This is a genomic window from Nocardia sp. NPDC023733, from assembly GCF_040639775.1.
Taxonomy (GTDB): Bacteria; Actinomycetota; Actinomycetes; order Mycobacteriales; family Mycobacteriaceae; genus Nocardia; species Nocardia rosealba.
Genome location: NZ_JBFAAN010000001.1, coordinates 229535 through 690907, shown reverse-complemented (window position 1 = coordinate 690907; position 461373 = coordinate 229535). Strand labels below are relative to the sequence as shown.

The 461373-nt window shown below is 68.9% G+C and carries 419 protein-coding genes, 4 tRNA genes and 5 pseudogenes (2 of these 428 only partly in view); 159 read left to right on the top strand and 269 right to left on the bottom strand.

The genetic code is table 11. The annotated features are described in order from the left end of the window. The 6 genes in view from carB to pyrR are tightly spaced (at most 12 nt apart) and all read right to left on the bottom strand, a layout consistent with a single transcriptional unit that may run on beyond the window. Positions 1 to 631, bottom strand: partial view of a carbamoyl-phosphate synthase large subunit gene (carB, locus tag AB0F86_RS03130; RefSeq protein WP_356984218.1) — the 5' portion only. 2732 nt of this gene lie to the left of the window's left edge; 631 of the gene's 3363 nt are visible here — the first part of the coding sequence; its start codon is at positions 629 to 631; its stop codon lies beyond the left edge, outside the window. Further along, a complete protein-coding gene (gene carA / locus AB0F86_RS03125; RefSeq protein WP_356984216.1) occupies positions 631 to 1746 on the bottom strand; it encodes a glutamine-hydrolyzing carbamoyl-phosphate synthase small subunit in 1116 nt (371 codons plus the stop codon). Before carA ends, carB begins: the two co-directional genes overlap by 1 nt. After that, positions 1743 to 2249: a transporter gene (locus tag AB0F86_RS03120; protein ID WP_225280652.1), complete on the bottom strand. Its 507-nt coding sequence runs from the start codon at positions 2247 to 2249 to the stop codon at positions 1743 to 1745. The genes carA and AB0F86_RS03120 overlap by 4 nt, the downstream gene beginning before the upstream one ends. A 12-nt stretch (positions 2250 to 2261) precedes the next feature. Next, complete coding sequence (locus AB0F86_RS03115; protein WP_225280651.1) at positions 2262 to 3560, bottom strand: dihydroorotase; 1299 nt, start codon at positions 3558 to 3560, stop codon at positions 2262 to 2264. After that, positions 3557 to 4510: an aspartate carbamoyltransferase catalytic subunit gene (locus tag AB0F86_RS03110; protein ID WP_356984214.1), complete on the bottom strand. Its 954-nt coding sequence runs from the start codon at positions 4508 to 4510 to the stop codon at positions 3557 to 3559. Before AB0F86_RS03110 ends, AB0F86_RS03115 begins: the two co-directional genes overlap by 4 nt. Next, positions 4507 to 5136, bottom strand: a complete 630-nt coding sequence (pyrR, locus tag AB0F86_RS03105) for a bifunctional pyr operon transcriptional regulator/uracil phosphoribosyltransferase PyrR (RefSeq protein WP_356984212.1) — start codon at positions 5134 to 5136, stop codon at positions 4507 to 4509. Before pyrR ends, AB0F86_RS03110 begins: the two co-directional genes overlap by 4 nt. A gap of 455 nt (positions 5137 to 5591) precedes the next feature. On the opposite strand from pyrR, the gene AB0F86_RS03100 reads away from it, so the two are divergent. The 3 genes from AB0F86_RS03100 to AB0F86_RS03090 all read left to right on the top strand — a co-directional run bounded on the left by AB0F86_RS03100 (position 5592) and on the right by AB0F86_RS03090 (position 7089). Beyond that, positions 5592 to 5882: a hypothetical protein gene (locus tag AB0F86_RS03100; RefSeq protein WP_225280648.1), complete on the top strand. Its 291-nt coding sequence runs from the start codon at positions 5592 to 5594 to the stop codon at positions 5880 to 5882. Between the two features lie 132 nt (positions 5883 to 6014). Next, the gene (locus tag AB0F86_RS03095) at positions 6015 to 6578 is read left to right on the top strand and encodes a GNAT family N-acetyltransferase (protein WP_356984211.1); all 564 of its coding nucleotides are present in this window, start codon (positions 6015 to 6017) and stop codon (positions 6576 to 6578) included. A 133-nt stretch (positions 6579 to 6711) separates the two neighbouring features. Next, positions 6712 to 7089, top strand: a complete 378-nt coding sequence (locus AB0F86_RS03090) for a hypothetical protein (RefSeq protein WP_225280646.1) — start codon at positions 6712 to 6714, stop codon at positions 7087 to 7089. Positions 7090 to 7119: 30 nt separating this feature from the next. Here the strand turns inward: AB0F86_RS03090 and AB0F86_RS03085 are convergent, their stop codons facing one another. Then, positions 7120 to 7911 (bottom strand): MerR family transcriptional regulator, encoded by a 792-nt coding sequence (locus AB0F86_RS03085; RefSeq protein ID WP_356984209.1) that lies wholly within the window; start codon positions 7909 to 7911, stop codon positions 7120 to 7122. Positions 7912 to 7927: 16 nt separating this feature from the next. Continuing rightward, positions 7928 to 8422: a VOC family protein gene (locus AB0F86_RS03080; RefSeq protein WP_356984207.1), complete on the bottom strand. Its 495-nt coding sequence runs from the start codon at positions 8420 to 8422 to the stop codon at positions 7928 to 7930. 160 nt (positions 8423 to 8582) lie between these two features. On the opposite strand from AB0F86_RS03080, the gene AB0F86_RS03075 reads away from it, so the two are divergent. Beyond that, positions 8583 to 9386: an LLM class flavin-dependent oxidoreductase gene (locus AB0F86_RS03075; protein WP_357171623.1), complete on the top strand. Its 804-nt coding sequence runs from the start codon at positions 8583 to 8585 to the stop codon at positions 9384 to 9386. A 19-nt stretch (positions 9387 to 9405) separates the two neighbouring features. Here the strand turns inward: AB0F86_RS03075 and AB0F86_RS03070 are convergent, their stop codons facing one another. Genes AB0F86_RS03070 through AB0F86_RS03060 form a run of 3 tightly spaced genes read right to left on the bottom strand, consistent with a single transcriptional unit; the run spans position 9406 to position 11451 of the window. After that, on the bottom strand, positions 9406 to 10005 hold the full coding sequence (locus AB0F86_RS03070) for a TetR/AcrR family transcriptional regulator (RefSeq protein WP_356984205.1): 600 nt from the start codon (positions 10003 to 10005) through the stop codon (positions 9406 to 9408). Continuing rightward, positions 10002 to 11030, bottom strand: a complete 1029-nt coding sequence (locus AB0F86_RS03065; protein WP_356984203.1) for an alpha-L-fucosidase — start codon at positions 11028 to 11030, stop codon at positions 10002 to 10004. Before AB0F86_RS03065 ends, AB0F86_RS03070 begins: the two co-directional genes overlap by 4 nt. After that, entirely contained in the window at positions 10984 to 11451 is a 468-nt protein-coding gene (locus AB0F86_RS03060; protein WP_356984201.1) for an alpha-L-fucosidase, read from the bottom strand. The genes AB0F86_RS03065 and AB0F86_RS03060 overlap by 47 nt, the downstream gene beginning before the upstream one ends. Before the next feature lie 104 nt (positions 11452 to 11555). On the opposite strand from AB0F86_RS03060, the gene AB0F86_RS03055 reads away from it, so the two are divergent. After that, the gene (locus AB0F86_RS03055; protein WP_356984199.1) at positions 11556 to 12179 is read left to right on the top strand and encodes an alpha-ketoglutarate-dependent dioxygenase AlkB; all 624 of its coding nucleotides are present in this window, start codon (positions 11556 to 11558) and stop codon (positions 12177 to 12179) included. Between the two features lie 18 nt (positions 12180 to 12197). Here the strand turns inward: AB0F86_RS03055 and AB0F86_RS03050 are convergent, their stop codons facing one another. Further along, positions 12198 to 12776, bottom strand: a complete 579-nt coding sequence (locus AB0F86_RS03050; RefSeq protein ID WP_356984197.1) for a helix-turn-helix domain-containing protein — start codon at positions 12774 to 12776, stop codon at positions 12198 to 12200. A gap of 106 nt (positions 12777 to 12882) precedes the next feature. Here AB0F86_RS03050 and AB0F86_RS03045 point away from each other — a divergent pair, with 106 nt between their 5' ends. From AB0F86_RS03045 to AB0F86_RS03030, 4 genes are all read left to right on the top strand, one after another. Then, the gene (locus tag AB0F86_RS03045) at positions 12883 to 13848 is read left to right on the top strand and encodes a zinc-binding dehydrogenase (RefSeq protein WP_356984196.1); all 966 of its coding nucleotides are present in this window, start codon (positions 12883 to 12885) and stop codon (positions 13846 to 13848) included. Between the two features lie 131 nt (positions 13849 to 13979). Then, a complete protein-coding gene (locus tag AB0F86_RS03040; RefSeq protein ID WP_356984194.1) occupies positions 13980 to 15953 on the top strand; it encodes a UvrD-helicase domain-containing protein in 1974 nt (657 codons plus the stop codon). Positions 15954 to 16014: 61 nt separating this feature from the next. After that, positions 16015 to 17199: a serpin family protein gene (locus AB0F86_RS03035; RefSeq protein WP_356984192.1), complete on the top strand. Its 1185-nt coding sequence runs from the start codon at positions 16015 to 16017 to the stop codon at positions 17197 to 17199. Between the two features lie 108 nt (positions 17200 to 17307). Next, on the top strand, positions 17308 to 19389 hold the full coding sequence (locus AB0F86_RS03030; RefSeq protein WP_356984191.1) for an NERD domain-containing protein: 2082 nt from the start codon (positions 17308 to 17310) through the stop codon (positions 19387 to 19389). A gap of 193 nt (positions 19390 to 19582) precedes the next feature. Here the strand turns inward: AB0F86_RS03030 and AB0F86_RS03025 are convergent, their stop codons facing one another. Next, positions 19583 to 20143: a TetR family transcriptional regulator gene (locus AB0F86_RS03025; RefSeq protein WP_225280636.1), complete on the bottom strand. Its 561-nt coding sequence runs from the start codon at positions 20141 to 20143 to the stop codon at positions 19583 to 19585. A 74-nt stretch (positions 20144 to 20217) separates the two neighbouring features. On the opposite strand from AB0F86_RS03025, the gene AB0F86_RS03020 reads away from it, so the two are divergent. Continuing rightward, complete coding sequence (locus AB0F86_RS03020) at positions 20218 to 21891, top strand: FAD-dependent oxidoreductase (RefSeq protein ID WP_356984189.1); 1674 nt, start codon at positions 20218 to 20220, stop codon at positions 21889 to 21891. Here AB0F86_RS03020 and AB0F86_RS03015 read toward each other — a convergent pair. From AB0F86_RS03015 to AB0F86_RS03000, 4 genes are read right to left on the bottom strand one after another with little or no spacing between them, the layout of a single operon-like run. Beyond that, on the bottom strand, positions 21875 to 22138 hold the full coding sequence (locus tag AB0F86_RS03015) for a YciI family protein (protein WP_356984187.1): 264 nt from the start codon (positions 22136 to 22138) through the stop codon (positions 21875 to 21877). The genes AB0F86_RS03020 and AB0F86_RS03015 overlap by 17 nt on opposite strands. Before the next feature lie 2 nt (positions 22139 to 22140). Then, positions 22141 to 22650, bottom strand: coding sequence for a transcription antitermination factor NusB (nusB, locus tag AB0F86_RS03010; protein WP_067636094.1), 510 nt, complete (start codon positions 22648 to 22650; stop codon positions 22141 to 22143). A 2-nt stretch (positions 22651 to 22652) separates the two neighbouring features. Beyond that, entirely contained in the window at positions 22653 to 23216 is a 564-nt protein-coding gene (gene efp / locus AB0F86_RS03005) for an elongation factor P (RefSeq protein WP_067493585.1), read from the bottom strand. A gap of 50 nt (positions 23217 to 23266) precedes the next feature. After that, positions 23267 to 24388 (bottom strand): aminopeptidase P family protein, encoded by a 1122-nt coding sequence (locus AB0F86_RS03000; RefSeq protein WP_356984186.1) that lies wholly within the window; start codon positions 24386 to 24388, stop codon positions 23267 to 23269. A gap of 209 nt (positions 24389 to 24597) precedes the next feature. Between AB0F86_RS03000 and AB0F86_RS02995 the strand changes: the two genes are divergently transcribed. The 4 genes and pseudogenes from AB0F86_RS02995 (at position 24598) to aroB (ending at position 29171) form a co-directional block, all read left to right on the top strand. Beyond that, complete coding sequence (locus tag AB0F86_RS02995) at positions 24598 to 25071, top strand: A24 family peptidase (protein ID WP_356984185.1); 474 nt, start codon at positions 24598 to 24600, stop codon at positions 25069 to 25071. A 151-nt stretch (positions 25072 to 25222) separates the two neighbouring features. Then, the gene (aroC, locus tag AB0F86_RS02990) at positions 25223 to 26431 is read left to right on the top strand and encodes a chorismate synthase (protein ID WP_356984404.1); all 1209 of its coding nucleotides are present in this window, start codon (positions 25223 to 25225) and stop codon (positions 26429 to 26431) included. Between the two features lie 329 nt (positions 26432 to 26760). Next, a pseudogene (locus tag AB0F86_RS02985) lies at positions 26761 to 27402 on the top strand (shikimate kinase); the annotation flags it as partial. Between the two features lie 653 nt (positions 27403 to 28055). Then, a complete protein-coding gene (gene aroB / locus AB0F86_RS02980) occupies positions 28056 to 29171 on the top strand; it encodes a 3-dehydroquinate synthase (protein WP_067493579.1) in 1116 nt (371 codons plus the stop codon). 167 nt (positions 29172 to 29338) lie between these two features. Here the strand turns inward: aroB and AB0F86_RS02975 are convergent, their stop codons facing one another. From AB0F86_RS02975 to alaS, 5 genes are all read right to left on the bottom strand, one after another. Further along, a complete protein-coding gene (locus AB0F86_RS02975; RefSeq protein ID WP_356984183.1) occupies positions 29339 to 29791 on the bottom strand; it encodes a B-4DMT family transporter in 453 nt (150 codons plus the stop codon). Positions 29792 to 29859: 68 nt separating this feature from the next. Further along, positions 29860 to 30669, bottom strand: coding sequence for a shikimate dehydrogenase (locus AB0F86_RS02970; protein WP_225280630.1), 810 nt, complete (start codon positions 30667 to 30669; stop codon positions 29860 to 29862). Continuing rightward, on the bottom strand, positions 30662 to 32137 hold the full coding sequence (gene mltG, locus AB0F86_RS02965; RefSeq protein WP_356984182.1) for an endolytic transglycosylase MltG: 1476 nt from the start codon (positions 32135 to 32137) through the stop codon (positions 30662 to 30664). The genes AB0F86_RS02970 and mltG overlap by 8 nt, the downstream gene beginning before the upstream one ends. Continuing rightward, positions 32134 to 32676, bottom strand: coding sequence for a Holliday junction resolvase RuvX (gene ruvX, locus AB0F86_RS02960; protein WP_225280628.1), 543 nt, complete (start codon positions 32674 to 32676; stop codon positions 32134 to 32136). Before ruvX ends, mltG begins: the two co-directional genes overlap by 4 nt. Further along, a complete protein-coding gene (gene alaS / locus AB0F86_RS02955; protein WP_356984180.1) occupies positions 32676 to 35342 on the bottom strand; it encodes an alanine--tRNA ligase in 2667 nt (888 codons plus the stop codon). Before alaS ends, ruvX begins: the two co-directional genes overlap by 1 nt. A gap of 71 nt (positions 35343 to 35413) precedes the next feature. On the opposite strand from alaS, the gene AB0F86_RS02950 reads away from it, so the two are divergent. Together AB0F86_RS02950 and AB0F86_RS02945 are read left to right on the top strand one after the other, a co-directional pair. Continuing rightward, a complete protein-coding gene (locus AB0F86_RS02950) occupies positions 35414 to 36136 on the top strand; it encodes a WYL domain-containing protein (RefSeq protein ID WP_356984178.1) in 723 nt (240 codons plus the stop codon). A gap of 53 nt (positions 36137 to 36189) precedes the next feature. Further along, positions 36190 to 36588 carry a nuclear transport factor 2 family protein gene (locus AB0F86_RS02945; protein WP_356984176.1) on the top strand — a complete coding sequence of 133 codons (399 nt, stop codon included), beginning with the start codon at positions 36190 to 36192 and terminating at the stop codon, positions 36586 to 36588. 31 nt (positions 36589 to 36619) lie between these two features. Here the strand turns inward: AB0F86_RS02945 and AB0F86_RS02940 are convergent, their stop codons facing one another. Further along, complete coding sequence (locus AB0F86_RS02940; protein ID WP_356984174.1) at positions 36620 to 37966, bottom strand: replication-associated recombination protein A; 1347 nt, start codon at positions 37964 to 37966, stop codon at positions 36620 to 36622. 116 nt (positions 37967 to 38082) lie between these two features. On the opposite strand from AB0F86_RS02940, the gene AB0F86_RS02935 reads away from it, so the two are divergent. From AB0F86_RS02935 to AB0F86_RS02925, 3 genes are all read left to right on the top strand, one after another. Beyond that, a complete protein-coding gene (locus AB0F86_RS02935; protein WP_356984172.1) occupies positions 38083 to 39753 on the top strand; it encodes an alkaline phosphatase D family protein in 1671 nt (556 codons plus the stop codon). A 191-nt stretch (positions 39754 to 39944) separates the two neighbouring features. Further along, positions 39945 to 40298 carry a YciI family protein gene (locus tag AB0F86_RS02930; RefSeq protein ID WP_225280622.1) on the top strand — a complete coding sequence of 118 codons (354 nt, stop codon included), beginning with the start codon at positions 39945 to 39947 and terminating at the stop codon, positions 40296 to 40298. Then, entirely contained in the window at positions 40295 to 41539 is a 1245-nt protein-coding gene (locus AB0F86_RS02925; protein WP_356984170.1) for a sigma-70 family RNA polymerase sigma factor, read from the top strand. Before AB0F86_RS02930 ends, AB0F86_RS02925 begins: the two co-directional genes overlap by 4 nt. Before the next feature lie 148 nt (positions 41540 to 41687). Here AB0F86_RS02925 and AB0F86_RS02920 read toward each other — a convergent pair whose 3' ends face one another. Together AB0F86_RS02920 and AB0F86_RS02915 are read right to left on the bottom strand one after the other, a co-directional pair. Then, complete coding sequence (locus AB0F86_RS02920) at positions 41688 to 42512, bottom strand: siderophore-interacting protein (RefSeq protein ID WP_356984168.1); 825 nt, start codon at positions 42510 to 42512, stop codon at positions 41688 to 41690. A 69-nt stretch (positions 42513 to 42581) separates the two neighbouring features. Beyond that, positions 42582 to 43751 (bottom strand): kinase, encoded by a 1170-nt coding sequence (locus AB0F86_RS02915; RefSeq protein ID WP_067636114.1) that lies wholly within the window; start codon positions 43749 to 43751, stop codon positions 42582 to 42584. A gap of 193 nt (positions 43752 to 43944) precedes the next feature. Between AB0F86_RS02915 and AB0F86_RS02910 the strand changes: the two genes are divergently transcribed. Further along, positions 43945 to 44964: a hypothetical protein gene (locus AB0F86_RS02910; RefSeq protein WP_356984166.1), complete on the top strand. Its 1020-nt coding sequence runs from the start codon at positions 43945 to 43947 to the stop codon at positions 44962 to 44964. Here AB0F86_RS02910 and AB0F86_RS02905 read toward each other — a convergent pair. Both AB0F86_RS02905 and aspS read right to left on the bottom strand, forming a co-directional pair. Beyond that, on the bottom strand, positions 44961 to 45929 hold the full coding sequence (locus AB0F86_RS02905; protein WP_356984402.1) for a DUF389 domain-containing protein: 969 nt from the start codon (positions 45927 to 45929) through the stop codon (positions 44961 to 44963). The genes AB0F86_RS02910 and AB0F86_RS02905 overlap by 4 nt on opposite strands. Positions 45930 to 45997: 68 nt before the next feature. Continuing rightward, entirely contained in the window at positions 45998 to 47800 is a 1803-nt protein-coding gene (aspS, locus tag AB0F86_RS02900) for an aspartate--tRNA ligase (protein WP_356984165.1), read from the bottom strand. 196 nt (positions 47801 to 47996) lie between these two features. Between aspS and AB0F86_RS02895 the strand changes: the two genes are divergently transcribed. Together AB0F86_RS02895 and AB0F86_RS02890 are read left to right on the top strand one after the other, a co-directional pair. Next, complete coding sequence (locus tag AB0F86_RS02895; RefSeq protein ID WP_356984164.1) at positions 47997 to 48923, top strand: neutral zinc metallopeptidase; 927 nt, start codon at positions 47997 to 47999, stop codon at positions 48921 to 48923. A gap of 45 nt (positions 48924 to 48968) precedes the next feature. Then, positions 48969 to 49463 (top strand): hypothetical protein, encoded by a 495-nt coding sequence (locus AB0F86_RS02890; protein ID WP_356984163.1) that lies wholly within the window; start codon positions 48969 to 48971, stop codon positions 49461 to 49463. Positions 49464 to 49505: 42 nt separating this feature from the next. On the opposite strand, the gene AB0F86_RS02885 is transcribed toward AB0F86_RS02890, so the two are convergent. Both AB0F86_RS02885 and AB0F86_RS02880 read right to left on the bottom strand, forming a co-directional pair. After that, positions 49506 to 51137, bottom strand: coding sequence for a hypothetical protein (locus AB0F86_RS02885; RefSeq protein ID WP_225280613.1), 1632 nt, complete (start codon positions 51135 to 51137; stop codon positions 49506 to 49508). Next, positions 51134 to 51463, bottom strand: a complete 330-nt coding sequence (locus AB0F86_RS02880) for a type VII secretion target (protein ID WP_067493548.1) — start codon at positions 51461 to 51463, stop codon at positions 51134 to 51136. Before AB0F86_RS02880 ends, AB0F86_RS02885 begins: the two co-directional genes overlap by 4 nt. A 191-nt stretch (positions 51464 to 51654) precedes the next feature. Between AB0F86_RS02880 and AB0F86_RS02875 the strand changes: the two genes are divergently transcribed. Both AB0F86_RS02875 and AB0F86_RS02870 read left to right on the top strand, forming a co-directional pair. Then, a complete protein-coding gene (locus tag AB0F86_RS02875; RefSeq protein WP_356984162.1) occupies positions 51655 to 52629 on the top strand; it encodes an NAD-dependent epimerase/dehydratase family protein in 975 nt (324 codons plus the stop codon). Between the two features lie 31 nt (positions 52630 to 52660). After that, the gene (locus AB0F86_RS02870) at positions 52661 to 53674 is read left to right on the top strand and encodes an Rv2578c family radical SAM protein (RefSeq protein WP_225280611.1); all 1014 of its coding nucleotides are present in this window, start codon (positions 52661 to 52663) and stop codon (positions 53672 to 53674) included. A 14-nt stretch (positions 53675 to 53688) separates the two neighbouring features. On the opposite strand, the gene AB0F86_RS02865 is transcribed toward AB0F86_RS02870, so the two are convergent. The 4 genes from AB0F86_RS02865 to AB0F86_RS02850 are packed head-to-tail and all read right to left on the bottom strand — an operon-like array spanning position 53689 to position 63678. Then, complete coding sequence (locus tag AB0F86_RS02865) at positions 53689 to 55137, bottom strand: MFS transporter (RefSeq protein WP_356984161.1); 1449 nt, start codon at positions 55135 to 55137, stop codon at positions 53689 to 53691. After that, the gene (locus AB0F86_RS02860) at positions 55134 to 55850 is read right to left on the bottom strand and encodes a hypothetical protein (protein ID WP_356984159.1); all 717 of its coding nucleotides are present in this window, start codon (positions 55848 to 55850) and stop codon (positions 55134 to 55136) included. The genes AB0F86_RS02865 and AB0F86_RS02860 overlap by 4 nt, the downstream gene beginning before the upstream one ends. Further along, the gene (locus AB0F86_RS02855) at positions 55847 to 57253 is read right to left on the bottom strand and encodes a condensation domain-containing protein (protein ID WP_356984158.1); all 1407 of its coding nucleotides are present in this window, start codon (positions 57251 to 57253) and stop codon (positions 55847 to 55849) included. Before AB0F86_RS02855 ends, AB0F86_RS02860 begins: the two co-directional genes overlap by 4 nt. Continuing rightward, positions 57253 to 63678 carry a type I polyketide synthase gene (locus AB0F86_RS02850; RefSeq protein WP_356984157.1) on the bottom strand — a complete coding sequence of 2142 codons (6426 nt, stop codon included), beginning with the start codon at positions 63676 to 63678 and terminating at the stop codon, positions 57253 to 57255. The genes AB0F86_RS02855 and AB0F86_RS02850 overlap by 1 nt, the downstream gene beginning before the upstream one ends. Positions 63679 to 63953: 275 nt before the next feature. Here AB0F86_RS02850 and AB0F86_RS02845 point away from each other — a divergent pair, with 275 nt between their 5' ends. Genes AB0F86_RS02845 through AB0F86_RS02835 form a run of 3 tightly spaced genes read left to right on the top strand, consistent with a single transcriptional unit; the run spans position 63954 to position 68783 of the window. After that, positions 63954 to 66143 (top strand): MMPL family transporter, encoded by a 2190-nt coding sequence (locus AB0F86_RS02845; protein WP_356984156.1) that lies wholly within the window; start codon positions 63954 to 63956, stop codon positions 66141 to 66143. A 1-nt stretch (position 66144) separates the two neighbouring features. Further along, positions 66145 to 67707 carry a glycosyltransferase family 39 protein gene (locus tag AB0F86_RS02840; RefSeq protein ID WP_356984154.1) on the top strand — a complete coding sequence of 521 codons (1563 nt, stop codon included), beginning with the start codon at positions 66145 to 66147 and terminating at the stop codon, positions 67705 to 67707. Between the two features lie 8 nt (positions 67708 to 67715). Further along, positions 67716 to 68783, top strand: a complete 1068-nt coding sequence (locus tag AB0F86_RS02835) for an alpha/beta hydrolase family protein (protein WP_356984152.1) — start codon at positions 67716 to 67718, stop codon at positions 68781 to 68783. 3 nt (positions 68784 to 68786) lie between these two features. Here the strand turns inward: AB0F86_RS02835 and AB0F86_RS02830 are convergent, their stop codons facing one another. Together AB0F86_RS02830 and hisS are read right to left on the bottom strand one after the other, a co-directional pair. Next, positions 68787 to 69431: a hypothetical protein gene (locus AB0F86_RS02830; protein WP_356984150.1), complete on the bottom strand. Its 645-nt coding sequence runs from the start codon at positions 69429 to 69431 to the stop codon at positions 68787 to 68789. Positions 69432 to 69513: 82 nt separating this feature from the next. Then, positions 69514 to 70788 carry a histidine--tRNA ligase gene (gene hisS / locus AB0F86_RS02825; RefSeq protein WP_356984148.1) on the bottom strand — a complete coding sequence of 425 codons (1275 nt, stop codon included), beginning with the start codon at positions 70786 to 70788 and terminating at the stop codon, positions 69514 to 69516. Positions 70789 to 70873: 85 nt separating this feature from the next. Here hisS and AB0F86_RS02820 point away from each other — a divergent pair, with 85 nt between their 5' ends. Both AB0F86_RS02820 and AB0F86_RS02815 read left to right on the top strand, forming a co-directional pair. Then, positions 70874 to 71761, top strand: a complete 888-nt coding sequence (locus tag AB0F86_RS02820; protein WP_356984146.1) for a peptidylprolyl isomerase — start codon at positions 70874 to 70876, stop codon at positions 71759 to 71761. A 107-nt stretch (positions 71762 to 71868) separates the two neighbouring features. Then, complete coding sequence (locus tag AB0F86_RS02815) at positions 71869 to 72426, top strand: hypothetical protein (RefSeq protein ID WP_356984144.1); 558 nt, start codon at positions 71869 to 71871, stop codon at positions 72424 to 72426. Positions 72427 to 72462: 36 nt separating this feature from the next. Here the strand turns inward: AB0F86_RS02815 and AB0F86_RS02810 are convergent, their stop codons facing one another. The 17 genes from AB0F86_RS02810 to AB0F86_RS02730 all read right to left on the bottom strand — a co-directional run bounded on the left by AB0F86_RS02810 (position 72463) and on the right by AB0F86_RS02730 (position 91954). Then, positions 72463 to 72882: a DUF4913 domain-containing protein gene (locus AB0F86_RS02810; RefSeq protein WP_225280601.1), complete on the bottom strand. Its 420-nt coding sequence runs from the start codon at positions 72880 to 72882 to the stop codon at positions 72463 to 72465. Continuing rightward, the gene (locus tag AB0F86_RS02805) at positions 72879 to 74717 is read right to left on the bottom strand and encodes a TraM recognition domain-containing protein (RefSeq protein ID WP_356984142.1); all 1839 of its coding nucleotides are present in this window, start codon (positions 74715 to 74717) and stop codon (positions 72879 to 72881) included. Before AB0F86_RS02805 ends, AB0F86_RS02810 begins: the two co-directional genes overlap by 4 nt. Before the next feature lie 35 nt (positions 74718 to 74752). Continuing rightward, positions 74753 to 75298: a hypothetical protein gene (locus tag AB0F86_RS02800; RefSeq protein ID WP_356984141.1), complete on the bottom strand. Its 546-nt coding sequence runs from the start codon at positions 75296 to 75298 to the stop codon at positions 74753 to 74755. A 32-nt stretch (positions 75299 to 75330) separates the two neighbouring features. Then, positions 75331 to 76980 (bottom strand): peptidoglycan DD-metalloendopeptidase family protein, encoded by a 1650-nt coding sequence (locus tag AB0F86_RS02795; RefSeq protein ID WP_356984139.1) that lies wholly within the window; start codon positions 76978 to 76980, stop codon positions 75331 to 75333. Positions 76981 to 77041: 61 nt separating this feature from the next. Next, complete coding sequence (locus AB0F86_RS02790) at positions 77042 to 77350, bottom strand: transposase (protein ID WP_225280598.1); 309 nt, start codon at positions 77348 to 77350, stop codon at positions 77042 to 77044. After that, positions 77347 to 79773 carry a hypothetical protein gene (locus tag AB0F86_RS02785; protein WP_356984137.1) on the bottom strand — a complete coding sequence of 809 codons (2427 nt, stop codon included), beginning with the start codon at positions 79771 to 79773 and terminating at the stop codon, positions 77347 to 77349. Before AB0F86_RS02785 ends, AB0F86_RS02790 begins: the two co-directional genes overlap by 4 nt. 7 nt (positions 79774 to 79780) lie before the next feature. Beyond that, positions 79781 to 81277, bottom strand: a complete 1497-nt coding sequence (locus AB0F86_RS02780; protein WP_225280596.1) for an SCO6880 family protein — start codon at positions 81275 to 81277, stop codon at positions 79781 to 79783. Then, positions 81274 to 82677, bottom strand: coding sequence for a hypothetical protein (locus AB0F86_RS02775; RefSeq protein ID WP_225280595.1), 1404 nt, complete (start codon positions 82675 to 82677; stop codon positions 81274 to 81276). Before AB0F86_RS02775 ends, AB0F86_RS02780 begins: the two co-directional genes overlap by 4 nt. 53 nt (positions 82678 to 82730) lie before the next feature. Then, complete coding sequence (locus AB0F86_RS02770) at positions 82731 to 83546, bottom strand: hypothetical protein (RefSeq protein ID WP_225280594.1); 816 nt, start codon at positions 83544 to 83546, stop codon at positions 82731 to 82733. Continuing rightward, positions 83543 to 84148 (bottom strand): hypothetical protein, encoded by a 606-nt coding sequence (locus AB0F86_RS02765; protein WP_356984135.1) that lies wholly within the window; start codon positions 84146 to 84148, stop codon positions 83543 to 83545. The genes AB0F86_RS02770 and AB0F86_RS02765 overlap by 4 nt, the downstream gene beginning before the upstream one ends. A 25-nt stretch (positions 84149 to 84173) precedes the next feature. Next, positions 84174 to 84428 carry a hypothetical protein gene (locus AB0F86_RS02760; protein WP_067493516.1) on the bottom strand — a complete coding sequence of 85 codons (255 nt, stop codon included), beginning with the start codon at positions 84426 to 84428 and terminating at the stop codon, positions 84174 to 84176. After that, entirely contained in the window at positions 84428 to 84721 is a 294-nt protein-coding gene (locus tag AB0F86_RS02755) for a hypothetical protein (protein WP_067493819.1), read from the bottom strand. The genes AB0F86_RS02760 and AB0F86_RS02755 overlap by 1 nt, the downstream gene beginning before the upstream one ends. Positions 84722 to 84815: 94 nt before the next feature. Next, on the bottom strand, positions 84816 to 85466 hold the full coding sequence (locus tag AB0F86_RS02750) for a hypothetical protein (protein ID WP_225280592.1): 651 nt from the start codon (positions 85464 to 85466) through the stop codon (positions 84816 to 84818). Further along, positions 85463 to 86317 carry a hypothetical protein gene (locus AB0F86_RS02745; protein WP_356984133.1) on the bottom strand — a complete coding sequence of 285 codons (855 nt, stop codon included), beginning with the start codon at positions 86315 to 86317 and terminating at the stop codon, positions 85463 to 85465. The genes AB0F86_RS02750 and AB0F86_RS02745 overlap by 4 nt, the downstream gene beginning before the upstream one ends. 11 nt (positions 86318 to 86328) lie before the next feature. Then, positions 86329 to 87675 (bottom strand): hypothetical protein, encoded by a 1347-nt coding sequence (locus tag AB0F86_RS02740; protein WP_356984131.1) that lies wholly within the window; start codon positions 87673 to 87675, stop codon positions 86329 to 86331. 54 nt (positions 87676 to 87729) lie between these two features. Continuing rightward, complete coding sequence (locus AB0F86_RS02735) at positions 87730 to 89328, bottom strand: cutinase family protein (RefSeq protein ID WP_356984400.1); 1599 nt, start codon at positions 89326 to 89328, stop codon at positions 87730 to 87732. A gap of 256 nt (positions 89329 to 89584) precedes the next feature. Then, entirely contained in the window at positions 89585 to 91954 is a 2370-nt protein-coding gene (locus AB0F86_RS02730; protein ID WP_067636147.1) for a RelA/SpoT family protein, read from the bottom strand. Between the two features lie 227 nt (positions 91955 to 92181). Between AB0F86_RS02730 and AB0F86_RS02725 the strand changes: the two genes are divergently transcribed. After that, positions 92182 to 92928: a metallophosphoesterase gene (locus AB0F86_RS02725; RefSeq protein ID WP_356984129.1), complete on the top strand. Its 747-nt coding sequence runs from the start codon at positions 92182 to 92184 to the stop codon at positions 92926 to 92928. Between the two features lie 157 nt (positions 92929 to 93085). Here the strand turns inward: AB0F86_RS02725 and AB0F86_RS02720 are convergent, their stop codons facing one another. Both AB0F86_RS02720 and AB0F86_RS02715 read right to left on the bottom strand, forming a co-directional pair. Beyond that, positions 93086 to 93706, bottom strand: a complete 621-nt coding sequence (locus AB0F86_RS02720; RefSeq protein WP_356984127.1) for an NUDIX hydrolase — start codon at positions 93704 to 93706, stop codon at positions 93086 to 93088. Between the two features lie 69 nt (positions 93707 to 93775). Further along, positions 93776 to 95353, bottom strand: coding sequence for an ATP-binding cassette domain-containing protein (locus AB0F86_RS02715; protein ID WP_225280587.1), 1578 nt, complete (start codon positions 95351 to 95353; stop codon positions 93776 to 93778). Positions 95354 to 95593: 240 nt separating this feature from the next. Between AB0F86_RS02715 and AB0F86_RS02710 the strand changes: the two genes are divergently transcribed. Together AB0F86_RS02710 and AB0F86_RS02705 are read left to right on the top strand one after the other, a co-directional pair. After that, positions 95594 to 96700 (top strand): FAD-dependent oxidoreductase, encoded by a 1107-nt coding sequence (locus AB0F86_RS02710; protein ID WP_356984125.1) that lies wholly within the window; start codon positions 95594 to 95596, stop codon positions 96698 to 96700. A gap of 61 nt (positions 96701 to 96761) precedes the next feature. After that, positions 96762 to 97367 carry a GNAT family N-acetyltransferase gene (locus tag AB0F86_RS02705; protein WP_225280585.1) on the top strand — a complete coding sequence of 202 codons (606 nt, stop codon included), beginning with the start codon at positions 96762 to 96764 and terminating at the stop codon, positions 97365 to 97367. On the opposite strand, the gene AB0F86_RS02700 is transcribed toward AB0F86_RS02705, so the two are convergent. From AB0F86_RS02700 to AB0F86_RS02675, 6 genes are all read right to left on the bottom strand, one after another. Continuing rightward, positions 97357 to 97929, bottom strand: a complete 573-nt coding sequence (locus AB0F86_RS02700) for an adenine phosphoribosyltransferase (RefSeq protein ID WP_356984122.1) — start codon at positions 97927 to 97929, stop codon at positions 97357 to 97359. The two genes, AB0F86_RS02705 and AB0F86_RS02700, sit on opposite strands and share 11 nt — an antisense overlap. A 26-nt stretch (positions 97930 to 97955) precedes the next feature. After that, entirely contained in the window at positions 97956 to 99668 is a 1713-nt protein-coding gene (locus AB0F86_RS02695; protein ID WP_225280583.1) for an ABC transporter substrate-binding protein, read from the bottom strand. A gap of 22 nt (positions 99669 to 99690) precedes the next feature. Continuing rightward, a complete protein-coding gene (secF, locus tag AB0F86_RS02690; RefSeq protein ID WP_356984121.1) occupies positions 99691 to 100869 on the bottom strand; it encodes a protein translocase subunit SecF in 1179 nt (392 codons plus the stop codon). After that, positions 100866 to 102584: a protein translocase subunit SecD gene (gene secD, locus AB0F86_RS02685; protein WP_356984119.1), complete on the bottom strand. Its 1719-nt coding sequence runs from the start codon at positions 102582 to 102584 to the stop codon at positions 100866 to 100868. The genes secF and secD overlap by 4 nt, the downstream gene beginning before the upstream one ends. A gap of 100 nt (positions 102585 to 102684) precedes the next feature. Beyond that, entirely contained in the window at positions 102685 to 103029 is a 345-nt protein-coding gene (gene yajC, locus AB0F86_RS02680) for a preprotein translocase subunit YajC (protein ID WP_225280580.1), read from the bottom strand. 110 nt (positions 103030 to 103139) lie between these two features. Then, complete coding sequence (locus tag AB0F86_RS02675; RefSeq protein ID WP_225280579.1) at positions 103140 to 104630, bottom strand: NAD(P)/FAD-dependent oxidoreductase; 1491 nt, start codon at positions 104628 to 104630, stop codon at positions 103140 to 103142. Between the two features lie 137 nt (positions 104631 to 104767). Between AB0F86_RS02675 and AB0F86_RS02670 the strand changes: the two genes are divergently transcribed. Then, complete coding sequence (locus AB0F86_RS02670) at positions 104768 to 105346, top strand: DivIVA domain-containing protein (protein ID WP_356984116.1); 579 nt, start codon at positions 104768 to 104770, stop codon at positions 105344 to 105346. On the opposite strand, the gene AB0F86_RS02665 is transcribed toward AB0F86_RS02670, so the two are convergent. From AB0F86_RS02665 to AB0F86_RS02640, 6 genes are all read right to left on the bottom strand, one after another. After that, the gene (locus AB0F86_RS02665; protein ID WP_356984115.1) at positions 105343 to 105855 is read right to left on the bottom strand and encodes a GtrA family protein; all 513 of its coding nucleotides are present in this window, start codon (positions 105853 to 105855) and stop codon (positions 105343 to 105345) included. The genes AB0F86_RS02670 and AB0F86_RS02665 overlap by 4 nt on opposite strands. Positions 105856 to 105906: 51 nt before the next feature. After that, entirely contained in the window at positions 105907 to 106992 is a 1086-nt protein-coding gene (gene ruvB / locus AB0F86_RS02660) for a Holliday junction branch migration DNA helicase RuvB (protein WP_225280578.1), read from the bottom strand. A gap of 3 nt (positions 106993 to 106995) precedes the next feature. Then, a complete protein-coding gene (gene ruvA / locus AB0F86_RS02655; RefSeq protein WP_356984113.1) occupies positions 106996 to 107595 on the bottom strand; it encodes a Holliday junction branch migration protein RuvA in 600 nt (199 codons plus the stop codon). After that, positions 107592 to 108161, bottom strand: coding sequence for a crossover junction endodeoxyribonuclease RuvC (gene ruvC / locus AB0F86_RS02650; protein WP_356984398.1), 570 nt, complete (start codon positions 108159 to 108161; stop codon positions 107592 to 107594). The genes ruvA and ruvC overlap by 4 nt, the downstream gene beginning before the upstream one ends. 91 nt (positions 108162 to 108252) lie before the next feature. After that, on the bottom strand, positions 108253 to 108687 hold the full coding sequence (locus AB0F86_RS02645) for an acyl-CoA thioesterase (protein WP_225280576.1): 435 nt from the start codon (positions 108685 to 108687) through the stop codon (positions 108253 to 108255). Between the two features lie 202 nt (positions 108688 to 108889). Next, the gene (locus AB0F86_RS02640) at positions 108890 to 109405 is read right to left on the bottom strand and encodes an O-acetyl-ADP-ribose deacetylase (protein WP_356984111.1); all 516 of its coding nucleotides are present in this window, start codon (positions 109403 to 109405) and stop codon (positions 108890 to 108892) included. Between the two features lie 107 nt (positions 109406 to 109512). Between AB0F86_RS02640 and AB0F86_RS02635 the strand changes: the two genes are divergently transcribed. Then, positions 109513 to 110004, top strand: coding sequence for an SRPBCC domain-containing protein (locus tag AB0F86_RS02635; protein WP_225280574.1), 492 nt, complete (start codon positions 109513 to 109515; stop codon positions 110002 to 110004). A gap of 55 nt (positions 110005 to 110059) precedes the next feature. On the opposite strand, the gene AB0F86_RS02630 is transcribed toward AB0F86_RS02635, so the two are convergent. The 3 genes from AB0F86_RS02630 to AB0F86_RS02620 form a co-directional block, all read right to left on the bottom strand. Continuing rightward, positions 110060 to 110815 (bottom strand): YebC/PmpR family DNA-binding transcriptional regulator, encoded by a 756-nt coding sequence (locus AB0F86_RS02630; RefSeq protein ID WP_356984110.1) that lies wholly within the window; start codon positions 110813 to 110815, stop codon positions 110060 to 110062. Between the two features lie 92 nt (positions 110816 to 110907). After that, on the bottom strand, positions 110908 to 111519 hold the full coding sequence (pdxT, locus tag AB0F86_RS02625; protein WP_356984109.1) for a pyridoxal 5'-phosphate synthase glutaminase subunit PdxT: 612 nt from the start codon (positions 111517 to 111519) through the stop codon (positions 110908 to 110910). A 38-nt stretch (positions 111520 to 111557) separates the two neighbouring features. Further along, positions 111558 to 112379: an acyl-CoA thioesterase II gene (locus AB0F86_RS02620; RefSeq protein WP_356984107.1), complete on the bottom strand. Its 822-nt coding sequence runs from the start codon at positions 112377 to 112379 to the stop codon at positions 111558 to 111560. Between the two features lie 80 nt (positions 112380 to 112459). Between AB0F86_RS02620 and AB0F86_RS02615 the strand changes: the two genes are divergently transcribed. Continuing rightward, positions 112460 to 113071, top strand: a complete 612-nt coding sequence (locus AB0F86_RS02615) for a hypothetical protein (protein WP_356984106.1) — start codon at positions 112460 to 112462, stop codon at positions 113069 to 113071. A 51-nt stretch (positions 113072 to 113122) separates the two neighbouring features. Here AB0F86_RS02615 and AB0F86_RS02610 read toward each other — a convergent pair whose 3' ends face one another. From AB0F86_RS02610 to AB0F86_RS02530, 17 genes are all read right to left on the bottom strand, one after another. Next, positions 113123 to 113623 carry a hypothetical protein gene (locus AB0F86_RS02610; protein ID WP_067636177.1) on the bottom strand — a complete coding sequence of 167 codons (501 nt, stop codon included), beginning with the start codon at positions 113621 to 113623 and terminating at the stop codon, positions 113123 to 113125. Between the two features lie 162 nt (positions 113624 to 113785). Further along, the gene (locus AB0F86_RS02605) at positions 113786 to 114562 is read right to left on the bottom strand and encodes an inositol monophosphatase family protein (RefSeq protein ID WP_356984104.1); all 777 of its coding nucleotides are present in this window, start codon (positions 114560 to 114562) and stop codon (positions 113786 to 113788) included. Positions 114563 to 114602: 40 nt separating this feature from the next. After that, complete coding sequence (locus AB0F86_RS02600) at positions 114603 to 115337, bottom strand: sulfite exporter TauE/SafE family protein (protein WP_225280568.1); 735 nt, start codon at positions 115335 to 115337, stop codon at positions 114603 to 114605. 50 nt (positions 115338 to 115387) lie between these two features. Further along, the gene (locus AB0F86_RS02595) at positions 115388 to 115801 is read right to left on the bottom strand and encodes a DUF5360 family protein (protein ID WP_356984102.1); all 414 of its coding nucleotides are present in this window, start codon (positions 115799 to 115801) and stop codon (positions 115388 to 115390) included. A gap of 193 nt (positions 115802 to 115994) precedes the next feature. Then, positions 115995 to 116915: a pyridoxal 5'-phosphate synthase lyase subunit PdxS gene (gene pdxS / locus AB0F86_RS02590; RefSeq protein ID WP_174550208.1), complete on the bottom strand. Its 921-nt coding sequence runs from the start codon at positions 116913 to 116915 to the stop codon at positions 115995 to 115997. Positions 116916 to 117088: 173 nt separating this feature from the next. Then, positions 117089 to 118135, bottom strand: a complete 1047-nt coding sequence (locus AB0F86_RS02585) for an NUDIX domain-containing protein (RefSeq protein WP_356984396.1) — start codon at positions 118133 to 118135, stop codon at positions 117089 to 117091. After that, complete coding sequence (locus AB0F86_RS02580) at positions 118135 to 119259, bottom strand: glycosyltransferase family 4 protein (protein WP_225280565.1); 1125 nt, start codon at positions 119257 to 119259, stop codon at positions 118135 to 118137. Before AB0F86_RS02580 ends, AB0F86_RS02585 begins: the two co-directional genes overlap by 1 nt. Next, the gene (locus AB0F86_RS02575) at positions 119256 to 120179 is read right to left on the bottom strand and encodes a phosphatidylinositol mannoside acyltransferase (RefSeq protein WP_356984100.1); all 924 of its coding nucleotides are present in this window, start codon (positions 120177 to 120179) and stop codon (positions 119256 to 119258) included. Before AB0F86_RS02575 ends, AB0F86_RS02580 begins: the two co-directional genes overlap by 4 nt. Beyond that, a complete protein-coding gene (pgsA, locus tag AB0F86_RS02570) occupies positions 120176 to 120850 on the bottom strand; it encodes a phosphatidylinositol phosphate synthase (RefSeq protein WP_067636187.1) in 675 nt (224 codons plus the stop codon). Before pgsA (AB0F86_RS02570) ends, AB0F86_RS02575 begins: the two co-directional genes overlap by 4 nt. A gap of 6 nt (positions 120851 to 120856) precedes the next feature. Further along, complete coding sequence (locus tag AB0F86_RS02565) at positions 120857 to 121411, bottom strand: HIT domain-containing protein (protein WP_225280563.1); 555 nt, start codon at positions 121409 to 121411, stop codon at positions 120857 to 120859. Further along, a complete protein-coding gene (thrS, locus tag AB0F86_RS02560; RefSeq protein WP_356984097.1) occupies positions 121408 to 123465 on the bottom strand; it encodes a threonine--tRNA ligase in 2058 nt (685 codons plus the stop codon). Before thrS ends, AB0F86_RS02565 begins: the two co-directional genes overlap by 4 nt. Positions 123466 to 123571: 106 nt before the next feature. Next, positions 123572 to 124219 carry a (2Fe-2S)-binding protein gene (locus AB0F86_RS02555; protein WP_356984095.1) on the bottom strand — a complete coding sequence of 216 codons (648 nt, stop codon included), beginning with the start codon at positions 124217 to 124219 and terminating at the stop codon, positions 123572 to 123574. Further along, positions 124216 to 124695: a TIGR02611 family protein gene (locus AB0F86_RS02550; protein WP_084456439.1), complete on the bottom strand. Its 480-nt coding sequence runs from the start codon at positions 124693 to 124695 to the stop codon at positions 124216 to 124218. Before AB0F86_RS02550 ends, AB0F86_RS02555 begins: the two co-directional genes overlap by 4 nt. Before the next feature lie 32 nt (positions 124696 to 124727). Then, a complete protein-coding gene (locus AB0F86_RS02545; protein ID WP_356984093.1) occupies positions 124728 to 126950 on the bottom strand; it encodes a SulP family inorganic anion transporter in 2223 nt (740 codons plus the stop codon). Between the two features lie 489 nt (positions 126951 to 127439). Then, positions 127440 to 128648 carry a VWA-like domain-containing protein gene (locus AB0F86_RS02540; RefSeq protein ID WP_356984091.1) on the bottom strand — a complete coding sequence of 403 codons (1209 nt, stop codon included), beginning with the start codon at positions 128646 to 128648 and terminating at the stop codon, positions 127440 to 127442. Then, entirely contained in the window at positions 128645 to 129904 is a 1260-nt protein-coding gene (locus AB0F86_RS02535) for an AAA family ATPase (RefSeq protein WP_356984394.1), read from the bottom strand. The genes AB0F86_RS02540 and AB0F86_RS02535 overlap by 4 nt, the downstream gene beginning before the upstream one ends. A 127-nt stretch (positions 129905 to 130031) precedes the next feature. Continuing rightward, positions 130032 to 131504, bottom strand: a complete 1473-nt coding sequence (locus tag AB0F86_RS02530; RefSeq protein ID WP_356984393.1) for a hypothetical protein — start codon at positions 131502 to 131504, stop codon at positions 130032 to 130034. A 291-nt stretch (positions 131505 to 131795) separates the two neighbouring features. Here AB0F86_RS02530 and AB0F86_RS02525 point away from each other — a divergent pair, with 291 nt between their 5' ends. The 3 genes from AB0F86_RS02525 to AB0F86_RS02515 all read left to right on the top strand — a co-directional run bounded on the left by AB0F86_RS02525 (position 131796) and on the right by AB0F86_RS02515 (position 134509). Continuing rightward, on the top strand, positions 131796 to 133061 hold the full coding sequence (locus AB0F86_RS02525) for an FAD-dependent oxidoreductase (RefSeq protein WP_356984089.1): 1266 nt from the start codon (positions 131796 to 131798) through the stop codon (positions 133059 to 133061). Between the two features lie 63 nt (positions 133062 to 133124). Beyond that, entirely contained in the window at positions 133125 to 133964 is an 840-nt protein-coding gene (locus AB0F86_RS02520; RefSeq protein WP_356984087.1) for an alpha/beta fold hydrolase, read from the top strand. Further along, positions 133961 to 134509 carry a TetR/AcrR family transcriptional regulator gene (locus AB0F86_RS02515; protein WP_356984086.1) on the top strand — a complete coding sequence of 183 codons (549 nt, stop codon included), beginning with the start codon at positions 133961 to 133963 and terminating at the stop codon, positions 134507 to 134509. Before AB0F86_RS02520 ends, AB0F86_RS02515 begins: the two co-directional genes overlap by 4 nt. A gap of 33 nt (positions 134510 to 134542) precedes the next feature. Here AB0F86_RS02515 and AB0F86_RS02510 read toward each other — a convergent pair whose 3' ends face one another. Together AB0F86_RS02510 and AB0F86_RS02505 are read right to left on the bottom strand one after the other, a co-directional pair. Then, the gene (locus tag AB0F86_RS02510; protein ID WP_225280552.1) at positions 134543 to 135331 is read right to left on the bottom strand and encodes an alpha/beta hydrolase; all 789 of its coding nucleotides are present in this window, start codon (positions 135329 to 135331) and stop codon (positions 134543 to 134545) included. An 80-nt stretch (positions 135332 to 135411) separates the two neighbouring features. Continuing rightward, a complete protein-coding gene (locus tag AB0F86_RS02505; RefSeq protein ID WP_356984084.1) occupies positions 135412 to 136236 on the bottom strand; it encodes an alpha/beta hydrolase in 825 nt (274 codons plus the stop codon). Between the two features lie 162 nt (positions 136237 to 136398). On the opposite strand from AB0F86_RS02505, the gene AB0F86_RS02500 reads away from it, so the two are divergent. Both AB0F86_RS02500 and AB0F86_RS02495 read left to right on the top strand, forming a co-directional pair. Beyond that, on the top strand, positions 136399 to 139137 hold the full coding sequence (locus AB0F86_RS02500) for an AAA family ATPase (protein WP_356984083.1): 2739 nt from the start codon (positions 136399 to 136401) through the stop codon (positions 139135 to 139137). Between the two features lie 224 nt (positions 139138 to 139361). Beyond that, complete coding sequence (locus AB0F86_RS02495; protein WP_356984081.1) at positions 139362 to 140735, top strand: cutinase family protein; 1374 nt, start codon at positions 139362 to 139364, stop codon at positions 140733 to 140735. A gap of 65 nt (positions 140736 to 140800) precedes the next feature. Here AB0F86_RS02495 and AB0F86_RS02490 read toward each other — a convergent pair whose 3' ends face one another. From AB0F86_RS02490 to AB0F86_RS02470, 5 genes are all read right to left on the bottom strand, one after another. Further along, on the bottom strand, positions 140801 to 141013 hold the full coding sequence (locus AB0F86_RS02490) for a helix-turn-helix transcriptional regulator (protein ID WP_225280548.1): 213 nt from the start codon (positions 141011 to 141013) through the stop codon (positions 140801 to 140803). Positions 141014 to 141211: 198 nt separating this feature from the next. Next, complete coding sequence (locus tag AB0F86_RS02485) at positions 141212 to 142186, bottom strand: helix-turn-helix domain-containing protein (protein WP_225280547.1); 975 nt, start codon at positions 142184 to 142186, stop codon at positions 141212 to 141214. Positions 142187 to 142361: 175 nt separating this feature from the next. Next, positions 142362 to 142994 carry a GNAT family protein gene (locus tag AB0F86_RS02480; RefSeq protein WP_225280546.1) on the bottom strand — a complete coding sequence of 211 codons (633 nt, stop codon included), beginning with the start codon at positions 142992 to 142994 and terminating at the stop codon, positions 142362 to 142364. Then, positions 142991 to 144169, bottom strand: coding sequence for a ThiF family adenylyltransferase (locus tag AB0F86_RS02475; protein ID WP_356984079.1), 1179 nt, complete (start codon positions 144167 to 144169; stop codon positions 142991 to 142993). Before AB0F86_RS02475 ends, AB0F86_RS02480 begins: the two co-directional genes overlap by 4 nt. Positions 144170 to 144525: 356 nt before the next feature. Continuing rightward, a complete protein-coding gene (locus tag AB0F86_RS02470) occupies positions 144526 to 145110 on the bottom strand; it encodes an NAD(P)H-dependent oxidoreductase (RefSeq protein WP_356984077.1) in 585 nt (194 codons plus the stop codon). Between the two features lie 75 nt (positions 145111 to 145185). Between AB0F86_RS02470 and AB0F86_RS02465 the strand changes: the two genes are divergently transcribed. Next, the gene (locus AB0F86_RS02465; protein ID WP_356984075.1) at positions 145186 to 146106 is read left to right on the top strand and encodes a LysR family transcriptional regulator; all 921 of its coding nucleotides are present in this window, start codon (positions 145186 to 145188) and stop codon (positions 146104 to 146106) included. A gap of 68 nt (positions 146107 to 146174) precedes the next feature. On the opposite strand, the gene AB0F86_RS02460 is transcribed toward AB0F86_RS02465, so the two are convergent. Continuing rightward, positions 146175 to 146246, bottom strand: a tRNA-Val gene (locus tag AB0F86_RS02460). A 319-nt stretch (positions 146247 to 146565) separates the two neighbouring features. On the opposite strand from AB0F86_RS02460, the gene AB0F86_RS02455 reads away from it, so the two are divergent. The 3 genes from AB0F86_RS02455 (at position 146566) to AB0F86_RS02445 (ending at position 146829) form a co-directional block, all read left to right on the top strand. Further along, positions 146566 to 146637 (top strand) — tRNA-Gly (locus AB0F86_RS02455). 45 nt (positions 146638 to 146682) lie between these two features. Further along, positions 146683 to 146753, top strand: a tRNA-Cys gene (locus AB0F86_RS02450). Position 146754: 1 nt separating this feature from the next. Continuing rightward, positions 146755 to 146829: transfer RNA gene (locus AB0F86_RS02445), tRNA-Val, on the top strand. A gap of 51 nt (positions 146830 to 146880) precedes the next feature. Here AB0F86_RS02445 and AB0F86_RS02440 read toward each other — a convergent pair. Further along, complete coding sequence (locus AB0F86_RS02440; protein ID WP_356984073.1) at positions 146881 to 147810, bottom strand: zinc-binding dehydrogenase; 930 nt, start codon at positions 147808 to 147810, stop codon at positions 146881 to 146883. A 114-nt stretch (positions 147811 to 147924) separates the two neighbouring features. Here AB0F86_RS02440 and AB0F86_RS02435 point away from each other — a divergent pair, with 114 nt between their 5' ends. The 3 genes from AB0F86_RS02435 to AB0F86_RS02425 all read left to right on the top strand — a co-directional run bounded on the left by AB0F86_RS02435 (position 147925) and on the right by AB0F86_RS02425 (position 150986). Further along, entirely contained in the window at positions 147925 to 148566 is a 642-nt protein-coding gene (locus tag AB0F86_RS02435) for a TetR family transcriptional regulator (RefSeq protein ID WP_356984071.1), read from the top strand. 101 nt (positions 148567 to 148667) lie between these two features. After that, positions 148668 to 149741: a phospho-N-acetylmuramoyl-pentapeptide-transferase gene (gene mraY, locus AB0F86_RS02430; protein WP_225280540.1), complete on the top strand. Its 1074-nt coding sequence runs from the start codon at positions 148668 to 148670 to the stop codon at positions 149739 to 149741. A 39-nt stretch (positions 149742 to 149780) separates the two neighbouring features. Next, entirely contained in the window at positions 149781 to 150986 is a 1206-nt protein-coding gene (locus tag AB0F86_RS02425) for a hypothetical protein (protein WP_356984070.1), read from the top strand. Here AB0F86_RS02425 and AB0F86_RS02420 read toward each other — a convergent pair. After that, positions 150925 to 151878, bottom strand: a complete 954-nt coding sequence (locus tag AB0F86_RS02420) for a hypothetical protein (protein ID WP_356984068.1) — start codon at positions 151876 to 151878, stop codon at positions 150925 to 150927. The two genes, AB0F86_RS02425 and AB0F86_RS02420, sit on opposite strands and share 62 nt — an antisense overlap. Before the next feature lie 383 nt (positions 151879 to 152261). Here AB0F86_RS02420 and AB0F86_RS02415 point away from each other — a divergent pair, with 383 nt between their 5' ends. Further along, complete coding sequence (locus tag AB0F86_RS02415) at positions 152262 to 154481, top strand: hypothetical protein (protein WP_356984066.1); 2220 nt, start codon at positions 152262 to 152264, stop codon at positions 154479 to 154481. On the opposite strand, the gene AB0F86_RS02410 is transcribed toward AB0F86_RS02415, so the two are convergent. Beyond that, entirely contained in the window at positions 154478 to 155413 is a 936-nt protein-coding gene (locus tag AB0F86_RS02410) for a LysR family transcriptional regulator (RefSeq protein ID WP_356984064.1), read from the bottom strand. The genes AB0F86_RS02415 and AB0F86_RS02410 overlap by 4 nt on opposite strands. Before the next feature lie 55 nt (positions 155414 to 155468). Continuing rightward, the gene (locus tag AB0F86_RS02405) at positions 155469 to 156971 is read right to left on the bottom strand and encodes an NAD(P)/FAD-dependent oxidoreductase (protein ID WP_356984062.1); all 1503 of its coding nucleotides are present in this window, start codon (positions 156969 to 156971) and stop codon (positions 155469 to 155471) included. A 94-nt stretch (positions 156972 to 157065) separates the two neighbouring features. Between AB0F86_RS02405 and AB0F86_RS02400 the strand changes: the two genes are divergently transcribed. Beyond that, positions 157066 to 157605: a GNAT family N-acetyltransferase gene (locus tag AB0F86_RS02400; RefSeq protein ID WP_225280534.1), complete on the top strand. Its 540-nt coding sequence runs from the start codon at positions 157066 to 157068 to the stop codon at positions 157603 to 157605. A gap of 3 nt (positions 157606 to 157608) precedes the next feature. On the opposite strand, the gene zapE is transcribed toward AB0F86_RS02400, so the two are convergent. Further along, positions 157609 to 158628: a cell division protein ZapE gene (zapE, locus tag AB0F86_RS02395; RefSeq protein ID WP_356984059.1), complete on the bottom strand. Its 1020-nt coding sequence runs from the start codon at positions 158626 to 158628 to the stop codon at positions 157609 to 157611. Positions 158629 to 158663: 35 nt separating this feature from the next. Here zapE and AB0F86_RS02390 point away from each other — a divergent pair, with 35 nt between their 5' ends. The 4 genes from AB0F86_RS02390 (at position 158664) to msrB (ending at position 162877) form a co-directional block, all read left to right on the top strand. Further along, complete coding sequence (locus tag AB0F86_RS02390) at positions 158664 to 159425, top strand: pyrimidine reductase family protein (RefSeq protein WP_225280532.1); 762 nt, start codon at positions 158664 to 158666, stop codon at positions 159423 to 159425. 31 nt (positions 159426 to 159456) lie between these two features. Beyond that, positions 159457 to 161010 carry an alpha/beta hydrolase gene (locus tag AB0F86_RS02385; protein WP_356984056.1) on the top strand — a complete coding sequence of 518 codons (1554 nt, stop codon included), beginning with the start codon at positions 159457 to 159459 and terminating at the stop codon, positions 161008 to 161010. Between the two features lie 81 nt (positions 161011 to 161091). Next, positions 161092 to 162411, top strand: coding sequence for a glycosyltransferase family 87 protein (locus AB0F86_RS02380; RefSeq protein ID WP_225280530.1), 1320 nt, complete (start codon positions 161092 to 161094; stop codon positions 162409 to 162411). 40 nt (positions 162412 to 162451) lie between these two features. Then, entirely contained in the window at positions 162452 to 162877 is a 426-nt protein-coding gene (gene msrB / locus AB0F86_RS02375; protein ID WP_225280529.1) for a peptide-methionine (R)-S-oxide reductase MsrB, read from the top strand. 3 nt (positions 162878 to 162880) lie between these two features. Here the strand turns inward: msrB and hemQ are convergent, their stop codons facing one another. Both hemQ and AB0F86_RS02365 read right to left on the bottom strand, forming a co-directional pair. Further along, positions 162881 to 163576 (bottom strand): hydrogen peroxide-dependent heme synthase, encoded by a 696-nt coding sequence (hemQ, locus tag AB0F86_RS02370; RefSeq protein WP_356984054.1) that lies wholly within the window; start codon positions 163574 to 163576, stop codon positions 162881 to 162883. 43 nt (positions 163577 to 163619) lie between these two features. Next, entirely contained in the window at positions 163620 to 163769 is a 150-nt protein-coding gene (locus AB0F86_RS02365) for a hypothetical protein (RefSeq protein WP_356984052.1), read from the bottom strand. A gap of 239 nt (positions 163770 to 164008) precedes the next feature. On the opposite strand from AB0F86_RS02365, the gene AB0F86_RS02360 reads away from it, so the two are divergent. Further along, entirely contained in the window at positions 164009 to 164359 is a 351-nt protein-coding gene (locus tag AB0F86_RS02360; RefSeq protein WP_356984051.1) for a VOC family protein, read from the top strand. Positions 164360 to 164540: 181 nt separating this feature from the next. Here the strand turns inward: AB0F86_RS02360 and AB0F86_RS02355 are convergent, their stop codons facing one another. Continuing rightward, a complete protein-coding gene (locus tag AB0F86_RS02355) occupies positions 164541 to 165890 on the bottom strand; it encodes a protoporphyrinogen oxidase (protein WP_356984049.1) in 1350 nt (449 codons plus the stop codon). Between the two features lie 205 nt (positions 165891 to 166095). Beyond that, positions 166096 to 167160 carry a uroporphyrinogen decarboxylase gene (hemE, locus tag AB0F86_RS02350; RefSeq protein ID WP_225280818.1) on the bottom strand — a complete coding sequence of 355 codons (1065 nt, stop codon included), beginning with the start codon at positions 167158 to 167160 and terminating at the stop codon, positions 166096 to 166098. A 261-nt stretch (positions 167161 to 167421) separates the two neighbouring features. Between hemE and AB0F86_RS02345 the strand changes: the two genes are divergently transcribed. From AB0F86_RS02345 to AB0F86_RS02335, 3 genes are all read left to right on the top strand, one after another. Continuing rightward, the gene (locus tag AB0F86_RS02345) at positions 167422 to 168060 is read left to right on the top strand and encodes a DUF3000 domain-containing protein (protein WP_225280524.1); all 639 of its coding nucleotides are present in this window, start codon (positions 167422 to 167424) and stop codon (positions 168058 to 168060) included. Between the two features lie 22 nt (positions 168061 to 168082). After that, complete coding sequence (locus AB0F86_RS02340; RefSeq protein WP_356984047.1) at positions 168083 to 169333, top strand: ribonuclease D; 1251 nt, start codon at positions 168083 to 168085, stop codon at positions 169331 to 169333. A gap of 135 nt (positions 169334 to 169468) precedes the next feature. Then, a complete protein-coding gene (locus tag AB0F86_RS02335; RefSeq protein ID WP_356984045.1) occupies positions 169469 to 170422 on the top strand; it encodes a class I SAM-dependent methyltransferase in 954 nt (317 codons plus the stop codon). On the opposite strand, the gene dxs is transcribed toward AB0F86_RS02335, so the two are convergent. Next, positions 170419 to 172314 (bottom strand): 1-deoxy-D-xylulose-5-phosphate synthase, encoded by a 1896-nt coding sequence (gene dxs / locus AB0F86_RS02330; protein ID WP_356984043.1) that lies wholly within the window; start codon positions 172312 to 172314, stop codon positions 170419 to 170421. The two genes, AB0F86_RS02335 and dxs, sit on opposite strands and share 4 nt — an antisense overlap. A gap of 216 nt (positions 172315 to 172530) precedes the next feature. Between dxs and glsA the strand changes: the two genes are divergently transcribed. Together glsA and AB0F86_RS02320 are read left to right on the top strand one after the other, a co-directional pair. After that, positions 172531 to 174363: a glutaminase A gene (glsA, locus tag AB0F86_RS02325; protein WP_356984042.1), complete on the top strand. Its 1833-nt coding sequence runs from the start codon at positions 172531 to 172533 to the stop codon at positions 174361 to 174363. 70 nt (positions 174364 to 174433) lie between these two features. Next, on the top strand, positions 174434 to 175099 hold the full coding sequence (locus AB0F86_RS02320) for an SIMPL domain-containing protein (protein WP_356984041.1): 666 nt from the start codon (positions 174434 to 174436) through the stop codon (positions 175097 to 175099). A 27-nt stretch (positions 175100 to 175126) separates the two neighbouring features. Here AB0F86_RS02320 and AB0F86_RS02315 read toward each other — a convergent pair whose 3' ends face one another. After that, positions 175127 to 176479, bottom strand: coding sequence for a TRAM domain-containing protein (locus AB0F86_RS02315; protein WP_356984390.1), 1353 nt, complete (start codon positions 176477 to 176479; stop codon positions 175127 to 175129). A 34-nt stretch (positions 176480 to 176513) separates the two neighbouring features. After that, positions 176514 to 178511 (bottom strand): APC family permease, encoded by a 1998-nt coding sequence (locus AB0F86_RS02310; protein ID WP_067493039.1) that lies wholly within the window; start codon positions 178509 to 178511, stop codon positions 176514 to 176516. 173 nt (positions 178512 to 178684) lie between these two features. Here AB0F86_RS02310 and AB0F86_RS02305 point away from each other — a divergent pair, with 173 nt between their 5' ends. After that, complete coding sequence (locus AB0F86_RS02305) at positions 178685 to 179350, top strand: TrkA family potassium uptake protein (RefSeq protein ID WP_181697004.1); 666 nt, start codon at positions 178685 to 178687, stop codon at positions 179348 to 179350. Between the two features lie 2 nt (positions 179351 to 179352). Continuing rightward, positions 179353 to 180024, top strand: a complete 672-nt coding sequence (locus AB0F86_RS02300) for a TrkA family potassium uptake protein (protein WP_067492857.1) — start codon at positions 179353 to 179355, stop codon at positions 180022 to 180024. A gap of 7 nt (positions 180025 to 180031) precedes the next feature. On the opposite strand, the gene AB0F86_RS02295 is transcribed toward AB0F86_RS02300, so the two are convergent. The 3 genes from AB0F86_RS02295 to AB0F86_RS02285 form a co-directional block, all read right to left on the bottom strand. Further along, the gene (locus AB0F86_RS02295) at positions 180032 to 180649 is read right to left on the bottom strand and encodes a sigma-70 family RNA polymerase sigma factor (RefSeq protein ID WP_356984389.1); all 618 of its coding nucleotides are present in this window, start codon (positions 180647 to 180649) and stop codon (positions 180032 to 180034) included. A 128-nt stretch (positions 180650 to 180777) separates the two neighbouring features. After that, a complete protein-coding gene (locus AB0F86_RS02290) occupies positions 180778 to 181515 on the bottom strand; it encodes a DUF3159 domain-containing protein (protein WP_181697003.1) in 738 nt (245 codons plus the stop codon). Between the two features lie 3 nt (positions 181516 to 181518). Further along, on the bottom strand, positions 181519 to 181926 hold the full coding sequence (locus AB0F86_RS02285) for an OB-fold nucleic acid binding domain-containing protein (RefSeq protein ID WP_067492853.1): 408 nt from the start codon (positions 181924 to 181926) through the stop codon (positions 181519 to 181521). Between the two features lie 73 nt (positions 181927 to 181999). Between AB0F86_RS02285 and AB0F86_RS02280 the strand changes: the two genes are divergently transcribed. Then, positions 182000 to 182728 (top strand): alpha/beta hydrolase, encoded by a 729-nt coding sequence (locus AB0F86_RS02280; RefSeq protein ID WP_225280517.1) that lies wholly within the window; start codon positions 182000 to 182002, stop codon positions 182726 to 182728. Here AB0F86_RS02280 and AB0F86_RS02275 read toward each other — a convergent pair. Both AB0F86_RS02275 and dut read right to left on the bottom strand, forming a co-directional pair. Further along, positions 182725 to 183630 (bottom strand): DUF3710 domain-containing protein, encoded by a 906-nt coding sequence (locus tag AB0F86_RS02275; protein WP_356984038.1) that lies wholly within the window; start codon positions 183628 to 183630, stop codon positions 182725 to 182727. The genes AB0F86_RS02280 and AB0F86_RS02275 overlap by 4 nt on opposite strands. Next, a complete protein-coding gene (gene dut / locus AB0F86_RS02270) occupies positions 183630 to 184100 on the bottom strand; it encodes a dUTP diphosphatase (RefSeq protein WP_067492849.1) in 471 nt (156 codons plus the stop codon). Before dut ends, AB0F86_RS02275 begins: the two co-directional genes overlap by 1 nt. 144 nt (positions 184101 to 184244) lie before the next feature. Here dut and AB0F86_RS02265 point away from each other — a divergent pair, with 144 nt between their 5' ends. After that, a complete protein-coding gene (locus AB0F86_RS02265) occupies positions 184245 to 184709 on the top strand; it encodes a DUF3093 domain-containing protein (RefSeq protein WP_225280816.1) in 465 nt (154 codons plus the stop codon). A gap of 25 nt (positions 184710 to 184734) precedes the next feature. On the opposite strand, the gene AB0F86_RS02260 is transcribed toward AB0F86_RS02265, so the two are convergent. After that, complete coding sequence (locus AB0F86_RS02260; RefSeq protein ID WP_067492847.1) at positions 184735 to 185037, bottom strand: DUF4193 domain-containing protein; 303 nt, start codon at positions 185035 to 185037, stop codon at positions 184735 to 184737. A 374-nt stretch (positions 185038 to 185411) separates the two neighbouring features. On the opposite strand from AB0F86_RS02260, the gene cei reads away from it, so the two are divergent. Beyond that, positions 185412 to 186095, top strand: coding sequence for an envelope integrity protein Cei (cei, locus tag AB0F86_RS02255; RefSeq protein WP_181696999.1), 684 nt, complete (start codon positions 185412 to 185414; stop codon positions 186093 to 186095). Between the two features lie 164 nt (positions 186096 to 186259). On the opposite strand, the gene AB0F86_RS02250 is transcribed toward cei, so the two are convergent. Continuing rightward, positions 186260 to 187150 (bottom strand): inositol monophosphatase family protein, encoded by an 891-nt coding sequence (locus tag AB0F86_RS02250; protein WP_356984036.1) that lies wholly within the window; start codon positions 187148 to 187150, stop codon positions 186260 to 186262. Positions 187151 to 187241: 91 nt separating this feature from the next. On the opposite strand from AB0F86_RS02250, the gene ppgK reads away from it, so the two are divergent. The 3 genes from ppgK (at position 187242) to AB0F86_RS02235 (ending at position 190749) form a co-directional block, all read left to right on the top strand. Next, a complete protein-coding gene (ppgK, locus tag AB0F86_RS02245; protein WP_181696998.1) occupies positions 187242 to 188000 on the top strand; it encodes a polyphosphate--glucose phosphotransferase in 759 nt (252 codons plus the stop codon). Between the two features lie 244 nt (positions 188001 to 188244). Further along, positions 188245 to 189615 carry an RNA polymerase sigma factor gene (locus AB0F86_RS02240; RefSeq protein WP_067492841.1) on the top strand — a complete coding sequence of 457 codons (1371 nt, stop codon included), beginning with the start codon at positions 188245 to 188247 and terminating at the stop codon, positions 189613 to 189615. Positions 189616 to 189858: 243 nt separating this feature from the next. After that, a complete protein-coding gene (locus AB0F86_RS02235; protein WP_181696997.1) occupies positions 189859 to 190749 on the top strand; it encodes an MHYT domain-containing protein in 891 nt (296 codons plus the stop codon). Here the strand turns inward: AB0F86_RS02235 and AB0F86_RS02230 are convergent, their stop codons facing one another. The 3 genes from AB0F86_RS02230 to AB0F86_RS02220 are packed head-to-tail and all read right to left on the bottom strand — an operon-like array spanning position 190750 to position 192821. Continuing rightward, on the bottom strand, positions 190750 to 191925 hold the full coding sequence (locus AB0F86_RS02230; RefSeq protein ID WP_356984032.1) for a cation:proton antiporter: 1176 nt from the start codon (positions 191923 to 191925) through the stop codon (positions 190750 to 190752). Positions 191926 to 191930: 5 nt separating this feature from the next. Further along, complete coding sequence (locus tag AB0F86_RS02225) at positions 191931 to 192413, bottom strand: TrkA C-terminal domain-containing protein (RefSeq protein ID WP_067492837.1); 483 nt, start codon at positions 192411 to 192413, stop codon at positions 191931 to 191933. An 18-nt stretch (positions 192414 to 192431) separates the two neighbouring features. After that, on the bottom strand, positions 192432 to 192821 hold the full coding sequence (locus AB0F86_RS02220) for a DUF952 domain-containing protein (protein ID WP_225280515.1): 390 nt from the start codon (positions 192819 to 192821) through the stop codon (positions 192432 to 192434). 126 nt (positions 192822 to 192947) lie between these two features. On the opposite strand from AB0F86_RS02220, the gene AB0F86_RS02215 reads away from it, so the two are divergent. Next, complete coding sequence (locus tag AB0F86_RS02215) at positions 192948 to 193121, top strand: hypothetical protein (RefSeq protein ID WP_157104669.1); 174 nt, start codon at positions 192948 to 192950, stop codon at positions 193119 to 193121. Positions 193122 to 193226: 105 nt separating this feature from the next. Further along, complete coding sequence (locus tag AB0F86_RS02210; RefSeq protein WP_029903635.1) at positions 193227 to 193421, top strand: hypothetical protein; 195 nt, start codon at positions 193227 to 193229, stop codon at positions 193419 to 193421. Positions 193422 to 193518: 97 nt separating this feature from the next. On the opposite strand, the gene AB0F86_RS02205 is transcribed toward AB0F86_RS02210, so the two are convergent. Next, complete coding sequence (locus AB0F86_RS02205) at positions 193519 to 194271, bottom strand: TetR/AcrR family transcriptional regulator (protein WP_181696994.1); 753 nt, start codon at positions 194269 to 194271, stop codon at positions 193519 to 193521. A gap of 200 nt (positions 194272 to 194471) precedes the next feature. Here AB0F86_RS02205 and AB0F86_RS02200 point away from each other — a divergent pair, with 200 nt between their 5' ends. Further along, a complete protein-coding gene (locus tag AB0F86_RS02200; RefSeq protein ID WP_356984031.1) occupies positions 194472 to 196280 on the top strand; it encodes a DEAD/DEAH box helicase in 1809 nt (602 codons plus the stop codon). Continuing rightward, entirely contained in the window at positions 196280 to 196828 is a 549-nt protein-coding gene (locus AB0F86_RS02195) for a hypothetical protein (protein WP_356984029.1), read from the top strand. The genes AB0F86_RS02200 and AB0F86_RS02195 overlap by 1 nt, the downstream gene beginning before the upstream one ends. A gap of 361 nt (positions 196829 to 197189) precedes the next feature. On the opposite strand, the gene AB0F86_RS02190 is transcribed toward AB0F86_RS02195, so the two are convergent. Then, positions 197190 to 197927 carry an SDR family oxidoreductase gene (locus tag AB0F86_RS02190; protein ID WP_356984027.1) on the bottom strand — a complete coding sequence of 246 codons (738 nt, stop codon included), beginning with the start codon at positions 197925 to 197927 and terminating at the stop codon, positions 197190 to 197192. 149 nt (positions 197928 to 198076) lie between these two features. On the opposite strand from AB0F86_RS02190, the gene AB0F86_RS02185 reads away from it, so the two are divergent. Continuing rightward, positions 198077 to 198682, top strand: coding sequence for a TetR/AcrR family transcriptional regulator (locus tag AB0F86_RS02185; protein ID WP_181696991.1), 606 nt, complete (start codon positions 198077 to 198079; stop codon positions 198680 to 198682). A gap of 230 nt (positions 198683 to 198912) precedes the next feature. Here the strand turns inward: AB0F86_RS02185 and AB0F86_RS02180 are convergent, their stop codons facing one another. Further along, on the bottom strand, positions 198913 to 200589 hold the full coding sequence (locus tag AB0F86_RS02180) for a DEAD/DEAH box helicase (RefSeq protein WP_067493026.1): 1677 nt from the start codon (positions 200587 to 200589) through the stop codon (positions 198913 to 198915). Positions 200590 to 200840: 251 nt separating this feature from the next. On the opposite strand from AB0F86_RS02180, the gene AB0F86_RS02175 reads away from it, so the two are divergent. Further along, positions 200841 to 201980, top strand: coding sequence for a YihY/virulence factor BrkB family protein (locus AB0F86_RS02175; RefSeq protein ID WP_356984025.1), 1140 nt, complete (start codon positions 200841 to 200843; stop codon positions 201978 to 201980). On the opposite strand, the gene AB0F86_RS02170 is transcribed toward AB0F86_RS02175, so the two are convergent. Then, on the bottom strand, positions 201950 to 202189 hold the full coding sequence (locus AB0F86_RS02170) for a DUF3039 domain-containing protein (RefSeq protein WP_067493022.1): 240 nt from the start codon (positions 202187 to 202189) through the stop codon (positions 201950 to 201952). The two genes, AB0F86_RS02175 and AB0F86_RS02170, sit on opposite strands and share 31 nt — an antisense overlap. An 84-nt stretch (positions 202190 to 202273) precedes the next feature. On the opposite strand from AB0F86_RS02170, the gene AB0F86_RS02165 reads away from it, so the two are divergent. Then, positions 202274 to 202684 (top strand): DUF3099 domain-containing protein, encoded by a 411-nt coding sequence (locus AB0F86_RS02165; protein WP_356984023.1) that lies wholly within the window; start codon positions 202274 to 202276, stop codon positions 202682 to 202684. Here AB0F86_RS02165 and AB0F86_RS02160 read toward each other — a convergent pair. Continuing rightward, a complete protein-coding gene (locus AB0F86_RS02160) occupies positions 202664 to 204022 on the bottom strand; it encodes an MFS transporter (RefSeq protein ID WP_356984022.1) in 1359 nt (452 codons plus the stop codon). The two genes, AB0F86_RS02165 and AB0F86_RS02160, sit on opposite strands and share 21 nt — an antisense overlap. Positions 204023 to 204268: 246 nt before the next feature. Between AB0F86_RS02160 and AB0F86_RS02155 the strand changes: the two genes are divergently transcribed. The 3 genes from AB0F86_RS02155 (at position 204269) to AB0F86_RS02145 (ending at position 207691) form a co-directional block, all read left to right on the top strand. Then, positions 204269 to 204994, top strand: coding sequence for a VOC family protein (locus AB0F86_RS02155; protein WP_356984020.1), 726 nt, complete (start codon positions 204269 to 204271; stop codon positions 204992 to 204994). Between the two features lie 42 nt (positions 204995 to 205036). Continuing rightward, on the top strand, positions 205037 to 206554 hold the full coding sequence (locus AB0F86_RS02150; RefSeq protein ID WP_356984019.1) for a methyltransferase: 1518 nt from the start codon (positions 205037 to 205039) through the stop codon (positions 206552 to 206554). A gap of 168 nt (positions 206555 to 206722) precedes the next feature. Continuing rightward, the gene (locus AB0F86_RS02145) at positions 206723 to 207691 is read left to right on the top strand and encodes a sigma-70 family RNA polymerase sigma factor (protein WP_067492821.1); all 969 of its coding nucleotides are present in this window, start codon (positions 206723 to 206725) and stop codon (positions 207689 to 207691) included. Positions 207692 to 207914: 223 nt separating this feature from the next. Here AB0F86_RS02145 and AB0F86_RS02140 read toward each other — a convergent pair whose 3' ends face one another. Then, the gene (locus AB0F86_RS02140; RefSeq protein WP_356984387.1) at positions 207915 to 210668 is read right to left on the bottom strand and encodes a GNAT family N-acetyltransferase; all 2754 of its coding nucleotides are present in this window, start codon (positions 210666 to 210668) and stop codon (positions 207915 to 207917) included. A gap of 7 nt (positions 210669 to 210675) precedes the next feature. Continuing rightward, on the bottom strand, positions 210676 to 211917 hold the full coding sequence (locus AB0F86_RS02135) for an acetoin utilization protein AcuC (protein ID WP_356984017.1): 1242 nt from the start codon (positions 211915 to 211917) through the stop codon (positions 210676 to 210678). Positions 211918 to 212046: 129 nt separating this feature from the next. Between AB0F86_RS02135 and AB0F86_RS02130 the strand changes: the two genes are divergently transcribed. Together AB0F86_RS02130 and galE are read left to right on the top strand one after the other, a co-directional pair. Continuing rightward, on the top strand, positions 212047 to 212733 hold the full coding sequence (locus tag AB0F86_RS02130) for a metal-dependent transcriptional regulator (RefSeq protein ID WP_067636271.1): 687 nt from the start codon (positions 212047 to 212049) through the stop codon (positions 212731 to 212733). 3 nt (positions 212734 to 212736) lie between these two features. Continuing rightward, complete coding sequence (galE, locus tag AB0F86_RS02125) at positions 212737 to 213717, top strand: UDP-glucose 4-epimerase GalE (RefSeq protein WP_067492813.1); 981 nt, start codon at positions 212737 to 212739, stop codon at positions 213715 to 213717. A 23-nt stretch (positions 213718 to 213740) separates the two neighbouring features. Here galE and AB0F86_RS02120 read toward each other — a convergent pair whose 3' ends face one another. Together AB0F86_RS02120 and AB0F86_RS02115 are read right to left on the bottom strand one after the other, a co-directional pair. Beyond that, on the bottom strand, positions 213741 to 214898 hold the full coding sequence (locus AB0F86_RS02120) for a DUF4192 domain-containing protein (RefSeq protein WP_356984015.1): 1158 nt from the start codon (positions 214896 to 214898) through the stop codon (positions 213741 to 213743). Positions 214899 to 215046: 148 nt separating this feature from the next. After that, entirely contained in the window at positions 215047 to 215775 is a 729-nt protein-coding gene (locus AB0F86_RS02115; RefSeq protein WP_356984013.1) for a sensor domain-containing protein, read from the bottom strand. A 193-nt stretch (positions 215776 to 215968) separates the two neighbouring features. Here AB0F86_RS02115 and AB0F86_RS02110 point away from each other — a divergent pair, with 193 nt between their 5' ends. The 5 genes from AB0F86_RS02110 (at position 215969) to AB0F86_RS02090 (ending at position 222557) form a co-directional block, all read left to right on the top strand. Then, complete coding sequence (locus AB0F86_RS02110; RefSeq protein ID WP_181696983.1) at positions 215969 to 216904, top strand: PAC2 family protein; 936 nt, start codon at positions 215969 to 215971, stop codon at positions 216902 to 216904. A gap of 39 nt (positions 216905 to 216943) precedes the next feature. After that, positions 216944 to 219442 (top strand): DEAD/DEAH box helicase, encoded by a 2499-nt coding sequence (locus AB0F86_RS02105; protein WP_181696982.1) that lies wholly within the window; start codon positions 216944 to 216946, stop codon positions 219440 to 219442. A gap of 103 nt (positions 219443 to 219545) precedes the next feature. Then, the gene (locus tag AB0F86_RS02100; RefSeq protein ID WP_356984011.1) at positions 219546 to 220661 is read left to right on the top strand and encodes a type III PLP-dependent enzyme; all 1116 of its coding nucleotides are present in this window, start codon (positions 219546 to 219548) and stop codon (positions 220659 to 220661) included. Positions 220662 to 220669: 8 nt separating this feature from the next. Next, the gene (speD, locus tag AB0F86_RS02095) at positions 220670 to 221872 is read left to right on the top strand and encodes an adenosylmethionine decarboxylase (RefSeq protein WP_181697035.1); all 1203 of its coding nucleotides are present in this window, start codon (positions 220670 to 220672) and stop codon (positions 221870 to 221872) included. 127 nt (positions 221873 to 221999) lie between these two features. Then, a complete protein-coding gene (locus AB0F86_RS02090) occupies positions 222000 to 222557 on the top strand; it encodes a hypothetical protein (protein ID WP_181696980.1) in 558 nt (185 codons plus the stop codon). 12 nt (positions 222558 to 222569) lie between these two features. Here AB0F86_RS02090 and AB0F86_RS02085 read toward each other — a convergent pair whose 3' ends face one another. The 7 genes from AB0F86_RS02085 to AB0F86_RS02055 form a co-directional block, all read right to left on the bottom strand. Continuing rightward, positions 222570 to 222782, bottom strand: coding sequence for a 4-oxalocrotonate tautomerase family protein (locus AB0F86_RS02085; protein ID WP_181696979.1), 213 nt, complete (start codon positions 222780 to 222782; stop codon positions 222570 to 222572). Between the two features lie 14 nt (positions 222783 to 222796). Next, positions 222797 to 223537: an SDR family oxidoreductase gene (locus tag AB0F86_RS02080; protein ID WP_181696978.1), complete on the bottom strand. Its 741-nt coding sequence runs from the start codon at positions 223535 to 223537 to the stop codon at positions 222797 to 222799. A 74-nt stretch (positions 223538 to 223611) separates the two neighbouring features. Then, positions 223612 to 224202, bottom strand: a complete 591-nt coding sequence (locus AB0F86_RS02075; RefSeq protein WP_181696977.1) for a TetR/AcrR family transcriptional regulator — start codon at positions 224200 to 224202, stop codon at positions 223612 to 223614. Positions 224203 to 224248: 46 nt separating this feature from the next. Continuing rightward, complete coding sequence (locus AB0F86_RS02070) at positions 224249 to 224848, bottom strand: energy-coupling factor transporter transmembrane protein EcfT (RefSeq protein ID WP_181696976.1); 600 nt, start codon at positions 224846 to 224848, stop codon at positions 224249 to 224251. Next, positions 224845 to 225525, bottom strand: a complete 681-nt coding sequence (locus AB0F86_RS02065) for an ABC transporter ATP-binding protein (RefSeq protein ID WP_356984009.1) — start codon at positions 225523 to 225525, stop codon at positions 224845 to 224847. The genes AB0F86_RS02070 and AB0F86_RS02065 overlap by 4 nt, the downstream gene beginning before the upstream one ends. Before the next feature lie 4 nt (positions 225526 to 225529). Next, entirely contained in the window at positions 225530 to 226114 is a 585-nt protein-coding gene (locus AB0F86_RS02060; protein ID WP_356984007.1) for a biotin transporter BioY, read from the bottom strand. 80 nt (positions 226115 to 226194) lie between these two features. After that, on the bottom strand, positions 226195 to 227103 hold the full coding sequence (locus AB0F86_RS02055; RefSeq protein ID WP_181696973.1) for a hydrogen peroxide-inducible genes activator: 909 nt from the start codon (positions 227101 to 227103) through the stop codon (positions 226195 to 226197). 109 nt (positions 227104 to 227212) lie between these two features. On the opposite strand from AB0F86_RS02055, the gene AB0F86_RS02050 reads away from it, so the two are divergent. The 3 genes from AB0F86_RS02050 to AB0F86_RS02040 all read left to right on the top strand — a co-directional run bounded on the left by AB0F86_RS02050 (position 227213) and on the right by AB0F86_RS02040 (position 229207). After that, positions 227213 to 227800 (top strand): peroxiredoxin, encoded by a 588-nt coding sequence (locus AB0F86_RS02050; RefSeq protein WP_067981263.1) that lies wholly within the window; start codon positions 227213 to 227215, stop codon positions 227798 to 227800. Positions 227801 to 227844: 44 nt separating this feature from the next. Continuing rightward, positions 227845 to 228384 carry a carboxymuconolactone decarboxylase family protein gene (locus AB0F86_RS02045; protein WP_181696972.1) on the top strand — a complete coding sequence of 180 codons (540 nt, stop codon included), beginning with the start codon at positions 227845 to 227847 and terminating at the stop codon, positions 228382 to 228384. A gap of 121 nt (positions 228385 to 228505) precedes the next feature. After that, positions 228506 to 229207, top strand: coding sequence for a PhzF family phenazine biosynthesis protein (locus AB0F86_RS02040; protein WP_356984005.1), 702 nt, complete (start codon positions 228506 to 228508; stop codon positions 229205 to 229207). A 13-nt stretch (positions 229208 to 229220) separates the two neighbouring features. Here AB0F86_RS02040 and AB0F86_RS02035 read toward each other — a convergent pair whose 3' ends face one another. Continuing rightward, complete coding sequence (locus tag AB0F86_RS02035) at positions 229221 to 229973, bottom strand: hypothetical protein (RefSeq protein ID WP_225280497.1); 753 nt, start codon at positions 229971 to 229973, stop codon at positions 229221 to 229223. 42 nt (positions 229974 to 230015) lie between these two features. On the opposite strand from AB0F86_RS02035, the gene AB0F86_RS02030 reads away from it, so the two are divergent. Together AB0F86_RS02030 and AB0F86_RS02025 are read left to right on the top strand one after the other, a co-directional pair. Further along, positions 230016 to 230309 (top strand): hypothetical protein, encoded by a 294-nt coding sequence (locus AB0F86_RS02030; protein WP_356984003.1) that lies wholly within the window; start codon positions 230016 to 230018, stop codon positions 230307 to 230309. A gap of 84 nt (positions 230310 to 230393) precedes the next feature. Next, on the top strand, positions 230394 to 230702 hold the full coding sequence (locus AB0F86_RS02025) for a hypothetical protein (protein ID WP_356984002.1): 309 nt from the start codon (positions 230394 to 230396) through the stop codon (positions 230700 to 230702). Between the two features lie 226 nt (positions 230703 to 230928). Here AB0F86_RS02025 and AB0F86_RS02020 read toward each other — a convergent pair whose 3' ends face one another. Further along, positions 230929 to 231507, bottom strand: a complete 579-nt coding sequence (locus AB0F86_RS02020) for a DUF5134 domain-containing protein (RefSeq protein ID WP_356984001.1) — start codon at positions 231505 to 231507, stop codon at positions 230929 to 230931. 102 nt (positions 231508 to 231609) lie between these two features. Between AB0F86_RS02020 and AB0F86_RS02015 the strand changes: the two genes are divergently transcribed. Beyond that, a complete protein-coding gene (locus AB0F86_RS02015; protein WP_181696967.1) occupies positions 231610 to 232107 on the top strand; it encodes a GNAT family N-acetyltransferase in 498 nt (165 codons plus the stop codon). Here the strand turns inward: AB0F86_RS02015 and AB0F86_RS02010 are convergent. The 4 genes from AB0F86_RS02010 to AB0F86_RS01995 form a co-directional block, all read right to left on the bottom strand. Next, positions 232094 to 233905 carry a hypothetical protein gene (locus AB0F86_RS02010; RefSeq protein ID WP_356983998.1) on the bottom strand — a complete coding sequence of 604 codons (1812 nt, stop codon included), beginning with the start codon at positions 233903 to 233905 and terminating at the stop codon, positions 232094 to 232096. The genes AB0F86_RS02015 and AB0F86_RS02010 overlap by 14 nt on opposite strands. A 2-nt stretch (positions 233906 to 233907) precedes the next feature. After that, a complete protein-coding gene (locus tag AB0F86_RS02005) occupies positions 233908 to 234966 on the bottom strand; it encodes a MoxR family ATPase (protein WP_356983996.1) in 1059 nt (352 codons plus the stop codon). Between the two features lie 94 nt (positions 234967 to 235060). Continuing rightward, positions 235061 to 236284: an aminotransferase class III-fold pyridoxal phosphate-dependent enzyme gene (locus AB0F86_RS02000; RefSeq protein ID WP_356983995.1), complete on the bottom strand. Its 1224-nt coding sequence runs from the start codon at positions 236282 to 236284 to the stop codon at positions 235061 to 235063. A gap of 10 nt (positions 236285 to 236294) precedes the next feature. Further along, the gene (locus tag AB0F86_RS01995; protein WP_225280812.1) at positions 236295 to 236948 is read right to left on the bottom strand and encodes a Pr6Pr family membrane protein; all 654 of its coding nucleotides are present in this window, start codon (positions 236946 to 236948) and stop codon (positions 236295 to 236297) included. A gap of 235 nt (positions 236949 to 237183) precedes the next feature. On the opposite strand from AB0F86_RS01995, the gene hrpA reads away from it, so the two are divergent. Further along, a complete protein-coding gene (hrpA, locus tag AB0F86_RS01990; protein ID WP_356983993.1) occupies positions 237184 to 241284 on the top strand; it encodes an ATP-dependent RNA helicase HrpA in 4101 nt (1366 codons plus the stop codon). A gap of 66 nt (positions 241285 to 241350) precedes the next feature. Here the strand turns inward: hrpA and nrdR are convergent, their stop codons facing one another. The 3 genes from nrdR to AB0F86_RS01975 form a co-directional block, all read right to left on the bottom strand. After that, the gene (nrdR, locus tag AB0F86_RS01985; RefSeq protein ID WP_067492770.1) at positions 241351 to 241818 is read right to left on the bottom strand and encodes a transcriptional regulator NrdR; all 468 of its coding nucleotides are present in this window, start codon (positions 241816 to 241818) and stop codon (positions 241351 to 241353) included. A gap of 65 nt (positions 241819 to 241883) precedes the next feature. Then, positions 241884 to 243101: a hypothetical protein gene (locus tag AB0F86_RS01980; protein ID WP_356983991.1), complete on the bottom strand. Its 1218-nt coding sequence runs from the start codon at positions 243099 to 243101 to the stop codon at positions 241884 to 241886. A 66-nt stretch (positions 243102 to 243167) separates the two neighbouring features. Then, entirely contained in the window at positions 243168 to 243875 is a 708-nt protein-coding gene (locus AB0F86_RS01975; protein ID WP_356983990.1) for a hypothetical protein, read from the bottom strand. Between the two features lie 227 nt (positions 243876 to 244102). On the opposite strand from AB0F86_RS01975, the gene lexA reads away from it, so the two are divergent. Continuing rightward, complete coding sequence (lexA, locus tag AB0F86_RS01970) at positions 244103 to 244822, top strand: transcriptional repressor LexA (protein WP_181696961.1); 720 nt, start codon at positions 244103 to 244105, stop codon at positions 244820 to 244822. A gap of 2 nt (positions 244823 to 244824) precedes the next feature. Here the strand turns inward: lexA and AB0F86_RS01965 are convergent, their stop codons facing one another. From AB0F86_RS01965 to AB0F86_RS01935, 7 genes are all read right to left on the bottom strand, one after another. Beyond that, entirely contained in the window at positions 244825 to 245565 is a 741-nt protein-coding gene (locus AB0F86_RS01965) for a pirin family protein (protein ID WP_356983989.1), read from the bottom strand. Between the two features lie 94 nt (positions 245566 to 245659). Beyond that, positions 245660 to 246532, bottom strand: a complete 873-nt coding sequence (locus AB0F86_RS01960; protein ID WP_181696959.1) for a lysophospholipid acyltransferase family protein — start codon at positions 246530 to 246532, stop codon at positions 245660 to 245662. An 89-nt stretch (positions 246533 to 246621) separates the two neighbouring features. After that, positions 246622 to 248052, bottom strand: coding sequence for a GTPase HflX (hflX, locus tag AB0F86_RS01955; protein WP_225280811.1), 1431 nt, complete (start codon positions 248050 to 248052; stop codon positions 246622 to 246624). Between the two features lie 163 nt (positions 248053 to 248215). Beyond that, the gene (gene dapF, locus AB0F86_RS01950) at positions 248216 to 249106 is read right to left on the bottom strand and encodes a diaminopimelate epimerase (RefSeq protein ID WP_356984384.1); all 891 of its coding nucleotides are present in this window, start codon (positions 249104 to 249106) and stop codon (positions 248216 to 248218) included. Positions 249107 to 249150: 44 nt separating this feature from the next. Then, positions 249151 to 249987 carry a TrmH family RNA methyltransferase gene (locus tag AB0F86_RS01945; RefSeq protein WP_225280485.1) on the bottom strand — a complete coding sequence of 279 codons (837 nt, stop codon included), beginning with the start codon at positions 249985 to 249987 and terminating at the stop codon, positions 249151 to 249153. Further along, complete coding sequence (gene miaA / locus AB0F86_RS01940) at positions 249984 to 250910, bottom strand: tRNA (adenosine(37)-N6)-dimethylallyltransferase MiaA (protein ID WP_356983987.1); 927 nt, start codon at positions 250908 to 250910, stop codon at positions 249984 to 249986. The genes AB0F86_RS01945 and miaA overlap by 4 nt, the downstream gene beginning before the upstream one ends. Then, a complete protein-coding gene (locus AB0F86_RS01935) occupies positions 250907 to 251662 on the bottom strand; it encodes a hypothetical protein (protein ID WP_356983986.1) in 756 nt (251 codons plus the stop codon). The genes miaA and AB0F86_RS01935 overlap by 4 nt, the downstream gene beginning before the upstream one ends. Positions 251663 to 251925: 263 nt before the next feature. Between AB0F86_RS01935 and AB0F86_RS01930 the strand changes: the two genes are divergently transcribed. Then, the gene (locus AB0F86_RS01930; RefSeq protein ID WP_356983984.1) at positions 251926 to 253305 is read left to right on the top strand and encodes a DUF349 domain-containing protein; all 1380 of its coding nucleotides are present in this window, start codon (positions 251926 to 251928) and stop codon (positions 253303 to 253305) included. A 214-nt stretch (positions 253306 to 253519) separates the two neighbouring features. Here the strand turns inward: AB0F86_RS01930 and AB0F86_RS01925 are convergent, their stop codons facing one another. Continuing rightward, entirely contained in the window at positions 253520 to 254098 is a 579-nt protein-coding gene (locus tag AB0F86_RS01925) for a hypothetical protein (protein WP_225280482.1), read from the bottom strand. A gap of 119 nt (positions 254099 to 254217) precedes the next feature. After that, a complete protein-coding gene (gene miaB / locus AB0F86_RS01920) occupies positions 254218 to 255762 on the bottom strand; it encodes a tRNA (N6-isopentenyl adenosine(37)-C2)-methylthiotransferase MiaB (RefSeq protein WP_356983982.1) in 1545 nt (514 codons plus the stop codon). A 233-nt stretch (positions 255763 to 255995) separates the two neighbouring features. Here miaB and AB0F86_RS01915 point away from each other — a divergent pair, with 233 nt between their 5' ends. The 4 genes from AB0F86_RS01915 (at position 255996) to AB0F86_RS01900 (ending at position 259247) form a co-directional block, all read left to right on the top strand. After that, complete coding sequence (locus AB0F86_RS01915) at positions 255996 to 256724, top strand: amino acid ABC transporter ATP-binding protein (protein ID WP_181697032.1); 729 nt, start codon at positions 255996 to 255998, stop codon at positions 256722 to 256724. Between the two features lie 36 nt (positions 256725 to 256760). Then, entirely contained in the window at positions 256761 to 257597 is an 837-nt protein-coding gene (locus AB0F86_RS01910; protein WP_181696951.1) for a glutamate ABC transporter substrate-binding protein, read from the top strand. Between the two features lie 85 nt (positions 257598 to 257682). Next, the gene (locus tag AB0F86_RS01905; RefSeq protein WP_181696950.1) at positions 257683 to 258354 is read left to right on the top strand and encodes an amino acid ABC transporter permease; all 672 of its coding nucleotides are present in this window, start codon (positions 257683 to 257685) and stop codon (positions 258352 to 258354) included. Next, entirely contained in the window at positions 258351 to 259247 is an 897-nt protein-coding gene (locus tag AB0F86_RS01900) for an amino acid ABC transporter permease (RefSeq protein ID WP_181696949.1), read from the top strand. The genes AB0F86_RS01905 and AB0F86_RS01900 overlap by 4 nt, the downstream gene beginning before the upstream one ends. A 50-nt stretch (positions 259248 to 259297) precedes the next feature. On the opposite strand, the gene AB0F86_RS01895 is transcribed toward AB0F86_RS01900, so the two are convergent. The 10 genes and pseudogenes from AB0F86_RS01895 to AB0F86_RS01850 form a co-directional block, all read right to left on the bottom strand. After that, positions 259298 to 260158 (bottom strand): 3-hydroxyacyl-CoA dehydrogenase, encoded by an 861-nt coding sequence (locus AB0F86_RS01895; protein ID WP_356983981.1) that lies wholly within the window; start codon positions 260156 to 260158, stop codon positions 259298 to 259300. 107 nt (positions 260159 to 260265) lie between these two features. Further along, on the bottom strand, positions 260266 to 261243 hold the full coding sequence (locus AB0F86_RS01890; protein WP_084476549.1) for a glycine betaine ABC transporter substrate-binding protein: 978 nt from the start codon (positions 261241 to 261243) through the stop codon (positions 260266 to 260268). Continuing rightward, positions 261240 to 262043, bottom strand: a complete 804-nt coding sequence (locus AB0F86_RS01885) for an ABC transporter permease subunit (RefSeq protein WP_356983980.1) — start codon at positions 262041 to 262043, stop codon at positions 261240 to 261242. Before AB0F86_RS01885 ends, AB0F86_RS01890 begins: the two co-directional genes overlap by 4 nt. 70 nt (positions 262044 to 262113) lie before the next feature. Beyond that, entirely contained in the window at positions 262114 to 263283 is a 1170-nt protein-coding gene (locus tag AB0F86_RS01880; RefSeq protein ID WP_356983979.1) for an ATP-binding cassette domain-containing protein, read from the bottom strand. Then, complete coding sequence (locus tag AB0F86_RS01875; protein WP_067636695.1) at positions 263276 to 263926, bottom strand: ABC transporter permease; 651 nt, start codon at positions 263924 to 263926, stop codon at positions 263276 to 263278. Before AB0F86_RS01875 ends, AB0F86_RS01880 begins: the two co-directional genes overlap by 8 nt. A gap of 685 nt (positions 263927 to 264611) precedes the next feature. Continuing rightward, a pseudogene (locus tag AB0F86_RS01870) lies at positions 264612 to 265061 on the bottom strand (regulatory protein RecX); the annotation flags it as partial. A gap of 505 nt (positions 265062 to 265566) precedes the next feature. Next, the gene (gene recA, locus AB0F86_RS01865; RefSeq protein ID WP_181696944.1) at positions 265567 to 266604 is read right to left on the bottom strand and encodes a recombinase RecA; all 1038 of its coding nucleotides are present in this window, start codon (positions 266602 to 266604) and stop codon (positions 265567 to 265569) included. Between the two features lie 140 nt (positions 266605 to 266744). Beyond that, the gene (locus AB0F86_RS01860) at positions 266745 to 267209 is read right to left on the bottom strand and encodes a nuclear transport factor 2 family protein (RefSeq protein ID WP_181696943.1); all 465 of its coding nucleotides are present in this window, start codon (positions 267207 to 267209) and stop codon (positions 266745 to 266747) included. After that, the gene (locus AB0F86_RS01855; protein ID WP_356983977.1) at positions 267206 to 268084 is read right to left on the bottom strand and encodes a pyridoxamine 5'-phosphate oxidase family protein; all 879 of its coding nucleotides are present in this window, start codon (positions 268082 to 268084) and stop codon (positions 267206 to 267208) included. Before AB0F86_RS01855 ends, AB0F86_RS01860 begins: the two co-directional genes overlap by 4 nt. 9 nt (positions 268085 to 268093) lie before the next feature. After that, positions 268094 to 268555 carry a VOC family protein gene (locus AB0F86_RS01850; protein ID WP_225280475.1) on the bottom strand — a complete coding sequence of 154 codons (462 nt, stop codon included), beginning with the start codon at positions 268553 to 268555 and terminating at the stop codon, positions 268094 to 268096. Between the two features lie 126 nt (positions 268556 to 268681). On the opposite strand from AB0F86_RS01850, the gene AB0F86_RS01845 reads away from it, so the two are divergent. Then, on the top strand, positions 268682 to 269197 hold the full coding sequence (locus AB0F86_RS01845) for a CGNR zinc finger domain-containing protein (protein WP_181696940.1): 516 nt from the start codon (positions 268682 to 268684) through the stop codon (positions 269195 to 269197). Between the two features lie 4 nt (positions 269198 to 269201). Here AB0F86_RS01845 and AB0F86_RS01840 read toward each other — a convergent pair whose 3' ends face one another. The 5 genes from AB0F86_RS01840 to AB0F86_RS01820 all read right to left on the bottom strand — a co-directional run bounded on the left by AB0F86_RS01840 (position 269202) and on the right by AB0F86_RS01820 (position 272915). After that, entirely contained in the window at positions 269202 to 270428 is a 1227-nt protein-coding gene (locus AB0F86_RS01840) for a phosphotransferase (protein ID WP_356983975.1), read from the bottom strand. 7 nt (positions 270429 to 270435) lie between these two features. Continuing rightward, positions 270436 to 270627: a DUF3046 domain-containing protein gene (locus AB0F86_RS01835; RefSeq protein ID WP_181696938.1), complete on the bottom strand. Its 192-nt coding sequence runs from the start codon at positions 270625 to 270627 to the stop codon at positions 270436 to 270438. A 98-nt stretch (positions 270628 to 270725) separates the two neighbouring features. After that, positions 270726 to 271880: a nucleotide disphospho-sugar-binding domain-containing protein gene (locus AB0F86_RS01830; RefSeq protein WP_356983974.1), complete on the bottom strand. Its 1155-nt coding sequence runs from the start codon at positions 271878 to 271880 to the stop codon at positions 270726 to 270728. 131 nt (positions 271881 to 272011) lie between these two features. Next, positions 272012 to 272722 carry a PIG-L deacetylase family protein gene (locus tag AB0F86_RS01825; RefSeq protein ID WP_181696936.1) on the bottom strand — a complete coding sequence of 237 codons (711 nt, stop codon included), beginning with the start codon at positions 272720 to 272722 and terminating at the stop codon, positions 272012 to 272014. 16 nt (positions 272723 to 272738) lie between these two features. Then, the gene (locus AB0F86_RS01820; RefSeq protein WP_166655713.1) at positions 272739 to 272915 is read right to left on the bottom strand and encodes a hypothetical protein; all 177 of its coding nucleotides are present in this window, start codon (positions 272913 to 272915) and stop codon (positions 272739 to 272741) included. Between the two features lie 154 nt (positions 272916 to 273069). On the opposite strand from AB0F86_RS01820, the gene AB0F86_RS01815 reads away from it, so the two are divergent. After that, the gene (locus tag AB0F86_RS01815; protein ID WP_356983971.1) at positions 273070 to 273765 is read left to right on the top strand and encodes a maleylpyruvate isomerase family mycothiol-dependent enzyme; all 696 of its coding nucleotides are present in this window, start codon (positions 273070 to 273072) and stop codon (positions 273763 to 273765) included. A 56-nt stretch (positions 273766 to 273821) separates the two neighbouring features. Further along, entirely contained in the window at positions 273822 to 275312 is a 1491-nt protein-coding gene (locus AB0F86_RS01810) for a carboxylesterase family protein (RefSeq protein WP_356983969.1), read from the top strand. A gap of 88 nt (positions 275313 to 275400) precedes the next feature. Here the strand turns inward: AB0F86_RS01810 and AB0F86_RS01805 are convergent, their stop codons facing one another. The 5 genes and pseudogenes from AB0F86_RS01805 to pgsA (AB0F86_RS01785) all read right to left on the bottom strand — a co-directional run bounded on the left by AB0F86_RS01805 (position 275401) and on the right by pgsA (AB0F86_RS01785) (position 279080). Then, positions 275401 to 276267 (bottom strand): hypothetical protein, encoded by an 867-nt coding sequence (locus AB0F86_RS01805; protein ID WP_356983967.1) that lies wholly within the window; start codon positions 276265 to 276267, stop codon positions 275401 to 275403. A 232-nt stretch (positions 276268 to 276499) separates the two neighbouring features. Then, positions 276500 to 277234 (bottom strand): annotated as a pseudogene (locus AB0F86_RS01800) (PspA/IM30 family protein); the annotation flags it as partial. Between the two features lie 183 nt (positions 277235 to 277417). Continuing rightward, the gene (locus AB0F86_RS01795; protein ID WP_067492978.1) at positions 277418 to 277843 is read right to left on the bottom strand and encodes a helix-turn-helix transcriptional regulator; all 426 of its coding nucleotides are present in this window, start codon (positions 277841 to 277843) and stop codon (positions 277418 to 277420) included. Between the two features lie 92 nt (positions 277844 to 277935). After that, a complete protein-coding gene (locus AB0F86_RS01790; RefSeq protein ID WP_356983966.1) occupies positions 277936 to 278445 on the bottom strand; it encodes a CinA family protein in 510 nt (169 codons plus the stop codon). After that, positions 278442 to 279080, bottom strand: a complete 639-nt coding sequence (gene pgsA / locus AB0F86_RS01785) for a CDP-diacylglycerol--glycerol-3-phosphate 3-phosphatidyltransferase (RefSeq protein WP_181696932.1) — start codon at positions 279078 to 279080, stop codon at positions 278442 to 278444. The genes AB0F86_RS01790 and pgsA (AB0F86_RS01785) overlap by 4 nt, the downstream gene beginning before the upstream one ends. 257 nt (positions 279081 to 279337) lie before the next feature. Between pgsA (AB0F86_RS01785) and AB0F86_RS01780 the strand changes: the two genes are divergently transcribed. Further along, positions 279338 to 279904: an amino-acid N-acetyltransferase gene (locus AB0F86_RS01780; protein WP_084456481.1), complete on the top strand. Its 567-nt coding sequence runs from the start codon at positions 279338 to 279340 to the stop codon at positions 279902 to 279904. A gap of 27 nt (positions 279905 to 279931) precedes the next feature. Then, a complete protein-coding gene (locus AB0F86_RS01775; protein ID WP_181696931.1) occupies positions 279932 to 280216 on the top strand; it encodes a YciI family protein in 285 nt (94 codons plus the stop codon). Positions 280217 to 280270: 54 nt separating this feature from the next. Here AB0F86_RS01775 and AB0F86_RS01770 read toward each other — a convergent pair whose 3' ends face one another. Together AB0F86_RS01770 and AB0F86_RS01765 are read right to left on the bottom strand one after the other, a co-directional pair. Then, positions 280271 to 281248 (bottom strand): TerC family protein, encoded by a 978-nt coding sequence (locus tag AB0F86_RS01770; RefSeq protein ID WP_225280465.1) that lies wholly within the window; start codon positions 281246 to 281248, stop codon positions 280271 to 280273. 415 nt (positions 281249 to 281663) lie between these two features. After that, positions 281664 to 284201 carry a DNA translocase FtsK gene (locus tag AB0F86_RS01765; RefSeq protein WP_356983963.1) on the bottom strand — a complete coding sequence of 846 codons (2538 nt, stop codon included), beginning with the start codon at positions 284199 to 284201 and terminating at the stop codon, positions 281664 to 281666. 293 nt (positions 284202 to 284494) lie between these two features. Here AB0F86_RS01765 and AB0F86_RS01760 point away from each other — a divergent pair, with 293 nt between their 5' ends. Both AB0F86_RS01760 and AB0F86_RS01755 read left to right on the top strand, forming a co-directional pair. Continuing rightward, positions 284495 to 284878, top strand: a complete 384-nt coding sequence (locus AB0F86_RS01760) for a DUF4189 domain-containing protein (RefSeq protein WP_225280807.1) — start codon at positions 284495 to 284497, stop codon at positions 284876 to 284878. A gap of 34 nt (positions 284879 to 284912) precedes the next feature. Further along, a complete protein-coding gene (locus tag AB0F86_RS01755; protein WP_067636350.1) occupies positions 284913 to 285461 on the top strand; it encodes a hypothetical protein in 549 nt (182 codons plus the stop codon). Positions 285462 to 285518: 57 nt separating this feature from the next. On the opposite strand, the gene AB0F86_RS01750 is transcribed toward AB0F86_RS01755, so the two are convergent. Together AB0F86_RS01750 and dapA are read right to left on the bottom strand one after the other, a co-directional pair. Beyond that, positions 285519 to 287594, bottom strand: coding sequence for a ribonuclease J (locus tag AB0F86_RS01750; RefSeq protein WP_356983962.1), 2076 nt, complete (start codon positions 287592 to 287594; stop codon positions 285519 to 285521). Next, entirely contained in the window at positions 287591 to 288499 is a 909-nt protein-coding gene (gene dapA / locus AB0F86_RS01745) for a 4-hydroxy-tetrahydrodipicolinate synthase (protein ID WP_067492706.1), read from the bottom strand. The genes AB0F86_RS01750 and dapA overlap by 4 nt, the downstream gene beginning before the upstream one ends. A gap of 114 nt (positions 288500 to 288613) precedes the next feature. On the opposite strand from dapA, the gene AB0F86_RS01740 reads away from it, so the two are divergent. Further along, complete coding sequence (locus tag AB0F86_RS01740) at positions 288614 to 289051, top strand: hypothetical protein (RefSeq protein WP_067492704.1); 438 nt, start codon at positions 288614 to 288616, stop codon at positions 289049 to 289051. 11 nt (positions 289052 to 289062) lie between these two features. Here the strand turns inward: AB0F86_RS01740 and AB0F86_RS01735 are convergent, their stop codons facing one another. The 8 genes from AB0F86_RS01735 to AB0F86_RS01700 form a co-directional block, all read right to left on the bottom strand. Further along, on the bottom strand, positions 289063 to 290262 hold the full coding sequence (locus AB0F86_RS01735) for a crosslink repair DNA glycosylase YcaQ family protein (RefSeq protein WP_225280462.1): 1200 nt from the start codon (positions 290260 to 290262) through the stop codon (positions 289063 to 289065). A gap of 36 nt (positions 290263 to 290298) precedes the next feature. After that, a complete protein-coding gene (locus tag AB0F86_RS01730) occupies positions 290299 to 291324 on the bottom strand; it encodes a hypothetical protein (protein ID WP_181696926.1) in 1026 nt (341 codons plus the stop codon). Beyond that, positions 291317 to 292531 (bottom strand): ATP-binding protein, encoded by a 1215-nt coding sequence (locus tag AB0F86_RS01725; RefSeq protein WP_181696925.1) that lies wholly within the window; start codon positions 292529 to 292531, stop codon positions 291317 to 291319. The genes AB0F86_RS01730 and AB0F86_RS01725 overlap by 8 nt, the downstream gene beginning before the upstream one ends. Next, positions 292528 to 293220, bottom strand: a complete 693-nt coding sequence (locus tag AB0F86_RS01720; RefSeq protein WP_067492691.1) for a response regulator transcription factor — start codon at positions 293218 to 293220, stop codon at positions 292528 to 292530. Before AB0F86_RS01720 ends, AB0F86_RS01725 begins: the two co-directional genes overlap by 4 nt. Positions 293221 to 293307: 87 nt before the next feature. Beyond that, positions 293308 to 293760, bottom strand: coding sequence for a flavodoxin family protein (locus tag AB0F86_RS01715; RefSeq protein ID WP_225280461.1), 453 nt, complete (start codon positions 293758 to 293760; stop codon positions 293308 to 293310). 3 nt (positions 293761 to 293763) lie between these two features. Beyond that, a complete protein-coding gene (locus tag AB0F86_RS01710; RefSeq protein WP_225280460.1) occupies positions 293764 to 294264 on the bottom strand; it encodes a hypothetical protein in 501 nt (166 codons plus the stop codon). Next, positions 294261 to 295007, bottom strand: a complete 747-nt coding sequence (gene dapB, locus AB0F86_RS01705) for a 4-hydroxy-tetrahydrodipicolinate reductase (protein WP_181696923.1) — start codon at positions 295005 to 295007, stop codon at positions 294261 to 294263. The genes AB0F86_RS01710 and dapB overlap by 4 nt, the downstream gene beginning before the upstream one ends. 70 nt (positions 295008 to 295077) lie before the next feature. Further along, the gene (locus tag AB0F86_RS01700) at positions 295078 to 296184 is read right to left on the bottom strand and encodes a zinc-binding dehydrogenase (RefSeq protein WP_356983957.1); all 1107 of its coding nucleotides are present in this window, start codon (positions 296182 to 296184) and stop codon (positions 295078 to 295080) included. Positions 296185 to 296319: 135 nt separating this feature from the next. Between AB0F86_RS01700 and AB0F86_RS01695 the strand changes: the two genes are divergently transcribed. After that, the gene (locus AB0F86_RS01695; protein WP_067492972.1) at positions 296320 to 296715 is read left to right on the top strand and encodes a VOC family protein; all 396 of its coding nucleotides are present in this window, start codon (positions 296320 to 296322) and stop codon (positions 296713 to 296715) included. A gap of 48 nt (positions 296716 to 296763) precedes the next feature. On the opposite strand, the gene AB0F86_RS01690 is transcribed toward AB0F86_RS01695, so the two are convergent. Next, entirely contained in the window at positions 296764 to 297963 is a 1200-nt protein-coding gene (locus AB0F86_RS01690) for an MFS transporter (RefSeq protein WP_356983956.1), read from the bottom strand. Positions 297964 to 298055: 92 nt separating this feature from the next. On the opposite strand from AB0F86_RS01690, the gene AB0F86_RS01685 reads away from it, so the two are divergent. Further along, positions 298056 to 298388 (top strand): helix-turn-helix domain-containing protein, encoded by a 333-nt coding sequence (locus AB0F86_RS01685; protein WP_067492681.1) that lies wholly within the window; start codon positions 298056 to 298058, stop codon positions 298386 to 298388. 271 nt (positions 298389 to 298659) lie between these two features. Here the strand turns inward: AB0F86_RS01685 and AB0F86_RS01680 are convergent, their stop codons facing one another. The 3 genes from AB0F86_RS01680 to AB0F86_RS01670 all read right to left on the bottom strand — a co-directional run bounded on the left by AB0F86_RS01680 (position 298660) and on the right by AB0F86_RS01670 (position 302791). Continuing rightward, positions 298660 to 300165, bottom strand: a complete 1506-nt coding sequence (locus tag AB0F86_RS01680) for a tetratricopeptide repeat protein (protein WP_356983954.1) — start codon at positions 300163 to 300165, stop codon at positions 298660 to 298662. A 122-nt stretch (positions 300166 to 300287) separates the two neighbouring features. Continuing rightward, positions 300288 to 301460: a hypothetical protein gene (locus AB0F86_RS01675; protein WP_356983952.1), complete on the bottom strand. Its 1173-nt coding sequence runs from the start codon at positions 301458 to 301460 to the stop codon at positions 300288 to 300290. A gap of 560 nt (positions 301461 to 302020) precedes the next feature. Next, entirely contained in the window at positions 302021 to 302791 is a 771-nt protein-coding gene (locus AB0F86_RS01670) for a response regulator transcription factor (protein WP_356983950.1), read from the bottom strand. 103 nt (positions 302792 to 302894) lie between these two features. On the opposite strand from AB0F86_RS01670, the gene AB0F86_RS01665 reads away from it, so the two are divergent. From AB0F86_RS01665 to AB0F86_RS01650, 4 genes are all read left to right on the top strand, one after another. After that, complete coding sequence (locus tag AB0F86_RS01665; protein WP_225280454.1) at positions 302895 to 303803, top strand: ATP-binding cassette domain-containing protein; 909 nt, start codon at positions 302895 to 302897, stop codon at positions 303801 to 303803. Then, positions 303800 to 304606, top strand: a complete 807-nt coding sequence (locus tag AB0F86_RS01660; RefSeq protein WP_356983948.1) for a hypothetical protein — start codon at positions 303800 to 303802, stop codon at positions 304604 to 304606. The genes AB0F86_RS01665 and AB0F86_RS01660 overlap by 4 nt, the downstream gene beginning before the upstream one ends. A gap of 1 nt (position 304607) precedes the next feature. Then, positions 304608 to 305600, top strand: coding sequence for an LLM class F420-dependent oxidoreductase (locus AB0F86_RS01655; RefSeq protein WP_181696916.1), 993 nt, complete (start codon positions 304608 to 304610; stop codon positions 305598 to 305600). A 170-nt stretch (positions 305601 to 305770) separates the two neighbouring features. Beyond that, positions 305771 to 306394: a PadR family transcriptional regulator gene (locus AB0F86_RS01650; RefSeq protein ID WP_225280451.1), complete on the top strand. Its 624-nt coding sequence runs from the start codon at positions 305771 to 305773 to the stop codon at positions 306392 to 306394. Here AB0F86_RS01650 and fabD read toward each other — a convergent pair. Further along, positions 306313 to 307287, bottom strand: coding sequence for an ACP S-malonyltransferase (gene fabD, locus AB0F86_RS01645; protein WP_356983946.1), 975 nt, complete (start codon positions 307285 to 307287; stop codon positions 306313 to 306315). The two genes, AB0F86_RS01650 and fabD, sit on opposite strands and share 82 nt — an antisense overlap. Before the next feature lie 492 nt (positions 307288 to 307779). On the opposite strand from fabD, the gene AB0F86_RS01640 reads away from it, so the two are divergent. The 16 genes from AB0F86_RS01640 (at position 307780) to AB0F86_RS01565 (ending at position 324503) form a co-directional block, all read left to right on the top strand. Further along, a complete protein-coding gene (locus AB0F86_RS01640; protein WP_356983944.1) occupies positions 307780 to 308574 on the top strand; it encodes an SDR family NAD(P)-dependent oxidoreductase in 795 nt (264 codons plus the stop codon). A gap of 52 nt (positions 308575 to 308626) precedes the next feature. Next, positions 308627 to 309025, top strand: coding sequence for an acyl carrier protein (locus tag AB0F86_RS01635; RefSeq protein ID WP_157104761.1), 399 nt, complete (start codon positions 308627 to 308629; stop codon positions 309023 to 309025). A gap of 3 nt (positions 309026 to 309028) precedes the next feature. Then, positions 309029 to 309475, top strand: coding sequence for a hypothetical protein (locus tag AB0F86_RS01630; RefSeq protein WP_356983942.1), 447 nt, complete (start codon positions 309029 to 309031; stop codon positions 309473 to 309475). After that, on the top strand, positions 309472 to 310725 hold the full coding sequence (locus AB0F86_RS01625) for a beta-ketoacyl-[acyl-carrier-protein] synthase family protein (protein ID WP_356983941.1): 1254 nt from the start codon (positions 309472 to 309474) through the stop codon (positions 310723 to 310725). The genes AB0F86_RS01630 and AB0F86_RS01625 overlap by 4 nt, the downstream gene beginning before the upstream one ends. Then, the gene (locus AB0F86_RS01620) at positions 310722 to 311195 is read left to right on the top strand and encodes a hypothetical protein (RefSeq protein ID WP_225280446.1); all 474 of its coding nucleotides are present in this window, start codon (positions 310722 to 310724) and stop codon (positions 311193 to 311195) included. Before AB0F86_RS01625 ends, AB0F86_RS01620 begins: the two co-directional genes overlap by 4 nt. After that, on the top strand, positions 311192 to 312460 hold the full coding sequence (locus AB0F86_RS01615) for a beta-ketoacyl-[acyl-carrier-protein] synthase family protein (RefSeq protein WP_225280445.1): 1269 nt from the start codon (positions 311192 to 311194) through the stop codon (positions 312458 to 312460). The genes AB0F86_RS01620 and AB0F86_RS01615 overlap by 4 nt, the downstream gene beginning before the upstream one ends. Positions 312461 to 312491: 31 nt before the next feature. Beyond that, positions 312492 to 314819 (top strand): beta-ketoacyl-[acyl-carrier-protein] synthase family protein, encoded by a 2328-nt coding sequence (locus AB0F86_RS01610; protein WP_356983940.1) that lies wholly within the window; start codon positions 312492 to 312494, stop codon positions 314817 to 314819. Between the two features lie 29 nt (positions 314820 to 314848). Further along, on the top strand, positions 314849 to 315940 hold the full coding sequence (locus AB0F86_RS01605) for a 3-oxoacyl-[acyl-carrier-protein] synthase III C-terminal domain-containing protein (protein ID WP_356983939.1): 1092 nt from the start codon (positions 314849 to 314851) through the stop codon (positions 315938 to 315940). A 15-nt stretch (positions 315941 to 315955) separates the two neighbouring features. Continuing rightward, positions 315956 to 316732, top strand: coding sequence for an alpha/beta hydrolase (locus tag AB0F86_RS01600; RefSeq protein ID WP_067636393.1), 777 nt, complete (start codon positions 315956 to 315958; stop codon positions 316730 to 316732). Beyond that, positions 316729 to 318399, top strand: a complete 1671-nt coding sequence (locus AB0F86_RS01595) for an acetyl-CoA carboxylase carboxyltransferase subunit alpha (RefSeq protein WP_225280443.1) — start codon at positions 316729 to 316731, stop codon at positions 318397 to 318399. The genes AB0F86_RS01600 and AB0F86_RS01595 overlap by 4 nt, the downstream gene beginning before the upstream one ends. A 20-nt stretch (positions 318400 to 318419) precedes the next feature. Further along, entirely contained in the window at positions 318420 to 318890 is a 471-nt protein-coding gene (locus tag AB0F86_RS01590) for a biotin/lipoyl-containing protein (protein WP_356983938.1), read from the top strand. Beyond that, the gene (accC, locus tag AB0F86_RS01585; RefSeq protein WP_356983936.1) at positions 318887 to 320278 is read left to right on the top strand and encodes an acetyl-CoA carboxylase biotin carboxylase subunit; all 1392 of its coding nucleotides are present in this window, start codon (positions 318887 to 318889) and stop codon (positions 320276 to 320278) included. The genes AB0F86_RS01590 and accC overlap by 4 nt, the downstream gene beginning before the upstream one ends. Further along, on the top strand, positions 320275 to 321474 hold the full coding sequence (locus tag AB0F86_RS01580; protein ID WP_225280440.1) for an FAD-dependent monooxygenase: 1200 nt from the start codon (positions 320275 to 320277) through the stop codon (positions 321472 to 321474). The genes accC and AB0F86_RS01580 overlap by 4 nt, the downstream gene beginning before the upstream one ends. Before the next feature lie 79 nt (positions 321475 to 321553). Beyond that, on the top strand, positions 321554 to 322447 hold the full coding sequence (locus AB0F86_RS01575; RefSeq protein WP_181696903.1) for an ABC transporter ATP-binding protein: 894 nt from the start codon (positions 321554 to 321556) through the stop codon (positions 322445 to 322447). Further along, entirely contained in the window at positions 322444 to 323283 is an 840-nt protein-coding gene (locus AB0F86_RS01570) for an ABC transporter permease (RefSeq protein WP_356983933.1), read from the top strand. Before AB0F86_RS01575 ends, AB0F86_RS01570 begins: the two co-directional genes overlap by 4 nt. A 35-nt stretch (positions 323284 to 323318) precedes the next feature. Next, positions 323319 to 324503: a histidine kinase gene (locus AB0F86_RS01565; RefSeq protein WP_356983931.1), complete on the top strand. Its 1185-nt coding sequence runs from the start codon at positions 323319 to 323321 to the stop codon at positions 324501 to 324503. Positions 324504 to 324587: 84 nt separating this feature from the next. On the opposite strand, the gene AB0F86_RS01560 is transcribed toward AB0F86_RS01565, so the two are convergent. The 5 genes from AB0F86_RS01560 to AB0F86_RS01540 form a co-directional block, all read right to left on the bottom strand. Then, positions 324588 to 325919 carry a pitrilysin family protein gene (locus tag AB0F86_RS01560; protein WP_356983929.1) on the bottom strand — a complete coding sequence of 444 codons (1332 nt, stop codon included), beginning with the start codon at positions 325917 to 325919 and terminating at the stop codon, positions 324588 to 324590. A gap of 136 nt (positions 325920 to 326055) precedes the next feature. Continuing rightward, positions 326056 to 349953: a non-ribosomal peptide synthase/polyketide synthase gene (locus AB0F86_RS01555; RefSeq protein ID WP_356983927.1), complete on the bottom strand. Its 23898-nt coding sequence runs from the start codon at positions 349951 to 349953 to the stop codon at positions 326056 to 326058. A gap of 580 nt (positions 349954 to 350533) precedes the next feature. After that, positions 350534 to 352807, bottom strand: a complete 2274-nt coding sequence (locus AB0F86_RS01550) for a polyribonucleotide nucleotidyltransferase (protein ID WP_181696899.1) — start codon at positions 352805 to 352807, stop codon at positions 350534 to 350536. 391 nt (positions 352808 to 353198) lie between these two features. Next, the gene (rpsO, locus tag AB0F86_RS01545; RefSeq protein WP_067492627.1) at positions 353199 to 353468 is read right to left on the bottom strand and encodes a 30S ribosomal protein S15; all 270 of its coding nucleotides are present in this window, start codon (positions 353466 to 353468) and stop codon (positions 353199 to 353201) included. A 126-nt stretch (positions 353469 to 353594) separates the two neighbouring features. Next, positions 353595 to 354563: a bifunctional riboflavin kinase/FAD synthetase gene (locus tag AB0F86_RS01540; RefSeq protein ID WP_181696898.1), complete on the bottom strand. Its 969-nt coding sequence runs from the start codon at positions 354561 to 354563 to the stop codon at positions 353595 to 353597. An 89-nt stretch (positions 354564 to 354652) separates the two neighbouring features. Here AB0F86_RS01540 and AB0F86_RS01535 point away from each other — a divergent pair, with 89 nt between their 5' ends. Next, a complete protein-coding gene (locus tag AB0F86_RS01535; RefSeq protein WP_225280434.1) occupies positions 354653 to 355381 on the top strand; it encodes a metal-dependent transcriptional regulator in 729 nt (242 codons plus the stop codon). On the opposite strand, the gene AB0F86_RS01530 is transcribed toward AB0F86_RS01535, so the two are convergent. Then, on the bottom strand, positions 355382 to 356176 hold the full coding sequence (locus tag AB0F86_RS01530; RefSeq protein WP_356983924.1) for a hypothetical protein: 795 nt from the start codon (positions 356174 to 356176) through the stop codon (positions 355382 to 355384). 173 nt (positions 356177 to 356349) lie between these two features. Then, positions 356350 to 356940, bottom strand: coding sequence for a TetR/AcrR family transcriptional regulator (locus AB0F86_RS01525; RefSeq protein ID WP_225280432.1), 591 nt, complete (start codon positions 356938 to 356940; stop codon positions 356350 to 356352). Between the two features lie 82 nt (positions 356941 to 357022). On the opposite strand from AB0F86_RS01525, the gene AB0F86_RS01520 reads away from it, so the two are divergent. Next, the gene (locus tag AB0F86_RS01520; protein ID WP_356983922.1) at positions 357023 to 357445 is read left to right on the top strand and encodes a nitroreductase/quinone reductase family protein; all 423 of its coding nucleotides are present in this window, start codon (positions 357023 to 357025) and stop codon (positions 357443 to 357445) included. A gap of 16 nt (positions 357446 to 357461) precedes the next feature. On the opposite strand, the gene truB is transcribed toward AB0F86_RS01520, so the two are convergent. The 3 genes from truB to AB0F86_RS01505 all read right to left on the bottom strand — a co-directional run bounded on the left by truB (position 357462) and on the right by AB0F86_RS01505 (position 360174). Then, entirely contained in the window at positions 357462 to 358388 is a 927-nt protein-coding gene (gene truB / locus AB0F86_RS01515; protein ID WP_225280430.1) for a tRNA pseudouridine(55) synthase TruB, read from the bottom strand. Beyond that, the gene (gene npt, locus AB0F86_RS01510; protein ID WP_181696893.1) at positions 358388 to 359059 is read right to left on the bottom strand and encodes a 4'-phosphopantetheinyl transferase Npt; all 672 of its coding nucleotides are present in this window, start codon (positions 359057 to 359059) and stop codon (positions 358388 to 358390) included. Before npt ends, truB begins: the two co-directional genes overlap by 1 nt. Before the next feature lie 158 nt (positions 359060 to 359217). Continuing rightward, the gene (locus tag AB0F86_RS01505; RefSeq protein WP_356983921.1) at positions 359218 to 360174 is read right to left on the bottom strand and encodes a metallophosphoesterase; all 957 of its coding nucleotides are present in this window, start codon (positions 360172 to 360174) and stop codon (positions 359218 to 359220) included. 151 nt (positions 360175 to 360325) lie between these two features. Here AB0F86_RS01505 and AB0F86_RS01500 point away from each other — a divergent pair, with 151 nt between their 5' ends. Next, positions 360326 to 361216, top strand: a complete 891-nt coding sequence (locus AB0F86_RS01500; RefSeq protein ID WP_356983920.1) for a TerD family protein — start codon at positions 360326 to 360328, stop codon at positions 361214 to 361216. A 35-nt stretch (positions 361217 to 361251) separates the two neighbouring features. On the opposite strand, the gene AB0F86_RS01495 is transcribed toward AB0F86_RS01500, so the two are convergent. The 9 genes from AB0F86_RS01495 to rimP form a co-directional block, all read right to left on the bottom strand. Further along, positions 361252 to 362406, bottom strand: coding sequence for a lipase family protein (locus AB0F86_RS01495; protein WP_356983918.1), 1155 nt, complete (start codon positions 362404 to 362406; stop codon positions 361252 to 361254). Positions 362407 to 362527: 121 nt separating this feature from the next. After that, positions 362528 to 363856 carry an MATE family efflux transporter gene (locus tag AB0F86_RS01490; protein WP_356984381.1) on the bottom strand — a complete coding sequence of 443 codons (1329 nt, stop codon included), beginning with the start codon at positions 363854 to 363856 and terminating at the stop codon, positions 362528 to 362530. Between the two features lie 310 nt (positions 363857 to 364166). Beyond that, entirely contained in the window at positions 364167 to 365165 is a 999-nt protein-coding gene (locus tag AB0F86_RS01485) for a bifunctional oligoribonuclease/PAP phosphatase NrnA (protein WP_356983917.1), read from the bottom strand. A gap of 9 nt (positions 365166 to 365174) precedes the next feature. Further along, positions 365175 to 365621: a 30S ribosome-binding factor RbfA gene (gene rbfA, locus AB0F86_RS01480; protein ID WP_181696888.1), complete on the bottom strand. Its 447-nt coding sequence runs from the start codon at positions 365619 to 365621 to the stop codon at positions 365175 to 365177. Positions 365622 to 365675: 54 nt separating this feature from the next. Beyond that, positions 365676 to 365969 carry a DUF503 domain-containing protein gene (locus AB0F86_RS01475; RefSeq protein WP_071929201.1) on the bottom strand — a complete coding sequence of 98 codons (294 nt, stop codon included), beginning with the start codon at positions 365967 to 365969 and terminating at the stop codon, positions 365676 to 365678. Between the two features lie 89 nt (positions 365970 to 366058). After that, on the bottom strand, positions 366059 to 369034 hold the full coding sequence (infB, locus tag AB0F86_RS01470) for a translation initiation factor IF-2 (RefSeq protein WP_356983915.1): 2976 nt from the start codon (positions 369032 to 369034) through the stop codon (positions 366059 to 366061). A gap of 108 nt (positions 369035 to 369142) precedes the next feature. Continuing rightward, positions 369143 to 369475 carry a YlxR family protein gene (locus AB0F86_RS01465; protein WP_084456574.1) on the bottom strand — a complete coding sequence of 111 codons (333 nt, stop codon included), beginning with the start codon at positions 369473 to 369475 and terminating at the stop codon, positions 369143 to 369145. Between the two features lie 70 nt (positions 369476 to 369545). Beyond that, positions 369546 to 370574: a transcription termination factor NusA gene (gene nusA, locus AB0F86_RS01460; protein ID WP_181696886.1), complete on the bottom strand. Its 1029-nt coding sequence runs from the start codon at positions 370572 to 370574 to the stop codon at positions 369546 to 369548. Then, on the bottom strand, positions 370571 to 371200 hold the full coding sequence (gene rimP, locus AB0F86_RS01455; RefSeq protein ID WP_225280425.1) for a ribosome maturation factor RimP: 630 nt from the start codon (positions 371198 to 371200) through the stop codon (positions 370571 to 370573). Before rimP ends, nusA begins: the two co-directional genes overlap by 4 nt. Positions 371201 to 371372: 172 nt before the next feature. On the opposite strand from rimP, the gene AB0F86_RS01450 reads away from it, so the two are divergent. Further along, positions 371373 to 372275, top strand: a complete 903-nt coding sequence (locus tag AB0F86_RS01450) for a hypothetical protein (RefSeq protein WP_356983913.1) — start codon at positions 371373 to 371375, stop codon at positions 372273 to 372275. Next, positions 372272 to 372703: a ferritin-like domain-containing protein gene (locus AB0F86_RS01445; protein ID WP_356983911.1), complete on the top strand. Its 432-nt coding sequence runs from the start codon at positions 372272 to 372274 to the stop codon at positions 372701 to 372703. The genes AB0F86_RS01450 and AB0F86_RS01445 overlap by 4 nt, the downstream gene beginning before the upstream one ends. A gap of 216 nt (positions 372704 to 372919) precedes the next feature. Here the strand turns inward: AB0F86_RS01445 and AB0F86_RS01440 are convergent, their stop codons facing one another. Both AB0F86_RS01440 and AB0F86_RS01435 read right to left on the bottom strand, forming a co-directional pair. Continuing rightward, positions 372920 to 374671: an acyl-CoA dehydrogenase family protein gene (locus AB0F86_RS01440; RefSeq protein ID WP_356983910.1), complete on the bottom strand. Its 1752-nt coding sequence runs from the start codon at positions 374669 to 374671 to the stop codon at positions 372920 to 372922. Positions 374672 to 374808: 137 nt separating this feature from the next. Beyond that, complete coding sequence (locus AB0F86_RS01435; RefSeq protein ID WP_356983908.1) at positions 374809 to 376557, bottom strand: proline--tRNA ligase; 1749 nt, start codon at positions 376555 to 376557, stop codon at positions 374809 to 374811. A gap of 270 nt (positions 376558 to 376827) precedes the next feature. Between AB0F86_RS01435 and ehuB the strand changes: the two genes are divergently transcribed. From ehuB to AB0F86_RS01405, 6 genes are all read left to right on the top strand, one after another. Next, the gene (ehuB, locus tag AB0F86_RS01430; RefSeq protein WP_356983906.1) at positions 376828 to 377715 is read left to right on the top strand and encodes an ectoine/hydroxyectoine ABC transporter substrate-binding protein EhuB; all 888 of its coding nucleotides are present in this window, start codon (positions 376828 to 376830) and stop codon (positions 377713 to 377715) included. 7 nt (positions 377716 to 377722) lie between these two features. Next, positions 377723 to 378439 (top strand): ectoine/hydroxyectoine ABC transporter permease subunit EhuC, encoded by a 717-nt coding sequence (gene ehuC / locus AB0F86_RS01425; RefSeq protein WP_181696880.1) that lies wholly within the window; start codon positions 377723 to 377725, stop codon positions 378437 to 378439. Then, entirely contained in the window at positions 378436 to 379083 is a 648-nt protein-coding gene (gene ehuD / locus AB0F86_RS01420; RefSeq protein ID WP_181696879.1) for an ectoine/hydroxyectoine ABC transporter permease subunit EhuD, read from the top strand. Before ehuC ends, ehuD begins: the two co-directional genes overlap by 4 nt. A 4-nt stretch (positions 379084 to 379087) precedes the next feature. Beyond that, positions 379088 to 379843: an ectoine/hydroxyectoine ABC transporter ATP-binding protein EhuA gene (ehuA, locus tag AB0F86_RS01415; RefSeq protein ID WP_356983905.1), complete on the top strand. Its 756-nt coding sequence runs from the start codon at positions 379088 to 379090 to the stop codon at positions 379841 to 379843. 111 nt (positions 379844 to 379954) lie between these two features. After that, positions 379955 to 380698 (top strand): peroxide stress protein YaaA, encoded by a 744-nt coding sequence (gene yaaA, locus AB0F86_RS01410; protein WP_356983903.1) that lies wholly within the window; start codon positions 379955 to 379957, stop codon positions 380696 to 380698. 87 nt (positions 380699 to 380785) lie between these two features. Next, positions 380786 to 382039 (top strand): hypothetical protein, encoded by a 1254-nt coding sequence (locus tag AB0F86_RS01405; RefSeq protein WP_356983901.1) that lies wholly within the window; start codon positions 380786 to 380788, stop codon positions 382037 to 382039. Here the strand turns inward: AB0F86_RS01405 and AB0F86_RS01400 are convergent. From AB0F86_RS01400 to AB0F86_RS01390, 3 genes are all read right to left on the bottom strand, one after another. Continuing rightward, positions 382036 to 382710: an NAD(P)-binding domain-containing protein gene (locus AB0F86_RS01400; protein ID WP_356983899.1), complete on the bottom strand. Its 675-nt coding sequence runs from the start codon at positions 382708 to 382710 to the stop codon at positions 382036 to 382038. The genes AB0F86_RS01405 and AB0F86_RS01400 overlap by 4 nt on opposite strands. A 62-nt stretch (positions 382711 to 382772) precedes the next feature. After that, the gene (locus AB0F86_RS01395) at positions 382773 to 383165 is read right to left on the bottom strand and encodes a VOC family protein (RefSeq protein WP_067496485.1); all 393 of its coding nucleotides are present in this window, start codon (positions 383163 to 383165) and stop codon (positions 382773 to 382775) included. Next, positions 383165 to 383455, bottom strand: coding sequence for a helix-turn-helix domain-containing protein (locus tag AB0F86_RS01390; RefSeq protein ID WP_356983898.1), 291 nt, complete (start codon positions 383453 to 383455; stop codon positions 383165 to 383167). Before AB0F86_RS01390 ends, AB0F86_RS01395 begins: the two co-directional genes overlap by 1 nt. 167 nt (positions 383456 to 383622) lie before the next feature. Between AB0F86_RS01390 and AB0F86_RS01385 the strand changes: the two genes are divergently transcribed. After that, on the top strand, positions 383623 to 384459 hold the full coding sequence (locus AB0F86_RS01385) for an SGNH/GDSL hydrolase family protein (RefSeq protein WP_356983896.1): 837 nt from the start codon (positions 383623 to 383625) through the stop codon (positions 384457 to 384459). 25 nt (positions 384460 to 384484) lie between these two features. Next, on the top strand, positions 384485 to 385129 hold the full coding sequence (locus tag AB0F86_RS01380) for a LysE family translocator (RefSeq protein WP_356983894.1): 645 nt from the start codon (positions 384485 to 384487) through the stop codon (positions 385127 to 385129). Here AB0F86_RS01380 and AB0F86_RS01375 read toward each other — a convergent pair. Further along, complete coding sequence (locus tag AB0F86_RS01375; RefSeq protein ID WP_225280414.1) at positions 385126 to 385749, bottom strand: metal-dependent phosphohydrolase; 624 nt, start codon at positions 385747 to 385749, stop codon at positions 385126 to 385128. The genes AB0F86_RS01380 and AB0F86_RS01375 overlap by 4 nt on opposite strands. A gap of 118 nt (positions 385750 to 385867) precedes the next feature. On the opposite strand from AB0F86_RS01375, the gene AB0F86_RS01370 reads away from it, so the two are divergent. Then, positions 385868 to 386281: a PPOX class F420-dependent oxidoreductase gene (locus AB0F86_RS01370; protein WP_356983892.1), complete on the top strand. Its 414-nt coding sequence runs from the start codon at positions 385868 to 385870 to the stop codon at positions 386279 to 386281. A 2-nt stretch (positions 386282 to 386283) separates the two neighbouring features. Here AB0F86_RS01370 and AB0F86_RS01365 read toward each other — a convergent pair whose 3' ends face one another. The 3 genes from AB0F86_RS01365 to AB0F86_RS01355 form a co-directional block, all read right to left on the bottom strand. Beyond that, the gene (locus AB0F86_RS01365) at positions 386284 to 387771 is read right to left on the bottom strand and encodes an MFS transporter (RefSeq protein ID WP_357171619.1); all 1488 of its coding nucleotides are present in this window, start codon (positions 387769 to 387771) and stop codon (positions 386284 to 386286) included. Between the two features lie 49 nt (positions 387772 to 387820). Further along, positions 387821 to 389068: a uroporphyrinogen-III C-methyltransferase gene (cobA, locus tag AB0F86_RS01360; RefSeq protein ID WP_225280411.1), complete on the bottom strand. Its 1248-nt coding sequence runs from the start codon at positions 389066 to 389068 to the stop codon at positions 387821 to 387823. Positions 389069 to 389198: 130 nt separating this feature from the next. Beyond that, a complete protein-coding gene (locus AB0F86_RS01355; RefSeq protein ID WP_356983889.1) occupies positions 389199 to 390548 on the bottom strand; it encodes a DoxX family protein in 1350 nt (449 codons plus the stop codon). Positions 390549 to 390741: 193 nt separating this feature from the next. Here AB0F86_RS01355 and AB0F86_RS01350 point away from each other — a divergent pair, with 193 nt between their 5' ends. Further along, a complete protein-coding gene (locus AB0F86_RS01350) occupies positions 390742 to 391872 on the top strand; it encodes a phosphotransferase family protein (RefSeq protein WP_356983887.1) in 1131 nt (376 codons plus the stop codon). 2 nt (positions 391873 to 391874) lie between these two features. Next, complete coding sequence (locus tag AB0F86_RS01345) at positions 391875 to 392978, top strand: hypothetical protein (protein WP_356983885.1); 1104 nt, start codon at positions 391875 to 391877, stop codon at positions 392976 to 392978. Positions 392979 to 393062: 84 nt separating this feature from the next. On the opposite strand, the gene AB0F86_RS01340 is transcribed toward AB0F86_RS01345, so the two are convergent. The 7 genes from AB0F86_RS01340 to mqo all read right to left on the bottom strand — a co-directional run bounded on the left by AB0F86_RS01340 (position 393063) and on the right by mqo (position 402581). Then, the gene (locus tag AB0F86_RS01340; protein WP_356983884.1) at positions 393063 to 394661 is read right to left on the bottom strand and encodes a TROVE domain-containing protein; all 1599 of its coding nucleotides are present in this window, start codon (positions 394659 to 394661) and stop codon (positions 393063 to 393065) included. Positions 394662 to 395042: 381 nt separating this feature from the next. Beyond that, on the bottom strand, positions 395043 to 395456 hold the full coding sequence (locus AB0F86_RS01335) for a cobalamin biosynthesis protein (RefSeq protein WP_356983882.1): 414 nt from the start codon (positions 395454 to 395456) through the stop codon (positions 395043 to 395045). A gap of 202 nt (positions 395457 to 395658) precedes the next feature. Beyond that, positions 395659 to 397353, bottom strand: coding sequence for a cobyrinate a,c-diamide synthase (locus tag AB0F86_RS01330; protein ID WP_356983880.1), 1695 nt, complete (start codon positions 397351 to 397353; stop codon positions 395659 to 395661). Between the two features lie 220 nt (positions 397354 to 397573). Then, positions 397574 to 398188, bottom strand: coding sequence for a cob(I)yrinic acid a,c-diamide adenosyltransferase (gene cobO / locus AB0F86_RS01325; RefSeq protein ID WP_181696864.1), 615 nt, complete (start codon positions 398186 to 398188; stop codon positions 397574 to 397576). A gap of 33 nt (positions 398189 to 398221) precedes the next feature. Further along, complete coding sequence (locus AB0F86_RS01320; RefSeq protein WP_356984379.1) at positions 398222 to 400378, bottom strand: VWA domain-containing protein; 2157 nt, start codon at positions 400376 to 400378, stop codon at positions 398222 to 398224. Between the two features lie 232 nt (positions 400379 to 400610). Continuing rightward, positions 400611 to 401042: a GNAT family N-acetyltransferase gene (locus AB0F86_RS01315; protein ID WP_356983878.1), complete on the bottom strand. Its 432-nt coding sequence runs from the start codon at positions 401040 to 401042 to the stop codon at positions 400611 to 400613. A 6-nt stretch (positions 401043 to 401048) separates the two neighbouring features. Then, positions 401049 to 402581 (bottom strand): malate dehydrogenase (quinone), encoded by a 1533-nt coding sequence (gene mqo / locus AB0F86_RS01310; protein WP_181696862.1) that lies wholly within the window; start codon positions 402579 to 402581, stop codon positions 401049 to 401051. Positions 402582 to 402813: 232 nt separating this feature from the next. Between mqo and AB0F86_RS01305 the strand changes: the two genes are divergently transcribed. Further along, entirely contained in the window at positions 402814 to 403845 is a 1032-nt protein-coding gene (locus AB0F86_RS01305) for an alpha/beta hydrolase (RefSeq protein ID WP_356983877.1), read from the top strand. A gap of 7 nt (positions 403846 to 403852) precedes the next feature. On the opposite strand, the gene AB0F86_RS01300 is transcribed toward AB0F86_RS01305, so the two are convergent. Further along, positions 403853 to 404416 carry an alpha/beta hydrolase gene (locus AB0F86_RS01300; protein WP_181696860.1) on the bottom strand — a complete coding sequence of 188 codons (564 nt, stop codon included), beginning with the start codon at positions 404414 to 404416 and terminating at the stop codon, positions 403853 to 403855. A 248-nt stretch (positions 404417 to 404664) separates the two neighbouring features. Here AB0F86_RS01300 and AB0F86_RS01295 point away from each other — a divergent pair, with 248 nt between their 5' ends. Next, positions 404665 to 405108, top strand: coding sequence for a hypothetical protein (locus AB0F86_RS01295; protein WP_356983875.1), 444 nt, complete (start codon positions 404665 to 404667; stop codon positions 405106 to 405108). Between the two features lie 6 nt (positions 405109 to 405114). Here the strand turns inward: AB0F86_RS01295 and AB0F86_RS01290 are convergent, their stop codons facing one another. From AB0F86_RS01290 to AB0F86_RS01280, 3 genes are read right to left on the bottom strand one after another with little or no spacing between them, the layout of a single operon-like run. Further along, the gene (locus tag AB0F86_RS01290) at positions 405115 to 406842 is read right to left on the bottom strand and encodes a cobyric acid synthase (protein ID WP_356983873.1); all 1728 of its coding nucleotides are present in this window, start codon (positions 406840 to 406842) and stop codon (positions 405115 to 405117) included. After that, positions 406839 to 407702, bottom strand: coding sequence for a type I methionyl aminopeptidase (map, locus tag AB0F86_RS01285; RefSeq protein WP_181696858.1), 864 nt, complete (start codon positions 407700 to 407702; stop codon positions 406839 to 406841). The genes AB0F86_RS01290 and map overlap by 4 nt, the downstream gene beginning before the upstream one ends. A gap of 13 nt (positions 407703 to 407715) precedes the next feature. Beyond that, complete coding sequence (locus AB0F86_RS01280) at positions 407716 to 410001, bottom strand: FdhF/YdeP family oxidoreductase (protein ID WP_356983871.1); 2286 nt, start codon at positions 409999 to 410001, stop codon at positions 407716 to 407718. Positions 410002 to 410083: 82 nt separating this feature from the next. Here AB0F86_RS01280 and AB0F86_RS01275 point away from each other — a divergent pair, with 82 nt between their 5' ends. Next, a complete protein-coding gene (locus tag AB0F86_RS01275; RefSeq protein ID WP_356983870.1) occupies positions 410084 to 411094 on the top strand; it encodes an LLM class flavin-dependent oxidoreductase in 1011 nt (336 codons plus the stop codon). A gap of 1 nt (position 411095) precedes the next feature. On the opposite strand, the gene AB0F86_RS01270 is transcribed toward AB0F86_RS01275, so the two are convergent. Further along, entirely contained in the window at positions 411096 to 411695 is a 600-nt protein-coding gene (locus AB0F86_RS01270; RefSeq protein ID WP_181696855.1) for a DUF4126 domain-containing protein, read from the bottom strand. A gap of 90 nt (positions 411696 to 411785) precedes the next feature. Continuing rightward, positions 411786 to 412166, bottom strand: coding sequence for a helix-turn-helix domain-containing protein (locus AB0F86_RS01265; RefSeq protein WP_225280397.1), 381 nt, complete (start codon positions 412164 to 412166; stop codon positions 411786 to 411788). A 78-nt stretch (positions 412167 to 412244) separates the two neighbouring features. Between AB0F86_RS01265 and AB0F86_RS01260 the strand changes: the two genes are divergently transcribed. The 3 genes from AB0F86_RS01260 to AB0F86_RS01250 all read left to right on the top strand — a co-directional run bounded on the left by AB0F86_RS01260 (position 412245) and on the right by AB0F86_RS01250 (position 414479). Next, complete coding sequence (locus AB0F86_RS01260; RefSeq protein WP_356983869.1) at positions 412245 to 412655, top strand: Rid family hydrolase; 411 nt, start codon at positions 412245 to 412247, stop codon at positions 412653 to 412655. A 106-nt stretch (positions 412656 to 412761) separates the two neighbouring features. Next, positions 412762 to 413607, top strand: coding sequence for a helix-turn-helix transcriptional regulator (locus tag AB0F86_RS01255; RefSeq protein WP_356983867.1), 846 nt, complete (start codon positions 412762 to 412764; stop codon positions 413605 to 413607). A 107-nt stretch (positions 413608 to 413714) separates the two neighbouring features. Beyond that, a complete protein-coding gene (locus tag AB0F86_RS01250; protein WP_356983866.1) occupies positions 413715 to 414479 on the top strand; it encodes a glucose 1-dehydrogenase in 765 nt (254 codons plus the stop codon). 37 nt (positions 414480 to 414516) lie between these two features. Here AB0F86_RS01250 and AB0F86_RS01245 read toward each other — a convergent pair whose 3' ends face one another. From AB0F86_RS01245 to AB0F86_RS01220, 6 genes are all read right to left on the bottom strand, one after another. After that, positions 414517 to 415314: an ABC transporter permease subunit gene (locus AB0F86_RS01245; RefSeq protein ID WP_356983864.1), complete on the bottom strand. Its 798-nt coding sequence runs from the start codon at positions 415312 to 415314 to the stop codon at positions 414517 to 414519. A 2-nt stretch (positions 415315 to 415316) separates the two neighbouring features. Further along, a complete protein-coding gene (locus AB0F86_RS01240) occupies positions 415317 to 416210 on the bottom strand; it encodes a 2-aminoethylphosphonate ABC transporter permease subunit (RefSeq protein WP_356983862.1) in 894 nt (297 codons plus the stop codon). 67 nt (positions 416211 to 416277) lie between these two features. Continuing rightward, positions 416278 to 417465, bottom strand: coding sequence for an ABC transporter ATP-binding protein (locus AB0F86_RS01235; protein WP_181696848.1), 1188 nt, complete (start codon positions 417463 to 417465; stop codon positions 416278 to 416280). A 24-nt stretch (positions 417466 to 417489) separates the two neighbouring features. Then, entirely contained in the window at positions 417490 to 418536 is a 1047-nt protein-coding gene (locus AB0F86_RS01230) for a 2-aminoethylphosphonate ABC transporter substrate-binding protein (protein ID WP_356983860.1), read from the bottom strand. Between the two features lie 61 nt (positions 418537 to 418597). Next, a complete protein-coding gene (locus AB0F86_RS01225) occupies positions 418598 to 419284 on the bottom strand; it encodes a phosphonatase-like hydrolase (protein ID WP_356983858.1) in 687 nt (228 codons plus the stop codon). Positions 419285 to 419286: 2 nt separating this feature from the next. Next, the gene (locus AB0F86_RS01220; RefSeq protein WP_356983857.1) at positions 419287 to 420414 is read right to left on the bottom strand and encodes a TIGR03364 family FAD-dependent oxidoreductase; all 1128 of its coding nucleotides are present in this window, start codon (positions 420412 to 420414) and stop codon (positions 419287 to 419289) included. Positions 420415 to 420511: 97 nt separating this feature from the next. On the opposite strand from AB0F86_RS01220, the gene AB0F86_RS01215 reads away from it, so the two are divergent. After that, on the top strand, positions 420512 to 421234 hold the full coding sequence (locus AB0F86_RS01215; protein ID WP_356983855.1) for a GntR family transcriptional regulator: 723 nt from the start codon (positions 420512 to 420514) through the stop codon (positions 421232 to 421234). A gap of 3 nt (positions 421235 to 421237) precedes the next feature. Here the strand turns inward: AB0F86_RS01215 and AB0F86_RS01210 are convergent, their stop codons facing one another. Next, complete coding sequence (locus AB0F86_RS01210; RefSeq protein WP_067496462.1) at positions 421238 to 421597, bottom strand: DUF4254 domain-containing protein; 360 nt, start codon at positions 421595 to 421597, stop codon at positions 421238 to 421240. Positions 421598 to 421985: 388 nt separating this feature from the next. On the opposite strand from AB0F86_RS01210, the gene AB0F86_RS01205 reads away from it, so the two are divergent. Beyond that, complete coding sequence (locus AB0F86_RS01205) at positions 421986 to 422867, top strand: helix-turn-helix transcriptional regulator (protein ID WP_181696843.1); 882 nt, start codon at positions 421986 to 421988, stop codon at positions 422865 to 422867. 6 nt (positions 422868 to 422873) lie between these two features. Here the strand turns inward: AB0F86_RS01205 and AB0F86_RS01200 are convergent, their stop codons facing one another. From AB0F86_RS01200 to AB0F86_RS01190, 3 genes are all read right to left on the bottom strand, one after another. Next, positions 422874 to 423695 carry a thioesterase domain-containing protein gene (locus tag AB0F86_RS01200; protein ID WP_356983853.1) on the bottom strand — a complete coding sequence of 274 codons (822 nt, stop codon included), beginning with the start codon at positions 423693 to 423695 and terminating at the stop codon, positions 422874 to 422876. 56 nt (positions 423696 to 423751) lie between these two features. Next, positions 423752 to 424216, bottom strand: coding sequence for a DUF4254 domain-containing protein (locus tag AB0F86_RS01195; RefSeq protein WP_181696841.1), 465 nt, complete (start codon positions 424214 to 424216; stop codon positions 423752 to 423754). A 129-nt stretch (positions 424217 to 424345) separates the two neighbouring features. Next, positions 424346 to 425692: a TIGR03118 family protein gene (locus tag AB0F86_RS01190; protein WP_356983851.1), complete on the bottom strand. Its 1347-nt coding sequence runs from the start codon at positions 425690 to 425692 to the stop codon at positions 424346 to 424348. 114 nt (positions 425693 to 425806) lie between these two features. On the opposite strand from AB0F86_RS01190, the gene AB0F86_RS01185 reads away from it, so the two are divergent. Further along, the gene (locus AB0F86_RS01185; RefSeq protein ID WP_225280383.1) at positions 425807 to 426304 is read left to right on the top strand and encodes a peroxynitrite isomerase; all 498 of its coding nucleotides are present in this window, start codon (positions 425807 to 425809) and stop codon (positions 426302 to 426304) included. Positions 426305 to 426514: 210 nt separating this feature from the next. Next, entirely contained in the window at positions 426515 to 426706 is a 192-nt protein-coding gene (locus AB0F86_RS01180) for a hypothetical protein (protein ID WP_067496292.1), read from the top strand. Here AB0F86_RS01180 and AB0F86_RS01175 read toward each other — a convergent pair. The 5 genes from AB0F86_RS01175 to dxr all read right to left on the bottom strand — a co-directional run bounded on the left by AB0F86_RS01175 (position 426700) and on the right by dxr (position 433240). Continuing rightward, positions 426700 to 428490 (bottom strand): penicillin-binding transpeptidase domain-containing protein, encoded by a 1791-nt coding sequence (locus AB0F86_RS01175; RefSeq protein WP_356983849.1) that lies wholly within the window; start codon positions 428488 to 428490, stop codon positions 426700 to 426702. The two genes, AB0F86_RS01180 and AB0F86_RS01175, sit on opposite strands and share 7 nt — an antisense overlap. Positions 428491 to 428555: 65 nt before the next feature. Next, positions 428556 to 429419: a GNAT family N-acetyltransferase gene (locus tag AB0F86_RS01170; RefSeq protein WP_356983848.1), complete on the bottom strand. Its 864-nt coding sequence runs from the start codon at positions 429417 to 429419 to the stop codon at positions 428556 to 428558. 71 nt (positions 429420 to 429490) lie between these two features. After that, positions 429491 to 430645: a flavodoxin-dependent (E)-4-hydroxy-3-methylbut-2-enyl-diphosphate synthase gene (gene ispG / locus AB0F86_RS01165; protein ID WP_181696838.1), complete on the bottom strand. Its 1155-nt coding sequence runs from the start codon at positions 430643 to 430645 to the stop codon at positions 429491 to 429493. A 116-nt stretch (positions 430646 to 430761) separates the two neighbouring features. After that, the gene (locus AB0F86_RS01160) at positions 430762 to 431958 is read right to left on the bottom strand and encodes a M50 family metallopeptidase (protein WP_225280380.1); all 1197 of its coding nucleotides are present in this window, start codon (positions 431956 to 431958) and stop codon (positions 430762 to 430764) included. 88 nt (positions 431959 to 432046) lie between these two features. Then, on the bottom strand, positions 432047 to 433240 hold the full coding sequence (gene dxr / locus AB0F86_RS01155) for a 1-deoxy-D-xylulose-5-phosphate reductoisomerase (RefSeq protein WP_356983847.1): 1194 nt from the start codon (positions 433238 to 433240) through the stop codon (positions 432047 to 432049). Between the two features lie 95 nt (positions 433241 to 433335). On the opposite strand from dxr, the gene AB0F86_RS01150 reads away from it, so the two are divergent. Further along, positions 433336 to 433605 (top strand): DUF2631 domain-containing protein, encoded by a 270-nt coding sequence (locus AB0F86_RS01150; protein ID WP_181696836.1) that lies wholly within the window; start codon positions 433336 to 433338, stop codon positions 433603 to 433605. Positions 433606 to 433660: 55 nt separating this feature from the next. Here the strand turns inward: AB0F86_RS01150 and AB0F86_RS01145 are convergent, their stop codons facing one another. The 5 genes and pseudogenes from AB0F86_RS01145 to AB0F86_RS01125 all read right to left on the bottom strand — a co-directional run. Then, the gene (locus tag AB0F86_RS01145; protein ID WP_356983846.1) at positions 433661 to 434611 is read right to left on the bottom strand and encodes a LysR substrate-binding domain-containing protein; all 951 of its coding nucleotides are present in this window, start codon (positions 434609 to 434611) and stop codon (positions 433661 to 433663) included. Positions 434612 to 434963: 352 nt separating this feature from the next. Then, positions 434964 to 435782 (bottom strand): annotated as a pseudogene (locus AB0F86_RS01140) (serine/threonine-protein kinase); the annotation flags it as partial. Between the two features lie 77 nt (positions 435783 to 435859). Beyond that, positions 435860 to 437476 carry a serine/threonine-protein kinase gene (locus AB0F86_RS01135; protein ID WP_356983845.1) on the bottom strand — a complete coding sequence of 539 codons (1617 nt, stop codon included), beginning with the start codon at positions 437474 to 437476 and terminating at the stop codon, positions 435860 to 435862. A gap of 73 nt (positions 437477 to 437549) precedes the next feature. Further along, positions 437550 to 437972, bottom strand: a complete 423-nt coding sequence (locus tag AB0F86_RS01130; protein ID WP_225280376.1) for an uL11 family ribosomal protein — start codon at positions 437970 to 437972, stop codon at positions 437550 to 437552. Between the two features lie 72 nt (positions 437973 to 438044). Continuing rightward, positions 438045 to 438176: pseudogene (locus tag AB0F86_RS01125) on the bottom strand (23S rRNA (adenine(2503)-C(2))-methyltransferase RlmN); the annotation flags it as partial. A gap of 158 nt (positions 438177 to 438334) precedes the next feature. Between AB0F86_RS01125 and AB0F86_RS01120 the strand changes: the two are divergent. Then, positions 438335 to 438868, top strand: coding sequence for a hypothetical protein (locus AB0F86_RS01120; RefSeq protein ID WP_356983844.1), 534 nt, complete (start codon positions 438335 to 438337; stop codon positions 438866 to 438868). 109 nt (positions 438869 to 438977) lie between these two features. Here AB0F86_RS01120 and rlmN read toward each other — a convergent pair whose 3' ends face one another. Next, the gene (gene rlmN, locus AB0F86_RS01115) at positions 438978 to 440087 is read right to left on the bottom strand and encodes a 23S rRNA (adenine(2503)-C(2))-methyltransferase RlmN (protein ID WP_356983842.1); all 1110 of its coding nucleotides are present in this window, start codon (positions 440085 to 440087) and stop codon (positions 438978 to 438980) included. Between the two features lie 101 nt (positions 440088 to 440188). Here rlmN and AB0F86_RS01110 point away from each other — a divergent pair, with 101 nt between their 5' ends. Next, entirely contained in the window at positions 440189 to 440557 is a 369-nt protein-coding gene (locus AB0F86_RS01110; RefSeq protein WP_181696825.1) for a lipopolysaccharide assembly protein LapA domain-containing protein, read from the top strand. Between the two features lie 5 nt (positions 440558 to 440562). On the opposite strand, the gene AB0F86_RS01105 is transcribed toward AB0F86_RS01110, so the two are convergent. The 5 genes from AB0F86_RS01105 to rpsB form a co-directional block, all read right to left on the bottom strand. Continuing rightward, on the bottom strand, positions 440563 to 441408 hold the full coding sequence (locus AB0F86_RS01105; RefSeq protein ID WP_225280801.1) for a phosphatidate cytidylyltransferase: 846 nt from the start codon (positions 441406 to 441408) through the stop codon (positions 440563 to 440565). A gap of 176 nt (positions 441409 to 441584) precedes the next feature. Next, positions 441585 to 442142 (bottom strand): ribosome recycling factor, encoded by a 558-nt coding sequence (frr, locus tag AB0F86_RS01100; RefSeq protein ID WP_181696824.1) that lies wholly within the window; start codon positions 442140 to 442142, stop codon positions 441585 to 441587. A gap of 49 nt (positions 442143 to 442191) precedes the next feature. Next, on the bottom strand, positions 442192 to 442920 hold the full coding sequence (pyrH, locus tag AB0F86_RS01095) for a UMP kinase (protein ID WP_067636525.1): 729 nt from the start codon (positions 442918 to 442920) through the stop codon (positions 442192 to 442194). 219 nt (positions 442921 to 443139) lie between these two features. Next, a complete protein-coding gene (tsf, locus tag AB0F86_RS01090; RefSeq protein ID WP_181696823.1) occupies positions 443140 to 443964 on the bottom strand; it encodes a translation elongation factor Ts in 825 nt (274 codons plus the stop codon). A 253-nt stretch (positions 443965 to 444217) separates the two neighbouring features. After that, positions 444218 to 445099, bottom strand: a complete 882-nt coding sequence (gene rpsB, locus AB0F86_RS01085; RefSeq protein WP_067496258.1) for a 30S ribosomal protein S2 — start codon at positions 445097 to 445099, stop codon at positions 444218 to 444220. Between the two features lie 848 nt (positions 445100 to 445947). Between rpsB and AB0F86_RS01080 the strand changes: the two genes are divergently transcribed. From AB0F86_RS01080 to AB0F86_RS01070, 3 genes are read left to right on the top strand one after another with little or no spacing between them, the layout of a single operon-like run. Further along, the gene (locus tag AB0F86_RS01080) at positions 445948 to 446187 is read left to right on the top strand and encodes a hypothetical protein (RefSeq protein ID WP_356983840.1); all 240 of its coding nucleotides are present in this window, start codon (positions 445948 to 445950) and stop codon (positions 446185 to 446187) included. A gap of 11 nt (positions 446188 to 446198) precedes the next feature. Beyond that, positions 446199 to 446735, top strand: coding sequence for a M23 family metallopeptidase (locus tag AB0F86_RS01075; RefSeq protein ID WP_225280373.1), 537 nt, complete (start codon positions 446199 to 446201; stop codon positions 446733 to 446735). Positions 446736 to 446786: 51 nt separating this feature from the next. Continuing rightward, positions 446787 to 447308: a DUF1990 domain-containing protein gene (locus AB0F86_RS01070; protein WP_356983838.1), complete on the top strand. Its 522-nt coding sequence runs from the start codon at positions 446787 to 446789 to the stop codon at positions 447306 to 447308. A gap of 18 nt (positions 447309 to 447326) precedes the next feature. Here AB0F86_RS01070 and AB0F86_RS01065 read toward each other — a convergent pair whose 3' ends face one another. The 15 genes from AB0F86_RS01065 to AB0F86_RS00995 form a co-directional block, all read right to left on the bottom strand. Then, the gene (locus tag AB0F86_RS01065) at positions 447327 to 447695 is read right to left on the bottom strand and encodes a hypothetical protein (RefSeq protein ID WP_356983836.1); all 369 of its coding nucleotides are present in this window, start codon (positions 447693 to 447695) and stop codon (positions 447327 to 447329) included. A gap of 77 nt (positions 447696 to 447772) precedes the next feature. Further along, on the bottom strand, positions 447773 to 448084 hold the full coding sequence (locus AB0F86_RS01060) for a DUF202 domain-containing protein (RefSeq protein WP_181696819.1): 312 nt from the start codon (positions 448082 to 448084) through the stop codon (positions 447773 to 447775). Further along, positions 448081 to 448446 carry a DUF202 domain-containing protein gene (locus tag AB0F86_RS01055; protein WP_356983835.1) on the bottom strand — a complete coding sequence of 122 codons (366 nt, stop codon included), beginning with the start codon at positions 448444 to 448446 and terminating at the stop codon, positions 448081 to 448083. Before AB0F86_RS01055 ends, AB0F86_RS01060 begins: the two co-directional genes overlap by 4 nt. A gap of 262 nt (positions 448447 to 448708) precedes the next feature. Then, the gene (locus AB0F86_RS01050) at positions 448709 to 449632 is read right to left on the bottom strand and encodes a tyrosine recombinase XerC (RefSeq protein WP_181696818.1); all 924 of its coding nucleotides are present in this window, start codon (positions 449630 to 449632) and stop codon (positions 448709 to 448711) included. 440 nt (positions 449633 to 450072) lie between these two features. After that, the gene (gene dprA, locus AB0F86_RS01045) at positions 450073 to 451239 is read right to left on the bottom strand and encodes a DNA-processing protein DprA (RefSeq protein ID WP_356983833.1); all 1167 of its coding nucleotides are present in this window, start codon (positions 451237 to 451239) and stop codon (positions 450073 to 450075) included. Then, positions 451236 to 452744: a YifB family Mg chelatase-like AAA ATPase gene (locus AB0F86_RS01040; protein WP_181696817.1), complete on the bottom strand. Its 1509-nt coding sequence runs from the start codon at positions 452742 to 452744 to the stop codon at positions 451236 to 451238. The genes dprA and AB0F86_RS01040 overlap by 4 nt, the downstream gene beginning before the upstream one ends. After that, complete coding sequence (locus AB0F86_RS01035) at positions 452744 to 453100, bottom strand: YraN family protein (protein ID WP_067496228.1); 357 nt, start codon at positions 453098 to 453100, stop codon at positions 452744 to 452746. Before AB0F86_RS01035 ends, AB0F86_RS01040 begins: the two co-directional genes overlap by 1 nt. A gap of 97 nt (positions 453101 to 453197) precedes the next feature. Further along, a complete protein-coding gene (locus tag AB0F86_RS01030) occupies positions 453198 to 453503 on the bottom strand; it encodes a DUF2469 domain-containing protein (protein ID WP_011210678.1) in 306 nt (101 codons plus the stop codon). A 46-nt stretch (positions 453504 to 453549) separates the two neighbouring features. After that, positions 453550 to 454254 carry a ribonuclease HII gene (locus AB0F86_RS01025; protein WP_225280365.1) on the bottom strand — a complete coding sequence of 235 codons (705 nt, stop codon included), beginning with the start codon at positions 454252 to 454254 and terminating at the stop codon, positions 453550 to 453552. 19 nt (positions 454255 to 454273) lie between these two features. After that, positions 454274 to 455017, bottom strand: a complete 744-nt coding sequence (lepB, locus tag AB0F86_RS01020; RefSeq protein ID WP_067496225.1) for a signal peptidase I — start codon at positions 455015 to 455017, stop codon at positions 454274 to 454276. A 108-nt stretch (positions 455018 to 455125) separates the two neighbouring features. Further along, entirely contained in the window at positions 455126 to 455467 is a 342-nt protein-coding gene (gene rplS, locus AB0F86_RS01015; RefSeq protein WP_019048201.1) for a 50S ribosomal protein L19, read from the bottom strand. Between the two features lie 160 nt (positions 455468 to 455627). Next, positions 455628 to 456518 carry a hypothetical protein gene (locus AB0F86_RS01010; RefSeq protein ID WP_181696815.1) on the bottom strand — a complete coding sequence of 297 codons (891 nt, stop codon included), beginning with the start codon at positions 456516 to 456518 and terminating at the stop codon, positions 455628 to 455630. Between the two features lie 21 nt (positions 456519 to 456539). Then, positions 456540 to 458942 (bottom strand): Tex family protein, encoded by a 2403-nt coding sequence (locus AB0F86_RS01005; RefSeq protein WP_356983830.1) that lies wholly within the window; start codon positions 458940 to 458942, stop codon positions 456540 to 456542. A 47-nt stretch (positions 458943 to 458989) separates the two neighbouring features. Next, positions 458990 to 460132: a hypothetical protein gene (locus AB0F86_RS01000; RefSeq protein ID WP_356983828.1), complete on the bottom strand. Its 1143-nt coding sequence runs from the start codon at positions 460130 to 460132 to the stop codon at positions 458990 to 458992. 112 nt (positions 460133 to 460244) lie between these two features. Continuing rightward, positions 460245 to 461373, bottom strand: the 3' portion of a protein-coding gene (locus AB0F86_RS00995; protein ID WP_356983827.1) for an AMP-binding protein. 485 nt of this gene lie beyond the right edge of the window; 1129 of the gene's 1614 nt are visible here — the last part of the coding sequence; its start codon lies beyond the right edge, outside the window — the gene reads right to left on this strand; the stop codon is at positions 460245 to 460247.

Sequence of the window (461373 nt, the reverse complement as noted above, 5' to 3'; positions counted from 1 at the left end):
GGATGGACTCCTCGATCAGGACGTTCGCGGTGGGCGAGGCCGACAGGCCGCCACCGGCGATGCGGTCGAGATCTTCCTCGTTGTAGGCCATGCCCGAGCCGAGGCCACCCATGGTGAAGGAGGGGCGGACGACCACCGGGTAGCCGAGTTCGGCGACGGTGTCGCGCACCTCGTCCATCGTGTAACAGACGGCGCTGCGGGCACTCTCACCGCCGACCTTGGCGACGATGTCCTTGAACTTCTGCCGGTCCTCGCCGCGCTGGATGGCGTCGAAGTCAGCGCCGATCAGCTCGACGTTGTACTTGGCGAGCACCCCGTTCTCGTGCAGCGCGACCGCGGTGTTGAGCGCGGTCTGCCCGCCGAGGGTGGCCAGGATCGCGTCGGGGCGCTCCTTCTCGATGACCTTCTCGACGAACTCCGGGGTGATCGGCTCCACGTAGGTGGAGTCGGCGAACTCGGGGTCGGTCATGATGGTCGCCGGGTTGGAGTTCACCAGCGACACGCGCAGTCCCTCGGACCGCAGCACTCGGCACGCCTGGGTACCGGAGTAGTCGAATTCGCACGCCTGGCCGATCACGATCGGGCCAGAGCCGATCACCAGGATGTGCTTCAGATCCTCGCGGCGAGGCATCAGGCTCCTTCCATGAGACCGGCGAAACGGTCGAACAGATATGCGGCGTCGTGCGGGCCTGCGGCGGCCTCGGGGTGGTACTGCACCGAGAAGGCGCGACCGTCGATCAGTCGCACACCCTCGACGGTGCCGTCGTTGGCGCAGACGTGGGAGACCTCGGCCTTGCCGAAGGGCGTGTCGAACTTCTCGCCCTTCTCGCCCTCCAGGGCGAAGCCGTGGTTCTGCGCGGTGATGGAGATGCGGCCGGTGCCCTCTTCGATGACCGGGATGTTGATGCCCCGGTGGCCGAACTTCATCTTGTAGGTCTCGCGACCCAGTGCCCGGCCGAGGATCTGATTGCCGAAGCAGATACCGAACAGCGGGATCCCGCGCTCGAGCACACCCTGGGTGAGCGCGATCGCGCCGGTCTGGGTGGCCGGGTCGCCGGGGCCGTTCGAGAGGAACACTCCGTTCGGGTTCAGCGCGAGGATGTCGTCGAGGGAGGTGTTCGACGGCACCACGTGGGTACGCACACCGCGTTCGGCGAACATGCGCGGGGTGTTGGTCTTGATGCCGAGGTCGACCGCGACGACGGTGAAGCGGTGGTCACCCACCGGCTCGATCGTGTACATGCCGTCGGTGCTGACCTCTTCGGCCAGGTCCGCGCCGAGCATGGACGGCTGACCGTTCACGCGGGCGAGCAGTTCCTCGTCACCGGCGAGGGCGGCGCCGGAGAAGATGCCCGCCTTCATCGAGCCGCGGGTGCGCAGGTGGCGCACGACCGCGCGGGTGTCGATGCCGGCGATGCCGACCACGTTCTGCTTGTCGAGCTGATCCTGCAGGGTGCCGGTGGCGCGCCAGTTCGAGGAGATCGTCGACGGGTCGCGCACGGCGTAGCCGGCGACCCAGATCTTGCCGGACTCGTCGTCCTCGTCGTTCCAGCCGGTGTTGCCGATCTGCGGGGCGGTGGCCACCACGATCTGGCGGTCGTAGCTGGGGTCGGTCAGGGTCTCCTGGTATCCGGTCATCGCGGTGCAGAACACCGCCTCACCCAGGGTCTGTCCCTCGGCGCCGAAGGCCGTACCGCGGAACACGCGGCCGTCCTCCAGCACAAGGGCTGCTTTGGTCTTCGTCATTCATCGTCTCCCGTCGTCACCCTGGTCGCATCCGCGGTCCATGCCGGGTACACCGTCTTGTCGTCGCCCCGGAATCCGGTATCGATCTCGGTTCCGGTCGGCAGTGTCCAGCGAATTACCAGCACACCATTGTCCGTCATCACTTTGCCCGCGTGTCCGCGCTCGGTGCGCACGGCCGTCACGGATTCCTGGGGAATCCAGATCGGCGTCGCCCCGTCGCGTTCGAGCAGGATCCCGCGTTCGAACCGCGTCAGTTCGGCGGTCGCGCGGAACCCCAGGTCACCGACCGCGATCCGGTTCTGCCAGCTGGGCGCGAAGGTGCTGCCCAGGTACAGGCCGGTGGTCGGCTCCAGCAGTTGCGCACCCAGTTCGGCGGGCACGGTCGGCAGGTCACCGATCCGCGACTGCTGGCTCGCGGCTTTCTTCTGCCAGGCCCGGTACATCAGCCACAGGCACAGTACGAATACCGCCAGCAGCCCGACTACCCACAGCGTTCTCTCCACGTCCTGGCCTCCCTAGATCCCGACCGCCTTGCCCTCGCGGGCAGTTACCCGGCCGCGCAGCACGGTGGCTGTGACCTCGGCCGGGAACGTCATGTCCTCGAACGGTGTGTTGTTCGAGATGCTCGCCAGTTCGGCGCCGCGCACCGTCCACTCGGCGTCGGGGTCGACGAGGGTCAGGTTGGCGGGTTCGCCGACGGCGATCGGGCGGCCGTGGTCGTCGAGTCCGACGATCGCGGCGGGCTTCTCGCTCATCACCTTCGCGACACCGCGCCAGTCGAGCAGACCCGGCTGCACCATCGTCTGCACGATGATCGACAGGGCTGTCTCGAGGCCGAGCATGCCGGGGCGGGCCACCGCGAACTCGCAGCACTTGTCCTGCTCGGCGTGCGGTGCGTGGTCGGTGGCGACACAGTCGATGATTCCGTCGGCCAGGGCCTGACGCAGCGCGGCGGCGTCGGAGGCCTCGCGCAGCGGCGGGTTCACCTTGTTGACCGCGTCGTAGGTCTCGAGGCGCGAGTCGTCGAGCAGCAGGTGGTGCGGGGTGACCTCGGCGGTGATCGAAATCCCCTGGGACTTGGCCCATTTCACCAGCTCGACAGTGCCGGCGGTGGAGGCGTGGCAGATGTGCACGCGGGCACCGGCGTCGCGGGCGAGCAGGGCGTCACGCGCGACGATCGACTCCTCGGCCGCGCGCGGCCAGCCGGCCAGCCCGAGCCGGGCGGCGTTCGGACCCTCGTGCGCGACGGCGCCCTTGGTCAGGCGCGGCTCCTCGGCGTGCTGGGCGATCAGGACACCGAGCGAGTTCGCGTACTCGAGCGCGCGCCGCATGATGAGCGGGTCGTAGACGCAGTGCCCGTCGTCGGAGAACATCCGGACCTGGCCGACACCGGCGGCCATGGTGCCCATCTCCGCGAGCTGCTTGCCTTCCAGACCCACCGTCACCGCGCCGACGGGGAACACGTCGACCAGGCCGACCTCCTGGCCGCGCCGCCACACGTGATCGGTGATGACGTGCGAATCCGCGACCGGACTGGTGTTGGCCATGGCGAACACGGCGGTGTACCCGCCGAGAGCGGCTGCGGCGGAACCGGTTTCGATGGTCTCGGTGTCTTCGCGGCCGGGTTCGCGCAGGTGGGTGTGCAGGTCGACGAAGCCGGGCAGCAGGATCTGGCCGTTGCCCTCGATCACCTCGGCGTCGTCGGCGGCCGTGAGACCGGAACCGATCTCGGCGATGACGGTGCCGCGCACGAGCACGTCGACCGGCTCGCCCTCACCATAGGGCTTGACGTTCTTGATGAGCAGCTCAGTCATACCGTTTCCTCCTGACCGACGAGCAGCCGGAACAGCACGGCCATCCGCATGTGCACACCGTTGGAAACCTGCTGCAGCACAGCGGCTTTCGGTGAGTCCGCGACGGCCGAGGCGATTTCCATGCCGCGCAGCATCGGACCGGGGTGCAGCACCACCGCGTCGTCGTCGAGCAGCGCGAGCCTGCGCTCGGACAATCCGTAGTTGATCGAGTATTCGCGGGCCGACGGGAAGAACCCGCCGTTCATCCGCTCCGCCTGCACGCGCAGCATCATCACCGCGTCGGCGCCGGGCAGTTCGGCATCGAGGGAGGTCGCGACCCGGCAGGGCCAGGCGTCGACCCCGACCGGCAGCAGTGTGCGCGGCGCGACCAGCACCACTTCCGCACCGAGGGTGTTCAGCAACACGACGTTGGAGCGGGCGACCCGGCTGTGCAGGATATCGCCGACCAGCACCACCCGCTTGCCCTCGATGTCACCGAGGCGCTGACGCAGGGTCAGCGCGTCGAGCAGCGCCTGGGTGGGGTGCTGGTGGGTGCCGTCGCCGGCGTTGATGATCGACGGCGCCTGGCGGTTCTCCTCCTTGGCCCACTGCTCCATCCAGCGCGCGATCTGGTGCGCCGCGCCCGAGGCGGGGTGGCGCACGATCAGCGCGTCGGCGCCCGCGGCGTGCAGGGTGAGCGCGGTGTCGCGCAGCGATTCGCCCTTGGAGACCGACGAACTCGACGCGCTCACATTGATCACATCGGCGCTCATCCACTTACCGGCGACCTCGAAGGACACTCGGGTGCGGGTGGAGTTCTCGTAGAACACCGTCATCACGGTGCGCCCGCGCAGGGTCGGCAGCTTCTTCACTTCGCGACCGAGCAGGGCCTGTTCGAAGCGTTCGGCTTCGTCGAGCAGTTCGGTGGCGGCGGCGCGATCCAGGTCGGCGACGGTCAGCAGGTGCTTCATTTCGCCTCCTGGTGCAGGTAGACGCCGTCGCGGCCGTCGTGTTCGGTGAGCAGCACCGAGATGTCCTCGGCGCGCGAGGTCGGCACGTTCTTGCCCACGTAGTCGGCGCGGATCGGCAGTTCGCGGTGGCCTCGGTCGATGAGGACCGCCAGCTGCACGGCGCGGGGGCGGCCGAGGTCGCGCAGGCCGTCGAGGGCGCTGCGAACGGTGCGCCCGGAGAACAGCACGTCGTCGACCAGGACGACAAGAGAGTTCTCGATGCCGCCGTCGGGCACCGAAGTGCGTTCCAGCGGGCGGTGCGGACGGCTGCGCAGGTCGTCGCGGTAGAGGGTGATGTCGAGCGAGCCGAGCGCGGGCCGCACGCCGGAGAACTCCTCGATCTTGTCCGCCAGCCGGTTGGCCAGGGTGGTGCCGCGCGTGGGGATTCCCATGAGAACCACCCGTGGCGCGTCGGCGTCGCCGGAATCCAGGGCGGTCTTCTCGATGATCTGGTGCGCGATGCGCGCTACCGTGCGTTGCACATCCGACGGCGACAACAGCTCCCGCCCAGCCGCCACCCATTCCGGGGTGTGCCGCTGCGATGTTTCGCCCGCGCCGGTTTTGGCCGCCCGTTCGGGCACAGCCATGCCGACCTCCTTCCCCGCCTCACCGGACGGTCCGTTAAAGGATGTCTAACTCGCGCTCCACCTTATCAGCGTCGGAACCCGCCTTTGACCAGGTCGTCCCGCCTGTGAGCACGGCCACGGGCCGCGGGTGGCGACCGTGGGTGCGGTGACGATCACAGCCCGATCGAAAGCCCTGCGAGCGCGGTGATTTCCAGCCGCAGGGCGACAGTGCGCTGTCTTGTCGGTCACCGGAGCGCCGACTACACTGTGATGCGCACCACATACGGTAGCGCGGAGGTGGTGTCGCCGTTCAGCGCAGCGTGGTCCGATCGGAGTGCCGGGCCATGGTGATCTTCGCGACCCCCTCTCGATGAGCCGGGCCTGTAGTCGCTCCCTCCTGCTCGACCGCTGGACTTTGCGCCGCGGGCGGGCTGTTTCGCGGGATCTTCCGCACCTTCCGACAAGGAGATGACGTTATGGCTGTTGCCGTCGAACTCGATTTCCCCGGCGCGACGATGGAGCAATATGACCAGGTCATAAAGAAGATGGGGTTCGAGCACGGAGGGCCCGGCGGTCCCGGGATGATCTTTCATCTGGTCAGGAAGACCGATGACGGCTTTCATGTCACCGATGTGTGGGAGTCCGCAGGCCAGTTCCAGGAGTTCGCCCAGACCACCATCGGGCCGCTGAGCCAAGAGGCCGGGATCACCACCCAGCCCACCGTCACCATCCACGAGATCTACAACTATCTGACCCAGGGAAGCTGAGCCACCCGCCGACCGTGGAACTCTCACGGTCGGCGGCCCAGGCCAGGTCGGTGCCGCGCGCACGCGTGTGTCGCCCTGACCGCTCGGTGAAAACGCTTTGACGCGGCGTTCCCGGTGCGGCGACCATCGACTATGGAAATCGACATCGCGGCGACGCCGCCGGCGCGTATCGACCTGGGTGATCTGGTCGTGCGCCGGTGGCGACTGGACGACGTGGACAGCCGGTTGGGCGCGCTCATCGATTCGCACGAGCACCTGCACCAGTGGATGGCGTGGGCGGCCGAACCACCCACGCGCGAGGATCAGCGGCTTTCCATCGAGATATCGAGCACGCGGTGGCCGACTCCTGGCGGCGGGTATCTGTACGGAATCTTCACTGCGGCAGGCGAAGTCGTCGGTGGGATCGGGCTGCACGACCGTGTGGCGGCCGGAGCACTGGAAATCGGGTATTGGTGTCACGTCGCCCATACCGGTCGCGGCGTGGTCACCCGGGCGGCGCGTGCGCTCACCGCCGCCGCCCTCGCACTCCCCCACATCGAGCGCGTCGAAATCCGTTGCGACGCGGCCAATGTCCGCAGCGCGGCAGTGCCTCGCAGGCTCGGTTACCGCCTGGTCGAGACCGGTGTGCGCGCGGCCGAGGCTCCGTGCGATTCCGGTCGCTATCAGGTCTGGGCGACCACCGCACATGGCTCGTGACGCGCGTTCTCGAGGAAACCGCGTGCCGCCGCCGAAGGCGTCCGCCGGGATACGACACGTTTACGGAAGTGGACGGCGACCCGGACCGGACATGCTTGCACGACTTCAGGTAGGCGAATCGGAGGAGCGCAAGGTGGGAGCAGGCATTGTCGCGACGCTGCTGGTAGGCGTCGGAATTCTGCACATCGTGCCCGGTGTGGTCGCGTTGTCGCCGCGACGGGCGAGCACCGCCTATGGCACCGTCGTCACGGACCGGGATCTGGAGCTTCTCCTGCGTCATCGCGCGGTGTTGCTCGCGATGGTGGGGTTCGGGTTGGTCGTCGGTGCTGTTGTGCCGGCCGCCAGGGCTTTGACGATCACGGCCGGAATCGTCAGCACCGCTACGTTTCTCGTACTCACCGCGGTGATCGGGCCGGGGAGGCTCAACGCGCGAACCCTTCGGGTGGCCCGTGCCGACGTGATCGCACTGGTGGCACTGGTCGGCGCCGGTCTGGTCGCCCTCGCGAATTGAAACGCCGCCCTCACCTTGTGAGGACCGTAGTCAACTCCAGGTCGCGGTCGCGGGGTCGATGCCGTTGGCTCGGGCGTTGGCATCGATGACGGCGCACAGCCAGTCGGTCAGGCCGGGGGCGAGGGAGTCGTAGAAGTCGGTGTAGCCGGGATCGGTGCGGTAGGTGCGGGCCAGGCAGACGTGCATGGCGTGGGTGCAGTCGAAATAGACCGCGAGGGAGGCGCGGTGCCGTTCGGCGAGGGTGTCGGCTTCCTGGCTGCCCGGTGTGACACCGTGGCGCAGTGCCGCAGCGAGGTCGGTGTGCAGGGCGGACAGGTCGTCGGTGATCTTGCGCCAGTCCTCGGGGGCGCGGTCGGCCACGCGTTCGGCGTACTGCGCCCACTGCGGGGTCTCGCCCCAGCGCTCGCGGGCCTGCTCCACCCACGTCGGTTCCCATCCCTCGCCGAAGATCGCGACCTGATCCTCGGCGGGGAGCAGGATCCCCGACTCGCGTGCTTCGATCAGCCGATCCACCGCGTCGGCCATCCCGCGTAGCCGATGGATGCGGGCCTCGAGTTCGGCACGCTGCTCACGCAGGGTGGTGAGGGCATCGGCGGTCGGTGCGTCCAGCAGGCCCGCGATGTCGTCGAGGGGTACGCCGAGTTCGCGGTAGACCAGCACACGGTGGGCGCGCGCCACCTCGGCCGCGCTGTAGAGCCGGTACCCGCCGGGGCTGCGCTCCGACGGGCAGACCAGCCCGATCGCGTCCCAGTGGTGCAGGGTGCGGGTGGTGACACCGAGCAGCCGCGCCGTGGCGCCGACGGTGCGTGGCGAGGTGGTCACGACCACCATTGTGCCGTCAGGGCCCTTCGATACCCATCGACCGCAGGTGCTCGGCCGCCGGGCTGTCCGGGTCGTACGGGCGGGCCGCGGTCATCACCACACGCGTGTGCTCCGGTGTCACCACCTCGAGTTCCATCGAATTCCACGGCATCACCCGTGGTCCGACCGTGCATCCCGGCACCGCCCGCTCGCACGCTTCGGCGATGCCGTCGATCTCGTCGAGCACGCAGGAGAAACTCACCGTGAGCCCACCCGGTCCGTCCGCCGGTGCCCCCGGCACGAGAAGCACATCCTGAAACGCCCACCGCCGCAGATGCGTCACCTGCTCCGGCGCGGTGAAGAACTCGAAGAACCCGAGCCCCTCCACCCAGAATTCCACCGACTTCGCGATATCGGTACACGGCATGATCACGAACATCGGCATCCCGTAGATACCCCGGAACGGTTGCGGTGCAACGGCGTCGGGACCGGGAACGGGCACTGGGCTCATCTCGAAAGCTGGAAAGTTCATACGAGTGATCGTCGACCCTGACGTTACGTAAGGGTCAAGTCTGCCGCGTCGCACGCACCGAAGTCCCCGGTCGGACAGTCGCACGAGCGAGTCGGCGATGAATTTCGAGCCGGGTTGTCGTCGGAACATGCGTCAGACGTCGACGGAGAGGTGTTCGCAGATGGTCAGGAAGTTTCGGTTCGGGGTTGTCGCGCCACTCAGGAGTGAGGCGCAGGTGTGGCGGGAGCGGGTTCGGCGGATCGCCGGGCTCGGGTATTCGACTCTGTTGGTCGCTGATTTTCCGCTCACGCAACCAGCGCCGGGGCCCATGCTCGCCACCGCTGCCGCATTGACAGATCTGCGCGTGGGGACCTGGGTGTACGCCTCTCCCCTGCGCGCGCCATGGCTGACGGCCTGGGAAGCGCATTCGCTGTCGCTCCTGACGGACGGCCGGTTCGAGATGGGAATCGGCACCGGACGCGGTGGCATCGAGGACGAGTTGCGAGACAAGGGTCTGCCGATCGTTGCGCCGAGCGAACGGCTGGCCCACATCCGGGAGACCGTCGACCGCCTGCGCGAACTCGACGGCCCGGACCGGCGCACCCCGGTGGCGATGGCGGTGTACGGCCCGAAGGCACGCGCCCTGGCGGCCGAGATCGCCGAAACGGTCACCTTCCCGCTCGGCGATAAGCCCCGAAACCAGGTCGAGCGGCTGACCCGCGAATTCCGCACCGACAACGGCCCCGAACTGGCCCTGGCCGTCCCGGTGATCGGCGACACCGTCGCCCCGCACATGGCCCACCCCGCGACAGATCCCGCCGCACTCCGCGCCGCCGACGCCCTGACCGTCCTCCCGGACGACCCCGCCGCCGCCATCGACGAAATCCAGCGCCGTCGTGAGGAAGCCGGCTTCTCCTACATCGTTGTCGGTGCCGACTTCGCCGAACGGTTCGCCCCGGTGGTCGCCGAGCTCGCCTGGACATAGGGCATCGCGGGAATGCCGATCACCCGCACGACTTCGAGCGTGGTCCGACTGTCGCGAGCCGGATGGTCGTGCGGAGTTCGGCGGCGCAGGCGGACAGGTCGAAGGTGGGTTCGGCGGCGGCGCGGAGGATGACGCCGTTGCGCAGCGACAGGACGAATCCGGCCATCAGGTCGGGATCGAACTCACGGAAATCACCTGCGGCCTGCCCCTCGGTGAACAGTTCGGCCAGCTTCGCACGATCCGAATCAGCTTGTCGCGACCGTGATTCCGGGTCCGGTGCGGCGGCTTGCAGGCACAGCATCGTCACCAGGTGATTGCGGTGGTCGCGAACGAACTCGCAGTTGGCGGTGACGAACGCGGCGAGCCGTTCAGCCGGGCCGCCGTGGTCGCTGCGGGCGGAGACGAACGCGGTGAAGTCGGCGAGGATCGTGCGCATCACCTCGTCCATCAGGTTCTGTTTGCGGGCGAAGTGGTAGGAGATGAGGCCGGTACTGCTCAGACCGGCCGCTTCCGCGATGGCGCTGAAAGATGCACCCGCATAGCCTGTTTCGGCGATGGCGTCGATCGCGGCGCGCACGATCTGGGCGCGACGGGCGCGCTCGATGGCCGTGCCCTTCACCGGACCGCCAAGACGTAGGCGTGCTGTTGCGTGTCGGCGGGCAGGTCGACGACCAGATCGCCGTCGCGCTCGCACCAGCGCAGTTCGGCGGTTCCGCCCACCAGCCCGATCGTGGACGACGGCGGTATCCGCAGATCACGCAGGGTGACTTCGCCGGTGGGCTGGTCGGCGAGCACGATCGCGAAGAGCGTTCCCTCCTTACCGGTGAAGCGGACCTGATCGTCGCGTGTCGTGGTCGTCGCCGGTCGCTGCGCGGGTGCGGTGTCGTAGATCGCGTCCCCATTGCGCGCGAGCCAGGTGCCGAGCGCACGCAACGGGCGCGACTGCAGGTCCGGAATTCGGCCCGCACCGTCGGGCCCGACGTTGAGCAGCAGATTCCCGCCCTTGGCGACGACATCAGCGAACAGGTAGATCAGCTCGCCGCCGCCGAGAGTGTCCGCACTCGTTTCCTCGGCGTTGTACCCGAACGACCGGCCCAGGCAGCGCGTGAGTTCCCATGCGCCGGACGGAGGGGTGGCCGGAGTCGCGTACTCGCGGGTCTCCACGTCGTAGTGGAAGTTCTTCGCTGGCTCGGGAATCCCGTTGCCCCACTTGGACATCGCCTTCGTCACGCCACCGATGAAGCTCAGGTAGGCGGCACGCACCACACGGTTGCGTGGAAGGGTTGTCCGCATCCAGCGATCGTTGACCACGCCGTCGGCGACGGTGTCGTAGTAATGGGCCATGAGCTCGTGCGGATCGGTCTCGGCGGGCCAGCCCATGTCGTTCCACAGGATCGACGGCCGATAGGTATCGATCAGTTCCCGCCACTGCGCCGCCGCATAGCGGGCGTACTCCGGGCCGAGCGCTTGATGGCGGAGCAGGTCGGCCATGGTCCTGAGCGGCTGTTCACGGAACGTCCAATCCATTCCGCCGCAGTAGTACAGCCCCATCCGCATGCCCTCGGCCCGCACAGCCGCGGTGAGATCGCCGACCAGATCACGCCCAGAGCGGTAGTCGACGGGAAGGTGCGGGTCGGGCGACACCCGTGGGCCACAACGGATATCCGTCGAGGTGACGGGTGACCAGCACGACGTACCGCGCGCCGACTTCGGCGAAAAGGCTTGCCCACTCGGTGAAGTCGACCGACTCCGCCGCCGCGTCGAACCGTCTCCGGAACTCGGAATAGGGGTAGCCGCCCCCGTAGGTCGTCTGGTGATGGACTGCCGTCGGCGAGCCGGGAACCCGCATCGAGTTCAGGTACCACTCGGCGTACGGGATCCGGTCGGCGGTGGTCTCCCCCGCCGTCAGTTCCCGCATGAACCGGGGGTAATCCGTCTCGGTGCGCTCGGCGAAGGCCGGCACCGAGTACAGGCCCCAGTGGACGAAGATGCCGAGCTTGGCCTTGCGAAACCACTCGGGAAGCGGTCGCTGTCCGAGCGATTCCCGGTCCGGGGCGTATGCCACGACCACTTCCTCCCGATTTTTGCTTGTCCGAGCAAAAATAGCACGACTGAGCAAACTGGAGCCGAATGCGAACATACGTTCGAATGCGCGTTAGAATGGCGGTCATGTCGATGCCCCTGCAAGGTTCACTGTTCGACGGTGAGGCGATTGCGCTGGGTTCGCTGGACGCTCTCCGGCGGACCCAGCTCGACGCCACCGCCTGGGTCGATGTCGCGCCCGGATGGTTGAGCGGGGCGAGCGAGGTGTTCGATCGGCTCGCCGAGCGGGTGCCGTGGCACGCCGAACGCAGGCCGATGTACGACCGGGTGGTCGACGTGCCGCGCCTGATCTCCTTCTTCGGCGAACACGATCCCCTGCCGGATCGGATGCTGGTCGAGGCGCGCGATGCCCTCACCGAGCACTATCTGCCCGAACTGGGCGAACCCTTCCGGACCGCGGGGCTGTGCTTCTACCGCGACGGTCGCGACAGTGTCGCCTGGCACGGCGACACCATCGGCCGTGGCGCCACCCACGACACCATGGTGGCGATCGTCTCCGTCGGCGCCCCCCGCGCCCTGCTCCTACGCCCGCGAGGTGGCGGCGCCAGCGTCCGCTTCACCGCAGGTCACGGTGATCTGCTCGTCATGGGCGGCGCGTGTCAGCGCACCTGGGAACACGCCGTCCCCAAAACCACGCGCCCGGTCGGCCCACGCATCAGCATCCAGTTCCGCCCTCGCGGCGTCCGCTGAACTGCTGCCCCCGGCTCGTCACCGGGGAATGTTCAGCACCGAGCGGACCATGTCCTGAACGGCCGCCCGTAGCCGCGCGACCTCCCCAGCCCTGGCCATCTGCTGGGCGAGGTCGCCACCGATCGACGCAAGCAGCAGCGCACCAACGGTTTCGGCATCGAGATCCGGCCTGACCTCCTGGAGGAGCGTGCTGATGTGCTCGGCCCAGAACGCGTGGAACTCCTCGGTGCGCGGATGCGGCGGCATCGCGCGATAGGCAGCGATGAGCTCGACATGGTCGGTGACCAGACAGGTCATCGCATCGAAGAACGCGAGCAACCGGTCACCGGCGGGCGCGCCGGGACCCAGCGGCGGCGGACCGTCGAGCACTCGCGTCATGAGCTCGGTCGCCCCCTCCGCGATGAGTTCGTAGAGCAGGCCGGAGCGGCTACCGAAACGATGGAAGATGGTGCCCTTCCCGACCCCCGCCGCCGCCGCGACCCGGTCCATGGTCACTCCGGCGGCGCCGTGTTCGTCGAGCAGCGCCATGGTCGCCTCGAGAATTGCCCGCCGGTTGCGCGCGGCATCGGCTCGTTCGACCCGACGGCCCTCGCCCATCGCACTCATTTCCTCGGCACATGCCGATCCGTTGACAAAGTTGACCGACGGTCCATATCGTCTCCCACCGAGAGAACTGGACCGTCAGTCAACTTATGGAGTTCCGTTGCAAGCAATCGTAATGACCACCGTCGGCGCACCCGAAGTCCTGGTCGTCGCGGAAGTCGACGCCCCACGACCAGCGGCGGGTGAGGTACTCGTCCGGATCGAGGCCATCCCGGTGCTCTACCCGGAGACCCTGATGCGGTCGGGAGCCTTCCCGTTTCCCGCGCGACTTCCCGCGGTGTTCGGGTTCCAAGCAGCGGGCACCGTGGTCGAGGTCGGTGCCGACATAGATTCAGGGCTCGTCGGTTCACGGGTCGTCGTGTCCACGCCCGGATACGGGTCGTATGCCGAATATGTCGCGGTGGCGGCGGATTCGGTCACTGCCGTCCCGGCCGGTCTCGAACTGGATGCCGCCGCGGCGATCCTGATGGCCGGGTCGGTGGCGACCGCACTGTTCGACACCGCGGCGCCGAGCGCAGGTGAGACGGTGCTCGTCGAGGCGGCGGCGACCGGAGTCGGTGCGAGCCTCACCCGATTGTGCGCGGCGGCGGGACTGCGCGTGATCGCCACCGCGGGCGGTCCCGCGAAAGCCGAACTGGCCCGCGCCAACGGTGCGCACGAGGTCGTCGACCACCACGCACCGGACTGGGCGCGGCAACTACCGGCACTGCTCGGCGACGACACCCTCGGCGTCGTCTTCGATTCGATCGGCGGCGACTCGTTGACACCCGTGCTCGACCTCGTCACCCCGCTGCGGGGTCGAATCCTCAGCTACGGGTGGCTCGCGGGAGCCCCCACACAGGTCGCGGCGGCGGATCTGATCCTGCGGGGGCTCACGCTCACCGGGTGCGCGGGTCCGGCCTGGTCGGCCACGGTGGCCGCACACGGTGCGGCGGCGTTGGAAGCCGCGGCGCAGGGGCGACTGGTTCCCGTGGTGGACGCGGTACTCCCGATGGCCGACGCCGCGAAGGCGCATCGGATGCTCGAGGATCGTGTCGCGATGGGCAGCGTGTTGTTGCGACCGTGAATCAGCGGTCGGCAATCCGACCGGTCGGGTGTGGGTCCGCGGTCACCTCTTGGTCCGAAATGCGTTCTGTTGCTTGGGTATCGGATGATACTGGAGGGGCGTTGGAGTGCGCGGAACAGTGGGGTGGCGTGATGGTTTCCAGTAATGATCATGAGGTTCTGCGGGTACGGGCCGAGGAGGCGCTGGCCGAGACCGTCGAGGAAATGCCGGGGCGGTCGCGTGGGGTCTACACGTCGGTACTCCTGGCCGGGCGACAGCGCTGGCGGCTGCTGTTGCATCGTCGGCAGCCCGCGCCCGCGGGACGGTGTGATGCGGTGATCGTCGGGCCCGGTGGCGTTTTCGCGGTCAACGTGGTGGACGAACTGCCCGGTGAGGCGCAGATCCGACGGTTGCGGGCACAGGCCGAACAGATGTTCACCGGCGTGAAGATCGGGCCGAACGGCAACGAATTCGTGCGCGAGACCGTCGAATTGGTGTTCGTGCTGCCACCGGGCCGTCACACCGGCGCGGACGGACGGTTCGTGGTGTGCACCGATGCCACGGTTCGGTCGTTGCTGAGTCGCAAGCCCGTGACGCCCGCCCGGCTGGCCGGTGCGCTCGCCGAACACACCGCGCGACGCAACTCCGACTACCGGGCGGTGCCCCGCGTGGAACCGGAACAGGCACCCACCGAGGCCGACGGTCTGCTCGATGTGGAGTCGCTGCGCACCGACAATCTGACCGGTGCGCTGCGCAAACCGTTCCCGACCTGGCTGTCGTTCCTCGATCCCGACCAGCTCGCCCTGGTGACCCGTAATCACAACGGGCCGGCCCGCATCGTCGGCCCGGCCGGATCGGGCAAAACCGTGCTGGCGCTGCACCGGATGGCGCACCGGGCGCGCCGCAGCACGGGACCGCTGCTGTTCACCACACTGGTGAAGAACCTGCCGCCGTGCCAGGAATCCGCGTTCGCCCGCCTGCTGCCGACGGTGGGTCGCGCGGAATTCACCAACCTGCACTCCTGGGCGCAGGACTTCCTCGCCGAACGCGGTATCCACCGCAAGATGGAGCTGCGCCGCACCGAGACGGCGTTCAATCGCGCGTGGGCCAAGGTCGGCCGCTCGAGCCCGCTCACGCACGCCGCCCCCGATCCCCGCTACTGGCGCGAGGAGATCGATCGGGTGATCAAAGGCCGAGGCCTACCACCCACCGAGGCGGGTTTCGCCGCCTACGACGGGCTGGACCGCCGGGGCAGGCGCGTCGCATTGCGCACCAGCCAGCGCGTACACGTGTGGAATCTGTACGTGGAATACGAGCGGATCCGCACCGAACGCCAGTGCTACGACGGCAACGACGTCATCACCGCCGCGCTCGACGAACTGCGCACCAACCCGTTGCCGCGGCCGTACGCGATGGTGGTCGTCGACGAAATGCAGGACATGACCCTGCAGGGAGTGCGCCTGGTGCACGCGCTCACCGGCGACGAATCGAATTCGCTGCTGTTCGTCGGGGACCGCCAGCAGCAGATCTACGCGGGCGGTTGGCGTTTCATCGATGCCGACATCAATATCGTCGGTCGCAGCGAGAAGCTCACCAAGAACTACCGCAATCGGCACGCGATCCTGAAACTGGCCGCGAGCCTGGACGGCGCCTGCCCGGTCGACGATGTCGACACCCCGGACCGGCACAGCCTCGACCTCACCGATGCCGTCCTGCCCGACGGCTACGCCGAACAGATCACCTGCACCAGCGCCGAACTGCCCGACCATCTTCGGCGCCAGCTCGAACGCATTGTCGCCGAGGGGATCTCGCTGTCGGACACCGCCGTCATCACGATCACCAACGCCGAGGCCGACGCCGTCCTGCGCACGCTGCGCGAATGGGGCATCGCGGCACAGGAGCTCGTCGACTACCGCTGCGCCGACACCGACAGCGGCGTCAAGGTCGGCACCGTGTACCGGGCGAAGGGGCTGGACTTCCAGGCGGTGATCCACCCGTTCACCCAACCCACGCCACCGCCGCGCACCGATGCCGAGCAGGAACGCTACGACCTGCTGATGCGTCAGCAATTCGTCGCGGTGACCCGGGCCAGGGACTATGTCTGGCTGGGGATCGTTCGCGACTGATCGGCTGCGCCGCCGTGGGAAGACGACGAGTTGTCGGTGGTTGGTCGTAAGATCGGCGCCCATGGGGAGTTTGCTGATGCCACACGTCCGCTCGGCCAACGAGCTCACGGCGCGGTGGTGCACCACCTTCGGGGGCGCGAACACGGCGGTGTCGGCGGCCGGGCTGTGGCCGTTGCTCGCCGTACTCGCGGATGCGGCGGAGGGACCGGCCAGGACCGAATTGGCCGCTGCCCTGGGGATTCCGGCCGACGAGGCGCATGCGGCCGGGCTGGCGATGCTGAAATCCCTCGACGATTCCCGGGAGGTGTCCACGGCGATCGGCGCATGGGCGAAGGCTGGTCTGCCTGTGCGCCCGGAATGGATCGCCGGTATGCCGACCGGAACCGTCGGCGAACTGGGTGATCCTGCGGCACTTGATGCTTGGGCGCGGGAGCAGACCGGCGGGTTGATCGGCAAATTCCCGGTGCCGATCTCGCCTTCGACCGTATTCGCGCTGGCCACAGCCCTGTTGGCGCGGACCAAGTGGGTCACGCCGTTCGACGAGATTCTGTGGATGCCCGCAACCGGTCCCTGGCAGGGGCATCGCGGCACCGGGCTGTACCGGAGCAGCTATCCCGATGGCAGTGTGTCCGTTCTCGGTTCGGACGTCACCAGGGTGATCGTCGCCGGTCGTGGGGAGCTGGATGTTCATCTCCTGATCGGTGCCGACCCTCGCCATGCCGTGGAGGCGGGTATCGCGGCACTCGACGGGTCCCTGCCCGCCACCTCTGACCTCCCACTGGGAACGACTGCCCCCTGTCTGACCGTCGAGCGACGTGAGACCGCCGACGGCGACTCTGTTGTCCTCACGCTTCCGCCCTTCGACATCGCCGCACACCACAATCTTCTCGACCACGCCGCGCTGTTCGGCCTCTCCGCCGCCCGTGATTCTTCGCGAGGGCATTTTCCGGGCATCAGCTCGTTCCCGCTCGCCGTCGAGGCCGCGGCGCAGAATGTGATCGCACGGTTCGACGCCGCGGGTTTCGAGGCGGCCGCGGTGACCGCTGCCGCCGTGACCCTGGGCTGGATGCCGCAGATGGAGTGGGCCACCATCACCTCGGTGAATATCGATCGGCCCTTCGGATTCCTCGCCGTCGACCGGCCGACCGGGCTGGTGCTCGTCGCGGGCCAGGTCACCACACCCCCACTCACCTGGGAACGTCCGGCGGGCGAGGACCCACGGCCGCCCGGAAGCGCGCCGTGGTGAGATGGGTAATCATTCTTACCGAACACGTTGCTCGGCAACAGGATTCGGAACGGCACGGGGAGGCCGTATTCTGGTAGGGGTCCGCAGTCGGGTGCTCAGGGGGTCGTGGTGATCGTCGTTGTCGCGGACGAGACCGAACTCGAAGGCGCGGAACAGATCGTCGGTGCGGCGATCCGCGACGAGGCATTCCGGGCCGGTGGCGTCGCGGTCTTCCGTTGCCATGTGCCGGAGAACCGGGGCGGGTCGGTCGAGGTCGACGCGCTGGTGTGCACCCCGCAGACCGTGACCATCCTGGAGGTCAAGGGTTTCACCACCCGCCAGGAAGGCACCCTCGCCACCCCACCGAACGGACCCTGGACCATCGACGGCGCCCCGGCGGCGCTGTATCACGCCGCGCGCGTGCCGAACCCGTTCGTGCAGGTACGCAGGCAGGTGTTCGCGGCGAAAAGCCTGCTGCAGCAGTCCGGGATCTTCGGCTGGGTGAACGCGGTCATCGCACTGGTCCCCCAGCCGGGCGCCCAGATCACCATCGAGGAAACACGCATCGCCGACGGGTACCGTGCGGTGATCGTCGACCGCGACGACTTCACCGCGTTGCACGACTACTTCGAAGCCGAGATCGGGCGAACCGTTCGGCTCAGCGTCGAGGACGTCGCGCGGGTTTTCACGGCCCTCAATCTCGGGCACCTGCTCCCCTCGACCGACGAACTGACGGCGCAGGGGTTCCCGGACGAACTCGAAGCGGCAGCCACCAGCCGGCCCGCGGCGCCCGCGTCACCGGCGGAGCTCGGTTCACTGTCCGGCTCGGCGGCAACACATTCCGAGGACGAGAAAGCCGAGGCGACTCGTCATGATCCGGTGGGGACGGGTCAGTCGCCGACGCCCGCGTTCTTGGCGGCGATCGACCGGCTGGCGAACCGGCCGCATCGGTCCGCGCCTGCGCCGACCTCCGCCGCGACAGCGACTACCCCTGCCGAACAGGAATCGGCACCTGTTGGTGCGGGACCACCCGACGATGTGGTGACGAGCGGTCAGGTACCGAATTCGACCGACATATCGGCTGATTCGGCATCCCCGGAGCGCGCCGCATCACCCGGGAGCGGCGAGGCCGTTGCACAACACTCCAGTGCACCGCCGCTGCGCGGCGAAACCGAGGAGCCGGTTGACGGGCGGCGGGATGACGATGTCCACGATCGCGATTCCGACCACGTCATCTCGCTGAGCAAGAGCGGCCGAGGCGAACCGGAACGCCTTCCCCCCACGCCGACGCACGATTCGAGCACGGCGGTGGAACCTGATGAGCGGCACGATGCTTCCCGCCCCGCTGACACCAACCAGCCGCGCGGCGAAAGCTGGTCGTCCGGTGCGGCCGCCGCTTCCTGGAGCACCCCGTCGAGCACCGATACACACTCGTCGAATTCGGGTAACTGGACCGATTGGGTCGGCCACGAGCAACCCGCGCGGCGCCCGTCGCTGCGCCGTCGCTGGCGCGACTTCCGGCGCACGGGATCGCTCCGGCGCACCGGGCCGAGCGGACCATCACTGCGTGAACGCTGGCAGAACCGCCCCGTTCGCGAGCGTGCGGAGCGCGGCAGGAGTCTGCCGAAGATCGGTGCTGGGCTCGGCTTGATCCTGTTCATCTTCTTGTTCGGGGCCGGGTTCTTCGCCATCACGGCGGTGCAGGCGAGCCGATTCGAGATGTCGGACTACGACCGCATGTGCGGGCCGGACAAGAAGCCGTTCCCGAACGCCGCCCCCTACCAGCGCGGCGATGTGGCGCCGATCTATCTCTCGGGCCATCTCACGAGCATGGTGCGGCCGGAGGATTCGAGCGCGTGGCGCCCGACCGACCCGTCATCGGTGCAGCTCATCGCTTGCATGAAGCAGCTGGAACTGCGCGACCTCGTCCAGACCTGCCAGTACGCACCCTCGCCCGGCACACCGGTGGGCCGCACGGTCAACCTGTTCCGCGCCACCTACGAGGTGATCGTCTACGAGCTGCGCACCGGACGCGAAGTCGCCAAGGCGACCATGCTCGGCGAGCGCTACTCCAACGACCCGGCCAACACCGACCCCGACCGCTGCCGGGCCGCCGGCGACGCACCGGACTATCTGGGCAGGCGCCTCGGTCAACCGTCGGGTGCACAGATCGAAAGCTTCCTCGCCCCCCTCGTCCACGCCCGCCGCTGACCCTCTTGACCTCGAGCCCACTCGAGGTTGCAGGATCATCGGGTGCACACGCACACCCGACACCGCGCTACCCGGCGCGGCCGCGCCTCCGCCGGTTTCCTCGTACACCCACCGGCGGAGGCCGTCGGACCCACCGGCCCGTCCTGCCGATGTCCGGGTTGCAGGCAGCACGGCAGAGCAGGGTCGTCGTCGCTTACTCGAAGTACCCCTGTAAGACAGCGCGGACGATGGCGGCGGTGTCGGTGTCGGGCACGCCGAGAGCGATACGGTCGAAGGCGACTCCGGTGAGGAGGGAAACCACGGCGTCGACTTGCTCGTCGGTGGCATGCGGGTACGCGGTACGGATCTGGGCGGCGCGGGTGCGGACGGTGACAGCGCGCAATTCCCGCATGAGGGCGGCCAACTCTGGATTGCGAGCCGCTTCGGTCGACAGCTCGAACCGGGCCAGATGCCGGTTGCGGGCGGGGCCGGCTCCTGCGTCGACGGCGTCGGCGAGAAGTTCGGCGACTTGCCCGGGGCTGGCGGATGTACCTGCGGGGAACCGGCTTTCGGCAGCGGACTGTTGATCGAGGATACGGCGGGCGATGGCCGCGTACAGCGCGGCTCGCGTCGGGAAGTAGTTGGAGGTCGTGCCGGGAGGGACATCGGCCGCTTTATCGACGGCGCGGTGGGTTACCTGGGACAGCCCGATCTCGTCTATCAGGCGGAGAGCGGCATCCGCCAATCGTTCCCGTCGATCGGTCTTCTTCGGCACGCCCTTGATTCTACTACATCGTAGTATTACTTTGATCTACTACATCGTAGTAGATCAAAGTAGGGGTGGTTCCGATGAGGCAAGGCAACAATGTTCACGACACCGACGTTCTCGTGGTGGGTGCGGGCCCGACCGGTCTGACCCTCGCGTTCGAGTTGGCGCGGCGCGGTGTCAGCCACCGGATAATCGACCGCAACGACGGTCCCGCCACCGGCTCGCGCGGAAAAGGGTTGCAGCCGCGCAGTTTGGAAGTGCTCGCCGACCTCGGTGTGATCGACCAGATCCTCGCTGCCGGTGAGACCGGGCTGCCGCTGCGCCTGCACCAGGGCGAGAAGTTCACCGTCGAACTCGCGACCAGCGCCGGAACTGGTCCACGGCCAGGCATTCCGTATCCCGACCTCGTGCTGTTGCCGCAATGGCGTGTGGAGCAGGCGCTGCGAGACCGCCTGGAAGCACTCGGCGGAGAAGTCGCGTTCGATTCCGCGTTGGCGTCGATCGAACAGGGTGCCGACGGTGTCGTCGCGGTATTGGAGAACGGCGATACCGTGCGGGCCCGGTATCTGGTCGGCTCCGACGGCGGGCACAGCACGGTTCGGCACCTACTGGGCGCGACGATGACCGGTCGCACCCACGACGACCAGTACTTCCTGGTCGGCGATGTGCGCATCGCCGGACTCGCTTCGGATGCCGCGTACGCCTGGTTCACCGAAGACAGTGGTTATCTCGCTGTTTCGCCGCTACCGCATGCCGACGGGGCGTGGCAGTTCCAGGCGAATGTGCGGCCCGCTCAGGATGGATCAGTACCCGAGCCGACCCTCGAGACCTTCCGTGAGCTGTTCGCGACCCGCTCGGGCCGGCGCGATGTCACGCTCTCCGAGCCGACCTGGTTGTCGCGCTACCGTTTCAACGCTCGCATGGTCGACCGCTACCGGTACGGCCGGGTTTTCCTGGCCGGCGACGCCGCGCACGTGCACTCCCCGGCGGGCGGGCAAGGCATGAACACCGGCATCCAGGATTCCTACAATTTGGGCTGGAAACTGTCCGCGGTACTCGCCGGCGCAGACGACGCGCTGCTCGACAGCTATGGGCTGGAGCGGATCCCGGTCGCAGCCAAGGTGCTCGCGGGCAGTTCACGTGGGTTCGAGTCCGTGTTCGGGCTGCGCGGCGTGCGCCGTTTCCTCCGCGATCATGTGATCTTCCCGCTGGTGAAGCGCCCCGCGGTGATGGTCAAACTGCTGGCGAAGACCGATCAGCTCGCTGTCGCCTACCCGGACTCACCCCTCACCCTCACCGACCCCTCACGCCGGCGCGGCCCACGCCCGGGTGACCGCGCTCCCGATGCCCGAGGCACAACGATCGACGGAACACGAGCTCGGCTGTTCGACATCACTCGTGGAACCCACTGGACCATCTTGGGATTCGGGGCTCGGACTGCCGCGAAACTGCGCGAGTTCGCCGACGAGAAAGATGTCCTGACCTGCCTCGTCGTGGACTCCGCAACCTGCACCGACACCGTATCCGTGTTTGTCAGCGTCGAGGCGCGGCGGTTGCTGCACGCGAAACCCGGCACGCTGATCCTGATACGACCCGACGGCTACATCGCTGCTCGCAGTACCGACAGCCGTGTCCTCGCCGACTACCTGGTCCGCACGCTGTCGACGACCCTGCCACCTTCAGGAAAAGCGAACAGCCGCACGCTCGGTCGAGCGCGCGGCTGTCGGCGGAACGGGATCACGCGGAGACGGTGATCGTCCATTCGTGAATGGTCAGTTCCGAAGCACCCATGGTGTGCAGCGGATCGGAGTGCACGATTGTCGTTGCGGCGTCGAGGTTTTCGGCCAGCACCACATAGGCGCCGCCGGTGCCGTCGCTGAATCCACCGCTCTCCTGCAGCTTCCCTTTCGCGAGCAGGTCGCGCAGGAATTCGCGGTGCGGTTCGATGACCGAGGCGTCGAACCCGGGCGTGCGCCGGGCCATCACCAGGTACTTGGCCACGCTCAGGCCTCAGGTTCCTGCCGAGGGGCCCGTGTCGCGGCCGCAGCGGCCCGCACCTGCGGCGCCACCTGCACGACCTGGCCGAGCACACCGTTCACGAACGACGGGGAATCGTCGGTGGACAGCTCCTTGGCCAGCTCCACGGCCTCGTCGACCGCGACGACCGGCGGCACATCGGTGGCGTGGAACAGCTCCCACACCGCGATCCGCAGGATGGCCCGGTCCACGGCGGGCAGCCGGGTGAGGGTCCAGTCCTGCAGGTAGGACTCGATGGTGCCGTCCACCCGGTCGAGGTCGTCGGCGACGCCCTCGACCAGGGTGTTGGTGTACGGGTGCACAGGGGCCACGCTCTGATCGCGGGTCGCGAGCTCGGCCCGCTCGGCCAGCAGATCGGAGACGTCGACGTCACGCGCCTCCGCCTCGAACAGCATGTCCACGGCACGGCGACGCGCCTTGTGGCGCGCACCGAGCTTCTTGTACGAGCCCTTCTTGTCTGCCGGGGAGTCCGCCACGATCAGGCGTTGACGCGGCCGAGGTAGCTGCCGTCGCGCGAGTCGATTTTCAGCTTGTCACCGGTGTTGATGAACAGCGGGACCTGCACCTCGGCGCCGGTTTCCAGGGTGGCGGGCTTGGTGCCGCCGGTGGAGCGGTCGCCCTGCAGACCGATGTCGGTGTGCTGCACCAGCAACTCGATGGTCACCGGGAGCTCGACGAACAGCGGCGCGTCCTCGTGCACGGCGACCTGCACGCCCATGTTCTCCAGCAGGAAGCGCGCACCCTGACCGATGGTGGCCTCCGGGATGGAGATCTGGTCGTAGGTCTCGCCGTCCATGAAGATGTAGTCGGAGCCGTCGTGGTACAGGTAGGTCATATCGCGACGGTCGACCGTGGCGGTCTCGACCTTGACACCCGCGTTGAAGGTCTTGTCGACGACCTTGCCGGACACGACGTTCTTCAGCTTGGTCCGCACGAAGGCGGGGCCCTTACCCGGCTTCACGTGCTGGAATTCGACGATCTGCTGAAGCTGACCGTCGATCTTCAGCACAAGGCCGTTCTTGAAGTCGCTGGTGTCCGCCACTGTCTTCGGATCTCCTCGTTCGTTACTGCGTGTCTCTGGGGGCGCCGTCGTCACTCGACGACGGTCAGGTTCTTGCTGGTGAGGGTGAGCAGTTCCGGGCCCCCTTCGCGCACCACGAGCGTGTCCTCGATCCGGACCCCGCCGCGGCCGGGAAGGTACACACCTGGTTCGACGGTCACCGCCACGCCTGCCAGAAGTGTACCGGTACTCGTTTTGGCCACTCCGGGCGCTTCGTGGATCTGCAGCCCGACGCCGTGTCCGAGGCCGTGCACGAACTGCGCGCCGTAGCCCGCGCCCTCGATGACCACGCGGGCGGCGGCGTCGACCTCCGCGGTCTTGGCACCTGGTTTCAGCGCTTCGCGCCCCGCCTGCTGGGAGCGGGCGACCAGTTCGTAGATCTCGCGCTGCCAGCCGGCTGGTTCACCGAGGACGAGCGTGCGCGTCATATCGGAGTGATAGCCGTCGACGACCGCGCCGAAGTCGAGTTTCACGAAGTCGCCCTCGGCGAGGACCGCACCGGTGGGCCGGTGGTGCGGCACGGCCGAATTGACGCCCGCGGCCACGATCGTCTCGAACGAGACGGCCTCGGCGCCGTGCTCGAACATCGCCCATTCGAGATCTCTCGCCACCTGACGCTCGGTGCGCCCGGGCCGCAGCAGGCCACGCTCGAGCAGGGACGCCAGCCCGGCGTCGGCGGCGGCGCACGCGGCCCGCAACTGCTCGACCTCGTAGTCGTCCTTGACCATCCGCAGCTGCTCGACCAGGCCGGAGGTCGGCACGAGCTGCAGCCCGGTGCGCAGTTCCCCGTACGACTCGTGCTCGGCGACCGTCACCACGTGGCTTTCGAAGCCGACGCGGCCGAGTTGCCACTCGCCGGCCAGCTCGAGGATGCGCCGGGCGGTGGCGCGCGAGATCTCGGCACGGAGATCCGGGGTCTGCTCGGTCACCTGGGCGGCGTAGCGGCCGTCGGTGCCGATGACGGTGCGGTCCTCGGCGCCACGCATGTCCCACGAGTGCACGAGCAGGACGGCGTTGGAGCCGGTGAAGCCGGTGAGATAGCGGATATTGACCAGATCGGTCACGAGCAGCGCGTCGACGCCGTTCTCCACCAGCAGGCTCCGCAGGGCGCCACGCCGTGCCGCGTGGTCGGGACCCGTGTAGTCAGCACACATGAGACAACGCTACCGCCGAACCACGGACACGTGGGCATCGAGTGCGCCATGTTCGGTTCCGGGCGTGGCACCGGCTTTTCCTGCGCCGACCTCGGCGGAGTCCGTGTGCGACAGCAGTTCTGGAGACCAGGCTGTCCACATGTGCGGAAGTTGTCCACATTCGGCAGAGAGGCCTCGATCGCCGCCGCTCGGACCAGCACGATCGACACATGACTACTGCCGCGTTCTGCCTGCTCATCGCCTGGTGTCTGCTCCTCGGCGTGATCGATGTCCATGCTCGTCGCCTGCCCAACGCGCTCACCGGCGCGGGTGCGGTCGCCGTCTTCGGATTCGCCTGGTACACCGGGCAATTGACCACGGCGCTGATCGGTGCCGCCCTGCTGACCATGCCCTACCTGGTCACCCATCTGATCGCGCCCGCCGCGCTCGGCGCCGGTGATGTGAAGCTGGCGATCGCGCTGGGCGCGGCGGCCGCGCTGGCCGGCCCACCCGCGTGGACGTGGGCGGCCGTCGCGGCGCCACTGCTCACGGCAGTGGCGGCGGCTGTGGTGCTGGGTAGGCACTGGTTGCGTTCGGTATCGGGCGGCGCCGTCGAGGGCGCGCGGCAGGTGACCTCACGCCGGGTGGTGCCCCACGGTCCGGCGATGTGTCTGGCCACGGTGACGGCGATGGCGCTGGCGTGACAGCGACGCCGACGCGCCGAATCGCGACACCGTCCGCACAGCACCGGCGTGACGGTCTGCTGGGCGTGCGAGCAGGCACACCACCGACGTGCCGCTCGTCACTGCGGACCACGTGCCCGACCACGGGCGCCGACATGGGAAGATGGTCGGCGTGTTGCGCTGGATAACTGCCGGAGAATCCCATGGTCCCGCTCTCGTCGCCCTCCTGGAAGGGATGGTCGCCGGAGTCGAGGTGACATCGGACGATGTCTCCGCACAGCTCGCGCGCCGCCGGCTCGGCTACGGGCGCGGCGCCCGGATGAAGTTCGAGGCCGACAAGGTCACCCTGGTCGGTGGCGTGCGCCACGGGCGGACCATGGGCGGTCCGGTCGCGATCGAGGTCGCCAATTCCGAGTGGCCCAAGTGGACCGAGGTGATGTCGGCCGATCCCGTCGACGCGGCAGCGCTGGAAGGCATGGCGCGCAACGCCCCCCTCACCCGTCCGCGCCCCGGACACGCCGACTACTCCGGCATGCTCAAGTACGGCTTCGACGACGCACGCCCGGTGCTCGAGCGGGCCAGCGCCCGGGAGACCGCCGCTCGCGTGGCGGCGGGCACCGTTGCCCGTAACTTCCTGCGCCAGGCCTTCGGCGTCGAGGTGATCTCGCACGTCGTGTCGATCGGTACCGCCGCGAACACCACCGGCGTCGTGCCTGGTCGCCAGGATCTCGATGCCGTCGACGCCAGCCCGGTGCGCGCGTTCGACGCCGAGGCCGAAGCGGCGATGATCGCCGAGATCGAGGCCGCCAAGAAAGACGGCGACACCCTCGGTGGGGTCGTCGAGGTGATCATCGACGGGCTGCCCATCGGACTCGGCTCGTTCACCAGTGGTGAGCAGCGACTCGACTCGCGACTCGCCGCCGCGCTCATGGGTATTCAGGCGATCAAGGGTGTCGAGGTCGGCGACGGTTTCGAGACCGCGCGCCGCCGCGGCAGCCAGGCCCACGACGAGATGCGTCCCGGTCCCGACGGTGTGCTGCGCTCGACCAACCGCGCGGGCGGTCTGGAGGGCGGCATGACCAACGGCGAGGCGCTGCGGGTGCGTGCGGCGATGAAGCCGATCTCGACGGTGCCGCGTGCGCTGTCGACCGTCGACATGTCCACCGGCGAGGAAGCTGTCGCCATCCACCAGCGCTCCGATGTGTGCGCGGTGCCCGCCGCCGCCGTCGTCGCCGAATCGATGGTGGCGCTGGTCGTGGCGCAGGCCGCGCTGGAGAAGTTCGGTGGCGATTCGCTGGCCGAGACTGTCGACAACATCAGCAGCTACATCAAGCGGATCAGCAGCCGTCCCCACGTGCCCGCGGACAGCCGCACGTCGTGACCACGCCGGGCCAGGAGGGGACCGCGCGCCACACCGACGCGGGCCCCTCACCGACGACCGCACCCGGCACAGCGACCAGCGGCGACAACCCGAGCACGGCATCCGACCACAGTGCGAGGACGGGGGGCGCCGACTCGACCACGGCACCCGGTCCGGAGGCCGGGGACGACGCCTCGGCCACGGCCCTCAGCGCGGAGGTCGGGGGGAACATTGCGCACACTGCTCCGAGTGCAGACTCCGGTGGCGAGAACGCGCCCGCAGCAGGTGCGGACATGGCTGACGACAACGCGCCCACGTCACCGGGCGCCGATTCCGGTGGCGAGGACGGGATCGTCGCGCGTGCTCGGGTGGTGTTGGTCGGGCCGCCCGGTTCTGGGAAGTCGACGATCGGGCGCAAGCTGGCCAGGGAACTGGGTGTCGAGCTGTTCGATACCGATGCGGGGATCGAGGCGGAGACCGGGCGGAGCATTCCCGAGATCTTCGCCGAAGACGGTGAGCCGGAGTTTCGCCGTATCGAGGAGCAGGTAGTGCGGCGGGCCGTGCTCGAGCACGAGGGCGTGGTGTCGCTCGGCGGTGGGTCGGTGCTGTCGGCGCGCACGCGCGAGGTGCTGCGCGGTGCCACCGTGGTGTACCTGGAAATCAGTGTGGGCGAAGGACTTCGGCGCACCGGTTCGAGCAATGCCCGTCCCCTGCTGAACGGCGCCGACCCCGCCGCGAAGTACCGCGAGCTGATGAAGCAGCGGCGCCCCCTCTACAAAGAGGTCGCTACCGTGCGCGTGCGCACCGACGGTCGCAGTCCGGGCCGGGTGGTGCGGATGATCCTGGCACGATTGGGACTCGAATCGGTGCGCACCGACATCGTGCGTACCGCCGAAACCACGAAGCCCACTCCCCCTTCACCTTCCACACCGGGCTCCGGCAGCAACCGCTCCAAAGCGCGCAGACGATCCCGTGCCAGGGCAGCAGCCGCCAGGCGCGGCGAGACCCTTGCCGCACCCGCGGCCCAGACCGAGAACGACGGAACCGCTTCCGCCGCAGCACGATCCGCGCCGGGACGATCCGCCTCCGGTGAAACACCGCCGGCCGGTGAGGGCAGGCGCTCGCGCCGCAACCGCTCGCGCCGACGCGGCAGCCGGTCCCGTGCCGTCGGCAGCGCGACCGACTCCACCCGCACCGGCGAGCCGACCGCCGACACGGCCGCACCTACCGACGAGGCACCCGCCGAAAACCCGGCCGCCGAAAACCCCAAGACCACCCGCACGAACCGGCGCGGCCGCAAGTCCCAGCCGAATACGCGTTCCGCCACCGCCCAGGGCTCCCCTGCCGGCACCGACGACTCCCCGACGGTCACCGGTCGCAGATCCGGCGGCAAGGAATCATCCGGCAACCGCAGACGTGGCGCACGCGGTCGGCGTGGTGGTGGTGCAAATCAAGCAGGTGGACGCCGGAGTTCGGCGACCGATCCCGGCACCGAAGCACCCGCAGGCCCGACCGACCAGCGTGGGGGTCAGCCACCTGCTGATCGAGGGCCCGGGGAACCGGCGCCGGGTTCCTGGCGGGCGCGGCCGCGACGGCGAGCGACAAGACGTATGACCAACGACCCGAGAGAATCGGAGCAGCGCACGTGACAGAGCCGACCACCATCCAGGTCCGTACCGCCGATCCCTACCCGGTGATCATCGGTCGCGGGTTGCTCGGCGACCTCGTCGAGGCGGTGACCGCGGGCAATGCGGTGCGGACCGTGGCGATCTTCCATCAGCCGCCGCTGGCCGAGACCGCCGAGGCGGTGCGAAAGGCGCTGGCCGACACCGGGATCGACGCACACCGCATCGAGATCCCCGACGCCGAGGACGGCAAGGACCTGGCCGTGGCCGGGTTCTGCTGGGAGGTGCTCGGCCGCATCGGGCTCACCCGCAACGACGCCGTAGTGAGCCTCGGCGGTGGCGCGGCCACCGACCTCGCGGGCTTCGTGGCGGCCACCTGGATGCGCGGGGTGCGCATCGTGCACGTGCCGACCACGCTGCTGGCCATGGTCGACGCCGCGGTCGGTGGAAAGACCGGCATCAACACCGAGGCGGGCAAGAACCTCGTCGGCAGCTTCCACGAGCCGAGCGCCGTCCTCGTCGACCTGGTGACCCTGGAAACGGTGCCGCGCAACGAGATCGTCGCGGGCATGGCCGAGATCATCAAGGCCGGTTTCATCGCCGATCCGGTGATCCTCGACCTCATCGAGGCCGATCCGGAGGCCGCGCTCGACCCCACCGGCGAGGTGCTGCCCGAACTGGTCCGCCGCGCCATCCAGGTGAAGGCCGACGTGGTCGCCGCCGACCTCAAGGAATCGAGCCTGCGCGAGATCCTCAACTACGGTCACACCCTCGGCCACGCGGTGGAGCGGCGCGAGCGCTACCGCTGGCGTCACGGCGCGGCCGTGTCGGTCGGCCTGGTGTTCGCCGCCGAACTGGGCCGCCTCGCCGGCCGCCTGGACGACGCGACCGCCGACCGGCACCGCACCATCCTGGAAAGCGTCGGCCTGCCGGTGAGCTACGACGCCGACGCGTTGCCGCAGCTGATGGACGCGATGCAGACCGACAAGAAGACCCGCTCCGGCGTGCTCCGGTTCGTGGTGCTCGACGGCTTGGCCAAGCCCGGCCGCCTCGAGGGCCCGGACCCGAGCCTGCTCGCCGCGGCCTACTCGGCCATCGCCCGCGAGACCCCGACGAGCGGCGCGATCCTGCTCTGAGCTCGGGCCGCACCTCCACCACGCGTGGACGAGCAACGCGCTCGGAGACGCCGCCTGCCTACCCCGCGTAGGCAGGCGGCACGCCCTGCGGCGAGTTCGACGCAGCCGCCCACAGCGCACAGGCGGCGTCGACCGCTGGACCACACCTCCAGCGGTACGCCGTCCGCCTATCCCGCGTAAGCGGGGACCGGCTCCGGGGCGGCTTGGGGCTTCGCGGCTGATCTGCGCGCCCGGGCACGGCCGTAACCGTAACCCACGCCGATCATCGCGGGCAGGAACACCAGCAGCATGATGAACGACGCTGCGGAGGTGAGTTCGAACAGGGCGCCCGCGTCGCCGAGTTCGACCGACGGGATCTGGTCGAGAATCCAGCACACCGCGCCGCTGCCCAGTCCGGCGACCATGCCTGCCAGTAGCCAGCGGACGGTGAGGTCGGTGCCGTCGGCGGAGCGGGCGTCGCGCGCGCCCCAGGCGATGGCGGCGCCGACGATCACGATCAGGCAGGCAGCCCGCCAGAGGATGCCGTAGGTCGGCAGGGCCGCCATGGCGAATCCGAGCAGAACCCGCAGGGCGACCACTGTCGCCCCGAGTGCGATGGCACGCAACAGCCAAGTGGTCATGGGCATCACCCTAATCGGACAAAACTAGAACCGGTACCAATTCGCGGATCGGCGCGGCAACGGATCGATCAGAGGTCGAGCGCCGCCGCCATCGCCGCGCGGGGCGCGGGCTGTCCGGTGAACAGCTCGACCTGACCGTAGGCCTGGTTCAGCAGCATCCGCAGCCCGCTGACCACCGTGTGCCCGGCCGCGCCGACGGCTGTCGCCAGCGGTGTCGGCCACGGGTTGTAGATCGCGTCGAGCACCACCGGCGCCGTCGCCACCGATTCCGCGACCGCGCCCGCCGCCTCCGCGGGCACCGTGCTCACCACCGCGGAGGCCCGCGCGCAGATCGCGGCGAGGGAATCGGCATCGAAGGCCGCGGTGGCAGCCGACATCCCGAGCCGCTCGGCCAGGTCGAGCGCACCACGCGCCCGCCCCGCATCGCGGACGACGATCGTCACCGATCGAGCGCCGAGCTGCGACAGCGCGAGCAGAGCGGGCCGCGCGGTGCCGCCTGCGCCGAGCACCACCGCCTCCTCGACCCGTTCGACACCGCCGTCACGCAGCGCGCCGAATACGCCGTCGACATCGGTGCAGTCGGCCAGCCAGCCGTCGCCGGTGCGGAGCAGGGTGTTGGCCGAGCCGACCAGTTCCGCCCGGTCGGTGCGCCGGTCCGCGTACGCGAGCGCCGCTTCCTTGCCCGGCATCGTCACCGACAGTCCCACCCACTCGGGGCCGAGTCCGTCGACCAGACCGGGCAGTTGCTCGGCGGAGCATTCGATGCGTTCGTAGGTCCAGGGCAGACCGAGCGCGCGGTAGGCGGCCGTGTGCAGTTGCGGCGATCGTGAATGCCCGATCGGCTGCCCGAGCACCGCCGCCTTCCGCGGTTCAGCCACCGGTCCGCGAGCTGTCGAGAATGCCGCTGCGCTGTGCCTGGGTGACCAGCCGCAGGTGCTCCTGGTAGGAGTCGGTGAACTTGGTCGTGCCCTGCTTGTCGACGGTGACGAAGTACAGCCACGGTCCCGGCTCGGGCTTCTCCATCGCCTGCAACGCGGCCACCGACGGTGCGGCGATCGGCGTCTTGGGCAGGCCCTCCATCGCGTAGGTGTTCCAGGCGGTCACCGCGGCGCGGTCGGCGTCGGTCGTGGCGACCTCGGTGGTGTCGAGGGTGTAGTTCACCGTGGAGTCGAACTGCAGCATCTGGCCGACCTGCAGCCGGTTCACGATCACCCGTGCCACCTTGCCCATGTCTTCGGGCTTGGCCTCACGTTCCACCAGGGACGCGGCGATCAGCGTCTCGTACGGCGACAGCTTCGTGTCGGCCCCGGACTGCAGCAGTCCGGTGGCCTCATAGGCCTGCACACTCGCGGTGATCAGTTGCTTCAGAATCTGCTGCGGTGTGCCGCTCGGATCGAAATCCCAGGTGCCCGCCGCGATGAGCCCTTCGAGCTGCCTGGCCCGGTCGGGGCAGTCCTTGACCGCCTGCATGGCCCACTGCGGCACGCCGAGGGCGGCCAAGTCGAGACTGGCGCCTGCCGCGTCCAGCTGCTCGTAGGTCACACACTTGCGCTCGGGACCGACGCAGCTGGCGTCGGCGATCTTGCGGTAGATGCCGTCGTAGCGGCCACCGGTGCTCACGTCGTGTTTGTCGTGCAGCAGCCTGCCCTCGGACACGACCACATTGCCCACGCGGGACTTGCCACCGACCAGTGCGGCGACGGCGTCGGCGGCGGGACTGCGCTCACCGATGGCGTAGAAGCCGGGCTGCACGCTGTTCATCCCGGCGTTCTGCACGGCCGCCTCGTAGAAGGCCTCGGAACTGGCGACGATCCCACGTTCGTGCATCGCGTCGGCGATCTGGGTGGCGGTGTCGCCCGGATGTACCTGGACGACAACGGGTTTGCCTGCCGGCCCCGCGAAATCCTCGGCGGGAGCGAGGCTTCCCATCAGTTTGTAGCCCGCGAAGCCTGCCGCCGAGACGAACAGCAGCGCGAAGACGGCGGCCACCACCCACATGTTGCGGCGGCGGCGCTTGCGTTCGGCCGCCTTGCGGGAAGCGATCCGCGACCGTTTGCCGCGCCCCGCACCGGATCTGCCACGCCCGCGTCCGGCGGGTGTGGCGCGCGGTGGGCGCTGACCCACCCGGCGCGGCGGTTCGGGTTCCGGCTCGGGTTCCGGTTCGGGGAACTCGTCCTCGTAGCGCGGGATGACGTTCGTATCGTCGTCGAAGTCGTCCCATTCGGGGACCTCGGGCTCCTCGCGCGACGCACGGGGGTCCAGGCCCCAGTCGTCGCGGCGCGGGTAACGCCGGTCCGCCTCACGCGCCCGGTACCGCTCCTCGGCCCTGGCCCATCGGTCGGTCATGCATCATCTCCGACCGCTGTGTCTGCTGCGTCCTTCACCATCGAACTCCGCTCGTCCAACCATCCTTGCAGAATCGACACTGCTGCCGCCTGGTCGATCATCTGCCGCTGGCCACGTGCGCGAACTCCACTCTCGCGCAACGCACGTGCAGCAGACACCGTAGTCAAACGTTCGTCGGAAAGGCGCACCGGAATCGGGTCGATCACCCGGCGCAACTGCTTGGCAAACTTGCGGGCGATGCCCGCGGCGGTGCCGTTTTCGCCGCGCAGCGTTCGGGGCAGGCCGACGATCACCTCGACGGCCTCGTACTCCCGCACAATCTCGGCAATTCTTGCGATGTCGGCGGGTGGACCGCCCTGACGGCTGGATTTGGCGCGCGCGACGGTCTCCACCGGCGTGGCGAGCACCCCGTCGGGGTCACACGACGCCACGCCGATGCGGACGCTGCCGACATCGACCGCGATCCGGCGGCCGCGACCGGGGTCGGTCGCCGGATCGGGTCGGTCGGCCGGGGCCTCGTCCGAGGCAGGGGTGCTCATCAGCCGGCGAGTTCGGCCACCCGGGCGCGGACCGAGGTCAAACCGTTCGGGATACCCGACGGGTCCGAGCCGGAGCCCTGCGCCATCTCCGGCTTGCCGCCGCCGCGTCCGGCGATGCTCGGACCGAAGCTGGCGACGAGATCGCCCGCCTTGAAGCCGAGGTCCTGGGCGGCCTTGTTGACGGTCACCACGAACGGCGCCTTGCCGTCGACGTTGCCGAGCAGCACGACGATCGCCGGATCGCTGCCGAGGCGGCCACGGATATCGGTGGCCAGGGTGCGCAGGTCACCGGCCGAGGCGCCCTCGGGCGCGGCGGCGGCGACCAGGCGCACGGAACCGACGCGCTCGGCCTGCTCGGCGAACGTGCCCGCCGAGGCCAGCACGGCGGCGATCTTGGTGCGCTCGAGTTCCTTCTCGGCCACCTTGAGCCGCTCCACGAGCTGCTCGACGCGACCGGGCACCTCTTCCGACGGCACCTTCAGCGACGACGCGACACCGGCGAGCAGCGCACGTTCCTTGGCCAGGTACTTGTAGGAGTCCAGGCCCACGAACGCCTCGACGCGGCGCACACCGGAACCGACCGACGACTCACCGAGGACGGTGATCGGGCCGATCTGCGAGGAGTGCTCCACGTGGGTGCCACCGCACAGCTCCATCGAGAACGGGCCGCCGATCTCGACGACACGCACCTCGTCGCCGTAGTTCTCGCCGAACAGCGCCATCGCGCCCATGGCCTTGGCCTTGGGCAGATCGGTGACGAAGGTGTTCACCGGGAAGTCGGCGCCGACCGCGTCGTTGGACACGGCCTCGATATCGGCTTTCTGCTGATCGGACAGCGCGCCCTGCCAGTTGAAGTCGAAGCGCAGGTAGCCGGGCTTGTTCAGCGAACCGGCCTGCACGGCGTTGGGGCCGAGCACCTGACGCAGCGCGGCGTGCACCATGTGCGTGCCGGAGTGGCCCTGGGTGGCGCCGCGACGCCAGGACGGGTCCGCCTGGGCGAGAACGACATCGCCCTCGGTGATCTGACCCTGTTCCACGGTGGCCTTGTGCACCCACAGCTTCTTGGCGATCTTCTGCACGTCGTTGACGCGCAGCTTCAGGCCCGAGGCGGTGATCGCGCCGCGGTCGGCGATCTGACCACCCGACTCGGCGTACATCGGGCTGCGGTCCAGGATGACCTCGACGTCCGCACCGGCCTGGGCGGCGGGCACCCGCACACCACCGGAGATCAGCGCGAGCACGTTGGCCTCGGAGGTGAGTTCGTCGAAACCGGTGAACTCGGTGGCGCCGCGGTCGACCAGTTCCTTGTAGACGGTCAGGTCGGCGTGGGCGTGCTTGCGGGCCTGGGCGTCGTCCTTGGCGCGCTGACGCTGCTCGGCCATCAGCGAACGGAAACCCGCCTCGTCCACGGAAAGGCCCGCCTCGGCGGCCATTTCGAGGGTGAGGTCGATCGGGAAACCGTAGGTGTCGTGCAGGGCGAAGGCGTCCGAACCCGCGATCTGCTTGCCGCCCTTGGACTTCACCGCCGACGCGGCGTTCTCGAAGAGGGTCTCGCCGGTGTTCAGGGTCTTCAGGAAGGCCGTTTCCTCGCCGACCGCGACGGTCTCGATGCGGGAGAAGTCGGTGGCCAGCTCGGGGTAGGACGGCGACATCAGGTCGGAGACGACCTTCATCAGCTCGGCCATCACCGGCTTCTCGGCGCCGAGCAGGCGGGCCGAGCGCACGATGCGGCGCAGCAGGCGGCGCAGCACGTAGCCGCGGCCGTCGTTGCCGGGGTTCACGCCGTCGGCGATGAGCATGGCCGAGCTGCGCACGTGATCGGCGATCACGCGGAAGCGCACGTCGTCGGCGTGCTCGACGCCGTAGGAGCGGCCGGTGAGCTGCTCGGCCTTGTCGATGATGGGGCGCAGCAGGTCGGTCTCGTAGACGTTCTCCACGCCTTGGAGCAGCATGGCGACGCGCTCGACGCCCATACCGGTGTCGATGTTCTTGCGCGGCAGCGATCCGACCGGCGGGAAGCCCAGCTTCGGGCTGTCCTCACCACGGATGTCCTGCATGAACACCAGGTTCCAGATCTCGAGGTAGCGGTCCTCGTCGGCGACCGGGCCGCCTTCCTTGCCGTAGGCGGGACCGCGGTCGTAGTAGATCTCCGAGCAGGGGCCGCCCGGGCCGGGCACGCCCATGTCCCAGTAGTTGTCCTTGCCGTCGCGGAACTGGATGCGCTCGTAGGGGATTCCGGCGACGCGGTGCCAGATCTCGGCGGCTTCCGGGTCGGACTCGTAGGCGGTGACCCAGATGCGTTCGGGGTCGAAACCGAAACCGCCCTCTTCCTGGGACTTGGAGATGAGCTCCCAGGCCAGGGTGATGGCGCCTTCCTTGAAGTAGTCGCCGAAGGAGAAGTTGCCCGCCATCTGGAAGAAGGTGTTGTGGCGGGTGGTGACGCCGACCTCCTCGATGTCACCGGTGCGCACGCACTTCTGCACGCTGGTGGCGCGCGCGTACGGCGCCGCTTCCTGACCCAGGAAATACGGCTTGAACTGGACCATGCCCGCATTGACGAACAGCAGGTTGGGGTCGGCCAGGATCAGCGAGGCACTGGGTACCTCGGTGTGTCCGGCACGGACGAAATGGTCCAGGAAACGCCGTCTAATCTCGTGGGTCTGCACAGCTGACCAGCCTACCGTCTGCGATCCACCGGTTTTCCGCCGGAGTCGGTGGTCTCGGCGACAATCCGGACGTGACGAAAACCGAGCGGCTCTACGCCCTCGCCGAAGAACTGCGCGCTTACAGTCCGCGCCCGCGCACCGCACGTCAGCTGGCCGCCCGCTTCGAGGTGTCGACCCGCACGATCGAGCGTGACCTCGCCGCGTTGCAGCAGGCCGGGTTGCCGATCCGGTCCGTGCCGGGGCGTGCGGGCGGGTATGCGATCGATCGGCACCGCACTCTGGCGCCGGTGAGTCTGACGGCCGCCGAGGCGACCGCGCTCGCTGTGGCACTGCCCCGGCTGGCCGGGACACCGTTCGCGGAGGCCGCGCTGTCGGCGGTGCACAAGGTGGTGGCGGTCCTTCCCGAACAGGATCGGCAGCGTGCGACGGCACTGGTCGACCGGGTGCGGTTCTTCCCGACACCACGCGCACCAGCCATCTCCCCCGCGATCCTGGACGCAGTCATCAGCCGGCGCGTGCTGCGGCTCGACTACCTCGATCGCAACGACGTGCCCAGCGGGCGCGCGGTCGAGCCCCTCGCGTTCGTGGCGGGCAGCGAGCACTGGTTCCTCTACGCCTGGTGCCGAATGCGCGGGGGACTGCGCGGGTTCCGGCTCGACCGCGTGGTACGTGCGGAAGTCCTCGACGAGGTGGCGGTGGATCGCGGCATCGACTTGTCGACGATCCCGACCGGCGACGGACGGCTGATCGATGTGACGTCGATCACCGACACACCGTTGTCGCGCACGGACTGAACGCTGGACTCCGGAGGCGCCACCCAGGCGTCCCGAATTCCGAGGAGTAGTTCATGAGCATCGCCGCCCCGATCACCGCCGACCACCTCGCCGCCCGCTGGACCGAACTCTGGAACACCGAACCCGCCCTTGCCGGTGAGCTGCTCACCGACGATTTCGAACTCCGTTTCGCTTCGCCGACACGCGAACTCACCGACGGGCTGCGCGGCCCGGCCGACATCAGTGGCTTCGTCGCCGGATTCCGGCGGCAGCGACCACAGGTCCGGTTCGTCGTCGACTCGGGGGCGGCCGGGCAGCTCGATGCCGACGGGTCGGGAACCTTCGCGGTCCGGTGGCATTCGGAGGCCTCCGGCAGGCCCGAACACGGCGGCATCGACATGTTCGAAGCCGTCGGCGGGAAGTTGCGGCGGATCTGGTCGGTCGGCGGATCGGCGCCGTTCACGCAGGACTGAGCGGAGCGAGACAGCTGCCGCGAGGACCTCCTCAGCTGCCCCGGATGATGCGGCGCAGTTTGCTCACGCGGGAACCGACCTCGCGTTCGAAGCCGTGGTCGGTGGGTTCGTAGTAGTCGGTGCCGACGATCTCGTCGGGCGGGTACTGCTGGGCGACCACACCGCCGCGGTGGTTGTGCGGGAATTTGTAGCCCTTGGCATTGCCGAGGGCTTTCGCACCGGCGTAGTGCCCGTCGCGTAGGTGCGGTGGCACCGCGCCCGCTTTGCCCGCGGTGATGTCGGACATGGCCGCGGCCAGCGCCGACGTGACCGCGCCCGATTTCGGCGCGGTGGCCAGGTGGATGGTCGCCTGCGCCAGCGCCAGTTTCGCTTCGGGCAGGCCGACGAGCTGCACGACCTGGGCGGCGGCGGTCGCGGTCTGCAATGCCATCGGGTCGGCCATGCCGACGTCCTCGCTGGCGTGGATCATCAGGCGCCGGGCGATGAAGCGTGGGTCCTCGCCCGCGGTGAGCATGCGGGCCAGGTAGTGCAGGGCCGCGTCCACATCGGAGCCACGAATGGATTTGATGAAGGCGCTGATGACGTCGTAGTGCTGGTCACCCGCGCGGTCGTAGCGCACGGCGGCCTTGTCGACGCTCGCCTCGACAAGCTCGAGGTCGACGGTGCCGTCCAGGGACGACTCCGCCGAGGCCTCCAGCGCGGTGAGCGCCCGGCGCGCGTCCCCACCGGCGACCCGCACGATGTGGTCCAGGGCCTCCTCGGTGACCGTGTAGTCCCCCGCCAGCCCCCGCCCGTCGGTGATCGCGCGGTCGAGTACCGCCCGGATGTCGTCGGTGGTGAGCGACTGCAACTGCAGCACCAGCGACCGCGACAGCAGCGGCGACACCACCGAGAACGACGGGTTCTCGGTGGTCGCGCCGACGAGCAGCACGATCCGGTTCTCCACCGCCGCGAGCAGCGCGTCCTGCTGGGTCTTGGAGAAGCGGTGCACCTCGTCGATGAACAGCACGGTCTGCTCGCCCATCGTGAGGCGTTTGCGGGCGAGGTCGATGACCGCGCGCACCTCCTTCACTCCCGCCGACAGTGCCGACAACGCTTCGAACCGGCGCCCGGTGGCCTGCGACAACAACGATGCGAGCGTGGTCTTCCCGGTGCCGGGCGGGCCGTAGAGCAGCACCGATGCGGCGCCGGACCCCTCGACGAGTCTGCGCAGCGGCGAACCGGGACCGAGCAGATGCTGCTGACCGATCACTTCGTCCAGCGAGCGCGGCCGCATCCGGACCGCCAGCGGCGCCCCGGGATCACGCCGCACCACCGCGTCGAGTCCACGCTCGGGCTCGGCGGGTTCGCCCGGCACGTCGAACAGCTGATCACTCACGTCGTGCAGGGTACCGAGACCCTCGGACACATCCGGTCGATCGCCCGGTACGGGCAACGAACCTGAACAGATGACCAAATTCTGTGTGTCCGACTTGCGCGACGGGCCGCGCTGGGATGAGATCGCTGATCGTGGTCGAAAACAGCGAGGTCGTGCCCGCAGGGCTGTTCGCCCGCCGCACCCTGTTCAAAGGCAGCACGGCGGCCGCGGCGGCGGTGCTGATCGGTTCGGCGCACGCAGGCGCGACCGGGCCGGTGTTCCGGCACGGCGTGGCATCCGGCGATCCGCTGCCCGACGCGGTGATCCTGTGGACACGCGTGAGCGTCGACGACGACGCGACCCCCGGCTCCGGCATCGGCGACGCGACCCCCGTGCGCTGGGAGATCGCCACCGATGAGAACTTCGCGAAGGTGGCCGCTTCCGGCACCGTGACCGCGAGCGCCGACACCGACCACACCGTCAAGATCGACGCGAAGGGCCTGGCGGCGGGCACCGACTACTGCTACCGCTTCCACGCGCTCGGCCAGACCTCCCCGATCGGGCGCACCAGCACCGCACCCGCCGCCGACAGCTCCGTGGACCGGCTGCGCCTGGGCCTGGTGTCGTGCTCGAACTGGGAAGCGGGCTGGTTCGGCGCCTATCGGCACCTGGCCGCACGCGGCGACCTCGACGCCATCGTGCACCTCGGCGACTACATCTACGAGTACGGGCGCGGGGAGTACGTGGGCCGCAACGGTGCCGTGCGCGCACACGATCCGGCGAACGAGATCGTCACCCTCGCCGACTACCGAATCCGCCACGGCCAGTACAAGACCGACCCGGACCTGATGGCGCTGCACGCCGCGCTGCCGTTCATCTGCACCTGGGACGACCACGAGTCGGCCGACAATTCCTGGCGCGAAGGTTCCGAGGACCACGACCCCGCCACCCAGGGCGACTGGGCCGACCGCCGGGCGGCCTCGGCCACGGCCTACCTCGAATGGATGCCCGTCCGCGCCACCCGCGGCGACGGTGCGGTGCAGATCTACCGGCGGTTGCGGTTCGGCACGCTGGCCGAACTGTCGATGCTCGACCTGCGCAGCTACCGCGACGAGGAGGCGGGTCCGGTCGCGGGCTGGCGCAACGCCGACGACCCGGCCCGCACCATCACCGGTCGCGCCCAGATGGATTGGCTCACAGCGGGATTGGTGTCCTCCCCGACCCGGTGGAAACTGGTCGGCAACTCGGTGATGATCGCACCGCTGGTGTTCCCGCCGCTGGAATCGGCGACCACCGAGGCCATCACCGCCGCGCTCGGCATCCCGCAGGGCGGCATCACCGTCAACGGCGATCAGTGGGACGGCTACACCGCCGACCGGCGCACCCTGTTCGACACCATCGCCGACAACCAGGTCGGTGACGTCGTGTTCCTCACCGGCGACATCCACACCTCCTGGGCCTCCGATCTGCCGCTCAACGCCGCGAACTATCCCGCCGGGCCGACGGTGGGCGCGGAGTTCGTCATCCCGTCGGTGACCTCGGCCAGCGTCGGCGACCTGACCAAGACCCCGCCGCGCACCACGTCGATCGCGGCGGAGGAGGCCATCAAGGCGGCCAATCACCACCTGCGGTATGTGGAGCTGGATTCGCACGGTTTCGGCGTCCTCGACGTCACCCCGGAGGCGACCCAGATGGACTGGTTCTACGCGTTCGACGTCACCGACCCCGCCACCGGAATCCGCCACGGCACGTCCTTCGCCGTGCGCTCCGGCGGTCGCCTGGAGCCGCGGCCCGCGCCGGTGCTCTGATCCGCTCTGCCGCGGCTGGTGCCACTCCGCTGTGTCGACGGCGCTTCCGTGCTCTGACAGCACTTCGGTGCGGTGCCGCGAAATTCGGCGCAGAATTCTTCGGACCGGCTGTCGATCGCGACGGTTGTCGTTCGTCGGGTGAGTACGGCCACCCGACGAACGGGCGACCACGACCCCGAAGGAACCTCACCATGAGCCAATACCTGGTCCTGATCTACGGCGACGAACCGACCTACGCCGCCATGTCCCCCGCCGAACGCGCCGACATGCTCGCCGCCCATCGCACCTTCCAGCAGATCGCCGGTGCGGCCAACCTCGGCGGCCACGCCCTACAGCCCACCGCCACCGCCACCTCGATCCGGCACGACGCCACCGGCGAGGTGGTGGTGACCGACGGCCCCTTCGCCGAGGCCAAGGAGGCACTCGGCGGCTACTACCTGCTGGAGGCCCCCGACCTGGATGCCGCGATCGCGCTCGCCGCGCAGGTGCCCACTCCGACCGGTGGGGTCGAGGTGCGCCCGATCCAGGTTTTCGAGCCGGCGTGACCACGGCGGCCGAGGCCGTCGAGCTGGCGCACCGTCGCGAGTGGGCTTTCGTGCTCGCCGCGACGGTGCGGCTGGTCCGCGATTTCGACCTGGCCGAGGAATGTGTGCAGGACGCCTACGCGACCGCGCTGACCGTGTGGGCGGCCGAGGGCGTTCCGGCCCGGCCGGGTGCGTGGCTGACGACCGTCGCCCGCCGACGGGGCCTGGACTTGTTACGCCGCGACACCACCTTCCATCGCACCCTGCCCCGGCTGGTGGTCGACGAACCGGTGCCCGACACCGCCGACCTGGCCCTGGCCGCACTCGACGACTCCGCGATCCCCGACGACCGGCTGCGCCTCATCAGCACCTGCTGCCATCCGGCACTGTCCCCGGAGGCGCAGGTGGCGCTGACCTTGCGGCTGGTCTGCGGGGTGACGACCGCCGAGGTGGCGCGGGCGTTCCTGGTGAGCGAGCCGACGATGGCGGCCAGGATCACCCGGGCGAAGAAGAAGATCGCGGTGGCGGGCATCCCGTACCGGGTGCCGTCGACGCGGGAGCTGCCGCAACGGCTCGATGCGATCTGCGCGGTGATCCACCTGCTGTTCACCACCGGCCACACCGCCCCCGCCGGCGAGGACCTGGTGCGCACGGATCTGGTCGATCGTGCACTGCAACTGGCCAGGATGATGCACGCGCTGGTGCCTGACGACCCGTCGGTGACCGGCCTGCTCGCACTCGTCGTGCTCACCGACGCCCGCCGCGCCGCCCGCGTGGACGCGGCGGGCGAGCTGTGCACCCTCGAACACCAGGACCGGTCCCGCTGGGACCACGACGCCATCGCCGAAGGCATCGCCCTGGTGAAACAGGCGCTGCCCCATGTGGATCGGTACACGGTGCAGGCGGCGATCGCGGCGGTCCACGACGAGGCGCCCAGCTGGGCCGACACCGATTGGACCGAGATCATCGGGCTGTACCGGTTGTTGCTGCGGGTGTGGCCGTCACCGGTCGCCCGGCTCAATCACGCCGTCGCGGTCGGTTTGGCGCGTGATCCGGCGCGGGCGCTGGAATTGCTCGGTCCGCTCGGCGCCGAACCGGCGCTGGCCACCTACGGCTATCTGCACGCCGCCCGGGCGGCCTTTCTCGCCGAGCTGGGTCGGGTCGAGGAGGCGGTCGCCGCCTACGAGGCCGCGCTGCTGCTCACCGACAACGCGGTGGAACGAGCGCATCTCCGCGGCAAGCTGACGGCCTTGTCCGAATGACGGACCAGTCGGTCAGGCGGCGACCGGGATAGCTGTTCCGGCCAGCGCAGTCACGCTGGTCCGGCCAACACAGTCACGCTGATCGGGCCGGCGCAGTCGTGCTGGTCCGGCCGGCCCGCTCGGGCTGGTCCAGCCGGCCCGCTCGCGCTCAGGCGTTCTCGGCGGCGAGCTCGCGCTTCCATTCGCGGAAGCCCTCCTCGGTGCGGCCGCGGCGCCAATAGCCTGAAACAGACAGCCATTTCGGTGCGACCCCGCGGTCCTTACGCAGGTAGGGACGGAGGCTGCGCATGACGGCCTCCGCCTCGCCGTGCACGAAGGCCTGGACCTGGCCGGGGAGCCAGTCGGCCGCGCGCACTACGGCGACCAGCGGCGCGTTCGCGCCGGCGAGGTCGTCGGGAACAGCGTCCGAGGACACGCCGCGGTGCACCCAGTGCACCTTGACGTCGGCGGGTGAGTTGAGCGGGATCTCGTCCTCGGCGCCGCCGACCTCGATGAACACCTGGGCCGGTGCGCCCGCGGGCAATGCTTCGACAGCGGCGGCGATGGCGGGCAGCGCCGATTCGTCGCCGGCCAGGAGGTACCAGTCGGCGGCCGGGTCGGGAGCGAAGGCACCGCCGGGGCCGAACAGGCGGAATTCTTCGCCCGGTTCGACTGCGGCCGCCCAGGGGCCCGCGATGCCCTCGTCGCCGTGGACGACGAAGTCGATGCTGATCTCGCGGCGTGACGGGTCGTAGGAGCGCACGGTGTAGGTGCGCAGTACGGGCTGGCTCGCGGCGTCCATCGTTTCGCGCACCGTGTCCAGATCGAACGGCTCCGGGTAGTCGACGCCGGGTACGGGGAAGATCAATTTCACGTAGGCGTCGGTGAAGGCGTTCGGGGTGAACGCACCGTCGGCGACAGTGCCGACGACGCGCACCAGGTGCGGTGTCAGCCACTGCTTGCCGACGACGGTGACGGTGATCGACTGCGGCACGTCTGCTCCCAACTCTCGGATCCCCGCCGACGCTACTCCGCGTCGGGGACCATGTGGGGAGCTACGTTCTCACTCCGACCAGCGTTCCTCGAGCATCGCCGACACCTGTTCGGCGAAGTCGCCGACCGCGTCGTCGCCGGTGACCCGCGCGTCCTCGGCCAGCGCCGACCAGCGGTTGATCAGTGCTTCCGATCGCGGCACGGACAGGCCGTGCTCGCGGGCCGTGGCGATGCGGGTGTGGTCGGCGGGCAGGAACCAGTAGGTCGACAGCCACACCCAGATCAGGCGGGCCTCGAGGATCCGTTCGGCCAGCACCCTGTCGTCGGCCAGCGAGGGCCACACGCCGACCACGGCCGAACGCCACGCCTCGACCATCTCCCTGGCCCGGCCGCGCGACAGTTCGAAGTCACACAGGCACCCGGGGAACGAGACAAGCGCGTACGCGATGTCGAGGGTCGCGTCGCGGAAACCGCCCCACTCGTAGTCGAGGAACCGGGCGCCCTCGTCGTTCATGATGACGTTGTCCGGGCACAGATCCGAGGGGCTGAACGCGCGGTAGCGGCCCGCGGTGAACAACCGGTTGCCGTGCACGATGCGTTCGGCGATCTCACCGGGCACCTCGATGCCGAGTTCCGCCTCGAGCAGACCCGGCACCTCGGCGATCGCGGCCTGCGCCTGCTGGGCGATGCCGTCCACGCGGTGTGCCGAGTCGACCCGGCGCATCAGCGCGATGAAGTCCGGTTCGCGGCCGACGGTCGCGGCGTGCATGCGGCCGAGGGCCTGCGCGAACGCCATCAGCGCGTTGCGGGTGCCCGGTTCGGCGCGCGCGGCGAGCACCGAGGTGAGCAGCGCGTTGTCGCCGAGGTCGGACAGCACGAGGATGCGGTCGGGCACGCTGTGCGCGATGAGGTAGGCGCCGGGGCGATGTTCGCGGCTCAGGGCGGTGGTGAACTGGTAGGACACCGCCTCGCGCAGGAATGCCGCGTCGATGCTGGCGACACCCGGTGCCATGCCACCGGTGACGCGGTCCTGCGCGGAGCCACGCACCTGCTTCACGATCAGCGTGCGCGGGAGCGAGAAAGCGTTCTCCGCGACACGCACCCGCAGGACAGTGGTCCTGCCACTACCACTGAGCTCCACTGGATCACTCAGCTTCACCGCAGCACCCATTCGCTTTGTGAGCAACTGTTGTGCTGCGGACACGACGTCGGCGGCGCGTTCGGCCAATAGTGCGGTCATCGCCTCTCAAGCTACTCGTACCTGGTCACTTCTAGCGAGCGGTTACGCAACCTTTCCGCGTCGCCCGGCGTGTTGGCACCGCGGTTGCGCGAGTGTGCCTGTTCGCTTGACACATCTGTCGCTCGTCGGGTTTTCTCGACGTCAACTGCAGTGCGCCACACCGCAAACCGGTTGAGTCGAAAGGTCTACCACAGTGACCGACACACCGTCCGCCGCATCGAGCGATTCACCGGGTGGGTCGCCTGCGCCCGGCGGTAGCGGGCAATTCGCCCACGGCACCGGACGCTACGAAGGACCCGGTGGGCCACCCGGCCCGAGCTCCGGAACGGGCAGGCACGGAATGGCCGGTGGCGCAGGCTATCCGCAGTTCGAAGGACCGGGCGCCGCCCAGTACGGCAGCGAACCGGTCGAACCCCCGCCGTCGGTTGCCGGATCGGGAATGGGCGCACCGCACTACGGTCAGCCGGGCACCGGCCCGGGTTATGCGGTGCCACAGGAGAAACCGGAAACCTCGGGTTTCGCCACGACCCCCGCCGGTGGCGTGTCGCCGGGACAGTCCGGGCAGCCGTCGGGTTACCTCCATTCGGGAGCACAGGCGCTCGATATCGGGCAGTCCCTGAGCTACGGCGTGGAACGATTCCGCACGAACCCGGGACCGTGGCTCGGCATCATCGGTGTGGGCGTGCTCATCTATCTCGGCGCGCTCGCGATCGTCCAGATCGTGAACCCCACCTCGCCGTTGAGCGTGCTGTTCCTGTTCCTGGTCGTGCTGGTTGCGCTGTGGTTGCTACAGGCGGCGATGGTGCGTGGCGCGCTGTACGAAACAGACGGATACCCACCGGCTTTCGGGTCGTTCTTCCGTTTCGTGAACGCGGGCAACGTGTTGCTCACGGCACTGCTGGCGTTCACCGCGACCCTGCTCGCGTCCGCGCTGTGCCTCGCGCCGGGGGTGATCGTCGGGTTCCTGTGCATGTTCTCGCTGCACTTCGTGATCGATCAGGACTACGGTCCGGTCGAGGCGATCAAGGCGAGCGGCATGCTGGTGCTTGCCAACCTGTGGGCCTGCGTACTGCTGTTCCTCACCATCATGCTCGTCACCTTCGTCGGTGTACTCGCCTGCGGGATCGGCTTGTTCGTCGCCGGGCCGGTGTGCGCGATCGCGGTCACCTACGCCTACCGGATGCTCACCGCGGGACCGGTCGCCCGCGTCTAGTGCTCGAGCGGGGTGCGCATGCCGATCGCCCGTTTGAAGCGGCCGATCGGGCCTGATTCGTCGCCCGCGCGTGGCCGCAGTTCCAGCACGAGCACGCCGGCCACCACGATGCCGATCAGGTTCACCGCGAGCTGACCCGCCGACTCGAACGCCCGGTGCCACTGACCGAGCGTCGCGGCCACCACCGCGTAGCCGGCCGCGGGCACGGTGGTCACCGAGATGAACACCCCGATCAGGGCCGCCGATTTCGCGGTGACCAGTGACAGCATGCCTGCCGCCCCGGCCAGCAGGGCCACGACCAGGGAGAACGGCCCGACCTGGTAGATGAAGTCGACATTGTGCGCGTCCATCACGCCTTCGACGGTGATCCAGCCCATCCGCTCCCACAGCATGGTGGCGAACAAGGTGATCACCATCGCGACCGGGAACGCCACGGCCAGCGCGATCATCGACCGGCGGGCCAATCGCCAATTGCGGCGCACCAGCGCGACCGACAGCGCGGCCAGTGGCCCGAACTCCGGGCCGACCACCATCGCGCCGACGATGGTGACTGGCGAATTCGTCGCCACGCCGATCGAGGCGAGCAGGCAGGCGATGGTCAAGAACGCGAGGAAGGTGGAGTTGAGCGAGGACTCCTCGTGTGTCTCCACGAGCAACTGCTCCCAGACCACGGCGTCGCTCGGGTCGCCGGGCGCCGCCCGTACCGCGCGGTCGGCGGCGTCGGACAGCACGGCTTCCACCGGTCCCAGCGTGATACCACCGGTGTGGACCAGTCCGAGCGACTTCACGTCGTCGAGGATCTTGTTGGCCGCCTCGCGGGCGATGTCGGCCTGGACGAGGTCGCCGCCGGGGTCGACCGCGATGCCGGGCGCCACCGTCAGATGGGTGACACCCGCATCGGCTTCGAGGATGCGGACCAGCTCAGCGGTCTGCTCGGGTGGACTGATAATGCGTAGATGCAGCACCGCTAGCCTCCTGGTCACCGGTCCCCCACGGGACCACACCAGAAGCTACCGGTGCTGCTATCCGGTCGCTACTTCTGCGCGGCAACAGCTTTCGGCGCGTCGCCGCCCTTGACCTCGGGCTTGGCGTCGATGCCCGCTTCCTTGCGCTGCTGGGCGGTGATCGGCGCGGGCGCGTCGGTGAGCGGGTCGACGCCGCCACCGGTCTTCGGGAACGCGATCACCTCGCGGATCGAGTCCTCCCCGGCGAGCAGGGCGGTGATGCGGTCCCAGCCGAAGGCGATACCGCCCATGGGCGGGGCGCCGTAGGAGAAGGCGTCGAGCAGGAAGCCGAACTTCTCCTGGGCCTCGTCGTGATCGATGCCCATCACCGCGAACACCCGTTCCTGCACGTCACGGCGGTGGATACGGATGGAACCGCCACCGATCTCGTTGCCGTTGCAGACGATGTCGTAGGCGTAGGCCAGCGCCGAACCCGGGTCGGTGTCGAAGGTGTCCATCGACTCCGGCTTGGGCGAGGTGAAGGCGTGGTGCACCGCGGTCCAGGACGAATGGCCCAGGGCCACATCGCCGCTCGCGGTGGCCTCGGCGGCCGGTTCGAACATCGGTGCGTCGACGATCCAGACGAAAGCCCAGGCGTTCGGGTCGATGAGGTCGCACTTGCGGGCGATCTCGCCACGCGCGGCACCGAGCAGGGCACGGCTCGACTTGGTCGCGCCCGCGGCGAAGAACACGCAGTCGCCCGGCTCGGCACCGACCTGCTTGGCCAGGCCCTCGCGCTCGGCGTCCGACAGGTTCTTGGCGACCGGGCCGCCGAGGGTGCCGTCCTCGTTGATCAGGATGTACGCCAGACCCTTGGCGCCGCGCTGCTTGGCCCACTCCTGCCAGGCGTCGAGCTGACGACGCGGCTGGCTCGCGCCACCGGGCATCACGACCGCACCGACGTACTCGGACTGGAACACCCGGAACGGGGTGTCCTTGAAGTAGTCGGTGAGCTCGGTGATCTCCACGCCGAAGCGCAGGTCGGGCTTGTCGGAACCGAAGCGGCGCATCGCCTCCGCGTAGGTCATGTGCGGGATCGGGGTGACGATGTCGTGGCCGACCAGTTTCCACAGCGCGGTGAGGATGTCCTCGGCCAGCAGGATCACGTCCTCCTGGCGCACGAAGCTCATCTCGATGTCGAGCTGGGTGAACTCCGGCTGACGGTCGGCGCGGAAGTCCTCGTCGCGGTAGCAGCGCGCGATCTGGTAGTAGCGCTCGATGCCGCCGACCATCAGCAGCTGCTTGAACAGCTGCGGGCTCTGCGGCAGCGCGTAGAAGCTGCCCGGCTGCAGGCGCGCGGGGACCAGGAAGTCGCGGGCGCCTTCGGGGGTGGACCGGGTGAGCGTCGGGGTCTCGACCTCGATGAACTCGTGGGCGCCGAGCACCTCACGGGCGGCGGCGTTGACCTTGGACCGCAGGCGGATGGCGTGGCCGGGCCCCTCGCGGCGCAGGTCGAGGTAGCGGTACTTGAGGCGGGCCTCGTCGCCGGGGGTCTCGTCGAGCTGGAACGGCAGCGGCGCGCTCTCGTTGAGCACGACCAGTTCGCGCACGTCGACCTCGATCTGGCCGGTCGGCAGTTCGGGGTTCTCGTTGCCGTCGGGACGCTGCTCCACCACACCGGTGATCTGCACGCAGTACTCCGCGCGCAGCTTGTGGGCCTGTTCGGCCGCCTCGCCTTCGCGGAACACCGCCTGCGCGACTCCCGAGGCGTCACGCAGATCGATGAAGATCACGCCACCGTGGTCACGCCGCCGGGCCACCCAGCCGGTGAGGGTGACGGTCTGACCGGCGTGCTCGCTTCGCAGCGAACCAGCCAAGTGGGTGCGCAGCACGGTATTCCTTTCGACGATTTTTCGCACCGTGGAGAAGACCCGGTGCACGCCCATCGTAGTGAGACACGATGGGCGAGGGAAAACCGATATCTTCCGCGCCGTGTCAAGCTTGTCGCGCGCCCTGCGCGACGGCTGCGCGCGCGGTGGCCAATGGTGCTGCAGGGCAGTGGACAACCGAGCGAAGGCGAGTACCGCGATGACCTTCAACGAGGGTATGCAGATCGATCCGGGCCGGGCATCCTCGGGCGGCGGACCGGGGATGGGCGGCAAGCTGGCCGTCGGTGGCGGCGCGGGTGGGCTGATCCTGCTGGTGGTCGGCCTGCTGTTCGGCGTCGACCTCACCGGTACCGGTTCGGGCACGGGGGTGTCCGGCGGGCAGTACCAGGGCGGGGACGTCACCGCGGGCACCCCCGAACACTGCAAGACCGGGGCCGATGCGAACAAGTACGTCGACTGCCGGGTGGTGCTCACCGCGCAGAGCCTGGACGCGGTGTGGGGTGCGGAGCTGCCGAAGCAGACCGGTCAGCGGTATGTGCGGCCCGAACTCGTCCTGTTCACGGGGGCGGTGAACACCGGGTGCGGTAACGCGACCAGCGATGTGGGCCCGTTCTACTGCCCCGCCGATCGCACCGCCTACTTCGACACCAGCTTCTTCCAGGAACTCGTCGACCGGTTCGGGGCGAGTGCCGGGCCACTGGCCCAGGAGTACGTGGTCGCTCACGAGGTGGGCCATCACATCCAGAACCAACTCGGCGATATCGGCCGCGCACAACAGGATCCGCGCGGACCCGAATCCGGTGCGGTGCGCACCGAACTGCAGGCCGACTGCTATGCGGGCATGTGGGCGCATTTCGCCGACAAGCAGAACGCGCCGGGCAGCACGCAGCCGTTCCTGAAGCCGTTGTCGGACAATGACATCCGCGACGCGCTGTCGGCCGCCAACGCCGTGGGCGACGACCGCATCCAGCGTGCGGCGGGTCGTGGCGTGAATCCGGAATCGTGGACACACGGGTCCTCGGATCAGCGCCAGAAGTGGTTCCTCGCCGGCTACCGCAGCGGTTCGGTGCAGTCCTGCGATACCTATTCCGCCGCCGACCTGAACAATCCCCCCGGGTTACGCTGACCCTCGAACCCGATCCGACACAGCGTTTTTCATCGAGGGGAAATCATGCGCCTGCCCATCATCGGTCTGCTCGTCTGCGCGCTCGCTCTGCCCGGTGCGGGCGCGCTCGCCCATGCCGAACCGGCGCCGCTACCCCTGATCAGCGTCACCACCATCCCCGCCGGGTGGTCGACGCGCACCGACCTGCGGCCGGTGCTGCAGGTGTTCGACGACGGCACGGCCGTGTACCGGCCCGACGCGGTGAGCAAGGACCGCAAGGCCGAGACCGCGCCGAAGGAGGAACGGGGAAAGGTCGCCGCCGACGTGATCTCGGCCGCGCGCGAGGAGATCGAGGCGCTGCAGGACATCGACTTCGGCATCCCCGCCGGTGAGGGCAAGGGCGCCCAGATCGTCGACCTGCTGACCGAGGATCCGGCCGAGGACGCCCACCTGGTGGTCTACTCCCCCGACGCGGCCGACGGCCTCGACCCCGAGCAGCAGGCCGCGCGTAAGCGTTTCACCGACCTCACCAAGAAGCTGGTCGACGCCTTCGAGAAGTGAGTCGAAGGTCGCCCGCGGCACCCGACCGCGGGCGACCTTCGATCAGAACCGGTCTTCGTCGGCGGTGCGTTCGTCCTCGTGGACGGCACCGATGACCTCGGGCGTGGCTTCGCCCAGGAGACCGGTGAGGTCTTCGTTACCGGTGCGGCTCTGGTAGGGCTGCACCGTGCGGCCGTGTTCCTCGTCGTTGCCGCGCTGGCCCGCGCCCGCGGCACCCGGGCTGCCGCCCATGAATCCGGAACCCGCGCCTGCGGGCGTGGTGCTCGCACCACCCATGCCGGTGCCGAGACCCGTCGCCATCACGCGACCGGCGGCGGGCATCGCGGAGCCGGGCAGTGCCGTCGACTTCGGCGAGCCGGTGCTCGGAGTGCCACTCGAGCTGCCGCCACCGCCTCCGCCACCGCCGCCACCGCGCGCGGTACCGAGAGCGCCGAGCGCGGCACTCGAGCCACCGCCGCCGCCCGTGCCACCGGTGCCCGCCGGGCTGGTGCCCGCCGGGGACGTGGTGGTTCCGCCGGTGCCGCCGGTGCTGGCCGCACTGGTCTCGGTGGCGCTGCTCAGCGCGTCCTCGGCCTGGGTGAGCAGCGGTTCGCCGATGTTCTCCGACGCGGCCGAGAGCACCTCTTCCGGCGAGGGCAGCCCGCTCTGGCTCGCGAGCTGGCCGACCACACCGCTGAGTTCACCGGTGTACCCGGCCAATTGGCCGCGGGTGGCGTTGACGACCGTGACCGCCTCGCCCAGGTGGGTCGTCGCCAGGCCGATCAGCGTGGCCTGGGTGGGCGGCAGCATGATGGTCGGGGCGAGCGCCGTCGCCTGCGCGGCGAAGGTGGTGGCGATGGAGGTGAGCTGGGCGTTGCCCGTCTGCACGACCGCGGCCGCCTGCTGGGTGAGCGCGGAGATATCGATGCCGCGCTGACTGGTCTCCTGTCCCTGGGCCTGCGCCTGCTGGCTGGCGGTGGTCGCGGCGTCGGCGGCCTGGCCCTCCCACAGTTGCTGCACCGTTTTCACACCGCCCTGGGCCAGGGTCATGGCCTGTTCGATGACGGCCGAGGAATTGCTCAGGATGGAGGTGGGGTCGAGCGAGCCGAACACGCCGGTGCCGAAGCTGCTGAGCAGGTCGAGGAACGGCTGGAACAGCGTCTCGATGCCGGGCAGCGCGGGCAGCGACAGGCCGTTCATCAGTGCCGCGACCGGGTCTTCGGTGAGGCTGGTCGCGGCGGCCGAGTTGCCACCGGCCCCGGTGTTCGAGGCACCGCCCGCGCCGCCCGTCGCGCCGGTGACGGCGCTCTTGGCCTGGTTCATCAGGGTCTCGGCGGTGCCGAACGGGTCGATCGTGGCCTGGCTCAGCGCGCCCTGCACGTCGGTGAGCGCCGAGGACGCGTCGTCCGAGATACCGGTCAGGATGTCCTGGGCGTCCGTCCCGGTGCCGAGCCCGGACAGGCCGGGCAGCCCGGTCGGCATGCCGACCTGCTGGGTTTCCTCGGTGATCTTCTGCGCGAGAGTGAAGACCGGTTCCTCGACGTCCTCGGGCAGCTGCACCAGCGGCACGTCGAGAATGGCCTGGCCCGCCAGCTCCTGCGGCACGGCGCCGAGCGCGGACTGTGTCTCGGTCTCGGCGGTGGCCAGCGACGCTTCCGGGCTGATCACGCCCGTGTCCGCGCTCAGCGGCTTCATGCCGCGCCCCCGATCCCGGCGGCCTGGCGCGCGATCTGCGCCGCGTTGTCGATGTCGGTGGCGTCGAAGGTCACCGACGAGCGGAACGCCGCGTCCGACAGCGACCCGAACTTGGCGGACAGCTCATTGATGTCCTTGGCCTGCAACACCTGCGCGGCCGCGAACATCGCCAGGTAGTCGGCGCCGATGAGCCCGAACACGGGTGTCATCGCGGAGACATTGGCGACCAGGTCGAAATTGCCCGCCGCCGCGATCTGCCCCGCCACCCCGGCATTGGTCGTCGCGAACGCGTTGACACCTTCGGTTTGCACCGAGAGATCGGTCATGCGAATCCCCCACTCGTCGTGAAAAGTCGGTCTGGAGACCACGATCGGGTAGCCGCGCAACTCCCGACGCGACCGCCCGATTGCGCAGTGCGCCAAATATAGCCGAATACCCCGACCGGTTTCGACTCGCGACGGACCCGATCTGCGACATTCGATGGCAAAACTAGAACATGTTCTATATCCTCGGCCTCATGAAGGTCGCAGTGACCGGCGCAGCCGGCTACCTCGGATCCAACCTGATCCCTCAGCTCGTGGAGCGCGGACACGAGGTGGTTGCCATCGACCGCGTCGCCCCCGCCACCACCGACCCGGCCGTCACCTGGGTCGAGGGTGACGTGCTCGACGCGGCGTCGATGCGCACGGCGCTGGACGGCGCCGAGGTGGTGTACCACCTGGTCGCCCTCATCACGCTGGCCAAGAACAACGATCTGGCCTGGCGGGTGAACACCGAGGGCGTGCGGGTCACGGCCGAGGCCGCGCTCGAGGTGGGCGCGCGCCGGTTCGTGCACACCAGTTCCATCCACGCCTTCGACCAGTACCGCGCGGGTGGGCACATCGACGAGACCTCCCAGCGTTCCGACAATCCCGAACTGCCCGTGTACGACCGTTCCAAATGGACCGGCGAGCTCTCGCTGCGACCTGCCATCGAACGGGGTCTCGACGCGGTGATCGTCAACCCGACCGGCGTCTTCGGCCCGATCGACAACCTGAGCCGGCTCTCCCGTGTCAACCGCACCACGGTGGACTGCGCACGTGGGCGCGTCCCGGTGATGATCGGCGGCGGCTTCGACATGGTCGATGTCCGCGATGTGGCGCACGGCCTGATCCTGGCCGGCGAGAAGGGCCGCACCGGCGAGAACTACCTGCTGGGCGGGCACATGATCACCCTGCTCGAGCTGTGCCGGATCGCCGCCCGGCACGCGGGTGCCACCGGCCCGCGTTTCGCCATCCCGGCGGGTCTCATCGGCGCGCTCATGCCGGTACTCGAACCGATCGGCAAGCGACTCGGTTCGGACGTGCTCTCCAAAGCCGCTCTCGGCGCGATCATCTCGGCCCCCGTCGTCGACCACGGCAAAGCCGAACGTGAACTGGGCTACCGCCCGCGCCCGATCCAGGAGAGCATCCACGACCTCGTCGACTTCGCGCTCGCCCCGCAGCACGCTTGACACCTGATCGAACGCATGTTCGACTCGAGGGGTGCGGTGGCAGACCCAGACCCTCGATGCCGATGACGGTGCCCTGCCCGGTTTGAGCCGGGCGGGGCTCGTTCGTACCGTCCGCACGCCCGAGTTCGACGGCATCACCTTTCACGAGGTGTTGTGCAAGAGCGCGCTGAACAAGATGCCCGAGAGCAGCGCGTTGCCGTTCCGGTGGACCATCAATCCGATGCGCGGGTGTTCGCATGCGTGCCGGTACTGTTTCGCGCGCGGCAGTCACGAATATCTCGGGCTGGACGCCGGGCGTGATTTCGATTCCGAGATCGTGGTGAAAACCAATGTGGCGGCGGTGTTGCGGCGGGAACTGGGGCGCCGGTCGTGGCAGCGCGAGGCGGTGGCGCTCGGTACCAATACCGATCCGTATCAGCGGGCCGAGGGGCGATACCGGTTGATGCCGGGGATCATTCGCGCGCTCACCGATTCCGGGACGCCGTTCTCGATTCTCACCAAGGGTCCGCTGCTGCGCCGGGATCTGCCGCTGCTCACCGAGGCGGCACGGCGGGTGGAGGTGAGTGTGGCGGTGTCGATCGCGATTCTCGACCCCGACCTGCATCACAGCCTCGAACCGGGCACACCCGAACCCCGCGCCCGCCTGGACCTGGTGCGCGCTCTCGCCGACGCGGGCTTCTCCGTGCATGTGATGGCGGCCCCGATCATTCCGTGCCTCACCGACAGCCGCGCCCACCTCGACGCCCTGTTCGCCGCGATCGCCGACGCGGGCGCCGCCAGCGCCATGGCCTTCCCGATGCACCTGCGTGGCCCCACCCGCGACTGGTTCCTGGCCTGGCTCGATACCGAACACCCCGCTCTCATGCGCCGCTACCGTCAGCTCTACAACCGGGGTGCCAATGTCACCCCCACTTACCGCGACTGGTTGCGCGACCGGGTGAATCCCCTGCTCACCGCTCATGGTCTCCGCCGCGAGCAGGGTCCTACGACTCCGCCGACCGCCGTACCCGCGCCGACGAACCCGCAACTCACCTTGTTCGGCTGAGCGCCCGGCGTGAGTCAGGCGCCGTCGAGCACCTCCTCGCGGGAAGCGCTGGCAGCGGCGGCCTCGCGCTGCTCTCGTGCGGGCATCGCCAATGTCAGCACGGCGAGAAGAAGGGCGACACCGCAGATGGCACCCATCATCATGACGGCGCCGCCGAGGCTGTGCGAGCTGAAGAACACCGTGGTCAACACCGCCAGTCCGACCGCGTTGCCGACCTGTTCGATCGTCGGCAGCACCCCGGATGCTTCGGCCATCCGGTCGGCGTCCAATCCCGACAGCATCATCGGTTGCAACTGCACGCCGAACACCCCGACACCGAAGCCGGCCGCGAACACCGGTCCCGCGCACAGCAGCGCGCTGGCCACGCCGTCGACCAGGTACAGGTAGACCCCGCCCGCGCCGATGCACCCGCCGAACAGCGCTATCCCACCCGCCAGCGCCCAGATGTCGAAGCGCGGCACCAGGATCAGCGAACCGATCGCGCCCGCACCGGCGCCGAGGGCGAACAGGGTCATCACCATGCCGGTGAGCAGCGGCGAGTAACCGAGCACGTCCTGCATCGTGATCGATGCGGCGAACACGAACGCCGTGAACAGCCCGAAGAAGGCGCCGACCAGCACCGAGCCGACCCGGAAACCGTTGTTGCCGAACAGCTCCAGGTGCACGAGCGGTGACGCACCGCGCGCGGTCCGTCGACGTTGCTGGGCGAGGAACACCGCCGTGAGCGCCAGGCCGGCACCGACGACCGCGACGAGGTCGAGACGCCAGCCGTGCTGCTGGATCTGGGCCATGCCCGCGATCAGGGCGAACAGCCCGAGCCCGGACAATCCGGCACCGACCAGGTCGAGGCGGTGTCGCCCTTCGGGTCTGTTGCGGTCCAGGAACTTCCAGGCGAGCGCGAACGCGAACAACCCGATCGGCAGGTTGATCAGGAACACCGACCGCCACCCCCAGCCACCGATGTCGAGGGTGAGCAGGACACCGCCGACGATGGGTCCGAGCATCCCGGCGAACCCCGCCACGCCCCCGTACAACGCGAACACCAGCGGGTGACGTTCACGCGGGAATCCGGCGGTGAGGATCGCGATGGTCTGCGCGGCCATCCCCGCCCCGGCCGCGCCCTGCACCACGCGTGCGATCACCAATTCCATTGCACCGTCGGCCGACCCGCACCAGACCGATGCCGCGGTGAAGGCCGCGACCGACACCAGGAACATCGTGCGCCGCCCGACCATCGCCCCGATCCGGGCGGCGGTGAGCAGGGTGCAGGCGAAGGCCAGGGCGTATCCGGAGATCACCAGCAGCTGCGCCGAGCGCGACGCACCGAGGTCGGCGGTCAGGTTCGGCAGGGCCGTGTTCACGATCGTCACATCGATCATCTGCATGAACACCGCGATCAGGCAGGCGCCGAACGCCAGCCAGGCACCGAGTTCGGGCGTTCGCGATTGTTCGGTGGCGGTCACGACACCAGCTCCATCGTCGCGCGCGGAGCCGACATCGACATCTGCGTCGGGAAACTCAGCTGCACCAGCCGGTGCGGTGCCGCCACCTCGAAATAGGCGAGGAACGGCGGCACCACGGACCCGACCATCTTGTCGAGCATCCCGTTCACGTGCTCGAAGCCGGGCCGCAACCGGACCTGCCAGCAGGAGAACACCCCGGCCGGCCCGGTGAGCACGACCTGTTTCTCCACCCGCACGAGCAGTGGCCAGTGCACCGAGAACGCCAGCCACACATCGACGGTCTCCATCAGCCCCTCGGCGAATTCCAGGCCGCGTAGCAGGGTGAGCCCGGCGGCGATCGGCATCACGTTCGCCGGGTAGGGCGCGGGCAGGCCACCGGGTTGCAGATGCACGGTGTCGACGAAGTTCGCCTCCTCCCGCGACACCAGCGTCGATCCCGAGAAGGTCTGCGCGCGATAGGTTTCCGCGTGCAGGAACCCATCGATGCGGCCGATGCGCTGCTCGATCGTCATGACCGGCTCGCGCCCGTCCCGATGCCGCTGAGCGGGGCCGACCTCGAGAGTCGTGTGATAGCCGCCCCGAGTGTGCACGACCACCTGGGACACCTCCATCCCGCCGGGCTGTCCGGTGATACCGACGTGATAGGTCGACTTCTCGCCGTCGGGGATGAACGGGTCACGGAAGATGGAGGGAACGAATTCTTCTCGGATCACGGGATCTCCGCGGCGCTGTCGATGATGGCTCCGAAGACGGACTTCATGGTGTCGAGGTAGCGGCTCACGTTCTCCTGAGCGATCGCGGTGTCGGGGAAGATGACGCTCAGCGAGGTCTGTCCGGGCAACCGGTTGATCCAGATCAGCGCCTCCTCGGACGCGGCGCGGTTGGCGAACACACCGGCGTGCAGGCTGTCGAACAGCTCGTTGCCGAGGAAGTCCCTGGCGTCGATGAAGGAGATCATCGGGGTCACCCAGCCCGGTTCGGCCTTGATCTCCGAATCGGCGGGCAGCAGTTCGAGGACCCGATGAAACGACGTCGGCGCCAGTAGGAGTCCGCTGTCGTAGGCGCGCTGGGCGGTCCTGATCGCGCGTCCGATCGTCAGCCGTTCCGGCAGCGGGAACGCGACCGGAACCAGCGTCACATACCAGCCGACCGAATTGTTCTCCGCCGCGGAGGTTCTGGTGCTCACCGGGGTCATGCCGAAGTAGTAGTCCGACCCGACCAGTTCGCGTTCGGCCAGCGCGGCAGCGGCGAACACCCCGCCGGCGAAATCGGCGCTGTTGGCCCGGCAGACCTCCTCGAAGCGCTCACCCTGTTCCTCGTCGAGCAGCACGATGCTGCGGTGGGCGCTGCGGTGATATCCGTCGGTCTTCTCGCCGAGGTCGAGCGGGAAGCTGGGCAGCCGGTTGTCGTTGCCGCGCAGCAATGCCAGCCACTTCTTCACCCCGGCCGAGGCCAGTGTCTGCTGATCGCTGAGGAACCGTTCGTTGCGGCAGTAGTCCAGATAGCTCGCCGCGGGGGCGAGCGGCTCGGCGTCGGGCCACAGTTCGGCGGCGTAGAGCTGGGCGAAGTCGGCGGCCGAGAGGTACTGGCCGAGGCCGTCGGTGTGCAGGTGGTCCACGGCCAGGTAGACGGTGGTCGAGTCCTCGTGCTCGATGGCGCCGAAGGTGAAGCAATCCCATTGGAACGGACCGGGTGTGGTCTTCTCGACGTGGCGGCAGATCGCCTCGGGGTCGTCGATGTAGCCGTAGTCGACCGGGAGGAACTCCACATCGGCCTCGGGCACGAGGTGGCGGCGCACCGTGCCACCCGGTTCGACGGTGAACCAGGTGCGGAACGTGTCGTGGCGCAGCAGGAACTTGTGGATCGCCCGGGTGATGGCCTCACGATCCAGTTCGGTGGTGGGAATTCGCGCGGTCACCAGGCACAGGCCCGAGAAGCGGAAGTCCGCGCCCGCGTGCCGGGCGGCCAGGCGCAGATACTGTTCCTGTTGCAGCGACGGCGACGCCGGGTGGGCCGGGGCCCGCGCCGCGCGCGTGACCGAGTCCGCCGAGGCGAACCAGGTCACGAGTCGTCCCGGCGCGGGCCGCCACTCATCGATCAGACCGAACTCGACCATCAGTGCGATCCCGCCATCGAGACCTCGGAGGCGCGGTCGACGGTCCACTGCTCCGGCACCTCGGTCGGCGCGGTGTCCTCCCCTGGTACCGGCACGATGTCCGGAAGTGGCGGTGTGGCAGCGGGTTCCGAGGCGAGGATCAACTCGGCGACCTTCGGTCCGGCCTGTTCCAGGCTGAACGAGCGGCCCATCTGCATCGACATCAGGTCGATGCCGAGCGTCTTGGTGACGCGTGCGCCAAGCTCGACCGCCATCAGCGAATCCAGCCCGAGTTCGGGCACCGGCACCGTCATGTCGATCGACTCCACGGGCACGCCCATGACGACCGCGAGTTCCTCGGCCATCTTCCTGGCGATCGCGGGCCCACGCTTGGCCTCCTCCATCGCGGCCAATTCGGTTCGGAGCCTGGCCAATTCGGAGGTGTCCTTGGCGGAGGACTTCGCGAGTCCGGCGGTACGGCCGGTGCGGATCAGCTGGGGGAAGGTGCCGGTCAGCTTCACCCAGTCGGTGGGAATGATCGCGGCGTTGGACGCGCCGAGACGCAGGGTCTGTTCGAGGTAGGCGGTGGCGTCGGCCATGTCGATCGGGCCGAAACCGACCAGGTCCAGGTACTTTTCGGCGGTCTCGTCCGACGCCATGCCACCCGATGCGCCGGACAGGTGGCCCCAGCCGATGCACAGGGCCCGCTCCCCTGCCGCCGACCAGCGCCGGGCCAGGGTTTCCACCGCCACATTGGCGGCGCAGTAGTTGTACTGGCCGTAGATGCCGTACATCGAGCCGCCCGAGGAGCACAGCACGAACATGTCGAGGGTGATGCCCGCGTCCGCGACCGCCTGGTGGATCACCTGCGCGCCATGGACCTTGGGGCGGTAGACGCGGTCGAGTTCGGCCAGTTCCATCTTGGCCAGCCGGTTGTCGGCCACCGCGCCCGCCGCGTGGAATACCCCGCGCAACGGGTGCTCGCCGCTGTGCGCGCGGGCGATGATCGCCGCGACGGCGGCCGCGTCGGTGACGTCGGCGAGTTCCTCGACCACCTCGATGCCGATCGAGCGCCACACCTCGAGCTGACGCTCGGCCGTGTCGGTGCTCGCACCACTGCGCCCGACCAACACCAGGCGGCGCGCACCGCGCATGGCCAGCCACCGGCCGATCGCCATCCCGAACCCACCGAACCCGCCGGTGATGAGATAGCTTGCTTCCCCGTCGATTTCGAGGGGCGGCAGGTACGGGCGCACGGGTGGTTGCGGGTCGTCCATGCGCAGCGCGACGCGACCCACCCGCGAGGATCGCAGCGTCTCCTCGAAGGCCTGGCTCACCTCGTGCGTCTCGAACAGCTGATACGGCAGTGGGGTGTACACGCCCTCGGTGACCTTCTCGAACACCCGCTGCAGCAGCCGCGACAGGCGTTGCGGGCGCACCGCGACCAGGCGGTCCAGGTCCATCGAGTAGTAGGCGAGGTTCTTGTCGAAGTTGGCCAATTCCAGCAGCCCGCCGGTGTAGATGTCGGCCTTGCCGACCTCGACGATGCGGCCGAACTCGGCGGCGGCGTTGAAGTTCTGGCGCAGGATCTCGCCGGGGGCACTGCTGATGATCACGTCGGCGCCCGCACCGCCGGTCAAGGCGAGCACGTCGTCGACGAAGTTGAGCGAGCGCGAGTTCACCGCGAAGTCCGCGCCCATCGCCAACACGTGCTCGCGGCGCTCGGGCGAACTCGCCGTGCCGATGATGCGGGCGCCGATCGACTTGGCCACCTGGATGGCTGCGGTGCCGACACCGCCGGCGGCGCCGTGGATCAGCACCGTCTCCCCCGGCTCCAGCCTGGCCAGGTCGTGCAGGGCGTATTCGGCCGTGCCGAAGGCGATGGTGCTGGTGCAGTAGGCGGGATCGGTATCGGGGGGAACCACCACCGCCAGTTCCCGGTCGACCGTGGCGAACCGGCGCATCATGCCCTTGGAAGCCACCGCGACCTTGTCACCCACCATCACATCGGTGACGCCCGCACCGACGCGCACAACGGTGCCCATGCCCTCCATACCGGGCACGGTGCCGAAATAGGTCGGGGCGAGCTCACGCTCACCGAGCAGACCGATGATCTTGAGCGGGTCCTTGTAGTTCAACCCGATCACCGCCATCGCGACCTCGATCTCCCCGGTGCCCGGCGCCACGCGTGGGCACTGCCGCCAGGCCACTTGCGACAGCAGGCGGGTGCGCGGCATGTCCAGTTCGAAGTTGGCCTCCGGGTCGGTGAGCGGGTGCGCTGTCTCGAGTTCCTCGATGCGCTCGGGCAGCGGTTTGGTCACCACCGGTGCGAGACGGACTCCGCCGCGCAGCAGCACCTCGTCGCTGTTGTCGAGTGAGAATGCCCCCGGCACGCCGAGTTCGGTGACCAGATCGGCGATCGGCGTGCCCGGTTCGGTGTCGATCAGGCGCCAGCGCAGCGGGGTCTGCTCATTGAGCAACACGCGTCGGGCACCGGCGAACGCGGCCTGTCTCGGGTCGGGCGCGATGTCGCTGTCGGGCGTGGCGAAGGCGGATTCGGTGATCAGGGTGGCGTGGACGGTGCCGTCGCCGAAGTGGATCTGCGGTGCGGCGCCTTCGACGGTGGGGGTGACGTATTCGGAGATCGCGACCGCGATGCGCTTGAGCGTCCACAGGTCGGCGACATCGTCGGTGCCCGCCCCGGCCACGACGCAGACGTGCACACGCTGCTTGTCCTCGGCCTTGGCCGCGGTCAGCAGCGCGACCAGATCCGCTTCGAGCTGCTCGCTCGCCGGATCGACGACATACACCCGCGAATCGGGGACGGCCGCGGCGAGCCGCGCGGTGCGCGGGCTCTCGCCGAGACCGACGATCACCGTCGACACCGATCCGGCTTCGGCCAGCGCCGCCGGGTCGAGCGCCGCGCGTTCCTCGAGGGTCTCGGTGTAGTAGAAGTCGGCCATCCGGTGCAGTGGGTCGTCGCCGGGCTTGAGCGCACCGATCTGCAGTCCGGTCAAGCGCGCCACCAGCTTCCGGTCCTGATCGAGCAGGTCGACGTCGGCACGCAGCCGGGCCTTCGGGTCGCGGCGGGCGATGACGGTGATCTGCGCCGGCAGGTCGGCGAGCAGGCGCACCGCCGTCACCCCGACAGGCACCATGACGCCCTCGTTGATCCGTTCGTCGGTGAACAGCATCGCGGCGCACTGCATGGCGGCGTCCACCACAGCTGGATGCGCCAGGTGCCCGGAGTCGGCGGCGATGCTGCCGTCCACGGTGGCCAGTACGACATCGCGGCCGACGCGCACCGAGGTCACCCGCTGGAAGGACGGACCGTACTGCAGACCCGCCGAGGCGAGTCCCGCGTAGAACATGGCCGGGTCGACATCGACGCCGACATCGATCGACGGCAGTTCGACCTCGGTCTGTTCGTGCGCGCCGGTCAGGGTGCGCCCGGTCGAGTGCACCGTCCAGGCCGTTCCGGTGGCGCTGCGGGAGCGGATCAGGAATCGGCCGCTGGCCTCCTCCACACTCATCGCGACCAACGGCACATCGGGGGCGCCCATGACGAGCGGCGCGACGAACCGGACCCCTTCCAGCGCGACCTGCTTGCTGCCGATCCGCTGGGCGGTGGCACTGAGCGCGGCATCCAGATAGGCCGCGCCCGGCATGATCTTGACGCCGTTGACCACGTGGTCGGCCAGCCAGGGCAGCAACTGGGTGCCGACCTGGAGCAGCCATTCGGGGCGGCCCTCCACGTCGGGGTCGCCGAGCATGGCGTAGGTGCCGGGCGTGCCGAGGCGGGCCTGTTCGAACAGCGGCAGCGCCGAATGCAGGCGGGTGCGCTGCCAGGGGTAGCGCGGCAGCGGCACATGTGCGCTGGGAACGGCCGGGAACAGCCGCTCGCGGTCGAGGACACCGGCGGCGTGCAGGCCGATGAGGGTACGCCGCAGGCTGTGCGAGTCGGACTGTTCGCGGTCGAGGGTCGGCACCGTGGTGCCGTTGACGTCCGCGTCGACCATGGCTTCGCGGATATTGCCCGACAGCACCGGGTGCGGGCCCACCTCCAGGAACACACGGCTGCCCGCGGCCAGCATTGTGCCGATCGCGGCGTGGAACCGCACGGCCTCACGGACATTGGACCACCAGTAGTCGGCGTTCCAGTCGCCCTCGGTGACGAGTTCGCCGGTCACCGACGAGTACAGCGGCACGGTGGGCGCCTGCGGGGCCAGGTCGGCGAGAACCTCGCGCAGTTCGTCGTGGATCGGCTCCATCAGGCGGCTGTGGTAGGGCACCTCCACCCGCAGCCTGCGGGCGAAGATCCCGTCCTCGGTGAGCTTCTCGGCGATCTCGTCGAGCCGGTCGACATCGCCGGACAGGGTGAGTGACGTGGGGCTGTTGATCGCGGCGATGTCGACGCTCGGGTCGTCGCCGATCAGCTCGGTCACCTGGTCGGTGCTCAGGCCCACTGCGAGCATGCCGCCGGTGCCCGCCGTGGTGGCCTGCAGGCGGGCGCGGTGATAGGCCACGCGCACCGCGTCTTTCAGCGAGAGCATGCCGCTGACATAGGCCGCCGACACCTCGCCCACACTGTGGCCGACGATGGCCGCCGGGGTGATGCCGTATTCGGCCAGCTCACGCACCAGACCGACCTGGACGAGGAAGTTGGCGGGCTGGGCGACCTCGGTGCGGGTGACACGCGACTCGTCCTCCGGCCTGTTCAGTTCCTCGATGATCGACCACCCGGACAGTGCCCGGAACTCGGCGTCGATCTCGCGGGCGGTTTCGGCGAACACGCCACCGGCGGCGAGCAGTTCGCGGGCCATCTTCCAGTGCTGCGGCCCCATGCCGGAGAACACGAACACCGGTTCGGCGGCGGCCGAGGACACCGTGCGGGTCGCGTCGCGGCCGCCGCCCGAGGCGTACTCGTGCAGTTCGCGAACCAGCTCGTCGGTATCACCGTCGAGCAGCACACCGGTGCGGAAGGGGTGCTGCGCCATGCGGGTCCAGGCCGCCTCGGCCAGCCGCTGCGGGTCGGCGCCCGAGGTGATGAGGTCGGCGAACCGGCCTGCCAGGGCCCGCGCCGCGCCGGTGCTGCGCGCCGAGATGGGCAGAATGCCGAGGTGCCGTGGAGGTTCGGCGGGTGTCTGCTCCGGGGCGCGGAACTCCTGCAGGATCGCGTGCGCGTTGGTGCCGCCGTAACCGAAACCGTTGACCGCCACGGACATCGGTCCCCCGTCGGCGGGCAGGGGCTGTGCCTCGGTCTGCACGTGCAAGCCGAGTTCGTCGAAGGGGATGTCGGGGTTGGGGTTCTCGAGCCAGCCCTGCGGCGGCAGCATGCGATGGCGGAGGGCCAGCGCCGCTTTGATCACGCTCGCCACGCCCGCGGCGGCTTCGGTGTGGCCGATCGTCGCCTTCACCGAACCGACACCGATGGTGCCCGAGCGGCCCGACGGTGCGCCGAAAACCCGGCCGAGTGCGCGCAATTCGACCGGATCGCCGACGAGGGTTCCGGTGCCGTGCGCCTCCAGATAGGTGATCTGGTCGGGGGCGATGCCCGAACGCTCGCAGACCGTGCGTGCCAGCGCCTCCTGGGAGTCGACATTGGGCACGGTGATCGCGGTGGTCCGCCCGTCCTGATTCGAGCCCGTCGCCTTGATGACCGCGTACACACGGTCACCGTCGCGCACGGCGTCGTCGAGCTTCTTGAGCACAACCATGCCCGCGCCCTCACCTCGGCCGTACCCGTCGGCGGTGGCGTCGAAGGACTTGCACCGGCCGTCGGCGGCCAGGAAGCCGCCCTTGCACATCAGGACGAAGGTCTCGGGCTGCAACATCACATTGACCCCGCCTGCCACGGCGACCCGGCAGTCGTCGTTGTCGAGCGCCTGACAGGCAAGGTGCAGCGCGACCAGCGACGACGAGCACGCGGTGTCCACCGTGATCGCCGGGCCCACCAGGTTCAGCGCGTAGGCGATGCGGTTGGACAGCATCGTGTATGAGGCGCTGGCCGGGGTGTGCATGTCGGTGTGGAACAGCGCCGGTCCGACCACGCCGATCACCGACTGGTCGACCACGAAGCCGCCGACGTATACGCCGACCCGCTCGCCGGCGACCTGCCCGGCGATGCCCGCGTCGTCGAGCGCCTCCCAGGTCACCTCGAGCATCAACCGCTGCTGCGGGTCGAGCACGGTGGCCTCGCGCGGTGAGATCCCGAAGAAGTCGGGATCGAACTGCCAGGGGTCGATGGTCATGAAGGCGCCGTGCTTGGTGTAGCTGCGCCCCGGGGTGCGTGGCTCGGGGTCGTAGTAGCGGCGCCAATCCCAGCGATCGGCAGGCATCTCCACGACACCGTCACGCTTGTCGACGACGAAGTCCCAGAACGATTCCGGCGAATCGATTCCGCCCGCGAACCGGCAACCGATTCCGACAATGGCAATATCCGACACGCAATTTCCTCCGGTTTCGACCGGTCTGTGGCAACTGACCGTTTGATGTCAACGTAGAAGCCCGGCACCGTGTCGATCGTTCGATAACCGACGTCTGACATTTCTGACTGACACTCGCGCGTACTCCTGTGATCCGCCCCACCAGGCGAGGTCACGGCTCACAGCGAAATTCCGGGATCGATTGTGACCGACCGCAATATCGATGTTTCACGACCGAAAAGTCGCTCGACAATGACAAGTTCGACCCCATCGCGAAATGTCGTTGGGAGCCGGATGTGTACGCCGAATTGAGGCAGTGGGGCGATACCGTCGTGCGGCGCAGGTACGCCGTCATCGTCACGGTGGTCGCGGGATTGCTTGCGCTGGGAGCCTATGGTCTCGGCCTCGGCGCCGATCTGAGCTCGAGCGGGTTCGACGATCCTTCCTCGGAGGCGGTGCGCGCGGCGCACGTGCGTGACAACGCCTTCGGGCGCGATCACAGCTCCGATCTGCTGCTGGTGTTCCGCGCGCCGGACGGGACGACCATCGACGACCCCGCCTTCGCCGCCACCGTCGTGGCGGGACTCAACGACCTGCCGCAGCGGTTCCCCGACCGGATCGACCGGGTCAACGGCGCGTACTGGCCGACCGATACCGGGATGGCGTTGCCCGAGGTGTTCGGCTCGCCGGCGCGCGACAAGGCGTTCGCCTCGATCGCGATCAAGGGCCTCGACCCCACCGAACAGGGCCGCAACTATCGGGAGATCGCCGAGGAACTCACGATTCCCGGGGTCCGGATGGAGGTGGCGGGCGGGCAGCCGGTCGCCGCCGCGTTGAACGACACGATGGTCGAAGACCAGCGGCGGGTGGAGCTGTTCGCCGTGCCCGTCGTCGCGGTCTTGCTGTTCTTCGTGTTCGGTGGTGTCGTCGCCGCCGCGTTGCCGCTGATCGTCGGCGGGCTGACCATGCTCGGCGCCTGGGGTCTGCTGCGCCTGCTCACCACCGTGACCGAGGTGAATTCCTTTGTGTCGCCCGTGGTCTCGATGATCGGGCTCGGCCTGGCCATCGACTACGGGTTGTTCGTGCTCAGCCGTTTCCGGGAAGAACTGGCCGACGGCCGGTCGGTGGAGGACGCGGTGCGCAACAGTGTGTCCACCGCGGGGCGCACCGTGCTGTTCTCGGCGCTGATCGTGGTGGTCGCGGCGGCGGGCATCCTGGTGTTCCCCCAGGGTCTGCTCCGCTCGTTCGCCTACGGCGCGATGATCACCATCACGCTGGCCGCGCTGACCTCCATCTCGCTGCTGCCCGCGATGCTCGCCGTGCTCGGCAGGCGGGTCGACCGGTTCGGTGTCGACTGGTTCCGCAAGCCGGTCGCCCGCGACCCCGGCAACGCCTGGGGCAGACTGGCCGCCGCGGTGATGAGACGCCCCCTCGCGGTGGCGGTTCCGGTCTGTCTCGGCCTGCTGGTGCTGATCTTCCCGATCCAGCACCTGGCCTTCGGATCCATCAACGAGAAGTTCCTGCCGCCGACCCACCCCACCCGGCTGGCTCAGCAGCATTTCGACGAATCGTTCCCGCTGCGCCAGATCGACCCGATCGACCTGGTCATCGTCACCTTCGATCCCGGAACCGCCGATGTCGTGCGCGCCGACGCGAACCGGGCACCCGGCCTGGCCGCGCCGTTCGCCGAGCCGATGCGGTCACCGTTCCAGCCCCAGGTGCTCACCACCGGCACCGTGCTGGCCGAAGCCTCCGACGCCGAGGCGACCATCGAGTACCTGAGGTCGATGCCGTTGCCGCCGGGCACCACGCTACTGGTGGGTGGTCAACCCGCCATCGAGAAGGACAGCATCGACGCACTGGTGACGCGGATTCCGCTGATGATCGCGTTCGTCTTCCTGGCCAGCACGCTGCTGCTGGCGTTGACCTTCGGTTCGGTGGTGTTGCCGTTGAAGGCCGCGGCGCTGAACCTGCTCGGGCTCGGTGCCACACTCGGTGTCCTCACCTGGGTGTTCATCGAAGGCCACGGTGCGGGGGTGTTCGGTTTCACGCCACAGCCCGTGATGGCGCTGGTTCTGGTGATCATCGTGTCGGTGATCTACGGCCTGTCCACCGATTACGAGGTGTTCCTGCTCTCGCGCATCGTCGAGGCCAGGGCGGCGGGCGCGTCCACCACCGAGGCGGTGCGGGCCGGGGTCGCCGGAACGGGGCGGATCATCACCGCCGCCGCGCTGATCTTGCTGGTGGTGACCGGCGCGTTCGCGCTGTCGGAACTGCTGATGATGCAGTACATCGCCTTCGGGATGGTCACGGCGTTGCTGATCGACGCGACCGTGCTGCGGTTGGTGCTGGTGCCCGCGTCCATGCGGTTGCTCGGTGACGCCTGCTGGTGGGCGCCGCGCTGGTTGGTCCGGCATCGACCACAGCTCGAATCCGATTCCCCCGCCGCCGTTCCCGCACCGGTTGTCGTCCGCGAACGGGACTGACATGAACCTCCGCAGCCTCGACGCACCCGCGCCGACCGTCGGCACACTGCCTGCCTTCGCCTGGCGGGAGGTGTCGGTGGTCGCGGCCGTGGCGGGGACACTGTTGCTGATCCGTCTCGACCGCTACCGCATCGGCGGTGACGAACTGTATTTCCTTGCCGCCGGACGGCATCCGTCGGTGAGTTATGCCGATCAGGGGCCGCTGGTTCCGTTGCTGGCCGCCCTGTCGGACCAGCTGGCGCCGGGGTCGGTCGTGGCATTGCGCGTGCCCGCGTTGCTGTTCACGGTGGCGGCCGTCGTCCTCAGCGCGGTGATGGCCCGGGAGTTCGGCGGCGGACGACTCCCCCAGACCGTCGCCGCGCTGGCCTACGCGACCACCCCGATGGCGGTGATGCAGTCGGCGATGCTGAGCACCTTCGCCCTCGACATCACTCTCACGGCGGTGCTCGCCTGGCTGCTGATCCGGTGGGTGCGCACGCGCGCGGACGGGCTGTTGATCGCGGCGGGGGCCGTCGCCGCGCTCGACTTCCAGGTGAAGTGGCTGATTCCGATCATCTGGGCGGTGCTCGCGTTCGGTGTCGCGGTGTTCGGTCCGCGCGAGCTGCTGCGGCGGCCCGCGTATTGGGTCGGCTCGGCGCTGTTGGTCGGCTCGGCGGTGCCGATTCTGTGGTGGCAGCACCGCAACGGCTGGCCGCAGCTGGCCATGGGTGCGGTCGTGCGCGAGGAACAGCTCGCCACGGCCGGGGTGCTGGCGGCGCCCTGGACGATGATCCAGGTCACCGGGGCGGGTGGGTTGCTGCTGCTCGCCGGGATGTGGGCGGGGCTGCGCTCCCCACGATTCCGGCCGTATCGGTTCCTGATCCCGATGATCGCGATCGGGCTGAGCGGGGTGGTGCTCGCGGGCCTTCGGCCCTACTTCGTGGCCGGGGCCTTTCCCGGCCTGTTCGCCGCGGGCGCGGTATATCTGGCGGACCGGGGGCTCTCTCGCCGGGAACTGGTGTTCGGCGGGGCTGTCACCGCCGTGTCCACGACGATCTGTGTCGCACTCGTGCTCGCCCTGCCCCGACCGGAATCGGCGCTGCGGACGGCCACCGAGGACTACGCCCAGATCCATTCGCGCAGTGTGCTGTTCGGGCCGAGCGGCTGGGACGACCTGGTCGGCTCGGTGCGGCGAACCTACGAGCAACTGACGCCGCGGCAGCGCGACGGGTTGGTGATCGTGACCCAGAACTATTGGCAGGCAGCGGCACTCGAGCACTACGGGCCTGCGGCCGGTCTGCCCGAGGTGTACAGCCCCAATCGCGGCTACGGCTACTTCGGCGCACCACCGGACAGCGCGACCACGGTGCTGTACGTCGGGGTGGACGGCCCGGAGACCGGTCTGCGCACCGGTTTCGCGAGCACCGTCCCGCTCACCCACCTCGACGAACCGTTGGGCTTTCCCGGTGTGAACCGTGGTGTGGCGGTGTGGCTGTGCACCGGACCGAGCCGGGCCTGGTCGGCGCTGTGGCCCGACGCCAGGGAACTGCGCCTGGTCGACGGAACGACAAGACACGCGCGATGAACGGAGCGATGACAGTGCTGCATTCGATGCTGCGACGGCTCGTCCTGTCGGTGGTGCTGGCCGCCGCCGGCCTCCCCGCCGCCGTGGCCGCACAGGCTGCCCCGGACCTCGTGGCCGCCCGGGCCATGGACGCGGCACGCCCCGCCCCGAACGGTTCGTTCGCGGTGGCGGCCGCGGCGAACGGGCCGGGCCGGGTGATCGACCTGACGGTGCACTCGGCGGCCATGAACCGCCCGGTCACCGTCGCGGTGATTCCGGCAGCCGATCCCGAAGCGCCCGCCGGTGCGCTGTATCTGATCAACGGTGTCGACGGCGGCACCGACACCCCCGACTGGCGCGAGGGCAGCAACTGGTTCACCAAAACCGATGCCCTGGATTTCTTCGTGGGCAAGCAGGCCACCGTCGTGATGCCGATCGGCGGCGCGGGCACCTTCTACACCGACTGGCAATCCGACGACCCCGGCACCGGACGCAACCGATGGCTCACCTTCCTCACCATCGAACTGCCGCCGATCATCGACTCCGCCTTCCACGGCACCGGCCGCGACGCCGTGGCGGGGCTGTCGATGGCCAGTTCGGCGGTGTTCCGGATGGCACAGGAGGCCCCGCAACGTTTCCGGATGGTCGGCTCCTTCAGCGGGTGCGTGCAGACCAGTAATCCGGCAGGTCAGGCGATGGTCGCCTCGATCGTCACCGCGCGCCGCGGCAATCCGCTGAACATGTGGGGACCGCCCACCGACCCGGCCTGGGTCGCCAACGACGTGGCACTCAATGCCGAGCGGCTGCGCGGGGTGGGAGTGTATGTGAGCACGGGCAACGGCATGCCCGGCCCGCTGGACACACTCGACGGCCCTGGCATCGGGAACAGTCCGCTCAAACTGGTCGATCAGCTGGTGATCGGCGGCGTGCTCGACGGGATCACGGTGGTGTGCACCAAACTGCTGCGTGACCGGCTCGCCGCGCTCGGCATCCCCGCCGACTTCGACTTCCGTCCGGCGGGCACGCATTCCTGGGGTTACTGGGAACAGGACATGCACACCTACTGGGAGCGCGTCGCCCCGCTGCTCGAACCGTAGGGCTCAGACCAGTTCGGCCACTTGCGAATCCGTCAGTACCACCGGCGACACGGAGTCCTGAGCGCGGACCAGGCGGACGCCCCGATACAGCGGTCGTTCGTCGAGCCCGGCGTCGCGCGCCTCGGCCCGCAACTGGGCGAGCAGCACTTCGGAGATGGCGACCGCGGCCACCAGTGGCGCCGAGGCCAGCGCGTCCGCCAGTTTGCGCAGGCCGAGCAGGTGCAGCTCACGGCCGCTGCCCGCATCGGTGTACATGGCCAGCGGCACCAGCTGGGTTTCCTGGCCCGCCGTCACGCGCAGCACGATGCGGCTGAGCCGGCCAGGGAACACCAGCAGTTGCGCACCCTGGGTGTCGGCGAGGTCGATCCGACGCTCACCGACGAGGCGATGAGCGTGGATCACGGTGCCGTCCAACCACATCCGCCTGCGCTTGAACGCCATCGCGTACGCGAGCGTGGGGACCGCGACGATCAGGCCGAGCAGGACGGCGTAGGCCCAGCTCAACCAGATCGAGGTCACCAGCATCACCACGACGCCGACGGCGAACGCGCCCAGCGAGAGTTTGCGCAGCATCGGGGCGAACACCTCGGGTGCGACCAGGTCGATGCCGATCGGTTCCGTCGCCGGTCGCCCGGAATCCCCGCTCACCAAGTCCCTCTCACCGCCGCCGGCCCGCCCGGCGTGGGGCGCGGTCAGATTACCGCGCCCCCTCCGGAGGCCCGCGACGAACTCAGCCGCCGAGACCCGCGCGCAGGACCCCGACGACCTCGCCGAGCGGCACCTGACGTTGATCACCGGTGGCCATCTCCTTGACACCGATCTCGTTGTTCTCGAGATCGCGGTCGCCCAGGACCAGCGTGAACTTCGCGCCGGACCGGTCGGCCCCCTTCATGGCGCCCTTCATGCCGCGCCCACCGTAGGCCAGGTCGACGCTGATGCCCGCGCCACGCAGCTCACCGGCCAGCGTGACCATCCGCGCCTTGGCCGCGTCACCGAGGGCGACGCCGTAGACCTGGCAGCGCGCCGGATCGGCGGCCGACTTGCCCTCGGCCGCCAGCGCGAGCACGGTCCGGTCGACACCGATACCGAAGCCGATACCCGAGAGCGGCTGCCCGCCGAGCTCGGCCATCAGCCCGTCGTAGCGCCCGCCACCACCGATGCCCGATTGGGCGCCGAGCTGGTCGTGCACGAACTCGAAGGTGGTCTTGGTGTAGTAGTCCAGGCCGCGAACCATGCGCGGGTTCACCACGTACGGCACGCCGAGCGCGTCGAGGTGGGCGAGCACCTGCTCGAAGTGGGCCTTGGCCGACTCCGACAGGTGGTCGATCATCAGCGGCGCGGCGGCGGTGAGTTCGCGGACCTCCGGACGTTTGTCGTCGAGCACGCGCAGCGGGTTGATCTCGGCGCGGCGGCGGGTCTCCTCGTCCAACGGCAGGTTGAACAGGAACTGCTGCAACAACTCTCGGTACTGCGGGCGGCAGGTCTCGTCGCCGAGCGAGGTGATCTCGAGACGGAAACCGTCCAAGCCGAGTGCCCGGAAACCGGCGTCGGCGACGGCGATCACCTCGGCGTCGAGCGCCGGATCGTCCACGCCGATCGCCTCGATACCCACCTGCTGCAGCTGCCGGTACCGACCGGCCTGCGGCCGCTCGTACCGGAAGAACGGTCCCGCGTAGCACAGCTTGATCGGCAGCTGACCACTCTTGTCGAGCCCGTGCTCGATCACCGCCCGCATCACGCCCGCGGTGCCCTCGGGCCGCAGGGTGAAGCTCTCGCCCTTGCGGTCGGCGAAGGTCCACATCTCCTTGCTGACCACGTCGGTCGACTCGCCGACACCCCTGGCGAACAGGGCGGTCAGCTCGAATATCGGCAGCTCGATGTGCCCGTACCCGGCCAGTCGGGCGGCATGAACCAACCCGTCGCGCACGGCGACGAACTCGGCCGAACCGGGCGGCACGTAATCCGGAACCCCCTTCGGGGCACTGAAGCTGCTGGTCTTGGTCACGATCACCCAGTTTTCCCCACGGGCGCCCTCCGCGTCCAACCGGTTACCCTCTAGGCGAACCTGACGACACGGGAGGAACGCGGTAGTGCCGAGTAACGAACAGCGACGGGCGGCGGCCAAGCGCAAGCTGGAGCGCCAGCTGGCACGACGGGCCGAGCAGGAGAAGAAGCGTAAGCGCCTGACGATCGCCGGGTCGGTGCTCGGCGTGATCGTGGTCGCGGCCGCGGGCGTCGGGGTGTACTTCCTCACCAACGGTGAGGACAGCACCCCGAGCGCGTCGGAAACGACGAACGTCAGCACGAAGAAGCCACAGCAGCCCGGTGTGCTGCCCGCACTGCCGACCGAGTCCAAGACAGTGACCTGCGCTTACCCGACCGGGGCCGAGCCCGCCGCCAAGCCGGTGACCCCGCCCGCCGAAACCTCGGTCGCCGGCGGTCCCGCCGCGCCGAAGACCCGGGTGACCATCGACTCCACCCAGGGGCCGATCGGGCTCGAGCTCGACAGCACCGGGTCGCCGTGCACGGTGAACAGCTTCGTGAGCCTGGCGCGCCAGGGCTACTTCGACAACACCGAATGCCACCGGATCTCCGCGCAGCCCGGCTTCGAGATGCTGCAGTGCGGTGACCCGACCGCCTCGAGCCAGGGTGGTCCCGGCTACGCCTTCGCCAACGAGTACCCGACCGATCAGTACGCCGACACCGACCCGGCGCTGGAAACCCCGGTCACCTACAAGCGTGGTGTGATCGCGATGGCCAACTCCGGCCTCACCCCGGAGGGCACCAACGGCAGCCAGTTCTTCCTGGTCTTCGGCGACACCACGCTCCCGCCGAAGTACACGATCTTCGGAACCATCGACGAGCCGGGCCTGCAGACGCTCACCAAGGTCGGCGCCGAAGGTGACGACGGGTCCAGCCCGGCGGGCGGCGGCAAGCCGAAACTGCCGATCTCGTTCAACACCGTCAAGGTGGGCTGACACCCCGGCTACCACGACACGGGCCGGACACCTCGCGTGTCCGGCCCGTTCGTCGTTTTCAGGGTAGGCTCAGATGTCCACTTCCACAGCGGCATCGGGGAGCAGTCATGGCGGAACTCGACGACATCGGCAGCGAAACGGCGGCGATGATGCGCACCATGCTGCAGATGGCCACCCTGGTCGCCCTCAAGTCGCGCGAACACGGTCAGAAAGAGGCCGAGTCCCGCGCCAAGGCGATCGAGGCGAAGATGAAGGAAGCGCGCGAGCTGCAGATTCGCGAGGCGCGCGATCTGAAAGCCAAGGACCCACGCAATATCGAGCTCAAGCAGATGATGACGATGGGTCAGACCAAGACGCAGGAGAAGGGTCTGTCGTTGCAGAAGGACCCGTCGTCTCCGTTCGCATCGAGTTCGGCCGCCGCGACAGCGACCAAGAGTGTGGAGGCGCCGCAGCTCGGGTACGACTCGACCGAACGCCGTGCCGCCATCGCAGCGCATCTGCAGCGGGCCGGTGTGGCACCGGAATTGAGTCAGGTACGGATGCTCATGGAGATGAGCCAGGGCATTTCGCCCGAGGAAGCGCTGCGGATACGCGACGTGCCGACCCGCCACGTGGGGACCCGTGAGCGCGGGATCGAGTCGCGCGGGATCGAGCGCGGCCGCTGACCCGGGGCGGTCACCGCCCCGGACCGTCGACGCGGTTCACGACGCGGAGGGGTCGCCCTTCTCCCACGCGCTGCGCGGAACGTGGGCGAATTGCTGATCGTCCGTCGGGTTCTCCACGGGCAGCGATTTCAGCATTTCCTTGTGCCCGTTGCGGACACTGCAGTACTTGAACGGCCCACGCGGATCGAACAGTTTCGTCATGTGCGGGTCGGCGTGGTCGAGGAACCACACGCTCAGACCCGTGCCGCCCTTCTGCCGGTAGAACTCCCATGCCTGCCACAGCGCGAGCAGACGCACCGCGGCCTCCGGGTGGCGCCACCATTCCGGGCACCACACCGTGTCGCTGATATCGGTAACCTGCCGCCGATAGATCTCACTGAGATACTCGTTCACGAACGACACCAGATCGGCGTAGGCGTAGTCCTGCGTCTCCGGATTCGATTCCTGGTCGTTCACAGCGGCTTGACCTCCTCGATTTCACCGATCTCATCCGGTGGCGGATTGTTCTTCGACAGTGATGCCGGCGGCTGGGCGCTGAGCACCAGATCGTCGATGCGGGTCTTGCGGGTGGGGTCGTTGTCGTCGATCGAGCGACGGACCGCGTCGGCGTATTCCGACTCCCACCACGGCACAGTCCGCACGAGCACTGCGGGCTGACCGGAGGTGAACACCACGGCCCGCCCACGTGGCAAGGTGGCCAACCCCTGTGCGGTGAAGGTGACCGACGAGCTGAGCGAGCGCGAGTAGCTCTTGCTGTTGCCCGACTGCGACACCGACGCCGAGATGGAGTCGTATTCGCCGATCGCCTCGGACCGGTCACGCAGGAAGGCCATGTCGTCGACACCGCTGCCGAGCACCTTGATGTTGGCGGCCGACCACAGCGCGTTCATCCCGTCCGCACCCCAGCAGCGCGCACCCTGTGCCCAGGACTGCAGCACCGTCATCACCACGATGCCGCGCGAACCGAAGTGGCTGTACTGCTTGGGCAGGTCCTTCCAGCGCACCACGTTGGCGGCTTCGTCGAGGACGGCGAGCAGCGGGATCGGCAGCCGCCCGCCGGACGACATCGCCGCCTTGCGCATGGCGACATCGATCACGGCCTCGGTGAGGGCGCTCACCAGCGGCGCCGCCGATCCTCGACCTTCGAGCGAGAGGCAGTACAGCGTGCCGTTGCGTTCGATGAACTCGAGCTCGTCGAACTGCATCCGGTCGCTGCCGCCGCGGGTGATCCACGGGTGCACATTGGACAGCTGCAGGCAGCGGATCATTTTCTTCGCGGTGCCGAAAATGCCGCTCTTGGTGCGCTGTTCGGCGTTGTACTGCATGGCGAGACCCGCCGCGGTGAAGTCGTGGCCCGCGCTTCGCAGGTGCTGGATCGGTTCGCTGTTCTGCGAGTCGGTGACCCATTCCCAGACCTGGGTGATCGGCTTGCCCGCGATCGCCGCCGCGAGGAACAGCCCGGCCAGCAGGTCTTCGGCCTCGGGATCGAAGAAGCTGTCGCCGCTGTCGGCGCCACCGGACTCGGCGTCGGCGAAGTGCCCGGCCAGCCGGGCGGCCCGCATCTCACACCCCTCGCGCCGGAAATCGACCCAGGCCAGCGGATCCCAGAACCAGGTCGGCCGCTCCCCGGCCACGCCCTGCGGGTCGAACACGAAGGTGGCGCTGCCCTTGGCCTCGCGGACGTTGCGGGTCGCGTCGACGACGTCACGTTTGTTGGACGTGGTGAGCACGGGGCCGATGGCGGACAGGATCGCCGGGATCACCCGTGACGTCGATTTGCCTTGGCGGGGACCCCAGATGTCGAGGTGCAGGTCTTCGTAGGAACCGTAGAGCGGCGTCCCGTCGGCCACGGCGACACCGATCGGCACACCGGGCGCGTCGTTGGTGCCGAGCCGTACCCCGAGGTCCTTGGCCTTCTGCCGGACCCCCTCCTCGGTGATCGAGGCGATCGCGCTGCCACTACCCATGTGGTCGGCCTTGTCGTCGATCGCCAGCCGCCCAGCGCCCGCCCGCTTCTTCATCTGCTTGCGGATGTAGAAGTAGGCGAAGATCGCCGCGATCACCAGCAGGACGATCACCGTCGACGCGCGCGGCCAGTGCAGTTTGCCCCGGGCGAGGTCGGCGACCACGGCGATCGGGTTGGCGGGCACGTTCTGCGGCTGCACCGACAGGGCGTTGCCCAGGTGCAGGGCGACGGCGAGGACGCCGAGCGTCGCGAAGCCGAACACGATCAGGATGAGCGTCGTGTCGGGCCCGACCGCGGCCGGGTCCTTCACCTTTTTCTTCGCCACGTGTGCCTCCTCGAGGACCTTGTCGGATGTGGATCTCAGCGGAACCCGTCGAGGCGCCAGCCTTGCGGCGTCTGCACCACGGTCGCGATGACCGTGCTCGGCGGTAGGTCTTCGGTGCGCCCGTCCGGGTAGACGACGGTCTGCTCGATGCCGATCTTGAACTGCGTCACGGCCGGGTCGGCGCTCGGCGGTGCCTTCTCCCCCGAGGCGAAGGTGAAGGCCGTCACCTCCGCTTTCGCCTTCGCCCAATCGGCCCATTGCAGCGACGGTTTCGGTGCCGCCGTGCCGGTCGGCGCGTCAAGCATACGTAACATGCTCGGCCCCAGCCATTTTCGCGCACGCGCCAGCGAATCACCAGGTTCCTCGGTGACCGGGTGCCAGGTGTACACCTCGCGCAACGCGACCACCGCTACCCCGTCGGGAGTGGTCGGGTCGACGGTGGCCGCCGCCTCGAGCAGCCGGGTGGTCGAACTCGCCTGTGGGCGCGCGGGATCGGCGTCGCCACCGCAGGCGACGAGCACCGTACTCAGAAACGCCACGAGCATCACCGCCGGGGTCGTGCCGATTCGTGTTGTCCTCAACCAGGTTATCCCTGGTCGGGCCGCCCGTGTGGTCACACAACCCTCCTCGCCCGCGCGTCACCGGGCATCGCCACCTCGACGACGCCGCCGCCACTGCGTCCGCTCGGCGCGACCGCCTGGATCACCTGGCCGTTGCCGGCGTAGATCCCGACCTGCGCCGGTCCCTGTGGTCCGAAGTCACTGAACACCAGGTCGCCCACCGAGATTCGCCCGAGCGGCACCTCCGTGCCCGCCTCCCACTGCTGTTCGGCGGTGCGCGGCAGGTCCACCTCCCCCGCCGTCGCCGCGAACACCGCCGCGGCCGTCAGACCGGGACCGTCGAATCCGCCACCGCTGGGTCCCTGCGGACCGCCTCCGCCCCACACGTACGGCACGCCGAGCCAATCGTGGGCGGCCTCGGCGATCTGTGGTCCCTCGGCGCCGGGTTCGCGGGTGAACCGACCCTGCGCGCCCGGTGCCCGGTACTGCGGTTCCATCGCCAGGATGTTGGTGACGTACGGGCGGGTCTCGGAGTAGTGCGCCGCGTACCGATTCGGCATGCCGCCCGAGGCCAGCACCGCGCCCTCACCGGCGTTGTAGCCGGCGAGGGTGAGGGCGGCCAGGTCGCCGGAGACCTTGCCCTGCGCGATCCAGCCCGCGATCTTGTGGGCGATGGCGCACATGTAGCGGGCCTGGCCGATGATGGCGTCGCCGTCGTCCCACACGCTTGCGGTGCCGTTGCCGTCGGCGTCGATGATGTAGGGCTGTCCGTCGTCGGGGTTGATACTCACCGCCGTGCCGGGCAGGAACTGGGCCAGTCCCTGAGCGCCTGCCGGTGAGGTGAGCCCGCGCCGGAAACCCGACTCCTGCTTGGCCTGCGCGGCCAACAGCGAGGAGGAGATCTCCGGGCACACAGTGCCCGCGCGCCGGTACCAGATCTCCAGCTCGACGGGCACCTTCCCGTCGGCGAGCAGACCGCCCGCACTGCCGAATCCACGAACACAGCTCGGGTCGTTCGAAAAGGCCCGCGCGCCACCGACATCGGGGGTCGGTGCGCCGTCGAGCCACGGCATCGGGTCGATCTGGCGACCACCGGTGAAGCGACCACCGGGCACGATCTCGAAGTGCAGGTGCGGACCGCTGGACTCGCCCGCCGAACCGACCATGCCGATGGGCTGACCGGCGGTGACGGTGTCACCGGTGCGCACCTTCACGCCGTGATCCCACATGTGCCCGTAGACCGCGGAGTAGGCGCGCCCGTTGTAGTCGACCGAGTCCACGACGATCCAGTTCCCGAACCCGGACGCCGGCCCGGCCGCGACGACGCGTCCGTCGGACACCGAATAGATCGTCGTCCCGTCGGCGGCGGCCATGTCGATGCCCTTGTGCCCGCCGCCGCGTGAACCGAACACATCGGAGATGGTGAAGGTGCCGACCTCCATCGGCAGCGTGCGCCGCAGCGGCCCGACCCCGGCCGCCAGCGACGGTGTGCCGGTGACGGTCGCGTTCGTGGTCGTCGCCGCGGTGGTGGCGCCCGCGCGGGTGTCGGCGCCGAGTTCGGGCAGCGTCGGCGCCGAGGAGCCGACCAGCACGTCACCGGTCTCGCAGGTCTCGTCCGAGGACGGCAACACGATCACCAGCACCATGGCAACCAATCCGATGACCGAGCCGAAGACGCCGATGATCATCGAGCGGGCGTTCATCGGCCACCGCCCCGGGTTGCGCGCCGGGCGGCGAGGACAGGCTCGTCCGCCGCGGCGGTGTTCACGTGCGGCGCCGGGTTTCGTTGAGCGTGTCGGCGAGGGTGCGGTTCATCTCGGCGGCCGCGGCCAGCTGTTGTTGCAGCAGCACCACTTTGCGGCGCAACGCGGTGGCGTCCATCCGGTCCAGGCTCGGCCCCTCGGCCGCGCGCACCCAGTTGCGCACCGAATTCGCGTGCACGCCGATCTGTTCGGCGACCACCCGGCACGCCTCGGACTCGCTACGCAGCTTGTCGGTGAGCGCGAGGACCTGTTCGACGGCGGCGTTGCGCACCTCGGGCGAGACGCGGCGGTAGGACCGGTGCGGCATCATGGCTGGTCCTCCTCCGGTGCTTGACCTCTCGGGTGGTCACCGAACTCGCTGAACCGCTGGTTCGTGTCGTGGATTCCGCTTTCTTTCTCCGACACCGTGAACTCCATGTGGAAGGGGATGCCGGGACGGCGATCCTCACCGATCTTCAGCAGAAACTTGCCGGTACCCGGCGGCGACGGCCGCTGCTGGCCCGGTTTGAGTGCCTCACCGGTGAGCGCCTGCGGCGCCGACCATCCGGTGACCATCTCCTGTTCGGCGGCCGTGAACGGCACCGTCGAGTCCAGTCGCGAGATCTCCTCGGCGGGCAGGGCGCCGAAGATCTTGGCGCGGGCGCGTTCCAGGAAGCCGATGGCCTTGGCGATGGCGGCATCCGAACCGAGCGCCTGCAGGTCCTTGATGGTGTGGCTGATCATGATCAGCGCGGTGGCCAGGCCACGCTGCAGACGGGTCAGTTCGTCGACGCGGTCGACCATGAAGTCGCCGAGCCCGAGCACCTGCCACAGCTCGTCCATCACCACCTGGAAGTAGCGCTGCGGGCCGAGTTTCGCATCGGCGAGCACGTGCGCCGCCTCCACCGAGGCGAAGCCGTCGGCCCAGCAGGCCAGCATCACGGCGGCTTTGAGCTTCTTGTCGCCGGTGGGGATGTGGGACACGTCGATGCACACCGCGACGGCGCCGGTGTCGATGGGCACGCTGGTCTGGCCGTTGAAGATGGCGCCGAAGGGGCCCTGGGTGAGCGCCCGCAGCGAGCGGCGCAGATGTTTGATGGCGTGGGCGTATTCGTCCTCGTCGTCGGCACCCGCGTCGAGCATGAGTTCCGGTCCGCCCGCGACGATCACCTCGAGGAGATTCTCCATGATCGGCGGTTTGTCCGGTGCGTAGCCGCTACCCGGCTGGTACAGGATGCGCAGGGCGGTGGCGATGAGCGTTTCTTCGAAGTCCGCCACCCGGGCGCCGCGGACCAGTTCCACGAGACCCGCGATCAGAGTGACCTGCCGGGCGCGCAGATCCTGGAGCACCTGCAGTTGCAACGCCGGGAATTCCTCCAGCCGTGGCACCACCGAGCCGAGCACACCGGCGGCGAGCGGGTTGAGCTTGCCGTGCCCGTAGCCGAGGTCGATGACCTGACCGCCGACGAGCTCGACCATCTTGCGGTAGTCGGGTTTCACGTCGGCCAGGATCAGCGGGGTGATGCCCTGGGCGATGCCGCCGAGCACGATCCGGCGCACCAACGAGGACTTACCGAAACCGTTGAGCCCCAACACGAAAAGGCTCGGCGCGGTGATGAAACTGCCGCGCATGAACCAGTTCATCGGGTCGAAGCACACCGGGGCGCCGGTGTGCAGATGCGAACCGAGCGGGGTGCCGATCAATGGTGCGCCCGCGCCGACCGACCACGGCCACAGGCCCGCGACCTGCGCGGTGGTCGCCCGGTACTCCACTGGGCGACCGACGACGTTCATCTTGCCGCCGCCCGCACCCGAGTAGCCCCGATCGGTCAATTCGGCGGTGGTGCGGTCGAATCCGTCTTTGACGACGGCCTCGGAGCGGGCCTGGGCATTGTTGCGGCGCAGGTCGTCGGTGTGGATGCGGAAGGTGGCCCAAGCCGCGCGCAGACCCGACTGTTCGCGCGCGATCATCTCGTAACGGGCGCGGGTGGCGTCGTCGAGGAGCGCCGGACCTTGGCGGCGTTCGGGTTTGGCCTTCGCCCGCGCCGAACGACCCGCACCCATCGCGCGGTCGGCGGCGTCGTCCGGGCGCAGGGCCTTGGCGGGCCGCGCCACCTTGGCCGGACGCTGCTTCTTCGTCAGCTTCGGCGCGGACTGCTTCGGACGGCGAGGCGAATCACCTTGCGGGCGTTCGTGTTCCAACCGTGGTCCGTGGTCCTCGTCGCGCAGTCCGCCGAGTGGGCGCCGCTCGGCGTCACGACGCGGACCACGCCCCCGCCGCTCCCCCTCCCCGCGCCGGTCACCACGTCCACCGCCGCGGACATCGTCGCGACGGCCACGCAAATCCTCACCGCGACCGCGCATGTCGTCACCGCGACCACGCGAATCGTCACCACGGCCCCGCAGGTCGTCAGCATGCCCGCGCGGGTCGTCGCCGCGCCGCCCGCGCACGTCGTCACCCGACGGTCGCCGCTGACCAGCGCCACGACCTCGCTCGGATCGCTCGCGGGCGGAACGTGCCGGATCCTCGCGCGGTCCGCGCTCCCCCGCCGCACGTTCCTCGCCCGCGCGGGAACCCCGCGACGGGTCGTCGCGGTCGGTGCGCTCGTCGAGGCCGAGCACGTCGTCGCTCACGCGCGACGTGCTCCCCGCGGGACGTGGCTCGCGTTCGCCGCGGATGCGTGGTGGCCGGTGGACCGGGCGCAACGCGATGTCGTCGCGGTCGCGCACCGGGGGTTCGTAGTCGCGTCCCATGATCGCCTCACCCCGCCAATGCCTTCGGAATGGTCGCGTGTTCGGGCAGGATCACACCGCAACCGAGAGAGGCCGCGAACGCCGCGGACTGGTACCGGTAGCACCGGCGGATCTTGAGGCGGGCCTGCGTCGACAGGTCCCGCGTGATGGCCTCGATGCGCGGCAGGTCACCGCGCAGCGGTTCGGTGATGGTCACCAGGGCACCGAAGCGGGTGACACCGTGACCGCGCGCCTGTTCCTCGCGCGCCTGCTGGGTCGCGCCGACGCGCAGCGTGGCCGCCGCCGACACCACACCGCGTTCGCTCTGCTGGGCGACGAGCGCGTTCTTGAAGTCGTCGTCGACGATCTCGGCGGCGTCGGCGGCCGAATGCGGTCGGTAGACGATCGCGATGCGTTTGCGTGGCACTTCGGGATTCGGCGCGAGCAACCGCTGCAGTACCCGTTCGTCCACCGCGCCTTCCGGGGCGGCGTCCATCTCCCAGGTCACCGAGCGGCCGCCGTCGTGGATGAAGTGGTCCCACTTCTCGTCGTAGGACACCGGGCCCGCGTCGTCCCAGCCGAGGCCGTGCCCGCCGGGATCGGCGGCGGCCACCTCGAGATCGGCCTGGGCGGCCGGGTCGTAGCTGCGCCGGATGAAGGAGATGACCTCCTCGGCCGACATCGGCTGTGCCCGCACGCCCGCCTCGGCGAGTGCCGCGCAGATTCCGGGCAGCCGTCGCCCGATCTCCACGGCCTCCTCGGCTGGGTTCTTACGTCGTTCGGCGGTGGTCGCCTTGAACGTGATCGCCACGCGCGGCAGCAATTGCACACGCTCCTGCGGCAATTCGGTGGCCAGCTCGTACATCACCTGCTGGGCAAGATCCGGCGCCTCGGGGCGGGTGATGGTGGAGACCTCGTTGAGCAGGCGGTTGCCGGTCTCGGGCACGGTGTCGATCACTGGGACCACCGCGACGATGTCGCTGGTCTGGCCAACCGATGCCAGGAACGTGCCCCACGCGGAGACCCAGCGGTCGATCACCGGCTGGTCGACCGCCTCGTGGCCCTGCGGCCAGGCCCGCAGCACCACCGTGTACTGCGCGAAGGCGGGCAGGTGGATCATCCCGAAGTGGTAGCCGCCCGCGTCGATGCCCTCGTAGAGCTTCGACGGGGCGAGCAGTCCCGGCAGTTTCGTGACGCCGCCGGGGATCCGGGAGAACCGGCCACCGCGGTACACGTGCTCGCCGTTGCGGCGCGAGCGCATCCAGTTGAACATCATCAGTCCCGTCTCATAGCCCGAACGGCCCCCCGTCCGCCACACCAGCGGCACCATCACCAGCGCGCCGAAGCCGCCGACGATGAAGCCCCATTTGAATCCGCCGACCATCGCACAGACCAGTGCCGTGATCACCACGACGAAACCGATGACGGTCTCTTCCCAGCGCAGGCCGAAAAGGCCGGCGCTGCGGGGTTTCTGCCACAGGCCGTAGGAGCGGCGCTCGTAGGTGTCGGTCGCGGAGGTGCTCATCGCGGAATCGTGCTCCTGCCGAGGTCGGGTGAACGGTTGGCCCAGCGGTCACCGGCCACGTCGCCCGCCCGTTCGTCGGCGCGGGCGGTGGAGGCCGCCGCGGCCCGGGCAGCGGCCATGTTGCGGGCCGCGCCCGAGGGCACCGCGCCCGAACTGGCCGGTGGCGGTGCGGAACCGCCGCCGCGTGGCGGTGGCGTGGGTCGCGGAGCGCCACCGCGCTGGGCGGCCGCGCCACCGGTACCGCCTGCCTGATTGCCGAAGTAGCCTGCCGTGCCCGGCGCCGCGACGGGCCGCGCGGCCACGGCCTTGGTGCCGACCGCGCCGAGCGCCATCGCACCGAGGGCCACACCGCCGGTGGCGATCAGACCCGAGCCGCCGGTACCGACGGTGGCCACGGCGGGCGCGACCAGCCGCATCAGCGCGGGCAGCACGAACGCCACGCTGCACAGCAGCACCAGCGCGACCAGCATCCGCTGGGCGTCCTCACCGCTGGGCAGCCCACCCGAGGCGGTGGTCTCGTCGGTATGTCCCGCCGTGGTGAACGCGATCATGTACACGATCGCCGCCACCGGTTTGAACAGCATGAACGCGATGATCCAGCCGACCAGTTTCTGATACGACTGCTTGCCCGTACTGGTCGCCGACGCCGCCGCGGCCAGCGGCAGCACACCCGCCGCGACCACGAGCAGACCTTGGCGCACGATGGCGAGCACGATCTGGGCGAGCGCGCCGAGCAGGCCGACGATCGCGATGATCAGCACCAAGCCGGGCGAGAAGGCTTGCAGCTTCGAGGTTTTCACCATCAGTTCGGCCATGTTCTTGGCGTTGCCGCCGGTGGCGTCGGCGATGATCCACTCGGAGAACTTGTCCGAGGCGCGCGTGCCCGCCACGATCACCGCGCCGAGCATCCACGAGCTGAACACCACACGCGCGAACAGCCGGAACGACTCGGCGGCCTCGCTCACGGCCGCACCACGTCTGGCCTCGGCCAATCGGCCACCGGTGATGATGACCGAGGCGATCAACAGCAATATCTGGATCTGATACGTGTAGTCGTTGATCTTGGTGAACAACGCGCCCGAGTCGCTCACCGCCTCGTTGGGCACCTTCATCCAGAAGGTCAGGGCAAGGATCAGCGCCTCACCGAGACCCTTCATCAGCGAGTCCACCACCTTGCCGAAGGTGGAGTCCCACGCCTTGTCCTTGACCGCCGTCGCGGCATCGCCCGGGTGCGTGGCGGCATTGCCCGCCTTGCAGACCGCCGACGCGGCGTCACCCAGCGAGACACCGGGAATGGCGACGCTGTCGAGCGTGTCGTGCAGTTCGTTGCACGCCTCGTCGAAGCCGTAGGTCTGACCGTAGGCCACGGTCGGGGTCGCGATCATCACGGTGAAGATCACCGCGAATATTGTGACGATCCGCCTCAGCATTGTCGGCACCCCTCGATGGTTGGTCACCATGTCGTCCACCCCGCCAGCGATTCCACGTATTCGGTCCGGTTGTTGGTGGTGGTCGACGGTTTCAGCCGCCAATCACCGTCGTCCCACACCACGATCAGCCGCATGGCCGCGTACAGCTGTTTACCGTCGACCACCGGACCGCGCGAGGCGAGTCGCACGATCGCCATGTCGTCGGCGTAGTCATCGATGCGGAAGGCGTCGGAGGCGACGAAGTAGCGCGTCACTTTCTCCGGCTGCTGCTCGGGCAGTTTGTCGGCGGCCAGCGCCGAGTCGTAGGCGGCCAGCTGGGTGGAGCTCACCCGCAGCTGCGTCACGTACAGGTCGCGGTCGGCGGGCCTGGCGTTGAGCCGGTAGGTGATCTGCGCGGCGGCCAGCGCGGCACCCTGCGGGGTGTGCGCGTAGCCGACTGCCAGTCCGGCCTCGATCCGCGACGGTCCGTCGGAGGTGGAGAACGGCACCGACGCGCCGTAGACCCGCTGCCACCCGTGCGGTTTCGTCGTGCCCGCCGGGGCGGCGGTGAGCCAGTCCGGGTCGTCGGGTGTGCGCCGCGCGCTCGGGTCCTGGGCCAGCGGTTGCCCGGCCGGGTTGTTGGGGATGTCGACGCGCCTGCCGAACAGGTCGACCTCCGGTTCGGCGAAGCCCGTGCCGCCCGCCGCCTGCGGTGGCGGCGGACCGGCGTCGATCTCGCCCTCGCCGCTGCTGGTGAAGTACACGACCGCGCCGACGACCAGGATGAGGGCGAGCAGGGCACCGGAGGCGATCATGCCGAACGACGCGCGGTCGCGCGTCGACGCCTCCTTCTCGCTCACTTCGGTGCCTCCAATATCACGATGTCGGGTGGTAATTCGTCGATCGCGTCGACGGGTCGGGTGGTGGACTCCGGGTCGGGTAAGCGCAGTCGCCAGTCTTGTCCGTACCAGCTCACCGCGGTGTGGTTCACCGCGCGGGAACGGTCCGAGTACTCGGTGTAGACGTCCACACGGGCTTGCTCGTCACGGTATTCGGTGATTTTGTAACCCAACAATTTCGGCGCGTACTCGGGCGCGGCGGGCCCGACGATCGACAGCTGCACCCGGTTGATCGCCCACTCGTCGCGTGCCGGTCCGGGGACGAGGCCCCGGTTGACGACGGTGGCCCAGTCGTCGTCGGGTGCCACCGACAGCCGGATGGTGTGGGTGAGTGCGGCCAGCCCGGCCCCGCGCGGCGAGTGCTCGAATCCGGTTGCGGCGCCCTGCTGTACCTGGGCGGGCCCCTGATCGGCGTGGGGCAGGGCGATGCCCTGGTAGTGCTGCCAGCGCACGCCGGTCGGTGCCGAGGACAGGTCGGGGCCCGCGTCCTGCTCACCGCAACCCGCTGCGGCGGTGAGCAGGGCGATACCGACCAGCACCGGTCGTGTCACTGTGGAATTCATGGTCGTGCCTTCGTCGTCCGCTGCCTCACGCCGGCAGGAATGCCAGCGCGATCGCCGACGCGGTGCTGGCGACCGCGGCGCCGATCAGGCTCATGAGCACACCGTGTGAGGCATCGTTGACGGCGAGGTCGCTGCGGAACGCGATCCACAGCCGACCCGCCGACAGGATCATCCAGGCCAGGCACGACAGCAGTACGAACCACAGCAGCCAGTTGAGCAACTGCATCAGCGGCGCGAGCACGTCGGCCGGGATCTGTTTGTAGGCGAGCACGGCGATCACTAACCGATGACCGCATTCATGATCGTGCCCGCGCTGGTGGCGACGACACCGCCGATCATCGCGCCCGCGACCATCTTCGGCGACTCGAGACCGCCGCCGGTCCAGCGCTCCCACGCGAACTTGCCGCCCGCGTAGGTGATGCCGCAGATACCCGACAGCAGCACGAACCAGGTGAGGTATCGCACCAGCTGCAGGATTTTCTCCGAGCCGGGAGGAGCTTCCGGGGTCGGGTTACCGACCTGGGCAAGCACGGTGCCGTACGTGTCCTGCACGGCGAGGAGGAGCATGCTCATCGGGTGCCTTTCTCCCACTGTAAAGGTGTTGTGCCACAAACACTTCGACGCCGACACACGTTTGTACACCACAGACGGCCGACGCGCCCGGCCGTCATGATCGACCCCGCTGCGCCGCCGAGGAGATCGGCGAACCGAGGCTCGTTCTGATGGCGGCGACCAGATCGGTTCCCAGCTCACCGATCTCGATCGGAACCTCTTCGAGCGGGTCCGGCCTGCGCTTGCGGGCCACCACCTCGTCGCCCGGGGACCACACCGGCAGCGCCCCGGATTCGACGAGAGTCCATTCCTCGATCCACGGCACCTGCCAGACGTGCCCGGCCAGCGAACCGACCACATCGCGGTAGCGGCGGATCTCTGCGGGCATCCGCCCCGGCCGCGCGGCGACGGTGATCAAGCCGAGCACCAGCGACGGTCCGGCCAGCCCCGCGTGGTGCTGGCGCAGCAGATCGTGGGCACGGGTGAGTCCCGAGATGGTCTCGCGCGCAACGAGCACCACGTAGGGCGATTCCCGATCGAAGACACCCGGCCAGCGGCCACGGGCGTCCGCGGCGGGCGCGAGGACATGCGCGAGCGTGGTGGCGCCTGCCCCACCGTGCACGCCGAGCAACCAGACCAGCGGCGCCCGTCCCACCCCGGGGACCGGGCGCTCCCAGATCTTGGCGCGCAACGATTCAGGCGGCGCGACGACACCGGCGGGCGCGTCCGGTTCACGACGACGACGAAGATTCATAGCTGCCGTCATGATGCCACTCCCGCGAGCAAGCTCCCATATGCCGCACGCGTCGCCTCGGCGAGCTCGCTGTGGCGAACCAGTTCACCGCGCGCCAGATGCGGGTCGTAGGGGATCTCGACGACCTCACGCACCCACCCCGACAGGTGTTCGCGCAAATGCTCCGCAACGCGCGAATCGTCCTGCGAATACTGATGGGAGACAACGATGGTGGTGTCGGCCACGACTCCCGCGCCGTCGTCGCCGTAATGGTCGTCGAGCCATTCCAGGGTCACCCGCAGCCGGTTGGCGGCGTCGACCCGGGCCGGAATCGTCAGAACGAGCGCGATATCGGCGTCGTCGAGCAGGGGGCGCAGTTGCCGTCCGGCAATCGGGTTGCCACCGTCGTAGACGGCGGTGTAGCCACCGGCGTCCAATGCCCTGGCGACAGTGAGATATGTCGCGCGCCGCCGCAGCGGGGTCGCGTCGCGCCAGAGCAGCCCGAATCCGGAGGTGGACCGCGACAGGCAGTCCTCGATCGGGGCCGGTTCGTCGTCGCCGCGCCCGTAGACCCACGACTGCAGGTTCACCGGGTGCAGGTGTTTGTCGGCGCCGCGCAGGGCGAGGTCGCTGCCCGCGGCGGTGGCGTCGACGGCGACGGTCACCGCACCGTCGATCGCCGAGGCCGCGGCCAGGCCGAGAGTGGTCGTCGTGGTGCCCGCGCCGCCGCAGCCGCCGACAACGAGGATCGGCCTGCGTGCCCCGCCGGAACGCGCGCCGCCCCTGCGCCGCAACCGCACCACCGGAGCCGGATCACGCGCGAGGTCGTCCGACGGGTCCCCCTCGGGGGCCTCGTCGAGCCATCGGCTCCAGTCGTCTGTCATCGCCTTGCTCCTTACCCTGCCGCGATGCCCGCGATGAGCGTGCGATCGCCGACGCGCGTCGTTCGCACCAACTGCTTGGTGTAGGTGGCCGGCGCCCCCGCGGGCCGGAATTCGGTGACCTCCACGGTGTACCGGTCGGGGGCGACGGTGGTGATCCGCACGCAGTGCGTCGTGCCGACCGGGATGGAATCGATGCCGCGCTGGATCACCGCGGCCGAGGACACCTCGGCATCGGGGGTGACCACCGCGCGTGCCTCGGTGCCCGATCGGGTCACGTAGTAGGCGTACTGGAAGGCGAGCACCGCGTCGGGACCGGAACTCGTGCCGCCGGGTTCGGCGCTACGGACCACCAGTTCGGTGCGTTCGGTCGGGCACGCGCCCCCGGCGTCGGCGGTGAGGTTGCCCGCCGTGAAGTGCAGCGGGGTGGCCGGTTGCGCGGCGTGGCTGCTGCCACGTCCGAACAGCAGGAACATCACACCGGTCGCGGCGACCACCAGCACCAGCACGGCGACCGCGAGCACGACCCATGAACGGTTGCGCCGCCGGGCCCGGCGTTCCCGCAGGGCGCCGGAGGGTTCGAGCACATGCGCTTCGTCGTAGTCGTCGGCGGCATCGGCCCACGGGAACTGGACGAGTTCGGCGTCGTAGTCGTCGTCGGGACCTGGCGCGTGTTCCACCCAGTCCGACCAGCCGCCGGTGAATTCGCTGCGCCGCGCGGCGTGTTCGGCCAGCGGCACGGGCTCGGGCACGTAGGGCCGCGCTTCCATGATCGGCGCCGGCTCGCGCTCGTCCGCGTAGTAGTCGACGGCCGGTTCGTCGCGGGGTGTGGTGTCGTCCGCGAGCGATTCGGAATCGTCCTCGGCGAAGCGGGCCTGGTCCCGGTCGGCGGCGACGAACGAGTCGCGCTCGCGCGGCCGGAATTCGGCGATCGGGGCGGGACTGTGCTCAGCGTGCCGGTTCGGAGCGGGATCCTGCGCCCGCTGCCGGTCCTCGGTACGGGGCGTGGGGTCGAACCCGGCTCGCCGGTCCTCGGCACGCGCAGGCGTTTCCTGCTCCGCCGAGCGCGGTGCCGGGTCGGCGCCCGGATCCGGTTTGGTGAAGTCGCGGGCGGTGAAGTCCTCGGCGCAGGATTCGTCGGCTTCGGGGGCAGGCTTGGTCCACGGTTGTCCGGAGCGCTCGACGGGCGTGGCCGGGTGGTCGGCCGTCGGGATGCGCTCGGGGCGCTGCGAATATCGGGCGGGGGCCTCGTCGTCGCCCGCCACCTGCTCGGTGGTGTCCTGGCGCGCAGGGTCGGCCGTGTCGGTTTCCGGCTCCAGCGCCGAGTACCAGCGCGACAGTTCGTTGTACGACTTCAACATTCCCCCCTTTCCGCTACGCCGGGCACATGGATTCGCATCGATACCTCTCGGTACTCAGTTCACTGAGAACGGGCTGGTAGGTGATGGTTCGGGTGTCGCGGCAGGCGGAGTCGTCGCGCCGCCGGATGAGGCGCCATCGGCTCCTGTCCCGAACGGAAATTGTCCCCCATGACCGGGTTTCGATGGCGTAGGCTCGCCGGTTCGGCTGGTGAAGAGGCCGGGGTCGGGCGTGTCGGGCCCGCCGAGCGGTGTCGCGCCGCGCCCGGAGGTTGCTGCGGCGTCGCGGGCGATCGCGGCGAACCAGTCGGCCACGTACCGGGTCGGTGTCGCGCCCTGGGCGCCTACCCCGATCTGGGAGTACGCGACGTGGCGCTGCATGGAGTCCCAGTAGCGCACCCAGGTGGTCACATCCAGCAATTCCCGGTTGTCGGTGATGTTCTGCGCCACCGCCGTGAAGGCCTCGTTCACCAGGCGCACGCCGGTGGTCGGCGGGATCAGCTGCGCGACGGCACCGACGAGCTTTGTCCCGAGCAGCGTGAGCCCGGCCAGCGGGTTCGACAGCGCCGCCGTGGCCAGTTCGGCGATGCTCGCCGGCGTGAGCACGGTCTTCACCACGGTCGCGACGGAGTTGAGGCCGATCATGCCCACCTTCAGCAGCGCCTGGAACGCGGCGTTCACGTCGAGGGCGGCGCGCGGGTCGGCGGCGTCGGCGAGACGCTGGGAGATCGACTTCTTCGGCGAGAGCGACACATCGGCCAGCGTGCTGCCCGCGATGTCCTCGTTCACCACGGTCGAGGCGGTCTTGATCGAGGTGAACGCCAGCGCCTGCGCGATCGAGACCAGCGAACCGATGGGGTCGCCGCCGGACAGTTTCACCTGACTCACCAGGTTGGTGACCGCCCGCATGAGTGGCGCGTTCTGGGGTGCATCACACGCGAGATCGCCTGTGGCACAGAAGCTTGCGACGCGACCCGTGAGTTTGCCGTAGTCGCCCGCCCGGTCGTAGCGGGAACCGAGCCCGCCGCCGGGGGCCGGCGCCTGACGAACCTCACCGAGGTCGGCGACGGCGGCGCCCTCGGTGCCGGGAGCGGCGAGCGGGGTGGCGCGGTCGGGTGCGCCCGGGAACAGCGGCGCGTTCTCGCCCCGGGTCGGATCGGCGAACAGCGCGACCGCGGCGACCTTGTCGGCGGGCAGTACGCCGGCGCCGGAGCCGACCTCCTGCGCGAACAGCGAAGCCACATGGGCGCCTTGCGAATACCCCACCACGGCGATGCGCGAGTCCGGGCACCGCTGAGCTACCTGCGTGGCCATCGACCGCAAGCGTTCGAGGCCGCCGTCGACCGATTCGGTGTAGGGCACGACCCCGCCGGGAACGGCACCACCGAAGCCCGCCTCGTAGGGGACGTAGGCGCGGTCGACGAGTCCCGGTTCGGCGGCCGCGGCGAGCAACGGCCGGAAGACGGTGCTCAGCATGCCGGTGTCGGTGCTCGGCGCGGCATCGGGAGAGGACTCCCCTGTGCCCTGAATTCCCAAGGCGTACAACGCAGGACAGGCATCGATGGCCACGCGTGTCGACGGTGCGACGGGGGTGACCTCTTCCGCGGCGGCCACCCCCGCCGACACCGACGCCGAGGCAACGGTGATCGCGATCATCGTCACCGTGAGTCGTGTCGTGCACCGAGCCATATCGATCCGCATCACAGTCCGTTTCGGCTGACCAGTGGAACGTTGAAACGCAGTAAACCGTAACAGATTCCGGGTATCCGAACCCCTGCCCAAACCGGCCCTTCCGCTGCCCCCAGCAAACCCTTGCGCGCCAGCTACTTCCTAGCGATTCATCAGAACGAAGCGAGCACAGCGAGCGGCCCGGGCGCCGCGAATAGCGTGTGCCCGGGCCGAGAAGCCGTGGTCAGGCTGCTGAAGTCACCCGGTAGACGTCGTATACGCCTTCGACATTGCGCACCACATTGAGCAGATGACCCAGGTGTTTTGGGTCGCCCATCTCGAAGGTGAATTTGCTGATCGCCACCCGGTCGCCGTGGGTCGCCACCGACGCCGACAGGATATTGACCTTCTCGTCGGCGAGCACCTTGGTGACGTCGGAGAGCAGCCGGGTGCGATCCAGTGCCTCGATCTGGATCGCGACGAGGAACACCGACGACGGCGACGGTGCCCATTCCACGTCGATGATCCGTTCGGACTGCGACTGCAGCGAGCCCGCGTTGGTGCAGTCGGTGCGGTGCACACTCACCGCACCGCCACGGGTCACGAAGCCCATGATCTCGTCGCCTGGTACGGGCGTGCAGCATTTCGCGAGCTTGGCGACGGTGCCGGGGGCGCCGGGGATGAGCACGCCCGCATCGCCGGTGACCCGTTGCCTGCTCGGCGTGGTCGACGGCGTGGACCGTTCGGCCAGCTCGTTCTCCACGTCGCCGATGCCGCCGAGCTGGGCCATGAGCCGCTGCACCACGTGGTGCGCCGACACCTGGTGTTCGCCGACGGCGGTGTAGAGGGTGGAGATGTCGGTGTAGTGCAGTTCGTGCGCCACCGCGGTCATCGCGTCGACGCTCATCAGCCGTTGCAGCGGCAGCCCGACGCGGCGGACCTCCTTGGAGATCTGCTCCTTGCCGCTCTCGAGTGCCTCCTCGCGCCGTTCCTTGGCAAACCACTGGCGAATCTTGGCCTTCGCGCGGGGCGAGACCACGAAGTTCTGCCAGTCGCGGCTGGGTCCGGCGTTCTGTGCCTTGGAGGTGAAGACCTCGACGACCTCGCCGTTCTCGAGCTGACGTTCCAGCGCGACGAGCCTGCCGTTGACGCGGGCACCGATGCACTTGTGGCCCACCTCGGTGTGCACCGCGTAGGCGAAGTCGACCGGCGTCGACTTCTGCGGGAGCGTGATCACGTCACCCTTGGGGGTGAACACGAAGATCTCCGGCGATTTCAGGTCGAAGCGCAGCGACTCGAGGAACTCGGCCGGGTCGGCGGCTTCGCGCTGCCAGTCGAGCAGCTGACGCATCCAAGCCATGTCGTCGACCTCGGCGGCGTCACCGGAGTGCTTGCCCTTGGTCTCCTTGTACCGCCAGTGCGCGGCGATGCCGAACTCGGCGGTCCGGTGCATGTCGTGGGTGCGGATCTGCACCTCGAGCGGCTTGCCGTCGGGGCCTACGACAGTGGTGTGCAGCGACTGGTAGACGCCGTAGCGCGGCTGGGCGATGTAGTCCTTGAACCGGCCCGCCATCGGCTGCCACAGCGAGTGCACCACGCCGACGGCGGCGTAGCAGTCGCGGACCTCCTCGCACAGGATCCGCATGCCGACCAGGTCGTGGATGTCGTCGAAGTCTTTGCCCTTGACGATCATCTTCTGATAGATCGACCAGTAGTGCTTGGGTCGCCCCTCGACGACGGCGTTGATCCGCGACGCGGCGAGAGTGTTGACGATCTCGGCGCGCACCTTCGCCAGGTAGGTGTCGCGCGACGGGGCCCGGTCGGCGACCAGGCGGACGATCTCGTCGTACTTCTTGGGGTGCAGGATCGCGAACGCGAGGTCCTCGAGCTCCCACTTGACCGTGGCCATCCCGAGCCGATGTGCCAGCGGCGCAATGACTTCGAGGGTTTCCTTGGCCTTCTTGGCCTGTTTCTCCGGCGGCAGGAAACGCATGGTCCGCATGTTGTGCAGCCGGTCGGCCACCTTGATCACCAGCACGCGCGGGTCGCGGGCCATCGCGATGATCATCTTGCGGATGGTCTCGGCCTCGGCGGCCGCGCCGAGGTTGACCTTGTCGAGTTTGGTCACCCCGTCGACGAGGTGGGCGACTTCCTGGCCGAATTCCTCTTTGAGCTGGTCCAGCGAGTAGCCGGTGTCCTCGACGGTGTCGTGCAGCAGGGCCGCGACCAGGGTCGTGGTGTCCATGCCGAGTTCGGCGAGGATGTTGGCGACCGCGAGCGGGTGGGTGATGTACGGGTCGCCCGACTTGCGGAACTGCTTGGCATGGCGTTCGTCGGCCACGTCGAAGGCGCGCTGCAACAGCGCCAGGTTGGCCTTCGGGTACAGCTCCCGGTGCACCGTCGCGAGCGGTTCGAGCACGGGCTTGACCGCCGCGATCCCGCGCTGACCGGTCATCCGCCTGGCCAGCCGGGCACGCACGCGCCGTGATGCCGAACTGGGCACCGAGGCGGTGGGCGACTGCTTCGCGGGTTCGGGCTTGCCCTGGGCACCACCGGTTGGCGCGGCGTCGGTGGACCCCTGCCCAACCTTCGCCTCGCCGAGTTGTCGAGTCATGCCACCACCTCTCACGCCGCATTCGACCTGTCAGCCGACTGCTGCAACCGCCCGGACCACCAACTTTAGTCCCCACACCGACCTGGTGTTCGATTCCCCGGGGTCACAGACACGCGACGGTAGTACGACGCTCCGACACGAACCGATCCGACCGCCCCCACGCGCCCTCCTCGGCGGGTGATCGCCGCGCTGTTGACAGCGGCGATCCGCTGTGGCCATCTCGGTGGGTGGGGAACAACGCACCAGTCCGTATCGCCGCCACCGCCGATCTGCACATGCGCCCGGCCGTCGCGGGAAAGTTCCGATCCGACCTCCTCGAGCTGGGGAACAAGGCCGATCTGCTGTTGCTGGCCGGTGACCTCACCGACGGCGGCACCGTGGCCGAGGCCGAGCTGCTCTGCGCCGAACTCGCGGGGCTGCCGGTGCCGGTCGTGGCGGTGCTCGGCAATCACGATCACGACGCAGGGGCGGGCGATGTGATCGCCGGCATGCTCACGGGCATCGGGGTGCGGATGCTCGACGGCGAGGCGACGGTCCGCACCGTTCGCGGGCACCGGATCGGTATCGCCGGGGTGATGGGCGGCTCCGGCGGCTTCCCCGCGTACCGCGGTGACCCGGACTCGGGTAGTGCCGAGCATCGGGCACTGATGCATCGCGGGGCCGTCGACGCGCGGCGGTTACGTGCGGCGCTCGAAACGCTGGACACACCGACGCGCATCGCCCTCACCCATTTCTCCCCGACCGTCGACACCCTGGCAGGCGAACCGACCTCGATCTATCCCGGCCTCGGCTGTCAGGCGCTGGGCGACGCGATCGATGCCGCGGGCGCGACGCTCGCGCTGCACGGCCACGCGCACGCGGGCACCGAAGACGGCCGGACCACGGGAAACATTGCGGTGCACAATGTTTCGTATCCGGTGCTGCGCCGCACGTATGCGCTCTACGACTTGGCGACCAGTGCCGCTTCCGGCTGAACACACGCATGCGTCGCGGCGACGGCCTTATCCGACCGAACGCAAGTATGTGCTCTGCGACCAGGCTGCCATTGTGCTCCGAGACTGAACGCACATATGCGCCCGGCGGCAATCGATCTTCCGGCTGAACGCGCCGTGCTCGGCGCCGTGGCGCGGATCAGCTGTCGAAAGCCCAGACCACGGCGGGGCGGCCGGTGGCCCGGACCCGGCGGCGTTCACCGGTGCGGTGCAGGCCGGGGATGGTGGCGAGGGTGCGGTTGAGGTTGGCGGGGTCGGGACGAGCGCCGTGCAGGGAGGTCGTGAGGTCGACCGCGCGGGTGGCGGGGAATTCGGCCCCTGCCAGGGCGCGGGTGAAGGCGGGGTCTTTCCAGAGGAGGGCGGCGAGCGCGGGCCGGGTGGTGTCGATGATGTGGTTGTGGTCGAAGGCCAGCGGGGGCACCTCGTCGAAACCGACCCATTCGGCGGGGCCCTCGTGTTCGGCGGCGACCGCCCACATGGCGATCGCGAGGGTGGGGCCACGGGGGTCGCGGTGTGGTTCGTCGAAGGTGCGTAGCTGGCCGACCGCGACGATCGCGGTGTCGGGCACCCCGAGTTTGCCGAGGACCGCGCGGCGGGCGGCCTCGACCAGGCGCTCACCCCGACCGAGCAGGACGCCCGGCAGGGCCAGCTGCCCGGTGAAGGGTTCGAATTCGCGGGCCGCGATGCCCACGCGCACGCCGGTGTCGCCCTCCCAGCATCGCAACGTCACCACGTCGATCGACACAACGGACTGCTCCACGTCACCCCATCTGTTCGTCTTCCCCGGGCGAACGCCGCGGGTTTCGGTCGTCCCCGATCATGCCCCTGCCTACTCGACCAGCCCGTCGGGGGTGAGTTCGAGGGTCCGGGTGACGCCGATGTCGTCCAGGAACCGCTGATCGTGGCTCACCACGAGCAGTGCGCCTTCGAAGCTTGCCAGGGCCTGGGTGAGATGCGCCAGGCTCGGCAGATCGAGATTGTTGGTCGGTTCGTCGAGCATCAGCAGCTTGGGCGCGGGTTCGGCGAGCAGCAGCGTCGCCAGCGCGGCCCGCAGCCGTTCCCCGCCCGACAGCGCCGACGCAGCGATGTCGGCGTCGGCACCGCGGAACAGGAAGCGTGCCAGCTGTCCCCGGATCTGTTCGGCCGAAGCGTGCGGTGCGGCATCGGCCACGTTCTCGAACACCGATCGCGCGTCGTCGAACACGTCGAGCCGCTGGGGCAGCAACCGCCACGCCACCTTCGGGCCCGCCGCGACGATCTGCCGCAGCAGGGTGGTCTTGCCCGCACCGTTGCGCCCGGTGAGCGCGATCCGTTCCGGCCCACTCACCCGCAGGTCGACGACGGGACCGTTGGCCAGGCGCACCTGGTCGAGGGCGATCACGTCCTGTCCCGGGTACAGCCGGGTGCCGGGCAGTTCGATCCGGATCTCCCGGTCGGCCCGCACCGACTCCTCGGCCTGGTCGAGGGTTTCGCGAGCGGTGTCGAGTTTGTCGATGTGGGAGTTGCGCAGTTTGCCCGCCGACACCTCGGCGCTGCGTTTGCGGTTGCCCATCACGATCTTCGGCTCACGCTTGGTGTCGGACATCTTCTGTCCGTAGCGCTTTCGGCGGTCGAGTTTGATCCTGGCCGCTTCCAGTTCCCGTGCCTGTTTGCGGACGTCGCTGCGCGCGTCGCGCACGGCGGCGAGCGCGGCCTGCTGTTCGGCCTCGACGACGCGTTCGTAGTCGGTGAAATTGCCGCCGAACAACCGGATCCCGCCCGCCCGGAGTTCGGCGATACCGTCCATCCGGTCGAGCAGTTCGCGGTCGTGGCTGACCACGATCACCGTGCCGGTGAACTGGCGGATCACCGTGTAGAGCCGCGCCCGCGCGACCGAGTCCAGGTTGTTGGTCGGTTCGTCGAGCAGCAGCACATCCGGTTCGCGCAGCAGTTCGGCGACCAGCCCGAGCAGCACCGTCTCGCCGCCGGAGAGGGTGTCGAGGGTGCGGTCGAGGTCGGCGACGGATCCGGCCACGTAGTCGAGGCCGAGTTTGCCGAGCAGCGCGATCGCCTCGTCCTCCACCTGCCAGTGGTTGCCGACGGTGTCGAAGTCGGCGGCGTCGGCCGTGCCGTGCTCGATGCGGTGCAGTGCCGCGCGCAGCGCGTCGATCCCGAGCACGGCATCGACACGCTGACCGGTGCGCATGCCGAGATCCTGACGCAGATACCCGAGATCGCCCGGCACGGTGATCGATCCGCGCACCGGGCGCAGTTCACCGGCGATCAGCCGCAGCAGCGTGGACTTCCCGGCACCGTTGGCACCGACCAGACCGATCTGGCCGGGCCCCATGGTGGCATCGAGCCCGTCGAAGACGACGGTGCCGTCGGGCCAGTGGAAAGTGAGATCGGAAAAAGACAGCGTAGACATGCGGACCACCTCGAGGTGCGACGGATACGCGGTGCGCACAGTGCGGACCGCCCGAAAGCGCTACCTCAAGAAATCAACGCATGACTCCGATCGCCGGGAACAAGACCTTTCATTGATAACACCGCTCCCCCACACCGCGCCACCCTATTTTTTTCGGCGCGTGAGCCCGCTCACCTGCACACCCTCGCTGCGCGACAGGTCACTATCGTGAAAGACCAACGCGGACAGAGGGGGTCGTAGATGAAGGCCGACGTGGTCGTCCTCGGCGGCGGGTACGCCGGGATCAGCGCCGCGAAGCGATTGACCCGTCACCCGGGCGTACAGGTGACGCTGGTGAATCCCGGCGCCGACTTCGTGGAACGCATCCGGTTGCACCAGTACATCGCGGGCACACACCGAGCCCATCGGCCGCTGCGCAGCGTCCTGCCCGACGCCGTCCGCATCGTCACCGCCACCGCGCAGGTCATCGACGCCCGGCACCACTGCGTGCGGACCGATTCCGGCGACGAGATCGGCTACGACCACCTCGTCTACGCCCCGGGCAGCCACACCGACGCCACCGGTATCACGGGTGCGGCCGAGCACGCCGTCTCGCTCGGCACCCGCGCCGAAGCCGACCGCGCCCGCCTGCGCCTGGCCGACCTGCCCGCCGGCGCCACGGTGACGGTGATCGGTGGCGGCCTCACCGGCATCGAAACCGCCGCCGAACTCGCCGAAACCGGTGCTGTGCGGGTGCGATTGGTGACCGGCGAGCTGGGCCACAGCCTGTCCGCACGAGGGCGCGCCCGCGCGCGTACCGCCTTGGCGGCGCTCGGGGTGACGGTGGTCGACCAAGCGTCGGTCGCGGCCATCGCGCAGGACAAGATCACCCTCACCGACGGCGCTGTCCTCGGCACCGACCTCGCGATCACCACCACCGCCTTCGCGCCCTCGGACCTGGCCCGGTCGAGCGGGCTGGAAGTGGATGCGGCCGGGGCCATGCTCGTCGACGACACCCTGGTCAGCACAACGAGTCCGAACATCGTCGGCGCCGGTGACGCGGTCGCCCTCCACACGAACCCGTTGCGGATGAGTTGTCAGGCCGCGGTGCCCTGCGGCGTGCACGCCGCCGAGACCATCCTGCGAGTCCTCACCGGTCGCGAGCCGAAACCCTTGCGCCGCAAGTACATCGGCCAGTCCGTGAGCCTGGGGCGCCGTGACGCGCTCATCCAGTTCTCCGACCCCACCGACCGCCCGCTCCCCGCGGTCCTCACCGGTCACGCGGCCGCTCTGCTGAAGGAACAGGTCTGTCGTGCGACGTTGCGCGGTGGGCAACTCGGGCCGCTGCGGACGAGCTGGACATGGTGAACACCGGGCGATCGACAACCGGCGGGCGAGCAGCGCCCACCGTCAGTGGAAGGTGACAGATGTGTTGACCACAGTGCGCGCGGCGAAACAGGCCGACGTGGGGGCGCTCGCCGAAACGTTGGCCTCGGCGTTCCAGCACGACCCGGTGATGAGTTGGATCCTGCCGGACACCCAGCGCCGGGCCGCCGGCCTGCCCTTTTTCTTCGGTGCGATGGCCCGGCACTACTTCGTCCCGCTCGGCGCCTGTGAACTCGCGACCCGACCCGACGGCACCATCGGCGGTGCGACCCTGTGGGCACCGCCGGGACCATACGGTTCCTTCGGCGCCGACCTGCGTGCCATGCCGGGGCTGTGGCGCGCGTTCGGCCGCCGGATCCTGGCGGGCAAGACGGTCGGCGACCTGCTGAAGAAGCACCATCCGAGCCGACCGCACTGGTACCTGTCGGTGATCGGCACCGCCCCCGACGTGCGTGGTGGTGGTTACGGCGGGGCGCTGCTCCGCTCACGCCTCGACCGCTGCGACGCCGAGGGCACCGCCGCCTACCTCGAGTCGAGCAACACCGACAACATCGCCTACTACGAACGTTTCGGTTTCGTCGTCACCGGCGAACTGCGCCTGCCCGACGGGCCGTCGGTGTGGCCGATGTGGCGCGAACCTAGAGCTTGACGATCGAGGTCACCGGGTAGTCACCCTGGTGCTCGCGGCCCTTCAGGAACTCCAGTTCCAGCACGACGGCCGCCGCGACCACCTCGGCACCGACCTCGGTGAACAGGCCCGCCGCCGCGGCGAGGGTGCCGCCGGTGGCGAGGACGTCGTCGAGCAGCAGGATGCGCTTGCCCGCGAGTTCCACCCCGTCGGCGGGGATCTCCAGTGCGGCGCTGCCGTATTCGAGCTGGTACTCGCGCGAGACGACCGGCGGGGGCAGCTTGCCGCCCTTGCGGATGGCCAGCACACCGGTGCCGAGGGTGGCGGCCACTCCGGCGCCGAGCAGGAAGCCGCGCGCGTCCACCCCGGCGACCAGGTCCACGTCGGTGGCGACGGCGGCGAAGCAGTCGATGACCGCGCGGAAGCCCTCGGCATCGGCGAAGACGGGGGTGAGATCGGCGAAACGCACGCCGGGGGTGGGGAAGTCGTCGTGCCAGCGGGTGAGCCGGTCGACCGCGTCGGCGGCCTTAGCGGTCCGTTCGCCGACCTGATCGGCGGATTCGACCACCGCGTGCTTACTCATCGCCACCTCTGTCTCACGTCCACGACTCACCGCTGCAACACCCAGCGATCCATATTCCACCCGGTACCCGCCTGCGTCGGCCCGGGGATCCCGTTCTGCATGCCGTTACCGAACGCGATGGTGCGCGGAGTGGCGAACAACGGGATGCTCGGCAGCTGCGCCCACAGCAGGTTCTCGGCCTCGGTCAGCAGATTCAGCGTCGCGGTCGAATCGGTCTCGCCCGCAAGCTGATCGGTGATGGCATCGTAGCGAGCGTTCCCGAAACCTCCCGCATCGAGCCCGTTACCCGCCCGCAAAGCGGCGAACGCGACGACACCGGTCGCCGATCCGGCCGGTCCCGGCACCGCCGCCGTACTGCCGAGCACCGCGTCCACCGCGCCCTCGCCGAGCTTGGCCGGCGTGAAATCCGGTGCGCCCGCGTCGACCACGGTGATGCCCGCGCCACGGCAGGACTCCGCGATCATCGCCACGGTCTTCGCCCGGCGGCCATCGGGGGTCAGGTAGCCGATCCGGATGGTCGGCTGGGCGGTACCCGCCGACGCGAGTGTCGCTGTGGCACCGGGGATATCGGTGCCGCGGTAGCGGTCGCCGGACCCGGAGACGGCGCCGTAGTACAGCGAATCCTGTTGCACCACCCGCGAATTCAATGTCCCCGAGCCGAGGCCACTCGGGGGCACCTCACCGGCTTTGCCGAGGGTGTCGAACAGGGCCTGGCGCGGGACGCACTGAGCGAAGGCACGCCGCGTCTCCACCCGGGCGAACACCCCGCCCGTGCCGAGCACGAGCTGTTCGGCGCCGCGGCCGGGGACGGTCTGCTCGTCGAATCCCTCCAGGGCCAGGTCGGTCACCGAGCCCGCGCCTAGATCGACCACGCCGAGCGCGTTCTCCTTGGCTTTGGCCGCGTAGTCGGTGCCCTTGGGCCAGACCACGATGCGGCTGGTCTCGGGCGGCGATCCCCACCACTTCTCGTTGGCGACGAGCACCAAACCGTCGCCCGCGGTGAAGGATTCGATGCGGTACGGACCCGACGACGGGAACTTGGTGAGATCCAGTTCGCCCGGTGCCATGGTCCAGCCCGAGTTCCAGAAGTCGGCGATCCGGCCGATCACCGCGCCGTCACCGGACTGCAGCGCGTCGACCACGTTCGGCACACCGACCGCCTGGGCCACCACGTGGGCGGGCATCAGCTCGGCGGCGGTGAACAGGGTGCGCCACGGCAGGTAGTGCCTGCCGGGACGGAACACCACCGTGGCGTCCTTGGACCCCGGCTGGCAGTCCACCCGCTCGATGTCGTCGTAGCCGTCGGTGCTCGCGGCGTCGAACATCGGCGCCTGGCCGCGGTCACCCGGCCGGGTGAACCGGCCCGACCGGGCCGACCAGGCGAGCACCAGATCGTCACAGGAGGTCGCGACCCCGTCGGAGTACACCCCGTCGGGATTGAGCCGGTACTGCACGGTCTGGGTCTCGCCCGGCACCTCCTTGGCGGTGCCCGCGTCGGTGTCGGCGACCTGCTGACCATCGGGTCCGGTGTAGAAGAACCCGGTGAGCACGCGCCCGAACACCGCCGCCGCACCGCTGCTCGCGCCGAGGGTGCTGCCGCCGTTGTAGCTGGCGACCGCCGCGTCGACGGCGTAACCGATCGAGGGCACCTGGTTCTTGGTCGAACACCCGGTCACCAGACCGGCGCCGACACCTGCCGCGGCGAGGACGGTGATCAGCCGAATCGTGCTGCGTCGCATGATGAGACCCCTGCTCGTGCCGTCAGTGCCTGCCCTTGTGCCGCTTTCCGCTCGGTCGCGCGCCGGGCCTCGGCGCACCCGCGTCGGTGGGTCGGGGACCGCGCGCCGCGCGGGCGCCCGCCGTCACCGGCACACGCGCGGCGCCGCCACCGGCACGCTTGTCGAGCACCTTCTTGGTGTGCGCGGCGATCGGGCCCCAGCGTTCCTTGATCGACACCAGCACCGGAACGGCGAGGAAGATCGAGGAGTAGGCGCCGACGATCATGCCGACCAGCTGCACCAGCGCGAGGTCCTTCAGCGTGCCGACACCGAGCATCCACACCGCGATCACCAGCATGCCGATGATCGGCAGGATGCCGATGACGGTGGTGCTGATCGAGCGCATCAGGGTCTGGTTGGCGGCCAGGTTGGCCTGTTCGGCGTAGGTGCGCTTGTGCAGGTGCAGGACGCCGCGGGTGTTCTCCTCGACCTTGTCGAAGACGACCACGTTGTCGTAGAGCACGTAACCGAGGATCGTGAGCAGACCGATCACCGCGGCCGGGGTCACCTCGAATCCGACCAGCGAATAGATGCCCGCCGTGACGATCAGGTTGAAGAACAACGACACGATCGCCGCGATCGACATGTCACGTTCGAAGCGGATGGCGATGTAGATCATCGTCAGCGCCACGAACACCGCGAGCGCGATCAGCGCCTTCTGGGTGATCTGGCCACCCCAGGTCTCGCTGATCTCGGCGATGCTGATGGCTTCCAGGCCGACCGAGGTCTTGGACTCCTTCTCGAGCATCGCGCGCAACGCGCCCTGCAGCTGGTCGGTCTGGTCCTTGTCGAGGGTTTCCGAGCGCACCTGGATGGTCGCGGCGGAACCGGAACCGACCTCCTGCACGGTCACCGGGCCGTGCCCGAGGGTTTCGGCGTAGGTGTCTTCCACGTCCTGGGTGGTGACGTTCGCGAGGGCGGGCACCTGGATGCGCGAGCCGCCCTCGAAGTCGATGCCGAGGGTGAACCCGCGCACCGCGATGCTCAGCAGCGAGATCAGCAGCAGCACCGCCGACATCGTGTAGAAGAACTTGCGCCTGCTGACGATCGGGAAGCCACCGGTACCGGTGTAGAGGCGCTCGAAGAACCCGTGCTGCGGGGACGCGGTCGGCTCGGCCTTGTCCAGGTTGAGCGATTCGGTCGTCGGATCGGCATTTCTCATCGTGACATCTCCTTCGGCCGGACCTGGCCCGCGCCACGTTCCCTGGCGATCTGCTGCACCGAACCCAAGCCGTTCACCGACGGTTTCGCCCAGAACGGGGAGCGCGCGGCGAGCATCAGCAGCGGGGCGGTGACCAGGTAGAGCACGATCACGTCGAGCACGGTGGTGACACCGAGGGTGAACGCGAAGCCCTTCACCTGACCGGCGGCGAGCAGGTACAGCACGACCGAGGCGATCAAGCTGACCGTCTTACCCGAGAGGTTGGTCCGCTGCGCGCGGGCCCAGCCGCGCGGCACGGCCGAACGGAAGCTGCGGCCCTCGCGCATCTCGTCCTTGATGCGTTCGAAGAACACGACGAACGAGTCGGCGGTCAGACCGATACCGATGATCAGACCGGCGATACCGGCCAGGTCGAGGGTGAACCCGATCCAGCGCCCGAGCAGCACGATGATGCCGTACACAGCGAAACCGGCGGCGATCAGCGAGAACCCGGCCAGGAAGCCGAGCATCCGGTACACGAACAAGCAGTACAGCAGCACCGCGAGCAGACCGACCGCACCGGCGAGCAGACCGGCCTTGAGCGCGGCCAGGCCGAGCGTGGCCGACACCGTCTCCGCCTCGGAGGTGGTGAACGACAGCGGCAGCGAGCCGTACTTGAGGGTGTTGGCCAGCTCGCTCGCGCTGTCGGCGGTGAAGCTGCCCGAGATGGAGGTGCTGCCGCCGAGCTGCGGGCCCTGCTGCACCTGCGGGGCGCTCACGACCTTCGAGTCGAGCACGAACGCGACCCGCTTGTTGACGTACTCGCCGGTGAGCGCGGCCCAGGCGTCCGTTCCGGTGGAACGGAACTCGAGATTCACCTCGTGGCGGGCCTGCTGGGCGTTGAAGCCCGAGGTGGCGTCGGCGATCTCCTGGCCGTCGATGCGGCTCGGGCCGAGCAGGAACACCTCGGTGCCGTCCTGCGAGCAGGTGACCAGCGGCAGCGCCGGGTCGTCGTTACCGGCCAGCGGGTCGGGCTTGGTGCAGTCCATGCTCATGACCGCGACCTGCTGCATGTTCTGGTCGGTGCTCTGCCGCAGCGCCTTGGCGTCGGCGATCTCCTTGGCCTGCTGCTGGGCGGGCGTGAGATCGGCGGGCGGCGGGGTCGGCGTCGGCGGTGCCTGGGCCGGGAACACGCGCGACTGCGGCGCCGGGGTGGTCGCCTCGGGCGCGGGTGTCGCGGGATCGCCGGTCGCCGGGGCGTTCGGATCGCCGGTGGTGGGCGCCTGACCGGGCGCGTTCGGGTCGGCGGACGGCGCACCGGGCACCGGTTGCTGCGGTGCGGCGCCACCGGTCTGCGGCTGGGTCGCGCCGAGCACCGGACGGATGTAGAGCTTGGCGGTGGTGGCCAGGGCGCGTGCCTGCTGGCTTTCCTCACCCGGCACCGTGATCACGAGGTTGGTGCCGTCGATGACCACCTCGGAGCCCGAGACGCCGAGACCGTTCACACGGTTCTCGATGATCTCCTGCGCCTTCTGCAGGCTCTCGCGGCTCGGCTCGTTGCCGTCGGGGGTACGCGCGGTCAGCGTGACGCGGGTGCCGCCCTGCAGGTCGATACCGAGCTTGGGCTTGGGCGAATGGTCACCGGTGAAGAACACCAGCGCGTAGATCACGGCCAGCAGCGCGGCGTAGACGCCGAGCAACCGGAACGGATGCGCCGATCCTTGGGAAGGTGGCACAGCAGGTCATCTCCTAGGCGGAAGTCGAGGCCGAATCGGTGGGCACAACAGTGCCCGGCCGGGCGCGCTCGTACGTCGCCCGGCGGGGGAAGGGAACTGCTCAGGAGTCCTTGGTCAGCCGGGTCTCGGTCTGATCGACGGCCTCTTCGACGGGGGCGTCGGTCGCGTCGGCGGCCTCGGCGGCCACCGGCTCCTCGATGCGCACCTCACGGATGGCCTGACGCAGCCAGGTGGTGACGACGTCCTCGGCGATCTCCAGGTCGACGGTCGAATCGTCGATATCGACGACGGTGCCGTACAGGCCCGACGTGGTGACCACCTGGTCACCGACCTTCAGGCTCTCCTGCATGCTCGCGACCTTCTCGGCCTCCCGCTTCTGTTTGCGGATACCGAAGAACATCGGCACGAGCAGGGCCAGGATCAGCAGCGGAAACAGGAAGTCCATCGTCGAAGTCAGTCCCTAGTCAGTGGTGGACGGTGCAGGTACGCCTGACAGTCTGCCAGTTCCCCGCCGCGCCGACACACCGGACACCGCCGCGCGCGGCGAAACCCCGGTCACGCACCGCGGCCGTAGGTGTAGTCGTCGAGCGGGAAACCGACCGCCTCGCGGTGCGCCGACAGCGTGCTGGTGGGGCGCAGCAGCGCGGCCTCACCGTGCTGGTTGAAGTAGTAACTGCGCGCACCGGAGCAGTCGCCGCCGTAGAACACCGACGAATCGAGGTCGGCGGTCACCCGGTCGAGGAAGCGGGCGTTGGCCTCCTCGGTGACCTCGAAGGTGTGTTCCCCGCGCCGGAACAACTCGGTGAACAGCCTGCCCATGTGCTTCATCTGGGTCTCGATGGTGGTGAAGTACGACAGCCCGCTGTAGGAATAGGGGCTGTTCAGTGAAAGGAAGTTCGGGAACTTCGGCACCGTGATGCCCTCGTAGGCCTGAAAGCGATTGTCGCGCCAGAACTTTCCGAGGTTGCGTCCCTCGCGACCGATCACCTCGACGGCAGGGAAGTTCGCGTCCCACAGGTTGAACCCGGTCGCGAGGACGAGGGTGTCGATGGTCGTCTTGTGGCCGTCGGCGGTGACGATGCCGTCGGGTTCGACATGGTCGATCGACTCGGTTTCCAGGCGCACGTGCGGCTGGTTGAAGGTCGCGAAGTAGGCATTGGAGAAGGTCGGCCGTTTGCAGCCGAAGTCGTAGTGCGGGGTGAGTTTGGCCCGGGTGTCCGCGTCGCGTACCTGGGCGAACAGGTGCGCCTTGGCCAGCAGGGCGGCGGCGGTGTTGAGCGGTTTGGCCTGCTTGTAGTGCAGCACCCCGACCAGCATGATCGCCTCGAGCAGGGCGGTGTTGGCCAGCCGCGCCGCCTTCTGGGTGAGCGGGACCGCCGCGAACGCACGCTGGACCACGGCGGGAATCGGCCCGTCGATCTTGGGAACCACCCAGATGGGGGTGCGCTGGAAGACCGTCAGTGACGCCACCTGCGCGGCCAGCTCGGGGACCAGCTGCACCGCCGTGGCACCGGTGCCGATCACGGCGGCGCGGCGGTCGGTGAGATCGTAGCCGTCGTCCCAGTCGGTGGAGTGGATGATCTTGCCCGCGAATGACTCGATGCCGGGGAACGGTGGTGTGTAGGGCTGGGAAAGGAAGCCGGTGGCGGTGATCAGGTACCGCGCGGTGAGGGGCTCGCCGCCCGCGATGCTCACCACCCATTGTTCGTTCTCGTCGTCCCAGCGGGCGCTTTCCACCTCGGTGCCGAACCGCATCCGCCCACGCAACCCGTATTTGTCGGCGACGTGCTCGGCATACTTCTTCAGCTCGGCGCCGGGCGCGAACAACCTGCTCCAGTACGGATTGGGTTCGAACGAATAGGAGTAGGTCACCGAGGCGATGTCCACCGCGAGGCCCGGATACCGGTTCACATGCCAGGTACCGCCGAGGTCGTCCTCGCGTTCCAGAACGACGAAATCGCGCAGCCCGAGCCGGTCGAGTTCGATGGCGGCACCCATGCCGCCGAAACCCGCTCCGATGATGACCGCATCCCGCTGAGGCGCCACGTCGAACCTCCACACACCGATGTATGTGTTACAGCATGACACATAATTCTGTCCCCCGCGACCGGCCGCTTCGCCGGTGTACAGTCGCGATGCGCTGCCGTCGAAAACCTCTGGGATAGAAGGGCAATCCTGACACAATGACCGCTGTGACGCCCGACGATGTGAGCCGCACCCACTTCGCCATGCCCACCCTCGGCCATCGTGGCTACCACGCCGACGAGGTCGACGCTTTCCTGGAGAAGGTGTCGGCGACCCTGCACGGACACGGTGGTCTCACCGCCGACGACGTCCGCCATGTCCATTTCGGCGCGCCCCGTTTCGGTGGCCGCGGCTATCAGGCCGATCAGGTCGACGATTTCCTCGACCGGGTCCGTACCGAGCTGGAACATCGCCAGAAGGGCGGTTCCCCGGTCCCGGCGCCCCGCCCCGGCGAGGATCCCGCCGCGATGCTCACGCCCGACGATGTGCACCGCATGCGGTTCAGCCAGTCGGCGGTCGGGCGCCGCGGCTACCACGAGGAGGAGGTCGACGCCTTCCTCGACCTGGTCGCGGCCACCCTGGCCCACAACGGCCCGGGCAGCCTCACCGCCGCCGACGTGCGCGGTGTCCGCTTCACCGACAGCCGTCTCGGCACGCGTGGTTACTCCCGCGAAGAGGTCGACGCCTTCGTCGACCTGGTCATCGCCGCCCTGGAAAACCTCGAACGGTCACATTAACCCTGGATGCTGTGCAGTTCCGCTTCGCGGAGATCGTCCGGGAAGACGTAGCGGCGGAACGCCCAGAAGCGGAACGCCATGGCCAGCAGCACGCCGAGGATCTGGCCGGAGATGAAGTTCGCGACCATCTGCACCATCGGGTCCACGTGCGGCACACGCAGGTTCAGCACGTAGAGCGACAGCGCCTGCGGGATCATGGTGACCACGATGCCCAGGGCGCTGACCGTGAAGAACAGGGCCGCCTCGTGGCTGCGCTGCCTGCCACCACGGGTGCGGAAGGACCATTCGCGGTTGAGGATGTAGGAGGCGATGGTCGCGATCAACGCGCCGAGCAGACGCGCGGTGAGCGGCTTCTCGCCGAGCACGGTGAGTTTCACCGCGTACACCACGCCGGTGTCGATGAACCAGGTGACGGCGCCGACCATGGCGAACTTCAGCAGCTCCCGGTGCTGGAGCAACAGGGAGCGTAACGGTTCGGGGACGCGTTGGACCACCGCATGGACTGCCACCCAGCCGACATTAGACGACGTATCGGCGACGCGCCCGTCCGGTAGGCGCCGCTACCGGTCGAACAGGTCGAGGCTCGGTTGTGGTTCGCGCCCACGCACTTCGATGGCGCCGAAGACCAGATCCGGTGGTGGCACCAGGCCCAGATGCTCCCAGGCGGCGGCGGTCGCGACCCGTCCGCGCGGGGTGCGGGCGACGAGTCCGGCGCGCACCAGGAACGGTTCGCACACCTCTTCCACCGTCGCGGCTTCTTCACCGACGGCGACCGCCAGCGTCGACACCCCCACCGGTCCCCCACCGAAACCGCGCACCAGCGCACCGAGCACGGCCCGGTCGAGCCGGTCGAGGCCGAGGACGTCGACGTCGTAGACCTCGAGCGCGGACTGGGCGATCTCGCGGGTGATGAGGCCGTCGGCGCGGACCTCGGCGAAGTCGCGTACCCGGCGCAGCAGCCGGTTGGCGATGCGCGGCGTGCCTCGGGAGCGACCGGCGACCTCGGCGGCGGCGTCGTGTTCGATGTGGACGCCGAGGATGCGGGCCGAGCGCAGCAGGATCTGCAGCAGTTCGTCGGGGTCGTAGAAGTCCATGTGGCCGGTGAAGCCGAACCGGTCACGTAGCGGGCCGGTGAGCGCGCCCGAACGCGTGGTGGCCCCGACCAGGGTGAACGGGGCGATGTCGAGTGGGATGGAGGTGGCGCCGGGGCCTTTGCCGACCACCACGTCGACCCGGAAGTCCTCCATCGCCAGGTACAGCATTTCCTCGGCGGGCCGCGCCATGCGGTGGATCTCGTCGATGAACAGCACGTCGCCTTCGACCAGGTTCGACAGCATGGCGGCCAGGTCGCCCGCGCGTTCCAGGGCGGGCCCGGAGGTGATGCGCAGGGCGGTGCCGAGCTCGCCGGCGATGATCATCGCCATGCTGGTCTTGCCGAGCCCGGGCGGGCCGGACAGCAGGACGTGGTCGGGGGTGGCGCCGCGTTGCCGGGCGCCGCGCAGGACGAGGGCGAGCTGTTCGCGCACGCGTGGCTGGCCGATGAAGTCGTCGAGCGAGGTGGGGCGCAGGCCGGTCTCGGTGTCGCCGTCGGTGCTGAGGTACCGGGCGGCGAGGGCGGATTCGTCGGTGTCGAACTCGTCGTCCATGGGTTACCTGTTCTTGCCGAGCAGACCGAGGGCGGCGCGCAGGGCCAGGGAGGTGGTGGCGGCGGGCTGGTCAGCCAGGACGGTGTCGACGGCCTGTTCGGCCTGCTTGGCCGGGAAACCGAGGCCGATGAGCGCTTCGACGACCTGCTCGCGTACCGGGGTGACCGGGGTTTCGGCGCCGGGCGGTCCGGCCGGGACGGGCACCAGGTTCACCTTGTCGCGCAGTTCGACGACCATGCGTTCGGCGCCGCGTTTGCCGATGCCGGGCACCCGGGTGAGGGCGGCGACGTTGCTCTCCGCCAGCGCTTTTCGCAGCGCTTCGGGTTCGAGGACGGCCAGGACCGCCATGGCGAGGCGAGGGCCGACGCCGGAGACCGTTTGCAGGAGGCCGAACAGGTCGCGGGCTTCGGTGTCGGCGAACCCGAACAGGGTCATCGAGTCCTCGCGCACGATCATCGCCGTGAAGAGGCGGGCTTCCTCGCCGCGGGTGAGCCCTGCCAGGGTGGCCGGGGTGACGTTGAGGCGGTAGCCGACGCCCGCGGCTTCGATCACCACATGGTCGAGCGCGATCTCGAGGACCTCACCGCGTACCGACGCGATCACCCGCGTACCACCTTCCGTTGTTCGGCGAGCCGTTGTTCGTAGCGGCGACGCACCTCGTCGGCCTTCGCCTGTGCGGCCGCCATCCGGTCGAGCAGCGGCGCCCGCCAACAATGACAGATCGCCAGGGCGAGCGCATCGGCGGCATCGGCCGGTTTCGGTGCGACCTGCAGGCCGAGGATTCTGGTCACCATGGCGGTGACCTGCGCCTTGTCGGCCGAACCATTGCCCGTGACAGCGGCTTTCACTTCGCTGGGGGTATGGAACGCCACCCGGATACCCCGCCGCGCCGCCGCCAGCGCGATCACCCCACCGGCCTGCGCGGTTCCCATGGCGGTGCGCACATTGTGCTGGGCGAACACCCGCTCGATCGCCACCGCCTCGGGGCGATGGGTGTCCATCCACTCCTCGGCAGCGTCGGCCACCGCCATCAACCGCAGGGCCAGCTCGGCGTCCGGCGGTGTCCGCACCACGCCCACGTCGAGGGCGACGACCTTACGGCCGGGGCCGCTGTCCACCATGCTGAGCCCGCACCGGGTGAGCCCGGGATCGACGCCCATCACCCGCACCGGCAGCCCCTTCGAAGACACGAACAGTTGTTCGAAAGTCTAAAGCATTGCGGCACACTGCCCGACCAGCGACACGAGCCGGTCGCCGCGCTCAGGGCAGGCCGAGTAATGCGGGCTCGCTCGCCCGTTCGGCCCAGATGCGCCTCGGTTCGTGCAGGAGTTTGCGCTCGGTCAGGTCGAGCATGCCGCTCAGGTACGACACGGTGGCGGCGAGTTCGCCGTCGTCGCGGCGCAGTTCGTGTTCGACCCGATAGGTCTTGCCGGTCCCCCACTCCCAGCGGCAGTCGACCTCGACGGTGTCGCCGGCGCGCAGCTCGCGCAGGTAACGCACGGTGAGTTCGAGATTCACCGGCCCGATGCCGTCGGCCAGCATGTCGGCAACCGACACACCGGCCGCACCTACGCACGCGAACCGCGCATGGTCGGCGAACTGCTGATAGGCCGCACCCGTCACGTGTTGTTGCAGATCGAGATCGGACACTCGCACCGGGATCCGCACCCGAAACGGCAGAGCATTTTCCGTCATGCGCGCCAGTGTGGCAGCCGGGTCCGACACGTTCCGGTCGTCAGTCGACCTGACCCTCGACGGCCTCGAATCACGTCGAGTCACGCAGTAGCCACCAGTCCGACTACGGCACAGCAGCTTTCACAGACAGGCGCGGATGCAGCCCGGCTGTACCCACGGAAGCCATCGACAACAGCCCACCATGCTCGGCCGAGGCACACGCTCAGCTCGTCGACAGCGCGGCCGTGAACGCGGCGAGGGCGCGGTCGTCGAACAGCACGAAACGCACCTCCTCGACCGCCGTATCGGTGGCGCGCACTGTTTCCACGGCAATGCGGGCGCCGTCGTCCATCGGCCAGCCGTAGATGCCGGTGGAGATCGCCGGGAAAGCGACCGTGCGAGCGCCCAATTCGTCTGCTACCCGCAGGGATTCGCGGTAGCAGGCGGCCAGCAGGGTCGAGCGGTCCTCGGTCGCCGACCAGACCGGGCCGACGGTGTGGATCACCCAGCGGGCGGGTAGCCGTCCTGCTGTCGTGGCGACCGCCTGCCCGGTCGGCAGGCCCTTGCCGTATCGGGAGGCACGCAGATCGCGGCACGCCGACAGTATCTCTGGCCCACCTTTGCGGTGGATCGCGCCGTCGACTCCGCCACCGCCGAGCAGCGAGGAGTTCGCGGCGTTCACGACCGCGTCCACGTGCTGTTCGGTGATGTCTCCGCGTACCGCCTCGATCCGGGTCATACCGACATTGTGCTGGTCACGCGAATATCCCCGCTACCTCATCGGGGGCGGCGTACCGTCGAGGTCGACCTGTTGTCCGAGGCGTTCGAGCGAGGGAGAACCGCGTCATGCCGATGCCGACCGGCGAGATCGTACCGACCGAAGACGGGCGCGACCTGGTGATCACCCGGTCACTGGCCTTACCGATCGAGCAGGTGTGGGGACGGTTGACCGATCCCGACCTGACCGCGGGCTGGTACGGCACCTGGGAGGGGGAACCCGGCGCCGGGAACATGATCCAGGTGCAATTGCGGTTCGAGGACGGGCAGCCCTGGACCGAGATGCGCATCGACGACTGCACCCCGCCAGTGCGTCTGGCCGTGTCCTCGGCCGATCAGATCGGGCTGTGGCGCATGGAGGTGACCCTGCTCGACACCGGCACCGCCACCCAGGTGCGCCTGGTCCACCACCTCACCTCCGAGTACCAGCTGGCCGAGACCTCGCAGATCGGCCCGGGCTGGGAGTACTACGCGGACATGTTCGTCGCCGCCTGTACCAACACCGAACGACCCGACTTCGCCGACTACTACCCGGCGCTGGCCGACCACTACCGGGAGTAGAAACACGAACCGCCCCAGCCGAATTCACGGGCGGGGCGGTACGTGGGGGGAAGATCTATTCGTCGTCGAGCTCGGCGGCGACCTCGTCGGAGATGTCGACGTTGGTGTACACGTTCTGCACGTCGTCGCTGTCTTCGAGGGCGTCGATCAGCTTGAGCACCTTGCGGGCACCCTCGGCGTCGACCGCCACCGACACCGAAGCCTGGAAACCGGACTCGGCCGAGTCGTAGTCGATGCCCTTGTCCTGCAGCGCCGTTCGCACAGCGATCAGATCGCCAGGCTCGCTGATGATCTCGAAGGCCTCACCGTGGTCGTTGACCTCTTCGGCGCCGGCATCGAGGACTGCGTCGAGGACGTCGTCCTCGGTGAGGCCGTTCTTCTCGAGGGTCACCACACCCTTGCGGGCGAACAGGTAGGACACCGAACCCGGGTCGGCCATGTTGCCGCCGTTGCGGGTCATCGCGACGCGCACCTCACCGGCGGCGCGGTTGCGGTTGTCGGTGAGGCACTCGATCAGCACGGCGACACCGTTGGGCCCGTAGCCCTCGTACATGATGGTCTGCCAGTCGGCGCCGCCGGCTTCCTCGCCGCCGCCACGCTTGCGGGCGCGCTCGATGTTGTCGTTGGGGACCGACGACTTCTTGGCCTTCTGGATGGCGTCGTACAGCGTCGGGTTGCCCGCCGGGTCACTGCCACCCGTGCGAGCCGCCACCTCGATGTTCTTGATCAGCTTGGCGAAGAGTTTGCCGCGCTTGGCGTCGATTCCCGCCTTCTTGTGCTTGGTGGTGGCCCATTTGGAGTGGCCGCTCATGCCCTACTTCCTTCAGGTCGGTTGCGCGTCTGCCCGGGCGGACAAGCTCGAACCAGCCTACTCGTGCCCGCCACGCCGGTGGACGCGGAGGTTCACCCCGCCTTACGCACGAGGTCGACGAACAGCTCGTGCACCCGAAGATCACCCGTGACCTCGGGATGGAACGAGGTCGCCACGACATTGCCCTGCCTGGCGGCCACGATCCGGCCCTGCGCCGGGCCGTGCGGCACCCGCGCCAGCACCTCGACGCCGTCACCGACCCGCTCCACCCACGGCGCGCGGATGAACACCGCGCGCACGGGCGTGTCGAGGCCGCTGAAGTCGAGGTCGGTCTCGAACGAGTCGACCTGGCGGCCGAAAGCGTTGCGGCGCACCGTCATATCGATGCCGGACAGGTGCTGGGCGTCGGGCCGGGTGTCGAGCACCTCGGAGGCGAGCAGGATCATGCCCGCGCACGACCCGAACGCGGGCAGGCCGTCGCGCAGCCGCGCGCGCAATGGTTCGAGCAGGTCGAAGGCCTGCAGCAGCTTGGAGATGGCGGTCGACTCGCCGCCGGGCAGCACCAGCCCGTCGACGGCGGCCAGCTCGGCCTCGCGGCGCACCAGCACCGGTGCGGCGCCGCAGTGGCGCAGCGCGGCCACGTGTTCGCGCACGTCACCCTGGAGCGCGAGGACACCGATCGTCGGCGTGGATGTTGCGTTCACAGCCGCTGAGCTTACGAGCCCGGCCGGTGTGGGCGCGCTCACGCCTCACGCGGCGTGCGGATGAGGCCTTCCTGCACCACGGCGGCGACGAGATTGCCCTCGCGATCCCAGATCCGGCCACCGGTGAGGGCGCGGCCGAAGCCCGCCGACGGCGAGGACTGGTCGTAGAGCAGCCATTCGTCGGCGCGGAAGGGGCGTAGGAACCACATCGCGTGATCGAGCGAGGCGTCCTGGGTCGGTTCACCGGGGTGGGTCACCTTCGACGAACCGAGCAGCGTCATATCGCTCATGTAGGCGAGGGTGCACACGTGGAACAGCGGGTCGTCGGGCAGCGCGTCGCGGTAGCGGAACCACACCTGCTGCGGGGAGACGGTGCCTTCGCGGCGGGCGACCTGGTCCTGAGGGACGGTGCGGATGTCCCAGTGCTCCCATTCGCGCATGGCCCACAACCGTTCCGGGCTCAGCGTGGTCTTGGCGTCGGGGAGGTTCTCGGGGCCCTCGACCACCGGCATCACGTCCTGGTGCTCCGGACCGACGTCGCCGCGGTGGAAGGAGGCGGCCATGGTGAAGATCGCCTCGCCGTCCTGCACACCGGTGACCCGGCGGGTGCAGAACGAACGCCCGTCGCGGATGCGTTCCACCTGGTAGACGGTGGGTGCTTCCGGGTTGCCCGGGCGAAGGAAGTAGCCGTGCAGCGAATGCACCTGGTAGGCGGGATCGACGGTGCGCACCGCCGAGACCAGCGCCCGGCCCGCGACCTGACCGCCGAAGGTTCGCGTCAGCTGGGATTCCGTGGCCGCCCCACGGAAGATGTCGCGTTCCAGCCGCTCGACCTCGAGCGCCTCTTCGATTGTCGCCATGCGGACGAGATTATCGCTAGGCGGACCGCGCGGTTTGTCCGGCTCGGCGGCGCGAGGCGGGAATTTGCTGAAATGGGGTGGTGCCGTCGTTCACCCCCGTCTCCCCCACCACCCTGGCCCGCCTGGTCGCCGAGCGGGTATCCGAGCTGCCCGGTCGCCGGGTGGTTGCAGTCGACGCCGCCGATGCCGCCGAACCGGTCGCCTTCGCCCAGTTGGTCGCCGACACGCTGGCCGGGCAGGGCCGGTCGGCCGAGGTGGTGTCACTGCACGCCTTCGTCCGGCCCGCATCGCTGCGCATGGAGTACGGCCGAACCGACGAATGGTCCTATCGCACAGCATGGTTCGACTACGACGCGATACGCCGGGAGATTCTGGTTCCGCTGCGGACCGTAGGTCGCTGGCTGCCCGCGCTCTGGGACGAGGCAGGCGACCGGTCGGCGCGAGCGGGTATCCGGACGGCTCCGGCCGATCTCGTGCTGTTCGTGGCCGGGCCGATGCTGCTCGGCCGCGGACTCGACGTCGACCTGTCCGTACGGCTCGAGCTCAGCGAGCAGGCGGCACTGCGCCGCACCCCACCCGAGCACAAGTGGACCCTGCCCGCGCTACGCGACCACGACGCCGAACATCCCGAGACCGCTACCTGGACGGTGCGCTGGGATCATCCGGACCGCGCAGCCCTGCGCACCGGCTGAAAACAGGCGAAAGCCCCGGCCGCAACGCGACCGGGGCTTCACGTGGCGCTATCAGGCGCAGGCGACCGACTGCTGGCCAAGGTTGGTGAGCATGGTGCAGGCCCACGACTTCTGGACCTTCCACTTGCCGTCCTCGGCGACGAACGGCACGTCGACCACATTGGTCTGGCCGTTGACGGTGAAGTTCGCCTTGGCGTTCACACTGTCACCGAACGACGTCACCTCGGTGACCTGCACCTGGGCACCGGCGTCGCGCGCGGCGACGGCCAGGCGGTTCGGCAGCTCGGGATCGGCCTCGCCGCCCTGCACGAAGTCCAGCTTCTGCTCGTTGGGCACCGAGGGGTCCAGCGCCGTGTTGAGCTGGGCGTTGAGCTCCTCCACCGTCGGCACGGGGGGCAGGTCCGCGGCAGCGGCCGTGGTCGTGGCCGGAGCACTGGTCGTGGACTTGGCGGCGGGCTTGTCGCCCTTGTCGTCACTGCACGCACTCATTCCCAATGCGGCGACCACGGCCAGGCCTGCGATCGCCACACGTCCGGTCCTACGAAGCTTCATCCACTCGTCCTTTGCGTCGGGTCAACAGTTTTCGCCCTGTGGGCGCCAACGGCACGGTACCGGCGCCACACGACGCAGGCCACGGTGCCTCGGCCAGGACGCTACCCAGCGTTTTTGAGGAAAGTCTGAGACGTGCCGGTACCACGCCTGTGAAGGCCCCTTTCAGCGCAGGGCGAGCATCGCGCCGACGAGGCGGGCGTGGGTGTCGGCATCGGCGGCGGCGATGAGTCCGTGGGGCGCGGAATGTAGTGGTTGACCTGCGATTCCGGTGACGACGCAGCCCGCCGCGCGGCAGATTTCCACCGCACTGGTGAAGTGGACGTTGTCGCGAAGGTCGCCGCCGGTGACATAGGCGGCGCGTCTGCCCGCAGCGACCCAGACCAGGGCGAGCGAGGTGGACAGCACACGCGGGTGGAAGTCGGCGGCGACGCTGTCGAGCAGCCGGGTGGGTCTGGACCAGGGCAGCGGGTTGTCGAGGTCGATGTCGATCAGGCGGCTGCCCGCGTCGGGGCGCAGGACGGTGTCGGAGCCGTCGTGGCGGCGGTACGCGTTCGCGCCCGCGCTCCAGAACACCTCGCCGGTGAACGGGGCGCCGACGGCCGCGGCGCGGACAGTGTCACCGATACGCAAAGCGACATTCACCGCGACGAGCTGTGTGCCGACCGCGAAGTTCCTTGTGCCGCAGAGCGGGTCGACGAACCAGGTGCGGTCGCTGCCCGGCGATCCCGTCGTGCCGGACTCCTCGGCGACGAACCGGTCGTGCGGACGAGCCGCGGTGAGGGCCTCGAGGATCGCGCGTTCGGCGGCCAGGTCTGTCTGGGTGGCGAAGTCGTCGCCCTCTTTGGCGTAGCGGGTGACGGGTGCGTGGAACGACGACCGGATCACCTGTGACGCGAGTTCTGTTGCGCGGATCGCGATTTCGACATCGGAGTGGTGCACCGTTCTCAGGCTACGGAGTCCGGAGAGGCCCGGGGCCGGATCAGCGCGCCAGGTACACCGCGAGCCCGAGGCCGAGCACGCCGACGGTCACCCGCAGCAGGTTCGGCGGGATCACCTTCACCACCGGCGGACCGCACCACCCACCGACGAGCGCCCCCATCGCCAGCCCGAGCGCCGCGAACCAGTGCACCGGCCCGAACATCGCGAAACCGAGAGCCGCGACCAGATTCGCGATGCCGAGCAGGAAGCTCTTGAGAACCGATGCGCTCCACACGGATTCGGAGGTGCACAGCAGCATCATCGACAGATAGATCACGCCCGCGCCTGCCCCGAAGTACCCGCCGTACACCGAGATCAACAGGATCCCCAGCGGCACGATCCACGGCGCGCCCAGCTCCCCCACATGCTTGCGGACCACCGGCTGCACCAGCAGCGCGATCGACGCCGCCGCGACCAGGAACGGCACCACCACCTCGAAGGTGCCCTCCGGCGCCACCAGCAACGCCAGCGCACCGAGCAACCCACCCAGCGCCGACAACCCCGCCCACCACACCAGGGTCCGCCCCCGCCCGGTGAGCTCCCGCCCCGAATTCGCCGTGGCCCCCACACCCACCGCCACCATCGCCACGGTATTGGTCACATTCGCCGACACGGGCGGCAACCCGACCGCCAACAGCGCCGGATAGGAAACGATCGACGCCATCCCGGTGACGAACCCGATCAACCCGGTGAAGAATCCCGCGACGACCAGCAAGAAGAAGTCGAGCACGGTCACAGACCGACTGTACGGTACGCCCATTCGGCAAGGTCTCAGGGGCAGCGGGGTCAGGCGCCCGTTACCTCACCAGTGGGGCGATCCAGGACGAGCGCCACGAAAACGATCACGGGCACCACCATCAACACAGCGTTGGAAATCCACCACCCCGGGTTGAAATCTCCGTAGAACGCCCAGAACGAGAGCGCCATGAAGCCGGCGCAGAACGTGAGCGTGAGCCCGATCGTGAGCACCAGCGTGCCGTGGCGATGGCCGACCCGCATCAGATAGACCCCCGCGAATCCGAACAGCACGGCGGCGAGGTCGAGCGGGAGGAAGGACCAGTTCCAGGCCTGCATCATCGGCTCGGAGTAGTCGCGGAATGCCGACTCCTCGGGGATCGCCTCCACAGCGACGGCAACCCAGTAGAGCAGCAGCAGCGTATCGGTGATCAGCAACAGCGACTTGCCGGCCTTCAGACTCACGAAGGTCCCCTCCCGACCGAGTTCATCAGAGCCAGAATCTTTTACACCCGACCCACGTCGATCCTAACTGTCATTCCAGTCGGCGACTTCGGGCGCTCAGCCCGCGTCTGCGCGGTCCTGGATGCTCGAATACAGAACGGCGGGCGTCGCGTGATGCGACGCCCGCCGTGGCGATCTGCAAGTGCCGAAGGGATTACCAGCCGCGCTCGGCGAGGCGGTGGGGCTGGGGGATTTCTTCGACGTTGATGCCGACCATGGCTTCGCCCAGGCCGCGGGAGACCTTGGCCAGGACGTCGGGGTCGTCGTAGAAGGTGGTGGCCTTGACGATGGCGGCGGCGCGCTGTTCGGGGTTGCCGGACTTGAAGATGCCGGAGCCGACGAAGACGCCTTCGGCGCCGAGCTGCATCATCATGGCGGCGTCGGCGGGGGTGGCGATGCCGCCGGCGGTGAACATGACGACCGGGAGCTTGCCGGTCTGGGCGACCTCGCGGACCAGCTCGTAGGGGGCCTGCAGCTCCTTGGCGGCGACGAAGAGCTCGTCCTCGGACAGGGAGGTCAGGCGGCGGATTTCAGCGCGGATTGTGCGCATGTGGGTGGTGGCGTTGGAGACGTCACCGGTGCCCGCTTCGCCCTTGGAACGGATCATGGCCGCGCCCTCGGTGATACGGCGCAGGGCCTCACCGAGGTTGGTGGCGCCACAGACGAAGGGGACGGTGAAGTTCCACTTGTCGATGTGGTTGGCGTAGTCGGCGGGGGTGAGGACCTCGGACTCGTCGATGTAGTCCACGCCGAGGCTCTGCAGGATCTGCGCCTCGACGAAGTGGCCGATGCGAGCCTTGGCCATCACGGGGATGGAGACCGCGGAGATGATGCCGTCGATCATGTCCGGGTCGCTCATCCGGGACACGCCACCCTGGGCACGGATGTCGGCGGGCACCCGCTCGAGCGCCATGACCGCGACGGCGCCTGCGTCCTCGGCGATCTTGGCCTGCTCCGGGGTGACCACGTCCATGATCACACCGCCCTTGAGCATCTCGGCCATGCCGCGCTTCACGCGGGCGGTGCCGACGGTTGATGTGGTCTCGGGCGTAGTCACGGCATTCTCCTGGGTCATGTGCACCTAACGGGCAGACTGTGTGGTCTCCTGCGATTCTAGGTGGCCGCCGAATCAGGGTTCATAGCCAGTCGGAGCCCACTGGACTGGTCGCGACCTGGGACGATACCGTCGACCACCGCATCTGGACCGGCTGCGGACCGCGCGGCGTGAGGCGACACACACGGCCGGGCTCAGCGAATGGACCGGACCACCGGTTCGGTGTCGTCGCCGACGGCGCCGATCGCCTCGGCGAGCAACTCGTCGAGGTGATACGGGTACACCGCCTCGCCGGTGGCGTCGAGGGCACGGATGTCGGCGGGCGTGCACCACCGGTGGTCGGTGATGGTCCGCCGTTCCAGCGCGGTGAGGTCGGCGGGCCGCCACGCGAAATTGGGGGCACGCAGGACGAAGAACAGTTCTTCGGAGCGGATGAGTTCACCGTTGAACGGGAACACCGCGACCCGCCGCCACAGCGGACCACGCAACGCGGCCGGGTCGATCCGCTGCCCGGTCTCCTCGTACACCTCGCGCACCGCCGTTTCGCGCAGGCTCTCGCCCGGTTCCACGCCGCCGCCGACGGTGAACCAGAACGCCACCTCGGGAACCATCGGGTCGTGTCCGCGCAGCAGCAGCACTCGGTCCTGTTCGTCGAGCAGCACCACGCGCGCCGAGGTGCGTGTGGTGTGTACCTCGAGCCCGGTGGACGCGGCCGGTGTCGCGCGTTCGGTGATCTCGAAATAGGTCGGCAGTGGCGCGGTACCGCCCAGGTGCAGCCAGCGCACCGGCCGGCGGGTGCGCAGGGCGAGGGTGTCGCGCACGGCGTCGTTGTGGAATCGGCGCGCGATGAGCACCCTGGCCTCGGCGTCGGCCAGTTCGGCGACGAGCTGGGGTCGCAGCTGACCGATGTCGATCGTCGACAGCGCGGCCGAGAGCTGGTTCTCGATGGTCTCGCGATCACCTCGATCGGCGCGTTCGGCCCAGTCGGCCAGGGCGGCGAGTTGTCCGGCCCGCTCGGACCGCAGCGGATCGGTGCTCGCCGGGCCCGCGATGGCCATGGCGACCGCGCGCGCGACCACCGCGCGCCGGGCCAGTGCCGCGTCGAGGGCCTGCCAGGACCGGTCCGAGCGCACGTGCAGCCGGTCGAGCCGGTTGGCGGTGGACGCCGCCCACACACCGAGCGCGAGCACGAACAGGGCGACCAGGCCGAGAACGAGAATCGCGGTCGCGGAGAAGGTGATCATCCGGCGGCCCGCACCCCGTTGTCACCGACGGTGACCGTCTCGTACACGCGCAGGATCTGTTCGGCGACCACCGGCCAGTCGTAGGCGGCGACCACCTGGGTGGCGGTGCGCACCAACCGGTCGCGGGTGTCGTCGTCGGTGAGCAGCGTGTCGATGGCCTCGGCCAGCGCTTCCGCGTCGCCCACGGGGGTGAGCAGACCGGCGCTGCCGTCGCGCAGTACGCGGCGGAAGGCGTCGAGTTCGCTGGCCACGACCGGCGTGCCCGCCGCCATGGCCTCGATGAGGATGATGCCGAAGCTCTCCCCACCCAGGTTCGGCGCCACGTACACATCGGCGCTGCGCAGCGCGGCGGCCTTCTCGGCGTCGGAGACCTGACCGAGGAAGCGCAGGTGCCCGGCGTGGGGGCCCGCCTCGCGGCGCAGCCTGTCCTCGTCACCGCGCCCGACGATCAGGATCTCCACGTCGGGATGACGTTCGACGAGCGCGGGCAGGGCGGCGAGCAGCACGTCCATGCCCTTACGCGGCTCGTCGTAGCGGCCGAGGAACAGCACCGTCTTGCCGGCGCGCGGGTAGCCGTCGAGCAGCGGACCGCGCGCGAACGCCGACACATCGACCCCGTTGGGGATCTCCACCGCATCCGACCCGAGCGCCTCCACCTGCCAGCGCCTGGCCAGCTCCGACACGGCGATCCGCCCGCTGATCTTCTCGTGGTACGGGCGCAGCACGCCCTGAAAAGTGCTGAGCACCAACGACTTCGTAGTCGAGGTGTGGAAGGTCGCCACGATGGGGCCTTCGGCGATCTTGAGCGCGAGCATCGACAGACTCGGCGCGTTGGGTTCGTGGATGTGCAGCACGTCGAAGTCGTTGCTGTCGATCCAGCGGCGGATGCGCGTGTAGGCCATCGGCCCGAACGACAGTCGCGCCACCGACCCGTTGTACGGAATGGCGACGGCGCGACCGGCCGAGACGACGAAGTCGGGCAACGGCGTGTCGTCGGACGCGGGCGCGAGCACGCTCACCCGGTGACCACGCTCGATGAACACCCGCGCCAACTCCACCACGTGCGCCTGCACACCGCCGGGCACGTCGAAGGAGTACGGGCAGACCATGCCGATCTTCACCGCACGTCACCCGCCTTGGCCGCGGCGATCCTGGCCAGTCGTTCCGGCGACAGGTCTGCTTCCCACAGGGGCTGCAGCATGTGCCAGTCGGCCGGGTGCCGGGCGATGTTCGCCGCGAACTCGTCGGCGAGCAGCTGTGTCGTCGCGGCCACTCCGCCCGAGACGTCCAGCGGCGCACCGGCTTTCAGACCCCAGCCTTCGGTGCCGTCGGCCTCGGTGGTGAACCAGGCGTGCACCGGCATCAGCGCGGCGCCGGTCTCGATGGCGAGTTTGGCCGCACCGGCGGGCATCCAGGTGCGTTCGCCGAAGAAGTTCACCGGCACACCGCGGCCGGTGAGGTCACGTTCGCCCATCAGGCACACGATCCGGTTCTGCCGCAACCGTTCCGTCAGTGGCACGAACGGTGGCTGTTCACCGCCGGTGAGCGGGAACACCTCGAAGCCGAGGCTCTCGCGGTAGGCCACGAACCGTTCGAACAGCGATTCGGGCTTCAGCCGTTCGGCGACGGTGGTGAAGGTGTCGTAGTGCTGGACCAGCCACACCCCGGCCATGTCCCAGTTGCCGGAATGCGGCAGGACGAAGATGACGCCACGCCCGGCTTCGAGGCCGGCGTCGACGTTTTCCAGGCCGTGGACGTAGTAGTCGATGGTGCTGTGGTCCATGCTCGGCAGCCGGAACGCCTCACGCCAGTACCGGGCGTAGGAACGCATGCTCGCCCGCATCAGGTCGTCGGGAACGTCCGCCGGTGCTACGCCGAGCACGCGGGCCAGGTTGCGGCGCAGCTGCGGCGGTCCGCCGTCCTTGGTCGCACGGTCGGCGCCGAAGTCGAAAGCCTTGCGCACCAAGGATTCCGGCGCCGAACGGACCAGCCGCCACCCCGCCGCGTAGCCCCAGTCGCTGAGCCGTTCGCTGATCGTCACGACGCCGTCTCCCCTGCCTGTTGTTGCGGCGCGGGCGGGATCACCGTGCGCGCGCCCGGCGAGTTGCGCACCGCGAGCACCCGCTGGAACACGGTGACGGTGCTGAGCACCGCCAGCACCCACATGGCCACGTACACCGCCCAGGTGAGCCAGCCGATGCCCCAGTGCCCGCCGATTCCGGTGAGCCCGGCACCGACGAGCACGATCACCAGCCGGTCCGGCCGTTCGATGATCCCGCCGTCGGCCGACAGCCCACTGGCCTCGGCCCGCGCCTTGGCGTACGAGATCACCTGCGAGGTGACCAGCACGATCAGCGTGGCGACGAACAGCTGCTTGCTGTGCTCGTGGTAGACCGCCCACCAGGCAAGACCGGCGAAGATCGCGCCGTCGGCCACCCGGTCACAGGTGGCGTCGAGGACCGCGCCGTACTTCGTGCCGCCACCGCGGGCACGCGCCATCGCACCGTCGAGCATGTCGAACATGACGAACAGCCAGATGACCATCGTTCCCCAGAACAGGTGACCGCTGGGAAACAGCGTCACCGCCGCGACGATCGTCGCGGCGGTGCCGATGAGGGTCATCGTGTCGGGGGTGAGCCCGGTCTTGACGAGCGCTTTGCCCAGCGGCGCAGTCGCTTTGGCAAACGTCTGCCGCCCGAAGAAGCTGAGCACGGTGTCCTATTCCTCCCACGCCTCCGCCAGCAATTGCCGCGTTTCGCGCAACAACTGAGGCATCACCTTCACCCCGCCGACCACGGTGATGAAGTTCGCATCCCCACCCCAGCGCGGAACGATGTGCTGGTGCAGGTGGTCGGCGAGCGAACCACCGGCCACTCCGCCCAGGTTGAGTCCCACGTTGAATCCGGCGGGCCGGGAGACCCGCTTCATCACGCGGATGGCCTGCTGGGTGAACGACATCAGTTCCGCGCTCTCGGCGGGGGTGAGGTCTTCCAGGTCGGCTACCCGGCGGTACGGCACCACCATCATGTGCCCTGGGTTGTACGGGTACAAGTTGAGTACCGCGTACACCTGCTCGCCGCGGGCGATGATGAGCCCGTCCTCGTCCGACATCTTGGGGATGTCGGTGAACGGGTGACCGGTGGCGTCCTTGGGCTTCACCTCGCCGGTGATGTAGGACATCCGGTAGGGGGTCCAGATCCGCTGCAACCGGTCGGGCCTGCCCGCCCCGGCGTCGACGATGGAGCCCGCCGACGCCTCGGCCTGTTCGCTCATGAGCTCGCCTTGACGATCTCGAAGCCCTCCGCGGTCGGTGAGGCGTTCTCCCGGTTGCCGACCCAGGCCACGATGGTGGCCACCGCGTCGTCGACGGGCACGCCGTTGACCTGGGTGCCGTCGCGGAACCGGAAGCTCACGGCGCCGGACTCCACGTCGCGGGCGCCGGCCAGCAGCATGAAGGGCACCTTCTGCGCGGTCTGGTTGAAGATCTTCTTCTGCATGCGGTCGTCGCTGCGGTCCACCTGGGCGCGCACACCGGCGTCGGTCAGCTGCTCGATCACCGAATCCAGGTGCGGGACAAAGTTTTCTGCCACCGGAATGCCGACCACCTGGACGGGCGACAGCCATGCGGGGAACGCACCGGCGTAGTGCTCGGTGAGCACACCGAAGAACCGCTCGATGGAACCGAAGAGGGCACGGTGGATCATCACCGGGCGCTGCTTGGTGCCGTCGGAGGCGGTGTATTCGAGGTTGAACCGTTCGGGCAGGTTGAAGTCGAGCTGGATGGTCGACATCTGCCAGGTACGGCCCAGCGCGTCCTTGGCCTGCACCGAGATCTTCGGGCCGTAGAACGCGGCGCCGCCCGGATCGGGGACCAGCTCGAGACCCGAGGCCGACGCCACCTTCGACAGGGTTTCGGTGGCCTCTTCCCACAGCTCGTCGGAGCCGACGAACTTCTTCGGGTCCTTGGTCGACAGCTCCAGGTAGAAGTCGTCGAGACCGTAGTCCTTGAGCAGCGACAGCACGAAGTTCAAGGTGGTGGTGAGTTCGCCGTGCATCTGCTCTTTGGTGCAGTAGATGTGGGCGTCGTCCTGGGTCATGCCGCGCACCCGGGTCAGGCCGTGGATCACACCCGACTTCTCGTAGCGGTACACCGACCCGAACTCGAACATCCGCAACGGCAGCTCACGGTAGGACCGGCCGCGCGCACGGAAGATCAGGTTGTGCATCGGGCAGTTCATCGGCTTGACGTAGTAGTCCTGGCCGGGCTTGCGCACGGTGCCGTCGTCGTTGAGCTCGGCATCGAGGTGCATGGCCGGGAACATGCCGTCGCGGTACCAGTCCAGGTGGCCGGAGGTCTCGAACAGCGCGCCCTTGGTGATGTGCGGGGTGTTGACGAACTCGTAGCCCGCGTCGATGTGGCGCTGACGCGAGTACTCCTCCATCTCCTTGCGGATGATGCCGCCCTTGGGGTGGAACACCGGCAGGCCCGAGCCGAGCTCGTCGGGGAAGGAGAACAGGTCGAGCTCGAGGCCCAGCTTGCGGTGGTCGCGGCGCTCGGCCTCGGCCAGCAGGTGCAGGTACTCGTCCATCGCCTCGGTCGATTCCCAGGCGGTGCCGTAGATGCGCTGCAGGTCTTCCCGGTCCTGATCGCCACGCCAGTACGCGGCCGAGGAGCGGGTGAGCTTGAAGGCGGGGATGAACTTGGTGGTGGGGATGTGCGGGCCGCGGCACAGGTCACCCCACAGCTTCTCGCCGGTGCGCGGGTCGAGATTGTCGTAGATGGTCAGCTCGTTGCCGCCGACCTCCATGATCTCGGGGTCGTCGATGCCGGACTTGTCGCTGATGAGTTCGAGCTTGAACGGCTCACCGGCCAGCTCGACGCGCGCGTCCTCCACCTCGACCACCCGGCGCGAAAACCGTTGCGCGCCTTTGATGATCTTCTTCATCCGGGATTCCAGCTTGGCCAGGTCCTCGGGGGTGAACGGCCGCTCGACGCGGAAGTCGTAGTAGAAGCCGTCCTTGATCGGCGGCCCGATGCCCAGCTTGGCCTCGGGGAACTCCTGCTGCACCGCCTGGGCGAGCACGTGCGCGGCCGAGTGCCGGATCACGCTGCGCCCGTCCTCGGTGTTCGCGGCGACGGGCTCGACCTCGGCGTCTTCGGTGGGAACCCAGGACAGGTCCTTGAGGGCGCCGTCGGCGTCGCGCACGACGACAACGGTGTCGGGGCCCTTGGTCGGCAGACCCGCTTCCCGCACCGCCGCGCCCGCGGTAGTCCCGGCCGGCACGGTGACGAGCGCGACTGGGCTGATCGGTGCAGAGGTGGTCACGGGAATGCTCTCCTTGACGTCGCGTTCTGTGGGGCGGACCCCACAGCGGTGCGGGCCATCCCCGCACCGCGCCCAACTCTACTGGGGGTGGGATGGATCCCGGGGATCAGGCTTGCGACAGCAAGGCCGTGCGCTCGGCGGGTGGGCGTTTGGGGCAACTGGTGCACATCGTGCAGGTGGGGACCTCGTAGACCAGGCAGCACGAGATCCGCTTGACGAAAGTGCGGTCGGCGAGGCTGACGAAGCGTGGGGCGGGTAGCCGGGAACCGACCTCGGCGGCGAGCTGTTCGCCCGCGGCCCGGGCGCCCGCGTCGAGGGCCCGGTTGCCGATGGCGTCGGTGACGATCGCCCACAGGGCGGGCACCGCCGCCCCGGAAACCGCCGCTACCTGCGGGATCACGACTGCCAGCGTCTCGCGCAAGGCGGCACCGACAACGGTGTCGCCGGGGGACGGCCGTTGCACAGCCTCGCGGGCGGCACCCGACGTGAGGGGTGCGAAGGCGCGGAACCGCACGCGCTCCACTCCCCCGTCCGGGCGGATCTCGCACTCGAATTCGTCGAGGGCGGCCAGCGGGGCGGGATAGCCCTTCGCGTAGGCGGAGGTGATGGGCTCGACCAGGGCCGAGGCGACCATGCACCACCACAGGGTGCCGCCGACGCGCCGGGTCTCGGTGCCCCACGAGCGGCTCATCTCGGTGATCCTGGCCGATAGCCAGGCGGGATCGGTGAGGGCGCGGCCGGGGGCCGTGCTCACGACATCAGGGGACTGCGCAACCATGGCCAATCGACTCCGATCCACCCGCCGACCATCGAATATGTGCCGAGCAGCCACAACGTCACGACGACGAGGGCGAAGGTAGCGACCGCGCCCAGTGTCTTGATCACCCAGCCGCGTGAGGTGTACCAGTCCATGACGATCCGGTACTTGCCACGCACCCAGGTGAGGGTGTGGTGCGCCCACATGAACTCGGTGGCCAGGATGCCGAAGCCCGCGAACACGAGCGCCCAGCCGGGTCCCGGGTACGGGATCGTGATGATCCCGACGATCAGCACCAACCCACCGATCACGCCGACGGCGACGCGGTAGCCGGCGTTCAGGATAGGGCGGGCGGCAATGCCTTCCCGGAAGGCGCGCCCGCGATCCTTGATCGCGTCCCATCGTCCGGGCGAGCCGGAGGCGGTGGCCACGGTGTCGGATTCGGCGCGGTCGGCGGTCGGCTCGCTGGTCATTGTGTCAGCCTAACGAGCCGACCGCCGGCCGGTCACAGTCCGACGCCGATGTCACCGTCGATGGTTCGGACGCCGTCGGCGGTCACCTCGAGCACCCGGGCACCGGCGATGTCGAAGAACAGCCCCGACACGACCAGCCCACGCTCCTCGACGGCACGCCGCACCGCGGGATGACGATGCAGCGTTTCGATCTGTACGGCCACGTTCACCATGCTGAGCTGGTCGATCTCGTCGAAGCCCGCTGCCCTGGCCGCCCGGACCACCGGGTGACCGGCGCGGAACCGCTCCAGGCTGGCCTCGGCGTGCGCGAGCCAGGAACTGAGCCCGCCCTCGGCGTCGGCGCCGGTGTAGACCGCCTTCATCGCCCCGCAGGCGGAGTGCCCGCATACCACCACCGAGCGCACCGCGAGTTCGTCCAGCGCGAACGCCAGTGCCGCCTCGACGGAGTGGTCGCCGGTGATCGGCACCAGATTGCCCACATTGCGCACGGTGAACAGGTCACCGGGACCGCTGGAGGTGATCACGTTGGGCACGATCCGTGAATCGGCGCAGGTGAGGAAGAACGAGTCGGGGTCCTGCCGGTCGCGCAATCCGTCCAGGTGCGGCCGCACCACGTGGGCGTGGCTGCGATGGAAGGCCGACACACCGGCCCGCAGTGCGTCCCCGCCGGAGGCGCGGTGGCGCCACGGTCCGAGGAACTCGTCCCACACCTGCCGCCCGAAGCCACGGGCGGGCGGCGCCGCGCCGGCACCGGCCATCCGCGCGCTGCCGATCTCCACGAAATCGACACGGCCACCCGAACTTTCCAGCTGACGCTGCCAATCCTCGATGGCCTCGAAGGCGGCGTGGTCGAGGAAGTCGACGGTCATCTCCACCGTCACCTCGGCACCGGCGGGCACCTTGGCCAGTTCCGAGGACAGCTTGGGCAGTGCGAGGAAGGTGCACGATCCGTCGATGCGGACCAGCCAGCGCGCCCCCACCGGCACCGCGCTCACCTGCACACGCACCACCCGCCACAGCAGCAGTGCGAAGGCGAGCCCGAGCCCGAGCAGCACGCCCTCCAGCAGGTTCAGGAACACGACGCCGAGCACCGTGACGAGGTAGATCAGCAGGTCACCGGTCCGTTTGGCGGACCGGATGTGGGCGATCTTCACCAGCTGAATGCCGATCACGATGAGCAGACCGGCCAGCGCCGCCATCGGGATCTGCTCCACCAACCCGACCAGCGCCACCGAGAACACCAGCACCCAGACGCCGTGCATGATCGCCGAGGCACGCGAGCGCGCGCCCGCGGCCACATTGGCCGAACTCCGCACGATCACACCGGTGATCGGCAGACCGCCGACCAGGCCCGAGAGCACGTTCGCCGAGCCCTGGCCGACGAGTTCACGGTCGAAATCGGTACGCGGACCGGTGTGCATCTTGTCGACGGCGACCGCCGAGAGCAGGCTCTCCACGCTGGCGATGAGCGCGATGGTGAGCACCATCATGGCCACGCCCGCCCAGTTATCCGAGGGCAGCTGCGGCAGTTGCAGGGCGTCGAAGATCGAGCCGTCGAGGACGATGCGGTCGATGTCGGTGAACATGAACGAGATCAGTGTGCCGACGACCACCGCGACGAGCGGGCCGGGCACCGCGCGCAATGCCGGTGGGACGTACTTCCAGCCGAGCATCACCGCGATCACCACGGCACCGACGACGGCGCCGCCGCCGTGCACCGACAGCAGCTGACCGGGCAGTTCGACGAGATTGCGCCATGCGCTGCTGTGCGAGGAACCGCCGAGCAGCACGTGGATCTGCTGCAGCGCGATGGTGATGCCGATACCCGCGAGCATCGCGTGCACCACCACGGGCGCCACGGCGAGGGCGGCGCGCGCGATGCGGCTCAGCCCGAACAGGATCTGCAGCACACCGGCGGCAGCGACGATGAAACAGGTTGTCCGCCAGCCGAACTGGGTAATCGATTCGGCAACGACGACGGTGAGTCCGGCGGCGGGACCACTGACCTGCAGGACCGAACCGCCGAGCGAACCGGCGACGATACCGCCGATCACGGCGGCAACGAGTCCGGCGGCGACCGGTGCGCCGGAGGCGACCGCGATGCCGAGCGACAACGGCAACGCGACCAGGAAGACGACAATGGAGGCGGGCAGATCATGACGCAAAATGTTCTGCAACCGCGGTGCGCGGGACGGGTTTTCGGGGAGCGGCGCGACCTCGGGCTCGGGCGGAGCGAGATCTTGATCTACGGACATGTCTCTCCTTCGCGCAGGGAACCCCGGTGCGACGGCGAACCGGGAAGGAATGGCATCGGTGATCAATCTATTGGTAAAGATTTGGCAAAACCAGTGTGCCGCAACAACAGTGGGAGTGGCCATAAACTCGCGGCCATCGTGTTGTGGCCCACAGCAATTCGCTATCGGTGAGCCAGGACACACCACCCCGCCACCGTGACGCGCCGAACGGCCGTAACAGTGTGCGGCAGCGCAGAATTCACAACGCCCGAACCATTGACGGTAGCCATCATTCTCCTTCGCCGGAGCGGTGAGGCATCCGGTTCATCGGTCGAACATGCACTGGCAACAGACACTGAGCTGCGAGAAGAGCCCTCGGAAACGGGCCGGGATCAATAGTAAAGACTTACCCAAGCTCGCGAAAAGGTTCTGACCCGAATTGCTACGCAACTGTGATGTGTGCCACAGATAACGCGGGTGCTGCACGTGCGGCCGTACCGGGCGGTGACCTCAGCCGATCTCGACCACTCTGGCCCAAGCCGGCGGTCGGTCGGGGGCGTAGTACGGATCGTTCTCCGACACAGTGCGTTCCCGGCGGAACAGGCCGACGACGGTTCGGCAGGACGGGCGCACCGACGGCCACGGTGTCTGGCCGTCGGTCAGTGCGACGAGGACATCCGGTCGGGTACGCAGAGCCCGGGTGAAACCGGTCCGCAGGTCGGTGCCGCCACCTCCGATCAGGGTGATTCCCTCGGCGCGGCACACCGGGTCGGCGATGCGGGCCGCCGCGTCGCACGACCACACGGTGAGCAGGTCGTGGCGGCCGCCGAGGGTGCGGGTGATCGCGGCGACTTCCAGTAGGGCACTGCCCAATTCGTCGTCGCTGACCGACCCCGACGTATCGATGATCACCCCCACGCGTGGCGGTGTCCGGCGCAGACTCGGCAGCACCACCCCGGGCAGGCTCGCCGCGCGCCTGGCCGGTCGCCCGTACCGGTAGTCGGCACCCGCGCCCGCCGCGGTCGCCGCCGAGCGCAGGGCCGCGCCGAGCAGATCGCGCCAGGGTTGCGGTGGGTGCAGCGCGTCCTTCGCCCAGCGCCGCCAGCCCGCGGGTGCGTCACCTGGTCGGCCGATGATGGCCTGGGCGACGCGGAAGCGCACCGCGTCGCGTTCCTGGGTGTCGAGCCCGGCGGCGCCGTCGGGGCCGAGATCCCAGGGGCGGTCCGCTCCGTCGGCACCGCTGCCGCAGTCGAGCCAGGCCATGTCCTCGGTCAGGCGGCCGAGGCGGAACTGCCGCAGGTATTCCTCCATCAGTTCGCCTTCGGCCAACCCCAACCGTGCGGGTGTGACCGCGCCTTCGGGAACGACGAGGCCGTCACCGAAGGCGTCGTCGTTTATCTCGGCGTCGGCGGCGATATTGCGGCGCAGTTGCTCGGCCGGTCCGTCCAGACCGTGTACTCGGGCGAAGCGCTCGCCGCGGTCGTGGTGTTCGCGCAGCAGGTGCGAGACCTCGTGGACCAGCACCGAGGCCAGTTCCTCGACCGGTGTGCGGTCGACGAAACCCGGTGCGACATAACACCGCCAGTACCGGTCGACGCCCATCGTCGGCACCTGCCGTGATTCCACGAAGTGCAGGGCGAACAGGGCGGTGGCCAGGTAGGGCCGGGCCCGGACCGCATGCAGGCGGGCGGCGTAGAGCTTGTCGATGTCCGAACTCATCGGCTCACCTTCGCCGCGACTCGGGCCGCCGCCCGGTCCGCGCGTTGCGAGATCGACACCACGCCCGCGAGTTCCTCGATCGCGGCGGGCACCACCCAGTCGTCGCGGCGCAGGGTGGCCAAGGTGGTGGCGGGCACGACGACCAGGTCCGGGGCGCCCGTCCGGCCGGCCCGCACCAGCAGTGCCCACGCCGCGTCCCATCGCACCCGGTTCGGGTGGTTGCGGACGGCGGCGACGACCCCGTCCAGGACCACCTGGCGCAGATCGCCACGCTCGGGCAGGTCGGCGGCCGCCGGGTCGGCGAGCAGGGTTTCCGGGTCGGGCAGGTCCATCCGGTCCATGCTGGTGAGCAGTTCGAATCCGGGTCCGTCACCGACGGTGCCGCGGATCAGCTGTGCGAGGACCTCGCGGTCGGCGCCCGCTGCGGTGGCGAAGGCGATCAACCGCATCGTCATCTCCCAGCTGCGCGGTGAGGCCCACGCCCCGCCCCGCCGTGTTTCGGTCGTCGGCAGCTGATGTGCGAGCGCGGGGCGTGCGGTGAGGAGCGCACACACCGATCGGCGCGCGAAAGCGACTGCCTCCGATAGCTTTTCGGCGTCCAGTCGCGGCAGCGTCGCCTTCGGCCAGGTGCCGCCGAGACCGCGTACGACCACCTCCGGGTCGTGGGTCCAGTGCAGATGTACGAAACGGTTGGCCAGTGGCGGGCTGAGTTCCCAGCCGTCGGCGGCGGACGACCGGGGGTTCGCCGCCGCGACGATGCGCACTCCTGGGGGCAGCCGCAACGCACCGACCTGCCGTTCGAGCACCAACCGCAGCAGCGCCGCCTGCACGGCCGGTGGGGCGGTGGACAATTCGTCGAGGAACAGCAGCCCGCGTCCGGCTTGCGCGAGCTGCACCGCCCAGTCCGGCGGCGCCATGGGGACACCGTCGACGGCCGGGGCGGCGCCGGGAATCGGCAGACCTGAGAAGTCCGACGGCTCGTGCACACTCGCGATGACGGTGGTGAGTGGCAGGTCGAGGGATTCGGCGAGCTGGGTGAGCGCGGCGGTCTTGCCGATCCCGGGTTCACCCCACAGCAGTACCGGCAGATCGGCGGCGACGGCCAGGGTGAGCGCCTCGAGTTGGGGGTTGCGGCGTGGTTCGGTGGTGGTGCGGGCGAGCAGGTTCAGGAGTTCGTCGGCGACATCGAGTTGTGCAGTGTGCGGTCGGGGTGCGGTCGATCCACCTCGGTGGGCGGATGATGCCGGATCGGACATCGGGTTCGCGGCGTACTGCGTGGACAGATCGGAAAAGTGCACAGTCATGAATCACCTCGGGGGTCTGCGAGATCGGGTGCCTGGTGAGCTCGCCACGCGCCGGTGAATCCGGCGTGCGGCGGCAGGGTCAGGAAAGGACGTGGCGGTTGTCGTGGCGGGCCAGGCGCTGGAGGAGCTTGCGGTCGCGTCCGTGGCGCAGCCCGGCCCGCTGCAGGCGGTCGGCGAGGGTGCGCGGGGCGTCCTTGCCGAGACCCGCGTAGATCTCGGATCGGTACAGGCCGTAGGTGATCCGGCGGCGTGCCGCCCGGTCGATGGCGTCGCGCAGCGGTCCGTCCCGCAGCACGGCACCCGCGCCGAGCAGGTCCTCTACGACGGTCAGGGCTCCGGCGGTGTCACCGTGGTCGAGACGTTCACGGACACCGTCGATCCAGTCGGGTCGGCGATGCGCCGCATCGATCACGCGCAGGCACGGCAGGGCGACACCGGTCAACGCCACCAGGAGTTCCTCCCGCTCGACCTCGGCCGGGTCGTGGTCGAGCGCGCTGAGCGCCCCGTTCACCAAGCCGATCCGATGCGTCTCACCTCGGCATTCGACGAGGTGTGTTCGTGGTGGCGAGGTCCTCGTTCGGGTAGGGGATCGATCCGCCATCGGGACGAGCGCCTCGGCGACCAGCGGGTGGAGCCGGTCGGCTGTGATGGCGCCGGCGCGCAGGAGGTCCAGGTCGGGAAGTGTCCAGGTGGCGGCATCGGGCAGGATCGGCAAGGCCGTCAGTCGGCCGCGAGGGTGGTTCGTCACGATTCGCACCGCCGGACCCCACCCGGGCGCCGGTTCTCCCGATGCTGTCAGTGCGGGTTCCACCTCCAGCACCACATGCCGTCGAGCACCGAATCGGACCAGTACCCGCTGGGACGACGCTCGTGCCGCGCCCGCGGAAACCGGCTGCGCCGAAGCCTTCTCGGTGTGCGATGCCATCGGCGACTGCTCGGCGCGAAGCAGCCGGACTGCCTCGGCGGCCCACTGCTCGACCGCGCAATTCGTCGGCACGGTTTCGATTAGCCCACGATCGGCCGTCGAGTTCGCGCCGGCGACGAATCCCGCCGCGACACCCGGATCACCGGTCCCGCCCGGTGATGCCCCACACCGCATCCCCAGTTCCCCGGCTCGGCGGGCGTCCCAGAGGTGGCGGTGCAGGTCGAGTCGATAGCGCCGGTTCGGTCGCGGGTGCGGGTGCAGGCTCGGCGCGGTGTCGGAGCCGTCCCACATGGCGAGGCTGATGCGCTGACCGGCATCGGCCCACGCCGGTGCCGTGCGCACCACCAGGTGCACGAATCCGTCACGAGCACTGGATGTTTCGCTCGCATATCGGGCCAACGTCAGCGTCAGGCCCGGCCGCAGCAACCCGTCGGGTGCGACTCTCGGCAGGTGCCAGCGCAGCAGATCCGGGGCCAGATACCGCAGGTCGGTACGCACCCGAGCGGCGAGTTCACGGCCGTGTTTCCGGGCCAGCGCACGCAGATCGATATCGGCATCGACGTGCGCCGCAGCGCATGCCCCCACCCAATCACCGACACCGCGCCGAGCGGTGGCCGCATCGATCATCGTCGGTGGGACGGCGAACTCGCGCACACGTGACCAGAGGGCGAGGCGGGAATCGAGCGAACAGGAAGCCGGTTCCAGGACCGGCGAGGGGCTCAACGGCCCGGGCGGAGGACGCCCTTTCCACTTGTCGTCATCAGCCGAGTATGCACAATCGGCCGCCACTCGACAAGCCGCAGCGGCGATCTCATCTCTCGGCGACCGCCGTCATCTGCCGGGCGGGCACCACCCACGCCGACATGCTCGACGTCCTGCTTCCCCGGACGTCGCAGCGGCCAGGACTACCCTCGAAAAATGGCCTCTACCTCGCACGACGAGCACGGACCCACGGCGCTCACCGTCGTCGGCGACCTGTGGTCACCAGCGTGCGCGGCGGTCCGGACCTTCCTCAGCCGCAACGAAATCGCTTGCCGCTGGATACAACCCGCCGATCCGGAGGCGCGGCGAATACTGGCCGCCCACGGGTTCGGCGCCGAGGACACGCCCGTCTTGATCGACTCCACCGGGCGGGTACTGCGACCGACCGGCGAGGCACAGCTCGCGCGGTGGGTCGGACTACACACCGAACCCAGCTCGGGCAACTACGACTTGATGATCGTCGGCGGCGGTCCGGCAGGCATGGCGGCCGCTGTCTACGGCGCGTCGGAGGGGCTGCACACCGTCGCGCTCGAGCGGTGGGCCATCGGCGGGCAGGCTGGGCTGAGCTCCCGGATCGAGAACTATCTCGGTTTCCCCGACGGCATTTCCGGCGCCCAGCTCACCGATCGCGCACGGCGGCAGGCGGGCAAGTTCGGCGCCGAGCTGGTGATCAGTTCCTGCGCCGAGCAACTCGACGTCACTCCGAACGGCTTCACCGTGCGGTGCACGGGCGGCCTCGAGGTGTCGGCGAAATCGGTGATCATCGCGACCGGCGCCACCTTCCGCACCCTCGACGCACCCGGCATCGACCAGTTCGCCGGGCGCGGCGTGTACTACTTCTCGGCACTCACCGAGGCACCGCTGTGCGCGGGGTCCGTGGTGTACATCGTCGGTGGCGCGAACTCGGCTGGGCAGGCGGCGATCTACTTCGCCGAAGGTGCGGCCCGAGTGGTCATGCTGATTCGCGGCTCGTCGCTGACCGCCGAGATGTCGGCCTACCTCATCGAGCAGATCGAGGCGAACCCACGCATCGAGGTCCGCCTCGACACAGAAATCGCGGCCGCCGCGGGCAACACCCACCTCGAACGCCTCACCCTGCGCACCCGCAGCACCGGCGCACTGGAAGAAGTCCCCGCCACCTGGCTGTTCGCATTCATCGGCGCCGACCCCGCAACCACCTGGCTCGGCCCCGCTTTCGCCCGCGACGCCAAGGGCTACCTCCTCACCGGCCCCGACATCGCCACCGTCACCGGCGATTCCTCCCCGTGGCCCCTCTCCCGCGCACCCCTCCACCTGGAAACCACCGTCCCCGGCGTCTTCGCCGTAGGCGATGTCCGCGCCTTCACCGGACACCGGGTGGCCGCCGCTGTCGGCGAGGGTTCCATGGCCGTGATGCTCGTCCACAAATACCTGCACGACTGATATACCACTCTTGACCGACCGGTCGGTCATTCCTATTCTGGGGTCGAGCGATCGGAGGGGATCATGCGGGTATCCGTCGAGACCAGGTACGGCACGGTGGCCGCGCATCTGAGTGGGCGCGATCCGGGTGGGCGGACGGGATTGCTTCTCCTGCATGCCAATCCGGGGGATCATCGGGATTTCGACGCCGTCTTGCCGGCGTTGGGTGAGCAGTGGCCGGTAGCCGCGCTCGATTGGCCCGGGTTCGGTGATTCGACGGCGTCCAACCCTGCGGCTCTGCGGACGTCGGTGCTGCCGGTGATCGCGAGCCGCGTTCTCGAAGTGCTGCGGGCCGAGCACGGGTTCGGGTCGGTTGTCGTGCTCGGCAACAGTGTCGGCGGGTATGCCGCCGCGCGGCTGGCCGAACGCGAAACCGAGTACGTGCGCGCCGCTGTGCTCGTGCAACCGGCCGGGTTCGTGCCGCATGGTCTCGTCGTGCGGGCGATGTCGCGGTTCATGTCGGCGGACGGTGTCGCCGCGCGCACGGTGGGCCCCGCCGCCCGCCTCTACCTCGGGCCGCCCGGGCGCGGAGCCGTGCGTCCGGTCCTCGAACGCGCACGCCGAGTGCGCGACGACCCGCAGCGGCTGACGGTGTACCGCAGGCTCTGGGCGACCATCGACGACCCCGATCTCGACCTGGCCGCGAACGGACCGCTGCCGATCCAGGCGCCGGTTCAGGTGGTGTGGGGCCGCAACGATCCGATCAATCCGTGGGTGCTCAACCGGCGCGGTGTGGCAACAGCCCTGCCGCACGCCGAGGTCGCGGTCCTTCCCACCCGGCACGAACCCTTCTGCGAGGCGCCACAGCTGTTCCTCGATACGGTGACACCGTTTCTGCGTGCGCACAGCGAGGTGAATCGATGAGATCTCCGGAGCCAGGGCGTCGTGCCCTGCTCGACGCGGGCCGCGCTCTGCTCGGCAGCGAGAACCTGAGCAAGGTGTCGGTCAACGCCATCACGGCCGGAGCCGGCATGGCCAAAGGCAGCTTCTACCAGCACTGGCCAAGCCGCGAGGAGTACCTCCTGGCCCTGCACCGCGAGTTCCACGACACCCTCTTCGCCCGCGTCCGGGCCGCCATCGCCGACCTCCCGCCCGGCGCCGAACGCCTGCGCACCGGCATCGCTGTCTATCTGGACGGCTGTCTGGCCGACCCGGCCACCAAAGCCCTGCTGGTCCAGGCGCGTACCGATGCGGGCCTGGGCGGCGAAGTCGCCCACCGCAACGCCCTGGCCGCCGACATCGCCACCGAGGACCTGACCGCGATCGGCTGGCCCGACCCCCGCCCCGTCGCCGTCCTCCTCATCGCCGCGATCGCCGAAACCGCCCTTCTGGAACTCGACGCCACCGGCCCCCGCCCCGATCTGCGCGCGGCACTGCTCGGATTGGCCGAGCGCGACTGTGCCGCGTGAACGGTTCACGCGGCACAGTCAGCAGTCGAGAGGTCAGTTACCCGCGGACACGGCCTCGACGATGACCTTCGCTACCGCCGCGGGCTGAGAGACGGCGAGCGCGTGCGAGGCGCCCTGAATCTCGACTACCGCACGGGCGTTCGCACGCTCGGCCATGAATCGGTGCGCCGCGACCGGGATGTTGTAGTCGGCGTCCGGGAAAACGAACCAGGACGGCACGGACTTCCAACTCGGCGCACCGGACTTCCCGTTGAGCGCGCGGTCGTTGAGCGGCCGCTGGGTGGCGGCGTCGCGGGCGGCCTGGGCTGCGGGCACATCGGCCGCGAACTGGTGATGGAACTTGCCGGGCTGAATGTAGAGGTCGGTGCTGCCGTCGGGCAGCGCCACCTTGTTCAGCGTTTCTCCGAGCGTGCTGCCGGGAAACCTGCCCGACAACTCCGCGATGGTCTCTCCTTCCTCCGGAGCGAACGCCGCGACGTAGACCAGCCCCTTGATCTTGGGATCGTGGACCTGGGAGATGACCTGGCCGCCGTAGGAGTGCCCGACCAGCACGACCGGCCCGTCGATCGAGGCCACCACACTGCGAACGGTGTCGGCGTCACCGGAAACGCTGCGTAGCGGGTTACCGGCGGCGATGCTGGTGAGCCCCTGCTGATCGAGCGTGTCGATCACGCCGTTCCAGCTGCTGGACTCGGCGAAGGCTCCATGGACGAGGACGACGGTCGGCTTGACGGGGGCAGGCTCCGCGGCGGCGCAACCGGCGCCGGCGAGGGTGAGGCCCAAGGCGACCGCGGTGAGTTTGGTGACGGTGGTGATACGCATAACGATTCCTCGAGGAGAGCAGTGCGGGACGAGCGGATGTTGTCTGCGAGCGAGTCGGTCGATGACGACGCCCGGATGGTTCAGTGCGCGAGGAAGGCGAGCAGGTCGGCTTCGAACGCGGTGCGGAATTCGCCGTAAAGCCCGTGCGGCGCACCCGGATACACGCGCAGCGTCGCGTTCTTGATCAGCTCGGCCGATCGCATCGCCGAGGCGTGCAGCGCGACGATCTGGTCGTCGTCGCCATGTGCCACCAGCACCGGCACGTCGATCCCCCGCAGATCGTCGGTGAAATCGGTCTCGGAGAACTGGGCGACGCACTCGTAGGCGGCGCGCACTCCCACCTGCATGCCGAGCCGCCAGAACGCATGGCGGGCACCGTCGGAACCGATCGCGTGGGGCCGATCGAACCCGTAGAAGGTTTCGCTCAGATCCCAGTAGAACTGCGAACGATCGGCGGCGACGGCGGCACGGATGCCGTCGAAGACCTCCCTGTCGGTACCGTCGGGGTTCGTTTCGGACTTGATCATCACCGGGGGCACGGCGCCGAGCAGCACCGCCTTGGCAACCCGGCCGCTACCGTGACGTCCCAGGTAGCGCACGACTTCGCCGCCACCGGTGGAATGGCCGACCAGCACCGCGTCGCGCAGGTCGAGATGCTCCATCAGCTCGCCCAGATCGTCGGCGTAACGGTCCATGGTGTTGCCATCCCAGGTCTGACTCGATCGGCCGTGGCCGCGGCGGTCGTGGGCGATGGCACGGTAGCCGTGCTCGGCCACCAATCGGGCCTGGTCGTCCCAGGCGTCGGCGCTCAGTGGCCAACCGTGGCTGAAGACGACCGGACGGCCGGTTCCCCAGTCCTTGAAGAAGATCTCGGCGCCGTCGGAAGTGGTGAAGGTGTTCGTCATGCGAAGAAAATTACGAGCAGACCTACCGTGGGCGAATCAGTCGAACGACTGCACCGACGACTGAGTCCCGAGGCTCGTCGACGACTCAGTCGACCCCCGCATTACTGCATCTGCCTGCGACGTCGCATTGTGAAACCGTGCGGTTTCTGTCAGAATCTCGCGGTGATCGGTGAGATGTCCCAGTCGGTATTGATCGGCCGCGACCGGTACTCGGCGGTACTGGGAGATCTGCTGGATCGGGCTGTCGCCGGAAAGGGCTCGGCGCTGATCCTTCGCGGGCCCGCCGGTATCGGAAAGTCGGCGCTGCTGAACGTGATCCGGAAGGCGGCTACCGACCGGCATCTGACTGTCGTCGCCGCGGTCGGTGTCGAGAACGAAGCGGGGCTGCCGTTCGCGGCGTTGCACCAACTGCTGCGTCCCCTGCACGCGCAGATGGCCAAGCTTCCGGTTTCCCATCAACGCTCACTGCGCGCGGCGTTCGGCCTGGAAGACGGATCCCCCGACCTGTATGCCGTGGCGCTGGCCGCGCTGCAACTGGTCGGCGAGGCCGCCGCGGTTCATCCGACGGTCCTGATCCTCGACGACCTGCAGTGGCTCGACAGCTGCAGCGCCGATGTACTCAGCTTCCTCGCGCGCCGCATCGGCAGCGACGCGGTCCTCGTACTCGGTGCCGCCCGCACCGGGTCGGAGGATTCCGTCCGCCTGGCAGGGTTACCGGAGATCACGGTCGAACCGCTCGACGAACCGGCCGCCGCCGCTCTGCTCGAGGCGCAAGCGCCGACGCTGTCGAGCACCGTGCGCCTTCGGCTGCTCAGCCAAGCTGCCGGAAATCCGTTGGCACTCATCGAATTACCCCGTGCGATGCGTCGGACCACCGATCGGCTGACCGAGGATTTCCCGTTGACTGCCCGCCTCGAAGCCGCCTTCGCCACGCGGTCGGCCGAACTCAGCGAGCCTGCCCGGGTCCTGCTCGTCGTCCTGGCCGCCGATGTCGGCTGCGACGCGGGCAGGCTGTTGCGGGCGGCCACCGCTCTCGTCGGTGCCCCGGTCGGTCCGGCGCACCTGCAAGAAACCATCGACGCCGGCCTGGTCGAGCTGGCGGGTCCGCTCCTGCGCTTCCGGCATCCGCTGATGCGTTCGGCGACCTATGTCCGGGCACCGCTGACGCAGCGACTCGGCGCACACTCGATCCTGGCGGAGGTGCTCTCGGACTTCCCCGACAGACAGCTCTGGCATCGCGCCGCCGCCACCCTCGGTACCGACGACGCGATCGCCGCGCAGCTCGAAGACTATGCGCAGCGTTCGCGAGCTCGCGGCGCGATCATGGCCGCGGTCGCCGCCCTGGACCGTGCGGCGGAGATGGCCGAGCGCCCCGAGCGCACCACCGCCCTGCTCCTGCAGGCCGCGGAACTCGCGAGCGAAACCGGTGCTCGGCGCGAGGCCGTAGATCTGCTGGATCGGGCCGACCTCAGCGTTCTCGGGCCGATCGAACGGGGGCGCTTGGCAGCGGTCGAGGAAGTCGTCGCGTTCCAGCGCTACGGCGACTCCGACCGCCGCATTCGCGAGCTCGTCGGCATCGCCGCCGACGTGCACGCGGCGGGAAACACCGATCTGGCAGCGGGGATCCTGTGGTGTGCCGCCGCGCGCTGCTCGTCTCAGGACGCCGACGAGGTGTCACGTAAGAGCATTGCCGACGGATTGGATTCCCTCGGCCTGCCCGCACACGACCCCCGGGTCCTCGCGGTCGGCGCGCTCAGCATGCCGTGGGAGCGCGGCGCGGGGATCCTCGCGCACCTCGATCGGCTCGACCCCGATCGCAGCGATGCGGACGCCCTGCGTTTGCTCGGCTTCACCGCACTGTTCCTCGGCGATTTCCGCCGCGGCATGGCCTACATCGATGATGCCGCAGCGGTCAGCCGCAACCAGGGCCGGCTCGGGCTGCTCTCGGGCATTCTCGGCGCGGGGAACTGGACTCGTATCTGGCTCGGCGAATGGGACAGAGTTCGTGCCGAATCCGAGGAGGCCCGCACGTTCGCCGAGGAAAACGGCCAGGAGTTCTATGCCGCCACCGGGCGCGCCAATCTGGCCATGGTCGCCGCGTTGCGCGGTGAAACCGAACTGGCCACCGAGCATCTGCGCGCGGTCGGCGCCAGTCCGTTGTCCACCGGAATGCGGTGTATCCAGATCGTCGCGCAGCAGACCCGCGCGGTGCTGCTCCTGTTGGCCGGGCGAGCCGAGGACGCGTTCGTGGCGCTGATCCGGGTCTTCGATCCGAGCGATCCGGTGAGTCACCCCATGCAATGTTGGTGGGTGGCCCCAGAACTCGCCGACGCCGCCGTAGCCTCGGGAAACATCGATCTCGCGAGGGAGCTGCTGGCCGATCTGCCGCGGCTCACGCAGCGGGTACCCGCCTCGATGCTGCTTGTCGTCGACGAGTACTGCCGCGCCGTCCTCGCGGACGACGCCGATGCCGACACCGCCTACACCACCGCGCTCCACAGTCATGCGGGCACGTGGCCGCTGTACCGCGCCCGGCTGCAACTCCATCACGGCCGCCGATTGCGCCGGCTACGCCGCACCGCCGAAGCCCGTGAACCGCTGCGCGAGGCTCGCGATACCTTCGACGCCCTCGGCGCCGACCCGTGGTCACAAGCGGCCCGCACCGAACTCCGCGCCGCGGGCGAGGCCAGCGCCCGCCGCTCCCCTTCCGCCCGCGATCAACTCACTGCCCAGGAACTTCAGATCGCCACCTTGGCGGCCGAGGGACTCACCAACCGTCAGATCGCGGAACGGCTCTACCTGTCCCACCGCACGGTGGGCTCGCATCTCTACCGCGTCTATCCACGGCTGGGGATCACCAGCCGAGTCGAACTCGCCGCCGCACTCTCCACGATCGGCTGAGCCGCACAGCGAGATCGGTACGCGCTCGCTGTGCCGACGGTGCACGGCTCCACCTCTGACGAACGACACCAGTCGCACCGGGATCGATGTCGGAATTCCAATCTGAAATGAAACTGTGCCTGAAAGTGTCGACGTAACCGGCGGCGGGTGGTGAGAATTGGTCACGACGGGTCGGCGCGTTCGGCCGCGTCGCGAATATCCTTCGGCAACAGAGGAATTGGTCGATGAAGAGGTTGTCGAGATTCAGAGTGGTGGCGTTGGTCGTCGCGGTTGTCGCGGTCGGGACCGCGGTGGCCGGTGTCGCGCGGGCGGAAACGCCCGGCGCGCAGCCCTGTACCCCGTATACGGCGATTCTGGCGCCGGGGACCTGGGAGACCACGCCGGATGCCGATCCCGAGGTGCCCGTCGGGATGCTGCGGCCGCTCGGTGAGGGCCTGCGACAGCGGTTCGGGCGTGACATCACAGTGCTCTATGTCCCTTATGCCGCAAGCGCTTTCGATCTCGGCCTGAGCTACGCGGAGTCGCTGAGCACCCTGGAGTCTCGCTTGGATCGCATGCTGCGCGGCCTGTGCGACTCGACGAGGGTTGTCCTGGCCGGTTACAGCCAAGGTGCGGACGGCGTCGGTGATCTCGCGACGGAGATCGGGCACGGTGACGGTCCCATCGATGCCGATCGAGTGGTCGGTGTCGGGCTACTGGCCGATCCGCATCGCGATCCGGATACCACGCTCTCCCTGGGTGATCCGCAGCCCGGCTACGGCATCGCCGGGGCGCGGGACCGCGATTTCGGTGCGTTGACCGACCGGGTTCGCACTCTGTGCGCCGACGGCGATCTGTACTGCGCCCTCGATTCCGCCACCTCCCCGTTCCTCGCGGTGATCGGCCGCGTACTCAGTGGTGATCCCGGGCCGATCGCGAATCTCGTTCCCGCCACGGTTGATCCGAACAATCTGATCGCGCAAGCCGTCACGATGGGGGCAGGCTGGACCGCCACCGCGGCGAATCTGCCGACCATCACCGACAACCTGACTCGTCTTCCGGAGTTCATCACGGCGGGCGATATTCGCAGTGCGCGCCGAGCCGCGGATGCGGTGAACGCCGCCCTGGCACCCTTGGTCCAGGCCGCCGCGGGTGTGGACCGAGTTCTGGTCGCCGAGGTCGTCCGCGCGGCTGCCGCTGTCGACCCCACCGGACGGACGGCGGCAGTCGGTGTCATCGCCGACGCCCTCGCGCACATCGATCTCCTCGGCATCGCCGACAGAGCAGGCCGAACTCAAGAAACACTCTGGCGTGCGGTGGAATCCCTCGACCGCAACGACCACATCGGGGCCGCTGCCGAATTGGCGTCCTTGGTCGCCGACGGCGCCGACCTCACCGGCTCCGTATTCGGCCCGGTCGCCGCAGGCATCCGCGCCGACCTCCACGCGACCACCCGAACCCTGCTGAGCCTCACCGACCCTGCCACCACCGACGAACTCGTCCAACTGGCCCGCCAAGGTGTGGACATGGCCAACTTCTACGCATCCCGCGCCCACATCGACTACGACGACGACGTCCCGATCCTCCTGAGCTACCTGAGCTCACAGGTCGTTTCGTAACCTGCGGCGAACACCGACCGTTGCGCCGACCCGACCTGCCTCGAGCCGGCGCAACGGCGTTCAGATCAGCACGACACCGCGTCTCCGACAGACCTGTCGAGACGCACCCCCAGCACTCTCGACAACTCGCAGACATTGTCGGCGCTGGGTGTCACCACACCGCGTTCCCAGCGGCTGATCTGGTTTCCGTCCGCAATTCCGATCCAGTCGGCCAACTCCGCCTGGGTGAATCCGGAGGCCATCCTTGCCGCCCGAATCGCTTTGCCGATCGCCGACATGGTCTCCCCTCTCTCTCGATGCCCTCGGCACGGACCGCATCGGCGCGGGTGTCCATCGGCGAACACTCGAGCTCCTAATGCGGTCTCGCGCAGCCACATTCGAAAGGTATCGGGGAATCGGCCCGCGAAGGAGGCTGTGACTGCACGGCCACTGACTGTGCACGCACAAACGTACGTGCATTCGGGCGCCGAATCCGGCTATTTCGGAGGGTTGTCCGGATCGGTGGCGCTGCGGCGCCAGTCCCGTGGTGTCATGCCGAACGCTTCGCGGAATCGCCGGGCGAAATGCGCGGCGTCGCGGAAGCCGACGGCACCGGCCACCGCACCGATCGACCGGTGCGCGTAACCCCTGTCTACCAGCATGTCACGGGCCCGGACCAGGCGCTGCTCGATGATCCACTGCTCGAGGCTGATCCCGGCCTGGGCACACACCTTGTACAGGTGCCGCACGGAGATGTTGTTGGCGGCGGCGATCGCGGGGATCTTCAAGGTCGAATCGGACAGGTGTGTCCGCACATACCCGAGGATCTGCTCGATCAGCAGTTGCTCCGGGATGGCGGCACCGTCGCCCGGACCGCGACCGGCCGCCGAGATCAGCAGCGCCCGAACCATTTCCAGGCACGACTCGCCCACCGAGGCGGCCGCCGGATCGGTTTCGAGCTGGTCGGCGATCCGGACGAGATGCTGGATCTGTGCCGTGACCATGGGATACAGCGGCGATGCCGCCAGCTGCCCGTGCGCCGCGACGACCGTTTCCGGGGAGATGCCGAGGCGTTCTCTCGACAGCTGCAGGCACAGCGTTCCGCCGAGGCCGTGCCAGCCGGAGGCGAATGTGGTCGCCAGGTCGATCACTTCGCACGCGCCGGGTTCGATCAGCGTTTGCGCGCCGAATTGTTCGTGCCTGCGGACCTGCCCGTTCTGCACGGTGACCGTCAACGTGTCGCTCGGCGTCGTCCGCTCATGCCGCCTGGTGCGCCAGACCTGGTGACCGGATACCTCCGAGCGGGTGAGCGCGATCGGGCCGAGCATCCAGGCCTGGTGCCTGCTGACCACTTCGGCGGGCGAATCCCACATCCGCAGGTTCGCCCCGATATCGGCTTCCTGCAGGATGGCGGTGACCGCCTCCCGCCGGTCCGCCGGCGTGAAGTAGTCGGAATCGATCAGCACTGCCATCGGTGATCTCCACTTCGGATCCTCGCCGGCGGTGGAGACCCTCCCGTCGCCGGCCGCTGCGCGTATCGGGTGGTGGCAATTCGGGCAAAGGTGATTGCACGGGGGCCTGTAGTCGGCGATGCTATCGCGCCGAGGCGAGTCCGGAGCCCGATTCGGCAGGGTCGCGCAACGGATTTCAGCGCCCGGCGGCGGCGTGTTCCCTTGCCTCGGCGGGCCGCGATGCGAGGATTCGACGTTCGGCGGCCGTCGCCGTCGCAGCCCATTCCGGTCGCAACGCCGCATAGGTGCATACGTCACGCCACTGGCCCTGGGTGCGATACAGCTGCCGCAGCCGCGCCTCCGGTGTCAAGCCCACTCCCGCCATCACCGTGTCCATCACGGGATGATCGTGCCGATGCCCCGCCCAGACCCGGTGGATTCCGAGCGGCCCGAAGGCGAATGCCGCCATGAGCCGTCCCGCCTCGATTCCGCCCGCGCGCAGCGAGCCCTCCGGAACGACGACCAGACCGCCGATCATCGCGTTGCTGCCGAAATCCTCCACCAGCAGGCCGATGGTGCCGACCATGGTGTCGTCGTCCGGCGCGGTGATCGCCAAGGTGTACTTGCGCCGCGGAGTTTCGCCCCGACAGCGCAGGGCGGCGTCGAACGACGCGGCGGCCGCCTGGACGCCCAGGCTGTCGGTGCCCATGTATCGGGTCAGCTGTGGGTCGGTGAAGATCCGCTGGTAGACGTCGAGGTCGTCGGCACGCAGATCACGCAATCGCAGCCGCGCGCCGATCAGTTCCACGTTGCGCAGGTCGATGGTCATCGGACTTCCTCCATCGCCCGCACGAATTCCGGCGAGATCCCTTGGCCCAGCGCGGGTATGAGTTCGTCGAGGTCGATATAGGTTCGCCCCGACGGGATCAGCTCGCCGAGCAGGATGCGTCGAGCCGTGTCCGCGACCAAGGCGCCGCCGAGCATCACGCCGGAGGCGAGTTGTGGCCAGCTGGACAGGCTGCGGCCGATCTCACCGATGGCGTCGCGCATCGCCGGGCTCAGCCGAGGTTCGTCGACCACTGCGAGCAGCAACGACAGCAATTCGCCGCGATCCATCCGCGCGACATCGGACGAGGTGGACGCACCGATCCGGCCGTGGAACAGCGGGCGGTGGGGTTCGAGATCGAACCGTTCCACGTCGAGCAGTCCGCGATCGTTGGCGTCCATCAGGACCGGGATCCCTCGGCGCCGCGCGTATTCGCGAGCGGCGACTTTCGCCCACACCGTGTCGCATTCCTCGACCAGCAGATCCAGCGCAGCGGTGCCGTCGGCGCCGTCGAAGAACGGCCCGATCGATTCCTCGGTCAGCCCGGTGGTGAACAGCTCGATGTCGAGGTAGGGGTCGATCTCGAACATCTGGCGTGCCGCCAGTACGGCCTTGGAAACACCGAGATCGCTCACCCCGGCCCGCAGCCGGTTCAGGTTCGACAGCCCGAGGTTGTCGAAGTCGGCCAGCCGAAAGGACCCGCCCACTCCTTCCATGGCCAGCGTGACGGCCGCGCTGTTGCCCACCGACAGCCCGATTACACCGATCCGCCGCCCGCGCAGGCCATGCTGCTGTGCCCGGTCGATCTTGTCGCGGTTGCGATCGGTGCGCAGCCGCTGGAACTGCTCGCGTGGCAGCACATGCACCAGTCGGCCGTTCCACGGATAGAACACCCATGTCCCCCACCGCCACAGCGGCGTCTCGCCACTGATCCGGTGGCGCGCCGCCGCCAGCGAGTCCGCCGAGTGCGCGACAGCGGGGTCCTCGCTGCGGATCAGTTCGTCGAGCTGATCTTCGATCGTGTCGTGCACCGCGCCGACAGCACTCGATGCCGCCAACGCTTCCAGGTCGCGCAGTCCTTCCCGGCTCGACGCGTCGAGCAGCACGGGACGGAATTGCGATGTCGCAGCGCCGGGCGTGAGTACCGCCGGACGCGGGACCGAGCGATGCGGAACCATGTGCGCGCAGACCTCCGATTCTCATGAGGCCGAACGGATATCGATCGGCCCGGTCGATCAGGACGCGCAAAGGATACCTACAGCACACTTTCAGCAAACGCATCTCGGATCCCTCGGCATGGCGCGATCACGCCTCGGCCGAATTCGGGCATTCCGTACCGATCTCGCACGGGCTCCGCGTGACCGCATCGACGCCTGGTGAGGAGGGTGATCCGGCGTCCACCGGGTCCATTGATCGCTCCGCGCCGCCCTCGTTGCCTGTCGGCGCGGCCCTGCGGCCCCGATCACGCGCTCATTGGAAAACATAGCGGTCCAGAACGCGGAACAGCCGAATCCGGGCAACGCGGGATCACGGCTCAGCAGACAGCATCGAGATGGCTACCCACGGGTTCGTTACCGGCCGATGCGGTGGCCGAGGCCAGCCGGGCAGCCACTCCGACAGCGCGTCCGGCCTGATAACGGGCGGCGGCCAGTGCGAACTCCGTTGGTGGGTTGCCGAAGCCGGCGACGTGTCCGGCACCGTGGGGGTTGCCGGACCGCATCTGTTCGGCGACAGGCACCGGGGCGGTGAAGCCGGGCGGCACGATGATCCCGCCCCAGTGGGTGAAGATCGTCGTGAAGGAGGAGAGGGTGGTCTCCTGACCGCCGTGCGTGCTCGCACTGGAGACGAAGGCTCCGTACACCTTGTCGGCCAGTCGGCCGGTCCGCCAGAGGTCGCCGGTACGGTCGATGAAGGTCTTGAGTCCGGCGGCGATCGTGCCGTAATGGCTGGGTGTTCCGAACAGGACGACGTCGGCCCATTCCAGGTCGGTGTTGCCTGCCGCGTCGGCCGGGAGCAAGCGCACCTCGGCTCCTGCGCTGGTGGCACCTTCGGCGGCGGCTTCTGCCAGCCCCTTGATGCTCCCGGTGCGGCTGTAGTAGATCACTGCGACGTTGATCATCGGTACTCCCTTGTTCGAGCGACGGTCGTCACCGGTGGTGACGACCTCCTCGATGCTGCGGTGCGACCGGGCGGCGTGACCAATACCGACTGGGTCGGCGGCGATACCGCAGCGGTATCGACGGTGGCGGCAGCTGGTTACGATGCGCCGGTGGAGACCCGGGAGTTGCGCTACTTCGTCGCCGTCGCGGAGGAGTTGCACTTCGGGCGGGCGGCGCGGCGGCTCGCCATCGCGCAGCCCCCGCTGTCGCGGGCGATCCAGCAGCTCGAGCGGCGGCTCGGGACGGTGCTGCTGCGGCGCTCCGCCCGCGCGGTCGCGTTGACCGAGGCCGGGTCGGTGCTGCTGCGGGAGGCCAGGGTCGTGCTCGACGCGGTCGAAGCCGCCGAGCGCCGTACTCGCCGGGCCGCTGCAGAGCGCCCGGCTGTGGTGCTGGCCGCCAAGGCCGGTGCGTCGAGCGATCTGTTGTCGAGGCTGTTGGACGTGTACGCCGCCGAGGTCGGCGCGGTGCCTGTCGAGGTGATGCTGTGCGGGCCCGGCGAACCGGAAACCCTGTTGCGCAACGGGTCTGCCGATGTCGCGCTGCTGCATCGGCCGTACGACTCGACAGTTGGATTCGACACCGAGGATTTGCATACCGAGCCGCAGGTCCTTGTGGTGCCCGCGGGGCACCCGGTCGCCGGCCGATCTCAGCTTTCGATGGCGGAGGTCGGTGCATTATCGGATCTACCTTTGCCGCGCTGGCTCCGGCGCGATGGAAGTTTCCCGGACGGCCCCGGCCCTGAGGTTCGCAATTACAGCCAGCTGATCCAGCTGATCGCGCTCGGGCGGGCTTGCGCGGTCGTGCCCGAGTCGCTGCGGGCTCAGCTGAGCGATGCGTTCGCGATCGTTGCGGTGCCGGACGCCCCGCCCGTGACGACGGTCATCTGCTGGCCGCCGCACAGCAGATCCAAGGCTGTCGCCGACCTCGTCCGTATCGCGACGGGGCTGCCGTCGTAAGCGTGCCCACCCGCCGGAAACGAAAAAGCAGGCCCGCACTGAAAGAGTGCTGGCCTGCTTCTTTACTGTGGTCCTAGCTGGTTTCGAACCAGCGACCTTCCGCGTGTGAGGCGGACGCTCTCCCGCTGAGCTATAGGACCGGGATGGTTGCGAGGGGCTGTTTGTGCGGCCTCTCGAACGAGACGAAACATTAGCACGGGGTACCCGGGAGACACCAAATCGCCTTGTGAACGGGAAGTTCGGGCCCGGCAGACGGGAGGGTCCGCAACGTGCGGGCGCGGCGCGGTACCCGAAGTTCGGCCACCCGTCATCGCCGCGCCAACGGACAACACACGTGTAATTCACATTTATGCCGTTTAACCAGGCGATTTGTAGTCTTCGCCGCGCGTCGGCTAATGTTCTCATCGCACCACGGAGAGCAGCAAGGCCCCCGGGACGAGCTCCTCTGGAAGTGTGAATGCGGATGTAGCGCAGTGGTAGCGCATCACCTTGCCAAGGTGAGGGTCGCGGGTTCGAATCCCGTCATCCGCTCGAGAGGTAGGTTAGGCACTAGTAATATGCCATCCTCCTTTGCGCGGTGGAGTGGCCGAGTGGTGAGGCAACGGCCTGCAAAGCCGTGCACACGGGTTCGATTCCCGTCTCCACCTCGCGCGATTAGCTCAGCGGGAGAGCGCTTCCCTGACACGGAAGAGGTCACTGGTTCAATCCCAGTATCGCGCACCACAAGTCAGGCCCCCTTTCGAGGGGGCCTGACTTGTTTGCGTTGCGGGCCGGTCAGCCCAGCTCCAGGACGGCCTTGCCGTGCAGTCGGCGATCGCGCAACGCCGTCACCGCCTCGTCCGCGGCTGACCAGTCGCCTCGCCAGACGACCTGCGGGTCGAGAACACCCGCGGCGACCCGGTCGGCGAGCCAGGTGAGATCGCGGCCGAGATCGCGGCAGCCGAGCAGAAAGAACGTGACGATCGAGCGGTCGTGCCTGCCCGCGTCGCCGAAGAAGGTGCCGAACGGGAACCGCTCCGGCGCGCCCGAGGCGTGCCCGACCGAGACGAGCGTCCCGCCCTCTGTGAGCGACTCGAAGGCGGCAACCATCTGCGGTCCTCCGACGAGGTCGATCACACCGTCGACGCGACCATCGAGTTCCGCGGGGTCCGCTATCACCTGCCCGGCGCCGAGCTCCCGCATGCTGTCGCGATACACATCCGGGTTCGAGGTCATCGCGACGACCTCCGCACCACCGAGACGCGCCAGTTGCACGGCGTAACGGCCGACCGCCCCGGACGCACCGGTGACGAGAACCCTGCACCCCAGCAGCGGGCCGAGCCGGTGCAGTGCGCGCAACGCCGACGCGCCCGCCACCGGCACGGTACTGAGGGCTGCGAGGTCGGCACCTTCCGGTGCGATCCCCACGAATTCGCTGTCCACAGCACGCAATTCGGCCCAGGCACCAGCCGGCCCGAGCGTGACCACCGGTGTGCCCACAGCCGGACCCGACCCGTCGGCAGCGGCACGCTCGACCACCCCGGAAGCATCCCAACCCAGAACCGAGCCGGCATCGGCACCCGGAACGAGATGGGTCACCTCGCCGTGATTCAACGAAGTCGCGGCAACCCGCACCACCACCTGATTCGGGGCCGGATCGGGGTCCGGGGCCGACCCGAGGCGGAGTCCGGTGGGGGCGGAACGATCGACCAGCAGTGCTCGCATATCCAGGGACCTTCTCTTGTGGCAACACGGCAGATCAGCCGCGCAGCAAAAGTGCCACTGAGTGGCAATTGCTGTCAAGTGGCACTCGCTGCAGGTCATCGCTAGGCTGAGCCGATGGACGTAGCGATCGACGAGTTGCCGCTGCGCGAACGGAAAAAGCTGCGAACCCGGCACGCGTTGATCGACTCGGCTCTCCAGCTGTTCACCGAGCGCGGGTTCGATGCCGTCACCCTGGACGAGCTGTGTGAATCCGTCGAGGTCTCCAAGCGCACGTTCTTCCGCACCTTCGCAGGCAAGGAAGACGTGGCGATGGCGCCACTGCAGGACATCTGGCTCGCCTTCCTGGCCGAGCTGGATCGCGGCGAACCACGGGAAACCGAGCTCCTGCGCATGCTCCGGGACGCGCTGCTGGCGGCCGTCGACCGTGTCGCCGTCGGTGACTGGCCACGGCGCGCTGCCCTGAGCCATCGTCTCGTCGGTGTCACCCCGTCGATGGCCGGGCACAATCTGCAATTCTGCGATCGGACGAGCCGCGCGGCGGTCGCCCTGTTGCACCGCGAATTGGACGTGGACGAGAACCGCACCCTGCATCTGCGCCTGGCCGTCGACATCCTGGTCGCCGCGTTCCACTGCGCGCTCGGTGCGTGGACCGCCGACGACGACCGCACTGCCGCAGGATTGGCCGCCGAAGTACGTCGCGCCTTCGATGCGGTCCCGGACGTGCTGACCATGACCGTGCGACCGAAGAGCCTGTAACCCCGATCACTACGGCGACGCAACCCGGTGGCCTCCCCTAGGATCGGCACGGCGCCGCCGGGGCCGCAGCGGTTGGCGGATCAGGCGGGACGGAGGGCAATGTGAGACAGATCCTGTTGTCGGCGGGCATCGCCCTCTTCATCACCATCACGCTCACCCCGGTGCTCATCCGGGTGTTCGCGCGGCGCGGTTTCGGGCAGGAGATCCGGATCGACGGGCCCGCCAGCCACCACACCAAACGCGGCACACCGACGATGGGTGGTCTCGCCATCGGTGCGGGCGTGTGGGGCGGCTACCTGGGCTCGCATCTGATCGGAACACTGTGGGACGCACCGGGTCCCAGCGCGTCGGGCGTTCTGGTGCTGCTGCTCGCCTCGGCGCTCGGCGTCGTCGGTTTCCTCGACGACTCGATCAAACTGCGCAAACACCGCAATCTCGGGCTCACCGCGGCGGGCAAATATCTGGGGCAGATCTCGGCGGCGGTCGTGTTCGCGGTGCTGGTGCTGCGCTTCCCCGGCGCCACCGGACTCACTCCGGCAGGCCGCAACCTGTCGTATGTGCGTGACATCCCGACCATCACCTTCGCGTCGCTGTTCTTCGTGCTGTTCGTGGTGCTGCTGGTGGTCGCCTGGTCGAACGCGGTGAACATCACCGACGGGCTCGACGGGCTGGCCGCCGGGTCGATGACCCTGACCCTCGGCGCCTACGTGGTGATCACGCTGTGGCAGTACGACCACTCCTGCGAGATCACCCCCGGCCGCGCCTGCTACACCGTCCGCGACCCGCTGGACCTGGCGATGGTGAGCGCGGCGGGAGCGGCGGCCTGTGTCGGGTTCCTGTGGTGGAATGCCGCGCCGGCCAAGATCTTCATGGGCGACACCGGATCCCTCGGCCTCGGCGGTCTGCTGGCCGGGCTGTCGATCACCAGCCACACCGAACTGCTCGCGGTGGTGCTCGGTGGACTGTTCGTCGCCGAGATCATGTCGGTGGTGCTGCAGATCGTCGTCTTCCGCACCACCCACACCCGGCTGTTCCGGATGGCGCCGTTCCACCACCATTTCGAACTCGACAACTGGCCGGAGACGGCGGTCATCATCCGGTTCTGGGTACTGGCGGGCATCGCCTCGGCGACGGGGCTGTGCCTGTTCTACAGCGAGTACCTGACGTCGCTGTGACGCAACATTGTCGGTGTTCGCCGCTACGCTGACGCGATCATGAGAGAACCGGGCCACGACATCGCCGCCGACGTCTCGTTCGAGCTCGAGGAGCTCGACGAGCTGGTCGGCGAACTGCTCGTCGACCACGCCGAACGCGCGGCCCGCGAGGCGCGGGTGGTTGGGCTGCGGCTTGGCATCGGCGGTCAGCGCCCGGAAACCCTCACCCGCGTCGGCGCCCGCTACGACCTCGCCCGCGACCGGGCCCGTCAGCTCTACACCAAGGCGATCGGGCGCATCCTGCGCGAGGCTTCCCGATCCGGACACCGCTCCGCCGAGGTGTTCGCACACCGATACCCGCGTGAGGCAGGCGATCTGCGCCTGGTGCGCACCCTGCTCACCGAGACCTACGCGACCGACACCGACCTGGTCGCCATGGAATGGTCGTATCTGAAGCTGCGCCTGGCCGGACACGACCAGACCGACGCCCGGCGGGTGGCCGGATATGTCATGCAGCGAATCCTGGGCTGGCAGAAGAAGACCGCGAGCATCCTCGCCAAACTGCACGCCCCGGACGACGACGTCGACGACCTGGACGCGGTGCTCGCGGGGACCGACTGGCCGGACGGCTCCCCCGCCCCGTTACCCACCGTCTCGGCGCGGGTGGCCGATGCCGACGACGACGGACGCGGCCGGTTCTACCTGGCCAAGGCCGGGCGCGACGTCGCCTACGACTCGGCGCTGGTAGCCCGCCTGCTGCGCACGCTCGACGCCAGCCCGGCCGTCGCGGCATTCCAGGAGGAACCCGCCGCCCTCACCTACACGTTCGCGGGCGAGAACCACGTGCACTATCCCTCGGTCGCCGCCCGGCTCACCGACGGCCGGACAGTGCTGATCGATGTGGTGCCACTCGGCCGGACCATGTTCCACCACAACAGGCTTCAGGCCGAACTGATGCGCGCCCACGCCCACGAACGCGGCTGGGGTGCGCTCACCTGGACCGGCAGCGCGATCGGCACCGCGCAACTGCGCACCCGCACCGTCGACGCGGCCGCCGAACAGCGCATCGCCACCGACCTGGCCACCAGCCCCTACGACCGGGTCGCCCTCGCCGCCGTGCTCACCGAGACCGGCCTGGACCTGCTCGACCTGGCCGCCCTCGTACTGCGCAACGACTGGCAGTTCGACCGGTTGCCGATGCGGCTCAGCGCATCACCATCGCCCCGGCGAGCACCGCGACAACCAGCAGCATCGCGCAGCAGGTGAGCCACTGCCACTGATCTAGGGTGCGGTCCATCCGGCTGATCGTGGCACGCAGGCCCGCCGCGGTCCGCTGCTGGGCGACCAGCTCACTGCGCAGGCCGGCCAGCGTGATGGCGTGGGCGTCGGCCGCAGCGGCCGCACGTTCGATCCGGTGATGCAGCCTGGTCACCAACCGCTGCTTGTCACGCACGGCCTGTCGCGACACCGCCAGTTCCACTCGCTGGTCGCGCAACTGACTGCGCTGACGTTCGATCATCGCGGCCTGCGCCGCCGTGTGCTTCTCCCAGGTGCCCACCTCGGCCCACCCTCCGTTCATCACATCCACATGACCCCAGGCGATGTCGTCCGCCACCCAGCCCTCGAGAAACTCCCGCAGCGCCCAGCCCGCCCGCACCGGTGCGGCGAAACCGGACTCGCCGGCGGCGAGCATGCCCTGATCGATGCGGTATTCGGCACCGGCGGGCGCGAAGTCGGCGATACCGACCGCGGGCACCAGCGGCACCCAGTACCCGCGCGGCACCACCCACAGCACGTCGTCGATGCCCGCCTCGCGCAGGCGTTCTCGGTGCGCGCGGGCGGCGGTGATGTCGAGGGGGCCGCTGCGCACCTCGACCACGCCGCGCCGCTCGCCACGGCGCCAGTAGATGTCGACGGGGATATCGCCCACCCGGGCGTCGACCTGCGCCTCGTCGGCGCCCGCCGCCGTCAGCCTGCCACAGATCCAATGTTCGAGCCGCTGGGTATTCCATTGCTTCGCAACACAATCGGGGCAACCACAGCCGTATCCGGTGCGTTCGGGCGCCGCGCGACGACCGCCCTCGGAGATCCCGAGTTCGTCGAGCAGCGCCCGCCGTCCGCACACCACCTGGGTGTCGCTTCGCCGCTTCGTCCTCACACCATCACTCCCTCACCGGGGCCTGCCGTACGCCCCGCGCCCACGACCTGCACTCAGGTTCCCGCAGCCGCCGACACGCCGCCAGCCCCCTTGACCCGCACTCGGGTGCGTCGCCGTGTGGTGATCGAGATCACAACGACGACATTGCTTGTATATCAAGCCCTTTCATTGTGCCAACGTCGCACGGACCGGCGAAGATCTTGATCATTTCGATACACAGACCGGCCGGGTTGCCGGTCCTTTTCGTCCCGATTACGAAAAGGTTCGGCGCGTCGCCTGGCGCACCGGCCGAGGATCACTACAACGCGTCGGCGGGCACCGGTGGATATGATCGCAGGCGGCCGAGGCGGGCACGCTCGCCGTCCACCGGAAGTAGGGTGTGCATGAACCACGCTGAGCACGACGAAACCATCGGGTCGATGCTGGCGAATATCGCCGCGGCGCTGCGTGAGGTCAGCGAGAAGCTCGATGTCGTCGCCGCGCGCGTCGCCCAGGAGGTCCCCGGCTTCCCCGGCGACGACGAGGACGTGCCCGACCAGCTCCGCATCCGCCGCCTCGAAGCCTGGGCTTTCCATGCGTCACAGGACATTTCCCGGCTCAGTGCCCGGCTCGACGCGCTCGACGGCGGCGACGACCCGGCCCCACCACCCGCCCGCGGGCGCAGCAGACGGGAAGTCCGCGAGGCCGCCGAGCGGGCCGCCGCCCACGAGGAAGCCACCCGGCCACCGCTGGAGCGTCGTCAGTCGAGCCGCTCGGTCCCCGACCACCTCGGCGATCCCACCTGGCCCATCACCGCTCCCCCTGTCCCTCGCGCGACGACCGAACCGCACAGCGGTGTGGTTGCGGGCGAACGTGGTCGGGCCGCGCAGCACGAGGAGGGTGAGCCTCGTACCGCCGCGTTCGCGGTCCAGTCGCCGGGGCTCGGCGATCCTGAACCCCAGGCGGCCCGTGCGTCGAACGGTGCGCGCGGTGACACCGCACAGCGACCGAAGGTGAACGGTGCGCATGCCCCGGAAGCGACTGTGCGGGAAGCCGTCCCGAATGCGCAGCGGGTGAACGGCCGACTGCCCGCACAGCCGGAGCGGGAGACGCCTGCGCGTGGGGTGGCGGACGACATCGCGGCGCAAGGGGTCGGTCTCGCCGCGAATCGTGCTGTTCCGCTGCCCGATTCGACCGATGAGCTCGGCCGCCACGATGCGGAGGCCGCGCCTGTTTCGGGCGGGTTCGCGAGCGTCGAACGCGCCCGGCCGGTCGGCAAGGTTCCCACCGAGACCCGTGGCACCGAACGCCACACCACTTCCGGCAATGTGACCTGGTCGCCCAACGGAGTCGATCCGCAGGCCCAGCGCAACGGATCCGTCCCCCACGTGGCAACCGACCAACGCCCCGCCGCCGAACACGCCGGCGGATCGGAAGACCTGCGGCACAGCTCGTTCGACGCAGGCACGGCGGGCGAGCGGGTCGGTGATCCTGAAGACGCGCACCGCGCCGCGCCTGCGTCGGGTCACGTCGACGACCAGCAGGCGAGCTCGGCGCGCGGACCGGTGAACGGCACGGGTGGGCACTCGAGTCCGGGTGAGCAAGAACGTGCCGGAATCGTCCCGACCGAAGATGCTCACGCGGCCGAAGCCCGGGTCGCGACGAACGGGACGACCTTCAACGGGTTCGCCGATCGGTCGGCGTCCGCGCCGAAGAACGGCAGTGCCAACGGGATCCAGTGGTCCTTCGACGACGACGTGGAGACGACCCTTCCCACCCCGCCGCGAAACGGTCACGCCCGCAACGGCTTCACCACGGACTCCCGCGGCGAGTCCGTCTTCGCCGACTTCACGCCTCGCAACTCGACCACCAGCGAAAAACCGGCAGCCCCCGCCCGGTTGGTCGCCCCGCCACCCGCCGATTCGGCCCACCAGGTCGAAGTGGCCGGCCGAGCCACCGCGCCGTCGGAGCACCTCGAGCAGGCACCTCGGTCCGGGCCGTCGGTCGGCGGACCCGACTACCGAACCAGCCCGGCGACCGAATCCGTCGACCGGTCCGGCGCAACAGCCCTGCCGACGGACTACCCGAATCAGGCGGGCCACTCCGCACCGGCGGCGGGCGATCCCGGCCGCACGCACCAGCCGTCGGACCGCATCACCCAGGGCGAGCAATCCCGCCCGTCCGACGAAGCGGCGAACGGCCGATACGGCCAGGGCGAGCGGTCCAGCCGACCACACGGTCACAGCGCCGAGGAGACCGGCCGGACGATCGGACAGGACGCGAACACAGGTCCGCTTGCGGCCCAGGCGGCTCACAACACCGCGCGATTCACCAATTCGGACAACGAGGCCGGGACCCGGCACGGCAGGCCCGCCGCCCCGGCGGTCGACCTGCCCGCCGTCCACACCTCGTCCAGCGCCGACGACAATCTCGGCCCGGCCCCGATCCCCACGGCCACCGACCCGGCAGGCATCACGGTGACCGGCACCTACCGCGCCTTCGACCTCGAATCCGCCGCCCACGTGGACAAACTGCAGGCCATGCTCGACGAGCTCAAGCGCTCCGCCGGTCTGCCACCGGGCCGCCGCGACGTCTTCGGTCCGCCGACCCAGGACCTCGGCTAGACGGCGACTCCCACCGAGCGCACATCGGGCACCTCCGGTGCGTCGCGCAGTACCGTCGCGACGAGTTCGCGCACGGCGCGATGTCCGGCGTCGGCGGTATTGCGCGGATGCCAGGCAATGGCGACGACGGGGGCGGGCAACGGCAGCGGGATCTCGAAGGTGGTCAGGCCGAGCGCCTGGCAGGCCGGGCGGGACAATGCCGCGGGGGCAGGGCAGATCAGCTCGGTGGTCGCCACGGTGAACAACGCGGTCGCCAGGTCGGCGACGGTCGCGACGACGCGGCGGGTGCGACCGTGCAGGGCGAGGCGGTCGTCGATGGGACTGTGGGTGCGGCCGGTGGGTGACACCTCGAGGTGGCGCGCGGAGGCGTAGGCGGCGACGGTGGGGCGGTCGGCGGCGAAGGGATGGTCGGCGGCCGCGACACCGACCCAGCGGTCGCTGAACAGCCGCTGCACAACGGTTTCGGGGTCGGTGCGGCCGAGCACACCCACTTCGATGTCGACCTGCCCGTCGCGCAGGGCCACGGCGCTGTCGGCGGGGTCCGCGGCCAGCAGCCGCACCGTCACGCCCGGCAGTTGCGTCCCGGCCGCGCCCAGCAGCGGTCCGGCGAGCCGCGCCGCGACCGCATCACCCACGCGGACGACGAAGTCCCGCTGCCTGCGAACACCGCCGCCCTCGTGCGAGGTGAGCAGCACCCGGCTCGCCTCGACCAGCGCCGCCACGTCCTGGCGCAGTTCCAGGGCGCGCGGGGTGGGCACCAGATGCCTGCCGGAACGCACGAGCAGCGGGTCACCGAACACCTCACGCAACCGGGTGAGGGTGCGGCTCATCGCCGAGGTGGAGGTGTGCAGTCGCCGGGCCGCCTCGGTGACGCTGTTGGTGTCCAGCAGCGCGTCCAAGGCGGGCAGCAGGTTCAGATCCAGCGCTTCCACGCGAGGATTATCACCAACGCCCGGTTCGCCACCAAGCGGCCGCACCGCGTGTCGGTTATCCCTCGACCACCGCGACCGGCGTCGGCGCCGGGGCGGCGTTGCGGTTGCGCAGCACGCCGCGGTAGGTGGCGGGGCGCACCGGGCGCACCCACTGCCCGAGCCGGGCCGACAGCGGCAGCGGGGTGCCGAGGTCGTCGAGCATCTCGTCGATATTGCCCAGCGAGAACGGGATCACCGACGCACCGTGCGCGTGGGCACCGTTGCTGCGGGCCCGCGACCAGGCGAGGCGTTCGTCGATGTCGGTGTTCATCAGTTCGGCGACCGGCGGCACGAAGGCACCGGTGAGCAGCCCCGCGATCCAGTGCGCGCCGACCTCGGCGCTCAGGGCGCTCACATTGGAGCTGTTGTAGCCGGCGAAACTGAGATTGGGCACCTCGACGGGCAGGATGTGGCGGTAGAGCCGGAAGTCGCCCGCCTCGTCGGTGAGCGAGCGGCGCACGAACGGAGTGAGGAACGGTACCTCCTGGCGATATCCGGTGGCGCACACCACGATCTCGGCCAGTTTCAGCGTCCCGTCGGACAACCGGACCGCGGGCCCGTGCTGCCCGCCGATGAGTTCGACGATCTCGGCGTCGCGGTGCACGGCAATGCGGCCCGCCTCGACCTGATCGAAGAACCCCTCGGTGGCCAGCGCGGCGCTGCTGGTCGCCATCTCGGCCAGTGGACCGTCGGGGACCAGGCCGAGCTCGCGCAGCCGCAGCTTGCGCGTCACCCGTTCCTGCAGCAGGTCGAGGTTCGCCTCGCGCAGGGCGAGCCGGTCGAGCAGGCGTTCGGCGCGGTGGCCGAACCGGGACGGGAAGTGCGCCTCACCCGCGCGGGTGAGCAGCAATCGTTCGTAGTCGGTGCCGAATCCGAACTTGCGCGGCATCTTCCAGGTGAGCCTGCGGGCGACCACGCTGGTCTCGTCGGCGAGATGACTCACCGCCTCGGCCACATCGCAGGCCGACTTGCCGTACCCGACGACGACCACCGAACGGTCGCGTGCCAGTTCGGCGTCGTGGAACTGCGAGACGTGACACAGCTGCCCGCCCGCGGCACGGAAGGCGGCCGCACCGTGCAGGTCCGGCAGCACCGGGTCGCTGTACACACCGTTGGCGACGATCAGGTGATCGCAGGTGCTGCGGTGCACACCCATCCCGTCGCGGATCTCGAGCAACCAGCCGCTGTCGACCGGGTCGGCGGCGACCACCTCGGTGCCGAGTCGCAGATTCCCGGTGAGACCGAATTTCTGCGCGTACCCGGCGAGGTAGGCCTGCATCTGCTGACCGTCCGGCCAGCGCGGGTAGTCCTCCGGCATCGGGTGGTCGCTGAAGTGGTTGGTGTGCTTGCTGTTCTGTGAACGCAGGCCGGGGTAGCGGCGGGTGACGCTCCACACACCGCCCACGTCAGGGGCTCGGTCGAAGACTTCGACCGGGAACCCGGCCTGACTCAACACCTTCGCGCAAGCCAATCCCGCAACTCCCGCACCGACGATCCCGATGCGGCTACCGCTAGTCATGGGCAGGAGAGTACTCGGGACCGCCGTCGCGGTGCCACCGCCGCGATGCCCACAGTGCTGTCTACCACCGCCACGCCCGTGCTGTACTGGAACGATGACCAACAGCTCCGTCGTCGTCGACCGGGCCGGACTCTGGGACGCCGAAGCTCTCAGTGATGTGGCGACCGCGACGTTCCCGCTGGCCTGTCCCCCGCAGGCCGACCCGGCCGACATCGAGATCTTCCTGACCCAGATGCTCTCGGGCGACCGTTTCGGCGAGTACCTGTCCGACCCGGATCGCACGGTCCTCAAGGCCGTCGACGGTGACGAGATCGTCGGCTACGCCATGTTGATCGCGGGCAGGCCGACCGATCCGGCCATCGACGCACAGGTCAGCCCGGGGTCGGTGGTCGAGCTCAGCAAGATGTACGTGCTGCCCGGCCACCACGGCACCGGGGTGTCCGGTGCGCTCATGGACGCGGCTGTCGACTCCGCGCGCGAGTCGGGCGCCGACGCGGTGTGGCTCGGTGTCCACCAGGACAACGAACGCGCGCAGCGGTTCTACGGAAAGCACGGGTTCGTGCGGGTGGGCACGAAGACGATGACCGTCGGCAGCAAGGTGCTCGACGATTTCGTCTTCGAACGGAAGCTGTAGCCCCTACGTGGTCGCGGCCTCGAACCGCGACAGCGCGAGCAGACGCGAGATTGCCCGCAGGTACTTCTTGCGGTAGCCGCCGTCGAGCATCTCCTGGGAGAAGATCTCGTCGAGCTTGGCGCCGGAGACGGTGACCGGGATGCTCGCGTCGTAGAGGCGGTCGGCGAGCACCACGATGCGCAGCGCGACGGCCTGGTCGGTCACCGGGTGCACCCCGGAGACGAACACCGAGGTGACACCGTTGATGAGCGCGCCGTACTTCGAGGGGTGCAGGGTGCTCAGGTGCTTCAGCAGGGCGTCGTAGTCGTCGAGGGTGGAACCCGGTGTGGCGGCGGCCCGTTCGGCCAGCACCTCGGGCGAGGTGGGCTCGGGAGCGGGCGGCAGGTCGCGGTGGCGGTAGTCGGGACCGTCGACGCGCACCGGCTCGAAGATGGCGCCGAGCTTCTTGATCTCGCGCAGGAAGTCCTGTGCGGCGAAACGGCCTTCGCCGAGTTGACTCGGCAGGGTGTTGGAGGTGGCCGCGATCGAGACGCCCGCGGCGGACAGCTCGGTGAGCAGGCGCGAGACCATCGTGGTGTCGCCCGGGTCGTCGAGTTCGAACTCGTCGATGCACAGCAGGCTGTTGGCGGAGAGCCGTTCCACGGCGTTGACGAAACCGAGGGCACCGACCAGGTTGGTCAGCTCGCCGAAGGTGCCGAACGACTTCGGCGCGGGCGCGCTGTGGAAGATCGAGGCGAGCAGGTGGGTCTTGCCGACACCGAAACCACCGTCGAGGTACAGGCCCGCACCGGTGACGGCCTTCTTCTTGCCGAAGAGGCTCTTCTTCGACGCGGCCTTGTGGATCTTGGCGACCTGACCGGCGAATTCCTCGGCCTTGCGAACCGCGGCCGCCTGGCTGGGTTCCTTGGGGTCGGGAATGTAGGAGGCGAAGCTGACCTCGTCGAACATGGGCGGGGGCACCATCTGGGCGACGAGCTGGTCGGCCGGGACCTCCGGGTGGCGATCGACGAGGCGTTCTTGCATGTGCGAATCGTACGGACGTGGTTGCATCGGTACCTATGCAGCGTATCCCTAATGTGACCCAGCTCGCAGATCTCGACGCCGACGCACTGGCCAGGAGCTATGCGTACCCGAGGCACCTGGAGCGGCCGTGGGTGCGGGCCAACTTCGTCAGCAGCATCGACGGCGCGCTCGCCGTCGACGGCGTGACGAAGGGACTGGCCACCCCGGCCGACAAGCTGGTGTTCAAGCTGCTGCGTGAGCTCGCCGACGTGATCCTGGTCGGTGCGGGCACCGTGCGCACCGAGAACTACGGCGGCGCCCGCACCGACGACGAACACCGGCGGGCGCATTTCCGGCACGGGGTCGGCGGCAGCGAGGACGGCAGCCCACCGCCGATCGCCGTGGTGTCGGGCAGCGCGAATCTCGATCCGGCGGCGCGGCTGTTCACCGACGCGCAGACCCCGCCGCTGATCCTCACCACCGCCCAGGCCGACAAGGACCGCGTCGCCGCGCTCGAGGACGCGGGCGCGCAGGTGGTGGTCGCGGCGGAGTTCGCGATCACGCCCGCGGCGCTGCTGCGGGTGCTCACCGAGCGCGGTTTGCTGCGGGTGCTGTGCGAGGGCGGACCGCATCTGTTCGGTCAGCTGGCCGAGGCCGACCTGGTCGACGAACTGTGCCTCACCACGGCGCCGCTGCTGGTCGGCGGGGCGGGCGGGCGAATCTCGCTGTCGGCGAAGCAATTCGGAACCTCGATGGCACGCAAGCAGTTGGTGCTCGACGACGACGGCACCGTGCTGGCCCGCTGGGCCCGTCGATGAAACCCGGCGCCGAACCTGGCAGGGTGTAGCCATGCGCTTGACTCGGGCCGCGGTAACGGCCGCGACACTGTCGATCATGCTCGCGGGCTGCGGGGCGGGACCGTCGGATCGGCCCGTCGTCGCGGTGGAACGGCCGGGTGCCGGTGGAGTGGCGACCCAGGAGGCGGCGACCGAGGACCTCGGCACGGCCGAGGTGCCCAAATCCGATCTCACGTGGCGCGACTGCACCGAGTCGACCATCAGCTCGCTGGCCTTCGGCGACGTGCCCGCCGGACTCGTGCTCGAATGCGCCGATTTCTCGACACCCATCGACACCGCGGGCACCGTGCTCGGCACCTTCCGCGCGGGTGCCCTGCGGGCCCGGCTGCCCGAGACTCCCACCGATGTGGCCCCGCTGGTGCTGACCTCCGGCGCCGACCGGTCCTCGGCCTCCACCCTCGCCGGTCTGGCCATCGGTCCCAACCGGGCGCTGCTCACCGCGCAGCCGGTCGTCGCGGTGGATCGGCGTGGGATCGGCGCCTCCCAGCCCATCGACTGCATCCCGGCCCAGTTGCGCGCGGTACTGACCGATCTGGGGCAGACCGGAGTGGGCAACGCCGACCAGGTCGGTGCCGTCGCCGGGTTCAGTCAGGACGCGACCATCGCCTGCCGCGATTTCCTGCAGCCCTACGAGGGCACCTTCGACGCACCGCACGCCGCCGACGACATCGAACAGCTGCGCAAGCAGTGGCAGGTCGAGAAGATCAACCTGCTCGGCGCCGGCAACGGCGGCAAGGTCGCGCTCAGCTACGCGCGCCGCTACGGCGACCACCTGGCCCGGCTCGTCCTCGACGCACCGGAACCGGTGGGCGCCGACGCCGCGACCATGGCCGAGGCGCGCGTCACCGGCGCCGAAGCCGCGCTCACCGCGTTCGCCCAGCGCTGCAAGGCGGCCAATTGCGCCCTCGGACCCGATCCGCGCGCGACCGTCGTCGGATTGATGAACAAGGCGACGTCCGGCGGACTGGGCGAGGTGACGGCCGCCGATCTGGCGACCGCGCTCACCGGTTTCCTGTCGAGCCCGCGCGGGGACCAGAACACCCGGGTCACCGCGCTGGCCGACATCCTCGCCGCGGCCGACCGTGGCGATCGTGGGCCGCTGGTCGCACTGGTCGGGCGTGAGGCCGCGGCGATCTCGTCCGACGGCGAGTTCGTGAACCGCTGCACCGACAGCCAGCAACCACCCACCCCCGATCGGGCCCGCGAACTGGCCGATACCTGGGCGGGCAAATATCCGGTTTTCGGTCGCACCGCCGCGATCGGGCTGATGGTGTGCTCGGCCTGGCCCGTCTCCACCGCCCCGCCGCTGCCCGATGAACTGTCGCTGCCCGTGCTGGTGTTCGCCGGTGCCGCCGACCCCGTCGTCGGCGGTGCCGCGGCCTCGGTCACCGGCGCGCTCGGCGCCGCGGGTGCCCGGCACGCCACCATGACCTGGCAGGGCTGGGGGCATCCGGTGGTCGCGCATTCCGGGTGCGCGCAGCAGGCTGTCAACGCCTACCTCGCGAACGGGAAACTGCCCGCCGACGGCGGCGCCTGCCCCGCCTGATCGCCATCCGACCGGCGCGTTGCGGCGCGTCGGACGGGTCCGGCGACACCATCGCAACCCGATCCGGTGTACCGTGCCCCAGTGTTGTTCCGACAGCTCGAGCCCCGCACCGCTCGCACCGCCGCCGAGGTGATGAAGTTCGCATTGTGGCCGTTCGCGGTCATGACGGTGCTGAACCGTGTCTTCATCAAGGCGATCAACGGTTTCGTCACCGACGACTATCGCCCGGTGTACAACGCCTCGTTCGAGTTCTTGAACGGCAGGCCTGTGTACACGGCCAACTTCGACTCGGTCGACCCCCATTACCTGTACCCGCCCAGCGGAACCCTGGTGATCGCGCCGGTCGCGGTCATCGAGTACGAGCTGTCGCGGTGGCTGTTCATCGCCTTGAACGCCGCGGCGATCCTGCTCGCCTGGTACCTGCTGCTGCGGTTGTTCAAGTTCGGCATCGGCTCGGTGGCCGCGCCCGCGCTGCTGCTGGCGATGTTCGCCTCCGAGACGGTCATCAACACGTTGGTGTTCACCAATGTCAACGGGTGTCTGTTGCTGGCCGAGCTGGCGTTCATCCATCTGTTGCTGCGGCGGCGTGATCTATGGGCCGGGGCCATTCTCGGCCTCAGTATCGCGGTGAAACCGACGCTTGCGCCGTTGTTGCTGGTCGCGGTCGTGCGCGGCCAATGGAAGGTGCTCATCACCGCCATCGGTGTGCCCGTCGGGCTCACCGCGTTGGCCTGGCCGCTGTCGAAGGATCCCGAACGGTTCTTCACCCATGTGCTGCCGTACCTGGCCAAGACCCGCGACTACTTCAACAGTTCGGTCGGTGGCAACGGTGCCTACTTCGGGCTGCCGCACTGGCTGATCCTGCTGGTACAGGTGACGATGGGCGCGGTCGTCGCGGTGTCGCTCTGGTTGCTGTGGCGCTACTACCGCCACGACGAGCTGTTCTTCGTGACCACGTTCTCCGGTGTGCTGCTCACCGCGTACTTCCTGCTGCCCTCGCTGGGCCAGATGTACTACTCGATGATGCTGTTCCCGTTCCTGATGTCGGTGGTGCTGCGCAATTCCGTGCTGCGCAACTGGCCGGCCTGGCTGGCGATCTTCGGGTTCATGACCTACGACAAATGGTTGTCGGACCGCTGGCAGGACATCGGGCGCACGCTCGAATACCTGCGCGTCACCTTCGGTTGGGGACTGTTGCTCATCGTGGTGTTCTGCGTGCTCGGCGACCGCTACCTGGCCGCCCGCCGCGAAGGCAGGCTGGAGTTCGGCATCGACCCGGCCTGGATGGCGAAGGCGCCCGACTCGCGAGACGGCGTCGAGGAGAAACCAGCGCCTGCACCGGCGCCCGACCGCGACGATCCGGTGGCACCGGTCGAGGAACGCGAACCCGCCCTGAAGTAGCTTTTCGGCGCGCGCGGCGCGAAACCATTAGCGTGGAGTGATGAGTTCCGATACCTCGTTGCCCGCGCCGCGCATCCAGCTGACGCCGCAGGAGTGGCGGGCCAAACTGAATCCCGAGGAATACGCCGTGCTGCGCGAGGCCGCCACCGAGCGGCCCTTCGTCGGCGAATACACCGACACCAAGACCGAGGGTGTCTACGCGTGCCGTGCCTGCGGTGCCGAATTGTTCCGCAGCACAGAGAAATTCGATTCGCACTGCGGGTGGCCGTCGTTCTTCGACCCCGCCGATTCCGACGCGGTGATCCTGCGTCCCGACGACTCGCTCGGCATGCGCCGGGTCGAGGTGCTATGCGCGAACTGCCACAGCCACCTCGGCCACGTCTTCGAGGGCGAGGGCTACCCCACCCCCACCGACCAGCGCTACTGCATCAACTCGATCGCGCTCAAGCTCGAGCCGAAAGCGTAGGGCTTACGGCAGGGCGTTGACGAGCTGCTCGACCTCCACGCGGGGACCCGTGAAGAACGGGATCTCCTCGCGGACGTGGAGGCGGGCCTCGGTGGCGCGCAGGTCGCGCATCAGGTCGACGATGCGGTGCAGTTCGGGGGCCTCGAACGCCAGGATCCACTCGTAGTCGCCGAGCGCCATCGAGCTCACCGTGTTGGCCCGCACGTCCGGGTAGCCACGGGCGGCCTTGCCGTGGTCGGCGAGCATCTTGCGGCGTTCCTCGTCGGGCAGCAGGTACCACTCGTAGGACCGCACGAACGGGTACACGCAGATGTAGTTGCCCGGGTCCTCACCGGCGAGGAACGCCGGGATGTGGCTCTTGTTGAACTCCGCCGGGCGGTGCACGGCCACATTGCTCCACACCGGGGCGCTGGCCTTGCCCAGCTCGGTGGTGCGCCGGAAATCGGCGTAGGCGGCCTGCAGGTCCTCGACTCGTTCGGCGTGGGTCCACAGCATGAAATCGGCGTCGGCACGCAACCCGGCCACGTCGTAGATGCCGCGCAACACCACACCCTTGTCGGCCAGCCCGTCGAAGAAGGTCTGCGCCTCCTTGATCGCCGCCGCCCGGTCGTCGCCGAGTACGCCCGGCTGGACCTGGAACACCGAGAACATCAGGTACCGGATGGTGGAATTGAGGGCCTGGTAGTCGAGTCGCGCCATGAATCCATGGTGCCACTGCGCGGATTTCGCGTAGCGCCCGGGATCAGTCCAGGTGGGGCTCGACCGCACGCCACGGCGAGGATTCGTCGGCGCGGAAGACGGCGGTCACGGTGGTCGCCTCCCCCGCGTGTAGTTCGACGGGACCGAGATCGGGGTCGAGGATCAGGGTCGGTCGCTCAGCGGGACAGGTCACAGCGGGCGATCATGCAGGAACGCTATCGCCGATGGTGGATGACACGCCGCGATCGGCATGCGCGAAGTGCTGGGGCTGCGCCTTCGTCGGCTGCGCACTCCAGCCCGGCTCGGCTTCGGCGCTTGTTCGCGTCATGTCAGTCGTGGAGCTGGGCAGACGCGGTTCGCGTTGACATCGACCGGAGTCTTCGGGCCGCGTACGGTCGCGCTGTCACCGACAAACTCTGCACAGGAGGATCCATGCGCGTCATCAGTGTGGTCGCCGATCTCGCCGTCGCCGATATCGACGCCGCCAGAAGCTTCTACGCCGACTATCTCGGCCTCAGCCACGAGGAGTTCAACCTCGGCTGGGTGGCGCGATTCACCTCACCCGAGACGGGCGCGCACCTCCAGGTCGTCACGCGGGACGCGAGCGCACCGGAGAACCCGGTCGTGACGATCAAAGTCGACGATGTCGAGGCCGCGCTGGCCGAGGCGCAGCGGCGAGGATTCGAGATCGTCCACCAACTGACCACCGAACCATGGGGAATCACCCGATTCTTCGTCCGCGCACCCGACGGAAACGTCATCAACATCGCCCAGCACCACTAGTTCCGCACGTTTCCGGACTTGGACGGTTGCTCACCACGCTCTGGCGGCGGCATCGGCCGAGAAGCGAACGCCACCAGAGCGTGGTGATCTTGATTCGCTCGTCGACGCCCACAACTCCGTTCGGGTGAACAGCTTCGGCGCGGGCAACGCGGTACCTCGCCAACTGCGATGTCCGGCGATCTCAGTGACCAATGCTGTGCGCGATGCGTTGTGCGGCGGCAGTGCCGGTGGCGACGCAAGCCGGGACTCCGACGCCGTGTAGGTAGGCGCCCGCGAGGGCGAGACCTTCGAGCGGGTCGGTCGCGGCTTCGAGGGCGGCGATCCGTTCGGAATGGCCGGGGGCGTACTGGGGTAGGCCACCGGGCCAGCGTTGGACGACGGCGGCGTGCGGGGTGATCGTGGTGCCGGTGACGGTGCTCAGGTCCTCGACGGCGGCGGCGATGAGTTCGTCGTCGGTCCAGGTGAGAGGTTTTTCGTCGCCGAAGCGGCCGAACGAGGCTCGGACGAGTGCGACATCGCGGGCGGCCAGGTGCGGCCATTTGCGGCTCGACAGCGTGAACGCCTTGGCGCGCAACGGTTCTCCGGTGGCGACGAGGATGCCCGAATTGTCCGGCAGCGCCGTGTCTTTCGGTAGCGCCATCGCGACGAGCGCCGAGGACGACAGTTCGATGCCGTCGGCCAGGGCGGCGGCATCGGGCGCGACGTAGTGCAGCAGGCGCGCGGTGACGGGGGCGGGCGTCGCGAGGACGACCGCATCGACGGCGCCGAGGGGATCGACAACCCAGCCCTGCGGGGAGCGAGCCAGCCGTGTCGCGGGCAGGTCGGTCACCAGGCGGGCCCGTGATGCCTCGATGAGTGCCGCGAGCAGGGCGCCGTACCCGTCGCGGAGCCCGCCGAAAACAGGTGCGGAGCTGGGTGCGGGCATCGCCTTCCGCACTGCGTCGGTGAGATTCGGGGCGCCCTGATCGAGGGCGGCGGCGAGGGTCGGTAGCGCCGCACGGACACCGATCGACGCGCTGATCCCCGCGTACACCCCGCCGAGCAGCGGATCGACACTGCGTTCGACGACCTGCCGACCGAACCGTTCGGCCACCAGCGACTGCACGTCCACGTCCGAACCGGGTTCCCACCGCAGAGGCCGGTCGGGCTCGGTCGCCACCTGGTGCAGGGTGTCGTCGTCGACGAGTCCGCGCAGCGATTCGGCGTCCGACGGGATGCCCATCAACGTCCGCCCCGGCAGCGGATGCGCGCTCCCCCCTGCCCACACCAAGGGCCGCTTTCCGGCTGGCCGCACCAGTTGATCGTCCAGACCGAGCTCACCCATCAACTCGATCACCTCGGGTCTGCGCCCGACGAACGCCTCAGCCCCGAAATCCAGTGGCTCCCCGGCCAATTCGCCGGTATGCAACACCCCGCCGACGCGCCCCCGCTGCTCGAGCACGACGATATCGACGCTCGCACCGAGGCGCTGCCGCAACCGGTACGCCGCGACGAGCCCGCTGATTCCGCCCCCGACAACCGCGATCCGCATCCTCCGACCGTAGCCGTGAGGGCGGTGCGCCGACGAGACGCACCCGCGCCGTGTCAGCAGCGTCACGTCGAGCGCGGCTCGTAACCTTTGGCCGGCCTGGCGGCGATCGCCCGGCGCCGCGCACCGCGCGATCGACGACCATCGAGCGCGTCGGCCACGCCGTCCAACGCCTTCCCGACGCCCGCGCCCGCCTCCGCTGGATGCGTCAGAGCGAATGCACGAGTTCGACCAACGCGGTCAGCACGCCGGGATCGGTGTCCGGCAGCACCCCATGACCGAGGTTGAAGATATGACCGGTCGCGCCGAGCGTGATCGCCTCGTCGGCCTCCGCGACGATGCGCCGCGCTTCCGCCTCGACCGCGTCGAATCCGGCGAACAGGATGGCCGGGTCCAGGTTGCCCTGTAGGCCCTTGCCCGCACCGACCCGGCGCACAGCGTCGGTGAGCGGCACCCGCCAGTCGACGCCGACCACATCGGCACCGGCCTCACCCATCGCGCCGAGCAGCTCGCCGGTGCCCACACCGAAGTGGATGCGCGGCACGCCCGCGTCGGCGATCTCGGCGAACACGCGTTCCGAGTGCGGCAGCACGAACTCGCGGTAGTCGGCCAGCGACAGCGCGCCCGCCCAGGAATCGAACAGCTGCACCGCGTCGACTCCGGCGGCGAGCTGGGCCTGCAGGAAGGCGATGGTGATGTCGGTGAGGGTGCCGAGCAGCGCGTGCCAGGTCTTCGGGTCGGCGTGCATCATCGCCTTGGTGCGCTCGTGCTGCTTGCTCGGCCCACCCTCCACCAGATACGACGCCAGCGTGAACGGGGCACCGGCGAAACCGATGAGCGGTGTGTCACCGAGCGCATCGGTGAGCAGTCGCACGCCCGAGGTGACCGCGCCGACCTCTTCCGGACGCAACCTCGGCAGGGCTCGAACATCGGCCTCGGTGCGCACCGGGGAGGCGATCACGGGGCCGACGCCGGGCACGATGTCGAGATCGATGCCCGCCGCCTTGAGCGGAACGACGATGTCGGAGAACAGGATTGCCGCGTCCACACCGTGGCGGCGGATCGGCTGCATGGTGATCTCACACACCAGCTCCGGGTCGAAGCACGACTCGAGCATGCCGATGCCCTTACGCAGCTCCCGGTACTCGGGCAGCGAACGGCCTGCCTGACGCATGAACCAGACCGGTCGCCTGCTCGGCGTCGCGCCGGTGGCGGCGGCCAGGAAGGGGGCATCGGTCAACCGGCGGCGGGTGTAGGTGCTCACCACGATGATCCTAGGCGGGCGAACCTACCCCCAGTAGCGGGGTGAGGTCGCGCGGAGTCCAACCTGGTCTACGTCGGCCCCGATCTCGATGGTGCTGCCGTCGCGACGAGGCACGTTCGAACCCACCGATCTCGCAAATCGCCCGTCTCATCGCACATCGCGCATCGCGAAGCGCCCCAGAATGCACCCTCCGCAACGCACACCCGACCGGCCCGACGTAGGCGGCGCGCCTCCGCGCGCCCCGCACGCCCACCGTCTACGGTTGCCCTCGTGACACCGCTCGACATCCGCGACGGCGCCGCACCGACCGGGGGAACGCCCCGCGAGCCTGCTTCTTTCCGGGCGGCGGTCGATGCGATGGGCACCGCAACCGTGCACCCTCGAATCGAGCTGGCGCCTATCCGCCCCCCACAGCGGTTGGCGCCGTTCTCCTATGCGCTCGGGGCGGAGGTCGTGCACCCCGACAGCCCGGTCGTGCCGACCGACTCCGAGGGCGACGCCTTCGGCAGGCTGATCCTGCTCCACGACCCCGACGGGGACGAGGCATGGCACGGCGTGTTCCGGCTGGTCGCCTACATCCAGGCCGACATCGACGCCGCCCTCGCCGCCGACCCGCTGCTCCCGGAGGTCGCGTGGAGCTGGCTGGTCGACTCCCTCGAGTCGCGTGGCGAACAGTTCACCGCCCTCGGCGGCACCGTCACCGCCACCAGTTCGGTGCGGTACGGCGACATCGCCGGCCCACCACGCGCCCACCAACTGGAGCTACGCGCGTCGTGGACGGCGATGAACACCGAGATGCGCCGTCACGTGGAGGCGTTCTGCGAGGTGCTCGCCTTCGCCGCCGGATTACCCCCCGCTGGAATCACGCATTTACGGCCGGACTCCTATACCCACACCGACAGACCGTGATCGCCACGTAGAGTTCACGTTTATGTCGGTCGCCGAGGAACCAACCGCAGCAGAGCCCCTGCTCGCCCCCGCCGAGGGGGTTCCACCCGTGCTGGCCTCCCCCGACGAGGTCGCCGCGGCCGCCAAATCCATCGCCGCGGGCACCGGCCCGCTCGCCGTCGACGCCGAACGCGCGTCCGGTTTCCGCTACTCCGCACGCGCCTACCTGATCCAGCTGCGCCGCGAAGGCGCGGGCACCTTCCTGATCGACCCGATCCCCGTCACCGACGCGCTCACCCCGCTGGCCGAGGCGATCAACGACCTCGAATGGGTGCTGCACTCCGCCGACCAGGACCTCCCCGGCCTCGCCGAACTCGGCCTGCGCCCCGCCCGCCTCTTCGACACCGAACTCGGCGGCCGCCTCGCCGGCTACGAGCGCGTCGGTCTGGCCGCCATGGTGGAGAACCTGCTCGGGCGTTCCCTGCGCAAAGGCCACGGAGCCGCCGACTGGTCCACCCGACCCCTGCCCGACGAGTGGCTCAACTACGCCGCACTAGACGTGGAACTCCTCCTCGAACTGCGCGACACCGTCGCCGACGACCTCGCCACCCAGGGCAAAATGGACTGGGCCGCAGAGGAATTCGAACACGTCCGCACCATGGACCCGCCCGCCCCCAAGGCCGACCGCTGGCGCCGCACCTCCGGCATCCACACCCTGCGCCGCCCCCGCCAGCTCGCCGTCGTCCGCGAACTGTGGACCACCCGCGACGAACTGGCCCGCACCCGCGACGTCGCCCCCTCCCGCATCCTCCCCGACTCCGCCATCGTCGCCGCCGCGACCAACGACCCACGCACCATCGCCCAACTGCGCACCCTCCCCGTCTTCGGCGGCCCCCGCCAACGCCGCTACTCCCGCGACTGGCTCGCCGCCGTAGACCGAGCCCGCGCCCTCCCCGACAAACAACTCCCACCCCTCACCCTCCCCTTCGACGGCCCACCCCCCGTCAACCGCTGGGAACGCCGCGACCCCATCGCCGCCGCCCGCCTCACCACCGCCCGCAACGCCATGGGCGAACTCTCCACCGAGCATTCGATACCGGTAGAGAACCTGCTCTCCCCCGATCTGGTGCGTCGCCTGTGCTGGGACGGGCTCCCCGACTACAAGAACGTCGGCACCCCCGAAGAGCTTTCCGCCGCGATCGAGGAGTTCCTGCGTGCGGGTGGGGCACGACCGTGGCAACGAACCCTCGCCGTCCCGGCGCTGACCAAGGCCCTCACCCCCAAACTCGGGTAGCTCAGTTCGTCGGACGCAGCCGTGAAGCGCCCGAGCCACGGGGGACGGATAGTCCACAAAGCTGCCACGAACGCCGCGAGAGCTTCCAGGAACCGTGGCTTCGGATATCCGACATTGTGAACAAATTTGTGCCAAATGCTCCGTGAGCATTGTCATTTCAATTCTCGATCAAACGTAATGCACTGTGGGAAAAACGGGTCGACGGGGGACTTGTTCGCCGTTAGCGTCGGGTGTCGGCTGTCGAGAGGAATCGTTGTGTTCGAAGAGGCTATCGCCGCCAATCGCGCGAATTGGGATGAGCGGGCCGAGGTGCATGTTCGGTCGCGGATGTATGACGTGGATGCGTATGTCGCGGATTCGGGGCGGATCTCGTCGGTGGTGCGCAACGACCTGGCTGTGCTTGCGCCGCATTTGCCGGAGTCCGGGATCGTGGGGCGGTCGCTGTTGCATCTGCAGTGTCATATCGGGATCGATACCCTGTCGTGGGTGCGGCTCGGTGCGGTGGATGTGCACGGGCTCGATCTGTCGCCGAATTCGTTGCGGCATGCGGAGCGGATCGCGCGAGACGCGGGGTGTGGCATCACCTGGGTCGAAGGGGATGCGCGGTGTGCTTCGGATCTGGTCGGCCGGCGCTTCGACACCGTGGTGACTAGTGCGGGAACCATTGTGTGGTTGCCGGAGCTCTCGGCTTGGGCGCGGTCGATCCACGATCTGCTGAAGCCTGATGGGGTGTTCTTGATCCGGGACGATCATCCGATTCTCGGAGCGATGGGGTTCCAGCCGTGGGAGATCTCCGACGACTACCTCGGTGGGGGCGGGACAAGGACGTACACGGATTCGGGCACTTACACCGAGGACTCCGCCGGGCAGATCGCCCACACCACCAATCACGAATGGCGACACGATCTCGGCGAAGTCGTGGGAGCACTGCTCGACGCGGGGCTGGCTGTCGAGGCGGTGCGGGAGCTGCCCTATATGGACTGGCCCGCCTTCCCGGAACTCGTTGCTTGCGAACAGGGTTGGGCATTGCCGCCCGGACGGCCGCGAATTCCGTTGAACTTCGCGGTCGTCGCCAGGCGGAGAGGTTAGTGGGCGCCGAGCCAGGCGGTGATGCGCTGGGTGATGGCTTCGGTGGTGAGGCCTAGGTCTTCGAGGATTTCGGGACGGGAGGCGTGGTCGAGGAACTGCTGGGGGACGCCGAGATCGCGGGTGGGGACGTCGAGGCCCGCGGCGCGCAGGCGGGCGGAGAGGGTGGAGCCGATGCCGCCGTGTAGGCCGCCGTCTTCGAGTGTGACGACCAGGCGGTAGTTCTCGGCGAGTTTGACCAGGGTGTCGGAGATCGGGAGGACCCAGCGCGGGTCGACCACGGTCACCGAGATGCCCTGCGGGGCAAGGTGTTCGGCGACCTGCATAGCGGTGTCGGCGAAGGGGCCGACGGCGACGAGCAGGACGTCGCCGTGCTGGGACTGCACCGTGCCCGCGCCGGGCACGGCCAGGCGGAGGATGTCGAGGCCGTCGAGGCGTTCGACGGCGGTGATGTCTTCGGCGACAGTGCCTTTCGGGAAACGCAGCACGGTGGGGCCGTCGGTGACGGCGAGCGCCTCGGCCAGTTCCTCACGCAGGGTGGCGCCGTCGCGGGGCGCGGCTACGCGGATGCCGGGGATGATGCCGAGCAGCGAGAAGTCCCACATGCCGTTGTGGCTGGCGCCGTCGGGTCCGGTGATGCCCGCGCGGTCCAGGACGACGGTGACGGGCTGTTTCAGCAGCGCCACATCCATCAACAGCTGATCGAACGCGCGGTTGAGGAACGTGGCGTAGATGGCGACCACGGGGTGCATGCCGCCGAGTGCCAGGCCGGCGGCGGAAGTCATCGCGTGCTGTTCGGCGATGCCGACATCGAACATGCGCTCGGGGAAGCGTTCACCGAACGCGGCCAGACCGGTGGGGCCGGGCATGGCGGCGGTGATGGCGACGATGTCGTCGCGGCGCGCGGCGTGCTCGATGAGCTCCTCGGAGAATACCGCCGTCCAGCCCTTGGCCTTCTTGCCCGCCAGGGGGCGCCCGGTGAGCGGGTCGATGGGGTCGCAGGCGTGCATCTGGTCGGCGACATGGTTTTCGGCGTGCTCGTAGCCGTTGCCCTTGCGGGTCACCGCGTGGACCACGACGGGGCCACCGAAGTCCTTGGCGCGGCGCATGGCCGCCTCGAGCGCGACCAGGTCGTGGCCGTCGACGGGCCCGACATACTTCATGCCCAGATCGCCGAACAGTTCCTGCGGGCTCACGGCGTCTTTGATCCCGGCCTTGAGCGCGTGCACCATCGAGTAGGCCGAATCCCCCACGGCCGGAATGCTTTTCAGCAGACGTTTCCCGGTGTCGAGGGCATGCTCGTAGGCCGGCTGGGTGCGCAGGGCGGTGAGCCGGTCGGCGAGGCCACCGATGGTCGGGGCATAGGAGCGGCCGTTGTCGTTGACGACGACCACCACCGGGCGGTCGGCACCGGCGATGTTGTTGAGCGCCTCCCAGCACATGCCGCCGGTGAGCGCGCCGTCACCGACGACGGCGACCACGGTGCGGTTCTGGTCGGTGAGCGAGAACGCCTTGGCCAGGCCGTCGGCGTAGGACAGGGCGGCCGAGGCGTGCGAGGACTCCACCCAGTCGTGTTCGCTCTCGGCACGGCTCGGGTAGCCGGACAGGCCGTCGCGCATGCGCAGCGTGTCGAAGCGGTCCTTGCGGCCGGTGAGGATCTTGTGCACGTAGGCCTGGTGGCCGGTGTCGAAGATCAACGGGTCGGCCGGGGAATCGAAGACCCGGTGCAGGGCGATGGTCAGCTCGACCACACCGAGGTTGGGGCCGAGATGACCACCGGTGGCGGCGACCTTCGCCACGAGGAACTCACGGATCTCGTCCGCCAGTTCCCGCAGCTGCGGCACGCTCAGCCGGCGCAGATCTTCGGGTGAATCCACCCGCGACAGCACTCCCACCTGAACTCGCTCCCTCCGGACTTCCGATTGATCCGCCCAGTGTATTTGGCCGGGCCGCGGGCGAAAGCCCCCGACCGGTGTCGCGCACTGTCCGACGGTAGCCGGGACGGCCCGCCGACCAGCGGGCGCACCCCCGGCTGACGGGCGCGACGTGTGAGCACAATCTCCCCGCGCGTCCGCCCGGAAACCGTTGTCAATGCCCCCTACAGTGACGCTGTGGCCGAACCGAACAGGATCGATCCCGGGGTGGTCGCGGGCATCCTCGACGAGGTGTACGCGGCCTGCCGAGACGACACCTCCGGCGCGCCCGCCGACTACATCCCCGAACTCGCCGCCGTCGCACCGGACTCGTTCGGGCTGTGCCTCGCCACCGCCGACGGACTGGTCTACCGGGTCGGCGACACCGATGTCGGATTCACCATCCAGTCGATCTCCAAGCCGTTCACCTACGCGCTCGCCCTGGCCGACCGAGGGCTAGACGAAGTCGCCCGCCACATCGACGTGGAACCCTCGGGCGAACCGTTCAACGAGATCGCGCTCGAACCTGACACCCAGCGCCCGAGCAACCCGATGATCAACTCCGGGGCGATCACCGCCGCCTCGCTGATCCACGGTCCCGACGAGTTCGAACGGGTGCGGGACTGCTACTCGCGCTTCGCCGGACGCGAGCTGGGGGTGAACGACGCTGTCTACCAGTCGGAATCGCGCACCGGATACCGCAACCGGGCGATCGGGTACATGCTGCGTTCGGTGGGGATCATCGACATGGACCCCGACGCCGTCGTCGACCGCTACTTCCGCCAGTGCTCGATCGAGGTGACGTGTGCCGACCTGGCGGTGATGGCGGCGACGCTGGCCGACAACGGCGTGAACCCGGCCACCCACGAGCGGGCGTTGTCGACGGCGCTGACCGAACGGGTGCTGAGTGTGATGACCACCTGTGGCATGTACAACGCGGCGGGCGACTGGGTGACCACGGTGGGGCTGCCCGCCAAGAGTGGGGTGGGCGGCGGGATCATCGCGGTACTGCCGGGGCAGCTCGGCATCTCGGTGTACTCGCCGCGCCTGGACGGCCAGGGCAACAGTGTGCGCGGAGTGGCGGCATGCCGGGAACTGTCACGACGGCTCGAACTGCACTTCTGTCACGTGACCCGGTCCGCGCGCACCGCCATCCGCGCCGAGCACTCGGTGTCGGAACTGCCCTCCCGGATGCGCCGCTCCCCCGACGACGCCGCCGTGCTCGCCGCGCACGGTGACCGCGCCCGCGTCTACGAACTGCACGGCGACCTGCTATTCTCCGGCGCCGAACGGGCGGTCCGGGCCATCGAGGCCGCCTCGGGCGAGCTCGACGCGCTGGCGATCGACCTGCGCCGGGTAGGTGAGGTGAGCGTGGTGGCACGCGGGATGCTCGACGCGTTGCAAGCCGAGCTCGTACCGGCCGGGGTGCGGGTGGCGCTGGTCGATCCCGATGCCAAGCTCGGCCACGACCTGTCGAGCCTGCGGCCCGACGATCCGCGCGGGCGGGTGTTCATCGATCGTGACACCGCCACCGAATGGTGCGAGGACATCGTGCTCGCGCGGCACCGTCCACCGGGAACACACTCGACCACCTCGATCACCCTCGACGAGCACCCGCTGCTGGCCGAGCTCGATCCCGACGACCGCGCCCGGCTGGCCGCCGATTTCAGCGAGCGAACCTTCGCCAGGGGCGAGACGATCGCCGAACGCGGCGACCAGCGCTCGGGGCTGTATCTGATCCTGAACGGACGGGTGCGGCTCACCTTCCCCGGCACCGACGGGCGAATACACCGGTTGGTGACCTTGTCGGCGGGGATGTCGTTCGGCGAGATACCGATGCTGGTGGGCAAACCGTTCGTCAACGCGGTGATCGCCGAAACCCAGGTCCGGGTGGCGGTACTGAGCCCGGCGGTGTTCGACTCGCTCACCGAGGTGCGTCCGAAGCTCAAACTCGCCCTGCTGCAACGCCTCGCGGCCGGCGCGTACGCGCAGATGGAAGCCACGGTCCGCACCATCTCCGGCAGCCACTGACCGGACCCGGAACCCTCCGGCGGTGCGAGACGTTGGGCTGCACAACAGCCCTCGACCGACAGGAGCAGCGGTGAGCGAACGATCCCCTCAGCCGAGCACCACCACCTTCGGACGCGGCACGGTGCGCGCGATCCCCGACCTCATCCGCGTCACCCTGACGGTGGAATCGCGGGCCGCCACGGTGGCGGGCGCCTACGACCGGGCGGGTCAGCGGGTGAACGCGGTGGTCGCGGCATTGCGCACGGCCGGGGTGCGCGACAGCGACCTGGCGACCAGCGGTCTCAGCGTGCGCACCGAGACCGTCTACACCGACAACGGACGCAACGAGATCGTCGGCTACCTCGCGTCCACGGGACTCAGCATCGCGCTGCGCGAGGGCAGCGGCGCCGAACCCGCCGAGACCGTGGCCGCCGCGGTGAACGCGGGCGGCGACGACGTGCGCCTCGGCGGACTCACCCGCGGCATCGCCGACCCCGCGCCACTGCTGGTCCAGGCCCGCGACGCCGCCTACGACGACGCGCTCGCCAAGGCCGAGCAGTACGCGGCGCGCGCCGGTGTGCGCCTGGGTGCGGTGCTACAGATCACCGAGGACACCTCACCCACACCCCGCGCCTACGACGTGAGCGCCGAGATGGATTCACCGGTCATGTTCGCGCGCAGCAGTTCTCCGGTGCCGGTAGTCCCCGGCGAGACCGAGGTCGGCGCGAATGTGCGGGTGACCTGGGCGCTGGAATAGCCGCGGTGGTACCCGGGGTGCGATCTCTCAGCGGTCGAGCAGCGCGACGCATTCCACGTGGTGGGTGACCGGGAAGGCATCGAAGGCCCGCAACTCGGCCAGATGGTAGCCCGCGTCGAGGTACAAGCCGAGGTCGCGCGCGAAAGCGGCCGGGTCGCAACCGATGTGGATGATTCGGCGTGGGTCGGCGTCGGTGACGGCGGCCACCACCTCCTTGCCCGCACCCGCGCGAGGCGGGTCGAGGACGACCACATCGGGGGTGGTCGTGGCCTCGCGAGCCCAGCGTTCGACCCGGCCCGCGTGCAACTGCACCCACGGCAGGTCGCGCAGTGCGGCCGTGCCGTCGGCGACTGCGGATCTGGCAGATTCCACGGCCGACACCGCACCCGTCTGCCCGGTCTGCTCCCCCAGCCGCGCGGCGAAGACACCGACACCGCTGTAGAGATCCCAGCCCGAACCGCCCGGTTCCAGCCCCGACCATTCGGCGACCAGATCCGAATAGCGTTGCGCCGCACCATGATGTGCCTGCCAGAAACCGGTGGCCGACAGTTCCCAGCGACGGCCCGCGACATACTCGACGGCCCGGCCGCTGCCCGCCATCACCCATTCCTCGCGCGGCGCGTTGGTCGCCGACTTGCGGGCGGCGGCCCGGTCGCGCACCGCACCGCGTTCGTCGGCGGCGGGGCGACCCGATTCGCGGTGCCGCGCGGGTCGCTGCCCACGCCCCCGGGTACCGCCGCGCGGGGTGGCAGGCCGGGTGCCCGCACGGTCCGCCTCGGCGGCCGGAGCCAGTTCGACGATATGACGGACGCCGTCACCGTCCACGGCGACCACCAGATCGGCGCCCGGTGTCCAGGACCGCTCGGCCACACCGTCGAGTGCGCCCGCCACCGGCTGTGGGCAGCGCAGATCCGGGATCACCTCGGTGCTGCGGTACCGGTGCACGCCCGCGCGACCGGCCGCGTCGACCACCAGGCGCACCCGGGTGCGCCAGCCACCGACGACCTCGTCACCGATCGGTTCGACCTCGACCTCACGCTCGACCCCGGCCAGCCTGCGCAACTGCTCGGCCACCACGGTCGCCTTGAGCGCGCGCTGCGCGGCGGGGGTGGCGAAGGAGAAATCACAGCACCCGGCCCCGCCCGGCCCCGAGACCGGACAGGTCGCGGGCACCCGGTCCGCGGAGGCCTCGATGATCTCCACCGCGTCGGCGCGGCAGAACGACCCACCACGATCCTCGGTGACCCGGGCGCGCACCAGCTCACCGGGCAGTCCGTGCCGCACGAAGACCACCCGGCCCTCGTGGCGGCCCACGCAGAACCCGCCGTGTCCGGGCGCACCGAGGCGCACCTCGAATTCCTGTCCGCGCCAATCACTCACAGCCACACCCACTTCCGTTGTCGGCCGGGCACGCTCACTCGCGCCGCTCCGGCCGGTCGAACCCGCGACGCACCGAGCCCGGTGCGTTCACCTCGGCCGCCTGTTTGGCCCGCGTCGAAGACGACAACTGCCACGGCACACTGGTCACCATCACACCCGGTTCGAACAGCAACCGGCCCTTCAACCGCAACGCCGACTGGTTGTGCAGCACCTGCTCCCACCAGTGACCGACCACGTACTCGGGGATGAACACGGTGACCACATCGCGCGGCGCGTCCTTGCGGACCCGCTTCACATACTCGAGCACCGGTTTGGTCACCTCGCGATACGGCGACTCGACCACCTTGAGCGGCACGTTGATCTCGCTGTTCTCCCATTCGCGCACGAGCTTGCGGGTATCGGCGTCGTCGACGTTCACCGTCACCGCCTCGAGCGTGTCCGGGCGCGTGGCCCGCGCGTAGGCCAGTGCCCGACGAGTGGGCAGATGCAGTTTCGACACCAGCACGATGGAGTGGGTGCGGCTGGGCAGCACCCCGTCCCAATCGGATTCGTCGAGTTCGCGGGCCACCGAGTCGTAGTGCTTGTGGATCAGCTTCATCACGATGAAGATCGCGACCATCGTGATGATGGCGATGTAGGCGCCTGCGAAGAACTTGGTGATGAGCACGATCACCAGCACGGTCCCGGTGAGGGTGAGACCGATGGCGTTGATGACGCGCGAGCGCTTCATCCTCGACCGCTCCTGCGGGTCGGTCTCCTTGCGCAGCAGGCGGGTCCAGTGCCGAAGCATGCCGGTCTGGCTGAGCACGAAGGACACGAACACACCGACGATGTAGAGCTGGATCAGCTTGGTGACCTCGGCGTCGAACAGCACCACGAACGCGATGGCGGCACCGGAGAGGAACAGGATGCCGTTGGAGAACGCCAGCCGGTCACCCCGGGTGTGCAGCTGACGCGGCAGGTAGCGGTCCTGCGCGAGGATCGAACCGAGCACCGGGAAACCGTTGAACGCGGTGTTGGCGGCCAGCACCAGGATCAGGGCGGTGACGATGGTGATGAAGAAGAAGCCGATGGGGAAGCCGTGGAAGACGGTTTCGGCGATCTGGGCGATCAGCGTCTTCTGGTGGTAATCAGCGGGCGCGCCGACGAGGTTCGAGGTGTCGTGCGCGTAGACGACCCCGATCTTCTGCGCCAGGATGATGATGCCCATCAGCAGCACGACGGCGATGGTTCCCAGCATCAGCAGGGTCGTCGCGGCATTGCGCGACTTCGGTTTACGGAAGGCGGGCACGCCGTTGCTGATCGCCTCCACACCGGTCAGCGCCGCGCAGCCGGAGGAGAACGCGCGCGCGATCAGGAAGGCGAAGGCCAGGCCGTAGAGGTGTTCGTCCTCGGCTTGGAGCCCGAAACCGGCGGAGACGGCCTGGATGTCGTCACCGAGCACGTAGGTCCGGAACAGGCCCCAGCCGAGCATCACGAACATGCCGAAGATGAAGGCGTAGGTGGGAATCGCGAAGGCCGTGCCCGATTCGCGCACACCGCGCAGGTTGATGGCCGTGAGCACCGCGATCGCGACGACCGCGAACAGCACCTTGTGCGTGTTGACGAACGGAATGGCCGAGCCGATGTTCGAGGCGGCCGACGAGATCGACACCGCCACCGTGAGCACGTAGTCGACGAGCAGGGCGCTACCGACCGTGAGCCCGGCGGTCGGGCCGAGATTCACCGTGGCAACCTCGTAGTCGCCGCCGCCGGACGGGTAGGCGCGCACGTTCTGCCGGTAACTGGCGACGACCACGGCCATCACCACCGCCACAGCAAGACCGACCCACGGTGCGTACATGTACGCGGAGATGCCCGCCGCCGCCAGCACCAGGAAGATCTCCTCCGGCGCGTAGGCGACCGAGGACATCGCGTCGGAGGCGAACACCGGAAGCGCGATCCGTTTGGGCAACAAGGTATGGCCGAGCGAGTCACTGCGGAAGGGCCTGCCCAGCAGCACGCGTTTGGCCGCCGTCGTCAACTTGGACACCGGGCTGAGCATAGACGGGATCATCGATGTGTTCGCGCTCACCTGACCCGGGCGCCGACCGGGATGTCGAGGTTGTTTGCGCCGCCTCGCCAGGGGGAAACTGGGCGGGGGAAGCTCCGGCGGGTACGGTCCAAGCCGGACGCCACGGGTTCGGCAAGGAACGAGGGTGCACGGTGTACGTAGTGATCATGGGGTGTGGGCGCGTCGGGTCGTCGCTGGCCCGCGCGCTGACCCGGGTGGGTCACGAGGTCACGGTGATCGACCGTGATCCCAGCGCCTTCCGCAGGCTCGGCGAAGGCTTCAGCGGGCAGGAAGTGATCGGCGTCGGCTTCGACCGTGATGTGCTGACCCGCGCGGGAATCGAACGTGCCGACGCCTTCGCCGCCGTGTCCTCGGGCGACAACTCCAACATCATCTCCGCGCGGGTGGCCAGGGAGATGTTCGGCGTGGAACGCGTGGTCGCCCGGATCTACGACGCCAAACGCGCCGAGGTCTACGAACGGCTCGGCATCCCGACCATCGCCACCGTGCCGTGGACGACCGACCGTTTCCTGCGCACGCTGATCGGTGACAACTCCACGACCACCTGGCGCGAACCCACCGGCGCGGTGGCCGTCACCCAGCTCACGCTGCACGAGGAGTGGTTCGGTCGCACCGTGCGCGACCTCGAACGCGACCTCGGCGTGCGGGTGGCATTCATCCTGCGCTTCGGCCGGGGCCTGCTGCCCGAATCCAAGACGGTGGTCCAGGCCGACGACGTGGTGTACGTCGCGGCGACCTCCGGCAGTGTCGGTGAGGTGGTCGCACTGGCGGCCAAGGCCCCCGTGAGCGAGGACTGAACATGAAGGTGGCCATTGCCGGTGCGGGCGCCGTCGGGCGCTCGATCGCCAGGGAACTGCTGCGGGGCGGGCATCGGGTGATGCTGCTGGAACGCCAGCTCGACCACATCGACCCACCCGCCATCCCGGACGCGGTCTGGGTGCACGCCGACGCCTGCGAGCTGTCGCTGCTCGAGAACGCGGGGCTGGAAACCTACGAGGTGGTGATCGCGGCCACCGGTGACGACAAGACCAACCTGGTCCACAGCCTGCTCGCCAAGACCGAGTTCGGGGTGCGCCGGGTGGTGGCGCGGGTGAACGACCCGCGCAACGAATGGCTCTTCGACGAGTCGTGGGGTGTGGATGTGGCGGTGTCGACACCGCGCCTGCTGGCCTCGCTGGTCGAGGAGGCGGTGTCGGTGGGTGATCTGGTTCGGCTCATGACATTGCGTCAGGGCCAGGCCAACCTGGTCGAGATCACCCTGCCCGCCGATACCCAGCTGGCCGGTAAGCCGGTGCGCAGCCTGGTCCTGCCGCGCGACACCGCGCTGGTGACGATCCTGCGCGGCGGCCGGGTGATCGTGCCCCAGGCCGACGACCCCTTCGAAGGCGACGACGAGCTGCTGTTCGTCACCTCGGTGGAGGCCGAGGAGGACCTGCGGCTCACCCTGGCCGGGCACGGCATCCGGCCCTGAGCCGCCCTCAGGCGGCGGCGAGCTGGGCCCGCAGCTTGTTGAGCGCGCGGTGCTGCATCACCCGGACCACGCCGGGGCTGGTGCCGATGGCCTCGGCGGTCTGCGCGGCGCTCCAGCCGAGCACGATCCGCATCATCAGCACCTCACGGTGATTGGGGGCGAGCACCTGCATCAGTTCGCGGGTCGCGGCCCGTCGTTCGAAGGCGAGCGCCCAGTCCTCCGGACCCGCTTCGACGCTGGCGGTGTCGGGCATCTCGGCCATCGGATACGCGGTGTGCTTGCCCCGGCGGAAGGCGTCGGACACCTTGTTGGCGGCGATGCCGTACACGAAGGCCAGGAAGGATTTGCCCTGATCGCGGTAGCGCGGGATGGCGGCGACGGTGGCGATCAGGACTTCCTGGGTGACGTCGTCGGCGGTGACCGTGAGGTGGCCGGTGGCACCCATCCGCGCCGAGCAGTAGCGGCGCACGAGGGGGTGGACCAGACGCAGGATCTCGGCGATGGCGTCGCGGTCGTCGCGGGCGGCGGGACCGATCAGGGCGTCGAGTTCGGCGCCGATGCGCTTGCTCTCCGACTGGGCGGGGCCGGGCTTGGAAGCTGCGCTTGCACGGTGCTCGGTTGCCATCATGGTCGCCGGTCCTCTCACGATCACTGCGTAATTCGGTATGCATTGATCGTGCGACGAACAGGCGGCGGCAACCAGGTACCCCAGGGTGGGTAGTTCCCCACCTCCGGCGGTACCCCTGCCCACCCTCAGGCGGAAGCGGAATCCCTTCGGACAGCGGACTTGTCGGCGGGCAGGTGGCCCGCGCGACGCACCGCCCACACGGTGACCACCAGGGCGACCGCGGTCAGCGGCCAGCCCATCGCGATGCGGGCGATCGCGAGCCAGGTGGTGTGGTCGGTGTCGTAGAGCTGGGACTGCACCAGGTAGCGGGCGCCGAAGACGACGACCCACACGACGGTGGCCAGGTCGTAGAGCTTGCGCACCCGCGGATCGGTGCGCCATGCGGTGCCGTGGCCGTTGAGCGCGCCCCAGATCACCCCGACCAGCGGCCACCGGAACAGGATCGACAGCGCGAACACGCCTGCGTACACGAGGCTGGTGTAGATGCCGAACAGGAAGAAGCCCTTGGCCTCTCCCACCCGGTGGGCGATGAACGCGCACAGACCGACGCCGAGGAACCCGGAGATGGCCGGCTGGACGGGGCTGCGTTGCACGAGCCGCCAGATCAGCACGCCCGCGGCCACACCGAGGGCGGCCCAGATGGCGGCAGTGAGCCCGGCGAAGGTGTTCACCGGAACGAACACGAGTACGGGCAGGGTGGAGTAGATCAGGCCGCTGATACCGCCGAGCTGCTCGAGCAGGGTCTGCTCGGCCTCGGCCGTCTCCTTGTCGACGTCGGGGTCGACGGGGTGGTCGGTGACCACCGGCAGGGCAACGGTGGCTTCAGGGTCCGCGATGGGGCGGTACTCGTCGCTGGAGGGCATACGTCAGCTGTTCCCGCGCAATTCGTAGTAGGGGTTGAAGATCACTTTGCGGCCGTCGCGGTCGCCGACGCGGCCGCGCACCAGGATGCGCCTGCCCGGTTCGATGCCGGGGATGCGCCTGCGCCCGATCCACACCAGGGTGATGGCGTCGGTGCCGTCGAAGAACTCGGCCTGCACCGTGGCACCGGCCGCCTTGGGACAGGCCTCTACGCTGCGCAGCCTGCCGACGATGGTGGCTTCCTCGCCGCGGCAACAGTCCTTGGCTCGCCGGGCGCCCGAGGCGTCGGCGGTCTCGGCCAGTTCCTCGGCGTCGAGCTGATCGATATCGGCCGTCAGGCGGCGTCCGAGTCGACGAAAATATCCCGAGTCCGGGCCCGATCCCGACTTGTGTGAGCCCGTGGATGACGACATGGCACGCTTCTCCCGCTAGTTGGCCTTCAACGCCACTGTAGATGGGCAAACGCCGGGCCGCTACGCTCGGTCCGTGTTGCGCACCCCACCCCAGGTCACCGTGGTCGCCCTGCCCGGAACCGGCTCCGACGCCGATTTCGCAGCCCGCGCATTCGGACCGGCCGCGGCCGCTCACGGCCTGGAATTCCTTGCCGTCGAACCCGACCCGAAGGCCGTGATCGCGAGCTGTACCGCGGCTTTGCACACCGCCGCCGCGCGCGGACCGGTCCTGGCTGCGGGGATCTCGCTGGGTGCCGCGATCGCCCTGAGGTGGGCCACCGGACATCGCGACGCGGTTGTCGGTGTCATCACAGCATTACCCGCCTGGACGGGCCCGGAAACCACCTCGTGCCCCGCCGCCCTCAGCGCCTCGGCAACCGCCGGGCAACTTCGCGCCGACGGTCTGGACGCCGTGATCGCCCGCATGCGCGCCTCGAGTCCGGCCTGGCTCGCCGAAGCCCTCACCCAGTCCTGGCGCGGCCAGTGGCCGGACCTGCCCCAGGCACTGGACGAGGCGGCCGCCTACTCCTGGCCGACCGTCGAAGAACTGGCCGCCTGCCCCGTCCCGGTCGCGGTGATCGGCGCGGGCGACGACCCGGTGCATCCGATCGCCGTCGCCGAAGAATGGGCCGCGACGCTGCCGACGGCCGGATTGTGCCGGATCACGCTGGACGAACTCGGCGCGAACCCGGCGGTCCTCGGACACACCGGGTTCACCGAACTCGACCGTCTCTCGACCGAAAAGGTCTCGGCGACAACCTAGTTCAGGCCGAGCTGCTGCATCGCCGAGCCGTCGGCGCCGCGCCGCGGTTCGTCGGGCAGCTTCGGCGGCACCGCCGAGGGCGGGGTCTGCGCGGCGGCCGCCCGCGCGGCCATGGCCTGCTGCTGGGCGAGCACCTGCTGCTGATGGGCGGCGGCGAGCTGTTCGGCCAGCTCCTGGGGCAGCACCACGGGCAGCGGGTCACGCACCGGCAGCGGCTCGGAGCCGCGCCGCACCACCGCGTCGGCCAGGACGGCCCGGGCGGCGGTGATGAGCGGGCTGCGATCGTCGACCGCGCCCGAGGGGCCCGCCGCGACCAGCCGGATCATCCAGCGCGGTCCGTCGACACCGATGAAGCGCAGATCGGCACCCTCGGTGACCGCCTTCACCTCACGACCCCACGGGCCCTTCTCGACGGCGACGCTCGCACCGTCACCGCGCAGCGACTCGGCCAGGTCGGCCGCGACGAGCCGCCACTGCCCGGCCGACTTCGGCGCGGCGTACGCGGCCACGGTGAGCCTGCCGTGCTGGGTGGCCAGATGCACCGCCTGCGGGGTGCCGTCGGGGCTCATCTCCACCTGCAGCTGCCCACCCTCGGGCACCGGGATGACCACCGACCCCAGATCGAGCCTGCGCGCGATCATGTCGTCGGTCACTTCGGTGATGTCGTACGGGCCGGCGGCGGCGTCGGGCGCGTGGTCGAAGTTGCCGTAGATGCGCTCGTCGGTGGGAGCGTCGTCGAAGTCGAGGTGGGCGAAGTCGGGACGGCGGAACTCGTCGGTGTCGTAGTCGTCGGTGTCGGCGAAATCGTCGTAGTCGTCCGCGGCGTAGTCGTCGCCGTAGTCGTCGTCGTAGACCGCGTCGTCCTCGCGCGGTGCGCGCTTCTTCTTGCCGAACAGACCCATTACGCCTCCTTGCCGGTCAGGCTCGCGTGCCCGCCGCTCGACCCGTAACCACCTGCGCCACGGACGGTTTCGTCCAGGTCGTCGACCTCGGCGAACTCCACCAGCTCCACCCGCTGCACGAGCAGCTGGGCGATGCGGTCGCCGCGGCGCAGCTCGATGGCGGTGCGCGGGTCGTGATTGATCAGGCACACTTTGATCTCGCCCCGATAGCCCGCGTCGATCGTGCCCGGTGTGTTCACCACCGACAGCCCCGCCTTCGCGGCCAGGCCCGAGCGGGGGTGGATCAGGCCGACCGTGCCGACCGGCAGCGCGAGCGCGATCCCGGTGCCGACCAGCACCCGCTCACCCGGTTCGATGATCACATCCTCGGTGGTACAGAGGTCGACGCCCGCGTCACCCGGATGGGCACGCTTCGGCACAGGGATGCCGGGATCGAGCCGCCGCAGCGGAATCGGTGCAAGTGCGTTCACATCGGTCGAGACTACGCGCTCGGAGCCGGACCAGCGCGTCACGACCCTGCCACGATCGCCTAGTCTTGAACCGTGCCCGACCAGTCCCATTCCCCGACCACCGACGCCGCAGACACCGACGCCCGCGCGGCCGCCGCGCCCACCGTGTCGCCCTACCGGGAGCGCCTGTGGGTGCCGCTGTGGTGGTGGCCGGTCGGCTTCGCGATCGCCGGGCTGATCGCCGCCGAATTCCACATGGGCGCGCCCGGGCTGCGGGCCTGGTTGCCGTATGTGCTGCTGGCACCGGTGCCCGTGTGGATTCTGTTGTGGATGAGCCGTCACCGGCTGGAAGTGGCCGTCACCCCCGAGGGAACGGCGGAATTGCGCGTCGACCGCGCCCACCTGCCGGTGAGCTTCGTCGCGCGAGCCGCGGCCGTCGCACCGACGGCCAAGAGCGCGGCGCTGGGTCGTCAGCTCGACCCCGCCGCCTATGTGCAGCACCGGCCCTGGATCGGACCGATGGCTTTGCTGGTCCTCGACGACCCGGACGACCCGACGCCGTACTGGTTGATCAGCACGCGCAGGCCCGACCGGGTCTTGGCCGCGCTCGGACTCCCGAGCGCGGGCTGACCCGTCTACCTCGCCGTGGAACGCGTCAGAGGGCGCAGTCCATGCAGATCATCTCGCCACCCTTCTCGCTGGCCAGCCTGCTTCGGTGGTGCACGAGGAAACAGCTCGAGCAGGTGAACTCGTCTGCCTGCTTCGGGACCACCCGAACGCTGAGCACCTCGTCGGACAGGTCCGCGCCGGGAAGCTCGAACGATTCCGCTGTGTCGGTCTCGTCGATGTCCACGACGGCGGACTGCGCCTCGTTGCGGCGGGCCTTCAGCTCCTCGAGCGAATCCTCCGACACTTCGTCGGATTCGGTGCGCCGCGGTGCGTCATAGTCGGTTGCCATGTCGTCTTCCCCTCAGTCCTTACTCCGTAAATACCGGATCAGTTCGATTGCCAAGTCCCCGCAGGGAGACGGCGTTCGACCGCCCCGCCGGTGGTGCACCTCACACGTACACCGGTCGACTATCAGGTGGATCGTTGCTCGATCTACTCCGACAGCGTTCGGTTAACGCAGGACATGCCCTTGTTGTTCCCGCGACCGACCACCGTTTCACGGGTGATTATTCGATCTGGGCGGGCAGACAATAGCGGACCTACCGACAAATGTCGCAATCAAAACCCCGCCGCGACGAAACCGACGACGAATCTTCACCTGCCGGGAAACTCGCCGAGACCTCCCGCACTCGCGCATCGGCGGCGGACTCGTAGAGTGAGCGCGTGGTTTCACTGATCACCGAAGGCAGCGCGACCGATCGCGACGGCAAACCCTTTCCGCGACGGCGCCCCGAGCTGTGGCTCGCGTTGGTCCTCGTGCTGGCTCTTGTGGCCCTGTTCGTGTGGGTGGCGGCTTTCCGCACCCGCGAGGACAACAACGAGCCGATGGCGTGCAACGCGCCGAGCACGCCGACCGCGACCAACGCGCCCAAGCCCGCACCGCTCGGCACCCGAGTCGGGCCCTCGCGCCTGGACGAGGTGGATCCGGCGGCGCTGTCGGAGTCCAAGGTGCGGGTGTTCAACGCCAACGGCAAGAGCGGACAGGCGGGCAACATCGCCTCCGCGCTCGGCGACCTCGGCTTCGCCAGCGCACCGGGGACACAGGTCGGTAACGATCCGGTCTATGTCAGCGGCGACCTCAACTGCACCGGCCAGATCCGCTACGGCGTGAACGGCAGACCGGCCGCCGCCTCGGTGCAGCTGGTCGCTCCCTGTGCCGAACTGATCGAGGACCCGCGCACCGACGACTCGGTCGACCTGGTGCTCGGCCTGGCCTTCGGCGAGTCGCTCCGCCCGAGCGCCGACGCCGAAGCGGTCCTGCGCGCGTTGAAGAACCTGGCCCCCGGCGCCAGCTCGTCCTCGATCGACCCCGACCTCCTCGACGCCGCCCGCACCGTCAAGTGCTGAGACATCGGCGGCTGGCGCCGCGGGTTTCTCGGCCCGGGGGGCCTCGATCTTCCCTCCCTGCGGCCACTCCTTCGTCGCACCCTCCGGTCGGTCCAGATCGAGGCGGCCGAGAAACCGGGCCGGGTGTCTCGGTCGCGTAGGGCCGAGACACCGACTCCGGCTTCTCAGTCGGGTAGGGGTGTTGTCGCGCCGGTCTCGGTGAGGAGGGCGGCGAAGTCTTCGGCGAGGCCGGGGGCGGCGACGAAGGTCAGTTCGCCCGCGGCACCGCCGACGGTGACCGGTGGGACGTGCACCACCGCGCCCGCTTCGGCGGCGATGAGGGCGCCCGCCGCCCAGTCCCAGGCGTTGAGCCCGTGCTCGTAGTAGGCGTCGAGGTGGCCCGAGGCGACGTGGCACAGGTCCATGGCGGCGGCGCCGAGACGGCGGATGTCGCGGACCTGCGGCAGGATCTCGGTGAGCAGCCTCGCCTGGTCGGCGCGACGCCGGGTGCCGTAGGCGAAACCGGTGGCGACCAGTGCCACCGACAATGAATCCTCCTGGGTGCAGGACAGTTTCGTGCGGGTGCCGTCGGCGGTGACGGCGAACGCCCCGCCGCCGCGCACGGCGCTGTAGGTGGTCGCGGTCGCCACGTCGGCCACCGCGCCCGCCACCGGGGCGCCGTCGATCACCGCTGCCACCGAGACCGCGTATCCGGGCAGGCCGTAGAGGAAGTTGACGGTCCCGTCGATCGGGTCGACCACCCAGGTGACGGCGCCCGGCGCGGTGGCACCGACATCGCCGCCGCCCTCCTCGCCCAGGATCGCGTCGTCGGGGCGTCGCTGGGCGAGCAGGTCGCGGATCAGCTGTTCGGATTCGGTGTCGACCACGGTGACCGGGTCGGTGACGTGGCCCTTGGTCGCCACCGCACCGTCGACGGGTCCCCCGTCGGCGAACACCTCGGGTCGGCGGGCACGCACATGCGCGGCGGCGGTTTCGGCGAGTTCGACGGCGAGCTCGCGCAGTCGTTCGTCGGCGTCGGTCGTGGCTGGGGCAACGGAACTGTGTTGAGGCACCACGCCATCGGATCATATGCGGCGGCTCGTGCGAGCGGTGACTACCGCTACTCTTTGTCAGGCACATCGACCGCGTCAGGCAAGGGGTTCATCCATGTCCGCTCGGGGGCACGCATTCGGCATCGATATCGGGGGAAGTGGCGTGAAGGGGGCCTTGGTCGATCTCGACACCGGTCTGCTCACCCACGAGCGGCTCAAGATCGCCACCCCGCGCCCCGCCACGCCCGAGGCGGTGGCGGCGGCGGTGGCCGAACTCGTCGCGCTGGCCGGCTGGGCGGGACCGGTGGGGATCACGCTGCCGTGCGTGGTGCTCGACGGACACGCCCGTACGGCCGCCAATATCGATCCCGCCTGGATCGGTACCGACGCGCGCGCCCTGTTCTCGGCCGCGCTCGGCGGGCGGACGGTGACGGTGCTCAACGATGCCGACGCCGCGGGGCTCGCGGAGGACAGCTACGGCACCGCCCGCGACCTGCACGGCCTCACCCTGCTGCTCACCTTCGGCACCGGGATCGGCTCGGCGCTGCTCTACGACGGCACCCTCGTGCCCAACTCCGAGCTCGGCCACCTCGACATCGAGGGGGTGGAGGCCGAGCACCTGGCCGCCGCCTCGATCAAGGACCGCGACGGCCTCACCTACCCGGAGTGGGCGCAGCGGGTGAGCACGGCCCTGATCCACATCGAGAACCTCTTCTGGCCGAAGGTGATCGTGGCGGGCGGCGGTATCAGCCGCGATCACGAGCAGTGGATACCGTTGCTCACCAACCGAACTCCGGTGATTCCGGCCGTGTTGAAGAACACCGCGGGTATCGTCGGCGCGGCGATGGCTATCGCCGGGGGCATCGCGCCGTAGCGCGCGAGGACGACGCCGCAACGCCTGGAGGGCATCGTGGCACTGAGTACCCTGGTTGGATCGTTACAATGGAACACGTCCGGCGGTGAGCCGGTGAAACCTTCCGGCCTCAGCCGGTCGCGAGCGAGCCGGTGAACGAACCGGTGAGCACCCGACCGACGCACCGCCGGTGCAACCCGACCGACCGCTCCGCCGGAAACCACTCTGGCGTGACGCCGCACGAGACCGTCACGAAAGGGCGTACGTGGTAGCCACGAATACCCGTCAGACCGCCGACTCGGCCGACGCCGATGCCGACGACGCCGTAACTCCCGCCAAGAAGGCTCCGGCGAAGAAGGCCGCTGCCAAGAAGGCCCCGGCGAAGAAGGCCGCTGCCAAGAAGGCCCCGGCGAAGAAGGCTGCCGCCAAGAAGGCCCCGGCGAAGAAAACCGCGGCCAAGAAGGCGACCGCGGCCGAGGGGGGCGAGGAGCAACTCGACGACGAGTCGATCGAACTCGACGATCTCGGTGATCTCGAGGTCGCCGAGGACGAACTCACCGACGGTGATGTCATCGTCGAGGAGGTCGCCGACGACACCGCCGATGCCGCCGACACCACCGAGCCGACCGAGAAGGACAAGGCCTCCGGCGATTTCGTCTGGGACGAGGAGGAGTCCGAGGCGCTGCGTCAGGCGCGCAAGGATGCCGAACTCACCGCCTCCGCCGACTCGGTCCGCGCCTACCTCAAGCAGATCGGCAAGGTCGCGCTGCTCAACGCCGAGGAGGAGGTCGAGCTCGCCAAGCGGATCGAGGCCGGCCTGTTCGCGGCGGAGAAGATGCGTGAGTTCGCCGAGGCGGGCGAGAAGCTGTCGGTGACCACCCGCCGCGATTTCAACTGGATCGTGCGCGACGGCAACCGGGCCAAGAACCATCTGCTCGAGGCCAACCTGCGTCTGGTGGTGTCGCTGGCCAAGCGCTACACCGGCCGTGGCATGGCGTTCCTGGACCTGATCCAGGAGGGCAACCTGGGTCTGATCCGCGCGGTCGAGAAGTTCGACTACACCAAGGGTTACAAGTTCTCGACCTACGCCACGTGGTGGATCCGTCAGGCCATCACCCGCGCCATGGCCGACCAGGCACGCACCATCCGTATCCCGGTGCACATGGTGGAGGTCATCAACAAGCTCGGGCGCATCCAGCGCGAGCTGCTCCAGGATCTGGGCCGTGAGCCCACCCCGGAGGAGCTGGCCAAGGAAATGGACATCACGCCGGAGAAGGTCCTCGAGATCCAGCAGTACGCGCGTGAACCCATCTCGCTCGACCAGACCATCGGCGACGAAGGTGACAGCCAGCTCGGCGATTTCATCGAGGACTCCGAGGCGGTCGTCGCGGTCGACGCGGTGAGCTTCACCCTGCTGCAGGATCAGCTGCAGTCGGTGCTGGAGACGCTGTCCGAGCGTGAGGCGGGCGTGGTGCGGTTGCGCTTCGGCCTCACCGACGGTCAGCCGCGCACTCTCGACGAGATCGGTCAGGTCTACGGCGTCACGCGTGAGCGCATCCGGCAGATCGAGTCCAAGACGATGAGCAAGCTGCGTCACCCGAGCCGTTCGCAGGTGCTGCGCGACTACCTCGACTAGGCATTCGCGAGACGAGGCCCGGACCTTATGACAAGGGGTCCGGGCCTTTTCTTGTATCCCACGCCGAATTCCGAACGGTCTGTTTACCACAGAAAACTCGCGGTAATCGTTTCGTGATCAAACCCACACTCCTGGATTGCGCTGCGATGGCAACGAATTCGGGGTTTTCGCCGTATCGTCACGTCCAGCTTTTCGTTCTACCGCCGACCGGTCAGCGGTACCGGCATTGAGGGTTTGCGCGGCGTGCTCGACATCTATCACTTCAGCTACGGCTGGATCACCCCTGTCCTCGCCTATTTCATGTCCGTCACCGGATGCCTGCTCGGGCTGCAGTGCGCCGCGCGTGGACGCAACGCCACCGAGGGACGGGTCGGCTGGCTCGTCGGCGCCGCCATCGCGATCGGCGGAACCGGTATCTGGGTCATGCATTTCATCGCCATGCTCGGCTTCAGCATCCGGGGCGCGGAGATCCGTTTCGACGTCCCCCTCACTCTGCTCAGCGCGATCACGGCGATGGTCGTCGTCGGGATCGGGCTGTTCATGGTGAACAAACCGCAGCCGACCCTGCGCTCGCTCGTGGGCGGTGGCACCATCGCCGGACTCGGGGTGGGCACCATGCACTACGCGGGCATGTATGCGATGAAGTCGACGGCCGCGGTGTCCTACGACGCGATGATCGTCACGCTGTCGCTGGTGATCGCGGTGGTCGCCTCGATCGTCGCACTGTGGTTCACCTTGCGCGTCAAGGGATTTCTGGCCACCATCGGCGCCTCGCTGATCATGGGTGTGGCCGTCACCGGCATGCACTACACCGGCATGGCGGCCATGAAGGCCCACCCCGGCCACCATGGCGGCCCGCCTTCGGGGGCGGGGGCGATGGAACTGCTCGCGCCGCTGATCGGGGTGAGCAGCATCGTCACCATGCTGGTGCTGATCAGTGTGAGTCTCACCGAGATCGAGAACGAGGAGGCGCTGCCGCGCATGTGGCTTACCTCCCGGCACCAGCCGCGTAAGCGTGCCGTACCGCCGCCCGCGATGCCAACGCCGGTGCGCATGCAGGAGCCGATCGAATACCGCACGGAGGAACTGGCCTACGACGTGGCGGGCGCCTGGCCGCGCCGGGTCATCGACTAGTCAGGTCGCCGAAAGACGCCGGCGCCCACCGAGAGTGACGACGGGTTCGATTACGCGGGCGATGACCGGACCGAGCATCGCCATCAGCAGCACATAGGCCGACGCGAGAGCGACGAGGCGGTGGTCGGCGGTGCCGTAGCTCACCGCCAGACCGGCGATGACGATGGAGAATTCGCCGCGGGCGACCAGCGCCGCACCCGCTCGCGCCCGGCCCGCCCGCGCGATGCCCTGCCTGCTCGCCGCCCACCAGCCGACGACCATCTTGGTGCCCGTGGTGACCACCGCGAGCCCCGCCGCCCAGGCGAGCACCGGCGGAATGGCAGCCGGGTCGATGGACAGGCCGAAGGCCACGAAGAAGATGGCGGCGAACAGATCGCGCAACGGTTCTAGCAGCTTGGCCGCCTCCTGCGCGGTCGATCCCGAGATCGCGATGCCGAGCAGGAACGCGCCGACCGCCGCCGACACGTTCAGCGCCGAGGCGGCACCGGCGACCAGCAGCGCCGCGCCGATCAACTGCAGCAGGAACACCTCGCGATCGGTGCTGTCGAGCACCGCCGAGACCACCCGGCCGAACCGCAACGCCACCACGAGCACCACGGTGATCGTCGCCAGCGCGACGGCCAGCGACACCAGCCCGCTGAGCAGGCTCAGGCCCGCCAGCATCATGGTGAGGATGGGCAGATACACCGCCATCGCGAGGTCCTCGAACACGAGGATCGAGAGCACCACGGGGGTTTCGCGGTTACCGAGGCGGCCGAGGTCGTCGAGGAGTTTGGCCACGATCCCCGAGGACGAGATGTAGGTGACGCCGCCGAGCACCACGGCGCCGAGAATTCCCCAGCCCAGGATCAGGGCCACGGCGGCGCCGGGCAGCGCGTTGGCGAGCAGGTCGAGCACACCGGCGGTCCAGGAGCGGCGCAGCCCGGTCATCAGTTCGGGCGCGGTGTATTCGAGCCCGAGCAGCAACAGCAGCAGCACCACGCCGATCTCGCTGGCGACGTGACCGAATTCGATCGCGCCTTCCAACTCGACGAAACCGCCACGCCCGAACGCCAGCCCGCCCAGCAGGTACAGCGGGATCGGTGACATTCCGAACCGGCCCGCGATCCGGCCGCAGATCCCCAGCGCGAACAAGATCATGCCTAGTTCGAGCAGCGCCAGGGCCTGCGCGGTCACGGCCGTCAGCCGTGCGTGAGAATTTTCGCGGCTGCGTCCAGGCCTTCCGGCGTGCCGACGACCACGAGCTGGTCGCCCTCGGTGAAGGTGAAGTCCGGACCTGGTGAGGGGTGGAGCTGGCCGGCACGCATCACGGCCACGATCGAGGTCTTGGTGCGGGTCCGCATCCCGGTCTCGCCGAGTGTGCGTCCCGCGTACGGTGACTCGGCGAGCAGCACGAGCTGACGGGTGGTGATGCCGGGCAGGTCGCGGTGGTCGTCGTTGAGCTTGGCCACCAGTTGCGGTGCGCCGAGCAGATTGGCGAGCACCGAGGCCTCGTCCACCGACAGCGGCACCTGCGCGGCGATGGCGTCGGGGTCGTCGGGCTTGGACACGATCAGATCGATGTCACCGTCGCGATGGGCGACCACCCCGACGCGGCGCCCCGACCTGACCTCGAAATCCTTACGCACTCCGATCCCCGGTAGCGCTGTGACATCGACATTCACATATCCACGATAGACCCGTCAGAGCCCGGTTGTGTCCTGTGCCACTCCCGGTCGGCGTGGGGTATGGAACACGCCGTCCGGGCCCGGTCGATAGGGCGAGACGTCGAGCACCGCGGCGAGCGGCAGCGGCCCGTACAGGTGCGGGAACAGCATCGACTCCGGGTCGCCTGGCACGCCCGGCTCCCACTTCAGCGGCGACGCGAGCCGGGCGGGGTCCAGCCACAGCAGCACCAGATCCGTGCGACCGGCGAAGAGGCGATTCGCGGGCAGCCGCACCTGTTCAGGGGTGGACAGGTGCACGAAGCCGCTCTCGGCCAGCGACGGCGGGCGGCGTTGCCCGTCGTGCGCAAATTGTTGCCACTCTTGGGAAGAACACAGGTGAACAAGCGTGTGAGTGTCGGATATCACGGGTAATCTCCGGGTAGACAACAGGTTCGGACGGTGAAGACCCTGTCACACGGTGGGCGGTGGGGCCGCACGGTGGTGATCGAGCTCGTGGCGTAACGAGCAACACCACAGCGAGCGACACAGTCGATGAGTGTCAGGATCGAACAGGAGGTGGGAAACGGCGCCACGGGTGATCGGCGGGTGCTCGAGACCGACGACCAGCGCATGTTCGCTTTCAGCGAAACCGCAGGTCGTGTTATCGAAAACACAAAGATTCACTTCCGGGAACAAAGCCTGAACCCCGAACGTCTGACAGAGTAGTCGTACCACTGCTGGGAAGTAGCGGACGCGAGCCACGTGGAGTGACCACGGGGCCCACACCTAGGCGAACGGCCACGCAGCGCCGGGAGCCGGGACGGAGGAGTCATGCCAGGAACCCTGACCAGCACCCCACTGACCGCGGTCGATCGTTGCGATCGTTGCGGGGCGGCTGCCCGAGTGCGTGCCGTTCTTCCCGCGGGTGGCGAGTTGCTCTTCTGCCAGCACCACGCGAATGAACACATGGACCGTTTGCGCGAGCTCGAAGCCGTGATCGACACGGAATCGGCTCCAGCTCTCTGACCACTCCTCTCGCGTCCGAACACAACAACATCCGACAATAGAAAACCCCCGACAGCGGGCGACCGGATTCCGGCGCCCGCTGTTGTGGTGTCCGGGGTCAGGCGGTGTCGGCGAGGATGCCGTCGACCAGGGTCGCGACACCGTAGGCGTAGGCACCGTCCGGATCGGCGGGGGCCTGATAGTGCTCGCCCACCGTGGTGCCCACACGTGCGGCGAGGGGGAACTGGTCGGCGGGCATCACTTCGGCCAGCAGCGGACCGTGTACCCGCCACCAATCGGCATCACTGAGCTGGTCGGCCGCACCCGCCGCCGCGACGGCGAGGCGGGCATTGCCGGTGGCGAAATCGGTGAGCACCGCGATGGCGCGGTCCATCGCCAGATCCGACAGGCCCGCGCCGTCGATGGCGCGCAGCTGGTTCTCGTAGCGGCGCATCCTCGCCGGGCCGAGGACCTGGCGCCACGGCGACACCTCGAGCAGCCACGGGTGGGCGAGGAGCTCGGTGCGGACCCGGTCCGCGACGGCGATCATGCGCTCGCGCAGCGGCAGCTCGGCGGGGATCGGCTCGTCCTCGGCGGCCACGGCGTCGACCATCAGCACCAGCAACGCCTCCTTGCTCGGCACATAGGTGTAGAGGCTCATGGCACGCACGTCGAGGGCGGCGGCCACCGCGCGGATGGTCAGCTTGCCGATGCCGTCGCGATCGGCCAGGGCGATGCCCGCCGCCACGACCGCGTCGACCGTGAGGCCGGGTTTGGGGCCGCGCGCGCCGGGCTTGGCCGGCAGGGCATGACGCCACAGCAACTGCACGAGCTGGGCGGCCTGGTCGGTGGATCTGCCGTCGGTCGGCATGCGCGGAACCTTTTCCGGTCGGTCGGGAACAAATTCAGTACAGTGTACGTTATTAGCCTGTTCGCGCTGCCCGATCAGAGGAGAATGTTCTGCCCGCCATCCAGGCCACCTATCTTCCCGATCGTCACCTGTTCGCCCTGTGGACCTGGAGCGGACTCGGCGCCGGGCGCCCACCACGCGACGTCGGAGACCCCGAGACGTTGACGCTGGCGCTGCCGGTCGGTGAGCGCAGGGCGCTCGAGCCGGTCGAGGTACCCGCCGCCGTCGTGACCGGTTCGGAGTTGCTCGAGTTGCCCGTCGCCGAGCTCGGCCCCTCGGCCCAGGCCTGGCGCATGCTCCTCGAGGACGCCCGCACGGACGTCGACCGTCGGCATCGGGAGGCACCCACCGCCGATGAAGCTCGTGCGGACGCGGGCGACGGGCCAGCCTCGACCGGCCTCGGCGCGGGCGAGCGGCCCGCCGCGAATGCACGGGCGGCCGCGAATGCAGGGGCGGTCGCCAATGCGCTCGAGCTGCCGATCGCGGCGCATGCGGTGCCCAACGCCGTGGGGACGGCCGTCGTGTCGGCCGAGCGGGCGGTGCGGGTGGTGCGGGAGACCGAAGCCGCGGCGGCGGAGCTCGCCAGGGCGCTCGAGGCGACCCTTCGCCCCTATCAGGTGCGTGGGGTCGGGTGGTTGCGGGAGACCGTCGCCGCGTACGGCGGGGCGGTGCTCGCCGACGAGATGGGCCTCGGCAAGACCGTGCAGACGATCGGGTTCCTCCAGGGGCGGGCCGCTGGGCCGCAGCTGGTGGTGTGTCCGACCTCGCTGGTCGGGAACTGGGTGCACGAGATCGCCCGGTTCGCCCCCGGGCTGACGGTGGTGTCGTGGCGTGGCGGTGCGGTGCCCGCCGACGCGGGGACCGTCGTGGTCACCGGGTACCCGACGCTGCGTCTGCACGGGTCGGCGCTGACCGAGAAGCACTGGGCCACCGTCGTCTTCGATGAAGCGCAGGCGTTGAAGAATCCGCGCACCCAGGTGTCGCGGGCCGCGCGTGCGGTGCCCGCCGACGCCAGGGTCGCGCTCACCGGCACCCCGGTGGAGAACCATCTCGACGAACTGTTCGCCCTGCTCAACCTCACTACGCCCCGGTTGTTCGCGCACCGCACCCAGTTCCGGCGCCGGTTCGTGCGGCCGATCGAAGAGGGCTCGGCCGATGCGGCCGCGCGCTTGCGTGATGCGGTGGAACCGGTACTGCTGGGCCGCAAGAAGATCCAGGTGGCGGCGTCGTTGCCGGCCAAGATCCACAGCGACCTGCTGTGCGACCTGACCCCGGAGCAGGAGAAGGCCTACGACACCGTGCTCGCCGCAGCCCTGGACGAGGGTTTCGGGTCGGGTCTGCAACGACAAGGCCGGGTACTCGCGGCCCTCACGCACCTCAAGCAAGTGTGTAACCACCCCGGATTGGTCACCGGCGACCTGGGCGAATTGGCCGGGCGCTCGGGCAAACTCGAGCTGTGCACCGACATCGTGGCGACCAATCTCGACACCGGTGACCCCACGCTGATCTTCACCCAGTACCGGCAAACCGGTGAGCTGCTCGTGCGCCACCTCGCCGAACAGTTCGGGGTGCGGGCACCCTTCTTCCACGGCGGGCTCGACGCCGATCAGCGTGCGGCGATCGTTCACGAGTTCCAATCACCCGACGGCCCACCGGTTCTCATCCTGAGCCTGCGCGCCGCGGGCACCGGTCTCACCCTCACCCGCGCAGCCGACGTGATCCATTTCGACCGCTGGTGGAATCCGGCGGTGGAGGCCCAGGCCTCGGACCGGGCACACCGCATCGGGCAGACGCGCACGGTCACCGTCACCACGCTCACCAGCGCCACCACGGTGGAGGAACACATCGCGGGCATGCACACCCGCAAGTCGGCCCTCACCGACCTGTCCGATGCCGCGGGCATCGCCGAACTGGCCCGCCTCGACGACGACGCCCTGGTCGACATCCTGCGACGGAAGCGAGAGAACTGATGGCAGACAACGAGTTCGGGTACACGCCGTGGGGTAAGGACTGGGTGCGACTGGCCGAACCGCTGCGCCAGACCCGCCCCGAACCGCTGCTGCCGCGCGCCCGCAGCGTCGCCCGCAACAACGGGGTACGCACCGAGATCGAGGGCCGCACGGTGCGCGCGCACCTGCACCGGGGCGGGCAGGCCTCGATCGCGCACGTGGAGGTGGCGCCGCTCTCCCGCGCGGCGGTGACCGCGATCGAGCAGGTGATTCCCGACGCGACCGTCGTCACCGACGACATGCACCGAGCCCTGCTCGACGCGGGCCACTCCCCCGCCCCGACCCTGGTGAGCACGGACTGCTCCTGCTCCGCCCGCACACCCCGCTGCCTCCACGTGCTCGCGGTGCTCTACACGATCGCCCGTCAGGTGGACGAAAACCCCCGCCTCGCACTGGAATTGCAGGGCTACTTCGACACCGCCCACGACCCCGAAACGCCCGTCGCCGAGTCACCCTGGACCCCGATCCACACTCTCGACCCGGCCCACTTTTTCTCCGTCACCGGCTGAACCCACTCCAGTCGGCTCCGCATCGGCCGTGCCGCGTGACATCAGCCGTGCCGCGTGACATCAGCCGTGCCGCGTGACATCAGCCGTGCCGCGTGGCATCGGCCGTGCCGCGCCTGCAAAACCGCCGGGCGCGAGTTCGGTGCGCGCATGTGCGCGTGGCATCAGCCGTGCCGCATCACACCAGCCGTGCCGCATCACACCAGCCGTGCCGCGTGGCCGGGGCCGTGGCCCGTGGCGTTTGTGGTGCGGGTTGTTGAGAGCCAGTGCAGCGTAGGGGCGTCGGCGGTGCCGTGCGGGGTCAGGCAGCGTGGTGTGTCCCACATGGGCGCCCGATGGTCGGCGGCATTCCGAGCCGGCCGGGTCAGGCGTTGGTTCCGCCGTCGACGGTGATGATCGCGCCGGTGATCGTGCGGGCCGACGGGCCTGCGAGGAAGGCGACCAGGTCGGCGATGTCGTCGGGGGTGCCGAAACGGCCGAGCGCGTTGAACTCTCGCTGAGTGGGTGCGTGCTCACCCGCCGCCGGGTTCATGTCCGTGTCGGTGGGGCCGGGTTGCACGAGGTTGACCGTGATGCCGCGAGGGCCGAGTTCCCTGGCCAGCGCCTTGGTGTAGCCGTTGAGGGCCGACTTGCTCAGGTTGTAGAGGGCCAGGCCGCCGAACAGGGCGCGGTCGGTGAGGTTCGATCCGATGGAGATGATGCGCCCACCGTCGCCGAGGTGGGCCAGCGCGGCCTGACCCGCGACGAACGGTGCCCTGGCGTGGATGTCGAGCGCCCGATCGATCTCGGCGAGGGTGAACTCCTCGTAGGGCTTGGCCGGGAAGATGCCCGCGTTGTTCACCAGCACGTGGAGGCCACCCAGTTCGCGAGCGGTCCGGTCGACGGCCGCGACCACGGCGGCGGCATCGGCGCTGTCGGCCTGGATCGGCAGCGCGCGCCTGCCGAGCGCCTCGATGTCGGTGGCGACGGACTTCGCGGCGACCTCGTCGCGCTGGTAGGTGAACGCCACATCGGCGCCGGTGGATGCCAGTTTCCGGGCGATGGCGGCGCCGATTCCCCGGCTGGCGCCGGTCACCAGGGCGACGGTGGTGCTGTGCGACATGAAGGCTGCTCCAATTCTGTAGTGGTCGATACATAAAGAGGGAAGCGCATCCGACCGGCTCACGTCAAGGCTTTTCTTATCGACCGATACAGAAATAATCGCCGGTGACGGTCGCGGTATATTTACCGATCGGCACAGAAAGGTCTCCCATGGCAGAACGTGGTCGCCCCCGCGCCTTCGACCGGGATGTCGCCCTGCGCCGGGCCATGGAGGTGTTCTGGGAACGCGGCTACGAGGGCGCGTCGATGAGCGACCTCACCACCGCCATGAGCATCAACTCCCCCAGCCTGTACGCGGCCTTCGGCGACAAGGAATCCCTGTTCCGGGAAGCCGTGGCACTCTACGGCCGCGCCGAAGGATCGCGCACCGCTCGGGCGCTGAGCGAGCAACCGACCGCCTATGCCGCGATCGCGGCCATGCTGCACGACAACATCGCCATGTACACCGACCCCGGCCTGCCCCAGGGCTGCATGGTGGTCCTCGCGGGCGCCACCTACACCACCCGCAACGCCTCGGTGCGCGAGTTCCTCACCGAGGCACGCCGCCGCACCACAGCCGACATACAGGCCCGGCTGGAGCGCGGCGTCGTCGAGGGCGACCTGAAACCCGGCACCGACACCGCCGCGCTCGCAGCCTTGTTCAGCACGGTCCTCTACGGACTGTCCGTCCAGGCACGCGACGGCGTGGGCCACACCGAACTCACCGCCGCCGCCGACTCCGCGCTGGAAATCCTCGCCGCCGCCCGAACCGCTTGATCAACCGGATCCAGCGCACGCACCTGCCGGCATCGGCCACACCGCGCGGCTACTCGCACGCCTGCCGACGTGCCCAGACCGCGCGTACCCACCTCGCCGACAGCTGTGTTCGCGCACGTATCGACGAACCGTGTATGCCTCACGCGCGCCTCACTTGCCCGCGCAGATCGCTACTGCCGATCCACAGACACTCCGGCCGCCGCGACAGCTACCCGCTCATGTCCGAACGACTATCGCCGGCGCAGCGCCGCAATTCGTTCGGTGAGTTGATCGGCGGTCGCCAAAGCAGTTGGCGGACCACCGCATTCGCGGCGGAGTTCGCCGTGGATGACGCCGTGTGGTTTCCCGGTGCGGTGGTGGTGCATGGCGACGAGGCTGTTGAGTTCGCGGCGCAGCTCGCCCAGCTTGTCCGAGGTCGCGACCCGTTCGGCCACGGCGGCGGGCTGGGGCGCGGCGACGGCGGCGCTGCGCTCCGACAGCTGACGCGACTGACGGTCGCGCAGCAGCGCCCGCATCTGATCGGCGTCGAGCAGACCGGGGATGCCCAGGTAGTCGGCTTCCTCGTCGCTGCCCGCGAACGTGGCGGTGCCGAAGGAGGATCCGTCGTAGATCACCTGGTCGAGCTCGGCGTCGGCGGCCAGGGCGACGAAGGACTTCTCCTCCTCGCCCGGCTCGTCCTTGGTCTTGTTCGCCTCCGTGAGCAGTTCGTCGTCGAGAGCGTTCTTCTCGCGGTGCGGCTTGCCGATCACGTGGTCGCGTTGCAACTCGAGCTGCGCGGCCAGATCCAGCAGCACCGGCACCGACGGCAGGAACACGCTCGCGGTCTCCCCCGGCTTGCGGGCACGCACGAAACGCCCGATGGCCTGGGCGAAGTACAGCGGCGTCGACGCACTGGTCGCGTACACGCCGACCGCGAGACGCGGCACGTCGACACCTTCGGACACCATGCGCACCGCGACCATCCACGGCTGGGTGCTGCTCGCGAACTCGCCGATGCGCTGCGAGGACTGCGGGTCGTCGGAGAGCACCAGCGCGGGCCGCTCCCCCGAGATGTGTTCCAGCAGTTCGGCGTAGTCGCGGGCGCGTTCCTGATCGGTGGCGATGACCAGGCCACCGGCGTCCGGGATACCGGAGGACCGCAACTGCCGCAGCCGGGTGTCGGCCGCGCGCAGCACCGCCGAGATCCAGTCGCCCGCGGGGTCGAGCGCGGTGCGCCAGGCGCGGGCGGTCTGTTCGGCGCTGAGGGGTTCGCCGAGGCGTGCGGTGTGTTCCTCGCCCGCGCTGTCGCGCCAGTGCGCGTCACCGGAGTAGGCCAGGAACACCACGGGACGGACGACGCCGTCGGCGAGGGCGTCGGCGTACCCGTAGGAGTGGTCGGCGCGGGAACGCGGGAAACCGGACTCGTCGGGTTCGTAGGTGACGAACGGGATCTTGGAATCGTCGCTGCGGAACGGCGTACCGGTCAGGGCCAGGCGGCGGGTCGCATCGCCGAAGGCCTCCTCGGTGGCCTCACCCCAGGACTTCGCGTCGCCCGCGTGGTGGATCTCGTCGAGAATCACCAGGGTGCGGCGGTTCTCGGTGCGCACCCGGTGCCGGGTGGGGTGTGCGGCGACCTGGGCGTAGGTGACGACCACACCGTGGTAGTCACCGGAGGTGCCGCCGGTGGAATTGGAGAAGCGGGAGTCGAGCTGGATCCCCGAGCGCGCCGCGGAGGCGGCCCATTGGTGCTTGAGGTGCTCTGTGGGCGCGACGACGGTGATCTGATCCACCGTCCGATCCGCCAGCAACTCGGCGGCAACCCGCAGCGCGAAGGTGGTCTTACCGGCGCCGGGCGTGGCGACCGCGAGGAAGTCGCGTGGCTTGGTGGCCAGGTATTTCGTCAGGGCGCGGCGCTGCCAGGCGCGCAGGGAACCGCCCGACGCACCACCTGCCGCCGAATCGACCGGTGTACCCGCTTCTCTCGCCGCAGCGACGCCACCCGACCCAGTCACGCAGACGACCCTAGCCGCCCGATACGGCGTGTCGCCAACACCGACGCGGCGCGCGCGACGGGCGTCACATCCCGGCCGAGGTCACCGGCCATTTACCTGTTACCCACCGACACGATGCTCGTCCCGCACCCCACGGTCGCCATCGGTGCGAGATGCTGGACAACGACATGAGCAACAACGAGGCCCACGCGACCGATGCCGCGTATCCGCCGCCCACCCCGGGGCCGGGCGGAGCCGTGGCCGTGCCCGTCCCCACCGGGCAACATCCGCGCGAACGCGCACGGTGGCTGTCGTGGTTGCGGACGGCGTGGCAGCTCATCGTGCGGGTCTCGCACAAGTGCTGGGACAACTCGATTTTCGCCAAGTCGGCGGCGGCGGCGTTCTGGCAGACACTGTCGCTGGCACCGCTGCTGCTCGGCCTGCTCGGCAGCCTCGGCTACGTGGGTGGGCTGTTCGGGCCCGACACCGTGCAGATCGTGGAAGCCAAGATCATCGCCTTCAGCCGGGACTTCTTCAGCCCGTCGGTGGTGTCGGATCTGATCGAACCCACCGTCGACGATGTGCTCGGCCGTGGTCGTGGCGCGGTGGTGTCGTTCGGTTTCGTGCTCTCGCTGTGGGCCGGGTCCTCGGCCATGGCGACATTCGTCGACGCGATCGTCGAGGCGCACGGTCAGCAGGACGCCCGCCACCCGGTGTGGCAGCGGATCTTCGCGTTGCTGCTGTATGTGCAGTTCCTGGTCGCGGCGGTGTTGTTGCTGCCGATGATCGCGCTCGGTCCCACCCGGATCGGGCGGGTACTGCCCGATGCTTGGCGCGAACCGGGGCTGCGGGTGATCGACACGTTCTACTACCCGATCGTCGGGTTGCTGCTCATCGTCGGACTCACCACGCTCTACAAGCTCGCGCTGCACAAATCGCTGCCGTGGCACCGGTTGTTCGCCGGGGCACTGGTCGCGGGGGTGTTCTTCATGGCCGCCAGCGACCTGCTGCGCCGCTACCTGTCCTGGATCACCGAGACCGGGGTGAGTTACGGCGCGCTCGCCACCCCGATCGCGTTCCTGCTGTTCACCTATTTCCTCGGCTTCGCGGTGATCCTCGGTGCGGAGTTCAACGCGGCGGTGCAGGAGTTCTGGCCCGCGCGCGCCACCCGCATCGAGCAGGTGAAGGAATGGATCACCAGTCAGGTGCTGGGTGACGACGAAACCGACAGCGAACACGACGAAAGCGCCGACGCCTCGACGGAGGCGCCGGCGTCATCGCCGACGGCGGAACCGGCTCAGTCGCCGCCCTTGCGCAAGCGCTCGTAGACCTTCTTGCAGTCCGGGCAGACCGGTGAGCCGGGCTTGGGCGAACGGGTCACCGGGAACACCTCACCGCACAGCGCGACGACCATGGTGCCCATCACGGCACTCTCGGCGATCCGGTCCTTCTTCACGTAGTGGAAGAACTTGGGGACGTCGTCACCGGTCGTCTCGTCGGTCGTGGTTTCCGGGCGTACCAGAGTGTCCGTACTCATGCCTTCCATGATGCCGCATCCGGGCGGTGGCTCGCTGACCAGCCGCGTGTGCGCCCGGCGACGGCAAGTGGAAGACTCGGGAGCATGCAGTCCAACGGCGAGTCCCCCGGCGCCGGCGATCCGACCCCGGAACCCGAAGTGCACCTGCCGGGCAAAGGTGCCTCGCGGGGGTTCTTCCGCGACTCCGGTGAGCACCCGGTGCTCATCACCGAGGCCGCGACCTCGCTCGACGAGCAGCACCGCGCCCGGGTACGCCGCTACATGATCATCATGGGTTTCCGGATCCCGTGCCTGATCCTCGCGGCCATCGCCTACAGCGTGTTCGAGAACCCGCTCATCTCCATCCTCATCATCGCCGCGTCGGTACCGCTGCCGTGGATCGCGGTGCTGGTCGCCAACGACCGGCCGCCACGCACCAAGGACGAACCGAGCCGCTGGGACGGGCGCCGCGAGGAGATCGCCCTCGAGGCGCGCTCACGCAAAGCCCTCGAGTGAGCGCCGCGGCCGCCTGATCAGGATCGACATCAGCGCCGCCGCACCGCACAACCCGCCGGCCAGGTACCAGGCCAGGTCGTAGGAACCGTTGAGGTCGCGGATGAAGCCCGCCCCGGTGGCCGCGATCGCCGCACCGACCTGGTGGGCGGCGAACACCCAGCCGAACGCGATCGGACCGTCGGCACCGAACAGTTCCCGGCACAGCAGCACCGTCGGCGGGACCGTCGCGATCCAGTCCAGGCCGTAGAAGATGATGAACACCCACATGCTCGGCTGGGTGTGTGGGCCGAGCAGCGACGGCAGGATCAGCAGCGACAGCCCGCGCAGCGAGTAGTAGCCGAGCAGCAGATAGCGCGGGTCCACCCGGTCCGACAGCCACCCCGAGGCGATGGTGCCCACCACATCGAAGATCCCGACCAGGGCCAGCAGTCCGGCGGCCGTGGTCGGTGGCATGCCGTGGTCGTGCGCAGCGGTGACGAAATGGGTACCGACCAGTCCGTTCGTCGACGCGCCGCACACCGCGAAACCGCCTGCGAGCAACCAGAATCCGGGCCTGCGGGCGGCGGCGGCGAGTACCCGCAGCGCCCGGCCCGCTCCCCCGGCGACCGGCCGCCGCACACCGACGTCCGAACAAGGTTCGGCACCGTAGGCGCGCACGCCCGCGTCGCTCGGATAGTCGCGCACGAACAACCACACCAGCGGCGCCACCGCCAAGGCCACGGCCGCAACGATCACCGAGGGCAGGCGCCAGCCGTGGTCGTGGGCGAGCATCGAGACCAGCGGCAGGAACACCAGTTGCCCCGTCGCGCCCGCCGCCGTCAGGATGCCCGTCACCAAGCCCCGGCTGCGGACGAACCAGCGACCGGTGATGGTGGCGACGAACGGCATGGACATCGAACCGACGCCGATACCGACCAGCAGACCCCAGGTCATCAGGAGCTGCCAGGCCTGGGTCATGAACACCGTCAGCCCGGCACCCGCGGCGATCAGCACCAGCGCCGCGCACACCACCCGGCGGATACCGAACCGGTCCATCAGCGCCGCGGCGAACGGCGAGATCAGGCCGTAGAGCAGCATGTTCAGGGAGACGGCGGCCGAGATCGTCGCGTGTGACCACCCGAACTCGTCGTGCAACGGTTCGATCAGAACGCTGGGGACCGAACGGAAGGCCGCCGCGCCGAGGAGCGCGACGAAGCCGACGCCCGCGACGATCCAGGCGGGGTGCAGGGTTCGGCGGGGCTCGTCGACGAGCCGGTCGGCTACCGCTGGTTCGGGTTCGCTCGGGACTTCACCGGCGGGCGGAGTGAGTGGGCGCAGGTCGGTCACCCTGGTGATCATGATGGATGTTGCCGTTTCGAACGAGTGGCCGGAGTGACACGTTTCGTCGATATCCGGCCAACTCGATCGGTCGGGCGAGTCGCGGCGACCGAAGCCCGCACCGGACGCAGCCTTTCGGTCGACAGCGCGGCTTGTGCGGCATACCGTGCGAAAGGAGCCGCCGCTGCCCGTGCCGCGCGGGTTCGCGACGGTCGGGCCTTGCTTTCGTGGTGATGTCTCGAACCTCCGATCTACCAGGGAGACACTATGATTCGCTGGACCTGGGCGTTCATCGACCGGCCCGCAGCCAGTTTCGACGAGTGCGTACGGTTCTGGGCTGCGGCGACCGGGTCGACGGTGTCGCCGCCACGTGGGGCGCACGGTGAGTTCGTCACGTTGCTGCCGTCGACCGGACCCGCGTGGCTGAAAATGCAGCGGGTGGGCGGCCCAGGCGGGATCCACCTCGACCTGGATGTCGATGACATCCCCGCCGCGGTAGCCGAGGCGACGGCACTCGGGGCCCAGGTGGTCCTGGTCGATCCCGACTACACAGTGATGGAATCACCTGCGGGACAGACCTTCTGCTTCACTGCCGCGGGCCCGTCCGCCGCTACCGGTGCGATGACACGGGTCACGACGCCCGATGGAAACGTCGCGGCACTTGATCAGATCTGCCTCGACCTCGCACCGACCGACCTCGACTCCGACACCTCGTTCTGGCAGTCGCTCACCGGGTGGTCCCCCGAATCGACCCGGCGCCCCGAGTTCACGCGCCTGCGCGATCCCGGACAACCACTGCAGTTCCTGCTGCAACGCCTCGACGAGCCTCGGCACCCCGGCGCCCACATCGATTTCGCGGCCACCGACATGTCCGCCGTCGCCACCTGGCACGAATCCCTCGGCGCCACCCGTCTCGTGGACGAGGAATTCTGGATCGTCCTCGCCGACCCCAGTGGCACCCCCTACTGCGTGACCTCCCGTAAGCCTGCCTGAGCTGGCCGAGGCGCGGTTCACCGAGGCTGGCAGAGTGGTCGGGTGCCTACGAACCACACCACCACCGGTTCCCTGCTCACCGCACTGTGCCCGGATCTGCGCGCGGCACTGACCAGGGTCGACTACACCGCCGACGGGCTGGTCGACGCGCTCGGCCCGGATGTGCATGCGGCACTGGGTCGTTCGGAGCCGGTGCCGGTGCGCCGTGCCGCGCGCGACGCCGGTGAACTCGGCACACTGATCCGGTTGCTGCTGCTCGGCGACGTACTGCCCGAACCCGACGTGGCCGCGGCGCTGGCACCGGTCCGTGTCGACGACGCCGTGGCCGCCGGGCTGCTCACCAGAGACGGCGACGAGGTGAGCGCCGCACTCGATCTGCGCCCGCTCGACGCCGGACACGGGAACCGCTGGATCCTGTCCGATCTCGACGACTCGATGCGCAGGCGAACCCTCACCGAGGAGCACGTCCTCGGCGTCGGCCACGCCTCGCTTTCGCTGCTGCGGGCCACCCCGACCGAACCGGTGGGCACCGTACTCGACCTGGGCACCGGCTGCGGCGTACAGGCCGTGCACGCGGCCGCCTACGCGGACAAGATCACCGCCACCGACGTGAACCCGCGCGCGCTCTGGCTGGCACAGGCCACCGCCGCGCTCAACGAACTCGAGATCGAGCTGCTCGAAGGGTCGTGGTTCGAGCCGGTGGCGGGCAGGCGGTTCGATCAGATCGTCGCCAATCCGCCCTTCGTCGTGGGACCCGCACGCATCGAACACACCTACCGCGACTCCGGGCTCGCGCTCGACGGAGCGAGCGAGCTGGTGATCGGGCAGGCCGCCGGACTGCTCGCACCCGGCGGTACCGCGGCCATGCTCGCCGCCTGGGTACATGTCGAGGGACAGGACTGGCGGCAGCGGGTGTCGTCGTGGTTGCCGGAACACGGCGTCGACGCCTGGGTGGTGCAGCGCGATGTCGCCGATCCCGGGCTGTACGTGGGCACCTGGTTGCGCGACGTGGGTCTGGACCCGCGGGATCCGGAGGCGCAGGAACGCGCGGCACGCTGGCTCGATGCCTTCGAGGCCGCCGACGTGACGGGCATCGGCTTCGGCTTCGTCTACCTGCGGGCCATCGACGGGCCGACCGAACTGCTGGCCGAGGACCTCACACACGGCTTCGACGACCCGCTCGGGGCCGAAGTGGGCGACTATTTCGCCCGTTCGGCCTGGTTGCGAGCAGTGGCCGCCGACGAAAACCTCGCGTGGCGTTCACGTTTCGCGCCGAGCCCGGCCACTGCCCTGGAACGGGTGTACCTGCCGGGTGAGGACGGCTGGGCCGAGCAGGTGGCGCGGTTGCACCGCGGCGACGGTCCGCGCTGGCAGCACGAGGTCGACGAGACGACCGTCGCGCTCGTCGCGGGAATGCGGGCCGACGGTCTGCCGTTGTACGAACTGATCGAACTGCTCGCGCTCGCCGACGGAGCCGAGCAGGTGACCCCCGAGTTCGCGGCCCAGGCTCTCGGCGTGGTCGCCGGTCTCGTCCGCCACGGATTGATACGGCCGGTGTAGACCGGGCTGGACGGGGCACGCGTTCCACGACGGCGTCCTTCTCAGGAACTTCTCAGCCGTGCACCGATAAATCCGCAGCTCAGAGCGGTTTATTACGCACGGGATCGGGAACTTTCTCTAAGTCGGGTCCGTTGATCGGAGTGAGACACCACCGACAGGAGGCAAGTCATGACAAGCCCCGCCACTACTCGAGTGCGCCCCAGCGAGTCCGATATCGACGCCCAGAGCCCCGCCGCCGACCTGGTACGCGTGTACCTGAACGGGATCGGCCGCACGGCACTGCTCACGGCGGCCGACGAGGTCGAGCTGGCCAAGCGTATCGAGGCGGGCCTGTATGCCCAGCACCTGCTCGAGACCGGCAAACGGTTGTCGGCGGCCCGCAAGCGTGATCTGGCCGTTCTGGTCCGCGAGGGGCAAGCCGCCCGCTCGCACCTGCTCGAGGCCAACCTGCGTCTGGTCGTTTCGCTGGCCAAGCGCTACACCGGCCGCGGCATGCCGTTGCTCGATCTCATCCAGGAGGGCAACCTCGGCCTCATCCGCGCGATGGAGAAGTTCGACTACGCCAAGGGCTTCAAGTTCTCCACCTACGCCACCTGGTGGATCCGGCAGGCCATCACCAGGGGTATGGCCGATCAGAGCCGCACCATCCGGCTGCCCGTGCACCTGGTCGAACAGGTGAACAAGCTCGCCAGGATCAAGCGCGAACTGCATCAGCAGCTCGGTCGCGAGGCCACCGATGCCGAACTGGCGAACGAGTCGGGCATCCCGGTGGAGAAGATCGCCGACCTGCTCGACCACAGCCGCGACCCGGTGAGCCTCGACATGCCCGTCGGTAACGATGAGGAAGCCCCACTCGGCGACTTCATCGAGGACTCCGAGGCCACCTCGGCCGAGAGCGCCGTGATCGCGGGCCTGCTCCACCACGACGTCCGCAGCGTCCTGGCCACCCTCGACGAACGCGAACAGCAGGTCATCCGCCTGCGCTTCGGGCTCGACGACGGGCAGCCCCGCACCCTCGACCAGATCGGCAAGCTGTTCGGCCTGTCGCGCGAGCGGGTGCGCCAGATCGAGCGCGAGGTCATGTCGAAGCTGCGCAAGGGTGAGCGCGCCGACCGTCTGCGTGCCTACGCGAGCTGATCCCACTGTCAGCGCCGTGCTGATCCGCCGCCATCGTGTCGACGGTGACTTGCCGGCGCTGACCAAGACCTGACGGCCCTCAGGGGTCGTCTTCCGAAACGCCGACCGGTGTCCGTGACTCCATCCCCCTCCGGGGTCGCGAACCGGTCGGCGTTGTCCGTCCACCACCGCGCCTGTGGCATGTACCGCCGCCGCGTGGGCGCCGACGCGGCCGTGTGGTCGTTCATGCCAGGCGTCGGGGGCCGGTGTCGAAGCGGGTGGGTTGGGGACCGATGCGGGCGCGGGCGTAGATGATCTCGGCCGAGCCGGGGGAAGCCAGGACGGGGTCGCAGGACAGTTCGCGCATCTGGGGGATGTCGTCGAAGAGGGCCGAAATGCGTTGGGCCAGTTCGATGAGCGCCGCCTTGTCGACACCCGGGCCCGTTGGACCGGGCGAGAGCAGCGGTGCGGCGCGAGGTGCGTCGATCAGGGCGGCGGCCTCGTCGGCGGTCAGCGGTAGCGCGCGGTAGGCACGGTCGCCGAGCAGGTCCATGATCATGCCGGACAGGCCGAACTCGATGACCGAACCGAACGACGGGTCGTCGGTGACGCTCAGCACGCACCCGACGCCCTTGGTCGCCATCTTCTGCACGTGCAGCAGGGGATCGCCACATATCGCAACAAGATCGGAGTACGCCTGACGGACCGCGTCGGGCCCCCACAGATCCAACCGGACCCCGATCAGATCCGGTCTGCGCCGCCACAGCTCACCGGTGGCCTTCGCGGCGACCGGGTAGCCCAGTTCCTCGGCTGCGGCCACCGCCTGCTCCGCGTCACGCACCGCCCGGAAGTCGACGATGTCGATGCCGTAGCACTCGAGCAGCCGCACCGCCTCGTCATCGGTGAGCCACCGCCCCGACGACCCGGCCGACCACTGCTCCACCATCGCCGTCGCCGCGGCGGTGTCGATCCCGGGAGGACGAACGACCGGCGAGACGGGCCGATCCCGCCAGCGCGCGTAGCGATCGACCCTGGCGAGCGCACGGGCGGCACGTTCCGGATCGGGATACGACGGGATGGACCCGCGCCCAGGCGCGCCACCGGTCGACCGCACAGCGAGCAGATCAGGAATTCCGGATTCCGCCACAAAGGTGGTGAGCACCGGTTTGTCCCGGTCGGGTGCGGCGGCCGCAGCCGCACGCAACGCATCCGCGAACCCACCCATATGCACCGGCACCGGCGGCGCGACAACCACGATCACCGCATCGACTTCCGCACTGCGCAGAGCCGCGAGCACAGCCTCCCGGAAATCGGCAGGGGTCGCTTCCGGTCCGAGATCCACCGGCCCGTCAGCCGACACACCCCCGACGTCGCTTTCCGGACCGCCCGGTCCGCGTTCGGTGGGCCGGGCTCCGGGGCCACGGTCGACGGCTGTGGGCGGGCGGTGGATATGTAGGCCTTCGCTGGTGGCCGCATCGATGGCCAGCCAGTTCAGGGCAGCGCTGTTGCCGACCACCGCTACCCGTGGTCCGCGCGGCAACGGCTGACACGCCAGCAGGGCGGCGCAGTCGAACAATTCGGAGATGGAGTCCACCTGGATGATCCCGGCCTGGGCGAACAGGTCACGCACCACTGTGCGATCCATATCGGCGCCGGCGGCCAGCCTGCCACTGCTCACGGCCACGATCGGTTTGCCGCGCGCCACCCGCCGCGCGAGCCGGGAGAACTTGCGCGGATTACCGAAACTCTCCAGGTAGAGCAGGATCACCTCGGTGTCGGCGGCGGTGTCCCAGTACTGCAGCAGGTCGTTGCCCGACACATCGGCCCGGTTGCCCGCCGACACGAATGTCGACACCCCGAGATTGCGGGTGGCGGCCTCGGCGAGAATCGCGGCGCCGAGCGGTCCGGACTGGCAGAAGAACCCGATCCGCCCACGCTGCGGCAGTACCGGGGCGAGGGTGGCATTGAGCCCCACGGCAGGGTCGGTGTTGGCGATGCCGAGCGCGCTCGGTCCGACCACCCGCATCCCGTGCCCCCGGGCGGCGGCGACCAGGTCCTGTTCGGCGGCCAACCCGGCGGGCCCGGTCTCCCCGAAACCGGCGGTGAGCACGATCAAGCCTTTGACGCCCTTGGCCATGCAGTCGTCGAGCACCGATCCGATCGCGGCGGGCGGCACCGCGACGACGGCGAGGTCGACCTCGTCGGGAATCTCGCGAACGGTGGCGTAAGCGCGCACCCCGCGCACCGACCGGCGATGCGGATTCACCGGGAACACCGGGCCGGCGAATCCCCCGGCGAGCAGGTTGGCCAGCACGGCGCCACCGACCCGCGTGCTCTCCGGCGATGCGCCGATCACCGCCACCGAACCGGGTGCCAGCAGATTGCCCACGCTGCGCGCCTCCGACGCCGCCTCCCTGGCGTCCCGAACGGTGCGCAGGGCCTCGGTGGGGTCGATCGCGAACTCCAGGTGCACCTCGGAACCGTCGCGGCTGCGCTGCAACTGGTAGCCGGCGTCACGGAACACCGTGATCATGGCCTCGTTCTCGGCCAGCACCTCCGCGGTGAACGTTTCCACCTCGTTCTCGGCGGCGGCACCAGCGAGATGCTCGAGCAGGATCGACCCGAGTCCGCGCCCCTGGTGTTCGTCGGCGACGACGAACGCCACCTCGGCCGCGCGCGGCCCCGGCCGGTCGAGCAGTTCGTAGCGGGCCACCGCGATGATCGCGGTACCGAGCACCGCGACCAACCCCACCCGGTCGTGATAGTCGACATGGGTGGTGCGGTACATGTCCTTGGGCGAGATTCTCGGGTAGGGACCGAAATAGCGCAGGTAGCGCGTGCGATCCGAGAGCCGGGCGTGGAAATCCGCCAGCGCGTCGGCATCGGCGGGCACGATCGGACGGATCCGCACCACCCCGCCGTCGGCCGCCAGCACATCACCGAACAGCTGCGGCGGCGGCTCGGGCGGGTTCGCGGGCGTATCGGGAGTGTCGGGCAGCAGTGGTTCAGTCACGGGGATCCTCCGGGTCGAGACCGAGCAGCGAGAAACTGGCCCGTCGGGTGGCCGAGATGGCGGTGTCGACCGCGCGCTGGGCTCGGACCTCGTCGGCGTCACCGAGCTCGGGGGTGCCGCCCGGCCCGTCCCACGGGCGGTAGGTCGCGTCGCCACCGTCGCTCATCGTCGTCGGCGGGGTGATCCGCGGCGCCGACGCGCGTACCTGCTCGCGCCAGCTCTCGGGAATCGGGGTGTCCGGCGCCAACGGACGATCCAGCGCGGCCGCGAGCAGGTGGGTCCACGCCCGTGGCACCACTCGCACCACCCCGTAACCGCCGCCACCGAGCGCGAGCCATCTGCCCTCGGCGTGGCGGTCGGCCAGCTCGCGCATGGCGAGGAAGGCCGCGCGCTGACCGTCGACGGTCAGTTCCAGATCGGCGAGCGGGTCCTCGCGGTGGGTGTCCACCCCGCACTGGCTGACGATGATCTGCGGCCGGAACGCGGCGATCGCACCGGGCACCACCGCGTGAAAACCGCGCAGCCACTGCGCGTCCCGGGTGCCGGGCAGCAACGGCAGGTTGATCGAGGTGCCCTCGGCGCTGCCGAGCCCGGTCTCCTCCGGCCACCCGGTATTGGGCCACAACGTGGCCGGATGCTGGTGCAGCGACACCGTGAGCACCCGTGGATCGGCATAGAAGGCGCGCTGCACACCGTCGCCGTGATGGACATCGACATCCACATACGCGATCCGGTCGAATCCGTTGTCCAGCAACCAGGAGATCGCGATCGCGGCGTCGTTGTAGACGCAGAACCCCGCCGCCGAATCCGGCATGGCGTGGTGCATGCCGCCACCGATGCTCACCGCGCGCCGGGTACGCCCGGCCGCGATCTCCCGCGCCGCGGCCAGCGTGCCGCCGACGATCACCGACGCCGCCTCGTGCATGTGCGGGAAGACCGGATTGTCGGCGGTGCCCAGGCCGTAGAGCGTGTCCTCCGGGGTGGCAGGTCCCGCTCCGGCTCGGCGAACCGCCTGGATATAGGCGCTGCTGTGCACCCGCATCAACTCACCCTGGGTAGCCTCGGCTGGGGCGAGCGGTTCGATACCGTCGAGCAGACCGAGACTTTCGGCCAGCGACATGGTGAACCGCAGGCGCGCCGGTTTCATCGGATGTTCGGGGCTCCAGGTGTAGCCGAGGAATCGCTCGGTCCATACGAGAGTTCCCGGTGCTCGGCTCGGTGGCACAGTGACCATGCTCGCCACGCTAGCCGGAAGCAGCGGGCCCCGTGAGACGTTGACATGCAGTAGAAATAGGGCCGCCGGTCCAGCGCACGGACCGGCGTTCGCCCGTGGGTAGAATCGTGCCGACGAAGGGGTTATCAGGTGAAAGATCTGGTCGACACCACGGAGATGTACCTCCGTACCATCTACGACCTCGAGGAAGAGGGCGTGGTGCCCTTGCGGGCACGAATCGCCGAGCGGCTCGAGCAGAGTGGTCCGACGGTGAGCCAGACTGTCGCGCGGATGGAACGCGACGGCCTGCTGCTCGTCGCGGGTGACCGCCATCTCGAGCTGACCGACAAGGGCCGCTCGATGGCGGTCGCGGTGATGCGCAAGCACCGGCTCGCCGAGCGGTTGCTGGTCGACATCATCGGGCTGGACTGGCAGAACGTGCATGCCGAGGCGTGTCGCTGGGAGCACGTGATGAGCGAAGAGGTGGAGCGGCGCCTGATCGAGGTGCTCAACCACCCGACCACCTCGCCCTACGGCAACCCCATCCCCGGCCTCGACGAACTCGGCCTCGCCGACCCGCCGCCGGTGGAGGAGAAGCTGATCCGCCTCTCGGACCTGCCCAACGGCGCGCTGCACGCGGTGGTCGTGCGCAGGCTGGCCGAGCACATCCAGACCGACCCCGAGGTCATCGGCCGGTTGCGGGAGGCCGGTGTCGTTCCCGACGCACGCGTCACCGTGGAGACCAAGCCGGGTGCGGTGCTGATCACGGTGCCGGGGCACCACGGTTTCGAATTGTCCGAGGAGATGGCGCACGCCGTCCAGGTGAGGCTGGTCTGATTCGTGAAACTTCTGGTCACCGGCGGCGCCGGCTATGTGGGCGGCGTGTGCGCCGCGGTGTTGCTCGAGCAGGGCAACGAGGTGGTCGTCGTCGACGACCTGTCGACCGGTAACGCCGACGGTGTCCCGGCGGGCGCGCGATTCGTCGAAGGCGATATCGCCGAGGCCGCCCCGGCTCTGCTGCGTGCCGAATCCTTCGACGGTGTCCTGCATTTCGCGGCCCAGTCGCTGGTGGGCGAGTCGGTGGAGCAGCCGGCCAAGTACTGGCACGGCAACGTGGCCAAGACGCTGACCCTGCTCGACGCGATGCGCGAGACCGGCACCGGGCGCCTGGTGTTCTCCTCGACGGCGGCGGTCTACGGCGAGCCCGAACAGGTGCCGATCACCGAGGACTCGCCCACTCGCCCGACCAACCCCTACGGCGCGAGCAAGCTGGCGATCGACCACGCCATCACCTCCTACGCGGTGGCCTACGGGCTGGCCGCGACGAGCCTGCGCTACTTCAATGTGGCCGGCGCCTACGCCGGGCTCGGCGAAAACCGTGTGGTGGAAACCCATTTGATCCCCCTCGTGCTGCAGGTGGCACTCGGTCATCGCAAGGCGATCTCGGTGTACGGCACCGACTGGCCCACACCCGACGGCACCTGTGTGCGCGACTACATCCATATCCGCGATCTGGCCCAGGCGCATCTGCTCGCCCTGTCGTCCTCGCAGCCGGGCAGTCACCGCGTTCTCAATCTCGGTTCCGGCACCGGGTTCTCGGTGCGCGAGGTGATCTCGGCGTGCGAGCGGGTGACCGGTCTGCCCATCGAAGCCATCGACGCGCCCCGCCGCGCGGGCGACCCGGCCGTCCTGATCGCCTCGAGCGAGAAGGCGATCGCCGAGCTGGGCTGGACGCCCGAGCACAACGACATCGACGAGATCGTCACCGACGCCTGGGAATTCCTGCGTTCGCTCGGCGACAAGGCGCACAGCGCCCGCTGACACGGCCGACCGGTGCGGCCCGCTCACGGCCGCACCGGCCCCAGGTCGACCCCGAGATCGGCGGCGATCTGGCGCCCGCAGTCGGCCAGCGTGCGCAACCGTTCGGGCCGAAGACCCGACTGCAGCGACGTTTCCAGCAGGACCGCCATCGGATGGTCACCGTCGGCATCCACGGCGGCGGCCAGCGCGATGCCCGCGAACGGCCCGTCGCCGCGCAGATAGGCACTGAAGCCGAGCAACGCGGCGGCCTCGGCCCGGTCGCCCGCCGGGGTGGCCCTGGCCAGCTGTGCCCACAACCCTTCGGCGGCTTCGGCGTGGTCGGTGACGGCCAGCCCGTAGAGCGCGTCCCGAACCGCCCGATCACGCAAAGTGGCAGCCAGCCTGGCGAATTCACGATCGGCGCGTGGCAGTCCCGAGGCGGCGTCGGCGATCTGCCACAGCACCCACTCCAGCGCGCGACGCTGAAACACCGCGCCCTCCCCCACCCGTTCGGCCGTCGCCAGCCCGCCACGGTAGCGGGCGACGGCCGGTCCGAGCTTGCGCCGAACCCGCGCGCACAACTGTTCGTCGGGTTCCACGAGCGCGGTGAGTTCGCCGCGGGAGCGCCGTATCTGCCTGCCGTCGAGCACATGCGACAGCGAGACCATCGAGGAGTCCGGGTCGGCGACCAGCCCGCCGCCGGTCCCGAGCAGACTGCGGTACCGCGCGCCCGCGACGACGGCACGCACCGTCCACGCCCCACGCACCTCGATCCCCTGCGCACCGATCGCGGCGAGCAGCGCGTCGGCGCCCGCGGCGGTGGCCGAGAAGGATCGCTGCCGGTCGTCGATGAAGACGGCGAACACCCCGCTGGCCTGTTCGCGCAGGCAGATCGATCCGAGACAGCCGAGGAAATGCTCGTAGTGGTCGGGATCGGTGACGGCGTCGAGGTCGAAACGCACCACCGCGTCGATCGCGGCGGCGGCCGTGGGGTGCGGGTGCAGTACGGCGACGACGAGGGAGCGTTCCGGAACGAAACCGAGCATGGCCGGAAGCGCGGCGATGAGATCGCCGGGCTCGTCGACGCGGACGGCAGGGGTAGGCAGATCCCGGTAACCCGGGCCTGTCTCTGCGCAGGTGAGCGCCCGGGGAAAGGGTCCTGTGCGGGTGGCCCGCCGGGTCGGGTTGGTCGAAGATGTCATGGCTCGAGCGTCCTCGCCCGCCGTCCCGGCGCCGATGGCGCGACCTGGGCTTATCGCCGCCCTGTGCACAGCGGCAAACCTGTGCACAACCACCGCAGGCGCGGGTCCGGGCGCGCCGAAAATGTCGGTGCCGAGTGGTAGCGGCCGATCAGCGCGTGCGTACGGAGCGCACGGCCGTGGCGAACAGCTCGTCGACGGCGGCTTTGTCGGGTTCGCCCGCACCGAAGGTCATCGAGGTGACGGTGATCCTGATGTCGCCGACGCGCCCGACCGAGGTGTACATGGTCTGCGTCAGCCCCGCCCCACCGACATCCGGAATCACGCTGCGCCGCAAGGTCATCGCCTCGTCGGCACCGGCCGGTACGTGCGCGGAGACCTCGGTGGTGACGGTCGACCCCGCTCCCGCCCGGCTCACCCGGATCTGTTCGCAGGCCCGCAATCGGTCACGCACCCGCGCGAGCAGTTCGGTGGTCCGCGACAGTTCGACGGTGAGACTGGCCCGGCTCACCTCGTCGGTCCCCACCGCCACCGCGGGCGGCTCGGCACCGGGTTCGGACTCCGGCGGTGTGCATTCGACCGGGCTCACGGTCGCACCCATTCCGACGCCGTCCAGATCCCCCGCCGCGGCCGAGGCGGCCTGCGGCGTGAGCACGACAGCCGGATAGGCGGCCGGGAACTCGTGCGGGGCGGGCAGCAGATCGGCGGGCGCGGCCTCGACATGGTGCATCGAGGTGGCGCTCTCGGCGACCGGGATGCCGCTCACCGCCTCGGCACACCCGGTCAGCGCCCCCGCCATCAGCACGGCACAGGCCGCGACCCGCCGACGACCCGCCGTCGTCGGAACGGCCCTGCCGAGCGAGGTGCGCGCCACGTTCACACCCTTCACTGTGCCCCACCGGACCGAGCGGTCGCCGCGCGCCACGCCGGAGGGAATGCCGGGGCGCGTGCGGCTGTTGGAAGCAGGACGAGCCGTCCTCCGGCCGTGTGCGTCGGTCGTGCTCGCATGGGGGACAATGGACGAGCCTCCCCCGCCGCGAGCGTTGGTGGACCGCGTAGGAAGGAGAAACGCGATGGATGACCAGTCGCATATGTACGAACTGGAGTTTCCGGCACCGCAGTTGTCCGCGGACGACGGCGCCGGTCCCGTGCTGGTGCACGGGCTCGAAGGTTTCACCGACGCCGGCCACGCGGTGCGCCTGGCCACGACGCACCTGCGCGAGAGCCTGGAATCGGAACTGGTCGCGTCATTCGACGTGGACGAACTGCTCGACTACCGGTCGCGTCGTCCCCTGATGACGTTCAAGACCGATCATTTCGCCGATTACGCCGAGCCCGAACTGAACCTGTGGGCGTTGCGCGACACGGCAGGTACACCGTTCCTGCTGCTGGCCGGTCTCGAGCCGGATCTGCGCTGGGAGAAGTTCACCACCGCCGTGCGGCTGCTGGCCGAACAGCTCGGCGTGCGCCGCACGATCGGCCTGTCGGCGATCCCGATGGCGATCCCGCACACCCGCCCGCTCGGTGTCACCGCGCATTCCTCGGACCGGTCGCTGCTCGGTGAGCATCAGCGTTGGCCGGGTGAGCTGCAGGTGCCCGGCAGCGCCTCGTCGCTGCTCGAGTTCCGGATGGCACAGCACGGCCACGAATCGCTCGGGTTCTCCGTGCACGTTCCGCACTATCTCGCCCAGACCGACTACCCCGAGGCCGCTCAGACCCTGCTCGAGAGCGTCGCCGACAACACCGGTCTCGAGCTGCCGCTTGCCGCACTCGGCGAGGCGGCCGCGCGGGTGCGCGAGCAGGTCGCCGAGCACATCGCCGGCAACGAGGAGGTGGAGACGGTCGTCGCGGCGCTGGAACGCCAGTACGACAGCTTCGTCACCGCCCAGGAACGCCAGTCCAGCCTGCTGGCCAGTGACGGCGAGCTGCCCAGTGGCGAGGAGATCGGCGCCGAGTTCGAACGGTTCCTGGCCGAGCAGGGCGGCTACGACGACACCGGACGGGACTGACGCACGGTCGCACCGCACCCGCCCACTAGGGTGGTCGGAGTGGATCTGACCGACCTGCTCGAAATTCCCGGTACCGACGCCGACGCGCTCTACGAGTCGTTCGCGCTGTGGGCCGCCGAGCAGGGCACCACCCTGTATCCGGCGCAAGACGAGGCGCTGATGGAGCTGGCGTCGGGGTCCAACGTCATTCTGGCGACCCCGACCGGCTCCGGAAAGTCCCTGGTCGCGGTCGGCGCGCATCTGTTCGCCATGGCCAACGGGCAGCGCAGCTACTACACCGCACCCATCAAGGCGCTGGTGAGCGAGAAGTTCTTCGCGCTGTGCGAGGTGTTCGGCGCCGAGAACGTCGGCATGGTCACCGGTGACGCGGCCGTGAACGCCGACGCGCCGATCATCTGCGCCACCGCCGAGATCCTGGCGAATCTGGCGCTGCGCGAGGGCGCCGCCGCCGAGGTGGGCCAGGTGGTGATGGACGAGTTCCACTTCTATGCCGACCCGGATCGTGGCTGGGCCTGGCAGGTGCCGATCATCGAACTGCCGCGCGCCCAATTCCTCCTGATGTCGGCCACGTTGGGCGAGGTCGACTTCTTCGCCACCGACCTCGAGCAGCGCACCGGCAGGCCGACGGCCGTGGTGGCGGGCACCGAACGTCCGGTGCCGCTGACGTTCTCCTACGTGCGCACCCCCATCACCGAAACCCTCGAGGAACTGGTCACCACCCACCAGGCCCCGGTGTACGTAGTCCACTTCACCCAGGCCGCCGCCCTGGAACGCGCGCAGGCGCTGACCAGTGTGAACTTCGCCTCCCGCGCCGAGAAGGACGCCATCGCCGCCGCGATCGGCGAGTTCCGTTTCGCGTCCGGTTTCGGCAAGACCCTGTCGCGGCTGATCCGTCACGGTATCGGCGTGCATCACGCGGGCATGCTGCCCAAATACCGCAGGCTGGTGGAGAAGCTCGCCCAAGAGGGCCTGCTGAAGGTGGTGTGCGGCACCGACACCCTCGGCGTCGGGATCAACGTGCCGATCCGCACCGTGCTGCTGACCGGACTCACCAAATACGACGGCGTGCGCACCCGCCGACTCAAGGCCCGCGAGTTCCATCAGATCGCCGGACGCGCCGGACGCGCCGGATTCGACACCATGGGCACCGTCGTGGTGCAGGCGCCCGAGCACGAGGTGGAGAACGCCCGCCTGATCGCCAAGGCGGGCGACGACCCGAAGAAGCAGCGAAAGGTGCAGCGCCGCAAGCCCCCCGAGGGGTTCGTGTCGTGGAGCGAGGAGACCTTCGACCGGTTGGTCGCCGCACAACCCGAACCGATGGTGTCGCGTTTCGCGGTCACCAACTCGATGCTGCTCAATGTCATCGCCCGGCCGGGCAACTGCTTCTACGCCATGCGGCACCTGCTCGAGGACAATCACGAACCGCGCCCGGCCCAGCGTAAACACATCCTGCGCGCCATCCGCCTCTACCGTTCGCTGCGCGATGCCGGTGTGGTGCAACAGCTCTCCGAGCCCGACGCCAAGGGCCGGATGGCGCGGCTCACCGTCGACCTGCAACGCGACTTCGCGCTCGATCAGCCGCTGTCGCCGTTCGCGCTGGCCGCGTTCGAGCTCCTCGATCGCGAAAGCCCCACCTACACACTCGATGTCGTCTCCCTCATCGAGGCGACGCTCGAGGACCCGCGGCAGCTGCTGATGGCCCAGCAGCACAAGGCGCGCGGCGCCGCCGTGGCCGAGATGAAGGCCGAGGGCATCGAATACGAGGAGCGCATGGAGCTGCTCGAGGAAGTGACCTGGCCCAAGCCGCTCGCCGAGCTGATCGAGCCCGCGTTCGAGACCTACCGCGCGGGACATCCGTGGGTGTCGGAGTTCGCGCCGTCGCCGAAGTCGGTGGTGCGCGACATGATCGAGCGCGCGATGACCTTCGCCGAGCTCATCTCCTTCTACGAGCTCACCCGCTCCGAAGGTGTGGTGCTGCGCTACCTGGCCGACGCCTACCGCGCGCTGCGCCGCACCGTTCCCGACGCGGCGCGCACCGAGGAGCTCGACGACCTCACCGAATGGCTCGGCGAACTGATCCGCCAGGTCGATTCGAGCCTGCTCGACGAATGGGAACAGCTCACCAACCCCGGCGCCGAGATCGACACCGACCAGGTCGCCTTCGGTGCCGAACAGGTGCGCCCGATCTCGGCCAACGAACGGGCCTTCCGGATCATGGTGCGCAACGCCATGTTCCGCCGCGTGGAGCTGGCCTCGCGACAGCGCTGGTACGAGCTGGATCAGCTCGGGACGGGCCCCGACTGGGCCGAGGAGTTCGCACCCTATTTCGAGGAGTACGAGACCATCGGCACGGGCCCCGACGCGCGCGGCCCGCAGCTGTTCCGGGTGGAGCAGCGGCCCGGTTTCTGGCACGTGCGCCAGGTGATCGACGACCCGGCGGGCGACCACGGGTGGGCGCTGACGGCCATCGTGGATCTCGAGGAGTCCGATGCCGCGGGCGAGGTGGTGTTCGACGAGGTCACGGTGGCGCCCGGCTGAGTCATACCCGATCGATATGACGTATGTGACGAATGTTTGACGGATTCGTTGTTGGGTAGTGGCCGCTGATACTCTCTCCCGGCCGCCGACCGAAAGTTCAACTATGCCCGAATCCCCGTACCTTGTCATCTACCCCGAGCGGGTACGTGCCAACTACCGAACCCTCGCCGCGGCCGTCTCGGCGCAGCGCGAGCAGGGCACCCGGATCAGGTACGCGGTGAAAGCGGCTCCCGTCGACGAGGTGCTCACCCTGCTCGACGCCGAGGGCGCCGAGTTCGACGTCGCCAGTGTCGGGGAGATCGATCAGTGCGTGCGCCTCGGTATCGCGGCGGACAAGCTCTGCTACGGCAATCCGATCAAGAAGGCCGCCCACATCGCCTACGCCCACGCCGCCGGTGTGCGCCGGTTCGCCTTCGACACCGAGGACGATCTCGAGCGCATCGCCGAGCACGCGCCGGGCGCGGAGGTGGAGTGCCGGTTCCTGTCCTCGGCACCGGAGTCGCGCACCCCGTTCGGCACCAAGTTCGGGTGTGCGCCGGGCGAGGCGCTGCGGTTGCTGGTGCGGGCCCGCGATCTAGGCTTGCGTGTCGGTGGCCCGTACTTCCATGTGGGCTCCCAGCAGCTCGATCCGGCCGCCTGGCGGATCGGCATCGAGCAAGCGGGTGAGATCGTGAAGGCCTTGGCGGACAAGGACATTCACGTAGCCGCGGTGAACATCGGCGGCGGCCTGCCCATCTCCTACGCCGAGTCGGCGCCCGAACCGGGCGCGATCGCGGCCGCCGCGGCGCAGGCCGCGGCCGAATTCCTGCCCGCGTCGGTCGATCTGATCGTGGAGCCGGGGCGTGCCCTGGTCGGCAACGCGGGCACCATCCACGCCGAGGTCGTCGGCGTGCGTTTCGCGCCGGACGGGCGGCGCTGGGTGTATCTCGACATCGGCCGATACAACGGTATGGCCGAGACGGAGAACGAGTACATCGCCTACCGTTTCGTCACCGATCGCGACGGCGATCCGGTGGGCGAGGCGGTGGTCGCGGGTCCGACCTGCGACGGCGACGATGTACTGTATCAACGCACGAAGGTCCTTCTGCCGACCACGTTGCGAGCCGGTGATCAGATCCAGATTCTCGACACCGGCGCCTATACCGCGAGTTATTCGTCGGTGTCCTTCAATGGTTTTCCGCCCTTGACCGTTCATGTCTCGGGCGCTGAGCGAGAGTGAGTTTGCCCATGACGGCGGAATTCACCGGCTGGCATGTGCTGGCCGAGTTCGGTGGTGTCGACACAGACCTGTGTGACGATCTCGAACGACTCGAATCGGCGTTGCGTGAGTCTCTGATCGCGGCGGGCGTCACCATCTGCGATGTCGTTCACAAAAAGTTCGAACCGCAGGGGGTGACCGTCCTCGCGCTGTTGTCGGAGTCCCACGCCTCGATTCACACCTATCCGGAGTCCGGCGAGATCTTCGTCGACGTCTTCACCTGCGGCAGCATCGGTGCGGGCGCGACGAAGGCCGTGGAACTTCTGCGAGACAAGTTGTCTCCCAAGGAAGTTCGGATGAAGGTTGTCCAGCGCGGCCACGGCGCCGAGAAGATCTACGAACCGGTGGGCGACGGCCTGACCCGGATCTGGGATCTGCACGAGGTGATCGTCGACACCAACACCCCGTACCAGCACATGGTGATCGCCCGGACCGACCAGGGCATCTCCCTGTTCTCCGACGACGACCGCCAGTCCACCGAGTTCTCCCAGGTCACCTACCACGAGGCCATGATGGTCCCGGCGTTCGTGCTGGCCGAGAAGCTGGACCGGGTGCTCATCATCGGCTCCGGTGAGGGTGTGGCCTCGCAGATGTCGGTGGCGGCCGGGGCGACCCTCGTCGACCACGTCGACATCGACCAGCGCGAGGTCGAGCTGTGCGCCCGGCACCTGCCCTACGGGTACACCCCCGAGGAACTGGCCGCCGCCGTGCGTGGCGAGGGCCCGGTGCACGTGCACTACGCCGACGGCTGGGACTTCCTGGCCAAGGCGCAGGAGGCGGGCACCCGTTACGACGTGATCGTGATCGACCTGCCCGACGAGCGCGTCGAGGACGCCCAGCACAACCGCCTCTACGAGTCGGAGTTCCTGTCCCGATGTAAGGCACTGCTCGCGCCCGGTGGTGTGCTGTCGGCCCAGGCCGGCTGCGCGACGATGTGGCGCAACGAGACCCTCAAGCGGTCGTGGGGACGGTTCCACGAGCAGTTCGCCACCGTGGTGCCCTACGGCAGCGACGAGCACGAATGGACCTTCCTGTTCGGTCTGAACGAGAAGATCGAGGACCCGGTGCGCGGCATGACCGATCGCCTGGCCCTGCTCCCCTACAAGGCCGAGACCATCGACGCCCGCGCCCTCGAGCGCGGCGCGATCGAACCGTACGCCTTGCGTCGCTGAGCACACCACCGAAGGCGGTGATCCGGTTCGTCCGGGTCACCGCCTTCGTCGTTCCCGAAACCGGTGTCGCGCTGCGGCCCGCCTTGGCACCATGCGAGGTGAGTTCCGAACAGAATCGAGTCAGCACGTGACGCACACACCGTTGCCGACGGACGGCCTGATGCCGCCGCGCCGCCCGTCGGCGCACCGCCCGCGCCTGGACCGCCTCTCGGCCGCCGGGGCCGCCGAACTCCGACGCCTGTTCACCGGGGCACCTGCCGTGACGGCCGAGGATTTCGCCCGGCTCGACGGCGACCTGGTGATGCGGACGTTTCCGGCGCCAGGCGCGTCCCTGGGGCGCCTGATGGCACGCCCCTCCTACTTCTGGACCGGCAAGTCCTTCCGGCACATCGACGACCGAACCGCCTTCGGCCACAACTTCTTCCAGCTCCTCGGCGGCCTACGCGCCTTGAACTTCGTTGCCACCGTGGGCGATTCGGTTGTCGACCACAGGCCAGCGGTCCGCCTGGACTACAACGACCCGCGCGTGGGTGCCCGCCGACCGGCCCGCCGCATCTACGACGAACTCCGCGAGATCGAACCGGACCTCTGGCTCGGACCCAGCTTCCTGCTGATGGGCGGGAAGCGTCAGTCGATGGGATGGTTCGCGCTCGACGCGACCGTCCCGTTCCGCGAGATCGGTTGACGGGGTCAGCCTTCAGCCCTGTGTCGAGCGTCGAGCCCGATACTCGGCGACGTTCACGCCACCCACACCCCAGTCGGTCAGCGGCACTTCATCGATGACCACGTAGGTGCTGTCCGGTGCCTTTCCGAGCACATCGAACAGCAGGTCGGTGACACCCTTGATGAGCTGCCCCTTCTGCTCCGGGGTAACCCCTTCGTCGGTGACCTTGATATTCACATACGGCATGACCCGATTCCCTTCTACGCTGCTCGACCGGAGATGAACCCGCCGTCGACGGGGAGGATGTGGCCGGTGACGAACTCGGCGTCGGCCAGGTACAGCACTGCCGTGGTGGTTTCGGTGACGTGGCCCATGCGATCGAGCAGGGCGAGGCGGCCGAGTGCCGTTTCGTCGGCGCCGGCGATGAGCGGAGTGCGGATGAAACCGGGTGCCACCGCGTTGACGCGGATGCGATCGACGGCCAGTTCGGCCGCCAGGCTGGTGGTCAACGCGTGGATCGCGCCCTTGCTGACCAGCGGCGCCGAGGCGGGAGTGCCGGAAAGGGCATGGTTCACCAGCACCGTGCCGATGTTGACGATGCCACCGCCGTCGCCCTGCTCGCGCAGCCGGCGAACGACCGCCTGGGTGGTGAAGTAGGTGCCCTTGAGGTTGCCGTCGAGATAGCTGTTCAGTTCCTCCTCGGTGACATCGGTGAACGGGGTCGCCGCGAACGTCCCGGCATTGTTGACCAGCACGTCTACCCGCCCGAAGCGCTCGACGGCGGCCGAGACCAGGGCCGAACCGGTGGCGGGCGAACCGATGTCGCCCACCACCGTGGCGGTGCGTTCGGGGGCATCCAGCTCGGCGGCCACGGCGGCGAGCTTGTCCGGGTCACGCCCGTTGAGGACCACATTGTCGCCGCGCGTGAGGAAGGCCCGGGCGATATCGCGCCCGATCCCGCTGGAGGATCCGGTCACGATGACCGTCTTGATAGTGGACATGACTTCCCTTTCAGTTGATACGACCGGTCGTCTTGGAATGGGTACACGACAACCAGCCGGTAGATCCGGTCCGCTCAGGGCCGGAAGTAGTCGTCCAGCAGGCGCCGCAGACATTTGCGCAACGGCTCGACGGTGCGCTGGAGTTTCATGCGGATCACCGCACCCTCCCACGACTCGAGCAGCAGGTCGGCCAGGTCGACCGCGTCCACATCGGCACGGACGGTGCCTGCCGCCTGGGCCGCGCGCAGGGCTTCGGCCACACCGTCGCGCCAGGCGGTCCAGGCGGCCGAAAGCTCTTCCCGCAGCACGTCACTGCCCTCGAGTTCGGCGGCCAGGTTCGCCAGCAGACAGCCGCCGGTGAAGTCGGTGCGGACGAACTCGGCGGTCTGGCGTTCGAAGAAGGCACGCACACCGGCGAGCGGTTCGTCGGTGGAGCCGAAGGCATCCGCGAGGTTGCGCTGAATACACAGCGAGTGGTGTTCGATGACCGCCTGGGCGAAGGTTTCCTTGCTGTCGAAGTAGTTGTAGAACGACCCCTTGGGGACCCCGACCTTGTCGAGCACCTGCTTGATGCCGGTGCCGTGGTAGCCGTGGGACAGCAGATCGGCCGCGCCCTCCTCGATGAGAAGGGCGCGCGTGTCGTCGCTGCGCCTGGGACGTGCCATGCGCTGAATATACGACCGGTCGTCTACTAATGCAACCCGAGCGTTCTCAGTCGTCGACCCCGCGGGCGGCGAGCGCGTCACCCATCGCGTCGGCCGTACGAAGGGCACGTACCACGACCGGCGTCACGAGGGCGGTGGCCGACCAGGAGACGCCGCGCGCTCGTCGCGCCTGGGCGACATCGTGAACGATGCCGGCCAACAGCGGGACGCACCGGATCGCCAGGGCCAGCAGCAAACTCACGCGCTCGGGGTCGACGCCGACCCGGCGCAGCGGGCCCAGGGCGCGGACGAGCGCGTCGAGCATCGCGGTGACACGGGTGGTGACGGTGACCAGCGCGGCGAGGGCCACCGAGACGAGCAGGACGCCGCAGACGGCGACAGCCCGGGTGGGGGTGGTGGTGAGCAATTGGAAGACGCCGATGATCAGGGTCATCCACAGCACCGGGCGGATCTGCGCCACCGCCACCCGCCAGGAGATGCGCGCCAGGGCGAACAGCAGGGCGACCGTCACCGCGGCGCCCGCCACGGCCAGTGGCGTGCGCGCGAAGACCGTCATCGCGACGATCGCCAGAACCAGCAGCAGAAGTTTGAGACCGGCGGGCATGCGGTGCACCAGCGAGTCGCCGGGGCAGTACAGGCCGATCATTCGACCAGGCGCCGGTATGCGCCGACGGCGTCGGCCGGGGCACCGTCGAAGGCGACAGAACCGTTGTCCAGCACCACGACTCGATCGAAACCGTCGAGCAGGGCGAGCTGGTGGGTCACCACGATCACCTGCTGGTCGAGCGAATTCAGGGCCTGCGACACCAGGCGGGCGTTGCGCAGGTCGAGCAGGGTGGTCGGTTCGTCGGCGACGATCACCTCGGGCTCGCGGATCAACGCCGAACCGAGCGCCAGCAACTGCTTCTGCCCACCGGAGAGCAGGTGCGCGGGATGGTCGGCGTGCCCGGCGAGACCGAACCGGTCGAGCATGCGCCGCACCCGGTCGGCGATCTCGGTTCGGCTCAGCCCGCTGCGCCGCAACGAGAAGGCCAGATCCTCACCGACCGTCGGCATCACGATCTGGGTGTCGGGATCGGTGAACACGAACCCGACCTTGCGCCGCACCTGGGCGCCTTTGCGGGCGGCGTCGATCCCGTCGACGGTGACGGTGCCGGTGGTCGGCTTCAGCAGGCCGTTGAGCATGCGGGCCAGCGTCGACTTCCCGGAACCGTTGGCGCCGATGAAGCCGACACGTCGCTCGGTGATGGTCAGGTCGATATCGCGCAACACCACCCGGTCACCGAACCGGTGGCCGACCGAATCGACGACGATCTCACTCATCGGCTCACGCGCGGATCAGCCCGGGGTACGCCCGGTGCACACCCTTGGCGACCACCGTCGCGATGACGACCTTGGCCAGGTCGCCGGGCAGGAATGCGAAGTTGCTCGAGATCGCGGCCCACAGACCCAGTTCGGTGCGGACCAGCAGGCCCGCGGTGCCGAACAGGTAGATGACTACGATGCCGCCGAGGGCGTTGATCAGCAGACCGAGAGCGAGCGGGTATTTCGGCAGGATCCGGGCGGTGAGCCAGCCGATCAGCAGGGTCGCCGGGATCCACCCGATCAGATAGCCCGCGGTCGGCGAGGCCAGCGCGGTCAGGCCGGTGCGCCCACCCGAGAGCAGCGGCAGCCCGATCAGCGTGAGCGCGATGAACACGGCGACCGCCGCGGCACCTTTGCGCGCGCCGAGGATCGCGCCGGTGAGGATCACGCCGAGGGTTTGCAAGGTGATGGGGACGCCGCTGAAGCCGACGGTGATCGCGCCCGGCAGCCCGAGGGCGGCGATCAGCGCGGCGAACACCGCGATCTGCGCCAGGTCCCGGGCGGCGAAGCGGCCGGTACGCGTGGCGGTGTTCTCTGGATCGGGCACGTCGGACTTCCTTTGCACAAGCAATTGAACGATGTTCAAAATAGCAGTCGAGCTGGGCGGCGGTTCGAGTGGTTCGGGGCTCAGAAAGGCCGCTTCGAGCGGATCACCGCCGCCAGGTACTCGTAGTCGTCGGCCCGGGCCGAGGACGCGCGGTAGGCCAGGCCGATCGTGCGTCCCGGCGCGGGATCGGCGAACCGCGCGGTCTCGAGGGTGCCGCGCGCGGTTTCGGCCGGCACCGCCATCTGCGGGATGAGCGTCACTCCGAGCCCGCCCGCCACACACTGCACCACGGTGGTCAGCGAGGCGGCGCGGGTGTCACCGACCGAACCGGGATGCACCTCGGCGGTGCGGCACAGTTCGAGCGTCTGATCGCGCAGGCAGTGACCCTCGTCGAGCAACAACAGAGGCAGGTCGGCCAGAACCGGCGCGGCCAGGTCGGTGCGCCCGGCCAGCTCGTGCCCGCGCGGTGTCACGAGCACGAATTCTTCGGAGTAGAGCGGGATTTCGACCAGACCGGGCGCTTCGCTCGGCAACGCGAGCACCGCCACGTCGAGCACACCGGTACGCAGGCCGTCGAGCAGGCGGGCCGTCTGGTCCTCCACGACCTGGGGCACCAGGTTGGGCAGTTTGCGGCGCAGCTCGGGCAGCAGGCCGGGCAGCACATACGGGGCGACGGTCGGGATGATGCCCAACCGCAGCACGCCACCGAGGCTGTCGCCGGTCGCCGAGGCGACGAAACGGTCGGCCGCCTCGAGCGTGGCCATCGCCTGTGGCAGCAGCCGCATCCCGGCGGCGGTGACCAGCACCCGGCGCGTGCTGCGCTCGATCAGCTGCAGGCCGAGGCCGTTTTCCAGTGATGCGAGTGCCTGCGATAACGTGGGTTGGCTCACAGCCAAACGCGCTGCGGCAGTGCCGAAATGCCGGTATTCGGCGACGGCGACGAACGCACGCAGCTGCGAGAGGGTTGGCTGATAAGTCTGATCAGTCACGCCTATCAGTGTAGAACGAGCGATCGGCTTTACCTTTCAGTAGGCTTTGGGCAAGATCTTTGCGGGCTCACACGACGAGCACGACCACACCATCAACGAGGAGATGAGCATGGCTCTGCTGACCATTGGCGACCAGTTCCCGGCATACAACCTCAAGGCCGTCATCGGAGGCGACCTGTCGAAGGTCGACGCGCAGCAGCCCGACGATTACTTCACCCAGATCACCAGCGACGACCATGCGGGCAAGTGGCGGGTCGTGTTCTTCTGGCCGAAGGACTTCACCTTCGTCTGCCCCACCGAGATCGCGGCGTTCGGCAAGCTGAACGACGAGTTCGCCGACCGCGACACCCAGGTCCTCGGCGCCTCGGTGGACAACGAGTTCGTGCACTTCCAGTGGCGTGCGCAGCACGAGGATCTCAAGACCCTCCCCTTCCCGATGCTGTCGGACCTCAAGCGTGAACTGGCCGCCGCCACCGGCGTTCTCAACGCCGACGGTGTCGCCGACCGCGCCACCTTCATCGTCGACCCGAACAACGAGATCCAGTTCGTCTCGGTGACCGCCGGTTCCGTCGGCCGCAACGTCGACGAGGTGCTGCGCGTGCTCGACGCCCTGCAGTCCGACGAGCTGTGCGCGTGCAACTGGAAGAAGGGCGACCCGACCATCAACGCGGGCGAGTTGCTCTCCGCCAGCGTCTGATCCACCCTTCTCCACCCGATCCCCCTGACAGGAGCGCCTTTTCCATGAGCATCGAGAACCTGAAGAACTCTCTTCCCGAGTACGCCAAGGACCTCAAGCTCAACTTGTCCTCGATTTCGCGCACCACCGTGCTGAACGAACAGCAGCTGTGGGGCACTCTGCTCGCCTCCGCGGCCGCCACCCGTTCGGCCACCACCCTGCGCGAGATCGCCGAGGAAGCCGCCGACGTGCTGTCCGCCGAGGCCTACGAGGCCGCGCTGGGTGCCGCGTCGATCATGGGCATGAACAATGTGTTCTACCGGGGCAAGGCGTTCCTGGACGGCAAGTACGACGATCTGCGCGCGGGCCTGCGGATGAACATCATCGGCAACCCGGGCGTGGAGAAGGCCGATTTCGAACTGTGGTCGTTCGCGGTCTCCTCCATCAACGGCTGCGCGCACTGCCTCGATTCGCACGAGAAGACGCTGCGTGAGGCCGGTGTCTCGCGTGAGGTGATCTTCGAGTCGCTGCGTGCGGCGGCGATCGTGGCCGGTGTCGGCCAGGCCGTCGCAGCCACCGAGGCGCTGGCCGCGGCCGCCGTCTGATCCGCTCGTCGCACGACCCCGATCCGCGTAGCCGGGTCGGGGTCGTTCGCGTTCGCGCGCGTGACGCGGCGCGAGAACCGCCCGGACGGCGGTGTTGATCTTGCGCGGTAGGCTCGCGAGCATGAACGCACACGATGTGCCGGAAGCCCCTGACATCCAGGTCGAGGTCGTCCGCGTGTTCACCGATCCGACGGGCAGGCTCGGCAATGCGCTCGGTATCGCCCGCGCGGGCGATGTCGTCGCGCTCGACAAACAGGAACTCGCCGCGCGGCTTGGGTTCAGCGAGACCACGGTGGTCGGGGAACCTGTCGACGGTGTCGCCGACGTCCGGATCTACACTCCGGCCGTCGAACTGCCCTTCGCCGGGCACCCCACCGTGGGCACCGGATGGTGGATGGCCGCGCGCGGCACTCCCGTGCACACGCTGAACGTGCCGGCGGGCCCGGTCCGGGTGACCGAGACCGACGGGCTCACCTGGATCACCGCCCGCGCCGAATGGGCCCCGGATTTCACCTTCCACCAGGCCGGTTCACTCGACGAACTGGCCCTGCTCCGCTCCTCGGACTACACCGAAGGCCAGCATTACGTGTGGACGTGGGCCGACGAATCGCGCGGTGCCGTGCGCTCCCGGATGTTCGCGCCCGCCATGGGCATCGCCGAGGACGAGGCGACCGGCGCGGCCGCCGTCGCCCTCACCGCCAAGTTGCGGCGCGGGCTAGTCATCACCCAGGGGCAGGGTTCCCAGCTCTACACCGAGTGGGATTCCGACGGCTGGGTGCGCCTGGGCGGACGCGTCGTCGAGGACCACGTGGTGGTGCTCTGATTCCGGTTCGCAGCTAACTCCCGAAGCGGGGCAACCACGGCGGCCTGCCGGTCCGGGCACCGCGTCGGCCCGGGCTGTCGATCGCGGCGAGGATGCGCTGTTCCAGGTTGCGGGGTGGGGGCTGCCGATCGTCGGCGGCCAGTTGGGCCAGCAGCTCGTGCACTCCCCCGACTCTGGCGTCGAACTGGGCGAGGCCGGTAGTGGTCGTGGCGGCCAGCTTGTTCTCGATGTGGTGGTGCTCGAGTTCGGCGACAGCATCGAGGGCGTAGGCGTCGGCGAGGGCGAGGACCGAACCGGGCGGGGTCCAGGGGCGGCGCGCGGCGACGCGGACGAGACGCTGGTGGGCGAGGCGTTCGATGCCCTCGGCCAGCAGGCGGGTGACGGCCGGGACGCGCATCCCGAGTTCCCGGGCGATGGAACGGTAGGTGCGCCCACCGTAGTAGGCGAGGACGAAGACTTCGCAGCGGCTGTCGAGCGGGTCGAAACCGAGTCGGGCCGAGGCGGCCAGCCAGGGGATGTCGATGCGGTCGTTGCGGTCCAGGCGCAGACGCTGGATGGCGAGGCGGTGCACCTGGGCCAGGAGTCTGGTGTGCAGGGTCGGCATGTACCGGGTGCCGGTCGCGTCGGGTGTGTCGAAGTGGGCCGGGTCGGCGAGGGGGTCGGTGACATCGAAAGGCGCGGCACCGTCCGGGTGACCTGCGACATCGAGGCGCCCTGCACGATCTAGTAGGCCCGCACCATCAGTCGAACCGACACCGTCGAACATGACCGCGTCGCCCGACAGACCTGAGTCCAGCAGTCGGCTCGCATGGTGTCCGCGATCCGCGTGTTCCGTTCGGCCTGCTCGGCGGTGGAGGTATACCTCGCTGTCTCGGCGTGCGAAACCGAGCCGTGGGTCGTGCAGCGCCGCGTAGTCGGGGCGACCGGAGTCATCGAGGCGATCCCTGTGGTCGTCTCGCTCCGGGTGGTCGTATCGGCCTGTGTGGTCGCGGCGGCCCGCTCGATCCAGTCGGCCTTCGTTGTCGAGCCGACCCCTCCGGTCGTGCGGCACCTCGAATCTCGGCTCATGACCGAGGCTGCCTGTGTCACCGAAGCGACCTGAACAGCCGTCGCCGCCCTCATCGTCGCTCCGGCCCGAACGAGACGTCCCACCCGAGTGCCCGAGGGCACCCGAACGGTCGAACCCGTGCGGATTGCCGAATCCGCCCGAACGGTCCAGACCTCCCGGATGATCTCGTCCGGTCGAGTGATCCCACCGGCGGGCATCGTCGCGACGGTCGGCGTTACCCGAGTGGTCCTCGTGATCGAAGCCGCCGGCGTGATCGGGGTGGCCGCCGAGGTCGGTGCGTGGTTCGTTCGCGACGAATGCCGAACGGCCCCACGGTGTGGCGAGGTCATGGCACGCATCACCGGCCGGGACACGACCGTTGCTCTCGGTAATCCACGGACTCGCGGCGATGCGCTGAAAACCTTCGCGGACAACCTCTTCCGCTGATCCCCGCCTGCGCAGGATCCGCAGGGCGAGGCCGTAGGCGGCCGGGCCCGCGTCGCGGTAGAGCGCACGCACCACCTCACGGTCGGCGGCGGTCGGCCGGATTTCCGGTGGGGGCGTACCGAATCCCCGACGCCCGGGTGACATGCCTGAAACGCGTTGTCCACTCATAGTCGAATTCCTGTCCGCACAAAGGCGATTCGCAGCCCGGACGGTTGTGGATCGGTATTCACCCGCCGACAGCGGCGATCAACATGAATGCCGTCCCGATATCCATCACCACATGGGGCACCAAGGCCGAGGTCAGGGGGTGTGTGCCTGCCGGATGGGCGAAGCGGTGCCAGCGCGGCCGGTGACCGACGGTGCCGAGCGCGACGAGCGCGTCGAGCACGAACAGCGCCGCCAGCACCAGCGCGGGCCCGGGCGGGATTCCGGTATGACCGGATCCGTGCCCGGCCATGGCGTAGAGCATCACCGCCGCCGCCACCGTGTGATACCCCAGCGCGAGCACCCCGTCGGCCGTCGGCACCACCCCGTTGCGCCACTGCACGACCCGCTCGGCGAGCAGCAGCGCGAAGGCCACCGTGAGCGCGGTCAGCAAACCGCGCATCGCGTGTGGGTCGGTGGCGGCCGGGAACACCAGCATGGCCAGCATCACCAGGCACATCAGCAGGTGCGCGCCGTCGGCCGCCGCGTCCGCCCGGACCGCGCGCCTGCTCAACCGAACGACCACGATCCCGGCCGCCAGCACGAACGCCGACACCACGGCCCACCGCAAAACCGCATAGTCCTCCACGAATTCGGCCACGCCCCACCACCTTCGGCTCGCCCCTCGTCCTCATAGTCGCATCGCCCACCCCGGCCGTGTGCCGTTTTCCCGCGTCACATCCGCCCCGGGCACAATGGAGCGATGCACGACACCACCCGGGCGGAGCAGCTCACCCTCGCCGTCGACGACCTCACCGGCGACCAGATCACCACCCTGCTCACCGAGCACCACACCGAAATGGCGGGCAACTCCCCCGCGTGCAGCATGCACGCCCTCGACCTGACCGGGTTGCGCGATCCGGCGGTCACCGTGTGGAGCGCGTGGTCGGGTCCGGCGCTTGTCGGCTGCGGCGCCCTGAAGGAGCTGGATCCGGAGCACGGCGAGATCAAGTCCATGCGGACCGCCGCCGGATTCACGGGTCGTGGTGTCGCCGCCGCGGTGCTCGCCCAGCTGATCGAGGAGGCCGAGCGGCGCGGATACCGGCGCCTGAGCTTGGAGACGGGCACGAGCGAGTTCTTCGCCCCGGCCCGGCGCCTGTATCTGCGGCACGGCTTCGTCGAATGCGGGCCGTTCGCCGACTACACCCTCGACCCGTACAGCCAGTTCTTCACCCTCGAACTGGCCGTCACCGGATCCTGAACACCGGGCCTTTCGGGGTGAAGGGAAGGGACGCGCCCGCGGGGATCAGGAAGGCGTGTTCGCCGCGGATGCGTAACGCATCGCAGTCGCCGTCGGTGATGACGAGAATCGGGCCGTCGGCCGGAAAGTCGTCGGCGCGTTCGAGGAGCCGGACGGCGGGTTGCAGCACCGTGCCGCCCCGGCCGCGCACGCGCATTCCGGCGGCGATGTCTTCCACCGCGACGTACCCCGCGTCGTAGGGTGCCGCGTCGCAGTAGACGACACGGGCGCGTGGCACGTCCCTGGCCAGCGCGTACGAGGCGATGGCGCCGAGTCCCTTGCCGAGCAGGGTGACGTTCATCGACAGCGAGGTATCGAGAACCACACCGAAGGTCGGCAGGCGCACGTTCTCCTCCGGCCGCACCCACGCCGGGCGCGGGATGTCGGGGGTGGCGGCCTGCCTGCGGGAGGCGAGGGCGTAGCTGCGGCGTTTGTCGACGGTGGGTATGTGCTCGTCGAACCACTGAGCCAGCCGCGCGTCCCACGGCAGCGGCGGCTGATCGAGGGCGCGAATGGCCTGCTCCAACGCGGCCGGGACATGTCCGCGACCGCTGTCGGTGTGGTAGGCCAGCCCGGTGACCAGCGCGTTGCGGTAGTACTCGTCGAGGTCGACATAGCGGCCGGCGCTGCCGGGATGCGGCAGGGGCTCGCCGAGGACATCGCCGCGTCCGCGTCCGCGCAGCGTGGCGAGCTTGCGTAACCTGCGCAGATCGCCGGCTATGCGGTCGTAGATCTCCTCGGCCGAACACCCTTTCAGTTCCGGGTCGTAGAGCAGGCCTTCGGGCATCTGCCCGACGTTCATCTCCACCAACCAGCCGTTGACGACGTAATCGCAGGCGACATTGAACAGGTAGTGGTCGCGCCAGTCCGCGCGTTCGCCGTGGCGCAGGGCCGCGTGCAGCATCTCGTGCGCGAGCACGAACCGCCATTCCTCTTCGCCGAGCCCGGCGTAGGGATTCACATAGATCTCGGCGGCGTCGGCGTTCACGGCGGCGATCGAGATATCGGCGGCCCGAACGACTTCCACATCGGCGACCACGGTCATCCCGGCGGCGAGCGCACCGAGCAACGGGAACGACGAGACGAACCAGCCTAGCGCCGCGTCCCACTGCGTGCGTGGCCGCTTCCCGTCGGGTGTGTGGTCACCACCCGCGGTGGCCAGGGCGACACGGGCGGCGTCGGACACCCCCGCCGCGAACCGGGCAGGCGCATCGACACGGGCGGCCGTCTCGGCGTCGGTGAGCAGGAAGTCGGGAGGTCCGGTGCGCGCGAACGCGTCCGGCACCGCGGTGTCGTGCCAGCGCGCGGCGGCGGCGTGCTCGTCGGTCAGTGCGGGTGGCACCGGATCGGGCGGGGTGCCGATCTTCATCGTCGCCAGATAGGTGTCGACGGCGGCGCAGCACGCGGCGCGGTACACCGGATGCGGCGCGCGCACCCGGGAGGAGAACCAGGCGTCCTCGCTGGCCAACCCGATGATGTTGGTAGGCAGCGTATTACGCGGATCGAGGTGCCCGAATCCGGCGTGCAGCAGGCAATGCGCGAAGGTCCACGCCCATTCCTGCGCCGTGGCACGCCGATTCGGGTGGTACTCGAGACGGCCGCCCGCTAGCCGTGCCCACATCTCGTGCGGTGCGCGCTTGTCCAACTGGTACAGCTCACCGGCCAGCGGGCGCAACGCCGGATGCCCGCGCACGATCGCCCACCCGTCTAGGACAGCCTGGTACCACGGGTCGATCCGGCGCGTTTTGCGTGCACCCATGCTCAGCGCCGCGCGGCCAGTCGCGGCAGATCACGCGACACCTCGATGAGGAACCACGACGGCAGCACCGGCACGCCCTCGGCATCGGCGGCGATCACCAACTGCGCGCATTCCACGGAGATCTCGGCCAGCTCCACCAGCAGCGACTTGGCGCGCAGGACGAAGCGGCGGACCGAGGCGGAGGTGTGGTCGCGGTCGCCGGGCAGTTCCTTCACGAGGCGGGCCCGCATCGTCTCGGCCAGGAAGTACAGCAGGTCACGGTCGGCCGGATCGCGCGGCCAGCCGGCATCGCCCTTGAAGACGGCGTCGAGGTCGAAGGCGTGGCGCACGGTCTTGACGAAGGCGCGGAAGCCGGAGGCGTGGCCGAGGGTGAGGGTGCCGGTGGCCAGCACATTCAGCGTGGTGTCGTCGATGTCGTCGCCGCAGGAGTACAGCGCGTCGGAGAGCATGTGCCACCCACGTGGGGTGGAGAAGGGCGCCTCGGTTTTGGGCGGTGCCGACCACAGGTGGTCCGGGCGCTGGGTGAGGTAGCGGATCACCCACGGATGGATGTCGTTGACGGCCGCCCATTTCAGCCAGTCGTCCACATCGGCGCGCAGATGCAGGTGCACCATGCGGTTGACCAGCGCCGAGGCCATCGGGCGGGCCAGCGCGTTGTCGGTGGCCCGGTTGCCCGCCCCGATCACCACCGACCCCTCGGGCAGTTCGTAGGTGCCGATGCGCCGATCCAGGATCAGGGAGTAGAACGACTTCTGCACCTCGGGCGAGGCGGCGTTGAGTTCGTCGAGGAACAGGCAGTAGGGCTGGGCGCGGGCGATCAGCTCCGGCGGCGCGAACCGGCTGCGGCCGTCCACGATCTGGGGCACCCCGATGAGATCCTCGGGCGCGAGCTGGGTGCCGAGCAGGGTGACACAGGCAAGGCCGAGCGAGTCGGCGAAGGTGCGCACCAGCGAGCTCTTCCCGATTCCCGGTGCGCCCCAGAGGAATACGGGCCGCACCACAGCGACATGCAGCAGTAGTTCCGGTAGCTGGTCCGGTGTCACCGTGACGGATGCCTGCAACGTGGTTCCCTCCCCTGTCTGCGTCGGAGCAGGAGAGTATCGGGCGGATCGCCCGGCCCGCCAGCGAGTTTCGCGGACGGGCCGGTGCGGCGCATCAGCCCAGGGCGCGCGAAAACCCTTCGGCGAGTTCGGCCACCTGGGCGTCGGTCATCACGAAGGACGGGGAGATCTGCATGGCGCCCGCTCCGGCAGCACGACCCGAAATTCCCTGGGCGCGAAGGGCTTTCACCAATGCTGGACCTTCGGAGGGGTCGGCCAGCTGGACGGCCGCCACGGCACCGAGGCCACTGCGGACCTCCGCCACGCGCGGGTGATCGGCCAACGGGGCCAGGGCGGTGTGCAGGGTCGTCTCGAGCCGCGCCGCTTCCTCGAGCAGACCCTCACGTTCGACGATGGCGAGGTTGGCCAGCGCCGCCGCGGCCGCACCGGCGTGCCCGCCGTAGGTGTACCCGTGCCGGAACCACACACCGCCGGCGTAGAACGGCTCGGCCAGGTGCGGGGCGATGAACACCGCACCCATCGGCAGATAACCGGAGGTGAGGCCCTTGGCGGTGGTCATCAGGTCGGGTTGCAGGTCGAAGCGGGTGGAGGCGAACCAGGAGCCGCCGATCCGTCCGAAGCCGGTGACCACCTCGTCGGCGACGAACAGGATGTCGTGGTCGCGGCAGATCTGGCGCACCTCGGCCAGGTATCCCTCGGGCGGCAGGTACACCCCACCGGCACCGATGATCGGCTCACAGAAGAACGCCGCGATCCGTTCGGCGCCGACGTCCTCGATCAGGGCGAGCAGCGCCTTGGCGTCGTTCCATTCGACAGTGCGGGTGTCCTCGACCAGGACGCCGTAGCCCTCCTTGTTCGGGGTGAGACCGCCGAGCGAGGTGGAGGCGTAGTGCATGCCGTGGTAGGCCAGGCGTCGCCCGACCAGGATCTTCTTGTCGGCGCGGCCCTGTTCGTGCCAGTAGCGCCGCGCCAGCTTCGCGGCGGTCTCCACCGAGTCCGAACCACCGGAGGTGAAGAAGATCTTGCTGCCGGGCACGGGCGCGATGGCCGACAGCTTCTCGGCGAGCTCCTGGGTGGCGGGCTCGGTGAGGTCACCGAAGTTCGAGTAGTGGGCGATGGTGCGCAACTGTTCGGCGACCGCGTCGGCGATCTCCCCGCGACCGTGTCCCACATTGGCGAACCACAGACCCGCGGTGGCGTCGAGGTATCGGTTGCCGTCGGTGTCGTAGACGTAGGCACCGTCACCTCGAGCGACAACGAACGCACCGTCACGAGTGACGGCACCCATATCGGCGAATCCATGCCAGAGCGCATTCATGGCTCCACACTTACACCGGCTCGCCCTCGCGCGCTCGTCGGGCCCTCCACCACGCGGGCATGTCCCCCAGCGACGCCATGGCAACCGCGAGCACCGCGAACACGATGCTCAACACGATCAGGCCGAGCGTCATCGACAGGTAGCCCTGGTGGCGCGGGTCGATGAACGGGTACGGATACCAGTCGACGATCGGGCCGCGGATCAGCGTGTAGGCACCGTAGAGCAGCGGGAAGATCAACCACTTCCCGACCAGCTCCGGTGTCGCCGCCAGCCGACGGCCCATGGCGACCAGCAGCCAGTCCGCGACGAGGACCAGCGGCAGGTACCGGTGCATGATGTCGTTGATCCACTTGTCGGTGAGCATCACGTCGATGTTGGCCAGCAGCACCGCGTACACCACCATCGTGATGAGCATGTACAGCGTCACCGCGCCGCGCACCACCTGCCAGCCGGGTCCCTGCGGCGCGAGCAGGCCACCGACGAGCAGCACGATCACGGCGAGGATGTTCGACTCGATGGTGAAGTAACTGAAGTAGTTCGCGATCGAGAATGTCGGCGAGTCCAGGTTGCGCAGGGGAATCCACAGCAGGGCGACGAGACCGAGCAGTCCGAAGCCGATCCGGTATGCCCTGATCCACCACGCCGTGCGCACCGAGCCGCTCAGCTGAATCTTTTGGCGGCCGGCGCCGCGGGTCTCGGCGCTGAACCCCACCTCTTCGCTCCCTCCGGGCACTCCTTCGTCGCACCCTCCGGACAGTCCAGAGGCGGGGACGCGCCGAGACCGGTGCTTGGTCATGCCGCATCTTCGCATGAGATGTCGGTGATCCGGGTGAAGCACGCCGCCGACGACGGGCGCGCCGGGAAAACCGGTGGCGTGCTTCGCTAGGCTGGTAGGCGCAATGACCAGGACAGCTAGCACCGGAACCCGCGCGCTGCGCACCCGCCTGGCGGAGGTCTCGCTGCGCGACGAATATCGGCTCCGGCGCAAACTGGACCGGGCGCGCCCCGACGACCTGCCCGCGCTGGACGCCGAGATCGCCACCGCCGAGACTCGCGTGGCGAATCGCCGCGCGGCGGTTCCGTCGATCACCTATCCCGAGCAGCTGCCGGTCTCGGCGCGCCGCGAGGACATCGCCGCCGCCATCGCCGCGAACCAGGTCGTCATCGTGGCCGGTGAGACCGGCTCGGGCAAGACCACCCAGATCCCCAAGATCTGTCTGGAACTCGGTCGCGGCATCCGGGGCACCATCGGGCACACCCAGCCGCGCAGGCTGGCCGCGCGCACGGTCGCCGAACGCATCGCCGAGGAGCTGGGTACCGAACTCGGCGACGTGGTCGGGTACACGGTGCGGTTCACCGATCAGGCCTCGGACCGCACGCTGGTCAAGCTGATGACCGACGGCATCCTGCTCGCCGAGATCCAGCGCGACCGGTTGCTGCGCCGCTACGACACGATCATCATCGACGAGGCACACGAGCGCAGCCTCAATATCGACTTCCTGCTCGGCTACCTGAAGCAGTTGCTGCCGAAACGGCCCGATCTCAAGGTGATCATCACCTCGGCGACCATCGATCCCGAGCTGTTCGCCCGCCATTTCGCCGCCGCCGACGGCACCCCGGCCCCGATCGTCGAGGTGTCGGGCCGGTCCTATCCGGTCGAACTTCGTTATCGCCCCCTGTCTTTGGAGCTGCCGGGCACCGACGACGAGGACGACACCCGCGTCGTCGACCGCGATCCCACCGATGCCATCGGCGACGCGGTCACCGAACTGTTCGCCGAGGGCGACGGTGACGTGCTGGTGTTCCTGTCCGGCGAGCGCGAGATCCGCGACACCGCCGATTCGCTGCGCGACCTGAGACTGCCGCGCACCGAGATCGTCCCCCTGTACGCGCGCCTGTCGGCGGCCGAACAGCACAAGGTGTTCGCCCCGCACACCGGTCGCCGGGTGGTGCTCGCCACGAACGTGGCCGAGACGTCGCTGACCGTGCCTGGCATCCGGTACGTGATCGACCCGGGAACAGCGCGCATCTCCCGCTATTCGATGCGCACCAAGGTGCAGCGGCTGCCGATCGAACCGGTGTCGCAGGCTTCGGCGCGACAGCGTTCGGGTCGATGTGGTCGTGTCGCCGACGGCATCTGCATCCGCCTGTATTCCGAGGACGATTTCGAGTCGCGGCCCGCGTTCACCGAACCGGAGATCCTGCGCACCAATCTGGCCGCGGTCATCCTGCAGATGACCGCGCTCGGCCTCGGCGATATCGAGAGCTTCCCGTTCGTGGAGGCCCCCGACCGGCGTGCGATCCGCGACGGCATCGCCCTGCTCGAGGAACTCGGCGCACTCGCCCACGGCAGCTCCAAAGCTGTCGGTAGCGAAGAACAATCGGGTGGGCATCTCACGCTGACCCCGGTCGGCCGGGAGATGGCCCAACTGCCGGTCGATCCGCGCATGGCCCGCATGCTGGTGGAGGCCAACCGCAACGGCTGCCTCGACGAGGTGCTCGTGATCGTCGCGGCGCTGTCGATCCAGGACGTGCGGGAACGGCCCGTGGAGCATCAGCAGGCCGCCGACACCCAGCATGCCCGCTTCACCGTCGACGGCTCGGACTTCCTGGCCTACCTGCGCCTGTGGGACTACCTGACCGAACAGCGCAAGTCGTTGTCGTCCAACCAATTCCGCCGTATGTGCCGCGACGAGTTCCTGCACTACCTGCGGATCCGGGAGTGGCAGGACCTGCACGGTCAGCTGCGCACCATCACCCGTGGGCTCGGCTGGGACAGCACGGGCCACCTGCCGTCGGGAGACGGTGGGGCGGGGCCGGGGCGGGGCGGCCGAAAGTCGCGTGGCCGTGGGGCCGGGCAGCCACCAGCCGATGGCCGTCGCTCCGGTGCGAAAGATGCTGCGGGGAACACTGATTCGGCGGTTGCCGAAGCCGAGGCGGCGATGCCGTGGCCGAGCGCGCAGATCCATCAGTCGTTGCTGGCGGGCATGCTCTCGCACCTCGGCGTGCGGGAAGCAGAGTCGCGGGAGTTCCTCGGGGCGCGCAATGCCAAGTTCATGATCTTCCCCGGCTCGTCGCTGGCCAAGAAGCCGCCGCGCTGGGTGATGGCGGCCGAACTGGTGGAGACCTCGCGGCTGTGGGGGCGCATCGCGGCGCGGATCGAACCGGAGTGGGCCGAGCGGCTCGCCGGTGACCTGGTGAAACGCACCTATTCGGAACCGCATTGGTCGGCCAAGCGTGGTGCGGCTCGCGCCTACGAACGGGCCACGCTCTACGGTGTGCCGCTGGTGACCGGCCGCCCCGTCGACTACGGGCGCATCGATCCGGAGCTGTCACGCGAACTGTTCATCCGCCATGCCCTCGTGCAGGGTGAATGGCAGACCCGGCACGGGTTCTTCGCCCGCAACCGAGCGCTCGTCGACGATGTCGCCGACCTCGAGCACCGGGCGCGCCGACGCGACATCCTCGTCGACGACGAGGTGCTATTCGAGTTCTACGACCAGCGCATTCCCGCCGACATCGTGTCGGTGCGCCACTTCGACTCCTGGTGGCGCAAGGCCGAACGCGAAGACCCAGGGCTGCTGGACTTCTCGACCGACACCGTGGTCAACGCCGGCGCCGCCGCCCTCGACCCCACCGATTTCCCCGATGCGTGGCGTCAGGGGGAACTCTCCTTCCCGCTCACCTATCAGTTCGAGCCGGGCAAGGACGACGACGGCGTCACCGTCCGCATCCCCGTCGAGCAGCTCGCGCACGTGCGCGCGGTGGGCTTCGATTGGCTGGTTCCCGGCATGCGGGAGGAACTCGCGGCCGCCTATATCAAGACGCTGCCGAAGGCATTGCGCCGCGCGGTGGTTCCCGCGCCCGACTTCGCGTCGGCTGCCCTGCGTGGGCTCACGCCACGCGCGGAACCGTTGCGAATCGGGTTGGCGCGGGAGCTGTCGCGGCTCGGGTCGGTGACCATCAGCGCCGACGACCTGTCGCCCGCCGCCCTGCCGGACCACCTGCGAATGACCTTCGCCGCTGTCGACCAGAGCGGGAAGGTGCTCGCCAAGAGCAAGAACCTCCCGCAGCTGAAAACCCGGCTGGCCGATCAGGTTTCGGCGTCCGTCGCGCGGGCTACCGCCGGTGCCGAACGCGCGCCTGCGACCGTGTGGACCTCCGAGTCGCTCGGTTCCGTCGCGCCGACGGTGCGGCGCGAGGTGGCCGGGCAGACCGTCACCGGCTATCCCGCCCTCGTCCCCGAGGGTGAAGGCGTCGCCGTACGGGTGCTGAGTTCGCCCGCCGAACAGGCCGCCGCCATGCGCGCGGGCGTGCGTACGCTGCTGCTCGCCGCCGTCCCGACCTCGCCCCGTGCAGTCACCGCCGGGCTGTCGGCCGCCGACCGGTTGGCTTTGAGCCAGAACCCCGACGGTTCCCTGGACAAGCTCGTGGAGGACTGCCGCGTCGCCGCCGCCGACGAGCTCATCGCCCGCGCCGGTGGTCCGGTGCGCACGCCGGAGGAATTCGACAAGCTCGTCGCCGCCGTTCGCCCGAAACTGGCGGGCACGGTCAGCGAACTGATCCGCCTGGTGACGCCGGTGCTGTCGGCCGCGCACCAGGCCCGCGCCGCTCTCGCCGACACCGCCGAGACCGACATCGCCGACGACGTCCGCCATCAACTCGACGACCTGCTGTTCCCCGGATTCGTCGCCGAATGGGGACGCACCAGGCTGCGCGAACTTCCCCGCTACCTGCTCGCCGCCGCCCAGCGCCTCGAGTCGCTGCCCGGTTCGGCGGTGCGCGACCGGCAGGGAATGGTCGAGGTCGACCGGATGCTCGCCGCCTACGACAAACTCGTCCGCAGTCTTCCCGACAACCGCCGCAACGCCCGCGATGTCACCGAGATCTGGTGGATGATCGAGGAATTACGCGTCAGCCTGTTCGCCCAGAAGTTGGGGACCCCGTACCCGGTGTCGACCAAACGCATCGAAAAGGCGATCGCCTCCATCCGCCGTTGACGGGTGTGGTTCGGCGAAGAAGTGGGCGAACCGACCCACGGGCAGCACGGGTGCGGCGACGCGGGCTCAGTCGGTGGCTGCGGTAGCGGCGCGGGCAGCGCGCATCTCGGTGATCTCGCGTTCGAAATCGTCTGCGCTGGTGAAGGATCGGTAGACCGAGGCGAAGCGCAGGTAGGCCACTTCGTCGAGATCGCGCAGGGGGCCGAGGATGGCGAGGCCCACCTCGTGGCTGGGGACTTCCGGAGAACCCTTGGCGCGCACCGCGTCCTCGACCTGCTGGGCCAGCAGATTCAGGGCGTCGTCGTCGACCTCGCGGCCCTGGCAGGCGCGTCGCACACCGACGATCACCTTCTCGCGGCTGAACGGTTCGGTGACACCGCTGCGCTTGACCACCGAAAGCACCGCGGTCTCGACGGTGGTGAACCGGCGCCCGCACGACGGGCAGGAACGTCGGCGGCGAATCGCCGTGCCCTCCTCGACTTCCCGCGAGTCGACGACACGCGAGTCGGGGTGACGGCAATACGGGCAATGCATCCGAGGGGTTCCTTCGTCGGTGCGCAGTTCACTTCGCTACTCCATGACTCTTGACAGGATACCGCTCAGGTATGGGTCACCTGCCACTGCGTGGTCAGGTCCGCGATCACGTCGGGTAGCCGGGCGACCAACCGGCCCCGGTCGAGCTTGCCCGGGAACGGCTCGCGGTACACGGCCACGGCTCGCGCGGGGTCGGTGGCCAGGTCGAGGTGGCGCGGCACCAGATCGGCGGCGAGGTAGGCCCAGCGGTCGGCACGGTCGGCCCAGTTGAACGCGGGCAGCGGCATCCGCAGGCCGAGCCCGCTGCCGGGAAGCGGCGAGCGCACGGTGGCGGGCGCGTACACACCGGGTGCCCGGGCGCCCGCCAGGGCGGGTTTGCCCGCGACCGTGGTGACGTAGGTGAGCACCCGGCCCAGGCCGCCGCGGCCGACGGCGGTGGCGTCCCACTGCTCGGGCACGATGTGGTTCTGTTCGCGGTCGGCCATGGTCACCAGCGCTTCGGCGAGGCCGGTGCCGTTGTCGATTCCGGCCCAGCCCGCGTGCATGGCGTCGTCGAGCAGGCCCGCAGCATGCATCTCGTCGATCGCCGTCATCCCGTCGGCGAGGTAGGCCTCGTGCATCGGCACCAGATCCGTGAAGATGTGGCGCTGCATGATGATCAGCCTGGTCTGGTACCACGCCAGGTCATCGGCGGTCAGGCGCGGGCCGAGCAGGGCGAGCGCGGCGATATCGGGCGGTACGGCGGCGACAAGTTCCGGTGGGGTGGCGCGCAGCAGGTCGGCGACGGCCGTACCGAGTTCGTGGATTCCGGGCACCGACAGCAGGGCGCCGATATCGCCCACGTCGAAGAATCCCGATGCGAACGAGCCGCCCGCGATGCCCGCCAACCCGGCCCAGTAGAAGTCCGGGCGGGCCGCGGCGATGCGGAAGTAGTTCACGTACACGCGGGTGAAGGTGTCCGTGTTCGCTGCCACGCCACGCTCCGGCGCCCAGCCGGCTGGATCGATCCCCGCGTTGTCGGTGGCGACGACGAGCCAATATTGGTGCAGCAGTGTGGAATACCTGCTCGGCGCGATCCCGTCGGCTCTGGCCTGGTCGAGCGCCGTACGCAGTGGCTCGGCGCTCAGGGGCAGCGCCGGATGGATGCCGCCGGCGAATTCACCGTCGTCGTTGACGGCGGGCAGGTCCAGATAGGCGGTGTAGGTGGGTTCGGCTCGGACGAGGGGCGCGGGCGCCACGGCCAGCAGCACACCCAGGAGCAGAACGATCCAAAAGCTGCGCACGTGACCTCGCATCCGTGCCCCGACCGGCCCGCCCGGCAGGGACAATCGTCACGGTAGCAACGTGTTCTAGTTTTGGGGTCGCGTTTCGAACAAGCCGACCTGCGGGTGGTCACCCTGCTGGGAGATGCCGGGCGAGGAATCGGTCCACTCCCCGAAGCTGCCTGCCCGCAGATGCGCCAACCCTAAGAATGTCACCACGATCAACGCGGTCACCAGCGCCGTGAGCGCCAGCGCCGCCAAGCCCGCCTGCGCCTGACGCACCCGCACCATCGGATGGGCACCACGCGCACGGGAACCGGCCACTCTCGCGTAGAGCGCCTGTTCCGAGCGCGGCCCACGGAATTCCGGGCCACGATCGGACGCCCGCACGCCCGCACGCACCCGCCGGGTCGGCGCTTCGATCGTCGACGGGTCACCGACGAGCGCTCGGGTCACGGATCGTGACCGCGTCGACTCCCAGCGGGGCACGGTCGCGAACGCGAGATCCACCTCGGCTTCGGTGATGTCGAAGGTCCGCGCACCCCTGGCCCGGAGCTCGGCGCCACGAACCACCTCGGCTTCGCGCGAGCGCCGGACCGGCCCGGCCGGGGCCGAGGGTTGCGGCGGATGCGGGATGAAGCGGGCGGCGACTTCCCGCCGCGCCGCGCTGTTGCGGCCCTGTCCGCGCACGAGCGCGAAAGGACGTGGAGCGCGGGCGGTTCGGCGGCGACGCAGCACCGGTTCGGGGACTTCGGCGGGATCGTAGGAACGCAGGGCGCTGATCGCTGTGCTCATCGGAAGAACCTCCGGGGTGGTGTGCTCCGCTGGATGAAAGGGCAGGTGAGGCGACGATGACCGAACCTGTTCGAACACCTGTGCGACGAACTGATGTTCGATTTCTACCACGCGGCGGCGCGCATGTCAGCACGAAACGCCCGACATGCTCGAACAGATGTTTGATACTTCGGCGTGGCCCGACTAGCGTGAGAGAGGCGAATTCGACAAGCGGAAGGGCGGGACAGGTGACCCACACAGACGACACGGGTGACGAAAGCGCTACCGGCACCGTCACATCGGGATCCGGCGCGGATCTCACCGTGCGTCAGCGCACGGTCCTCGAGGTCATCCGCTCCTCGGTGACCGAACGCGGCTACCCGCCGAGCATCCGCGAGATCGGCGACGCGGTCGGGCTCACCTCCACCTCCTCGGTGGCCCATCAGCTGCGCGCCCTGGAGCGCAAGGGCTACCTGCGCCGCGACCCGAACCGGCCGCGCGCGGTGAATGTGCGCGGACTCGACGAAGCGGTGCGCGCGGTCACCACCCTGCCCGCCGAACCTGTGGACGACGTGGCCGATCCGAGCCGCCCCACCCCCACCTTCGTTCCGGTCCTCGGCCGGATCGCCGCCGGTGGGCCGATCCTGGCCGAGCAGGCGGTGGAGGAAGTGTTCCCGCTGCCGCGCGAACTCGTCGGCGACGGGTCGCTGTTCCTGCTCAAGGTCGTCGGCCAGTCGATGGTCGATGCCGCGATCTGTGACGGCGACTGGGTGGTCGTGCGTCAGCAGAACGTCGCCGAGGGCGGCGACATCGTCGCTGCCATGATCGACGGCGAGGCGACCGTGAAGACCTTCAAGCGCACCGGCAAAGACGTGTGGCTGATGCCACACAACCCACATTTCGAACCGATCCCAGGAAACGACGCGCAAATTCTGGGGAAAGTCGTCACCGTCATCCGCAAAGTGTGAGGTCAGCGGCTCGCCGCCGCGTCCATCTCCCAGATCAGCACCTCGGCGGAGGTTGTCGCCGTCAGGCGGTGGCCGCCCGTCGCGGTGAGCCGGACGGCGTCGCCCTGCCCGAGTGCGCCGTGGTTCTCGTAGTCGACGCCGCCCCGGGCGATGAACACGTGACCGTACGGTGCGTCGGGGACGGTGATGCTGTGTCCCGGATCCAGCCGGGCGACATGGAAAGTGGCGTGGCGGTTGCCGATTCCGATCGCGGCGTCGCCGCGATACCTCGGCATGCCGGAGGCCACCGGCACCAGCGAGTTGCGGCGCAACGCACCGTCGACGTCGAGTTCCTGATAGCTCGGCGGCGCGCCGAGAGTGTCCGGTGGGATCCACATCTGCACCACGTGCAGCCGTTCGCGTTCCGTCCAGCCGGCGCCGTTGCGTTCGGAATGCAGGATGCCGGTACCCGCACTCATCCGTTGTGCGAGGCCGGGCCGGATCAATCCCGAGTTGCCTGCCGAATCCTGGTGCACCACTGTGCCTTCCAACACCCAGGTCAAGATCTCGGTGTCACGGTGCTGATGCGTGTCGAAGCCCTCGCCGGGGTCGACGATGTCCTCGTTGTGCACAAGCAGCAGCCCGTGCGCGTAGTCCTCGAGCACGAAATTGCCGGTCACGGGGAACGACTGGCGCGAGTCGAGCCACTCGGTGCGCCAGTACCTGCGGTTCGCAGCCGGAATCACCTGCACCTGTGCCGCCATCGACCTCGCCTCTCGCTATTCGGACCTTGGTCCGTATAGCGCGTAACGCGAGGTGAGCGGTGGGTATTCCGCGAACACCCACCGCTCGGGCGGGTCAGAAGGGCAGCGCGCTACGCAATCGGCCGATCAGACCGCGGCCGGTATCGCGCTCACGTTCGGAGAACAGGAACTGCAGTTCCTCCTCCAGGCTCTTCTGCACCACGTCACGCAGGTCGGCGGCAGCGCTGTCGATGTCGTCGGCACCGAGCCACGGGGTGGGATCGATCGGGGTACCCGCCGAGTAGTAGAACCGTTCCGGGCGCGGAATCGGGGTCGGCCCGATGCCCTTCACCAGCGGTGGGTTCAGTTCGGGGTTGATACCGAGTAGTTGACACGTCCACCGCAGCGGCGACATCACGGGATGCTGGCCGTCGAAGACGATGTCGAAGGCATCGTCGATACCGATCATCGCCAACGGCACGATGGGGACGCCGGCCTGGATCGCCATCCGCGCGAAGCCGGTGCGGCCCTCCCACTTGAGCACGTACTTCTCCCCCTTGCGGCGGATCGCCTCACGACCGCCGCCGGGAAACACCACCACCGCCTCGCCGCGTTCGAGCAGCGCGAGGCAGTTCGACCTGGTACCGCGCACAGCACCGAAACGGTGCAGGATTTCCCGCACACCCGGCACCATCAGCACATGCTCGGCCAGGCCACGCACCAGCCGCCCACGCTCCCGCAGGATGGCGGGCATCAGCAGCGGCGCATCGATCCCGCCGAGCAGGTTGTGGTTGGCCACGATCAACACCGGGCCCTCGGCCGGAATGTTCTCCAAACCGTAGAAGCGCGGACTGGCCCAGGCACGCACCGGTGCGAACACCGCCTCGAAGGCCCGGATCTCCCACTCGCTCGGCGCCGGATTCAACGGCGCGCCATCGCTGAGAACGTGATCGCCCTGCTCGATTTCGTTCTTCTGGTCGTTCGACATAACACCCTCCTGCTGTCGACAATCGACCATAGCGTCCGAATATGGCTGTGTCGCATCGGTGTCAGCCGCAAACGAGCGGCAACCCGCCGCTAGCGACCGGCCGACTCCGCAGGCCCGGAATGGGCGAATTCCGACAGGGCCGCCGCCAGCGCGTGTGGCACCCGAGCGCGCACGCGGGTGCCGCCCTCTTCGTGATCGGAGGAGATGATCCGGCCGTCGGCGTGGATGCGGGCGAGCAGGTCGCCGCGGCTGTAGGGCAGCAGCACACTGATGTCGACATCGAGCCCGCCGAGTACCTCGGAGAGGCGTTCGCGCAGCTCCTCGATGCCTGCCCCGGTGCGGGCCGACACGAACGCGGCGCCCGGCAGCAGCCCGCGCAGGCGGGTGAGCTCGTCGGGGTCGGCGGCGTCGATCTTGTTGACCACCAGCAGTTCCGGTGGAGCCGCCGTGCCCTGCTCCTTGATCACGTCGGTGATGACCTCGCGCACCGCGCGGATCTGCTCGAGCGGCAACGGGTCGGACCCGTCGACCACATGCAGCAGTAAGTCGGCGCCGGTGACCTCTTCCAAGGTGGACCGGAACGCCTCGACCAGCTGGGTGGGCAGGTGACGGACGAAGCCGACGGTGTCGGTGAACACCATCTCGCGACCGTCGTCGAGCGCGGCCCGGCGGGTGGTCGGATCGAGGGTGGCGAACAGGGCGTCCTGCACCAGCAGACCCGCGCCGGTCAGGGAGTTCATCAGGCTGGACTTGCCCGCGTTGGTGTAGCCGACGATGGCCACCGCGGGTACCCCGCTGGCGCTGCGGCGCGCGCGCATGGTGTCGCGTGCGGTCTTCATCTCGCGAATCTCGCGGCGCAGCTTGGCCATTCGCTCACGAATGCGGCGGCGGTCGGTTTCGATCTTGGTCTCACCGGGACCACGCAGACCGACACCGCCGTTGGAGCCGGCGCGACCACCGGCCTGCCGTGACATCGACTCACCCCAACCACGCAGCCGCGGCAGCATGTATTCCATCTGGGCGAGCGCGACCTGGGCCTTACCCTCGCGGGAGGTGGCGTGCTGGGCGAAGATGTCGAGGATCAGCGCGGTGCGGTCGATGACCTTCACCTTCACGACCTTCTCCAGCGCGGTGAGCTGGGCGGGGGTGAGTTCACCGTCGCAGATCACGGTGTCGGCGCCGGTGTCGAGGACGACGGTGCGCAGTTCCTCGGCCTTGCCGGAACCGATGTAGGTGGCCGGGTCGGGCTTGTCGCGGCGCTGGATGAGGCCTTCGAGGACTTCCGAGCCCGCGGTCTCGGCCAATGCGGCCAGCTCGACCATGCTAGCCTCGGCCTGCGCGGCGCTGCCGGTGGTCCACACACCGACCAGCACGACCCGTTCCAGGCGCAGCTGGCGGTATTCGACCTCGGTGATGTCGGTGAGCTCGGTGGACAGGCCTGCGACGCGACGCAGCGAGGTGCGTTCGTCGAGCTGCATCTCACCGACGGTCGGTTCGGGTGACCAGCCCGGGCGCTGCATCCGTGCCGCGTGGCGGGCCAGCGCGTCGTCGACGTCGCCGCGGTCGGCGGCCACGTCGGCATCGGCCGCGGTGGTGTCGCGGTCCGATGTGGTGTCTGAGGGTACTTCTGGTTTCGTCATACGCCTTCCATGCTGCCACGTCACAGTGACACGGCGCATCCGGTTATCGGTTGGCTTGCGCGTTCCACCAGTCGCGCGACAGTGTGCCCGCGGCGAGCAGCACCGACGGGCCGCGCATCCAGGCGCGACCGTTGTCGATGGTGACGCGCACCTGCCCGCCCGGAACGCGCACCGTGACCTCGCCCCGGCCCGACCCGACCGGCACACCGGCGGCGGTCAGCGCGGCGGCCGCTGCGGCGACGGTTCCGGTTCCGCAGGAGCGGGTCTCGCCGACACCGCGCTCGTAGACGCGCATGTCGACGGCGTTGTCGGGGCCGAGCGCGGTGAGGATCTCGACATTGACGCCGTGCGGGAACAGGTCGGGATCGAAGCCGGGCGACACGCTGAGATCGAGCTTGGCCAGCGCGTCGGCGGTCAGGCTCTCGTCGACGCAGGCCAGGTGCGGATTGCCCACATCGATGCCGATTCCGGACAGCGCCCAGCCGGCCAGGGTCGCGGTGGAGCTGCCGAGTTCACGCACGGCGCCCATGTCGACGGTGACCTCGCCGTCGACGGGGCCCGCGGTGTGCACCTCGGCGGGTCGCCCGCCCGCGCGGCTGCCGACGACGTACTCGGTGCGGGTTTCCAGGCCGGTGGCATTGAGGTAGTGGGCGAACACCCGGGTGCCGTTGCCGCACATCTCGGCGATCGAACCGTCGGCATTGCGGTAGTCCATGAACCAGTCGTCGGCGCCGACACCGTCGGGCAGAGTGTCGAGCACGCCCGCCTCCTGCAGGGCGCCCGCCTTGGCGACGCGCAGCACACCGTCGGCGCCGAGGCCGCGACGGCGGTCGCACAGGGCGGCGACGCGGTCGGCGTTCAGGTCGAGACGCACCTCGAGGTCGGGCAGCACCACGAAATCGTTCTGGGTGCCGTGGCCCTTGCTGAATTCGATGTCGGACACGTCCGCCATTGTCCCCTGTGCGGGCGACGATCCCGTCATCGGGCGAAGGTGCGGCGCTGCCGGGCGATCTCGTACAGGCCGATCGCGCCGGCCGACGGGGCGCCGAGCGAGCTCGCGGTGCCGCCCATCGGGATGGTCACCAGGTCGTCGCAGGCTTGCGACCAGGCCGAACTCATGCCGGTGGTCTCGTTGCCGACCACCAGGATGGTGGCCTCGGTGAAGTCGTAGTCGTAGATGGTCGACGGCGCGTGTTCGTCGGTGCCCACGATGCGGGTGGGGATACCGCGCGCCACCTGCCGGTCACGGAACTCCACGACCTGGGCGGCACCCGACGCGCGCAGCACGGGCACGGCGAACAGCGAACCGGTGGAGGCGCGCACGGCCTGCGGGTCGAACTGGTCGGCGCCATGGCCGGTGACGATCACGCCCGATGCCCCGAAGGCGTCGGCCGACCGGATGAGGGTGCCGAGGTTGCCGGGCGAGTTGGGCCGGTCGAAGACCACGACGACCGGGAAGTCCTCGCCCGGTTCGCCGGGCGCGTAGGTGTCCAGGTCGGGCTGACGCGAATGGGCGACGGCCACGATCTCGGGAATCGTGCCCGACTTCTCCCCCAGCTCGGCCATCAGTTCGGGGACCAGACCCACCTGCGGTACATCGGTGGTGTCGAGCAGTTCCCGCGCCCAGCTCGACAGATCGGGCGTGCCGAGCCGGTAGAGCAGCGTCTCCAGGGGCCAGTCGTTGGCCAGGGCCTGGGTGATGGGGCGCACGCCCTGCACGAGGAAGCGGCCGTCGCGATGACGTTTGGTCCGGTTGTTGAGGTAGGCCTGCCACACCTGCACCGAGGCGTTGCGGGTACTCACTCGTCGGGTCACTGCGCGGTCCGTCCTGTCTGTTCGTCGAGCAGGGTGAGCGTGGTGGCGGCGATGTCGGGGTCGGCGCCGTCGACCCAGGTCACCCTGGGGTCGCGGCGGAACCACGAGCGCTGTCGTCGCACATAGCGGCGGGTGCCGATGAGGGTGCGTTCGCGGGCGTGCGCGAGATCGTATTCGCCGTCGAGGTAGGCCAGCACCTGGGCGTACCCGATCGCGCGGCGTGCGGTCTGGCCGTCGCGCAGTCCGGCATCGAGCAGGGTGCGGACCTCCTCGACCAGGCCGGAGTCGAACATGTGCGCGGTGCGGGCTTCGATGCGGGCGTCGAGGGCGGCGGTCTCCCGGTCGACGCCGATGATGACGGTGTCCCAGCGCGGTGCGCCGATGGTCGGAGCCGAGGCGGCGAACGGTTTACCGGTGAGTTCGACGACTTCCAGTGCGCGGACCATCCGGCGCCCGTCGGTGGGCAGGATGGTGTCGGCCGCGACCGGGTCGGCCGCCCGCAGCGCCGCGTGCACGGCCGCGACTCCGCCGTCGGCCAGCACCGCTTCCCAGCGGGCGCGCACGTCGGGGTCGGTGGCCGGGAAGTCCCACTGGTCGAGCAGCGCCTGCACATACATCATCGAACCGCCGACGACCACCGGGGTGCGGCCGCGCGCCATGATGTCTTCCACGATGTCGCTTGCCGCGCTCTGGTAGGCAGCGACCGTGGCGGTCTCGGTGACGTCGAGAACGTCGAGGAGGTGGTGCGCGATGCCACGCCGCTGCGCGGGCGGCAGTTTCGCGGTACCGACGTCCATGCCGCGGTACAGCTGCATCGCGTCGATGTTGACGATTTCGCCGTCGAGCCGTTCGGCCAGGTCGAGGGCCAGATCGGACTTCCCGGTCGCGGTGGGTCCGACGACCGCGATGGGCCGCTTCGTCATCGGCCGACCTCCCACACGCTCACGTCATAGCCCACGCCGTACGGTGCGCCCTGGTAGAGGGTGCGAACCGGCGGGTCGGCCGGGTCGGTGGCGAACAGGCCGCCGAGCGCCTGGTAGGCGGCGCGACCGTCGACCCGCAATTGCGCACACAGGTCGGCGTCGAGTGCGGCGAGCCCTGCTCGGGAGCCCTCGCGCAGGGCGGCGTCCAGAGCGGTTTGGAACGGGTCGGCGCGCTCGTCGAGGTAGCCCGGGGATTTGAGGGTGAGGGTCGCGGCTCCGTCGGCGACGACGAGCACCGCCCACGGCGCCGGATCGGCGTCGAGTTCGGCGCGCAGGTCGGTGCCGAAGCGGGCACACTCCCCCGGTGCGGTGTCGGCGGCGATCACTCGCGCCCGTACGGAAACACCCGGCGCGGCCTGCTCCCGCAACCACGCGGCGATCAGGACGGGCAGCGGAAGCTGGGGGTCTGCCGGTGCGTCGAGGCTCGCGCCCGGGCCGAGACCGACGACGACATCGGCGCCGAAGCCACGGAAAGTCCCGCGCACACCGGGGTCGAAGGTTTCGGCCCGCGCACCGGCGCCGACGACGACCCAGCGATCGGCGTGGGCGGCGAGCGTGGCGGCGGCCTCGAGCGCGGCCGCGCGCAACACCACCACCGGCTCGTCGGGAGCATCGCCGGAGGCCACCTGGTGTCCGCACAGTTGTGGCACCAGCATCGGCGGCGACGGGACCAGGGCCGCTATCGAGAACACGACGTAACCGTAGCCGCACCGGTAGCACGCGCCCGCATCCGGCGCAGGAGGAGCGCACCGGGGTCAGCGAGTGTCCGGCGCCGTGACGCCCCGCGAGATTGCTAGTGTTTTCTGATGCGACCACCCCCGTCGTCCGGGACGAAATCCCAGGAAACGCGGCATCCGATCCTCGGGATCGATGGTTTCCTCGGCTCGAAGCGGGTTCAATGGGATGTGCTAGAGCGTAACCAGGCAGCCGTGACGCGCGGCAGGGACGGAGAGCAATGACCGACAGCAACGGAACCGCGAAGCCCACCCCAGGTCCGGGCCCGCGACCCTCCGGCGCCCCCAAGCCCGGCGGCAAGGCTCCGCGTCCGCCCAAACCACATGCCGTGAAACCCGCTCCCGGCCCCGACCAGACGCACCCGCACGCGGTGGTGGTGCCCGCGGCCACCGACCCGAGCAAATGGGGTCGCGTCGACGAGGACGGCACCGCCTGGGTGAAGACCGCCGACGGTGAACGCGTCGTCGGCTCCTGGCAGGCCGGTGACGCCGCCGAGGGCCTTGCCCACTTCGGCCGCCGCTTCGACGACCTGGCCACCGAGGTGGCGTTGCTCGAGGCGCGTTTGGCCGCGGGCGCCGATGCCCGCAAGACCAAGGCCGCCGCGCTGGCGCTCGCCGAGACGTTGCCGACCGCCGCCGTCATCGGCGACATCGACGGCCTGGCCGCCCGCCTGCAGGCCATCACCGAGCACTCCGAGGAAGCCGCCGCGCACGCCAAGGAGGAGAAGGAACGCGCCCGCCACGAGCACACCGAGCGCAAGGAAGCCCTGGCCGCCGAGGCCGAGCAGATCGCCGCCGAATCCACCCAGTGGAAGGCCGCGGGCGACCGGTTGCGCGAGATCCTCGACGAGTGGAAGTCGATCCGCGGTGTCGATCGCAAGGTCGACGACGCGCTGTGGAAGCGCTACTCCAAGGCGCGTGAGGCGTTCAACCGCCGTCGCGGCGCCCATTTCGCCGAACTCGATCGCGAACGCGCCACGGCCAAGACGCGCAAGGAAGAGCTGTGCGTGCGCGCCGAGGAGCTGTCCGGCTCCACCGACTGGACCGGTACCGCCGCGGTGTTCCGCGATCTGCTCACCGAGTGGAAGGCCGCAGGCCGGGCGCCCCGCGAGGCCGACGAGGCGCTGTGGCGCCGGTTCAAGAGCGCGCAGGACGTGTTCTTCGCCGCCCGCAACGCGGCGGTCTCCGAACGCGACGCGGAGTTCGAGCACAACGCCGTCGCCAAGCAGGAGCTGCTCGACGCCTACGAGCACATCGACCCGGCCAACGGCCTCGAAGCCGCCCGCGCCGCCCTGCGCGAACTGCAGGACAAGTGGGACGCCGTCGGCAAGGTCCCGCGCGAGCGGATGCAGGAACTCGAAGGCAGGCTGCGCGCGATCGAGAAGCGGGTGCGCGACGCGGCCGACCAGCAGTGGCGCCGCACCGACCCCGAGGCCGTCGCCCGCGCCGCGCAGTTCCGCGAACGCGTCGCCCAGTTCGAGGAGCAGGCCGCCAAGGCCGAGGCAGCGGGCAAGAAGCGCGATGCCGAAAAGGCACTCGAGCAGGCCAGGCAGTGGCGCGAGTGGGCCGAAGCGGCAGAAGGCGCCGTCAGCAACCTCTGACGTCGATCGCACAGCACCCGGCGGTCGGCGCGACGAGCACCTCACACTTCGCTTACGCGACAACTGATTTCGCAAGTACATCGGTAACTCACCGGGTACGCCCAGAACTCACGGCGCACCCCGGTGAGCCCGGCGAGAAACCCAGCCCCCTGCCCACGACCGGCCGAATTCGCGGGGAGGCGGGCTAGCGAGGCGGGCTAGCGAGGCGGGCTAGCTACTCGCCCATCAGGCGTTTGCGGTCGCGTTCCTCGGCTTCGCGGGCGGCATTACGGCGCTGTTCCTCCGCGGCCAGCTGCACAGCGGTGCGACTCCAGACCACGCGGATCCAGTGGAAGGTGAGCACCATGACGGCCAGGGTGCCGAGGATCAGGCCGATGCCGGGCCCGGCGCCCTCGTAGTTGCCGAGGCCCGGGGTCTGGCGGTGCCAGATCGACAGCACGCCGAACACACTCGCCACGGCCGAGCCCGCACAGGCCAACCAGGCCAGCACCCAGCGCCGGGTGGTCAGGGCCAGCAGGGAGAAGCCGACGCCGAACACGATGACCAGCCACACGAAGACGCGTGAGGGCAGTCCGATGTGTTCGAGGCGGGCCGCATCGGTGCTCAGCAGCACGTCGAAGCCGCGCGCGGCACCTGCGTGCGGCAGGATCAGCGAGACGAGCAGGGCGAACACCGCGCCCGCCACCACCATGGCCCGTGCGCCGGGATCGATCTCACCGGCGATCCGCCGCTCCACGGCGTCGATCTCGCCGCGGAACTGCTCGAATTCCTGATCGTTGCCCACCCGGTTCACGTCGCTCCTGTCCGCAGGGTTACTCGGCTCGTGTGCGCCGGGCTCCACTCTGCCATCCCCCGCGCCGTCCTCGGCACCCGACCCACTACGACCGGTAGTAGAGTCCGGGTCCTCGGCGTTCATGCCGGACACCCGGTCGAACAACCGCTGTCCACCGGCTCGATCGCGGGCGCGCCGATGCGTGGCAAGCCGAGACCGACACCGATCGGCGCGGTCTTGGGCGTGACCCCTCGCTCGTGCGCGTCGCCCGCTCGCGTGCGGCGATGCGATTTCACGACACTGTCGGCGATCAGGTGGTGCGGTGCGGCGGCGGTGATGTCGACGACGACGAGGTCACCGGGGCGGATCCCCGCGTCGGTGCCGGGCCGGAAGTGCACCAGTCTGCCGTCGCGGGCGCGTCCGCTCATCCGGGCGGTCGCCGCGTTCTTCTTGCCCGCGCCCTCGGCGACGAGCAATTCCACCTCGGTGCCGATCAGCGCCTGGTTCTCCTCGAGCGACACCTGCTCCTGCAGGGCGATGAGCCGGTCGTAGCGTTCCTGCACCACGGCCTTGGGCACCTGATCGGCCAGTTCGGCGGCCGGGGTGCCGGGGCGCTTGGAGTACTGGAAGGTGTAGGCGCTGGTGAAGCGGGCCCGGCGCACCACGTCCAGGGTCTCCTGGAAGTCCTCCTCGGTCTCGCCGGGGAAGCCGACGATGATGTCGGTGGTGATCGAGGCGTGCGGCATCGCGGCGCGCACCTTGTCGATGATGCCGAGGAAGCGTTCCTTGCGGTAGGAGCGGCGCATCGCCTTGAGCACCCGGTCCGAGCCGGACTGCAACGGCATGTGCAGCTGCGGGCAGACATTGGGTGTCTCGGCCATCGCCTCGATGACGTCGTCGGTGAACTCCGCCGGATGCGGCGAGGTGAACCGCACCCGCTCGAGCCCCTCGATCCGCCCGGTCGCGCGCAGCAACTGGGCGAAGGCGCCCCGGTCGCGCGGTTGTTCGGGGTCGACGAAGTTCACGCCGTAGGAGTTCACGTTCTGGCCGAGCAGGGTCACCTCGAGCACACCCTGGTCGACCAGGGCCTGCACCTCGGCGAGCACGTCACCGGGGCGGCGGTCCACCTCTTTGCCGCGCAGCGCGGGCACGATGCAGAAGGTGCAGGTGTTGTTGCAACCCACCGAGATCGACACCCAGCCCGCGTAGGCCGATTCACGCTTGGCGGGCAGGGTGGACGGGAAGGCCTCGAGCGATTCGAGGATCTCCACCTGGGCCTGCTCGTTGTGCCGTGCCCGTTCGAGCAGCACCGGCAGCGAGCCGATGTTGTGTGTGCCGAACACCACGTCCACCCACGGCGCCTTGCGGACCACGGTGTCGCGGTCCTTCTGCGCCAGGCAGCCGCCGACGGCGATCTGCATGCCGGGCCTGCCCTGCTTCACCGGCGCGAGGTGCCCGAGGGTGCCGTAGAGCTTGTTGTCGGCGTTCTCCCGCACCGCGCAGGTGTTGAACACCACCAGGTCCGGGGTGTCGCTCGGGGCGGCCTTCACATAACCCGCGTCTTCGAGCAGGCCGGACAAGCGTTCGGAATCATGGACGTTCATCTGGCAACCGAAGGTGCGGACCTCGTAGGTGCGCGCCTCGGTGACCGAGCCGTGCGTCGCATTCTGTCCGTTCGAATCCACCCGCCCAGGGTACGGCCACCGCCCCGGTGACCTGCGTCGCGGTCGGGCCGGCCGAGCGCGACGAGGAGGCTGCCGCCCGGTTACCGGCAGGTGTCTTCTCGGCGAGCCGGGACGGCGAGTCACGGAAAGCAGGGCAAATCTCCGAAGAACGCCTAAGGTTTCTGAGCATGACCGACGACGCCGCACCCGCGACCGGGAAAGCCGACGCCGCTGCCACTGCAGGCGCGCCGCCGATGATCTCGATGCACAACGTGGACAAACACTTCGGTGAGCTCCATGTTCTGCGCAATATCAACCTGGAAGTGCCCCGCGGGCAGGTCGTGATCGTCCTCGGCCCCTCGGGCTCGGGGAAGTCCACCCTGTGCCGCACCATCAACCGGCTCGAACCGATCGACTCGGGCCGCATCGCCATCGACGGGGTGGATCTGCCCGCCGAAGGCAAGGCCCTCGCCGCATTGCGCGCCGAGGTGGGCATGGTCTTCCAATCGTTCAATTTGTTCGCGCACAAGACAATTCTCGAAAATGTGATGCTCGCGCCGATGAAGGTGCGCGGCATCAAGAAGGACGAAGCGCGCAAGCACGCGCTCGCCCTGCTCGACCGGGTCGGCATCGCCAACCAGGCCGACAAGTACCCCGCCCAGCTGTCGGGCGGTCAGCAGCAGCGCGTGGCGATCGCGCGGTCGCTGGCGATGGACCCGAAGGTGATGCTGTTCGACGAGCCGACCTCCGCGCTCGACCCCGAGATGGTCAACGAGGTGCTCGAGGTGATGGTTTCCCTCGCCAAGGAGGGCATGACGATGCTCGTGGTCACCCATGAGATGGGCTTCGCCCGCCGGGCCGGCCACCGGGTGCTGTTCATGGCCGACGGTGAGGTCGTCGAGGACGCGGAGCCCGAAACGTTCTTCACCGCACCGCGATCCGACCGCGCCAAGGACTTCCTCGGCAAAATTCTCAGCCACTGACTTGTAGCGACACCACAAGAGGGAGAAGGAAACTCGATGAGGATCAATCGTGCGGTGCGCGTCGGCGTCGGCGCTGTGGCTCTGGCTCTCGCCGCCACCGTGACGGCGGCCTGCGGCGGCGGTGACGAGGGCAGCGCGCTCGACCACGCCAAGGAAGGCAAGCTGACCGTCGGCATCAAGTTCGACCAGCCGGGTCTCGGCCTGCGCAACACCGACGGCACCTACAGCGGCTTCGATGTCGAGGTCGCCAAGTACGTCGCCGACAAGCTCGGCGTGAAGCCCGAGGCCATCACGTTCAAGGAAACCCCGTCGGCGCAGCGCGAGACGATGATCGAGAACGGTCAGGTCGACTTCATCGTCGCCACCTACTCGATCAACGACAAGCGCAAGGAGAAGGTCGATTTCGCCGGCCCGTACTACGTGGCGGGCCAGGACCTGCTGGTGCGTGCCGACAACACCGACATCACCGGCCCCGATTCGCTCGCGGGCAAGAAGGTCTGCTCGGTGAAGGGCTCCACCCCGGCCCAGAACATCGAGAAGAACTACCCGCAGGCCCAGCTGCAGACCTACGACACGTACTCGCTGTGCCTCGAGGGCCTGCGTGGCGGTGCCATCGACGCGATGACCACCGACGACGTGATTCTGGCCGGTTACGCCGCGCAGGCGCCCGGCACCTACAAGCTGGCGGGTAAGACCTTCACCACCGAGAACTACGGCATCGGCCTGAAGAAGGGCGACACCGAGGCCCGCACCAAGATCAACGACGCGATCGAGGCGATGATCGCCGACGGTTCCTGGAAGGCCGCGCTGGAGAAGTCCTTCCCCGGCACCGGTTTCAAGGTCCCGGAGCCGCCGAAGGTCGACCGCTACTGATCCCGATCACCGTCGCGGTGGCCACGCGCCACCGCGACGGTGTCTGTCCTGCTGGCCTTTCTCATCGATCGGAGGACGCGCGTCCGTGTTCGACCTGATCTCGGAGTATGACTCCCGAATCCTCGCTGCCTTCTGGGTGACCATCAAGCTGACGTTCTTCTCGGCGATCGGTGCCCTGATCCTCGGCACCATCGTCGCCGGAATGCGTGTGTCTCCCATCCCCGTCGCGCGCTGGGTCGGCACCGCCTACGTGTCGATCTTCCGCAACACCCCTCTGACGCTGATCATCGTGTTCTGCTCGCTCGGCCTCTACACCACGCTGCAGTGGGAGTTGGCCGGTGATTCGATCAAGGACAACAACTACTGGTGGGCGATCATCGGATTGAGCGTCTACACCGCGGCTTTCGTGTGCGAATCGCTGCGGTCGGGCATCAACACCGTCCACATCGGGCAGTCCGAGGCGGGCCGCTCGCTGGGCTTCGGGTTCGCCCAGAATCTGCGCCTGATCGTGCTGCCACAGGCTTTCCGGGCCGTCATCGCCCCGCTGGGCAGCGTGCTGATCGCGCTGACCAAGAACTCGACGATCGCCTCGGTGATCGGTGTCGGTGAGGCCGCGTTCCTGATGAGCGAGATGAACGAGAACGAGGCCGCGGTGCTCGCCATCGGTGCGATCTTCGCGCTCGGCTTCGTCGTGCTCACCCTGCCGACCGGCTTGTTCTTCGGCTGGCTGGCCAAGCGATTCGAGGTTGTCCGGTGAGTTCAGGCGCTTCGGTTCTGTTCGACGCTCCCGGCCCCAAGGCCCGGGTGCGGCACTGGCTCTACTCGGTGGTGGTCGCGGCGGTGCTCGTCGCGGCAGGCGTGTGGATGTTCCTCGCCTTCCAGCGGGAAGGTCAGTTCACCGCCGCGAAGTGGAAGCCCTTCCTGGAGGCGGAGGTCTGGGAGACCTACCTGCTGCCCGGTCTCGAGGGCACGCTCACCGCCGCGGTGCTGTCGATCATCGGTGCGCTGATCTTCGGCATGATCTTCGGCATCCTGCGCCTGTCGGATCACACCTGGGTGCGCTGGGTGGCGGGCGCGATCGTCGAGCTTGCCCGGGCTATCCCGGTGCTGATCCTGATGATCTTCCTGTTCGCCGTGTTCGGCGACTACAAGGTGTTCCCCACCGATCAGCTGGCGCTGGCCGCGGTGGTCATCGCCCTCACCGTCTACAACGCGGCGGTCATCGCCGAGATCGTGCGGGCCGGTATCCGGTCGCTGCCCAAGGGCCAGAGCGAGGCCGCCGTCGCGCTCGGTATGCGCAAGACCCAGCTGATGCGCCTGGTGCTGTTGCCGCAGGCGATCACCGCGATGCTGCCCGCGCTGGTCTCGCAGATGGTGGTCGTGCTCAAGGACACCGCGCTGGGCTACCAGATCACCTATGTGGAACTGGTGCGCTCGGGTCAGCAGGTAGGTGCGGCGGAGCAGAACACGATCCCCGCCCTGATGGTGATCGCGGTCATCATGATCTCGCTCAATATCGCGCTGTCGTTCCTGGCGACCCGCTTGGAGAAGCGGCTGCGGTCGCGGCGCAAGAAGGGTGGCGGTGCGGTGCTGGCCGCCGACTCGATCGTCACCGACGCCGCACCAGGCGTGGACATCACCAAGAAGTAGACCCGGAAACCGACGGGGCCCGGTCCATTCTGGACCGGGCCCCGTTCGCGTCATTCGGTGTAGCGGTAGAAGCCCTCACCGGTCGACAGGCCGAGTTTGCCCTTGTCGATGTAGTTCTGCTTCAGCCAGTCGGCGAGCTTCTGCTCCTCGGGGCCGCCGTTGGCCAGGATGTTGTAGGGCGTGGTGAGCCCGACGACGTCGAGAATCTGCATCGGGCCCATCGGTGCGCCGGTCCCGATGCGCCACGTCTCGTCGACGGCTTTCGGTTCGGCGTAACCGCCCGCGACCAGCCCCATGCCCGCGTTGAGGAACGGGACGAGCAGTGAGTTGAGCACGTAACCCGCCTTCTCCTTGTGCACTTCTATGGGCACCATGCCGATGTCTGAGGCGAACTTCACGACCGAGGCGAACACGTCCGGGTCGGTCTCCGGTGTGCCCATCACCTCGGCGGTGTTGAACTTCCACACGTGGTTGGCGAAATGCAGGGCGAGGAAACGGTCGGCGCGCCCGGTGAAACCGGCCATGTCGCTGGGCAACAGGGTCGAGGAGTTCGTCGCGAAGACCGTGCGTTCCGGGGCGAGGGTGCCCAGTTTCGTGTACAGGTCGCGTTTGATGGACAGCACCTCCGGCACCGCCTCGACGACGAGGTCGGCATCGGCGACCGCGGCGGCCAGATCGGTGGTCAGCGTGATGCCCGCGGCCGTCGCCTCGGTCTTGGCGGTGTCGGCTCCGTCCACTTCGGCCTGGTAGGTCTTCGCCAGTTCGTCGAACCGGGTGCGGGCGGCGGTGATCGCCTTGTCGTCGATGTCGTAGGACGTCACGTCGAAGCCGTGGAAAGCGGTCTGGAACGCGATCTGGGAACCGAGGACGCCGGTTCCCAGAACTGTCACCTTGCGGAATGCGATGGTCATGCGTGTTCCTCCCAGCGATGTCGGTGTGCCGGTGTGTAGCCACCGTCCATCATGGCCCGGCCGGTCGGCATCGTGGGGAGGTGGTCCGGCCCGGGCGCCGGGGCAAGTCAGCCGGCGGTGACGAGGCCTTCGGCGATCATCCAGTCGCGGGCGACGTCGGCGGGTTCGCGACCGTCGATGTCGACCTGGCGGTTGAGTTCGGTGATGACCTCGTTGGTGAGCCGGGCCGAGATCGGCGCCATGATGTCGACCACGCGGGGGTTGGCGTCGGCGAACGGGCCGTACATCACCAGGGCCGCGTTGTACTTGGGGAAGAAGCCCTTGTCGTCTTCGAGCAGCACCAGGTCGAGAGCGGGGATGCGACCGTCGGTGGCGGCGACGGAGCCGAAGCGGCACTGTTTCGCGTCGGCGGTGGCCTGGTAGACCAGGGCGTCCTGCACGATCTGTTTCTGCGCTCTGCCCGCGTCGATGCCGTATTTCTGCGCCAGGCCCGGGTAGCCGTCGGGGCGGACATTGAACTCGGTGCCCACGCAGGTGGCTGCCGCGGCCGGGTCGGCGGCGAGCAGTTTCGCGTAGTCCGACAGGGTGCGGACCCCGGTCTCCTCGGCGGTGCGCCTGCTGGTGACCAGGGCGTAGGTGTTGTTCATCGGTGCCATGGCCGCCCACACCATGTCGTGCTGTGCGCGGTCGGCGTCGCGGACGAGGTCGAACTGTTTGCGTTCGTCGGGTTCGGGGGTCTCGTTGCCGAGGTAGTTGATCCAGCCGGTGCCGGTGTAGTCGTAGGCGATATCGATCTGGCCGTTGAGTTGCGCGTCGCGCAGGCTGTTGGAGCCCTGGATATTGGTCAGGTCACGCACGTTCGCGCCCGCGGCGGTGAGGGCGAATTCGATGAGGTAGCCGAGGATGTTGGCCTCGGTGAAGTCCTTGGACCCCACCGTCACCGCGACACCGTCGAGTTCCGGGACGGGGGTGATACTGCCCGGGCCCACCGGCAGCGGCACCGAACCGCCCGATTGCAGACCGCATCCGGCGAGCACCACCGCGAGGACCGGGATCAGCCCACGCAACCATCTGCTCTTTCTCACCGCAGCCCCCTCGGCCCGAGAAACTGTTCGGCCAGCGCGCCGAGCCAGTCGACGAACAGGGCCAGTGCCACCGCGAGCACCGCACCGACCGTCAGGGTGACGGTGTCGCGCAGTTTGTAGCCGGTGTCGATGAGGATGCCGAGACCGCCCGCGCTCACCATGAACGACAGCGTCGCGGTACCGACGGCGAGCACCAGCGACGTGCGCAACCCGGCGAGGATGTAGGGAATGGCGAGCGGGAACTCGATGCGCCGCAACACCTGTACGGCCGACATTCCCTGGCCGCGACCGGCGTCGATGACAGCCGGGTCCACCTGCTGATAGCCGAGGATCGTGTTGCGCAACACCGGCAGCAGCGAACAGAACGCGATCGGCGCGACACCCACCCAGAATCCGGTGGTCCGGGTGAGCAGATAGCACAGCACGATCAAACCGATCGCGGGCGCCGCCGCCCCGATATTGGCGATCCCGACGAAAAACGGTGCCAGGCGGCGGAATCGGCGACGGGTGAGTAGCGTGCCGAGCGGCACCGCGATCACGACGACGATCGCGACCACGGCCGCCGTGATGAGCACGTGCTGCCAGGTGACCTCGGCGATATTGCCCGCACTGATACTGGCCTGCTGAATAGTCGTGAGTTCACGACGGAAGGCCCACACCAGCACACCGACGGTGAGGATCAGCACGATCACCGGTTGGGCGAGCAACCGCAGGAGTTCGGCGCGCCGCTGCGTCGCCGGTGCGGACGCGGCGGCGGGGAGGTCGACGACCGGACGAGTCGAGGGAGTAGCGGTCACCATGAGCCCACCCGCTCCGCGACGAGGGTTCGAGTCGATCGGTGGTCGGGTGAGTAATTCTGCTGGTCGGGCATCATGACGACGCCTTCGCGGACGTGGCCAGATGGTCGATGAGGGTGTCTACGGTGACGACACCGGCGTAGCCGCCGCTCGCGTCGAGCACGATCGCCGAGGCAGTGCGTTCGGTGAGGAGGGCGGCGAGGGCGTCTTGGAGGGTGGCATCGACGGGGAGGGTGGCACCGATCGGGGTTCCTGCGGCGGTCAGGGAGTCCGCTTGTGCGAGTTCGTCTCTGGAGACCCGGCGAAGTGGTCGCCGTCGGGAGTCCAGGACGATCCCCCAGGGATGATCCGCCTCGTGCAGTGCGGTGGTCAGTGCCGTGGGGTCGGTGTCCTCGGTGACGGCGACGCCCTGGTCGAGGTCGAGGTCGGCGAGGACCGCGAGGCCGAGGCGGTCGATGGTCGCGGTGGCGCCGACGAAGCCGGCGACGGTGTCGTCGGCGGGGGCGGCCAGGATCGCGGCGGGGGTGTCGTACTGCAGGATGCGGGAGCGGTCGCCGAGCACCGCGATGCGGTCGCCCAATTTCACCGCCTCACCGAAATCGTGGGTGACGAAAACGATGGTCTTGCCGAGTTCGCCCTGCAGGCGCAGCAATTCGTCCTGCAGCAGTGCACGGGTGATGGGGTCGACGGCGCCGAACGGTTCGTCCATCAGCAGTACCGGTGGGTCGGCCGCCAACGCCCGTGCGACTCCGACTCGCTGCTGCTGACCGCCGGAGAGCTGGCGCGGGTAGCGGTGGCGATAGGTGTCGGGATCGAGGCCCACGAGGTCGAGCATTTCGTCGGTGCGGGCGGCGGCGCGGCGCCGGTCCCATCCGAGCAGTCCCGGCACCGTCGCGATGTTCTTGGCGACCGTCATGTGCGGGAAGAGCCCGGCCTGCTGGATGGAATAGCCGATGCCACGGCGCAATTCGTCGGCGTCGATGGCGAGCGCGTCGCGGCCACCGATGGTGATGGTGCCCGAGGTCGGTTCGATGAGGCGGTTGATCATCCGCATGGTTGTGGTCTTGCCACAGCCGGATGGGCCGACGAGTACGACGATCTCCCCGGCGGGGATCGTCATGCTCACCTCTTCGACCGCGGGGTCCGGCTGCTCCGGATACCGTTTGGTCACCCGGTCCAAGACGATCTCCACCCCGGAAACGGCGGTGGCGGCGCCGGTTTCGGCGGTGCTGGTGTCAGTCACGAATACCCCTCGAGATGGTGAACCGTCCGAGCAGAACCAGGACGCCGTCGAGCGCGAGTGCGAGCACGACGATGAGGATGGTGCCGGTGAGCGCCTGCGGCACCGCGTTGGGACTACCGAGGCGCGCGAGCCCGGAGAAGATCAGGTTGCCGAGCCCCGGGCCTTTCGCGTAGGCCGCGAGCGCGAGGATGCCCATGATCATCTGGGCGCTCACCCGCATCCCGGTGAGGATCGACGGCCACGCCAGCGGCAGTTCGATCCTGGTGAGCAACTGCCACCGGCCCATCCCGACGCCACGCGCGGCATCGACGGCGGCCGGGTCGACGGTGGACAACCCGAGCACGGTGTTGCGCAGAATCGGCAGCAGCGCGTAGAGGACCAGCGCGACGATGGTCGGTGCCACACCGAGTCCGAGGAACGGGATCAGCAGCCCGAGCAAAGCGAACGACGGCACGGTGAGGATCGCGCCCGCCGTCGCGGTCGCCGCCGCCGATCCGAGCGGACTCCGGTAGACCAGGATCCCCACGAGCACAGCGATCACCGTCGCCAGCAGCAGAGACTGCACCACCGCCGACACGTGCAGATACGAATCGACCAGCAACTGCTCACGCCGGTTCACCACGAACGACCACAGTGCGTCCAGGATCCCCACCTCCCCATCGTCCGGCGGCCCAACGGGCCCTGCCCCAAGATGCCTACCCACAACCCGGGCGAAACAACCCGTCCCACCAAGCACCCGAATCCACTTGCGCAGACCCGCGTTTCACTTCCGCCTCATGCTAACGCCCCACCCCGACACCCGTGGCCGTTCCGGCGCCCCCACCGATCCCCGACCCGGGCGGCCGGATCCACATCCCATGGCGGAGTCGCGCCCGCTTCGGGCAGTTCGTAGCCGCCAGTTCCGCATTCACCACGGCGTAGGCGGTGGGAGGGATGTAGCCCGCAGCAGGCCAACACATCGCGCGGTCGACCAGTCGCGCGAGTCATCGACCAGCTTCGGCCAGTTCCGCTTTCACCACGGCGTAGGCGGTGGAGGGGTTGTAGCCGCGGCGGGCGAGCATATCCACCAGGCGGCGGGTGAGTTTGGTTCGGTCGAGGTCCGGTGGTGTGGTGCGGAGTTTGCGGCGGACCAGTTCGGCGGCGGCCTCGTCGTCGCCCGGCTCCGGACGGGTGCGGCGTGCGGGTGCCGCGGTGTCACGGGAGGGCCCTCGAGCGATGCCGGCCCGGGCCTGCCGAGCGTGGCCGTCGTCGGTGCCGGGCTGCTCGGCGCCGTCGTGGTTCGCGCTGTAATCGGGGCCGGTGGCCGAGGTTCGGGCGAAACCTGCGGCATCGAGTTCCGTGGTGACGACAGCGAAGGCGGTGGACTGGTCGTAGCCCCGACGGGCCAGCATGCCGACCAGGCGACGAACCGCCTTGTCACGGTCGAGTTCTCGGGGCAGGGTACGCAGTTTGCGGCGGACCAGATCGGTGGCGCGGTCACGTTCGGCGTCGTCGGAGACCATCGACAAAGCCTGTTCGGCGTCGATGGGGGCTACTCCCTTGTCGCGCAGTTCACGCTGCAGGGCTTTCTTCCCCTTGCCGGAGTAGGTGTGGCGGGCGTGTACCCACTGTTCGGCGAAGGAGCTGTCGTCGATGAGACCGACTTCGGTGAGCCGGTCGATGGCCGCTGCGGTGACCTCGAGCCGGAAACCCTTCTCGCCGAGCCGTTTCTCCAGTTCGGCGCGGCTGCGAGCCCGCACGGCCAGCAACCGCAGGCAGGCGTCCTTGGCTTGTTCCACGGTGGCTCCGGGCCGGTCACCCGGGGCGAGCCGGCGTGTGCCGGCTCGCCGCTCGGGCTCTCCCGGTGGGGATCCGGCCGCCACCGGATCCACCTGCCGCCCGTCGTCACCACCGACGACGGTCGACAGGGAGTCTGTGTCGCGCCGCGTGGATCGGCGAGAACGCCGGGCGCGGCGGGGCGTCGCCGCCCCGCTCCCCCACTCTTCATGATCAACACCGGTTCGCGGGGCGGAATCGGTCCGATTGTGTTCATCGGTGAATCCGGTCGGGTGCGCGCGCTGCGGATCGCCCGCACCCGACCGAATTCCCTTCGCGCCCGAGGCGGCTCGTTCGGCACGAGCCGCCGGGGCGAGTTCGGTTGCCGACCCCGGTTCGCGCGTCACCTCCGACGTCAGCGACTGCGGTTGCACCTCGATACCGAGGCGAGCCAGCTGACGTCGCATGTCCTCGACCGGATCGGCCGGGTCGCGGCGTGCGCGGCCGGGGTTCGGCGTGCGCATCGGCTCAGAAGTCGGCGGGTGCGTCGGCCTCGGCGGTCAGATCCGCGCCGATGCCGAGCTTTTCCTTGATCTTCTTCTCGATCTCGTCGCGCACATCGGTGTTCTCCAGCAGGAACTTGCGGGCGTTCTCCTTGCCCTGACCCAGCTGGTCGCCCTCGTAGGTGTACCAGGAGCCGGACTTGCGGATGAAGCCGTGCTCGACACCCATGTCGATGAGCGAGCCCTCCTTGGAGATGCCGTGCCCGTAGAGGATGTCGAACTCGGCCTGCTTGAACGGCGGGCTCACCTTGTTCTTGACGACCTTCACGCGGGTGCGGTTACCGACCGCGTCGCTGCCGTCCTTGAGGGTTTCGATACGGCGCACGTCCAGGCGCACCGAGGCGTAGAACTTGAGCGCCTTACCACCGGTGGTGGTCTCGGGCGAGCCGAACATCACACCGATCTTCTCGCGCAGCTGGTTGATGAAGATGGCGGTGGTGCCCGACGTGCTCAGCGCGCCGGTCATCTTGCGCAGCGCCTGGCTCATCAGGCGGGCCTGCAGGCCGACGTGGCTGTCGCCCATCTCGCCCTCGATCTCGGCGCGCGGCACCAGGGCCGCGACCGAGTCGATGACGATGATGTCGATGGCACCCGAGCGCACGAGCATGTCGGCGATCTCGAGGGCCTGCTCACCGGTGTCGGGCTGGGAGACGAGCAGTGCGTCGGTGTCGACGCCCAGCTTGCGGGCGTAGTCGGGATCGAGCGCGTGCTCGGCGTCGATGAAGGCGGCGACACCGCCCGCGGCCTGGGCATTGGCCACCGCGTGCAGCGCGACGGTGGTCTTACCCGAGGATTCCGGGCCGTAGATCTCGACGACGCGACCGCGCGGCAACCCGCCGATCCCGAGCGCGACGTCGAGGGCGATGGAACCGGTCGGGATGACGGAGATGGGCTGGCGGGCCTCTTCGCCCAGGCGCATGACCGCGCCCTTGCCGAAGCTCTTCTCCACCTGAGCCAGCGCCAGTTCCAGCGCTTTGTCGCGATCGTAGGCCTGCGGTGCCATGATGTGGTCCCCTTCTCGAGGTGAGTGTCTCTCTGGTTGGCGCCCACAGTAGAGGGCGGCACCGACAAGTTCTGTCGCCAAGATTAGTCGAACACTCTTTCGAGTCAAGCGACGCGCCCGCAAACACGCCACGACCGTCGTCAGTGCTGCGGCAGCACCGATTCGTCGCCCTCGGCACGCGGCCCGAGGATCCGCCGTTGCGACTGTTCGATGCGCACATCGTTGATGCTCGCCTCGCGCCGGGCCATCCGCCCGTCGGGCGCGAACTCCCACTGTTCGTTGCCGTAGCTGCGCCACCACTGTCCGGTGTCGTCGTGCCATTCGTACTGGAAGCGCACGGCGATGCGGTTGTCGTGGAAGGCCCACAGGTCCTTGCGCAGGGCGTAGCCGTTCTCGGTGGCCCATTTGCGGGTGAGGAACTCGACGATCGCGGCGTGGCCGGTGAAGAACTCGTCGCGGTTGCGCCACACCGAATCCTCGGTGTAGGCGGCGGCGACACGCTCGGGATCGCGGGTGTTCCAGGCGTTTTCGGCAGCACGCACCTTGGCGCGGGCGGAGTCGAGGTCGAAGGGAGGCAGCGGTGGTCGCACAGTGTCGCCTTTCATGGGTTGTGCGGTGACAGTTCGGGTGCGCCGAAGCGCAGCGGTAGCGCGCCGGGGCGTTCGATCACTTGCTCGACGGTGTAGTCGACGGCGCATTGCGCACCGGTGGTGAGATCGGCGGTGTCCCAGATGATTTCGGCCCGGCCGGTGAGTTGCAGCAGCGCACCGGTCGACCAGTCGGCGATCAGTAAACCGCACCGCGGGTGCACGGCGAGGTTGCCGAGGGTCATGAACATCGAGTTGCCGCGATAGTCCGGCCAGCGCAGCCGGGTCGGCGACAGCAGCTCGAGGAAGCCGGGGTTGCCGCCGCGGTGGGAGGCATCGGCGTGCCCGTCGGCGTCGGCGGTGGCGACGAAGAAGGTGTCGGCGGCGGCGATCATCGCCCCCTGCTCCGCGGTGAGTTCCGTGCCGCGCCGCGCCGGACCGGCTTGCCCGGCCGACACAGCGCGGATCTCTCGGCGTGAGATGTATTTCGGGCAGTTCGCGTACACCTGTTCGGTGGTGATCCGTACGCCACCGGGTAGTGGCGTCGCGGTCCCGTTCACGCGCATCCGGCGCCGCCGCTGCGCCTGCACGGCGATCATCCCGACCGCGATATCGCCGGTCAGCGCGTCGGACAGGGGGTCGTCGTCACCGGGTAGCGCGGCGATGTCGATGGTGGTGTCGTCGATCGCGTGCACGAATCCGGCGGGTCCGGTGAGCGGGCTGGCCCACAGCCGCCCCGCCGCGTCGGCCGCCGCGAGGACGACCATCGGCTGCTCGGCGAGGAAGTCCGCGGCCACGGCCGGGATTCCGGTGCGGATCGAACGCCCGACGCGATCGGCGATCCCGGCCTGGCCGAGGCGTTGCTGCACGGCCAGCTCACCCGGATGGAACATGACGACTCCTCAGAAGAAGCCGCAGGTCGGCGCGCTACCCGCGGGGGCGGGTGCGGCTTCGGCGCCGGCCGGGGCGTACACCTCGAGCCGGATGCCGTCGGGGTCGGCGAAGAAGATCCCGCCCGAGGACGCGCCCTCACCGTGAGCTACCACCCCTTCGTGGAAGAACTCCGTGGCGAGCTCCCGCAGCGCCGACTCGACGGCGCGCACCGAGTCGAGGTCGGCGACCTGGAAGGCGAGGTGATGCAGTCCCGGTGCGCCGGTGGCGAATTCACCGGTGCTCTGCTGCCACAGCGTGAGCATCAGCACGCCGTCGATACCGAGGAAGGCCCAGCGGCGTGCACCGTCGGCGCCGCTGCCGAGTTCCTCGAAGCCGAGACCACGGCGATAAAACTCCGCGGAGCGGTCGAGGTCGGTGACATTGAGCCCGATGTGGCCGGTGGTGAGCGCGGGAGCGGTGACGGCGGTCATGAGTCCTCCAGGAATGGGTAACTACCGATGATTGTTTTGATGGTTAGAACATAAGACGACGAAGCACTGCCGTCAACCCTTGAAATACTTTTTGATGGTTAGGAGCGCGAGTTGATAGCCTCAGACATGCGCGATCCCCGTCCGCACACCGGCGAACCACCTGCTCTGGACCTGCTCAACACCCGATGGGCAGGCGCCGAACCCGGCGATCTGCTGGCCGATCTCGACGGGTTGCGCACCTGGCTGGCCCTGCTCGACCTGACCGACCGGGTACCCGCCGACGAGCACACCCTCACCGCGCTGCACACCGCGCGCGACGCCGTACACGACGCGGTCACGCGCGCCGACCACACCGCCCTCAACCGGGTTCTCGACCAGGGCCGCATTCGCCGCGAACTCACCGACGACGGCCCACGCGACATCCCCGAAGTGGCCGACCCCGCCTGGCTACCCGGCTGGCTGGCCGCCGACAACCTGCTGCGACTGATCGGCGAAGCGCCGCAACGGATCCGCCAGTGCGCCCACCCCGACTGCGTGCTCTTCTTCTACGACACGTCCAAGAACGGCACCCGCCGCTGGCACTCCATGGCGACCTGCGGCAACCGCGCCAAAGCCGCCCGCCACTACGCCAAGAGCGGGTGAGCGTTCAGAACAATTCGTCGAGCAGGCGGTAGTAGTCGAGTTTGTCCGCCTCGGGTTCGGTCAGGCCGTAGGCCGCGCGGAACGCCGTCACCGCGTCGGCACCGAAATCCTCGCCGAGGTCGCGTTCGGCCAGGGCGAGGTCGCGGTAACGGTCGGCGCGGCCGAGCTCGGCGACGTCGATCAGCACGCCACCGGCCAGCACATTGCCCGGGGTGAAATCGCCGTGCGCGACGACGAGGTCCTCGCCCGCCGGGCGACGGCGGACCAGTTCCGCGAGCAGCTCGGCCGGTGTCCGATCGCGGTGATCGGGGTCGAAATCGTCGGCGTCGACGAACCCCTCGACGACATTGCGGTGCGCCCGCGCGAGGGTGACGTCGAGCCCGGCGTCGAACGGGCAGTCCGCTATTGGCAGGTCGTGCACGGCACGCAGCCGCGAACCGAGCAGCGCACCGGCGTCGGCCGCCTCGGGTGCCTGCGACGACACCGAACCACCGCCCACGTCCGCGAGAACCAGCACGTCCTCGGCGAACGCCGCCACCTCGGGAACGGCGATGCCCTTGTCGCGCAACCAGATCAGGCGCTCGTGTTCGGCGACGGCGCGCGGGCCGCGTTTGATCCAGTACTCCCCCGCCCGCAGCACATTGCCGCCGCGGCCCTCGTGCTCGTCGGACCAATCGGCCAGCGGTCCGACCAAGGCGATCACCTCGGGCGGCAAGGGCAGAGCCAGCTCGTCGAGGTGGTCGAGCGCAGCCCTGGTGGACTCGATCAGCTCGGAGTCACCGTCGGCCACCCGCAACCGCATCGCCTCGTTGAGCAGCTCGCGCGCTTCGTCGGGCCGGTGCTGTTCGGCCAGCGATTTGCCCAGGTGATGGGCCGCGAAGGAGACCAGTTCGGGGTCGAGGGCGCGGCTGGCGTCCAGCGCCCGGCGGTACAGGATCTCGGCGCGACCGGGTTCACCCTGATAGCGGTACACATCGGCCAGATTGATCCACACGGTGATGCGACGGCGCTCGGTATCGGCCAGCTCGAGGGCCTGATCCAGGCGGTCGAGCGCCTCGTCATAGCGCCCGAGCAGCATCAGCGCGATGCCGAGCCTGCGCAATCCACCGAAGTCGTGCGGGTCGGCGGCGGCGACACGGGCGGCGAGGGATTCGGCGTCGACCGGGATCATCCGCAATCGTTCGTCGAACCGGTAAGGACGTGCCGACGAGTTCTGCGCTGTCACGGACATAGTCTGGTCACCACCGGTTTCTGGGGACGTCGAAGTCGGCACACAGCGCCCGCCACACCTCGCGCGGGTCGACTCCCGCGTCGATCGCGGCCGCACCGGTCATCCCGAAGGCCGGAATGACGTGATCGGCCAGCATGGCGTCGGCGCGCGCAACGCCGAACTCGGTGTGCATCAGCTCCTGGAATTCGGTCAACCGCACCTTGCCCAAGATACTCGCGCTGTCGCGCACCTGTCAGGACGCCGGTCCAGTGCCACGGGTCAACCGAGGACGCGGCCGTTGCGAGGCCGGCAGGTTCCTCAGACCGTGGCCCCGATGCGATGACAGATCTCGACCGGGTCGGCGACCTCGTCCAGGCCGTCCGCGGCCCGGCGCGCGGCGGCGGCGAACGCCTTGTCGTCGAGGACCTGCCGCACGGCCGCGGCGACGGCCTCCGGGGTGAGCGGCCGGATCAGCAGCGAACTGCCCTGGCGGACCGCACGATTGGCCAACTCCCACTGGTCGCCGCCGCCGGGCACGGTCACCACCGGCACCCCGGCGGAGAGGGATTTCGCGAGCAACCCGTGCCCGCCCCCGCCGACGACCACCGCGGCGTGGGTGAGCAGTTCGTCCTGGCGGCCCAGACCTGCCGTCGCCCAGGCGGGCAGGTCTGCCGGTGGGGTGTCGAGCATCGAAACCGCTGCGCGCACACCGAGTCCGGACAGGCCGTCGAGCACCGTCTCGGCCATGCCCGCCACCCCGGTGTGGGCGGTGGACGGGGCGACCATCACCAGTGGTTCGTCGCCGGGCGGCAGTTCGAGCACGGCATCGGTGGGTTCCCAGAGCAGCGGGCCGACGACGTGGGTGTCGGCCGGCCAATCGGGTCGTGGGAGCTCGAGGGCGGGCAACGTGGCGATGAGGCGGGCGGCGGGGCCCGGGTCCTCGGCGGGCAGCCCGATTTTCACCCGCGCCGCCGAACGCTGCCGCTCACCGGCCCGCACCGCGCGGTCGGTCATGGTGCGCAGCACGGTGTCGCGCAATCGGCCACGCACTCCCTCGCCCGGTGCCAGGCCACTCCCGATCGGCGGCAGACCTTTCGACGGAAGGTACAGCGGGTGCGGTGACAGCTCCACCCATGGCACGCCGAGGCGTTCGGCCGCGAGACCGCCGCCGGCGGTGAGCACATCGGAGACGACCAGGTCGGGCAGCATGGCACCGAGTTCGGGCAGGTTCTCGGTGGCGATGTAGGCGGCGCGTTCGTGGATGCGGGCACCCGCGTCGGTGTCGTCGTCGGCCGGGCGCGGCGCGAGCCCTTTGAGTTTGCGCACACCGATGCCCGCGGCCCGCGCCGCGTCGAGCCACCGGGGACCGGTGAACAACACCGGCTCGTCTCCGGCGTCCAGCAACCGCAGACACAACGCGATCGCGGGAAACGCATGCCCTGGGTCGGGCCCGGCTACCACAGCTACTCGCATGCGCCTCACCATGCCATATCCGCAGGACGCACGGTCGTGACCCCGTCGACACGGCCCACATCGGCCGATGCCGGGCCGACCCGCCCACGCGCCCAAGACAATCGGGTGGCGTCACCGAGTCCGGCGTGCGCTCAGCCTGCGAAGGTGAACAGCTCGAAACCGACTGCGTGCGCGGCGGGAAAGCCGTCCTTGGGACCCGTGGCCATCGCCACGATCTCGTCGACCTGTTCTTCCACCGGGGCCGGGCTCAGCACCTGCAGATAGCGCCGATGCGCGGCCAGGCTGGCCCGTGCCTTGTCCAGCTGATCACTCACGTCCACCGCGTGGGTCGCGACCGGGCCGACGACGGCGGCCCAGCGCGCGGACCACGGTGCCAGATCGGCGATCTCGGGGAAGATCCATTCGTTGCCCGCGTCGGAGATCGCGTCCATCGCCGAGCGTCCGACGGCCCGGTGATCGGCACTGTTCACGAAGCCGGGCGCCCAGGTGTCGCCGAAATTGAACAGCACGACCATCTCGGGGCGGTGCCTGCGGATCGCGGCGGCAAGGTCGCGGCGCAGCGGCAACCCCTCCTCGATGCGCCCGTCGGGGTAGTCGAGGAATTCCACGGTGTGCACGCCCACTTCGCGGGCGCCCGCGATCTCCTCGGACTCCCGCAACGGCGCCGCCTGCGCGGGCGGCACACCCGCGATCCCGGCCTCGCCTCGGGTGACCAGCAGATAGCGAATGTCCTTGCCCTGCTTCGTCCATCGCGCGACCGCCGCCGCCGCGCCGTATTCGATGTCGTCCGGATGCGCGACGATCACCAGTCCGCGCTGCCAATCCTCGGGTAGCTGTTCCACCCCGCCCATGCTAGGGCTAGATCTTGCTGACCGGCGTCTTGTCGCCCGAGCCCGTCACCGCCTTGTACAGCAGGTACAGCCCGGTGCCGATCGCGGCGAGCACCAGAATCGGCAGCACCGCCTCGAGGATCGCCCCGATGATCCAGAACGCGATGACCGCTACGACGACGATGCCGATGACCTTGAAAACCATGATGTGACTCCTCGGTGTCCGCGACCGCACAGCCGCGATCGACACCTTCGATGCTGCCACCGCCGGGGGCGTAAATCACCAGGTCAGCACGGATATCCGGGTAGAGATCAGGGTTCACCCCGAGACTCGCGCCATCGCCATCTACCGTAAATCCATGAACTACCTGGCTCTGCTGCGTACCGAACTCACCACGTTCGGCGAGCTGATCACCGACGACGTCGATCTCAGTGCACCCGTTACGACCTGCGGCGACTGGACCTTCTACGATCTGGTCGATCACCTGGGCCGAGGCAATCAGTGGGTGGTCACCGCCGTCACCGAGCTTCGTGGCGACGACGACGGCCGGCCGGCGCCGAAAGAACCTGCGGCCCTGCGCAAGTGGTACGACGAGTCCGCCGACGCCCTCGCCGCGACTCTGTCGGCCGATCCCGAACAGGAAGCGTGGACCTTCACCAGTGCCATGCCGCGCACGGTCGGCTTCTGGCGCCGTCGCCGCGCCCACGAGACGCTGATGCACCGGTGGGACGGTCAGCACGCGCTCGGGAAGGCCGAGCCGTTCGAGCGGGCGATCGCCGAGGACGGCATCGATGAGGTCTTCGAGCTGTTCGCACCCCGGATGGTCCACCGCGGCCTGGCCACCGAACCGGATGTGGCGCTGCGCGTTCGTACCACCGACACCGACCGCTGCTGGACCTACGGTCCGGGCGAACCGGTGGCCGAGCTGGCGGGTACGGCGTCGGACCTGCTGCTCGCGCTGTGGGCTCGCATCCCGCCCGACGATCAGGGTCTGCGCTGGGACGGCGACCGTGCCGCCGGGCTGCGCGTCCTCGCCGGGCCCTTGGTTCCATAAGCGCCACGCCGAACCGGACAAGCGTCCATAATCGGGTTCGACTGCGAGGAGGACCGATGGAACCGATCGTCACGATTACCGGCGGCGCGATTCGGGGCACGACCGAAGGCGGCGTCACCCGGTTCCTCGGTGTGCCGTACGCGGCGGCGCCGGTGGGGCCGCGACGGTTCCGGTTGCCCGAACCGGTGGAGCGCTGGGAGGGCGTGCGCGAGGCGACGAGTATGGGCCCGACGTGCGCGCAGTCGCCGTATCCCGCGCCGATCCACGCCCTGATCGGCAGCGACGGTATCCCTGGCGACGACTACCTCAACCTCAATGTCTGGACACCCGCTGTGGGAGGTGCGGGCCTGCCGGTGCTGGTGTGGATTCATGGCGGCGCGTTCGTGCGCGGGTCCAACGCCCGCCGGATCTACGACGGCACCGCGTTCGCGCGTGACGGTGTGGTCATGGTGTCGATCAACTACCGCCTGGGGATCTCCGGATTCGCGGAGCTCGACGGCGCACCGTCGAATCGTGGTCTGCACGACCAGCTCTGCGCGCTGCGCTGGGTGCGGGAGAACATCGCGGCGTTCGGTGGCGACCCGGACAATGTGACGATCTTCGGGGAGTCCGCGGGCGGTATGAGCGTGGCCGCGCTGATGGCGGCGCCGCAGTCGGCGGGACTGTTCCGCCGGGCGATCGTGCAGAGCGGCAACGGATCCGTCGCCGCCGAAGCCGACGACGCGCGCCTGGTTTCGGCCGCGCTGGCCGAACACCTCGGAATCACACCCACAGCGGCGGATTTCGGTGCACTCGGTCCGACCGACTTGTGCTCGGCGCAGAACGCCGTCGCGCTCGCGCTGATGACCGACCCCGACCCCCAACGGTGGGGCACCTCGGTGATCGAGCGGGGCCTCGGCATCATGAGCCTGTTCCCGGTGGTCGACGGTGACATCCTCGACGGCACCCCGACAGAGGTACTCGCGGCCCACCCACAACGCCGGGTTCCGCTCATCGCGGGCACCACCGCCGACGAGTTCCGCTTCTTCACGGTTCCCACCGGTATCGCCGCGGGCGTCGATGCCGACAGCTTGCCGTTCGTGCTGGCCCGCTACGGCATCGATCCGTCGGTGGCACACACCTATTCGCGGCAACGCCCCGATGCCGCGCCGGCCGAGATCTTCAACGCGATCCTCACCGACTGGTGTTTCCGCGCGGGCACCATGGACCTCGCCGAAACCAATGCCGCCACCGCGGCGACCTACGTCTACGAGTTCGCTTGGCCCACAGCACTGCCCGGCCTCGGCGCCTGCCATGTGCTGGAAGTCCCGTTCGTCTTCGACGCCGTGGACAACGCCCACACCCTCACCGGGCCGACCCCGCCGCAGCCGCTGGCCGACGAAATCCACGCAGCCTGGGTCTCTTTCGCCACACATGGCAACACGGGCTGGTCGGCGTTCACTCCGGCAGAGAAGAACGTCCGCATCTTCGACCACCCCGCGTCGTCCACGGTCGACAATCCGCGCGCCGAGGAGCTAGCCGCCCTCCGTCAGGCGATTCGCTCCTGAGAACCGGACTGCTCGGCAGGTCTGTCGAGTCGGGCCGCCCGACCCGGGATACCCGCTGCGCGAGTTCGGGATCCGTACGGGCGAGATTTCAGCGGGGAAGATCGGGCGACGACAAGCCGGGTCCGTCGGCCATCTCGGTGAGGGCTTGAGCCCAGCCGTCGAGACGGTCGGCGGCTTCACGCAGATCGGCCACGATGCCGTTGAACTGGTAGGCGACGACGGTGTCCTCGGGGACGGCCAGGATGCGGGCGGCCGCCGCGACGAGCTGTTCGTATTCCACGACGCCGGTTTCCAGGCGCGCGAGCACGGCGGTGACCGTGGTCTTCAACGCCGACACCGTTTCCGGGTTCGTCCGGCCCACTGTGTCGGCGGCCTGTTCCATGGCGACCACGTCGGCGGCCAGCGCGTGCAGGGCCGCGGCGCCGGAGTTCGCCGTAGCGAGCAGATCGCGCAACTCGTCCTCGGGGAGGCGCCTGGTGCGCGCGATCTGGGAACCGAGTCCGTGCAGCGCGCGTTCGGCGCGGATCAGCCGCTGGATCGGCGACCGGGCCGCCGACCGCAGTCCCGGTGATTTGCGTGGCACGAAGGTCGCCTGCGGCAACGGCTGACTGCGGGTGCGCAGATACCGCCGCGCGTTCACCGCGGCGCCGGTCACGAAAGCCACTGCCCCACCACCGATCACGACCACCGCCCACGCCGGCGCCGACACCACGGCCAACCCCACCGCGCCGACCGTCGTGATCCCCGAAGCCGTACCCAGCTGGAAACTGCGCCTGCGCATCCGGCGGCGACGCCGCAACTCACGCTCGCGGGGGTCGGCCCAGCGCCGCACCGCGACGAGCGCCTGCTCGCCCACTCCGCGCAGTGTCGCCGGAACCCCGCCGTTCATCGTCGACTGCACAACCGCCATCGGATCGGCGACCTCGATCCGGTCGCGCCGCGTTCTGCCGCTCATCGTGATCCTTCCACCTACCCAGAGTGCCACGCGGGTACGACAACCTCACCCTGAACAGGGCCGGGCCGCCGGTCGGCGTTCGACGCCCGCGACGGGCGCGAGTATCGAGCGTCGGCCGACGGCCCGAGGTGGCGTGGCTACTGCGCTACTGCTGAGCCGCCTGGCCACCCTTGTTGATCTGCGGCGCCGCGGGCTGCTGCTTGGCCGGGTCGATGGCCGCGTTGTTCCCGGTGGGCAGGGCATCGCCGCGCATGGAGGCACGGATCTGCTCGAGCTTGCTGTGCCCGGCCATCTGGATGCTGGCCTGCTGCACCTCCATCATCCGGCCCTGCACCGAGTTCTGGGCCAGCTCAGCCGAACCGAGGGCGTTGGCGTAGCGGCGTTCGATCTTGTCGCGCACGGCGTCGAGGCTGGGGGTGGAACCGGGCGCGGACAGGGTGGAGTCCATCTGCTGCAGCGAGGCCGAGACCTGCTCCTGCATCTTGGCCTGCTCGAGCTGGCTGAGCAGCTTGGTGCGCTCGGCGACCTTCTGCTGCAGCATCATCGCGTTCTGCTCGACCGCCTTCTTGGCCTGTGCGGCGGCCTGCAGGGACTGGTCGTGCAGCACCTTGAGGTCTTCCACCGACTGCTCGGCGGTGACCAGCTGGGCGGCGAACGCCTCGGCGGCGTTGGTGTACTGGATCGCCTTCTCGGTGTCGCCCGCGGCCTGCGCCTGATCGGCCAGGGTGACGGCCTGGCGGGCATTGGCGTTGAGCTTTTCGACCTCGTCGAGCTGGCGGTTCAGCTTCATCTCCAGCTGACGCTGGTTGCCGATCACCGACGCCGCCTGCTGCGACAGCGCCTGATGCTGACGCTGCGCCTCCTCGATCGCCTGCTGGATCTGGACCTTCGGATCCGCATGCTCTTCGATCTTGGAGTCGAAAAGGGCCATCATGTACTTCCAGGCCTTCACGAACGGATTAGCCATCGATTGATCCCGCCTCCATCTGTGCGTCGCTCGTGCGACTGGTGGTGCGCGACCGTCACGCACCAGATATGTGCTTATCCTTCACCATGCGGCACCCGGACCGATATGACCGGCCCACTCGACGCCTGATGAGAATCTATCCGCTCTCACCAGTAGTGCGCAGCGTCACGCGGGTTCGCCGCGTCACATCCCTTTCACCAATACCAGCATCTCGGCCCGCGGGGCCGGGATGACGATGCGGGTGTCCTCGGCGATCCCGATGCGCGCGTCCACGTCGGCCTGCGCGCTCGCGGTGGCCGACGGCTCGGCGGGCACCGGTTCGGCGACGGGTTCGGCCACGGGCTCGGTGAGCGCGGGTTCGCGGGGCGCGGAGCCGTCGGCTCCGGCCATGATGGTGCTCACGTCCCACAGCACCCGCGACAACGGCACGTCGAGTGCCTCGCAGATGGCGGCGAGCAGTTCACTGGAGGCTTCTTTGCGGCCGCGCTCCACTTCCGACAGATAGCCGAGGCTCACGCGCGCCGAGGTCGACACCTCGCGCAGCGTCCGATGCTGGGCCAGACGCGCACGCCGCAGACTGTCCCCGATTGCCTCCCGCAGCAGCGTCATCTCGTTCTCCTCCACCTCGGGTCACCGCCTCGGGCGGTGCTCACCTCTTTCTGGCACAACGTCGAGCAGCGGCCGAGGGTTCCCGGACGCGGCTAGTCCGTCGTCACATCGCCGTACCCACCGACACAGCGCAATAACTCCCCGATCGCGTTGTGCACCGCACCGATCCTGATGTTCCACCGGTCACCGTGCAGTTTCAACCGGCTCACCGCGCTGTGATCGGGTCCGGCTACTCCGAGGTATACCGTGCCGACCGGATGCCCGTCCTGGGAATCGGGTCCAGCGACTCCGGTGAGGCCGATCCCCCAGTCCGCCGCGCAGCGTTCGCGCGCGCCCACGGCGAGCTGTTCGGCGGTGGACGCCGCGACCGCGCCCTCGACGCGCAGCACCTCTTCGTCCACCCCCGCCAGCCGGTGCTTGAGGTCGGTGGCGTAGACGACGAGCCCGCCGCGCAGCACCGCACTGGCGCCGGGCACCCCGGCGATCGTCGCGGCGAGCAGCCCCGCGGTGAGCGATTCGGCGGTGGCGACGGTCTGGCCCGCGGCCGTGAGTGCCGCGACCAGCTCGGCGACCGGCGCACCGGCGATCAGGGGGTCGCTCACCCGCGCGACTCGTTGCGCGCGCGACCACCCGCCACCCATACCCGCACGGCCTGGCCGACGTAGTCGAGGCCGGTGATCACGGTGAGCGCCACGGCCAGGTACATCAGCACCATGCCCGCGGTGGCGAACGCACCGGACAGTGGCAGCACCAGCAGGGCGATGGCCACCGATTGCACGAGTGTCTTGAGTTTGCCGCCGCGCCCGGCCGGGATCACTCCGCGGCGCACCACGACCAGCCGCAGCAGGGTGATGCCGAGTTCGCGGCCGCAGATGACCAGGGTGATCCACCAGGGCAGATCGCCGAGGATCGAGAGCCCGATCAGGGCGGCGCCGATCAGCGCCTTGTCGGCGATGGGGTCGGCGAGCTTGCCGAAATCGGTGACGAGACCGTATTTGCGGGCGAGTTGCCCGTCGAACCGGTCGGTGATGGCGGCGAGGCCGAAGACGGCCGCCGCGATCACGCGCCAGCGGGTGTCGTGCCCGCCGTCGGCGAACAGCGCGAGCACGAACAGCGGCACCAGGACGATGCGCGCCACCGTCAGCACGTTCGCGATATTGACCACCGGGACCTGATGTTCGGACATCCCCGGTAGCCGCCCCGTCTCGCGTTCGATCTCCTCGGGTCGCACGCTCATGCTGCGTCTTCTCGGCATGGTCGGGCGCCCTCCGTGGTCACGCACGCTTCCGCCGCCAGGCGCTGACCTCTCATGCCCCCGCCCTCTCGGCACTCACCGGCACTGCGCCGAATATCGGGTGTGTCGCGCGATGTTTGCTCACGCGTGCAGTGCCGTATTCCCCGGTCGCCGGGCCCGGCGCGATGCGATGAGCGGAACGACAGGATGTGCGGCACATGTTCAGACTATCGGTAACCGGGCCGACTACTGTGCACCCCATGACTTCACGGGGACCAGCAGGTGGTCCGACCAGCGACGCGCACCCGTCCGCGCCTACCGTGGCGCCAGTTCGAGACGTCACCGTGCGACGAGCGCGAACCTCGGATGTCCCCGAGATCAAACGTCTGGTCGACGAGTACGCCGGCCGGATCCTGCTGGAGAAGAACCTGGTCACCCTGTACGAGTCGGTGCAGGAATTCTGGGTTGCCGAGGTCGAGGGCCGGGTCGTGGGATGCGGCGCGCTGCACGTGTTGTGGGCCGATCTGGGCGAGGTGCGCACGGTCGCGGTCGATCCGGTGGTCAAGGGGCGCGGGGTGGGCGGCGCGGTGGTGCGTCAGCTGGTCGAGGTGGCACGGGAGCTGCAGTTGCAGCGGGTGTTCGTGCTCACCTTCGAGGTCGACTTCTTCGGCAGGCACGGTTTCGTGGAGATCGACGGCACGCCGGTGACCGCCGAGGTGTACGCGGAGATGTGCCGTTCCTACGACACCGGTGTCGCCGAGTTCCTCGACCTGAGTTTCGTGAAGCCGAACACCCTCGGCAACACCCGCATGCTGCTCACCCTGTAGATACCCACCGCGAGAAAGTTGATCGACGTGCCGATCTTCGCCGTCCACTACACCTACACCGAGGCCACCGCGGCCGAGCGGACCACCAACCGGCCGGAGCACCGGGGCTGGCTGAATGCCCTGGTCGACGCGGGCACCGTGCTCACCAGCGGCCCGTACCCGGACGGTTCGGGCGCCCTGCTGCTGTTCCGGGCCGAGGACAAGTCCTCGCTCGAGCAACTGCTCACCGAGGACCCGTTCGCGAAACTCGGCCTGATCGAGGACGTGCGCGTGGTCGAGTGGCTGCCCGTGATGGGCGCCTTCTCCGAATAGCCCGCACACGCGAACAGCCCGGAACCCCACGGGTTCCGGGCTGTTCCTCGTCGGTCAGACAGATGTGCGGCGGGTCTTCAGCAGGCTCGCCACCGTCGCGATCACGAGAATTCCGAGGATCACGCTCAGCGACACCGGCGTGGAGATCTCCGGCACGCTCACGTGCTCGCCGCCGTTGATGAAGCTCAGAGTGTTCTCGTGCAGCGCGTGCAGCACCAGCTTCACACCGATGAACGCCAGGATGGCGGCCAGACCGTAGGACAGGTACACCAGCCGGTCCAGCAGCCCACCGATGAGGAAGTACAGCTGGCGCAGACCCATCAGGGCGAAAGCGTTGGCGGTGAACACCAGGTACGGCTGCTCGGTGAGACCGTAGATGGCCGGAATCGAGTCGAGGGCGAAGAGCAGGTCGGCGAAACCGATGGCCAGCAGCGCCATCAGCAGCGGGGTGACCACCCGTTTGCCGTCGATCTTGGTGATCAGCTTGTCGCCGTCGTACTGGTCGGTGGTCGGCAGCACCCGCTTGGCCAGCGCGACGATGCGGCTGTCGCGCTGCTCCTCGTGCTCGGCCTCGTGCCCGCTCTCGCGCAGCAGCTTGATCGCGGTGTAGATCAGGAACGCGCCGAACAGGTAGAACACCCAGCTGAACGCGCTGATCGCGGCCGCGCCGACGGCGATGAACACACCGCGCATCGCCAGGGCGAGCACGATGCCGATGAGCAGCACCTTCTGCTGGTACATCCGCGGCACCGCGAAGGTGGTCATGATGATGAGGAAGATGAACAGGTTGTCCACCGAGAGCGCCTTCTCGGTGACGAAACCGGCGTAGTACTCCCCGGCGAAGGTGCCGCCCCATTTCCAGGCGACGTACCCGCCGAACAGCAGGGCGAGGCCGATGTAGACGGCCGACCAGATGCCCGATTCCTTGAAGGTCGGTTCGTGCGGCGTGCGCACGTGAGCGAAGAAGTCGAAGACGAACAGTCCGAGGATCACCAAGCCGGTGATCACCCATTCGAGCGTGGTCACATCCATGAAGTGGTCCGATCGATGAGGTTCATGCCGTCCATCATGTCCAATATGTCCGTTTCAGCCAACTTTGCGGAGCGATTGCCCGCCATGATTCCACACACAGCCGCGCCAACCCGTCCACGCCGGTAGCCGAGCCGAAAACCCGTTTCGCCTCGCCACGGCCGCTGCTACCGTCGACACATCGACCACCCACCGGCACCGCGAGAGGAGTCAGCCGTGACCGCCGAGTACAACCATTTCGCCGCGATGTCACGGCTGCCCGAGGACGCCGCGCTCCCCCAGCGCGTGTCGCGCGCGGGCATCGGCAACTGACCCGAGCCCGCCTCCGGCCGCTCCCCGCGATCGGCACTCCGCGCCCCGGTCCCTCCTCGTTCGTCGCCGCTCGCTGACGGCACGATCAGAGCAAACCAGCAGTGCGCTATTCGCCGTCCCCGGAATCCGCCGGATCGCCGCCACGGATCGACCACAGCAGACCATCGAGTTCGTCGGGCTTCACCAGCACGTCGCGTGCCTTGGAGCCCTCGCTCGGGCCGACGACACCTCGGGTCTCCATGAGGTCCATCAGCCGGCCCGCCTTGGCGAAACCGACACGCAGTTTGCGCTGCAGCATGGAGGTGGAGCCGAACTGTGAGGTGACCACCAGTTCCACCGCCTGCAGCAACACGTCCATGTCGTCACCGATATCGGGGTCGACGTCCTTGGTCTCGCCTGCCTTGGCGGCGGTGACGCCCTCCTGGTACTCCGGTTCGGCCTGGGTCTTGCTGTACTCGACGACCGCCTGGATCTCCTCGTCGGAGATGAAGGCACCCTGCAGACGCGTCGGCTTACCCGCGCCCATCGGCAGGAACAGGCCGTCACCCATGCCGATCAGCTTCTCCGCGCCCGGCTGATCGAGGATGACCCGCGAGTCGGTGAGCGAGGACGTCGCGAACGCCAGCCGCGAGGGCACGTTGGTCTTGATCAGACCGGTCACCACATCGACCGAGGGCCGCTGAGTGGCCAGCACCAGGTGGATGCCCGCCGCACGCGCCTTCTGGGTGATCCGCACGATCGCGTCCTCGACGTCACGCGGGGCCGTCATCATCAGGTCGGCGAGCTCGTCGACGATGGCGAGGATGTACGGGTAGGGCCGGTAGACCCGTTCGCTGCCGAGCGGAGCGGTGATCTTGCCCGAGCGCACGTTCTTGTTGAAGTCGTCGATGTGGCGGACCTTGTTGGCCTGCATGTCCTGGTAGCGCTGTTCCATCTCCTCCACCAGCCAGGCCAGCGCGGCGGCGGCCTTCTTGGGCTGGGTGATGATGGGCGTGATCAGGTGCGGAATGCCCTCGTAGGGCGTGAGTTCCACCATCTTCGGGTCGATCAGGATCATCCTGACCTCTTCGGGGGTGGACCGGTGCAGCAGCGAGATCAGCATCGAGTTGACGAAGCTGGACTTACCGGAGCCGGTGGAACCCGCCACCAGCAGGTGCGGCATCTTGGCCAGATTCGCCGAGACGAATTCGCCCTCGATGTTCTTGCCGAGGCCGATCACCAGCGGATGGTGGTCGTTGCGGGTGTGCGGCGATTTGAGCACGTCGGCCAGGCGGACCAGTTCGCGGTCGGCATTGGGTACCTCGATACCCACCGCCGACTTGCCCGGGATGGGTGCGAGCAGGCGCACGTTCTCCGTCGCCACGGCGTAGGCGAGGTTGCGGGCCAGGGCGGTGATCTTCTCGACCTTCACGCCGGGGCCGAGCTCCACCTCGTACCGGGTGACGGTCGGCCCGCGCACGAATCCGGTGACCGCGGCGTCGATCTTGAACTGCACCAGGACCTCGGTGATCGCCTCGATCATCGATTCGTTGGCGGCCGAACGCTTCTTGGGCGGGTCGCCGTCGAGCAGCAGGCTCAGCGGTGGCAGCGAGTAGTCGCCGTCGACCACACGATCGGTGACGAACTCCGGTTCCGGTGGTGGCGGCGGCGTCTGGTCGACGGGTGCGGGAGCCGGACGCTTGCGGGCCGGTTTCGGCGCGGGAGCGGGCGGCTCCTCGACGATAGGTTTGGCATCGCGCAGCGGCGGCTCGCCCAGCGACTCGGTCACCGCGTCGGAACCGGCGAAATCGTCGGCCGCCGAGGCTGCGCCGCGCCGGGACCGGTTGCGGTGCACCGGGAATCCGTCGGCGTCGTAGTTGGCCGGGTCGTAAGGGTCGCTGTCGTCGGCGTATTCGCCGAGGCCGAAGTATTCGCGCAACCGCGACGGCACCTCGCGCACCGTGGTCCCCGTGAGCAACAGCACACCGAACACCATGGCCAGCAACAGAATCGGCATCGCCAGCCACGGGGTGAGCCCCTGGCCGAGCGGGCCGCCGATGGCGTAGCCGAGCGCGCCCGCGGCGCGCGAACGTCCGTGCGCGTCGGTGGGTGACCCGGCCGCCAGGTGCCAGATGCCGAGCGCGGGCAGGATCACCAGCAGCCCGCCGAGGACCAGCCGTGGCCGGATCTCCGGATGGGGTTCGGTGCGCATCAGCACCACCGCGATCGCCACGAACAGCAGCGGCGCCACCGCGGCCGCCGACCCGGCGATCGCGCGCACGACGTCCTCGAGGAAACGCCCCACCGGGCCACCGGCCGACAACCACACCGCGGCGGCGATGATCACGCTCAACGCGATGAGCGCCAAGCCGATCCCGTCGCGGCGATGCCCGTGCTCGAGTTCGCCCGCGCGGCTCAGCGTGCGGGTGGTGGCGCCGAGGCCGCGCGCGAGCATCGTCCAGCCGCTGGTGACGCCCCGGCCGATGACGGCCAGCGGTGCGGTGTTCGAGGCGCGTTTGACGGGTCTGCGGGCGGGGGTGGTTCGCCCACGCGCGGCCGACGACGCTCGCGGTGTCGTCGAACGAGACCGCGCCGACGGCGTCTGCCCCCTGCTCGATCCCGCCCGCGCACGAGAGGTCGTGGTGCTGCGGGACTTACCTGCCATGACGATCAGGCTAGCCGCTCGCACACCATCGAGACCATCCGCAACACTGGTCCCACGGGTGATGTGACCGCCGATACGCGCCGGACCCGCAGGTCGCGGGCCCGCCGGTCAACGCGCGGACATACCGGATCGAGGGCGTTTCGCGGCCCGTCGCTTACCGAATCCTTGCCGATTTCCAGTATTTCGGCCGATCTGGGCTGCCAGCGGTGGCGCGGGCAGCACACCGCTCGGTACTTTGACTGCGCTCCATCGGGTCGTCGACCCATGCGTATGAAGGGGAACAAGTGAAGAGAATGCTCACCAGCGCGGCCGTGCTGGGTGCCACCGTCGCGACCATGTTCGCGGGGCACATCGCACCGGCGCAGGCGCAGTCGGGCTACTACGGCGCCATCGCGGCGTCGGTCAATTCGGGGGTGTACGGGTACGCGACCGATTACGGCAGCTACGCCGATGCCGAGGCGGGCGCCATGTCGGCCTGCCGGCGCGGCGGTGGCGGCGGCGGTTGCGACGTGAAGGTCTCCTATCGCAACGGGTGCGGAGCCATCGCGATCTCGCGTGGCTGGTGGAGCTACGGCTCGGCCTCGACCATCGGTGGCGCCAAACGCGAAGCGCTGAACCGCAATCCGGGCAATGCCTCGATCAAGCACTGGAACTGCACCAGCGGTTACCAGCTCTAGCCCGACCGTTTCGACCACCATCATGGGAGTTGTAGTGAACAACCGACCGATCAAGACCGCCGCCGTCCTCGTCGCGCTCGTCGCGTCGCTGGGCCTGAGCGCGTGCGGTTCTTCGGACACCGAGTCGAGCAGCGCGGGCGCCACCACCACCGCGGCCGCCTTCGAGTCCGGTACGGCCAAGCAGGACAAGGAAGAAGGCGGCGACGTCGCCGAGACCACCCCGCCTAACCTGCCCAAGCCCACCGTCGAGGAACTCAACGCGCGGCTCACCAAGGCGATGAGCGGCCAGCTCACCGCCGACGAGAAGAAGACCTACATCGAGGACGCCGACCAGGACCCGATGCTGGTCGACAAGTTCGTCGACGCCGCCAAGAAGAACAATGTGAAGGTCTCCATCACCAACGTGGGTGAACCCGCCGACGGCAAGCTCAAGGCCGACGCCGACGTCACCATCGACGGCCAGCCCGTGCAGGACGCCTTCATCGACTTCGTCGCCGAGGACGAGTCGTGGAAGGTGTCGCACACCTTCGCCTGCAACATCGTGAAGTCGGCCAAGCTCGACTCCGCGGCCTGCCAGGCCTGAGAAACGACGAAAACCGCCGGGCGACAACGTCACCCGGCGGTTTTCGTATTTCGAGGGTCAGACGCCGATGACCGTCGGAACGATCATCGGGCGGCGCCGGTAGGTGTCGGCGACCCAGCGGCCGACCACCCGGCGCACGCCCTGGGCGATGCGGTGGGTGTCGGTGATGCCCTCGCCCGCCAGACGAAGCAGCTCCGCCTCGACCAGTTCGTTCGCGCCGTCGAGCGCGGTGGGGTCATCGGAGAAACCACGCCCGTTGATCTCGGGGGTGCTCACCGTTTTGCCGGTGGTGGCGTCGATGACGATGGCGATCGAGATGAAGCCACCCTCACCGAGGACCAGGCGGTCCGACAGCGTCGACTCGCCGACGTCGCCCACGGAGAGGCCGTCGACGTAGACGTGCCCGACAGGGACCCGGCCGACGATGGAGGCGATGCCGTCGACCAGGTCGACCACGACGCCGTCCTCGGCGAGCACGACCCGCTCCTCCGGCACACCGGTCGCCACCGCGAGGGCGGCATTGGCGCGCAGGTGGCGCCATTCGCCGTGCACCGGCATCGCGTTGGTCGGGCGCACCGCGTTGTACAAGTACAGCAGCTCACCGGCCGAGGCGTGCCCGGAGACGTGCACCTTGGCGCTCTGCTGGGTGATGACGGTGGCGCCGAGCCGGGCCAGGCCGTTGACCACGGCGAACACCGAGTTCTCGTTGCCGGGGATCAGCGAGGACGCCAGCACGATCAGGTCGTCGGCGCGGATGTTGATCTGGCGGTGGTCGCCGCGGGCCATCCGGGCCAGCGCCGAGAGCGGTTCGCCCTGGGAACCGGTCGAGATCAGCACCAGGCGGTTGCCGGGCAGGTTCGCGGCCTGATCCATCTCGACCACGACATTGTCGGGCACCGACAGGTAGCCCAGGTCCTGGGCGATCTGCATGTTGCGCACCATCGAGCGGCCGACGAAACACACCTTGCGGTTGTGCTTCTGGGCCACATCGACCACCTGCTGGATGCGGTGCACGTGGCTGGCGAACGACGCGACGATCACCCGGTTACGGGCCTTGCCGATCACATTGTCGAGCACTCCGCCGATCTCGCGTTCGGGGGTGACGAAGCCGGGGACCTCGGCGTTGGTCGAGTCGACCAGGAACAGGTCGACGCCCTCGTCGCCCAGGCGGGAGAAACCGGCCAGGTCGGTGAGGCGGCCGTCCAGCGGCAGCTGGTCGAGCTTGATGTCGCCGGTGTGCAGCACCACGCCCGCCGGGGTGCGGATGGCCACGGCCAGCGCGTCGGGGATGGAGTGGTTGACCGCGAAGTACTCGAGTTCGAACGGGCCGTGCACGGTGGTCTCGCCCTCGGCGACCTCACGCAGCCGCGGCTGCAGGCGGTGCTCACGGGCCTTGGCCGCCACCAGGGCGAGGGTGAACTTGGCGCCGATCACCGGGATGTCGGGGCGCATGCGCAGCAGGAACGGCACGGCGCCGATATGGTCCTCGTGACCGTGCGTGAGCACGATCGCCTCGATGTCGTCCATCCGGTCCTCGATGGGCCGGAAATCGGGCAGGATCAGGTCGACGCCCGGCTGCTGGTCCTCGGGGAACAGCACACCGCAGTCGACGATCAGCAGCTTGCCGTTGTATTCGAAAACGGTCATGTTGCGGCCGATTTCGCCGATGCCGCCGAGCGCGAACACGCGCAGCCCGTTCTTGGGCAGCTTGGGCGGAAGACCCAGTTTGTCCTGGGCGGCCTTCTCGCGCGGCTCGGCCTGCGCGTCACCGCGGCCGCGACCACCCTGGCGACCCCGGCCACCGCCGCCACCGCGACGGTTCGGCTGCTGGGCAGCGGCCTGTTCGGCGGGCTTGGCCTTGGCGCGACGCGACGTCGTCTTCTTCGCCGGGGCGCGATCCTGCGCGATCTCGAGCGCCTCGGGTACCGACTCGGCCTCGGCCGTCAGTTCCGCCTCGGCGGCGATCTCGGCGACCGGTTCGGCCGCGGCGGGTGCTGCCACGGGCTGTTCGGCCACGGGCGGCACAGCGACCGGCTCGGCCGCCTGTGCGATCTCGGCCGGGGTAGGTTCCGGCGCGCCCGCGGGACGCGACGCGGCCCGGCGACGGGGCTTGCGACCAGTGGGTTCGGTCATGCGGTCACCCCCGCGGCTTGCAGATCCAGCGCCAGCTCGTCGAGCTGAGCCGGCGTCGGCATCAGCTGGGGCAACCGTGGTTCACCCACGTCAATCCCGAGCAATTGAAGTCCTCCCTTACACATCGCCACACCTCCCAGGCGGGTCATGGCCGCGTACAGCGGCAGCAGTGTCGCGTTGAGCTCCCTGGCCCGAGCCACCTCACCGGCCGTATAGGCCTGGTGGATCTCGCGCAGGCGTTCGGGCACCAGATGCCCGATCACACTGATGAATCCGACAGCACCCACCGAGAGCCAGGGCAGATTGAGCCCGTCGTCACCGGAGTAGAACGCCAGTCCGGTGCTAGAGATGAGATCGGCACCGGAGACGAGGTCGCCCTTGGCGTCCTTCACGGCGACGATGTTCGGATGCTCGGACAGATATCGGATCGTGTCGATGGCGATCGGCACCACCGACCGCGGTGGAATGTCGTAGAGCGTCACCGGCAGCGACGTGGCGTCGGCGACCGCGGTGAAGTGTGCGATCAGCCCCTCCTGCGTCGGCCGGGAGTAGTAGGGGGTCACCACGAGCAGACCGTGCGCGCCCGCGTTCTCGGCGGCGCGCGAGAGCTCGATGGAGTGCGCGGTGTCGTAGGTTCCGGCACCGGCCATGATGGTGGCGCGGTCGCCGACGGCGTCGACGACGGCACGCAGCAGATCGACCTTCTCCGACTCGGTGGTGGTCGGCGACTCGCCGGTGGTGCCCGAGACGACGAGCAGATCGACGCCGCGATCGACCAGGCGAGCGGCCAGCGCCACCCCGGCGTCCACGTCGAGCTTGCCCGCAGCGCTGAAGGGGGTCACCATCGCGACACCTACCGTGCCGGATGCGTGCAGCTCCGTGGGCGTCGATTCACCGTTCGTCATGGTCAGAAAGGCTACCCGGTCGGCTCGAGCGCCTCGACACCCTAGCGGCCGAAGTCGCGGCCGGTAGGGGTCGCCTTCCTTGCGTGATGTCATGAGTGACGTCATGCTGATGTCATGGATCTGAACGCTCACACCGCGCGGCTGCGCGAGGAACTGCTCGCCGCCGCGGCTCTCGGCGACGAGAAAACGCAGGCCACCGCCGCCGCACTGGCCGCAGCGGTGGAGAGCTCGCACCGGCTGGTGCTGCTGTCGGCCCTGTCGGAACTGGCCGCCGAGATCAGTACCGAGCTCGGTGACCGCACCGTGCACGTGCGTCTCGACGGCACCGACGTCGTGGCCGACGTGCGCAAGAACACGTCCGGCGACGATGCCGAACCCCCGACCTTCGAGGAGATGACCGGCGACATCAGCCGCGTCACCCTGCGGCTGGTCGAACAGCTCAAGTCCCGCGCCGAGGAGGCGGCCCAGCAGAACGGGCAGTCACTGAACTCGTGGCTCTCGGGTGCGGTCACCGGCGCATTGCGCGATCAGATGCGCGGACAGAAATGGTGACGCGCACCCGGTCATAACAGCGGGGCCAGGTCGCCGCGCTCGCCGATCACCACCTCGTCGAGTTCGAGCCAGTCCGCCATCTCGCGTAGCGCGCCGCGCAGCGCGTGGGCGGTCTCGGCGGTGGCGTGGCCGGGTTCGGCGAACGCGGCGGGGGCGAGCAGCCGTCCGGTCGCGCGTTCGGCGCGCAGGTCGACCCGGCCGACGAGCTTGCCGTCGAGCAGGAACGGAAAGACGTAATACCCGTGCACCCGTTGGGGTTCGGGTGTGTAGATCTCGATGCGGTAGTGGAAGTCGAACACGCGCTGTGTGCGGGGCCGGAAGAAGATGAGCGGGTCGAACGGGCACAGCAGGGCCGCACCCGTGATCCGGCGCGGGATACTCGCCTCCGGGTGCAGGTAGGCCGGTGCGTCCCAGCCGTCGACATCGACCGGGACGAGTTCGCCCGCGTCGACGAGTTCGGCGATGGCAGGCGCGCTCTGGCGGCGGTGCAGCCGGTAGTAGTCGCGCAGGTCGGGTTCGGTGGCGATACCGAGCGCCCGGCTCGCGCGGCGCACCAGTTCCCGCACCGCGTCGGCTTCGGCGATCGCACGTTCACGGATGTCGGCGGGGACGACACGCTCGGTGAGGTCGTAGTGACGGGTGAAGCCGACCCGGCGCGCGGTGGACAACTCGCCCGCGGCGAACAACTGCTCGCAGATCAGTTTGGTGTCGCTGAGATTCCACCAGGTGCCCTTGGGGCGCGGCTTGTCGAGTTCGAGATGCCGTTCGATCTCGCGGGCGCTGGCCGCACCGACCTCGGTGACCACGTCGAGGATGTCCTTGCCGAGCGTCGGGTTGCGTTCGGCCGCCTTGCGCATGCCCGCCCACCGGCCGTGTTCGTATTCGGCCATGCGCCACCGCATCAGCGGCCAGTCGGCGACGGGGATGAGCGCGGCCTCGTGTGCCCAGTACTCGACGAGTCCGCGCCGGGCGCGTGGGCTGTCGCTCCAGGCGGCGCCGTCGAGCAGGGTGCGGTCGTAGGGGCCGATCCGGCTGAACACCGGCGCGTAGTGGGCGCGTACCACGGCAGAGACCGAATCCAGTTGCAGCAGGCGGGTTCTGGCCACCACATCGAGAATCGCCCGCCGTTTGGGGTTGGCCGGGCGGCGTTTGCCGAAACCCTGGGCGGCCAGCGCGATCCGCCGGGCCGCCGCCGCATTCATCCGCTGCATGCCACCACCCTGGCACAGGGGTACGACAGATTCGGGTCAGGTGGAAACCCGCACGTCACCGGCAGTATCGATCTCCGTGCGCCGGTCGCCGTCGGGTCCGGTGGCCAGCACCGTCGCCACCCAGCGTCTGCCGATGGGCAGCACCCGCACGGTGACGGTGCCCGCCCGGGCCGCGTCGAGTGCCTCGACGGCGGCCTCGATCACGTTGCGCCGCACCCATTCCGGGACACCACGGAAACCGCCGTCGTCGAGCAGTGTCACCTCCACACCGCGCGCCCGCGCGCCCCGGGCGGCGGTGCTCAGGCGTTCGGTGACCAGTTCGGGGGCGCGTAATCCGTCACGCAGTTCGGCTTCGAGCAGCCTGCACTGTTCGCGTTCGTCGTCGGTGAGTTCGCGTCCCTCGGCGATGCGGGTCAGGATCGGGCCCGCCACCTGGTCGAGCCGGACCAGCTGACGGTCCCGCTCGGCCGTCGCCGCGTGCAGGGCCGCCTCGGTGGCGGCGCGCAGGTTCGCCTGCGATCCCAGCTCGCGCAGCGAGCGCTGGGTGGGCCGCACGATGGCCATGAACACCGTCACCGCGCCGACGGTCGCGATCGGGGTCAGCGCGCGCACCACGGTTTCCGCGTGCCACTCGGTGAACACCCCGAGCGTCATGAGCACCGACGCGGCCGCCGCCACGCCGAGCCAGGCCGCACCGACCCGCCCGCGCAGGACGAGCATGGCCAGCAGATACGAAGTGGGATAGGCCGTCCACAACTGGTTGGAGAAGCCCGAGGGGTTCTGCACCCACGGCACGGTCAGCGCCATCGCCATCGGTCCGGCGGCCGCGACGAACACCGTCGGCGGCCAGGGCAGCGGATCCATCGGGAACACCAGCACCACCAGCGCGGCCGCCGCCATCAGCAGCAGTGCGGCCGTGGCGGGCAGTGGTGGGGCGATGCCGAAGTTCACCCGCAGGTGCATCACGATGGTCGCTTCGAAGATGACGACGAACAGCCAGGCGGTTCCGTCGCTGAGGCCGAACAGGTCGCGCATCCCGAACGGCAGGTCGCGCTCAGCCATCGCTGGCCCACACCAGGGTGACCACGGTGCCCGCGCCGGGCGAGGACTCGACGAACGCCGCGCCACCCGCGAGGGTGCGCATGCGGCCGAGGATGCTGCCGGTGATGCCCATCCGGTCGGCCGGGACGCGGGCCGGGTCGAAGCCGACGCCGTCGTCGGTGAGCACCACCCGGATGCCGCCGGTCGCGATGGTCACCGACAAGCCACGCCGAACGGTGCGACCGGTTGCGCCCGCATGGCGCAAGCTGTTGCGCACCGCCTCCATGAGTGCCGCGCCGAGCACCCGCGCCGATTCCACCGGCAGCCGCAGGTCGGCACCGCGTGAGGAAACCTGAACGGGCAGTTCGGGATCCACTTCACGCACCGCGTCGCGCAGGAACTCGACCGTGGCGGCGGCGTCGAAGTGGTCGATCTCGGGGGCGTTGCGTGACTGTTCGAGCTGTTCGAGGGTGCGCGCGGCCTGGCGGCGCAGCACCGGGGTCGACCCGGCACTGCGTGAGGCCTCGAGCAGGGTCGACAGCACCGCGTCGTGGATGAGTGCGGCGAAGCGGGCGCCTTCGCGTTCGCGGGCGGTGGTCGCCGCGACCGTCGCGGCGCGTACCCGCTGCCGGATGGCCTCCCGGTCGACTCGTTCGGCGGCGGCCCGCGCGTACACCACGCACCACAGGAACAGCGCGGCCACACCGAGCGCCCGGGTGATGTCACCGACCAGCGTCCACATCGAACTACCAGGGATCACCAGCACATTCGATATCGCGGCCACCGTCGCCAGCAGCGCGACGAAGACCGCAGCCACCCGCCGTGGCCATGCCAGCCCCGCCGCCAGCGCACCGACAGCCAGTCCCCGGTAGGGCCAGGAGGCGAACGAGCCGATGTAGGTCACCGAGTACAGCAGCGGTGTCACCGCCGCAGCCGCGAGATAAACCACCGCGGCGGCGCCGGCCGCACGCCGGATCGCGCGCACCGGGCCGCGCGCCGACACGATCGCCAGTACCGCGAACAGCACATAGGCCGACACGAGGTGGATCTCGGGCCAGCGGGCGAGGTAGACCGGTTGCACCAGCACCGCGGGCAATTCGAGCATCATCACGATCAGCGCACCGATCCCGATGACCACTCCGAGCCTGCGCAGGATCTGATCGGTCGCCGCGTGCGACAGGTCGATCTCGGCGACGGGTGCGGGCGCGGCGGCGACCGCGGTGCTCACGTGCGCTGCTGCCTCTCCGGCACGGGCAGCCACCCGTCCTCGACGGCCCGTTTGTACAGGTCGGTCTTGGTGGGCGCGGGCCTGCCCGCGTCGGCGTACTTCTGCCGGATGCGGCCGAGGTAGTCGTTGACAGTCTGTTCCGACAGCCCCGTGAGGCGGGCCACGCGCGAGGCCTTCTCGCCCGAGGCGTAGAGCATGAGCACTTCCTCCTGGCGTGGGCTCAGACCCACGTCGGACAGCTGCGGGTCTCCGTCGATGGCGGCGGCCCAGTCGGTGGTGACCACCTGTTCGCCGGAGGCCGCGCGGCGGACGGCATCGACCACGGTGGCCGCGCCCTCGGATTTGCGCAGCACGCCGAGCACGCCGGCCTTGGCGGCCGAGCGGACGAGGAAGGCGTTGTCGGCGCCGGTGAACACCAGCACCTCGATGCCGCGCTCGCGCAGCGCGGTGACGTTGTCCTCGGGGCTCGACCCGTCGGGCAGGCGCAGGTCGAGCACCACCAGATCCAGGTCGTCGGCGTCGGCGAGCAAGCCCGCGACGGTCTCGGCGGTGGCGACCAGTTCCAGGTCGGGTTCGGGGCCGAGCATGGCGGCCAACCCGATCGCCACCGATTCGTGGTCCTCGACCAACCCGATCCGTCGCACCGTCTGCACCTCGGTCACCGACCACTCCCCATCTCGAACACCCATCCGCGGCCAGCCCGCAACACGTCGGAGTCGAGTTCTACCGTATCGGCAGCCGCGATGTCAGCCACCAGAATTCGGGGCGATGCGCATTTACCCCATCAGACCTGCGGCGATGGTGGCACCGAGCTCCCAGCAGCGTTCCAGTTCGGCCTTGCCGGGAGGCCCCGACACCACCACCGGCGCGGCCGCGCGCGTCCACCCGAGCCCGGTGGTGATCCGCTCGACGCTCGTCTCGGCGCCCTCGGTGCCCTCGTTGCCGTGCAGGTACAGCCCGTAGGGACGACCGCGGGTGGAGTCCAGGCACGGGTAGTAGATGGTGTCGAAGGCGTGCTTGAGGGCGCCGCTCATGTAGCCGAGGTTGGCCGGGGTGCCGAGCAGGTAGCCGTCGGCCTCCAGCACGTCCACGGCGGTGACGGCCAGCGCGGCTCGGCGCACCACTTCGACGCCCTCGATCTCCGGGTCGGTGGCACCGGCCAGGACCGCTTCGAACATCGCCTGGGTGTGCGGCGAGGGGGTGTGGTGGACGATGAGCAACCGGGCCATGAGCTACTTTCCGTCGCGTTCCAGTTTCTCGAGGGCCACCGCGCGGCGCATGGTCTCGCGGGCGCGGGTGCGGTCACCGGCGTAGTCGTAGGCGCGGGCCAGCCGGTAGGAGCTGCGCCAGTTGTCCGGGTCGGCTTCCCACTCGGCCTTGATCTCGGCGAACAGGGCGTCGGCCGCGTCGCGTTCGATGCGGCCGGACGGGCGACGCGGCAGCTGCGAGGTGTCGACCTCGCGGCCCTCGTCGTGGACGCGCCGGGCCAGGCGCTGATGATCGAGGGCGGCCTGCAAGGTGGTCCACACGATCCACACGCCGACGATCGGCAGCAAGAGCATGCCGATGCCGATGGCGATGCCCGCCGGCTTGCCGTCGGCGATGTAGGCGATGGCAAGGCCACCGAGGCGGATGAAGTAGAACACCAGCGCCAGCACCAGGAAGGCAACGAGCGCAACGGTTTTCACGACCTGACGGTTCGGCTCGGCCTGGGTCACCGGATCGGCGCTCACAAGTCGAGGAACGGGTCGAGCCCGACGGTCAGGCCCGGCCGTCCGGCGATCTCACGAACCCCGAGCAGCACGCCGGGGGCGAACGAGCTGCGGTCGATGGAGTCGTGGCGGATGGTCAGCGTCTCGCCCTGGGTGCCGAAGAGCACCTCCTGGTGGGCGACGAGCCCGGCCAGGCGCACCGAGTGCACGCGCACCCCGTCGACGTCGGCGCCGCGCGCACCCTCGAGTTCGGCGGTCGTCGCGTCGGGACTGCGCCCGACCCCCGCCTCGTCGCGGGCGGCGGCGATGAGCGCGGCGGTGCGGTAGGCGGTGCCCGAGGGCGCGTCGGCCTTGTTCGGGTGGTGCAGTTCGATGACCTCGACCGACTCGAAGAACCGCGCCGCCTGCTCGGCGAACCGCATCGACAGCACCGCGCCGATGGCGAAGTTCGGCGCGATCAGCACCCCGACCTCGGGACGCTGCGCCAACCACCCGCGCACCTCGGTGAGCCGTGCCTCGTCGAAACCGGTGGTGCCGACCACGGCGTGGATGCCGTTCTCGATCAGGAACTTCAGGTTGCCCATCACCACGTCGGGGTGGGTGAAGTCGACGACGACCTGGGTGCCGGTCTCGGTGAACGCCTCCAGCGCGTCGTCCTTGTCGACCTGGGCCACCAGCTCCAGATCGGCCGCCGCCTCCGCCGCCGCGCAGATGGCCTGCCCGACCTTGCCGCGTGCTCCGAGCACTCCGACCCGAATGGTCACCGCATCTCCTCGTCATCGTTTCCGCTTGTCCGCAAGCCTATCGAGCAGGCACCGGCCGGGGACGCCGAGGTCAGCCGAAGACGATCACCTGCCGCAGCGCGGCGCCCGCGGCGAGTTCGTCCATGGCCTCGTTCACCGCGTCGAGTCCGATGCGCGCCGACACGAGTCGTTCCAGCGGCAGTTTCCCGGCGCGCCACATCCGAACGTATTCGGGGATGTCGCGGGCGGGCACGGCCGAGCCGAGGTAGCTGCCGATGATGGATCGTCCCTGGGCGACCAGCGCGAGCGGGGAAATGGTGGCGGTGGCCTCGGGTGCGGGCAGGCCGACCGTCACGGTGACACCACCGGGAGCCGTTGCGGCGACGGCGGTTTCGAAGGCACGGACATTACCCGCGGCCTCGATCACCACGTCGGCGTTCACCGCTCGCTCGGCGATCTCGGCGGGGGTGAAGGCGGCGGTGGCCCCGAATTCCCGTGCCAGCGCCAGCTTGTCGGGCACCGTGTCCACGGCGATCACCTCACCGAGCCCGAGCGACACCGCCACCAGCACCGCCGCCATCCCCACGCCGCCGAGACCGACCACCATGATCCGGTCTCCCGCACCGGGTTTCGCGGCGTTGAGCAGCGCGCCACCGCCGGTGAGTACCGCGCAGCCCAGGACTGCGGCGACCTCCGGTGGTACGTCGTCGTCGACCGGGACCACCGACCGCCGATCCACCACGGCGTGCGTGGCGAACCCGGAAACCCCCAGGTGATGGTGCACGTCCTCGCCGTCGCGACGCAGCCGCCGCCCACCGCCGAGCAGCTCGCCCGCGTTGTTGGCGACACTGCCGGGCCCGCAGGGTGTGCGGCCGTTGCTGGCACAGCCCGCGCAGTCGCCGCAGCGCGGCAGGAACGTCATCACCACGCGCTGCCCGACCGTCACATCGTCGACACCGGCGCCGATCGCTTCGACGATGCCCGCCGCCTCGTGACCGAGCAGCATCGGCACCGGGCGCACCCGGTTGCCGTCGACCACCGACAGGTCCGAATGACACAACCCGGCCGCCTCGATCCGCACCAGCAACTCGCCGTCATCCGGCTCGGCCAGCTCCAGTTCGCACACGGTGATCGGCCGCGACTGCGCGAACGGTGCCGGATCGGCGACGCGTTCGAGAACGGCTCCACGAATCCTCATGGCGCGAACCTACCGCGCCATCGGCGTTGCCGGGCCCGGGATTCGGCGCTAATCTCGTTTCCGGTGACGGTGCTCCTGTCGGCCGCCTTGTACCGAGCCCAGGGTCGGCGCCGTCACGAACCAAGGAGAAATCCCCTGTCAGTACAGTTCAATCACACCATTGTCGGATGTCGGGACAATAGGGAAACCGCCGAATTCTGGGCGGACATCCTCGGGTTGGACATAGGAAAAGAGTGGGGTCCGTTCATTCCCATCCCGCTCGACAACGGCGTCACGTTCGATTTCGCGAAGGTGCCGCCGTTCGTTTCCGAGATCCAGCCGCAGCACTACGCGTTCCTGGTCTCCGAAGCCGAGTTCGACGCGGCCTACGCCAAGATCCAGCGCTACAAGCTGGACCATTGGGCCGATCCGCAGCAGCACGGCGTCAACGAGATCAATCACAACGACGGGGGCCGAGGCGTGTACTTCCTCGACCCCAACGGCCATTTCCTGGAACTGATCACCGTGCCCTACGGCGGTTGGCCCACATAATCGCCCGACCCCGTCCGGTCGTTTCACCCGGCCGGACGGGGTTCGTCCTCAGCCTTTCGCTCGGCTGCCGCGCAGCCCGAGCAGGGCGGCCAGCACACAGGCCACGGCGACGATCGCGATGAACCACGGGAATACCGTCGCGATTCCCCAGGTGGTCGCCGCCCAACCTGCCGCGAGCGTCGGCAAAGCCATTGCCGAATAGGCGAGCAGGTAATAGGCCGACATCGTTTCTCCGCGCCGATGCGGCGGCACTACTTCCGACAGATGACGCAGCGAACCACCGAAGCCGAGCCCGAACGTCGCGCCGAGCACGAGCCCCGCGACGAGCACGGCGGCCGGTTGTTTCGTGGCCAGCGCCGGAATGGTGGCCAGCAGCGCGGCGGCCATACCGAGGTCACCCATGATCGCCGCCCTGCGCGCCGGAATACGGGTGGCGAACAGTTGGACGATCGCCGCGGCCAAGGCGGTCGAGGCGACGACGACCCCACCGAAGACGAGGTTGTGCACGCCGGTCTCGGCGGCGGCCAGCGACGGATACAGCGACAGCAGCACACCGAGCACCGACCACGCGGCCATCACACCGATCGCGGAGAACCAAAAATCGGCACTGATCTCTTGCGGCACAGCGGGTTTCGCGATCGTGATACGTCCCTTGACCCGGGCCGTGTGCGGTTCGCGCAGGGCGAGGATCCCCGCGGCGGCGGCAAGACAGACCACCGCGATCACCACGTACGGCGTGCGCAGCGGCGACGGCGCGTACTGGGCGAGCACGGCGGTACCGAGCACCGCGATCGCGATGCCCACATTGAACGCCACCCCACTGAGCTGGCCGGACCGCGCGCCCCGTTCGGGTCGCAGATCCAGCAGCGCGGCGGCACCCGCCACCACGGTCGCCCCGACCGCCGCGCCGTGCAGGGCCCGCGCCAGCAGCAGCATCGGTACCGAGTCGGCGAGCAGGAAGGCGATCAGCCCGAGGATCATGGTGGCGAACGCGCCGACGATCACCGGCTTGCGCCCGACCACGTCGGACACGCGACCCGACACCAGCACCGCGCCGAGCGCGGCCACCGCGTACACGGCGAAGACCATCGTCGTGGTGAACGGCGACAGGTGCCATTCGGTTTCGTAGATTCCGTACAGCGGGGCGGGCGCCCCGGAGACACCGAGTGCCACGCCGGTGGCGGCGAGTACCAGCCCGTAGGCCCACCGTTGACCGGTTTCGGTCGGCACCATCGTTGTCGCTGCCATCGCAGCCCCCATCAGGTGAGTTTGATAACCATCGAACGACCCTGACCCTACGCCGGGTATGATGACTATCAAACCCGGGAGTGAGGTAGATCATGACGCAGGCTAAAGATCTCCCCGCGGCGCCCACCCTGCCCGTGGCGGAGCTGCCCGCCGTACTCGGCGCGCTGCACGATCCCGTGCGCCTGGAAATGGTGCGGCGCCTGAGCAACGCGGGCGGCCCGCTGCGCTGCTCGGCGCTCTACGACGCGATCAACAAGTCCACCGCGACCCACCACTTCAAGATCCTGCGCGAAGCGGGCCTCATCGAGCGCCTCACCCTCGACGGGCAGACCTATCAGCGCCTACGCACCGAAGATGTCGAATCGGCGGTCCCTGGATTGCTCCCCGCAGTCGTCGCCGCCGCCAACAGCGCTGCCGACGACTGACGAGCAGCGGTCCTGCCCTCGCGCCTACGGTCACCGGGCGCCGGAGCCGACACCTGCTGCCGCGACCACGCGGCCCTGCGGACCGGTTGCCGCTGTCACCACCCCTCGCGGCCTACGGTCGCCAGGCACCGGAACCGACAGTTGCTCGCGCGACCACGCGGCCCTGCGGACCGATTGCCGCTGTCACCACCCCTCGCGGCCTACGGTCGCCAGGCACCGGAACCGACAGTTGCTCGCGCGACCATGTGGCCCTGCGGACCGATTGCCGGTGTCACCGGGTCGGGGTCACGGCCGGTACCCCCGTGACAGTCGGGGGTACGACGAGAGTCGGAACTCGCAGGGTCGGGATCGTCGGGAACTCGCGCGGTGAGATCGTCGGCGGTGCGGGCACATTCATGAACTCACGGCCGCGCATTTCCCCGTCGACGATCTCGCCGCCACCCCACCACACAGCCGCACCCGCCCCGGCCAGCAGGGCGCACACGATCGCCGCGATCACGGGCAGCCTGCGGTATCCCGCTCTATCGCGCCAGATTCCGATTCCGGCTTCCAGAACGAGGGTGAACAACACCGCACCGACCACGGCGAGGAACGCACCGAATACGGCGGGCTGGCGCGCGAATCCGCGTGTGAGACCGGCGAGGACGACCAGCGGCAACACGCAGATGCCGAGCACCATGATCTGCACGGCCGTGAAGTCGAAGCCGTCTTCGGGATCGGGGTCGTCGCGACCCGGCCGCAACCACGCCGTGTACAGCAGCAGATGCGCGAGCGCGGCCCCGAGCGCACCGAGCACGAGCAGCCAGCTCCCGATCCGGATGAACGCCACGTACTCCGACCGCATCGCCACCGCGCCGAGTACGACACCGAACGCCGCACCGACCACCACGAGCAGTGCGAACACCACGCGCGGTCGCAACACGCGAGTCCGCAGATACCCGGTAGGCAGTTGTTTGCGCAGCTTGTGGAACACGCCGAACCAGGCGAGCGGAATCGCCGCCAGCAACACCGGCGACACGATTCGGAGCAGCATCGTGGGCGCCCACATCGCCACGGCCGCATAGCAACCCGCGAAGAACCACACCCACGCGGCGAGCCGCATCAGTGATCGCCAGTGCACCTCGGCGAGCAGCCGTTTCGCCTTGCTGTCCGTCGGCGCCTGCGCGAGGACACCGCGCAGCGTCGCCACCGCCGACTGCCTGCCACCGTCGACGCCGCCGAACTCGAGCTGCGCCTGCATGCGGAGCAGGTCTGTGTGGGTCGGGTCGAGCAGGAGTCCCGCGCCGACATGGCGCCGGATCCCGTCGAAGTCGCCGAGGCGCTCGTAGATCTCGGCGGCGGAGCAGTGCACGCCGGCGTCGTCGGGCGCGAGTTCGACGGCCTTGCCGACGAGCGCAACGGCCCGGTCGCTGTCGGCGCCCGGCGCGAAGGCGATCATCCACGCCGCCAGCAACAGCGAAGCAGGTTCGTGGGGCAGCAACCGCAGGACCGTCTCGCTGTGCTCGCGCGCCCGCCCCCACTCCCCCAGCATCGCCGCGCACATGGCGGCCAGCATCTGCGCTTCGGGCAGTTCAGGGTCGGCACCGATGGCGCGCCCCGCCCACCGCAACGCCTCTTGCGGATCGTCGAGCGCGAAGGCCGTGTTCCCCAGCGCGACAAGCAATTCCGGGTCGTCCGGTGCCTGCGCCAGCACGGCCCCCAGAATTCCCCGAGCCTCCTCGGCCCGCCCGATCTCCAAAGCCACCCGCGCCCGCTCGAGCGCTGCCTGTACCGGCACGATTTCCCCTCCCCCTGGATTCCTCGGGCGCACACTACCGTTGCTACGGCAGTCAGGACGACCGGCCTGCCACTGCTCGCGGCAGTCGAGATCAGGCCAGGGCGCCGAGCCCACCCGAGTGATCAGCGCTCAGGTGTCACGATCGGCACCTGGCCAACTGTAGGTAGCCGGAAGTAGGACGGCGCATACAGTGGCGGCCTCGGTATCGCGCGTGGAGTCGTGATCTGTGGTGGGACGGTCGGTAGCCGGACGAGAGTCGGCGTGGGTGACACCGGAACCGTGCTCGGTGAAACCTGCGATGGCGCAGGGGTATTCACGACATCGCGGCTCCGCAACACGCCGACGTCGATTTCGCGACCACCCGAGAACAGCGCCGCCGTCGCCACGACGGCTACCGATACCAAGACCAGCGCGAACTCCAGATCTTTTCGCAGGGTGGACCGGCGCAGCCGGAGCACACGAATCCAGTCGATCAAGAGCGCACGAATCCATTCGATCAGGAACGTGAGCAAGACGATGCCGAGCACCGCCGACAAGGCCCCCGATACCGCGGGCTGAGGTGTCCAGCCACGCACGAACCACACGATCACCGTCAACGGCACCAGGACCACCGCGGTCACGACCAGGTAGCCGGCCGCGAGGGCTGCGCCGCCGTCCGGGGGGACGTCGTCGTGTCCGCGCCGCAACCAGGCCGCGAAGATCACGAGGTGGGCGAGCGCGGCCCCGAGCGCGCCGAGCACGAGTAGACGGCAGCCGAACCGCACTGTGGCGGCATCGGCGGACGACATCGCCACGGCTCCGACGACCACCATCGCGCCGACTGCCGCGGCCAGCACCAGTGCGAGAAGTACCCCGGGGCGGCGCAGGGTCCTGGCACGTAGATAGCCCGGAGGGAGCTGGTCACGCAGCGTGCCGCACACCCCGGTCCACGCACGGACGGGGACGACGATGAAGATCACGGTCAGCACCCACAGCAGCCACGGTCTACCCCAGATACCCACCAGCGCAGCACATCCCGCGAAAACCCAGACCCATGCCGCCAAGCGCATCATGGCCCGCCAGCAGATCTCGGCGAGCATCAGCCGCGCCGAGGCATAGGCCGGTGTCTGTGCCAGCAGGCTCCGCAGCGTGGCAACGGCCGCCGTCCTGCTGCCGCTCAGGGTGAATTCCGATCGAGCTTGCAGGTAGAGCAGTTCCGGCTGTGTCGGGTCGATCTCGAGGCCCGCCCCGCGATGTCGTCGTGCCGCGTCGCGGTCGCGCAGGCGCGCGTAGATCACGGCAGCCGACCGATGCACCTCGACGTCCTCCGGCGACAGTGCGATGGCTTCCGACAGTGCCGCGCGCCCCGGCCTCGTCCCGGGGAGCCCCGAATGCACGCAACCAGGCGAGCAGCAGCCATGAGAACGCTTCGTCGGGAAAAAGCCGCACGACGATGTCGCCGTGCGCGAAGGCGGTGTCCCAGTCACCGCGTGCCGCCGACGCTTTGGCGATCATCTCGTGTGCGCCCGCCGATTCGGGTTCGCCGACGGCCGCCTGCCTCGCGTAGTCGAGGGCCTTGTCGAATTCCAGGCTGTCGTAGGCGATTCCGGCCAACTCGACCAGCACGTCCGGGTCGTCGTGCGCCTGCGCCAGGGCAGTACCCAGCACCCGGCGCGCCTCCTCGACACGTCCGATCCGCCTGGCGGCACGCGCACGTTCGAGCGCCCCCTCCACCGTCACAACCATTCCCTCCCCGCCGACGTCGTACCGTTGACGATGCTGCGTACGGCGCCGGCGAACCATTCGGCGACCGGCGTCCACCGCGCATCACGCTACGGTGCGACTACGACAAGTTCGCTCCTGATCGCCGCCGGTGTTACAGCGGGCTCACCAGCCGAGTCTCGTAGGCGTAGATCGCCGCCTGGGTCCGGTCGCGCAATTGCAGTTTGTCCAGGATCCGGCCGACATGGGTTTTCACCGTCTGCTCGGAAATCACCATCTCCCCGGCGATCTCGGCATTCGACAACCCGCGTGCGATGAGTACCAGTACCTCGGTCTCCCGCGCGGTGAGCCCCGCCGCCTTCTCCGCCGACCGCACCGACTGCCCCTGCCGGGCGAACTCGGACAGCAGGCGCCGGGTGACCGAAGGGGCGAGCAGCGCCTCACCGGTGGCGACCACGCGCACCGCTTCACCGAGCGAACGGGCCGAGGATTCCTTCAGCAGAAAGCCCGAGGCACCGGCACGCAACGCGGAATACACGTAGGCGTCGAGGTCGAAGGTGGTCAGCACGATCACCTTGGCCGGGCCGGCGGCGGTGATACGGCGAGTGGCCTCGATCCCGTCGCACACCGGCATCCGCACATCCATGAGCACCACATCGGGGGCCAGCCGCTCGGTCTCGCGCACCGCCTGCTCGCCGTCGGCCACCTGACCGACGACGTCGATGTCGGGCTGGGAGTCCAGCAGCACGCTCAAGCCCTCGCGCACCAGCTCCTGATCGTCGGCGATGAGCACCCGGATGTTCGCCGGTGCCCCACTTCGAGCTTGATACTGGTTGTCCGACAACGGAATTCGCCCCTCTGTGCGGACGGCGCGCGCTGCGCCGAACCGATCCGAACCACCCTGCGACATCAGCGTAATCGCCACCGCGCGAACGCACCGGGCGGGCCGCATCCCTCTCGAGGACTACCCGCGCAGTTGGCTCCCGGGATGGATGTGGCGAAAATGCCTGCTCAATACGCTCGAAAGCATGATCCAAGCACGTAACTTGACCAAGTTCTACGGCAGGACTCGCGCCATCGACAACCTGAGCTTCACCGTCGAACCAGGTCGGGTCACGGGGTTTCTCGGCCCCAACGGTTCGGGCAAGTCGACCGCGATGCGCTGCATACTCGGACTCGACACCCCAACCTCCGGTACGGCGACGGTACTCGGCCAGGACTACCGCCACCTGCGATTCCCACTGCACACCGTCGGCGCCCTGCTCGATGCGAGCGATGTGCTCGGATCGCGCACCGCCGCCTACCATCTGGCCTTCCTCGCGGCGAGCAACGGCATCCCACGCACGCGGGTCGACGAGGTGCTCGAGCGGGTCGGGCTCGCCGACGTGGCCGGGATGCGGGTGAAAGGCTTCTCGCTCGGCATGCGCCAGCGCCTCGGCGTGGCCGCCGCCCTGCTCGGCGATCCCGCCGTGCTGATCCTCGACGAACCCGTCAACGGTTTGGACACCGAGGGCATCCGCTGGATCCGCCAGACCCTGCGGGCCATGGCCGACGAGGGCCGCACGGTGCTGCTGTCGAGCCACATGATGAGCGAGACCGAACTGGTCGCCGATCATCTGTTGGTGATCAGCCGGGGCAAGATCGTCGCCGACGAGCCGACCGCCGACTTCGTCGCCAATGCCGAACCACGGGTGCGGGTGCGCGGGGACGAGCTGGCCCGGCTGGCCGCCGTGCTCGGCGACCGCATCGAGATCCGGGGCGACACCGGCACCGTGCGCGGGGTGACCGCACGCGAGATCTGGCGCCTCGCGGCCACCCACGACATCGTCCTCGACGAGCTGACGCCGGTCACCGCGACGGTCGAAGAGGTCTTCACCCGGCTGGTCTCCGGTCGGCACACCTTCCAGGACACCGAAACACTGCAGGAGTCGGCATGAGTACCACGATCGTCACCAGCACCACCGCCACCCCGAACCGCTCGGCGCCACCCCGGGAGGTGATGCGATACCAGGTGATCTCGGAGTTGATCAAGATCCGATCGTCGCGGGCGCTGTTCCTGCTGCCCGTCCTTGCGCTGCTGATCGGCCCGGTGTCGGCGGCACTGGTCGGCCTGTCCGACAGCCTCGAGACCACCGACACCGTGATCGGCGGCGCCTTCACCGCCATGACCCTGCCCATCGCGCTCATCGGCGCCTGGGGTGCACTGGTCACCTCCACCGAGTACACCTCGGGGACCATCCGATCGGTCCTGGCGGCGACACCGCAACGCGATGTCGTGTTCGGGGCGAAGATGCTCACCGCCGCCGCGGTGAGCACGACCCTGGGCATCGCGGCTACCACGCTCACCTATCTGGTCGGCATCTTCGCCATCGACAGCTCGAAATACGCCGCGGGTGACGCGTTTCCGGGCTTGCTCGGCATCGTCTGCGTGTTCCCGGCGGTGGCCCTGTTCGGGGCGGCGCTCGGCATCCTGATGCGCAGCTCCGCCGGGGCGGTCGCCGCGGCGGCCGCGCACGTGGTGCTGCCCGAGGCGGCGTCGGCGACAGCGTTCGGCGAGTTGCACAAGCTGGCGACCCTGCAGGCACCCAGTGCCGTGGTCGGCAAGCTCTCCCAAAGTGCCGATGCCTCAGCCGAACTCATCGGCGCGCTCGGCGGCTGGCCCCGGCTGGCGATCGTGGTAACCGTGACACTCGGGGTGTCGGCCCTTGCCCGCCGCGCCCTGCTCCGAAGGGATGTCTGACATGTCCGTACCCACCGGCCGGGGCATCGTCCGCCTCGGTTTCCAGATGCCCGACTTCAATTTCGGCGCACCGGTCGACGAGCTGTTCCCCGCTATCGTCGCGCAGGCGCAGGCGGCGGAGAAGGCCGGATTCGACACCCTGTTCCTGACCGACCACTTCTATCAGCGCTTCGGCCCGCCGAACGGCCCGACGCTCGAGGCCTACACCACGCTCGGCGCGATCGCCGCCGTCACCGAGACGATCCGGCTGTCCACCATGGTCACCGGCAACACCTACCGCAATCCGGCGCTGCTCGCCAAGATCGTCACCACCCTCGATGTGATCAGCCGGGGCCGGGCGATGCTCGGTATCGGCGCGGGCTGGTTCGAGCTCGAACACCTCGCCTACGGTTACGAATTCGGCACCTTCACCGACCGGTTCACCAAGCTGGACGAGGCACTGCGGATCATCGCACCGATGTTCCGCGGACAACGCCCGAGTTTCGAGGGCACCTGGTATCGCGTCGCGAACGTCATCAACGAACCACGCATGCGCGACGACGTGCCGATCATGCTCGGCGGTGCGGGCGAGAAGAAGACCTTCGCCCTGGCGGCACGGCACGCCGACCATCTCAGCATCGGCTGCGAGACCGACGAGCTGCCGCGCAAGATGGCCGCCCTCGACCAGCGCTGCGCGGAGGCCGGGCGCGACCGGTCGACGCTGGATGTCAGCTACCTCGCCTTCGTCGTGATGGACGAGAACGCCGACCGCGCCGAACAGCTCATCGACGACATGTTCGCCGCGCGCGTGGGTGAACGGGCGAAGGTCGAGCGGGTGCGGGCTTCGATGGCGGGCAAGTTGTTCGTCGGAACGCCGAAGCAGGTCGCCGAGCAGATCTCCGAACGCGTGCTGGTCCACGGCGTCGACGGCCTCATCATCAACATGGTTGCCAACGGCCACCATCCCGGTGTTCTCGAGATGGCAGGCGAGGCACTGAAACCGCTGGTCGCCTGAGCCTTCGTCCGCCGTGTGACGCTGTCGTCGCACGGCGGACGACTGCGGGCAGCCTTTGACAGCGCATAGTCCGAAACGTATAGTGCGGATCGCGATATCCGGCTCCAATAATGAAACATTCCTGTTTCTCACCCAGGATGTTGTCACCCGATACCAGAGGAGTGAGCTGCTTGGCCGACCGGAAGCTCAGCCCGACGTCCTATCTGGTCCTCAGCTTGGTCGCCCGCACCGGACCCTGCACTCCCTTCGACATCAAGAAGCAGGTCGATCGCTCGATCGGATTCTTCTGGTCGTTCCCCCATTCCCAGATCTACGCAGAACCGGAACGCCTCGTCGAAGAGGGGCTGCTGTCCGGCTATCAGGAGACCACCGGTCGCCGCCGCCGGATCTACTCCATCACCGACGCGGGCCGGGCCGAACTCGAGGACTGGCTCACCACCGGGCAGGACAGGCGCACGCACGAACTGCGCGACAGCGGACTGCTCAAGCTGTACTTCGGCAGCCTCTCCTCCCCCGACGACGTGGTCGAGGTCGCCGCCGGGGAGAAGCAGGCGCATCAGAAACGGCTCGATCGCTATCTCGCCGCCCATGATTCGCTCTCCGGCGATCCGGCCAGCGATTCCCACGAGCTGCTCGTGCTCGAGTTCGGCATCCGCTACGAAGCGCTGTCGGTCGAGTTCTGGGGTGAGATCGAACAGCGCCGGGCAGCGGTTCAGCCCACCGCCTCCGCCGGGAACACCCCGCCCACTTCCTCGGCCACCGCGCGGATGCGCCGTCGGTCGCCCGCGGAATAGCTCGCCACCTCGGGGTACGCCCGTTTACACAACCCGGTGAGCACCCGACCAGGGCCCACTTCGACGAACGTCTCGACACCGAATTCCCGGACGGTGCACAGGCTCTGGCTCCAGCGCACCGATCCGGCGAGCTGTGCCCGTAGCCCCGCACGCGCCTGCTCCCCCGTATGCACCTGCGCTGCCGTGACATTCGCGACGAGCGGGATCACCGGGTCGGCGAAGCGGACCCCGGCGAGATCGGCCGCGAACTCCGCCTCGACCGGGGCCATCATCGAGCTGTGGAAGGGCGCGCCGACCGCGAGCCGCTTCACCTTGGCCCCCTCGACGCCGAGTCGGGTTGCCCTGGTGGTGAATTCGGTCACACCGGCCTCGCTGCCCGACACCACGGTCTGGTCCTCGGCGTTGTAGTTCGCGACCTCGACGACCGCCCCGGTCTGCTCGCGCACCTCGGCGCAGAGCCGTTCGACCGTGCCACTCGACAGCCCGAGAGCGGCGGCCATCGCACCGGGATTCGATTCGTTGACCCGCGCCATGAGTTCGCCGCGGCGCCGGACCAAGCGCAGCGCGTCGGTCCACTCGAGCACGCCCGCCGCGACCAGGGCGGTGTACTCGCCGAGGCTGTGGCCGGCGACAACCACCGGCGCGGGAACGAGTTCGGCCAGCACACGGTAGGCGGCCAGGCTGGCGACGAAGATCGCGGGCTGGGTGATGTCGGTGCGGGCGAGGCGGTCCTCCGGTCCGTGCCAGCACAGCTGGGACAGCTCGAAGCCCAGCACCTCGTCGGCGGCCCGGAACAGCGGCGCGACCAGGTCGGGGTAGGCCTGCGCCAGGTCGTGACCCATGCCGACACGTTGTGAGCCCTGGCCGGGAAACAGGAAAGCGGTGGATGTCATGCGATTCTTCCCCTGAATATAGAACGGGTATCAACCTGGACAGGCGTCAAAAACATCTGCAGGTACGGATACAGGAAATTCCGCTCGGACGACGAGCGTCGTCGCTCGATTCTGCTCGCAGGCGGACGGGAGTTCAAGACTTGCCTGTTTGGTATACCGCGAAGCATATCTCGGCCGAATCTCCGACCGGTCGGTTTTCGCCATCGACTCACGTCATGATGAATTCAGCGTTAACGCCGTATCTATTCCGTCTTTCCCGCGCGAAGATCAGCCTCTCGCAGCCCCCTGAAATTACTAGCTAGCGCACTGCAACAGCACGTGCTAAGAGCCCCTCCAGTCAGCAATAGCGAACAGCTATTATGGCGCAAATCACATCTATGCCGGTTGCACCTGGGGTTTAACTGCCGGATCATCGGTTTCGGAAAGTGTGGATGAGATCGTCCGAACCGGACCATCGCACACTTTTCATGCTGACCCCTGGGGAGGTACTTGATGTCAGCAATTCACACCGACCGGGTCGCACTGGTGACCGGCGGATCAGGCGGAATAGGACGCGCGGTTTGCCGTCGTCTCGCCGCAGAAGGCGCCATTGTCGCCGTGAATTACTTTCGCGGAGAGCAGGCGGCCAAGGAAGTGGTCACCGAAATCGAGAACAACGGCGGAAAAGCCGTTGCCCTTCAGGGAGATATCTCCTCCTACAGTGCTGCCGAGTCGATTGTCGAGCAGGTTCTGGAATTCGCCGGAAAGCTCGACATCCTCGTCAACAATTCGGGTATCACGCGCAACGAATTGATCATGAAAATGTCGGAGAGCGATTGGCTCGAGGTCATGCGGGTCAACTTCGGCGGGGTGTTCAACGGCACGCGGGCAGCCTGTGGCGCGCTCGCCCAGAGCGACGGCGCGGCCATCGTCAACATCTCCTCGGTGATGGGCGAACGCGCCTGGTTCGGTGCCTCCAGTTACGCGGCGTCCAAGGCGGCGATCAACTCCTTCACCCGGGCATCGGCGCTCGAGTTCGCCCGCTTCGGCATCCGGGTGAACGCGGTGCTGCCGGGCTTCGTGGAGACCGAGATGATCGCCGACGTTCTCAGTGGTGACGGTGGCGACTCCGTCATCGGGCAGGTGCCCATTTCGGGTGCGACCACCGTCGACGAGGTGGCGGACCTGGTCTCCTACCTCGCCGCGCCCGGTAACCGGCATCTGTCCGGCGCGCTCGTCCCGGTCGACGGCATGGTCGCCGGGACGCTACTGACCGGCAAACCGCTCAAGAAGACCGCGCGGCGCTAGCCGGCCCCCCGCTCCACCCCGATCCGACCACTTCCAGATGGAGGAAACCAGCATGTCCGAAATCAGCGTTATCGATACCGTCCGCGAAATCGTCGCCGAGGCAGTCGCTTTGGACATCGACGAGGTCGAAGCCGATGCCACCCTGTTCGGTGAGGTCGGCGCCGAGTCGATCGATCTGCTCGACATTCTTTTCCGAATCGAACGCCGCCTGGGCGTCAAGATCACGACCACCCAGCTGAGCGAGCGAATCCAGGGCGGCATCCCGGACGAGCAATTCGGCACCGACGACGGAATGGTCTCCGACCTCGGCCTCGAGCAGTTGCACAAGGTGATGCCCCAGATCGACCCGGCCGAACTCAGCGGCAAGCTCGGCGCCGAGGACGTGATGGGTCTGTTCACCGTGCGCAATCTCGCGGACATGGTGTCCAAACACACCGTCGCGGCGAGTTGACCCGTGCGGTTCCATCTCGTCGACCGCATCGACACCATCGAGCCATGGGCGCGGGTCGAGGCGGTCAAGCGGACGAGTTCGAGTGAGAGTTACTGGTCTACAACGGCTTTCGGATCGTCGATGCCGCTGTCGATCCAGCTGGAGGTACTCGCCCAGAGTCTGGCGTGGCTGATCTATCTCAGCACCGACCGGCGGCAGCGGGCGGTGCTGCTGTCGGTCGGCGCCATGACCACCCGGTCCGCCATCGTGCCCGGCGACGACGTCGTCGCCTCGGTCGAAATCCTGTCGAGGGGCGACACCATCGTGGCCGCAGGCCGGCTGCTGGTCGGCGAGAGCGTCGTCTTCGAGGTCGACGACCTCATGTGCGGCCTGGTCGACGCCGACATGCTCGAGGACGCGGCGTCGGTGCGGATGCGCGAAGAACTACTGCGAAGCGGGGCCCGATCATGAACAACGAGGTCGTCATCACCGGTATCGGGGCCGTCACCCCGGTGGGAAACACCGCACCGGACACGTGGTCGGCGCTGGCCGCCGGGCGCAGCGGGGTGGGCCGGATCGAGACGTTCGATCCGAGCACGTTCGAAGTCCAGATCGCCGGGATGGTGCGTCGATTCAGCCCCGCGCCCGAGCTCTTGACCACCCAGCGCTGGGACCTGCTCAGTCGATCCGGCGGTTTCGGTGTCGTCGCCGCGGCACAGGCGCTGGCCCAGGCGGGCAATATCGGCTCGCACGACGAGGCCGCCCGAGGCGTTTTCGTCGGCGGCCACGTCGGCAGGCCCGAGCCGCAGGAGTTCGCCGAGATCGGCCTCACCCGCCGCACCAGCGACGGCACGGTGATCCACCGCCGCAATACCGACAGCACGTGGCGCTGCGATCAGGGTGTCGACCTGATGGCCATCGCCGAGGTGAGCCGGTGCCGTGGACCGATCAGCGGGATCAGCACCGCCTGCACGTCGGCGACCCATGCCGTCGGTGAGGCGATGCGCCGGATCCAGGCGGGCGAGATCACCATGGCCGTCGCCGGCGGCCAGGACTCGCTCACCACCTGGCTCGACGTCGCCGGATTCTCGCTGCTCGGCGCGCTCACCACCCGCTACAACGACAATCCGACCAAGGCCTCGAAACCGTTCGACGCCGAACGCGACGGTTTCGTGCTCGGCGAGGGGTCGGTGCTGCTCGTGCTGGAGGAGCGGCGCATCGCCGAGGCACGCGGTGCCCGGATTCTGGCGCGGCTCACCGGTTACGCCTCGACGATGAACGCGTACCGGATCACCGATTCCCCGCCCGACGGTGGCGGGTCGATCACCGCCATGGCCGACGCGCTGGCCGACGCGGGGGTGGCGGGCACCGAGGTCGATTGTGTCTACGCGCACGGGACGAGCACACCGGGCAACGACATCTCCGAAACCGCCGCCATCAAGCAGGTTTTCGGTGCGCACGCCTACGAATTGCTCGTCACCTCGCCGAAGTCCATGACCGGGCATCTCACCGCCGGGGCGGGTGCGCTCAATGTGCTCGCGGCGCTCGGTGGGATCACCGAGGGGCTGGTCTCGCCGACCGTCAACTACACGCACCCCGACCCGAAGCTCGATCTGGACTATGTCCCGAACCAGGCCAGAAAGGCCGATGTCTCGGTGGCGCTGGTCAATTCGTTCGCCTTCGGCGGCACGAACGCCTCACTCGTGGTGCAGGCGCCATGAGTACCCCCGCGGTGACCGTGCCGAGCACGGATGTCGGCGCCGGGTCGCCGGTGCCGCCCGACGCCCTGGCCGTGGCCGGCGGCCTGCGCCTGGACCGCGTCGTCGAGTTGCGACCCGGTGCGGGGGCCAGTGCCCTCGCGAACGTGCCGAACACCCTGCCCGTGTTCGACACCCATTTCCAGCGATTCCCGGTGCTGCCCGGTGTGCTCATGCTGCACGGCATGGCGAACCTGGCCGACCTGTTGCTCGCCCGGGACGGTGGCCGGTGGCGGCTCACCGGCGCGCGGCGGGTGCAGTTCCGCCACTATGTGCGCCCCGGCGACCAGTTACACGTGGCGGTCGACATCCGCGAACTCGACGACACGGTGGCGCGCCTCACCGGGCGCATCACCCGGGCCGGCGCGGTGGTCGTCCTCGCGCGCGAGCTCACCATGACCCGTGACGCGGGTCCAGAGAGGGAAGTCTCATGAATCGCGTTGTCATCAGCGGCATCGGTGTGGTGTCGCCCCTGGGTACCGGATTCACCCAGACCTGGAAGGAACTGGTGGCCGGGCGCAGCGCGGTGCGCCCGATCACCGCCTACGACCCCGCCTCGCTGCGCACCCGGTTCGGCGCCGAGATCACCGAGTTCGACGCGAAACCGTTTGTCCGCAACCGCAAGTCGCTGCGGCTGATGACGCGGGCCAACCAGCTGGCGCATGCCGCGGTCCGGCTGGCCACCGAGGAGGCGCGGATCGACCCGGCCACCTCGGGCAACGACTCGGTCGGTGTCTTCCTCGCCAGCGAGAACCAGATCTCCGACCCGCTGCACATCCTCGACGCGACGGTGCAGGCCTGCGGGCCCGACGGGCGGATCGACCCGGCCCGGCTGGGTCACGAGGCGGCGCGGATGTACCCGCTGTTCTTCGTGGAAGGACTCCCCTCGGCCGAATTGTTCTTCCTGTCCGAGGAATTCGGCTTCGCCGGACCGAGCGCTTTTCTCTCCGGTGCGGGTGATGCGGGCATCAGTGCGATCGGCAACGCCTACCGGGCCATCGCGCGCGGCGAGACGACGGTCGCGGTCGCGGGTGGTTTCGACGACGGCGTCTCCTGGTGGTGCATGTCCAAGCTCGACCGGCTCGACCTGCTCACCGACCGCAACGAGACGGGTGCGGTGCGCCCGTACGACCGCGACGCCACCGGCACCGTCCTCGGCGAAGGCGCGTGCATGCTCGTGCTGGAGGACTACGACACCGCCGTGGCCCGCGGGATCGAACCGTACGCGGAGATCGTCGGTTTCGGTGGTGGCTCGGATCCGGTGACACCCGGCGAGATCTGGGGCGACGGCACCGGTCTGCGCAATGCCCTGGCATCGGCGATGCGGGAGGCGGGTGTCGCGGGCACCGATATCGGCTACGTGGCCGCCGACGGCGCGGCGGTGATCCGGGCCGATCTCGCCGAGACACGGGCATTGCGGGCCGCGCTCGGCGTGGGCGCCGACACCGTCGCGGCGAGCAGCGTGCAGCCTGCTCTCGGCCAATTGCTCTCCGCCGCAGGCCCGTTGAATGTCGCGCTGGCGGCGATGGCGCTGCGCGAGAACACCGTGGCGCCGACCTTGAATCTGTCCGCTGCGGCGCCGCAGTGCGACCTGGACTGGGTGCCCGCTGTGGCACGCGAACTGCGCGCGGACTACAGCCTCGCGCTGGGCCGGGGACTGTCGGGCCAGGCCGCCGCGCTGGCGCTGCGGCGCCTGTAGAGCCCGCTGGAACCACGAACAGGAGTGCACGGTGAAGACGAGAGAAACCCAGCACATGTCCTTGCGAACGGTGGTCGTCGTCGCTGTCGGCGCCGTCACCTCGCAGGGCGACACGGCCAAGGCGCTGTGGGACGGCGTGCGCGCCGGTCACGTCGCGATCGACCCGGTCGAGCACCTGCCCATGTCGGACTACAACACCCGGATCGGCGGTGAGGTCCGCTCCCCCGTCGCGCCCTCACCGATCGCCGACGAAGTGGGCGGATTCCGGGACCGCGCTTTCGATTTCGCGTTCGCCGCCGCCACCGAGGCGATGGAGGCGGCGGGCGCCCTGGTCGCCGAGGTGGCACCGCACGACCGGGCCATCGTGCTCGGCACCTGCAATGCGGGTCTGCTCAGCACCCTCGAGTGGCTCGGTGACGACGGTGTCGGCGCGGGCACCCCCGAACTCGCCATGTTCGGCCCGCCGCAGGCCATCGCCGAATCGCTGGCAGCCCATTTCCAGTGCGCCGGTCCGGTGTTCTCGGTGAACACCGCCTGCGCGGCGGGGGCCAACGCGATCGGCTACGCCGCGGATCTGATCGCGCTCGGCCGGGCCGACATGGTGCTGGCAGGCGGCACCGACGCACTGTCCGACGTGGCCTACGCGGGGTTCAACTCGCTGGGTTCGCTGTCGCCCACACCGGCGGCGCCGTACCAGGACAAGCGAACCGGGCTCTCGCTCGGTGAGGGCAGCGGCATGCTCGTCCTGACCAGCGCCGAGCTGGCGGCCGCGGCCGAGGTGGAGCCGCTGTGCGTGATCCGTGGCTACGGACTGTCCGCCGACGGCTACCACCCGACCGCCCCGCGCCCCGACGGCACCGGCGCCGCGCGGGCCATCCGCTCGGCCATCGAATGGGCCGGGTTGCGCGACAGCGACATCGGCTACGTCAACAGCCACGGCACCGGCACCCCACGCAACGACAGCGCCGAGGCCAAGGCCACCCGGCTCGCGCTCGGCGACGCCGCCGATTCCGTGCCGGTGAGCAGTTCCAAGTCGATGATCGGGCACCTGCTCGGCGCGGCGGGCGCGGTCGAGGCGATCATCACCGTCGGTGCCCTGCGCAGCGGCGTGCTGCCGCCGACCGCCAATCTCGTTCGGGCCGACCCGGAATGCGCGCTCGACCACATCCCGGTGACCCCACGGGTCAGCAATATCGACCACGCGATCTCGAACAACTTCGCCTTCGCGGGTGCCAACGCGAGCGTGGTGTTCTCCGAACGCGCCGCCGAGCCGACCCGCGTCGAGCGTTCGCGCGTGGTGGTGACGGGGACAGGCGCCGTCGGCGCCGCCGGCCTCGATGTGCGGGCTGCCTTGCGCGCGGTCACCGAAGGCCGCGACTGCACCCGGGTCGACGACGGTGTGCGGCTGGGTCTCATCGACACCGACCCCAGCGACCATCTGACCAGGCGCGAGGCCAGGCGGATGGACCGGCTCGGCCTGCTGTCGACCTTCGCGGCGAGCCGGGCGCTGGCCGAGGCGGGTGCCGACCTGATCGCCGACGACCCCGACCGGGTGGGCGTGGTCTTCGGCACCGGGCTCGGTCCGATGGAGGCGATGGAACAGTTCGTGCGCCCGCTGCGCGCGGAGGGGGTCGCGGCGGCGAACCCGGCCGTGTTCCCGAACACCGTGTACAACGCGGCGGCGGGCAGTGTCGCCACGCTGCTCGGGGCGCTCGGTCCCACCTCGACGGTGACCTCGGGGCACGCGGCGGGCGCGAACGCGCTCTGCTACGGCTACGACATGGTCTCGCTCGGCCGCGCGACCGCGATCCTGGCCACCGCCGCCGACACTCTCACCCCACTCGTGGTGCGTGGCTACCGCAGGCTCGGGCTGCCCATGGGTCCGCACGACACGTTCGCCCTCGCCGAGGGCGGCGCCGCGGTGATGCTCGAACGGTACGACAACGCCGTTCGCCGGGGCGCCACCGTGTACGCCGAAGTACTCGGGCATGCCACCGCATCGGACGCGCGCGGTGTGGGGCGCACCGATCCGACCGGCGCCGCCGTCGAACGCGCCATGCGCGCCGCACTCGACGCCGCGGGTCTGGCGCCGGGTGATATCGCCGAGGTGTGGACCAACGAGGTCGGGCTGCCCGCCTTCGACGAGCCCGAGAACCAGGCCCTGCACCGGCTTTTCGGCGACAACGCCCCGCAGCGCATCGCCGCCAAACGGGCGCTCGGCGAACAACTGGGCGCAGGCGGACTGCTCGCCGCCGCATTGGCCACCTGTGACCGGCCCGAGCGGGGCGTGGCCCTGGTGAACAGCTCCTCACTGGGCGGTACCCACATCAGCATCGTGCTCGCGCCGCTGACCGACTGAGCATCCGAACACAAAGGACGGCAAGCGTTATGGCAACACCGGAATTCACGGCCCAGGTCGTCGGCACGGGCAGCTACCTGCACGGCGACCCGATCGACAACAAGCAGATCGAAGCACTGCTCGGTCCCGTCCCCGAGGACATTCTCGAGGGCATCCAGGTCAAGGAGCGCCACTGGATGATCGACCCCGACACCGGCGAACACCTGGTGACCAACTCCCAGATGGCCGCGGGCGCCGCGACCGCGGCGCTCGAGCAGGCCGGCATCGAGGCGGGTGAGGTGGACCTGATCGTCATGTCGACGGCCAGCCCCGAATACCTGCTGCCGCCCGCGGTGACGTTCGTGCAGGAGCACCTCGGGATCGCCGAGTGCACCACCATCGAAGTGCGTTCCGGCTGTGCGGGTTTCGTCGAAGCCGCCGACGTGGCGCGCGGCTACCTCGAGCGCGGCACCCACCGCACCGCCGTGGTGATCGGCAGCGAGGCCATCTCGCCCCTGCTCGTCCCGATGTATCGCGGCATCGACCCGGAGCGGATCCGCATGCGGGATCGGCTGGTGGCCTACACCTTCGGTGACGGTGCGGGTGCGCTCGTGCTGCACGCCGAACCGGCCGACCCGCAGACCCGGGCCGGCGTACTCGGTTCCTCGATCGTCACGATGGGCGGCACCAAGAAGCCGGGCATGCAGGTGATCGGCGGGTCGACCCACGCACCGCTACACAAGCAGGTGCTGGCCAAACGCCTGATGGAGCTGAAGGTCGACGTCGTGGAGTCGGGAAAGTTCATCCCGCACATGATCACCCGGTCGCTGCGCGAGATGCTCGAGATCAGCGGGGTGAAGGCCGAGGACATCGCCCTGTGGGTCGTCCCCGAGGGCAATGCCGGCTACATGACCAGTGAGTTGGAGGCGGCCGGTCTGCTCACCGACGAGTGGCTGGCCCTGCGCGACAAGATCTACGAGAACATCGAACGGGTCGGTGCCACCGGTTCGGCCGCTGTTCCCCTCGCCCTGGACGAAGCAGCGCGCGCGGGCCGGTTGCGGGCGGGCGACAACGTCTTGCTCCTGGCCATCGAGACGAGCAAGTGGAAGTACGCCGGGATGACCCTGGTCTGGGCGGGCTGAGGGATGCGCCCTGCCGTGGGCCCGATCGAGACGGGCCGGTTTCGCACGAGTGCGGCGACGCTCGAATACGCCCACGTCAGTGGTGACATCAGGCCGTCGCTGTGCATGCTGCACGGGTTGGGCGCACGGTGGCAGACCTTCCGGCCGCTCGTCCGCTCGCTCGGACCCGGCTGGGACGTCTACGCACCGGATCTGCGTGGGCACGGCCGATCCGACTGGGTGGCAGGCCATTACGCGCTGGCCGACTTCGCCGCCGATGTCGAACAGTTCGTCACCGAGCGCATCGGCGCGCCGGTGGTGTTGTTCGGGCACTCGATGGGCGGCTGGATCGCCGCCATGGTCGCCGCCGCCCGCCCCGATCTGGTGCGGGCGGTGGTGATCGTCGACTCGGCGCTGTACCGGCTCAACGATTCCCAGCGCGCGGCGATGCTCGGCTACGCCGTCCCCAATCAGGCGATGCGTTCGATCGCGGTGTCGCTGCGGATGGCCGATCCGGAGCTGAATCAACGCTGGGTGGAGGGGCGCAACCAGCGCGAACAAGACCCCGACGAGCTGATGTCGCGACTGCGGTGTCCGGTGTTGCTCGTCCAGGGCGACGAGCGCACCGGCGCGCTCATGACCGACGAACACGTGCGGCGCGCGCTCGGGCTGCTCGCCGACGGCTCGCACGTGTTCGTGCCCGGTACCGGCCATGCCGTGCACGCAGAAGCGCCCGGCCCCGTCGCCGACGCGCTGCGGGCGTTCCTGGCCGAACAGATCGACAAGTCAGAGCCGAACGGAGAGTTCCGATGACCGAAGTGATCGACACCATCGGCAGGCAGGGCACCGACCAGGACACCACCTGGACCAAATGCCCGTCCTGCGCCGAATACCAGTACAAACCCCAGCTGGAACGCAACCTGCGGGTCTGCACCCGCTGCGGCCACCATCTGCGCATCGGCGCGCACCGGCGGCTGGCCCTGCTGCTCGACGAGAACTCCTGGGCCCCGGGCAGTTACGACGACATCGAAACCCGCGATGTGCTCGATTTCCGCGACCACAAGTCCTACCGGCAACGGCTCGCGCAGGCCCGCGCCAAAACCGGCGAAGACGATGCCGCCGTGTTCGGTGTCGGCACTCTGGACGGTCGGCGTCTGGTCGTCGCGGCGATGGAGTTCGGGTTCATGGGCGGCTCGATGGGTTCGGCCGTCGGCGAGGTCATCACCCGCGCCGCCGAACTCGCCCTCGCCCAACGGCTTCCGCTGCTGCTGTGCTGCGCCTCCGGTGGCGCGCGGATGCAGGAGGGCAGCCTGTCACTGATGCAGATGGCCAAGACGAGCCAGGCGATCGGCCGGCTGCACGAGGCCGGACTGCTCGTGGTATGCCTGCTCACCGACCCGACCTTCGGCGGTGTCACCGCCTCGTTCGCCATGCTCGGTGATGTGCTGGTGGCCGAGCCCGGCGCGCTGATCGGGTTCGCCGGGCCGGGCGTGATCAGCCAGACCATCGGCGAGGATCTGCCGCCCGGTTTCCAGACCGCCGAATTCCTGCTGGCACACGGGCTGATCGACGCGGTGGTCCCGCGTGCGCAGCTGCGCGCGTATCTGGCGAAAGTCCTCGCCGCGCACGCGCCGGACACTCCGCTCGGACCGCTGCTGCCGTCGGTCGCCGTCACCGACCCTGCGCAGGTGTCCCCGCGCCCGGCCGCGACGGTGGTGAAGGTCGCGCGTGATCAGGCCCGCCCGACCACCCTGAGTTTCGCGGCGGTCGCCTTCGACACCTTCGTCGAATTGCGCGGTGATCGCATGTTCGCCGACAGCTCGGCTCTGGTCGGCGGGCTCGCCACCCTCGGTGGCCGCGCGGTGATGCTGATCGGCCATGAAAAAGGCAGCGACACCAGGGAATCCATCGCCAGGAACTTCGGTATGCCCGAGCCGGAGGGATACCGCAAGGCGTTGCGGCTGATGCGTCACGCGGCGAAATTCGGGATGCCGATCGTCACCCTGATCGATACGCCGGGCGCCTATCCCGGCGTCGGCGCGGAGGAACGCGGGCAGGCGGGCGCCATCGCACGCGCCATCATGGAATCGAGCAGGCTCCCGGTGCCGATCGTCACCGTGGTCACCGGCGAGGGCGGCAGCGGTGGGGCGCTGGCGCTCGGCGTCGCCGACACCGTGCTGATGTTCGAGAACTCCTACTACTCCGTCATCAGCCCGGAGGGGTGCGCCGCGATCCTGTGGGGCGACCGCGCCGCGGCGAGCACGGCCGCCGAAGCATTGAAACTCACTGCGGCGGACCTGCTTTCGCTCGGCGTGGTCGACGGCGTCATCCCCGAGGACGCCGAGGGCGGACCCGACATCGTGCGGATGGCGGGCGATCTGCGCGCAACCCTGTCGAACGCGCTCACCGCGCTGTCCACCGTGCCCGGCCCCGACCTGATCGAGGCCAGGTACCGCAAGTTCCGGAAGTTCGGCTCGTGACACACCTGGGAGACAAACCGATGACCACTGACAAATCGTTGAGCCACATGATCGATGAGGTACGGGGCCTGGTCGCCGACCTGAACCCCCGGCCGCGCCGGCTGCGCGTCCGGGCGGGCGAATTCGACCTGGAGATGGAATGGCCGGAGGGTCCGGCGAGCGTGAGCGCGGCGCCCGTCCCGGTCGTCACCGTCGAATCGGTGAGCCCGGCGTCGGAATCCAGCGCCGTCGCGATCGAGTCGCCCCTGGTCGGGCACTTCTTCCGCAGCCCCGAGCCCGGAGCCGAACCGTTCGTCTCCCCCGGCGACTTCGTGGCGGAGGGTCAGGTGGTCGCGATCGTCGAGGCGATGAAGCTGATGAACCGCATCACCGCGCCCGGTCCGGGACGGGTGGTGCGGATCCTGCCCGACGACGGTGACGTCGTCGAGTACGGCCAGCAGCTGATCCTGCTCGAGCCCGACGAGTCCGCCCCGATGGAGATCGCGTCATGAACCCGGCGACCGATCCCGAACGGCCGATCAAGACCGTTCTGGTCGCCAACCGGGGTGAGATCGCGCTGCGCGTGGTGCGGGCCTGCCGGGAACTCGGCTTGCGCAGTGTGGTGGTGTATTCGACCGCCGACGCCGATTCGATCGCCATGCAACTGGCCGACGACGCGGTGTGTATCGGCCCGCCGGAGCCGGGTCGCAGCTACCTCAATATCCCGAACGTCATCGGCGCGGCCCTGCGCACAGGTGCCGACGCGGTCCACCCGGGCTACGGATTCCTCTCGGAGAACGCGGATTTCGCCTCGGTGTGCGCCGAGGAGGGCCTGATCTTCGTCGGGCCGTCGCCGGAGACGATGACCGCGCTGGCCGACAAGGCGGTGACCCGGGCGCTGATGAGCGCGGCGGGCCTGCCCTTGTTACCGGGGACGACGTCGGTGCTGACCGGTGCCGAGGAGGCCGAACGGGTCGCCGAGGAGATCGGTTATCCGGTGATCCTCAAGGCTGCGGCCGGCGGCGGTGGACGCGGTATGCGGGTGGTCCGCGAGCGCGCCGAGATCGAGGACGCCTACCGCCGCACCCAGACCGAGGCCGCCCTCGCCTTCGGTGACGGCAGCCTCTACATCGAGCGATACCTCGAGGGCGCCCGTCATATCGAGGTGCAGATCCTCGGCGACCGCCACGGCAATATCGTGCATCTCGGCGAACGGGACTGCTCGGTGCAGCGCCGGCACCAGAAGTTGCTCGAGGAATCACCGTCGCCCGCACTCGACGACGCCACCCGTGCGGCGATCGGTGCCGCCGCCGTCGCGGGCGCCCGATCGGTCGGGTACGAAGGGGCCGGGACGATGGAGTTCCTGCTCGATCGTGCCGGTGGCTTCTGGTTCATGGAAATGAACGCGCGCCTGCAGGTGGAGCATCCGGTCACCGAAATGGTGTGCGGGATCGACCTGGTCGCCGAGCAATTGCGGATCGCCCAGGGGCAGCCTCTGAGCTTCGGGCAAGCCGATGTCGTCGTGCGTGGGCACGCGATCGAATGCCGGATCAATGCCGAGGATCCGGCGCGCGATTTCGCACCGACGACCGGGCGGGTCACCCGCTATCGTCCGCCTGCCGGACCCTGGGTGCGGGTCGACAGCCACCTCGAACCGGGGGTGACGGTGTCGCCGTATTACGACGCACTGCTGGCGAAGGTCATCGTCTGGGCCGCGGATCGACCCGCCGCGATCGACCGCATGATCCGCGCTCTCGACGAGCTCGTCCTGGAGGGCCACGGCCTCACCACCAGCGCGAGCTTCCACACCGACATCCTGTCGCGACCCGAATTCCGTTCCGGCGATTTCGATCTCGATCTCGTCGCCACCACCCAGCGCACCCGGTTGGAGCACCCATGAGTACAGCGAACGGTCGTGTGATCATTCTCGGCGGCGGGATCGGTGGTCTCAGCACCAGCATCGCCTTACGCCGGGTGGGGATCGATGCGCCCCTGTTCGAGCAGGCGCCCGCGTTCGGCACCGTCGGCGCGTCGTTGCAGATCTGGGTGAAGGGCATGAAGGCCTTCGCCGAACTCGATCTGGCCGAACAGATCCGGGCGCGCGGGGCCGATGTGCACCGCCAGCAGTTCTTCAACCAGGACGGCACCCCGCTCTATCACGCGCCGCTGGCCGCGATGGCGCAGCGCTACGACGCGCCGATGCCGGTGATGATCCGGCGCGCGGAGGTGATCGATACGCTCGCCGGCTCACCGGATCTCGGCTCGATCAACTTCAACCACAGGGCGATCGACATCACGCAGGACGATTCGGGTGTCACCGTGACATTCGACAACGGTCATCGGGAGCGGGCCGATCTGCTCATCGCCGCCGACGGCATCAACTCGGCGACCCGGCAGCAGATCTTCCCCGAAGTCGAACTGCGCACCGCCAGTTACCGTTTGGTGCACGCGGTGGCCGATCACGTCCCGCCGTTCGGGCGCAATATGTTCACGCTGCTCTTCGGGCGGGGCAACCGCATCGCCATCAAGGACTGCGGCAACAACAATGTGTTCTGGGTGGCGGGTCTGGCCAGGCCGACCCTGGAACTCGACGCACCGGCGGGCACGGTCAAAGACGACCTGCTGCGCCGATTCGAGGTGTTCCCCGCCGCGGTGCGTGACCTGATCGCGGCCACCCCGCCGGAGGTGATGCTGCACCACAATGTGCGCGCGCTCGGCCCGATGCCCGCGTGGAGTTCGGGCCGCATCGTCTTTCTCGGCGACGCGGCGCATGCGGTGACCCCCAATCTCGGCCGCGGCGCCAGCGAAGGCATCGTCGACGCGATCACTCTGGCGAATCATCTCGGCTCCATCGACGTCGGTGACGGCGCGGCGGTGCGGCGGGCGCTGTCGTCGTACGAAAAGGCGCGCAGGCCCGAAGCGGAGGCATTGCAGAAGGCATCCTGGAAAATCGGCACGATTTCGTCCTGGGACGGTTTCGCGGCGACCAAGGTGCGCGATCTGATGATGAAGACGGTGGTCGGCAAAACGCAGGTGTCGAAAATGCACGCCGAATTCGAGGTGGCCGTGCCACGGCTCGGCCACCTGGTGGAATGACCGTCACTCCTGAGAGCTACCACCGGTGATCACTCTGCGGCGGGATGTGCCGGGACCAGCTGAAATCTAAGGTTGGATCATGATTGTGGTCACGGATGATTTGACCAAGAGATACGACGACAAAGTCGCTGTCGACAAGGTCGGCCTCACCGTTCGGGCCGGGGAAATCTATGGTTTCCTCGGCCCGAACGGCGCGGGCAAAACTACGACACTGCGAATGCTGGTCGGGCTCATAGAACCGACCAGTGGATCCGCCCGGGTCCTCGGAAAGGCGCCCGGTGATCCGGCGGCTCTGGCGCACATCGGGGTTCTGATCGAAAGTCCCGGCTTCTATCCGTATCTGTCCGGACGCGACAATCTGCGCGTCATGGCACGCTATCGGCGCATCCCGGATTCGGCCGTCGACGAGGCACTGGCCCGCGTCGGCCTCACCGGCCGGGGCGACGACCGATTCCGCACCTACTCCCAGGGCATGAAACAACGGCTCGGCGTCGGCTGCGCGCTGCTCGGCAATCCCGAACTCCTGATCCTCGACGAACCAACCAACGGTTTCGACCCCGGCGGCATGGCCGAGATGCGCACCCTCATCACCGATCTCGCCGCCGACGGGCACACGATTCTGCTGTCGAGCCATCTGCTGGCCGAGGTGCAGGAAATCTGCGACCGGGTCGGGGTGATCAACGGCGGGAAACTGGTCGCCGAATCGACCGTCGCCGAAATGCGCGGGCGCAGCACCCTTTTCGTACGGGCCCAGCCGGTACAGACCGCGGTCGACGCGATCCGGGTCGCCGTCGGCGATGCCACCCGGACCCAGACCGGCATCCGGGTCGACGCGGGCCCCGACGCGGCACCGCTCATCGCCCGCGCGGTGCTCGACGCGGGCGCCGAACTACACGAATTGCGTTCCACGGAACGTTCCCTGGAAGAAGCGTACTTCGAGATGACCGCACCGGATGTGGAGAACGTCGCATGATCGACAGCATTCGCGCGGAAGTGCTCCGGCTGCGCCGCTGGCCCGTGTTGTGGAGTCTGCTCGCGGTCTGGCTGACGTTGAACCTCACCTTCATGTACCTGCTCAACTACCTCAGCTACAGCTCGGGCAGTGCCGCCGATGCCACCGAGGGGCAGCCGCGTGAGTACGTGCTCGCGCAGATGATGCCCACGGCCGTGCCGGAGGAATTCGTCGGCGGCACGGTGCTTTTCGGTGGCGCGCTGATGCTGATCCTCGGCGCCCTCGCCACCGGCAGCGGGTACGGCTGGGGCACCTGGAAGACGGTGTTCACTCAGGGACCCGCGCGCGTCACGGCTCTGCTCGGCACGGTGCTCGCGCTGCTCGCGGTGGCGGTCGTGGCCGTACTCGGGGCGTTCGTGCTCGATCTGGGCGTCGCGTGTGTCATCGCCTCGGCCGAATCCCAGCCGCTCGTGCTCCCGTCGGTGGGCCGGCTGCTGGCCGGAATCGGCAGTGGCATCGCGATTCTGACCATGTGGACGTTGCTCGGCGCGCTGATCGGTCTGCTGGCGCGCGGGCCGTCCCTCGCGGTCGGGCTCGGCCTGGTGTGGGTACTGGTGCTCGAGAACGTGCTTCGCTTCTTCGGCGACATGCTCGGCAGTGCCGGTGCTGTGACGGACTACCTGCCCGGGTCGGTGGCGGGTTCGCTGGCCGGTGATCTACGGACACTGCAGGGCGAGGCGACACCGGGGGTGCTCGACCTCCTCGACTGGACGCAGGCCGTTGTCGCGCTGGCGGTGTACCCGGTGATCTTCCTCGCCTGCGCGATCGTCGTCGTCCGGCGACGCGATCTGGTCTGACGGTGTCCGCACCCACGATCGACAAGGATGAGCGCATGGAGACGATCGCCGCCCGCGTGCTGGAGTCCTGGCCCCCGCAACTGGGCCGGTGGCAGCAGGTGTCGCTGAGCGTCGCGGCGGGCGTGGTGGGGTTCGTCGCGGTGCTGGCGACCATGGTGGCCGACACCGAGCTGGCGGTGGTCCAGGTCGTCGCGCTCGCGCTCGGCATCGGTATCGCCGTCTCGCTGGCCATGCGGGCTCCGGTGGCGGGGTGGGCGCTCGGCCTCGCGGCGCTGGCCGCCGCGTCCGTGCTCATCGGACCGCAGGCGGAGTTGTGGGTCGATCCGATGCTGACCAGCTATTTCGTCGTTCTGGGCGTTGGGGCGGTGCGGGCGGGCGCCCGCGCCGCGGCGGGGGCCTGGGCGGCGACGGTGGCGACCGGGATCGGTCTGGCGCTGTGGTTGCGGCCCGCCGAATGGCTGGTCGGGATTCTCGGGGCGAGCGCGGTGTCGGGGCTGGTGCTCTCGACCGTGATCGCGGTGCGCACGGTCGGCGTCACCAGCAACAGTCTGCGCCGCGAACGCGACAGCACCGAACGGCAACGCCAGCTCACCTCGCTGTGGGAGGAACGCGCCCGCATCGCCCGTGAGCTGCACGATGTGGTCGCCCACCACATGACGGTGATCGCGATCCAGGCCGAGGCCGCCCAGCACAGCGACCGCAATCTCGCTCCCGCCACCGGCGCCCGGCTCGACACGATCCGCAACAGCGCGACGGTCGCTTTGTCCGAGATGCGCCACATCCTCGGAGTGCTGCGCAGTGGTGACGCCACGCTCCTGCCGCAGCCCGCCCTGCGAGACCTCACCGAACTGGTGGAGACGGTGCGCGGGGGCGGTACGCACATCACGATGACACTGACCGGCGATACGGCTAAAGTGCCTGACGCCGTGGGTCTTTCGTCCTATCGGATCGTGCAGGAAGCACTGAGCAACGCGATCCGCCACGCACCGGGCGCACCGGTCGAGGTCACCGTTGTGGTGAGTGAGAAGGCGATCGACATCCGTGTCGCCAATCCGTGTGCGACGGTGCCTGCCGCCGGTGCGGGCCACGGACTGCTCGGCATGCGCGAACGCGCGACGATGCTCGGCGGAACTTTCAGCGCGGGCGCGGACGACGCGAAGTACGTTGTCGTCGCGTCACTTCCCTTGCACAACGGGCGTATCGACGCCGCGCGCGATTAGCCCGCCGACGATCGTCACCTCGACCGAGGCGACGCGGGCAAGAGACGCCGATGCCGCCGGGCACGCTCGCGGGTAGCCGACCGCTCAGTTCTCGACGAGTCTGCGGACCGAGGCGGGCAGGTCGCGGGTGCGCTGGTAGGGGCCCGCGACGGCGGCGCCGTAGGGCCGGGCGAGCAGGGTGCGGGCGATGGCGTTGACCTCGTCGGTGGTGACGGCGTCGATGCGGGCCAGGGTCGCCGAGACACTGCGGTGGTTGCCGTAGCTGAGTTCGCTGCGCCCGATGCGGTTCATCCGCGATGCGGAGTCCTCGAGGCCGAGCACCAGGCCACCGCGCAACGAGCCCTTGGCGCGGGCGCATTCGGCGTCGGTGATGCCCTCGGCGGCGACTTCGTCGAGCACAGAACGCGCCAAAGTGGCCACCTGGGCGAGGTTTTCGGGTTGGCAGCCGAGTGACACGGAGAACGCGCCGGTGTCGGCGAAGGTGTCGACGCTCGAGTACACCGAGTACGCCAGGCCGCGTTCCTCCCGGATGCGCTGGAACAGGCGCGAACTCAGTCCGCCGCCGATCACGGTGTTGAGCACCGACAGCGGCCAGCGCTGCTGCCCCTCGTGCCTGCCGAACGCGCGCACACCGAAGGTGAGGTGGGTCTGTTCGCTGTCACGGTTGATGCGCACGAGTCCCGGTGCGCCCTGGGCGCGGAACTTGCCCTCACGGCGGGGTGCCGGTTCGGCGGCGGGGTCGAGGTGCGGGCCGAAGGCGTGACGGACCAGTTCGACGACCCGCTCGTGTTCGACATTGCCCGCCACCGCGACCACCATACGTTCGGGGCGGTAACGGCGCTGGTGGAAGCCGCGCAGCTGGGCGGCCTGCATGCCTTCGATGGATTCGACGCTGCCGATCACGGGACGCCCGACGGGGTGGTCACCGAACAGGGCGGTGAGGAAGCAGTCGGCGACGAGGTCCTCGGGATCGTCGTCGCGCATGGCGATCTCCTCGAGCACCACCTGACGCTCCACATCGACGTCGACGGCCCGGCACAGTCCGTTGAGCACCACATCGGAGACGAGTTCGACCGCCAGCGGCAGGTCCTCGTCGATGACGTGGGCGTAGTAGCAGGTCTGTTCCTTGGCGGTGAAGGCGTTGAGTTCGCCGCCCACAGCGTCCATGGTCTGGGCGATGTCGAGCGCGGTGCGGGTGGGGGTCGCCTTGAACAGCAGGTGTTCGAGGAAGTGCGCCGCACCCGCCACGGTCGGTCCTTCGTCGCGGGAGCCGACGCCGACCCACACTCCCACCGAGGCCGAGCGCACACCGGGCACGTGTTCGGTGACCACGCGCAGCCCGCCGGGCAGCACGGTGCGCCGCACTCCACCATCGGTGGTCACGTCCTGGGCGGTGCCGGTTCCGGGTTCACTCAACTGTCGCTCGGTCACCCGATCCCACCGGACGGCTGTACTGGCATGCTTTTCTCGACCTCTCGAAACGGGGGCTGGCGACGTGCGCGGATGCCTGCCGCAGGGGCAGGCTGCAGGCACGACGGCCGGCTCATCGATTCTATGCGCCGCCCGCCCCCGCCCGTGCATCGACCCTCGTCGTCGCCCGTGGCCGCGGCGCCGGTTCACCACGGCCGGTCGCGTCGAGGACCTGTGCGATGCGGGCGAGCGCGTGCTCGTTCGCCATCGCCCAGTGGGTGGCCTCGATGCGGTGACAGATCACGGCGCCGTCGACGACCGGCGCCCAGGTGGCGGCTCCGTGTGTTCCGGTCGGGTCGTCGACGGTGGCCGCGAAGTACACCAGGTCACCGTCGAAGCGGCGGGGACGGTAGTCGTCGACCATGCTCATCGATGCCTGTGCTGCGTCGATGATGCGGGCGATGCGGGCGCGGTCGAGTCCGGCGAGCGGTCCGCCGAGGTTCGCGGCGGCGGCGGTGAGTCCGTCGATGCCGAAGTCGAGGTCCTCGCCCGCCAGGCCGCCGAGCAGGTCGCCGACCGTCGGGGCCGGGGTCTGCTCGGGTCCGTCACCGAGCCAGCTGTCCATCATGGCCAGCCGCGCGACCTGTTCGCCCTCGGCCCGCAGACCGGTGGCGACCGCGTGCGCGAGCAATCCGCCGAGCGACCAGCCGAGCAGGTGGTACGGCCCTTCGGGCTGCACCGACCGGATGGCGTCGATGTAGCGGCGCGCCCAGGCGTCGATGCTGTCGGGCACCGGTTCGTCGGCGGTCAGCGCGGGTGATTGCAGACCGTAGATGGGGCGTTGCGGGTCGAGGTGGCGGGTCAGACCGGCGAACGACCAGGACAGGCCGCCGACGGGGTGGATGCAGAACAGCGGTGCCCCGGTGCCGCCGGTGCGCAGGGGCAGCAGGACGGCGAAGGCGTCGGCCTGCGCGTCGTCGCCGCGCAAGCGTTCGACGACGACGGCCGGGGTCGGGTCGGTGAAGAACCAGGCCACCGGCACCGGGGTGCCGAGGGTTTCGCTCAGTCGCGAGGCCAGCTGGACGGCGGTGAGCGAGTTGCCGCCGAGGTCGAAGAAGTTGTCGTCCATGCCGATTCGGTCCAGATCGAGGACCCTGGCGAATTCGGCGGCGACCCGCTGTTCGGTCTCGGTGACGGGTGCCCGGTAGGTGGCCTGGCGCAGGCGCGGGGCAGGGAGGGCGCCGCGATCGAGCTTGCCCGAGGTGTTCACCGGGAACTCGTCGAGTTCGACGATCACCGACGGCACGAGGTAGCCGGGCAGTTCGTCGGCCAGCGCCGATCGGAGGGCCGCGGTGTCGATCACCGAGATGCTATGGGCGACAACAGTTCCGGGAGTGGTGGCCTCCTCGGGCGAGCCGACGGAGCTTCTCCCCCGTGCGGGAACGACGTACCCGACGAGCCGGTCGGCACCCGTACCCGGCACCACGGCGGCCGCGGCCTGCGCGACACCCGGCTGCCGTGCCAACACGGCTTCGACCTCGCCGAGTTCGATGCGCTGACCGTTCAGCTTCACCTGCAGGTCGGAGCGGCCGACGTATTCCAAGGCGGCCCTTTCGCCGCGCAAGCGGACGAGGTCACCAGTGCGGTACATGCGGGTGCCCGCGGCTCCGAACGGATCGGGGACGAACCGTTCGGCCGTCAGCGCGCCTGCCCCCACGTAGCCGTGGGCGAGTTGGGCGCCGCCGACGTACAGCTCACCGACCACACCGGGCGGCACGGGACGCAACCGGGCATCGAGCACGTACAGCCCGGTGTTCCACACCGGTGTGCCGATCGGCACGGTGACGGTGTCGTCGTCGGTGACGACATGGGTGCTCACCTGCACGACGGTCTCGGTGGGCCCGTAGAGGTTCACGACCTCGGCCCCGGTCACCGTTCGCACCTGCTGGGCGAGCGCGGCGGGCAGCGCTTCACCACCGGCGAAGATCCGCCGCAGCGAGCGGGTGCTGCCGACCCCGGGGCCATGGTCATCGGGCGAGCGACCGGCCGCGAACGCCACCATGGCGCCGACGGTTTCGGTGTCTGCCTGCGACCGACTCGTCGCGACAGCCGAGGTCTGCGAGCCGGCGTCGGGGCTGTCGTCGCGGTACGGCCGCCGAGTGGCGGCAGCCGGCGTCACCGCGTCCGTTCCGCCGATGTGGGCGAGATAGGCGGCCAACAGCGTCGGCGCGAATTGCACTGTGTCGATGCGGTGCTCGGTGATGACGGCAGCCAGGTAGGCCGGGTCGCCGTGGCCGCCGGGGCGGGCGATGACGGTGCGTGCGCCGACGCGGGGACCGAGGAACAGTTCCCAGATCGAGGCATCGAAGGTGGTTGGCGTCTTGTGTAGGACCGTGTCCCCGGCGGTGAAGCCGAATTCCTGTGCCATCCAGTCGAGTTGGTTGACGATCGCGCGGTGCGGCACCCCCACGCCCTTGGGTAGGCCGGTGGATCCGGAGGTGAAGATCACGTACGCGGTGTGCTCGGGGCGCAGCGAGTGGGTGCGTTCGGCGTCGTCGACAGGTTGCCCGGAGAGTGCTGCCGTCTCGATCTCGTCGAGCACGACCACGTCGATTCCCCGGCCCATCGAGATCGGCAGGTCGGCCCGGACCCGCGAGGTGGTGAGAAGGCAGGCGGGGCGGGCGATGTCGAGGACGCGCGCGATGCGTTCGGCCGGATGGTCGGGGTCGACCGGCACATAGGTGCCACCGGCGACAATCACCGCGTACAACCCGACCAGCAGGTCCGTCGAGCGGCGGGCCGCCACCGCCACGGCGGTGTCGGGGCCGACGCCGAGCGTGATGAGGTACCGGGCGAGCCGGTTCACCCGGTCCGCGAAGTCGCCATAGGTGAGGGTGGTCGTGTCGTCGACGAACGCGATGGCCGAGGGGGTCGCGGCGACCTGCCGGTAGAAGCCGTCGACCAACGTCTCCGGTGCGCGCGGATGGTCGGTGTCACACCAGCTTTCGAGCATTCGGTGGTCGGCGTCGGTGAGCAGGTCGACATCACCGACGGCGATGTCCGGGTCGGCGGTGACAGCGTCGAGGATCCGCACGTACGCCTCGGCCATCCGATGTGCGGTGGTGGCGTCGAACAGGTCGGTGGCGTAGGTGAGCCGCACCGAGCAGCGGCCGTCGTCGGTGCCCGAGAGGACGAGGTCGAGGTCGAACTTGGCGACCGCCGCGTCGGCGTCGAGGGCGGTGACGGCGAGGTCCGGCAGCACCACCTCGGTGGGTGTGGCTCCCAGGTTCTGGAAGGCGAGCATCACCTGGAACAGCGGGCTGTGCCCGGCCGAACGGACCGGGTCGAGCACGTCGACGAGGCGTTCGAAGGGCACATCGGCGTTGTCGAACGCGTCGAGGTCTATCCGCCTGGCTTCCTTCAGCAACGCGGTGAAGGAGGTGGCCGGGTCCACACCGGTGCGCAGGACGAGGGTGTTGACGAACATGCCGACCAGGTCGTCGAGCGCGGCGGCACCGCGTCCGGCGACGGGGGTGCCGATAGCGATGTCGCCCGACCCGCTGAGCCGGGCCAGCAGTACCGCGAGGGCCGCATGGGCGACCATGAACTCGGTGGCGTCGGCCCGCCGTGCCACTGTGGCGACACGCCGCCAGACTTTTTGTGGCACGGCCGTTTCCACGTTCGCACCGCGCTGGGAGGCGACGGCGGGGCGGGGCCGGTCGGTGGGCAGTTCGAGCAGCGGTGCCAGCCCGTCGAGTTCGGTGCGCCAGAACCGCACCTGACGGGCGGCCGGAGATTCGAGGTCCTGCTCGTCGCCGAGCACGGAGCGCTGCCACAGGGTGTAGTCGGCGTACTGGATCGCCAGCGGTGCCCAGTCCGGCGCGGTGCCCGCGCGCCGTGCCAGGTAGGCGGCGGTGGTGTCGCGCAGCAGTGGTCCGGCGGAGAAGCCGTCGGCACTGATGTGGTGGATCACCACGACCAACACCACTTCGTCGGCGGCGCACCGCAATACGCGCACCCGCACGGGCGGGGCGACGGTGACGTCGAATCCCCTGCCGATCTCGGCGGCCACGATCGACGGCACCGCGATCGGATCGACGGATTCCACCACCGGGGCAGGCACGAACTCCCACACCGCCTGGTGGCCGATACCGTCGACGGCCGGGTAGGCGGTGCGCAGCACCTCGTGCCGCTCGAGCACATCGGTGACGGCGGCAGCCAGGGCGTCGGCGTCGACATCGCCGGTGAGCCGCACCGCGATCGGGATGTTGTAGGCGGCCGATTCCGGGTCGAGGCGGTTGAGCAGCCACATGCGCTGCTGCGCGGCCGACAGCGGGATCCGTTGCGGGCGTGGGCCCGCAACCAGTGCGGTGCCCGCGCCGCTGCCCGCGTGGCCGGCGAGCAGCTCGGCCAGTGCGGCGACGGTGGTCGCCTCGAACAGGGTGCGCACCGGCACCCGGGTGGACAGTGCCGCGCCGAGGCGGGCGGCGACGCGGGTGGCGATGAGCGAGTTGCCGCCGAGTTCGAAGAAGTCGTCGTCGAGACCCACCTGCTCACGGCCGAGCACCTCGGCGAACACCTGGGCCACGACCCGCTGCACCGGGGTGACCGGGGCGCGGAACGGGCGGGCCACGAACTCCGGCGCCGGCAGTGCGGCCCGGTCGAGCTTGCCGGAAGTGTTGAGCGGGAACGCATCCAGCACCACGACGACCGACGGAACCATGTACGACGGCAGGGCACCCCCGACGGCTGTGCGCAGGAACGCCGGGTCCAGCTCGGCGCCCGGCTGCGGCACCGCGTAACCGACGAGGCGGTCGCCCGTCGGGCTCGGCGACACGACAGCCGCGGCCTGCCGCACCCCGGGCAGGGCACGCAGCGCCGCTTCGATGTCACCCAGTTCGATGCGCTGACCACGGAACTTCACCTGGAAGTCGCGCCGGTCGAGGTAGACGAGCACACCGTCGCGGGTCCAGCGCACGAGGTCGCCCGTGCGGTACATGCGTTCGCCGGGCGCGGTGAACGGATCGGCGACGAACCGGTCGGCGGTCAGGTCCGGACGACCGAGGTAGCCGCGGGCCAGCTGGTCACCCGCGAGGTACAGCTCGCCCGCCACACCCGGTGCGACGGGGCGCAGCCGGTCGTCGAGCACGTAGACCCGGGTGTTCCATTCGGGCACGCCGATGGGCACCGTCGGCCCGGTCGAGTCGCCGGCGGGCCAGGCGGTCACCGAAACGGCGGCTTCGGTGGGACCGTACAGGTTGTGCAGTGCCGCAGAGGATTTCGCTCGGAAAGCCGTAACCGTGTCCGGGGTGAGCGCCTCACCGATGGCGAGCACCAGGCGCAAGCTCCTGAGCTGCTCGGCTTCCGCGTGCGCGGTGAACATACTCAGCATCGACGGCACGAAGTCCGCCACCGTGATGCGCTGCCGCGCGACCAGCTCCGCGAGATACAGCGGGTCACGGTGCCCGTCGGGCGAGGCGAGCACGAGCGTGGCCCCCGCCGCGAGCGGCACGAAGTACCCCCACACAGACAGGTCGAAGGTCGCGGCCGACTTCTGCAGGTACACATCCCCCGCACCGAGCCGGTACTGCTCGATCATCCACGCCACCTGATTACGCACACCGGCATGACTCATCGCCACACCCTTGGGCCGCCCGGTCGAGCCGGAGGTGAACAGCACATAGGCCAGGTTCGAATCCCGCAGCGGCGCAAGTCGTTCCGCCTCGCTTACCGGGTGGGTCGAGTAGCCCTGCAGGTCGAGGTGGTCGACGAGGACGACACGCACCCCCACCGAGGGCACCGTGTGCCCGGCGACCGAGGAATCGACCGGGTCGTCGGCCGCCGGCGGCTCACCGGAGGTGACGGCGCCGATTTCGAAGCGGTCGCGGCTGGTCGTGAGGACCGTGTGGGGGCGGGCGGTGGTGAGGATCTGGGTGATGCGGTCGGTGGGGTGGTCGGGGTCGATCGGGACGTAGGCGCCGCCTGCGGTGAGAACCGCGTACATGGCCACGACCAGGTCGACCGAGCGACGCATGGCCAGGGCGACCAGGGTGTCGGGGCCGACGCCGTCGGTGATGAGGTGGCGGGCCAGGCGGTTGACCCGGGTGTCGAGCTCGCCGTAGGTGAGGTGTTCGTCCTCGAAGATCAGGGCCCTCGCGTCGGGGCGCGTGGCGACCTGGTGACGGTACGGCGCGAGAAGAGTTACCGTGCGGTCGATCTCGTGGCTGGTGTCGTTCCAGTGGTCGAGGATGCGGGTGCGCTCTTCGGCATCGAGCACGTCGATGGCGTCCACGGGAGTCTGCGGTTCCGCGGCGACGGCGGTGAGCAGCCGTTCCAGGCGCGTGACGACGGCGGCGGCGGTTTCTGGGTCGAATACATCGGTGGCGTAGGTGAGTACGCCCGAAACACCGGCTGCCGCACCGTCGTTCGTGTAGCCATCGCTGACGATCAGGTGCAGGTCGAACTGCGACAGCTCCCCGTCGGTGTCCAGACCCGACACGGTGATGCCGGGCAGCTCCAGTTCGGCGCGTTCGAAGTTCTGGAAGGAGAAGCCCACCTGGAACAGGGGGTGCCGGGCGGTGGAACGCGCCGGGTCGAGCACCTCCACGAGCCGTTCGAACGGCACGTCGGCATTGGCGAACACGGCGAGGTCGGTGGCGCGCTGCCGGATCAGCAACTGGCGGAACGATTCTCCCGCCCGCAGCCGGGTGCGGAACACCAGCGTGTTCACGAACATGCCGACGAGTTCTTCGAGCGCGGCCTCACCGCGCCCGGCAACAGGGGTACCGACGGTCACGTCGGTGCTGTTCGACAGCCGTCCGAGCAGAGCGGCGAAGGCGGTGTGCACCACCATGAACAGCGTGGCACCGCACTCGCGGGCCAGCTCGGTGAGCCTGGCGTGGGTGGCAGCGTCGAGGGCGACCGGGACCGTGCCGCCGGCCATGGTTCGCACGGCCGGGCGTGGCCGGTCGAGGGGCAGCGCGAGTTCGTCGGGCACACCGGCGAGTTCGGTGCGCCAGAAGTCGAGCTGGCGGGCGGCCACCGAGGTGGGGTCGGTCTCGTCGCCGAGCACGGCCCGCTGCCACAGCGCGTAGTCCGCGTACTGCACCGGCAGCGGCGCCCACGCGGGCGCGGTGCCGTCGCGGCGGGCGAGGTAGGCGGTCATCAGGTCGCGCACCAGCGGCGGCACCGACGACCCGTCGGCGCTGATGTGGTGTACCACCAGGGCCAGCACCGCCTCGTCGGCGTCGAGGCGGTACAGCACGACCCGCCACGGCACCCCGGCGGTCACGTCGAAGGTGGTCGCGGCCAGGGTCGTCACCGCACCGGCCACCTCGTCCGGGGTGATGTCGCGGATCTCCAGCGCGACACCGGCCTCGGCGGCCGACAGGATGCGCTGCACCGGACCGTCGGCGGTCTCCGGGTAGTAGGTGCGCAGCACTTCGTGCCGGTCGACCAGGTCGTCGACGGCGGCCGCGAGCGCGTCGGTGTCGAGTACGCCGCGCAACCGGACGGCGATGGGCACGTTGTAGCCCACCGAGTCCGGGTCGAACCGGTTGAGGAACCACATGCGCTGCTGGGCAGGCGAGAGCGGGACCACGGCGGGCCGCTCCCCCGCCGTCAGCGCGAGCCGGGCCGGGCCCGCCTCGGTATCGAGCGCGGTTGCCAGCGCGGCCACGACCGGCGCCTCGAAGATGCGGGCCACCGGCACCTGCCGGTCCAGCGCTGCCCCGAGCCGCGCCGCGACCCGGGTGGCGATCAGTGAGTTGCCGCCGAGATCGAAGAAATCGTCGTCGGCACCGACGCGCTCAGCCCCGAGCACGTCACCGATGATCCCGGCGACCAATATCTCGGTCACCGTCGCGGGTGCGCGGAATTCGCGTGCCCTCAGCTCCGGCGCGGGCAGCGCCCGACGGTCGAGTTTGCCCGAGGCGTTCACGGGCAGCGCGTCGAGGACGACGAACGCGGCCGGCACCATGTAGGTCGGAAGCGCCTCCTGCAACCGGGCTTTCACCTGCGCGAGGTCGATCTGTCCGCGCGTGGGGACGAGGTAGGCGGTGAGGTAGGGGCCGGTGCCGTCGTCACGGACGGTCACCACGGCGCGGTCGACAGTGTCGATACCGCCGAGCACCGCCTCGATCTCGCCGAGTTCGATGCGCAAGCCACGCAGCTTCACCTGGAAGTCGGTGCGGCCCAAGTACTCCAGTTCACCGGTGCGGGTGCGTACGACGAGGTCACCGGTGCGGTACATCCGTTCGCCGGGTGCGCCGTAGGGGTTGGCGACGAAGCGGTCGGCCGACAGGTCCGGGCGGCCGAGGTAGCCACGGGCCAGCTGCACACCGGCGAGGTAGAGCTCGCCGGGTGTGCCGACGGGCACGGGGCGCAGGCGGGCGTCGAGGACGTGCAGGGCGGTGTTGGCGACCGGTGCGCCGATCGGCACCGTCACGGTGTCGGCGTCGGTGACCTCGTGGAAGGTCACGTCGACGGCGGCCTCCGTCGGGCCGTACAGATTGTGCACGGCCACACCGGGAATCAGCGCGCGCAGACGCTGCGCATCGGCGGCGGGCAGTGCCTCACCGGAGGCGAACACCGAACGCAGCGACACACAGTCGACGGATCGGGGTTCGGCGAGGAACGCGGCGAGCATCGACGGAACGAAGTGCGCCACACCGACTCCGGTGCGGGTGATGACCTCGGCCAGGTAGGCGGGGTCACGATGCCCGTCGGGGCGGGCGATCACCAGCGTGGCGCCGATCTGCAAGGGCCAGAACAGTTCCCACACCGACACGTCGAAGGTGATCGGCGTCTTCTGCAACACAGTTTCGGCCTGTGCGAGCCCGTAGGTGTTTTGCATCCAGACGAGACGGTTGACGATGGCGGTGTGACTCACCGCCACACCCTTCGGCTTCCCGGTCGACCCGGACGTGAACAGCACGTACGCCAGGTCGGCACCGCGCAACGGGCGGAGACGATCGGCATCCGTCACCGGGTGGGCGTCGAAATCGTCGAGGTCGAGTTCGCCGGGATCGATGGTGCGAGTGCCGGTTTCGGGGAAGCCGGAGGCGGCAAGCACGCAGACCGGTGCCGCGGTGGCCAGCACATCGGCGATCCGGTCGGCCGGGTGGTCGGGGTCGAGCGGCAGGTACGCCGCCCCTGCCGCCTGCACGGCATAGAGCGCGACCAGCAGATCGATTCCGCGCCGCAGTCCCACACCCACGATGGCGCCGGGCCCCACCCGCTCCCCGATCAGCCAGCGCGCGAGACGAGCCACACGAACAGCGAACTCGCCGTAAGTGATTCGCTGCCCCTCGAATTCGAGGGCGATGGCATCCGGGGTGCGAAGGGCCTGTTCGGCGAACATCGACACGAGCGTGGCATCGGTGTCCAGGGGCGCGTGCGTGGAGTTCCAGGCCGCGAGCTGGGCCCGATCGGCGGCGTCGAGCAGGTCGATCTCACCGACGATCGCCGCGTCGTCGGTGACCACCGCACGCAGCACCCGGACGAACCGCGCGCCGAAGGCGGCGACGGTCTCGGCGTCGAACAGATCGGTGGCGTACCGCAGCCATCCGCGCATCCCCGGTCGACCACTCGCACCGGCGGTTTCGTTGACGGCGAGGGACAGGTCGAACTGCGTGGTCGCCGCGGGCAGCGCGAATTCGTCGATCCGCAGGCCCGGCAGTTCGACGGTGGTGTCGTCGCGGTGCTCGAAGGCGAGCATCACCTGCACGATCGGCGCGTACGAGGTGGAGCGCACCGGGTTGAGTTCGTCGACGAGCCGTTCGAAGGGCAGGTCCGCATGCGCGAAAGCGCGCAGATCGGCCGCACGCACGGTGGCGAGCAGGTCGGCGAACGCCGCTCCCGCGTCCACCGGGGTGCGCAGGACCAGGGTGTTGACGAACATGCCGACGAGATCGTCGAGCGCCGCATCGGCTCGTCCCGCGACCGGCGTGCCGATGGCGATATCGCCGCCCGCACCGTGCCGGGCCAGCAGCACCGCGAATGCCGCGTGCACCACCATGAACGTGGACGTCCCGCGCCTGCGGGCCAGCGCCTCGATCCCGGCGACGACCTCGGTGGGCACATCGAATCCGACGGCAGCGCCCTCCCCCGCGCGCACAGCGGGACGCGGTCGATCCGTCGCCAACTCGAGAGCCGGTGCCAGCCCGGCCAATTCGTCACGCCAGTGCGCCAGCTGCCGCGCCAGGCGCGACTTCGGATCGTCGGCGTCGCCGAGGACTTCCCGCTGCCACAGCGTGAAGTCCGGGTACTGCACCGGCAACGGCTCCCACTGCGGCGCGACCCCCGCCGTCCGCGCGGCATACGCGGCGATGAGATCCCGCGCCAACGGCGTGATGGACACACCGTCAGCCGCGATGTGATGAACGGCCAACACGAAGACATACTCATGGCCCCGCGTGGAGCCGCCTGCGGAGGTCACCCCATGGGTGGTCGCCCCGTCGCCCGACACTCGATCGGCCGAGGCATCGCCCAGAGCTCGGGCAGGACCGTTGACCCCGCCGGTGGCGACGCGGTCGCCGCCATTGCGCTCGGACCCGTCACCGTTGTGGGCACCCGCGCGACGGCCGACCTCGTGGTGGTCGACGACGTGCGGCAGGACATCACCGAGGCTGACGACCCCGTAATCGGCAGACTTTCCGGCGAGACGGCCGTGGTCGGGCAGTTCGTTCGCCGGTGTGGGCACCGGGCGCAGGAGTGCCGCGCGCAGGGGCGGCTTGGTGGTGAGGTCGAAGCCCGCCCCTACGACGGCGCGGACAGCAGCTGCGAGGTTCGGCTCGGGGACCTCCTCGAGTACCGCGTCGGGCAAGGCCTGGTCGACCGGAAGGACCACCTGGGTGGGGCCGTCCGCGTCTTCGGGGAAGACGGTGCGCAGGGCCTCGTGGCGGGCGAGGACGTCGGCGAGGGCGGCCCACAGGGCGGCGATGTCGAGGTCACCGGTGAGGCGCAGGGCGATGGGCAGGGTGTAGACGGCCGAGTCAGGGTCGATGCGGTTGAGCAGCCAGAGACGAGTCTGGGCCAGTGACAACGGGATTCGGTCGGGACGTGGGTGCACCGCGGCCAGCGGCGGCAGCTGTTCGCCGTCGGTGGCGCGTTCGGCCAGCCCGGCCACGGTCGGTGCTTCGAACACGTCGCGCACGTCGAGGGCGCTGCCCAGTGCCGCGTTGGCGCGGGCGACCAGCCGCATGGCCAGCAGTGAGTTGCCGCCGACGGCGAAGAAGTCGTCGTCGGCACCGATGCGGGTCACGCCGAGCAGGTCGGTGATCACCTCGGCGAGCGTGGCCTGGGTGCCGGGACGTGGCGCCACATAGGCGGTGGTGACCGACAGGTCGGCAGCGGGCAGGGCGGCACGGTCGAGCTTGCCCGCCGAGTTCAGCGGCACCGTGTCCAGCACGACGAAATGCGTGGGAACCATGTAGGCGGGCACGCGGCTCGCCACATGATCGCGCACCTTCGCGGCGTCGACCGCACCGGCCACATAGCCGACCAGGCACTGGCGCCCCGAGTCGTCCGTGGCGGGCAGCACCGTCGCATGCGTGACGCCGGGAACGTCACCGAGGGCGGCCTCGATCTCACCGAGCTCGATTCGCAGGCCACGGATCTTCACCTGGAAGTCGTTGCGGCCCAGGTAGATCAGCGCACCATTGCGGTCGCGGCGGACCTGGTCGCCGGTGCGGTACATACGGGTACCGTTCGCGCCGAACGGGTCGGCGACGAAACGGTCGGCCGTCAGATCCGGCCGCCCCAGGTAGCCACGGGCCAGCTGGGCCCCCGCCAGGTACAGCTCACCCGTCACACCGGTGGGCACCGGGTGCAGCCGCTCGTCGAGGACATAGGCGCGCACATTCCAGGTGGGCCTACCGATGGGCAGTTCGGTCTGTTCGACCGGTGCCGTGATCTGCTGGAAGGTGCTGGTGATCGCCACCTCGGTCGGACCGTAGGTGTTGTGCAACTCGACGGGCAGCGTGGCCAGCACCGTCGCCGCGAGCGGGGCGGGCAGTTCCTCACCACCCACATGCAGCATGCGCAGGCCGCGCAGGGCGTCACCGAGCCCTTCGGCGAGCATCGCCGACAGCACCGACGGCACCAGCTCGACCACGGTGACACGCTGTTCGCGCAGTACCCGCGCCTGATAGGCGAGGTCGAGGTGGCCGCCGGGGCGCAGCAGCACCAGGGTGGCGCCGAGCAACGCCGGGGCCAGCAGTTCCCACAGCGACACGTCGAAGGTCAGCGGGGCGCGCTGTAGCAGGCGATCCTCAGCGGTCAACGCGTATTCCCCACGCAGCCAGCACACTTCGTTCATCACCGCCCGGTGGGTGATGAGCACGCCCTTGGGCAGACCGGTGGAACCGGAGGTGAACAGGGCATACGCCGGATGGTCCGGCAGCAGCGGTGCGAGGCGCTCGGCATCGGTGACCGGAGTACCCGGCACCGGGACCTGCGCAGGGTCTTCGAGCTGAGCGACGGTGAGCACCGGGAACCCGGACCGCGAGGCGGCCGCGAAATGCACCGAGGCGGTGGCGGACCGGATGCCCGCGTCCACGTGATCGAGGTCGCTCGCCTCGGCGGCGACGACCAATCGTGGTGCCGCCGTCGCCAGTACGTGGCCGATGCGGTCGGCGGGCTGGGCCGGGTCGATCGGCACGTACACGCCACCGGCGGCGAGCACACCGTGCAACACGACCAGCAGGTCGATTCCGCGCGGAACAGCGACGGCGACCGGCGTTTCCGGCCCGACACCGCACTCGATCAGCCTGCGCGCCAGGCGATTCGCCCTGGCCGCGAGCACACCGTAGGTGATCTCGGTGCCCTCGAAAACGGCCGCTATCGCCTGCGGATCGCGCGCGGCCGCCGCATCGAGCAGATGGGCGGCCAGCGGCGCGCCGATGCCCAGCTCGGCCAGCTCCTGCTCGAGCGGAACCACCTCGCCGTGCGGGCCCGCCACCAACTCGGCGCGGGCCGGTTCGGCGAGCAGTTCGAGGTCGCCGACGGGTGTCGCCGGAGCCTGCACGGCCGCGCGGAGCACGAGCTCGAGCATGGCAGCCATCGTCGCGACCGTCTCGGCGTCGAAAAGGTCCGTCGCGTAGCGCAGTTCGAGATCGAGCCCGTCGGGCTCGCCGTCGGCGTCGAACCGGTCGACGAAGGTGAAGTCCAGGTCGACTTCGATCGGCGCGTCCGGCAGCTCGAGACCGGAGAGGGTGAGCCCGGGCAGTTCGAACGCGGCGCGCCGCTGATTCTGCAGGGCGAGCGACACCTGGTACAGCGGCGAATAGCCTTGCGAGCGTGCGGGGTTCACCGTGTCGACGAGGGTTTCGAACGGGACGTCGGCGTTGTCGAAGGCATCGAGGTCACCGGCGCGGATCTGGTCGAGCAGGTCGGCGAATCCGGTTTCGCCGCGCACCTCGGCGCGCAGGACGAGCGTGTTGACGAACATGCCGACGATGTCGTCGAGTTCGCGATGACCGCGCCCGGCCACCGGGGTGCCGACCACGATGTCGGACCCCGACGACAGCCTGGCCAGCAACACCGCGAGGCCAGCGTGCAGCACCATGAATGTGGATGCCCGGCGCGCCCGAGCCAATTCCTCGATCCCCCGGTGCAAGTGCGCGTCGAAGGCGGTGATGAAGGTGGCCCCGCGATCGGAGGCGATCAGCGGCCTGCGGCGGTCCGTCGGCAGAGTGAGGACGTCGGGCAGCGCGGCCAGGCGGTGCCGCCAGTAGTCGAGCTGGCGGGCCAGCGGTGCGTCCGGATCGTCGACGCTGCCGAGCCCCTCGGTCTGCCACAGCGCGTAATCGGCGTAGTGCACCGTGAGCGCCGGCAGTTGCGGCGCGCTGCCCGTGGCGCGGGCGGCGTAGGCGGCAACCAGGTCACGGGTGAGCGGGCCCATCGACCACCCGTCGGCGGCGATGTGATGCACGACGAGCACCAGCACGTGCTCGGTCGGCGTCACGCGCAGCAGGGCGACGCGCACCGGCACCTCGGCGGTGATGTCGAAACCGCCCGACAGCACCTGCGCGACGGCGCCGGACACGTCGGTGGCGGAAACGTCGGAGACCGTGAGCTCGGGAACGAACGGGTCGCCGACGAGTTGCGTTGCCTGCCCGTCGAATTCGGGGTAGGTGGTGCGCAGGGTCTCGTGCCGGTAGACCAGGTCGCCCAAGGCGCCGCGCAGAGCGTGGACGTCGAGTTCACCGCTGAGGCGAATGGCCACGGGGATGTGATAGGCGGCGGACTCCGGGTCGAAGCGGTGCAGGAACCACATCCGCTGCTGCGCGGGCGACAACGGAATCCGTTGCGGGCGTCGACCCGCCACCGGCCCGCGCCTGCTCCCGGTGCCACGCAGAGTGTCCAGGCGCTGTGCCAAGCCACTGACGGTGCTCGCCTCGAACAATTCACGGACCGCGACGCGCGCGTCGAGCGCGGCGCCGAGGCGTGCGGCCACCTGGGTGGCCAGCAGGGAGTTGCCGCCGAGCGCGAAGAAGTCGTCGTCGGCGCCCACCCGGTCCAGTTCGAGCACGCCGACGAAGGTGGCGGCGACGATGCGTTCGGTCGTGGTCGCGGGCTCCCGGTGAACGGTGCGGCGCACCTGTGGGGCGGGCAGTGCGCGGCGGTCCAGCTTGCCGGAGGCAGTGAGCGGCAGTTCGTCGAGGAACACGTAGGCGCCCGGCACCATGTAGGCGGGCAGGGTGGCGGTGACAGCGGCGTCGAGATCCGCCGGAGTGCAGGCGTCACGGTCGGGCGCACCCGAGACTGTGCCGTCGACACCGACTTCGGTCGAGGCTGATTGCGCACCGCCTGTCGGTACGGAACCGGCTGCAGTCGAAGCTGATTGCGCGCCTCCGGTCGGGATGACCCCGATTGAGGGAGAGGCTGGTCGGGCAGCCGCGACGGGTTCGGGTTCGGTGCTGTCGCGGACGATGTAGGCGACGAGCTGGTCGGGCTTGCCGTCGTCCGAGCGGACGACGACCACCGCGCGGCGAACGCCGGAAACCGTGGTGAGGGCGGCTTCGATCTCGGCGGGTTCGATGCGCAGGCCACGCAGTTTCACCTGGAAATCGGTGCGGCCCAGGTAGTGCAGGGCGGGGCCGGTGGACGTGGTGCGCCAGGTGACGAGGTCACCGGTGCGGTAGAGGCGATCGCCGGTGCCGAACGGGTTCGCGACGAAACGCTCGGCGGTGAGGTCGGCGCGACCGTGGTAGCCGTCGGCGAGCTGGGCCCCGGCCACGTACAGTTCGCCGGGCACACCGGCCGGGACCGGGTGCAGGCGCGAATCGAGCACGTACACACGGGTTTCGGCGACAGGCGAACCGATGGGCACGGTCGCACCCTGGTCGTCGGCGAACCGGTGGGTGGTGACCTGGATGGCGGTTTCGGTGGGCCCGTACAGGTTCACCACCGTGGCGCCGGTGCGTTCGCGGACGGTACGCGCCAGTTCGGTGGTGAGCGCCTCACCGCCGGCGAACACCAGCCGCAGCGCGCTCTGCCCCCGGGAAACGTCGCCGGACCGATCGTGCGGGTCGCCCACGGTTCCGGTCGTTTCCGCCATCACGGCGGTCAACACCGAAGGCACATACTGCACCACACTCACGCTGTGCCGGGCAGTCGCGGCGGCCAGGTACGCCGGATCGCGATGCCCGTCGGGCGCGGCCAGAACCAGTCGGGCCCCGACCTGCAAGGGCCACAACAGCTCCCACACCGAGGCGTCGAAGGTGAAGGGCGTCTTCTGCAGCACCACATCATCGGCGGAGAGCGGATAAGTGCTCTGCAACCACCGCAGCTGGTTCACCACCGCGCGGTGCGGTACCGCCACGCCCTTGGGCCGACCGGTCGAACCGGAGGTGAACAGCACATAGGCGAGATTGTCGGGACGCAGTGGGGCACAGCGCTCTTCGTCGACGATCGGATCACCCGACAGCGCCGACAGATCGAGGGTGTCCACCTCGACCGCCTCACCCACGCCGACACCACTTCCGGCGACGGTAAGCACACACACCGGCGCCGTCTGAGCGAGCACATACGCGGTTCGGTCAGCTGGATGATCCGGATCCACCGGCACGTAAGCGGCCCCGGCGGCCAGCACTGCGTGCACCGCGACCAACTGCTCGACACCACGCCGCATCGCCACGGCCACGAGCGAACCCGGCCCCGCACCAAGCCCGATGAGATGCCGGGCCAACCGAGCAACCCTCTCACCGAACTCGGCATACGTGAACCGCACCGACACCGGACCGCCTATCGCTACCGCGCTGTCGGCACCACTGCCACGCCCTGCCCCACCTCGCTCGGCGTGATGGAAGACCGAAGTCCCCACACCACCCACCCGGCTGGGCTCGGCATCGGAAACGATCGGTGTCGCAGCGCGATCCACACTGCGTGACCCGACCACGGGCTGCTGCGCGTCAAGGGCTACCGCTGTGTCCGCAAGATCCGCACCGCGCGCTACTCCCGCGGGTTCGGCATCGAGGATGAGAGCTGTTGCGCCGGGGCTGGCCGCGACCTGGTCGGCGAACAGCGAAGCCAGGGTGGCGGTAGCGGCGGGCGCTCGGGTGGCACGGGCGGCCGCGACGTGGTCACCCGACTGCGCTGCCAGGTCGGAAGCAGCAGCGGCGGAGTCTTCCTGAGCGGCAGCGTCGACCACGGCCCGGTCGGTCGACTGCGTTGTCAGGGCGGAACCAGCCGCGGAGGGCGCGTCCCCGATGGCGAGCAGTTGTGTGCGTTCCGTGTCGTCGAGGAGGTCGATGTCGCCGACCGGGCGCGTGGGGTCCGTCAGGGCGCTGGTGAGGGCGCGGTGCAGGCGGGTGGCGAATCCGGCGACGGTCGCCGCGTCGAACAGATCGGTGGCATAGAGGAAGGCGCCGGAAAGTCTGGTGGGAGCGCCGTTCTCGTCGCGGTGTTCGGTGAGGGTGAGTTCCAGGTCGAACTTGGCGACCGTGGTCGGCAGGTCGACGCCACCGACCGTCAGGCCGGGCAGGACGAGTTCGCGCGCGGTGTCCTCGTTCAGCGACAGCATCACCTGGAACAGGGGGTTGCGGGCCGTGGAACGCACCGGATCGAGCGCCTCGACGAGCCTCTCGAACGGCACGTCGGCGTGTCCGAGGGCCGCCAGGTCGGTGTCACGGACCCGCGCGACCAGCTCGGCGAACGGCGTCGCGGGTGCCACCTCGGTGCGCAGCACCAGGGTGTTGACGAACATGCCGACCAGGTCGTCGAGTGCGCGGTGCCCACGCCCCGACACCGGCGTGCCGATGGCGATATCGGTGGTCGCCGACAAGCGCGCCAACAACACGGCGAACACCGCGTGCACGGCCATGAACACCGTCACCCCGTGCGCCCGCGCGAATTCGGCCAGCGCACGGTGCGTTTCGGCCTCGAACTCGACCGCGTGCAGCGCTCCCCTGCGTGAGGCGACCGCAGGCCGCGGCCGATCGGCAGGCAACTCCAACTGCTCCGGCAGCCCGTCCAGCGTCTTACGCCAGTACGAAAGCTGCTGGGCAGCCACCGATCCGGGGTCGGCCGCGGTGCCGAGCACCGCATGCTGCCACACCGCGTAATCGGCGTACTGCACGCTCAGCGGTTCCCACGCGGGAGCCTCCCCCACAGCCCGCGCCCCGTACGCGGCGAGCACATCGCGAATCAACGGGCCGAACGAAAACCCGTCCGCCGCAATGTGATGCAGCACGATGACCAGCACATACTCCGCTGCACCGTCAACCGACACAGCAGCTTCCCGTGCTTCTCCGGGGATCTGACCGACACCGGCCGATGCGTCTCCGCCGAACTGCTCCTGCGCAGTCAGCAACGCCTGCGCGGCGAACTCCACCGTACGACCCTGCGCCGCACCGGACCTCACGCCGTCGTCGATGGGCGCGTCCCCGTCGAGCATCGTAGGCACGCCCGCCGATACACCCGTATCTTGCAGTGCCGCAACAGTACTCGCGGGATCGACAAGCAGCGGTTCCTCGCCGGAGCGCGCTGACGTATCGATCGGACCGTGCCCGGTGGTCGGCGCTTCCCCGGTGTCGCGCACGCGGAACAGGGCGATGCGGAGGGGTGCGTCGGTGGTGAGGTCGAAGCCGGTCGTGGCGAAGGTGCGGATCGCGTCGGGGAGGTCATCGGTGGGGAGGACCTCGGGGTGGATGTCGGGCAGAAGGCCGGGGACGGGGAGGATTTCGGCGATCGCGTGGCCGTCGAGTTCGGGGTACCGGGTGCGCAGGACCTCGTGGCGGTCGAGGACGTCGACGAGGGCTGCGCGAAGGGCGGGCACGTCGAGGGCGCCGGTGAGGCGCACGGCCATCGGGATGTTGTCGGCGGATGAACCGGGGTCGAAGCGGTTGAGGAACCACATGCGCTGCTGGGCCGGGGACAGCGGCAGGGGGTCGGGGCGCACGCCCGCGACGAGGGCCGGACCGACGCCGGTGCCGCGCAGCCGCTCGGCGGCGTCGGCCAGGGAGCGGACCGAGGCGGTGTCGAACAGTTGCCGCACCGGGATACGGATATCCAGGTCGGTGCCGATGCGGGCCATCACGCGGGTGGCGAGCAGCGAGTTGCCGCCGAGCTCGAAGAAGTCGTCGTCGCGGCCGACCTGTTCCAGGCCGAGGACCTCGGCGAACGCGTCCGCGACCACCTGTTCGGCACGGGTGACGGGCGCGCGGTAGACGGCGGCCTCGAATACGGGAGCGGGTAGCGCCGAACGATCCAGTTTGCCGACCGGGGTCAGCGGCACCTCGTCCAGAGTCATGATCGTGGCGGGCACCATGTGCGCGGGCAGGTGCGCGGCGGAATGCGCGAGCAACTCCGAGGTGTCGACGGCGGCCTCGGGGGCCGGCACCACATAGGACACCAGCAGGGTCGCACCAGCCTCGGTGCGGTGCCCGATCGTGACGGCGAAACGCACCGTCGGGTACTTGGCGAGGACGGCGTCGATCTCACCGAGTTCGATCCGGAACCCACGCACCTTCACCTGGAAGTCGTTGCGCCCCAGGTATTCCAGGTCGTAGGAGTCACCGCGGCGCACCCAGCGGACGGTGTCACCGGTGCGGTACATCCGCTCACCCGGCGCGCCGTACGGGTTGGTGACGAACCGGCTCGCCGTCAACGCGGGCCGACGATGGTAGCCGCGCGCCAACTGCGCGCCGGCGATGTAGAGCTCACCGACGACACCGGCGGGCACCGGGCGCAGCCGCTCGTCGAGCACCAATTCGGTGGTCCCCTCCACGGGACCACCGAGGGTGATCGGCGTTGTGGCGCCGAGTGGTTCGCTGATATTGGTGACGATCGTGGTTTCGGTCGGCCCGTACCCGTTGCGGAGCACCAGCCCCGGAATCGCCGTCGTCCACCGTGCCACCAGCTCCGCCGGACACGCCTCACCACCCACCACGACGACCCGCAGATCGGCGAGCCCCACCGGATCGACCGTCGCGAGCGCCGACGGCGTGATGACCACATGGGTCACCCGTTCGACCCGCAACAGTTCACCCAGCTCCGCCCCACCGAACACCCCGTTCGGCGCGACGACCATGGTCGCTCCCGCGCTGACGGTGAGCAGCAGCTCGGCCACCGAGATGTCGAACGACGGCGACGCCACATGCAGGACCCGCGCGTCCGCCGCAGCCCGATACCGTCCCGCCTGCACCGGCAGGTAGGCGGCGACAGCCGCGTGCGGAATCACCACACCCTTGGGCAGACCAGTGGTGCCGGAGGTGTAGATGACATAGGCCGGGTCGAGCGGATGCGGCCTACGAGCATCACCCGACGCTCCGAACCCGTCGATGGCGATGTCCGCGGCGCCGAATCCACCGGCCGATTTCCCGGCTTCGGCCGAATGCGGGTGCGTAGCATCGCTGTTGCCCACGACATCGGACGCGACGGTCGCGGCCGCGACATCTACTCGGTCACCCGCAGACGAATCACCTTCATCCGCATCCGGTTTCGCACCTGGCAGCGGCCGGTAGGACGGGCCGTGTCCGAGGCTGATCCGGCCGCCATCGCCCTCATCAAACCTCGGCGCGACGACATCGGCGTGCGTGTCCCTGTGCACCGCGTCGAGGTCGACGACCAGCCAGTCCACCGCGGCGGGTAGGTCGGCGCGGAGCTCGTCGGTGGTGATGCCCGCGGCGGCGCCGGCGTCGGCGAGCATGTGGGTGATGCGGTCGGCCGGGTAGTTCGGGTCGACCGGGAGGAAGCCTGCGCCCGACTTGATGACGGCCCACACGGCGGTCACCGACGCTGCCGAGCGCGGAATGCTGACGGCGACAACATCTCCCGGGCCCACACCGTGGTCGGCCAGCCGGGCGGCCAAGCTGGTGGCGGCGGCTTCGAGTTCGCCGTAGGTGAGGGTCTGTCCGCCGTCGCGGATGGCGATAGCGGCCGGGTCGGCGGCGGCACGGGCCAGCACTTCGGGCAGCAGGGGTGCGGGCTCGGCGACACCGCCGCCGCGGGTGGTGAGTTCGGTGAGTTCGGTGTCGATCAGCAACGGCAGATCGGCTACCGGAGTATGCGGTGCGGCGGCGATCGCGGAGAGCAGACCGGTGAAGCGGCGCACCATCGTGGTAACCGTCGACACGTCGAACAGGTCTGTGGCGTAAGAGAATTCGCCGGACAGACCATCAGCTGCGGCCTCGCGCAATGTCACCGACAGGTCGAACTTCTCGATGTCGTAGGGCAGGTCGACCGCGCTTGCCCGCAGGCCGGGCAGTTCGAAGGTGGTCACGGGCAGGTTCTGCAGCGACAACGCCACCTGGAACAGGGGGTGCCGACCGGCCGAACGAGCAGGCGCCAGCACTTCGACGAGCCGCTCGAAGGGCAGGGTTGTGTGCTCGAAGGCAGCCAGGTCGTCGGCCCGGACGCGGCCGAGCAGCTCGGCGAACGGTTCCCCGGCGCGCACCTGGGTGCGCAGCACCGCGGTGTTGACGAACATGCCGATCACATCGTCGAGTTCGGCGGCACCGCGCCCGGCGACAGGGCTACCGATCGCCACATCCACATTGCCCGACAGACGGGCGATGAGCACCGACAATGCCGCGTGCAACACCATGAACAGCGTCGCGCCGCGTTCGGCGGCAACAGCATTCAGCGCCGTGACCAACTCGGCGTCAAGGCTGAACTCGACCCGCTGCCCACGCATCGAGGCGGTCGCCGGGCGCGGCCGATCCGTCGGCAACCCCGACTCGTCCGGCAGACCGGCCAGCGCCGCCCGCCAGAACGCGATCTCCCGCCCCGCCTGCGAAGCCGGATCGTCCTCTTCACCGAGCACGGCCCGCTGCCACAGCGTGTAGTCCGCGTACTGCACCGCCAGCGGTTCCCACGCCGGCGCCGCCCCCCCACCGGTCCGTGCCTGATAGGCGGCCATCGTGTCGCGCACCAGCGGCCCCGCCGACCATCCGTCGGCCGCGATGTGGTGCACCACGAGCACAAGCACGTGATCCCCGTCGACCTCGAACAACCGCACCCGCACCGGCGGCGCCACCGTCACATCGAAACCGCGCAGGATCTCTCCGGCGATTACCTCCCGCAGCTCCTCCGCCGCAACAACAATCGGATCCAACAGCGCCGCACCAACGCCTTCGCCACCGACTGCACCGCAACCCGCAGCCGCGGCGCCGAGCACCGGTTCCACGACACCGTGGCCACCGCCGCCGGGGGCCGATGCCCCGGCACGTGCACAGCCCGCCGCCTCGGCGACGAGCAGCTCGTAAGCCTCGGCGGGGTCGAGCACAACCTGCGTCCCGACCCCGTCCACCTCGGGGTAGACGGTCCGTAGCACTTCGTGGCGGGCGATCAGGTCGCGGACGGCCGCACGCAAGGCCGCATGATCGAGCGCACCGGAGAGGCGAACCGCGATCGGGATGTTGTAGGCGCCGGTGGTCGGGTCGAAGCGGTTCAGGAACCACATGCGTTGTTGAGCGGGCGACAGCGGCAGAACGGAGGGGCGGGGGCCTGCGACGAGAGCCGGCCTCTCGTCGGCATCGCCCGCATCGATCAACGACGCGAGAACCGCGACAGTGGGGCTGTCGAAGAAGTCCCGAACATCTACGCGCACACCGAAGTTCGCGTGCAGGCGAGCGATGGCCCGGGTGGCGATCAGGGAGTTGCCGCCGAGCCGGAAGAAGTCGTCGTCCAGGCCGACGGTCTCGACGTCGAGCAGTTCGGCGAACAGCGCCGCCACCGCCCGCTCGGTCGCGGTCACCGGCGCACGGAACTCGGCCGCGGCCACACGGAAGTCGGGTTCGGGCAATGCTTTCCGGTCCAGCTTGCCGCTCGCATTGATCGGCATCGCGGGCAACTGCACCAGCAGCGAGGGCACCATGTATTCCGGCATCGATGCCTTCGCATGCGCCACCAGCTCGGCCTCGTCGACAGGCTCCCCGTCGACACTCACCACATACCCGACCAGCGCCTCACCGGCCGCGTGCCGGTGCAGCACCACCGCGGCGTTGCCGACGCGCGGGTGCGCCGCCAGCACGGCCTCGATCTCGCCGAGTTCGATCCGCAACCCACGCAGCTTCACCTGGAAGTCGGTGCGCCCCAGGTATTCCAGCTCGGCACCGCCGGGCAACTGCCGCACGAGATCACCCGTGCGATACATGCGTTCACCGGGCCCGCCGTAGGGGTTGGCGACGAACCGGTCGGCGGTCAGCCCGGGCCGCGCCACATAGCCACGAGCCAACTGCACACCCGACAGATACAGCTCACCGACCACCCCGGCGGGCACCTGGTCGAGGTTCTCGTCGAGCACGAGCAACCCGGTGTCGTCGGCGGGCCCACCGATCGGCACCGACACCTCGTCGGCCTCGGTCACCTCGTGTGCGGTGACGTCGACCGCCGCCTCGGTCGGCCCGTACAGGTTGTGCAGCGCCGTCGCCGACAGCTTGCGTAGCCGCGCGGCGGTCGCGGCGGGCAATGCCTCACCGGAGGCGAACACCATCCGCAACGACGACAGATCCGCGACCGTCGCGGCCTCGACCAGCTCACCGACGAAGGCGGCCAGCATGGACGGCACGAAGTGGGTCACCGTCACACGGTGGCGGGCGATCAGGTCGGCCAGGTAGGCGGGATCACCGTGACGGCCCGGTTCGGCGATCACCAGCCGGGCACCGATCTGCAAGGGCCAGAACAGTTCCCACACCGACACGTCGAAGGTGTACGGGGTCTTCTGCAGCACCACGTCGTCTTCGGCCATCGCATAGCTGCGCTGACGCCAGTCCAGGTTCGCCACGATCGCACTGTGGGTCACCGCGACACCCTTGGGCCGACCGGTCGAACCGGAGGTGAAGATGACATAGGCCGTGTTCCCAGCCTGCGCTCCCACCATGATCTCCGCCGGTACCGCGGACCAGTCGACGTCGTCGGTGCGCAACACCGCCGCGCCACCCAGATCCGGTTCGTCGCACGCCCGCGTCACCACCACGACGGGCCGTGCCACCTCGAGCACGTAGTGCAACCGGTCCACCGGATGATCCGGGTCCAGCGGCACATACGCCCCGCCCGCCCGCACGATCGCGTGCACGGCGACGATCAACTCGACACTGCGCCGCATCGCCAACCCGACCAGCGACTCCGGGCCGACACCGAGCCCGGCCAGCCGATCGGCCAGCACCCGGACCCTGGCATCGAATTCGGCATAGGTCAGCGTCTGGTCACCGAACTGCACCGCCACCCGATCCGGAGTGCGCGCCAGCTGCTCGGCGAATCGGTCGACCAGCGTCGCCCCGGCGGCAGGCGCCTCGATCCCGAGCACGGTCATCGCGTCGGCGGCCAGTGTGTTCAGCAAGCGCCCGAAGGTGCCCTCGGCCGCGTCGACAACCCCCGGAAACAGCTCGGCGAGCACGACCTGGACGAGCGTCTCGGGGTCGAGCGCGCCGCCGGTGAGCTCCGCCATCAGTGTGAGCTGGGCATCCAGCTCCGCGTAGGACACCGAGGTGCCGTCGAATCCGACGGCGGTCCGTGCCGGTTCCATCGCCGCGACCGTCGCCACCAGCGCCGCCAGCTGATCGATCTGCGCGCACGCCGGAGTGGGGTTGGTCATTGCAACACTGCCTTCCATCTACCGGCCGCGGGTAACGCCACGCAGCCGCGAAAAACTCTCGGAACTCCCCCGGCTCGCACCGGGTCGGGGATCGGCGCGCGGACGGCCAACCCCGGGCACCCTGCCCGAAATCCGCCCGCTCACACCGGAATTCAGTGCGATCGGCTATGACACGATCGCGACATTCCAGCTCGTCGCCACACAACCAGCAATGACTCGGTTATCTCCCGACCTCCATCGTCAACCCCGACACCCGACACACGCGCCCGTAGACGACTGAAGCGTATTCGTTTCGATAATAAACCGGACCAGATTCCGTCAAAATCTCGTACTCGGGAGTAATTCACCATAATCCGACGGCGCCGGGCAACCCGGCCGCACACGCCGAACCGGCAGGCGCCCGCCCGGTGCACCCACGGGCTACGTCACTGCTGCCGCCACAGATTCGTACTGTGTCAGGACACACTAGGCGAGCCAACGTTGCATCACCGTTGCATCCGAGTGATGCACACCACTACACCCTGAACACGACGAAGCCCCCCGCCATCGTGCTCGGCGGGGGGCTTACGGTGCCTGAGAGTTACTCGGCGGAGGCGTCCTCGGTGTCGGCCGACTCGGCGGGCGCGGCGGCCTCGTCCTCGACCGGGACCAGCGAGATCTTGCCGCGGTTGTCGATATCGGCGATCTCCACGCGCAGCTTGTCGCCGACGTTGACCACGTCCTCGACCTTGGCCACGCGCTTGCCGTTGCCCAGCTTGGAGATGTGCACCAGACCGTCGCGGCCCGGCAGCAGCGAGACGAACGCACCGAAGGCGGTGGTCTTGACGACCGTGCCGAGGAAGCGCTCGCCGACCTTGGGCAGCTGCGGGTTGGCGATGGCGTTGATCATGTCGATCGCGGCCTGGGCCGACGGCCCGTCGGTCGCACCGACGAACACGGTGCCGTCATCCTCGATGGAGATGTTGGCGCCGGTTTCCTCGGTGATCTGGTTGATCATCTTGCCCTTGGGGCCGATGACCTCACCGATCTTGTCGACCGGGATCTTGATCGCGGTGACGCGCGGGGCGTACGGGCTCATCTCGTCCGGGGTGGCGATGGCCTCGGCCATCACGTCCAGGATGGTGGTGCGGGCGTCGTGCGCCTGGTTCAGCGCACCGGCCAGCACCTGCGAGGGGATGCCGTCGAGCTTGGTATCGAGCTGCAGGGCGGTGACGAAGTCACGGGTACCGGCAACCTTGAAGTCCATGTCGCCGAAGGCATCCTCGGCGCCGAGGATGTCGGTAAGCGCCACGTAGCGGACCTCGTCGACACCCTGGTCGTTGGTGATGGTGTCGGAAACCAGGCCCATGGCGATACCCGCGACCGGCGCCTTCAGCGGCACACCGGCGTTGAGCAGCGACAGAGTCGAGGCGCACACCGAACCCATCGAGGTGGAGCCGTTGGAGCCGAGCGCCTCCGAGACCTGACGGATGGCGTAGGGGAACTCCTCCTGCGAGGGCAGCACCGGCATCAGCGCGCGCTCGGCCAGGGCGCCGTGGCCGATCTCGCGACGCTTCGGCGAACCGACGCGACCGGTCTCACCGGTGGAGAACGGCGGGAAGTTGTAGTGGTGCATGTAGCGCTTGGAGGTCTCCGGGCCGAGCGAGTCGACCTGCTGAGCCATCTTCACCATGTCCAGGGTGGTGACGCCCATGATCTGGGTCTCGCCACGCTCGAACAGCGCCGAACCGTGGGCGCGCGGGATCACGTCGACCTCGGCGGACAGCTCACGGATGTCGGCCAGGCCGCGACCGTCGATGCGGAAGCCGTCGGTCAGGATGCGCTGGCGGACCAGCTTCTTGGTGACCGAGCGGAACGCGGCACCCAGCTCCTTCTCGCGTCCGGCGAAGTCCTCACCGAGACGCGACAGCACCTCGACCTTGATCTCGTCGATCTTGGCTTCGCGGGCCTGCTTGTCGGCGATGCTCAGCGCCTGGTTCAGCTCGACCTTCGAGGTGCCCTCGACAGCCTCGAACACGTCGGGGCCGTACGGCGGGAAGAGCGGGAACTCCTGGGTGGGCTTGGCGGCCAGCGCGGCCAGGTCGGCCTGGGCGCGGACCAGGCGCGCGATGAACGGCTTGGCGGCTTCCAGACCCTCGGCGACCACGGCCTCGGTCGGCGCCTGCGCACCATCCTCGATCAGCGCGATCACCTTGTCGGTGGCCTCGGCCTCGACCATCATGATGGCGACATCACCGGTGTCGGTGACGCGGCCCGCGACGACCATGTCGAAGACAGCGCCCTCGAGCTGCTCGACGGTCGGGAACGCCACCCACTGGCCGCTGATCAGGGCCACGCGCACGCCACCGATCGGACCCGAGAACGGGATGCCCGACAGCTGGGTGGACGCCGAGGCGCCGTTGATGGCCAGCACGTCGTAGAGGTCCTGGGGGTCCAGGCTCAGCACGGTGACCACGACCTGGATCTCGTTGCGCAGACCGTCGATGAAGGTCGGACGCAGCGGACGGTCGATCAGGCGGCAGGTCAGGATCGCGTCGGTGGAGGGACGACCCTCGCGACGGAAGAACGAGCCGGGGATGCGGCCCGCGGCGTACATGCGCTCTTCGACGTCGACCGTCAGCGGGAAGAAGTCGAACTGGTCCTTGGGGTGCTTACCGGCGGTGGTCGCCGACAGCAGCATGGTCTCGTCGTCCAGGTAGGCGACGACGGAGCCGGCGGCCTGCTTGGCCAGACGGCCGGTTTCGAAGCGGATGGTGCGGGTGCCGAAGCTACCGTTGTCGATCAGCGCGACCGATTCGAAAACACCGGGTTCGACCTCGACCGCAGTCGATGCACGTTCAGTTGTCTGCGTCATATTTCTCTCTCGACCTCTCGTCTCGCCGATTCGCGCGGCCGATGCCAGGCGTACTCGCCTGATGGGCGCGAACCAGCTTTTCGTCAGCCGTACCGGACACGGACACGCGACAACCCTCCTGGCTGTCACGCGCAGCACCCGGCCGTATCCCCTTGGAAGCGGCGACGCGGTGGCGGTCATCGATCGAAGCCCGACGGCGGTAGAACATCGCCTGCCGAAAGGCCACTACCGAAGACCGACGCCACGTGGACGGATGCACACGGCTGTCACATGTTGTAGTGCACCCGGAAACCCCATGTCTCCGAATACACGAATAGCCAACAGAAAGAAGTGTACTTCTTCCTGTTGGCTACTCGCCGACCGCCTCAGCGTGGAGGCGTGTCGTAGCAGATCAGCGGCGCAGGCCGAGACGCTCGATGAGCGAACGGTAGCGGTTGATGTCCTTGGCCTGCAGGTACTTCGACAGGCGACGACGACGACCGATCAGGGCCAGCAGGCCGTGGCGGGTGTGGTGATCGTGCTTGTGCTGCTTGAGGTGCTCGGTCAGGTCCGAGATCCGCTTCGACAGCAGCGCGATCTGCGCCTCCGGCGAACCGGTGTCCTTCTCGTGCAGGCCGTACTCGGCCAGGATGGCCGACTTCTGCTCAGTGGTCAGCGCCATGTGGCTCGACTCCTATTTTTCAGTTCCGCGCTCGAATGTCCGGTTACCCGGGATGGGCGCCACCGCGGACCGCAGCAAACCCGAGGAGCCACCTTACACCGCCGCTGGTGAGAGGTTGAATCCGCCTCAGACCTCGGCGGCGGTGAGTACCTTGCGGGCATTCTCGACGTCGCGGCCCATGGCCTCGACCAGCTCGTCGATGGACTCGAATTTACGCATCCCGCGCAACTGTTCGACGAAGTCGACCGCCACATGCTGGCCGTACAGATCGGCCTCACCGTCGAGGACATAGGCCTCGACCGTGCGCGAGCGTCCCGAGAAGGTGGGGTTGGTGCCCACCGAGATCGCGGCCATCGCCCGCTCGCCCGCCTCGACCGTGCCGATCGTCGGACCGGCGCCGAGCACGGTGAACCAGCCCGCGTACACGCCGTCGGCGGGGATCGCGGCGTGCATCGGCGGGGCGACGTTGGCGGTCGGGAAACCGAGTCCACGTCCACGACCGTCGCCGTGCACGACCACGCCCTCCACGCGGTGCGGGCGGCCGAGCGCCTCGGCGGCCGCGGCCATATCGCCCGCGTCGACGCAGGCGCGGATGTAGGTGGAGGAGAAGGTGACGGCGTGCTCACCGAGCAGGGTCACCCCGTCGACCTCGAAACCGAAACGCGCACCGAGCTCACGCATGGTGTCGACGGTGCCCGCGGCCTTCTTGCCGAAGGTGAAGTTGTCACCCACCACGACCTCGGTGACGTGCAACCGCTCCACGAGCAGGTCGTGCACGTAACCGGCGGGGGTGAGCTTCATGAATTCCTGGGTGAACGGCATCACGCAGAACACGTCGATGCCCAGTTCCTCGGCCAGTTCCGCCCGCCGGGTGAGGGTGGTGAGCTGGGCCGGATGCGAACCGGGGCGCACCACTTCCATCGGGTGCGGGTCGAACGTCATCAGGACCGCGGGCACGCCACGCTTTTTCGCCGCGGCCACCGCACGGCTGATGAGCTGCGCGTGTCCACGATGTACCCCGTCGAACACGCCGATAGTGAGGACGCAACGTCCCCAGTCCGCGGGCACGTCGTCGAGACTTCGCCATCTCTGCACAGAGCGAAGCCTACGCAAAGCGGTGCGCGAACAGAATTCCGGTGTGATGCGATCGTGGCCGGTTCGCCGATGTGTGATTCGGGCCAGGGATGCCTAACATTGACAACGTGCCAGGTAAACGTGAGGCCGGACTCGAGGTCACCGCTACGATCGCGCCCGAGCTGTCGGCGGTGGCACAGGACTATCTCAAGGTCATCTGGACCGCGCAGGAGTGGTCGCAGGAGAAGGTGTCGACCAAGCTGCTCGCCGAGCGCATCGGCGTGTCGGCCTCGACCGTGTCGGAGGCGGTGCGCAAACTCGCCGACCAGGGCCTGGTCGAACACGCCCGCTACGGCGCGATCACGTTGACCGACCACGGCCGTCGCGCCGCCGTGGCCATGGTGCGCCGCCACCGCCTCATCGAGACCTTCCTGGTGAACGAACTCGGCTACGGCTGGGACGAAGTGCACGACGAGGCCGAGGTTCTCGAGCACGCGGTGTCGGAACTGCTGGTGTCGCGCATCGACGCGAAACTCGGCCACCCCGACCGTGATCCGCACGGCGACCCCATCCCCTCGGTCGACGGCGCCGTCCCCACTCCCCCGGCCCGCCGTCTCAGCGACTTCGCCGCAGGCGAATCCGGCCGCGTCGCCCGCATCTCCGACTCCGACCCCGAGATGCTGCGCTACTTCGACTCCGTCGGCATCGCCCTCGACACCCCCATCGAGGTAGCCGAACGCCGCGACTTCGCCGGCACCATCGCCGTCCGCATCGCCACCGCCGACGCCCCCACCGAACTGGGCACCCTCGCGGCCGAAGCCATCTGGCTGACCGCCTGATCAGCAGGTGAAGTAGGGGCGGAGCCGGGCCGGGACGCCGTCGGATTCGGCGGTGGTCCAGCAGGTTTCGTGGGGGAACAGGACGTAGGTGGTCCAGGTGCCGTCGACGCGGCGGATGATGCGCTGGTTGTCGCCGGGGGTGGCGAAGCGGATGACGGCCCAGGTTCCGTCGCAGTCGACGACGGCGGCGTTGTCGAGCATGCCGAGGTCGGCGGAGATGCCGTCGGGGTGGCAGGGGCCCGCGGTGTCCTGGAAGCGCAGCAGGCCGTCGACGGTTGATCCGGCGGTGGTGAGGAAGGCCGAATGCATGCCCTCCGGAACAGGATTCGTGCCGGCGGGGGCGGTCATGCCGAAGTAGTAGCAGCCGACGGGCACGGTGAAGACGGCGCGGCCGTCGCCGTCGGTCACGGCGTCGAGCCGCTGGGTCTCGCTCGTCTCGCCCACCGGGATGTCGTGGCCTGCCGGGTCGCATGGTTCCTGACGCGAAAGGTGCACCGGCACATCGGGAACCGCAATTCCCGACACCGTTTCGGTGCGCAGCACGATGGTTCCCGTCGCCGGTGTCGGCCGCGGACTCGGCCGCGCGGCGGTGGTACGCGTGGCGGACATCCCCGTCGTCGCCTCGACCGGACCCACAGTGATCGCCGCATCAGGCGGCGTCGCCACCGGCGGCTGGGCCGGCGTGGTCGGCACGCGCGAAGGGTTCACCGCCCGAGGCTCATCGGACGCGCATCCGGCAAGCAGGAGCATCGCCCCGGCGATCACGCCGATCCAGGCTTTCCGTACCGCACCCATGGTCCACCTCTGCGCCGTCGGCTATATACCGAAGCTATCGAGCGAGGTCGCGACCCCGTTAGCCCTCGTCCAGAGGACATGACACAGCCGAAATCAGTCGCCGATGCCCTGAGGCGCAAGACCATGACCCAGTCGGGGGCGTCGAACGACCGTGCGATCCCGCACACCCGTGACTAATCAGCGGCGCATTCGGCCAAGGTGGCAGCGAGCTGGGCTGCCAGTTCAGCGGTCAGCGGTGCGCGGCGCACACCCAACCGGTACCAGAGCACCCCGAACGCCTGATCGATCAGCAGTTCCACATCGGTACCGTCGGCGAGTTCGCCGCGAACGCGGGCCCGGTCGAAGATGCGGCGCAAGGCGGCGCGGCGGGTCTCGGCGAAGCCCGCGAGCAGTCGGGACGTCTCCGGATCACGTTGTGCGTCGGCAAGAATCGCGCACAGCAGATGGTGAGCGGGCGGCGTCGACGCGGCGAGGAAGGTCGCTCGCAGGAACGTGTCGAGGTCCTCCAGCAGGGTTTCGCCGGACGGTTCGGCAACTTCGGCGCCCGCCCACGCGCTCAGTGCGTCGAGCAGTAGCACGCCGCGAGAGGGCCACCATCGGTAGATCGTCTGCTTGCCGACACCGGCCGCGGCGGCGATCTCGGTCATGGTGATGTCGGTGCCGTCGGCGGCGGCCAGCAGGGCTGGCACAGCATCCAGAATCGCCTGTCTCGCCGCGTCGTTGCGCTTGCGACCGGTGTGCACGCGACACGGTTTCGAGACCACATCGAGGATTCTACCGTTGACGGAACGCGCAGTATCGACAACACTCTTGTCTAGACATTCCGTCTCGACAAAGTAGGCAAATATGGCGTATCCGCAGGTCAAGCGACGCATCGTCACATGGGTTCACCGCTATCTCGCCAATCCGTTGGCGAAACCACTGGTCGGCCGCATTCCGGGCAACGCACTACTGGAGACAACCGGCCGACGCTCAGGACTGGCCAGGCGCACGCCGATCGGTGGACGTCTCGTCGGCTCGACGTTCTGGATGGTCAGTGATCACGGACGCGACTCGGCCTACGTCCGCAATATCGATGCCGACCCCCGCGTGCGCCTCCAACTACGTTCCCGCTGGCACACGGGAACGGCTCGACCGCTCCCCGACGACGACGCGCGCGCCCGGCTGCGGCAGTTGCCCCGGGTCAACAGTGCGATGGTTCGCCTGCTCGGTACGAATCTGCTCACCATCCGGATCGACCTGGACCCCACCGGCGAGACCGCCCGCTGACGCAGCTGCGGCGAGATCAGTCGCCGATGCCCTGGGGGCGGACGACCATGACCGAGGCGGCGCGTTTTCCGCTCTCCTCGAGGAGGGCGATGGCCCGGCCGGTGGGGTCGATGGCCGCGTAGACGCCCTTGATGCCGACGGGTTCGAGCCAGCGGCCGTTGCGCAGGTCGTTCGCCTGGGCTTCGTCGATGTCGCGGTGCGGGAATGCGGTGCGGACGGCGGTGTCGATATCGAGGCTGAGCAGCGGTTGCTCGGCTTCGGCCGCGGCGGCCAGTTCGTCCAGGGTGCGGGCATGTTCGAGGGTGAAGGGGCCGACCCTGGTGCGGCGCAATGCGGTGAGGTGGCCGCCGACGCCGAGGGCGGCGCCGAGGTCGCGGGCGAGGGCGCGGATGTAGGTGCCCGAGGAGCAGTCGACCTCCACGTCGAGGTCGACGAAGTCGCCGGCTTCGCGGCGGGCGAGGACGTCGAACCGGGAGACGGTCACCGGGCGGGCGGCCAGTTGCACGTCCTCGCCGGCACGGGCGCGGGCGTAGGCGCGTTCGCCGTCGATCTTGATGGCGCTGACGGTCGCGGGCACCTGCTGGATGTCGCCGGTGAGCGCGGCGACCCCGGCGGCGATGTCGGCGTCGGTGACGTGCGTGGCGGGCGTCGTCGCGACCACCTCGCCTTCGGCGTCGTCGGTGATCGTCGACTGACCGAGGCGGATCGTCGCCGTGTACGCCTTGGAGGTGAGGATCAGCTGGCCGAGCAGTTTCGTCGCCCGTTCGACGCCGAGCACCAGCACCCCGGTCGCCATCGGGTCGAGGGTGCCCGCATGGCCGACCTTCTTGGTGCGCAACAGCTTCCGGCTGCGGGCCACCACGTCGTGACTGGTCCAGCCGCCGTCCTTGTCGACGATCACCAACCCGCCGAGCGGATCGACGGCCGGAGTACGCGCCGCCATCAGCCGTGCGCGATCGCGGTCAGGATCAGCCCGTCGGCGATCAGCCAACGTCCGTCGAACGTGGTCAGCGGGATTCCGCCGTCGGTGGTGAGACCGGGGACGAGCAGCTTGGTGTGGAACGTCCCGGTGGCGGAATCGGCTGTGCGGGAATCGACTTCGAAGGTGATGTGGGCGTCCTCGAAACCGAGCCAGCGCAGGGTCAGCGGGAACCAGGCCTTGTAGGTCGCCTCCTTGGCGCAGAACAGCAGCCGGTCCAGGTGCAGACCGTCGCCGGGTGTGCCCGCGAGCCACTCGCGTTCGGCGGGCAGGCTCACCGAGTCGAGCACCCCCTCGGGCAGCGGACCGTGCGGCTCGGCGTCGATACCGACCGAACGGAACCGCAGCGCGTGCGCCAGCGCGGCGGCACGGTACCCGTCGCAATGGGTGAGGCTGCCGACGACACCGCGCGGGAACAGGGGCATACCGCGCTCCCCTTTGCCGATCGCCACCGGCGGCTCACCGAGTTCCTCGAGCGCCAGCCGCGCGCAGTGCCGGGCACCGATGAAATCGCGACGGCGCTTCTCCACCGACTTCGCGATGAGGTGCTCTTCGGCGGGATGCGCCTTCAGGTCCTCCGGATACGCCAGCAGCTCCGAGGTAGCGACACCGGACGGCAGTATGTTCTCAAGCACACCCGCCTCCCCGGGACTCGAGGCCAGACCTGGGTGGTTGTCCGGCGAGTTCGGCGGCTGGCGGGACGGAAGCGGCAAGTTCGCCCGTACCCGATGAGTTGCCCATGTGCATCACCAAATCAGTGGTCGACGTTCTACGCAAATCCGAACTCCGCGGTTCAGATGCCTCGGCGCCGATCCGCCTTCGCACGCATCTCTTCGGCTGCGGCTTCCATTTCCGGGGTGACGGTGAAATGGCCGCCCCACGCGTTGAGGTCGCCCTCGGCGTAGACCGGTTCGGGCAGGATCTGGCGCAGCAACGGGTCCGGCATGCCGCGACGCTTCCATTCGCGCGGGTAGCCGAGGGATACCTCTTCGAAGCGGACACCGTCGTAATGGGTGGTGCGGGGGATGTGGAGGTGGCCGTAGACCGAGCAGACCACGTTGTAGCTGGTGTGCCAGTCGGCGGTGAGGTCGGTGCCGCACCACAGGGAGAACTCGGGGTAGAAGAGGATGTCGGTGGGCTGGCGGACCAGCGGGAAGTGGTTGATCATCACCAGCGGGGTGTCCGGCGCGAGGGCGTCGAGGCGGCGCTGGGTGTACTGCACGCGGGCGTGGCACCAGGCGTCGCGGGTGAGGTACGGCTCCGGGTGGAGCAGGAATTCGTCGGTGGCGACCACATTGCGTTCCCGGGCCACCGCGAGCGCCTCGGCCTTGGTGTTGGTGCCGGCGGGCCGCCACGAGTAGTCGTAGAGCAGGAACATCGGGGCGAGCGTGACGCTGCCACCGAACTTCTCCGCGCCCGGCCCGTTCCACACCGGGAACGGATCCTCCGGGGTGAGGACATCGAGGTCACGGCACATCGCCACCAGGTAGTCGTAGCGGGCGGCGCCGTGCATCTGCACCGGGTCCTTGGGCGTGGTCCACAGTTCGTGGTTGCCCGGCACCCAGATCACCTTGGCGAAGCGGGCACGCAGCAACTCCAGCGCCCACCGCACCTCCTCGGCCTTCTCCCCCACGTCACCGGCGACGATCAGCCAGTCCTCCGGCGACTCGGGCCGGATCTGCTCGACGATCGGCTTGTTGCCCTGATGCCCCACGTGCACATCGCTGACCGCCCACAACTTCGGATTCACCTGTCCACAGTGACACATCGGCCCTCGACCGGCCCATCCCCGTCGGTCACAGGCGCCCGGGTTCTGCGGAAGACAGCCTGCCGGGGCCGCGCGCAGCGGTTAGGCTTTTCGCACATGGCGTTGTGCCACAAGAGCTTCGGGGGATCTGGTGTTGTTGGCAAAAGGGGGCAACTGTGTGCTGTCCGGCGGGCGTGTCGAGGTCCGGGTCGGTGTGGTCGACGGCCCACCGCCGCGCGTGCTCGCGGTAGGTCTCGACGTCAACGGTCGCCTGCGCGACGGTCGCGACCTGGTGGTTTCCGGCGCGGACCCGTCTGCTGACGGTGCCGTCGAAGTCACGGAGGAATCGGTGCGCATCGATCCCGCCCTGGTCGATCCCGGTATCGCGCGGGTCGTCGTGGCCGCGGCCACGGGCGGACAAGGGTTCGCGGGCACCGAGGTGCGCAGCGTCGTGCGCGGCGACGGCGAGGAGTTCGTCGCGGTGAGCAGCGGTTTCACAGCCGAGACGCTGGTCAGGACGGTGGAGCTCTACCGTCATCAGGGCCGGTGGAAACTTCGTCACCTCGGCGACGGCTATGCCGACGGGATCACCGGTCTCGCGCGCGACATCGGGCTCGAGCTACCACCGACGCCGCAGGCGAATCCGTTGACGCCGACGCCGCGGGCAGAGCCGATGCCGCCGAGACCGCAGGCCGAGCCGATGCCCCCGATGCCGCCCGTCCCGGCCGCTCGTGCATCGGCCGCCGCCGAGAAATCGACTCCGGCGATGCGGGTGATGGGTTTCGTGATCGGTGTCGCGATCATGGTGTTCTTCGGCGGCATCGCCTTCATGGGCATGAGCGAGGACGATTCCGGCGTCCGCTGCGGCACCGAGGTCATGGACGCCGACGACATCTGCGTCACCAACAACTCGGCCCGCCACAACCGCGACGAACAGGAAGACATCAACGAGCGAGGCGACATATTCGGCTTCCTCTGCTTGGTCCCGCTCGCGCTGGTCGGAGGCGCCATCGCCGTGGGCTCACTGATGAAAGACCCCGACTAGCTCTCGCGGCCCGCCGGTTCACCCGGCTGGACCGGTCAGGCCAGTAATTCGTCGACGAAGTCGAGCACACGATCACGCGATTCCACGACGATCTCCTCGTGGCCGCCCGGGTACTGGGCGAACTCCACGTCGGTACCCGCCGCCCGCATGCGCGACAGCAGTGCGAGGGTCATCGGCAGCGGGACGACCGTGTCGGTGGCACCGTGTGCGATGAGGATCGGCTGCCGGTAGCCGACGGTCGGCACCACCATGTAGTCGCGCAGGGCCGCGCCGATGCCGCCCTCGGTGATCGGCCGGGCCAGCAGCGACCCGAGCGAGGCGGTGCCCGCCGCACGGTCGAACTCGCGCACACAGCTCGTCGAGATCGCATCGACCACTTGGCGTCCGCGCTCGGTGAGCGCGCCGTTCACGTCGAGGTCCGGACGGGCGGCGCGCAGCCCGGCGAGCATCCCCGCGAACGGGCCGACCAGCCGGTCGACGACCGGAAGATTCGGGACGCCGGGGCGCAGCCGGGACAGGATCTCCTCGAAATGAGATTCCGGTGCCAAGGCCACGGTCCCACGGAAGTCGAGTTCGGGGGCGTAATCGGCGGCGAGGTTGCCGGTGGCCAGCGCGGCGTGCCCGCCCTGGGAACCACCTACCACAGCCCAGCTGCGCGACAGATCGGGCTCGGCCGCTTGTGCCGCGCGCACCAGGTCGATGGTCGCGGTCGCCTCGGTGCGGGTGTGCAGGTAGGGGTGAACGGTGTCCGCGCCGGCCGAAAGTCCCAGATAGTCCGGAGCGACCACGGCCCAGCCGCGGTCGAGGAACGCCTGCAGCAGCGAATGCTCGTGAGCCGCCTTGGACGTGGTGAGCCCGCAGTGCGGTGCGAGGCCACTGGTGCCGTGATCCCAGGCGACGACCGGATATCCGCCTTCCGGGGCAGGTGTGTTCGGAAGCAACAGCAGCCCTGCCGAATTCGTGGTGCCCCCGGTGACCGCCTCGGTGCTGTATTCGACGATCGAGGCCCGCGACCATTCGCCCCACCCGGCGGGCTGAGCGGTGTGCGCCACCAGCCGACCCGGTGTCTCGGGTGCCGCCTGTGCCGTCGCGGGCAGCCCGACGACCACCGCGACCAGTACGAAGACCCCAGCGAGGATCACCCGCCCGGCCTTCGAAATCCACTCGTGCACTCCGGTTTCGCCTCCCATGTCTGCTCGAAGTCGTCCACCCGACGGTAGGCCATCGGCGACGAACCGGCACTACCCGCATTTCCGCCGACGAACCGGATTCGACTCGAAACGTCGCGGCCCAGCTCGACTGATCGGACGGCTAGGCGGCTTCGCGTGGGAGTTCGGCGCCGACCTTGGCCCAGCGTCCGGACCGGGCACGGGCCACCACTGCGAGGAGGCGGGCAAGCATGAAGACGACCAAGCCGGTCCAGATTCCTGCGACGCCCCAGTCGAAGACCAGCGACAACCAGATCAGGGGCAGGAATCCGCCGAGTGCCGCCGCCAGGGTGGCGGTGCGCAGGAAGGCCGCGTCGCCGGCACCGAGGAGTACACCGTCGAGGCCGAAGACGACGCCCGCGACCGGGATCATGGCGACGAAGAACCACCAGATCACATGGGTGCGATCGAGCACTGCCGCGTCGTCGGTGAACAACAGTGGCAGCACGCCGGCACCGGCGGCGAAGATTCCGGCGAGGACCAGTCCGAATATCCCCGACCAGGTGGTGACGCGCCGGGCGATGCCCTTCGCACCCCGCGCGTTGCCCGCGCCGAGCGCCGCACCGACCAGGGTCTGGGCGGCGATGGCCAGCGAATCCAGCGTGAGTGCGAGGAAATTCCACAGTTGCAGCACCAGTTGATGGGCGGCGACCGAGGCTGCGCCGAAGCGGGCCGCGACGGCGGCGGCCGAGACGAAACACACCTGGAACGACAGACTACGCACGATGAGGTCGCGCCCGAGGACCAGTTGAGCGCGCATCACCGACGGGCGTGGTCGCAACGAAACCCGCTCCCGCAGCAGGGCGTAGCCGAACAGCACCCCCGACACCGTTTGGCCGACAAGGTTGGCCACCGCCGATCCGGCCAGCTCCATCCGTGGCGCGCCGAGTAACCCGTACACCAGCACCGGGCACAGCACCGCCGAAAGAGCCAGCCCGGCAACGACATACAGCAGTGGACGACGAACGTCCTGCACCCCACGCATCCACCCGTTGCCCGCCATGGACAGCAGGATCAACGGCACTCCGAAGAGCGCGATCCGCAACCAGGCGAGCGCTTCGTCGGCGATCTCCCCACCACCGGCGAGCACCGAACACAGTGGGCCCGCGAACAGTTGGATCACCGCGAGGATCACGATGCCGATCCCGAGGCCGACCCAACTGGCCTGCACACCCTCCTCGACCGCGCCCGCGCGGTCGCCCGCACCGTTGCGCCGAGCCGCCCGCGCCGTCGTCCCGTAGGACAGGAACGTCAACTGCGTGCTCATCGTCCCCAGAATCACCCCGCCGACGGCGAGCCCGGCCAAGGCCAGCGCCCCGAGCCGCCCGACTACGGCGATATCGAACAGCAGATACAGCGGCTCGGCCACGAGCACACCGAGCGTCGGCACCGCGATACCGAGAATCCGCCGGGGCCCGGCGTCTTCGATCATCGCGTCGTCGTTGGACACCGTCGACCCCACACCAACCTCCCACCACCCGCAACTGTTCCGCAGATACTGGCACAAGGCACCGACAAGATCGCCGCGCAGCTGATCGGCGAGATCACCGAATCCGATGAGGTACAGCCCTCGACGCGCAGGCAGTGCCGTACCGCCCATCTGCGCACCGGACCGCCCATCGGCGCGCATGGCCGAGGTCAGCGCGAGTAGCCACTCGCCAGCGCATATAGCCGTATCTCAGCGCACGTGGCCGTCTGATCCACATCACAAAGTCGAGCGCATCGATCACGACACCAGTGCGTCAGGAGAGCTCGTCCACCAGCGCGCGCACCACCGACTCGGCGCTCCCATAGGTCGTGTACCCGGCCGCGAACCGATGCCCGCCGCCACCGAAACGGCTCGCGATCGCCGCCACGTCGACGCCATCGGACACCCCGGGAGCCGAGTCGCGCGAACGCAACGACACCGTCCAGCGGTCGTTCTGCCCGCGCGCCTCCTTGAAAACCGCCGCGATACCCGCCTCGGCGGTGGTGCGGATGACGTCGATGACGCTTTCGACCTCCTCCGGCCCCACTTCATGGGTGTCGGCGGCCCGGACCAGTGCGTACACCAGGCCGACGCCCGCCGCACCGGGCACGACCACCGCCGAGGACAGCACCTTCGACAGCATCGGCAACCACGTAAAGGGGTGCGTATCGAGCAGCGAACGGGTGATTTCGGAACCGTCGATGCCCGTGGCGAGCAGCCGCTCGGCCAGGGCGTGACTGCCGGGCCGAGCCCAGCGGAACGAGCCGGTATCGGTGACCAGCCCCGCGAACAGACAGTGCGCGATGGCGGCGTCGATCGGCACACCCCACGCGTCGAGCAGGCGGGTGACCAGCTCGGTGGTCGAGGCCGCCGTCTCGTCGATCAGATCCACCGTGCCGAAACCGTCGTTGGCGCGGTGATGGTCGATCACCAGAGTCGTTGCCGCACCGGATAATCGGTCGGCGAGGGCGCCGAGTCTGCTGCGGGCGCCGCAGTCGACGACCACCAGCAGGTCCACCTCCTGCGGAACCTGCGCGGGCGCGACGAGATGCTGCCCGCCCGGCAGGGTACGCAGCGAGGCGGGCAGTTCGGCCGGTTCGGCGAACGACACGCACACGGGTACGCCGCGGCGGTCGAGAGCCAGCGCCAAGGCCAGCCCGCTACCGACCGTGTCGGCATCGGGCTGCACATGGCACAGGACGGTCACCGAACGGGCAGCCGCCAGCAACGCGACGGCGGCACCCAGTTCGGTCCCGTCCCGGACACTGGTCACGCGGGTGTCCTACTCGTCCTCGTCGTCGCGTTCGGACTTGTACGGATCGGCGTCACCGGCGTGCTTGGCGTTGGCGGCCACCTTGGCCACCTCGTCGTCGATGGCGCGAGCCCTGGCCAGCAGCTCTTCCATCTCGCGCGCCGCGTCGGGCACCTTGTCCAGGCTGAACGACAGGATCGGGGTGAACTTCACGCCCGTCCCCGCGCCGACCTTGGACCGCAGTACACCCTTGGCCGCGTCGAGACCGGCGGCGGCCGCCGGGTAATCGGGTTCGGCGTCGAGCGTCTCGCCCATCACCGTGTAGTAAATCGTCGCCTCGCGCAGGTCGCCGGTCACCTTGGCGTCGGTGACGGTGACGAACCGCAGCCGCGGATCCTTGATCTCGTACTCGATCGCGGTGGCCACGATCGCGGAAATCCGCTTGGCGAGTCGGCGAGCCCTGGCTTGATCCACCATGGGGACACTCCTCTCATAGGCAGGCACCGGGCTGTGACACCCGGGCCGCGCCTGTCAGTCTTCGGGTCCGAAGATCCGGCGGCGTACTGCCAGCAACTCTATCTCCGGACGCGCGGCAACGTGCCGCTCACATTTGTCGAGCACCTCGTTGAGATGTCCCGTTTCCGCACTGACCATGGCCACCCCGAGCAGCGCACGGCGGTGCAGGTCCTGATCACCGGCCTCGGCGGCATTCACGCCGAAGCGTTTCTGCAGCTCGGCGAGGATCGGCCGGATCACCGACCGCTTCTCCTTGAGCGAATGCACGTCACCGAGCAGTAGATCGAATTCGAGCGCACCGATGTACAGCGGTGCTCACCTCCTGGTAGATGGTTCGCACGCATGACCACACGCCGCACCCGAAAGCTCGGATGCGGCGTGTGGAACGGTGTGCGTTATCAGTCGCGCGGCTTCTCGCGCAGCTCGTACGCCTCGATGATGTCGCCTTCCTTGATGTCGCTGTAGGTCACGGTCATACCGCACTCGAAACCTTCGCGCACCTCGGTGGCGTCGTCCTTCTCCCGCTTGAGCGAGGAGATGGTCATCGTCTCGGCGATCACCCGGCCGTCGCGGATCAGGCGCGCCTTGGCGTTGCGCTTGACCGAACCACTGGTGACCATGCAACCGGCGATGTTGCCGATCTTGGACGAACGGAAGATCGCGCGGATCTCCGCCCGGCCGAGCTCGACCTCTTCGTAGATCGGCTTGAGCATGCCCTTGAGGGCCTTCTCGATCTCGTCGATCGCCTGGTAGATCACCGAGTAGTACCGGATGTCGACGCCCTCGCGGTTGGCCAGCTCGGTGGCCTTGCCCTCCGCACGGACGTTGAAGCCGATGATGATCGCGTTCGAGGCCGACGCCAGGTTGACGTTGGTCTCGGTGACGCCACCGACACCGCGGTCGATGACGCGCAGACGCACCTCGTCGTCGATCTCGATACCGAGCAGGGCCTCTTCGAGGGCCTCGACGGTACCGGAGTTGTCGCCCTTGAGGATCAGGTTGAGCTCCGAAGTCTCCTTCAGTGCGGCATCCAGATCTTCCAGGCTGATCCGCTTGCGGCTGCGTGCGGCGAGCGCGTTGCGCTTGCGTGCGTTGCGGCGGTCGGCGATCTGACGGGCGATGCGGTCTTCCTCGACCACGATCAGGTTGTCACCGGCGCCGGGCACCGAGGTGAAACCGATGACCTGCACCGGGCGCGACGGGAGCGCCGCGTGGACGTCCTCGCCGTGCTCGTCGACCATGCGGCGCACGCGACCGTAGGCGTCGCCCGCCACGATCGAGTCGCCGACACGCAGGGTGCCGCGCTGGATGAGCACGGTGGCCACCGGGCCACGGCCGCGGTCGAGGTGCGCCTCGATGGCGACACCCTGGGCGTCCATGTCCGGGTTGGCCCGCAGGTCGAGCGAGGCATCCGCGGTCAGCAGCACCGCTTCGAGCAGTGCGTCGATGTTGGTGCCCTGCTTGGCCGAGATGTCGACGAACATGGTGTCGCCACCGTATTCCTCGGTCACCAGGCCGTATTCGGTCAGCTGCTGCCGGATCTTGTCCGGGTTCGCGCCTTCCTTGTCGATCTTGTTGACCGCCACGACGATCGGCACGTCGGCCGCCTGGGCGTGGTTGATCGCTTCCACCGTCTGCGGCATGACGCCGTCGTCGGCCGCGACCACCAGGATCGCGATGTCGGTGGCCTTCGCACCACGGGCGCGCATGGCGGTGAACGCCTCGTGACCCGGGGTGTCGATGAAGGTGATCAGGCGCTCTTCTTCGTTCAGGTTCGTCAGCACCTGGTAGGCACCGATGTGCTGGGTGATGCCACCGGCCTCGCCCTCACGGACGTTGGCCTTACGGATCGTGTCCAGCAGTCGGGTCTTACCGTGGTCGACGTGACCCATCACGGTCACCACCGGCGGACGCTGCTCGAGGTCTTCCTCGGTGCCTGCGTCCTCGCCGTAGGTGAGGTCGAACGAGGAGAGGAGCTCGCGGTCCTCGTCCTCGGGGCTGACCACGTGGACGACGTAGTTCATCTCGCTGCCGAGCAGCTCGAGGGTCTCGTCGTTCACCGACTGGGTAGCGGTGACCATCTCGCCGAGGTTGAACAGGGCCTGCACGAGAGCGGCCGGGTTCGCGTCGATCTTCTCGGCGAAGTCCGACAGCGAGGCGCCACGGGCGAGACGGATGATCTCGCCGTTGCCACGGGGCAGACGCACGCCGCCGACGGCGGGAGCCTGCATGTTCTCGTACTCGGCGCGCTTCGCCCGCTTCGACTTACGGCCACGGCGAACCGCGCCACCGGGACGACCGAAGGCACCTGCGGCACCACCACGGCCACCGGGACCACCGGGACGACCGCCGCCGCCACCGGGGCGACCACGGAAACCACCGGCCGCGGGTGCACCGGCACCGGGAGCGCCGGGGGCACCGCCACCGCCACCGCGGTAGCCGCCACCGCCGCCACCACCGGGACGGCCTGCGCCGCCACCGGGGGCGCCGCCGGGACGACCCGGACGGCCACCGGCCGCGGGGCCGGGACGTGCGGAACGAGCGGGCATGGCGCCGGGGTTCGGACGCGGCGGCATCGAGCCCGGGTTGGGGCGCGGACCACCGGGACGCGGGGCACCGCCCTGCGCGGCGGCCGGACGCGGACCACCCTGGCCCTGACCGGGGCGGGGACCGCCCTGACCGGGAGCCGGACGCGGGCCACCCTGGCCGGGAGCCGGACGGGGACCGCCCTGACCCGGCGTCGGGCGAGGACCGCCCTGCGGGGCGGGGCGCGGCGCCGGACGCTCACGATCGGGAGCGGAGCTGAACGGGTTGTTGCCGACCCGCGGGGTCTTCGGGCCGGGCTTCGGGCCGGGACCGGCCGGACGCGGGGCCTGAGCACCCGGTGCGGGGGTACCGGGACGCGGCTGCTGCGGCGCCTGGCCGGCCTGAGCCGGACGCTGGGCGCCGGGGGTCGGACGCGGGCCCGGAGCCGGTGCGTTGGCCGGCTTGGCCGGTGCGCTCTGCGCGGCGGCGGGCGTCGGCTTGGCGGCCGGAGCCGGCTTCACCTCGGGCGCCGGAGCCGGAGCGGGTGCGGGAGTCGCGGCGGCGGCGGGCGCCGGAGCCGGACGCGGGCCCGGACGGGGACCACCGGGGGTGGGCTTGGCGGCCGGACGGGCCGCCGACGACGGACCCGGACGGGCCGCCGGCTTCGCGTCGGCCGCCGGAGCGGACTTCGACGCGAGTGATTCGCGCAGACGACGTGCGACGGGTGCTTCCACCGTCGAGGACGCCGACTTCACGAACTCGCCTTGCTCCTTGAGCTTCGCGAGTAGTTCCTTGCTTGTGACACCGAGTTCCTTAGCCAACTCGTGCACGCGGGCCTTGCCTGCCACTGCTCTCCTCACTGAGAGGTCGAGCAGTGACGCCGCCTAGGTAAGGCGGGCCCGCACGACCTCGGGTTATCTCCGATGGACGTTCATCGTTGGTGCTTCACGGTGTGCTCATGAGTGCTCGTGCCTGTTCTCGAGGTACTGCTCCAGGGCTGAGATATCCAGATTTCCGGACACTCGTAGGGCTCTGCCGAATGCTCGGCGCCGCTCTGCGGAACGCAGACAAGCTGAGACGGGGTGCAACCAGGCACCCCGTCCGGGAAGTCTGCGCCGCGGGTCGGGAACGATGACCACGGGGGCGGCGGCAGTAGCACTGCCCGCCTCCCTTGGCTGCGTCACGATCCGCAACAGGTCGGCAGACGGCTCGCGCTGACGGCATCCGATACAGGTTCGAACGGATTGCGCGGGCCGGTCCTTCACCCACTCTACCGGTGACCCGGTCATAACGACGAACCCCTCCCCTTCCGAAGTTATAAACCTGTCATCCGATGGCCGATATTCCGACGTGTCCGCGTCAACTACGGTGCGCCTGCGGCCGTGCCGAGTCGTCGGTCTCCGGCGCGGCGTCGCTGCGGATATCGATGCGCCAGCCCGTCAGGCGGGCAGCCAGGCGGGCATTCTGCCCCTCCTTGCCGATGGCGAGGGAGAGCTGGAAATCGGGCACGATCACCCGCGCGGCGCGAGCCTCGGGATCGACGACAGTGACCGAAACCACTTTCGACGGCGACAGCGCATTACCGACGAAGGTCGCCGGATCCTCGGCGTAATCGATGATGTCGATCTTCTCGCCCGCCAGCTCGCTCATGACGTTGCGTACGCGCTGCCCCATCGGGCCGATACAGGCGCCCTTGGCGTTCACGCCGGGAACGGTCGAACGAACCGCGATCTTGGAGCGGTGTCCCGACTCACGGGCCACCGCGACGATCTCGACGGAACCGTCGGCGATCTCGGGCACCTCCAGCGAGAACAGCCGCCGCACCAGGTTGGGGTGGGTGCGCGAGAGCTGGATCTGCGGACCACGCGCTCCGCGCGACACACCGTAGACGTAGCACTTGATGCGGTCGCCGTGCTCGTAGGTCTCACCGGGCACCTGCTCGGCGGGCGGGATCAGGCCCTCGGCGCCGTTGGCCTCGCTGCCGATGCGCACCACGACGATGCCGCGTGCGTTGGCCCTGGCGTCGCGCTGGACGACGCCGCCGACGATGTCGCCCTCGTGGGTGGAGAACTCGCCGAAGGACTTCTCGTTCTCGGCGTCACGCAACCGCTGCAGCACCACCTGGCGGGCGGTGGTTGCGGCGATGCGGCCGAAACCCTCAGGGGTGTCGTCCCATTCGGAGACGAGGTTGCCGTCGGCGTCGAGTTCGCGCGCCATCACCCGGACCACGCCGGTCTTCTGGTTGATGTCGATGTAGGCGTTGGGCTGGTGCCCCTCGGTGTGCCGGTAGGCGGTGAGCAGCGCCGACTCGATCGCCGAGATCACGGTCTCGATCGGGATGCCCTTGTCGGCGACGATCGCGCGCAAGGCTTCGATTTCGATGTTCATTCCGCAACCCCTTCGGTGGGAGTGTCACTGTGTTGGCCTGCTGCGGCGAGGTCGGCGGGTTCGTCGCCCGGGACGGGGCGGCCCGCGGCGATTCCACCGGCGAGTTCGAGTTCGGCGGCGCCGGGTGCGTTGAATTCGACCTGGACGACCGCGGTGGCGATGTCGGCGAGGGGCACATGCACCCGGTGCGGCTTGTTCCTGCCGCCGAGCACGAGCGCGATGGTGCCGTCGTCGGCGAGCTGACCGACGCGGGCCTCGAAAGTCTTCTTGCCCTCGACGGGTTCGGCGCCGGCGACAAGGGCGATCTTCACCTTGCGGCCCTGGGCGCGGCGCCAGTGCCGGTCGGTGGTCAACGGCCGGTCGACGCCGGGGGTCGTCACTTCGAGCAGGTAGGCGGATTCGCCGAAATCACCTGCCGCGTCGAGCGACTCGGACATCTCGCGGCTCAGCTCGGCGATGGCGTCGAGGTCGGCGGGACCGTCGCTGTCCACGGTGACCTTCACCCGAACCGGAGCCAGTTCGTCCTTGCCCGCGGCCGCGATCGCGACGCCCTCGAGGTCGAAACCCCGGCGTGCGACGAGCTCAGCGACGAGCTGGCTCACCCTTTCCTCGGTGGGCATCGGCATATGGGCGGCTCCTGGTTCAGTTGTGACGCGATCGGAAATTTCTACGCCGAAGGTCTAGCGTAACGCGCCACGAGAGTGTAAAGGACCAGCCACCGGGCGGTGCGCACCGGTCCGTGTCGGCGTGCCCGGCGCGATCGCCGCGTGGGGAACCGTCGCCGCGGGATCTGGCACGATGGTCCACGTGCATCACCGCCATACCGTCCCGCCGAGTGCCGGGCGACCTTCCGGCATGCGCCACGACCACCGCGATTCCCACCCGCCGACCAGCGGCTTCGCGCGTGAAGTCGTGCGGTCGGCCTTCGCGACGACTGCCGAATTCGCCGTCGCGCCGAGCACCCCCGCCGCCGTTCGGACTCCCCGGCATCTCCCATCGCCGACCACCGACGTCGTGCCGCACGCGAAGTCGGCACAGCACGCTGCCCAGCGCCTGCAGTCGCCGACCACCAACATCGCCGTGCCGCACCCGAAGTCGCCGGAGTGCGCTGCTGTATCGGCGGCCGGGCAGCTGGAATCGACGGAGTCCTCGCCCGTACCGACCGTCGTGCGCACCTGGCGGCGGCGGACGATATTGAGGCTGGCAGGCGCAGGCGCTGTCGCGGTGCCCGCGGTCGCCGTCCTGACATCGTGCGCCGAGGACGATTCTGTGCACGCACCGGATCCCCTTGCCGCACACGAGGTTCTGGCTCGCGCCGATGCCGCCGCCGCGACGGCCGCGATCGCGCTCGCGCCGCAGGCGCAGGCCGCGCTGACGACCGTCGCCACCGAACGCACCGCCCACGCCGATGCCTTACGCGCCGAGATCGACCGGGTGATCGGGGTCTACGGCGACGGAACCACTCCTGTGCACCGCACCGGCGTCGTCACTGTGCCGGGTTCCGACGGCGCACCGGTGCCCGCCGCGGATCTGGTCTCGGCGGCGCAGCAGCCGATCAGCGTCGAACAGTTGCGTGCCCGGTTGCTGCATTCCCAGCAGGCCGCGGCGAACCTGGCCCGCACCGAATCCGGTTACCGCGCAGGGCTGCTGGCCTCGATCAGCGCGGCCTGTGCCACCGAGGCGGGAGTCCTGCTGTCATGACCGGTCAACGTGAAGCGCTGCAACGCGCCCTCGACACCGAGTACGCGGCGGTGTACTCCTACGGCCTGATCGCCGCCTACGCCAACAGTGATCGGTCGCGCCTGGTCGCGGAGTTCAGTGCCGCGCACCGCGCCCGCCGGGACGCGACGATCGAACTGCTCGAAGCCGGTGGCTCCGCACCCGAGGCACCCGACGCCGCCTACAACCCGCCGTTCCCGGTCGACAACCCGATCCCGGCCGCGCACCTCGCCGTAGCGGTCGAATCCGACTGCGCCGCAGCGTGGTACGCCGTGGTCGAACAGGCGACCGATCCCGCCGTCCGTGCGAGCGCCGTCGAAGCGCTCACCGAAGCAGCGGTGCGCCGCGCCCGATGGCAGGCGATCCTCGGCACGAACCCGGTCACCGTCAGCTTCCCGGGACGGACATAGCCCGAAGGCCCACCGGGTCACGCGGGCTTCCGTACTGGAATACCGCCCGCGCACATCAACCCGTCGCGGACGGAAGCGATTCCGCCCGCCCGGCAACGCCATGCCCTCCCGTTGGCAGTGCTGGCGGGCGACGAGCCATCGAGGGAGCCTCGATGGCCGCCCCGTGTGACACAGCGACGGTCCGGCCCGCTGAACAGGCCGGACCGTCGCTGTCGACTACGGACGCATCGCGTACACGCCGTCGTAGGACTCCACCTGCTGCCACACCCGGTCGAACCGTTCGGCGTCGGCGATCGGCGTGCGCAGGGCGGCGATGGCCCAGTTCCGCTGTGCGTCGGTGACCGACGGCTTGCCGAGCAGCGCGGTGGCCTGGGTGTTGAAGTCGCGGATCTGGAAGTCGAAGATCTGGTCGAGCACGTCGCGGTCGAGGCCGGTGAGTTCGGCCTGCTCGAGGATCAGCTGACCGTAGACCACCGTGGAGAACAGATGGCCGATGGTGAGCATGAAGTCCAGGTCCTTCTGCTGCGCCTCGTCCGGTGCGGCGGTGAGCAGCAGCTCACGCAGCGCTTTGGCCTGCTCGTAGAAGCGGCCCACGTTCGGCACGTCGGCGGCCGCCTCGTAGGCCGGGGTCCAGTCGGCGAAGCGCACCTTGCCCGCGCCGCGCGCCGGGCCCTGCTTCCAGAAGAACTCCTCGTCGCCCGCCTCGAGCCGGGTGGGAACCGCCGGGTACTCGGCCGGGTTGAGCAGGTAGTTCGGCATGAACTTGAGGATCTGGCCCACGTTCACGTGCACCGTGCCCTCGAGCCGGGGCAGGTGGTTGATGTAGCGCGAGGCCTCGTGGAAGTAGGTGTTCTTCTCGAAACCCTTGGCCGCCAGCACATCGAGCAGCAGGGTCATGGCGACCTCGCCCTCGGAGGTGACCTTGGACTTGGTCATCGGGTTGAACAGCAGGTAGCGGCGGTCCTCGAGGGAGGCGCTGCGGAAGTAGTCGACGGCCCGGTCGCTGAACAGCTTCATCGCGATCAGGCGGGCGTAGGCGTCGACGAAATTGCCGCGCACGTGGGCGAAGTCGGTGACCGGCTTGCCGTAGAGGATGCGGTTGTTGGAGTGGGTGATGGCCTCGAAGAACGAGTGCTCCACCATGCCGATGCTGCCGTGGCACAGGTTGAACTTGCCGACGTTGACGGTGTTGAGCGCGGCCGAGAACCCTTCGGGGCCTTCGTGCAGCACGTCGGCGGCGGTCACCGGGTAGTTCTCCAGCCGGAAGTGGCTCACATACATCTGACCGTGGATGACGCTCTCGACCAGGTGGTAGTTGTCGTGGCGGGAGTCGGCGGCGAACCAGACGTAGCCGTCGGCGCCCTCGATGTCGGCGCGGCGGGAGAACACCGAGACCATCGAGGCGACGTTGCCGTTGCCGATGTAGTACTTCTCGCCGTTGGCGCGGAACAGGATTCCCGCTTCGGCATCGGCGCTGCCCGGCTCGGTGGGGGTCAGGACGAGGTCGGTGTTGTAGATGTCGGCGCCGTGGTCACGCTCCGACAGCGCGAATGCCATGACCTGACCGTCGGCGAGGTCGGCGGCAGCCTTGCGCTTGGCGATCTCGTTGTCGCTCTGCCAGATCGGGCCGAGGCCGAGAATCGTCACCTGCTCGGCGTACCAGTAGGCCAGCCCGTAGAAGCCGAAGATCTCCGACAGCGCCGCATTGCGCGCGGCGTCCCAGCGCTTGTTCGGGTCACCGTCGGCGTAGGCGGCCGGGGTCAGGAAGGTGGCGAACAGCTTCTCCTTCGCCACGAAGTCCAGGAAGTCCTGCACCCACAGCGCGTCCCGGTCGTCGGCCAGCAACTGCGCCTTGCCCTTGGACTCGAACCACTCGATGGTGGCTTTCAGCAGCCGCCGCGTCTCCGCATCGAAGTGCTGCGGGTCGTAGGTGGCGGGGTTGAACAACAGGCTGGGCGAACTCGTCATACCCGTCAACTTATCAGCGCCCCACCCCCGACTACGCCGTCTACCTGCAGGTTTCCCCTACGTAAGCGTAAGTTCGGCGGATACGACGATCGCGCTGCCCCGCCGGTCGGCGGGACAGCGCGATCGAGGCGAACCGATCAGCCGCGCACGCGCGCGGTGACCGCGCTGACGGCGTCTTCGGCCGGGATCTCCTCGGCTTCGCCGGTCAGCCGGTTGCGGAGTTCGACCTTGCCTTCGGCCCAGCCCCGGCCGATGACCAGGATCCAGGGCATGCCGAGGAGTTCGGCGTCCTTGAACTTCACGCCGGGAGAGGCGGTGCGGTCGTCGAAGAGGACCTCGAGGCCTTCGGCGTTCAACCCGGCGACCACGTGTTCGGCGCCGTCGCGGGCGGCGGCGTCCTTGTTGGCGATCACCACGTGCACGTCGAAGGGGGCGACTTCGGCGGGCCAGCGCAGGCCCTTCTCGTCGTGCTGCTGTTCGGCGATCACCGCGACCATGCGGGAGATGCCGATGCCGTAGGAACCCATGGTGAGGCGCACGGGCTTGCCGTTCTCGCCGAGCACGTCCACATCGAAGGCGTCGGTGTACTTGCGGCCGAGCTGGAAGATGTGGCCGATCTCGATGCCACGGGCCGACACCAGCGGACCTGCGCCGTCGGGCGAGGGGTCGCCGTCGCGGACCTCGGCGGCCTCGATGGTGCCGTCGGGGGTGAAGTCACGTCCGGCGACGAGGCCGACGACGTGCTTGCCCTGCTGGTCGGCGCCGGTGATCCAGGAGGTGCCGTCGACGACGCGGGGGTCGACGAGGTAGCGAACACCGTTGGCCTGCAGACCCTTCGGGCCGATGTAGCCCTTCACCAGGAACGGGTTGGCGGTGAAGTCCGCCTCGGTGAGCAGTTCCACCGTCGCGGGTTCGACCGCGGCCTCGAGACGCTTGTCGTCGACCTCGCGGTCGCCGGGGATGCCGATGCCGACGATCTCGGTCTTGCCGTCGGGGTGGCGCAGTTTCACCATCACGTTCTTCAACGTGTCGGCGGCGGTGACGGCGCGGTCGAGCACCTTCGCCTCGTTGGCCCAGTCGACCAGGGTGGCGATGGTCGGCGTGTTCGGGGTCTCGTGTTCGACGGCGGCGGGCAGGCCGTCGATCGGCAGCGGCGCGGGCGCGGAGGTGACCACGGCTTCCACGTTGGCGGCGTATCCGGACTCCACGCAGCGCACGTAGGTGTCCTCGCCCACGGGGCTCTCGGCGAGGAATTCCTCCGACGCGCTACCGCCCATGGCGCCGGAGGTGGCGGCCACGATCACGTACTTCACGCCGAGGCGGTCGAAGATGCGCTGGTAGGCGGCGCGGTGGGTGGCGTAGCTGGCGGCCAGACCGTCGTCGTCGAGGTCGAAGGAGTAGGAGTCCTTCATGATGAACTCGCGGCCACGCAGAATGCCCGCGCGGGGACGTTCCTCGTCGCGGTACTTGGCCTGGATCTGGTACAGCGTGACCGGCAGGTCCTTGTAGGAGTTGTACTCACCCTTCACGGTGAGCGCGAACAGCTCTTCGTGGGTGGGGCCGAGCAGGTAGTCACCGCCCTTGCGGTCCTGCAGGCGGAACAGGGCGTCACCGTATTCGGTCCACCGTTTGGTGGTCTCGTAGGGCTCGCGCGGCAGCAGCGCGGGCAGGGAGATCTCCTGGGCGCCGGTGGCGTCCATCTCCTGGCGCACGACGTCCTCGATCTTGCGCAGCGTGCGCAGACCCAGCGGCAACCACGAGTACACGCCCGGGGCGACGCGGCGGACGTAGCCGGCACGCACCAGCAGTTTGTGGCTCGGCACCTCGGCGTCGGCGGGATCGTCTCGCAGGGTGCGCAGGAACAGGCGGGAGAGGCGGGTGATCACGGATGCACAGGGTAGTCCCTGGTCCGGCGGGGCCGACAGCCGATTACCACCTGAACCCGCGCGGGCGGCCCCTCGCCGGTCCGCCGCGGAAATCGCATATCAGGTTACCCATCGAAGTGGCCCGCCAACCAGCAGATAACAAAGCGATAACGGAACCGGGTTCGGCAAATATCGAAGCATTAGATTTTTCACAGACACGAATTTCCCGACGACAAAAGAAGATTCGGTAACCTGCACATTCTGCGGCGCTACCCCTGCGAGAGGCCGACCATGCCGGACACGATTTCCCTGCCTAAGCGCTGTACAGCAGTGTTCGCCGGTGCCGCGCTCGCGGCGGCGGTGCTCGCCGGGTGCACGAAGACCGAGACCACCGAGAGCGGCCAACTCCTGCAGTCGCTGAAGGACAAGGGCACCATCACCGTGGGTTTCGCGGGTGAGGCGCCGTATTCGTTCGAGGAGGGCGGCCAGCTCACCGGCGCGACCGTGGCCCTGCACAAGGAGATCTTCGCCAACCTCGGCATCAAGACCGTCGACGGTGTGCAGACCGAGTTCGGCGCCCTCATCCCAGGCCTGCAGGCCAACCGATTCGACGCGGTGAGCGCCGGAATGTCGATCTTGCCCAAACGGTGCGAACAGGCCGCATTCAGCGAACCGGAATTCATGTACACCACCGCGCTGATGGTGAAAAAGGGAAATCCGATGAATCTCAGCGATATGCAGTCGATCAAATCCAGCGGGGCGAAGATGGCCGCGATGACGGGTGCCATCGAATCCGATTACGCCGCGTCGCTCGGCATCGACGCCACCCAGGTGGCCACCCCGCAGGACGGCATGGACGCGGTCACCTCGGGCCGCGCCGACGTGTTCGCGCTCACCGCGATCTCGCTGAACTGGCTGAAGAGCCACACTCCCGACGCGCCGGTCGATGTGACGCCATCGTTCGTGGCGGTCATCGACGGCAAGCCGCAGGTCGGTGCGGGCGGCACGGTCTTCCGCACCACCGATCCGGACCTGCTCGCCGCCTACAACGCCGAACTCGCCAAGATCACCAGCGACAAGGACAAGTACTTGTCCATCGTCGGCAAGTTCGGCTTCACCGAACGTGAACTGCCCGACCCGAAGTACACGACGGCAAAACTCTGCAAGGGCGAGATCTGACCGGCTCGTGAGCAAGCTCGACGCGGTACGCGATGCCCTCCCCGCGCTGTGGGACGGCATCGTCGTCACGCTGGAACTGACCATCGGCGGTGCGCTGCTCGCATTCGTCCTCGCCTTGGCGCTCGGTACGGCCGCGCGCTTCCGCTCGCTCGCGGTGCGTGGCAGCGCCCGGGTTCTGATCGAATTCTTCCGTGGTACTTCGCTGTTGGTGCAGATCTTCTGGCTGTTCTATGTGCTGCCGCTGCTCGGCTACAAGCTCGACCCGGTGTTCTGCGGCATCCTCGCGCTCGGCCTCAACTACGGCGCCTACGGTGCCGAGGTGGTGCGCGGCGCGCTGAACGCGGTGCCGCGCGCCCAGTTCGAGGCAGCGGTGGCGCTGAATTTCAGTCCATGGCAACGAATGCGGCGGGTGCTGTTCCCGCAGGCGTGGGCGCTCATGCTGCCCTCGCTGACCAATCTGCTCGTGCACCTGCTCAAGGGCACCGCGCTGGCCTCGTACATCACCCTGCACGATCTGACCTACGAGATCGGCCAGCTGCGCAAGACCACCAGCGACACCCTGTTCTCGTTCGGGGTGGGCCTGGTGATCTATTTCGTCCTCGCCTACCTGCTGACCCTCGGCATGAACCTCCTGGAAACCCGTGCCAAGACCAAGCTCGGCCGAGGTGCGTCGCTGAAGGAAGTGCTGCGGCTCGCCCCTGACGACGCGAAGGTGACCGCATGAACGCCCAATGGAGCTGGGAGCGCGCCCGCGACGCCCTGCCGGTGCTGTGGGACGGCTTCCAGATCACCCTGCTCGCCACCGTGCTCGGCTTCGCGCTCGCCGCCGTGCTCGGGCTGGTGATCGCGATCATCCGCCAGTCGATGCCGCGCTGGATCGCCGCACCCGTCCACGCGGTGAGCGAGTTCGTGCGGCTCACCCCGCTGGTCGTGCAGTTGCTGTTCGCCTACACCCTGCTCACCCAGTTCTCGGCTTTGCAGATCGGCATCACCGTGCTCGGTATCCATTACTCGAGTTATCTCGCCGAGGTGTACCGGGCCGGGATCGAGGCGGTACCGAAGGGGCAGTGGGAGGCGGCGCGCGCGTTGTCGCTGCCGCCGACACGCACCTGGCGGGCGGTGGTGCTGCCACAGGCGATCCGCGCGTCGTTGCCGGCACTCGGCACCAACGCGGTGTCGATGTTCAAGGACACCCCGTTCCTGTTCGCCATCTCGGTGGTCGAACTGGTCACCGCCGCACAGCAATTCGGGGCACGCAACTTCGCCTACCTGGAGGCGATCACCCTGGCGGGCGTGTTCTTCCTCGTCGCCAGCTACCCGACCTCCGTGCTGATCAGAAGACTGGAGAAGCGACTTGCCTACTACTGACGAGATGATTCGATTCGATCAGGTGGTCAAACGCTTCGGCGCCCTCACCGTCCTCGACCACCTCGATTTCACGGTCGGGCGTGGGGAGAAGGTCACGTTGATCGGCCCGTCGGGGTCGGGCAAGACCACGATCCTGCGCCTGTTGATGACGCTGGAAACCGTGAGCGACGGGGTGATCTGGGTCGACGGGGAACCCCTCACCCACACCGAACGCAACGGAAAACTGGTGCCCGCCAAGGAGAAGCACCTGCGGGCGGTGCGCACCAAGATCGGCATGGTGTTCCAGCAGTTCAATCTGTTCCCGAACATGACGGTGCTCGAGAACATCACCGAGGCACCGATCCACGTGCTCGGCAAGTCGAAAGACGACGCGCGCGAACGGGCACGGCACCTGCTGGATGTGGTCGGCCTGGCCGACAAGGAGAACGCGCACCCCTCCCAGCTCTCGGGTGGTCAGCAGCAGCGGGTGGCGATCGCGCGGTGCTGCGCGATGGACCCGAAGGTGATGCTGCTCGACGAGGTGACCTCCGCGCTCGACCCGGAACTGGTCGGCGACGTGCTCGACGTGCTACGCACCATCGCCGAGACGACCGACATCACCATGCTGATCGTCACCCACGAGATGCGTTTCGCCCGCGAGGTGTCGGATCGGGTGCTGATGTTCGATGCCGGGCGCATCGTCGAGCAGGGTCCGCCGGAACAGATCTTCGAGGCGCCGACCAACGAGCGGACGCGCAAGTTCTTGGAAGCGGTGCGCTGAGCACCCCGGGCCTTCGGAGGCCGTAGTCGGCGAGCACGACGAGACGCGGGTTGCCGGGAGCGGCGGGGTGGGACGCTGCGGCGATCAACGCGGCGATTACCGTTGACGCTCGTGCTGGTGCTGCTGCCTCCCTCCGAGACCAAGTCCGACGGCGGTTCGGGCGCGCCCCTGAACCTCGACGATCTGGCGATGCCGCAGCTGAGCGCGGTGCGCGACAAGTTGATCACCGAGGTGGTCCAGTTGGCGGCCGACCCGGCCACCTCGGCAGCCGTGCTCGGGCTCGGCAAGGGCGCCGACACCGAGATCGCCCGCAACGCGACCCTGCGCACCTCCCCCACCCGGCCCGCGCTCGAGCGCTACACCGGCGTGCTCTACGACGCGCTGGACGCGAAATCGTTCACCAAAGTGCAGCGGGCCAAGGCCTACGCCCGGCTCGGCATCGGTTCGGCCCTGTTCGGTGCCGTCCGCGCCGGCGACCCGATCCCCGCCTACCGCCTCTCCGGCGGCACGAAGCTCCCCGGCCTGCCCACTCTGTCGGCCCTGTGGCGCGACGTCCTGCCCGACGCCCTCTACGCCGAAGCCGCGGGCGATCTCGTCGTCGACCTGCGCTCGGGCACCTACCAGCAGCTCGGCCGCGTCCCCGACGCGATCACCGCCAACGTCCTCACCGAGCACCCCGACGGTTCCCGCACCGTGGTGAGCCACTTCAACAAACACCACAAGGGGCTGCTCGCCCGCGCGCTCGTCCTCACCCGCGCCGATCCCACCGACATTCGCGGTGTGGCCCGAGTCGCGACCAAAGCCGGTCTGCGCGCGGAAATCGCCTCGTCCACAGAGCTTCTCATCATCACCTGAACTCGAGGTGCGCGCCGGGTCGGTTACCGGTAACGTTCCGCGGTTCGGTCGCGTCCGGCCGGGCATGCGTGATCGAGAGAGTGCTCAATGGGTTTCGGTAGGGGTTTGTTCCGGCGTCGCGAATCTGCTTCGCGTGACGCGATTTTCGGCAAGTGGGCGGTCGACATCCTGCGGGCGTTTCCCGAGGTCGTCTCGGCGGAGTTCGATGCGTCCGAGTTCCACGTCGATGTCGTCTACGCCGACGGCGCGATTCAGCAGTACGGCCTGCAGACGCCGTTCCGGCTGGCCGTGGGCCTCGACGGCGAGGAAGCGGTGCAGCTGCTCGCCGAGTACTTGCGCCGTGCGGTGACGTCGCGAACGGTGATGACCGAACCTGTAGCGGGCTGGATGTCGGCGGCGCCGACGTTGCGCTCGGTGCTGCGACCGGCCGGTGACCTTACCCTCGAGTTCCAGGGGAAGCGGATCGGCGACCACATGCTGTGGCGGCCGCTGCTGCCCTGCCTCACCGAGCGCGTGGTGATCGACCTGCCGACCTCGATGCGCACGGTGTCCCCGGACGATCTGGTCGAGTGGGGTGTGGATGCCGATACCGTCTTCGCCACCGCCCGCGCCAACATGATCGACTTCGCGGTGGAGACTGTGTCGCTATTCGACACCGAGGACGGTGTGCTGTTCCTCCCGGACGACGACGGTGATCTCTACGCGGGGTCGCTGCCGCTGGTCGACGGCTGGCTGGCCGGGCTCGGCAACAAAGCAGGCGCACAGCCCCTGTTCTTCGTGCCGGGTAGTTTCGGCGTCCTGGCCGGGGTGGCCAGCTCACCGGAGCGGGTCTGCGAACTGGTCGCCGCCGCCCGGGAGATGTTCGACAATGCCGTGCGACCCGTCTCACCGGCTCCCTACACGGTCGACGAACAGGGTCGGCTCGTGCCGTTCACGGTGCCCATCGACCACCCCGCGTGGGCCGCGATCCGTTCGGCCGAGGCCGCGCTCGCCGCACCGGTCCATGCCGCCCAGTATCAGGGCATGCAAGCCGATACCGAAGCCGGCCGCCTGGATCTGTTCGTCGCAGAACTGCTGCACGTACGGGCCGAGAACGGCATCGAGGAAACGGTGGCCGCGTGGACCGACACCGTGCCGACGCTGCTGCCGCGCGCCCACGTCGTCAACATGGTCGACCTGACGACCGCGTCCCTGTTCGGTGTTCCGTGGGAGGTGCTGGATCGCGAGGTCGGCTTGCGGGCCGTGCCCGGCCTGTTCCCGCCCCGCTTCCTGGTGGAGCATCACCCCGATCAGGCGACGCTGGCCAGGCTGCGGGCCGCGGGGAGGTGGGGAACGGGTTAGATCTGCGCCGCCGCGAGGGCCGCGCGTACCTCGTCGGCACTCGCCGGCTTCGACGCGGGCGGCCAGTTGCTGTCGGCTGCGTACGGGTGGACGTAGACCGGCGTATCCCGTTGCGAGCGGCGGCTTTCGGTGAGCGAGCCGCCGTCGACCACGTCGTAGCCGAGACTGTCGATGAACTCGGCGGCCAGCTTCTTGGCGTCGGCGTCGTCACCGAAGATCGGCAGCGCGGAGCGGTCGGCGGCACCGGCGGGCCGGGCGAGTTCGGCAAGGTTGGCGTAGGCGATGTTGTTGAACGCCTTGACCACCTTCGACTCGGGGAGGTGGCGCTGCAGGAGTTCGCTGGTGGTGGTCTCGTCGGCGTCGAGTTCGGGGAACGCCCCGTCGCGCTCGGGGTAGTAGTTGTTGGTGTCGAATACCACCTTGCCCGCCAGCGGCGCGACGGGGATCTCGCGGTAGGCCTTCAACGGGACGGTGACCACCACATAGTCACCCGCCTCGGCCGCTTCGGCGGGGGTGGCCGCGCGAGCGCGTGGGCCGAGTTCGGCCACCAGGTCCGCCAGGGTTTCCGGGCCACGCGAATTGCTGAGGACCACGTCGTGACCCGCGTCGACCGCGAGCCGAGCCAGGGTGGAGCCGATGAATCCGCTACCGATCAATCCGAGTGTCGTCATGTGCCGGGTCAACCGATGGGGTGCCACGATTGTTCCCGGTGATCTCGGCGGCGCCCGGTGCGCTATTCGCCGACAGGTGAGTTCAGGGAGATGAGATTGCCGCAGGTGTCGTCGAAGACGGCGGAGGTCACCTGGCCCATGGGCTGGGGCGGTTGGGTGAAGAAGACACCCAGGTCGGTCAGGCGGCGGTACTCGGCGTCGATGTCGTCGACGGTGAAGATCATCATCGGAATACCGTCGGCGCTCAGTGCCGTCTTGTAGGCCTTGGCGGCGGGGTGCTGATCGGGTTCGAGGAGCAGTTCGATGCCGTCGGGGTCGGCGGGCGACACGACGGTGAGCCACGAGTATTCACCAAGGGGCACTTTGTGTTTCACCTGAAAACCGAGCACCTCGGTGTAGAACTTCTCGGCCTTGTCCTGGTCGTCGACGAAGACGCTGGTGACGCCGATGCGGATCATGTGTCCTCCTGGGGAATGGGCCACCGCGCCGTCAGCTCGCGCAGCGGGGTGAAGTCGCGGTAGTGGAATTTGTAGCGGCCGACACGGCTCGTGCGGACCAGGCCCGCCGCCTCGAGCACATCCAGATGCTGGGTGATCGCCTGCCGCGAGGAACTGATGCCGTGCTTTGTCACGAGCCTGCCGCACAGTTCGAACAGGGTCTGACCGTCCCGATCGGCCAGTTCGTCGAGCAGCACGCGTCGTGTCGAATCCGCCAGGGCGGTGAAGATATCGCTCACGGCGAGCACTCCTTGTCTCTTCCGAAACCACCATAGGCAAGCAGTGACTTGCCTGTCAATCGCATCGTCCAACAGATACCGTGACGCAGCACAAAGACAACGGGGTGCACCGCCGCCTAGCCTGAACTCGGCCGACCGACCCGACGCCGACGACCGCTCGATCCCCAGGATGTTCGATGACCAACCGCATGCGCGCTCTCGTTGCGGCGCTGACCGTTTCGGCGTCCGCGCTGCTCTCGGCCGGAGCGCACGCCGACCCGGTGAGCGGGGCTGCCTATGTGGCCCTCGGCGATTCCGGTGCCGCGACCACCGGCGCCGCGAACCTCGACCTCACCGCTCCGCTGCAGTGTGCTCGCTCGACGGCCAACGCACCGAAGCTGGTGGCGCAACGGCTCGGACTCACCCTGGACGACCGCACCTGCAGTTCGGCGAAGATCCCGCACCTGACCCAGCAGCAGGGACCGGGTATCGCCCCGCAGCTGGACGCGCTCGGGCCTGCGACACAGCTGGTCACGCTGCACATCGGCGCCAACGACGCCGATATGACGCAGTACATCCTCGGCCGGTGCCACCTGGGCGGCTGCGGGACGGACCACGGCTGGGACGAGAAGATCGACGCGATCGCCCCGAGCTACGCGGCCGCACTCGACGACATCACCCGGCGCGCCCCGAACGCCGTCATCGTCGTCGACGGCTGGCCGACCTACCTCACCGACCACAGCTGCCCGGCGATGGCCGGACTGCGCGACACCGACGCCGCCTATATCCAGTCCAAGTTCGAACGACTCAACGCGGTGGTCGCGGGCGAAGCCGCCGCGCACGGTGCGATCTTTGTCGATACTGTCGCCGCCTCCCGCGAATTCGGGATGTGCGCGGATCCGTCCGTGCGCTGGTTCGACCCGATCCTGGCCGACCGCACCCTGCTGCCCTATCACCCGACCCTCGCCGGTCAGCGCGGCGTAGCCGACCTCATTGTGACCGCGATCGAATCGAACAACGCGCTCGCGCGCTGAGCGCGGCCCGGATACCGTGGCGGTCATGGTCTCCTGGGGTGCGCTGGCGTCGTTCGCCGGACTGGCGTTGCTGATCGTTCTCGTGCCGGGTCCGAGCGTGTTGTTCACCATCGGGCGGGCGCTCACCGCCGGTCGGCGGACCGCGTTGCTGAACGTGGTCGGCAACGCTGTCGGGGTCTACCTCCAGGTCGTCGCCGTCGCGTGTGGCGTGGGGGCGGTGGTGATGGCGTCGGCGACGGTGTTCACCGCGATCAAGCTCGTCGGCGCGGGTTACCTTGTGTACCTGGGCATTCAGGCCTTCCGACACCGCACGCAACTGCACGATGCCATGCAGATCGGGCCCGACGGTCGCGGCGACGACGCGGTCGCGGCATTGCGCGACGGGTTCATCGTCGGCCTGGCGAACCCGAAGACCATCGTCTTCTTCGCGGCGCTGCTCCCCCAGTTCGTCGACCCCGCACGTGGCGGCGTATCGCAGCAGATGCTGATCCTCGGCCTCTGCATCCCCATTTTCGGCCTCGTGTTCGATTCACTGTGGGCGCTGGCGGCGGGCTCGGCCCGGACCTGGTTCGCGCGGTCGCCGCGACGCCTGGCCGCCGTCGGTGGAACCGGCGGGTTGGTCATGATCGGCCTCGGCGCGTCGCTCGCGCTGACCGGGCGCAAGGACTAGCCGGACAAGCCGATGAGTTCGGCCGCGAGGTTGGCACGAGCGGGCCCCTCGTAACGCTGATAAGCCCGCGGCGTGCGGAACAGGCGCGGTTGCTCGGCGAGGTTGCGCAGCACCGAGGCACGGCCCGCACGGAACAGGTCGTCGGGGACGTGGCGGTATTCCTCGCGGATCGCGGCCGCGTAGGTGGCGTACTCCTGCGCTGTCCCACCGAGCACGACCAGGTCGGCGTCGCAGAGCACCGCGCCGTTGGCGTCGCCGGCTTCCGGGTTGTGACCACGGGTGAGGATCACCAGGCGCACCACCTCGTTCACCAGCTCTGGTGTGGCGCCGAGTGATTCGAGCACGTCGCGAGCCAGGTCGGCGCTGCGTTCCTCGTTGTCGGCGCGGTCGACGGCGTAGATCGCGTCGTGGAAGAAGGCCGCGTAGCGCACGGCATCGATATCGGTTGCGGCATCGGCTAATTCGTCGATGGCGGCGAGCATCACCGCCAGGTGGGTGAGCGTGTGGTAGCGACGGTGTGGTTCGGCGTAGCGGCCGATGATGCCGATCCCGATGGCTTCGGAGTCGGTCCCGGCCAAGGCGATCCACCGGTCGAGCAGGTTCTCCGCGAGCACAGACATCCCTCCAGTCTCATGCCGCGTCAACTGTCGGGCAACCCCGTTTTCGCCACGAGAACCCGAATACCGTTCTGCCACAACGGGCCGGAATGCCGGGTATGACCGCCGCGTTCGTACCGGTATGACCCGAACCATCGCGCTGTCCGAAGAGTTGTCCACCTATATCGACAACGAGAGGGCGTATGCCACCGTCGCCACCCTCGGCCCCGACGGGCATCCGCATCTGACCGTCGTCTGGATCAAACGCGACGGCGACGACCTGCTCTTCTCCACCACGGTCGCCCGCCAGCAGGCCAAGAACCTGGCCCGCGACCCCCGCGTCACCGTGATGGTCAACCCGCCCGAGCGCCCGTTCGTCTACGCCGCCATCCGCGGCACCGCCACCCTCGTCCCGGATCCCGATCGTCTGCTGCCCGACGAGTTGTCCCTGAAATACACAGGTCTGCCCTACGCCCAGTTCAACCCGGCTTCGATCGACGACGCCGAACGGGTGACGGTACGGATCACGCCGTACAAGGTGACCGGCCGACTCTGAGCTCAGGCCTGTTGGGCTTCCTCCTGGGCATGCTGGGCCTGGGCCAGCTGACCCGGCGTGAAACGCAGTGTCAGCGCCACGACGGCGGCCAGCAGCGCCAGACCCGAACAGACGAGCAGGACTGTGGTGTAGCCGCTGGTGAGCGCGTCGAGCTGGGGTCCGGTCATTGCCGACACCTTGGTGTCGGGGCTGCCGCCGAGCGACAGGGTGCGCGAGGCCGCGATCGGGCTGAGCAGTCCGATCGCGATCGGCGTCGCCAGGTTCATGAACATCTGCCCCACCGCCGAGAGCGGACCGATATCGGACGGCGGCACGTCGACCAGCACGCACAGCGGGGCGAGCACCATCGCCACACCCACCCCGAACCCGATCACGACGAGCAACGGCAGCAGGGTGGTGAAGTAGCCGATGTGGCGATCGAGGGTCGACCCGAACAGCAGCGCCCCCGACAGCACGAGCGCGGCGCCGGTCAGCAGCCAGCGCGGCGGCACCCGCAACGCCGCCTTCGAGGCCAGCGCGCCGCCGACACCGATGCCGATGGTGAACGGGATGCAGGCGATACCGGCGTGCAGCGGGCTGTAGCCGAGCGAGTTCTGCAGCATCTGGGCGACGAAGAACGTCATCGCGCCGAGCACCGCGCCCGCGAGGAAGATCAGCAGGAAGGTCGAGTTGCGGTCGCGGCTGTCGAACAGCGACCACGGCAGCAGCGGGTCGGCCTCGTTGCGCTCGATGAGCACGAACGCCACGAGCAGCACGACACCGACGATCAGCGAGGTCAGGATGACCGGGCTGCCCCATCCCCACGACGGTCCCTCGGTGGCGCCGAACACGACCAGCGCGCAGGCGAGCGTGCCGAGCACCGCGCCCTTCACGTCGAGGGGCGCCCGGTGGTGGGCGGTGTCGGAGAGTGTGTACATCGCGCCGACCACGATCAGCGCGCCGATCGGCACATTGATGAGGAAGATCATCCGCCACGACATCTCGGTGAGCAGACCACCGATCACCAGGCCGCTCACCGACCCGATGCCCGCCATCGATCCGACGACGGCCACCGCCTGGTTGCGTGCCTTACCCGGCGCGAAAGTCGTGGCGACCAGCGCGAACGCGGTCGGTGCCGCGATCGCCGCGCCCGCACCCTGGAAGGCGCGCGCGATCAGCAGCGCCAGCTCGCCCTGGGCGAGGCCGCAGGCCAGCGAGGCGGCGGTGAACAGGCCGACACCGGTGATGAGCATGCGTTTGCGGCCGAAGACGTCGCCGAGGCGACCGCCGAGCAGCATCATGCCCGCGAAGGTGAGGCCGTAGGCGGTGACCGTCCACGCACCGCCCGAACTGGACAGGCCGAGTTCGTCCTGCAGGCGGGGCAGCGCGAAGATCACGACGGTGCCGTCGAGCACGACCATGAACTGCAGGCCGCTGAGAACGATGATCGCGAGCCCGAAGGCCGACTGCTTCACCGGGGACTGCTTCGAGGCAGCGGGGTTTTCGAGCACAGTCGACCACTGTAAACGACGCGGCCGGCGCCCCCGCCGGGATCGTGACTCAGGCGGGATCGGCACCGAAGGCCGCTGTCGGCCCGATGACGATGATCGCGGGCGGCCGGATGCCCTCCTGCTTGACTCGCTCGGCGACGGTGGCCAGGTCGGCGCGCACCACCCGCTGGGTGCGCAGGGTGCCCTCCTGGATGACGGTGGCCGGGGTGTCGGCGGGCTTGCCGCCGTCGAGCAGGGCGGCGGCGAACTTGTCGATGCGTTCCACGGCCATCATCAGCACGAGGGTGCCGCGCAGCTTGGCCAGCGCCGACCAGTCGACCAGCGAGTCCGGGTGATCCGGGGCGACGTGTCCGCTCACGACCACGAATTCGTGGGTCACGCCGCGATGGGTCACCGGGATGCCCGCCGCACCGGGTACCGAGATGGGACTGGTGATGCCGGGTACCACCGTCACCGGGATGCCCGCCTCGGCGCACGCCTCGAGCTCCTCGTACCCGCGCCCGAAGACGTACGGGTCGCCGCCCTTGAGCCGGACGACGAACTTGCCCGCCTTCACGCCCTCGACGAGGGCGAGGTTGATCGCCTCCTGCGCCATGGACCGGCCGTAGGGGATCTTCGCCGCGTCGATGACCTCGACGTGCGGGCCGAGTTCGGCGAGCAGTTCCGGCGGTGCGAGCCGGTCGGCGACGACCAGGTCGGCGCGGGCGAGCAGGCGGCGGCCGCGCACGGTGATGAGGTCCGGGTCGCCCGGTCCACCACCCACGAGCGCGACGCCGGGCGTCACGGGTTCCGAATCATCGGTCACCACACCGGATTGCAGTGCTTCGAGCAGCCCGTTGCGGACGGCGGCCGAGCGGCGGTGCGCACCACCCGCGAGGACGCCGAGAGTCAGGCCGTCGTAGCGAGCGGTCGCGGGGGTGACGGCGGTGCCGTCGCGGGCGATGTCGGCGCGCACGCAGAAGATCCGTTTGGCGGTGGCCTCGGCGACCACGGCGGCATTGGTCTCGGGTTCGTCGGTGCAGGCCATCGCGTACCAGGCCTCGTCGAGGTCGCCGTCGCGGTAGTCGCGCAGTTCCACGGTGAGTTGCCCCGCTGTTGCCATGCCCTCCACGGCCGGGGTCACGGCGCGGCTGACCACGTGCACCTGCGCACCCGCGGCCACGAGCAGCCCGAGCCTGCGCTGGGCGACAGTGCCGCCGCCGACGACAACGACTCTGCGTCCACGCAGATCGAGCCCGACCAGGTAGTTCGGGTCCCCGGCGGGCTGGGTCGATGCGGTGTCAGACGTGTTCGGCACAATGTCCGAGCCTAGTTCGTGACGTGCCGATCCCCGCACCCACCCGGCCGTTGCGGTGTCGGACCGCTGCCCGGTGCCGGTCGGCTCGATGGACGCCGGTCCGCGCGCGCCTCGCCGCACCGTGCAGGGCTCAGCCCAGGTAGGGATTGTTCTGTACCCACCGGAAGCCGGTGCCGCGCAAGGGGAAACTGTCGAGATCGACGCGAGTGAGGACGACCACCGCCTGCTTGCCCGCGATGTCGCCGCGTAGGGTGAGCCGGTCGTCTGCCGCACGGTCCACGGCGAGAGTGGCGTACGGCGCGGGCGCCTGATCGGGTGCTGTCGGCGCGGCCAGGAGCGTGAGCGTCGAGGTCGCCGGGTCGACGGTGGCCTGGACCGGAACGATGGTGTCGTCCATGCGCTGATAGCCCGCCGTGCCCTTGTCCACGACGAGGCGCTGCCAGCGGACGGGATCGGTGGTCAGCGGTGCCACCGGCAGCTGCTCGATCGAGAACTCCGACACCTCCCAGATGCCGTACAGCTCCGGTTCCGGTGCGCCCCCGCCGTATTCGCGCCAGGAGTCCGTGATCACCACGATCATTCCGGCCACGATCCACACCGCCGCCGCGACCTGCACCACGGTGGCCCACCGGTTCGCCCGCGCGGACCGGAACAGCGCGGGCTGCACCATCGGACCCGATGCACGTTCCAGCACAAGCACATCCAGTAGCCGCCTCGCCTGCGGGGCGAGCAGCACCAGGCTCATCAGCAGCAGGTGGCCGGACAGCATCTTCACCGGCACGTCGAAGGTGAGGTTCAGCAGGAACACCTGGGCCATGCTGATCACGCTGAGCATGGCACCGAGCGTCGCGGTGCGCGGCCAGAACAGCAGCAGCCCCGCGAGCACCTCGGCGGCACCCAGCGCCACCTCATAGGCCGGTGCCGAACCGACCTGCGTCCACAGCATCGCCATCGGACTCAGGTCGCCTACCCGGGTGAGCAAGGTGGTCAGCGCCGGTTCGGGCATCTGGGTGGGGACCAGTTTCGTGAAACCGTAGAACAGCATCTGCCCGCCGACAGCCAGGCGCAGGCCGGTGAGGAACCAGCTCGCCGCCCGGGGATAGGCGCGGCGGCGCCGGTCGAGAATCGACCACACCACGGTGACCAGGATCGCGACGATCAGCACCAGTCCGCACTGGATCCAGATGGCGGCCTGGTCGCCGCTGCCGTTCATCTCCAGCTCGGCGTACACGCCGAACACGTGCTCCCCGATCCAGCTGCTCACCGGGGCCAGCGTGAGCAGCTGCCAGGCGACGGCGTCCTCAGGCATCTTCAACGCGATCACGCCGAGGAAGACGAAGGTGATCTGAGCCATCCACAGGCAGAACAGGCCGAAGTACGCGACGCAGAACCGGAACGCGATCAGGCTGAGCGGGTGCCACCTGGGCTCCGGTGCACGCACCGGCTCCTCGACTGCGTGCTCCGCGACGACTGCGGTCACTACGTACCTCCCTATCGAAAACGGCTGTCCGGCAAGCTTTACCGAGAACGACACGCACGCGCATCGGGGGAAACCCCGATCTTGGAGGTGTCAACCCTGAATCCCGCTCACCGACGCCCGCCTTACATTCCGGCCGGTCTTCCGGTACGCCGGTACGGAACACGTTTCACCACGCCGACAGGGGACCCCACGTATGTCCGAGGACACGGACCACACCGCGCAGCAGTCGCTGACCGTCACCGAGCTCGATCTCGACGCATTCGGCGAGCGGCTCTCGGGGTGGCTGTCGGACAAGGTCGGCGCCGACGCCCCGCCGACGATCGGCAACCTCAGCAAACCCGCCACCGGCGGTATGTCGAGCACCACGGTTCTGTTCGATGCCGAATGGTCGGTGAACGGGGTCGCCGAGAGCGGTTCGTTCGTCGCCCGGATGGCGCCCGAGGACTCGTCGTTTCCGGTGTTCCAGTCCTATGACCTGCCGTTGCAGTACCAGGTGATGTCGGGTGTCGCGGCGGCGTCGGAGGTTCCCGTGCCCGCCCTGCGCTGGCTCGAGACCGACGAATCACTGTTCGGCACACCGTTTTTCGTCATGGACAAAATCGATGGTCAGGTAGTCGCCGACAATCCGCCGTACGTGTTCTTCGGCTGGGTGTTCGACGCCACCCCCACCGAGCGCGCGGGCATCACCGCCGAGACCGTCAAGGTGATCGCCCAGGTGCACGCGATCGACGAAGCGGCACAGCGCTTTCCGGCGCTCGACGGCGAAGGGTCCGCGCTGCGCAGGCACTTCGAGGCTCAGCGCGCCTGGTACCGGTGGGCGCTGGCCGACGACGGTGTCGAGATCCCGCTGATCGAGCGCGCCTTCGACTGGCTGGAGGCCAACTGGCCCGCCGAGACCGGCGCCGAGGTGCTCAACTGGGGTGACGCGCGCCCCGGCAACATCCTGTTCGACGGCTTCACCCCGGCCGCCGTGCTGGACTGGGAGATGGCCACCCTCGGCCCCCGCGAGCTCGACCTGGGCTGGCTGATCTTCATCCACCGGTTCTTCCAGGACATCGCCACCCACTTCGACCAGCCGGGCCTCGCCGACTTCCTGCGCCGCGACGACGTGGTCGCCGAGTACGAGAAGCTCACCGGCCACACCGTCACCGACCTGGACTTCTACATCGTGTACGCGGCGCTGCGCCACGCCATCGTGATGGCGCGGATCAAGCGGCGGATGATCCATTTCGGCGAGGACACCGTGCCCGACGAGCGCGACGACTACATCATGCATCGGCGCGGACTCGAAGCGCTGCTCGACGGCACCTACGAATGGGACTGACGATGAACGCGATCATGCCCGTCCCCCTGGACGAATACCCGGTCCATCAGACGCCGCTGTCGCTGGCCCGGGTGGCGACCAGCGACCGGAACTTCTACGACCGCTACTACTTCAACGCCTTCGACCCCGCCGGTGACACCATGCTCATCACCGGGTTCGGCGTGTACCCGAACCTGGGCGTGGTCGACGCGTTCGCGTGCGCACGCCAGGGCGACACCCAGCACAGTGTGCGGTTCTCCGACGCGCTCACCTCGCGTGATCTCGACACCGGCGTCGGCGGCTACCGCATCGAGGTGATCGAGCCGCTGCAGAAGTTGCGTGTGGTGTGCGAGCACGACGATCTCGGTTTCGACCTCACCTGGACCGGGGCGCAGCCGGCCGTGCAGGAGCAACCGCACCTGATCCTGTCCGGCACGCGGCCGATCATCGAGGCCTCGCGTTTCGCCCAATTGGGTTCGTGGGAGGGCACTCTCGCGGTGCACGGGCGCGACTACTCCGTCGACCCGGCGGTGTGGACGGGCAGCCGCGACCGCTCCTGGGGCATCCGTCCCTCCGGCGAACCGGACCCTGCGGGCCGGCCGACGGGCATGGGTGGTTTCTGGTGGTTGTACGCGCCGCTGCGGTTCCGTGATTTCGCCATCGTGGTGATCGTGCAGGAGGAACCCGACGGCACCCGCACTCTCAACAACGCGGTGCGCATCTGGAACGACGGCCGCAAGGAACAACTCGGCTGGCCGCGCATGACCTGGGTCTACGAGCCGGGCACCCGCCACCCCCGCTCGGTCCGCCTCGACATGACCACCCCCGACGGCAAGCCCCTCGAGGTCGAGATCGAGTCGCGCCCCGGCATCGCCCTGCACGTGGGCTGCGGATACGGCGCCGACCCCGACTGGACCCACGGCCGCTGGATGGGCGAGAACTGGTCGCTGTCGAGCACCTACGACCTCACCGACCCAGGCATCCGAGCCCGCGTCCCCTACGGCGTGATCGACCACATCGGCCACGCCCGCTGCGGCGACGCCGAGGGCTGGGGCCTGTTCGAACACGCCTCCATGGGCCGCCACGACCCCACCGGTTTCGCCGATTGGTCCTCGGTCGCCCCCTGAGGGTGAGGAACTTCCGCGCGAGAGGAAAGGTGCCGCCGCGACAACGAGGTCGCGGCGGCTCCGTTTTCTGTGCTGTGTGAACTTCTATGCGGCCGTGGCGAAGTCGGCCAGCAGCGACGGCACGGCGGCGTCGAATCCGGCGACATCGAGCATGCCCGCGTCGTCGGGATCGGCGATGCTGAAGTTCGTCGCGGTCATCCCGACCACCACGAGCTTGGCTCGCGGGTTCACCTCGCGGCGGTACCGGGCGAGCGCCTGATGCGGGTGCATGGAACCTGCCCAGGTCTCGTTGTCGGTGTAGACCGAGAACACGTCCACCTCGATGCCCTTGTCCAGCGCGTGCAGGATCGGCAGCGCGCAGTCGGTTCCGCCGAACGGCAGTCCCGATACCGTGCGCACCGCATCGTCCAAGCGCTGGCGCGGCGAGATCGCCAGCTCCGACAACCGGTCCGACTGTGACCAGCCCTTACCGCCGCTGGTGAACCCGACGATCTGGTGCCGGGGTTCGGTGCGGGCGGTGACCAGGGCGAGCGCGGCCGATGCCTCGCGTGCCGACAGCGGCAGCCCACTGATCGGCGCGGTCATCGACCCGGACACGTCGAGCGCGAGCAGGTGCCGCAGACCGGTCGGCTGGATCAGCTCGAACGCCGCGTAGAACGCGGAATCGAGCGCGTCGACGACCGGAGCCGACGGCGTCCAGGTGCCCGAACCGCGTGCCGAACGCCCGGAAGCGTAGGTACGCAGAGCGATCAGCACCGAGACAGGGTGCACCCGGGCCGCGCGCAGTCGCGCCGGATCGGTGAGCTGGGCACAGATCGCGGCCGTCCGCGATCCGAGCGGGTCCAGCATCCCGAGGCGGGTGAGGCGCGGGAGCTGACGCAGCAGTGCTGTCTGCGGAATTCCGTTGTCCAACAGCGCCTCCCACACCTCGGGTGTGTTCAACGCGGCATCGGGCAGCATCTCCCAGCCGAGCCGGTATTCGCGAACAAGTGCGGGCACCTGATCGGCCGGGGCGGTCTGCGCACGCTGGAAGCCCTCGATCACGGCCAAGCCGTCGAGTTCCGTTGCGCGGCCGCAGATCCAGTCGAACAGCCTGCGCCGTTCGTCGTCGGTGGCCGCCGGGTGCGACAGGCGAAGCAGGTCGCGGTGCGTCCAGCCTTCACGCTGCCGGTACTTGACCGCCTGAAAGGCGAGCGCGTCGACCGGCTTGTCCAGGTACCAGTTCGCCACCGCCCGGCGCAGCCCACGACCCCAGCCGCGGAACTGCTCGATGTAGCCGGCGAACAGGAACAGGTGCGAGCCGGTGCGCGCGACCTGCGGCAACGCGGCCAAGGCGGCGCGACGGCCGTCGACATCACCGACCGATGCGGCGGCGGCGAGCGCGAACAGCGCGGGATTCTGACGCGGCGCACGACCGGAGGTGGAGATCTCCACGATCTCGCGCACCAGGCCGGCGGTGTGCTCGGCCGCGTACCCGACGATGAACTCCGCGTTGTCGGCGGTCAGCGCGGCGGGGCTCACGTAGTACGTTCCCGATTCGGTGCCGAGCGTGAGGAAGCGACGCACTCGCGCCTGCGGCGTGATGTCGAAAACGTAACCACCGGCGTTGTTCACGACCTGACGATTGTCGGCCGGTGCGGTCTGCGGTGTGCTGCGACGGTTGAACCGCGACAGAATATTCATTGTTCCCCTCCGATACGCCCGTGGGCGTTGCTGTTCGGCCCCGGACCCAGCGGGGCATGTATGCGGAATGGGGCAGGCGTGGTGTTTTCGACCGGAGCCGGAAATTGCTTTCCGACGCGGGGTTCGAACCCGCTCGACTTACGAGGTCACCAGATAACCGACCGAATCCGGCCCGCCCTATTCCGTCGCAATCGCACGGCGGGCGTGTGTGTCCCGACCGGACGCGCCGAGTGCTCTACCAGACTGAGCTACCGCCACCGCGCGGTGGCGGGCAGGATTCGAACCTGCGTCCGCTTGGTCCAGAGGTAACCGATCAGTGCCGGCCCGCCGTACGACTGCTGGACCAGACGTTACTGTGCGCGGCCGATCTTGCCCAGTGAATTAAATCGGGTCGGCGTACGCCACTGCCACGACGATTCCATCGACAATTGTTCGTCCGCATACTGATTCACCATTCCCCGCAAGTAGTGCGGCGGCTTCCGCGACGCTGGGGGTACCGACCGCGGCTTCGGTGCGGGACGAGCTGTGCGCAACCTCTACCGCGGACAATTCCTCGGCGGTGAATCCGAGCAACGCGACTCCTAGCATCGCGGCGGCCGCCCGCAGCCCCGGCTCGGCGGCTCGGGTGTCGAGCGTCGCCAGGCAGGCGATGCGGTACTGCCCGACAACCTCTTCGACGGCTCGCACGATGCGGCCCGATGTGGTGCCTGGACGCAGACCGATGCCGACTGTGACTCGGTCCTGCGACTCGCTCTCGAACTCTCCTGTCGCTTGCGGCCCCATACCGTCAGTCATGAACAATCCGCCACCGAGATTCGAATCCCGTGGCGGCGGCGACCGAATCCTGTCACCACACGAAATCGGCCATCTCGCTCAGCAGCGGCAGGAGGGCGCCTCGGGGGCTGAACCCCTTTCCCACACCAGCGAATCAGACAATGGCACCGGGGTCGTCTCTCAGCGCGGGCAGGAAGTTCGCGGCGACGTCTCGCGCACTCGATCATCGGCGCCCACGGTCGGCTGTCAGGTCGAATCTCCCTGCGGCGTCTACGAATCGGCGGATGGCGTCAGGGTTACCCGCGGGGTGGGTGTGTAGGTAGGAGGCATGGACCTGGCCCACCACAGCGCCTTCGGAGACGGATACTGTTGTGCGCCAGCCCCATGCGGTATCCGCCGTGCCTGCCTGGAGCAGGCGGGTGCGGTGGAATTCGTGGCCGCGTACTCGGGCGCCCGCCTGCCACAGCACAGAGTCGTGCAGGGCGACGGCGTCGCGGTAGCCGAGGGTGAGGCGGGGGCCGAATTCGGCGTCGGCATCGATCACTCCCGCCATAGGGTGCCCGTCGAGGGAACGGGTGAGGTAGAGCAGTCCGGCGCATTCCGCGTGGATCGGGAGGCCGTGGGTGGCGCCGTCGGCGATCGCGCTGCGCAGGCGCACATTCGCCGAGAGCTGCGCGGCGTGTTCCTCGGGGAAACCACCCGGCAGCACCAGACCCGCTGTGTTCTCGGGCAATTCGTCGGTCAGTGGATCGAAGACAACGACCTGCGCACCCGCTGCCAGGAGCAGCTCTCGGTGCTCGGCGTAGCCGAAGGTGAAGGCAGCGCCGCCGGCCATCGCGATCACCGGCCCCCCGATCCGGGTGAGGCGGTCGCCCGCAGTCGCGTCCGTGATCGTGGTGGTCCGCCCGGTTCGTGCAGGTTCGACCGGCCGATTCGCGGCGTGCGCGAACTCGGCCATTCCTGCTGTAACTCCGGGTTCGGTCGACGAGGGCAGCGTTCGGCCGGACAAAGTGGCTGCGGCCTGCGCGTTCGGATCGGTCGGCAGTGGGGATCGCTCGGACAATATCGCCGGGGCGGGATCGTGTGGAGTTCGCGCGGTAGAGGGCGACCCGCCGAGCTCGCCAGACGGCTGCTCTCGATCGGTCACGGCTCGATCGGCGGCTGCGGCCAGTTCGGTCAGCGGATCCCAGGCGGGGCCCTGCACCGATCCACCGGCCAGGGCGACGATCGCCGAGAGGTCGACGTGGGCGGCAACCAGGGTGGTCATAGCGTCGACGGCGCGGGTGGCGGCGGTGCCGTGTTCGACGGCGGGGATGAGGCCGAGATGGCGTGAGGGGACTTCCAATTCGGTCATCCGGGGTAGCACGCCGAGGACAGGGATGCCCACGCGGTCGCACGCCGAGCGCAGGACCTGTTCGTGGCGTTCGCTGCCGACGCGGTTGAGGATCACTCCACCGAGACGGACCGAGGAGTCGAAGGTGGCGAATCCGTGGAGCAGGGCGGCCAAGCTCTGCGAATGCCCGCGCGCGTCGACGACCAGCACGACCGGTGCGCCGAGCAGGCTAGCCACCTGCGCGGTGGAACCCTCGGCCACCGCTTCCGTCCGGTGCTCGTCGATACGACCGTCGAACAGGCCCATCACGCCCTCGACCACTGCGATATCGCACCCGTGCGCGCCGTGGCGGTACAGCGGGACCACCCGATCCTCGCCTACCAGAACAGGATCGAGGTTCCGGCCGGGGCGCCCCGCGGAGAGCCCGTGATACCCGGGGTCGATGTAGTCCGGGCCGACCTTGAACGGCGCCACCTCGTGCCCAGCCCGCCGCAACGCGCCGATGAGCCCGGTGGCCAGCGTCGTCTTGCCGCTACCCGACGCCGGGGCCGCGATAACGATCGCCGGGGCGCTCACGGTCGCCACTCCCGCACGACCGCCGGTCCACTCCCCGTTCGTTCCACAACGGCTGCCGAGCCAACGACCATTCGTTCCCCCACAGCCGCCGGGCCAGCCACCATTCGATCCACCACAGCCACCATGCCGCTCGCTGTTCGATCCGCCACGGCTGACGGCCCGGCCACCGTTCGATCCACCAGAGCTGCCGCGTCGGTCACCATTGGATTCCGCACGGCTGTCGAGCCAGTCACCATTCGATACCGCGCTGACCCTTGCGGCCCGCGTCCATCGGGTGCTTCACCTTGGTCATCTCGGTGACCAGGTCGGCAGCGTCGATGAGCGCCTGTGGTGCGTCGCGTCCGGTGATGACGACGTGCTGGTTACCTGGCCGGTTGGTGAGGGTTTCGACGACCTCGTCGATATCGACCCAGCCCCACTTCAGCGGGTAGGTGAACTCGTCGAGCACGTAGAAGCGGTGCTGCTCGGCGGCGAGACGCCGGGAAATCTCCTGCCAGCCCGCGAGTGCGGCGGCGGCGTGGTCTTCCTCGGTCCCGTGCTTGCGGGTCCAGGACCATCCCTCCCCCATCTTGTGCCACTCCACCGCGCCGCCCGCGCCGGTCTCCTCGTGCAGGGTGCCGAGGGTCCGAAACGCCGCTTCCTCGCCGACCTTCCATTTCGCGCTCTTCACGAACTGGAACACGGCCACGTCGAATCCCTGATTCCAGGCCCGCAGCGCCATCCCGAACGCCGCCGTCGACTTCCCTTTGCCGGGCCCGGTGTGCACGGCAAGCACGGGCTGATTACGCCGCTGCCGCGTGGTCAGCCCGTCCGCGGGGACGACCTCGGGAACACCCTTGGGCACAGCAATCTCCTTCTCTTCACGCTCGGCTGAGGCTCAGGCCGCGCGGTTCGTTGGGTAGCCGGACGCGCGCACCACATCGGCGACGGATTCGCCGGTGAGTTCGTCGAGGCGCAGGTAGCGGGCGCGCAGGTCGCGGGCCAGTTCGGCGGCCAGGCCGAGGCGGATCATGCCGCGCTCGCAGTCGATGACCATGGTGGTGTGGCCTTCGCCCGCGAGGAGGCGCGCGGCGGTGCGGGCGCGCGGGAGGGGGTCGGTGCCGCCGGTGGCACGGCCGTCGGTGAGCAGGACGAGCATCGGGCGGCGACGCGGGTCGCGCACGTGTTCGCGGGCGATCACCTCGCGGGCCTTCAGCAAACCGGCAGCGAGAGGTGTCTTCCCGCCGGTGCGCAGACCGGCCAGGCGGCGCACGGCGATGTCGACCGAGGAGGTCGGCGGCAGCACCAGCTCGGCTTCGCTGCCGCGCACGCTGATCACCGCCACCTTGTCGCGGCGCTGGTAGGCGTCACGCAGCAGGGTGACGACGGCGCCGGTGACGGCGGTGAGCCGGTCGCGGGCGGCCATCGAACCGGAGGTGTCGACGACGAAGACCACCAGATTGCCTTCGCGCCCTTCGCGATACGCGCCACGCAGGTCTTCGATCGCCAGGGCGAGCGGTCCGGCGAACCGGCCGCGCTCGACCTGTTTCGGTGCGGCGGCGAAGACGGTGCCGAGCAGGTGCAGACCGGTGGAGGTGTCGGTGTGGGGGCGAACCATGCGACCGGTGCGGGTCTGGGCGCGGGAGCGACGGCCGGGGGCGCCTTCGCCGATGCCGGGGACTTCCCAGCGGGGGGCAGGCTTGGAAGTGGAACCGGGTGTGCCGGAAAGCCTTTCAGCGGTCGGCCGAGAACCCTTGTCGTCGGAGCCACTGCTGTTCGAACCGGTATCGTTCGCGCGGTTGCCATTCGGGCCACCACCGGGCCCACCGTCCGGACCGCTGCCGTCCGGGCCACTGGGCCCACCGTCCGGGCCGTCGTCATCCGGCCCGTCGCTGTCGTCAGGACCGCCCTCGCGCGGGTCACGCGCGTGGTTGTCCCCTTGCCGATCCTCGGAGCCGTCCCCGTCCTGATCGGTACCTATCGACTCGTCACTCGCGCGACCACCGTCGGCCTGCTCGCCGCTGCGACCGTCCGCATTCTCCCCCTCGAGCGCCCGGTCATCGGCGGACCCGTACGGATCATCGAATTCGTCGTCGTCGGAAGCGTTTTCGACTTCCTCGGCCGCCGCCCGCATCGCCTCGTCGAGCTGTTCCTCACTGATCCCGGGCTCGTCGAACGGATCGCGGCGCCGCCGATGCGGCAGGGCCAGCTCGGCTGCGATCCGCACATCGTCCTCGGTGACCTGGTCGCGGCCCCGCCAGGCCGCGTGGGCGGTCGCGGTTCGGGCGACGACCAGATCCGCGCGCATCCCGTCGACATCGAAGGCCGCACACAGCGCCGCGATCCGGCGCAGCTCGGCATTGTCGAGCACGACATCGGGCAACCGGTCGCGCGCGGTCAGAATGCGTTCGGCGACAACCCGATCCGCGCCGGCGTAGCGGGCGGCGAACGCGGCGGGGTCGGCTTCGTAGTCGAGGCGGCGGCGCACGACGGCCATCCGGGTCGACACGTCACGCGAGGCCGCCACGTCGACGGTGAGACCGAACCGGTCGAGCAATTGCGGACGCAGCTCTCCCTCTTCGGGATTCATGGTGCCGACGAGCACGAACCGCGCCGGATGCGAATGTGACACCCCGTCGCGCTCCACGTGCACGCGGCCCATGGCGGCGGCATCGAGCAGCACGTCGACCAGGTGGTCGTGCAGCAGATTCACTTCGTCGACGTAGAGCACGCCGTGATGGGCCGCGGCCAGCAGACCGGGACGGAACGCCTGCTCCCCGTCGCGCAGCACCCGCTCGAGATCCAGCGAACCGACCACCCGGTCCTCGGTGGCGCCGACCGGCAACTCGACCAGCCGGGCCGGTCGCGCGCCCGTCTCGTCGACCACCGGCGGCAGCAACTGCGCGAGCGCGCGCACCACGGTCGACTTCGCGGTGCCCTTCTCTCCGCGCACCAGCACCCCGCCGATCCCGGGGTGCACCGCCGACAAGATCAACGCCAGCTGCAACCGCTCCTGCCCCACCACAGCCGAGAACGGGAACCCCGCTTCACCCACTCCCCGCGCAGCGGTGTGCGGACCAGCGGCAACATCAGCAAAACCAGGCACGCCCCCACTGTATGCGCGGCCCGATCACCTCTGATCCCCGGGCATCACTGCCCGACGAGCGGCACCCGGTCCGCCGCCCGCGACGATCGCATCCAGCGGCGCCCCGCCATAGTGGCGCGCGCGTCTCTCGACGGACCGGACGGCATGGCAGACGCAGGCGGTCGGAGATGGATACCGGGGGTCAGCCGCGACGCATCGGGACGTGCATGATGCCGTCGTCATCGTATTCCGGCCCGTCGACGGCGAAGCCGAACTTGGCATACATGTCGACCAGGTGGGACTGAGCGTCCAATCGCACTGTCGCCGAACCGGTTTCGGCCAGCGCGGCCTGCATCAGACGAGTGGTGTAGCCACGTTTGCGGGCATCCGCCGCCACGCACACCCGGCCGATGCGGAATCCGTCCGGCTCTTCGAGCAGGCGCAGAGTCGCCACGATCTCGCCGTCGTCGTCGATCCACAGGTGCCGGGTGCCGGGAAGCAGGTCACGCCCGTCCAGTTCGGGGTAGGCGCATTCCTGCTCCACGACGAACACGTCGACGCGCAACTTCAGCAGCCGGTACAGGGCGGCGGAGTCGAGGTCCGCCGCCCACGACCGTTTCAGCACGACCGGCACGGCAGGTCAGCGCACCTGGGCGAAGCCGAGCGCGTCTTCCTGGGTGGTGGCGCTGACCTCGTCGAGCTTGAGCGACTTGTTGGTCCAGTCCCACACTTCCTGGAACAGGGCCTGGTTCTCCGACAGCTTCTGGCCGAGCGAGGGGATCATCTGCTGCAGCTGCGGGGTCCAGTCGGCGTACTCACGCGGGAAGCAACGCTGCATCACATCGAGCATCGCGGTGACACAGGTCGACGCGCCGGGCGAGGCACCGAGCAGACCGGCGATGCTGCCGTCCTGGGCGGAGATGACGGCGGTGCCGAACTCGAGCACACCACCGGCACCCTTGCGCCGGATCACCTGCACGCGCTGACCGGCGGTGATGAGCTCCCAGTCGCGGCCGTCGGCCCTCGGCAGGAACTCCTCGAGCACACCCACCTTGCCGTTCTGCGACTTCAGCAGCTCGCTGATCAGGTACTTGGTGAGACCCATCTCGGTGAGACCCACGCCGACGAGCGAACCGATGTTGTTCGGCTTGATCGACTTGAACAGGTCGGCGTTGGAGCCGTCCTTGAGGAACTTGGGGGTCCAGCCGGCGTAGGGGCCGAACAGCAGGCCCTTCTTGCCGTTGATGACGCGAGTGTCCAAGTGCGGCACCGACATCGGCGGCGCGCCGACGGCGGCCTTGCCGTACACCTTGGCCTCGTGCGCGGCGATCAGGTCGGGGTTGGTCGAGCGCAGGAACTGGCCGCTGATCGGGAACCCACCGAAGCCCTTGGCCTCCTTGATGCCCGACTTCTGCAGCAGCGGCAGCGCGCCACCACCGGCGCCGACGAACACGAACTTCGCGTTGATCGTGCGCGACCGGTAGGTGCGCAGGTTGCGCACGGTGACGTTCCAGGAGCCGTCGGACTGCTTGTCGAGGTCGCGGACCTCGGTGCCGAAGGCGATCTCGCCGCCGGAGTAGCCGACGTAGGCCAGCAGCTGCTTGGTGAGCGCGCCGAAGTCGATATCGGTGCCGCCGTCGGTCCAGTTCAGTGCGATGGGGTCGGAGAAGTCACGGCCCTTGGCCATCAGCGGCAGGCGCGCGGCGAACTCGTCGGGGCTGTCGATGAACTCCATACCGCGGAACAGCGGGTGCGGCGCCAGCGCCTCGTAGCGCTTACGCAGGTACTCGACGTTGTCGGCACCGTGCACGAAGCTGACGTGCGGGATGGGGTTGATGAAGCGCGACGGGTCACCCAGGACGCCCGCGTCGACCGCGGAGGCCCAGAACTGGCGCGAGACCTGGAAGCGTTCGTTGATGTCGATCGCCTTGCTGACATCGACCGAGCCGTCGGCGTTCTGCGGGCTGTAGTTGAGCTCGCACAGCGCCGAGTGGCCGGTACCCGCGTTGTTCCACGGGTCGCTGCTCTCGGCGGCGGCGGCGTCGAGCCGTTCGAACACCGAAACCGTCCAGTCCGGCTGCAGCTGCCGCAGCAGCGCGCCCAGCGTGGCACTCATGATGCCTGCGCCGATGAGAACTACATCGGTCTTTTCAATCTTCGCAGCGTTCGGCACGGGTAGATCGACTTCCTTGTCCTTCTCAGCTAACCACCGGCGGGTGAGTTCGCTTGGCGCGGGCGCTTGGCAGTGTTGATGCGACTCGCAGTGAATCGCCGGGGGTAGGTTACCCGTCGTTCACCTGAACTCAATTGTGCACCTCAGCAGATCGCCTCACTGCACCCGACCTGCCGAATGTGATGTAAACCAACCCTGCACGTCGCCGTGACCCCGCGATAGATTGGCGGGTGTGACGAACGAAACGCAAGGGATCGCCGACCGGACCGACGAGCAGTGGCAGGCCGACATCCTCGGCACGGCGTACCAGCAGCGAACCCTGCCGCTGGGCACCGACCCCGACGGCGAGGGCGAGATCGTCGCCACCCTGGTTCGCTACCTGCCCGACGCCACCGCCCCGGCACACGAGCCCACAGTGCTCTACGTGCACGGTTTCACCGACTACTTCTTCCAGGAGCACCTGGCCGAGCATTTCGCCGCGCGCGGCCACCGCTTCTACGCACTCGACCTGCGCAAATGCGGCCGCTCGCGGCGTGAAGGACAGAGCGCGCACTACGTCAGCGACCTGGCGCTCTACGACGCGGAACTCAGCGAGGCGCTGCGGATCGCCCGCGAGGAGACCTGCAACGATGTGCTGGTCGTCGCGCATTCGACCGGTGGCCTCATCGTGCCGTTGTGGCTCGACCGGCTCGAAGCCGCGGGCGGCAGCGCGGCGGCGGGTGTGGTCGGTGTGGTGCTCAACAGCCCCTGGTTCGACCTGCAGGGACCGTCGTACTACCGCACCGTCGGCACACCCATCATCAACGCCGTCGGCCGGTTCCGGGCGTTCGCGCAGATCCCGGGTATGGGTGTGAGCACCGCCTACGGCGACAGCCTGCACCACACCCGCTCGGGTGAATGGGACTACAACCTGGACTGGAAGCCGTTGACCGGCGAACCGGTGCGTCTCGGCTGGTTGCGGGCGATCCGGCAGGGCCAGGCACGGCTGCAGCAGGGCCTCACCATCGGGGTACCCGCGCTGATCCTGCGTTCGCGGGTCACCAAGTTCGCGCGCCAGCACAGTTCAGCCGTCGACGTGGCCGATGCTGTGCTCGACGTCAAGCAGATCCAGCGCTGGGCCGGCTGCCTGGGCGAACGCACCACCATCGTCCCCATCGACGGCGCTCGCCACGACGTGTTCCTGTCCTCGGAGGCCGTCCGCGCGGTCGCCTTCGCCGAGACCGACAGCTGGCTCGACTGGCTCGCCGCCTACCGCAAGTCCTGACCCCGTTTCACCAGAGGCTGGTGCGCAACACGATCTCGGTGGCGAGTTCGTGGCCAGCTTCGGTGGCGATGTTGTCGACTTCCAAAGGGACGACACGGAATTCGCCGTAGACGAAGCGGCCGGAGGCGTCGGCGGTGGCGCGGGGCAGGCTCTTGGTGACCATCATCGTCACCGGGAGTTCGAGGGGTGGGCAGGCCGGGTCGGGGATCGTGCCGTCGGCGCCGGGCACGGCGGGGTGGCCGTGGTCGGCGACGACGAGACTCATGAACCGGCCGAAGCGGCCCGCGCACACCCGCCACGCGAGTGCCGCACCCGCACCGCGTCCGGCCACGTTCACGTAGGGCAGTTCGAGTTCGTCGAGAATGGCGTGCACCCCCGCGGGCTCGAGCCCTTCGACGGATTCCACGACGACGGTCTGCAGATCGGATTCGTGCAGCCGCGCGCACACCTTGTCGAACACATCAGCAGGGTCGTCCGCATCGGGAAGCAACAGCACATTGTGCCGTGAGGAGGGCCCGTCGACCCGCACTGTCCAGGCCTGGTCACCGACCGTGATCTGCCGAGATTTCATGCCGGTTTACGGTACACGCCCACCCTGAACGCCACCTGCCGTTCAGCCCCGGCTCTCCATCGGGCCGATGCCCGTGTACTGGGCTTTCACTGCCCGGAACCGTCGAATTGCCAAACCTGTCACAAGAGGGGTGCGCTCTCGGTGAGGACGAGAGCGGCCCCACACCCGGCGGGCGTCGCGACCTGAGGCACAGCCGTGCCACTCGCCATAGGATGGCCATCGAGTTCTATCGACATCATGGGGGGCATGTGAAAAGGATCATCCAGGCTGTGCTGTGCGCGGTCGGCGCCGTCGTCTTCGGAGCAGGAGCGCTGACGGGGGTCGCGCATCTGGTCAACGCCACCGCCTACCTCGCGGGATTCGGCGAGGAGGTGACCGTCCGGATCGAGGAAAGCTCCACTTCGGGGATGAGCAGCGGCCACGCGGGTATCGGAACGACCGTCGACGACGGGCGCACAGTCCGGCTCTTCGACGTCACCGAAGGCGAAACAGTCGACGCCCGAATGGTTCTCATCGACATCGGCAAAGACACCCAGGCCTACACCACGCCCGCGACCGCCGCCAAGGACTACATCTGGATCTTCGGCGTGGTCGTACTCGGCGCCCCGGCCCTGGTATTCGCCTTCGCCGCATACGCCCTCAGCCGTGGCCGGCCGAAACCCAGCAGCACTACCGCCGAGTCCACGGCGTGAACGCTTTTACGCACCGGGGACGTCGAGGATTCCACTTCGGATGATCGGGAGGTTGGACGCGCCGCGCGCTATCAGTTCTTCCAGGGCGGGGATGTCGAGGTGCTTCTCGATCAGGTCGGCGAGTAGGTCGAGCTGGGCTTCCCGCACGGCGGCGACGGACGTATCGGGGGCGACGGTGAAGCCGGTACGTCCCGCTCGAGTGGCGACTTCGGTCAGCCAGGCGCGGCGGAACTCGTCGGATTCGAGCACGCCGTGTACGTGGGTACCCCAGATCGCTTCTCGTGCACTGCCTTCCGGAGCACCGCCGATGGTGAGCCAGGCAGGGTCGCCGGTACGCCGCACCCGGCCGTGGTGGATTTCGTAGCCGTGGACCGGGGTATCGGCGGCAGTCCCGGCTACCTGTCGTGCGATCTTCGGCTCCGCGAATTCGATGTCCAGGTCGAACAGCCCGAGGCCGTCGCCCACCCACGGATTCCCGGCCGGAACTCCCTCGTCTGCAGGCGCACCTCCCGGGGCAGCGTCGTAGTCGGGCGCACCCACCGAAGCCACGCCGCGCTCGGGCACACCTGCCGAAGCCGAGTCACGCCCGGGCAAGCCTGCCGGGGCAGCGTCGCGCTCAGGAACAGCAGCCGTCGGCGACGGAATGCGATCTCCGCCCACATATTCCACTCCGTCGATGATGCGACGGCCGAGCATCTGGTAGCCGCCGCAGATGCCGAGGATGGGGCGACACGCTGCGGCTCGGGTTCGTAGGGCGTCATCGATTCCCTTGGTGCGCAACCATTCCATGTCGGAGACAGTGGATTTGGAACCGGGCAGGACGACGAGGTCGGCGCCGGCGATCTGGTGGGGGCTGTCGGCCCAGTGGACCGAGACGCCGGGTTCGCAGGCCAGGGCTTCGATGTCGGTGGAGTTGGAGATGCGGGGTAGGCGGATGGCGGCGACGGTGAGCCAGTCGGTGCCGTGGGGTGGGGCGGGGCGGCCGACGGGGGTGCCCGCGATGGTGCCGAGGGAGTCTTCGGCGTCGAGCCAGAGGTCTTCGGCGAACGGGAGCACGCCGAGGGTCGGGCGGCCCGTGAGGGCGAGGAGCTGGTCGAGGCCGGGTTGGAGCAGGGACACATCACCGCGGAATTTGTTGACGATGAACCCCGAAACGAGTCGCTGATCTTCGGGTTCCAGTACCGCGACGGTTCCGAACAAATGGGCGAGCACCCCGCCCCGGTCGATATCGCCGACGACGAGAACCGGAAGGTCCGCCGCACGCGCCAGCCCCATGTTCGCCAGATCGGTCGCGCGCAGGTTGATCTCGGCAGGCGACCCGGCGCCCTCGCAGATCACCACATCGAATTCCGCACGCAGCGAGGCGAGTTCGTCCGCGACTACTTCCCGCAACTGCTGACGGCGCGTGAAATAGTCTCGTGCGCCGACGGTTCCGATCGCCTTGCCACGCACCACCAATTGCGACCGGCGATCACTGCCTGGCTTCAACAGCACCGGGTTGAACCGCACGCTCGGCTCGAGCCCACAGGCGCGCGCCTGCAGAGCTTGCGCGCGCCCGATCTCCCCACCGTCGAGCGTGACGACGGAATTGTTCGACATGTTCTGCGCCTTGAACGGCGCCACCCGCACCCCGCGCCGCGCCAGCATCCGGCAGATACCCGCCACCACAACGCTTTTGCCCGCGTCGGAGGTGGTCCCGGCGATCAGCAGTGCCCCGCGCAGCACACCGCTCACGGCAGGGTCAGGATTTCCGCGCCCGTCTCGGTGACCACCAGGGTGTGCTCGAACTGCGCGGTCCACTTGCGGTCCTTGGTGACCACGGTCCAGCCGTCGTCCCAGATGTCGTAGTCGATGCCGCCGAGGTTGATCATCGGCTCGATGGTGAAGGTCATGCCCGGTTCGATGACCGAATCGATGCTGGGCTGGTCGTAATGCAGGATCACCAGGCCGCTGTGGAAGGTGGGGCCGACACCGTGACCGGTGAAGTCGCGGACCACGCCGTAGCCGAAGCGGTTGGCGTAGGCCTCGATGACACGGCCGATGACATTGAGCGCGCGCCCCGGCTTGACCGCCTTGATGGCCCGGTTGGTCGCCTCCTCGGTGCGCTCGACCAGCAGCCGCACCTCCTCGTCGACATCACCGGCGAGGTAGGTCTTGTTGGTGTCGCCGTGCACACCGTGGATGTAGGCGGTGACGTCGATATTGACGATGTCACCGTCCTCGATCACGGTGGAGTCGGGGATGCCGTGGCAGATCACCTCGTTGAGCGAGGTGCAGCACGACTTCGGGAAACCCTTGTAGCCCAGAGTGGAGGGGTAGGCGCCGTGGTCGCACATGTACTCGTGGGCGATGCGGTCGAGCTCGTCGGTGGTGACGCCGGGCGCCACCGCCTTGCCCGCCTCCTCGAGTGCCTGGGCGGCGATCTTGCCCGCGATCCGCATCTTCTCGATGGTCTCGGCCGTCTGCACCCATGGCTCTTTGCCCTCGTTGACCGTCGGTTTCCACACGTATTCGGGGCGCTCGATGGAACGCGGGACATCCCGGATCGGCGACTGGGTGCCGGGGACGAGTGGCTGACGGGTGCGCACGGACATACCGGAAGTGTACTTAGCCGACGTCGGCATCGGCCGCGACGGGTTCGAGGCGGACGACGATGCCCTTCGAGGTCGGGGTGTTGCTGATGTCGGCGACGCTGTCGAGGGGTACCAGGACGTTGGTCTCCGGGTAGTAGGCCGCCGCCGAACCCCGGCTCGCCGGGTAGGCGACCACGACGAACTTCTCGGCCCGCCGTTCACTGCCGTCGTGCCACACGCTGACGATGTCGACGGTGTCGCCGTCGGCCAGGCCGCGTTCGGCGAGGTCGTCGGGGTTGACCAGCACCACCCGGCGCGCGTGGTGGATGCCGCGATAGCGGTCGTCGCTGCCGTAGGGAATGGTGTTCCACTGGTCGTGGGACCGAAGTGATTGCAACACGAGGTAACCCGGTGGCACGTCGAGCGAGGTCACCTCGTTGCAGGTGAACCGCGCCTTGCCGGTGGCGGTTCGGAAGACGCCCTCGTTGACCGGATTGATCAACCGCAGCCCACCCGGTTGCGCCACCCGCTCGTTGAAGTTCTCGAAACCGGGCACGACCCGGGAGATGCGGTCGCGAATGGTCCCGTAGTCGGCGACGAACTCCTCCCACGGAATCGCCGAGGATCCCAGCGTGCGGCGCGCGAGCCGGGAAATGATGGCCACCTCGCTGAGCAGGTGTGGTGAGGCCGGGTCGAGGCGCCCGCGCGAGGCGTGCACTTCACTCATCGAGTCCTCGACGGTGACGAATTGTTCGCCGCCTGCCTGGATGTCGCGGTCGCTGCGGCCGAGTGTCGGCAGGATCAGCGCGGTATCGCCGCACACCGTGTGCGAGCGATTGAGCTTGGTGGAGATCTGCACGGTGAGCGCACAGCGGCGCAATGCCGCCTCGGTGACCTCACTGTCGGGGGTGGCGCGTACGAAATTGCCTGCGACACCGACGAACACCTTCGCCTTGCCGTCGCGCATGGCACGGATGGCGCCGACCGAATCCAGACCGTGTGCTGCGGGCGGAGTGAAGGCGAACTCTGTGCCGAGCGCGTCGAGGAAGGCCTGCGGCGGACGTTCCCAGATGCCCATCGTGCGGTCGCCCTGGACGTTGCTGTGCCCGCGCACCGGGCACACACCCGCACCCGGACGGCCGATATTGCCGCGCAGCAACAGGAAGTCGACGATCTCGCGGATGGTCGGCACGCCGTGTTTGTGCTGGGTGAGCCCCATCGCCCAGCACACGATGATCTTCTTGCTCGCCAGCACCCGCCGGTGCACCTGCTCGATCTCCTCGCGCGTGAGCCCGGTGGCGGCGAGCGCGGTGTCCCAGCTGATCGCGCGGGCCTGCTCAGCGAATTCGTCGAAACCACTGGTGTTCTCGGCGATGAAGTCGTGGTCGAGCACGGTGCCGGGGGCGGCGTCTTCGGCGTCGAGCAGCAGCCGGTTCAGCATGCGGAACAGGGCGAGGTCGCCGCCGGGGCGGATCTTGAGGAACTGGTCGGCGATGGCGGTGCCGCGACCGAGCACACCGCGCGCCTTCTGCGGATTCTTGAACCGGATGAGTCCGGCCTCGGGCAGCGGATTCACCGCGATGATCGTGCCGCCGTTGCGTTTGGTCTGCTCCAGCGCCGAGAGCATGCGCGGATGGTTGGTGCCGGGGTTCTGACCGACGACGAAGATCAGGTCGGCCTGATAGATGTCGTCCAGTGACACGCTGCCCTTGCCGACACCGAGGGTTTCGGTGAGCGCCGACCCGCTGGATTCGTGGCACATGTTCGAGCAGTCGGGCAGGTTGTTGGTGCCGTAGGCGCGCACGAACAGTTGCAGCAGGAACGCTGCCTCGTTACTGAGCCTGCCCGAGGTGTAGAACAGGGCTTCGTCGGGCGAGTCGAGGGCGCGCAGGGTGGAGGCGACGAGGTCGAGGGCGTCGTCCCAGCCGATGGGTTCGTAGTGGGTGGCGCCGGGTCGTTTGACCATCGGTTCAGTGAGGCGGCCCTGCTGATTGAGCCAGTAGTCCGACATCGTGTCGAGTTCGGCGACGGGATGCTCGCGGAAGAAATCGGCGGTGACGCGACGCGTGGTCGACTCGTCGGCGATGTGGCGTGCGCCGTTCTCGCAGTACTCGTTGGTGGTCCGGTGCTTCGGCTCCGGCCACGCGCAACCGGGACAGTCGAAACCATCGGTCTGATTGATGTTCAGCAAGGTGAGCGCGGTGCGCGGCAGCGTGCTCTGCGACAGCGAATACTTCAGCGCGTTGACCACGGCGGGGACACCGACCGCCCACTGCTTCGGTGGTGTGACCGTCAGGTCGTCGGCGGGGTCCTCGATCATGAGGCCAGCATAAACGGGAATGATATCGGACCACGGTCCGTTTAGACTGGAGAACAGAACGCGACCTGGAAACGAGGTTCACATGGAACTGGGGCTCACCACCTTCGCCGAGCGGTACCCCACGGGCGATCTGCCCGCGCCGACGGCGGCCGAGCGGCTGCGTCAGGTGGTCGACGAGGCCGTGGCCACCGAGGCCGCAGGGCTGGATGTGTACGGCGTCGGCGAACACCACCGCCAGGATTTCGCTGCCTCCGCACCGGCCGTGGTCCTGGCCGCGGCGGCAGCCCGTACCGAACGGATCCAGCTGACCAGCGCGGTGACCGTGCTCAGCTCCGACGACCCGGTGCGCGTGTATCAGGACTTCGCGACGCTGGACGGCCTGTCGAACGGGCGGGCCGAATTGATGGCCGGGCGTGGGTCTTTCACCGAGTCGTTCCCGCTGTTCGGTTACGACCTGGGCGATTACGACGCGCTCTTCGAGGAGAAACTCGGCCTGCTGCTTCGGCTGCGCGAGGAGGAGCCGGTCACCTGGTCGGGCCGGTTCCGCGCACCGCTGCACGAGGCCACCGTCTACCCGCGCACCGACGACCGGCCGCTGCCGGTGTGGATCGCGGTCGGCGGCAGTCCCGAATCGGTGATCCGGGCCGGACTGCTCGGTCTGCCGTTGGCGATCGCCATCATCGGTGGGCAGCCCGCGCGGTTCAAGCCGCTGGTGGAGCTGTATCACCGGGCGCTGGCCGAAGGTGGGCACGAGAAGCAGCCGGTCGCGGTGCACGCGCACGGGTACATCGCCGACACCGACGAGCAGGCGGTCGCCGATTTCTACGAGCCGTACGCGATGGCGATGTCGGTGATCGGACGCGAGCGCGGTTGGGGCCCGATGACGCGCCAGCAGTTCGACGCGTTGCGGTCCCAGAGTGGGTCGTTGTTCGTCGGCACCCCCGATTACGTGGCCGCCAAGATCGCCGATGTCCGCGACACGCTCGGCCTCGACCGGTTCATGCTGCACACCAGCGTGGGCACACTGCCGCCGGAGAAGGTGCTGCACACCATCGATCTGCTCGGTTCGAAGGTGGCGCCGCAGGTGCGGTGATCTACTCGAGTGCGTCGACCGGTCGCGTCTCGCGCCGTTCCCTTCTTCGTCGCAGGTAGCGGCGGATCCGGCTGGCGCACAGGTACACGACCCACAACCCGATCGCCAGCAAGATCGCGGCGATGACGGCTGCCAGAACCGGAAAGAACACCGCGAGCGTGATGATGCCGCCGACGCTCAAGTCCTCGGCGGTACTCATCGCGATATTGGTGACCGGTTCCGGTGAGGTGTTGATGGCCATCCGGGTACCGGCTTTGACGATGTGGCTGGCCAGCGCGGTCGTGCCGCCCACGGCGGCGGCGAACAATGTGGGTAGCGAATCGTCTTGTCCGGCAATCAGAGCCGACACCACCGCCCCGGATGCCGGACGCACGACCGTGTGCACCGCATCCCAGAACGAGTCGAGGTACGGGATCTTGTCGGCCACGGCTTCGATGAGGAACAGCACTCCCGCCGCCACGAGCACATCGGTGCGCTCCAAGCCGGCGGGCACGTCGTCGGTCCACCCGATCCGCCCGAACAAGCCGAGCAGGAACACCACCGCGTACGCGTTGATCCCGCTGGCCCAGCCAGCGGTGAAGATCAGAGGCAGCACCGACACGTCATCAGCCTAAGCCCGGGTACCGACACAGACTCGCAGGCGACGACGTTGCGGTCGAGTCCTCCCCGATGAGCCAAGGCCGCACCGGATTCACCTCGCACCCAGTTCTGCTTCCTCACGCTCGTCGTAGGCATCGCGGGCGCGGTGGATCGCGGGCATCTGTTCGGCCGCCCAGGCGAGCAGGACGTCGACCGGGTGGCGCAGGGTTTTGCCGAGCGGGGTGATCCGGTACTCGACCGCGACCGGCCGGGTGCCGACCACGTGCCGTTCGATCACCCCGTTGCGTTCGAGTCTGCGCAGGGTCGCGGTGAGCGACTTCTGCGTCACCGAGGGGATGGCGCGGCGCAATTCGTTGAACCGGGACGGTCGCTCGCAGAGTTCGTTGAGAACGCTCAGCGACCACTTGTCGAGCACCTGATCCAGCAGCTCACGGTGCGCGGTGTCGATGCGGAGTTCGTCGGCGGTATCCATGCTGAAACCTGGTTTCGTTGAAGTGTCCATTATGCACTAGGTAGCTTAGCGATACTTACAACGAACGGAGCAAGAACCATGACTGTCGAGCACTTCACCCCCGCCGGAATGCTGCAGCCCGCGCCCTACCACCACGTGGCTGTGGGCACCGGATCGCGGCACGTGCACGTCAGCGGGCAGGTCGCCCGTCTCGCCGACGGAACGCCCGTCGCACCCGGCGACCTTGCCGGCCAGGTCGCCCAAGCCCTCCGCAACACCGCCGTCGGCCTGGCCGGCGCAGGCGCCACCTTCGCCGACGTCCTCCGCCTCACCTTCTACGTCACCGGCTGGACCCCCGACCAGGCCGGTGCCTTCATGTCCGGCGTGGAATCCGTCGCCGCGGAGATCGGCCTACCCAACCCGATGCCCCCCGCCTCACTCATCGGCGTGGAGGCCCTGTTCGAAGCGGACATGATGGTGGAACTCGAAGCCACGGCAATCGTCGATTGACCCCTGCCGAGCGTGCCGCACCACACCGACCCGCGAAGTCATGTTCGGTGCGGCACACTCCGCAACCCCCGATCTCCCCACCGCCCCGAGTGACTACGTTGGAGTCATGGGCGGTGCGGCATCGGTTCGGCGGCGTGAACAATTGCGTGAGTTTCTGCGGGCCCGGCGGGAGCGGATATCCCCCGGTGAGGTCGGGTTGCCTGCGGGTGGGCGGCGGCGGACGCCCGGGTTGCGACGGGAGGAGGTCGCGATGTTGGCGGGGGTCGGGGTGTCTTGGTACACGTGGCTCGAGCAAGGACGCGACATTTCGGTGTCCGGCGATGTGCTCGACGCGGTGGCGGGGGTGCTGCGGATGGACGATGCCGAGCGCTCGCACCTGTATCTGCTCGCCGGACTCAACCCGCCGCCCGCGAGTGGGTCCGGAACGCCGGTGACCGATGAGATTCGGGCGCTCATCGATGGGTGGGAGCGTGGGCCCGCCGTAGTGCGCGACCGCTACTGGAACATCCTGGCGTTCAACACTCTTGCCGGCCGGATCTTCGGATGCGACGACGGGCAGCCACACAACTGCCTCGTCACCTTCTTCACCAGTCCCCGCTACCGTGGCCTGCCCGAGATCTGGGCCGCTGCGGCACCGGGTGTTGTCGCGGCCTACCGTGCCGACGCGGCGCTCGCCCCGCACGACGACGAATTCGACCGTGTGGCAGAAGAACTCGTGGCATCGTCACCCGATTTCGCACAATTGTGGGACCGGCACGAGGTGGGTGTCCCCGCGCAAGCAGTCAACGCGCTACTCCACCCCGAAGCCGGCGAACTGTTCTTCGACGCGACAACCCTCACCGTCGCCGACAACCCCAATTGGTCCGTAGTCCTCTACAACCCGAAACCGGGCACAGCCACCCACGCCCGCCTGACCACCCTCCCCCACCTCCACCTCACCGAATCCGCCTGAGGCACCGGCCGCGACGAAGCCGCCCGTCCTGGTAGCCAGGGTGGTGGTGGCACACCCCTGATAAACGCGCACTGGTTGCCTGTTCGGCGGAGGCGCAAGGTGAGTGCATGACGCACAACAGGTTTCGGTTCGACGGGAAGATCGCTCTGGTTACCGGGGGTAGCAGTGGGATGGGGTTGGCTGCTGCGCGGCGGTTGATCGCGGAGGGTGGGCGGGTTGTGGTGACCAGCCGGGACAAGGGGCGGCTCGATGCGGCGGTCGGGGAGTTGGGTGATCAGGCGGTCGGGATCGCCGGGGACATGGCTGATCTCGACGACCTGGATGCTGTGATGGGGACGATTTCGGAGCGGTTCGGGCGGCTCGATGTGGTGTTCGCCAATGCGGGGATCGGGTCCTTTCAGACGATCGAGCAGGTAAGTGACGACCTGTTCGGGCAGGTGATCGACAGCAATTTCAAGGGGGCGTTCTTCACGATCCAGAAGGCGTTGCCGTTGCTGGTCGACCACGGTTCCATCGTCATCAACGCCTCGTTCGGCCTGCATCGCGGTGTGCCGGGTGCGGCGTTGTATTCGGCGAGCAAGGCAGCTGTGCACAATCTGACGCGCACGCTCGCGGCGGAATTGGCGCCACGGCGTATCCGGGTCAATTCGGTGAGCCCCGGCTACATCGACACACCGGCCTTCCGCGCCGAACTCTCCGAGTCGGCACAGGCCGGAGTCGCGGCCCTCTCCCCCGCAGGCCGCGTCGGCACCGTGGACGACATCGCCGCCGCCGTCGCGTTCCTCGCATCCGCCGAGGCCTCCTACATCAACGGCCACGACCTGCGCATCGACGGTGGTCTCACCGCGGTAGACGCCGCCGCACTGCTCTAGCTTCGGGGCGACCGAGGCCGCGCCGTCGACGCAACGCTCAGCGCACGGCTGCGCGGCCGCGCAACCGGCCGAGCACCACGAGGACTACGAGGGTCACCGCGACCAGGATGGTTGTCGCGGCGGCGGCGTCGAAGACTTCTCCTCGGTCGGTTTGGGCGAAGATGCTGACGGGCAACGTCTTCCAGGTGGCGGGGTACACCATGATCGTGGCGCCGAGTTCACCCATGGACAGGGCTATCGAGAGACCCGCTGCGGCGCCGAGGGCGGGCAGGAGGAGGGGGAGGGTGATCTGGAGCAGGACCCGCAGCGGGCCTGCGCCGAGGGATTCGGCGGCTTGGCGGTAGGCGGGGTCGAGGCGGTCGAGGGCGGCGGAGATAGCGCTGAAGGCGTAGGCGAGAACCAGGACGGTGTGGGCCAGGATGACTATCCACTTGGTGCCGCCCAGCAGCAGCGGACGTTCGTTGAAGGCGATGAGGACGCCCAGGCCGATGGCCACCGAGGGCACCGCGACCGGCAGGTGGAAGACGGCGTCGGTGAGGCGACGCAACCAGGTGGGCGCTTCACGGGCCGCGAGGGCGGCCCAGGTGCCCACGATCAGGGCGACCGCGCCCGAGAGCAGCGCGGTCTGCAGGCTCACCGACAGGCTCGCGGCCTGTTCACCGCTCACAGCGGTGCCGAGATTGGCGAAGCCCAGGTCCGACGGGAGCGGGCCGGTCCAGGTGCCCGCGAGCGCGGCGAGGACGACCGTCGCGATCGGGGCGACGAAGACCACCGTAACCACGAGCCCGAAGACGCTGAGTACCAACACTTTCCCGTGGGGAGTCCAGACGAGCACGATCAGTCCTCCTTCGGACGGGCGATGAACCGGGCGAACACGAACCGGTAGACGAGGTACAGGGTGAGTGACAGCACGACCTGCACGGTGGCGAGGACGGCGGCGCCGGGCAGGTCGAAGGTGACGATGCCACGGGTGTAGATCAACGCGGGCAGGGTGATGACACCTTTGGCGCCGGTGAACAGCACGATGCCGAACTCGTTGAGCGTCAGCAACAACACGAGGCTGCCGCCTGCCGCCAGCGCGGGCCACGCTTCGGGCAGCACCACCTGTCGCAACACCCGCCACGGCGAGGCACCGAGACTGGCCGCCACATCGAGCTGTTCGCGTGGCAGCTGCGCGAACGCGGCGAGCACGGGCCGCACCACGAACGGGGTGAAGAAGGTGATCTCGGCGAGGATCACCCCCAGCGGCGTGGTGAGGAAATCGATCGCAGGCGTTGTCGCCCCGGTCAATTCGGTGATCAGCGCGTTCACCGCACCGGCCGTGCCGTAGAGGAAGGTGAAGGCCAGGGTGATGAGGAACGACGGCAGCGTGAGGACGGTGTCGATGAGTCTGCCGACCACGCCCGAGCCGGGAAACGGCACGAAGGCGAGCACGATCGCGAGGAACGTGCCGAGCACCAGGCAGCCGAGCGTCGAACACACGGCGATGGAGATGGTGCGCCACAACGCTTCCCGGAAGGCCGCCGAGCCGAGCACCGAGGACCACACCTCGGTGCCGCGTCCGCTCGGCGTGCGCGTCGACTCCGTGAGGACTCGAAGAATCGGATAGCCGGCGATGCCGAGCACGATGAGCACCGGCGGCAAAGCCCAGAGCACGGGCACCCACGAGCGCTGCGTACCAACAGCTTCCGAATCGGCGACTCCGGGAGAATCGAGCACCGGTGCACTCATCACCGCACCTCGCCGTCGTAGGACACACCGCAGTCGTGGCCGACCACCGCAGAGAATTCAGCCGAGATCATGATGCCGACCCCTCGCCGCGAGAACCCGCACCGATCGTGTTCGCGATCAACACACCGGCAGGGTCGGGCAACACCACACCGACCACCGAACCCACCGCAGCGGTGAAATGCCCCGGTACGTCGGCGGCGAGCACGGAAGGCAACCCGTCGACATCCAACTCGACCCGGGTCGAGGCTCCACGCCAGACCGCACTTCGCACCGTGGCGCGCAACGCGTCGCGATCCGAGGTCTTGCCGAGGGTGACGGTGTGCGGGCGCACGCACAGCAGCGCGTCGTCGTCCGGCTTCCATTCGTCCTGCCCGACACCGGGCACCGGCGCCTGGGCCCGCAGCGTCGAGGTGCCCGCGGTGACCAGCGCCGCCGTCCCGGTGACGTGCTTCACCGTGCACGGCACCAGGTTCGCCCCGCCGAGGAATCCGGCGGTGAAATCGGAAGGCGGTCGCTGCCAGAGGTTTTCGGCGGTGTCGATGTCGACGAGGCGCGAATCACGCATCACCGCGATCCGGTCGGCCAGGGCGAGCGCCTCGGCCTGATCGTGTGTGACGTACAGCATCGCCGTGTCGGGCAATGCCTTTCGCAACTCCTGCAACTCCCCCAGCATCGAGTGCCGCAATTGAGCGTCGAGGGCGGCGAGTGGTTCGTCGAGCAGCAGCACCCTCGGCCGGATGGCCAGCGCACGGGCGATCGCCACCCGCTGCTGCTGACCACCCGACAGCTCCCTCGGCAGCCGCTGGGCGTAACCACCCATGCCGACCATCTCCAAGGCCTCGGTGACGCGCGGCCCGATCTCGGCGCGCCGCACCCGCTGCGACTTCAACCCGAACGCCACATTGCTGTGCACGCTCATGTGCGGGAACAGTGCGTACGACTGCACGACCACGCCGATCCCCCGCTCGGCAGGCGACAACGCGGTGACATCGCGTCCGGCCAACCGCACCGAACCCGAAGTGGGACGGACGAATCCGGCCAGCGCCTTGAGCGCGGTCGACTTACCCGACCCACTCGGGCCGAGCAACGCCACCGTCTCACCGACGGCGACGCGCAGGCTGAAGTCGGCCAGCGCGACAGCGGCCTTGCGGCCCCGGCCGTAGCTCACACCGACCCGGTCGAACACGATCGCCGGTTCGGTCGTGGTGGCACCGGCCGAAACGACGGACCCCGTGCGGACGTCACCATCGGACATTGTCGACTCCTTTTACAGGGGGTTTCAGCTGCCGGTTGCCTTCTGGTATGCCGCGAGATCGGCATCCAGTTCGGTGAGCACGGTGTTCCAGTCGACCGGAACCACGTCGACACCACGCATCGCCGCGGCGGGACCGCCCTCGGCGGGCGCGGGCACATCGGTACGCGGCGACACCGCGAACGCCTCGGGTCCGAGCGCTGCCTGCGCCTCGGGCGCCAGCAGGAAACGCATCAGCTCGGTGGCGTCGTCCCTGTGCGGCGCGCCCTTGGCAAGACCCATCATGTACGGCACCGCGACGGTGGAGCGCTTGCCGTCGGCGGCGGGGAAGAAGACGTTGAACTTCGAACCCTTCTCCTTCACCGTGGTCAGGTTCATCTGCACGTCACCGTTGGCGATGAGCAGCTCACCCTTGTCGACCTTGGCCTGCAGCTTGCCGGTCGACGACGACGGGCCGACATTGTTGGCCTGCAACGCCGCCAGGTAGTCCAGCGCACCCTGCTTGCCGCGCAACTGCTGCAGCAGAACCAGCACCGCCGTGCCGTCACCGGCCTGGCCGGGCGTCGAGTACTGCAGCTTGCCCTTGAACTCCGGCTTCAGCAGGTCGTCCCAGGTGAGCGCGGCGGCATCGACCGACGGGTTGGCGATGAAGCACAGGAAGTTGTTGGCCATCGTCACGTAGTTGCCGTCGGGATCCTTGTCGGCGGCGGGGATCGCGGCGGTGTCGATACCGCTTGGCTGCAGCAGACCCGACTGCTCGGCCTTCTGGATGAACGGCGGCAGGGTGACCACGATGTCGGCCTGCGGATTGGACTGTTCCTTGTCGACCCGGTTGACCACCTCGCCCGACCCGGCCTCGACCAGGTTCACCGCGATCCCGGTCTGCTTCGTGAACTCGTCGAAGCGGTTCTTGTACCAGCCGCCGACGCCGTCGGCGGAGTACACGGTGACGGTGCGGCCGTCGGCCGATTCGGTTCCGGTGCCGCCACACGCCGAGGAGAACGCGACGGCGGTGACGCCTGCCAGCAGCAACGCGGTGCGCGCGAGGCGGCGTCTGGTGGGGGAAGTACGCACGATGACAGCAACTTTCGTTTCACGGAGGTGCATTCGCCGCGGCGGTCGCCGCAACGGAAGTTCAGGCAAGGAGCAGGGCGGGGAAGTCGGCGACGGAGTCGATGACGTGGGTCGCGCCGGCCTCTCGCAGCTGTGCCGCGCTGTGCGCGCCGGTCAGGGTGCCCGCGACGATGCTCGCCCCGGCCGCCAGACCGGTCGCGATATCGCTGGTGGTGTCGCCGAGGACGGCGATCCGGTCGACCGCGTCGACCCGCAGTCGCAGGGCCGCGGTGAGCACCATGTCCGGGTAGGGACGGCCACGGCCGGCGTCGGACGGGGCGAGGGTGAGGTCGGCCAGCTCGGCCCAGCCGAGCGCGGACAGCAGCTTGTCCTGGGTGCCGCGGCTGAACCCGGTGGTCAGCGCCACCCGGACACCCGCGTCGCGCAGGGCCGTGATCGCCTCTACCGCACCGGGTACGGGCGCGATGTCGGCCTCGCCGACGAGCGCGTCGTAGGCCGCCTCGAAGGCGCGATTGCCTGCCTGGGCCGCGTCCTCGTCACCGAGCAGCGCGCGGAAGACCTCGATCTTGGACTGCCCCATGGTGTCGAGCACGTACCGGCGGGCCGTCTCGCGACGTGGGCCGTCGGACTCGATCCCGACCGCGGTCGCCGCCTCCTCGAAGGCGCGAAGCACCAGCCCGCCGTCGGCGACAGTGGTGCCGGCCATGTCGAGCACAGCGAGCTGAATGTTGTCGTGGTGCACGGTCATCCTCACAGTCCGATCTCGTCGGCGGTTTGTTCGCCGAGGGCGGGGCCGAGCGTCATGCCGCGACCACCGGGGCCGGTCACCACCCACACGTTGGTGTCGGCCCGCACCCGCGTGACGATGGCGTCCGGGTCGACGCTCTGGCTGTAGACACCCGCCCAGCGGCGCACCACGCGTGGCAGCTTGCGGCCGAGCAGTTCCTCGGTCACCTCGGTGAGGTGGTCGTAGGGCGCTTCGTCGACGTCGAAGGCGAACGGTTCGGTGTATTCGTGGGTGTCGCCGATGGTCAGCCCGCCGTGTAACCGCTGCACACACAGCAGTTGCATCTTGTGCTCGGCGGCGGTGGCGGTCTGCGACTGTTCGCGCGTGAGCGAATCCACCTGTGGGCCCGCGAAACCCGGGTAGTAGCGGAAGCTGTCGCCGTCGGCGATGGCCGTGGTGAGTTCTTCGCCGAGCGGCTCGGTCTGCATCATCTGCAACCGCACCCGGCGCACCGGCAGCACACCGGCCAGTTCCCGGGTGAGCCCGGAATGCGCCGCGCCGGGGCAGTGCACGACCAGGTCGGCCTCGTGACGGCGGCCCTGATCGTCGAGCACCACCGCACCGGCGCCGGTATCGGTGACCGACCGGGCCTCGGTCGACTCGTGGAAGGTGTAGCGGCCGCTGGCGGCCATGTGGGCACGCAACGCGGGCAGCGCCTGGCGCGACTCGACCGCCGCGTCGGTCGAACAGTGCAGGCCGGCAAGGTATTTGCCGCGCAGCGCCGGGTTGCGCGCCCGCACCTGCTCGGGTTCGAGCAGGGTGAAACCGCGATCGACAGCGGTCGGCCCCGCCGCGGCGGCCTCCGCGACGGCCAGCTCCGCCGGGGTGCGGACCAGGGTGATGGACCCGGCGGGCCGGAAACCGACACCCGCGACGCGACCACCGATCTCCTCCCACAGCTCGCGCGAGCGCAGCGTGAGTTCCAGTTCGCCCGCCGACCGCCCGGAGACCCAGACCAGGCCGAAGTTGCGGACCGTCGCGCCGCGCGCCTCGCGTTCGCGTTCCAGGTGGACGACCTCGTGGCCGCGGGCTATCGCGGCCCAGGCGTGCGCCGTGCCGAGAATCCCACCACCGATGATGACCAATCGCATGGCACCGATAGTGGCAAATGGTCTAGACCGATAGGTGTGGCCAGAGCGAACACCGCGTTAACTTTTGGTATAGACCAATCCGGGTACGCTGAGCGGCATGGATTCACCGCACACCACGCGCGTCCCGAAGGTGTTCCGCGTCCGCACCGAAATCGACGCGATCCTCGCCGAACTCGACGAGGGCGACCCGGTGCCGTCGGAACGCGATCTCGCCACCCGCTTCGGAGTGGCGCGCGAGACGGTGCGCCACGCGCTGCGGGAACTGCTGGTGGAGGGCAGGATTCGGCGGCGCGGGCGCGGAACGGTTGTGTCGCGGCCCAAACTCACCCAGCCACTGTCGCTGCGCTCCTACACCGAGGGCGCGATCAGCCTCGGCCGCGTACCCGGCCGCATAGTCGTCGCCTGGGAAGACGTTCCCGCCGACGCGCAGACCGCGACCGATCTCGAGGTGGAACCCGGCACGCCGGTGATGCACCTCGAACGCGTCCTGCTCGCCGACGGTGAACGTATCGGCTTGGAAAGCACCTATCTGCCACTGCATCGTTTCGGCGGGCTTCGTGGCAGTTACGACCCAACCACGTCGCTCTACGCCGCGATCCGCGCCACCGGCGTGAGCTTTGCCGGTGCGCGGGAACGCATCGAGACCGTTCTCGCCTCGCCACGGGAAGCGGGCCTGCTCGAAAGCACGACCGCACTACCGATGTTGCTGCTGCACAGGCGAAGTGTCGATGCGGACGGCACACCCATCGAACGGGTGCGCTCGCTCTATCGTGGTGACCGCGTCGCCTTCGAGGCGAGGCTGTCACCGGAACCCGCGTAGCCCCTACTGCTCGGGCAGCCTTCGCCTGCCACCGATCACATCGGTGACGAGGTCGGTGTAGCCGTCGACCAGTTCGGCAAGGTGATACCAATGCTTGTGCGTGCTGTCGCTTCGCGCGCCGTCCAGGTCGATGGCCTGGTTGGCATCCACCCAGCTGCGCGCCATCCGGTCGACGACGGCGCCGAGACTTTCGGTATGCAACGACGCGCCTGTTCTGTTCACCGGAATCTCGGCGACAATCCAGTCGTTGATGTCGTCGACGAGTTCTCCGCGACGGCAATCTATTTCGGCGATCAATGCGGCGTCACGCACCTGTGCCCGCCGTTCGTGCAGCTCAGCGAGCGCGTGTGCCGATCGCAGCAATTCGCGATCCTGGAAACGCCGCCCCTGAAAGGCGCACAACAATTGTGGCGCCGTCGGCAGTACCCCACCCATCACCGGCGCGCTCATCGCAACGCCCCGAATTCACCCGACACCCAAGATTTGTATACCAACATGATTGGCTCTCGATTCGGTTATCCCGGTCTTCTGTTCGGCTTGCTCGCAACCAGGCTAACTGGATCATGCTCGCTCACAACGGGAAACGCAAGATTGCGTTGTCACTCCTGCAGTAAAGCCGCCCTGACAGAACCGCGGGTCACTTGACCACCCGCGAACAGGCCGACCGGCATTCTTTCCCGAACACGTGACAGCATGGGCGAGCAGCGCAATAATGCGATTCACGTGACGCGCCACAGGCGAAGGGGCACCCATGGCAGGCAAGCGAACCACACTCACCGTCCGGCTTCGCAGGCTCGCCGCGATGCTCCGTGAGCTGCGCGAATCCGCCCAGCTCAGCAAAGAGGACGTGAGCGCGCGCACCGGCATCAACGTGACGACGCTGTACCGCATCGAAATGGCGCAGGCGCGCCCGCAGCGGCGCACTCTCAGCGCGATGCTCGACCTGTACCAGGTGAGCGACAAAATGCGCGAGGAGGCCATGAGCCTGCTCAGCGACGCGCTCAAACCGGGTATGTCACATGCTTACGAAGGCGCGTTGTCCGATGTCTACGCCACCTACATCAACTTCGAGGCGGAAGCACTTTCGGCACGTCAGTACCAGACCTCAACTGTGCCCGGCCTGTTGCAGACCTTCGAATACGCGGCGGCGGTGATCGATACGTCGATGCCGCGCCTCGATGCCTCCGTGATGGAGAGCCGGGCCAAGGCGCGCATGGACCGCGCGGTCAACCTGACGAAGGACGATCCGCTCGAGTTGTGGGTGGTGATGGACGAGGCCGCCATCCGCCGGGTGGTCGGTGGGCCGGTGACCATGGTCGGCCAGCTCGACCGGCTGCTGGAGGAGACCAAGCGCAAGAACGTGATCCTGCAGGTCCTGCCGTTCGAGGCGGGCGCGCATCCCGGCATGGCCGGGTCGTTCACGCTGCTCGACTTCCGCAATCCCGTCGACCCCGAACTGGTGTACGTGGAGAGCATGTCGGTGCACGACCTGGTCGAAGGTCATTCGGAGATCCGCCGGTTCGGCGTGATCTTCGACCAGTTGCGGGCCATGGCGCTGAGCCCACGTGATTCCGCCGCGCTGATTCAGCGGGCACGCGACGAGATCGCGGCCGGGCTGGATCGAAAGCGGTAGCGGTGCTCATTCGGTGAGCAGGTCGGCGATCTGGGCGAGGGCCTCGGGTGCGAGGAGGTCGTCGAGGGTCGCGTCGACGGCATGGCCCGTCACTGTGCCCGCCATCCGTCGCCAATCCCCCACCACGGCAGTCGCATCGGGTCGATCGCGGTCGGGGACGACCAGGACGAGATCGCCGGGCAGGCTCCGTGGGCGGTGGGTCGACGCTGCGCGTGCGAGCGCGTCGGAGTGATCGATCAGGTGCCGCAATCCGTCGCCCGTCACGGCGATCGTGCCCGCCAGCCTGTCGGTCGATTCGGCCGCTGATGTGTCAATGCCCGTTTCCGGGGTGGGCGAGCCGGATTCGTTGTCCGCGATGCCGATGAGCCGGTCGACAAATCTGCCCGGCGTCGTCGGTGAGAGCGTTGCGGCGCCGGCATCCGTGCCCAGGAGGACAACCCGGACAACCTGCTTGTCCTCCCCTAGCCGCACCGCCATCTCCTGGGCGACGAGGCCGCCCGCCGACCATCCGAGCAACCGGTACGGCCCCTGCGGAGCGATCCGGCGGATCTCGGTCAGGAAGTGCTGCGCGTAGTCGCCGATCGTCGGCAGGTCGACAAGCGTCTGCAGTCCGTAGACGGGTATCTCCGGCTCGAGGTGGGCGAGCAGGCAGGCGAACGGCCATGCCAGACCCGCCTCCCCGGCGAGACAGAACAGCGGTGTGCCGTCGACCGAATCGGAGCGCGGACGGATCGGCAGCACGGTCGACAACGCGGCAGCGGATCGTGGTTCGGCGTACACCTCGCGGGACCACTCGCAGGTCCGCGCCTGCTCCTCGTCTGTGCGCACAACAAATGATACGTCGTACGAAAGTTCTACCGAGCCAACAATTCCGGGGGCATCGGTCAGTGGACGACCGAGGGAAGACAGCGGGAACCGGCCCACAGATCGTCGATGAGGCGCTGGTAGCTCTCGGCGAGGTCGTCGAGCCGGGCCCACTCGTCGTAGAACTGCGCGTCGGTGGCGTCGGCCATCGTGACGAACAGTCGCGCGCTGTGCGCGGCGAGCCGGTCGACGAGCATGCCGAGGGTTTCGCAGTGCTCGGCCGCGGTGGCCGAAGGCAGCGGCGCGGCCAGGATCACCCAGCGGTCGATCGCGCGCATCAGCTGCGCGCGGCGACGGTCGAGGCCGGGCGCCTCGAAGGCCGGCGTGCGGTCGCGCACCTGGTGCAGCACCGCGAGCTCGGCCGCCGCGTGCAGCACCGGGTGGTAGCCCTCGGCCATTCCACGGAACGCGGCGAGCATCAGCTCACGTCCGGGCAACCTGGTCCGGTCGACCGAAAACCGCGTCTCACAGCGCATCACCGTCATCTGGCACCTCCGGCTCGGCCACCCCGGCAAACACTCCGCCACCACTGTCCCCTACCACGATGCCAGACGGAAGCGAACAGGCCTGCGGACATTCAGGTTGTCCTGTTCGCCTGGCGTGTGCCCGCCGCGCTACAGCGCGCGCAGACTGCCGAACAGTCCGTCCTTCTCCTCACGTGGGCCCGCGGTGAAGTACAGCGCGTCGGCGTCGCCCGCGCTCTCACCGTTGCCGAACGTCAACGCCCACAGTCCCTCGATCTGGACCGCCTCGCCGTCGCTGTCGCGCAGGTAGTCGACGAAGGTTCCGGTGGTGTCGTCGAAGGCGAGGACCCGGCCGAGACCACCGGAATTGCCGATCAGCAACTTGCCCGAGAGTGCACCGAAATTCGACGGCGCGATCGTCACCGCCCACGGTGCGTTGAGGCGCCCGCCGTCGTCGATGATGCGCACCAGCTTGCCCGCCGCGTCGAATTCGGCGACCTTGCCCTTGTCCGGGGTGCCGTCGGCCGCTTCGTCGGCCTTGGCGTCGAGCGAGACCTCCTCGCCCTTGTCGAAGGCCTCGGGGTCCTTCTTGTCGGCCTTGGTCACGGCGTAGGAGACGAACACCCGGCTGCCGACCGTGGTGATGTTGAACGGTGCCGGGTCACCGGGAACGGCCTTGTTGCCCTTCTCCGGACTGGCGGGGTCGATGGGCTTGCCGGTGGCGAACGGATTGGCGAAGCCCGTGGTCGCCACCGGCTGCCAGAACTTGTCGAAGGTGCGGATCTGCGGGTCGGCACCGAAGTCGGCGGCCAGCAGTTTGTCACCGGAGGGTGCGAGCGCGAGCCCGAGGAACGACATGCCCTGGGCCGAACCGTCGAAAACCTGGTTGGCGCCGCCGTTGCGGCGGATGACGGCTCCGTCGGGGGCCTGCTCGGTCCAGGCGTTGATCCGGCCGGAATCGGTGCCGACGATGAATCGCGCCGAACCGCCGAGCGGGACCGGCATTCCGTTCAGATCGACCCATTGGTCGCGCACCGCGAACAGATCGGAATTGATCGGGGCGGGGTTGAACACCACAGCGGTCGTCTTGCCCGCCGACTTGTCGGACGGGTCGGCATCGGTGCCCGGGATCGCGACGGATTCGAACTGGTCCCTGGTGAGTTTCTGCAATGCCGGATCCGCCGACTCGCTGACATCACCGAGGAACTGGAACGACTTACCACCCGCGCCGACCCAGAAATGTCCGCCCGCGCCCTTGGGACGATTCGCCAGACCCCAGGCGTCGACCATCTCGGCGATGGTGAATTGGGCGTGATAGGAGTCGGAGCTGGCGGCCAGATCGGTTCGGCTGTACCGGTTGCCGTCGAGGGCGGCGACACCGTCGCCCGCCGGATCGGTGCTAGAGCACGCGGCAGCGACCAAGAGCACCGCGCCGAGAACCGCACCGCGCACCGGCCCGGACAGCACCCGGCGGGTGCCCCTCACATGTCCGTTCAACGTTCATTCCTTTCGACCTCCGCCGGACGGCGTTCAGGCGACGCTGACCTTATCCCGACCCGTGTGACGGTGTGCCGTGAACATGGCTGTGGTGGCAGGTCTAGGCTGTCGCGCGTGGTCGAACCAAGCGCGCCCATCGCCCCGCATCCCGCCGTCGCCGCCCTGGCACCGCTGCTCGGTACCTGGCGCGGGCGAGGTCACGGTGAGTACCCGACCATCGATCCCTTCGATTACCTCGAGGAGATCACCTTCGGTCATCTGGGCCGCCCGTTCCTGACGTACCGGCAACGAACCAAGGCCGCCGACGACGGCCGCCCGCTGCACGCGGAGACGGGCTATCTGCGCGCGCCCGCACCCGGCAGGGTCGAGCTGGTGCTCGCCCACCCCACCGGAATCACCGAGATCTGCGAGGGAACACTCACCGAAACCGTCGACGGAATTCGACTCGAATTGAATTCGACGAATATCGGGTTGAGCGGGTCGGCGAAATCGGTGACCGCGGTAGGCCGTTCCTTCCATGTGACCGGCGACACCATCGAGTACACGCTGCGGATGGCCGCCGTCGGCGAATCTCTGCAACATCATCTGAGCGCGACCCTGCAACGTGCGTGACAATGCAATTTCATTTGCACGTACCCGCTGAGCAGCGCGTTCGATCGCGACGGCGGATCGTCACGGTCGCATAGCGATTACGTTCGAACACGCCCGCACATATGGCAACAATTGTGTGTCGCTTACTGCCGCCGCCTGTTGCCGAGCGCTTCCGCGTTCTACGGTTCTCCCATTCGGAACACGTCGAAACCCTGGACGAGGGAGACGAATATGAGCCGTTCCACCCTGATTTTGACCACCGCCGGAATGATTCTCGGCGGTGCCATGGCCATCGATCTGCTCGACGCCCGAGTCCAATCCGCGCCGCCCAAACCGGCGCCCGGCTATGAAGTGGTCCATCGCGACGCGGTCGAGCACACCGACAAAGACGCCTACGTCGTCCCGCCGTATCGCGCTCAGTAGCCGGGCGGCAGCGCCGCGAACATGTCACGGGTGACGGCGACCGCGTTGTCGGAACTGCCACCCTTGACCAGCAGTGTCGCGAAGGCGATGTCGCCGCGATAGCCGACGAACCACGAGTGCGATCCGCCGTCGACCTCCGCCTCACCGGTCTTGCCGTACACCTCGCCCTGATCGCGGATGCGTTCGGCGGTGCCGCCGGTGACCACCATCCGCATCATCGCACGCAGTCCCTCGACCACCTCGGGCGCGAGTTCGGGCCGCTCACCGACGATCTCGGTGGGCCTGCCCGCGATCAGATACGGCACCGGCGCCGACCCGTGCGCCACCGCCGCGGCCATCAGTGCCATCCCAAACGGGCTCGTCACCACCCGGCCCTGGCCGATGCCGTCCTCGGCGCGCTGGACCAGCCCGTCGGCGGGCGGCACCGACCCCGACAGCGTCGGCAACCCGGCGACACGGTAGTCCTGGCCGATACCGAGGCGGGCGGCGGCCTCGGTGAGCGCGTCGGGTTCAAGCCTGCTGGCCAGCCCCGCGAAGGTGGTGTTGCAGGAGCGCTCGTAGGCGGTGGCCATCGGCACATCACCCACCGAGAAGAGGTTGTAGTTGGGAATCGTCCGCTCGCCGATGGTTGTCCGGCTCGGGCAGGGCAGCACCGTCTCGGGCGTCGCGATCCCCGCTGCCATCGCGGCCGACGCCGTGACCGTCTTGAAGATCGAGCCGGGCGGGTACTGACCGCTCGTGGCCACCGGTCCGTCACGGTCGGCTGCCTTGTTCTGGGCCACCGCGAGAATCGCGCCGGTCGAGGGCCGGATCACCACCATCATCGTCTGCTCGGTGCGCAGGTCGACCGCGTGCTGCGCCGAATTCTGCACGAAACGGTCGATACTGAGCGCGAACGACGGTGCCGGCTGGGCCGGGACCTCGTGCAGCACATCGAGATCCGCGCCGTTGGCGTTGCGGGTGACCACGCTCCAGCCCGCCTTGCCGTCGACCTCGGCGATCACGGTCTTGCGCACCTGGGTGAGCAGGTCGGGGGCGAACTTGCGATCGGTGGGCACCATGTCCCACTCCTGGGTGAGCGTCACCCCCGGCAGACCGATCAGGTGAGCGCCGAGCGTCTCGGCCTCGTACTCGCTGAGCAGGACGACCGTGTACGCCCCATCGGCTTTGCGCGCGGCCGACAGAATGGCCTGCGGGGTGTAAGCCACCGGATCGATGCGGCTCAGCGCACCGGCCAGGGCACCCGCGACCCGCTCCGGATCCGGGGCGTCGGCGACCGTGAACCGCACCCGTGACACCTTGCCCGGCACCAGCACATCGCTGCCCGCCGACTCGTTGACCCGCGCGCGCGGCGCGGGTTGGGTTCGTAGCTCCAGGCTTTGGGTGTCGCCGAGTTTGGGGTGGATGTCGGTGGAGGTCCAGCGCACCAGCCAGCGGCCGTCACTGCGGCCCATCTGCAGTTCACCCGAATAGGTCCATCGGCGGCCATTGGGCAATGTCCACTCGTAGGTGTAGTCGACGGTGGCGGTGTCGCCCTGCACGCGCGCGTCACCGGTGCGGACGGTCAGCTCCTCGGCCTGGAGGGCGTCCCAGGTGGAAGTGAGTGCGGCCGTGGCCTTCTCGGGCGCGGTCGTGAGGCCACCCGCGGTGACCAGATCGCGGTCGGCGAGGGCCTCGGCGAAATCCTGGGCGGCGGGCGCCGGTCCCTGCGGACCCGTCGAACACGCGCCCGAGGAGAGCGCGAGCGCGAGCACCGCACAGGTGGTGAACATCCGAGTCCTCATCGGCACAGATGGTAACGGCGAACCGGGCGCCGACGACGCAACAACGCCGGGTCAGCGGCGGAAAACTAATCGACGAGGACGGTCGCGAAGGTGGCGATCTGACGGAAACCCACACGGCTGTAAGCACGTCGGGCGATCTGGTTGTAGTCGTTCACGTACAGGCTGGCCGTACGGCCTGTCGACACAACGGCATTCGCGACAGCGGCTGTTCCCGCCGTGCCCACCCCGGCACCGCGATGTTCGGGATGTACCCACACGCCCTGGATCTGACCGGTGCGCCGGGACAACGACCCGATCTCGGCCTTGTACACCACTTCGCCGTCGTCGAAACGTGCCCAGGCCCGGCCGGATTCGATGAGGCTCTTGATGCGGCGGCGGTATCCGCGGCCACCGTCGCCCGCGCGCGGGTCGACGCCGACCTCCTCGATGAACATGGAGATCGCGGCGGTGAGGTAGCGGTCGATCTCGTCGGGTCGCACTCGTCGCACCGCGCTGTCCGGGCGGGCGAGGGCAGGTTGGGCCAGGGCGAGCAGCGGCTGGTCGGCGCGCAACTCCCTCGCCGGACCCCAGTTCGGCGCCAGCATTTCCCACAGCGGCAGCGCCAGCTCCTGCCTGCCGACCACGGAGGAACACACGCGCGGCCACCTGGTGGCCCGATCGGCGAACGCGCGAAGGGCCTGCTGGTCACCGCGCAGCGGAACGAGGTTCGCACCGGAGAAGCACAGGGAGTCGGCGGGACCGCCGCGACTCCACAACTCGCCGACACCGGAACGGGTGTCGAGGCCGAATTCCTGGACACGGGCCGCGATCATGCACGAGGCGACCGGATCGGCATCGAGGACCCGCAGCACCTCGGCCAGGTCCCGCACGGTCACCGGACGCGCGGGGGTGGCCTTGGACCGTCGCGTCGGCTCCAGCAGACTCCGCACGGCACCAGCCTGCCACGAAAGCGGGCGCAGTGGTACGGGTCGAGGTGAATCCGTCGCCGGACCGTGAGGGATCAGCCCGCGGTGACCACCGGCTGCGCGCCGGGCTCGGTGCCCATCTCCTCGGCGATCCGCATCGCCTCCTCGATCAGGGTCTCCACGATCTGCGCTTCCGGCACGGTCTTGATGACCTCGCCCTTGACGAAGATCTGCCCCTTGCCGTTGCCGGAGGCCACCCCGAGATCAGCTTCGCGGGCCTCACCGGGCCCGTTCACCACGCAACCCATCACGGCCACGCGCAGCGGCACCTCGAGGCCGTCGAGACCGGCCGCGACCGCGTCGGCCAGCGTGTACACATCCACCTGGGCGCGTCCGCACGACGGGCACGACACGATCTCGAGCTTGCGCGGACGCAGGTTCAGCGACTGCAGGATCTGGCCGCCGACCTTCACCTCTTCGGCGGGCGGCGCCGACAGCGAGACGCGGATCGTGTCACCGATGCCCTCGCTGAGCAAGGCGCCGAACGCGACCGCCGACTTGATGGTGCCCTGGAACGCCGGGCCGGCCTCGGTGACACCGAGGTGCAGCGGGTAGTCGCTGCGCGCGGCGAGCTGACGGTAGGCCTCGACCATCACGACCGGGTCGTTGTGCTTGACCGAGATCTTGATGTCGCCGAAGCCGTGGTCCTCGAACAGGCTCGCCTCCCACAGCGCCGACTCGACCAGTGCCTCGGGGGTGGCCTTGCCGTACTTCTCCATCATCCGCTTGTCCAGCGAACCGGCGTTCACGCCGATGCGGATCGGGATGCCCGCCGCGCCCGCGGCTTTGGCGACCTCGCCGACGCGGCCGTCGAATTCCTTGATGTTGCCCGGGTTCACTCGCACCGCGGCGCAGCCCGCATCGATGGCGGCGAAGATGTAGCGGGGCTGGAAGTGGATGTCGGCGATCACCGGGATCTGTGACTTCTTGGCGATGGTCGCCAGGGCGTCTGCGTCTTCCTGCCTCGGACACGCCACGCGCACGATGTCGCAGCCCGAGGCGGTGAGTTCGGCGATCTGCTGGAGGGTGGCGTTCACGTCGTGGGTCTTGGTGGTCGTCATCGACTGCACCGAGATGGGATGGTCACTGCCCACGCCGACATTGCCGACCATGAGCTGACGGGTCTTGCGCCGTGGTGCGAGAACAGCAGCGGGAGCGGCGGGCATCCCCAATCCGATGGTGCTGGTCACGGTCGGCTGCCTTCTTTCCTACGGATCTCGAATCGACCTGGGCTGATTGCTTCCGAGCTTAGTCGCGCACGCCCACACCGCACCCTGTGAGGGGCGCGACAGCGGGCGTACGCGGATCAGGGTAGGCGAATGGGGTTGACGATGTCGGCGGCCAGGGTGAGCAGCATGAACGCACCGCCGATCACGACGGCCACATACGTCACGGGGAGCAGTTTCAGATAGTCGACCGGGCCCGCGGGGGCCTTACCGCGCCAGGAGCGCACCACATCGCGCACCTTCTCGTAGAGCACCACCGCGATGTGCCCGCCGTCGAGCGGGAGCAACGGCAGCAGGTTGAACGCGCCGAGGAAGAAGTTCAGGCTGGCCAGAACCAGGATGAACATGCCCCACAGGCCACGCTCGGCGGTCTCGCCACCGATCCGGCTCGCGCCGTAGACGCTGACCGGGGTCTCCGGGTCGCGCTCACCACCGGTGACGGCCTCCCACAGCGCCGACACCTTCTGCGGCATCTTGGCCAGCGACTTCACCGTCTCGACGAAGAAGTCACCGGTGAACACGATGGTCGCCGGGATCGCGTCGACCACGCCGTACTGCTGCGGTTCGGCGTAATCCGGGCCGACGCCGACCGCGGAAACCTCGCGGGCCGGGCCCTCCTTGGGCGAGCGCATCACCCGCTCCGGGGTCACGGGCACGGTGAGGGTGTCGCCGTCGCGTTCGATGGTGTAGGTGAACGTGCCGGTCTGCTTCTGGGTTTCGGCCTGGAACTGCGCCCAGGTGGTCACCTCGACGCCGTTGACCGCCTTCACCACGTCGCCACGCCGTAAACCGGCGCGCTGAGCCGGACCGTCACCCGTGCACGGCGCAAGCTTCTTGTCGGGCGTCTCCTGCGCGACGCAGCTCATGGTGCCGAGCGCAGTGGCGGGTGGCTGCTCGAGCTGCGGCAGACCCCAGCCCACCGCGAGCACCACCAGCAGGATGAAACCGAGCAGGAAGTTCATGGCGATGCCACCGAACATCACCACCAGCCGCTTCCAGGTGGACTGGCGATACATCGCCCGGTCCACCTCTTCGGGCTCCAGCTCGTCCAGGGCCGTCATGCCCGCGATATCGCAGAAACCACCGAGCGGCAGCGCCTTGAGGCCGTATTCGGTCTCACCACGACGGAACGAGAAGATACGGGGCCCGAAACCGATGAAGTAGCGGCGCACCTTCATGCCGGTCGCCTGCGCGGCCCACATGTGCCCGCATTCGTGCAACGCGATCGAGATCGTGATACCGACGGCGAACAGGGCAAACCCGAACGCGAATACCATCTGGCCCTTTCTCTGTTCTTGGCGGCTGGCGCCGCGGTTTTTCGGCCTCGTAACCGAAAAACGTGGGGGTCCCGTTGAGTCGGTCAGGTCAGGGCGTCGGTACTTCGGCGATGGCCTCGGCGGCGAACTCCCTGGCCCAGCGGTCGGCCGCGAGGACGTCGTCCAGGGTATCGGGTTCGGCACGCCAGCGGTCCGCGGCCTCGACCGCGCGGGTGACGGTGCGCACAATGGCGGGGAAGCTGATCGTGCCGTCGAGGAAGGCCGAGACGGCGACTTCGTTGGCGGCGTTGTAGACGGCTGTGACGCTGCCGCCCGCCTCCCCGGCTTGTCTGGCCAGGCGGACGGCCGGGAAGACCGCGTCGTCGACGGGCTCGAACGTCCAGGTCGACGCCGTGCCGAAATCGCAGGGCGTGGCCGCGCCGGGCAGGCGGTCGGGCCAGCCGAGCGCCAAGGCGATGGGCAGCTTCATATCCGGTGGACTCGCCTGGGCCAGGGTGGAGCCGTCGGTGAACGTGACGAGCGAATGCACGATCGACTGCGGGTGCACGGTGACATCGATGCGGTCGTAGGGCACCCCGAACAGCAGGTGGGTCTCGATCAGTTCCAGGCCCTTGTTCACCAGCGAGGCCGAGTTCAGCGTGTTCATCGGACCCATCGACCAGGTCGGATGCGTTTTCGCCTCGTCGGGGTTCACCGATTCGAGCATCTCGGTGGTCCAGCCGCGGAACGGGCCGCCGGAGGCGGTGAGCACCAACCGGTCGACTTCCTCGGCGCGACCGCCGCGCAGGCATTGGGCGAGGGCGGAGTGTTCGGAGTCGACGGGGACGATCTGGCCGGGCGCGGCCGCCCGGGTCACCAGCGAACCACCCGCGACGAGGGATTCCTTGTTGGCCAGCGCCAACCTTGTCCCCGCCTCGAGAGTGGCCAGCGTCGGTTCCAGGCCGAGCGAACCGACCAGGGCGTTGAGCACCACGTCGGCCTCGGTGCGGCGCACGAGTTCGGTCACCGCCCCCGGCCCGCCCAGATCGAGATCGAGCTTCCGGGCGGCGGCGGGATCGGCCACGGCGACATTGCGGGTGCCGGTGGCGGCCATCTGCTCGGCGAGCACCGCGGGGTTGCCGCCGCGCGCGGCCAACCCGACCACCTCGAAGCGGTCGGGGTTGGCGGCGATCACCTCGAGCGCCTGGGTGCCGATCGAACCGGTACTGCCAAGGAGCAGCACCTTCACCCGGTCGGTCGAGGCCGTATTGCCGTGCGCGGCACGGGGTGCGTGGTGGGACACGGGCCCATTGTGGCAGGGCTGCTGGCTACGACGAACGGTCGTATGCCACGATATGCACACTCGCCCAACCAGAACTCGAGCCCTAAGGAGCGATCGTGGCCGCCACGGACCTCGAAAAAGCCAGCACCGAGCGCGCCGTCGCCACCAGCGTCGACCCCGCCGAGGTGCCCTCGGCAGCGTGGGGCTGGAGCGGCGAGTCGCCCAAGACCTTCCGCATCGCCGGCTGGTTCGTCGTGATCGCGCTGCTCGGCATGACCATCGGCAACCACCAGGGCCACGTCGAGGACATCTTCCTCATCGTGTTCGCCGGTCTGCTCGCGCTGATCCTCGTCGTCGATTCGCTCACCAAGCGCATCCCGAGGTAGACACCCGCACCGATGCCTGCGGCCGCGATTCGATCGCGCCGCAGGCATCGTCGTGTCAGCGGCCGCGTCGGGCGCCCGGCTTGCGGCCGGTCTTGGCGGGTTTGCGTTGCGCGGTCTGCTTCTTGGGCGCCTGCTTCTTGGGCGCACGCTCCTGCGCGGGCTTGGCCGGTTCCGCGCCGCGTGAGCTGTTGGCCGAACGACCGCGCACGATGCCGACGAATTCCTCGACCAGTTCCGAATCTTTGTCGGCGGGCCAGGCCAGCGCGATCCGGGTGAACTCGGTGTCGCTGATCGGGCGGTACACCAGGTCGCGCCGATGATGCAGTCGGGCGATCGACTGCGGCACGATCGCCACTCCCCCCACGGCGGCGACCATTGCCAGGGTGTCGGCGGCCTGATCCAGATCGCCGCTGTCGTGGTGCTGTTCGTCAGCCAGGTCGGCCGGGGTCACCGCATCGAGCAGCGACAGCGCGTCGTCCTTCTGCACGACCGCGACCGGCGTCTCCTCCCACAGCGGGATCGCGTTCATTCCGGACCGGTCCATCGGCAACCGCACGAAGCACAGGTCGACCCGGCCGTCGCGCAACGCGCTCTCCTGCTCGCTTTGCGCGACACCGAGCACCTCGAGGGGATGGTCCGGCAGCCGCTCGCCCCACACCCGAGCCCACTTCGACACCGTCACCCCCGGCACGAAACCGACGCGCAGGCTCGCGGGCCCCTCCGGTTTCTGCTCGCGCTGTGCCTGCTCGTCGGCACGGATCAGTTCCCGCGCGTGGTCGAGCAGGGTCGCGCCGTCCTCGGACAGCTGGGTCGGCGACGCGCCGGGCACGAACAGCCGCGTGCCGAGTTCGCCCTCGAGCTCGATCACGGTGGCGCTCAACGCCTGACGTGGAATCCGCAACGCCTTCGCGGCACGCGCGAAATGCAGTTCCTCGGCCACGGCGACGAACCGACGCAGCCGGACGAGGTCGATGGAGTCGGCGGCGGTGACGTCGAAGTCGCTCATTCGGATCAGAATATGGCACGTGCCGAACAGGTCGGCGCACCGATCACAGGTTCGTCAGCACGGCGATGAGCACCGCGATGCCGATCACGATGGCGAACACCACCAGCAGCACCCCCAACATCGACCCCCAACCGCCGCGCGCGGGCGGCGGTGGCGGCATGGGCGCGCGCATCGCGGGCTGGGCCCAGGCGGCGGGGGTCGCCGGTCGCGGCGCCATCGGCGGAACCGGTGCGACCGGGATCGCGGCACCGGAGTTGTTCACCGGCCGCATCGGCTGCATTCCCAGGAACGGCTGAGCGTGCGCCCCCGACGGCGGACGGGCGATCGGGCGGGCACCGGTCGTCCCGGTGCGCATGGCCCGCTGCGCGGCCTCGACGAACTCCTCGCAGGAGGAGAACCGGTCGGCTGGTCGCTTGGCCAGCGCCCGCGCCATCACGGCATCCAGATTCGGCGGCAGTCCGGCCCGGCGCGGACTCACCGGCGGTGGCGGCGACTGCAGGTGCCCGGTGATGACGGCGGCCGGGCTCGGCGCCTCGAACGGCGCGGTGCCGGTGAGCAGGGTGTAGAGCGTGCAGGCCAACGAGTACTGGTCGGCGCGATGGTCGAGCGGGACACCGGTGAGCTGCTCGGGTGCCGCGTAGGCCAGGGTCGCGGTGAACGAGCCGGTCTCGGTGAGGTGACCGGAATCGTCACGCAGGCGCGCGATGCCGAAGTCGGTGAGATACACCCGCTCCTGGCTGTTGGACCTGGCCAGCAGGATATTGGCCGGTTTCACATCGCGGTGCAGCACGCCCGCGCGATGCGCGAAGTCCAGGGCGACGGCGGTCTCCCGGATGATCTGCAACGCCCGATCCGGTGGCAGCGTCGCCGGATCGAGCATCGACGCGTCGATCCCGTCGACGTATTGCATGCTGATCCACAGCTGGTCGTTCTCCACACCGCGGTCGAACACCGTCACGATATTGGGGTGATCGAGCTGGGCGACCAGATCGGCTTCCCGCTCGAACCGGGCCCGGATCTCGGCGTCGGAGAACAGCTCCTGATTCAGCAGTTTCAGCGCGGTCCACCTCGGCAGCCGAGGATGCCTGGCCAGATACACCGAACCCATCCCGCCGCGACCCAACTGCCGGTCGATCGTGTATCCGGCGAATACCGTCCCGTCAGAAACCACTCTGACCCCCGAATCTCGCTCGTCGTCCGACGCGCTGGACCCTACCAAAACGGTGTTCGTGCCGTCGCGGGCATCCTTCAGCTCATCGGGAAGGTGGTCAGTTCCTTCAGCAGTTCGGGCAGGTCCTCGGTCAGCGATGTCAGTCCCGAACCCCGGGAGAACAGGAATACCCAACGCTCTCGGCCCGGGTCACTGAAAGTGGAGACGACCACGGTGAATCCGTATTGGTCTCTTCCGGACTTGTCCTTGGCGAACCAGCCCCGGTGATCGTCGGTGCGCGTGCCGGAGCTGCCACTGCCCACGTCTTTGGTCTCGCTCTCGAATTTCGCCACCGCCGCTTTCGCGGACTCCACGGACGGAAAAGCGTAGAAGGCGAAGCGCGTAGCGTTGATATCGGCGGGTTTGCACGCCCATTTGGCGTGTGCCTCTTGGAACGTCAGTTCCCACATCAGCTCGTTGCGGGTCGTCGTATTGACATAGGCCTCGCAGGTCCGGCCACCGGTGCCGACGCCGGTGAGGTACGGATTCGACGCCGATAATCCGTCGGCTTCACCGGGCGGCAGCATCTGCGGGAACGCCGCCGACATCGCGGCGATGTCTCGATGGGCACGGGAACGATTGAGTATCTGCGAGACCCACGTGCTGTCGTCCTGCCAGACCCAATACGACGCGCTGGCGATGACCGCGAGCACTGTCAGCAGGACCAGCGGTACGACGCCACGCTGTCGTCGCGCAGGTACTGGACGAGCCGGATAGGGCGCCGCCATCTGCCGGGCAGGGGATGCGACCCCCGGCCGCATGGGCGGCGCATACTGGTGCGGTGCCGGGACAATTCCGGTTCGCGGCGCGAAAACTGTGGGTTGCCCACCCGTTCCGGTGAGCGCGCGACGAGCCGCGGCGGCGAACTCCGCACACGAATCGAAGCGATCGGCCGGGCGCTTGGCCAGCGCTCGCGCCAGTACCGCGTCCAGGGCGACGGGCAGATCCGGACGTTGCCGGTGCACCGACGGCGGTGGGGATTGCAGGTGCCCCTGGATGACGAGCACCGGATTGGTCGCCTCGTAGGGCGCCAGCCCCGTGAGCAACGAGTACAGCGTGCAGGCCAGGGAGTACTGATCGGCGCGGTGATCGAGTGGGGCGCCGGTGAGCTGCTCGGGAGCCGCGAAGGCCAGGGTCGCGGTGAAGGTGCCGGTCTGGGTGAGGTGGTGGACGTCGTCGCGGGGGCGCGCGATACCGAAATCGGTGAGCAGCACGCGCTCCGGACCGTTCGCGGCGGCCAGCAGGATATTGGCCGGTTTCACGTCGCGATGCAGCACGCCGTTGCCGTGCGCGTGGTCGAGTGCGGCGGCGGTGCCCTCGATGATGTGCAGCGCGCGGGCAGCGGGAACGGGATGCTCGATGGCGGCGGCATCGACACCGTCGACGAACTGCATGCTGATCCACAGCCGCCCGTCGTCGGCGCCCCGGTCGTACACGGTGACGATGTTCGGGTGTTCGAGCTGCGCGGCCAGATCGGCCTCCCGCTCGAATCTGGCCCGGATCTCGTTGTCCGAGAACAGTTCCGGATTCAGCAGTTTGAGCGCGGTCTGGCGCGGCAGCCGAGGGTGCCTGGCCAGATACACCGAACCCATCCCGCCACGACCGAGCTGTCGTTCGATCGCGTACCCGGCGAAAACATCCCCCGTCGCAAGCATGATCCCCCGTTGTCGAACCGATCGATTACCGGTCCAACTTAGTGCAGGCCACACCACACCATCAGGGTCCGGGTCATTCTTCGACCCGCACCCCCATCGACCGAGCCGTACCCGCCACGATGCGCATCGCCGCATCGACATCGTTGGTGTTGAGGTCGGGCAGCTTACGAATCGCTATGCGGCGCAACTGATCGCGACTGAGCGCACCGACCGGCTTGTGTCCCGGTTGCGGCGATCCCGGTTGCCCGAGCGCGGCCCGGATGAGGGAGGCCGTCGGCGGCGTCTTGAGCCGCATCGTCCACCGCTTGCGCGCATCGATCGTGATGACAGCGGGAATGATCTCCCCACGCCGATCCGCCGTCGCCGCATCGTATTTCCGCTTCACCTCGAACGGTGGAACCCCGGTCGGCCCGAGCATCTTGCCGAGCGTCATCAGCGACGCATTGCCCGCTTCGAGCTCGAGAGTGACTGTGACAGAGGCTGTTTCGCGCGCCATAGTCAACGATCTCGGACGCGCGCATCTTTGCGGTCCCGCGACGATAACGCCTGGGCCGCAACAGTTTCAGAATCAGCCTTCTGCCGCCAGCTGACCGCAGGCCGCGGCGATCTCTTGGCCGCGGGTATCGCGCACCGTGCAGGACACACCCTGGGCGATCACGCGGCGCACGAACTCGCGCTCGACCGGCTTCGGGCTGGCATCCGTAATACGTCCGGCAGCTGACACTTCTCGACGATAGCTTACTGGCGATACACCCATGCTTACCGTCTTCCCGCTCACCTCGAACAGCTGCGGTGAGATGCGGGCGTCAGATCGTAAACATCTTGACATGGATGATGTAACGATGTTTACCTCTTACGGTGGACGAGAACTGGATGGATGAGCGACACCAAAAAGAGGCAGAGCAGTACCGAGTTTGGGCCGGTAGGGCATACGAAGAGGCAGAGCAGGCCGATCAGCTGGGCGACACAGAGCGCGCACAGAATGCGCGTGAGCGGGCCGCGAGCCACACCAGGAATGCCGAGCTGTACGAACGGATTGCCCCACTCTATCAGTTCCGTGGCTTTGCCAGCGTTCCAATCAAGGCCTTGGGCACCGAGATCGCTATGCAATTGCTAGATCGATTCGATAGCGTCTCGTCGGACTCATTGCTGAGGAATGCGGATCGAGACGGACACGCGAGCGCTCGAGTCGCCGAGCTGCAAAAGAGCGCAACAGAGTGGGCGCTCGGTAACGCGATGCGCACCGGTGCGTTGCGTGAGATTTCCCGGATTGTCAGACTTATGGAGGATCAAGGCGTCGAGGTGAATCTCGCCGCCCTTGCTCGCATGACAGGGATCTCTCGCCAAACCTTGTACGCACATCTGCGCCAAGACCGCACCACCGAGCACTAGATGTGCACCGGGATGCCCCGCACGACCGCCTGCTTCTGCGATATACGAACTTCACGCGCCCCGAACGAAAGTGCATCACCGTGCAGGCTGATGCGGGACACCGCGAAACCTAACCTTCCGCGGCCAGCTGTCCGCAAGCAGCCGCAATTTCCTGCCCGCGGGTATCGCGCACGGTGCAAGACACGCCCTGGGCGATCACCCGGCGCACGAACTCCTTCTCGACCGGCTTCGGGCTGGCATCCCACTCGCTGCCCGGTGTCGGGTTGAGGGGGATCAGGTTCACGTGCACGAGCGGGCCGAGCGCCTTGTGCAGCTTCTTGCCCAGCAGGTCCGCCCGCCACGGCTGATCGTTGACGTCGCGGATCAACGCGTACTCGATCGACACGCGGCGGCCAGACTTGTCCGCGTAATAGCGCGCGGCGTCGAGAACTTCGGCGATGGGCCAGCGGTTGTTCACCGGGACCAGGGTGTCGCGCAGTTCGTCGTCGGGGGTGTGCAGCGACACCGCCAGGCGCACCGACATGTCCTCGTCGGCCAGCTTGCGGATCGCCGGCGCCAGCCCCACGGTCGACACCGTCACCGAACGCTGCGAGATACCCAGACCGTCGGGTGCGGGGGCGGTGATGCGGCGCACCGCGTTCACGACCCGCTTGTAGTTGGCCAGCGGCTCGCCCATGCCCATGAACACGATGTTGGACAACCGGCCCGGTCCACCGTGCACCTCGCCGTCGCGCAGGGCGGCGGCAGCGGCCCGCACCTGGTCGACGATCTCGGCGGTCGACAGATTGCGGGTGAGCCCTGCCTGTCCGGTCGCGCAGAACGGGCACGCCATGCCACAGCCCGCCTGGCTGGAGATGCACAGCGTGTTGCGGTCGGGGTAGCGCATGAGCACGCTCTCGAGCAGCGTGCCGTCGTGCGCTCGCCAGAGTGTCTTGCGGGTGTCTCCCTCGTCGCAGGCCAGGTGGCGCACCACGTCGAGCAGCGGCGGGAACAGCGTCTCGCCCACCTTCTCGCGCACGTCGGCGGGCAGATCGGTCATCCGCGCCGGATCCGACTGCAGGCGACCGTAGTACTGGCGGGCCAGCTGATCGGCGCGGAACTTCGGCAGGCCCAGCTCCTGCACCGCGGCCTTGCGCTCGTCCGCGTCGAGATCGGCGAGGTGGCGCGGCGGCATACCGCGACGCGGGGCATCGAACACAAGGGGCAGGGAGGTGGCCATAATTCCTCCATTGTCCCAAACGCCGCGACCGGGCCGCCACGCCGGGCGCCGTTATCGAGAAGATGCGTGCGGCGGTGATAGCGGTCGGCCATGATCGAGGTATGTCCACGAACGCAGAATCAGGCACGCCACCGGCGCGCGAGCCTGAGGCCGAGCCCACCGCCGGCCGGGAACCCGAGCATGCGCCTGCCACGCACGCACCCGTCAAACGACCGAAGCCGGACGCGCTGGTGCGGTCGCGCACCGGCTACACGTGGATGGCGTTGCTCGCTGCCGCGATCTTCGGGATCGTCCTGCTGATCTTCATCCTGCAGAATCTCGACAAGGTGCAGGTGACGCTGCTGTTCTGGAGCTTCTCGCTACCGCTGGGAATCATGGTGCTGCTGTCGGTGATCCTCGGCGCACTGGTGATGGGTCTGGTCGGCGGCATCCGCATCCTGCAGTTGCGCCATGCCGCCCGGCAACCCTGAGCGCCTCAGACCAACGCGCTGAGTACCAGCCACGACACGAACGCCGAGGGCAGCATCGAGTCGAGCCGGTCCATGATCCCGCCGTGTCCGGGCAGCAGCGTGCCCATGTCCTTGATACCGAGTTCACGCTTGATCTGCGATTCGATCAGGTCGCCGAGGGTCGCTACGACCACCAGGCCGACACCGAGCACCACACCGATCATCGAGTTGGCCTCGAGCAGCAGCGTGACGGTGAGCAGACCACCGATCACGCTGAACACCAATGAACCGCAGAACCCTTCCCACGACTTCTTCGGGCTGATCGCGGGCACCATCGGATGCCTGCCGAACAGCACGCCTGCGACGTAACCGCCGACATCGGAGCAGACGACGAGGATCATGAACGTGAGCACCCGCAGGTTGCCGTCGGGTTCGAGCAGCAGCAGCGTCGAGAACGCCGCGAGCAGTGGGATCCAGGACAGCGTGAAGATCGCGATCGCGGTGTCGCGCAGGAAGTTCCGTGGCGCGGTGCTCAGGCCGTGATCGAACAGGCGCCAGACCATACAGGTCAACGCGGTCGCGGCGAACGCGCCGAGCACCCCGCTCGCACCCCACGGCCAGCCGAGCCAGAACACCGCCTGGCCGCCGACGAGCAACGGGATGCGCGGTACCAGGACGTCGGCTTCGCGCAGCCGCTTGGTGACCTCCCACATGGCCACGCCGACACCGACACCGGCGACGCCGATGAACACCTTCGGAACGAACAACAGGATCGCGATCAGCGACAACCCGAGGCCCAAGCCGACCGCCAGCGCCGCGGGCAGGTTGCGACCCGCCCGCGAGGCCGGAGCCTGCGGCTGTTCCTGCGGCACGGCCGCACCGGGTTCGTCCCCTGCCGCGGCCGCGCCGGTCGGCTCGACCGTGTCCGGCGGCGATTCCGGTTCCGGTGCCGCACCTGTGGCGGCGGCGTCTTCGGCCACGATTGTCCCGTCGCTCAACTCGTCGTTCCGTTCATCCCCCGCACGAGCGGGACTGGCGAGATCTGCGCTCAGACCTCGAGCAGTTCGGCTTCCTTGTGCTTGACCAGCTCGTCGATCTGGCCCACGTACTTGGCGGTGGTCTTGTCGAGCTCCTTCTCGGCGCGCCCGACCTCGTCCTCGCCCGCTTCACCATCTTTCTGGATCCGGCCCAGTTCTTCCATCGCCTTGCGACGGACGTTGCGGATCGAGACCTTGGCGTCCTCGCCCTTGCCCTTGGCCATCTTGACCATCTCGCGGCGCCGCTCCTCGGTGAGCTGCGGGATCGTGATGCGCAGGATGTCACCGTTGTTGGTGGGGTTCACGCCGAGATCGGAGTTGCGGATGGCGTTCTCGATCGGACCGAGCTGGCTCTGCTCGTACGGCTTGATCACCACCATGCGCGGCTCGGGCACGGAGATGCTGGACATCTGGGTGATCGGCGTCGGCGTGCCGTAGTAGTCGACCAGGACCCGGGTGAACATGCCCGGGTTGGCGCGCCCGGTGCGGATGCTGCCCAGATCGTCCTTCGCTACCGAGACGGCCTTCTCCATTTTCTCCTCGGCATCGAAGAGCGCTTCATCAATCACGACCGGTTCCTCCACAGCGTCGTCATCGTCATCGTCCGCGAGTGCGGGGTCAGGACCGAACCAAGGTGCCGATGGGTTCACCGGCGACCGCACGAGCAATATTGCCCTTGATCAACAGATTGAACACCAGCATCGGCATCTGGTTGTCCATGCAAAGGCTGAAAGCGGTGGCATCGGCCACCTTCAGACCCTTCTCGATCACTTCCTTGTGGGTGATCTCGGTGAACATGCTGGCGTTGTCGTCCACGCGCGGGTCGGCGTCGAACACGCCGTCGACGGCCTTGGCCATCAGCACCACGTCGGCGCCGATCTCGAGCGCACGCTGGGCCGCGGTCGTGTCGGTGGAGAAGTAGGGCATGCCCATACCCGCACCGAAGATCACCACGCGACCCTTCTCCAGGTGACGCTTGGCGCGCAGCGGGAGGTACGGCTCGGCGACCTGGCCCATCGTGATGGCGGTCTGCACGCGCGTGTCCACCCCCTGCTGCTGCAGAAAGTCTTGTAGCGCAAGGCTGTTCATCACGGTGCCGAGCATGCCCATGTAGTCGGAGCGGGCGCGTTCCATGCCGCGCTCCTCGAGCTCGGCGCCGCGGAAGAAGTTGCCGCCGCCGATCACCACGGCCACCTGGACGCCGGTCTCGACGATCTCGGCGATCTGCTCGGCCACGGTCTGCACGACATCGGGATCGAGCCCGACACCACCGCCACCGAACATCTCCCCACCCAGCTTCAGCAGCACCCGGCGATATCCAGGGCGGTCGTTACCCGGGTCGGTCATGGGTGTTCGTCTCCTTCGGCGAGGTGAGATCGGTTCGAACTGCGGGCGCGCGGAGCAGGCCGCACAGCAAGGCAGAGCGGCATCCATCCTGCCTTATCCGGTTACCGCCACCACACAAGACCCCCTCGCGCGCGGCCCGCGCCGGGTGGGTCCGCGCGTCGGCGGCGCACGGCAAAACGCCCCCGATGCTGAGCGCATCGGGGGCGTCGGTCGGCCTGATCAGGCCTGGCCGACCTCGAAGCGCGCGAAACGCTTCACGGTCACGCCGGCGTCCTCCAGAAGAGCCTTGACGGTCTTCTTGGAGTCGGTGACGGCGGCCTGCTCGAGCAGGACGACATCCTTGAAGAAGCCGTTGACGCGGCCTTCGACGATCTTCGGCAGTGCGGCGTCGGGCTTGCCTTCTTCGCGCGCGGTCTGCTCGGCGATGCGGCGCTCGTTCTCGACGGTCTCGGCGGGCACCTCGTCGCGGGTGAGGTACTTGGCCTTGAGCGCGGCGACCTGCATGCCCGCGGCACGAGCGGCCTCGGCGGCGGCGTCGCCGGAACCCTCGTACTCGACCAGCACGCCGACGGCGGGCGGCAGGTCCGAAGCACGCTTGTGCAGGTAGGTGGCGACCGGGCCGTCGAAGGACACGACGCGACGCAGTTCCAGCTTCTCGCCGATCTTGGCGGCCAGCGCCTGCACGGCCTCGTCGACGGTGCTGTTGTCCAGCTTCAGCGCCTTGAGGGCGTCCAGGTCGGCCGGCTTGGCAGCGGCGGCCGCCGTGACGATCGCGTCGGCCAGCTCCTGGAACTCGGCGTTCTTGGCGACGAAGTCGGTCTCGGAGTTGATCTCGATCATGACGCCGTCCTTGGCGATGACCAGACCCTCGGCGGTGGCGCGCTCGGCACGCTTGCCGACATCCTTGGCGCCCTTGATGCGCAGGACCTCGACGGCCTTGTCGAAGTCGCCGTCGGACTCGGCCAGCGCGTTCTTGCAGTCCATCATGCCGGAGCCGGTGAGCTCCCGGAGCCGCTTCACATCAGCAGCGGTGTAGTTCGCCATCGGGGGCGAGCCTCCTGTGTCTATGGCGGCTGGCGCCGCGGGTTTCTCGGCCCTGGGGGCCTCGATCTTCCCTCCCGGCGGGCGCTCCTTCGTCGCACCCTCTGGTCAGTCCAGATCGAGGCGGCCGAGAAACCAGAGCAGAATTGATGTCTCGGCCGGGCCAGGCAGTTGTTCGTTCGGTATTTACGCCACCTTGCCGACCTCGTCTGAATTCAGACGGGTCGGCAAGGTGAACAGTGTGCTACCGATCAGCTCAGAAGTCGGCCGGGGTGTGCTGGGCCGGGTCGGCCTTCACCTCGGCAGCGGCTTCGGCCGGGGTCTCGGCGGCCGGGGCCTCGGCGGCGGGAGCTTCAGCGGCCGGGGTCGCCTGAGCCAGCAGCTCCTGCTCCCACTCGGCGAGGGGCTCGCCGGCACCGGCTTCGGGCTTCGAATCGCCGGAAGCGCGGCCCGCGCGGGCCTGCACGCCCTCGGCCACCGCGGAGGCGACGACCTTGGTGAGCAGAGCGGCGGAACGGATCGCGTCGTCGTTACCCGGGATCGGGTAGTCGACCAGGTCGGGATCGCAGTTGGTGTCCAGGATCGCGATGACCGGGATGTTCAGCTTGCGAGCCTCGCCGACGGCGATGTGCTCCTTGTTGGTGTCGACGACCCAGATGGCCGAGGGCACCTTGGCCATGTCGCGGATACCACCGAGGGTGCGATCCAGCTTGGTCATCTCACGCGTGAGCATGAGGATTTCCTTCTTGGTGCGACCCTCGAAGCCACCGGTCTGCTCCATGGCCTCGAGCTCCTTCAGGCGCTGCAGGCGCTTGTGGACGGTCGAGAAGTTGGTGAGCATGCCACCCAGCCAGCGCTGGTTGACGTAGGGCATACCGACGCGAGTCGCCTCGGCCGCGATCGACTCCTGGGCCTGCTTCTTGGTGCCGACGAAGAGAACGGTGCCACCGTGGGCGACGGTCTCCTTGACGAACTCGTAGGCCTTGTCGATGTAGGTCAGCGTCTGCTGCAGGTCGATGATGTAGATGCCGTTGCGGTCGGTGAAGATGAACCGCTTCATCTTCGGGTTCCACCGACGAGTCTGGTGCCCGAAGTGCGCGCCGCTGTCGAGCAGCTGCTTCATAGTTACGACAGCCATAGCTCCCGTACCCTCTTTCGTTGCCGGTTGACGCAGCCGATCGGCGATCGACTGCCCTGGCGCCACCGAAACCACCGGACCCGATCGACGTGATCGGGACCAGCCGGCGATTTCACTGTTCATCCGCTGGAGAACTCGCGCTGACATGCCCTCGCGGACCGTCTGCGTTGCGAGCGACGACCGGATGGACGAGCACGGGTGGCGCGCGAAGTCGGTCCGTGCCGTGCACACGTGTTGCTGCTGAGCACAAACCGCTCGTTCAGTCTACGCGGCGACAGGCCAGGGCCGAAATCGCCCCCGCTCGTCGACCGGGGATTTCCGTGGTGAAGTGCGCGATATCCACATGTGCCGAAGTTGTCCACAATCGGAAAACCGTTGTCCCGCTCAGGGATTGTGCGGTCGACAGTTGTGCCATGAACACATTGACGCGTGTCCTGATCACCACCTTTCCCCTCCTCTGCGCGGTGGGTGTAGCGGCGCCGGCGGCCGGTCATCCCGCCCCGGTGTGTGCCGTCCTCGCGCAGCCACCGGGCGACCGAGAGGTCGTTTCCCCACCGCCTCGGGCGGCGGCACCGGGATCTGTACCGGCCGCGCCGCCACCGCCTGGTGAGAAAGCCGCCGCACCTGGGCCCGTCGTTGTGATCGTGGTGCCGGGGCCGCTCGCGCCAGGGCCTGCCGGGGTAGACGCTGCCGGCAGCCCGTGCGCCACCGCGGGCACTGAGGGAGGCGTTGATACCGGGATTCCGGCGGGGTGTGACGGTGTCGAAGGTCCGCTCGACGGCAGCGAGCGGGTGCCGGTGCGGCGGCCCGGTTCCTGTGGCAAGGCACCGATTCTGCGGCCCGGCCAGATGCCGAAGGGGGCACTGGTTCCGGCACCGGTTCCGGTTCGGGTGACCGTGCACGACCTCGGATCGGCGGCGCCTGCCCAGCAGCGGGCTCGGCCGGAGAAGGATCGGAGTTCCGCGCCGGAGCTCGAGATTCGGGTGCGCGGCGGAAGCGGTTCGGCGGCCGACCTGCCTGCCGCGTTGCGCGAACTCGTGCGCGTGCTGGTGCCACAGCGCGTGCCTGCGCCACGCCCCCATCGCTGAGGCGCTCGACGATGGCGAGCCGGGTTCGTCCGTACGCCTGGATTTCGGGTGCTGTCCTCGTGCTGACGGTGGTCGCGGGTGGGGCGGCGCCGGTCGGGGCGGTGGAAACCGGACCGTTCGGCTGGCCGCTGCGTCCACGGCCGACGGTGGAACGGCGGTTCGACAAGCCGGAGCGCAATTGGTTGCCGGGCCATCGCGGGGTCGACCTGGCAGGCGCCGAAGGCCAATCGGTTCTCGCGGCGGGCGATGGGATCGTCGTCTTCGCGGGCACGGTCGCCGGGAAACCTGTGGTGTCGATCGACCACGAGGGCGGCCTGCGCACCACATATGAGCCGGTGCAGGCGCAGGTAGAAGTGGGAGCCCGGATAGGTCGCGGCACCCCGATCGGCACCCTGGTCGCCGGACACGAGGGCTGCCCGGCACCGGCCTGCCTGCACTGGGGTGTCCGCCGCGAATCCAGCATCCACAGCCGTCGCGAATACATCGACCCGTTGGGTCTCCTGCACGAAGTCCCGGTACGCCTCAAACCGCTGAGCCCGGCACTGTGACCTCGACGACCCGGCACGGAGCCGCAGGGGATACCGGCCACAATCGATACTGTGCCCGCAGAATCAACGCCCTTCACCTATCCCGACGTCGGCGCGACCCGCGCGACGACGCTTCCTGCCGGTTACCACCGGTTCCGGCTCCGGCGACCTATAGGGCGGGGTCGCGAACTGTTCGATCGGGCCGGGACGCACATCCTCGCCTTCGGGATGCAGAAGGGAGTCGGCATCTTTCAGCGCGCCGATTCCGAAACCGCCAGGGAGGGAACCGAATTGACGGTTCGTCTCGGCGCCGGGCCGCTCGGCATCAATGCGCCGTGCCGGGTGGTTTATGTGCTCGACGAACCGAACCGCCGCGGGTTCGCCTACGGCACGTTGCCGGGGCATCCCGAACGGGGCGAGGAGTTGTTCGCGGTCGAATACGACCCGGCCGACGACACGGTGTACGGACTGGTCACCGCGTTTTCGACACCCGCCGCGTGGTACACCCGCCTGGGCGGGCCGGTCGCGCGACTGCTGCAACACTGGTTCGCCCACCGCTACCTTCGAACATTGCCGAGCAATACCGGAAGCTGACCCACGCGGGGCCGGTCGTCAGAGGAAGGCGTTCAGCACGTCGGCTTCCGCGGTGACCTGGTCGCGCTGGTCCACAGCACCGAGGCGGTCGTATTCCCCTGCGGTGATGCGTCTTTCGTTGATCTCGTGGCGGACGATCTCGACGATGTCGTCCTCGGTGAGTTCCCGGCGGCGGACTTCGGCGGCGCCGAGGCCGACGGCACTGTCTTCCAGCGCACCGGCTTTCGCGTCGCCGACGTCGACCGCCTCGGCATTGTCGATCGCGGCCAGGGCTGATCGCAGCGCCGAGACCGCGCTGCGATCCCTGGCTTTCATCGCGGGCTTCAGTGCGGTGCGCAGGCGATCCCGCAACGCGGTGAGGGGCTGGTCCGGTGATCCTGCGGTCATGAGAGTCGACTGTAATTGCCTGCTCGGTACCCGTCGATCGAGTTCCGGTGCCCGACGTGACGGTTCTTCGATCGGAGTCATGATGCGTATCGGCTGCCGAGCAGAACCTCGGCTACGGCGATGAGGACGACCAGCGTGACCACGAGGGTGGTGATCGACACCAGCCGATGCCCGCCCGCCGAGCGGCCCCGACCGAGAGTCCGACCGCGATACCAGCCCAGACCGGCGAGCAGTACGGCCGCGGTGGCGGCGGCGCAGGGAAGAACGATCCACATGCCGTCTTCGGTGGTCGCCTCGTGCGCGAAAAGCAGTGCACAGGCAGCAGCTCCCAGGGCGGTGCGCCGCCACGCGAGCGCGGTGCGTTCCATGGCAAGGGTCGGCGCGGTCACGAAAGTACGACCGCCACACAGACGAGTACGGCGATCACCGCGACGCCGACCGACAGCACCGGCACCAGCACCGTGCCCGGCAACGGCCCACCTGCCAGCATCGCGCGATTCACCCGACGCCAGTGCCGATACGCGCCCACCGCGACGGCCAGTGACATCGTCAGACAGGCCAGCGTGATCACACCGGCGAACCCCGCCAATCGCGGTGGCTGAACAAGGGTGTGCACCGCGACGCCGCCGGCGAGCAGGCCGAGTGCGGTCCTGATCCACGCCAGAAAAGTCCGCTCGTTGGCGAGCGTGAACCGATAGTCGACCTCACCCTCCCCATCCTCGGATTCGGCCCCGACCTCGGGCAATGTCATCCCATCACCTCCGCCACCCATCATGCGCCCCCGACATCCCATCCCCGATCAACCTCACACAACCGCCGCGTCGACCCACAACTCGCCGACGAGGATCGATCCACGCTGTCACCTCGACAGCCTCTCGTATTCGACGAGCTGACCACGCGGATCGAGGTGTATCTGCTCGCGGCAACGGCCGATCTGGCTGAGTCGGCAACCGACAGACCAAGCATCGGGTCGAATATGGTCGTTCACCGCGGTTGTGGCGTCGGCGTGGCGATCATGCGCGGGGATGAGCTTGGTCGTGGACTCGTTTGAGGCGTTCGACGGAGACGTGGGTGTAGAGCTGGGTGGTTGCCATGCTGGCGTGGCCGAGGAGTTCCTGGACCACGCGTAGGTCGGCGCCGCCTTCGAGGAGGTGGGTGGCGGCAGTGTGGCGCAGGCCGTGGGGGCCCATGTCGGGGGCACCGGGGATGGCGGCGACAACCTCGTGGACGACGGTCCGCGCCTGGCGTTGGTCGAGGCGGCGGCCACGCTGGCCGAGGAACAGCGCTCGACCGGAACGCTCGTTGGCCAGGGCGGGTCGGCCGGCACGCAGCCAGGCGACGAGGGCTGCCTCGGCCGGGGCGCCGAAGGGCACCGAGCGCTCCTTGTTGCCTTTGCCGAGTACCCGGACGAGTTGGCGTTCACGGTCGATGTCGTCGAGGTCGAGGCCGCACAGTTCGCTCACCCGGATGCCGGTGGCATACAGCAGCTCCACGATCAGCCGGTCACGCAATGCCATCGGGTCCTGCTGTGCCGCACCGGATTCCGCCGCACCCATCGCCTGTGCCGCCTGCTCACGGCCGAGCACCGCAGGCAGCACACGGTGCGCCTTGGGGGCCTGCAACCGCAGCCCCGGATCGATATCCAGCCGTCCCGTCTCGGTCAGCCACGCGGTGAAAGTCCGTGCCGCCGAAGCCCTACGCGACAGTGTCGTCCGCGCGGCCCCACCCGCCGCCAGCTCGGCCAGCCACGACCGCAACACTCCCAGATCGAGTTCTCGCAACGCCGCATCCGCCGACCGCGCGTACACATGCTCGAGCAGAGACCGCACATCCCCCACATAAGCCCGCACCGTATGCGCCGACCGATTCCGCCCCAGCCGCAGATGCCGCCCGAACTCCCCGAGCAAAGCAGTCAAATCCTCGGGCAACACATCCATCCCCCCACCGTCGCCCCTCCCCCTGCATCACGCAACCCACCACGCCGCACACCCGGCGCCCTCACACCCGGCGCCCTCACGCACCACCCACACCGCTGGGTCGACGAATGGCAGCGGCGGCGACCCGAGCGATCACACCGCCGACGGGCACCGCCACCTCGACACGTCGCTCTCGCGCTTTCACATTCCGCCCACGCCCACACGTCGACAAGGCACCGCCGCTATCCCGATAAGGGATCGGCGCCTGGGACGCTGCGGTCACCTGGCCGACGAGGCGGCAGTGTCGCCATCGCCCTCACGCCCAACGCCGACACCAGCTCCCACCCATCCAGGCAAAAGACCTGCAACTCTTCCGCCCCAGGGCGACACCACAAAGCCCACCTGTTGCGGCGGGCAGTGATGTTCGCTCGTCGTCGCGGACCGCGAACTCGACGAGCCGGTCAGCCCGGGCGACGGGTGCGGAACCACCCCTCGGAATCGCAGCCGACCAGGTCGGCCAGTTCCAGGCTGGGGAGGACGGCTCGGACGGTGGCCAGGTCGAGGCCGCACTGGTCGGCAAGGTCGCGGGGTTGACGGGAGCCGATGGCGGGGAGGGCGGCGTAGACCTCGGCTTCGGCGCCGCGCAGGTGGTGGGCGGGGTCGGTGGGCGCGCCTTCGCCGACGGGGAGACGCAGGGGCCCCGCTTCCTCGATGACGTCTTCGGCGCGGGTGACGAGCAAGGCCTCACCTTCCCGGATCATGCGGTGACAACCCACCGATGACGCCGACCCGACCGGACCGGGAACCGCCATCGCCGGGCGACCGAGGCGGCGCGCCCATTTCACGGTGTTCCTTGCGCCGCTGCGCAATCCGGCTTCCACGACGAGGACGCCGTCACCCAGGGTGGCGATGAGCCGGTTGCGGGCCAGGAATTGATGTTTCTGGGCGGCGACGCCGGGTGGGTATTCGCTGACGACCAGACCGCTGTCTGCGATGGCGGCGAGCAGCCGGTCGTGCTGGGCGGGGTAGGGGCGGTCGACGCCGCAGGCCAGGACGGCGACCGTCGGCCCGCCGACGGCGAGTGCGGCCCGGTGGGCGGCCGCGTCGATGCCGAAGGCCGCACCGGACACGATGGTCCAGCCGCGGCCGGCGAGGTCACAGGCGATCTCACTGGCCACCTGCATCCCGTACCCGCTGCTGCATCGGGAACCGACCACTGCCACAGCGCGTTCCGATGCCGTACGCAGCGACAGCGGTCCGCGCGCCCACAGTACGAGCGGTACGGCGGCTTCGCGGTCACGGTCGGTGTCGAGCTGGTCGAGGCCGAGCATGCGCCAGCCGGGCCACTCGTCGTCATCGGGCGTGATGACCCGGCCGCCGATCCGCTGTATCGTCTCGAGATCCTTGGCAGCCGAGTCTATTTCACGTCGCGCGGCGGTGGGTCCGCGAAGGGCGTCAGGCAGCTCGTGCTCGCGGACCGCACGCGCAGCCTCGCGAACCCCGACCGAGGCGATCAGCGCCGACAACGGCGCACACGGACCCTGCACCACCCGAGACAGATACACCCACGCGAGCCTGCGCTCATCGACATCGAGGTCGACGGTGCCGACCGCTTGTACCCCCGTCATTGCCCACCCCGCTGACGGAAGTTCAACGACGCCAGCACATCCTGCACGCTCGGCAGCTCCCCACCGCGCAGATCGCAGACCGTCCAGGCCACGCGCACCGCCCGGTCGGCACCGCGCGCCGACATCCGCCCCAACCGCAGCGCGGTCTCGATCGGCGCGATCGCCTCGGCGGGCAACCGGAACCGTTGACGCAGAATATGCCCCGGCACTTCGGCATTGGTCGCCCAACCGTCCGCACTCCATCGTTCCGCGGCGCGGGCCCGCGCCGCGGCGACCCGGGCCGCGACAACAGCACTGGTCTCGGTCTGCTGGTCACCGAAGGCGGCCCCCGCCTGACCACGCATCTGCACCCAGATATCGATGCGATCGAGCAGCGGACCCGACAGCTTGCCGAGGTACCGGCGACGAGCGAGGGGCGCGCAGATGCAGTCGACATCACGGGCGGGCGCACACGGACAGGGATTCGCCGCGAGCACCAGCTGGAACCGCGCCGGATAGCGAGCCACACCGTCACGCCGGGCGATCCGCACCTCGCCCTCTTCCAGCGGAGTACGCAGTGCCTCCAGCACTTTGGTGCCGATCTCGGCGCATTCGTCGAGGAACAGCACTCCCCGGTGCGCCCGGCTGACCGCACCGGGTCGGGCCATGCCGGAACCACCGCCGATCATGGCGGTTACCGATGTCGAGTGATGGGGCGCGACGAACGGTGCGAGCGTCATCAACGGTTGTTCGGCCGTCAACGAGCCCGCCATCGAATGAATCGCCGTCACCTCGAGCGACTCGGCCTCCGACAGCGGCGGCAGCAACCCCGGAAGGCGTTGTGCCAGCATAGTTTTCCCGATTCCCGGTGGTCCGGTGAGCAGCAGGTGGTGGCCACCCGCCGCAGCGACCTCCAGCGCCCAGCGCGCCTCATCTTGGCCGACCACATCGCTGAGGTCCCCACACGGCACCTGGACGCCGGGCACCACACCGTCGGGTTCCAGCAGCGTCCCTTCACCGCGCAACCAGGCGACCACAGCGCGCAGACTCGTCGCACCGAGCACCTCGACGCCCTCGACCAGTCCGGCTTCGGCCACCGCCTCGGCGGGCACCACGACAGTCGGGCAGCCCGCATTGCGTGCCGCGATCACCGCCGGCAACACACCGCGGACCCGGCGTACCCGCCCGTCGAGGGCGAGCTCGCCCAGCAGCACGGTTTTCACGAGTTTGTCCCCCGGCACCGCACCGGAGGCGTCCAGCACCGACACGGCGAGCGCCAGATCGTAGACCGAGCCGACCTTCGGCAGAGTCGCGGGCGACAGTGCCAGAATCACCCGCCCGTCGGGCCATTTCTCCCCCGTATTGGCCACCGCGGAGCGCACCCGGTTGCGTGACTCCTGCAGGGCGGTATCGGGCAGCCCGACAAGATTCACCGACGGCAGTCCCTGGCCGATATCGGCCTCGATCTCCACCAGCTGGCCGTCGACACCGGTCACCGCGACCGACAGCGCACGTCCGAGGGCCATCAGAACGCCCCCGTCAGGTGGTCGATCACCGGTTTGCGTCCACGCGGGACGAGCACAGACACCACATCGAACCTGATGCGCCGCCACGGCCCGTCCTGCTCGGCGAGCCACAACAGCGCCAATCGCCTGATCCGCTGCTGTTTACCGAAGGTGACCGACTCGGCCGGGCTGCCGAAGCCGAGGCCGGACCGTGTCTTCACTTCCACGAACGCCGTCACCGACGGGTCCTGGACGATCAGGTCCAGCTCCCCGTACCGGCATCGCCAGTTGCGGGCGACGATCTGCATCCCGGCCTCGCACAGATACTGCGCGGCCAGCTTCTCCCCGTATGCGCCGAGCGCCTGTTTGTCCGTCACGGGTGCAAGCGTGATCCCGGCGCGAAGCTACGCCGAGATCACGACCTGCGGAAACACAAAACCTGTGGACAACTCGTCCCCTGGGGACAACTCCCCCTTATTCGGGCAAACGGAGGTCGGGCTTCTCCAGCTCTTCGATGTTGACGTCCTTGAACGTGATCACTCGAACGTGCTTGACGAAGCGGGCGGGACGGTACATGTCCCACACCCAGGCATCGCTCATCCGCACTTCGAAGTAGACCTCGCCGTCGGCGTTCTGCGGGCGTAGTTCGACGGAATTGGCCAGGTAGAAGCGCCGTTCTGTCTCCACCACGTACGAGAACTGGCCGACGATGTCCTTGTACTCGCGGTACAACGACAGTTCCATCTCGGTTTCGTACTTCTCGAGGTCCTCAGCACTCATCGGGTGGGACATCCTCCTGCTAGCAGCGCCGCGTTCATTGATCACATCATCGCGCATGAGCCGCGCGGGTAGCCACCCGGCTACCGTCCGGCACCTCGAGTTCGCGCACATTCCGCCAAGATCGGCGGTGTTCGGTGCTCGGACCGAGCTCGCGCAGGGCCGCGGTGTGCTCGGGGGTGTTGTAGCCCTTGTGCGCGGCGAAACCGTAGCCGGGCAGCTCGGCGTCGAGCTCGACCATCATGCGGTCCCTGGTGACCTTGGCAAGGATGCTGGCCGCCGCGATGCACGCCGCGGACGCGTCGCCACCGATCACGGGCAGCGAGGGCGCGGGCAGACCGGGGACCTTGAATCCGTCGGTCAGGATGTAGCCCGGGGTGCGGCCGAGATGGGCGACCGCACGACGCATCCCCTCGATATTGGCGACGTGGATGCCGATGGCGTCGATCTCCCAGGCGGGGACCACCACGACACTCCAGGCCAGCGCCAGACGCTTGACCACCGGGAACAGTTCCTCACGGGCCGCCTCGGTGAGTTTCTTGGAGTCGTCGAGCCCGGCCAGCTTGTCGTAGGCCTTGGGCGCGAGCAGGCACGCGGCGACCACCAGCGGTCCCGCGCAGGGCCCGCGCCCGGCCTCGTCGACACCGGCCACCGGGCCGAGGCCACCGCGGATGAGCGCCGCCTCGAGCGTGCGTAGGCCACCCGCCCGGCGCATCACCACCCGCGGCGGCCAGCTGGTCCGATCCTGCCCCACAGTTCGATTGTCCCCGTGTCTAGTTGTCCTGCGGATTCTGCGAGCTCACCGGGCCCATCCGGCCGGGCGGCCAGATCTTGAACACGGTCTTGCCACGCACGTTGTCGACCGGGACGGTGCCCTGCAGATCGTCGCTCACATGAGCGCGCGAATCGGCCGACTCGTTGCGGTTGTCACCCATCACCCACAGATGCCCCTCGGGCACCTTCACCGGCCCGAACATCCGCCCGGCCGGGTACACGGCGTTGGGGCGGTCAGTGAACCAGGGGTAGTCCTTCTTGATGTAGGGCTCGTCGAGCGGCTTCCCGTCGACCATCACCCGGCCCTGCGGGTCGCAGCACTGCACGGTCTGCCCGCCGACGGCGATCACACGCTTGACGAGATCGTTCTCGTCGGGCGGAACCAGGCCGAAGTAGGACAGAAAATTCTGCACACCGCGGATGGCCGCGTTGTCGGAGCGGATGGACTTGTAGTGCCCGTTCCACGATTCGGGGCCGACGAACACCACCACATCGCCCGGACCCGGCTCGGAACCGTAGTAGCTGATCTTCTGCACGTAGATGCGGTCGCCGATCTGGAGCGTGTCCTCCATCGACTGCGACGGGATCACGTAGGGCCGCCCGACGAAAGTGACCATCAGGGCGGCGATCACCGCCGCGATCACGACCAGTATCGGCAGTTCCTGCCAGAACGGCCGTTGCTTCTTGTCGTCGGCCTTTTTCCTGCGCCGCTTGCCCTCGTCGCCCGAATCGGACACCGACACCGACCCACTTTCGTCTGCCACGCCGAACAGAGTAGCCCGGCGCCCCGACGTGAGTCGGGGCGCCGGGCTACTGTCAAAGATTCTGTGCCGGAAAGAGCTACCGGAAGATCAGCGCTTTTCCTTGATCTTGGCGGCCTTGCCGCGCAGGTCGCGCAGGTAGTACAGCTTGGCGCGACGCACGTCACCACGGGTCACGACATCGATGTGGTCGATGTTGGGGCTGTGCACGGGGAAGGTGCGCTCGACACCCACACCGAAGGACACCTTGCGGACCGTGAAGGTCTCGCCGATGCCGCCGCCCTGACGCCGGATCACGACGCCCTTGAAGACCTGGATGCGCTCCTTCGAGCCTTCGATGACCTTCACGTGCACGTTCAGGGTGTCACCGGGACGGAAGTCGGGGACATCGCTACGCAGCGACTTCTCGTCGACGAAATCAAGGGTGTTCATTTTCCACCTTTTCGGATTCTTCGCGCGAACAGAGGAACCTGGCGGCTCGCGCTCGACCGGTTCGTGCTCAGTACAGGGGTGCTCCCGGACATGACTCGCCCAAGGCAACCGGTTCATTGTGCCAGACAGGGTGGTCACGACTGAAATCGGGCGGCGCCGGTCACTCGTCGGCGGGCTTGCCGGAACCGGCTTCTGCCCGTCGGCGCGGCAGCAGATGCGGGTGTGGTGGTGGCGCGGGCGGGGCCGCGACGACCTTGCGCCGCAACTCGACCTCGGCGGCGGTGCGTGCGTGTTCGACGTCGGGCTTCCCGGCGATCAGATCCTGGATGAAGATCTTGGCCCGGATCACGGGACGACGGTAGCGACGCTCCCGGGCGATCGCGCGCGACATCGTCTTGGGTCGGTGCCCGTAGCGCCACCGCGCCCACGGCGCTCCCGGGCGGCTCAGCCGGATCGCACCGACCAGCAGCAGCGGGGTGAAGAACATGCCGAACAACCCGGTCCAGATCTTGCCCTTGGCGATCACCATGGCGGCAAGGACGAGATTGATCGCCACGGTGACGACGATCCCGACGCGCACCCCGACACCTGCCGACTCCCGGAAATCGTCGTAGTCGAGGAAGGTCGCCGGCTGCACCCCGAGCAGCAGCAGCCCCGTCACGGCCAGCGCGACGAACACCGCGTCCACCGAGGTGCGGCCCTGCTCCTCCCAGTACACATCGCGCAGGTAGAAGATCAGCGCGAACTCGTCGAGCACCAGCGCCGCGCCGATGCCGAAGAAGGCGGCGAGCACGCTCGAGGTGACCTGGGTGGAGTCCTCGGCCGTGGCGATCAGGCCGATGCCCGACAGCAGCACCGTGATGACGCCGAACACCATGTGGTGGATGTGGGTGTCACCGGCCTTGAGGTTGCCCGGCCACCACTTCACCTGCGCGCGGATCAAGCGCACGCTGACCCGGATCACTACGAAACCGAGGATGAACCCCAGCAGGAAACAGAGCAGGGGCAGGCGGCCGTGCGCGATCACATCGTCTTCGAGCCACCGTCGCATGCCGCCCGCCCTGTCGTCGACCTACTTGCCGAAACCGGCCCTGCGCAGCGCCTCGGCCATCGAACCGGTCGGTTCGGCAGCCGGCTTGCGCTGATTGCCGCCGCGCGGTTGCGCCTGACCACGGCCCTGCGCGCGGCCGCCGCCCTGACCACGACCGCCCTGGGGACGACCCTGGCCGCGCGGCGCACCGCCCCCACGATTGTCCCCCGTGGCGGGCTTGCCCGGCTCGTCATCCAGCCGAAGGGTGAGCCCGATCCGCTGGCGGGCGACGTCGACCTCGAGCACCTTCACCTTCACCACGTCACCGGACTTGACCACTTCGCGCGGGTCCTTGACGAAGGTGTGCGACAGCGCCGAGACGTGTACGAGGCCGTCCTGGTGCACACCGACATCGACGAACGCGCCGAACGCGGCCACGTTGGTGACGACGCCCTCGAGCACCATGCCCGGCTTCAGGTCGGCGACCTTCTCGATCCCGGCGGCGAATTCGGCGGTCTTGAACTCCGGGCGCGGGTCGCGGCCCGGCTTCTCGAGCTCGGCGATGATGTCGCTGACGGTGGGCACACCGAACTTCTCGTCGGTGAACTCGACCGGCTTCAGCGAACGCAGCACCGAGGTGTTGCCGATGACCTCGGCGATCGGCTTACCGGTTCGCTCGAGAATCCGGCGGACTACCGGGTATGCCTCGGGGTGCACCGCGGAGGTGTCGAGCGGGTCCTCACCCCCGCGGATCCGCAGGAAGCCCGCGCACTGCTCGAAAGCCTTGGGCCCCAGTCGCGGCACCTCGAGCAGCGCGGTGCGGCTGCGGAACGGGCCGTTCTGATCACGGTGGGCCACAATGCTTTCCGCGACCGAGGAGGACACGCCGGAGACGCGGGCCAGCAGCGGCACCGAGGCGGTGTTCACGTCGACACCGACCGCGTTCACCGCGTCCTCGACGACGGCGCCCAGCGAGCGCGCCAGCAGTGTTTCGGACACGTCGTGCTGGTACTGACCGACACCGATCGACTTGGGATCGATCTTCACCAGCTCGGCGAGCGGGTCCTGCAGGCGGCGCGCGATCGACACCGCACCGCGCAGCGACACGTCCATGTCGGGCAGTTCCGCCGAGGCATAGGCCGACGCGGAGTACACCGACGCGCCCGCTTCCGAGACCACGATCTTGGTCGGCTTGTTCTCGGGGATGCGCGAAATCAGTTCGGTGGCAAGGGCATCGGTTTCACGGGAGGCGGTGCCGTTGCCGATCGCGATGAGCTCGACGTTGAATCGGGCGACCAGCGCGGCGAGCACGGCGAGGGACTTCTCGGTCTGGCCCTGCGGCTTGTGCGGGTAGATGACCTCGGTCGCGACGGCCTTACCAGTCGCGTCGACGACGGCGACTTTCACACCGGTGCGGTAGCCGGGGTCCAGGCCCATCGTGGTGCGGGTGCCCGCGGGCGCGGCGAGCAGCAGGTCGCGCAGGTTGGCGGCGAAGACGTCGACGGCGTCCTTCTCGGCGGCCTGACGCAACCGCATCCTGGTATCGATACCGAGACTCACCTGCAGTTTGGTTCGCCATGCCCAGCGCACGGTGTCGAGCAGCCAGGAGTCGGCCGGGCGACCCTGGTCGGCAATACCGAAGGCCTTGGCGATGCGGCCCTCGTAGATGGTGCGCGTCCCGGGTTCGGGTTCTTCGGTGTCGGGTTCGAGGTGCAGGGTGAGCACCTCTTCCTTCTCCCCGCGCAGCAACGCGAGGATCCGGTGCGAGGGCAGCTTGTGGAACGGTTCGCTGAACTCGAAATAGTCGGCGAACTTGGCGCCCGCCTCTTCCTTGCCCGCCCGCACCGTCGAGGTGACCTGGCCCCGGTTCCACATCATTTCGCGCAGCTCACCGACCAGGTCGGCGTCTTCGGCGAAGCGTTCCACCAGGATCGCGCGGGCGCCGTCGAGTTGCTCGGCGGTGTAGTTCGCGGGGTCGTTGGTCGGGTCGGTGATGAGCGCGTCGGCCACGGGTTCGTGGCCGGCCTCGCGCGCGATCTGGGCCTTGGTGCGGCGCTTGGGCTTGTAGGGCAGGTAGATGTCTTCGAGGCGGGCCTTGGTCTCGGCGAGCATGATCTGCTCGTGCAGGGCCGGATCGAGTTTGCCCTGGCCGCGGATGGATTCGATGATGGCGCCGCGTCGCTCGTCGAGCTCGCGCAGGTAGCCGAGCCGTTCTTCGAGCTGACGCAACTGGGCATCGTCGAGGCCGCCGGTGACCTCCTTGCGGTAGCGCGCGATGAACGGGACCGTCGAACCACCGTCGAGCAGTTCGACGGCGGCGCGGACCTGCGTCTCGCGCACCCCCAATTCGTCGGCGATCCGCCTGCCCACGCTGGCCAGGATGGTCGTGCTGTCGGTCGGAGTGCCGTTCGACGTCGAACGGGCGATCTCGGGCGCTGTCGTCACAGCCGCAGAGACTACAGCTCCCCGCCGACACCCGGCTCGATCCCAGGTCAGCGCACCGTCGTGAGCTCGGGTTCGGTGATCGGGCGATCCAGGAGTGTGTCGGTGCGCTCGCGCAGGAATTTGTCGAACATGGCGGCCACGTAGGAACGCACCAGCGTCGCCATCCGTTCGGTATCGATGGTGCCGATGTACTGCGCGGCAGCGGGCTTGGCAGGGGCGGGGACGAACGCGGGCATGTCGGTGAAGTCGTAGTGCGCCGAATCCGCAATCGCCAGATGGCGTTTCCAGCCGGTGGCCTTACCCCAGAACGCGTCGAACGACGGGTTCCCGTCACCGACCTGCTCGATCTGGGCGCTGGTCAGCACGAGTGTCGGCCTGTCGACGCCCTCGGTGACGGCGCGACCGAATGCTTCGTCGACACCGATCTGGCCGTCCATGTCGACCGCCGCGTCGATGCGGCGGTCGGTGTGCATGGCTTCGACCGCGGTGTAGCCACCCGAGGAATGGCCGACGGCACCGACCCGCTCCATATCGAGTACCAGCCCCAGATCGGTGGGTAGCGCGTCCTGCTCGGAATCCGGATTCTCACCACTCGACAGCCGGGTCAGCGAGTCGAGGACGAACCGGAAGTCGAGCAGCCTTGCCGCAATGTACTTTTCGCGGATAGTCGTATCGAAACCGTTCGGTGCGGGTGTGGGTAAGACAATGCGCCCGCCGGGGAACTCGACGGCCGGTCCCGTCTCATAGGTGTGGTCGACGGTCACAACCACGTAGCCACGCGAGGCAAGGTCTTCGGCCAAGCCGGTGCCGAGGACACGCGAAACACCGGCGCCGGGCGTGTACAGCACCACCGGGTAGGTCGTTCCGGCGCGGGCGGGCGCGTCACGATGGGCATGGGTCAGTACGCCGGGAAGTTCGATACCCAGCGTCTTCTCGAGCCCGGGGATCAACTCGGTCGACGCGTAATGTGCCCGCGGGTAACGGTCGACGTCGGTGGCCGGGTAGAAGACCGAAACCATCAGTTCCCGTGTCCGGCCTGCTTCGAACGGGTCCGGTCTGGCGGCGTCGACCAGATGCAGCGTCGTCGTTCCCACCGGCATTTCACCGCCGGGGCGCGGCAGCACCGTGACTCCCGGCCCTGCTTCGACCGTGGCTCCGCTCGCCGCCACCAGTGCGCACATCACTGTCATGAGCATCGATACGCGACGGATCACCCTGCCCCCCAGCACATTCGATTGCGAGCATCGAGCGCCCGCCCGCCGCGAGCACGGTAGCAAACGGCGGCCGTGCCCGCGACGGATCTCAGCGGAGGAGGTCGAGGGCCAGCTCCCGCATCTCGGCCTTGCGGATCTTGCCGGTGACCGTCATCGGGAACTCGTCGACCACGTGCACATAGCGCGGGATCTTGTAGTGGGCGAGGCGACCAGTGCAGAAGTCGCGGATCGCGGCCGCGTCGAGCGGGGCGGCGCCCTCGCGCACACGGAGCCAGACCATCAGCTCCTCACCGTATTTCTCGTCGGGGACGCCGATCACCTGGGCATCGACGATATCGGGGTGGGTGTAGAGAAATTCCTCGATCTCGCGGGGGTAGATGTTCTCGCCGCCGCGGATCACCATGTCCTTGATCCGGCCGGTGACCGAGAGATAGCCGTCGTCGTCCATCACGCCGATGTCGCCGGTGTGCATCCAGCGGGCGGCGTCGATCGCCTCGGCGGTCTTGTCGGGCTGGCCCCAGTAGCCCAGCATCACCGAGTACCCGCGGGTGCACAGCTCACCGGGTTCGCCGCGCGACACCGTGCGACCGGTGTCGGGGTCGACCACCTTCACCTCGAGGTGCGGTCCGACGCGGCCGACGGTGGCGGTGCGGCGTTCGATGCTGTCGTCGCGCCGGGTCTGGGTGGACACCGGGCTGGTCTCGGTCATGCCGTAACAGATCGATACCTCGGCCATCCCCATTCGGTCGATCACCCGCTTCATCACCTCCACCGGACACGGTGAACCGGCCATGATGCCGGTGCGCAGGCTCGAAAGATCGTGGGACGCACCGTTGTCGAGCTCGGCGAGCATGGCGATGAACATGGTCGGCACACCGTAGAGCGAAGTGCATCGTTCGGCGGCCACAGCGGCCAGCGTGGCGGCCGGGTCGAAGGACGGCGCCGGAATCACCACCGCCGCACCGTGTGAGGTGGCCGCGAGGTTGCCCATGACCATGCCGAAGCAGTGATAGTAGGGAACCGGCACGCAGATCCGGTCGGCGCTGGTGTAGCCGCACAGTTCGCCGACGAAGAAGCCGTTGTTGAGGATATTGTGGTGGCTCAGGGTCGCGCCCTTGGGGAATCCCGTTGTACCCGAGGTGTATTGGATGTTGATCGGGTCGTCGGCCGACAGGGTCGCCGCGATGGCGGCCAAGCGCTGCGAGTCAGGTGCCGTC

Excerpts from the sequence above, each read along its gene's own strand:
- AB0F86_RS02765 (WP_356984135.1), bottom strand. The coding sequence starts at position 84,148 with ATGAATTCCACAGTGACACGACCGGTGCTGGTCGGTATCGCCCTGCTC.
- AB0F86_RS02290 (WP_181697003.1), bottom strand. The coding sequence starts at position 181,515 with ATGCCCTCCAGCGACGAGTACCGCCCCATCGCGGACCCTGAAGCCACC.
- AB0F86_RS01570 (WP_356983933.1), top strand. The coding sequence starts at position 322,444 with ATGATCGACAGCATTCGCGCGGAAGTGCTCCGGCTGCGCCGCTGGCCC.
- AB0F86_RS01400 (WP_356983899.1), bottom strand. The coding sequence starts at position 382,710 with ATGACGACACTCGGATTGATCGGTAGCGGATTCATCGGCTCCACCCTG.
- AB0F86_RS02210 (WP_029903635.1), top strand. The coding sequence starts at position 193,227 with ATGCCAGGAACCCTGACCAGCACCCCACTGACCGCGGTCGATCGTTGC.
- AB0F86_RS03080 (WP_356984207.1), bottom strand. The coding sequence starts at position 8,422 with ATGAACTTTCCAGCTTTCGAGATGAGCCCAGTGCCCGTTCCCGGTCCC.
- speD (WP_181697035.1), top strand. The coding sequence starts at position 220,670 with ATGACGGCGGAATTCACCGGCTGGCATGTGCTGGCCGAGTTCGGTGGT.
- AB0F86_RS02530 (WP_356984393.1), bottom strand. The coding sequence starts at position 131,504 with ATGATCGATGCGGCCACCGCTCGGCGCGGTGTCGGTGATTGGGTGGGG.
- AB0F86_RS02085 (WP_181696979.1), bottom strand. The coding sequence starts at position 222,782 with ATGCCGTATGTGAATATCAAGGTCACCGACGAAGGGGTTACCCCGGAG.
- AB0F86_RS01685 (WP_067492681.1), top strand. The coding sequence starts at position 298,056 with ATGACGCAGGCTAAAGATCTCCCCGCGGCGCCCACCCTGCCCGTGGCG.
- AB0F86_RS02275 (WP_356984038.1), bottom strand. The coding sequence starts at position 183,630 with ATGGGTCTGTTCGGCAAGAAGAAGCGCGCACCGCGCGAGGACGACGCG.
- AB0F86_RS02740 (WP_356984131.1), bottom strand. The coding sequence starts at position 87,675 with ATGTTGAAGTCGTACAACGAACTGTCGCGCTGGTACTCGGCGCTGGAG.
- AB0F86_RS01445 (WP_356983911.1), top strand. The coding sequence starts at position 372,272 with ATGACCGGTCAACGTGAAGCGCTGCAACGCGCCCTCGACACCGAGTAC.
- AB0F86_RS02190 (WP_356984027.1), bottom strand. The coding sequence starts at position 197,927 with ATGTCGCACAGCACCACCGTCGCCCTGGTGACCGGCGCCAGCCGGGGA.
- AB0F86_RS03115 (WP_225280651.1), bottom strand. The coding sequence starts at position 3,560 with ATGACTGAGCTGCTCATCAAGAACGTCAAGCCCTATGGTGAGGGCGAG.
- AB0F86_RS02840 (WP_356984154.1), top strand. The coding sequence starts at position 66,145 with ATGAACCTCCGCAGCCTCGACGCACCCGCGCCGACCGTCGGCACACTG.
- AB0F86_RS01815 (WP_356983971.1), top strand. The coding sequence starts at position 273,070 with ATGAACTACCTGGCTCTGCTGCGTACCGAACTCACCACGTTCGGCGAG.
- msrB (WP_225280529.1), top strand. The coding sequence starts at position 162,452 with ATGAGTTCCGATACCTCGTTGCCCGCGCCGCGCATCCAGCTGACGCCG.
- mltG (WP_356984182.1), bottom strand. The coding sequence starts at position 32,137 with ATGACCGACCGATGGGCCAGGGCCGAGGAGCGGTACCGGGCGCGTGAG.
- AB0F86_RS01550 (WP_181696899.1), bottom strand. The coding sequence starts at position 352,807 with ATGACGCAGACAACTGAACGTGCATCGACTGCGGTCGAGGTCGAACCC.
- ehuB (WP_356983906.1), top strand. The coding sequence starts at position 376,828 with ATGCCGGACACGATTTCCCTGCCTAAGCGCTGTACAGCAGTGTTCGCC.
- AB0F86_RS02995 (WP_356984185.1), top strand. The coding sequence starts at position 24,598 with ATGACTACTGCCGCGTTCTGCCTGCTCATCGCCTGGTGTCTGCTCCTC.
- AB0F86_RS01350 (WP_356983887.1), top strand. The coding sequence starts at position 390,742 with ATGTCCGAGGACACGGACCACACCGCGCAGCAGTCGCTGACCGTCACC.
- AB0F86_RS02975 (WP_356984183.1), bottom strand. The coding sequence starts at position 29,791 with ATGACCACTTGGCTGTTGCGTGCCATCGCACTCGGGGCGACAGTGGTC.
- AB0F86_RS01055 (WP_356983835.1), bottom strand. The coding sequence starts at position 448,446 with ATGACATTGCCCGAGGTCGGGGCCGAATCCGAGGATGGGGAGGGTGAG.
- AB0F86_RS01465 (WP_084456574.1), bottom strand. The coding sequence starts at position 369,475 with ATGACCGGGTCACCGGTAGAGTGGGTGAAGGACCGGCCCGCGCAATCC.
- AB0F86_RS01535 (WP_225280434.1), top strand. The coding sequence starts at position 354,653 with ATGCCTAACATTGACAACGTGCCAGGTAAACGTGAGGCCGGACTCGAG.
- AB0F86_RS02635 (WP_225280574.1), top strand. The coding sequence starts at position 109,513 with ATGCCGATGCCGACCGGCGAGATCGTACCGACCGAAGACGGGCGCGAC.
- AB0F86_RS02565 (WP_225280563.1), bottom strand. The coding sequence starts at position 121,411 with ATGAGCGAACAGGCCGAGGCGTCGGCGGGCTCCATCGTCGACGCCGGG.
- AB0F86_RS02075 (WP_181696977.1), bottom strand. The coding sequence starts at position 224,202 with ATGGCACGTCCCAGGCGCAGCGACGACACGCGCGCCCTTCTCATCGAG.
- AB0F86_RS01765 (WP_356983963.1), bottom strand. The coding sequence starts at position 284,201 with ATGGCAGGTAAGTCCCGCAGCACCACGACCTCTCGTGCGCGGGCGGGA.
- AB0F86_RS02750 (WP_225280592.1), bottom strand. The coding sequence starts at position 85,466 with ATGACGGCAGCTATGAATCTTCGTCGTCGTCGTGAACCGGACGCGCCC.
- AB0F86_RS01345 (WP_356983885.1), top strand. The coding sequence starts at position 391,875 with ATGAACGCGATCATGCCCGTCCCCCTGGACGAATACCCGGTCCATCAG.
- AB0F86_RS01010 (WP_181696815.1), bottom strand. The coding sequence starts at position 456,518 with ATGCGACGGTGGCTCGAAGACGATGTGATCGCGCACGGCCGCCTGCCC.
- hrpA (WP_356983993.1), top strand. The coding sequence starts at position 237,184 with ATGACCAGGACAGCTAGCACCGGAACCCGCGCGCTGCGCACCCGCCTG.
- AB0F86_RS01180 (WP_067496292.1), top strand. The coding sequence starts at position 426,515 with ATGAGCCGTTCCACCCTGATTTTGACCACCGCCGGAATGATTCTCGGC.
- AB0F86_RS02535 (WP_356984394.1), bottom strand. The coding sequence starts at position 129,904 with ATGTCCGATCCGGCATCATCCGCCCACCGAGGTGGATCGACCGCACCC.
- AB0F86_RS01530 (WP_356983924.1), bottom strand. The coding sequence starts at position 356,176 with ATGGGTGCGGTACGGAAAGCCTGGATCGGCGTGATCGCCGGGGCGATG.
- AB0F86_RS03040 (WP_356984194.1), top strand. The coding sequence starts at position 13,980 with ATGGTTTCCAGTAATGATCATGAGGTTCTGCGGGTACGGGCCGAGGAG.
- AB0F86_RS01580 (WP_225280440.1), top strand. The coding sequence starts at position 320,275 with ATGAGTACAGCGAACGGTCGTGTGATCATTCTCGGCGGCGGGATCGGT.
- hemQ (WP_356984054.1), bottom strand. The coding sequence starts at position 163,576 with ATGGCGCGACTCGACTACCAGGCCCTCAATTCCACCATCCGGTACCTG.
- AB0F86_RS01110 (WP_181696825.1), top strand. The coding sequence starts at position 440,189 with ATGTCCACGAACGCAGAATCAGGCACGCCACCGGCGCGCGAGCCTGAG.
- AB0F86_RS02120 (WP_356984015.1), bottom strand. The coding sequence starts at position 214,898 with ATGACATCTTCGACCAACCCGACCCGGCGGGCCACCCGCACAGGACCC.
- AB0F86_RS01495 (WP_356983918.1), bottom strand. The coding sequence starts at position 362,406 with ATGGGAGGCGAAACCGGAGTGCACGAGTGGATTTCGAAGGCCGGGCGG.
- AB0F86_RS02070 (WP_181696976.1), bottom strand. The coding sequence starts at position 224,848 with ATGATCGGCCTGTACTGCCCCGGCGACTCGCTGGTGCACCGCATGCCC.
- AB0F86_RS01595 (WP_225280443.1), top strand. The coding sequence starts at position 316,729 with ATGACCGAAGTGATCGACACCATCGGCAGGCAGGGCACCGACCAGGAC.
- truB (WP_225280430.1), bottom strand. The coding sequence starts at position 358,388 with ATGGCGGCGCGTACTCCGGCCGTCGATCCGCTCGGCGGGTTGGTGATC.
- AB0F86_RS01385 (WP_356983896.1), top strand. The coding sequence starts at position 383,623 with ATGACCAACCGCATGCGCGCTCTCGTTGCGGCGCTGACCGTTTCGGCG.
- AB0F86_RS02490 (WP_225280548.1), bottom strand. The coding sequence starts at position 141,013 with ATGTCGGCGATCGGCAAAGCGATTCGGGCGGCAAGGATGGCCTCCGGA.
- dapA (WP_067492706.1), bottom strand. The coding sequence starts at position 288,499 with ATGACGAACGGTGAATCGACGCCCACGGAGCTGCACGCATCCGGCACG.
- nusA (WP_181696886.1), bottom strand. The coding sequence starts at position 370,574 with ATGAACATCGAAATCGAAGCCTTGCGCGCGATCGTCGCCGACAAGGGC.
- nrdR (WP_067492770.1), bottom strand. The coding sequence starts at position 241,818 with ATGCATTGCCCGTATTGCCGTCACCCCGACTCGCGTGTCGTCGACTCG.
- AB0F86_RS01910 (WP_181696951.1), top strand. The coding sequence starts at position 256,761 with ATGAGGATCAATCGTGCGGTGCGCGTCGGCGTCGGCGCTGTGGCTCTG.
- AB0F86_RS01605 (WP_356983939.1), top strand. The coding sequence starts at position 314,849 with ATGGCAACACCGGAATTCACGGCCCAGGTCGTCGGCACGGGCAGCTAC.
- pyrH (WP_067636525.1), bottom strand. The coding sequence starts at position 442,920 with ATGACCGACCCGGGTAACGACCGCCCTGGATATCGCCGGGTGCTGCTG.
- AB0F86_RS02195 (WP_356984029.1), top strand. The coding sequence starts at position 196,280 with ATGGCAGACAACGAGTTCGGGTACACGCCGTGGGGTAAGGACTGGGTG.
- rpsB (WP_067496258.1), bottom strand. The coding sequence starts at position 445,099 with ATGGCTGTCGTAACTATGAAGCAGCTGCTCGACAGCGGCGCGCACTTC.
- AB0F86_RS02360 (WP_356984051.1), top strand. The coding sequence starts at position 164,009 with ATGCGCGTCATCAGTGTGGTCGCCGATCTCGCCGTCGCCGATATCGAC.
- AB0F86_RS02045 (WP_181696972.1), top strand. The coding sequence starts at position 227,845 with ATGAGCATCGAGAACCTGAAGAACTCTCTTCCCGAGTACGCCAAGGAC.
- AB0F86_RS02155 (WP_356984020.1), top strand. The coding sequence starts at position 204,269 with ATGATTCGCTGGACCTGGGCGTTCATCGACCGGCCCGCAGCCAGTTTC.
- rlmN (WP_356983842.1), bottom strand. The coding sequence starts at position 440,087 with ATGGCCACCTCCCTGCCCCTTGTGTTCGATGCCCCGCGTCGCGGTATG.
- AB0F86_RS02440 (WP_356984073.1), bottom strand. The coding sequence starts at position 147,810 with ATGCGAGCACTGCTGGTCGATCGTTCCGCCCCCACCGGACTCCGCCTC.
- AB0F86_RS02135 (WP_356984017.1), bottom strand. The coding sequence starts at position 211,917 with ATGGTCACTGTGCCACCGAGCCGAGCACCGGGAACTCTCGTATGGACC.
- AB0F86_RS01965 (WP_356983989.1), bottom strand. The coding sequence starts at position 245,565 with ATGGCGGCACAGGTGCAGGTGATTCCGGCTGCGAACCGCAGGTACTGG.
- AB0F86_RS02340 (WP_356984047.1), top strand. The coding sequence starts at position 168,083 with ATGTCGGTCGCCGAGGAACCAACCGCAGCAGAGCCCCTGCTCGCCCCC.
- AB0F86_RS02630 (WP_356984110.1), bottom strand. The coding sequence starts at position 110,815 with ATGAGCGGCCACTCCAAATGGGCCACCACCAAGCACAAGAAGGCGGGA.
- AB0F86_RS02700 (WP_356984122.1), bottom strand. The coding sequence starts at position 97,929 with ATGAGTAAGCACGCGGTGGTCGAATCCGCCGATCAGGTCGGCGAACGG.
- AB0F86_RS01575 (WP_181696903.1), top strand. The coding sequence starts at position 321,554 with ATGATTGTGGTCACGGATGATTTGACCAAGAGATACGACGACAAAGTC.
- dprA (WP_356983833.1), bottom strand. The coding sequence starts at position 451,239 with ATGACGGGGGTACAAGCGGTCGGCACCGTCGACCTCGATGTCGATGAG.
- AB0F86_RS02175 (WP_356984025.1), top strand. The coding sequence starts at position 200,841 with ATGAGCAACAACGAGGCCCACGCGACCGATGCCGCGTATCCGCCGCCC.
- AB0F86_RS01850 (WP_225280475.1), bottom strand. The coding sequence starts at position 268,555 with ATGACCGCCGTCACCGCTCCCGCGCTCACCACCGGCCACATCGGGCTC.
- AB0F86_RS02895 (WP_356984164.1), top strand. The coding sequence starts at position 47,997 with ATGACCTTCAACGAGGGTATGCAGATCGATCCGGGCCGGGCATCCTCG.
- pgsA (WP_181696932.1), bottom strand. The coding sequence starts at position 279,080 with ATGAGCGTGCGACCCGAGGAGATCGAACGCGAGACGGGGCGGCTACCG.
- AB0F86_RS02385 (WP_356984056.1), top strand. The coding sequence starts at position 159,457 with ATGCGCTTGACTCGGGCCGCGGTAACGGCCGCGACACTGTCGATCATG.
- AB0F86_RS01855 (WP_356983977.1), bottom strand. The coding sequence starts at position 268,084 with ATGTTCCATCCGGGTGAGCTGGCCGTGCAGCAACGCCTCGGCCAGGCC.
- AB0F86_RS01660 (WP_356983948.1), top strand. The coding sequence starts at position 303,800 with ATGAGTACCACGATCGTCACCAGCACCACCGCCACCCCGAACCGCTCG.
- AB0F86_RS01615 (WP_225280445.1), top strand. The coding sequence starts at position 311,192 with ATGAATCGCGTTGTCATCAGCGGCATCGGTGTGGTGTCGCCCCTGGGT.
- AB0F86_RS01240 (WP_356983862.1), bottom strand. The coding sequence starts at position 416,210 with ATGAGTGCACCGGTGCTCGATTCTCCCGGAGTCGCCGATTCGGAAGCT.
- AB0F86_RS01250 (WP_356983866.1), top strand. The coding sequence starts at position 413,715 with ATGACGCACAACAGGTTTCGGTTCGACGGGAAGATCGCTCTGGTTACC.
- AB0F86_RS01235 (WP_181696848.1), bottom strand. The coding sequence starts at position 417,465 with ATGTCCGATGGTGACGTCCGCACGGGGTCCGTCGTTTCGGCCGGTGCC.
- AB0F86_RS02795 (WP_356984139.1), bottom strand. The coding sequence starts at position 76,980 with ATGAACGCCCGCTCGATGATCATCGGCGTCTTCGGCTCGGTCATCGGA.
- AB0F86_RS01590 (WP_356983938.1), top strand. The coding sequence starts at position 318,420 with ATGACCACTGACAAATCGTTGAGCCACATGATCGATGAGGTACGGGGC.
- AB0F86_RS02475 (WP_356984079.1), bottom strand. The coding sequence starts at position 144,169 with ATGGTTCCGCATCGCTCGGTCCCGCGTCCGGCGGTACTCACGCCCGGC.
- AB0F86_RS01050 (WP_181696818.1), bottom strand. The coding sequence starts at position 449,632 with ATGGATGTGTTGCCCGAGGATTTGACTGCTTTGCTCGGGGAGTTCGGG.
- AB0F86_RS01555 (WP_356983927.1), bottom strand. The coding sequence starts at position 349,953 with ATGACCAACCCCACTCCGGCGTGCGCGCAGATCGATCAGCTGGCGGCG.
- AB0F86_RS01885 (WP_356983980.1), bottom strand. The coding sequence starts at position 262,043 with ATGGTGACCGCTACTCCCTCGACTCGTCCGGTCGTCGACCTCCCCGCC.
- AB0F86_RS03100 (WP_225280648.1), top strand. The coding sequence starts at position 5,592 with ATGGCTGTTGCCGTCGAACTCGATTTCCCCGGCGCGACGATGGAGCAA.
- AB0F86_RS02145 (WP_067492821.1), top strand. The coding sequence starts at position 206,723 with ATGACAAGCCCCGCCACTACTCGAGTGCGCCCCAGCGAGTCCGATATC.
- AB0F86_RS01665 (WP_225280454.1), top strand. The coding sequence starts at position 302,895 with ATGATCCAAGCACGTAACTTGACCAAGTTCTACGGCAGGACTCGCGCC.
- AB0F86_RS02030 (WP_356984003.1), top strand. The coding sequence starts at position 230,016 with ATGGTGTCCGCGATCCGCGTGTTCCGTTCGGCCTGCTCGGCGGTGGAG.
- AB0F86_RS01700 (WP_356983957.1), bottom strand. The coding sequence starts at position 296,184 with ATGAGGATTCGTGGAGCCGTTCTCGAACGCGTCGCCGATCCGGCACCG.
- AB0F86_RS01175 (WP_356983849.1), bottom strand. The coding sequence starts at position 428,490 with ATGAGGACTCGGATGTTCACCACCTGTGCGGTGCTCGCGCTCGCGCTC.
- AB0F86_RS01820 (WP_166655713.1), bottom strand. The coding sequence starts at position 272,915 with ATGGTTTTCAAGGTCATCGGCATCGTCGTCGTAGCGGTCATCGCGTTC.
- AB0F86_RS01915 (WP_181697032.1), top strand. The coding sequence starts at position 255,996 with ATGATCTCGATGCACAACGTGGACAAACACTTCGGTGAGCTCCATGTT.
- AB0F86_RS02790 (WP_225280598.1), bottom strand. The coding sequence starts at position 77,350 with ATGATGCCGCACCGGTCCTACCGCCGCGTCTCGCCCGAGGTGCGCAAC.
- AB0F86_RS02730 (WP_067636147.1), bottom strand. The coding sequence starts at position 91,954 with ATGACTCGACAACTCGGCGAGGCGAAGGTTGGGCAGGGGTCCACCGAC.
- AB0F86_RS02390 (WP_225280532.1), top strand. The coding sequence starts at position 158,664 with ATGCAGCGTATCCCTAATGTGACCCAGCTCGCAGATCTCGACGCCGAC.
- rimP (WP_225280425.1), bottom strand. The coding sequence starts at position 371,200 with ATGCCGATGCCCACCGAGGAAAGGGTGAGCCAGCTCGTCGCTGAGCTC.
- recA (WP_181696944.1), bottom strand. The coding sequence starts at position 266,604 with ATGGCACCGCAGGCCTACGATCGCGACAAAGCGCTGGAACTGGCGCTG.
- ruvB (WP_225280578.1), bottom strand. The coding sequence starts at position 106,992 with ATGGACGACGAGTTCGACACCGACGAATCCGCCCTCGCCGCCCGGTAC.
- AB0F86_RS01220 (WP_356983857.1), bottom strand. The coding sequence starts at position 420,414 with ATGCGATTGGTCATCATCGGTGGTGGGATTCTCGGCACGGCGCACGCC.
- AB0F86_RS01930 (WP_356983984.1), top strand. The coding sequence starts at position 251,926 with ATGACCGACAGCAACGGAACCGCGAAGCCCACCCCAGGTCCGGGCCCG.
- AB0F86_RS01030 (WP_011210678.1), bottom strand. The coding sequence starts at position 453,503 with ATGAGTGCTGAGGACCTCGAGAAGTACGAAACCGAGATGGAACTGTCG.
- AB0F86_RS01740 (WP_067492704.1), top strand. The coding sequence starts at position 288,614 with ATGGATCTGAACGCTCACACCGCGCGGCTGCGCGAGGAACTGCTCGCC.
- AB0F86_RS01130 (WP_225280376.1), bottom strand. The coding sequence starts at position 437,972 with ATGGCGCGCGAAACAGCCTCTGTCACAGTCACTCTCGAGCTCGAAGCG.
- miaA (WP_356983987.1), bottom strand. The coding sequence starts at position 250,910 with ATGACGAAGCGGCCCATCGCGGTCGTCGGACCCACCGCGACCGGGAAG.
- AB0F86_RS01780 (WP_084456481.1), top strand. The coding sequence starts at position 279,338 with ATGACTTCACGGGGACCAGCAGGTGGTCCGACCAGCGACGCGCACCCG.
- AB0F86_RS02545 (WP_356984093.1), bottom strand. The coding sequence starts at position 126,950 with ATGTCCGTAGATCAAGATCTCGCTCCGCCCGAGCCCGAGGTCGCGCCG.
- AB0F86_RS01735 (WP_225280462.1), bottom strand. The coding sequence starts at position 290,262 with ATGCAGCGGATGAATGCGGCGGCGGCCCGGCGGATCGCGCTGGCCGCC.
- AB0F86_RS01075 (WP_225280373.1), top strand. The coding sequence starts at position 446,199 with ATGGCGAGCCGGGTTCGTCCGTACGCCTGGATTTCGGGTGCTGTCCTC.
- AB0F86_RS02890 (WP_356984163.1), top strand. The coding sequence starts at position 48,969 with ATGCGCCTGCCCATCATCGGTCTGCTCGTCTGCGCGCTCGCTCTGCCC.
- AB0F86_RS01280 (WP_356983871.1), bottom strand. The coding sequence starts at position 410,001 with ATGATCGAGGACCCCGCCGACGACCTGACGGTCACACCACCGAAGCAG.
- AB0F86_RS02050 (WP_067981263.1), top strand. The coding sequence starts at position 227,213 with ATGGCTCTGCTGACCATTGGCGACCAGTTCCCGGCATACAACCTCAAG.
- AB0F86_RS02160 (WP_356984022.1), bottom strand. The coding sequence starts at position 204,022 with ATGATCACCAGGGTGACCGACCTGCGCCCACTCACTCCGCCCGCCGGT.
- carA (WP_356984216.1), bottom strand. The coding sequence starts at position 1,746 with ATGACGAAGACCAAAGCAGCCCTTGTGCTGGAGGACGGCCGCGTGTTC.
- AB0F86_RS03095 (WP_356984211.1), top strand. The coding sequence starts at position 6,015 with ATGGAAATCGACATCGCGGCGACGCCGCCGGCGCGTATCGACCTGGGT.
- AB0F86_RS01860 (WP_181696943.1), bottom strand. The coding sequence starts at position 267,209 with ATGAAAGGCGACACTGTGCGACCACCGCTGCCTCCCTTCGACCTCGAC.
- AB0F86_RS03035 (WP_356984192.1), top strand. The coding sequence starts at position 16,015 with ATGGGGAGTTTGCTGATGCCACACGTCCGCTCGGCCAACGAGCTCACG.
- AB0F86_RS02815 (WP_356984144.1), top strand. The coding sequence starts at position 71,869 with ATGGCGGAACTCGACGACATCGGCAGCGAAACGGCGGCGATGATGCGC.
- AB0F86_RS01205 (WP_181696843.1), top strand. The coding sequence starts at position 421,986 with ATGGCAGGCAAGCGAACCACACTCACCGTCCGGCTTCGCAGGCTCGCC.
- accC (WP_356983936.1), top strand. The coding sequence starts at position 318,887 with ATGAACCCGGCGACCGATCCCGAACGGCCGATCAAGACCGTTCTGGTC.
- ruvX (WP_225280628.1), bottom strand. The coding sequence starts at position 32,676 with ATGAGCACCCCTGCCTCGGACGAGGCCCCGGCCGACCGACCCGATCCG.
- AB0F86_RS01895 (WP_356983981.1), bottom strand. The coding sequence starts at position 260,158 with ATGACCATCGCATTCCGCAAGGTGACAGTTCTGGGAACCGGCGTCCTC.
- AB0F86_RS01750 (WP_356983962.1), bottom strand. The coding sequence starts at position 287,594 with ATGACCGAACCCACTGGTCGCAAGCCCCGTCGCCGGGCCGCGTCGCGT.
- AB0F86_RS01135 (WP_356983845.1), bottom strand. The coding sequence starts at position 437,476 with ATGCTTGCGACGGGGGATGTTTTCGCCGGGTACGCGATCGAACGACAG.
- AB0F86_RS01810 (WP_356983969.1), top strand. The coding sequence starts at position 273,822 with ATGGAACCGATCGTCACGATTACCGGCGGCGCGATTCGGGGCACGACC.
- AB0F86_RS01730 (WP_181696926.1), bottom strand. The coding sequence starts at position 291,324 with ATGGCTGAGCGCGACCTGCCGTTCGGGATGCGCGACCTGTTCGGCCTC.
- AB0F86_RS01195 (WP_181696841.1), bottom strand. The coding sequence starts at position 424,216 with ATGACGGTGATGCGCTGTGAGACGCGGTTTTCGGTCGACCGGACCAGG.
- AB0F86_RS02695 (WP_225280583.1), bottom strand. The coding sequence starts at position 99,668 with ATGCGACGCAGCACGATTCGGCTGATCACCGTCCTCGCCGCGGCAGGT.
- AB0F86_RS02915 (WP_067636114.1), bottom strand. The coding sequence starts at position 43,751 with ATGACCGCACTATTGGCCGAACGCGCCGCCGACGTCGTGTCCGCAGCA.
- AB0F86_RS01145 (WP_356983846.1), bottom strand. The coding sequence starts at position 434,611 with ATGAGCGACTTCGACGTCACCGCCGCCGACTCCATCGACCTCGTCCGG.
- AB0F86_RS01265 (WP_225280397.1), bottom strand. The coding sequence starts at position 412,166 with ATGGATACCGCCGACGAACTCCGCATCGACACCGCGCACCGTGAGCTG.
- AB0F86_RS02035 (WP_225280497.1), bottom strand. The coding sequence starts at position 229,973 with ATGTTCGACGGTGTCGGTTCGACTGATGGTGCGGGCCTACTAGATCGT.
- AB0F86_RS01275 (WP_356983870.1), top strand. The coding sequence starts at position 410,084 with ATGGAACTGGGGCTCACCACCTTCGCCGAGCGGTACCCCACGGGCGAT.
- AB0F86_RS02405 (WP_356984062.1), bottom strand. The coding sequence starts at position 156,971 with ATGACTAGCGGTAGCCGCATCGGGATCGTCGGTGCGGGAGTTGCGGGA.
- AB0F86_RS02510 (WP_225280552.1), bottom strand. The coding sequence starts at position 135,331 with ATGCGTATCACCACCGTCACCAAACTCACCGCGGTCGCCTTGGGCCTC.
- AB0F86_RS03110 (WP_356984214.1), bottom strand. The coding sequence starts at position 4,510 with ATGAAGCACCTGCTGACCGTCGCCGACCTGGATCGCGCCGCCGCCACC.
- AB0F86_RS02945 (WP_356984176.1), top strand. The coding sequence starts at position 36,190 with ATGAGCATCGCCGCCCCGATCACCGCCGACCACCTCGCCGCCCGCTGG.
- AB0F86_RS01795 (WP_067492978.1), bottom strand. The coding sequence starts at position 277,843 with ATGACGCTGCTGCGGGAGGCAATCGGGGACAGTCTGCGGCGTGCGCGT.
- zapE (WP_356984059.1), bottom strand. The coding sequence starts at position 158,628 with ATGCAAGAACGCCTCGTCGATCGCCACCCGGAGGTCCCGGCCGACCAG.
- hflX (WP_225280811.1), bottom strand. The coding sequence starts at position 248,052 with ATGCAGCGCCCGGGCTGGTCACCCGAACCGACCGTCGGTGAGATGCAG.
- AB0F86_RS01975 (WP_356983990.1), bottom strand. The coding sequence starts at position 243,875 with ATGAGCACAGCGATCAGCGCCCTGCGTTCCTACGATCCCGCCGAAGTC.
- AB0F86_RS02400 (WP_225280534.1), top strand. The coding sequence starts at position 157,066 with ATGACCAACAGCTCCGTCGTCGTCGACCGGGCCGGACTCTGGGACGCC.
- ehuA (WP_356983905.1), top strand. The coding sequence starts at position 379,088 with ATGATTCGATTCGATCAGGTGGTCAAACGCTTCGGCGCCCTCACCGTC.
- AB0F86_RS02645 (WP_225280576.1), bottom strand. The coding sequence starts at position 108,687 with ATGACGGAAAATGCTCTGCCGTTTCGGGTGCGGATCCCGGTGCGAGTG.
- AB0F86_RS01215 (WP_356983855.1), top strand. The coding sequence starts at position 420,512 with ATGGATTCACCGCACACCACGCGCGTCCCGAAGGTGTTCCGCGTCCGC.
- fabD (WP_356983946.1), bottom strand. The coding sequence starts at position 307,287 with ATGACATCCACCGCTTTCCTGTTTCCCGGCCAGGGCTCACAACGTGTC.
- AB0F86_RS02880 (WP_067493548.1), bottom strand. The coding sequence starts at position 51,463 with ATGACCGATCTCTCGGTGCAAACCGAAGGTGTCAACGCGTTCGCGACG.
- AB0F86_RS01720 (WP_067492691.1), bottom strand. The coding sequence starts at position 293,220 with ATGGGTGTTCGAGATGGGGAGTGGTCGGTGACCGAGGTGCAGACGGTG.
- AB0F86_RS01065 (WP_356983836.1), bottom strand. The coding sequence starts at position 447,695 with ATGACCGCAGGATCACCGGACCAGCCCCTCACCGCGTTGCGGGATCGC.
- AB0F86_RS01760 (WP_225280807.1), top strand. The coding sequence starts at position 284,495 with ATGCTCACCAGCGCGGCCGTGCTGGGTGCCACCGTCGCGACCATGTTC.
- AB0F86_RS02930 (WP_225280622.1), top strand. The coding sequence starts at position 39,945 with ATGAGCCAATACCTGGTCCTGATCTACGGCGACGAACCGACCTACGCC.
- AB0F86_RS02525 (WP_356984089.1), top strand. The coding sequence starts at position 131,796 with ATGGCCTCTACCTCGCACGACGAGCACGGACCCACGGCGCTCACCGTC.
- AB0F86_RS01255 (WP_356983867.1), top strand. The coding sequence starts at position 412,762 with ATGGGCGGTGCGGCATCGGTTCGGCGGCGTGAACAATTGCGTGAGTTT.
- AB0F86_RS01490 (WP_356984381.1), bottom strand. The coding sequence starts at position 363,856 with ATGATCGAAGACGCCGGGCCCCGGCGGATTCTCGGTATCGCGGTGCCG.
- AB0F86_RS02215 (WP_157104669.1), top strand. The coding sequence starts at position 192,948 with ATGAGTGTCAGGATCGAACAGGAGGTGGGAAACGGCGCCACGGGTGAT.
- AB0F86_RS02785 (WP_356984137.1), bottom strand. The coding sequence starts at position 79,773 with ATGGGACGCGACTACGAACCCCCGGTGCGCGACCGCGACGACATCGCG.
- AB0F86_RS02165 (WP_356984023.1), top strand. The coding sequence starts at position 202,274 with ATGCAGTCCAACGGCGAGTCCCCCGGCGCCGGCGATCCGACCCCGGAA.
- AB0F86_RS02515 (WP_356984086.1), top strand. The coding sequence starts at position 133,961 with ATGAGATCTCCGGAGCCAGGGCGTCGTGCCCTGCTCGACGCGGGCCGC.
- AB0F86_RS01000 (WP_356983828.1), bottom strand. The coding sequence starts at position 460,132 with ATGACAGTGATGTGCGCACTGGTGGCGGCGAGCGGAGCCACGGTCGAA.
- AB0F86_RS01635 (WP_157104761.1), top strand. The coding sequence starts at position 308,627 with ATGTCCGAAATCAGCGTTATCGATACCGTCCGCGAAATCGTCGCCGAG.
- AB0F86_RS01715 (WP_225280461.1), bottom strand. The coding sequence starts at position 293,760 with ATGGCCCGGTTGCTCATCGTCCACCACACCCCCTCGCCGCACACCCAG.
- AB0F86_RS02205 (WP_181696994.1), bottom strand. The coding sequence starts at position 194,271 with ATGCCGACCGACGGCAGATCCACCGACCAGGCCGCCCAGCTCGTGCAG.
- AB0F86_RS02505 (WP_356984084.1), bottom strand. The coding sequence starts at position 136,236 with ATGACGAACACCTTCACCACTTCCGACGGCGCCGAGATCTTCTTCAAG.
- AB0F86_RS02100 (WP_356984011.1), top strand. The coding sequence starts at position 219,546 with ATGCCCGAATCCCCGTACCTTGTCATCTACCCCGAGCGGGTACGTGCC.
- AB0F86_RS02855 (WP_356984158.1), bottom strand. The coding sequence starts at position 57,253 with ATGGTCGAGTTCGGTCTGATCGATGAGTGGCGGCCCGCGCCGGGACGA.
- AB0F86_RS02000 (WP_356983995.1), bottom strand. The coding sequence starts at position 236,284 with ATGAATGCGCTCTGGCATGGATTCGCCGATATGGGTGCCGTCACTCGT.
- AB0F86_RS01520 (WP_356983922.1), top strand. The coding sequence starts at position 357,023 with ATGGCGTATCCGCAGGTCAAGCGACGCATCGTCACATGGGTTCACCGC.
- AB0F86_RS02065 (WP_356984009.1), bottom strand. The coding sequence starts at position 225,525 with ATGAGTGAGATCGTCGTCGATTCGGTCGGCCACCGGTTCGGTGACCGG.
- AB0F86_RS02780 (WP_225280596.1), bottom strand. The coding sequence starts at position 81,277 with ATGAGCACCTCCGCGACCGACACCTACGAGCGCCGCTCCTACGGCCTG.
- AB0F86_RS02010 (WP_356983998.1), bottom strand. The coding sequence starts at position 233,905 with ATGGGTGCACGCAAAACGCGCCGGATCGACCCGTGGTACCAGGCTGTC.
- AB0F86_RS01830 (WP_356983974.1), bottom strand. The coding sequence starts at position 271,880 with ATGCGAGTAGCTGTGGTAGCCGGGCCCGACCCAGGGCATGCGTTTCCC.
- AB0F86_RS02080 (WP_181696978.1), bottom strand. The coding sequence starts at position 223,537 with ATGTCCACTATCAAGACGGTCATCGTGACCGGATCCTCCAGCGGGATC.
- AB0F86_RS01625 (WP_356983941.1), top strand. The coding sequence starts at position 309,472 with ATGAACAACGAGGTCGTCATCACCGGTATCGGGGCCGTCACCCCGGTG.
- AB0F86_RS01375 (WP_225280414.1), bottom strand. The coding sequence starts at position 385,749 with ATGTCTGTGCTCGCGGAGAACCTGCTCGACCGGTGGATCGCCTTGGCC.
- AB0F86_RS01300 (WP_181696860.1), bottom strand. The coding sequence starts at position 404,416 with ATGAAATCTCGGCAGATCACGGTCGGTGACCAGGCCTGGACAGTGCGG.
- rplS (WP_019048201.1), bottom strand. The coding sequence starts at position 455,467 with ATGAACACCCTTGATTTCGTCGACGAGAAGTCGCTGCGTAGCGATGTC.
- AB0F86_RS02745 (WP_356984133.1), bottom strand. The coding sequence starts at position 86,317 with ATGACAGACGACTGGAGCCGATGGCTCGACGAGGCCCCCGAGGGGGAC.
- AB0F86_RS01640 (WP_356983944.1), top strand. The coding sequence starts at position 307,780 with ATGTCAGCAATTCACACCGACCGGGTCGCACTGGTGACCGGCGGATCA.
- AB0F86_RS02480 (WP_225280546.1), bottom strand. The coding sequence starts at position 142,994 with ATGACCATCGACCTGCGCAACGTGGAACTGATCGGCGCGCGGCTGCGA.
- ppgK (WP_181696998.1), top strand. The coding sequence starts at position 187,242 with ATGTCCGCTCGGGGGCACGCATTCGGCATCGATATCGGGGGAAGTGGC.
- rbfA (WP_181696888.1), bottom strand. The coding sequence starts at position 365,621 with ATGGTGGATCAAGCCAGGGCTCGCCGACTCGCCAAGCGGATTTCCGCG.
- AB0F86_RS01080 (WP_356983840.1), top strand. The coding sequence starts at position 445,948 with ATGCCGAAGGGGGCACTGGTTCCGGCACCGGTTCCGGTTCGGGTGACC.
- AB0F86_RS01845 (WP_181696940.1), top strand. The coding sequence starts at position 268,682 with ATGCGCGATCCCCGTCCGCACACCGGCGAACCACCTGCTCTGGACCTG.
- AB0F86_RS01620 (WP_225280446.1), top strand. The coding sequence starts at position 310,722 with ATGAGTACCCCCGCGGTGACCGTGCCGAGCACGGATGTCGGCGCCGGG.
- AB0F86_RS01370 (WP_356983892.1), top strand. The coding sequence starts at position 385,868 with ATGACCCGAACCATCGCGCTGTCCGAAGAGTTGTCCACCTATATCGAC.
- AB0F86_RS02260 (WP_067492847.1), bottom strand. The coding sequence starts at position 185,037 with ATGGCAACCGACTATGACGCACCGCGGCGCACCGAATCCGACGAAGTG.
- pdxS (WP_174550208.1), bottom strand. The coding sequence starts at position 116,915 with ATGACCCAGGAGAATGCCGTGACTACGCCCGAGACCACATCAACCGTC.
- AB0F86_RS03020 (WP_356984189.1), top strand. The coding sequence starts at position 20,218 with ATGAGGCAAGGCAACAATGTTCACGACACCGACGTTCTCGTGGTGGGT.
- AB0F86_RS03075 (WP_357171623.1), top strand. The coding sequence starts at position 8,583 with ATGGTCAGGAAGTTTCGGTTCGGGGTTGTCGCGCCACTCAGGAGTGAG.
- AB0F86_RS02170 (WP_067493022.1), bottom strand. The coding sequence starts at position 202,189 with ATGAGTACGGACACTCTGGTACGCCCGGAAACCACGACCGACGAGACG.
- AB0F86_RS02670 (WP_356984116.1), top strand. The coding sequence starts at position 104,768 with ATGACCGCTGTGACGCCCGACGATGTGAGCCGCACCCACTTCGCCATG.
- AB0F86_RS01805 (WP_356983967.1), bottom strand. The coding sequence starts at position 276,267 with ATGAGCGGCAGAACGCGGCGCGACCGGATCGAGGTCGCCGATCCGATG.
- AB0F86_RS02550 (WP_084456439.1), bottom strand. The coding sequence starts at position 124,695 with ATGACCAGCGAGCCGACCGCCGACCGCGCCGAATCCGACACCGTGGCC.
- AB0F86_RS01340 (WP_356983884.1), bottom strand. The coding sequence starts at position 394,661 with ATGAATATTCTGTCGCGGTTCAACCGTCGCAGCACACCGCAGACCGCA.
- AB0F86_RS03000 (WP_356984186.1), bottom strand. The coding sequence starts at position 24,388 with ATGTGTGCTGACTACACGGGTCCCGACCACGCGGCACGGCGTGGCGCC.
- AB0F86_RS02710 (WP_356984125.1), top strand. The coding sequence starts at position 95,594 with ATGAAGGCCGACGTGGTCGTCCTCGGCGGCGGGTACGCCGGGATCAGC.
- yajC (WP_225280580.1), bottom strand. The coding sequence starts at position 103,029 with ATGGACTTCCTGTTTCCGCTGCTGATCCTGGCCCTGCTCGTGCCGATG.
- AB0F86_RS02735 (WP_356984400.1), bottom strand. The coding sequence starts at position 89,328 with ATGATCGCGATCACCGTTGCCTCGGCGTCGGTGTCGGCGGGGGTGGCC.
- AB0F86_RS02885 (WP_225280613.1), bottom strand. The coding sequence starts at position 51,137 with ATGAAGCCGCTGAGCGCGGACACGGGCGTGATCAGCCCGGAAGCGTCG.
- AB0F86_RS02300 (WP_067492857.1), top strand. The coding sequence starts at position 179,353 with ATGAAGGTGGCCATTGCCGGTGCGGGCGCCGTCGGGCGCTCGATCGCC.
- AB0F86_RS02875 (WP_356984162.1), top strand. The coding sequence starts at position 51,655 with ATGAAGGTCGCAGTGACCGGCGCAGCCGGCTACCTCGGATCCAACCTG.
- AB0F86_RS02485 (WP_225280547.1), bottom strand. The coding sequence starts at position 142,186 with ATGGCAGTGCTGATCGATTCCGACTACTTCACGCCGGCGGACCGGCGG.
- AB0F86_RS02470 (WP_356984077.1), bottom strand. The coding sequence starts at position 145,110 with ATGATCAACGTCGCAGTGATCTACTACAGCCGCACCGGGAGCATCAAG.
- AB0F86_RS02540 (WP_356984091.1), bottom strand. The coding sequence starts at position 128,648 with ATGAGTTCGGACATCGACAAGCTCTACGCCGCCCGCCTGCATGCGGTC.
- AB0F86_RS02425 (WP_356984070.1), top strand. The coding sequence starts at position 149,781 with ATGAGAGAACCGGGCCACGACATCGCCGCCGACGTCTCGTTCGAGCTC.
- AB0F86_RS02835 (WP_356984152.1), top strand. The coding sequence starts at position 67,716 with ATGACAGTGCTGCATTCGATGCTGCGACGGCTCGTCCTGTCGGTGGTG.
- AB0F86_RS02755 (WP_067493819.1), bottom strand. The coding sequence starts at position 84,721 with ATGAGCATGCTCCTCCTCGCCGTGCAGGACACGTACGGCACCGTGCTT.
- AB0F86_RS02620 (WP_356984107.1), bottom strand. The coding sequence starts at position 112,379 with ATGGCGACAATCGAAGAGGCGCTCGAGGTCGAGCGGCTGGAACGCGAC.
- AB0F86_RS02335 (WP_356984045.1), top strand. The coding sequence starts at position 169,469 with ATGCTCCGTGAGCATTGTCATTTCAATTCTCGATCAAACGTAATGCAC.
- AB0F86_RS01225 (WP_356983858.1), bottom strand. The coding sequence starts at position 419,284 with ATGACCGTGCACCACGACAACATTCAGCTCGCTGTGCTCGACATGGCC.
- AB0F86_RS01960 (WP_181696959.1), bottom strand. The coding sequence starts at position 246,532 with ATGTCGAACGACCAGAAGAACGAAATCGAGCAGGGCGATCACGTTCTC.
- AB0F86_RS01040 (WP_181696817.1), bottom strand. The coding sequence starts at position 452,744 with ATGGCCCTCGGACGTGCGCTGTCGGTCGCGGTGACCGGTGTCGACGGC.
- AB0F86_RS02935 (WP_356984172.1), top strand. The coding sequence starts at position 38,083 with ATGAGATCGCTGATCGTGGTCGAAAACAGCGAGGTCGTGCCCGCAGGG.
- AB0F86_RS01335 (WP_356983882.1), bottom strand. The coding sequence starts at position 395,456 with ATGACTGACGGTATGGGGCCGCAAGCGACAGGAGAGTTCGAGAGCGAG.
- AB0F86_RS02015 (WP_181696967.1), top strand. The coding sequence starts at position 231,610 with ATGCACGACACCACCCGGGCGGAGCAGCTCACCCTCGCCGTCGACGAC.
- pyrR (WP_356984212.1), bottom strand. The coding sequence starts at position 5,136 with ATGGCTGTGCCCGAACGGGCGGCCAAAACCGGCGCGGGCGAAACATCG.
- AB0F86_RS01565 (WP_356983931.1), top strand. The coding sequence starts at position 323,319 with ATGGAGACGATCGCCGCCCGCGTGCTGGAGTCCTGGCCCCCGCAACTG.
- AB0F86_RS02715 (WP_225280587.1), bottom strand. The coding sequence starts at position 95,353 with ATGTCTACGCTGTCTTTTTCCGATCTCACTTTCCACTGGCCCGACGGC.
- AB0F86_RS01260 (WP_356983869.1), top strand. The coding sequence starts at position 412,245 with ATGACTGTCGAGCACTTCACCCCCGCCGGAATGCTGCAGCCCGCGCCC.
- AB0F86_RS01380 (WP_356983894.1), top strand. The coding sequence starts at position 384,485 with ATGGTCTCCTGGGGTGCGCTGGCGTCGTTCGCCGGACTGGCGTTGCTG.
- AB0F86_RS02415 (WP_356984066.1), top strand. The coding sequence starts at position 152,262 with ATGAACCACGCTGAGCACGACGAAACCATCGGGTCGATGCTGGCGAAT.
- AB0F86_RS03050 (WP_356984197.1), bottom strand. The coding sequence starts at position 12,776 with ATGGGCGAGGGCCGTCGGGTCGAACGAGCCGATGCCGCGCGCAACCGG.
- AB0F86_RS02640 (WP_356984111.1), bottom strand. The coding sequence starts at position 109,405 with ATGACCCGGATCGAGGCGGTACGCGGAGACATCACCGAACAGCACGTG.
- AB0F86_RS03055 (WP_356984199.1), top strand. The coding sequence starts at position 11,556 with ATGTCGATGCCCCTGCAAGGTTCACTGTTCGACGGTGAGGCGATTGCG.
- AB0F86_RS02285 (WP_067492853.1), bottom strand. The coding sequence starts at position 181,926 with ATGTCGTCATCCACGGGCTCACACAAGTCGGGATCGGGCCCGGACTCG.
- AB0F86_RS01450 (WP_356983913.1), top strand. The coding sequence starts at position 371,373 with ATGGTCCACGTGCATCACCGCCATACCGTCCCGCCGAGTGCCGGGCGA.
- AB0F86_RS02355 (WP_356984049.1), bottom strand. The coding sequence starts at position 165,890 with ATGCGGATCGCGGTTGTCGGGGGCGGAATCAGCGGGCTCGTCGCGGCG.
- AB0F86_RS01160 (WP_225280380.1), bottom strand. The coding sequence starts at position 431,958 with ATGGTATTCGCGTTCGGGTTTGCCCTGTTCGCCGTCGGTATCACGATC.
- AB0F86_RS01655 (WP_181696916.1), top strand. The coding sequence starts at position 304,608 with ATGTCCGTACCCACCGGCCGGGGCATCGTCCGCCTCGGTTTCCAGATG.
- AB0F86_RS02185 (WP_181696991.1), top strand. The coding sequence starts at position 198,077 with ATGGCAGAACGTGGTCGCCCCCGCGCCTTCGACCGGGATGTCGCCCTG.
- AB0F86_RS01405 (WP_356983901.1), top strand. The coding sequence starts at position 380,786 with ATGGGTTTCGGTAGGGGTTTGTTCCGGCGTCGCGAATCTGCTTCGCGT.
- tsf (WP_181696823.1), bottom strand. The coding sequence starts at position 443,964 with ATGGCGAACTACACCGCTGCTGATGTGAAGCGGCTCCGGGAGCTCACC.
- AB0F86_RS02295 (WP_356984389.1), bottom strand. The coding sequence starts at position 180,649 with ATGGCAACCGAGCACCGTGCAAGCGCAGCTTCCAAGCCCGGCCCCGCC.
- secF (WP_356984121.1), bottom strand. The coding sequence starts at position 100,869 with ATGAGAAATGCCGATCCGACGACCGAATCGCTCAACCTGGACAAGGCC.
- map (WP_181696858.1), bottom strand. The coding sequence starts at position 407,702 with ATGTCCGTGCGCACCCGTCAGCCACTCGTCCCCGGCACCCAGTCGCCG.
- ehuD (WP_181696879.1), top strand. The coding sequence starts at position 378,436 with ATGAACGCCCAATGGAGCTGGGAGCGCGCCCGCGACGCCCTGCCGGTG.
- AB0F86_RS01840 (WP_356983975.1), bottom strand. The coding sequence starts at position 270,428 with ATGTCCGTGACAGCGCAGAACTCGTCGGCACGTCCTTACCGGTTCGAC.
- AB0F86_RS02610 (WP_067636177.1), bottom strand. The coding sequence starts at position 113,623 with ATGAAGCTTCGTAGGACCGGACGTGTGGCGATCGCAGGCCTGGCCGTG.
- AB0F86_RS01690 (WP_356983956.1), bottom strand. The coding sequence starts at position 297,963 with ATGGCAGCGACAACGATGGTGCCGACCGAAACCGGTCAACGGTGGGCC.
- AB0F86_RS02495 (WP_356984081.1), top strand. The coding sequence starts at position 139,362 with ATGAAGAGGTTGTCGAGATTCAGAGTGGTGGCGTTGGTCGTCGCGGTT.
- AB0F86_RS01770 (WP_225280465.1), bottom strand. The coding sequence starts at position 281,248 with ATGGATGTGACCACGCTCGAATGGGTGATCACCGGCTTGGTGATCCTC.
- AB0F86_RS02520 (WP_356984087.1), top strand. The coding sequence starts at position 133,125 with ATGCGGGTATCCGTCGAGACCAGGTACGGCACGGTGGCCGCGCATCTG.
- AB0F86_RS02040 (WP_356984005.1), top strand. The coding sequence starts at position 228,506 with ATGAACGCACACGATGTGCCGGAAGCCCCTGACATCCAGGTCGAGGTC.
- AB0F86_RS02435 (WP_356984071.1), top strand. The coding sequence starts at position 147,925 with ATGGACGTAGCGATCGACGAGTTGCCGCTGCGCGAACGGAAAAAGCTG.
- AB0F86_RS01440 (WP_356983910.1), bottom strand. The coding sequence starts at position 374,671 with ATGACGAGTTCGCCCAGCCTGTTGTTCAACCCCGCCACCTACGACCCG.
- AB0F86_RS02110 (WP_181696983.1), top strand. The coding sequence starts at position 215,969 with ATGGATGACCAGTCGCATATGTACGAACTGGAGTTTCCGGCACCGCAG.
- rpsO (WP_067492627.1), bottom strand. The coding sequence starts at position 353,468 with ATGGCGCTGACCACTGAGCAGAAGTCGGCCATCCTGGCCGAGTACGGC.